This is a genomic window from Pseudomonas putida (assembly GCF_003228315.1).
Classification (GTDB): Bacteria; Pseudomonadota; Gammaproteobacteria; order Pseudomonadales; family Pseudomonadaceae; genus Aquipseudomonas; species Aquipseudomonas putida_S.
The window spans coordinates 1092587-1551164 of the sequence record NZ_CP029693.1; the positions used below are offsets into that span (position 1 = coordinate 1092587).

The 458578-nt window shown below is 59.9% G+C and carries 424 protein-coding genes, 4 tRNA genes, 2 pseudogenes and 2 riboswitches (2 of these 432 cut by a window edge); of the genes and pseudogenes, 224 read left to right on the forward strand and 206 right to left on the reverse strand.

The features are described from left to right. Window positions 1-950 carry the 3' portion of an ATP-binding protein gene (locus tag DKY63_RS04765; RefSeq protein ID WP_110963034.1) on the forward strand. It extends 718 nt beyond the left edge of the window, so the window shows 950 of its 1668 coding nt (coding positions 719-1668); the start codon falls outside the window, past its left edge; its stop codon occupies window positions 948-950. A 136-nt stretch (window positions 951-1086) separates the two neighbouring features. On the opposite strand, the gene DKY63_RS04770 is transcribed toward DKY63_RS04765, so the two are convergent. From DKY63_RS04770 to DKY63_RS04790, 5 genes are all read right to left on the reverse strand, one after another. Further along, the gene (locus DKY63_RS04770) at window positions 1087-1464 is read right to left on the reverse strand and encodes a response regulator (protein ID WP_110963035.1); all 378 of its coding nucleotides are present in this window, start codon (window positions 1462-1464) and stop codon (window positions 1087-1089) included. Between the two features lie 77 nt (window positions 1465-1541). After that, window positions 1542-2723, reverse strand: coding sequence for a hybrid sensor histidine kinase/response regulator (locus DKY63_RS04775; RefSeq protein ID WP_110963036.1), 1182 nt, complete (start codon window positions 2721-2723; stop codon window positions 1542-1544). Further along, window positions 2717-3310 carry a chemotaxis protein CheB gene (locus tag DKY63_RS04780; RefSeq protein WP_110963037.1) on the reverse strand — a complete coding sequence of 198 codons (594 nt, stop codon included), beginning with the start codon at window positions 3308-3310 and terminating at the stop codon, window positions 2717-2719. The genes DKY63_RS04775 and DKY63_RS04780 overlap by 7 nt, the downstream gene beginning before the upstream one ends. Next, on the reverse strand, window positions 3307-4140 hold the full coding sequence (locus DKY63_RS04785; protein ID WP_110963038.1) for a CheR family methyltransferase: 834 nt from the start codon (window positions 4138-4140) through the stop codon (window positions 3307-3309). The genes DKY63_RS04780 and DKY63_RS04785 overlap by 4 nt, the downstream gene beginning before the upstream one ends. After that, complete coding sequence (locus DKY63_RS04790; RefSeq protein ID WP_110963039.1) at window positions 4141-7632, reverse strand: response regulator; 3492 nt, start codon at window positions 7630-7632, stop codon at window positions 4141-4143. A gap of 249 nt (window positions 7633-7881) precedes the next feature. Between DKY63_RS04790 and DKY63_RS04795 the strand changes: the two genes are divergently transcribed. The 4 genes from DKY63_RS04795 to DKY63_RS04810 all read left to right on the forward strand — a co-directional run bounded on the left by DKY63_RS04795 (window position 7882) and on the right by DKY63_RS04810 (window position 18230). Continuing rightward, a complete protein-coding gene (locus DKY63_RS04795) occupies window positions 7882-8241 on the forward strand; it encodes a response regulator (RefSeq protein ID WP_110963040.1) in 360 nt (119 codons plus the stop codon). Window positions 8242-8354: 113 nt separating this feature from the next. Then, window positions 8355-15596, forward strand: coding sequence for a hypothetical protein (locus DKY63_RS04800; protein WP_162634869.1), 7242 nt, complete (start codon window positions 8355-8357; stop codon window positions 15594-15596). Between the two features lie 147 nt (window positions 15597-15743). Then, window positions 15744-17033 carry a glycosyltransferase gene (locus DKY63_RS04805; protein WP_110963042.1) on the forward strand — a complete coding sequence of 430 codons (1290 nt, stop codon included), beginning with the start codon at window positions 15744-15746 and terminating at the stop codon, window positions 17031-17033. 252 nt (window positions 17034-17285) lie between these two features. After that, entirely contained in the window at window positions 17286-18230 is a 945-nt protein-coding gene (locus DKY63_RS04810) for a carbohydrate kinase family protein (protein ID WP_110963043.1), read from the forward strand. A 120-nt stretch (window positions 18231-18350) separates the two neighbouring features. Here DKY63_RS04810 and DKY63_RS04815 read toward each other — a convergent pair whose 3' ends face one another. Next, on the reverse strand, window positions 18351-19652 hold the full coding sequence (locus DKY63_RS04815; protein ID WP_110963044.1) for an OprD family porin: 1302 nt from the start codon (window positions 19650-19652) through the stop codon (window positions 18351-18353). A 340-nt stretch (window positions 19653-19992) separates the two neighbouring features. Here DKY63_RS04815 and DKY63_RS04820 point away from each other — a divergent pair, with 340 nt between their 5' ends. Both DKY63_RS04820 and DKY63_RS04825 read left to right on the forward strand, forming a co-directional pair. Next, a complete protein-coding gene (locus DKY63_RS04820; protein ID WP_110963045.1) occupies window positions 19993-20265 on the forward strand; it encodes a DUF2790 domain-containing protein in 273 nt (90 codons plus the stop codon). Between the two features lie 90 nt (window positions 20266-20355). Beyond that, window positions 20356-20751 (forward strand): hypothetical protein, encoded by a 396-nt coding sequence (locus DKY63_RS04825; RefSeq protein WP_110963046.1) that lies wholly within the window; start codon window positions 20356-20358, stop codon window positions 20749-20751. Here the strand turns inward: DKY63_RS04825 and DKY63_RS04830 are convergent. Next, window positions 20748-21020 (reverse strand): DUF1652 domain-containing protein, encoded by a 273-nt coding sequence (locus DKY63_RS04830; RefSeq protein ID WP_110967843.1) that lies wholly within the window; start codon window positions 21018-21020, stop codon window positions 20748-20750. The genes DKY63_RS04825 and DKY63_RS04830 overlap by 4 nt on opposite strands. A gap of 292 nt (window positions 21021-21312) precedes the next feature. Here DKY63_RS04830 and eco point away from each other — a divergent pair, with 292 nt between their 5' ends. Continuing rightward, window positions 21313-21795, forward strand: coding sequence for a serine protease inhibitor ecotin (gene eco, locus DKY63_RS04835; RefSeq protein ID WP_110963047.1), 483 nt, complete (start codon window positions 21313-21315; stop codon window positions 21793-21795). A 51-nt stretch (window positions 21796-21846) separates the two neighbouring features. On the opposite strand, the gene DKY63_RS04840 is transcribed toward eco, so the two are convergent. Both DKY63_RS04840 and DKY63_RS04845 read right to left on the reverse strand, forming a co-directional pair. Beyond that, window positions 21847-23001, reverse strand: coding sequence for a PQQ-dependent sugar dehydrogenase (locus DKY63_RS04840; RefSeq protein ID WP_110963048.1), 1155 nt, complete (start codon window positions 22999-23001; stop codon window positions 21847-21849). Between the two features lie 38 nt (window positions 23002-23039). Continuing rightward, window positions 23040-23381, reverse strand: coding sequence for a hypothetical protein (locus DKY63_RS04845; RefSeq protein WP_110963049.1), 342 nt, complete (start codon window positions 23379-23381; stop codon window positions 23040-23042). Between the two features lie 206 nt (window positions 23382-23587). On the opposite strand from DKY63_RS04845, the gene DKY63_RS04850 reads away from it, so the two are divergent. Further along, window positions 23588-24412: a Ku protein gene (locus DKY63_RS04850; protein ID WP_110963050.1), complete on the forward strand. Its 825-nt coding sequence runs from the start codon at window positions 23588-23590 to the stop codon at window positions 24410-24412. Window positions 24413-24541: 129 nt separating this feature from the next. Here DKY63_RS04850 and lpxO read toward each other — a convergent pair whose 3' ends face one another. Then, window positions 24542-25441: a lipid A hydroxylase LpxO gene (lpxO, locus tag DKY63_RS04855; protein WP_110963051.1), complete on the reverse strand. Its 900-nt coding sequence runs from the start codon at window positions 25439-25441 to the stop codon at window positions 24542-24544. Between the two features lie 378 nt (window positions 25442-25819). Between lpxO and DKY63_RS04860 the strand changes: the two genes are divergently transcribed. Both DKY63_RS04860 and DKY63_RS04870 read left to right on the forward strand, forming a co-directional pair. Further along, entirely contained in the window at window positions 25820-27406 is a 1587-nt protein-coding gene (locus DKY63_RS04860; RefSeq protein ID WP_110963052.1) for an ABC-F family ATPase, read from the forward strand. 209 nt (window positions 27407-27615) lie between these two features. Further along, window positions 27616-28803 carry an MFS transporter gene (locus tag DKY63_RS04870; RefSeq protein ID WP_110963053.1) on the forward strand — a complete coding sequence of 396 codons (1188 nt, stop codon included), beginning with the start codon at window positions 27616-27618 and terminating at the stop codon, window positions 28801-28803. 119 nt (window positions 28804-28922) lie between these two features. On the opposite strand, the gene DKY63_RS04880 is transcribed toward DKY63_RS04870, so the two are convergent. Together DKY63_RS04880 and DKY63_RS04885 are read right to left on the reverse strand one after the other, a co-directional pair. After that, window positions 28923-29960, reverse strand: coding sequence for an alpha/beta hydrolase family protein (locus DKY63_RS04880; protein WP_110963055.1), 1038 nt, complete (start codon window positions 29958-29960; stop codon window positions 28923-28925). Between the two features lie 178 nt (window positions 29961-30138). Further along, complete coding sequence (locus tag DKY63_RS04885; RefSeq protein ID WP_110963056.1) at window positions 30139-30750, reverse strand: FMN-dependent NADH-azoreductase; 612 nt, start codon at window positions 30748-30750, stop codon at window positions 30139-30141. Between the two features lie 130 nt (window positions 30751-30880). Between DKY63_RS04885 and DKY63_RS04890 the strand changes: the two genes are divergently transcribed. Together DKY63_RS04890 and DKY63_RS04895 are read left to right on the forward strand one after the other, a co-directional pair. After that, window positions 30881-31789: a LysR substrate-binding domain-containing protein gene (locus DKY63_RS04890; protein WP_110967844.1), complete on the forward strand. Its 909-nt coding sequence runs from the start codon at window positions 30881-30883 to the stop codon at window positions 31787-31789. Next, a complete protein-coding gene (locus DKY63_RS04895; RefSeq protein ID WP_110963057.1) occupies window positions 31786-32145 on the forward strand; it encodes an MmcQ/YjbR family DNA-binding protein in 360 nt (119 codons plus the stop codon). Before DKY63_RS04890 ends, DKY63_RS04895 begins: the two co-directional genes overlap by 4 nt. A 122-nt stretch (window positions 32146-32267) precedes the next feature. Here the strand turns inward: DKY63_RS04895 and DKY63_RS04900 are convergent, their stop codons facing one another. Then, entirely contained in the window at window positions 32268-32708 is a 441-nt protein-coding gene (locus DKY63_RS04900) for a DUF1294 domain-containing protein (RefSeq protein WP_110963058.1), read from the reverse strand. Further along, a complete protein-coding gene (locus tag DKY63_RS04905) occupies window positions 32705-33535 on the reverse strand; it encodes an undecaprenyl-diphosphate phosphatase (protein ID WP_110967845.1) in 831 nt (276 codons plus the stop codon). Before DKY63_RS04905 ends, DKY63_RS04900 begins: the two co-directional genes overlap by 4 nt. 253 nt (window positions 33536-33788) lie before the next feature. On the opposite strand from DKY63_RS04905, the gene DKY63_RS04910 reads away from it, so the two are divergent. From DKY63_RS04910 to DKY63_RS04950, 9 genes are all read left to right on the forward strand, one after another. Continuing rightward, on the forward strand, window positions 33789-35423 hold the full coding sequence (locus tag DKY63_RS04910; protein WP_110967846.1) for a methyl-accepting chemotaxis protein: 1635 nt from the start codon (window positions 33789-33791) through the stop codon (window positions 35421-35423). 149 nt (window positions 35424-35572) lie between these two features. Then, complete coding sequence (gene pnuC / locus DKY63_RS04915; protein ID WP_110963059.1) at window positions 35573-36136, forward strand: nicotinamide riboside transporter PnuC; 564 nt, start codon at window positions 35573-35575, stop codon at window positions 36134-36136. Further along, entirely contained in the window at window positions 36133-36663 is a 531-nt protein-coding gene (locus DKY63_RS04920) for an AAA family ATPase (RefSeq protein WP_110967847.1), read from the forward strand. Before pnuC ends, DKY63_RS04920 begins: the two co-directional genes overlap by 4 nt. Window positions 36664-37014: 351 nt before the next feature. Continuing rightward, on the forward strand, window positions 37015-37449 hold the full coding sequence (locus DKY63_RS04925; RefSeq protein ID WP_110963060.1) for a hypothetical protein: 435 nt from the start codon (window positions 37015-37017) through the stop codon (window positions 37447-37449). A 1-nt stretch (window position 37450) separates the two neighbouring features. After that, window positions 37451-38029: an adhesin gene (locus DKY63_RS04930; protein ID WP_110963061.1), complete on the forward strand. Its 579-nt coding sequence runs from the start codon at window positions 37451-37453 to the stop codon at window positions 38027-38029. A gap of 63 nt (window positions 38030-38092) precedes the next feature. After that, the gene (locus DKY63_RS04935; RefSeq protein ID WP_110963062.1) at window positions 38093-39112 is read left to right on the forward strand and encodes a heme utilization protein; all 1020 of its coding nucleotides are present in this window, start codon (window positions 38093-38095) and stop codon (window positions 39110-39112) included. Between the two features lie 66 nt (window positions 39113-39178). Beyond that, a complete protein-coding gene (locus tag DKY63_RS04940; protein WP_110963063.1) occupies window positions 39179-39859 on the forward strand; it encodes a C39 family peptidase in 681 nt (226 codons plus the stop codon). Window positions 39860-39879: 20 nt separating this feature from the next. Next, a complete protein-coding gene (locus DKY63_RS04945; RefSeq protein ID WP_110963064.1) occupies window positions 39880-40674 on the forward strand; it encodes a hypothetical protein in 795 nt (264 codons plus the stop codon). Window positions 40675-40720: 46 nt separating this feature from the next. Next, entirely contained in the window at window positions 40721-42034 is a 1314-nt protein-coding gene (locus DKY63_RS04950; protein WP_110963065.1) for a hypothetical protein, read from the forward strand. Between the two features lie 175 nt (window positions 42035-42209). Here the strand turns inward: DKY63_RS04950 and DKY63_RS04955 are convergent, their stop codons facing one another. Beyond that, a complete protein-coding gene (locus DKY63_RS04955; protein WP_110963066.1) occupies window positions 42210-43535 on the reverse strand; it encodes a sigma-54 dependent transcriptional regulator in 1326 nt (441 codons plus the stop codon). 345 nt (window positions 43536-43880) lie between these two features. On the opposite strand from DKY63_RS04955, the gene DKY63_RS04960 reads away from it, so the two are divergent. The 3 genes from DKY63_RS04960 (at window position 43881) to nhaB (ending at window position 47292) form a co-directional block, all read left to right on the forward strand. Beyond that, window positions 43881-44147 (forward strand): hypothetical protein, encoded by a 267-nt coding sequence (locus tag DKY63_RS04960; protein ID WP_110963067.1) that lies wholly within the window; start codon window positions 43881-43883, stop codon window positions 44145-44147. 286 nt (window positions 44148-44433) lie between these two features. Beyond that, window positions 44434-45723 carry a hypothetical protein gene (locus DKY63_RS04965; protein WP_110963068.1) on the forward strand — a complete coding sequence of 430 codons (1290 nt, stop codon included), beginning with the start codon at window positions 44434-44436 and terminating at the stop codon, window positions 45721-45723. 66 nt (window positions 45724-45789) lie between these two features. Continuing rightward, the gene (gene nhaB, locus DKY63_RS04970) at window positions 45790-47292 is read left to right on the forward strand and encodes a sodium/proton antiporter NhaB (protein WP_110963069.1); all 1503 of its coding nucleotides are present in this window, start codon (window positions 45790-45792) and stop codon (window positions 47290-47292) included. A 116-nt stretch (window positions 47293-47408) separates the two neighbouring features. Here the strand turns inward: nhaB and zwf are convergent, their stop codons facing one another. Both zwf and gnd read right to left on the reverse strand, forming a co-directional pair. After that, window positions 47409-48932, reverse strand: a complete 1524-nt coding sequence (gene zwf, locus DKY63_RS04975; protein ID WP_110963070.1) for a glucose-6-phosphate dehydrogenase — start codon at window positions 48930-48932, stop codon at window positions 47409-47411. Beyond that, a complete protein-coding gene (gene gnd / locus DKY63_RS04980; protein ID WP_110963071.1) occupies window positions 48929-49909 on the reverse strand; it encodes a phosphogluconate dehydrogenase (NAD(+)-dependent, decarboxylating) in 981 nt (326 codons plus the stop codon). Before gnd ends, zwf begins: the two co-directional genes overlap by 4 nt. A 272-nt stretch (window positions 49910-50181) precedes the next feature. Between gnd and DKY63_RS32335 the strand changes: the two genes are divergently transcribed. The 3 genes from DKY63_RS32335 (at window position 50182) to DKY63_RS04990 (ending at window position 52742) form a co-directional block, all read left to right on the forward strand. Beyond that, on the forward strand, window positions 50182-50358 hold the full coding sequence (locus tag DKY63_RS32335) for a DUF6026 family protein (RefSeq protein WP_204354295.1): 177 nt from the start codon (window positions 50182-50184) through the stop codon (window positions 50356-50358). A 199-nt stretch (window positions 50359-50557) separates the two neighbouring features. After that, window positions 50558-52303: a phosphoethanolamine transferase CptA gene (locus DKY63_RS04985; RefSeq protein WP_110963072.1), complete on the forward strand. Its 1746-nt coding sequence runs from the start codon at window positions 50558-50560 to the stop codon at window positions 52301-52303. 223 nt (window positions 52304-52526) lie between these two features. After that, complete coding sequence (locus tag DKY63_RS04990; protein WP_110963073.1) at window positions 52527-52742, forward strand: hypothetical protein; 216 nt, start codon at window positions 52527-52529, stop codon at window positions 52740-52742. Between the two features lie 79 nt (window positions 52743-52821). Here DKY63_RS04990 and DKY63_RS04995 read toward each other — a convergent pair whose 3' ends face one another. The 3 genes from DKY63_RS04995 to zapE form a co-directional block, all read right to left on the reverse strand. Beyond that, a complete protein-coding gene (locus tag DKY63_RS04995; protein ID WP_110963074.1) occupies window positions 52822-53313 on the reverse strand; it encodes a GNAT family N-acetyltransferase in 492 nt (163 codons plus the stop codon). A gap of 132 nt (window positions 53314-53445) precedes the next feature. Beyond that, window positions 53446-54027 (reverse strand): DinB family protein, encoded by a 582-nt coding sequence (locus DKY63_RS05000; RefSeq protein ID WP_110963075.1) that lies wholly within the window; start codon window positions 54025-54027, stop codon window positions 53446-53448. Between the two features lie 33 nt (window positions 54028-54060). Next, complete coding sequence (gene zapE / locus DKY63_RS05005; RefSeq protein ID WP_110963076.1) at window positions 54061-55179, reverse strand: cell division protein ZapE; 1119 nt, start codon at window positions 55177-55179, stop codon at window positions 54061-54063. 157 nt (window positions 55180-55336) lie between these two features. Here zapE and DKY63_RS05010 point away from each other — a divergent pair, with 157 nt between their 5' ends. After that, on the forward strand, window positions 55337-56389 hold the full coding sequence (locus DKY63_RS05010; RefSeq protein ID WP_110963077.1) for an aldo/keto reductase: 1053 nt from the start codon (window positions 55337-55339) through the stop codon (window positions 56387-56389). 113 nt (window positions 56390-56502) lie between these two features. On the opposite strand, the gene speB is transcribed toward DKY63_RS05010, so the two are convergent. Together speB and DKY63_RS05020 are read right to left on the reverse strand one after the other, a co-directional pair. Further along, window positions 56503-57462, reverse strand: coding sequence for an agmatinase (speB, locus tag DKY63_RS05015; protein WP_110963078.1), 960 nt, complete (start codon window positions 57460-57462; stop codon window positions 56503-56505). Between the two features lie 30 nt (window positions 57463-57492). After that, on the reverse strand, window positions 57493-58584 hold the full coding sequence (locus tag DKY63_RS05020) for a polyamine ABC transporter substrate-binding protein (RefSeq protein WP_110963079.1): 1092 nt from the start codon (window positions 58582-58584) through the stop codon (window positions 57493-57495). Window positions 58585-58684: 100 nt separating this feature from the next. Here DKY63_RS05020 and DKY63_RS05025 point away from each other — a divergent pair, with 100 nt between their 5' ends. The 4 genes from DKY63_RS05025 to DKY63_RS05040 all read left to right on the forward strand — a co-directional run bounded on the left by DKY63_RS05025 (window position 58685) and on the right by DKY63_RS05040 (window position 62362). After that, entirely contained in the window at window positions 58685-59578 is an 894-nt protein-coding gene (locus DKY63_RS05025; protein WP_110963080.1) for a LysR family transcriptional regulator, read from the forward strand. A 210-nt stretch (window positions 59579-59788) separates the two neighbouring features. Then, complete coding sequence (locus tag DKY63_RS05030) at window positions 59789-61255, forward strand: nucleobase:cation symporter-2 family protein (RefSeq protein WP_110963081.1); 1467 nt, start codon at window positions 59789-59791, stop codon at window positions 61253-61255. 59 nt (window positions 61256-61314) lie between these two features. Continuing rightward, window positions 61315-61785, forward strand: coding sequence for an LEA type 2 family protein (locus DKY63_RS05035; protein WP_110963082.1), 471 nt, complete (start codon window positions 61315-61317; stop codon window positions 61783-61785). A gap of 25 nt (window positions 61786-61810) precedes the next feature. Further along, window positions 61811-62362, forward strand: a complete 552-nt coding sequence (locus DKY63_RS05040; protein WP_110963083.1) for a GNAT family N-acetyltransferase — start codon at window positions 61811-61813, stop codon at window positions 62360-62362. A 99-nt stretch (window positions 62363-62461) separates the two neighbouring features. Here DKY63_RS05040 and DKY63_RS05045 read toward each other — a convergent pair whose 3' ends face one another. Then, window positions 62462-63385 (reverse strand): carbon-nitrogen hydrolase family protein, encoded by a 924-nt coding sequence (locus tag DKY63_RS05045; RefSeq protein WP_110963084.1) that lies wholly within the window; start codon window positions 63383-63385, stop codon window positions 62462-62464. 84 nt (window positions 63386-63469) lie between these two features. Between DKY63_RS05045 and DKY63_RS05050 the strand changes: the two genes are divergently transcribed. Further along, window positions 63470-64378, forward strand: a complete 909-nt coding sequence (locus DKY63_RS05050; protein WP_110963085.1) for a LysR family transcriptional regulator — start codon at window positions 63470-63472, stop codon at window positions 64376-64378. A gap of 17 nt (window positions 64379-64395) precedes the next feature. On the opposite strand, the gene DKY63_RS05055 is transcribed toward DKY63_RS05050, so the two are convergent. Further along, window positions 64396-64650: a hypothetical protein gene (locus DKY63_RS05055; RefSeq protein WP_110963086.1), complete on the reverse strand. Its 255-nt coding sequence runs from the start codon at window positions 64648-64650 to the stop codon at window positions 64396-64398. A 163-nt stretch (window positions 64651-64813) separates the two neighbouring features. Between DKY63_RS05055 and DKY63_RS05060 the strand changes: the two genes are divergently transcribed. Continuing rightward, a complete protein-coding gene (locus DKY63_RS05060) occupies window positions 64814-65131 on the forward strand; it encodes a DUF883 family protein (RefSeq protein ID WP_110963087.1) in 318 nt (105 codons plus the stop codon). 111 nt (window positions 65132-65242) lie between these two features. Here the strand turns inward: DKY63_RS05060 and DKY63_RS05065 are convergent, their stop codons facing one another. Next, complete coding sequence (locus DKY63_RS05065; RefSeq protein WP_110963088.1) at window positions 65243-66283, reverse strand: Ldh family oxidoreductase; 1041 nt, start codon at window positions 66281-66283, stop codon at window positions 65243-65245. Window positions 66284-66501: 218 nt separating this feature from the next. Here DKY63_RS05065 and DKY63_RS05070 point away from each other — a divergent pair, with 218 nt between their 5' ends. The 3 genes from DKY63_RS05070 (at window position 66502) to DKY63_RS05080 (ending at window position 73242) form a co-directional block, all read left to right on the forward strand. Next, window positions 66502-71301, forward strand: coding sequence for a dermonecrotic toxin domain-containing protein (locus DKY63_RS05070; RefSeq protein ID WP_110963089.1), 4800 nt, complete (start codon window positions 66502-66504; stop codon window positions 71299-71301). Between the two features lie 198 nt (window positions 71302-71499). Continuing rightward, entirely contained in the window at window positions 71500-72504 is a 1005-nt protein-coding gene (locus tag DKY63_RS05075; protein ID WP_110963090.1) for a FecR family protein, read from the forward strand. 366 nt (window positions 72505-72870) lie between these two features. Further along, window positions 72871-73242, forward strand: a complete 372-nt coding sequence (locus DKY63_RS05080) for a fe2+ zn2+ uptake regulation protein (protein ID WP_110963091.1) — start codon at window positions 72871-72873, stop codon at window positions 73240-73242. Window positions 73243-73359: 117 nt separating this feature from the next. Here the strand turns inward: DKY63_RS05080 and DKY63_RS05085 are convergent, their stop codons facing one another. Continuing rightward, complete coding sequence (locus DKY63_RS05085; protein WP_110963092.1) at window positions 73360-73548, reverse strand: hypothetical protein; 189 nt, start codon at window positions 73546-73548, stop codon at window positions 73360-73362. A 157-nt stretch (window positions 73549-73705) separates the two neighbouring features. Between DKY63_RS05085 and DKY63_RS32340 the strand changes: the two genes are divergently transcribed. The 15 genes from DKY63_RS32340 to DKY63_RS05160 all read left to right on the forward strand — a co-directional run bounded on the left by DKY63_RS32340 (window position 73706) and on the right by DKY63_RS05160 (window position 94802). Continuing rightward, on the forward strand, window positions 73706-73846 hold the full coding sequence (locus DKY63_RS32340; protein ID WP_204354296.1) for a hypothetical protein: 141 nt from the start codon (window positions 73706-73708) through the stop codon (window positions 73844-73846). Window positions 73847-74090: 244 nt separating this feature from the next. Then, window positions 74091-74537, forward strand: a complete 447-nt coding sequence (locus DKY63_RS05090) for a DUF411 domain-containing protein (RefSeq protein ID WP_110963093.1) — start codon at window positions 74091-74093, stop codon at window positions 74535-74537. Further along, window positions 74537-74971, forward strand: a complete 435-nt coding sequence (locus DKY63_RS05095) for a YqaA family protein (protein ID WP_110967848.1) — start codon at window positions 74537-74539, stop codon at window positions 74969-74971. Before DKY63_RS05090 ends, DKY63_RS05095 begins: the two co-directional genes overlap by 1 nt. A gap of 83 nt (window positions 74972-75054) precedes the next feature. Continuing rightward, window positions 75055-76080: an alpha/beta fold hydrolase gene (locus DKY63_RS05100; protein ID WP_110963094.1), complete on the forward strand. Its 1026-nt coding sequence runs from the start codon at window positions 75055-75057 to the stop codon at window positions 76078-76080. A gap of 13 nt (window positions 76081-76093) precedes the next feature. Then, window positions 76094-77047, forward strand: a complete 954-nt coding sequence (locus tag DKY63_RS05105) for a D-2-hydroxyacid dehydrogenase family protein (protein WP_110963095.1) — start codon at window positions 76094-76096, stop codon at window positions 77045-77047. Window positions 77048-77615: 568 nt separating this feature from the next. After that, window positions 77616-79202 carry a glycogen synthase GlgA gene (glgA, locus tag DKY63_RS05110; protein WP_110963096.1) on the forward strand — a complete coding sequence of 529 codons (1587 nt, stop codon included), beginning with the start codon at window positions 77616-77618 and terminating at the stop codon, window positions 79200-79202. A 14-nt stretch (window positions 79203-79216) separates the two neighbouring features. Then, entirely contained in the window at window positions 79217-81013 is a 1797-nt protein-coding gene (gene treZ, locus DKY63_RS05115) for a malto-oligosyltrehalose trehalohydrolase (protein ID WP_110963097.1), read from the forward strand. Next, window positions 81010-83088, forward strand: coding sequence for a 4-alpha-glucanotransferase (malQ, locus tag DKY63_RS05120; protein WP_110963098.1), 2079 nt, complete (start codon window positions 81010-81012; stop codon window positions 83086-83088). The genes treZ and malQ overlap by 4 nt, the downstream gene beginning before the upstream one ends. Next, entirely contained in the window at window positions 83085-85865 is a 2781-nt protein-coding gene (locus DKY63_RS05125; RefSeq protein WP_110963099.1) for a malto-oligosyltrehalose synthase, read from the forward strand. The genes malQ and DKY63_RS05125 overlap by 4 nt, the downstream gene beginning before the upstream one ends. Before the next feature lie 19 nt (window positions 85866-85884). Beyond that, on the forward strand, window positions 85885-86211 hold the full coding sequence (locus DKY63_RS05130; RefSeq protein WP_110963100.1) for a DUF2934 domain-containing protein: 327 nt from the start codon (window positions 85885-85887) through the stop codon (window positions 86209-86211). A 199-nt stretch (window positions 86212-86410) separates the two neighbouring features. After that, complete coding sequence (gene glgX / locus DKY63_RS05135; protein ID WP_110963101.1) at window positions 86411-88567, forward strand: glycogen debranching protein GlgX; 2157 nt, start codon at window positions 86411-86413, stop codon at window positions 88565-88567. A gap of 242 nt (window positions 88568-88809) precedes the next feature. Continuing rightward, window positions 88810-89568 carry a PIG-L deacetylase family protein gene (locus tag DKY63_RS05140; RefSeq protein ID WP_110963102.1) on the forward strand — a complete coding sequence of 253 codons (759 nt, stop codon included), beginning with the start codon at window positions 88810-88812 and terminating at the stop codon, window positions 89566-89568. Between the two features lie 205 nt (window positions 89569-89773). Beyond that, on the forward strand, window positions 89774-90568 hold the full coding sequence (locus DKY63_RS05150) for an endonuclease/exonuclease/phosphatase family protein (protein WP_110963104.1): 795 nt from the start codon (window positions 89774-89776) through the stop codon (window positions 90566-90568). Window positions 90569-90841: 273 nt separating this feature from the next. Then, a complete protein-coding gene (locus tag DKY63_RS05155) occupies window positions 90842-93406 on the forward strand; it encodes an autotransporter outer membrane beta-barrel domain-containing protein (protein WP_110963105.1) in 2565 nt (854 codons plus the stop codon). Between the two features lie 313 nt (window positions 93407-93719). Next, window positions 93720-94802 (forward strand): autotransporter outer membrane beta-barrel domain-containing protein, encoded by a 1083-nt coding sequence (locus tag DKY63_RS05160; RefSeq protein WP_110963106.1) that lies wholly within the window; start codon window positions 93720-93722, stop codon window positions 94800-94802. A 229-nt stretch (window positions 94803-95031) separates the two neighbouring features. Here the strand turns inward: DKY63_RS05160 and DKY63_RS05165 are convergent, their stop codons facing one another. From DKY63_RS05165 to DKY63_RS05190, 6 genes are all read right to left on the reverse strand, one after another. Then, window positions 95032-95805: an enoyl-CoA hydratase gene (locus DKY63_RS05165; RefSeq protein WP_110963107.1), complete on the reverse strand. Its 774-nt coding sequence runs from the start codon at window positions 95803-95805 to the stop codon at window positions 95032-95034. A 15-nt stretch (window positions 95806-95820) separates the two neighbouring features. Continuing rightward, complete coding sequence (locus DKY63_RS05170) at window positions 95821-96948, reverse strand: acyl-CoA dehydrogenase (protein ID WP_110963108.1); 1128 nt, start codon at window positions 96946-96948, stop codon at window positions 95821-95823. A gap of 144 nt (window positions 96949-97092) precedes the next feature. Beyond that, complete coding sequence (locus tag DKY63_RS05175; RefSeq protein WP_110963109.1) at window positions 97093-98283, reverse strand: acetyl-CoA C-acyltransferase; 1191 nt, start codon at window positions 98281-98283, stop codon at window positions 97093-97095. Between the two features lie 12 nt (window positions 98284-98295). Further along, a complete protein-coding gene (locus tag DKY63_RS05180) occupies window positions 98296-99057 on the reverse strand; it encodes an SDR family NAD(P)-dependent oxidoreductase (RefSeq protein ID WP_110963110.1) in 762 nt (253 codons plus the stop codon). A 16-nt stretch (window positions 99058-99073) separates the two neighbouring features. Continuing rightward, window positions 99074-100738: an AMP-binding protein gene (locus DKY63_RS05185; RefSeq protein WP_110963111.1), complete on the reverse strand. Its 1665-nt coding sequence runs from the start codon at window positions 100736-100738 to the stop codon at window positions 99074-99076. Window positions 100739-100988: 250 nt separating this feature from the next. Then, entirely contained in the window at window positions 100989-102005 is a 1017-nt protein-coding gene (locus DKY63_RS05190; RefSeq protein ID WP_110963112.1) for an AraC family transcriptional regulator, read from the reverse strand. Between the two features lie 280 nt (window positions 102006-102285). Here DKY63_RS05190 and efeU point away from each other — a divergent pair, with 280 nt between their 5' ends. The 4 genes from efeU (at window position 102286) to efeO (DKY63_RS05210) (ending at window position 106606) form a co-directional block, all read left to right on the forward strand. Continuing rightward, complete coding sequence (gene efeU / locus DKY63_RS05195) at window positions 102286-103134, forward strand: iron uptake transporter permease EfeU (RefSeq protein ID WP_110963113.1); 849 nt, start codon at window positions 102286-102288, stop codon at window positions 103132-103134. A 108-nt stretch (window positions 103135-103242) separates the two neighbouring features. Next, window positions 103243-104442 (forward strand): iron uptake system protein EfeO, encoded by a 1200-nt coding sequence (gene efeO / locus DKY63_RS05200; protein WP_110963114.1) that lies wholly within the window; start codon window positions 103243-103245, stop codon window positions 104440-104442. Between the two features lie 18 nt (window positions 104443-104460). Beyond that, on the forward strand, window positions 104461-105759 hold the full coding sequence (efeB, locus tag DKY63_RS05205; RefSeq protein WP_110963115.1) for an iron uptake transporter deferrochelatase/peroxidase subunit: 1299 nt from the start codon (window positions 104461-104463) through the stop codon (window positions 105757-105759). A gap of 22 nt (window positions 105760-105781) precedes the next feature. After that, window positions 105782-106606, forward strand: coding sequence for an iron uptake system protein EfeO (gene efeO / locus DKY63_RS05210; protein WP_110963116.1), 825 nt, complete (start codon window positions 105782-105784; stop codon window positions 106604-106606). 39 nt (window positions 106607-106645) lie between these two features. On the opposite strand, the gene DKY63_RS05215 is transcribed toward efeO (DKY63_RS05210), so the two are convergent. From DKY63_RS05215 to pssA, 3 genes are all read right to left on the reverse strand, one after another. Then, window positions 106646-111619 carry a hypothetical protein gene (locus tag DKY63_RS05215; protein WP_110963117.1) on the reverse strand — a complete coding sequence of 1658 codons (4974 nt, stop codon included), beginning with the start codon at window positions 111617-111619 and terminating at the stop codon, window positions 106646-106648. Window positions 111620-111677: 58 nt separating this feature from the next. Next, window positions 111678-112157 (reverse strand): hypothetical protein, encoded by a 480-nt coding sequence (locus DKY63_RS05220; protein WP_110963118.1) that lies wholly within the window; start codon window positions 112155-112157, stop codon window positions 111678-111680. A gap of 119 nt (window positions 112158-112276) precedes the next feature. Next, a complete protein-coding gene (pssA, locus tag DKY63_RS05225; protein WP_110963119.1) occupies window positions 112277-113620 on the reverse strand; it encodes a CDP-diacylglycerol--serine O-phosphatidyltransferase in 1344 nt (447 codons plus the stop codon). A gap of 217 nt (window positions 113621-113837) precedes the next feature. On the opposite strand from pssA, the gene DKY63_RS05230 reads away from it, so the two are divergent. From DKY63_RS05230 to DKY63_RS05245, 3 genes are all read left to right on the forward strand, one after another. After that, window positions 113838-114401, forward strand: coding sequence for a TetR/AcrR family transcriptional regulator (locus DKY63_RS05230; protein WP_110963120.1), 564 nt, complete (start codon window positions 113838-113840; stop codon window positions 114399-114401). Between the two features lie 55 nt (window positions 114402-114456). Next, window positions 114457-114933, forward strand: a complete 477-nt coding sequence (locus DKY63_RS05235) for a DUF1348 family protein (protein ID WP_110963121.1) — start codon at window positions 114457-114459, stop codon at window positions 114931-114933. A gap of 211 nt (window positions 114934-115144) precedes the next feature. Continuing rightward, window positions 115145-115924 (forward strand): TSUP family transporter, encoded by a 780-nt coding sequence (locus DKY63_RS05245; RefSeq protein WP_110963123.1) that lies wholly within the window; start codon window positions 115145-115147, stop codon window positions 115922-115924. Here the strand turns inward: DKY63_RS05245 and nudC are convergent. The 3 genes from nudC to DKY63_RS05260 form a co-directional block, all read right to left on the reverse strand. Next, window positions 115892-116722, reverse strand: coding sequence for an NAD(+) diphosphatase (gene nudC, locus DKY63_RS05250; RefSeq protein WP_110963124.1), 831 nt, complete (start codon window positions 116720-116722; stop codon window positions 115892-115894). The two genes, DKY63_RS05245 and nudC, sit on opposite strands and share 33 nt — an antisense overlap. 7 nt (window positions 116723-116729) lie before the next feature. Then, on the reverse strand, window positions 116730-117542 hold the full coding sequence (locus tag DKY63_RS05255; protein ID WP_110963125.1) for a crotonase/enoyl-CoA hydratase family protein: 813 nt from the start codon (window positions 117540-117542) through the stop codon (window positions 116730-116732). 199 nt (window positions 117543-117741) lie between these two features. Further along, the gene (locus DKY63_RS05260; protein ID WP_110963126.1) at window positions 117742-118515 is read right to left on the reverse strand and encodes a class I SAM-dependent methyltransferase; all 774 of its coding nucleotides are present in this window, start codon (window positions 118513-118515) and stop codon (window positions 117742-117744) included. Between the two features lie 147 nt (window positions 118516-118662). On the opposite strand from DKY63_RS05260, the gene DKY63_RS05265 reads away from it, so the two are divergent. Genes DKY63_RS05265 through DKY63_RS05275 form a run of 3 tightly spaced genes read left to right on the forward strand, consistent with a single transcriptional unit; the run spans window position 118663 to window position 120506 of the window. After that, window positions 118663-119196: a tetratricopeptide repeat protein gene (locus DKY63_RS05265; protein WP_110963127.1), complete on the forward strand. Its 534-nt coding sequence runs from the start codon at window positions 118663-118665 to the stop codon at window positions 119194-119196. A 54-nt stretch (window positions 119197-119250) separates the two neighbouring features. Then, window positions 119251-119748 (forward strand): RNA polymerase sigma factor, encoded by a 498-nt coding sequence (locus DKY63_RS05270; protein ID WP_204354337.1) that lies wholly within the window; start codon window positions 119251-119253, stop codon window positions 119746-119748. Continuing rightward, complete coding sequence (locus DKY63_RS05275; protein WP_110963129.1) at window positions 119745-120506, forward strand: anti-sigma factor family protein; 762 nt, start codon at window positions 119745-119747, stop codon at window positions 120504-120506. The genes DKY63_RS05270 and DKY63_RS05275 overlap by 4 nt, the downstream gene beginning before the upstream one ends. Window positions 120507-120652: 146 nt before the next feature. On the opposite strand, the gene DKY63_RS05280 is transcribed toward DKY63_RS05275, so the two are convergent. From DKY63_RS05280 to DKY63_RS05290, 3 genes are all read right to left on the reverse strand, one after another. Continuing rightward, window positions 120653-120919 (reverse strand): hypothetical protein, encoded by a 267-nt coding sequence (locus DKY63_RS05280; protein ID WP_110963130.1) that lies wholly within the window; start codon window positions 120917-120919, stop codon window positions 120653-120655. A gap of 108 nt (window positions 120920-121027) precedes the next feature. Next, on the reverse strand, window positions 121028-122326 hold the full coding sequence (locus DKY63_RS05285; protein WP_110963131.1) for an ATP-binding protein: 1299 nt from the start codon (window positions 122324-122326) through the stop codon (window positions 121028-121030). Between the two features lie 4 nt (window positions 122327-122330). Beyond that, complete coding sequence (locus tag DKY63_RS05290) at window positions 122331-123032, reverse strand: response regulator transcription factor (protein WP_110963132.1); 702 nt, start codon at window positions 123030-123032, stop codon at window positions 122331-122333. Window positions 123033-123328: 296 nt separating this feature from the next. Here DKY63_RS05290 and DKY63_RS05295 point away from each other — a divergent pair, with 296 nt between their 5' ends. The 3 genes from DKY63_RS05295 to DKY63_RS05305 all read left to right on the forward strand — a co-directional run bounded on the left by DKY63_RS05295 (window position 123329) and on the right by DKY63_RS05305 (window position 128433). Further along, window positions 123329-124486 (forward strand): efflux RND transporter periplasmic adaptor subunit, encoded by a 1158-nt coding sequence (locus DKY63_RS05295; RefSeq protein ID WP_110963133.1) that lies wholly within the window; start codon window positions 123329-123331, stop codon window positions 124484-124486. A 15-nt stretch (window positions 124487-124501) separates the two neighbouring features. Further along, window positions 124502-127600 carry an efflux RND transporter permease subunit gene (locus DKY63_RS05300; protein ID WP_110963134.1) on the forward strand — a complete coding sequence of 1033 codons (3099 nt, stop codon included), beginning with the start codon at window positions 124502-124504 and terminating at the stop codon, window positions 127598-127600. Window positions 127601-127791: 191 nt separating this feature from the next. Continuing rightward, a complete protein-coding gene (locus tag DKY63_RS05305; protein ID WP_110963135.1) occupies window positions 127792-128433 on the forward strand; it encodes a DUF1345 domain-containing protein in 642 nt (213 codons plus the stop codon). Window positions 128434-128457: 24 nt separating this feature from the next. Here the strand turns inward: DKY63_RS05305 and DKY63_RS05310 are convergent, their stop codons facing one another. Beyond that, window positions 128458-130140, reverse strand: a complete 1683-nt coding sequence (locus tag DKY63_RS05310; RefSeq protein ID WP_162634871.1) for a fibronectin type III domain-containing protein — start codon at window positions 130138-130140, stop codon at window positions 128458-128460. A gap of 202 nt (window positions 130141-130342) precedes the next feature. On the opposite strand from DKY63_RS05310, the gene DKY63_RS05315 reads away from it, so the two are divergent. From DKY63_RS05315 to DKY63_RS05345, 7 genes are all read left to right on the forward strand, one after another. Continuing rightward, window positions 130343-131182: an AraC family transcriptional regulator gene (locus tag DKY63_RS05315; protein WP_110963137.1), complete on the forward strand. Its 840-nt coding sequence runs from the start codon at window positions 130343-130345 to the stop codon at window positions 131180-131182. Window positions 131183-131235: 53 nt separating this feature from the next. Continuing rightward, entirely contained in the window at window positions 131236-131844 is a 609-nt protein-coding gene (locus DKY63_RS05320) for a LysE family translocator (RefSeq protein WP_110963138.1), read from the forward strand. A 120-nt stretch (window positions 131845-131964) separates the two neighbouring features. Next, window positions 131965-132990 (forward strand): LacI family DNA-binding transcriptional regulator, encoded by a 1026-nt coding sequence (locus tag DKY63_RS05325; protein WP_110963139.1) that lies wholly within the window; start codon window positions 131965-131967, stop codon window positions 132988-132990. A gap of 169 nt (window positions 132991-133159) precedes the next feature. Beyond that, window positions 133160-133942, forward strand: a complete 783-nt coding sequence (locus DKY63_RS05330; protein WP_110963140.1) for a sugar phosphate isomerase/epimerase family protein — start codon at window positions 133160-133162, stop codon at window positions 133940-133942. Further along, window positions 133935-134921 (forward strand): sugar kinase, encoded by a 987-nt coding sequence (locus DKY63_RS05335; RefSeq protein WP_110963141.1) that lies wholly within the window; start codon window positions 133935-133937, stop codon window positions 134919-134921. Before DKY63_RS05330 ends, DKY63_RS05335 begins: the two co-directional genes overlap by 8 nt. 122 nt (window positions 134922-135043) lie before the next feature. After that, entirely contained in the window at window positions 135044-136336 is a 1293-nt protein-coding gene (locus DKY63_RS05340; RefSeq protein WP_110963142.1) for an MFS transporter, read from the forward strand. Between the two features lie 21 nt (window positions 136337-136357). Continuing rightward, complete coding sequence (locus tag DKY63_RS05345) at window positions 136358-137335, forward strand: 2-hydroxyacid dehydrogenase (protein WP_110963143.1); 978 nt, start codon at window positions 136358-136360, stop codon at window positions 137333-137335. A 147-nt stretch (window positions 137336-137482) separates the two neighbouring features. On the opposite strand, the gene DKY63_RS05350 is transcribed toward DKY63_RS05345, so the two are convergent. Beyond that, entirely contained in the window at window positions 137483-138670 is a 1188-nt protein-coding gene (locus tag DKY63_RS05350; RefSeq protein ID WP_110967849.1) for a pyridoxal phosphate-dependent aminotransferase, read from the reverse strand. Window positions 138671-138969: 299 nt separating this feature from the next. Here DKY63_RS05350 and DKY63_RS05355 point away from each other — a divergent pair, with 299 nt between their 5' ends. After that, the gene (locus DKY63_RS05355) at window positions 138970-139254 is read left to right on the forward strand and encodes a response regulator transcription factor (protein WP_110967850.1); all 285 of its coding nucleotides are present in this window, start codon (window positions 138970-138972) and stop codon (window positions 139252-139254) included. 123 nt (window positions 139255-139377) lie between these two features. Here DKY63_RS05355 and DKY63_RS05360 read toward each other — a convergent pair whose 3' ends face one another. The 5 genes from DKY63_RS05360 to DKY63_RS05380 form a co-directional block, all read right to left on the reverse strand. Further along, window positions 139378-140154 (reverse strand): RHS repeat-associated core domain-containing protein, encoded by a 777-nt coding sequence (locus DKY63_RS05360; protein WP_110963144.1) that lies wholly within the window; start codon window positions 140152-140154, stop codon window positions 139378-139380. Next, complete coding sequence (locus DKY63_RS05365; protein WP_110963145.1) at window positions 140154-140768, reverse strand: RHS repeat domain-containing protein; 615 nt, start codon at window positions 140766-140768, stop codon at window positions 140154-140156. The genes DKY63_RS05360 and DKY63_RS05365 overlap by 1 nt, the downstream gene beginning before the upstream one ends. A gap of 61 nt (window positions 140769-140829) precedes the next feature. Next, entirely contained in the window at window positions 140830-142098 is a 1269-nt protein-coding gene (locus DKY63_RS05370; RefSeq protein WP_204354297.1) for a hypothetical protein, read from the reverse strand. Window positions 142099-142563: 465 nt separating this feature from the next. After that, a complete protein-coding gene (locus DKY63_RS05375) occupies window positions 142564-143712 on the reverse strand; it encodes a glycerate kinase (protein ID WP_110963146.1) in 1149 nt (382 codons plus the stop codon). Between the two features lie 242 nt (window positions 143713-143954). Continuing rightward, entirely contained in the window at window positions 143955-145076 is a 1122-nt protein-coding gene (locus DKY63_RS05380) for a sugar diacid recognition domain-containing protein (RefSeq protein WP_110963147.1), read from the reverse strand. Between the two features lie 168 nt (window positions 145077-145244). Here DKY63_RS05380 and DKY63_RS05385 point away from each other — a divergent pair, with 168 nt between their 5' ends. From DKY63_RS05385 to rarD, 3 genes are all read left to right on the forward strand, one after another. Then, on the forward strand, window positions 145245-146555 hold the full coding sequence (locus tag DKY63_RS05385) for an MFS transporter (RefSeq protein ID WP_110963148.1): 1311 nt from the start codon (window positions 145245-145247) through the stop codon (window positions 146553-146555). A gap of 197 nt (window positions 146556-146752) precedes the next feature. After that, a complete protein-coding gene (locus tag DKY63_RS05390) occupies window positions 146753-147766 on the forward strand; it encodes an aldo/keto reductase (RefSeq protein WP_110963149.1) in 1014 nt (337 codons plus the stop codon). A 213-nt stretch (window positions 147767-147979) separates the two neighbouring features. Then, window positions 147980-148861 (forward strand): EamA family transporter RarD, encoded by an 882-nt coding sequence (gene rarD, locus DKY63_RS05400; RefSeq protein ID WP_110963151.1) that lies wholly within the window; start codon window positions 147980-147982, stop codon window positions 148859-148861. Between the two features lie 127 nt (window positions 148862-148988). Here the strand turns inward: rarD and hppD are convergent, their stop codons facing one another. Together hppD and DKY63_RS05410 are read right to left on the reverse strand one after the other, a co-directional pair. Then, window positions 148989-150065, reverse strand: a complete 1077-nt coding sequence (gene hppD / locus DKY63_RS05405) for a 4-hydroxyphenylpyruvate dioxygenase (RefSeq protein ID WP_110963152.1) — start codon at window positions 150063-150065, stop codon at window positions 148989-148991. A 226-nt stretch (window positions 150066-150291) separates the two neighbouring features. Beyond that, window positions 150292-151257 (reverse strand): DMT family transporter, encoded by a 966-nt coding sequence (locus tag DKY63_RS05410; protein WP_110963153.1) that lies wholly within the window; start codon window positions 151255-151257, stop codon window positions 150292-150294. Between the two features lie 78 nt (window positions 151258-151335). On the opposite strand from DKY63_RS05410, the gene DKY63_RS05415 reads away from it, so the two are divergent. From DKY63_RS05415 to DKY63_RS05425, 3 genes are all read left to right on the forward strand, one after another. After that, entirely contained in the window at window positions 151336-152208 is an 873-nt protein-coding gene (locus DKY63_RS05415) for a LysR family transcriptional regulator (protein ID WP_110963154.1), read from the forward strand. Between the two features lie 112 nt (window positions 152209-152320). Next, window positions 152321-153853, forward strand: a complete 1533-nt coding sequence (locus tag DKY63_RS05420) for an EAL domain-containing protein (protein WP_110963155.1) — start codon at window positions 152321-152323, stop codon at window positions 153851-153853. 236 nt (window positions 153854-154089) lie between these two features. Next, window positions 154090-154455: a histone-like nucleoid-structuring protein, MvaT/MvaU family gene (locus tag DKY63_RS05425; RefSeq protein ID WP_008031084.1), complete on the forward strand. Its 366-nt coding sequence runs from the start codon at window positions 154090-154092 to the stop codon at window positions 154453-154455. 175 nt (window positions 154456-154630) lie between these two features. Here DKY63_RS05425 and DKY63_RS05430 read toward each other — a convergent pair whose 3' ends face one another. Beyond that, window positions 154631-155155: a DUF4946 domain-containing protein gene (locus DKY63_RS05430; RefSeq protein WP_110963156.1), complete on the reverse strand. Its 525-nt coding sequence runs from the start codon at window positions 155153-155155 to the stop codon at window positions 154631-154633. A 145-nt stretch (window positions 155156-155300) separates the two neighbouring features. Between DKY63_RS05430 and gloA the strand changes: the two genes are divergently transcribed. After that, the gene (gene gloA / locus DKY63_RS05435) at window positions 155301-155822 is read left to right on the forward strand and encodes a lactoylglutathione lyase (protein ID WP_110963157.1); all 522 of its coding nucleotides are present in this window, start codon (window positions 155301-155303) and stop codon (window positions 155820-155822) included. Between the two features lie 163 nt (window positions 155823-155985). On the opposite strand, the gene ahpF is transcribed toward gloA, so the two are convergent. From ahpF to DKY63_RS05450, 3 genes are all read right to left on the reverse strand, one after another. Beyond that, a complete protein-coding gene (ahpF, locus tag DKY63_RS05440) occupies window positions 155986-157551 on the reverse strand; it encodes an alkyl hydroperoxide reductase subunit F (RefSeq protein ID WP_110963158.1) in 1566 nt (521 codons plus the stop codon). 130 nt (window positions 157552-157681) lie between these two features. After that, window positions 157682-158245, reverse strand: a complete 564-nt coding sequence (ahpC, locus tag DKY63_RS05445) for an alkyl hydroperoxide reductase subunit C (protein ID WP_007975937.1) — start codon at window positions 158243-158245, stop codon at window positions 157682-157684. Between the two features lie 243 nt (window positions 158246-158488). Next, entirely contained in the window at window positions 158489-159421 is a 933-nt protein-coding gene (locus tag DKY63_RS05450; RefSeq protein WP_110963159.1) for a site-specific integrase, read from the reverse strand. 178 nt (window positions 159422-159599) lie between these two features. Between DKY63_RS05450 and DKY63_RS05455 the strand changes: the two genes are divergently transcribed. Then, entirely contained in the window at window positions 159600-160595 is a 996-nt protein-coding gene (locus tag DKY63_RS05455; RefSeq protein WP_110963160.1) for a DNA-binding protein, read from the forward strand. A 108-nt stretch (window positions 160596-160703) separates the two neighbouring features. On the opposite strand, the gene gorA is transcribed toward DKY63_RS05455, so the two are convergent. Then, complete coding sequence (gene gorA, locus DKY63_RS05460; protein ID WP_110963161.1) at window positions 160704-162062, reverse strand: glutathione-disulfide reductase; 1359 nt, start codon at window positions 162060-162062, stop codon at window positions 160704-160706. Window positions 162063-162194: 132 nt separating this feature from the next. Next, window positions 162195-163034: a UTP--glucose-1-phosphate uridylyltransferase GalU gene (gene galU, locus DKY63_RS05465; protein WP_095194738.1), complete on the reverse strand. Its 840-nt coding sequence runs from the start codon at window positions 163032-163034 to the stop codon at window positions 162195-162197. A gap of 270 nt (window positions 163035-163304) precedes the next feature. Between galU and DKY63_RS05470 the strand changes: the two genes are divergently transcribed. Beyond that, window positions 163305-163493, forward strand: coding sequence for a hypothetical protein (locus tag DKY63_RS05470; protein WP_110963162.1), 189 nt, complete (start codon window positions 163305-163307; stop codon window positions 163491-163493). Window positions 163494-163628: 135 nt separating this feature from the next. Next, the gene (locus tag DKY63_RS05475; RefSeq protein ID WP_110963163.1) at window positions 163629-163910 is read left to right on the forward strand and encodes a hypothetical protein; all 282 of its coding nucleotides are present in this window, start codon (window positions 163629-163631) and stop codon (window positions 163908-163910) included. Window positions 163911-163921: 11 nt separating this feature from the next. Here DKY63_RS05475 and DKY63_RS05480 read toward each other — a convergent pair whose 3' ends face one another. Continuing rightward, the gene (locus tag DKY63_RS05480) at window positions 163922-164152 is read right to left on the reverse strand and encodes a hypothetical protein (RefSeq protein ID WP_110963164.1); all 231 of its coding nucleotides are present in this window, start codon (window positions 164150-164152) and stop codon (window positions 163922-163924) included. Window positions 164153-164225: 73 nt separating this feature from the next. After that, entirely contained in the window at window positions 164226-164582 is a 357-nt protein-coding gene (locus tag DKY63_RS05485; protein ID WP_110963165.1) for a hypothetical protein, read from the reverse strand. Window positions 164583-164783: 201 nt separating this feature from the next. Between DKY63_RS05485 and DKY63_RS05490 the strand changes: the two genes are divergently transcribed. From DKY63_RS05490 to DKY63_RS05550, 14 genes are all read left to right on the forward strand, one after another. After that, on the forward strand, window positions 164784-165086 hold the full coding sequence (locus DKY63_RS05490) for a DUF1883 domain-containing protein (RefSeq protein ID WP_039768744.1): 303 nt from the start codon (window positions 164784-164786) through the stop codon (window positions 165084-165086). A 48-nt stretch (window positions 165087-165134) separates the two neighbouring features. Then, window positions 165135-165305, forward strand: a complete 171-nt coding sequence (locus DKY63_RS32345) for a hypothetical protein (RefSeq protein WP_204354383.1) — start codon at window positions 165135-165137, stop codon at window positions 165303-165305. Window positions 165306-165388: 83 nt separating this feature from the next. Further along, window positions 165389-166093 carry a 2OG-Fe(II) oxygenase gene (locus tag DKY63_RS05495; RefSeq protein WP_110963166.1) on the forward strand — a complete coding sequence of 235 codons (705 nt, stop codon included), beginning with the start codon at window positions 165389-165391 and terminating at the stop codon, window positions 166091-166093. A gap of 2 nt (window positions 166094-166095) precedes the next feature. Further along, window positions 166096-166764, forward strand: coding sequence for a DNA oxidative demethylase AlkB (gene alkB / locus DKY63_RS05500; protein WP_110967851.1), 669 nt, complete (start codon window positions 166096-166098; stop codon window positions 166762-166764). 72 nt (window positions 166765-166836) lie between these two features. Further along, window positions 166837-167904, forward strand: a complete 1068-nt coding sequence (ada, locus tag DKY63_RS05505) for a bifunctional DNA-binding transcriptional regulator/O6-methylguanine-DNA methyltransferase Ada (protein WP_110963167.1) — start codon at window positions 166837-166839, stop codon at window positions 167902-167904. Between the two features lie 177 nt (window positions 167905-168081). Then, a complete protein-coding gene (locus DKY63_RS05510; protein ID WP_110963168.1) occupies window positions 168082-170511 on the forward strand; it encodes an autotransporter in 2430 nt (809 codons plus the stop codon). A gap of 104 nt (window positions 170512-170615) precedes the next feature. Further along, window positions 170616-171680, forward strand: coding sequence for an NAD(P)H-dependent flavin oxidoreductase (locus DKY63_RS05515; RefSeq protein ID WP_110963169.1), 1065 nt, complete (start codon window positions 170616-170618; stop codon window positions 171678-171680). 149 nt (window positions 171681-171829) lie between these two features. Then, window positions 171830-172597, forward strand: coding sequence for a molybdate ABC transporter substrate-binding protein (modA, locus tag DKY63_RS05520; protein WP_110963170.1), 768 nt, complete (start codon window positions 171830-171832; stop codon window positions 172595-172597). After that, window positions 172598-173278, forward strand: coding sequence for a molybdate ABC transporter permease subunit (gene modB, locus DKY63_RS05525; protein ID WP_110963171.1), 681 nt, complete (start codon window positions 172598-172600; stop codon window positions 173276-173278). It begins immediately after the preceding gene. A 3-nt stretch (window positions 173279-173281) separates the two neighbouring features. Continuing rightward, window positions 173282-174361, forward strand: coding sequence for a molybdenum ABC transporter ATP-binding protein (modC, locus tag DKY63_RS05530; RefSeq protein WP_110963172.1), 1080 nt, complete (start codon window positions 173282-173284; stop codon window positions 174359-174361). A 75-nt stretch (window positions 174362-174436) separates the two neighbouring features. After that, window positions 174437-175456 (forward strand): DNA topoisomerase IB, encoded by a 1020-nt coding sequence (locus DKY63_RS05535; protein ID WP_110963173.1) that lies wholly within the window; start codon window positions 174437-174439, stop codon window positions 175454-175456. A 72-nt stretch (window positions 175457-175528) separates the two neighbouring features. After that, window positions 175529-175750, forward strand: coding sequence for a hypothetical protein (locus DKY63_RS05540; protein ID WP_110963174.1), 222 nt, complete (start codon window positions 175529-175531; stop codon window positions 175748-175750). Window positions 175751-175877: 127 nt separating this feature from the next. After that, a complete protein-coding gene (locus tag DKY63_RS05545) occupies window positions 175878-176108 on the forward strand; it encodes a hypothetical protein (RefSeq protein ID WP_034147138.1) in 231 nt (76 codons plus the stop codon). A gap of 219 nt (window positions 176109-176327) precedes the next feature. After that, window positions 176328-176612 (forward strand): hypothetical protein, encoded by a 285-nt coding sequence (locus tag DKY63_RS05550; RefSeq protein ID WP_110963175.1) that lies wholly within the window; start codon window positions 176328-176330, stop codon window positions 176610-176612. A gap of 68 nt (window positions 176613-176680) precedes the next feature. On the opposite strand, the gene DKY63_RS05555 is transcribed toward DKY63_RS05550, so the two are convergent. Further along, the gene (locus DKY63_RS05555; RefSeq protein ID WP_430523142.1) at window positions 176681-177280 is read right to left on the reverse strand and encodes a TetR/AcrR family transcriptional regulator; all 600 of its coding nucleotides are present in this window, start codon (window positions 177278-177280) and stop codon (window positions 176681-176683) included. 223 nt (window positions 177281-177503) lie between these two features. Here DKY63_RS05555 and DKY63_RS05560 point away from each other — a divergent pair, with 223 nt between their 5' ends. The 3 genes from DKY63_RS05560 to DKY63_RS32350 all read left to right on the forward strand — a co-directional run bounded on the left by DKY63_RS05560 (window position 177504) and on the right by DKY63_RS32350 (window position 179343). Then, window positions 177504-178340, forward strand: coding sequence for an NAD(P)H-binding protein (locus tag DKY63_RS05560; RefSeq protein WP_110963177.1), 837 nt, complete (start codon window positions 177504-177506; stop codon window positions 178338-178340). Between the two features lie 102 nt (window positions 178341-178442). Then, the gene (locus tag DKY63_RS05565; protein WP_110963178.1) at window positions 178443-178643 is read left to right on the forward strand and encodes a hypothetical protein; all 201 of its coding nucleotides are present in this window, start codon (window positions 178443-178445) and stop codon (window positions 178641-178643) included. A gap of 256 nt (window positions 178644-178899) precedes the next feature. Next, on the forward strand, window positions 178900-179343 hold the full coding sequence (locus tag DKY63_RS32350) for a hypothetical protein (RefSeq protein ID WP_204354298.1): 444 nt from the start codon (window positions 178900-178902) through the stop codon (window positions 179341-179343). Between the two features lie 382 nt (window positions 179344-179725). On the opposite strand, the gene DKY63_RS05575 is transcribed toward DKY63_RS32350, so the two are convergent. The 3 genes from DKY63_RS05575 to DKY63_RS05585 all read right to left on the reverse strand — a co-directional run bounded on the left by DKY63_RS05575 (window position 179726) and on the right by DKY63_RS05585 (window position 182349). Further along, window positions 179726-180580, reverse strand: a complete 855-nt coding sequence (locus tag DKY63_RS05575) for a trypsin-like peptidase domain-containing protein (protein ID WP_110963179.1) — start codon at window positions 180578-180580, stop codon at window positions 179726-179728. Window positions 180581-180789: 209 nt separating this feature from the next. Then, complete coding sequence (locus DKY63_RS05580; RefSeq protein ID WP_110963180.1) at window positions 180790-181524, reverse strand: DUF5677 domain-containing protein; 735 nt, start codon at window positions 181522-181524, stop codon at window positions 180790-180792. A 30-nt stretch (window positions 181525-181554) separates the two neighbouring features. Then, the gene (locus tag DKY63_RS05585; RefSeq protein WP_110963181.1) at window positions 181555-182349 is read right to left on the reverse strand and encodes a DNA adenine methylase; all 795 of its coding nucleotides are present in this window, start codon (window positions 182347-182349) and stop codon (window positions 181555-181557) included. 271 nt (window positions 182350-182620) lie between these two features. On the opposite strand from DKY63_RS05585, the gene DKY63_RS05590 reads away from it, so the two are divergent. Then, window positions 182621-182965 carry a hypothetical protein gene (locus DKY63_RS05590; protein WP_110963182.1) on the forward strand — a complete coding sequence of 115 codons (345 nt, stop codon included), beginning with the start codon at window positions 182621-182623 and terminating at the stop codon, window positions 182963-182965. Window positions 182966-183003: 38 nt separating this feature from the next. Continuing rightward, the gene (locus tag DKY63_RS05595; RefSeq protein ID WP_110963183.1) at window positions 183004-183573 is read left to right on the forward strand and encodes a hypothetical protein; all 570 of its coding nucleotides are present in this window, start codon (window positions 183004-183006) and stop codon (window positions 183571-183573) included. Window positions 183574-183584: 11 nt separating this feature from the next. Here the strand turns inward: DKY63_RS05595 and DKY63_RS05600 are convergent, their stop codons facing one another. The 37 genes and pseudogenes from DKY63_RS05600 to DKY63_RS05775 form a co-directional block, all read right to left on the reverse strand. Continuing rightward, window positions 183585-184094, reverse strand: coding sequence for a lysis system i-spanin subunit Rz (locus tag DKY63_RS05600; RefSeq protein ID WP_110967853.1), 510 nt, complete (start codon window positions 184092-184094; stop codon window positions 183585-183587). Then, window positions 184094-184627, reverse strand: a complete 534-nt coding sequence (locus DKY63_RS05605; RefSeq protein ID WP_110963184.1) for a glycoside hydrolase family 19 protein — start codon at window positions 184625-184627, stop codon at window positions 184094-184096. Before DKY63_RS05605 ends, DKY63_RS05600 begins: the two co-directional genes overlap by 1 nt. Before the next feature lie 55 nt (window positions 184628-184682). After that, the gene (locus DKY63_RS05610; protein ID WP_110963185.1) at window positions 184683-185357 is read right to left on the reverse strand and encodes an SGNH/GDSL hydrolase family protein; all 675 of its coding nucleotides are present in this window, start codon (window positions 185355-185357) and stop codon (window positions 184683-184685) included. Window positions 185358-185433: 76 nt separating this feature from the next. Next, window positions 185434-186045: an SGNH/GDSL hydrolase family protein gene (locus DKY63_RS05615; RefSeq protein WP_110963186.1), complete on the reverse strand. Its 612-nt coding sequence runs from the start codon at window positions 186043-186045 to the stop codon at window positions 185434-185436. After that, window positions 186042-186203, reverse strand: a complete 162-nt coding sequence (locus DKY63_RS32135; RefSeq protein WP_162634875.1) for a hypothetical protein — start codon at window positions 186201-186203, stop codon at window positions 186042-186044. Before DKY63_RS32135 ends, DKY63_RS05615 begins: the two co-directional genes overlap by 4 nt. Next, complete coding sequence (locus DKY63_RS32610) at window positions 186200-187795, reverse strand: hypothetical protein (RefSeq protein WP_239499378.1); 1596 nt, start codon at window positions 187793-187795, stop codon at window positions 186200-186202. The genes DKY63_RS32135 and DKY63_RS32610 overlap by 4 nt, the downstream gene beginning before the upstream one ends. Before the next feature lie 11 nt (window positions 187796-187806). Further along, window positions 187807-188405 (reverse strand): annotated as a pseudogene (locus DKY63_RS05625) (YmfQ family protein). Then, window positions 188396-189433: a baseplate J/gp47 family protein gene (locus DKY63_RS05630; RefSeq protein ID WP_110963187.1), complete on the reverse strand. Its 1038-nt coding sequence runs from the start codon at window positions 189431-189433 to the stop codon at window positions 188396-188398. Before DKY63_RS05630 ends, DKY63_RS05625 begins: the two are co-directional and overlap by 10 nt. Further along, window positions 189423-189821: a phage GP46 family protein gene (locus tag DKY63_RS05635; RefSeq protein WP_110963188.1), complete on the reverse strand. Its 399-nt coding sequence runs from the start codon at window positions 189819-189821 to the stop codon at window positions 189423-189425. Before DKY63_RS05635 ends, DKY63_RS05630 begins: the two co-directional genes overlap by 11 nt. A 2-nt stretch (window positions 189822-189823) precedes the next feature. Then, a complete protein-coding gene (locus DKY63_RS05640) occupies window positions 189824-190330 on the reverse strand; it encodes a phage baseplate assembly protein V (RefSeq protein WP_110963189.1) in 507 nt (168 codons plus the stop codon). Then, window positions 190327-191442: a phage baseplate assembly protein gene (locus tag DKY63_RS05645; RefSeq protein WP_110963190.1), complete on the reverse strand. Its 1116-nt coding sequence runs from the start codon at window positions 191440-191442 to the stop codon at window positions 190327-190329. The genes DKY63_RS05640 and DKY63_RS05645 overlap by 4 nt, the downstream gene beginning before the upstream one ends. 2 nt (window positions 191443-191444) lie before the next feature. Further along, a complete protein-coding gene (locus tag DKY63_RS05650; protein ID WP_110963191.1) occupies window positions 191445-192719 on the reverse strand; it encodes a DNA circularization protein in 1275 nt (424 codons plus the stop codon). Beyond that, window positions 192716-194779 carry a phage tail tape measure protein gene (locus DKY63_RS05655; protein WP_110963192.1) on the reverse strand — a complete coding sequence of 688 codons (2064 nt, stop codon included), beginning with the start codon at window positions 194777-194779 and terminating at the stop codon, window positions 192716-192718. Before DKY63_RS05655 ends, DKY63_RS05650 begins: the two co-directional genes overlap by 4 nt. Further along, window positions 194779-194964 (reverse strand): hypothetical protein, encoded by a 186-nt coding sequence (locus tag DKY63_RS05660; RefSeq protein WP_110963193.1) that lies wholly within the window; start codon window positions 194962-194964, stop codon window positions 194779-194781. Before DKY63_RS05660 ends, DKY63_RS05655 begins: the two co-directional genes overlap by 1 nt. Next, window positions 194910-195206, reverse strand: coding sequence for a phage tail assembly protein (locus DKY63_RS05665; protein WP_110963194.1), 297 nt, complete (start codon window positions 195204-195206; stop codon window positions 194910-194912). Before DKY63_RS05665 ends, DKY63_RS05660 begins: the two co-directional genes overlap by 55 nt. Next, window positions 195203-195550, reverse strand: coding sequence for a phage tail tube protein (locus tag DKY63_RS05670; RefSeq protein WP_110963195.1), 348 nt, complete (start codon window positions 195548-195550; stop codon window positions 195203-195205). The genes DKY63_RS05665 and DKY63_RS05670 overlap by 4 nt, the downstream gene beginning before the upstream one ends. Before the next feature lie 60 nt (window positions 195551-195610). Further along, window positions 195611-197107, reverse strand: coding sequence for a phage tail sheath subtilisin-like domain-containing protein (locus DKY63_RS05675; RefSeq protein WP_110963196.1), 1497 nt, complete (start codon window positions 197105-197107; stop codon window positions 195611-195613). Further along, complete coding sequence (locus DKY63_RS05680; protein WP_110963197.1) at window positions 197107-197313, reverse strand: DUF2635 domain-containing protein; 207 nt, start codon at window positions 197311-197313, stop codon at window positions 197107-197109. The genes DKY63_RS05675 and DKY63_RS05680 overlap by 1 nt, the downstream gene beginning before the upstream one ends. Beyond that, window positions 197310-197900, reverse strand: a complete 591-nt coding sequence (locus DKY63_RS05685) for a phage tail terminator protein (RefSeq protein WP_110963198.1) — start codon at window positions 197898-197900, stop codon at window positions 197310-197312. Before DKY63_RS05685 ends, DKY63_RS05680 begins: the two co-directional genes overlap by 4 nt. Before the next feature lie 22 nt (window positions 197901-197922). Continuing rightward, window positions 197923-198444 carry a hypothetical protein gene (locus DKY63_RS05690; RefSeq protein WP_110963199.1) on the reverse strand — a complete coding sequence of 174 codons (522 nt, stop codon included), beginning with the start codon at window positions 198442-198444 and terminating at the stop codon, window positions 197923-197925. Beyond that, window positions 198437-198799: a phage head closure protein gene (locus DKY63_RS05695; protein WP_110963200.1), complete on the reverse strand. Its 363-nt coding sequence runs from the start codon at window positions 198797-198799 to the stop codon at window positions 198437-198439. Before DKY63_RS05695 ends, DKY63_RS05690 begins: the two co-directional genes overlap by 8 nt. A gap of 2 nt (window positions 198800-198801) precedes the next feature. Beyond that, on the reverse strand, window positions 198802-199353 hold the full coding sequence (locus DKY63_RS05700; RefSeq protein WP_110963201.1) for a hypothetical protein: 552 nt from the start codon (window positions 199351-199353) through the stop codon (window positions 198802-198804). 3 nt (window positions 199354-199356) lie between these two features. After that, complete coding sequence (locus tag DKY63_RS32615; protein ID WP_110963202.1) at window positions 199357-199662, reverse strand: hypothetical protein; 306 nt, start codon at window positions 199660-199662, stop codon at window positions 199357-199359. A 50-nt stretch (window positions 199663-199712) separates the two neighbouring features. Then, on the reverse strand, window positions 199713-201023 hold the full coding sequence (locus DKY63_RS05710) for a phage major capsid protein (RefSeq protein ID WP_110963203.1): 1311 nt from the start codon (window positions 201021-201023) through the stop codon (window positions 199713-199715). 61 nt (window positions 201024-201084) lie between these two features. Next, window positions 201085-202029 carry a S49 family peptidase gene (locus tag DKY63_RS05715; RefSeq protein ID WP_110963204.1) on the reverse strand — a complete coding sequence of 315 codons (945 nt, stop codon included), beginning with the start codon at window positions 202027-202029 and terminating at the stop codon, window positions 201085-201087. Beyond that, the gene (locus DKY63_RS05720) at window positions 202026-203297 is read right to left on the reverse strand and encodes a phage portal protein (RefSeq protein WP_110963205.1); all 1272 of its coding nucleotides are present in this window, start codon (window positions 203295-203297) and stop codon (window positions 202026-202028) included. The genes DKY63_RS05715 and DKY63_RS05720 overlap by 4 nt, the downstream gene beginning before the upstream one ends. A gap of 2 nt (window positions 203298-203299) precedes the next feature. Then, window positions 203300-203485, reverse strand: coding sequence for a hypothetical protein (locus DKY63_RS05725; RefSeq protein ID WP_110963206.1), 186 nt, complete (start codon window positions 203483-203485; stop codon window positions 203300-203302). Then, window positions 203482-205299 (reverse strand): terminase large subunit, encoded by a 1818-nt coding sequence (locus DKY63_RS05730; protein WP_110963207.1) that lies wholly within the window; start codon window positions 205297-205299, stop codon window positions 203482-203484. The genes DKY63_RS05725 and DKY63_RS05730 overlap by 4 nt, the downstream gene beginning before the upstream one ends. Continuing rightward, window positions 205262-205795: a phage terminase small subunit P27 family gene (locus DKY63_RS05735; RefSeq protein ID WP_110963208.1), complete on the reverse strand. Its 534-nt coding sequence runs from the start codon at window positions 205793-205795 to the stop codon at window positions 205262-205264. The genes DKY63_RS05730 and DKY63_RS05735 overlap by 38 nt, the downstream gene beginning before the upstream one ends. Window positions 205796-205946: 151 nt before the next feature. Then, the gene (locus DKY63_RS05740) at window positions 205947-206207 is read right to left on the reverse strand and encodes an HNH endonuclease (RefSeq protein ID WP_239499379.1); all 261 of its coding nucleotides are present in this window, start codon (window positions 206205-206207) and stop codon (window positions 205947-205949) included. 107 nt (window positions 206208-206314) lie between these two features. Further along, complete coding sequence (locus tag DKY63_RS05745) at window positions 206315-206605, reverse strand: phage holin family protein (RefSeq protein ID WP_110963209.1); 291 nt, start codon at window positions 206603-206605, stop codon at window positions 206315-206317. After that, a complete protein-coding gene (locus DKY63_RS05750; protein ID WP_110963210.1) occupies window positions 206598-206951 on the reverse strand; it encodes a putative holin in 354 nt (117 codons plus the stop codon). The genes DKY63_RS05745 and DKY63_RS05750 overlap by 8 nt, the downstream gene beginning before the upstream one ends. A gap of 187 nt (window positions 206952-207138) precedes the next feature. Further along, the gene (locus tag DKY63_RS05755; RefSeq protein ID WP_239499380.1) at window positions 207139-207609 is read right to left on the reverse strand and encodes a hypothetical protein; all 471 of its coding nucleotides are present in this window, start codon (window positions 207607-207609) and stop codon (window positions 207139-207141) included. 349 nt (window positions 207610-207958) lie between these two features. Beyond that, on the reverse strand, window positions 207959-210661 hold the full coding sequence (locus DKY63_RS05760; protein WP_110963212.1) for a DUF5906 domain-containing protein: 2703 nt from the start codon (window positions 210659-210661) through the stop codon (window positions 207959-207961). After that, the gene (locus tag DKY63_RS05765; RefSeq protein WP_110963213.1) at window positions 210658-210861 is read right to left on the reverse strand and encodes a TraR/DksA C4-type zinc finger protein; all 204 of its coding nucleotides are present in this window, start codon (window positions 210859-210861) and stop codon (window positions 210658-210660) included. Before DKY63_RS05765 ends, DKY63_RS05760 begins: the two co-directional genes overlap by 4 nt. Beyond that, the gene (locus tag DKY63_RS05770; RefSeq protein WP_110963214.1) at window positions 210854-211342 is read right to left on the reverse strand and encodes a phage regulatory CII family protein; all 489 of its coding nucleotides are present in this window, start codon (window positions 211340-211342) and stop codon (window positions 210854-210856) included. Before DKY63_RS05770 ends, DKY63_RS05765 begins: the two co-directional genes overlap by 8 nt. Before the next feature lie 137 nt (window positions 211343-211479). Further along, a complete protein-coding gene (locus tag DKY63_RS05775) occupies window positions 211480-211734 on the reverse strand; it encodes a transcriptional regulator (RefSeq protein ID WP_110967855.1) in 255 nt (84 codons plus the stop codon). Between the two features lie 105 nt (window positions 211735-211839). Here DKY63_RS05775 and DKY63_RS05780 point away from each other — a divergent pair, with 105 nt between their 5' ends. The 12 genes from DKY63_RS05780 to DKY63_RS05835 all read left to right on the forward strand — a co-directional run bounded on the left by DKY63_RS05780 (window position 211840) and on the right by DKY63_RS05835 (window position 218058). After that, on the forward strand, window positions 211840-212601 hold the full coding sequence (locus DKY63_RS05780) for a LexA family transcriptional regulator (RefSeq protein ID WP_204354300.1): 762 nt from the start codon (window positions 211840-211842) through the stop codon (window positions 212599-212601). 134 nt (window positions 212602-212735) lie between these two features. Next, a complete protein-coding gene (locus DKY63_RS05785; RefSeq protein ID WP_110963215.1) occupies window positions 212736-212936 on the forward strand; it encodes a hypothetical protein in 201 nt (66 codons plus the stop codon). Continuing rightward, the gene (locus DKY63_RS05790) at window positions 212933-213241 is read left to right on the forward strand and encodes a hypothetical protein (protein WP_110963216.1); all 309 of its coding nucleotides are present in this window, start codon (window positions 212933-212935) and stop codon (window positions 213239-213241) included. Before DKY63_RS05785 ends, DKY63_RS05790 begins: the two co-directional genes overlap by 4 nt. Then, a complete protein-coding gene (locus tag DKY63_RS05795; protein ID WP_110963217.1) occupies window positions 213238-213810 on the forward strand; it encodes a deoxynucleotide monophosphate kinase in 573 nt (190 codons plus the stop codon). The genes DKY63_RS05790 and DKY63_RS05795 overlap by 4 nt, the downstream gene beginning before the upstream one ends. A gap of 10 nt (window positions 213811-213820) precedes the next feature. After that, the gene (locus DKY63_RS05800) at window positions 213821-214096 is read left to right on the forward strand and encodes a phage antirepressor KilAC domain-containing protein (RefSeq protein ID WP_110963218.1); all 276 of its coding nucleotides are present in this window, start codon (window positions 213821-213823) and stop codon (window positions 214094-214096) included. Further along, window positions 214093-214335, forward strand: a complete 243-nt coding sequence (locus DKY63_RS05805) for a pyocin activator PrtN family protein (protein WP_110963219.1) — start codon at window positions 214093-214095, stop codon at window positions 214333-214335. The genes DKY63_RS05800 and DKY63_RS05805 overlap by 4 nt, the downstream gene beginning before the upstream one ends. A gap of 61 nt (window positions 214336-214396) precedes the next feature. After that, a complete protein-coding gene (locus tag DKY63_RS05810; protein ID WP_110963220.1) occupies window positions 214397-214738 on the forward strand; it encodes a hypothetical protein in 342 nt (113 codons plus the stop codon). A 33-nt stretch (window positions 214739-214771) separates the two neighbouring features. Further along, window positions 214772-215593 (forward strand): YfdQ family protein, encoded by an 822-nt coding sequence (locus tag DKY63_RS05815; protein ID WP_110963221.1) that lies wholly within the window; start codon window positions 214772-214774, stop codon window positions 215591-215593. A 71-nt stretch (window positions 215594-215664) separates the two neighbouring features. Next, the gene (locus tag DKY63_RS05820) at window positions 215665-216111 is read left to right on the forward strand and encodes a hypothetical protein (protein ID WP_110963222.1); all 447 of its coding nucleotides are present in this window, start codon (window positions 215665-215667) and stop codon (window positions 216109-216111) included. Beyond that, window positions 216108-216653, forward strand: coding sequence for a phosphohydrolase (locus DKY63_RS05825; protein ID WP_110963223.1), 546 nt, complete (start codon window positions 216108-216110; stop codon window positions 216651-216653). The genes DKY63_RS05820 and DKY63_RS05825 overlap by 4 nt, the downstream gene beginning before the upstream one ends. 163 nt (window positions 216654-216816) lie before the next feature. Next, window positions 216817-217026, forward strand: a complete 210-nt coding sequence (locus DKY63_RS05830; protein ID WP_110963224.1) for a DUF4224 domain-containing protein — start codon at window positions 216817-216819, stop codon at window positions 217024-217026. Next, the gene (locus tag DKY63_RS05835; protein ID WP_110963225.1) at window positions 217027-218058 is read left to right on the forward strand and encodes a site-specific integrase; all 1032 of its coding nucleotides are present in this window, start codon (window positions 217027-217029) and stop codon (window positions 218056-218058) included. It abuts the gene before it with no gap. Between the two features lie 93 nt (window positions 218059-218151). Here DKY63_RS05835 and DKY63_RS05840 read toward each other — a convergent pair. The 8 genes from DKY63_RS05840 to DKY63_RS05875 all read right to left on the reverse strand — a co-directional run bounded on the left by DKY63_RS05840 (window position 218152) and on the right by DKY63_RS05875 (window position 222818). Continuing rightward, window positions 218152-218238, reverse strand: a tRNA-Leu gene (locus DKY63_RS05840). A 196-nt stretch (window positions 218239-218434) separates the two neighbouring features. Next, on the reverse strand, window positions 218435-218707 hold the full coding sequence (locus DKY63_RS05845) for a hypothetical protein (RefSeq protein WP_110963226.1): 273 nt from the start codon (window positions 218705-218707) through the stop codon (window positions 218435-218437). A 220-nt stretch (window positions 218708-218927) separates the two neighbouring features. After that, window positions 218928-219001: transfer RNA gene (locus DKY63_RS05850), tRNA-Cys, on the reverse strand. Between the two features lie 46 nt (window positions 219002-219047). Further along, a tRNA-Gly gene (locus tag DKY63_RS05855) sits at window positions 219048-219123 on the reverse strand. Between the two features lie 63 nt (window positions 219124-219186). After that, a complete protein-coding gene (gene pgsA / locus DKY63_RS05860) occupies window positions 219187-219747 on the reverse strand; it encodes a CDP-diacylglycerol--glycerol-3-phosphate 3-phosphatidyltransferase (RefSeq protein ID WP_110963227.1) in 561 nt (186 codons plus the stop codon). A gap of 32 nt (window positions 219748-219779) precedes the next feature. After that, window positions 219780-221603 (reverse strand): excinuclease ABC subunit UvrC, encoded by a 1824-nt coding sequence (gene uvrC, locus DKY63_RS05865; protein WP_110963228.1) that lies wholly within the window; start codon window positions 221601-221603, stop codon window positions 219780-219782. 2 nt (window positions 221604-221605) lie between these two features. Next, a complete protein-coding gene (gacA, locus tag DKY63_RS05870; RefSeq protein ID WP_008015884.1) occupies window positions 221606-222247 on the reverse strand; it encodes a response regulator transcription factor GacA in 642 nt (213 codons plus the stop codon). A 127-nt stretch (window positions 222248-222374) separates the two neighbouring features. Continuing rightward, window positions 222375-222818, reverse strand: a complete 444-nt coding sequence (locus DKY63_RS05875; protein ID WP_110963229.1) for a GNAT family N-acetyltransferase — start codon at window positions 222816-222818, stop codon at window positions 222375-222377. Between the two features lie 619 nt (window positions 222819-223437). On the opposite strand from DKY63_RS05875, the gene DKY63_RS05880 reads away from it, so the two are divergent. The 11 genes from DKY63_RS05880 (at window position 223438) to DKY63_RS05930 (ending at window position 237757) form a co-directional block, all read left to right on the forward strand. Further along, the gene (locus tag DKY63_RS05880; RefSeq protein WP_110963230.1) at window positions 223438-224511 is read left to right on the forward strand and encodes a 3-deoxy-7-phosphoheptulonate synthase; all 1074 of its coding nucleotides are present in this window, start codon (window positions 223438-223440) and stop codon (window positions 224509-224511) included. Window positions 224512-224702: 191 nt separating this feature from the next. Next, the gene (locus DKY63_RS05885) at window positions 224703-225584 is read left to right on the forward strand and encodes a lipase family alpha/beta hydrolase (protein ID WP_110963231.1); all 882 of its coding nucleotides are present in this window, start codon (window positions 224703-224705) and stop codon (window positions 225582-225584) included. A gap of 87 nt (window positions 225585-225671) precedes the next feature. Continuing rightward, window positions 225672-225953, forward strand: a complete 282-nt coding sequence (locus DKY63_RS05890) for a peptidylprolyl isomerase (protein WP_007984657.1) — start codon at window positions 225672-225674, stop codon at window positions 225951-225953. Between the two features lie 134 nt (window positions 225954-226087). Beyond that, complete coding sequence (locus tag DKY63_RS05895; protein WP_110963232.1) at window positions 226088-227956, forward strand: extracellular solute-binding protein; 1869 nt, start codon at window positions 226088-226090, stop codon at window positions 227954-227956. Further along, window positions 227956-229017 carry a microcin C ABC transporter permease YejB gene (locus tag DKY63_RS05900; protein WP_110963233.1) on the forward strand — a complete coding sequence of 354 codons (1062 nt, stop codon included), beginning with the start codon at window positions 227956-227958 and terminating at the stop codon, window positions 229015-229017. Before DKY63_RS05895 ends, DKY63_RS05900 begins: the two co-directional genes overlap by 1 nt. Further along, on the forward strand, window positions 229017-230039 hold the full coding sequence (locus DKY63_RS05905) for an ABC transporter permease (protein WP_110963234.1): 1023 nt from the start codon (window positions 229017-229019) through the stop codon (window positions 230037-230039). The genes DKY63_RS05900 and DKY63_RS05905 overlap by 1 nt, the downstream gene beginning before the upstream one ends. A 15-nt stretch (window positions 230040-230054) precedes the next feature. Continuing rightward, complete coding sequence (locus DKY63_RS05910) at window positions 230055-231635, forward strand: ABC transporter ATP-binding protein (protein WP_110963235.1); 1581 nt, start codon at window positions 230055-230057, stop codon at window positions 231633-231635. A 162-nt stretch (window positions 231636-231797) separates the two neighbouring features. Continuing rightward, the gene (locus DKY63_RS05915; protein ID WP_110963236.1) at window positions 231798-233213 is read left to right on the forward strand and encodes a sigma-54 interaction domain-containing protein; all 1416 of its coding nucleotides are present in this window, start codon (window positions 231798-231800) and stop codon (window positions 233211-233213) included. A 287-nt stretch (window positions 233214-233500) separates the two neighbouring features. After that, entirely contained in the window at window positions 233501-234892 is a 1392-nt protein-coding gene (locus DKY63_RS05920) for a GntP family permease (RefSeq protein WP_110963237.1), read from the forward strand. A 7-nt stretch (window positions 234893-234899) separates the two neighbouring features. Then, window positions 234900-235673, forward strand: a complete 774-nt coding sequence (gene hbdH / locus DKY63_RS05925) for a 3-hydroxybutyrate dehydrogenase (protein WP_110963238.1) — start codon at window positions 234900-234902, stop codon at window positions 235671-235673. Between the two features lie 128 nt (window positions 235674-235801). Then, complete coding sequence (locus tag DKY63_RS05930) at window positions 235802-237757, forward strand: acetoacetate--CoA ligase (RefSeq protein WP_110963239.1); 1956 nt, start codon at window positions 235802-235804, stop codon at window positions 237755-237757. A 156-nt stretch (window positions 237758-237913) separates the two neighbouring features. Here DKY63_RS05930 and DKY63_RS05935 read toward each other — a convergent pair whose 3' ends face one another. Next, the gene (locus DKY63_RS05935; RefSeq protein WP_110963240.1) at window positions 237914-239023 is read right to left on the reverse strand and encodes a PilT/PilU family type 4a pilus ATPase; all 1110 of its coding nucleotides are present in this window, start codon (window positions 239021-239023) and stop codon (window positions 237914-237916) included. Between the two features lie 117 nt (window positions 239024-239140). On the opposite strand from DKY63_RS05935, the gene DKY63_RS05940 reads away from it, so the two are divergent. Both DKY63_RS05940 and DKY63_RS05945 read left to right on the forward strand, forming a co-directional pair. Next, entirely contained in the window at window positions 239141-241678 is a 2538-nt protein-coding gene (locus DKY63_RS05940) for a PAS domain-containing hybrid sensor histidine kinase/response regulator (RefSeq protein WP_110963241.1), read from the forward strand. A 54-nt stretch (window positions 241679-241732) separates the two neighbouring features. After that, window positions 241733-242008 carry a peptidylprolyl isomerase gene (locus DKY63_RS05945; protein WP_110963242.1) on the forward strand — a complete coding sequence of 92 codons (276 nt, stop codon included), beginning with the start codon at window positions 241733-241735 and terminating at the stop codon, window positions 242006-242008. Window positions 242009-242122: 114 nt separating this feature from the next. On the opposite strand, the gene DKY63_RS05950 is transcribed toward DKY63_RS05945, so the two are convergent. From DKY63_RS05950 to DKY63_RS05995, 10 genes are all read right to left on the reverse strand, one after another. Next, a complete protein-coding gene (locus DKY63_RS05950) occupies window positions 242123-243055 on the reverse strand; it encodes a sugar kinase (RefSeq protein WP_110963243.1) in 933 nt (310 codons plus the stop codon). Window positions 243056-243183: 128 nt separating this feature from the next. Continuing rightward, window positions 243184-244401 carry an amino acid deaminase gene (locus tag DKY63_RS05955; RefSeq protein WP_110963244.1) on the reverse strand — a complete coding sequence of 406 codons (1218 nt, stop codon included), beginning with the start codon at window positions 244399-244401 and terminating at the stop codon, window positions 243184-243186. Between the two features lie 39 nt (window positions 244402-244440). Next, on the reverse strand, window positions 244441-245205 hold the full coding sequence (locus tag DKY63_RS05960; protein WP_110963245.1) for an IclR family transcriptional regulator: 765 nt from the start codon (window positions 245203-245205) through the stop codon (window positions 244441-244443). Window positions 245206-245347: 142 nt separating this feature from the next. Then, window positions 245348-245737 carry a RidA family protein gene (locus DKY63_RS05965; protein WP_110963246.1) on the reverse strand — a complete coding sequence of 130 codons (390 nt, stop codon included), beginning with the start codon at window positions 245735-245737 and terminating at the stop codon, window positions 245348-245350. Window positions 245738-245767: 30 nt separating this feature from the next. After that, window positions 245768-246562 (reverse strand): amino acid ABC transporter ATP-binding protein, encoded by a 795-nt coding sequence (locus DKY63_RS05970; protein WP_110963247.1) that lies wholly within the window; start codon window positions 246560-246562, stop codon window positions 245768-245770. Continuing rightward, window positions 246559-247221, reverse strand: coding sequence for an amino acid ABC transporter permease (locus DKY63_RS05975; RefSeq protein ID WP_110963248.1), 663 nt, complete (start codon window positions 247219-247221; stop codon window positions 246559-246561). Before DKY63_RS05975 ends, DKY63_RS05970 begins: the two co-directional genes overlap by 4 nt. A gap of 9 nt (window positions 247222-247230) precedes the next feature. After that, the gene (locus DKY63_RS05980; protein WP_008011044.1) at window positions 247231-247893 is read right to left on the reverse strand and encodes an amino acid ABC transporter permease; all 663 of its coding nucleotides are present in this window, start codon (window positions 247891-247893) and stop codon (window positions 247231-247233) included. 49 nt (window positions 247894-247942) lie between these two features. Continuing rightward, a complete protein-coding gene (locus tag DKY63_RS05985; RefSeq protein WP_110963249.1) occupies window positions 247943-248791 on the reverse strand; it encodes a transporter substrate-binding domain-containing protein in 849 nt (282 codons plus the stop codon). Window positions 248792-249061: 270 nt separating this feature from the next. Continuing rightward, the gene (locus DKY63_RS05990; protein WP_110963250.1) at window positions 249062-249343 is read right to left on the reverse strand and encodes a type II toxin-antitoxin system RelE family toxin; all 282 of its coding nucleotides are present in this window, start codon (window positions 249341-249343) and stop codon (window positions 249062-249064) included. After that, window positions 249333-249581: a type II toxin-antitoxin system Phd/YefM family antitoxin gene (locus tag DKY63_RS05995; protein WP_110963251.1), complete on the reverse strand. Its 249-nt coding sequence runs from the start codon at window positions 249579-249581 to the stop codon at window positions 249333-249335. Before DKY63_RS05995 ends, DKY63_RS05990 begins: the two co-directional genes overlap by 11 nt. A 318-nt stretch (window positions 249582-249899) precedes the next feature. Between DKY63_RS05995 and wecB the strand changes: the two genes are divergently transcribed. From wecB to DKY63_RS06020, 5 genes are read left to right on the forward strand one after another with little or no spacing between them, the layout of a single operon-like run. Further along, on the forward strand, window positions 249900-251054 hold the full coding sequence (gene wecB / locus DKY63_RS06000) for a non-hydrolyzing UDP-N-acetylglucosamine 2-epimerase (protein ID WP_110963252.1): 1155 nt from the start codon (window positions 249900-249902) through the stop codon (window positions 251052-251054). Then, on the forward strand, window positions 251051-253225 hold the full coding sequence (gene nrfB / locus DKY63_RS06005) for a cyclic di-3',5'-guanylate-activated glycosyltransferase NrfB (RefSeq protein WP_110963253.1): 2175 nt from the start codon (window positions 251051-251053) through the stop codon (window positions 253223-253225). The genes wecB and nrfB overlap by 4 nt, the downstream gene beginning before the upstream one ends. Continuing rightward, a complete protein-coding gene (locus DKY63_RS06010; protein WP_110963254.1) occupies window positions 253222-256395 on the forward strand; it encodes an NfrA family protein in 3174 nt (1057 codons plus the stop codon). Before nrfB ends, DKY63_RS06010 begins: the two co-directional genes overlap by 4 nt. Further along, the gene (locus tag DKY63_RS06015) at window positions 256395-257273 is read left to right on the forward strand and encodes a DUF4434 family protein (RefSeq protein ID WP_110963255.1); all 879 of its coding nucleotides are present in this window, start codon (window positions 256395-256397) and stop codon (window positions 257271-257273) included. Before DKY63_RS06010 ends, DKY63_RS06015 begins: the two co-directional genes overlap by 1 nt. Beyond that, window positions 257257-258348, forward strand: coding sequence for a GGDEF domain-containing protein (locus DKY63_RS06020; protein ID WP_110963256.1), 1092 nt, complete (start codon window positions 257257-257259; stop codon window positions 258346-258348). Before DKY63_RS06015 ends, DKY63_RS06020 begins: the two co-directional genes overlap by 17 nt. Window positions 258349-258456: 108 nt before the next feature. Here the strand turns inward: DKY63_RS06020 and DKY63_RS06025 are convergent, their stop codons facing one another. Both DKY63_RS06025 and DKY63_RS06030 read right to left on the reverse strand, forming a co-directional pair. Next, a complete protein-coding gene (locus DKY63_RS06025) occupies window positions 258457-260016 on the reverse strand; it encodes a TerC family protein (protein WP_110963257.1) in 1560 nt (519 codons plus the stop codon). Between the two features lie 381 nt (window positions 260017-260397). Continuing rightward, window positions 260398-261264, reverse strand: a complete 867-nt coding sequence (locus DKY63_RS06030; RefSeq protein WP_110963258.1) for a LysR family transcriptional regulator — start codon at window positions 261262-261264, stop codon at window positions 260398-260400. Window positions 261265-261368: 104 nt separating this feature from the next. Between DKY63_RS06030 and DKY63_RS06035 the strand changes: the two genes are divergently transcribed. After that, window positions 261369-262913 (forward strand): MFS transporter, encoded by a 1545-nt coding sequence (locus DKY63_RS06035; protein ID WP_110963259.1) that lies wholly within the window; start codon window positions 261369-261371, stop codon window positions 262911-262913. A 54-nt stretch (window positions 262914-262967) separates the two neighbouring features. After that, the gene (locus tag DKY63_RS06040; protein WP_110963260.1) at window positions 262968-264191 is read left to right on the forward strand and encodes an NADH:flavin oxidoreductase/NADH oxidase family protein; all 1224 of its coding nucleotides are present in this window, start codon (window positions 262968-262970) and stop codon (window positions 264189-264191) included. Between the two features lie 118 nt (window positions 264192-264309). Here the strand turns inward: DKY63_RS06040 and DKY63_RS06045 are convergent, their stop codons facing one another. The 4 genes from DKY63_RS06045 to cobW all read right to left on the reverse strand — a co-directional run bounded on the left by DKY63_RS06045 (window position 264310) and on the right by cobW (window position 271033). Continuing rightward, on the reverse strand, window positions 264310-264921 hold the full coding sequence (locus DKY63_RS06045; RefSeq protein ID WP_110967857.1) for a vWA domain-containing protein: 612 nt from the start codon (window positions 264919-264921) through the stop codon (window positions 264310-264312). A 53-nt stretch (window positions 264922-264974) separates the two neighbouring features. Further along, on the reverse strand, window positions 264975-265973 hold the full coding sequence (locus DKY63_RS06050; RefSeq protein WP_110963261.1) for an ATP-binding protein: 999 nt from the start codon (window positions 265971-265973) through the stop codon (window positions 264975-264977). A gap of 146 nt (window positions 265974-266119) precedes the next feature. Further along, the gene (cobN, locus tag DKY63_RS06055; protein ID WP_110963262.1) at window positions 266120-269962 is read right to left on the reverse strand and encodes a cobaltochelatase subunit CobN; all 3843 of its coding nucleotides are present in this window, start codon (window positions 269960-269962) and stop codon (window positions 266120-266122) included. Window positions 269963-269965: 3 nt separating this feature from the next. Next, the gene (gene cobW, locus DKY63_RS06060) at window positions 269966-271033 is read right to left on the reverse strand and encodes a cobalamin biosynthesis protein CobW (RefSeq protein WP_110963263.1); all 1068 of its coding nucleotides are present in this window, start codon (window positions 271031-271033) and stop codon (window positions 269966-269968) included. A gap of 99 nt (window positions 271034-271132) precedes the next feature. Beyond that, window positions 271133-271344: riboswitch (cobalamin riboswitch) on the reverse strand. Window positions 271345-271532: 188 nt separating this feature from the next. Continuing rightward, a riboswitch (cobalamin riboswitch) is annotated at window positions 271533-271756 on the forward strand. Window positions 271757-271874: 118 nt separating this feature from the next. Between cobW and DKY63_RS06065 the strand changes: the two genes are divergently transcribed. The 4 genes from DKY63_RS06065 to cobM all read left to right on the forward strand — a co-directional run bounded on the left by DKY63_RS06065 (window position 271875) and on the right by cobM (window position 274024). After that, complete coding sequence (locus DKY63_RS06065) at window positions 271875-272069, forward strand: CbtB domain-containing protein (RefSeq protein ID WP_110963264.1); 195 nt, start codon at window positions 271875-271877, stop codon at window positions 272067-272069. A gap of 11 nt (window positions 272070-272080) precedes the next feature. Beyond that, a complete protein-coding gene (locus DKY63_RS06070) occupies window positions 272081-272785 on the forward strand; it encodes a CbtA family protein (RefSeq protein WP_110963265.1) in 705 nt (234 codons plus the stop codon). Continuing rightward, entirely contained in the window at window positions 272782-273207 is a 426-nt protein-coding gene (locus DKY63_RS06075) for a cobalamin biosynthesis protein (RefSeq protein WP_110963266.1), read from the forward strand. The genes DKY63_RS06070 and DKY63_RS06075 overlap by 4 nt, the downstream gene beginning before the upstream one ends. A 70-nt stretch (window positions 273208-273277) precedes the next feature. Further along, on the forward strand, window positions 273278-274024 hold the full coding sequence (gene cobM / locus DKY63_RS06080; RefSeq protein WP_110963267.1) for a precorrin-4 C(11)-methyltransferase: 747 nt from the start codon (window positions 273278-273280) through the stop codon (window positions 274022-274024). A gap of 143 nt (window positions 274025-274167) precedes the next feature. Here the strand turns inward: cobM and nfuA are convergent, their stop codons facing one another. Both nfuA and DKY63_RS06090 read right to left on the reverse strand, forming a co-directional pair. Then, window positions 274168-274752 (reverse strand): Fe-S biogenesis protein NfuA, encoded by a 585-nt coding sequence (nfuA, locus tag DKY63_RS06085; RefSeq protein WP_110963268.1) that lies wholly within the window; start codon window positions 274750-274752, stop codon window positions 274168-274170. 192 nt (window positions 274753-274944) lie between these two features. Further along, window positions 274945-277254, reverse strand: coding sequence for a fatty acid cis/trans isomerase (locus DKY63_RS06090; RefSeq protein ID WP_110963269.1), 2310 nt, complete (start codon window positions 277252-277254; stop codon window positions 274945-274947). 153 nt (window positions 277255-277407) lie between these two features. On the opposite strand from DKY63_RS06090, the gene metH reads away from it, so the two are divergent. Beyond that, the gene (metH, locus tag DKY63_RS06095; RefSeq protein ID WP_110963270.1) at window positions 277408-281118 is read left to right on the forward strand and encodes a methionine synthase; all 3711 of its coding nucleotides are present in this window, start codon (window positions 277408-277410) and stop codon (window positions 281116-281118) included. Window positions 281119-281309: 191 nt separating this feature from the next. Then, the gene (locus DKY63_RS06100) at window positions 281310-281528 is read left to right on the forward strand and encodes a DUF2970 domain-containing protein (protein ID WP_110963271.1); all 219 of its coding nucleotides are present in this window, start codon (window positions 281310-281312) and stop codon (window positions 281526-281528) included. On the opposite strand, the gene DKY63_RS06105 is transcribed toward DKY63_RS06100, so the two are convergent. Next, window positions 281525-282610, reverse strand: a complete 1086-nt coding sequence (locus DKY63_RS06105) for an ABC transporter substrate-binding protein (RefSeq protein WP_110963272.1) — start codon at window positions 282608-282610, stop codon at window positions 281525-281527. The genes DKY63_RS06100 and DKY63_RS06105 overlap by 4 nt on opposite strands. A 519-nt stretch (window positions 282611-283129) precedes the next feature. Between DKY63_RS06105 and DKY63_RS06110 the strand changes: the two genes are divergently transcribed. Together DKY63_RS06110 and DKY63_RS06115 are read left to right on the forward strand one after the other, a co-directional pair. Beyond that, window positions 283130-284788 (forward strand): nitrite/sulfite reductase, encoded by a 1659-nt coding sequence (locus DKY63_RS06110; protein ID WP_110963273.1) that lies wholly within the window; start codon window positions 283130-283132, stop codon window positions 284786-284788. Continuing rightward, window positions 284772-285266, forward strand: a complete 495-nt coding sequence (locus DKY63_RS06115) for a DUF934 domain-containing protein (RefSeq protein WP_110963274.1) — start codon at window positions 284772-284774, stop codon at window positions 285264-285266. Before DKY63_RS06110 ends, DKY63_RS06115 begins: the two co-directional genes overlap by 17 nt. 44 nt (window positions 285267-285310) lie before the next feature. On the opposite strand, the gene DKY63_RS06120 is transcribed toward DKY63_RS06115, so the two are convergent. Together DKY63_RS06120 and sohB are read right to left on the reverse strand one after the other, a co-directional pair. Then, window positions 285311-289225, reverse strand: a complete 3915-nt coding sequence (locus DKY63_RS06120) for a leucine-rich repeat domain-containing protein (protein ID WP_110963275.1) — start codon at window positions 289223-289225, stop codon at window positions 285311-285313. Between the two features lie 169 nt (window positions 289226-289394). After that, the gene (sohB, locus tag DKY63_RS06125; RefSeq protein WP_110963276.1) at window positions 289395-290417 is read right to left on the reverse strand and encodes a protease SohB; all 1023 of its coding nucleotides are present in this window, start codon (window positions 290415-290417) and stop codon (window positions 289395-289397) included. Window positions 290418-290618: 201 nt separating this feature from the next. On the opposite strand from sohB, the gene DKY63_RS06130 reads away from it, so the two are divergent. The 5 genes from DKY63_RS06130 (at window position 290619) to DKY63_RS06150 (ending at window position 295111) form a co-directional block, all read left to right on the forward strand. Continuing rightward, entirely contained in the window at window positions 290619-291329 is a 711-nt protein-coding gene (locus DKY63_RS06130) for a histidine phosphatase family protein (protein WP_110963277.1), read from the forward strand. Between the two features lie 78 nt (window positions 291330-291407). Further along, the gene (locus DKY63_RS06135; RefSeq protein ID WP_110963278.1) at window positions 291408-291722 is read left to right on the forward strand and encodes an SCP2 sterol-binding domain-containing protein; all 315 of its coding nucleotides are present in this window, start codon (window positions 291408-291410) and stop codon (window positions 291720-291722) included. A 188-nt stretch (window positions 291723-291910) separates the two neighbouring features. Then, a complete protein-coding gene (locus DKY63_RS06140) occupies window positions 291911-292774 on the forward strand; it encodes a LysR family transcriptional regulator (RefSeq protein WP_110963279.1) in 864 nt (287 codons plus the stop codon). Between the two features lie 106 nt (window positions 292775-292880). Beyond that, window positions 292881-294026, forward strand: coding sequence for a sterol desaturase/SRPBCC family protein (locus DKY63_RS06145; protein WP_110963280.1), 1146 nt, complete (start codon window positions 292881-292883; stop codon window positions 294024-294026). Further along, complete coding sequence (locus DKY63_RS06150; RefSeq protein WP_110963281.1) at window positions 294023-295111, forward strand: SMP-30/gluconolactonase/LRE family protein; 1089 nt, start codon at window positions 294023-294025, stop codon at window positions 295109-295111. Before DKY63_RS06145 ends, DKY63_RS06150 begins: the two co-directional genes overlap by 4 nt. A gap of 161 nt (window positions 295112-295272) precedes the next feature. Here the strand turns inward: DKY63_RS06150 and DKY63_RS32360 are convergent, their stop codons facing one another. After that, window positions 295273-295434, reverse strand: coding sequence for a hypothetical protein (locus tag DKY63_RS32360; protein WP_204354301.1), 162 nt, complete (start codon window positions 295432-295434; stop codon window positions 295273-295275). Window positions 295435-295543: 109 nt separating this feature from the next. Beyond that, on the reverse strand, window positions 295544-295777 hold the full coding sequence (locus tag DKY63_RS06155) for a DUF465 domain-containing protein (RefSeq protein WP_110963282.1): 234 nt from the start codon (window positions 295775-295777) through the stop codon (window positions 295544-295546). A gap of 208 nt (window positions 295778-295985) precedes the next feature. Here DKY63_RS06155 and DKY63_RS06160 point away from each other — a divergent pair, with 208 nt between their 5' ends. The 7 genes from DKY63_RS06160 (at window position 295986) to DKY63_RS06190 (ending at window position 302149) form a co-directional block, all read left to right on the forward strand. Then, entirely contained in the window at window positions 295986-296507 is a 522-nt protein-coding gene (locus DKY63_RS06160) for a DUF4142 domain-containing protein (RefSeq protein WP_110963283.1), read from the forward strand. A 214-nt stretch (window positions 296508-296721) separates the two neighbouring features. Then, window positions 296722-297573: an STAS domain-containing protein gene (locus tag DKY63_RS06165; protein WP_110963284.1), complete on the forward strand. Its 852-nt coding sequence runs from the start codon at window positions 296722-296724 to the stop codon at window positions 297571-297573. A gap of 4 nt (window positions 297574-297577) precedes the next feature. After that, window positions 297578-297940, forward strand: a complete 363-nt coding sequence (locus DKY63_RS06170; RefSeq protein ID WP_110963285.1) for an STAS domain-containing protein — start codon at window positions 297578-297580, stop codon at window positions 297938-297940. Continuing rightward, window positions 297937-298341: an anti-sigma regulatory factor gene (locus DKY63_RS06175; RefSeq protein WP_110963286.1), complete on the forward strand. Its 405-nt coding sequence runs from the start codon at window positions 297937-297939 to the stop codon at window positions 298339-298341. Before DKY63_RS06170 ends, DKY63_RS06175 begins: the two co-directional genes overlap by 4 nt. Then, window positions 298338-299348, forward strand: a complete 1011-nt coding sequence (locus DKY63_RS06180) for an ATP-binding protein (protein ID WP_110967858.1) — start codon at window positions 298338-298340, stop codon at window positions 299346-299348. The genes DKY63_RS06175 and DKY63_RS06180 overlap by 4 nt, the downstream gene beginning before the upstream one ends. After that, window positions 299341-300216, forward strand: coding sequence for a sensor histidine kinase (locus DKY63_RS06185; RefSeq protein ID WP_110963287.1), 876 nt, complete (start codon window positions 299341-299343; stop codon window positions 300214-300216). Before DKY63_RS06180 ends, DKY63_RS06185 begins: the two co-directional genes overlap by 8 nt. Next, on the forward strand, window positions 300206-302149 hold the full coding sequence (locus DKY63_RS06190) for a response regulator (RefSeq protein WP_110963288.1): 1944 nt from the start codon (window positions 300206-300208) through the stop codon (window positions 302147-302149). The genes DKY63_RS06185 and DKY63_RS06190 overlap by 11 nt, the downstream gene beginning before the upstream one ends. A 106-nt stretch (window positions 302150-302255) precedes the next feature. Here DKY63_RS06190 and DKY63_RS06195 read toward each other — a convergent pair whose 3' ends face one another. The 3 genes from DKY63_RS06195 to DKY63_RS06205 all read right to left on the reverse strand — a co-directional run bounded on the left by DKY63_RS06195 (window position 302256) and on the right by DKY63_RS06205 (window position 308010). Next, window positions 302256-304892, reverse strand: a complete 2637-nt coding sequence (locus DKY63_RS06195) for an excinuclease ABC subunit UvrA (protein WP_110963289.1) — start codon at window positions 304890-304892, stop codon at window positions 302256-302258. 141 nt (window positions 304893-305033) lie between these two features. Beyond that, entirely contained in the window at window positions 305034-307097 is a 2064-nt protein-coding gene (locus DKY63_RS06200; protein ID WP_110963290.1) for a hybrid sensor histidine kinase/response regulator, read from the reverse strand. A gap of 223 nt (window positions 307098-307320) precedes the next feature. After that, window positions 307321-308010, reverse strand: a complete 690-nt coding sequence (locus tag DKY63_RS06205) for a GntR family transcriptional regulator (protein ID WP_110963291.1) — start codon at window positions 308008-308010, stop codon at window positions 307321-307323. A gap of 140 nt (window positions 308011-308150) precedes the next feature. Here DKY63_RS06205 and DKY63_RS06210 point away from each other — a divergent pair, with 140 nt between their 5' ends. From DKY63_RS06210 to DKY63_RS06245, 7 genes are all read left to right on the forward strand, one after another. After that, window positions 308151-309233 carry an ABC transporter ATP-binding protein gene (locus tag DKY63_RS06210; protein ID WP_110963292.1) on the forward strand — a complete coding sequence of 361 codons (1083 nt, stop codon included), beginning with the start codon at window positions 308151-308153 and terminating at the stop codon, window positions 309231-309233. Window position 309234: 1 nt separating this feature from the next. Beyond that, the gene (locus DKY63_RS06215; RefSeq protein ID WP_110963293.1) at window positions 309235-310152 is read left to right on the forward strand and encodes an ABC transporter permease; all 918 of its coding nucleotides are present in this window, start codon (window positions 309235-309237) and stop codon (window positions 310150-310152) included. Next, complete coding sequence (locus DKY63_RS06220) at window positions 310149-310937, forward strand: ABC transporter permease (protein ID WP_110963294.1); 789 nt, start codon at window positions 310149-310151, stop codon at window positions 310935-310937. Before DKY63_RS06215 ends, DKY63_RS06220 begins: the two co-directional genes overlap by 4 nt. A gap of 19 nt (window positions 310938-310956) precedes the next feature. Beyond that, the gene (locus DKY63_RS06225) at window positions 310957-312009 is read left to right on the forward strand and encodes an extracellular solute-binding protein (protein ID WP_110963295.1); all 1053 of its coding nucleotides are present in this window, start codon (window positions 310957-310959) and stop codon (window positions 312007-312009) included. Between the two features lie 140 nt (window positions 312010-312149). Next, on the forward strand, window positions 312150-313346 hold the full coding sequence (locus DKY63_RS06235) for an amidohydrolase family protein (protein WP_110963297.1): 1197 nt from the start codon (window positions 312150-312152) through the stop codon (window positions 313344-313346). A 5-nt stretch (window positions 313347-313351) separates the two neighbouring features. Beyond that, on the forward strand, window positions 313352-314845 hold the full coding sequence (locus tag DKY63_RS06240; RefSeq protein ID WP_110967859.1) for an amidohydrolase family protein: 1494 nt from the start codon (window positions 313352-313354) through the stop codon (window positions 314843-314845). A 12-nt stretch (window positions 314846-314857) separates the two neighbouring features. After that, complete coding sequence (locus DKY63_RS06245) at window positions 314858-315514, forward strand: flavin reductase family protein (RefSeq protein ID WP_110963298.1); 657 nt, start codon at window positions 314858-314860, stop codon at window positions 315512-315514. 135 nt (window positions 315515-315649) lie between these two features. Here DKY63_RS06245 and DKY63_RS06250 read toward each other — a convergent pair whose 3' ends face one another. The 8 genes from DKY63_RS06250 to DKY63_RS06285 all read right to left on the reverse strand — a co-directional run bounded on the left by DKY63_RS06250 (window position 315650) and on the right by DKY63_RS06285 (window position 324616). Continuing rightward, window positions 315650-316309 (reverse strand): DUF799 domain-containing protein, encoded by a 660-nt coding sequence (locus DKY63_RS06250; RefSeq protein WP_110963299.1) that lies wholly within the window; start codon window positions 316307-316309, stop codon window positions 315650-315652. Next, complete coding sequence (locus DKY63_RS06255) at window positions 316306-316674, reverse strand: DUF4810 domain-containing protein (RefSeq protein WP_110963300.1); 369 nt, start codon at window positions 316672-316674, stop codon at window positions 316306-316308. Before DKY63_RS06255 ends, DKY63_RS06250 begins: the two co-directional genes overlap by 4 nt. Before the next feature lie 31 nt (window positions 316675-316705). Further along, window positions 316706-317380, reverse strand: coding sequence for a CsgG/HfaB family protein (locus DKY63_RS06260; protein ID WP_162634954.1), 675 nt, complete (start codon window positions 317378-317380; stop codon window positions 316706-316708). Window positions 317381-317819: 439 nt separating this feature from the next. Continuing rightward, a complete protein-coding gene (locus DKY63_RS06265; protein ID WP_204354302.1) occupies window positions 317820-320918 on the reverse strand; it encodes an error-prone DNA polymerase in 3099 nt (1032 codons plus the stop codon). Beyond that, window positions 320894-322309, reverse strand: coding sequence for a Y-family DNA polymerase (locus DKY63_RS06270; protein WP_110963303.1), 1416 nt, complete (start codon window positions 322307-322309; stop codon window positions 320894-320896). Before DKY63_RS06270 ends, DKY63_RS06265 begins: the two co-directional genes overlap by 25 nt. A gap of 7 nt (window positions 322310-322316) precedes the next feature. After that, entirely contained in the window at window positions 322317-322934 is a 618-nt protein-coding gene (gene imuA / locus DKY63_RS06275) for a translesion DNA synthesis-associated protein ImuA (protein WP_110963304.1), read from the reverse strand. After that, complete coding sequence (gene lexA, locus DKY63_RS06280; RefSeq protein ID WP_110963305.1) at window positions 322934-323551, reverse strand: transcriptional repressor LexA; 618 nt, start codon at window positions 323549-323551, stop codon at window positions 322934-322936. The genes imuA and lexA overlap by 1 nt, the downstream gene beginning before the upstream one ends. Before the next feature lie 150 nt (window positions 323552-323701). Further along, window positions 323702-324616 (reverse strand): LysR family transcriptional regulator, encoded by a 915-nt coding sequence (locus DKY63_RS06285; RefSeq protein ID WP_110963306.1) that lies wholly within the window; start codon window positions 324614-324616, stop codon window positions 323702-323704. A gap of 103 nt (window positions 324617-324719) precedes the next feature. On the opposite strand from DKY63_RS06285, the gene DKY63_RS06290 reads away from it, so the two are divergent. Both DKY63_RS06290 and DKY63_RS06295 read left to right on the forward strand, forming a co-directional pair. Further along, window positions 324720-326462, forward strand: a complete 1743-nt coding sequence (locus tag DKY63_RS06290) for an amidohydrolase (RefSeq protein ID WP_110963307.1) — start codon at window positions 324720-324722, stop codon at window positions 326460-326462. Window positions 326463-326540: 78 nt separating this feature from the next. Next, window positions 326541-327278 carry a TorF family putative porin gene (locus DKY63_RS06295; protein ID WP_110963308.1) on the forward strand — a complete coding sequence of 246 codons (738 nt, stop codon included), beginning with the start codon at window positions 326541-326543 and terminating at the stop codon, window positions 327276-327278. A gap of 121 nt (window positions 327279-327399) precedes the next feature. On the opposite strand, the gene DKY63_RS06300 is transcribed toward DKY63_RS06295, so the two are convergent. From DKY63_RS06300 to DKY63_RS06345, 10 genes are all read right to left on the reverse strand, one after another. Further along, a complete protein-coding gene (locus DKY63_RS06300; protein WP_110963309.1) occupies window positions 327400-327675 on the reverse strand; it encodes a DUF971 domain-containing protein in 276 nt (91 codons plus the stop codon). Continuing rightward, window positions 327672-328634, reverse strand: coding sequence for a HEAT repeat domain-containing protein (locus tag DKY63_RS06305; protein ID WP_110963310.1), 963 nt, complete (start codon window positions 328632-328634; stop codon window positions 327672-327674). Before DKY63_RS06305 ends, DKY63_RS06300 begins: the two co-directional genes overlap by 4 nt. Further along, complete coding sequence (locus DKY63_RS06310) at window positions 328631-329479, reverse strand: ABC transporter ATP-binding protein (RefSeq protein WP_110963311.1); 849 nt, start codon at window positions 329477-329479, stop codon at window positions 328631-328633. The genes DKY63_RS06305 and DKY63_RS06310 overlap by 4 nt, the downstream gene beginning before the upstream one ends. Further along, window positions 329479-330261 carry an ABC transporter permease gene (locus DKY63_RS06315; RefSeq protein ID WP_110963312.1) on the reverse strand — a complete coding sequence of 261 codons (783 nt, stop codon included), beginning with the start codon at window positions 330259-330261 and terminating at the stop codon, window positions 329479-329481. Before DKY63_RS06315 ends, DKY63_RS06310 begins: the two co-directional genes overlap by 1 nt. A gap of 146 nt (window positions 330262-330407) precedes the next feature. Further along, window positions 330408-331814: an ABC transporter substrate-binding protein gene (locus DKY63_RS06320; RefSeq protein WP_110963313.1), complete on the reverse strand. Its 1407-nt coding sequence runs from the start codon at window positions 331812-331814 to the stop codon at window positions 330408-330410. A 232-nt stretch (window positions 331815-332046) separates the two neighbouring features. Then, entirely contained in the window at window positions 332047-332292 is a 246-nt protein-coding gene (locus tag DKY63_RS06325; protein WP_008060065.1) for a 4Fe-4S dicluster domain-containing protein, read from the reverse strand. Between the two features lie 25 nt (window positions 332293-332317). Next, window positions 332318-334048: a fumarate reductase/succinate dehydrogenase flavoprotein subunit gene (locus tag DKY63_RS06330; protein ID WP_110963314.1), complete on the reverse strand. Its 1731-nt coding sequence runs from the start codon at window positions 334046-334048 to the stop codon at window positions 332318-332320. A gap of 2 nt (window positions 334049-334050) precedes the next feature. Further along, window positions 334051-334797 (reverse strand): GntR family transcriptional regulator, encoded by a 747-nt coding sequence (locus DKY63_RS06335; protein WP_110963315.1) that lies wholly within the window; start codon window positions 334795-334797, stop codon window positions 334051-334053. 189 nt (window positions 334798-334986) lie between these two features. Beyond that, a complete protein-coding gene (locus tag DKY63_RS06340) occupies window positions 334987-335955 on the reverse strand; it encodes a Gfo/Idh/MocA family protein (RefSeq protein ID WP_110963316.1) in 969 nt (322 codons plus the stop codon). After that, a complete protein-coding gene (locus tag DKY63_RS06345; RefSeq protein WP_110963317.1) occupies window positions 335952-336848 on the reverse strand; it encodes a Dyp-type peroxidase in 897 nt (298 codons plus the stop codon). Before DKY63_RS06345 ends, DKY63_RS06340 begins: the two co-directional genes overlap by 4 nt. A gap of 291 nt (window positions 336849-337139) precedes the next feature. Here DKY63_RS06345 and DKY63_RS06350 point away from each other — a divergent pair, with 291 nt between their 5' ends. The 4 genes from DKY63_RS06350 to DKY63_RS06365 all read left to right on the forward strand — a co-directional run bounded on the left by DKY63_RS06350 (window position 337140) and on the right by DKY63_RS06365 (window position 343243). Then, window positions 337140-338765 (forward strand): NADP-dependent glyceraldehyde-3-phosphate dehydrogenase, encoded by a 1626-nt coding sequence (locus tag DKY63_RS06350; protein ID WP_110963318.1) that lies wholly within the window; start codon window positions 337140-337142, stop codon window positions 338763-338765. A gap of 34 nt (window positions 338766-338799) precedes the next feature. Beyond that, entirely contained in the window at window positions 338800-339840 is a 1041-nt protein-coding gene (locus tag DKY63_RS06355; protein ID WP_204354339.1) for an FUSC family protein, read from the forward strand. A 117-nt stretch (window positions 339841-339957) separates the two neighbouring features. Beyond that, entirely contained in the window at window positions 339958-341964 is a 2007-nt protein-coding gene (locus tag DKY63_RS06360; protein ID WP_110963319.1) for a hypothetical protein, read from the forward strand. Window positions 341965-342037: 73 nt separating this feature from the next. Then, on the forward strand, window positions 342038-343243 hold the full coding sequence (locus tag DKY63_RS06365) for a hypothetical protein (RefSeq protein WP_110963320.1): 1206 nt from the start codon (window positions 342038-342040) through the stop codon (window positions 343241-343243). Between the two features lie 3 nt (window positions 343244-343246). Here DKY63_RS06365 and DKY63_RS06370 read toward each other — a convergent pair whose 3' ends face one another. Beyond that, window positions 343247-344140, reverse strand: a complete 894-nt coding sequence (locus tag DKY63_RS06370) for a DMT family transporter (protein ID WP_110963321.1) — start codon at window positions 344138-344140, stop codon at window positions 343247-343249. Between the two features lie 135 nt (window positions 344141-344275). On the opposite strand from DKY63_RS06370, the gene DKY63_RS06375 reads away from it, so the two are divergent. Further along, window positions 344276-344713: an Lrp/AsnC family transcriptional regulator gene (locus DKY63_RS06375; RefSeq protein WP_077046160.1), complete on the forward strand. Its 438-nt coding sequence runs from the start codon at window positions 344276-344278 to the stop codon at window positions 344711-344713. Window positions 344714-344779: 66 nt separating this feature from the next. Here the strand turns inward: DKY63_RS06375 and DKY63_RS06380 are convergent, their stop codons facing one another. Beyond that, a complete protein-coding gene (locus DKY63_RS06380; protein WP_110963322.1) occupies window positions 344780-345451 on the reverse strand; it encodes a Bax inhibitor-1/YccA family protein in 672 nt (223 codons plus the stop codon). 123 nt (window positions 345452-345574) lie between these two features. On the opposite strand from DKY63_RS06380, the gene DKY63_RS06385 reads away from it, so the two are divergent. Together DKY63_RS06385 and DKY63_RS06390 are read left to right on the forward strand one after the other, a co-directional pair. Continuing rightward, window positions 345575-345662, forward strand: a tRNA-Ser gene (locus DKY63_RS06385). Between the two features lie 371 nt (window positions 345663-346033). Next, a pseudogene (locus DKY63_RS06390) lies at window positions 346034-346225 on the forward strand (transposase); the annotation flags it as partial. 226 nt (window positions 346226-346451) lie between these two features. Here DKY63_RS06390 and hpaR (DKY63_RS06395) read toward each other — a convergent pair. Together hpaR (DKY63_RS06395) and hpaA are read right to left on the reverse strand one after the other, a co-directional pair. Continuing rightward, on the reverse strand, window positions 346452-346874 hold the full coding sequence (gene hpaR / locus DKY63_RS06395) for a homoprotocatechuate degradation operon regulator HpaR (protein ID WP_110963323.1): 423 nt from the start codon (window positions 346872-346874) through the stop codon (window positions 346452-346454). A gap of 251 nt (window positions 346875-347125) precedes the next feature. Further along, complete coding sequence (hpaA, locus tag DKY63_RS06400; protein ID WP_110963324.1) at window positions 347126-348031, reverse strand: 4-hydroxyphenylacetate catabolism regulatory protein HpaA; 906 nt, start codon at window positions 348029-348031, stop codon at window positions 347126-347128. Window positions 348032-348212: 181 nt separating this feature from the next. Here hpaA and DKY63_RS06405 point away from each other — a divergent pair, with 181 nt between their 5' ends. The 8 genes from DKY63_RS06405 (at window position 348213) to hpaI (ending at window position 355498) form a co-directional block, all read left to right on the forward strand. After that, window positions 348213-348872 carry a fumarylacetoacetate hydrolase family protein gene (locus tag DKY63_RS06405; protein WP_110963325.1) on the forward strand — a complete coding sequence of 220 codons (660 nt, stop codon included), beginning with the start codon at window positions 348213-348215 and terminating at the stop codon, window positions 348870-348872. Window positions 348873-348883: 11 nt separating this feature from the next. Then, window positions 348884-349654, forward strand: a complete 771-nt coding sequence (locus DKY63_RS06410) for a fumarylacetoacetate hydrolase family protein (protein WP_110963326.1) — start codon at window positions 348884-348886, stop codon at window positions 349652-349654. Window positions 349655-349659: 5 nt separating this feature from the next. Beyond that, complete coding sequence (hpaE, locus tag DKY63_RS06415; RefSeq protein ID WP_110967861.1) at window positions 349660-351120, forward strand: 5-carboxymethyl-2-hydroxymuconate semialdehyde dehydrogenase; 1461 nt, start codon at window positions 349660-349662, stop codon at window positions 351118-351120. A 92-nt stretch (window positions 351121-351212) separates the two neighbouring features. Continuing rightward, a complete protein-coding gene (gene hpaD / locus DKY63_RS06420; protein WP_110963327.1) occupies window positions 351213-352070 on the forward strand; it encodes a 3,4-dihydroxyphenylacetate 2,3-dioxygenase in 858 nt (285 codons plus the stop codon). 47 nt (window positions 352071-352117) lie between these two features. Beyond that, window positions 352118-352510 (forward strand): 5-carboxymethyl-2-hydroxymuconate Delta-isomerase, encoded by a 393-nt coding sequence (locus DKY63_RS06425; protein WP_110963328.1) that lies wholly within the window; start codon window positions 352118-352120, stop codon window positions 352508-352510. Window positions 352511-352561: 51 nt separating this feature from the next. Next, window positions 352562-353866 (forward strand): MFS transporter, encoded by a 1305-nt coding sequence (locus tag DKY63_RS06430; RefSeq protein WP_110963329.1) that lies wholly within the window; start codon window positions 352562-352564, stop codon window positions 353864-353866. A gap of 12 nt (window positions 353867-353878) precedes the next feature. Continuing rightward, a complete protein-coding gene (hpaH, locus tag DKY63_RS06435; protein ID WP_110963330.1) occupies window positions 353879-354682 on the forward strand; it encodes a 2-oxo-hept-4-ene-1,7-dioate hydratase in 804 nt (267 codons plus the stop codon). Between the two features lie 15 nt (window positions 354683-354697). Continuing rightward, on the forward strand, window positions 354698-355498 hold the full coding sequence (gene hpaI, locus DKY63_RS06440; protein WP_110963331.1) for a 4-hydroxy-2-oxoheptanedioate aldolase: 801 nt from the start codon (window positions 354698-354700) through the stop codon (window positions 355496-355498). Between the two features lie 86 nt (window positions 355499-355584). On the opposite strand, the gene hpaR (DKY63_RS06445) is transcribed toward hpaI, so the two are convergent. Next, window positions 355585-356007 (reverse strand): homoprotocatechuate degradation operon regulator HpaR, encoded by a 423-nt coding sequence (hpaR, locus tag DKY63_RS06445; RefSeq protein ID WP_110963332.1) that lies wholly within the window; start codon window positions 356005-356007, stop codon window positions 355585-355587. A 215-nt stretch (window positions 356008-356222) separates the two neighbouring features. On the opposite strand from hpaR (DKY63_RS06445), the gene DKY63_RS06450 reads away from it, so the two are divergent. The 6 genes from DKY63_RS06450 (at window position 356223) to DKY63_RS06475 (ending at window position 361093) form a co-directional block, all read left to right on the forward strand. Then, window positions 356223-357521, forward strand: coding sequence for an NAD(P)/FAD-dependent oxidoreductase (locus DKY63_RS06450; RefSeq protein ID WP_110963333.1), 1299 nt, complete (start codon window positions 356223-356225; stop codon window positions 357519-357521). 31 nt (window positions 357522-357552) lie between these two features. Further along, complete coding sequence (locus tag DKY63_RS06455) at window positions 357553-357918, forward strand: cupin domain-containing protein (RefSeq protein WP_110963334.1); 366 nt, start codon at window positions 357553-357555, stop codon at window positions 357916-357918. Window positions 357919-357973: 55 nt separating this feature from the next. Continuing rightward, on the forward strand, window positions 357974-358633 hold the full coding sequence (locus tag DKY63_RS06460; protein WP_110963335.1) for a helix-turn-helix transcriptional regulator: 660 nt from the start codon (window positions 357974-357976) through the stop codon (window positions 358631-358633). A gap of 85 nt (window positions 358634-358718) precedes the next feature. Continuing rightward, entirely contained in the window at window positions 358719-359540 is an 822-nt protein-coding gene (locus tag DKY63_RS06465) for a molybdenum cofactor biosynthesis F family protein (RefSeq protein ID WP_110963336.1), read from the forward strand. After that, window positions 359533-360333 carry an SDR family NAD(P)-dependent oxidoreductase gene (locus DKY63_RS06470; RefSeq protein ID WP_110963337.1) on the forward strand — a complete coding sequence of 267 codons (801 nt, stop codon included), beginning with the start codon at window positions 359533-359535 and terminating at the stop codon, window positions 360331-360333. The genes DKY63_RS06465 and DKY63_RS06470 overlap by 8 nt, the downstream gene beginning before the upstream one ends. Continuing rightward, window positions 360326-361093: an SDR family oxidoreductase gene (locus DKY63_RS06475; RefSeq protein WP_110963338.1), complete on the forward strand. Its 768-nt coding sequence runs from the start codon at window positions 360326-360328 to the stop codon at window positions 361091-361093. The genes DKY63_RS06470 and DKY63_RS06475 overlap by 8 nt, the downstream gene beginning before the upstream one ends. Before the next feature lie 41 nt (window positions 361094-361134). On the opposite strand, the gene DKY63_RS06480 is transcribed toward DKY63_RS06475, so the two are convergent. From DKY63_RS06480 to DKY63_RS06495, 4 genes are all read right to left on the reverse strand, one after another. Then, on the reverse strand, window positions 361135-361743 hold the full coding sequence (locus tag DKY63_RS06480; protein WP_110963339.1) for a TetR/AcrR family transcriptional regulator: 609 nt from the start codon (window positions 361741-361743) through the stop codon (window positions 361135-361137). 188 nt (window positions 361744-361931) lie between these two features. Continuing rightward, a complete protein-coding gene (feaR, locus tag DKY63_RS06485) occupies window positions 361932-362894 on the reverse strand; it encodes a transcriptional regulator FeaR (protein ID WP_110963340.1) in 963 nt (320 codons plus the stop codon). A gap of 115 nt (window positions 362895-363009) precedes the next feature. Continuing rightward, entirely contained in the window at window positions 363010-363630 is a 621-nt protein-coding gene (locus tag DKY63_RS06490) for a DUF3156 family protein (protein ID WP_430523143.1), read from the reverse strand. Continuing rightward, window positions 363575-365074 (reverse strand): APC family permease, encoded by a 1500-nt coding sequence (locus DKY63_RS06495; protein WP_110963342.1) that lies wholly within the window; start codon window positions 365072-365074, stop codon window positions 363575-363577. Before DKY63_RS06495 ends, DKY63_RS06490 begins: the two co-directional genes overlap by 56 nt. Window positions 365075-365376: 302 nt before the next feature. Between DKY63_RS06495 and DKY63_RS06500 the strand changes: the two genes are divergently transcribed. Further along, entirely contained in the window at window positions 365377-366705 is a 1329-nt protein-coding gene (locus tag DKY63_RS06500; RefSeq protein WP_110963343.1) for a hypothetical protein, read from the forward strand. Window positions 366706-366820: 115 nt separating this feature from the next. On the opposite strand, the gene DKY63_RS06505 is transcribed toward DKY63_RS06500, so the two are convergent. Both DKY63_RS06505 and DKY63_RS06510 read right to left on the reverse strand, forming a co-directional pair. Next, window positions 366821-367777 carry a p-hydroxyphenylacetate 3-hydroxylase reductase component gene (locus tag DKY63_RS06505; protein WP_110963344.1) on the reverse strand — a complete coding sequence of 319 codons (957 nt, stop codon included), beginning with the start codon at window positions 367775-367777 and terminating at the stop codon, window positions 366821-366823. 57 nt (window positions 367778-367834) lie between these two features. Further along, the gene (locus DKY63_RS06510; RefSeq protein WP_110963345.1) at window positions 367835-369004 is read right to left on the reverse strand and encodes a p-hydroxyphenylacetate 3-hydroxylase oxygenase component; all 1170 of its coding nucleotides are present in this window, start codon (window positions 369002-369004) and stop codon (window positions 367835-367837) included. Window positions 369005-369264: 260 nt separating this feature from the next. On the opposite strand from DKY63_RS06510, the gene DKY63_RS06520 reads away from it, so the two are divergent. Beyond that, window positions 369265-370752, forward strand: a complete 1488-nt coding sequence (locus tag DKY63_RS06520) for an aldehyde dehydrogenase family protein (protein WP_110963347.1) — start codon at window positions 369265-369267, stop codon at window positions 370750-370752. A gap of 185 nt (window positions 370753-370937) precedes the next feature. On the opposite strand, the gene DKY63_RS06525 is transcribed toward DKY63_RS06520, so the two are convergent. Then, entirely contained in the window at window positions 370938-372371 is a 1434-nt protein-coding gene (locus tag DKY63_RS06525) for an NAD-dependent succinate-semialdehyde dehydrogenase (RefSeq protein ID WP_110963348.1), read from the reverse strand. A 164-nt stretch (window positions 372372-372535) separates the two neighbouring features. Between DKY63_RS06525 and DKY63_RS06530 the strand changes: the two genes are divergently transcribed. After that, window positions 372536-373498, forward strand: a complete 963-nt coding sequence (locus tag DKY63_RS06530) for a hydroxymethylglutaryl-CoA lyase (protein WP_110963349.1) — start codon at window positions 372536-372538, stop codon at window positions 373496-373498. Window positions 373499-373500: 2 nt separating this feature from the next. After that, window positions 373501-374313, forward strand: coding sequence for a cupin domain-containing protein (locus DKY63_RS06535; RefSeq protein ID WP_162634877.1), 813 nt, complete (start codon window positions 373501-373503; stop codon window positions 374311-374313). Window positions 374314-374411: 98 nt separating this feature from the next. Here the strand turns inward: DKY63_RS06535 and DKY63_RS06540 are convergent, their stop codons facing one another. From DKY63_RS06540 to DKY63_RS06560, 5 genes are all read right to left on the reverse strand, one after another. Next, window positions 374412-375203: an SDR family NAD(P)-dependent oxidoreductase gene (locus tag DKY63_RS06540; RefSeq protein WP_110963351.1), complete on the reverse strand. Its 792-nt coding sequence runs from the start codon at window positions 375201-375203 to the stop codon at window positions 374412-374414. A gap of 117 nt (window positions 375204-375320) precedes the next feature. Beyond that, window positions 375321-376148, reverse strand: a complete 828-nt coding sequence (locus DKY63_RS06545; protein WP_110963352.1) for an ABC transporter permease — start codon at window positions 376146-376148, stop codon at window positions 375321-375323. Continuing rightward, a complete protein-coding gene (locus DKY63_RS06550) occupies window positions 376148-377068 on the reverse strand; it encodes an ABC transporter permease (protein WP_110963353.1) in 921 nt (306 codons plus the stop codon). Before DKY63_RS06550 ends, DKY63_RS06545 begins: the two co-directional genes overlap by 1 nt. Window positions 377069-377112: 44 nt before the next feature. Beyond that, a complete protein-coding gene (locus tag DKY63_RS06555; protein WP_110963354.1) occupies window positions 377113-378183 on the reverse strand; it encodes an ABC transporter ATP-binding protein in 1071 nt (356 codons plus the stop codon). A 26-nt stretch (window positions 378184-378209) separates the two neighbouring features. Continuing rightward, window positions 378210-379265: an ABC transporter substrate-binding protein gene (locus DKY63_RS06560; RefSeq protein ID WP_110963355.1), complete on the reverse strand. Its 1056-nt coding sequence runs from the start codon at window positions 379263-379265 to the stop codon at window positions 378210-378212. A 249-nt stretch (window positions 379266-379514) separates the two neighbouring features. On the opposite strand from DKY63_RS06560, the gene DKY63_RS06565 reads away from it, so the two are divergent. The 7 genes from DKY63_RS06565 (at window position 379515) to DKY63_RS06595 (ending at window position 386854) form a co-directional block, all read left to right on the forward strand. After that, window positions 379515-380894: an aspartate aminotransferase family protein gene (locus tag DKY63_RS06565; protein WP_110963356.1), complete on the forward strand. Its 1380-nt coding sequence runs from the start codon at window positions 379515-379517 to the stop codon at window positions 380892-380894. Between the two features lie 65 nt (window positions 380895-380959). Then, entirely contained in the window at window positions 380960-381493 is a 534-nt protein-coding gene (locus DKY63_RS06570) for a MarR family winged helix-turn-helix transcriptional regulator (protein WP_110963357.1), read from the forward strand. A 3-nt stretch (window positions 381494-381496) separates the two neighbouring features. Further along, the gene (locus tag DKY63_RS06575) at window positions 381497-382462 is read left to right on the forward strand and encodes an NAD(P)H-dependent flavin oxidoreductase (protein ID WP_110963358.1); all 966 of its coding nucleotides are present in this window, start codon (window positions 381497-381499) and stop codon (window positions 382460-382462) included. A 14-nt stretch (window positions 382463-382476) separates the two neighbouring features. Beyond that, window positions 382477-383223 (forward strand): enoyl-CoA hydratase/isomerase family protein, encoded by a 747-nt coding sequence (locus DKY63_RS06580; protein WP_110963359.1) that lies wholly within the window; start codon window positions 382477-382479, stop codon window positions 383221-383223. Then, window positions 383220-384461, forward strand: coding sequence for a CaiB/BaiF CoA transferase family protein (locus tag DKY63_RS06585; RefSeq protein WP_110963360.1), 1242 nt, complete (start codon window positions 383220-383222; stop codon window positions 384459-384461). The genes DKY63_RS06580 and DKY63_RS06585 overlap by 4 nt, the downstream gene beginning before the upstream one ends. A gap of 2 nt (window positions 384462-384463) precedes the next feature. Further along, complete coding sequence (locus DKY63_RS06590) at window positions 384464-385216, forward strand: enoyl-CoA hydratase/isomerase family protein (RefSeq protein ID WP_110963361.1); 753 nt, start codon at window positions 384464-384466, stop codon at window positions 385214-385216. Between the two features lie 9 nt (window positions 385217-385225). Continuing rightward, a complete protein-coding gene (locus DKY63_RS06595) occupies window positions 385226-386854 on the forward strand; it encodes an AMP-binding protein (RefSeq protein ID WP_110963362.1) in 1629 nt (542 codons plus the stop codon). Window positions 386855-387123: 269 nt separating this feature from the next. Here the strand turns inward: DKY63_RS06595 and DKY63_RS06600 are convergent, their stop codons facing one another. The 10 genes from DKY63_RS06600 to DKY63_RS06640 all read right to left on the reverse strand — a co-directional run bounded on the left by DKY63_RS06600 (window position 387124) and on the right by DKY63_RS06640 (window position 396744). After that, the gene (locus DKY63_RS06600; RefSeq protein WP_110963363.1) at window positions 387124-387528 is read right to left on the reverse strand and encodes a DUF6632 domain-containing protein; all 405 of its coding nucleotides are present in this window, start codon (window positions 387526-387528) and stop codon (window positions 387124-387126) included. A 461-nt stretch (window positions 387529-387989) separates the two neighbouring features. Then, window positions 387990-388886: a cation diffusion facilitator family transporter gene (locus DKY63_RS06605; RefSeq protein ID WP_110963364.1), complete on the reverse strand. Its 897-nt coding sequence runs from the start codon at window positions 388884-388886 to the stop codon at window positions 387990-387992. Window positions 388887-388923: 37 nt separating this feature from the next. Continuing rightward, window positions 388924-389877: a PDR/VanB family oxidoreductase gene (locus DKY63_RS06610; RefSeq protein WP_239499400.1), complete on the reverse strand. Its 954-nt coding sequence runs from the start codon at window positions 389875-389877 to the stop codon at window positions 388924-388926. A 5-nt stretch (window positions 389878-389882) separates the two neighbouring features. Beyond that, entirely contained in the window at window positions 389883-390914 is a 1032-nt protein-coding gene (locus tag DKY63_RS06615) for a Rieske 2Fe-2S domain-containing protein (RefSeq protein ID WP_110963365.1), read from the reverse strand. 29 nt (window positions 390915-390943) lie between these two features. After that, the gene (locus DKY63_RS06620; protein WP_110963366.1) at window positions 390944-391756 is read right to left on the reverse strand and encodes an SDR family NAD(P)-dependent oxidoreductase; all 813 of its coding nucleotides are present in this window, start codon (window positions 391754-391756) and stop codon (window positions 390944-390946) included. 15 nt (window positions 391757-391771) lie between these two features. After that, entirely contained in the window at window positions 391772-392188 is a 417-nt protein-coding gene (locus tag DKY63_RS32365; RefSeq protein ID WP_204354304.1) for a VOC family protein, read from the reverse strand. Between the two features lie 32 nt (window positions 392189-392220). Next, window positions 392221-393294: a C45 family autoproteolytic acyltransferase/hydolase gene (locus DKY63_RS06625; RefSeq protein WP_204354305.1), complete on the reverse strand. Its 1074-nt coding sequence runs from the start codon at window positions 393292-393294 to the stop codon at window positions 392221-392223. Next, window positions 393291-394127 (reverse strand): polysaccharide deacetylase family protein, encoded by an 837-nt coding sequence (locus tag DKY63_RS06630; protein ID WP_110963367.1) that lies wholly within the window; start codon window positions 394125-394127, stop codon window positions 393291-393293. The genes DKY63_RS06625 and DKY63_RS06630 overlap by 4 nt, the downstream gene beginning before the upstream one ends. Before the next feature lie 129 nt (window positions 394128-394256). Then, the gene (locus DKY63_RS06635) at window positions 394257-395897 is read right to left on the reverse strand and encodes an APC family permease (protein ID WP_110963368.1); all 1641 of its coding nucleotides are present in this window, start codon (window positions 395895-395897) and stop codon (window positions 394257-394259) included. Between the two features lie 379 nt (window positions 395898-396276). Next, on the reverse strand, window positions 396277-396744 hold the full coding sequence (locus tag DKY63_RS06640; protein ID WP_110967863.1) for an Lrp/AsnC family transcriptional regulator: 468 nt from the start codon (window positions 396742-396744) through the stop codon (window positions 396277-396279). Window positions 396745-397066: 322 nt separating this feature from the next. Between DKY63_RS06640 and DKY63_RS06645 the strand changes: the two genes are divergently transcribed. From DKY63_RS06645 to DKY63_RS06660, 4 genes are all read left to right on the forward strand, one after another. Then, window positions 397067-398431, forward strand: a complete 1365-nt coding sequence (locus tag DKY63_RS06645; protein WP_110963369.1) for a glutamine synthetase family protein — start codon at window positions 397067-397069, stop codon at window positions 398429-398431. Window positions 398432-398577: 146 nt separating this feature from the next. Continuing rightward, complete coding sequence (locus DKY63_RS06650) at window positions 398578-399861, forward strand: NAD(P)/FAD-dependent oxidoreductase (RefSeq protein WP_110963370.1); 1284 nt, start codon at window positions 398578-398580, stop codon at window positions 399859-399861. Between the two features lie 62 nt (window positions 399862-399923). Then, the gene (locus tag DKY63_RS06655) at window positions 399924-400682 is read left to right on the forward strand and encodes a gamma-glutamyl-gamma-aminobutyrate hydrolase family protein (RefSeq protein ID WP_110967864.1); all 759 of its coding nucleotides are present in this window, start codon (window positions 399924-399926) and stop codon (window positions 400680-400682) included. Window positions 400683-400715: 33 nt separating this feature from the next. Continuing rightward, window positions 400716-402206, forward strand: coding sequence for an aldehyde dehydrogenase (locus DKY63_RS06660; protein ID WP_110963371.1), 1491 nt, complete (start codon window positions 400716-400718; stop codon window positions 402204-402206). 88 nt (window positions 402207-402294) lie between these two features. Here the strand turns inward: DKY63_RS06660 and DKY63_RS06665 are convergent, their stop codons facing one another. The 10 genes from DKY63_RS06665 to DKY63_RS06710 all read right to left on the reverse strand — a co-directional run bounded on the left by DKY63_RS06665 (window position 402295) and on the right by DKY63_RS06710 (window position 412264). Further along, window positions 402295-403053, reverse strand: coding sequence for a 2-keto-4-pentenoate hydratase (locus DKY63_RS06665; protein WP_110963372.1), 759 nt, complete (start codon window positions 403051-403053; stop codon window positions 402295-402297). After that, the gene (hydA, locus tag DKY63_RS06670) at window positions 403050-404486 is read right to left on the reverse strand and encodes a dihydropyrimidinase (RefSeq protein WP_110963373.1); all 1437 of its coding nucleotides are present in this window, start codon (window positions 404484-404486) and stop codon (window positions 403050-403052) included. Before hydA ends, DKY63_RS06665 begins: the two co-directional genes overlap by 4 nt. A gap of 38 nt (window positions 404487-404524) precedes the next feature. Then, window positions 404525-405421, reverse strand: coding sequence for an allantoinase PuuE (locus DKY63_RS06675; protein ID WP_110963374.1), 897 nt, complete (start codon window positions 405419-405421; stop codon window positions 404525-404527). 81 nt (window positions 405422-405502) lie between these two features. Then, window positions 405503-406381, reverse strand: coding sequence for a MurR/RpiR family transcriptional regulator (locus DKY63_RS06680; protein ID WP_110963375.1), 879 nt, complete (start codon window positions 406379-406381; stop codon window positions 405503-405505). A gap of 36 nt (window positions 406382-406417) precedes the next feature. Then, a complete protein-coding gene (locus DKY63_RS06685) occupies window positions 406418-407653 on the reverse strand; it encodes a cysteine desulfurase-like protein (protein ID WP_110963376.1) in 1236 nt (411 codons plus the stop codon). A 20-nt stretch (window positions 407654-407673) separates the two neighbouring features. Next, window positions 407674-408408, reverse strand: coding sequence for an amino acid ABC transporter ATP-binding protein (locus tag DKY63_RS06690; RefSeq protein WP_110963377.1), 735 nt, complete (start codon window positions 408406-408408; stop codon window positions 407674-407676). Continuing rightward, on the reverse strand, window positions 408405-409082 hold the full coding sequence (locus DKY63_RS06695) for an amino acid ABC transporter permease (RefSeq protein WP_110963378.1): 678 nt from the start codon (window positions 409080-409082) through the stop codon (window positions 408405-408407). The genes DKY63_RS06690 and DKY63_RS06695 overlap by 4 nt, the downstream gene beginning before the upstream one ends. 64 nt (window positions 409083-409146) lie before the next feature. Further along, window positions 409147-409923: a transporter substrate-binding domain-containing protein gene (locus tag DKY63_RS06700; RefSeq protein ID WP_110963379.1), complete on the reverse strand. Its 777-nt coding sequence runs from the start codon at window positions 409921-409923 to the stop codon at window positions 409147-409149. A 132-nt stretch (window positions 409924-410055) separates the two neighbouring features. After that, complete coding sequence (locus DKY63_RS06705) at window positions 410056-411189, reverse strand: FAD-binding oxidoreductase (protein WP_110963380.1); 1134 nt, start codon at window positions 411187-411189, stop codon at window positions 410056-410058. A gap of 1 nt (window position 411190) precedes the next feature. Continuing rightward, entirely contained in the window at window positions 411191-412264 is a 1074-nt protein-coding gene (locus tag DKY63_RS06710; RefSeq protein WP_110963381.1) for an aromatic ring-hydroxylating dioxygenase subunit alpha, read from the reverse strand. A 157-nt stretch (window positions 412265-412421) separates the two neighbouring features. Here DKY63_RS06710 and DKY63_RS06715 point away from each other — a divergent pair, with 157 nt between their 5' ends. The 7 genes from DKY63_RS06715 to DKY63_RS06745 all read left to right on the forward strand — a co-directional run bounded on the left by DKY63_RS06715 (window position 412422) and on the right by DKY63_RS06745 (window position 420937). Further along, window positions 412422-413360 carry a LysR substrate-binding domain-containing protein gene (locus DKY63_RS06715; protein WP_110963382.1) on the forward strand — a complete coding sequence of 313 codons (939 nt, stop codon included), beginning with the start codon at window positions 412422-412424 and terminating at the stop codon, window positions 413358-413360. 107 nt (window positions 413361-413467) lie between these two features. Then, entirely contained in the window at window positions 413468-414220 is a 753-nt protein-coding gene (hutC, locus tag DKY63_RS06720) for a histidine utilization repressor (protein ID WP_110963383.1), read from the forward strand. A 392-nt stretch (window positions 414221-414612) separates the two neighbouring features. Further along, on the forward strand, window positions 414613-416292 hold the full coding sequence (hutU, locus tag DKY63_RS06725; RefSeq protein ID WP_110963384.1) for a urocanate hydratase: 1680 nt from the start codon (window positions 414613-414615) through the stop codon (window positions 416290-416292). A gap of 137 nt (window positions 416293-416429) precedes the next feature. After that, on the forward strand, window positions 416430-417596 hold the full coding sequence (locus tag DKY63_RS06730) for a CaiB/BaiF CoA transferase family protein (protein WP_110963385.1): 1167 nt from the start codon (window positions 416430-416432) through the stop codon (window positions 417594-417596). After that, a complete protein-coding gene (locus DKY63_RS06735; RefSeq protein ID WP_110963386.1) occupies window positions 417586-418728 on the forward strand; it encodes an acyl-CoA dehydrogenase family protein in 1143 nt (380 codons plus the stop codon). Before DKY63_RS06730 ends, DKY63_RS06735 begins: the two co-directional genes overlap by 11 nt. A gap of 96 nt (window positions 418729-418824) precedes the next feature. Beyond that, complete coding sequence (locus tag DKY63_RS06740) at window positions 418825-420252, forward strand: purine-cytosine permease family protein (protein ID WP_110963387.1); 1428 nt, start codon at window positions 418825-418827, stop codon at window positions 420250-420252. A 76-nt stretch (window positions 420253-420328) separates the two neighbouring features. Next, window positions 420329-420937, forward strand: a complete 609-nt coding sequence (locus DKY63_RS06745) for a TetR/AcrR family transcriptional regulator (RefSeq protein ID WP_110963388.1) — start codon at window positions 420329-420331, stop codon at window positions 420935-420937. A 28-nt stretch (window positions 420938-420965) separates the two neighbouring features. On the opposite strand, the gene DKY63_RS06750 is transcribed toward DKY63_RS06745, so the two are convergent. After that, window positions 420966-422528, reverse strand: a complete 1563-nt coding sequence (locus DKY63_RS06750; RefSeq protein WP_110963389.1) for a sensor domain-containing diguanylate cyclase — start codon at window positions 422526-422528, stop codon at window positions 420966-420968. Between the two features lie 453 nt (window positions 422529-422981). Next, the gene (locus tag DKY63_RS06760; RefSeq protein WP_110963391.1) at window positions 422982-423860 is read right to left on the reverse strand and encodes a LysR family transcriptional regulator; all 879 of its coding nucleotides are present in this window, start codon (window positions 423858-423860) and stop codon (window positions 422982-422984) included. A gap of 162 nt (window positions 423861-424022) precedes the next feature. Here DKY63_RS06760 and DKY63_RS06765 point away from each other — a divergent pair, with 162 nt between their 5' ends. Together DKY63_RS06765 and DKY63_RS06770 are read left to right on the forward strand one after the other, a co-directional pair. Continuing rightward, window positions 424023-424760: an AzlC family ABC transporter permease gene (locus tag DKY63_RS06765; protein ID WP_110963392.1), complete on the forward strand. Its 738-nt coding sequence runs from the start codon at window positions 424023-424025 to the stop codon at window positions 424758-424760. Further along, window positions 424757-425083, forward strand: coding sequence for an AzlD domain-containing protein (locus DKY63_RS06770; protein ID WP_110963393.1), 327 nt, complete (start codon window positions 424757-424759; stop codon window positions 425081-425083). Before DKY63_RS06765 ends, DKY63_RS06770 begins: the two co-directional genes overlap by 4 nt. Here DKY63_RS06770 and DKY63_RS06775 read toward each other — a convergent pair. The 4 genes from DKY63_RS06775 to DKY63_RS06790 all read right to left on the reverse strand — a co-directional run bounded on the left by DKY63_RS06775 (window position 425080) and on the right by DKY63_RS06790 (window position 429898). Then, window positions 425080-425826: a sulfite exporter TauE/SafE family protein gene (locus tag DKY63_RS06775; protein WP_110963394.1), complete on the reverse strand. Its 747-nt coding sequence runs from the start codon at window positions 425824-425826 to the stop codon at window positions 425080-425082. The genes DKY63_RS06770 and DKY63_RS06775 overlap by 4 nt on opposite strands. Before the next feature lie 77 nt (window positions 425827-425903). Beyond that, complete coding sequence (gene mdeB, locus DKY63_RS06780; protein ID WP_110963395.1) at window positions 425904-428588, reverse strand: alpha-ketoglutarate dehydrogenase; 2685 nt, start codon at window positions 428586-428588, stop codon at window positions 425904-425906. 96 nt (window positions 428589-428684) lie between these two features. Then, window positions 428685-429119 (reverse strand): GNAT family N-acetyltransferase, encoded by a 435-nt coding sequence (locus DKY63_RS06785; protein WP_110963396.1) that lies wholly within the window; start codon window positions 429117-429119, stop codon window positions 428685-428687. A gap of 542 nt (window positions 429120-429661) precedes the next feature. Then, window positions 429662-429898 (reverse strand): hypothetical protein, encoded by a 237-nt coding sequence (locus tag DKY63_RS06790; protein WP_110963397.1) that lies wholly within the window; start codon window positions 429896-429898, stop codon window positions 429662-429664. A 169-nt stretch (window positions 429899-430067) separates the two neighbouring features. Between DKY63_RS06790 and DKY63_RS06795 the strand changes: the two genes are divergently transcribed. The 6 genes from DKY63_RS06795 (at window position 430068) to yghX (ending at window position 437419) form a co-directional block, all read left to right on the forward strand. Next, window positions 430068-431831 (forward strand): L-lactate permease, encoded by a 1764-nt coding sequence (locus tag DKY63_RS06795; RefSeq protein WP_110967865.1) that lies wholly within the window; start codon window positions 430068-430070, stop codon window positions 431829-431831. A gap of 190 nt (window positions 431832-432021) precedes the next feature. Further along, window positions 432022-433521 (forward strand): glycolate oxidase subunit GlcD, encoded by a 1500-nt coding sequence (gene glcD, locus DKY63_RS06800; RefSeq protein ID WP_110963398.1) that lies wholly within the window; start codon window positions 432022-432024, stop codon window positions 433519-433521. Beyond that, window positions 433521-434585 (forward strand): glycolate oxidase subunit GlcE, encoded by a 1065-nt coding sequence (gene glcE / locus DKY63_RS06805; protein ID WP_110963399.1) that lies wholly within the window; start codon window positions 433521-433523, stop codon window positions 434583-434585. Before glcD ends, glcE begins: the two co-directional genes overlap by 1 nt. A gap of 3 nt (window positions 434586-434588) precedes the next feature. Then, a complete protein-coding gene (gene glcF / locus DKY63_RS06810) occupies window positions 434589-435809 on the forward strand; it encodes a glycolate oxidase subunit GlcF (protein ID WP_110963400.1) in 1221 nt (406 codons plus the stop codon). A 170-nt stretch (window positions 435810-435979) separates the two neighbouring features. Next, on the forward strand, window positions 435980-436381 hold the full coding sequence (locus tag DKY63_RS06815) for a heme-binding protein (RefSeq protein ID WP_110963401.1): 402 nt from the start codon (window positions 435980-435982) through the stop codon (window positions 436379-436381). A 150-nt stretch (window positions 436382-436531) separates the two neighbouring features. Next, a complete protein-coding gene (gene yghX, locus DKY63_RS06820; protein WP_110963402.1) occupies window positions 436532-437419 on the forward strand; it encodes a YghX family hydrolase in 888 nt (295 codons plus the stop codon). A gap of 115 nt (window positions 437420-437534) precedes the next feature. Here yghX and DKY63_RS06825 read toward each other — a convergent pair whose 3' ends face one another. The 3 genes from DKY63_RS06825 to DKY63_RS06835 form a co-directional block, all read right to left on the reverse strand. Then, on the reverse strand, window positions 437535-438188 hold the full coding sequence (locus DKY63_RS06825; protein WP_110963403.1) for a peroxiredoxin: 654 nt from the start codon (window positions 438186-438188) through the stop codon (window positions 437535-437537). 119 nt (window positions 438189-438307) lie between these two features. Beyond that, entirely contained in the window at window positions 438308-439252 is a 945-nt protein-coding gene (locus tag DKY63_RS06830; RefSeq protein ID WP_204354306.1) for an aldo/keto reductase, read from the reverse strand. Then, window positions 439249-440526, reverse strand: a complete 1278-nt coding sequence (locus tag DKY63_RS06835) for an NTP/NDP exchange transporter (RefSeq protein ID WP_110963404.1) — start codon at window positions 440524-440526, stop codon at window positions 439249-439251. The genes DKY63_RS06830 and DKY63_RS06835 overlap by 4 nt, the downstream gene beginning before the upstream one ends. Before the next feature lie 51 nt (window positions 440527-440577). Between DKY63_RS06835 and DKY63_RS06840 the strand changes: the two genes are divergently transcribed. Then, window positions 440578-441360 (forward strand): alpha/beta hydrolase, encoded by a 783-nt coding sequence (locus tag DKY63_RS06840; RefSeq protein ID WP_110963405.1) that lies wholly within the window; start codon window positions 440578-440580, stop codon window positions 441358-441360. Between the two features lie 153 nt (window positions 441361-441513). On the opposite strand, the gene DKY63_RS06845 is transcribed toward DKY63_RS06840, so the two are convergent. Both DKY63_RS06845 and DKY63_RS06850 read right to left on the reverse strand, forming a co-directional pair. Then, the gene (locus tag DKY63_RS06845) at window positions 441514-442788 is read right to left on the reverse strand and encodes a glucarate dehydratase family protein (protein ID WP_110963406.1); all 1275 of its coding nucleotides are present in this window, start codon (window positions 442786-442788) and stop codon (window positions 441514-441516) included. Continuing rightward, window positions 442785-444158 carry an MFS transporter gene (locus tag DKY63_RS06850; RefSeq protein ID WP_110963407.1) on the reverse strand — a complete coding sequence of 458 codons (1374 nt, stop codon included), beginning with the start codon at window positions 444156-444158 and terminating at the stop codon, window positions 442785-442787. The genes DKY63_RS06845 and DKY63_RS06850 overlap by 4 nt, the downstream gene beginning before the upstream one ends. 119 nt (window positions 444159-444277) lie before the next feature. Here DKY63_RS06850 and DKY63_RS06855 point away from each other — a divergent pair, with 119 nt between their 5' ends. Together DKY63_RS06855 and DKY63_RS06860 are read left to right on the forward strand one after the other, a co-directional pair. Then, window positions 444278-445180, forward strand: coding sequence for a LysR family transcriptional regulator (locus tag DKY63_RS06855; RefSeq protein ID WP_110963408.1), 903 nt, complete (start codon window positions 444278-444280; stop codon window positions 445178-445180). Window positions 445181-445581: 401 nt separating this feature from the next. Next, window positions 445582-449685 (forward strand): bifunctional nitrate reductase/sulfite reductase flavoprotein subunit alpha, encoded by a 4104-nt coding sequence (locus DKY63_RS06860; RefSeq protein WP_110963409.1) that lies wholly within the window; start codon window positions 445582-445584, stop codon window positions 449683-449685. A gap of 35 nt (window positions 449686-449720) precedes the next feature. Here the strand turns inward: DKY63_RS06860 and DKY63_RS06865 are convergent, their stop codons facing one another. Both DKY63_RS06865 and DKY63_RS06870 read right to left on the reverse strand, forming a co-directional pair. Then, complete coding sequence (locus DKY63_RS06865; RefSeq protein WP_110963410.1) at window positions 449721-450149, reverse strand: TOBE domain-containing protein; 429 nt, start codon at window positions 450147-450149, stop codon at window positions 449721-449723. A 215-nt stretch (window positions 450150-450364) separates the two neighbouring features. Next, entirely contained in the window at window positions 450365-451030 is a 666-nt protein-coding gene (locus DKY63_RS06870; RefSeq protein ID WP_110963411.1) for a M24 family metallopeptidase, read from the reverse strand. Between the two features lie 361 nt (window positions 451031-451391). On the opposite strand from DKY63_RS06870, the gene DKY63_RS06880 reads away from it, so the two are divergent. The 3 genes from DKY63_RS06880 (at window position 451392) to DKY63_RS06890 (ending at window position 453686) form a co-directional block, all read left to right on the forward strand. Continuing rightward, window positions 451392-452018: a hypothetical protein gene (locus tag DKY63_RS06880; RefSeq protein WP_110963413.1), complete on the forward strand. Its 627-nt coding sequence runs from the start codon at window positions 451392-451394 to the stop codon at window positions 452016-452018. A gap of 9 nt (window positions 452019-452027) precedes the next feature. Next, window positions 452028-452672, forward strand: a complete 645-nt coding sequence (locus DKY63_RS06885) for a helix-turn-helix transcriptional regulator (protein WP_110963414.1) — start codon at window positions 452028-452030, stop codon at window positions 452670-452672. Between the two features lie 153 nt (window positions 452673-452825). Next, entirely contained in the window at window positions 452826-453686 is an 861-nt protein-coding gene (locus tag DKY63_RS06890) for a CAP domain-containing protein (RefSeq protein WP_110963415.1), read from the forward strand. A 119-nt stretch (window positions 453687-453805) separates the two neighbouring features. Here the strand turns inward: DKY63_RS06890 and DKY63_RS06895 are convergent, their stop codons facing one another. From DKY63_RS06895 to DKY63_RS06905, 3 genes are all read right to left on the reverse strand, one after another. Then, window positions 453806-454816 carry a GlxA family transcriptional regulator gene (locus DKY63_RS06895; RefSeq protein WP_204354307.1) on the reverse strand — a complete coding sequence of 337 codons (1011 nt, stop codon included), beginning with the start codon at window positions 454814-454816 and terminating at the stop codon, window positions 453806-453808. A gap of 157 nt (window positions 454817-454973) precedes the next feature. Then, on the reverse strand, window positions 454974-455606 hold the full coding sequence (locus DKY63_RS06900; protein ID WP_110963416.1) for a PQQ-binding-like beta-propeller repeat protein: 633 nt from the start codon (window positions 455604-455606) through the stop codon (window positions 454974-454976). 36 nt (window positions 455607-455642) lie between these two features. After that, window positions 455643-456668 carry a helix-turn-helix domain-containing protein gene (locus DKY63_RS06905; protein WP_239499381.1) on the reverse strand — a complete coding sequence of 342 codons (1026 nt, stop codon included), beginning with the start codon at window positions 456666-456668 and terminating at the stop codon, window positions 455643-455645. Here DKY63_RS06905 and DKY63_RS32625 point away from each other — a divergent pair. Next, entirely contained in the window at window positions 456649-456885 is a 237-nt protein-coding gene (locus DKY63_RS32625; protein ID WP_239499382.1) for a hypothetical protein, read from the forward strand. The genes DKY63_RS06905 and DKY63_RS32625 overlap by 20 nt on opposite strands. A 235-nt stretch (window positions 456886-457120) precedes the next feature. Then, a complete protein-coding gene (locus DKY63_RS06910) occupies window positions 457121-457399 on the forward strand; it encodes a Rho-binding antiterminator (protein ID WP_110963418.1) in 279 nt (92 codons plus the stop codon). A 99-nt stretch (window positions 457400-457498) separates the two neighbouring features. Here DKY63_RS06910 and DKY63_RS06915 read toward each other — a convergent pair whose 3' ends face one another. Next, window positions 457499-458248, reverse strand: coding sequence for an SDR family oxidoreductase (locus DKY63_RS06915; RefSeq protein ID WP_110967868.1), 750 nt, complete (start codon window positions 458246-458248; stop codon window positions 457499-457501). A 98-nt stretch (window positions 458249-458346) separates the two neighbouring features. Here DKY63_RS06915 and DKY63_RS06920 point away from each other — a divergent pair, with 98 nt between their 5' ends. Further along, window positions 458347-458578, forward strand: the beginning of a protein-coding gene (locus DKY63_RS06920) for a LysR family transcriptional regulator (protein WP_110963419.1). The gene runs 665 nt beyond the window's last position; 232 of the gene's 897 nt are visible here — the first part of the coding sequence; it begins with the start codon at window positions 458347-458349; its stop codon lies beyond the right edge, outside the window.

Consider the following 458578-nt stretch of genomic DNA (forward strand, 5'->3'; position numbering starts at 1 on the left):
CCCACCGCTTGCTGGCGTTCTCGCGTCGCCAGTCCCTCGACTCACAACCGGTGGAAATGAACAACCTGGTGGTGTCCATGGGAGAGTTGCTGCAGCGCAGCATCAACGAAAGCATTCACCTGGACATGCAACTGAGCGAGAGTCTGTGGGTGGCCGAGGCCGACCCCAATCAACTGGAAAGCGCCCTGCTCAACCTGGTGATCAACGCCCGCGACGCCATGCCCGATGGCGGCAAGCTGGTGGTGAAGACCTCGAACCTGTACCTGGATGCAGATTTCACCCAACCCCACAAAAATCTCGAGCCCGGCGATTACGTGGTGCTCAGCGTCACCGATAGTGGCTGTGGCATACCGCAAACCACGATCAACCGCGTCTTCGATCCGTTCTTCACCACCAAACCCATCGGCCAGGGCACCGGCCTTGGTTTGTCGATGATCTACGGCTTCACCAAACAATCGCGCGGGCATGTCGCCATCGAGAGCGAAGTGGGACAAGGCACCACGGTCAGCCTGTACCTGCCGCGTTTCGGCGGCGAACTGCCGGACGCTCAACCGGCGGACAACCCACACCCGCTGTTTGCCCGCAACGGAGAAACGGTGCTGATCGTCGAAGATGACCCTGCAGTGCGGGTGTTGGTCTGCACGGTGTTGAGCGAACTGGGCTATGCCTTTGTCGAAGCTGGCGATGCCGACAGCGCGATGCCGATTCTCGACTCGCCGCAACGCATCGACCTGATGATCAGCGACGTCGGCCTGCCAGGCCTGAACGGCCGGCAACTGGCGGAAATCGGCCGGCAATACCGGCCGGAATTGAAAGTGTTGTTCATCACCGGCTACGCCGAACATGCGGCGGTGCGTGCCGGTTTCCTGGATTCGGGGATGCAGATGATTACCAAGCCGTTCACCTTCGACCTGCTGACGGCGAAGGTTCGGGAGATGGTGCGGGCTTGAGTTCCCCGATACCTCTTAACCTCTTACCTGTAGGAGCAAAGCTTGCTCGCGATGGCGTCGGCACATCCGGAATTGATGCTGGCTGACTTTACGCCATCGCGAGCAAGGGTTGCTCCTACAGGGGGGGCGATGTGTCTTACGACAGCAAGTCCTGCATGATGTCCTGCAACACATCCAGGTCGAACGGTTTTTCCAGGATCGGTGCCTTGAGGGTGATCGGGCTGCCGGTTTCGCGGATTTCCTTGGCATAACCACTGATGAAAATCACCTTGAGGTCCGGTCGCAGCTTGACCGCGGGCTCGGCGATCTGCACGCCGGAGATGCCGCCGGGCAGGCGGTAGTCGGTGATCAGCATGTCCAGGTGGGGTTTGCTGGCGAGGATTTCGAAGGCCTGCTCGCCGTTTTCTGCCTGTAGCACACGATACCCCTGCCCCGACAGATAATCGGTCAGCACCATCAGGATTACCGGCTCGTCCTCGACGACGAGTACTACATCTTGTGCATCTTCACTCATGGGAAGCCTTTGTTCGTTCAATAGCTGCTGATACGACCCCGGGGTCGCTCAGAGGTTGCGTTTTTCCGGCTGTTTTCCTACAGCGGCAGACAAACGCGAAACAGGGCGCCTTCGCCAATCCGGCTTTCGACGGTTATGGTGCCGCCATGGGCGGTCACGATCTGTTCGGAAATAAACAATCCCAGGCCCAGTCCGGCGACGGCGTGTTTAACCGACACCCGCTCGAACTGCTGGAAAATCCGTTGCTGGTTCTCTTCACTGATGCCGATCCCGAAGTCCCGCACTTCCACCCGGGCCTCGCCGTCCTCACTGTACACCTTCACCTGGATCGGGCTCTTGGCACCGTAGCGCAAGGCGTTGGTCAGCAGGTTGGAAATCACCTGTTCAATGCGAAATTCATCCCAGTTGCCGATCACCGGTTGCCCGGCCTCCAGGGAAACCGTCGCTTCGGCAGCCTCGATCTGCTGGGCGAAATTTTGCAGCAATGCGCGCACCAGCACCGTCAGGTCGAAACAACTGGGGCGAATCGACAGCTTGCCGGTGCGAATGCGCGACACATCGAGCATGTCTTCGATCAGGCGAATCAGGCTTTTGATCTGCCGCTCGTCGCGGTCGACCATGGTGCGCATCTTGTCGAGGGTGAACGCGGCGGCGTTATCCCGGGCCAGGTGCATCTTGCGCAGCTGGGTTTCCAGGATCAGGCCATTGAGCGGTGTGCGTACTTCGTGGGCGACGATGGACATGAAGTCATCGCGCATGCGCACCGCCTGCTGCAACTCAATCTGCGTGCTCTGCAACTGCAGCAGCAGCGCCTCCTGCTCGCGGCGGCTCTGCTCCAGCGCTTCGACCTGTTGCTTCATGGCCTTGCTCTGTCGGTACAGTTCGACGAACACGTTGACCTTGCTCTTGACCGCATGAATGTCCAGCGGCTTGTGCAGGAAATCCACCGCGCCGCTTTCATAGCCTTTGAACGCGTAGTTGAGCTCACGGCCCGCGGCGCTGACGAACACGATCGGAATGCTGCGGGTCTTTTCCGTGCCGCGCATCAGCTCGGCCAGTTCGAAACCGTTCATGCCGGGCATCTGCACGTCGAGGATGGCCAGGGCGAATTCGTGTTGCAGCAGCAGCGACAAGGCCTCGTCGGCCGACTGCGCCTTATAGACGATGCGGTCTTCGCGCTTGATCAGCGCCTCGAGTGCCAACAGATTCTCCGGCAGATCGTCGACGATCAGCAGTTTGGCCTGGATATTACTTAACATGCGATTCGTTCCAGCTCGACAAGCAGACGGCCGATGCCGCGGATGGGGAGAATGTGGTCGGGCTGATGAATATCCAGCGCCGCCCGGGGCATGGTCGCGACCTGGGCTTCATTCGGGTCCTGCACGATGGTCAGCCCGCCATGGCGTTTGACCTGCGCCAGACCGTGGGCGCCGTCACGATTGGCGCCGGTCAGCAGCACGGCCGCCAGGGCCGGGCCGTAAGCGTCGGCGGCCGACTCGAACAGGTAGTCGATGGCAGGCCTTGAGAAGTGCACCCGCTCCTCCAGGCTGAGGGAAAAGCTGCGGTCCAGTTCAACCGACAGGTGATAACCGGGTGCCGCGAAATACAGGGTGCCGGCTTCAATCGCGATTTTGTCGCCAGCCTCGCGCACCGGCAGGGCAACACGCCTTGCGAAGACATCGGTCAACTGACTGCGGCGCTCGTTGGGCAAGTGCAGAACGACGATGATCGGCAGCGCAAAGCCTTCGCGCAGCTCGCCGAGAATACTCAGCAGCGCCTCCACGCCCCCGGCCGAGGCGCCGATCACAATGGCTTCTATGGCGGGTGAACCCGTAACACCGTTCATGATTTGCGGTAGATCCGTTCTTGTTTGACCAACGGCTCGAACTGGTTGCCGAAGGCGGAAAAATCCGGGGTTTCCTTGCTGCCCAGCACCAGGAAACCACGGTGACACAGGGACTCATGAAATAAGCCGAACGCGCGATCCTGAAGATTTTTATTGAAGTAAATCAATACGTTACGACACGAAATTAATTGAGTTTCGGAGAATACGCTATCGGTTGCCAGGCTGTGATCGGCGAAGGTCACGTTCTCGCACAGCGACTTGTCGAAGATCGCGTAGCCGTAAGCCGCCGTGTAGTAATCGGCGAACGAACGCTGGCCACCGGCCTGCTGGTAATTAGCAGTGTAGGCGCGGACATTCTCCATCGAGAAAATCCCTTGTTTGGCTTTCTCCAGCGAGCGCGGATTGATGTCGGTGGCGTAGATGATGGTGCGATCGAGCAGGCCCTCTTCGCGCAACAGAATGGCCATCGAATAGACCTCTTCACCGGTGCTGCAACCGGCGACCCAGACCTTGATTGACGGATAGGTCTTGAGCAGCGGCACCACTTCGTTGCGGATCGCCAGGAAGTGCGACGGATCGCGGAACATCTCACTGACCGGAATCGTCAGCAACTGCAGCAACTGCATGAACGCGGCCGGATCATGCAGAACCTTTTCCTGAAGCGCCGAAATGGTGCCGCACTCGAACTGGCTCAACGCGTGGGTCACCCGGCGCTTGATCGATGCGCCGGAATAATCGCGAAAGTCATAGCTGTACTTGAGGTAGATCGCCTCGATCAGCAAGCGCAATTCGATTTCGCTGTTTCGCCCCCCTGGATACTGGTGTTCCACTTAAATACGTTCCATTTTCGGTAACCACACACGGATGAGAGAAAACAGCCGGTCCAGGTCGATGGGCTTGGCCAGGTAATCGTTGGCGCCGGCCTGCAGGCAGCGCTCCTGATCGTCTTTCATGGCCTTGGCCGTCACCGCAATGATCGGCAGCTTGCGCCAGCGCGAGTCCTTGCGGATTTCCAGGGTGGCCTCGTAGCCGTCCATTTCCGGCATCATCACGTCCATCAACACCAGGTCGATATCCTCGACTTCCTTCAATCGATCGATCGCCTCGCGACCGTTACGGCCAATCACCACCACCGCGCCCTTTTGCTCCAGCGCACTGGTCAGGGCAAAGATGTTGCGTACATCGTCGTCCACCAGCAGCACCTTGCGGCCCTCGAAGACCTTGTCGCGGCTGCGGGCGGTCTTGAGCATCTTCTGTCTTTCATGGGACAGCCGGGATTCGACTTTGTGCAGAAAGAGTGTCACCTCATCCAGCAAGCGCTCCGGCGAGCGCGCGCCCTTGATAATGATCGAGCGCGAATACTTGCGCAGTTCGGCCTCTTCGTCGCGCGTCAGGTTGCGTCCGGTATAGACGATGACCGGCGGGAACGAGCAGATGTCCTCGGTGGACATGCGTTTGAGCAGATCGCCACCGAGCATGTCCGGTAGCTTGAGGTCGATGATCATGCAGTCGAAACTGGTGGTGCGCAGCAGATCCAGCGCCTCCTGGGCGTAGCCGACAGCGGTGATCTCGATGTCATCGTCGCCGATCAGCCGGGAAATGCTGTCGCGCTGCAAATCATCGTCCTCCACCAGCAGCACGCGCTTGACCTTCTGGGTCAGTTTCGCCTCCAGGCGCACAAACACATCCTTGAGCTCTTCACGGGTGGTCGGCTTGAGGGCGTAACCGATGGCGCCCATGTGCATCGCCGCTTCCACCCGATCCTCCACCGAAATCACATGCACCGGAATGTGCCGGGTTTCGGCGTGTTCCTTCAGGCGCTGCAACACGGTCAGCCCGGAATGGTCCGGCAGGCGCATGTCCAGCAGGATGGCATCGGGAACGAACTGCCGGGCCAGGTCGTAGCCTTCGTCGGCGCCATGGGCCACCAGGCACTGATAACCCAGTTCGTGAGCCAGGTCATACAGGATGTGAGCGAAGTTCGGTTCGTCTTCCACCACCAGAATGCAGCGGGTGGTGAACGGTGCTTTGCTGCGGTCGTCGTCGAAACGCGGAATGTCGATGTCGGCGATCAGTGGCTTGGCCTGAGGAGGTGCAACGTTGGGTGCGGACTGGGTCGAGGACGTCCGCAGCGGCTCGATAACGTCTTCTCCCGGCTCAACGTAGCTCTGCGGCAATACCAGTGTGAACACACTGCCCTGCCCCGGCGCACTGGAGACACTGATGGAGCCGCCAAGCAAGGCTGCAAGGTCGCGGGAAATCGACAGGCCCAATCCCGTACCGCCATAGCGGCGATTGGTGGTGCCGTCGGCCTGGCGGAACGCTTCGAAAATGCTTTCCTGTTGCTCGTCGGCAATGCCGATACCGGAATCGCGGACGATGAATGCAATGCCCTGATTCGGCGCGCTGGCCACGCTCAGGCTGACACTGCCCTGCTCGGTGAATTTCACCGCGTTGGATAACAGGTTCTTGATCACCTGCTCCAGGCGCTGGCGATCGGTAAAAATCATGTCCGGCGCCCCCTCCTGCAACTCCACACGGAATTGCAGTTGCTTGTCCGTCGCCAAGGGCTGGAACATGCCACGCAAGCCGTCCACCAGGCGCTCCAAGCTCGTGCTCTCCGGACGGATCTCCAGCTTGCCGGCCTCGACCTTGGAGATATCGAGGATGTCGTTGATCAGGTTCAGCAGGTCGTTGCCGGCGGAGTAGATCGATTCGGCAAACTGCACCTGCTCGGCACTGAGATTTTCCTGCGGGTTTTCCGCGAGCAACTTGGCCAGGATCAGCGAGCTGTTCAACGGCGTGCGCAGTTCGTGGGACATGTTGGCCAGGAACTCGGACTTGTACTTGCTCGAGCGCTGCAACTCTTCGGCGCGCTCTTCGAGCTGGGCCTGGGCCTGATTGAGTTCGGTGTTTTTCAGGTCCATGGCGTCGCGCTGCTCGGCCAGAACCTCGGCCTGTTCGGCGAGTTGCTCGTTGGTCTGTTCCAGCTCGACCTGCTGGGTTTCCAGATGCGCCTGGGATTCCTTGAGAATCCGCGACTGCTCTTCGAGTTCTTCGTTGGCGGTCTTCAGCTCTTCCTGCTGGACCTGCAACTCTTCGTTGAGCTGCTGGGTTTCGGCCAGCACTTCCTGCAGGCGCTGGCGATAGCGCGCGGCTTCGATGGAAGTGCCAATGCTGCCGGCAATCAATTCCAGCAGTTCGATGTCACGGTCGTCCAGAGCACGCAGGAAACCCAGTTCGATCACGCCGTTGACCCGATCATCGTCACTGGTTGGCACGACCAGCACGCTGCGCGGCAAGCCTTCGCCCAAGCCGGAGCTGACTTTGAAATAGTCGCCGGGTACTTCATCGAGGCGAATCAGCCGCGCCTGCTGCGCTACCTGCCCGACGATGCCTTCGTCGCTGTAGATCTGTTGCTCGCGTTCTTCCTGCTCGCGGGACATGCCATACGCCGCCACGCGCTTGAGGCCACCGTGCTCCTCTCGAACATAAAGGGCCGCCACGGCGCTACCCAGGTACTGCGCGCAAAACTGAAGAATGTTGCGCCCGAGCAGGTTCAGCGACAGTTGCCCCAGCATTTGTTCAGCCAGTTCGGTCTGGCCGTTGCGCAGCCAGGCCTGGCGCTCCAGTCGATTGGCACTGGCCTGCTGCTTGGCCAGATTGGCGCCGTACTGTTGCGAAAGGTTGATCAGATCACGGCGACCCACATAGGCCAGCAAGCCGCTGATCACCGCGATGAACAACAGATAAAGGCCAATGCTCCAGACGGTCGTACGGCGCACTTCCTCGTTGCGCGTGGCGCGCAGCTGTTGCTCCATGTCGATGACATCTTCGAACTGCTTGCGGATTTCGTCGGTCAGGCGCTTGCCCTTGCCAGCCCGGACGGCGCTGCGGTAATCACCGCTGGATCGCTGCAGATCGATCATGGTCTTCGCGTAATCGGCCCACTCCTGCTGCAGCGACTGCAAGCGGTGCAGACGATCGGTCTGAGCGGGATTATCGGCGGTCAATTCGAGCAGGGTCTTGAGCACCACCTCAATGCGTGGCTTGGCAGTTTCGTAGGGTTCGAGAAATTTCTCATCGCTACTGAGCAGAAAACCGCGCATCCCGGTTTCCAGATCGACCGTCAACTTGACCGCCTCATTGGCGTTATTGATCACCCGGTCCGTGTGCTCGACCCACTGGATCGTCGACAGCAGATAAGTAATGAGCGACACGAAAAAAACCGCGCTGATGACGCCAACGCCCAAGGGCAGACTGATGTTGCGGCTCAGGAGTTTACGGAATCGCTGCTCATCAACCGAAGACACAGTGGTCATAGTCAGGCCTTGTTGAACGGGTGAAAAACAAGGAGTTTGCCCCAAAACGGGCAAATGGATCCATTTTTCTCACGTACCTATGGGCAAAGTCCTACATTGGACTGCTCTCGTGGTGAAGGAGCGGTTATCCTCACCACTATTCTTTTTATAGCGCGTAGGGAACTTGTCGGGAGCCGCCACTTACTCATGCAATAGGGTCGGCGATTTCGATTGACCGACGACTGCCCAACTAATTTGAGAAAGCTCACCATGTCTGCTACCGCCCCCACCATCCTAGTCGTTGAAGACGATGCCATCGTGCGCATGCTGATTGTCGATGTGCTCGATGAACTGGAGTTCAATGTGCTGGAGGCCGACGGCAGTGAGCAGGCCCTGCACATTCTCAAGGACGTCAATCAGCACATCGACCTGATGATGACCGATGTCGGCCTGCCGATCATGGATGGCCGGGAACTGGCCAACGAAGCACGTTGCCTGCGCCCGACGCTGCCAATCCTGTTTGCCAGCGGCTATGCCGAAAGCATCGAGGTGCCGCAGGGTATGTATCTGATCGGAAAGCCGTTCTCCATCGATCAGTTGCGGGACAAGGTCAAAAGCATCATTGGTTGATATTTCCATCAGGTTTCGTGCCTTGAGGCTACTTATCGTGACCGGTTGATACCTGCCTGAATGCGCTGAAGCGTTCGGGCATTTTTCCGTCCCGCGCTTCGATAAGGCCTTTCATGCAACCCACCAACGTCTCTGCAGCCCCTCCATTCCCCGCTTTTATTCCCGCCCTCACTAACACACCATCGACGTCCAGGTTATCCGACTGTTATGTCCGCAAATCTCCCGCCAGTGACATAAGGTGGTCACCCCATGCCTACGGGCAAAAGCTATCCGCGCCGGATTCAAAACTGCCGATACCCTGCCCTGTCTTCAGCGGGGAAAACTGGAAAGCCAATTTTCTTTCGGATGGTATGAAAAAGGACGGGCCGTTTGATCAAGGCTCACTGGAAGAAGCCTGGTCGTCAATCCAGGAACGCTTGCGAACGGCAGCCTTTACAGAAGAAGACTTCGTACAGTTGCTCAAATCCGGAATTCGGCAGACGGACACTTACAGAGCGTTAATCCCGCTCATCGAAAAAGCCCTCCTGCGGTTGATCAACTCTCTGGAGTGCGTCCCGGAACGATCGGCTGAGCTTGTCAAAATCATCTGCAATCTGCCCTCCAATCAATGGGCGAATGCCTTGGCTGAAGACGTCAAATTGCCCTCCGGTCACCTATTTGGATTTATCCAGCAGCAAGTAATGCTCTCAAGCGCGCTGCAAAGGCAAATGATCGAGGCTGGCGAGCTGCTCGACGATGCCCCGTGGAGAGCGGTTCGGGAACTCACTGATAGCGTGCGCGCTTACGTTCCGACCGATATTGAAGGGCCGGTCAACGACTACTTGCGCCAACTTGAAGATTGCAGCCGTATCAGGCCGTCGCCCAAGGAGGCCCAAATTCTGGTGGCCGGGCTTGTTGAGGCGCTCAAGGAAACACCGCTGGACCTGAACCTGTTCTGGCCGCAAAGCCTGGTCTTTGCAGCCCAAAAACTCAGCAATCACCTGGCGGCAATCGAGATCGTCGATAACCGTCCGAACCTCAGCTGGCTGGAGGAAATTGTTGACCCTCAAGCCCTGCAGGCATCGCTTGCGAAAGTCGCGACACCGATGAACGCAGCGCTCACCCAACTGGGTTCCATGTCCCTCAAGGACGCTGCAGAAAGTTTGATCAGCAGCGCCAACAACGTACTCATGAAGGCCGCTCACTACTTGGTTTCTGACGTCGACTCTGTACGCGCTTGCGAGCAACAGGTTGACAGTACGCCTGAGGGTTCAGCGCTGTTGTCGGCCATGCAGGAGATTGAAAAGAAATCGAGTTTCCTTGAAGACGTCGTTCCCACCGGGCCTCGCTATACCGGAGGAATCAGCGGAAAAATGCTCTACGCCCTCAATGTGCTGGATACAGTCGGGGTACTGGGTATTGCGGAAAAAATCCGGCCGCATCTACCTGCTGTACCGACGCCAGTACCTGTGACCACTGCGCCAGTAGCGCCTCGCCCCCTTCCTCTCTCGGGTGCTGAGCTGCTGGCAAAAGCAACGCAAACGGAAAAAGAAATCCACGATTTCCTTGCGTCCCTTCCTTCCACATCAGTAACCGGCGAAAACCCTGAGATCGGCGCCAGCCCGCTGCCTCCACCAACCCGCTCACTCGCGTCTTCGACAATTGGTGGACTCGACTTTGAGCAAGTGGTGCAGGCGATTGGCGATGTCTTAAGCAAAATCGACGACGCACTGACCTTCCCATCGGCTTCGGCCGATGAATTTGAGGAGCTATTGCAGGAACGGGAAGAAACGTCGAATGCCGCCGAAGCGCTGAGTCAGTTTGAGCCCGTCGGACCTTTGCTGGTAACTGCGACTACATCGTGGGAACTGATTAAACAACAATTCAACAGCATGCTTTTGCGAGTTTCCACTGCCCTCGCCCCCTACTCCCTCGGTGCAGCTTCTACCGCCCTGCAACTGATCAGGGACAATCCCGGAGCCAGTGTCACAGCCGCGTTCGTCACCCTCTCGGCACTGCACAACGAATATCGCCAATCCCTTCAGGACCCGACGGCTCCCGGTACTGCACTCCCACCCGAAAGCCCGGCATTGCACCAGGAGCGAATGGAGGACGACATAGAGCAAATCCTGGGACAGCCCGTGGCGGTGGGTAAGCCTGGCCTTACCCAGACGATTCTAAAACTCATGTACCAGTCCACGGAGCATGACGTGCTCGACGATGAGCAACTGATCGCAGACGTTGCCCTGGAACTGCAACAACCCAGCCCACAAGATCCGGCAAAAACCTACCTTGATTTGATCCACGAGGCACAAGCAGCGGAGCATGCCGGGCACGCTGAGCCGATATCGAACACGCATCATGTCCGCAAACGCGATACTGCGGCCGTTGAGTCAAGCGTTGTGCCACTCACGCTCTCGCAAGACGTTGAACCAACGCCCGAGGTCGAAGACAGCGAATCGGAGAAACTGGCGGCCCTCACTCAATACCTCAACATCATGGTTGAGCTGCAAAGTCCTGCAGCCGACGCTGACGAAGAGATCGACAACGAACCCTCGGAGTCTGCGACCGATACGGCGAAACAGGTGATCAGCCTGCTGCGCCACAGGCGCGCCGCGATCTGGACCGATGCTTCACGGGACGATGGTGATAAGCAGTTGGTCGACCGTTATGCCAGTGCGTTGACGAACTATGCCGACGACAAGGTCAGTTACAGTGCAGCGACTGTCGCAGTCCCTATGCATTCAACCTTTGGCCAGTGTTGGCTGAACCTTGTCAACGCCTTCAAAAATCCGTTTTTTTATGAGTGGGCCCAGCAAGCAAACCTTGACCTCGCCACCGTGAAAATCCATACGGCAGATAGCACGTTGACCGCTAAGGTCAAAGGCGTGGTCAAGACATTCACCCTGAATGACGATAGTGGCTGGGCCAATGTCGCCGGGCCGCTGTTAAGGACTGCTGGCGTCGTTGATCCAACCTACATTGGCGTGGCCTATCCGGCTGGTTCTTCGGTTCCTCTTGCCCTGGTCAACGGCTTCCACGGCGAACGCTCAACACCATCGCGGACTGAGGCACGTCAACGCGCGCAGGAATTGGCTACCGAGCAGGCTTTTGCCCACATCGAGCCCGACGACCCGGTCAGACCGCAGGAATCGAGATCCGAAGCACAGGTTGAAAAGCAACGACAACGCCTGGGGGACCTCTACACCCATCACGCCCTGATAACGACGCTGTCCGGACTTATCCGCGACAAAGCCGAGGGTACTTCCGTAGATCTCAATGCCGGAACATTAGGCCCCCACAAGGACTCGTTGTTTGCCATCAAACACCCGCAGGAAGCCCGGCGCATGGTCACCGCGCATCGCTTCATCAGCGCCATGGGCTGGAAAGTACCGAAGACCGTGGGAGAGGTTCTAAATGCAATCAAAGTCTTATCATTCGCTTTGCCCGAGAGCGATGAAAGAGCTGATTACAGGGGCGCCCTGGGTTTTGAGAGGCCGCTGACACCCGCTCATATACAAACGATCCGGCAAACTGTTCAGCGCCTCGATAAACCGGTAGCCGGAGGTTTGCTCAATACGTTCTTGCAATCCGCATCGGTTACTAGCCCCGCCGCAGGACTGAACGTTGCCCTCAACAGCGATAAAGCCATTCAACTGGGCAAGATGCTTGAGTCGAATCTCAACGCCATCTCCACCCGTAACTCTGCTGTCGAATGGGTCATGGCGGCCCTGTTGCTCGACCTCGATCCCACGCCCGGACTACCGCGCAACCATGTCGCCGGTTTTAACCTCACGCAATCGGCCAATTGGGGAGCCAGGCCTTCGACAGTCATCAGCCGACTCGAAGCTCATCTGATAGCCGGTGGCAAAGTGTCCGCCAGCAGCGCGCCTGTCGCCGCCTACCACTTGTTGTCCGCTTTCGCGCCGGAATTTCTGGTGCGCGATATGCCCGACAACCTGGTCTGCGGCAGCCACACGTGGACAAGCTTCAGGATCGCGGTCGCCCGAATCGAACAGCTCGATCCAGGGGCCGCCAAGAGGATGACTTTCGAGCAGGTCATGAACTATGGCGGTACGGACCCCATTACCGTCGGCCAGGAAATAGCCGCGCAATCGGCCTCGGTCGATCCGCTGATCGACTGGGCCATTGCCAATGGGGTCCTCGTGGCGAATGCCACCGACACGTACACACCAACCCAGTTGAACATCGCCCGGGAGAAATTCAACAGCGTCAGAACGCAAATGGCCGACGCGCGAGATGCTTTGACAGCGGACGTACCGACAAGGGAAGGACTTGCCCTGGCCGAGCTGGAGCGGGTGTTCGGCAAGGGGCGTCCGTATGCTGACCTTTGCCTTCGTCGTAAAAATATCCCCCATAACATACAAGCGTCGATGTACTCGATGCTGGACCTCTTTATTACCGGGCAGCTGAGCGCCGGAACATGGAGCTCTTACAACGACCAGATCCCTATCAAAGAATTTGAAAAAGACTTCAAAAAACTAAAATCGGCCGAATCACTCTTCAAGGAATCCTTTACTGCTTACTTTGACAATCTGCGCGGTGGCTCTGAGTCGGTATTCAAATATCTGACTTCTCAACTGCCACTGGAAGACCGACTAAGCCTGGAATATGGAACTCAGAAATTTTATTCGGTGCGTAGCGCGATCAATGAGGATATAAGCGCTCAAACGCAAGAAAAAATAGAAGCGCACAAAGGCCGTCACGGTATTTTGATACGATCAGAGCATCAACAAGGAGTCACTTACTATGAGGTATTTCCGAGCTCAGTTGAAATCCGGAAGAATACAGACCTTCCGCTGCACCTGAAATTGAACGGCGAAGAAAAAAGCTTTGTAAATCCGAAAGATCCGATCAGAAATATAAAAAAGCAATGCGCAACGCCACAGCCCATTGATTGGTCGGCGTACAGCGAAGGCAAAGCGCCGCGCAGCGGCATCACATCTGACGTCATCATCGAAGAAATAAAACCCGTCACCCAACAGGCCACGTTCTATAAACCCGGATACAACTTCGACAGAGTGCCTGATCCTTTTTCTTCAGGCTCACGGTTTGACTACCTGGCCAAAGTCGTCGTTGATGAACATTTCGTGGTCGGGCGAGAGAAGCTGGAAAACCTGGCCCGAGGTTCGACGAATTCGGAGAACGAAAAACAATTCAGGACCCGGTTATTGGACTTCTTCGCCAGCCTGGTCCCGTTCAAATCCTGTATCGACAACATCAACCAGGGCAACGTCGGTGGGGCTGTATTTGACTGCCTGCTGGATGCGGCGGGGTTCGTCATACCGGGCGGCGCAGCAGCCGGCCAAGCCATCAAGGTGGCAAGAACCGCAGGCAAATTCGTTCCAAAGGCCATGAAGATGACCTGGATCATGACCAGTAGCCTCGTCTCATCCGCCAACCCGCTGGATGGCGTGGGTGACGTGCTCAAGTTCGGGAAAAACGTGGTGTGCAAGTTGGGCACCACGGCATATCGAGCTGCTGGTCTGGGTATTGATCAGATCAAGAATCTATATGGCACCACCAAAGCCATTGATCATACGCAACTGCTCAAACGCGCGGATATTGCAGGAGGTGTTGTCAGCACAGGGACAGCAGGCCTGACCAACCCGGTAACGGCATTGTTCAAGGAAGGGAAATGGTATGCATTTGACGCAGTCCGCAATCGGCCGTATGGCCCGCCCCTTGATAATTTCAGGCCAGCCAGTTCGATCCCGCTGGAGCCCACGACATTCAGCGACGGGGCGACCGCGATAACGCCGTCGCAGTTGTTCGATACCGAACCTCACACGATTCAACGCTTATCCGGCGAAGTTGATGTTGTCGTTGGCGATAAGGTCTATCGATTCAATCCTGAACAACCGCAAACACTTGCTGACATAGCGTCGCCACCCTACTCAGGAAATCTTGAAGGTTTCGAGTGGGTTTGCAGCAGAGGGGGCAAGTCCAGGAGGGGGCTGACCTGTCTATCAAAATTCATAGGTGACACCACACCCGAAAAAAATCTGGCGCAAGCGCTTGAGCACAAACGTCTTTACCCGTCAAAGGGCTCAGATCCTCAAGTCATACATGAACGACGAATATTCAAGCTCGATGGAGTCAAGGGGGAAGCGAAAGCTGCACCATTTATTGAACCTCTGCATTTCAAAGCCCAAACGACAGGCAGCGTCATCAACGATCAGAGTTTCGGTTTCCTTGCCAGGCAAACCGACGATAAAATTGAGAAGGCCACCTGTACTGTAAGAATCAATTCCATTGTCAATGGCGTTGATGACATGCGCGATGTAAGAGCTTTCAAAGTGGATATTCCGGGATGGATTTGGGGCAAGCATGAATATTTGGTTGCGGAGGTGGACACAGGACTTTTCTATTACTGCGCTTACGATAAAAACAAAATCGACAACATCCAATTCATGAAAATTGACTTTTCAGAGGACGGTCTTGCGGCGGATTTAATACAGGGCTTTCACAAACTCAAGGACCCATTCCTGATGGCTGCAGTCGGGACACCCAATCGGCCATTTTTCGCGTTACCAACCCTGGATAAACTTTATAAAACTCTAGAAGACCAGAAAGGTTTCACGCTGGATCAAATTGTCGATCTGAAAAGGAAAGTCGAGCTGCTCCCGGAGATTCGCCAGCGTGAATTCCTTATCAACGTCTGGCATCAAAATAACGTTCTGGATGTAGAGGTCTATATTCCACAAATAAAAATCGGCATTGCCCCAAAACCGCCCGGTTTTGATCGACAGCCGAAATATAGCCAGAACCGCTTTTATGCAGAGCGCGCCAGTGAACAAGTAAGTGCACAGATAGAGGCCACAGGGCTAGGCCCCTTCAACCAACAACTACCACATGACGCCATGGACGTTCAGAGAGCGGAACTCACTAAACCCGTTGTTTTGTGGGAATATTCTCGGGGCAGTAAACCAAACTATGCAGAAACAATCTTGAAGACGGGTGCAGGAAACTGCGATCAGATGGCTTACACCAGCGCTGCGGTGATCATCGAGAACGGAGGGGATGCAAGTCTCTGGAGAATGGAAGGCGCACATACTTTTACAGTTGTCGGGATTCCACTTGGAACTCATCACTCAACCTTGGATTTCAGTGATCAGATGTATGACAACGCATGGATCGTTGACGTATGGGCAGATATCACCTGCCCGGCCTCCCAGTACATGGAAAAACTCAAGGATCAAATGGCCAAATGGAGTCGCGATGGGAGACAGATCATAGCTACCGACTGGAAGGCCAATCCTCCGGTTGTCCGATGGATGGACCCGATGGATGAGGCCTGGATCAAAAAAGTCATCGACGGGCCAAAAGAAACGGCCACGAAAAAAAGCCCCTGAATCATTCCCGACTTGACGCGTCCCGCCAGGGGGGCGTCAACCTATGTGTTTCGCTCAATCCCGATCAAACCACCCCGCCGCCCGCAGCACCTGTGATTTAATTGCCTCCTGCTCGCTTAGCCCTGCCCGCCCCAAGGAAAAACCCCGATGAACTCTCCCCGCGCAACCAAAGTCCTGATCATTGGTTACGTCTGGCCCGAGCCCCGCTCCTCCGCCGCCGGCGGGCACATGATGCAAATCCTCGAGAGTTTTCTGGAGCAAGGATGGGACATCACCTTCAGCAGCCCGGCCCGCAGTGGTGAACATCGTGCAGACCTCGGCGCGCTGGGCATTAATGAAGTGCCCATCGAATTGAACGACAGCAGCTTCGACACCTTCATCCGCGATCTGGCCCCGGATGTGGTGTTGTACGACCGCTTCATGATGGAAGAGCAGTTCGGCTGGCGCGTGGAAAAGCACTGCCCCGATGCGCTGCGTGTGCTCGAGACTGTCGATCTGCAAAGCCTGCGCGATGCCCGGCATCAGCGACTCAAGCAACGCTTGAAGGCCAGTGATGACGCCGATGACTTCAGCGAACTGTTCGCACCGGCGTTGCGCGAAGAGTTCGAGTTCATGGCCGATACCGATGTGGCCCAGCGGGAGATCGCGGCGATTTATCGTTGCGACTTGAACCTGATGGTCTCCGACGTGGAAATCGAATTGCTGGTCGAGCAATTCAGTGTGCCACGCGACCTGCTGCACTGGTGCCCCCTGATGGTCGATCTGCCGACCGGCGTTCCGGTTCCGTTCGAGGAGCGTGCGCACTTTCTGCACATCGGCAACTTTCGCCATGCGCCCAACTGGGATGCGGTGCTCTGGTTGAAAACCACTATCTGGCCGTTGATCCGCGCGCAACTGCCGGGCGCTCAATTGCACATCTATGGCGCTTATACACCGCCCAAGGCGACCGCCCTGCACAACCCGGCGCAGGGATTTCATGTGATGAACTGGGCCGAAGACGCGCTGCAAGTCATGTCGGCGGCACGGATATGCCTGGCGCCGTTGCGTTTCGGTGCAGGCGTCAAGGGCAAAATCGTCGATGGGATGCTCTGTGGCACGCCCAATGTCACCACGCCGATTGGCGCCGAAGCCATGTATGGAGACGAGGCCTGGCCCGGCGCGATCACTCGTACAGCACGGGAGTTCGCCGACAGGGCCGTGCAGCTCCACCAGGATCAAAACCGCTGGTTGCAAGCGCAGGCCCAAGGCTTTGAACTGTTGTCCAAGCGATATCGACACAACGTACACGGGCCGGCATTGATCAGCCGGATCGAGCACTGCCTGCAAAACCTGCCCGCGATCAGACGGGACAACTTCACCGGCAGCATGCTGCGCCACCACCATCACAAGAGCACGCAGTACATGTCGCAATGGATCGAAGCGAAGAACCGTCTGTAGGAGCGAGCTTGTTCGCGATGTACGTAAAGACACCACGGGGTGTCAGGTGGTCAGCGTCATCGTTGACGTCCATCGCGAGCAGGGCTCGCTCCTACAGGGAGGCGGGCTATGGCAAGATCAGCGTGTGCGAGTGTTGTGTCCAGTTCGACGAGACCTGCGAAACCCGGCCGATTGCCGACAACGTGGCGGTCGCGCAGCAGGCCTATGAACGCTACCGACAACACGTCGCAACCCTTTGAAGAGTGAATGAATATGTATCTGGTGTGTGGCGAAGCGCTGTTCGATTTTTTCAGTGAAAACGACGCCAGCGGTTTGGCTTCGAAAGTGAATTTCAAGGCGATTGCCGGCGGCTCGCCGTTCAATGTCGCCGTGGGACTGCGCCGCCTGGGCGTGGACGCTGCGCTGTTCGCCGGCCTGTCCACCGACTATCTGGGCCGACGCTTGCTGCAAGTGTTGCTGGAGGAAGGTGTGCGCACTGACTACCTGCTGGATTTCGCCGCCCCCACGACCCTGGCGATGGTTGCGGTCGGCGCCAACGGCTCTCCGCACTACAGTTTTCGGGGCGAGGGTTGCGCGGATCGGTTGCTGGAACCAGAGCACCTGCCGGAACTGGGATCTGAAGTGCGTGGCCTGCATATCGGCTCGTTCTCGCTGGTGGTACAGCCGATTGCCGATACCTTGCTGGCGTTGGTCCGGCGAGAAAGTGGCAAGCGCCTGATCAGCCTCGATCCGAACGTGCGGCTCAATCCGCAACCGGATATCGAACTGTGGCGTTCGCGCATTGGCACGCTGGTCGAGCATGCCGATCTGATCAAGGTCAGCGATGAGGATTTGGGCCTGCTGTATCCCGGGGAGGATCCGGCGCGGGTGATCGATGGCTGGTTGCAACATCGCTGCCAGGTGGTGTTCCTGACCCGTGGGGGCGAAGGTGCGACGGTGTTCAGTCGTGCCCATGGCACCTGGTCGGTTCCGGCGCAGTCCGTGCAGATTGCCGACACCGTGGGCGCGGGTGACACCTTCCAGGCGGCGTTGATTGCCTGGTTGTCCGAACAACAGATGGATTCTGTGGAAGGTGTTCGGCAGCTCGGTCGCGGGCAGATCGATGACATGGTTCGGTTTGCGGTGCGTGCCGCTGCGCTGACCTGCGGCAAGACCGGGCCGGATTTGCCTTTTAGGCATCAGTTGGATCTTCGCTGAATGTGATGGCCCTATCGCGAGCAGGCTCGCTCCTACAGAAGGTCGGGTTGAACACAAGGTTTGTGAACGACCGGGAATCCTGTAGGAGCGAGCCTGCTCGCGATGGCAATGTTTCAGGCGCTACAGGATCGAAAAGTTGTAGCTGACGATCAACCGCGTCTCATCCACATCCCGGGCAAACTGTTCATAGTTGGTGCGGTACGTCGCATTTCGCAGCCGCAGGCTGACATCCTTGAACGTCCCACCTTGCACCACGTACTTGAGTTCGCTGTCGCGTTCCCACTCTTTACCTTCCTGATCGCTGCCCGGCACCTTGATGTGATCGCCGTTCACATAACGGGTCAGGAACGTCAGGCCATTGAGGCCGATGGCCTTGAAGTCATAGTCGTAACGCAACTGCCAGGAGCGTTCCTGCGCGGCGGCGAAGTCATTGACCTGCACGTAATTGACCAGATATGGATTGGTGCCATCCAGGTACGGCATCGAATTGTCGCCGTTCATGCGCTGCCAGCCGGCGCTGAAGGTATGGCCGCTGATGGCGTAAGCCAGCATCCCGCTCAAGGCACGGTTGTCGATGGAGCCGGCATTGGCCGCGCCGCTGTCGGCACTCTTGAGCAAACGCAGATCCGCCTTGAGCACCCCGCCACCCAGCGGCTGGTTGCCCAGCAGTCCCACGAAATGCTGACGGTAAATGTCCTCCAGTTCCGCGTAGTGATACTGCGCGGTCAACCGGTCATTGATCTTGTAGTCAAAGCCATACATGTCGAAGTGATCGGCGGTGATGTTGCAGGCATAGCGCTTGTTCTTGCAGTGCACGCGAATGTCCTGGGCATCGGTGGAATCCCGGGCGGTGTACTTGTCCAGGCGCGCGGCCATGAAGGTCAGGTCCTTGACCTCTTTTGACGTGAGCATGGCACCGTTGAACATCGTCGGCAGCAAGCGTCCGTCGTTGTATTTGAGCAACGGCACATCCGGCAACAACGCGCCGTATTTCAATACGCTTTGCGAAACACGGACCTTGGCCGTCAGCCCCAGTTTGCTGTATTCGTCCACCGAGCCGCGGGGATTGCTGCCGCTGGAGGGCAACAAGCCGCTGTTGCTGCTGTCCGGGCTGGAGTCGAGTTTGATGCCGAGCATGCCCAGCGCATCGACACCGAAACCCACCGTGCCTTCGGTGTAGCCCGATTGCAGGTTGAGAATGAAGCCCTGGGCCGATTCCTCGCGCTTGGAGGCGCCCTGTTCGTTGGAAGTGTGCCCGTCACGAAAATCGCGATTGAAATAGATCGTGCGCGATTCGAGATTTGCCTTGGTGTCATCGATAAAACCGCTGGCCTGGATCGATCCGGCAAAACCGGCGCACAGGGCTACAGCGCCAAAGCCGAATGACTGGCGCGCGGTGATCAAACTAAAGGGGGGACGCATGAGAACTCCAACAGTGCTGCATTTACGAGCGCAAATGCAGCCAGAAATAGCCTCCCACCGAACCTGAGACGGGCCGGGGAAGTAAATACGCGGGGTGAGGAGCAATGATCGCAGAGCAAGCGCTTGTGCTGGAGACGACTTTAGTAGGGTTTTCTCCGCCGGACGGTAGTGGCAAATGCGACAGGTGGCACGCTGATGGCTTAACGGATGTTTAATCGTGACCTTAAATGATCAATGGACCGCACACCTGCAGTGCTTTCTGATGCCATCGCTCTGTTGACCAGTGCGGCAGGTTCGACCCCACGTCGAACTCACCTTTGCCTGCATTGGAGAATGCCTCATGAAGTCCCCCGCCCTGTTCCTTTGCGCCGCCCTGCTCCTTACTCCGTTTGCCGCTACGGCCCAGACCGGCGACACCGATGCCTCCCCGGCCATCCCGACCTATCACTACGGTATGCCGTTGCACGTGGGCAAAGTCATCGCCCTGACCGAGCCCGACACCCTGGATTGCGAAGTGGTCACGGCAAAGATGCAGTACATCGATGATCAGACAGGTAAACCGGCGGAGCTGGCCTACAGGAAACTTTCCTACGCCTGTATCTACCAAAACTGACTGAATCGTCCGAAATAACACCTTGCAGTATTCGCGTGAGGGTTCTGACGCTATGCTCTAGCGCCACCCTCACTGCCGCAAGGATTAGCTATGCAGTATTCGTTCAGGACGTTGTCGAGTTTTACCGCCGCTTTGTGTTTGTTACTCGCGCTTGTCTGGGGCTTCGCGCCCGACCGCCTACTGGCCAGCTGGGATATCGAATACTCCCTCGCCGCCGGCCTGATCTCACGACGCTTGGCAGTACTGTTCATGGTGCTGGGCGTAATGTTTTTCATGTTGCGCAACGAAGCGCCATCCGTGACCCGTAACGCGCTGAGCAACGGTTTCATGGTCGGCTGCTGGGGGTTGGCGATTCTGGGCTTTGGTGAATGGCTCAATGGCCATGCAGGTCCCGGCATCCTGCTGGCGGTGGGCGTGGAACTGGCGCTGGGCCTGGCCTTTTTCCAGACCCGGCGCGTATCGGTGGAGCTGGAAACCGCGGGTTAAAGCGCTTTTCGCATTGCGGGGCCCTGTGCCGGCTCAAGGTAGTGTTGTTGAAGATCGGTACGCAGTTCAGCGATCAGATCGTTGATTTCCCGGCAGCCATTGAGTCGCTGGGCATTGATGCCTGTCCTCAGCAGATCCAACTGATCGGTTTCCCTATCGGCGTAGACTTTTACAGTCATGGACAAGTCAGGCGACAGCGTACATTCGCAGCGTTTGGGTAAAAAACTGCTTTCAATGATGCTGCGAAGTTCAAGGGCAGAAAGAAACATGGCGACCTTCTCCTTTGTAAGACTGCCAAACAATTTCGACACTGACTCGTTTGAAATCCCGGCCAGCTCAAGAACAGATTCAGCATAAAACATGCCCTGACAGACGCCCGGTTGTTCATCGGCAAATCAAGGTTTTATGTAACCTTTCATTAACACCTGTCGTGCAACTTGCAAGAAACGCCTAGGATCCGCCCGCAATTTGCAACCCGGTGTATTTGCAACCGCTTTCGGCGGTATTGAAAATGGCCATCGGGTTTTCTTTCGTCATCCGCCTTTCACGCAAGGAGGCACCATGAAATCTTTGTCCATTCGTTCATCCATAGGCTTTCTCGTCGTGGCATTGTCAGGCGCCGCTCATGCCGCAACGCTGGAAAATGTCGCGCCTTACCCGAAAGCCGAAACCGGCTTCACCCGCCAGGTCATCCACCTGACCCCGCAATCCCGTGAGGACGACTTTCGGGTCGAAATTCTCGCCGGCAAAACCCTGAGCGTCGACTGCAATCGCCAACGCCTGGGTGGCACTCTCGAAGAGAAAAACCTCGAAGGCTGGGGTTATCCGTTCTACCGCCTGGAAAAAGTCAGCGGTCCGATGAGCACGCTGATGGCCTGCCCGGATGGCAAGAGCAAACAGGATTTCGTGCCGGTCGTCGGCGACGGCTTCATGCTGCGCTACAACAGCAAACTGCCGATCGTGCTCTACGTACCCAAGGACGTTGAAGTGCGTTATCGGATCTGGTCGGCGTCGAGCAAGGTCGACAAAGCGGTCAGCGAGTAATTCAGGTGAACCTGCAGGTGCTGCCGCAGGCTGCGGCAGCTCCTTGCACTCCTACAGTTTCAGGCCGATCCGGTACAACCCGCCATTGTCTTCATCCGTCAACACGTACAAATACCCGTCCGGCCCCTGGCGCACATCGCGGATGCGCTTGCCCAGCTCACCCAGCAAACGCTCCTCGTGAACCACCCTGTCGCCGTCGAATTGCAGGCGAATCAGTTCCTGGGACACCAGCGCACCGATAAACGCGTTGTGTTGCCAGGCCTTGAAACGATCGCCGTCGTAGAACGCCATGCCGCTCACCCCCGGGGACTTCTCCCAGACATGGTGCGGGCCCACAGTACCTGCAGCGGTTTTACCCTTGGCTTCCGGAATCGGCTGGCCTGAATAGTTGATGCCGTGGGTAGCCAGTGGCCAGCCATAATTCTTGCCCCGCTCGATGATGTTGACCTCATCGCCGCCCCGAGGCCCATGCTCGTTTTCCCATAGGACGCCGTTCCACGGGTTCAACGCCGCCCCTTGCGGGTTTCGCACGCCGTACGCCCAGATCTCCGGCCGCACGCCGGGCTGGCCGACAAAGGGGTTGTCGTCCGGAACTTTGCCGTCCGGATAAATGCGCACGATCTTGCCTTGCAGCTTGTCCAGGTCCTGGGCGGTCGGACGGTCGTTGTTTTCTCCCAGGGTGATGAACAGATAGCCGTTGCGGTCGAACACCAGGCGCGAGCCGAAGTGATTGCCGACCGACAGTTTCGGCTCCTGGCGGAAAATCACCGTAAAGTTCTTTATGTTGGTCAGATCTTCGGACAACTGCCCACGCCCGACAGCAGTGCCGGCCGTGCCACCCTCTCCACCCCCTTCGGCATAAGACAAATAGACGGTGCGGTCTTGTCTGAAGTCCGGTGACAGCGCCACATCCAGTAAACCGCCCTGCCCCTTGGCCCAGACCTTGGGCACGCCCTCAATGGGAGCAGACAGTTTGCCGTCGGCACTGACGACCCGCAGATTGCCGGGACGCTCAGTCACCAGCATGCCCTTGCGATCCGGCAGAAACGCCAGCGCCCAGGGATGTTCCAGGCCCTGGACGATGGGCGTGACTTCAAGGGTGCCCTGTTCGCTGTTCATCTCTTGGGAAGAGGCTGCCATCGCTGGCAACGCAGCGGCGATCAATGCGCTGGCACAGAGGGTGGCCAGAAGAGTCTTTCGCAACATGCACGATTCCTTTTGTCATGGAACGGCTGCCCGACCGTTCAATTGCGGGGCGGTGGATTGGGGATGAACTTGGGTGCGCCGGCAGGCGCCGGCTGACTTTGCGGATAGCGGTTGCCGATGCCGCCGTTGTCCAGGGTTGGAGGTCGCGGAACCGGCACGGTGTTCGGCCCGCGAATGACAGGGGCACTGGGCTGCGTCCCCTGCATGCTGTTGGGGTTGGCCCGGCGAATCGGACTGTTGTAGGGATTGCTGTTGCCGCTGTTGGGCAGACTCTGGGCAACCTGCAAGGTTGTCGCCGGCGAAAAGTCCTGCGCCTGGACCTGCTGGCCGAGCAAGGTGCTCAAGGCCAGCACAATGGCGCCGGTTACGCATCGGTTCATGGGGAACCTCTTCATGGGAGCCTTTCGGCGAAAGCGTGAATAGAGTCTTCGATACCACGCTACGCCCGGGGTTCGCATTTGTTAACCAATTCCTTCACGAACAGATGTAACACAACGTTGATCCAGCGCTCGGAGCAGGCGGCAGGCCGCTGAAACTTTTGCCCGAGACTCAAGGTCACCAGAACATCACTTTCGAGTAAGCGACCATGGCGCGGTCAATCTGGAAAGGCGCAATCAGTTTCGGGCTGGTGCACATCCCCGTCGCGCTGGTCTCGGCGACGTCTTCACAAGGCGTGGATTTCGACTGGCTCGACAGCCGCAGCATGGAGCCGGTCGGCTACAAACGGGTGAACAAGGTCACCGGCAAGGAAGTCACCAAGGAGCACATCGTCAAAGGCGTCGCCTACGAAAAAGGTCGCTACGTGGTGCTCAGCGAAGAAGAAATCCGCGCGGCGCATCCCATGTCGACCCAGACCATCGATATCTTTTCCTTTGTCGACAGCCAGGCGATCCCCCTGCAGAACATCGATACGCCTTACTACCTGGCGCCGGACAAACGCGGCGGCAAGGTGTACGCGCTGTTGCGCGAAACCCTGGTCAAGACCAACAAGGTCGCCCTCGCCCGGGTGGTGCTGCATACCCGTCAGTACCTGGCGGCGTTGATGCCGCTGGAGTCGGCGCTGGTCCTGGTGAAACTGCGCTGGCCGCAGGAAGTGCGCAGCCTGGATGAACTGGCGCTGGGCCCGGACGTGACCAAGGCAACTTTGGCCAAGGGCGAACTGGACATGGCCAAGCGACTGGTGCAGGACATGAGCGCCGAATGGTCACCGGACGATTACCGGGATGAGTTCGAGGACAGGATCATGGCGCTGGTGGACAAGAAAGCCCATGAGGGCAAGATCGAGGATGTGGAGACGGATACCGGGCAAGAGGCGCGCAAGACGGCGGATGTGATTGATTTGACCGAGTTGCTCAAGCGCAGCCTGGGGAGCAAAGCCAAGCCTGCAGCAAAGAAGAAGGCCAGCAAATGACCGCTGTATCTGTAGGAGCGAGCCTGCACGCGATGGACGCAAGCACACCACGGGGTGTCAGGCAGCCAGCGTTATCGTTGACGACCATCGCGAGCAGGCTCGCTCCTACAGGTTTTGGTCTTAGAGTCTTCAGATCAGGACGAAGATCGCCAGCAAACCACCGAAGATCGCCCACTTTTCCAGATAGTAGAGCTTGCGGTTGCGCTTCTTGAGCTCTTTGCCCCGCAGGCGAATCTTATAGATCTTGCCGAACAGGCGATTGATCCCGCCGACCTTGTCCCCCGCCTCGTTTGGCGCGCCGGCAGCTGACATCACGTTGCGGCTGAACCAGCTGTTGAACGCCGCCGCCCAGCGATATTTCATCGGACGCTCGACATCGCAGAACAGAATGATGCGGTTCTGCCCGGTGGTGTTTTCCGCGTAATGAATGAACGTCTCGTCAAACATCACCGCTTCACCGTCGCGCCAGTGGTAGTTCTCGCCATCGACGTTGATGTAGCAACCGGCATCGTTGGGCGTTTCCAGGCCCAGGTGATAGCGGTAGGAGCCGGCATACGGATCACGGTGGCGCACCAGTTTGGAGCCCGGCGGCAGCTCGGCGAACATCGCCGCCTTGATCGAGCCGATGCTCTGCACCAGTTCGGTGGTGCGTGGGCAGAGTTTCATGGCCGACGGATGACTGTCGCCGTACCACTTGAGGTAGAAGCGCTTCCAGCCGGTCTTGAAGAACGAGTTGAAACCGACATCGTCATACTGGTTCGAACGCTTGATCTCACCGGCGTGCAGCAGGTTCTGGCCTTCGGCGCGGATTTCTTCCCAGTGGGTCTGCAACGGGCTCAGGTCGGGAAAATCTGCCGGATTGAGGTAAGGCTTGTTGGGGATTTTCGAAAACAGATAAAGGAAGCAGTTGATCGGCGCCAGAAACGTCGAGTGATCGCTCAGTTGGCGGCCCAGTTTGTGGCGCACGCGCCCACGCAGATGCACGTACGCGATGGATACAACGTAGATAGCGGCAATGATGAGTTTCACGGAATTCGTCACACGTCAAAAGTGAACAAACTGCGTCCCCTGCCAGTGGCCATGGGTCTTGTGCAGTGTCTGCAAGCGGTCTGGGCGCCCATCCCTGAGCCGTACCGAATATCGGCATCAGGTAATGGATGGCATTTTAGCCACAGTTTGTAACCAAAAGTTAACCCCAAACAGTGAAAATCTGTGCGCCGATGCCGTCAAAGCACCTGCGCGGCCTCATTGCCCTATCGTTTAAACAGCCAGACCAGTACAATCGCCGCCAAACTTTGCGCCCCCCTTGGTTGATGACGGGAAAACCTGTCTTCAGCGCACTTCGACTCGGGCCAAGCGCGGTACCGCCGCACCCTGGCTACTCTGATTGCTTCGCAGGAAAAACCTTTGATTTCTACAGCTAACATCACCATGCAGTTCGGCGCCAAGCCGCTTTTCGAGAACGTTTCGGTCAAGTTCAACGGTGGCAACCGTTATGGCCTGATCGGCGCCAACGGCTGCGGCAAATCGACCTTCATGAAGATTCTCGGCGGTGACCTCGAGCCGTCCGGCGGCCAGGTCATGCTCGAGCCGAACATTCGCCTGGGTAAATTGCGCCAGGACCAGTTCGCCTACGAAGAATTCACCGTGATCGACACCGTGATCATGGGCCACGAAGAGCTGTGGAAGGTCAAGGCCGAGCGCGATCGCATCTACTCGCTGCCGGAAATGAGTGAAGAAGACGGCATGGCCGTGGCCGAGCTGGAAACCGAATTCGCCGAAATGGACGGCTACACCGCCGAATCCCGCGCCGGTGAGCTGCTGCTGGGCCTGGGTATTCCGCTGGAACAGCATTTCGGCCCGATGACTGAAGTCGCGCCAGGCTGGAAACTTCGCGTCCTGTTGGCTCAGGCACTGTTCTCCGATCCGGAAGTGCTGTTGCTCGACGAACCGACCAACCACCTGGACATCAACACCATTCGCTGGCTGGAAACCATTCTCACGGCGCGTAACAGCACCATGATTATCATTTCCCACGACCGTCACTTCCTCAACAGCGTCTGCACCCATATGGCGGACCTGGACTACGGCGAGTTGCGCCTGTTCCCGGGCAACTACGACGAGTACATGACTGCCGCGACCCAGTCCCGCGAGCAACTGCTGTCGGACAACGCCAAGAAAAAGGCGCAGATCGCCGAACTGCAGACCTTCGTCAGCCGCTTCTCGGCCAACGCCTCGAAAGCCAAGCAGGCCACCTCTCGCGCCAAGCAGATCGACAAGATCCAGCTGGCCGAGGTCAAGCCTTCGAGCCGCGTCAGCCCGTTCATCCGCTTCGAACAGACCAAGAAGCTGCACCGCCAGGCCGTGACCCTCGACAAGATGTCCAAGGGCTTCGACGGCAAGACCCTGTTCAAGAACTTCAGCTTTACCGTCGAAGCCGGCGAGCGCGTGGCGATCATCGGCCCGAACGGTATCGGCAAGACCACCCTGCTGCGTACCCTGATGGGCGAGTTGACCCCGGACGCCGGTACTGTGAAGTGGACCGAAAGCGCGGAGCTGGGCTACTACGCCCAGGACCACGCCCATGACTTCGAAGACGACGTCAGCCTGTTCGACTGGATGGGCCAATGGACCCAGGGCGAGCAGATGATTCGCGGCACCTTGGGCCGGATGCTGTTCTCCAACGACGAGATCCTCAAGTCGGTGAAAGTCATCTCCGGTGGTGAGCAAGGCCGCATGCTGTTCGGCAAGCTGATCCTGCAAAAGCCGAACGTACTGGTGATGGACGAACCGACCAACCACCTGGACATGGAATCCATCGAAGCGCTGAACCTGGCGCTGGAGAACTACCCGGGCACGCTGATCTTCGTCAGCCACGACCGTGAGTTCGTATCGTCCCTGGCCACCCGCATCATCGAGCTGAGCCCCAATGGCGTGACCGACTTCAGCGGCACCTATGACGATTACCTGCGCAGTCAGGGTGTGGTGTTCTAAGAAAAGCGACAAACCTGTAGGAGCGAGCCTGCTCGCGATGGCATCAAGATCACCGCGTTGAACCAGAAGACGCGCGTTATCGATGACGACCATCGCGAGCAGGCTCGCTCCTACAGAGCAGCCACATTAATGATAGTTAGCCTGCTTTCTTTTATCCCTCCGCCACGCCATCATGCAGTTCTCCCACCGCCGCCCGCGAACGAGTCCTCATGTCTGCGCAGCAACACCCACCGCAAAGCTCCATGGCGATCACCCTGCAGATCGTCTCCATCGTCTTCTATACCTTTATCGCCTTCCTCTGCATCGGCCTGCCGATCGCGGTGCTGCCGGGTTACGTTCACGAGCAACTGGGGTTCAGCGCGGTCATTGCCGGCTTGACCATCGGCTCGCAATACCTCGCCACCCTGCTCAGCCGCCCGATGGCCGGACGCATGTCCGACAGCATCGGTACCAAGCGTGCGATCGTTTATGGACTGTCGGGCATTGTCCTGAGCGGAGCGCTTACGTTGTTGTCGACCCTGCTGCAGAGCATGCCGTTGTTGAGCCTGCTGATTCTGATTGCCGGCCGCCTGCTGCTCGGGATCGCCCAAGGCCTGATCGGGGTCGGCACCATCAGTTGGTGCATGGGCCAGGTAGGGGCTGAACATACCGCGCGCTCGATTTCCTGGAACGGCATTGCGTCCTACGGCGCCATCGCCATCGGCGCGCCGCTTGGGGTCGTGATGGTTGATCAACTGGGGTTCGCCAGCCTCGGGATCGCCCTGTCAGTACTCGCTGCGTTGGCCCTGATATTGATCCGCAACAAACCCTCGGTACCGGTGGTGCGCGGTGAGCGCCTGCCCTTTTGGGCGGTATTCGGGCGTATCGCGCCATTTGGTGCCAGCTTGAGCCTGGCGTCCATCGGCTACGGCACCCTGACCACCTTTATCACCCTGTATTACGTCAACCGTGGCTGGAGCGGCGCGGCTTACTGCCTGACGGTATTCGGCGTGTGCTTCATTCTGGCGCGGCTGCTGTTCATTTCCAGCATCAGCCGTTTTGGCGGGTTCACCTCGGCCATTGCCTGCATGACTATCGAAACTGTGGGCCTGGCGTTGCTATGGCTCGCCCCCTCGACGGGCTACGCCCTGATCGGTGCCGGCCTGACCGGTTTCGGCCTGTCGCTGGTGTATCCGGCACTCGGTGTCGAGGCGATCAAGCAGGTGCCCAACTCCAGCCGTGGCGCGGGGCTGAGTGCTTATGCGGTGTTTTTCGATCTGGCGTTGGCGATTGCCGGGCCGTTGATGGGCGCGGTAGCGCTGAACCTGGGGTATTCGTGGATTTTCTTTATTGCGGCGTTGCTGTCGATCAGCGGGTTGGGGTTGACCTTGCTGCTCAGGCATCGGGCGATGGATTAGGCCTGCCGCATCCAATGTGGGAGCGAGCCTGCTCGCGAAGGCGGTATGCCAGACAACAAAACTGCTGGATGTACTGGCCCCTTCGCGAGCAGGCTCGCTCCCACAGTATTGCGGTGTGGTTATTGATCGGCGGTCTGCATGCCGGCCCGCGAAGCCTTGCCCAAGGTGCGCGAAAAGAAGCGCCCGGCTTCGGTGATCAGGTTGCGGTGAATGTCCTCGCGGTCGACGCCATCGGCATCGGTGCAAAGCGCCGGCATGATGACAATCTGCTCGTCGTTGCACGGCGCCATGAAGACGAAGTGCCCTGCCCCGGCCAGTAACTTGAAGTCCGGTGCCACCGGCAGTTTACGCGCCAGGGCGACGGCGTTTTTGTCGATGGGCACCAACTTGTCGCCATCCCCGCTGTACATCAGTACCGGTACATGCACATCAGCCAGGGTATGACGGCCGAATTTCAGGCTCAGCGGCGCCATCAGCATCAGCGCATGGACACGCGGGTCGGCCACCGGTTGCAGATCATCACGGTCGACGATCAGCTCACCCTGGGTGTTACAGGCATCGCGGTCGTCCGGACGCTCCTGGCAGTAACGGCGCAGGCGATCGAGGTCCGGCGTGGCGCCGGACAATATCAGCGCTGTCTCGCCACCGGCGGAATAGCCGATGACACCCACCTGATCAGCATTGACGAAGGGCGCGAGCATGCGGTCGCCGAGGGTCGCGGTGATGGCTTCGGAGATCTGGATGGGCCGGCCGTAAAGATTGCTCAAGGTGCCGAGGCGGCTATGGTCCTTGGAATTGTCGCCTGGATGAATCACTGCCACCACGACAAACCCCTTGCGCGCCAGGGATGTCGCCAGGTCATGCAGGGCCAGCGGGGTTCCGGTGTTGCCGTGGGACAGCATCAGCATGGGGAAGCGGCCCATGGCCACTTTGGTGTCTTCACCGGCCTCGACGTTATAGCCCTCGAGCTTGCTGGTGTGCTCTTTTTCGCTGGAAGGATAGAACGCGATGGCACGCATCGGCTGCAGGTCGAGGGGATCGAGAAAACTCAACTCGTGATAACCGACGCTCCAGTGAGGATGGGGCGCAGGGGCGGCGTGCACCGAATTCAGGCTGCCAAGCAGGCATATCAATAAAGTTGCACAAAGACGCATCATGGGTCGCCCCACCTGTTACCGGATCGAAGACGTTTCCCCTCGACTGCATAACCCGGGCCACTATTTCAGCAAATGTGTAATGGCTAGAAACAAAAAACTCTGCATCTGCCACTTGCGTGATCAGAATACAGAGTTTTTTGGTGGTTTGCCTGTGCCGTTGAACGGCTTTACGCAAGCCTTACGCAGCGGCGAACAGTTGCTCGCTGATTTGCGTGTGGGCGTCGCTCATGGCTTTGTTACGGACTTCGTCACCGTAAGCCAGGCCGTGGGCACGGACGAACTCGATGTCGGTGATACCGATGAACCCGAACAGCACTTTCAGGTAGTCCTCGTGGGCTACACCAGTCGCCTGGCCTGCGTGAATGCCGCCGGAAGTCGAAACGATCACCACTTTCTTGCCGCCGCACAGACCTTCAGGACCGGCTTCGGTGTAGCGGAAGGTCTGACCGGCAACCGCAATGCGGTCGATCCAGGCTTTCAACTGAGTCGGGATGGTGAAGTTGTACATCGGAGCTGCAATGACGACGGCATCGGCGGCGAGGAATTCGGCCAGGGTCTGCGCGCTCAGGTCGGCCTCGTGCTGTTGTGCGGCATTGCGCAGTTCAGCGGTGGTACCAGCGGCGACCAGGGTGGTCGAGGAAAAGTGGCTGATGGCATCGGCGGCCAGGTCGCGGTAAGTCACCACGGCGCTTGGCTCGGCGGCTTGCCAGGCTTTTACGACTTCGCCGCTCAGCTGACGGGAAGCCGAGTTGTCGCCAAGAATGCTCGAATCGATATGCAGCAGTTTCATGTGGGATCTCCAGGTGAGGATCGCCGCCAGGGCGACCTGATGGAAACAATCCTACAGAGCAAACCAATAGCTGATTAGACTGCAACAATGCGATAGTTTGTCTCACTGATAGAACAATCGGGTGTTGACGATGCAGGATCTTAACGACCTCTATTACTTTGCCAAGGTGGTTGAAGCCGGCGGTTTCGCGGCGGCCGGGCGCTTGCTGGGGATTCCCAAGTCGCGACTGTCGCGGCGGATTGCCGAGCTGGAAGAACGCCTGGGCGCGCGATTGCTGCAACGCACTACGCGCCAACTCAAATTGACCGCCGTGGGCGAGCGTTATCTGCGCCATTGCCAGGCGATGTTGCTGGAAGCGGAAATGGCCGATGAAGCCGTGGCCAGTATGTCGAGCGAGCCCCGTGGACGCCTGCGGGTGTCCTCACCCGTCGGCCTGGCTCACGAAATGCTGCCGGATGTGATCAGCCGCTTCCTGGAGAAATTCCCCCAAGTGCAACTGGAGGTCATGCTGGTCAATCGCCGGGTCGATCTGGTTACCGAGGGCGTCGACGTCGCGTTGCGTGTACGAGAGCCGGGGGATGAAGACCCCTTGCTGGTGACCCGCCGACTGCGCCAGGCGCAGATGCTTGTGGTGGCCAGCCCCGCGTTCCTCCACGGCCAGACGATCAAGCATCCGGACGACCTGAAAAACCTGCCGGTACTGGGCGCCCTGGAACCGGATCGGCTGGTGCACATTCGCCTGGTGGACCAGCAGCGCAAGCACTACGACCTGGCCATGGAAGCGCGCCTGGGTATCGACGATTTCATCGTGCGCAAAACCTGTGCCCTCGCCGGCCAGGGTTTCACCACGCTGCCGATGATGTATTGCGAACAGGAACTGGCCGACGGTTCGCTAGTGCAATTGTTGCCCGAATGGTCGTTGCCGGGTGGCTGGCTGCAGGCGGTTTATCCTCATCGACGGGGCGTGATGCCTGCCGTCAGGGCCTGGCTGGACCATCTGATCGAAACATTCAATGCCTGTGGGGATCGACTGATATGAAACCTGGTCGCATGAGCGAAGAGGACGTCGCGCAATTCTGCCTCGCCCTGCCGGGCGCACGGGAAGACTACAAGTGGGGTGGTGTGCGGGTGTTTTCGATTGCCGGGAACAAGATGTTCGCCCTGCAGAACCTGCGGGGTGAATCCCTGGCTTTCAAGGTCGACAAGGACCTGTTCCTGGGGCATTGCGATCGCCCCGGCATTCATCCCGCACCTTACCTGGCGCGAGCCCAATGGATCATCATGCAGACGCCTTACCCGCTGGGTACCGAGGAGCTGCAAGGGCTGTTGCAGCGCTCCCATCAACTGGTGGTAAGCAAATTGCCCAAGCGCACTCAAGTCGGCTTGCTGCTCTGATAAACGCGGGTTTCTGTAGGAGCGAGCATGCTCGCGATGCACCCGAGAACACCGCGGGGTATCAGGTTTCCCGCGTTAGCGTTGATGTCCATCGCGAGCATGCTCGCTCCTACAGAGATCGGTCAGAACAGGGCCAACAAATTCGAGCCCAGAAACAGCATGTCGATCCAGAAGACCTGATGCAGCAACACGATCATCCAGAACAACAGCTGAAACGACACTTTGCGTGTCTTGTGCCGGAAAACCTGCTGGGCCAGCAAGGCGCCCGGCCAGCCGCCAGCCAGCTCCAGCGCGTGCAGGACGTTTTCCTGCGTGCGCCAACGGTCAGAGATGGCTTTGCGCTTGTCACTCCAATAAAGGAAGAACGCCAGCACGCTGACGATGCCGTAGGCCGCCAGGGGAATTAAAGATATCCCTCGCAGCCAGAACGACACCGAGCCGAACAGCGGCAGCGCGCACAGAATCGCGAAAATCAGCACTTTCAGCCGAAGCTGACGAATGCCGCCCCCAGGCTTTCCAGTACTGCTGCGCCCGGGATTGCTGCGCGCGCGGGTATCACTCACGGCTTGGCCGCAGCCCAGTCAACCCAGCCAAATGCCCAGGTCGCCAGAATCAGCAGGCCGAACGCGATTCGGTACCAGGCGAATACCGCATAACTGTGGCTGGCGATGAACTTGAGCAGTCCCTTGACGGCAATCATCGCGAAGATGAATGCGACAACGAAGCCCAAGGCAAACACCGGGAAGTCCGACGGCACGAACAGGCCACGGTACTTGTAGCCCGAGTAGACCGCCGCGCCCACCATGGTCGGCATGGCGAGGAAGAAGGAAAACTCGGTGGCGGTTTTGCGCGACAGGCCGAACAACAGGCCGCCGATGATGGTCGCGCCAGAGCGCGAGGTACCCGGAATCATCGCCAGGCACTGGGCGAAGCCCACCTTGAGCGCATCTTTCCAGCTGATCTCATCGACCGTCTCGGCGTGCACTTGATGCTGACGCTTTTCGGCCCACAACATGATGAAGCCGCCCACGACCAGGGCGGCGGCCACGGTGATCGGGTTGAACAGGTAATGGTGGATCAGGTCGGCGAAGATCACCCCCAGCACCACCGCCGGCAGGAAAGCGATCAGCAGGTTGGCGGTAAAGCGCCGTGCGCTCGGCTGCGTTGGCAAGCCAACGACCACGTCGAAAATCTTGCGACGAAACTCCCAGACCACGGCCAGGATCGCCCCGAGCTGGATGATGATGTTGAACGCCATGGCGCGCTCGCCACCGAAATCAAGCAGGTCGGCCACGATAATCTGGTGCCCGGTACTGGAAATCGGCAAAAACTCCGTCAGTCCCTCTACAACCCCAAGAATCAACGCCTGAAAGGCAGTCCAAAGATCCATCAATCCCCCAAAGGCCATGCATTGGCGCATGCCCCGTCAATATTTTTCAAATCGTTTGGCGTAGTCGAAAACCCGCGCGCACAAGATACCCGCACTCCCGAGAAAACTCCGTGAAATATCAGCTTGAACTCAGGTTTTTCCGCGCGGGGCCGAAATGCTATCAGACAAGCGTGAAAAGCGCCGACGCCTGATCGGGCCTTGCAAGATGCTGGCGATCAATTACTACAAAAACAAGAAACCGGAGCACCGCCTTATGAATAGCTTGCGCACCCTATCGATCAGCCGGCGGCTGTCGCTCATCCTGATCGTGGCCGTCACCATGCTCCTGGCCTTGGGCGTCATCATGCTCAAGCAGATTCACGAGGATCTGTATCAGGCCAAGGCGCAGAAAACGCAGCATGTGGTGCAAACCGCCAGCGGCATCCTCGCCTACTACCATGAGCTGGAAAGCGCTGGCACCCTCACTCGCGAGACCGCACAGAAACAGGCGCTGAACGCCGTTCGCGGCCTGCGTTACGACCAGAACGACTACTTCTGGATCAATGATCTGACGCCGGTGATGGTCATGCACCCGGCCAACCCGAAACTCGATGGGCAGAACCTGTCGTCCATCCGCGATCCGGATGGCTTCGCCGTGTTCAACGAAATGGTCGCCATTGCCAAGGCCAAGGGCGCCGGGCTGGTCAATTATCGCTGGCCGAAACCGGGTGCCAGCGAGCCGGTGGAAAAAACCTCCTACGTCAAACTGTTCGAGCCCTGGGGCTGGGTGATCGGTTCCGGGGTGTACATCGATGACATGCAGGCCGAGTTCTATGGCCAGGTCTGGAAGGCATCCTCCATTGGCCTGGCGATTGCTGTGATCATGGTGCTGCTGGTGTTCATGATTGCCCGCAGCATCGCCCAGCCCCTGCGCGAAACCGTGAACGCCATGGCCAGCATCGCCAGCGGCGAAAGCGATCTGACCCGAAGCCTCGATACGTTGGGCAAGGATGAAATCACGCAACTGGCCCACCACTTCAATGCATTCACCGCCAAGCTGCGCGGGGTCATCGGTCAATTGCAAGCCTCCGCGACCGCGCTGGGCCAGTCTTCCAGCGAACTGGGCAACGATGCTTCCCAGGCCCAGCAGCGCAGCCAGCAGCAGTCGCAACAGATGGAGCTGGTGGCCACCGCGATGAATGAAGTGACCTATGGCGTGCAGGACGTGGCGAAAAACGCCGAACAGGCCGCCAGCGAAATGCGTGATGCCGAGGCCCAGGCACAACAGGGCCAGGTCAATATCGATGGCAGCCTGCAACAGATCGACACGCTGTCCTCCACCATCGACCAGGCTGTGGAAGTGATACGTACGCTGGCCACCGAAAGCACGCAGATCGGCAGCGTGCTGGAAGTGATTCGCTCCATCGCCGAGCAGACCAACCTGCTGGCACTCAATGCCGCCATTGAGGCCGCCCGGGCTGGTGAGCAGGGTCGTGGCTTTGCAGTGGTGGCGGACGAGGTACGCCTGTTGGCCCAGCGCACCCAGAAGTCCACGGCGGAAATCCAGTCGATGATCGAACGCCTGCAGAATCATTCCGAGGCGGCGGTCAAAGTGATCGGCGAAAGCAGCCGGGCATCCCAACTCACGATCGAACAGGCAGGCCTGGCCGGCAGCAGCCTGAATGCCATCAGCCAGGCATTGCGCAATCTCACCGGACTGAATGCATCGATTGCCAGCGCGACGCTGCAGCAGGCGCACGTGGTCGAGGACATCAACCAGAACGTCACGCAGGCGGCCGGTCTGTCCCACAACACCGCGCTGGCGGCGGAACAATCCAGCGCCGCCAGCGTGCACCTCAAGGACTTGAGCGAGCAGTTGAACGGCCTGCTTCGCCAGTTCCGCGTTTAGCCCTCTGTAGGAGCGAGCCTGCTCGCGATGGACGAAAACGATTACGCGGGCATCCTGAAGAAACGCGGTGCCCTGGCGTTCATCGCGAGCAGGCTCGCTCCTACACAAGGTACAATCCGCGCCCTCTTCCATTTCCCCAAGGAACCTGCATGTCCGGGCTCGAACTGTTCGCCGCCACCCTCGGTGTCATTGCCGTCTGGTTGACGGTCAAACAGAACCCCTGGTGCTGGCCGATCGGCCTGGTCATGGTGCTGATCTATAGCTGGATCTTCTTCGAGGTGAAGCTGTATTCGGACATGCTCCTGCAAGTGATTTATGCCGCTCTGCAAATCTATGGCTGGTGGCAATGGACCCGTGCGGGCGAGGCAAGGCTCGGGCGCGAAGTCAGCCGGCTTGACGGCACATCCGTGCTCTACGGACTGGTGATCGGGGCAATTGGCAGCCTGTTGCTCGGCGCCGCCATGGCGCACTGGACCGATGCAGCCCAACCCTGGCTGGATGCGGCACTCACCGGTTTCAGCCTCGTGGCGCAGGTGTGGATGGCGCAGAAACGCGTTCAGTGCTGGCCGTTGTGGATTGTCGTGGATGTGATTTTCGTCGGGCTGTTCATCTATAAAGGGCTGTACCTGACCGCCGCGCTCTACGCATTGTTCCTGATGCTGGCGGTGCAAGGCTGGCGTGAATGGCGCGCGGTACCGGCGCTGCGCACATGAAAGTACTGGTGCTCACCGGGCCGGAATCCAGCGGCAAGAGCTGGTTGTCGGCCGAAACGCAAAAGCATTTTGGCGGGATCGTGGTCGGCGAGTACGTGCGCTGGTTCATCGACCATACCCGGCGCGATACTTGCTTTGCCGATATTACGGAGATCGCCCAGGGCCAACTGCGTTGGGAAGACGAGGCCCGTGCCCGGCAACCCGAGCTGCTCATTCTCGATACGCACCTTTTGAGCAACATGCTCTGGAGCCAGACCCTGTTTGGCGATTGTCCGGCCTGGATCGAGCAGGCCCTGCTGGCTCGGCACTACGACTTGCACCTGTTGCTGTCACCGGAAAATGTCGAGTGGACGGATGATGGCCAGCGTTGCCAACCGGGGTTGGACGAACGCCAATGCTTTTTCAACAGCACCCTGGCCTGGCTGGAACTTCATCGCCAGCCGGTGGAAATTCTGCGAGGCGACTGGGCGGATCGCCAGGCCCACGCCTTGAAAGCGGTGTCGAGGCTGCTCACTGCCCACCCCTGATTTTGGGGCAATTTACCCGCTGGTTTCCCCTTTTCCGGGGGCAAAGTGTCCGATCCTGAAACACCTTCCCCATCGCAAAGGGCGTGCTTGAGCCCTTCGCCCTGTTGCGTCCCGCCTTGTTAATCCATTGATACACGTACGCGCAAACCCCCGTTCCAGAGCATCGCAAGCGATTTAGACGGCCGCAGGCACCCTGCGTTGTCTCAGCGTTGAAACAGATCGAATCCTCCGTTCCCGGACAAAGTTTGCAAGTCATTGAATTACCAATAATTTCAAAAACCGGCACAGCTTTCGCTCTCTCCTTCACAACGCTGACCAGGGGCCAGCCCACAAGAAGAAGGAATTGCTGCCGTGGGGACATTCAATAAAGGCTTGACCTGCCTCCTGCTGATAGGAAGTGCCACCACCTCGGTGCTCAGTTTGGATGTTCAAGCCGAGGGCAACGGCGTCATCGTGCTGCAACGTGACGTTCAACCTGTGCCGATTGGCCGTACCGGTGGCAAAGACCCCTACCCGACCACTGTCAACGTGAATCCTTCGGCTCGCGTTACTGGCGAACTGAGCGATGCCGACATAGCGGGCGTCACCAGCGGTGCATCCCTGCATGGCGCCAACGGCCAGGCTCTCAATGGCATGCAGGGCCTTAACGTCGTTACCAATCCCAACGGTATGCCAGGCATGGGCGCCGGTCACGGCGGAGGTAGCGGTGGCGCCATCTCAGGAACCATCAACCGTGCCATGAGCACTGGCCTTTCTCCACTGACCAGAATGGCTGGAGGTCAATGACATGAGTCGTTCCGCCCTTTTCCTCGCCCTGTTCGCCTGCACCAGCGTCATGGCCGATTCCAGCGTAAGTACGATCAATAACGCAGACATTCAGAATTCCGGCGCTCGGTACAACGGCAACTACGGCGTCAACGAAGCCGCCGGCGATCAGCAACAACAGGCCAACGTCCGCGCCATCGCCATCGGTACCGAAGCCTCGGCAACCACCAGCGTCATCCAGAAAATCACCACGCCCGCCAATCCGTCGATGAACGCGACGGCCACCATCGGCGGCAACTCTTTCACTAATGGCAACGGTGTACTGGGCGTCAACCAGGGCGCCGGGGCCAACAACCAGATGGCCAACGCCATGCGCATCAGCATCAGTGCGATTCCGCAGGCGATTGACGATAGCGTCCTTTCTCAACAGAACGTGGCGCTGTTACCGAACTCAGGAGCAACTGGCACCCCAACCGGCAGTCGCCAGGTCGTCACAAGCGACCAGGCCTTCACCGGCAGCCGGGGGGTAATCCAGGTGAACCAGAGTGCCGGGGTGGGGAACCGAATGGCTAACACCCTGAGCATCCGGGTCGCTGACTGACCCAAACGCAGTGCGATTAGAAAGTACCAACACTTAACCAACTAATAAGCACGGAGAAACACCATGAAACCTTCAATGGCCTTAAAACCACTGGTTTTCGCTCTCGCAGCAGTGATGGCAATCGCAGCACAAGCAGGCGGTCGTGATGATGATCACGGTCATGGAAATGGTCACGGCAACGGACATGGCAATCAGCAGCCTAAACACCCAACTTTTGAAGAAGTTCTGTCGCTCACCGCAGGTGCTGGGGCCCTGGTGATCGATTCACAGGACAGCAACAACAACGGTGTGCTGAACCAGGGCACCAAAAATGATGCCCAGATGAACAGCTCGGGCAATAACACCAACGGCAACGTCGGCATGAACAACGCCGCCGGCGATGGTAACCAACAGGCTAACGCCGCCGCTCTGGCCACCGCTGACGAAAGCTTCATTTTCGGCTCTGCGGTCGCAGCTGCCAGCGCCACCCAAAACAACACCGCCAACACCGTCTATAACTACTCCAGCACCGCCACGGCGAACATGAACAATGTTGGCAACAGCGGCTCCGGCAACATTGGTGCAAACAACGCGGCCGGCGACTTCAACCAACAGAAAAACGACCTGGCAATTGCAGTGTCGGGCGGCCGTGTAGCAGGCGCTGCTGCCGGTGGTACCCAAACCTCCACCGGTCTGGCTGTAAGCAACTATGGCACCGAGGTCATGAAGAAAGACGAACTCAAAGGTACCTTCAAGGCTGATGGCAAGTTCGTAGCCAAAGGCACTGGCACCGTTGAGGATAACGACCACGGCCATGGCGGCTATGGTGGTGGTTATGGCGACAAAGGCCATGGTGGTAACGGCGGCAAGGATGACAAATTCAAGTTCAATGCCATGGGGACCTTCGAGCTGGCTGGTCAATACACTCAACAAGTGCTGACTCCAGACGGCTGGAAAAACCCTGTGACCAACACCGCTACCATGAGCAACGTGGGCAACAACTGGTCCGGCAACGCTGGTTTCAACAACGCCGCCGGTGTAGGCAACCAACAATTCAACTCGCTGTCCGTCGCTGCCGGCTGCAAAGCCTGCACTGGCAACTAGTATTCGCGAGCGTCAGGAAAGCCCCGGCAACGGGGCTTTTTTCCACAGCACCAAGGCGTATCGACCATGCGGAAGACTGCCCTCATCACCCTGCTCTGCCTGTCTGGCCTGACTCAGGCCGCACAGATGCCGGTTGCCGCCCTTCCAGGCGGTGTACTGGTCTACAAGCAGGTGCAGAGTTTGCGTGAGCGCAAATTTGTCGACCTGGTCGAACAAAAAACCGATTTCAGTTGCGGTGCCGCCGCGCTGGCAACGATTTTGCGCCAGGCCTATTGGCTCGACGTCGATGAAGAGCACGTCATCAAAGGCATGCTGGTCAATGCAGACCAGAACCTTGTCCGTACTCAAGGTTTTTCCATGCTGGACATGAAGCGCTACGTAGAGAGCATCGGCATGCGTGCCCGGGGCTACAAGATCCCACCTGAAAAGCTCGAAGCAGTCACGATTCCGGTGGTGGTACTGGTGGATATTCGCGGCTACAAACACTTCGTGGTGTTGCAGCGTGCCGACAAAGACTGGGTCTACATCGGCGACCCGGTACTCGGCCACAAGCGCTACTCCCACGACGACTTTGTCAAAGGTTGGAACGGCATTGTCTTCGCCATCGTAGGTCCCGGCTATGAGAAAACCAATGCATTGCGCAGCCCACCGGAACCCCTGACAGCCAAGAACAAACTGGACAATTTCAACCCGGTCAAAGATCAAGAGTTGATGGATTTTGGTTTTATACAGAGCGACTTCTTTTAATCGCCTACACGATGAGCAGGATGCTCCGGGAGCAGCAGATGAAAACCTCTTATTGGCTGGCCGCTGCCTGTCTGGTGGCGAGCACCTCAGGTTTTGCCAACGGATTCAAACCCATCGAGATCAAGGACCAGGAGCTGGCCGAGCTGCGTGGTCGTTATGTAATGCCGGGGCGGATCATCAGCTTCGGCGTGGTGATGAGCAGTACCTGGCGCAACGCCAGTGGCGACATGATCGGCGCGTCGACTTCGATGCAAATTCAGGCCGCGACGGTCAAGCCCCAATTCTATGTCTCCACCTACTCGCAAAGCGGTAACAGTGGCAGTGGAAACTCGCACGACTCGGGCTCGGGCTCGAACTCGGGCCCAGGAACCGGAACCGTGACAGGTGGCGCCGGCCTCACAGTGACCCAGGGTATCACTCAGGTCACCCGTGCCGCAGGCGATGGCAACAGCTCCAACAACAACATCAGCATCGACGTCAAGGAAGCCAATACAGCTCCGGCGCTGGTGCCAAGCCAGGGCCAGGCCCTGATGGCCGGGCAGACCATTTCCGGCAGTAACTCGGCAGGCAATGTTGCCGTTTCCGCAACGGGCGGCGGTATTCAAATGGCCATTACGGCCAATAACAACCAGGGTTCTGCCATGCAACAAGTTGCCCAGGGCGGGCTGCTGCAAAACACCCGCCTGTTGGGTAACAGCAACATGGTCAACAACCTCACTCAGCTCAACGTTGTACTCAATAATAATGGCCCGAGTGCTGGCGCGTTGGACTGCAACCTGACTCAACTCAACGCACTTCGCACCCTTGGATATTGAACTACGCTGAGTCTCGACCATTGGGCATTAAGGGACGGCTTGATTCATGTATCGATCAGTACCACTGCGCGCAGTTGTATGTTTGAGCGCTCTGCTCCCGGCGGTAATGGTGCAGGCAGCACCAGATGCGGAAGTAGAGCTTCTGAAACAGGAACTTCAGGAGTTGAAACAACGATACGAAGCACAGCAAAAAGCCCTGGCGGTCCTCGAACAACGGGTCCGCCAGGTAGAAGACCAACCGGCATCTCCTCCCCCCAAACGCCTGGCCAAGTCGCCGGCAGACATGAAAGGCAATTCGCAACAAGTCGCCACAGGAACCGGAGCTGCGGCCGCATCAGGGGGCGCAGCCGGTGGGGGGACTGGCAGTTCCTACGGTCAATCCCTGGCAGATGATTCGCAACCGGCACAAAGCGTTTCCAACCTGTATGACGAGGCCAGTGGTTTCTTCGGCGGCGGCAAATTCAGCTTCGAAACCGGGATCACCTACTCGCGTTACGACACTCGCCAGTTGATCCTCAACGGGTTCCTTGCGCTGGACTCGATCTTTCTGGGCAACATCAACCTGGACCGGATCAAGGCTGACACCTGGACGCTTGACCTGACCGGCCGCTACAACTTCGACAATCGCTGGCAGTTCGACCTGAACGTGCCGGTGATTTACCGCGAATCCACCTACCAGTCCGGTGGTGGCAACGGCGGCGCCTCGAACGTCACGACCGAAGACACGGTTACCCGCGACCCGACGATCGGCGACGTGAACTTCGGTATCGCCTACAAGTTCATGGACGAATCGGTCAACACGCCCGATGCCGTCGTGACCTTGCGCGTCAAGGCGCCTACCGGCAAGGACCCGTTCGGAATCAAGCTGCGCCAATCGGATGCCAACACCAACCTGTTCGTGCCAGACACCTTGCCCACCGGCAACGGCGTATGGTCGATCACGCCGGGCATCTCGCTGGTCAAGACGTTTGACCCGGCCGTGTTGTTTGGCAGCTTCTCCTATACCCACAACCTGGAGGAATCGTTCGACGACATCAGCTCCACGGTCAACGTGAAAAACCCGGGCAAGGTGCAAATTGGCGACAGCTTCCAGCTCGGTGCCGGCATCGCGTTCGCCCTGAACGAAAAAATGAGTATGTCGTTCTCGGTGTCGGATGTTGTGCAACGTAAGAGCAGGATCAAGCAAGATGGCGGAGATTGGCAATCCGTCACCTCCAGCGACGCCAACGCCGGTTACTTCAACATCGGCATGACCATTGCGGCCACCGATAACCTGACCATCGTTCCCAACCTGTCCATCGGCATGACGGATGATGCCCCGGACTTCCAGTTCAGCCTGAAATTCCCTTATTACTTCTGACCCGGAACAAAAAGCCCCGCTGCGAATTCGATTGCAGCGGGGCTTTCGTTTGTCCTGACTTCTGTAGGAGCGAGCCTGCTCGCGATGGTGGCACAGTCGCCGTGGGGGGGCCGACAGTCAACGTTATCGTTGACCTCCATCGCGAGCAGGCTCGCTCCTACAGGGTGGGCGGATATCAGCGGATCTGATGTTTGTGCAGCAACCGGTAGAAGGTCGGCCGGGATACGCCCAGGACCTTCGCCGCAACACTCAGGTTGTCGCTGTGACGATTCAATACATCGCACAGGGCCTGGCGTTCGGCCCGAGTCTTGTAGTCTTCCAGCGTGCCCATGGGGGTGGCGACGGTTTGCTGGCTGATCAGCCCCAGGTCCCGAGCCTCGATCTGTCGACCTTCGGCCAGTACCAGGCCCCGGCGCACGCGGTTGGCCAGTTCACGAACGTTGCCTGGCCAGTCATGTTTACCCATCGCGATCAATGCATCTTCACTGAAGCTGCGTGGACGACGGCCGGTTTCGTGGCTGTAGAAGTGGGAGAAGTGGTTGGCCAGCATCGACAGATCGCCATGGCGTTCACGCAGCGGTGCAGTCACCACTTGCAGCACGTTCAGGCGGTAATACAGATCTTCGCGGAAACGCTTCTTCTCGATCGCGGCCTCAAGATCGACGTGGGTCGCCGCCAGCACCCGCACATCCACCGGAATCGGCTGGCTGCCACCCACCCGCTCGATGTGTTTTTCCTGCAGGAAACGCAACAGGTTGGCCTGCAACTCCAGCGGCAGGTCACCGATTTCGTCAAGGAACAACGTGCCGCCGTTGGCCGCTTCGATGCGTCCGACCTTGCGTTGATGGGCACCGGTAAAGGCACCCTTCTCATGGCCGAACAATTCAGACTGGATCAAGTGCTCGGGAATGGCGCCGCAGTTGATCGCGACAAAGGGTTTGCTGTGCCGCTGAGACTGTCGGTGCAGCGTGCGTGCGACCAGCTCCTTGCCGGTACCACTCTCACCGCGAATCAGCACCGGTGATTCAGTGGGTGCCAGCTTGCTCAGCAGTTTGCGCAATTCACGTATCGGTTTGCTGTCGCCGAGCAACTCATGCTCGGGCTGATCAATGTGAACCGTACCCTGCCCGCGCAAGCGCGCCATGCCGAACGCCCGACCCAGTGTGACCTGAACCCGGGAAACATCGAACGGCAAGGTATGAAAGTCGAAAAACCACTCACAGACGAAATCGCCGACATTCTGCAATCGAAGGACTTCCTGGTTGAGCACCGCGATCCACTCGGTACCGCTGCGACTGATCAATTCCTTGACCGCATCCGGCCGCTCCAGATGAAAGGGTTGCAGGCGCAACAGTCCCACGTCACAGGTTCGGTCGGCGGCGTTCTCCAGCGAGCAACTGTCGACATCCCAACCCACGGAGCGTAATCCGGGTAACAGACGATGGCAGTCGTCACAGGGGTCAACCACTAATAGACGTCTCAAGGCAGGCGCTTCGCTCATGACTGTTCCTTGGCGCCAAATTCTAGGAAATATTATTAAAAACAGTCATTTGGCGGACCCGACTGTAACGTTAGCAAGAATTTGACAGCGCCTTGTAACGTTTGACTATAGAGCGGTTGCGTAAATAGTTATAAGAAGCTGTTTTATTAGTTGCCTATCGATCCAGCAACCTTTCATTCAGCTTTCAAGACGCGCACTTGTGAAATGTCCACGAAAGAAAGTTGAAATTTCTTTTCTTCATGTGTGACCCGGACCACGGTTGCGGGCATCAGTACAAGTAACCAGCCGAACGGTAAGCCCAACTGTCGGCACATCACTTGATTGGGCCTATTGAGAGAACATCCTATGAACGCCCCGCTCCGTATCAACGAAGCTCTTTTGATTGCCGACCGTGCCTTCAAGCCTTTCCAGTGCGTGGCCTGGGCGCCACAGGACGGCAACGGTGAACTCAGCCTGACCGTCATCGACCGCACTAACAACAGTATAGGTCGCAAGCAGATCCCGAGCAGCGCCTACACCGACCCACAGCAACTCGAACGCGTGCTTGAACAGGCCCGCGAAGAACTGAGCCAGGAAGGCTACAAACTGCAATCGTGGTCGATGCCGCATTGATCTTTTTTGCGGATTACCCGGGGTAATCCGCGCCCACCCTCCTGTCGTTAGTTGTTCTGTTTTTCTTGGACAACTTCACTTGCGTCGTATCGTTATTTGAACTTTCGCAACCCTGAATCCTTTGCAGGCTTGCCTTTGGTTCGAAAAGACACTGTTGTGGCACACAACGACCCTCCGCCTGTTAGTTCTATCAGTTGTGTATTAATGCTTTCGGCGCTTGAATATTCTCCTTATAAGGTCGCCCACCCAATTCTTGGACAGTGGCGAATCGCAAGGAGATGCGTGCATGGCAACCCCGTCCGTTCTAGCCCTCCAGCCGACACTCGATAACGCCGGCCATCTCGATAGCGATTTCGCCAACCACGGCAAAACCCAGGTGTACTTCGCTAGCAGCATTTCCAGCATGGCCAACGGCGTCGCCATCGATGCGCAAGGGCGTGTGCTGGTGGCGGCAAAGGTGGGCATGCCGGACGGCAGCCGCTTCGGCCTCGCCCGCCTGCTGGGGGATGGCTCGGCGGATCTTGCCTTCGGTGTTCAAGGCAGCGTCATCGGGCAATTCGAACCGGGCTTCGAAGCCATGGCTGGCAATGTTCACGCGTTACCTGGCGGCCACATTCTGCTCATCGGTCTGCACTATGAAAACGCTCACCGCACCCTCCCCGCCGTAGCGTTGTTCGATGCGCAAGGGCGGCCAGTACAGGGGTTTGGCGACAATGGACGCTGCGTGGTGCGCCTGCCGGGCAATTTGTCCCATGGCGTTCGCGACACCTGGCTGCCACCCGGCGTGCCCGGTGCCGAAGCCTGCGATGCCGGGCTCCAGGACGACGGCCGCATCGTGCTGGTGGCCAATCATCATTTTGAACTGGCCGATCATGCCGGCATGCTCATTCGGCTAAACACTGACGGCACGTTGGACAACAGCTTCAATGGCCGGGGATTTGTGGTGGTCAGGCACTTGTTGATGAATACCTGGCTCAACAGCCTCCTGGTGCAACACGACGGCCGGATTCTGGTCGGCGGCTCGATCAACTTTCCCGAAGAGGGTTTGCTGGCACGTTATAACGCCGATGGCAGCCTCGACGAACGCTTTGCCGTGGATGGTTTCATGACGTTCAAGGCCGAAGGACACGGTGCCCAGGTCAGCCAGATCATCCAGCATGGCAATGGTGACCTGCAGTGCTTTGGCAGCAGCCGTGATCCCATGCGCTGCCTGTCGCTGAAAATTCATGGCAATGGCCGAACCGACATGCACTGCAATGATGGCCTGCCCTATCTGCTGGAGGTGGGCCGCAATGGCTGCCAGTGGACCGCCGCCGAGGCACAGCCGGACGGGACTGTGGTCACGGCGGGCGCAACCATTGGTGGCGTAGAAGCGGATTTCATGCTGGGCCGCTACTTGCCTGATGGCCAACTCGATTGCAACTTTGGTGACGGCAACGGCTGGATTCGCACCCGACTCGGACGCAGTCTCGATACCGCCACTTCTTTGGCCGTTCAATCCGATGGCAATATCGTTATCGCGGGTTATTCACTGGATGGTAACTACCATGCGATTGTCGCCCGTTATCTGGGCTGAATTCTTGCCTTGATCTTCTCTTTCGCTTACGGCAACTTGCGCGCTTCTTAAAACAAGGAGTAGCCGATGTCCGGCTCCATGGCCAAAGCGTTCGCCCACAACTTTCTCGGCAACTCTCCTCTCTGGTACAAATTCTGTATTGTCGGATTTCTTATTCTCAATGCCCTGGTGCTATGGACCGTTGGTCCGGTGGCGGCAGGCTGGTTGCTGGTGCTCGAGTTCATTTTCACACTGGCCATGGCACTCAAGTGCTACCCATTGATGCCCGGCGGCTTGTTGCTGGTCGAAGCCTTGTTGCTGAAAATGACTACCCCCCAGGCGCTATATGACGAACTGGCGCACAACTTCCCGGTCATCCTGCTACTGATGTTCATGGTGGCCGGCATCTACTTCATGAAAGACCTGCTGCTGTTTCTGTTCTCGCGCCTGCTGCTGGGCGTGCGCTCCAAAGCCATGCTGGCGTTGATGTTCTGCTTTTTGTCGGCGTTTCTGTCAGCGTTTCTCGATGCCCTGACCGTCACGGCCGTGATCATCAGTGCGGCCGTGGGCTTCTACTCGGTATATCACCGGGTGGCTTCGGGCAGCGACCCGCGACAGGACAGTGAATACAGCGACGATCGACACTTGCCCCAGCTCCATCATGAGGATCTCGATCAGTTCCGCACCTTTCTGCGCAGCCTGCTGATGCACGGTGCCGTGGGCACGGCGCTCGGTGGTGTGTGTACCCTGGTGGGCGAACCGCAGAACCTGCTGATCGGGCATGAGATGGGTTGGCATTTTTCCGAATTCTTTCTGAAGATCGCCCCGGTTTCGCTGCCGGTACTGATAGCAGGCCTGGCGACCTGCGTACTGCTGGAAAAGCTGCGCTGGTTCGGTTACGGCACCTTGCTGCCGGACAACGTACGGGCCGTGCTGGCTGATTACGCCGCGCAAGACAATGCCGAACGTACTACGCGTCAGCGTGCAGCGCTTATTGTTCAAGGGCTGGCGGCGCTGATTCTGATTGCCGCACTGGCGTCTCATGTGGCGGAGGTGGGCCTCATCGGCCTTATGGTGATCGTGCTCATCACCGCCTTCTCCGGCATCACCGACGAGCATCGCCTGGGCACCGCATTCAAGGACGCGATGCCGTTCACCGCGCTGCTGGTGGTGTTTTTCGCGGTGGTCGCGGTGATTCACGATCAGCAATTGTTCACGCCGCTGATCCAGTGGGTGCTGGCGCTGCCGTCCAATCAACAACCGGGCATGTTGTACATTGCCAATGGCCTGCTCTCGGCCATTAGCGACAACGTGTTCGTCGCGACCATTTACATCACTGAAGTCAAGCGAGCCTTCCTCGCGGGCGAAATGACTCGCGAGCATTTCGAGACATTGGCCATTGCGATCAACACCGGCACCAACCTGCCGAGCGTGGCCACGCCCAATGGCCAGGCGGCGTTCCTTTTCCTGCTGACCTCGGCCATTGCCCCGCTCGTTCGCTTGTCCTACGGACGGATGGTGTGGATGGCGTTGCCCTATACGGTGGTGATGGGTGTGTTGGGATGGTATGCGGTGAGTTTCTGGCTGTAGGAGCGAGCATGCTCGCGATGGTCGACAACGATAACGCGGGCCATCTGATTGCCCGCGTTGGCAGGGAATTTTTCGCGAGCAGGCTCGCTCCTACAAGGAGCGGTCGAAAGCTGCGCTCACCCCAACCCGTGCCAGACACGACCATCGCGAGCCAATAACTCTTCGGCGTCCTTTGGCCCGTCTTCACCGGCCGCGTAACCCTGCACCGTGGCGTCCTGCTGCCAGGCATCGAGAAATGGCTGAACCGCACGCCAGCCGTTTTCAATGTTGTCGGCACGCTGGAACAGGGTCTGGTCGCCGGTCAGGCAATCGTAGATCAGGGTTTCGTAGCCGGTTGACGGCTGCATTTCGAAGAAGTCCTTGTAGGCAAAACCCAGCTCGATGTTGTCCATCTTCAGGGTCTGACCCGGGCGCTTGGCCAACAGATCGAACCACATGCCTTCGTTGGGCTGGATCTGGATCCGCAGGTAGGTGGGCGCCAGCTCATCGACTTCGGTATCGCGAAACTGAGCGTACGGTGCCGGCTTGAAGCAGATGACGATCTCGGTGTCGCGCACACTCATGCGCTTGCCGGTACGCAGGTAGAATGGCACGCCGACCCAGCGCCAGTTGTCGATCATGACTTTGAGGGCGACATAGGTTTCAGTGTTGCTATCCGGTGCGACCCTGTCTTCCTCGCGATAACCCGGCACGGATTTGCCAGCGATTTCACCCCCGGTGTATTGCCCCCGCACCGAATTGGCCCGGGCCTCCTCCACCGACCAGGGACGAATTGCGCCGACCACCTTGGCCTTCTCGCCGCGCACCGCATCGGCGCCGAACGCCGCCGGTGGCTCCATGGCCACCATCGCCAGCAGCTGGAACAGGTGATTGGGCACCATGTCCCGCAGGGCGCCGGTGACTTCATAAAAACTGCCACGGGTCTCCACACCGACGGTTTCAGCCGCGGTGATCTGCACGTGGTCGATGTAGTGGTTGTTCCAGAACGCCTCGAACAGGCTGTTGGAGAAGCGGCTGACCAGAATGTTCTGCACCGTCTCCTTGCCCAGGTAGTGATCGATGCGATAGATCTGCTTCTCGGTCATGACCTTGAGCAGGCAGGCATTCAAGGCTTCTGCCGTTGGCAGGTCGGAGCCGAAAGGTTTTTCGATCACCACCCTTCTGAATGCCTCGGGGCTTTCTTCAAGCAGCCCGGACGCGCCGAGACGGCGCACCACTTCACTGAAAAAACGCGGCGCGGTGGCCAGGTAGAACACCGCATTGCCGGTGCCGCTGTCGGCGATTTTCGCCGCCAACGCTTGATAAGTGCTGTCGTCCAGGAAGTCGCCCTGGACGTAGCTGATGCCTTTGGCGAGTTGAGCCCATAAATCCGGGTCAAGGGACTGATCGCCCTTGCCGACTTTGCTGGCCACCTCGTTGCGAATGAAGTCTTCGAGTTTTTTCGCGAAGCCTTCGTCGCTGATGGCGTTGTGGTCAACGCCGACGATCCGCAGTCCTTCCCCGAGTAAACCGTCGCGTTTGAGGTTATACAGCGCCGGCATCAGCAGGCGCTTGACCAGATCACCGTGGGCGCCGAACAGGAACAGCGTGGTAGGTGGCGCGGGTTCAGCCTTGGATTTCCTGCGGATCGGATGGGTCATTTCTTGGGTGTCTCCACGTGGCCACCGAAGCCGAAGCGCTGGGCCGAAAGGATCTTGTCGCCAAAAGTGCCTTGGCCACGGGAACGGTAGCGAGAGAACAACGAGTTCGACAGCACTGGCACCGGCACCGCCTGTTCCATGGCCGCCTCGATTGTCCATTGACCTTCGCCGCTGTCAGCTACGGAACCGGAGAAACCATCCAGATCCTTGTCGCTGGCCAGCGCATCGGCAGTCAGGTCGAGCAACCACGACGACACCACACTGCCACGACGCCAGACTTCGGCGATGTCAGCAACGTTCAGGTCGAAGCGCTGGTCTTCCGGCAGGCGGGTGCTGGACTTGGTCTTGAGAATGTCGAAGCCCTCGGCGAAGGCCTGCATCATTCCGTACTCGATGCCATTGTGGATCATCTTCACGAAATGCCCGGCACCGGCGGGACCTGCGTGGATGTACCCGCGCTCGGCACGATCGTCGTCGGATTTGCGGTCCTTGGTGCGCGGAATGTCGCCCATGCCCGGGGCCAGGCTGGCGAACAGCGGATCAAGTCGCTTCACGGTCTCGGCGTCGCCGCCGATCATCATGCAGTACCCGCGCTCCAGGCCCCAGACGCCGCCGGAAGTGCCGACGTCGATGTAGTGCAGGCCTTTTTCCGAGAGGGTCTTGGCCCGACGGATGTCGTCCTTATAGTGAGTGTTGCCGCCGTCGATGATCGTATCGCCGGCTTCGAGCAAGGTGCTCAGGGTGTCGATGGTGTCTTCGGTCGGTGCGCCTGCCGGCAGCATGACCCAGACCGCTCGTGGTTTGGCCAGGCCAGCGACCAGGGCTGGCAAATCGGCGACGCCAGTGGCGCCTTCTTTGCTCAAGGCGTCGACAAAATCGGTATTGCGGTCGTACACAACGGTGGAATGGCCGTTGAGCATCAGGCGCCGCGCGATATTGCCGCCCATGCGGCCCAGTCCAATAATCCCGAGTTGCATGTGCTGATGCTCCCTACTACAAATAAAAGTGTGTCAATGGTTATAGCCCAACGCGACTATTGAGGTTAGTCCAGAGCGCTGGCGTGAAGTTTCCGGGCATTGTGCCCGATCCAGACAGATAACGTCGGCAATCCTGCCGAAGACACAGCGACAGTGAAAAATAAAAAAGTTCCCTTCAAGGACAAAAGAAATCAAAATTGGCGCCGATAGTAGATCAGGCACCGATATCGGGCCCGATTTACAGTTGAGACACGCCATTTGCGAGGTGAGCAATGGGCACAGTACACACCGCACTGCCAGCACAAACCCTTTATGTCACTATCCGCCGCGACGAATTGCGCCAATTGAAAGACGAGCGCGACCAGTTGAAGCAGGAACTTGCGCAGCTGCGCCTGATGCTCCAGGGCCAACAGCCCTTACCCATGACACAACGTGCTGCCCTCGACTGATATCCCCGCCTGAATCGGAAGCAGAACTGCCCTGCTTCCGACACATCGTAACCCTTCGCCAGACAAGGCAATTCACAAATTTTTCACATTCAGTCATTGACACTGTTCGGCTTCGTGGCCGCCCGGTATACGCGCAGCCTTCGTTCGCTGGCGACTTCGGTGGCCTGGCGGTGCAAGTGAGTTTTGGCTGGAGTGTTAAATGGCTTGGTTTAAACGCAGCGACATGTCTGCGAATGGATTCGATTGGAAAGGCCTGCTCTGGCTGTTCCTGTTCTTCTGGTACTTTTCCGGGATCACCCAGCTGCTGATCCAGCTGACAGGTACTTCAGGCTTCTCCGGTTTCCGCCAAGCGTTCGTGATGAGTGCCGTCTGGCTGGCACCGATGTTGCTGTTCCCCAAACAGACACGACTGTTGGCCGCCGTGATCGGCGTTGTGCTCTGGGCCTGTTCCATGGCCAGCCTGGGTTACTTCTTCATCTACCAGCAGGAATTCTCCCAAAGCGTCATCTTCATCATGTTCGAGTCGAACGTGTCTGAAGCCGGCGAGTACATGACCCAGTATTTTGCCTGGTGGATGGTGCCCGCTTTCCTTGCCCACACCGTTTTCGCCTGGTTCCTCTGGACCCGCCTGCGTCCGGTCTACCTGCCACGCGGCCAGGCCCTGGTTGCCGCCACCGCCATCGTGCTGGCCGTGGTGGGTTATCCGCTGATCAAGCAAACCTTGCGCACCGACAGTTTCGCCGACGGCTTCGAGAAATTCGAAACCCGTATCGAGCCAGCCGTGCCGTGGCAGATGGCCGTGGCCTATCACCGCTACCTGGACACTCTGGCCGGCATGCAGGACATGCTCGACAGCGCCAGCAAGATTCCACCCTTGCATAATCTGAAAGACGCCATGGCCAACCAGCCGGCGACCCTGGTGCTGGTGATCGGCGAATCGACCAACCGTCAGCGCATGAGCCTGTACGGCTACCCGCGTGAGACCACGCCGGAGTTGGACAAGCTCAAGGATCAACTGACGGTCTTCAACAACGTCATCACCCCGCGCCCCTACACCATCGAAGCGCTGCAGCAGGTGCTGACCTTCGCCGATGAAGAGAATCCGGAGCTGTACCTGACCACGCCTTCGCTGGTCAGCATGATGAAACAGGCGGGTTACAAGACCTTCTGGATCACCAACCAGCAAACCATGACCAAGCGCAACACCATGCTCACGACCTTCTCCCAGCAGGCCGACGAGCAGGTGTACCTGAACAACAACCGCAACCAGAACGCTGCCCAGTACGATGGCGATGTGATCGAGCCCTTCAACAAGGCCCTGGCCGACGCGGCGCCACGCAAGCTGATCGTGGTGCATCTGCTCGGCACCCACATGAGCTACCAGTACCGCTACCCGTCGACCTTCGACAAGTTCCAGGATCGCAATGGCGTCCCGGCCGGTGTGCGTGACGATCAATTGCCGACCTACAACAGCTACGACAATGCGGTGCTGTACAACGACTTCGTGGTGTCTAGCCTGATCAAGGATTACGCCAAGACCGACCCGAACGGCTTCCTGTTGTACCTGTCCGACCATGGTGAAGACGTATTCGACTCGGCAGGTCACGGCACCCTTGGCCGTAACGAAAACAAACCTACCGCACCGATGTATACCATCCCGTTCATGGCCTGGGCGTCGCCCAAATGGCGCGAAACCCACGACTGGAGCTTTGCCGGCGACCTGGAGCGGCCTTACAGCAGTTCGCACCTGATCCACACCTGGGCAGACCTGGCCGGCCTGAGCTTCGATGAACTGGATCGCAGCAAGAGCGTGGTCAGCGACAGCTTCAAGCCGCGCCCGTTGATTATCGGCAACCCGTATGAGCGTCAGCAGCGGCCACTGATCGACTTCAGCCTGATCAAGCCGAAGACGAAGCCCGACACGGCGGGCGTCGTGCAGCAATAATCGCAATACCCGGTAAAGCCAGTGGGAGCGAGCCTGCTCGCGAAGAAGGAGTGTCAGTCGGTTTCAATGTCGACTGATACCCCACATTCGCGAGCAGGCTCGCTCCCACAGTGTTTTATGGGTTAATTCCAATTTGAGGGAATCGGCGGATAATGAGCCTTCGACTTTGATTCATTGATTCATGGACGAATGGCATCCGACACTTTCAAGTGGGAGGCACACCATGAAACGCATCACGCCGATCCTCGCCCTTCTCACGCTGTTTGGTTCCGCTAGCGCCCTTGCCGAAGGAGGCGCTGAACGCATGCGGTACTACTACGAGACCCTGCACTACAACCAGCAACTGGCTCTTGGCAACACGACCCAGAGCCAGGCGAAGGAATTGCGGGTTCCGGACGATCAAACCGCGCAAATGACCGAATCCTACAGACCGAAATGATTGTTACACCTCTGACTGTCTGCTCTTCAGTCAGAGAAGTTCGTTGGGCGTCCTGATGGACGCCCCTTTTTTGCTCGAATCAGAGTGGTTTGATCCAGAACATCATGCGCCCATGCGCCGGATCGAACTCGCCAGGGGCAAACCCGAATTTGGCATAGGACGACTGCGCCACGGCGTTGCCTTCCAGTACTTCCAGGGTGATCTTGCAGCAGCCGCGCTGCCGGGCGATTTCCTCGACCTTTTGCAGCATCCGCTGGCTCAATCCCAATCCGCGAAACTTCGGCACCACCGCCACATCGTGCACATTGACCAGCGGCCGGCAGGCAAACGTCGAAAACCCTTCGAAGCAATTGACCAGTCCCGCCGGCTCGCCACCGACAAAGGCCAATACACTGAACGCGTGGGGGCGCTTGGCCAACTCGGCGGGCAAGTGTTCCAGCACGTCGGCGGGCAAGGCATGGCCGCCTCCCATCGGGTCCTGGGCGTAGCTGTTGAGCACCAGGCCCAGGGCCTCGGCATGTACCGGGTTGGTGTAACTGGCTTGCAGCACAAGTATTTCCGCGAAATCCATTTCCATCCTCGTTTAAAAAGTAGTCCCGGGGCGTAGGACGATATCCTGAGCAGCACAAAAGCAAAAGATCGCAGCCTTCGGCAGCTCCTACCTTTTTTGTAGGAGCTGCCGAAGGCTGCGATCTTTTTGCTTCTAATGCCCCCAGATCAACGCCTCAGTCCACCCAAGCTCCGCGAAATCCTGACTGCGTAAGTGCGACTCGCCCTCACAGAAAAACTCGTCCAGCTGCGGCGGTTTCACCGACGTACCGCTGAGCATTGAATGCACCTGGCCCCGATGATGAATCTGATGCTCGAACAGATGGGACAGCAGGCGCAGGCGACTGTCGTATTGCGGCGTGTCCCGGGCAATGGTCACCACCCTGAGCAGATCGGCATCGCGCATCTGCTCGCAATAGGCGATCAGTCGCCGGTCGACCTGAGCCTGCTCGTGCCTGATAGCGGATGCGTCGCTGAACGGCTCGTCGTCCTTGAAAAACACGTAACAGTCGGGATGCGGCTCATCGCCACGCAACTCGCGCTCGAGGGCATCCACGTAGAACCAGTCGCAGGTCAGGATGTGATTGAGAGTCGCGCGAATGCTGGGAAAGAAGCTGACGCGAGGGGCGACCAGATCAATTGGGCTCAACTGGCACCATGCCTTGGCCAGTCGGTGATTGGCCCAGGCGTTCTGGTAAGCCATGGTCAGCAAGTGGTGAGACAGCGGTTGATTCATGCTCAGGCCTCCTCAACGTGTACGCGCCGCCGTTCAAGCTTGCGCGAAGCGTTCCAATTGCATCTCCTGCAAGCGACTGAGGGTGCGGCGGAACGGGAACTCCAGATAGCCCTCGGTGTAGAGAGACTCCATGGGCACCCGGGCTTCGAGGTACAGCGGCACCTTGCGGTCGTAGCACTCGTCCACCAGGGCGATGAAGCGCCGCACACCATCGTCGTGTACCGACAACTGCGGCAACTCGCGATCCCCCGCCGCTATCCGCTCGGCACCATCTTCGGTGCCGCGGGCAATGCGCCCTTCGCGTTTTTGCGCGCTCAGGTTGGGCACGTCACTGAGCAAAATAGCGCTGAAGGTATCGCACAGGGCGATGAAATCCATGGCAGCAAAGGGTTGCTCACACAGATCCGCGTAGCGGCACCAGAGCACGGATTGGCTGGTGCACACCACATCAAGGGAGCGATAGCCAACCTTCACCGGTTCACTGGAAACCGTTTGTCCCACCGTCAATAACTTGAACACATCTTCCAGGGCGCTGGCGCGTCCCGGCTCGGCCACCCAGTAGCGTTGCAGGCCTTGCCCCGGATGCAGGCGATGGTCTTCCCCACCGTCCACCGCGATCACCTGCATATGCTGCTTGATCGCAGCGATGGCAGGCAGGAAGCGATCACGGTTGAAACCATCGGCGTACAGCTGGTCCGGAGGAAGGTTGGACGTGCTGACCACCACGACGCCCTGTTCGAACATCACCTGGAACAGACGCCCGAGAATGATTGCATCGCCGATGTCATTGACGAACAACTCGTCGAAGCACAGCACCCGCACCTCCGCACTCAACTCGCGAGCCAGGGCCTTGAGCGGGTCGGCGGTACCGGTGAGCTGGAACGAGCGCTGATGCACCCAGCCCATGAAGTGATGAAAGTGCTGACGCCGCGCCGGGACCCGCAGGTGTTGGTAGAACTGGTCCATGAGCCAGGTCTTGCCGCGCCCCACGGGTCCCCAGAGGTACACACCGGTAATCGGCTTGCGTCCTTCATGCAGCGCTTCATGGCACTTCTGCAAGGCCCAGACGGCATGTTCCTGAGCTTCGTCCTGGACGAAGCCCTTCTGTTCTATGGCGTTCTGCCAGGCACTGAGGGGGGAGTCGACATTCATGGGCGCCAGTATAGCCCTGCCGGGACTTCGCCATGGAACGCCGGTGAAAGGCCGGATGGGCCGATTCCCGACAAAGAGGGTTGACCTTATAAATGTTTAGCATCATATTTTTATATGTTGATAGTAATTTATAAGCCATTCCCTCAGGAGTCATCCCATGCACTACAAAGTCTTCGGCCGAAAAACCGGCCTTCGGGTATCCGAACTGGCGCTGGGCGCCGGCAACTTCGGCACCGGTTGGGGCCATGGCGCGGAACGTGACGAAGCCCGGCGAATTTTCGATGGCTATCTGGAAGCTGGCGGCAACTTCATCGACACCGCGAACGGCTATCAGGGCGGGCAGTCTGAAGCCATGCTCGGCGAATTCATCGCCGCCGAGCGCGATCGCCTGGTCATCGCCACCAAATACACACTGGGCACAACGCCCGCAGCAGGCATTGCCCATACCGGCAACAACCGCAAGAACATGGTGCGTGCCGTAGAAGAAAGCCTCAAACGCCTGAACACCGATCACATCGATCTGTTCTATGCACACATGAGCGACGGCGTAACGCCCATGGAAGAAATCCTGCGTGGTTTTGACGATCTGGTCCGGGCCGGCAAGATTCATTACGCGGGCCTGTCGAATTTCCCGGCATGGCGCATCGCCCGCGCCGATCTGTTGGCTGAAGTACGCGCTTTTGCGCCGATTGCAGCGATTCAGGTCGAATACAGCCTGGCCGAGCGCACCGCTGAACGTGAGCAACTGCCGATGGCCGAAGCCCTGGGCCTGGCCGCGACGCTGTGGTCGCCACTGGGCGGCGGTTTCCTCACCGGCAAATACCGCAACAGCCAGGGCGATAACCGCGCCACAAAACTCGGCGTGCTGGTTCACGCCGAGAAAAGCGCCCGTGAAACCGCCCTCATCGATACGCTGCTGGCCGTCGCCGAAGAACTGGCAGCCACCCCGACCCACGTGGCGATCGCCTGGTTGCGCGAGCAAGCCAAGCGTTCGAGCACCGCGCTGATTCCGATTCTCGGCTCGCGGACTCGTGAGCAGTTGGATGCGACCCTGGGTGCGCTGAACGTACAGTTGAGTGACCAGCAACTGGCGCGCCTCAATGACGTCAGCGACGTGGCCAAGGGCGTACCGCACGAATCGATTTCCGGCTCGATTGCACGGTTCAGCGGGGGTGTGACCCTGGACCTGCCAAAAATCCCGGTGGCCTGACACAAATCCCCTGTAGGAGCGAGCCTGCTCGCGATGCGATGTGTCAGTTGACTCAACAATCGACCGAGACGACGCCATCGCGAGCAGGCTCGCTCCTACAGGTTTAACGGTGTCTATCGGTCAACTTTATGCTTCGCCGCATACAAACACAGCATCTCCATCGCCAACGTCGCCGCCGCCAATGACGTGATGTCCGCGTTGTCATAAGCCGGCGCCACTTCCACCACATCCATTCCCACCAGATTGATCCCGCGCAAACCGCCGAGAATTTCCAGCGCCTGCACCGTACTCAAGCCACCACACACCGGCGTTCCGGTGCCCGGTGCGAACGCGGGATCGAGGCAGTCGATGTCGAAGGTCAGGTACACCGGGTGATCACCGACCCGCGCCCGGATTGCCTCGACGATGGCATCCACTCCACGCCGATGCACCTGGCGCGCATCCAGCACTTCAAAGCCCTGATGATCATCGTTGGTGGTGCGCAAGCCGATCTGCACCGAGCGCGACGGATCCACCAGCCCTTCCTTCGCCGCGTGCCAGAACATGGTGCCGTGGTCGATGCGCTTGCCCTCTTCGTCCGGCCAGGTGTCGCTGTGCGCGTCGAAGTGAATCAGCGACAGCGGACCGTGCTTGCGGGCGTGAGCCTTGAGCAGCGGATAGGTGATGAAGTGGTCGCCGCCGAAGGTCAGCATGGCGCTGCCCGCATTGAGAATGTGCTCGGCGTGGGCCTCGATGCATTCCGGGGTCGATTGCGGCGAGCCGTAATCGAAGTCGCAATCGCCGAAGTCCACCACGGCCAGGTGATCGAACGGATCGAAGGTCCACGGCCAGTGGCGCTCCCAGGCAATCCCCGTGGACGCGGCGCGAATGCCTCGTGGTCCGAAACGCGCGCCGGGGCGGTTGCTGGTGGCCGTGTCGAACGGCACGCCGCTGACCGCGACGTCGACGCCGCGCAAGTCACGGCTGTAGCGGCGACGCATGAAACTGGTGATACCGGCGTAGGTACTTTCGGCGGCGGTGCCGTACAGGCTGTCGCGGGTCATGGCCTGGTCGTTTTGCATCGGAACGTCCATCTCGGGCTCCTTATTATTGGCGGCTACGGTTTATTGGCGGCTACGGAAAGCCGTCCACATACGGGTGCGCTGGCGCATGTCCTTGAGGTTCATGGTGCGGTCGGCATACAGCCGCTCGCGCACGTCGGCGGTTGGGTAAATGTCCGGGTCGCTGCGCACGGCCTCATCCACCAGCGGCGTCGCGGCCTGGTTGGCGGTGGCAAAAAACAGCGTGTTGGTCAGCGCGGCCACGGATTCGGGACGCAGCATGAACTCGATGAACCGACGCGCCGCTTCGGGGTGCGGCGCATCCTTGGGGATCGCCAGGTTGTCCTGCCACACCAGGGTGCCTTCCTGCGGAATCCGGTAGGCGATCTCGAACGGCTTGTTGGCCTTGCGCGCCTGGTCGGCGGCCATGCTCGCGTCGCCGTTGTAAGCCAGCGCCAGACAAACACTCCCATTGGCCAGATCATTGATCTGTCGGCCGCTGGCCACGTACAGCACCGAAGGTTGCAGTTGATGGAGCACGGTTTGGGCCGCGTCGAGATCGGCCTTGTCAGTGCTGTAGGGATCCTTGCCCAAGTAATGCAGCGCCAGGCCGATCACTTCCTGAGGCGAGTCGATAATCGCGATCCCGCAATCCTTGAGCTTGCTGGCGTACTCGGGTTTGAACAGCAGGTCCAGGCTGTTGAGTGGCGCATCCGGCAGGCGTTTGCGCACCGCCTCGACGTTCATGCCCAGCCCCAGGGTGCCCCAGGTATAGGGCACACCATATTGATTGCCCGGGTCCACCGCCGCGAGTTTTTCCAGCAGGTCCGGGTCGAGGTTGGCATAACCCTTCAGGCCATCGTGAGGAATGGCTTTCAATGCGCCAGCCGCCAGGCCACGGGCCAGCACGCTGGAGGATGGCACCACCACGTCGTAGCCACTGCCGCCAGTCAGCAGCTTGGTTTCCAGCACCTCCGGTGCATCGAAGGTGTCGTAGCGCACATGAATGCCGGTTTCCTTCTCGAAACGTTGCAGGGTTTCGGGGGCGACGTAATCGGCCCAACTGTAGAGATTGACGACTTGTTCTTCGGCCTGAGCCGCGGCGGCCACAGCGAGAACTAATGCAGGAACACACAACTTGAGCACGGAAGCCATGGCAACCACCTGACCTGAGAGAGTGGTTGCAGCATGCGTTGTCCGATACATTGCTGAAATATCAAGTTTATTAACCTGACATTACCCAGGAGTAATGTGAATGCTCGGCCAATTTCACGATCTGGACCTGCAACTGCTGCGCCTGTTCGTCAGCGTGGTGGAGTGCGGCGGCTTCAGTGCGGCACAGGGAGAACTGGGCTTGAGCCAGTCGAGCATCAGCCAGCAAATGGCCAAGCTGGAAACCCGTCTCGGCTATCGCTTGTGCAGCCGTGGCAAGGGCGGATTCAGGATCACACCCAAGGGTGAGCAGTTGCTGGTCGCTACCCGTGGGTTGTTCGAATCCATCGAAGCGTTTCGGCATCAGTCCAACGGGGTGGCCGGTCGGTTGATCGGCGAAGTGCGACTGGGGCTGTCCGAAGCGCTGGATCAATCGGTACTGCAACGGGTGGCCCTGGCGATCAGGCGTTTTCGCGAGCGCGATGAATCGGTGCGCATCGAGTTGATGAGCGCCATGCCCGGCGATATGGAACGCCTGCTGCTGCAACAGCGGCTGGACCTGGCCATCGGCTACTTCTCGCAGATACAGGGCGCATTCAATTACCGCGAACTGTTCATCGAAACCCAGCACCTGTACTGCGCCGCCGGCCACCCGCTGTTCGACAATGACGCGCCGGATGACCAGGCCCTGCAAGCCTGCGACCGGGTCGATCACCCTTATCGCTTCCTGCGCAGCGACGAGCCCTTTCAGAGCAAGATCTGTTCGGCGCGGGCAGAACAGGTCGAGGGCACCCTCGCCTTCATCCTGTCCGGCAGGCATATCGGCTACCTGCCCGAGCACTTTGCCCGGGGCTGGGTGGACAAGGGGTTGCTGCGAGTGGTGCAGCGCGAAGGCATGAGTTTCGAGGTGGCGTTTCACTTGGCCCGCCATCGGGCGCAGGTGCCGGGGGATGCGCAGATGGCCTTTGAAGAGGATTTGCTGGCGGCGTTTGCCTGAAGCCTGCAACACCCTCTGTAGGAGCGAGCCTGCTCGCGATAGCGGTTCAGCAGTCAACAGAGATGCTGCCTGTGACGCCGCCATCGCGAGCAGGCTCGCTCCTACAGTGAATGTGCACGGTCTAGAGCCATTGCTCGCCACAAAATGGTCTTTCTGGCATCCTGCGCCTCCTTTTTCTGACCCGGCCCCGCCACCCGGCACGCGAACCTCATGACCTCCCCTGAAAAACACCTGCGCCACAACGACCTGATCTACGGTCTGGAAGACCGCCCGCACCTGACCGCCACCGTGTTTGCCGCCCTGCAGCACGTTCTGGCCAGTTTCGTCGGGATCATCACGCCCACCCTGATCATGGGCAGCGCCCTGGGTCTGCAAAGCGAAATTCCCTACCTGATCAGCATGGCCCTGTTCGTCTCGGGCCTGGGCACCTTCGTTCAGGCGCGGCGGTTCGGGCCGGTCGGTTCGGGCCTGCTGTGCCTGCAAGGCACCAGTTTCTCGTTCATCAGCGTGATCCTCAGCGCCGGCTTCATGGTCAAGGCCCGGGGTGGCGGTACCGATGAAATCCTCTCGACCATCTTCGGCGTGTGCTTCTTTGCCGCGTTTATCGAGGTGGTATTGAGCCAGTTCATCGGCAAGCTGCGGATGCTGATCACCCCGGTGGTGACCGGCACCATCATCACGCTCATGGGCCTGTCGCTGATCAAGGTCGCCATGACCGACATCGCCGGCGGCTTCGGCGCCACCGATCTCGGTGCCGCCAGCCATTTGGGCCTGGCCGCGCTGGTGCTCGGCACCATCGTCGTGCTGAACCGGGTCGACGTGCCGTTCCTGCGCCTTGGGGCAATTGTCATCGGCCTGACCCTGGGTTATGTCGTCGCCTGGCTGCTGGGGCACGTCGATTTCGCCAGCCTGCCGGCCGTACCGCTGATGAGCGTGCCGGTGCCGTTCAAATACGGTTTCTCGTTCGATTGGGTAGCGTTCGTTCCGGTGGCGGTGATTTTCCTCGTGTCGCCACTGGAGGCGGCTGGTGATCTGACAGCCAACTCAATGATTTCCCGGCAACCGGTCAAGGGGCCGGTCTACATCCGCCGCATCAAGTCCGGACTGCTGGCCGACGGCCTCAACTCGGCGATGGCGGCAGTGTTCAACAGCATGCCGATGGTGACCTTCGCCCAGAACAACGGGGTGATTCAACTGACCGGCGTCGCCAGCCGCTATGTAGCGTTTTTCATTGCCGGGCTGCTGGTGCTGCTGGGGCTGTTCCCGATGATCGGCGCCGTGCTGCAACTGATGCCCAAGCCGGTGCTCGGCGGTGCGGAACTGGTGATGTTCGGCACCGTGGCCGTGGCCGGCATCAAGATCCTCGCCGAAGCTGGCCTGCACCGACGCAACATGCTGATCGTGGCGATCTCCATCGGCATGGGCCTGGGTGTGGCGGCGGTGCCGGAAGTCTTGCGTGAACTGCCCAAGGCGCTGCACAACATTTTCGAATCGCCGATCACCGTCGGCGCGCTGTGCGCTATCGTTCTTAATATCTTTCTGCCCGAAGAGTTCATCGAGCTGGAAGAAGACGACTTCGATCCGGAAGCCTCGATTCTTAAGGTCATGGAAAATCCGGATGTCCAAGCCAAGGGTGAACCCGCCACACCGTCCGGTGTCGCAGCAGTGAACCGCTAGAGCGTGCTCAAGGGCCGAGCCGCTGGCGGTTCGGCCCTTTTACTGACGAGAGCATCTACATGCGCAGCCTCCACACGGTTATCCTTTCCTCGCTGTTGCTCGCCCTGAGCGCCTGCGTCACCTACCCCTACAACGACCCGCTCAACGTCAATGTGGTCGGCATCCAGTCGATGCCCAGCCAGGACATGGAAGTACGGTTTGCCGTGAAAATTCGCGTGCAGAACCCCAATGGCACCAACATCAACTACAACGGTGTGGCGCTGAACCTGGATATCAATGGCCAGCCTTTCGCCTCCGGTGTCAGCAACGAATCAGGAAGCGTGGGCCGATACTCCGAAGCGGTGCTGACCGTGCCCGTGAGCGTGTCGGCGTTTTCGGCATTGCGCCAAACCTACGGCTTCACGCAGATGCAGAACCAGCACAACATGCCCTACATACTGACCGGCAAACTGGGTTCAGGCTTGTTTGCCACCCGCTTCACCGACAGCGGCCAGGTCAGCCTGCCGGGGCCGATGACCGGGAGCCGCTAAACCACCACAAGGAGCTTTGAAGCACATGGATGCGACACCCATTCTCTATACAGAGCGCTTGATCCTGCGCCCGCTTGAGCTGGCCGATGCCCGGGCCATCCAGCAACAATTCCCGCACTGGGAGGTCGTGCGCTACCTCAATGCGCTGGTGCCCTGGCCCTATCCCGCCGACGGTGCACTGATTTACCTGCGCGACAACGCGCTACCAGCGATAGCCCGTGGTGAGGAATGGCATTGGACGATTCGTTTGAAATCCGTGCCCGACCAGTTGATCGGCAACATCAGCCTGATGAACGAGCAGGATAACAATCGCGGTTTCTGGCTCGGGCCGCGTTGGCAAGGTCAGGGCTTGATGACCGAAGCCAGTGAAGCGGTGACCCGATACTGGTTCACAAGCCTGGGACGTGATGTGCTGCGTGTACCGAAAGCTGCCGCCAACATCGGTTCGCGCAAGCTGTCGGAACGCACTGGCATGCGGCTCATCCGGGTTGACGAGGGTGAGTTTGTCGGTGGGCGATTCATCAAAGAGACCTGGGAACTCACCCGCGAAGAATGGCTGCAACAACGCCCTCTGTAGGAGCGAGCATGCTCGCGATGGACTCACAGACACCGCAGGGCATCAGGATTCACGCGTCATCGTTGACGACCATCGCGAGCAGGCTCGCTCCTACAAGGGTTATGCGCTGAATTTCACGCCGGGCCTGGCTCGTTCGTCCACCGTGAGCTCAAAGACATCCGGCCGCGCATAGTGTCCGACGACGTCGTAATCGTAGCGGGCACGCACCAGGTCATCGGTGTCGATTTCAGCGCTGATCAGCCCAGGCTCCCCCCGCAGCGGCCCGGACAGGACATCGCCCATGGGGCCGACGATCACACTGCCACCGGCAATCAACGGCCGATCCGCCGGCCAGTTGGCCACCTCCACACCCAGCGCCCGGGGTGAATCCTGAACCTGACAGGCACTGACCACAAAGCAGCGGCCCTCATGGGCGATATGGCGCATGCTGACCTGCCACATCTCGCGCTCGTCCACCGTCGGCGCGCACCACACCTCAACGCCCTTGGCGTACATCGCGGTGCGCAGCAGCGGCATCATGTTTTCCCAGCAAATCACCGCCCCGATACGCCCGACCTGGCTGTCGATCACCGGCAAGGTCGAGCCATCGCCCTTACCCCAGATCAACCGCTCGGTGCCGGTGGGCATCAATTTGCGATGCTTGCCGATCAGGCCCGCCTGCGGATCGAAATACAGCGCGGTGCAGTGCAAGGTACTCCCTGCCCGCTCGATAACACCGATCACCAGATTGGCGCCGGTACGCGCCGACAGCCCGGCGAGCGCTTCGGTTTCCACACCGGGCACGTCGATGGCATTGGCGAAATAGCGGGCAAACGCCTCACGCCCTTCCGGCAGGCGATAGCCCAATTGCGTGCCAAAGCTCTCGCCCTTCGGATAACCGCCCAGCAAGGCCTCGGGCATTACGACCAGTGCAGCGCCGGATTCGATGATTGCATTTTCATAGGACAGGATTTGTTCCAGGGTTTCGGCCTTGCCGCCGGGCAAGGCGCCGATTTGCAGTGCGGCAACGATTGATTTGGGCATTGTGGTCACTCCGTTGGCATCAGGTGTTGCTCATTTTGAAACGCCACCCGATCATGAAAAAAGCCCCGCTCACTGCTGAATGATATGAACTCTATGAATATCGTCGACATCGACCTCAACCTGCTCAAAGTCTTCGAAGCGTTGCACGAGGAATCCAGTGCCAGCCGCGCCGCACTGCGCCTGGGCGTAACACAGTCGGCGGTCAGCGCAGCATTGCGCCGGTTGCGCGAGGTGTATGGCGATCAATTGTTCGTCCGCACCGGCCGTGGTCTGGCGCCCACACTCAAGGCCAATCAACTCAAACCTGTGGTCAGTGACGCCCTGAACAAATGCCGGCAGAGCCTGGCCATGGTCGACCCGGATGCCAGCCATTACGACGGCCGCTCGGTGACCGTGGGCATGTCGGATGATTTCGAAATTGCCTATGGCCGGCGCTTGATCGAGCAGGTCGCCCGGGTTGCGCCAAAGCTGCGCCTGATCTTTCGTCAGACCCACAGCCAGATCGTCGGCGATGCCCTGATGGAACGCAGCATCGACCTGGCAATCACTGCCGGGGGTTTTGCCGAGCGATTGCTCAGCCGCCAGGTACTGGGTGAAGGGGGTTATGCGTGCCTGGTGGACCCGCTGAGCCTGGCCGAGGGGCAGAGCAGCATGGGTCTTGAGGAGTTTGTCGCCCGCGATCACATTCTGGTGTCGTCGGGCGGCTTTATCGGCATCACCGATGAGGGGTTGGCGGCGTTGGGCTTGAGTCGCCGGGTCTGCGCCTCGACTACGCATTTTGCGGCGCTGCCGCACCTGCTCAAGGGCAGCGAGGCGGTGGCGACCATTCCGGCACATGCGGCGCAAAGTATCGCCGCACTCTGCGATCTGGTACTGCTGCCCTGCCCTCTGGCATTGCCGCGCTACCCGATCGAACTGGGCTGGCGCACCAGCACACAGCTCGATCCGGTGGTGTCGAAGGTGCGTGAAGCGATTGTCGCGAGCTTCACGTAGAGAGTGTCAGCAGGGAATTATTTGTTGGCGGCCATCAGGCGATTGACTTCACTGCGCACCATGTTCGAGAACTCGGGCGGCGACATGCCGTCCAGTTCGGCGCGGACCCACTCGGCCCATTTGCCCTTGCGCTTGGAGCGCTCGCCGAACAACCGCGCCGCCTCGCCCTTGGCTTTACCCAGGTTGGTTTGCCAGAGTTCGAACAGTCGGGACTTCTCATCCTCGATTTCTGCGCGCTCGGCGAGGGTTTTTTCGGCCAGATTGAAGCTCATGGGAATTTCCTGCTGCGTAAATAGCCGACATCTTACACTGTAGGACGAATCGTCCTGCTGAGGATTTTCTTCGGGAACACGGGCAGGACGTAAATTCGCTGCAACTTTTTCAATTGCCGCGCACTCCATTGTTCACTGCCACTTACCTGCAAGGAGTACTTCAATGGCCCGCAAAACCGCCATGCAAGCCGCGCAAGATCAGATCAAGGATCAAGCCTTCAGCGAGCTTCAGTCTTTGATCGAAGAGTCGGAAAAACTGCTTAAAAGCAGCGCTTCACTGGTAGGAGAGGAAGCGGAGACCCTGCGCGGGCAGATCGCCCAGAAACTCCAGCAGGCCCGGGACTCGGTGACCAGCGTGCGCGACCGTACACTGCCGGCGGTTGAAGCCACCGAAACCTATATCGGCGGGCATCCTTGGCAAACCGTGGCCGTTTCTGCCGGTTTCGGGCTGGTGGTGGGGTTGTTGCTGGCTCGTCGATAACTGCTTGAGCCCCCCCCAGCTTTTGTAGGAGCAAGGCTTGCCCGCGAGGGCGATCTTGAAGGCGCCATCGCGGGCAAGCCTTGCTCCTACAAAAGCAGAATTCTCCTGCCGTCAGTGCCCGGCCAACTCCCGCAGATTCGCCAGGGTCTGCGCATCCAACAAGATCCCATTGGCTTGCGATTTGGCGCGCTGATGATGCCGCCGATCCCCCGGCAACCGCTTGAGTCCCACGCCATGCATCTGCCGCACCAGTTCCTGGCTGCGCTCGGCAAAGCTCTGCCCGGTGGACTTGCTCGGGTCGATGACGATCAGTAACTGGCCGGTCCAGGGCGTCTTGGCGCCCGGATGATTTTTCCAGTCGAACTCGAAAGAGAAGTTACCTCCAGTCAACGCTGCAGCCAGCAACTCCACCATCATCGACAACGCCGAGCCCTTGTGTCCGCCGAACGGCAACAGCGCCCCGCCCTCAAGAATCGCCTTGGGGTCCTGGGTCGGCTGACCGAGTGCGTCCACCCCCATGCCCGTTGGCAAACGCTCGCCCTTGCGCGCGGCAATCTGCACATCACCGTGGGCAATGGCGCTGGTGGCCAGGTCGAAAACAATCGGATCGCCATCGGCCCGCGGTGCGGCAAAAGCAATGGGATTGGTGCCAAACAGTGGCCGATCGGCGCCATGGGGGACCACGCAGGTCATGCTGTTAACCACACTCAGCGCTACCAGCCCTTCATAGGCGAAGGGTTCGACATCCGGCCACAATGCCGCGAAATGGTGGGAATTGCGGATGGCGAGTACCGCGATGCCGGCACTGCGAGCCTTTTCCACCAACAGCGCCCGCGCCGCCGCGAGCGCCGGCTGTGCGAAACCGTTGCCGGCATCGACCCGCACGAAACCCGACGCCACATCCTCGACCACCGGAACTGCCTTGCCGTTCACCCAGCCGCTCTGCAACGTTGAAACATAACCGGGCATGCGAAACACCCCATGACTGTGCGCGCCGTCGCGTTCGGCGCCGGCGCAGTTTTCAGCCAGCACCCGGGCGACATCGGCAGACGTGCCGTGGCGCAGGAATATCTTCTCAAGCAGCGCCGTCAACTCAGCGAGGGACAGGTTTTGCGAGACAACAGCAGACACATCATCGAGTGGTGCAGACATCTGAAGCTCCAGACTAATTATTGGAGGGAACAACAGCATAGACAGACCGCCGATTAACCACGCGTGGCCAGTGGCCTGTCAACCCTTCAATAGCGGCTCATTACTGGAGCATGCGCCGCCGGGCATCAACTATCTACCGCCCGCCGCCCGGCAGCGCTTTTTAGTCTCGCCGCTCATTTCACTGGCGCTTGGCACTGCGCACGACACGAGACTCGACGATGTTCACATCCCCCACACCACTTTTTTTCCCTGAAATCCGGCGTTCTACCGATCACTGGACCGAGCTTGGCAAATCCCACAGGTTGACTCGAAGGGACCTGCAATGGCTGCGCCACGTGCAATGGGCCACCCACGCGTCACGCCTGCAACAATCCCCGCCAATGCACGCAGAGAGAATCCTGCTCAGAGCCGGGACGCTATCACTGCCCTTGGCGGGTTGCTTTGTGTTGCGCTCCATGCCCGATGACAACGGCGAAGTTCTCTATACGCCGTACGCCGGTATAAAGAAATTCGCCAGTCGCACGATCCTGAGCGCACACATCGAAAGCCAATTGAACAGCGCGGACGAAGACCACGAGTTGCTGGCGTTCATGTCATTGTCCGCGCGTAAAACATTAGGCGAAGTCACCGACATCAAGGTGAGTTTCGAAACCATCGAGGGCGACATATTCCAGGATCAGCGTGCCGTTATCGAAGACAACCTGCGCAACAACGATCAGGCCATGCTTAATGAACTTCAAAAGCTGCCAACGCTTGATGCGCTGCTCGATACCCTGCTCGATGAGTCGCTCAATACGAGCTTTCCGGCACTGGACCAACGTCAGACCCTGGTCACTCTCTTTACCGAAACAGCAAGTTCGAAATCCCGCCAATGGGCCCAATCCATGCCTTTGCGTGAAGCAGTGCTGTTGTTTTACCGACTTCAGCGCTGGCCAGTCGGGCAACGTGCCGAGTTCTCTCACCCGCGACTAACGCCGTTGGCCACTGACCAGGAACTCTGGCAGGAAGCAGTCAAGCGCGTGGCCGATGGTCTGATCGGTCAGTTGTCTACAAAACTGCAATGGTTCTGGAGTCAGGCAAGTGTCGACGGCGCCACGCGCCGGGCATTCTTCTCTCGAGCCTTAGGTGAAAAGGCGCGAGCGGATCTGCTGTTCAAGCGCGAGGACGGGATTCTGTCCCCTGAACAATCTCGCGCCCTGCACCCATTGATCGAGCCGATGATGGGGACGTCCTCGACGTTGACGCTCGAAACGGTGCGTCTCTGGGAGTATCCCCCCAACTACATTGAGCTGGCGGGCTCCCTGATGATCAGCAAGAGCGGCTCCTCTGCCTTTCTTTACACGCCCACTCAAGGATTTGAGGTGCTGAAGGACTATCGAAACCTGAAAAACACCCTGCAGGAAAAATCGACGACAGCCGGGCACGACGATGAGCTTTATGACCTCATGACCCTGGAGGAACGGCAGCGCTTCATCGGTTTCCATGAGCCCCAGGTATCGGGTGCCGTCACCAGCGGCTCGGTGTTCACCGCGTTGTTCGAAGCGATCATCACCAAACAACTGCAAAACCTGGAATACGCCTTTCAAGTGTTCCGACACAGCGACGGCGCGGTGAACATTCAGGCCTACGTCGACAAAGCGCTGGACATACGCACGATGATCAATGCGCAACTGTCGACGCTGGAAACTCAGGGGCGCTGGAGCACACGGCCCGTATTGGCTGGCAACCAACCTTCCCTGGTGCTGGGGGACACCGCAGAAAGCCTGGCCAAGACCTATATGTCCGTTGAATCGGCACTGAGCGACCGGTTTTTGAAGCAACCGGTAAGTACTCTGGCGCTTCAACGAAAGTATCTGGAGAGCATAAAGGCGGATGTTGCCGATGCCTTTTCCGTTGGCCTGCGTGGAGAGGCTGCTTTGCGGGAATTGGGGGGCACGCTGCGCAATGCCGATTGGCACGTTGTAGAAACCGTCTTCAATCAGGATCGGGCGGATCGAAAAAGTCGCCTCGCCGTCAGAGGGTTCCATCCGGATGTCTTTTCGCTGTTTCTCCAATGCGCTGGCGAGGCGAACGCTCTGCCCTTGGCCAATTGCGTACTGTTAACCACCCGGGGTGGTCTTGATGTACAGCATTCCGGCCGCGCCATTCTCTGGACGCCCGCAAACGGCCTGGAAGTCTTCGAGACAGTTGGCAGTGCCCGGCAGCAACTGAACCTGCGCCTTCTCGACGCTGAAAAACGCTTGGGACTGCTGGAAAATCTTTCCCCTGCCCAACGCACGTTCCACCGCCGCTATTCGCTCCATTCGCTGCATCTGGTCGAGGGCAGTGTCTTGCAGCACCTCGCTCAATCCGCAATTGACCACTTCCTGGCGCGCTGTGAGTACGTGCACTCCTGGAATTTGATCGCCGCTCAGCAGACAAAAGCACTTACAGCTCTGACGCATACGGTCATCGACACCAACCTGCGCAGAGCCATAGCCATTGCCAGGGCGATGGTGCTCCAGCAGTCGACTCCAGCCTGGCTGGGGATGGCTCCTGTGGACGAACAAAAACTGCATGCCGAGTTGCTCGAACAACTTCATAACAGCGTCCCTGACGACAAGGACTACCTGCACGGCATACAGCCGCTGAGAACCTACGTCCATGAAACGTTGAAAACGCTGCTTGCCAGACGCTATCCCGGGACAGCGCTGAATCCCGACGAGATCCAGATCACTCCCAACCTGTCTCTGGCTGGTCCGGCGCAAACCCTGACCAAGTTTGCCTTGAACCATGTCAACGTGGCGCAAAACACAGGCTTCAGGATTGCCTCGACCACCACCAGATCCTTGCCTGCCAACCTGGACCAGGCCGCGATTCAACAGCTGCTGTTATCGCTCGATGTCGAGAAGACCTACGCCAAACTCGTGACCGACAGCCTGGTGACCGACAGTACCCAGGCAGTACCCCGCTGGCAGCGTTTTGTTCGACAAGTGCCGTGGCAACTCCTGCATCACGCTCACGAACTGAAGCTGCAACAACGCTTGTCCGACGGTGCCTTTGACTTGATTCGTCAGGTGCTGGATATGCCGGACGCGGTGGCCCGGGCCTCCGTCACGGGAGCCCATGCCATCGTTCGACCGCTGCAACTGATCAAGACCGCCGGCGCCAGCCCCGTGACGGCCTCGGGTCTGTATCTGATCGGACCGGGGGTCGGGAAAAAAGGCGCACACATCTTGTATGCGCCTTATCACACTGATTTGACTTTCACCGAGTTCGACAATGAAGCCGGCGTAGTCGCCGCGTTCAATACACCCGGCCCATTACAGCAACTACTGCTGCGTCGCCTGCCTGACATTGAGCGCTCGGGGTTTCGCAACCTGTACACGTCCACGGTCGGACACGTGAGTGAAATAACCCTGGGGGGCAACGTAATAAGCGGTCATCTGTTGACCCACTTGTTCAACGACAATGCCGCCCTGTTACCACGCATGCTCGCCGCGCGATCCGAAACCGACGGTTCTTCCGACTGGGAAACGGTGAAGCATTTGTTCAGCAGCGGGATCAAACTGGCGTCAGGCCTGTTACCCGGAAAACTCTCTTATGGGAAATTTCTGTGGCAAGCCTACGACGATTTCAAGAATTCAGCCGAAGGACTGCAGGATCATCACTGGAAAACTGCATTGCGCAATTTCATCAGCGGTGCGGCGCAATTGGTATCGCTGGGAAAATTGTCACTGGAAGCCAAAACCGATGCTGTCGTTTTGCCCCCCGCCGCCACGTCAGTCGCCCCCCACGTGACCGCGCTGGATTGGTCGCAGATTCAGACCACGTCATCGCGACGAACCCGCTTGCAGCCTTTTGAAACATCGATCGTGCAATTGAAAGACCTGACAAAAAACTTTGCTGATGGGACATACCTGGACGCAGCCACCCAACTTCGGTACGCCCCGATCGCCGGCAAGGTCTATCCGGTCAAGAAAACCGCAGCGGCATGGAGAATGATCAAAGGCCAGCAGGAAGGCCCGGTACTGCTGCCCACCACCAATAAACAACTGATCGTTGATCCGGACATCCATACCGTCCACTACGGAAAAAATCTGTCGAAAATGCACAACAGATTTATCGCCAGCCATGAGGCGCGAAGTGTCTTGAACATAGAAGCGCGAGGCATGGCGGATATTCGCGCAAAATTTCCGGAGCGGGCCGCCATGCTCGTGAGGGCAATCGATCTGGCGCGCTTTTACGCATTCAACAGCCTGCACAACCTTGCTTTGCCCGGAAACCTCGCCCAGGGGACACGACTCAATACGTTTCTTCAGGAACACTTTGATGTGAGCACGGTCGACGCCTACCTGATCAGAAGAATCAAGGAAACCATCGTGCCGGTCTGCAATGCGCTGGTGGACCCCGACCAGGATTTACTCAGTGGCGATCGACTGGTCATAGGTTCAAACAAGGATCCATTGTCCAATGTGGCCGCTTTCGTGAACGCGAATGATCCCGACAAGCGGGTGCACATCACCGAGCAATTTTTCGATCAACAACTCGATTGGTACAAAGGTTCATTGACAGAGCCCTTCGATGTCGACACTCACGGCCAGGCCGCGGTACTGATCCACGAGCTGGCTCATCAGGCCTGCGATGCAGTGGATATCGTGTACGTGGAGGCTAGGCGTCCGTTCAGCGATCTCATGGAGTCGATCACAGGCTTTGGCCAGGCGATGAAACAGGAGCAGATCGAATTCCAACGCAGCGCGCTGTCGTTACGCACCCCGCGGGATGAGTTGTTTGCCCGCTGGAACAGCGTATTGAATTCATGGATAAGTCTCGACTCGATAACAAGCGCAATTGACGAGACCGATACCATCCTCGACATCACCAGCAGCCCGACCATCGACCAGGCTCGGGATGCCTTTCTGAGCCAGCAAAATGCCGAGCATCGAATCAACATTATTTTGCGCAATGCCGACTCGGTCTCACGTCTGATCTGCGAAATGGGTCGACAGTTGGACCCTGTTCATGAGGTCACTTCCTAGAAACCGGCCTACCAAGAGCCGATATCCTGCCTGGCGAGGTTATCGCTACCGCGCCACTCACCTCTAGTTACGGCTGCCCGCTGGCATGCTTTTTACGGCACGCCAGCGATAGAAAGTCAACGCTGATGCGTAATTGCCATCATGGATGTTCTCGCAAACGGCACTCAAGGTTAGAATGGCGCGAATCAGGATGAGTCAATGACCGACAACCCTCTCTCCCAAGCCGAATACGACGCCGTCACCGATGCCGCAGCGCACTGGTGCATGCGCTTGCATGCCGATGACTGCACCGCGCAGGAACGTCTGGCGTTCGAGCAATGGCGCGAGGCGCATCCGCTGCACGCGTTCGAGTACGAAGCCATGCTGGAAATCTGGGAGATCGCGGGGGATCTGCCTCGGCCTGAATCGATCGTTGTACCGATGGTGCAAACCAAACCTCAGTCATCATGGCGCACATACGGCATGGCTGCCGCAGTGTTCGCGCTGACCTTGCCTTTGGCGGCTTATGGCGGCTGGAACCTGGGCTGGCTGCCGAATTCGTACCAGCATTTCGAGGCCAGCAACAATGTGCGCCAGGTCACCCTGGAGGATGGCAGCCAGGTCGAGCTGAACCAGGGAAGCGAGCTGACCTACCGCAACTACAAGGACCGTCGCCAAGTCACGCTGAAAAAAGGCGAAGCCTTCTTCAGTGTCAGCCACGACACTTCACGACCCTTTGTCGTCAAAGCCGCTGAAGGCAAGATCCGGGTCACGGGTACCCAATTCAACGTGTGGATGTATCAGGATCAAGTGAAAGTGAACCTGATCGAAGGCTCGGTGCTGGTCAGCAGCAATGATGACCTGCCGGGAGACGGCTTGCGGCTGGGCCCATCGATGCAGGCGAGCTTTCACCATGGCGACTTCGTTCCACGGATCAGCCAGACCTACGATGGCGACAACTCACTGGCCTGGCGCAGCGGCAAACTGGTGCTGGACAACCTGGCACTGAACGAGGCGTTGCCGCTGATCAATCGTTACCTGGAAACGCCACTGTTGCTGGCCGACAACAGCACCGGCGCGATCCGTATCGGCGGCATCTACAACATCAAGGAACTCAACACCCTGGTGACCACCCTGCCCAAGGTGCTGCCGGTCTACCTGACCCGCAACAAGGACGGCAATCCGGTCCTCAATTCGATCCCGCAACGCACCCCGAAAAGCTGAAAGCCGCTACCCTCGCGGGTGCGGCCTTCATGTATCGCTTAAACAACCCTCACTTCATTTCGCAGCCACCTTCCCGGCTTTCTCATCCTGTTCGCGAATGGTCCAGGCCATGGGGGGTGTTTTGCGGATCCTTCGGATCAAACGCCACGCGCCAGACGTTCTCTGTCCGCTGCAGCGCTTCCATGACGCTCTGGAAATGCACAAGGAATTAAGCGACAGGACCGCCATTCAGTGAAGTCTTATGAATGGTTGAGGCCACCATGACGAAATTTCTACATCTGAATCTTCATGATTAAGGTCGCTCATACGTCTTGTCATGCAAGCGCACCCATTTTTCCTGATCAGGCTCTGAAAAGGAGTTTTTCCATGTACAACTCGCAACTGCCAGCGGACGGTGGAAACGCACCCAAGAAAGCTTCCATCGAAGTCGGTGTTTTCGAGCAGCGTACCGAGCGCCAAGGCAATGAGCGGATCCGCTTTCTGCTCAAGAGTTTTGGCCTGCGAACCAGTCTGATTCGTCTCAAAGTCATCGACGCGCTGCTGACCGCCGCTGAAAGCGACCGCAGCCTGGGCGTGCGCGGGGTGCACACGCATTTGCTGGAACTGGATATTCCCCTGTCGTTCCTGAGCGTGCGCGAAGTGTTGAAACGCCTCAACAGCGAAGGCGTGATCGTGCTCAATGCCGATAAAAGCTACAGCCTGGATCCGCGTGCCGCGGCGGTGCTGCTGCAGCACTGAGCAAATCTTCTGTAGAAGCGAGCTTGCTCGCGATGGTTGTCAACGATGACGCTGGAAGCCTGATACCCGTGGCGCCCTCTGGTTCATCGCGACAGGCTCGCTCCTACAATAGATTGCTCAGGGCTTGACCTTGCGGCGCATCACACCATTGATGACCACCACGATCACCGCCACGCCAATGGCGATGTACTGGAACACTTTTTCGCTGATCACCCCGATGTTCTGCAAATACGACAGACCAAACATGATCCCCAGCACGACCAGGGCGATCAGAAGGGAGTATTTCAAACGTTGCGACTGGGTCATTGGCCTTTCCTGAAACTGATGAATGTATCCGCTTTGTATCCGACCCCATACCAAGTCCCTACCGTTTTGCGGGGATGCGGCGCCGGGCGCGGGGTCTCATGTTACAGCCGATGAAGATTTTTGGCTTTATCACGGCGATAACCATGAGGATTTACACATGTTGCGTCGAATCACATTGCTGATTCCCCTGCTGGCCCTGCTTTCCCTGAGTGGCTGTATCGTTTTCCCCCACGGCGGCTGGCACCATGACCACCACTACGATGACCGGGGCGGGCCGGGTTACTACTACCATCGTTGACGTTTCTCCATCACTGAGTCTTCCCGTCCTTCTACTTCCCAAACCCTGAATCCCTGAGCGCCTGATCCGGCGCTCAGCGGCCGACCTGACAAACTTGTAATCCCCACCTCATCTTCCCGACAGCTTTGGTCTACGATCATGAAGCTGCCCGGTTTGTATTAATTGGAAACAAACCTTGAAAGCCTGCCCGGAAAAACCGGTCAGAATGCGTTCTTTTTCGCCCGCCATCCGGAAACATGCCGACATGCGAACCTCTCTGCGCCTGGCTGCCTTGAGCGCCCTCCTTCTTTCTTCCCTGGCCCAGGCGGCCGACCTGATTCCGATCGAGGTCCATCGTGATGCCAACTGCGGTTGCTGCAAAAAATGGATCAGCCACCTGCAAGCCAATGGTTTCAAGGTCGAAGACCATGTCGAAACCAACATGAGTGAGTTCAAGCAGCAACACGGCGTACCGCCGCGCCTGGCGTCGTGCCACACGACCTTGATCAACGGCAAATTCGTCGAAGGCCATGTGCCAGCCGACCAGGTGCTGGCCCTGAGCAAGCGCGACGACCTGCTGGGTGTCGCGGCTCCCGGCATGCCCATGGGTTCGCCTGGCATGGAAATGGACGGCATGAGCGATGCCTACCAAGTGATCGGTCTGAAGAAAGACGGCACGGATGTGGTCGTGGCGGACTACCCCGCCCATTGATCTTCGGCGCTTACCTCGGTCTGTTCCTCGCGGCGTTTGGCGCCGCGACGCTATTGCCCCTGCAATCCGAAGCGGTGCTGGTGGGGCTGCTGCTCAGCGACAAGTATTGGCTGTGGTCGCTGCTGGCGGTGGCGACCCTGGGCAATGTCCTCGGCTCGCTGGTGAACTGGAGGTTGGGACGGGCCATCGAACGCTTCCGTGACCGGCGCTGGTTTCCCGTCAGCCCGGCTCATTTGGAAAAGGCCCGGATTCACTATCAGCGCTACGGGCACTGGTCGCTGCTGCTCAGTTGGCTGCCGGTGATCGGCGATCCGCTGACCCTGGTCGCCGGGGTGATGCGCGAACCGCTGGGACGTTTCCTGCTGATCGTGACCCTGGCCAAGGGTGCCCGTTACGGCGCATTGGCCCTGATCACCCTTGGCTGGACGGGTTGAACCAACCGGCGTGGCGATTGCCTGTTTAATGTCGCCCTAATCCTGTCGATCCAGCATCGGCGGATTTTCACCGGAGTTCATCCATGCCCTCGCTTCTCGCTCGCTGGCTACCCGGCCTGCTGCTGACCGCCACCCTGCCCCTCATCGCTCACGCCGAAGCCCCTGCATACGGGCCCGAGCTGCAAGGCTTCGAGTACCCCTACACCGTCAAGCATTTCGCCTTCCAGTCCCAGGGCAAATCCCTGCAAATGGGCTACATGGACATTGCCGCCCATGGCAAGGCCAATGGCCGCAGCGTGGTGCTGATGCACGGCAAGAACTTCTGTGGCGCCACTTGGGAAACTTCGATCAAGGCGCTGAGCGACGCTGGTTACCGGGTCATCGCCCCGGATCAGATCGGCTTCTGCACCTCCAGCAAACCGGACAACTACCAGTACAGCTTCCAGCAATTGGCCAGCAACACCCAGCAATTGCTCAAGGCCCTCGGCATCCAGAAGGCCACCCTGCTCGGCCACTCCACCGGTGGCATGCTCGCCACCCGCTATGCCCTGCAATATCCCGAGCAGGTCGAACAACTGGCACTGGTCAACCCCATCGGCCTTGAAGACTGGAAAGCACTTGGCGTGCCGTATCGCACGGTCGATCAATGGTACGAGCGCGAACTGAAGCTCAGCGCCGACGGCATCCGTACCTATGAACGCAACACCTATTACGGCGGGCGCTGGAAGCCTGAATTCGATCGATGGGTCGACATGCTCGCCGGGCTCAACAAAGGCCCGGGGCATACGCAAGTCGCGTGGAATTCGGCCCTGATCTACGACATGATCTTCACCCAGCCGGTCTACTACGAATTCCACAACCTGAAGATGCCCACCCTGCTGTTGATCGGGACCTCCGACACCACGGCCATTGGCAGTGATATCGCGCCGCCCGAGGTCAAGGCAAAACTCGGTCATTACGACCAGTTGGGTAAACAGGTGGCAAAACTGATTCCCCAATCGACCCTCGTGGAATTTCCAGGCTTGGGCCACGCGCCGCAGATGGAAGAACCAGCGCAGTTCCACAAGGCGTTGATTGACTGGCTGAACAAAACCAATCCCGTGCGTTGAAGAGGTAAGACTGATGGCGGTGCAGATTGCAGTGATTGACGATTGGCAGGCTGTCGCCCGCGATGTGGTCGATTGGTCGGTACTCGATTCGATCGGCGAGGTGAGTTTCATCCACGACTACCCCGCCGATAACGAAACACTGGCCAAACGCCTGGCTGATTTCGAGGTGATTTGCGTCATGCGCGAGCGCACCCGCTTCGACGCACAGCTGCTTGCAAGCTTGCCCAGACTCAAGCTTCTGGTGACCGGGGGCATGCGTAACTTCGCCCTCGACCTGGAGGCCGCCAAGGCCTTGGGCATCCAGGTCTGTGGCAGCGACAGCTACAAGCACGCCGCGCCCGAACTGACCTGGGCGCTGATCATGGCGGCGACCCGCAATCTGGTGAAGGAAGCCAACGCCTTGCGTGCAGGCCTCTGGCAGCAAGGGCTGGGGGGCGACTTGCATGGCAAGACCCTGGCGGTGCTCGGCCTTGGCAGCATCGGCCAGCGTGTCGCGCAGTTCGGCCAGGTGTTCGGCATGCGCGTGATCGCCTGGAGTGAAAACCTCACCGCCGAACGGGCTGCGCAAGCGGGCGTAACCTATGTCAGCAAGCAGGAACTGTTCGAACAGGCCGACGTGTTGTCGGTGCATCTGGTCCTCAGCGAGCGCTCCCGCGGGCTGGTGGACGCAGAGGCCCTGAGCTGGATGAAGCCCACCGCGCTTTTGGTCAACACCGCACGCGGGCCGATTGTCGACGAATCGGCCTTGATCAAGGCCCTGCAGAAACGACGCCTGGGCGGTGCAGCGCTGGATGTGTTCGAAGTCGAACCGCTGCCACCTCATCATCCGTTCAGGACCCTGGAGAATGTTTTGGCGACGCCACATGTGGGCTATGTCAGCCAGCAGAACTACCAGCTGTTTTTCTCGCAGATGATCGAAGACATTCAGGCGTGGGCGGCGGGTACGCAGATCCGCCTTTTGAACTGACACCGCGTTATCGTTCTTCGCGAGCAGGCTCGCTCCCACAATGGTCTCCTGTGGGAGCGAGCCTGCTCGCGAAGAGGCCCGCACTCACACCACAACAGCCCAAATCATGCACCGCAATGGTGCACCGCAACTGTTCACCCACGCACACTGATGTGACATTTGTGCTTCATTTCCTGCCAATTTCCCAAAAAAAACTGCACTTCGTCGGTGCGTTTGCCCCCTTTTCCGGCACGTCCGTTCCGCTTTAAACCGATTGTCGAACAATTTTGCCATTCGCGCTTTACCGCTCTAAGTTCTGGTCTAGGCTCAGTTTCGCGAGGCGAAACCGGCCGGTCACAAAGCGGAAAAATATTCGAAACTTTTGCTGTTAGTGGCCGGTCGACTGAAAGGACGGTGCGTTGCGACTGGTGCATTCCTTGCAATGGTTAATTCACCCATTCTGCTTGCGCGCATGGGCAGTGTTTTGCTCACCGATGCGGGGCGCATTTGTGCCCGACCACAGGACGTGGATTTTCAGGAATACCGTTTGCCAGAGCTAAGAATTAGATCAACAACACGGGAGATTCATATGATCAGTGCGGCATTGGATGTACAGGGAGAACGTGCTCACCAGCATGTCGGCGAATCGAGCGTCCTGATTGCTCCCACTGCTAAATCGATCAGCGTTCCCGGCGCGAGGGCGCTGACACCTGCGGCCAGTCAGAATCCGAACCGGAAGAAAGTGTTGTTCGTCACCTCGGAGATTGCCGATCTGGTCAAGACCGGCGGCCTGGGTGACGTGTCTGCCGCCCTGCCCCGGGCCATGACCCACCTGCACGACGTGCGCGTGTTGATCCCCGGTTACCCGCAAGTGATGCACAGCGAAAATCCGATTCATATCATCGGCGAACTGGGTGGGCATGCGGCGCTGCCACCCTGCAAGATCGGGCGCATGGACATGCCCGATGGCCTGGTGATCTACGTGTTGATCTGCCCCGAGCTCTACGAACGTGAAGGCTCGCCCTACGGCGCCAACAATGGCCGCGACTGGCCGGACAACCACATCCGTTTCGCTCGCCTGGGCCTGGCCGCCGCCGACATCGCCGCCAACCTGGCGCAAATCCACTGGTGCCCGGACCTGGTGCACGCCCATGACTGGCCCGCCGGCCTGGCGCCTGCGTACATGCACTGGCGCGGGCAGCGCACGCCGACCCTGTTCACCATCCATAACCTGGCCTACCAGGGCGTGACCAGCCTGGGCTCGTGCCCTGAACTGGGCATTCCCCAGCACGCCCTGCAGCAGGAAGGCATGGAGTTCTACGGCAAGATGTCGTTCCTCAAGGCCGGCATGGCCTATTCGAGCCACATCACCACGGTGAGTGCCACCTACGCCCAGGAAATCACCACCCCGGCCTTCGGTTGCGGCCTCGACGGTTTCCTCGCCGCCAAGACCCAGCAAGGCCAACTCAGCGGCATTCCCAACGGCATCGACGAAAGCTGGGATTCGGCCACCGATACGCACCTGTTCCGCCCATTCCCTATCGGCGATTGGGAAGGCAAGGCGGTCAACGCTGCCCACGTGCGCAAACTGTTTGGTCTGGAAGACTCCGAAGGCCCGCTGTTCGCCGTGGTCTCGCGACTGGTCTACCAGAAAGGCCTGGACCTGACCGAAGCGGTCTCCGGCTACATCGTCAAGAATGGCGGGCAAATCGCGATCATCGGTCGCGGCGAGCCGGAAGAGGAACAGGCCATGCGCGAACTGGCCCTGCGTTTTCCCGGGCAGATCGGGGTGCGCATCGGCTTTAATGAAACCGACGCCCGGCGCATGTTTGCCGGCAGCGACTTCCTGCTGATGCCGTCGCGCTATGAACCCTGCGGCCTGAGCCAGATGTATGCCCAGCGTTTCGGTTCCCTGCCGGTGGCGCGCAATACCGGTGGCCTGGCCGACACCATCGACAATGGCGTGACCGGCTTCCTGTTCGACGAATCGACGGTGGAGAGCTACGAGGAAGCCCTGAGCCGTGCCTTCAAGGTGTTCGCCTTCCCCGAGCTGCTCAACGCCATGCGCTGCCGGGCCATGACGCAACCTTTCAACTGGTGCCAGGCCGTCGAACCCTACGCCGAACTCTATGAACAGCTCGTCGCCCGGGCACTGGGGAAATCGCACAAACAGTAAAAGAGGCTTTCAAGATGCCGTTACGGACCCTTGAGACCTGGCCCCACGGCGCAATCATGCTGGACGCGGAGCACACGCAATTTGCGTTGTGGGCGCCAGATGCGTTTTACGTCAGTGTCGAACTGGAAAATGGACAGTCCATGCCGTTGTTGCCCCAGGCCGACGGCTGGTTCGTGATCAACACCCGCTGCCCCGCGGGTACGCGTTACCGCTACAACATCGACGGCGAGCTTGAGGTGCCCGACCCGGCCTCCCGCGCCCAGGACGGCGATGTGCACCGGCACAGCGTGGTGGTCGACCCCCACGCTTACCGCTGGCGACACAGCAACTGGCTGGGGCGCCCGTGGAACGAAGCGGTGATCTACGAATTGCATGTCGGTGCGCTCGGTGGTTTTGCCGCCGTCGAGCAACATCTGGCACACCTGGTTGAACTGGGCATCACCGCGATCGAACTGATGCCCGTGGCGCAGTTTCCCGGCGAGCGCAATTGGGGTTACGACGGGGTCTTGCCCTACGCGCCCCAGGCCTCCTACGGTTCGCCCGAACAACTCAAGCACCTGGTCGATACCGCCCATGGTCACGGTCTGGCGGTGATTCTCGACGTGGTCTACAACCACTTCGGTCCGGACGGCAATTACCTGCATCGCTACGCCAGGGGCTTTTTCAATGAGGACAAACACACGCCTTGGGGCGCGGCCATCGACTTCAGCCGTCGCGAGGTGCGGGATTTCTTCATCGATAACGCCTTGATGTGGCTGCTGGAGTACCGCTTCGACGGCCTGCGCCTGGACGCCGTGCATGCCATCGAAAGCCCGGATTTTCTTCAGGAACTGGCCCGACGGGTACGCCAGCAAATCGATCCGGCGCGTCATGTCTGGCTGACAGTGGAAAACGAGCACAACCAGGCCAGCCTGCTGGAGCAAGGCTACGACGCACAGTGGAACGACGACGGCCACAACGCCCTGCATGTGCTGTTGACCGGCGAAACCGATGCCTATTACGCCGATTACGCGCAAAACCCCACCGAACAACTGGCGCGCTGCCTCAGCCAGGGCTTCGTGTTCCAGGGCCACATCAATCGACATGGTCGGGCCCGTGGAGAACCCAGCGGGCACCTGCCTCCCAGCGCCTTCATCCTGTTTTTGCAAAACCATGATCAGATCGGCAACCGCGCCTTCGGCGAGCGCCTGCATCAGCTCGCCGGACGGGAAGCCTTGAACGCTGCCACCGTGCTGTTGCTGCTGTCACCCATGATTCCCCTGCTGTTCATGGGCGAAGAATACGCCGCCGAACAGCCGTTCCTGTTTTTCACCAGTCACCAGGGTGAACTGGCGCGGTTGGTGCGCGAAGGCCGGCGTAATGAATTTGCCGCTTTTAGCGCCTTTGCCGATCCTGATCAACGCGAACGCATCCCCGATCCCAATGAGCCCGGCACCTTCGAGGCGTCCATCCCCAGGCTGAGCGCCACTGACGCTGCGGCCACCGATGCCTTGTATCGACAACTACTGCAAATCCGCCATCGGTACATCATCCCGCGCCTGCCGGGCGCCCAAGCGCTGGATGCCGAGGTATTGGCCGACCGTGCGGTATCGGCGCGCTGGCTGCTGGGAGATGGCAGCCAACTGCGCATCGACCTGAACCTCGGTGACAAGCCGGTGGTCCACAGCCCACACACCGATGCGCAACTATTATTCGAGCAACCTCCACGCAGCGCCGGACAGATGACCACGGGCACGCTCGCTCCCTGCAGCGCACTCGTCACCCTCAAGGCCGCGCCCCCTTTGCCACCCCCCGATGGAGAGCGTCAATGAGCGATGCGCAGCTTGAAATACTGGCGAGCCGGGCGGGCCTGGCGGTCGACTGGATCGACGCCAACGGTCGTGCACAAAAGGTCGCCCCCTCGGTTTTGCGCAATGTCCTGACCGGGCTTGGCCATCCGGCCGGCAGTGCCCAGGAAATCGACGCCAGCCTCCTGGAGTTGCAGCAAGTGCAGCAAGCCCGGACCCTGCCGCCGCTGATCACCGCCGACGTCGGTATCGGCCTCAATCTGGCGCCCTATTTCGAGCCACTGACCCCCTGCGAGATTCACCTCGAAGACGGATCGACCCTGAGTCTGAAGCTGGACGCCGAGGCCATGTTGCCGGGACTGATCCCGGTGGGCTATCAGCACGTCAGCATCGACGGCCAAACCTTCACCCTCGCCGTGGCGCCCGAGCGCTGTTACAGCGTGGGCGATGCCGTGCAAACCCCGATCCCGCGGGTCTGGGGCCTGAGTGCGCAACTGTATTCCCTGCGTCGTGCTGGCGATGGCGGGTTCGGCGATACCCTGGCGCTGGAAGAGCTGGCCCGGGCGGCCGGCGAGCGCGGTGCCGAAGCACTGGCGATCAGTCCGCTGCATGCCATGTTCTCAAGCGACACCGGACGCTACAGCCCCTACTCGCCCTCCAGCCGCCTGTTCCTCAACAGCCTGTACTGTGCCCCCGGTGCGATCCTTGGCGAGCGAGCGATGCGCGCGGCCATCGACGCCACAGGCCTTGAGGATGAACTGCAAAAGCTCGAAGACAACGCCTTGATCAACTGGCCAGCCGCCGCCACCGCCAAGCATCGACTGTTGGAGGCTCTGTACGAAGGCTTCGTGCAGGGTGAGCACCCTTTGCACGAAGATTTCAGCAGCTTTCGCCATGCCGGCGGCGAAGCCCTGGAAAACCATTGCCGCTTCGAAGCCATCCAGGAACACCGTGCGGCCAAAGGCGAAAGCCTCGACTGGCGGCAGTGGCCCGAACAATGGCGCGATCCGCGCAGCGCCGCCCTGGCCGAGTTCGCCGAAGAGAACGCCGGGCGCATCGGTTACTTCGCCTTCTGCCAGTGGCTGATCGACCGCAGCCTTGCCCGCGCCCAGACAGCTGCCCGCAGCAGCGGCATGAGCATCGGCCTGATAGCCGACCTCGCCGTCGGCGCCGACGGTGGCGGCAGCCAGGCCTGGAGCCGGCAGGATGAACTGCTCGCGTCACTCACCGTCGGCGCACCACCGGACATCCTCAATCGCAACGGCCAGGGCTGGGGGATCTCCGCGTTTTCCCCGGAAGGCCTGGTGCGCAACGGCTTTCGTGCCTTCATCGAAATGCTGCGCGCCAACTTCGCCCATGCCGGCGGCCTGCGCATCGACCATGTCATGGGCCTGCAACGGTTGTGGGTGATCCCCAACGGCGCGTCGCCAGTCGATGGCGCCTATCTGTATTACCCGGTGGACGACCTGCTGCGCCTGCTGACCCTGGAATCCCATCGCCATCAGGCCATTGTCCTGGGCGAAGACCTCGGCACCGTACCGGACGGCCTGCGGGAGAAGCTCATTGCCCGCGCGATGCTGGGCATGCGCGTGTTGCTGTTCGAGCAGGACAACACCCATTTCAAGCCCATCCTCGACTGGCCGGACAACGCCCTGGCCACCACCAGCACCCACGATCTGCCGACTCTCAATGGCTGGTGGCATGGTCGGGACATCGACTGGAACGCCCGTCTGAGTCTCATCGACGCCAATACTGAAATCGAGTGGCGCCAGCATCGTGAGCGGGAGCGCGAAGGCCTGCGCAGGGCCCTGAGCCAGGACCCGCAGAACTTTCGCGAGGAATCCCATGAGACCGATCAAGTGCTCGATGCCAGCGTGCGCTTCCTCGGCCATACCCGCGCGCCGCTGGTATTGCTGCCGCTGGAAGATGCCCTGGGCGTCGAACAGCAGGCCAACCTGCCCGGCACCATCGACACCCACCCCAACTGGTCACGACGCCTGGCCGGCAACAGCGAAATCCTGCTGGACAACCCGGACGCGGCGCGGCGCCTGGAACTGCTTGCCGTCGCGCGACTGCAAGCGGCCGAGCGTGATTCATGACGCAACGGATTCCCGATCACCCAACGCTACGGGCGACCCTGCGCCTGCAATTTCACAATGGCTTTACCCTCGATGACGCCGTGGCGCTGGTGCCGTACTTCGCCCGGCTCGGGATCAGCCATGTGTATGCCTCACCACTGCTGAGCGCCCGCGCCGGGTCCATGCATGGCTATGACGTCGTCGACCCGACCACGATCAACCCGGAACTGGGCGGTGAAGCCGCCCTGCGTCGTCTGGTCAGCGCGCTGCGCAGCCAGCACATGGGGCTGATCCTCGATATCGTCTCCAACCACATGGCCGTCGGCGGCAGCGACAATCCCTGGTGGCTCGACCTGCTGGAATGGGGACGGCTGAGCCCCTACGGCGAGTTCTTCGATATCCAGTGGCATTCGCCCGATCCGCTGATGGAAGGTCAGTTGCTACTGCCTTTCCTGGGCAGCGACTACGGCATTGCCTTGCAGGACGGCACCCTGCCCCTGCGCTTCGATGCACGGCGCGGCGCCTTTCACGTCGAGCACTACGAACACCACTTCCCGATCTGTCCCAGCCATTATGGTGAACTGCTCAAGGTTGATGCCGGGCCGCTCAACGAATTGGCCGAGCGTTTCAGCACCCTGAGCTATCAGACCGACGCCCATGGCCTGGCCGTGCCCCTGAAGGACGAACTGCGCGAGCTGGCCCGTGACCCGGCCATCGTTCAGGCCATCGAGCGGCACCTGCAAAGCTACGACTCGACCACACCTGAAGGCTTCCAAAAGCTGCACGAATTGCTGGAGCGCCAGAGCTATCGCCTGGCCAGCTGGCGCACCGCCGCGGACGACATCAACTGGCGGCGTTTTTTCGATATCAATGAACTGGGCGGGCTGCGGGTCGAGCGCCCGACGGTGTTCGAAGCCACCCACGCGAAAATCTTCGAACTGGTGGCGGACGGCTTGATCGATGGCCTGCGCATCGACCACATCGACGGCCTCGCCGACCCGCGCGGTTATTGCCGCAAGCTCAGGCGGCGCGTGGATCGCCTCGCACCGGGCCGCCACTTGCCGATTTACGTCGAGAAAATCCTCGGCGAGGGCGAAACCCTGCGGCGCGACTGGTTGGTGGACGGCACCACCGGCTATGAACTCATGAATCAGATGTCGCTGCTGCAGCACGATCCCCAGGGCGAGCAGACCCTCGGTGAACTCTGGCAGCGCTACAGCGAACGTCCCGCGGACTTTCGCCAGGAAGCGCAACTGGCCCGGCAGCAGATCCTCAACGGCTCCCTGGCCGGAGACTTCGAAAGCGTCGCCCAGGCCTTGCTGCAAGTGGCCCGGGATGACCTGATGACCCGCGACCTGACCCTCGGCGCGATCCGTCGTGCCTTGCTGGAACTGATCGTGCACTTCCCGGTGTACCGCACCTACATCAGCCCGCTCGGACGTTCGGCCGAGGATGAAGTGATGTTCCGCCAGGCCATGGACGGCGCCCGGCAGACGCTGGGCGAAGCCGACTGGTCGGTGCTCGATTGCCTGGCCGGCTGGCTGGGGGGCGAGCCGTGGCGCAGGCGCCCGGCGGGACGGGTGCGCAAGCGGCTCAAGCATGCCTGCGTGCGCTTTCAGCAACTGACATCACCGGCAGCGGCCAAGGCCGTTGAAGACACCGCGTTCTATCGCTCGGCGGTGCTGCTGTCGCGCAACGACGTGGGCTTCAGCACCGAACAATTCAGCGCCCCGCCGGCGATGTTTCATGCCGCCTGCGCCCAACGCCTGGCGGATTTCCCCGACAACCTGCTGGCCACCGCGACCCACGACCACAAGCGCGGCGAGGACAGCCGCGCGCGCCTGGCGGTGTTGAGCGAACGCAGCCGCTGGTACGCCGAGCAGGTCGGACTCTGGCGTACTCTCGCACGAGCGTTGCGCGACGATGATCATTCGCCGTCTGCCGGCGACGAGCTGATTCTTTATCAGGCACTGCTCGGCAGCTGGCCCCTCCAATTGCACCCCGATGATTCGGCGGCCCTGCAGGATTACGCCGAACGCGTCTGGCAATGGCAGCGCAAGGCCCTGCGCGAAGCCAAGCTGCAAAGCAGCTGGAGCGCGCCGAACGAGGCCTATGAACAAGCCTGCGAAGCCTTCCTCAAGCGCCTGCTGCTGACGCCTGAAGGCGAACTGCTGCGCTCGGCCCTGGCCAAGGCGGTTCAGGTTATTGCCGTGCCCGGTGCGCTCAATGGATTGGCGCAAACCTTGCTGCGCATGACGGTGCCAGGGGTGCCGGACCTGTATCAGGGCAATGACGACTGGGACTTTTCCCTCGTCGACCCGGACAACCGTCGACCCGTGGATTACGCCAGCCGGCAACAGACGTTGCAGCAACCACCGGATCTGCCCGATCTGCTGGCGAACTGGCGTGACGGGCGCATCAAGCAAGCCTTGATTGCCCGCGCGTTGAACCTGCGGGCCGAGCACCCGGAGCTGTTTCGACGGGGGACTTACCAACCCCTGGACTTCACCGGCAGCCAGGCACATCGGGTACTGGGATTTGTTCGAGAACATCAGGGCAGGAGGGTAATCGTGATCGTGCCGATTCGCAGTGCCTCGCTGCTGGAAAACAGTGCCGATCCGCAGATCGATGCTTCGCAGTGGGGCGATACGCGGGTTCATTTACCGTTCATGAACGCCGGGGAAAATCTCAAGGGACTTTTTTCCGGCGTCGAAGTCACAAAAAACAGGGAGCTGATGATCAGCGCCGCGCTGGGGGACTTCCCGGTCAATCTCTTAATCCAAATTACCGACACTTGAGATGTTCAGGAGCATGGCGATGAGTACCGACGATAAACGTATCCGCGAGTTTGCCTATCAGATCTGGGAGTCCGAGGGTAAGCCTGAAGGCCAGGAATCGAGGCATTGGGAGATGGCGGTCAAATTGGCGGAAGCCGAAGCACTGGCGCCGAAAAAATCGACCAAGGCCGCGAGCGGCAAAACGGCGACCAGCAAACCCGCCGCCGCCAAAACCCTCAATGGCAAGGCCGGCGAAGCCACCACCAAGGCCAAGGCGAAACCTGCCGCGGCCGCCAAAGTGATTCCACCGGGTGAAAAAGCCGCCGAGAAAAAGCCTCGCGCCTCGCGAAAGCCGCCGGCGGTCTGACTCTTTCCACAATGACTGGATGACTTGCGTGGCGGGCTTTCTCGCCACGTGAATTCGCTCGTCCTGACAAAGCCCTGTAGGAGCGAGCCTGCTCGCGATTACGGTGTATCAGGCAGCAAATGTGTTGTTTTTGGAACCATCGCGAGCAGGCTCGCTCCCACATTTACCAGGCAGTCGTCCCCCATTTGCAGGAGCACCTATGACCCGCCCAAAGAAAGAATCGCCAGCCCCACAAGAGCCCTCGCGCATTCGTGAAGGCCTGCCCTTTCCGCTGGGCGCGACCTGGGACGGTCTGGGGGTCAACTTCGCCCTGTTTTCCGCCAACGCCACCCGGGTCGAACTGTGCATTTTCGACGATAGCGGCGAAGTCGAAGTCGAACGCATCGAGCTGCCTGAATACACCGACGAGATCTACCACGGCTACCTGCCGGACGCCCATCCGGGACTGATCTACGGCTATCGGGTCTACGGGCCTTACGATCCGGCCAACGGGCATCGCTTCAACCACCACAAACTGCTGATCGATCCCTACGCCAAGCAACTGGTGGGCAAGTTGAAGTGGTCCGAAGCGCTGTTCGGCTACACCATCGGCCACCCGGACGCCGACCTCAGTTTCGATGAACGCGACAGCGCGCCCTTCGTGCCCAAGTGCAAAGTGATCGACCCGGCGCACACCTGGGGTCACGACCATCGCGTCAGCGTGCCCTGGGACAAGACCATCATTTATGAAACCCATGTGCGCGGCATCACCATGCGCCACCCCACAGTGCCCGAGAATGTGCGTGGCACCTTCGCCGGGTTGATGGTCGACGACGTGCTGGAGCACATCCGCAAACTCGGGGTGTCCACCGTCGAGTTGCTGCCCATCCATGCCTTCGTCAACGACCAGCACCTGCTGCACAAGGGCATGACCAATTACTGGGGCTATAACAGCATCGCCTTCTTCGCCCCCGACCCGCGCTACCTGGCCAGCGGCAAGATCGCCGAGTTCAAGGAGATGGTCGCGCACCTGCACGAAGCCAATCTGGAAGTGATCCTCGACGTGGTCTACAACCACACAGCCGAGGGCAATGAACAGGGGCCGACCCTGTCCATGCGCGGCATCGACAATGCCTCGTACTACCGCCTGATGCCGGACGACAAGCGCTTCTACATCAACGATTCCGGCACCGGCAATACCCTGGACCTGAGCCACCCGTGCGTGCTGCAAATGGTCACCGACTCCCTGCGCTACTGGGCTTCGGAAATGCACGTGGACGGCTTCCGCTTCGACCTGGCGACCATTCTGGGGCGTTATCACGATGGTTTCGATGAACGTCACAGTTTCCTCGTCGCCTGCCGGCAAGATCCGGTGCTGCGTCAGGTCAAGCTGATTGCCGAACCCTGGGACTGTGGCCCCGGCGGCTATCAGGTCGGCCGGTTTCCTCCGGGCTGGGTGGAATGGAACGACAAGTTCCGCGATACCGTGCGCGCCTTCTGGAAAGGCGACGACGGCCAGCTGGCGGACTTCGCCAGCCGCATGACCGCCTCGGGTGAGATGTTCAATCAACGGGGTCGGCGCCCCTACTCATCGGTGAACTTCGTCACCGCCCATGACGGTTTCACCCTCAACGATCTGGTGTCGTACAACGACAAGCACAACGAGGCCAACGACGAGAACAATCAGGACGGCAGCAACAACAATCTGTCCTGGAACCACGGCGTCGAAGGCCCCACCGACGATCCTGAAATCAACGCCCTGCGCCACCGCCAGATGCGCAACTTCTTTGCCACCCTGCTGCTGGCCCAGGGCACGCCGATGCTGGTGGCCGGCGATGAATTCGCCCGCACCCAGGACGGCAACAACAACGCCTATTGCCAGGACAGCGAGATCGGCTGGGTCAATTGGGATCTGAGCGAAGACGGCAAGGCGCTGCTCAAGTTCGTCAAACGCCTGATCAAGCTGCGCCTGACCTACCCGATCCTGCGCCGTGGGCGCTTCCTGGTGGGCAATTACAACGACGACATCGGCGTCAAGGACGTGACCTGGCTGGCAGCCGATGGCAGCGAGATGACCACCGAGCATTGGCACGATGCGCACAATCGCTGCATGGGCATGCTGCTGGACGGTCGCGCTCAGGAAACCGGCATCCGCCGCAAAGGCGCGGACGCCACCCTGTTACTGGTGGTCAACGCACACCACGACATCGTCAACTTCGTGCTGCCACAAGTGCCCGACGGCGGATTCTGGACCTGCATGATCGACACCAACCAACCGTCGATTCGCGGCCAGGAACGCTTCGAGTTCGGTCATGAATACTCGGTCACCGGTCGCTCGTTGCTGCTGTTCGAATTGCAGCACGAAGAGGAGGAATGAGCCGCACGCCCCCTGTAGGAGCGAGCCTGCTCGCGAAAAACGACCAGACAACGCGGGCATCCAGACACCCACGTTATCGTTAACGCCCATCGCGAGCAGGCTCGCTCCTACAGGAACATGTAAAAACCTGCCGTCGGGCACATCGGCGCGACGAATATCGTTACATGAGCAATACTCAGCACGCGGCAGTTCCAGGGTTCGGAACGCGGCACAACGCTATCAACGACAACAAGGACGTAGCCATGAAGCCGGTCTCCCAGCTCGATCACAGTGCGACGACGCAAATCTGGAACAGCGCCCCGCAGCTGGATAAAGTTTCGGTCATCAACCCTCAAGCGCTGGTCCCGCCCGGCGCCCGCGCCGTGGTGATTGCCCCGCATCCTGGCGATGAAGTGGTCACCTGCGGCGGTTTGCTGCAGCTGCTCAGCACCCAGGGCCACCCCTTGCAATTGATCTCGGTGACCGACGGCAGCGCCAGCCATCCGGGCTCGCGGCAGTGGTCGGAGAAGCGCCTGAGCGTGTTTCGCGTGCAGGAAAGTGTTGAAGCCTTGCGCAGGCTCGGGTTGCCAATGCACAGCCTGAAGTGGATTCGCGGCGGCTTCGTCGACAACGCCCTGGCCGAGCATGAAGTGCAATTGACCCGTTTCATCACCCGTTATCTGCGCCCCGGCGATGTGGTATTCAGCACCTGGTCGCAGGACGGCAACAGCGACCACGACGCCGTCGGCCGCGCCAGCGCCAAAGCCGCGACGATTGCCGGAGCTGACTTCTACGAAGTACCGGTGTGGGCCTGGCACTGGGCAACCCGCGATAGCGGCCTGATCCCCTGGCACCGTGCTCGCAAGGTGCGCCTGGACACCTGGACCGTCGCCCGCAAAAGCCACGCGACCCACGCCTACGCCAGCCAACTCGACGGCGACCCCGCGATCGGCATCGCCCCGCTGATTCCCAGGGTGCTGCTGGAACGGATGCGTCTACCCTATGAAATTGTCTTCGTCTGAACCCGACACACCGCCTTCTGTCGGAGCGAGCCTGCTCGCGATGGTCGTCAACGATAACGCTGGACATCTGACACCCAGCGGCGCTGCTGATTCCATCGCGAGCAGGCTCGCTCCTACAAAGAGCCGATACCGTCGATCTGAACTGAACTGCCCGCCCCGCCATGAGTCGCATACATAGACATGCCCCGATCGAAGAGGAGCGAACGTGACCAGTAATCCGGAGTCGCAGTCGATTGAATCCCTGAACACCTCATCGACCATTCATCGTCTGCGCGTACTGACGGTCAACACCCACAAGGGGTTCACCGCGTTCAACCGACGTTTCATCCTGCCGGAACTGCGCGAAGCGGTGCGCAGTACCTCCGCCGACCTGGTGTTTTTGCAGGAGGTGGTCGGCGAGCATGAAGGCCATTCCTCGCGCCTGAACAACTGGCCGGCGATCTCGCAATACGAATTTCTCGCCGACAGCATGTGGAGCGACTTTGCCTACGGACGGAACGCCGTCTATCCCGACGGCCACCACGGCAATGCGCTGCTGTCCAAATACCCGATTCGCGAATACCGCAATCTCGACGTGTCCATCACCGGTCCCGAACGTCGCGGCCTGCTGCACTGCGTACTGGACGTACCAGGCCATCGCGAAGTGCATGCGATCTGTGTCCACTTGAGCCTGCTGGAAAGCCACCGCCAGCTTCAGTTGCAGTTGCTCTGCCAGTTGCTCGACTCCCTGCCGGTCGAGGCGCCGGTGATCATCGCCGGCGACTTCAACGACTGGCAGTTGCAAGGCAACGCCGCCCTCGCCCGCCGCGACTACCTGCACGAAGCCTTCGAACGCCATCACGGCCGTCCCGCCAAGACCTATCCCGCGCGGTTTCCACTGCTGCGCCTGGATCGCATCTACCTGCGCAATGCCACCAGCCATGAACCGCAAATCCTGGGGACCAAGCCGTGGACCCACCTCTCTGACCATTTGCCTCTGGCCGTCGAAGTCCACCTCTGAGTCCTCTGGCGGGTCAATCAAAATCGCCTGGTTAATCGTTTAACCTGTTATTTGTGACAGTAGCTACGTAAAAAAACTGCTGCTACGTTGCTCTCGTCCATGTTTTTGAATGCATGGACGTGCGACTCATAGTGGCCGTCGTTGCTGAAGAATTTCGATAACGGGTGCTTGCCCACCCGATGCTGTCTCGCAACTCGCGCTGCCGAGCGTGCCTGATGCCTTGTCGTTTTTGACATGTGGCAATTCAGACACCAACACGAAGCGGAGACGAGCATGAAGTTTTCCAGTGATTGGCCCCAGTACGGTTATTGCGTTCTTATCGCGTTACTCCTGCTATTGGTGGGCTGGTCCCACCCCGCCCATGCCGCCTGCACGCTCACCCCCACCGCAGGCAACGACAACTTCGTCTGCGACAGTGGCACCAGCGGGCCGCTGACCGATCTGGCGGGCAACAACACGCTCAGCTTTCCAGTCAATGGCACGGGCGTCATCAATGGCGCTGTCAGGTTTGGAGCCGGCAACGACATTGTCACCATGGATTCAGGACAAATCGTTGGCACGCTCAATCAGGGAGACGGCGCCAACAACCTGACCATCAGCGCCGGGCAGATCACCGGTGCGGTCAGCCAAGGCAGTGGCATCGATAACTTCACCATGACCGGCGGCACCATCCAGTCCCTGGCCCAGGGTGACAGCCGCGACTTCTTTCGCATGACTGGCGGCAGGATCATCGGCGCCTTCGAGGACGGCGATACCGCCGTCATGACCGGTGGCCGGATTGGCCGGGTCGACATGAAGCTCGACAACAATCTGTTCGACATGTCCGGCGGCGCCATTGATAGCAACCTTGTCACCGGTTTCGGCCGCGACACCATCATCTTGTCCGGCGGCACCATCGGCGGGTTCATCAGCGTCAGCGGCGGCAATGACAGCGTGACCGTGACCGGTGGCGAAGTGGCAGGCGAGATCCGCATGAGCGCCGGCAACGACACCTTTGTCTGGGACGGCGGCGGCATCCTCCACTCTCGGGTCCTGCTGGAGGGCGACAACGACACCGCCACCCTGCGCAACCTCAGCGAAACCATCCTCGCCCAGACCCCGTCAATCGACGGCGGTACCGGCATCGATGTGCTGACCTTCGATCGCACCACCACCTCGGTGCCCGGCCGTTACGTCAATTTCGAAACGGTCAACCTCAACAATGCCTCGCAACTGGACCTGGGCAGCGGGAATCTTGTGCTGGGTGACAGTGCCAGTGGCACCGGCGTGTTCAACATCGATGGCAGCAGCACCCTGACTTCACAACAAGGCAGCGTTGCGCCCTTCACCGCTGGCCAGGCCGCCACGTTGAACAACGCCGGGATCATCGACCTGACCACGGGCAATAGCCGCACTAACGACACCCTGACCGTGCAAGGCAATTACGCCGGCAGCGGCGGTCAATTGCGGGTGCAAAGCGTACTCGGCGATGACAGTTCGCCCAGTGACAAACTGGTGGTCAACAACGGCAAGCTGACTGGCACCACAACCATCGACGTGACCAATCTCAATGGGGCAGGCGCGGCGACCCTGCAAAACGGCATCCAGGTGGTTCAGGCACAGGGCACGGCCACCAGCGATGCCGGCGCCTTCACCCTCAAGGCCCCACTGTCGGCAGGTGCCTTCGACTATGTGCTGTACAAGGGCGGCGTCACCCCGGGCAGCGAAAACAGCTGGTACCTGCGCTCGTCCGTGGTGGCGCCGCCACTGGTGCCGGTGACCGCAGCCAACCCGGATCCGGCCCTGCCACCGCAAGTGGTGCTGGTGCCTTTGGTGGCCACACCTGCCGCCGCCGTCGGCAGCCCGCCATTGCCGACGCCACAACCGGGCGCCGCACCGATTCCCTTGTACCGCCCGGAAGTCCCCAACTGGGCGGTCCTGCCACCCGCTGCCGGGCTGCTGGCCCTGCAGACGCTCGGCACCTTCCATGAACGTCAGGGCGATCAGCGCCTGCTGACCGAAAAAGGTGCCTTTGGCGCTGGCTGGGGTCGTATTTACGGTAAGAACTTCGACCAGACTTGGGCCGGCACCGTGCAACCGAAGCTCGATGGCTCGATCAAGGGTTTCCAGGTGGGTAACGATCTCTACAGCCAGGAGACCTCAGGCGGACACAGCCAACGCACGGGCGTCTTCGTCGGACAGAGTCGTTTGAAAGGCGATGTCGATGGATTCAACGAAGGCTTCGAAGACAGGCGTGCCGGCAAGGTCGAGCTGCGAGGCAGCAGCCTCGGGGCCTACTGGACCCTGACCGATCCCAAGGGCTGGTATTTCGATACGGTGGCCATGTACACCTGGCTGGACGGTGACAGCCATTCCGATCGCGGCCTGAAAATCGACAACAAGGGCCATGTGGTTACCCTCTCGGCCGAAGGCGGCTACCAGTTCCCGCTGGCGGGCGACTGGGTGATCGAACCCCAGGCGCAAATCATCCATCAGCAGGTGAAACTCGACAGTCAGGACGACGGCATTTCACGGGTGTCGTTCAATTCCGACCCGGCCGTGACCGGTCGCCTCGGCGCACGCTTCAAGGGCCGCTACACCCTCGCCGGCTTGCCAGCGGAGCCGTATCTGCGGGCCAATCTGTGGCACACCCTTTCGGGCACCGACACGGTCACTTTTGCCAACCGCACTGATATCGACACAGAGCAGCGTGCTTCATGGGCCGATCTCGGTGTCGGCATCAACCTGACTGTGGCCCGCAACGTCAGCCTGTACGCCAATGTCGATTACAGCCGCAATATCGACAGCAATCAGCAACGTGCAACAGCCGGCAACCTGGGCGTGCGCATCAGTTGGTGATACCGAGCAAAGGCTCTAGTTCGCGACTTTTTTGACTATTTTTCCAACAAACAAGAACTTAGAGAGACGCCATAAATCAGTCACTTACAAATCCTGAAATAGCGATACCGCTTATCGGCCATTTTCTTGACGCAGGGTTGTGGGTCCTCTTGACTCAACGTTACTACCCCCGGAAGTAACTATCAGGGGCAAGCCCCCGGTCACCCGCGCAAGCGGGCGGCCCTCGGCTTGCCCCACTCCATTCGGTCGCCCCTCATTCGGGGTAGGAGAGACGCCAAGGCGAGAACGGCACGCGTTGCAAGGTAGCCCCACCATGAAAACTTCCTTCACCCAACAAGAGATTAAAATCACTTTTTGCACTGTCTCGAGCTCACTCCTGCTGTGCTCTTCCATGGAAGTACAGGCCCAGCCGGCCGAGGAAGAAACAACGCCCTGGTACAGCCAGGACGTCTCGGTGCTCACCTTGCCTGCTCTCGCTACGACGTACCCTGCCCGCTTCAGTCCTGCCCCCGATACGCGAACCCTCGATTTACGAAGTAGCTATTTCAACACGCAAGACCCGACGCCCCTGGCCTGGGATCAGGTCTATGGACAGGCCTCTCGCCAGGCGCAAACCGATGCACTGGCCCAGGGTTTTACCAGCTTCGGTTCAGGTGAAGTCAAAGGCCCGGCGATCATGACCCTGCAGAGCAGCAGCGGGCATACCCAGCGCGTCGGGCTGATTGGCGGCACAAGCCAGTACCAGCTCAACAGTAATGGCCCGCTGATCAACCGCGGGCAGTCCGACCCCACCTCCGACACCCTCAACCTGCAAGGCCAGAGCCTGGGCGCCTACTACAGCCTGACCGGCCCGCAAGGCTGGCACGTCGACCTGTCGGCCAGCGGTGGCCGCGTCAGCGGCTTCAGTCGCAATGAGCAGGGAGCGCGGCAAGCCACCGAAGGCAGCGCGCTGACGTTGTCGGTCGAAGGGGGATTTCCGATTGGCCTGAGCGAAAACTGGGTGGTGGAACCCCAGGCCCAATTGATCAATCAGCGGATCACCCTGGATACGCCCTATGCGGGTTCCGGCAATGCCTCATCCACTGACCTGACGGCGTGGAGCGGCCGGGTTGGCGCCAAATTGAAAGGGAGCTACGACATCAGCGGCCTGCCCGTGGAGCCCTATGTGCGGACCAACTTGTGGCACACGGTCTATACCGGCAATACCGTGACCCTGGATCAGGTCGACAAGATCAGCAGCAGTCGCAACTCTTCGACCGTGGAACTGGGTCTGGGCCTGGTGGCCCGGGTGACACCCGCAGTGAGTCTTTATGTCAGCGCCGACTACAGCAGTGACGTGGACGACAATGACTTGAACGGGTTGATTGGCAGCCTGGGGGTGCGGATGCGGTGGTGACCCTTTGTAGGAGCTGAGCTTGCTCGCGATGGCGGTGGGTCAGCTACCGCAACAGTGACAGGTCTGGCGCCATCGCGAGCAAGCTTTGCTCCTACAGCGTGCTGTGGCGGCCACGGGATTTGCGTTCATCAAAAATCGAAAATATAGGAGCTGTCGAGTGCAACGAGGCTGCGATCTTTTAGAGATCAAGATCAAAAGATCGCAGCCTGCGGCAGCTCCTACAGTTGCATCACTTGTTTGAGAACTCGGCCTCACGCTTGGCAATGAACGCCGCCATGCCTTCCTTCTGATCCTGGGTGGCGAACGCCGCATGGAACACCCGGCGCTCGAAGCGCACGCCTTCGGACAGGCTCACTTCAAAGGCACGGTTGACGGTTTCCTTGACCATCATCGCGATCGGCAGCGATTTCTTCGCGATCAATGCCGCGACTTTCAGTGCTTCGTCCAGCAGCTCATCGCTCGGCACGATGCGCGCGACGATCCCGCAACGCTCCGCTTCCTCGGCACCGATCAGGCGTCCGCTGAGGCACATTTCCATGGCCTTGGCCTTGCCCACGGCGCGGGTCAGGCGCTGGGTGCCACCCATGCCCGGCAACACGCCAAGGTTGATTTCCGGCTGGCCGAATTTGGCGTTGTCGCCGGCCAGGATGAAGTCGCACATCAACGCCAGCTCGCAACCGCCACCGAGGGCGAAGCCGTTGACCGCGGCGATGATCGGCTTGCGGCGGTTCGCCACCCGATCACTGTCGCTGAACAGGTCGTCGATGTAGATCTGCGGATACGTCAGCTCGGCCATTTCCTTGATGTCGGCACCAGCGGCAAACGCCTTTTTCGAACCGGTCAGGACGATGCAGCCAATGTTCGGGTCTTTCTCCAGGCCATCGAGGGCGTGGTTCACCTCGCTGACGATCTGCGCATTCAACGCGTTCAGCGCCTGCGGGCGATTCAGGGTGATCAGACCCACGCGGTCGTGGATTTCCAGCAGAATCGTTTCGTAGTTCACGTAGAGGTTTCCTTCTTATAGATTGCGCGAAATGACCATGCGCTGAATGTCGCTGGTGCCTTCATAAATCTGGCACACCCGCACGTCACGGTAGATCCGCTCCACCGGGAAGTCGTTGAGATAACCGTAACCGCCGAGGGTTTGCAACGCCGAAGAGCAGACTTTCTCGGCCATTTCCGAGGCGAACAGCTTGGCCATCGACGCTTCGACCAGCGCCGGCTTGCCGCTGTCCCGCAGCGCCGCAGCGTAGTGCACCATCTGCCGCGCCACAGCGATCTGGGTTGCCATGTCCGCCAGACGGAATGCCACCGCCTGGTGCTCGATGATCGGCTTGCCGAAGCTCTCGCGCTCGCGGGCATAGTCGCGGGCGGCTTCGAACGCCGCACGGGCCATGCCCACCGATTGCGAGGCGATGCCGACACGACCGCCTTCTAGGTTGGCCAGGGCGATCTTGTAGCCTTCGCCCTCTTTGCCCAGGCGGTTGGCCACCGGGACCTTGACGTTTTCGAAGAGGATCTGGCAGGTGTCGGAGGCATGCTGACCGAGCTTGTCCTCGACTCGGGCGACGGTGTAGCCCGGCGAATCGGTGGGCACGATCAGCGCGGTGATGCCGCGCTTGCCGGCACTCGGATCAGTGACCGCAAACACGATCACCACCCCGGCGTTCTGCCCGGAAGTGATGAACTGCTTGCTGCCGTTGAGCACGTAGTGGTCGCCCTCCAGCCGCGCGCGGGTTTTCAGGCCGCTGGCGTCGGAACCGGCTTGCGGCTCGGTCAGGGCAAAGGCGCCGAGCATTGCGCCGCTGGCCAAAGGTTTGAGGAAGCGCTCTTTCTGATCGTCATTGCCGTAGTTGAGGATCGGCACACAACCGACCGAGTTGTGCACGCTCATGATGGTCGAGCAGGCGCCATCGCCGGCGGCGATTTCTTCCAGGGCCATGGCGTACGCCAGGTAGCCGGTGTCGCAACCGCCCCACTGCTCCGGCACCAGCATGCCGAAGAAGCCCAGCTCGGCCATTTCGCCGATGGCTTCCTTGGGGAAGCGGTGCTCGCGGTCCCATTCGGCGGCGAAGGGTTTCAGCCGCTCCTGGGCAAACTGGCGGGCGGCTTCGCTGATTTGCAGTTGTTCGTCATTGGGGATCATGACCAGTCCTTTAAAATTAAGCGGAATGCGGAAACCTGTAGGAGCGAGCCTGCTCGCGATGACGGACTCACATTCAATATGTCTATCGCCTGATAAACCGCCATCGCGAGCAGGCTCGCTCCTACAGTGGGATTGGCCAAGCCGTTAGAGGCATTCCACGGCCATCGCCGTCGCTTCGCCACCGCCAATGCAGATTGCCGCCACGCCGCGTTTCAGGTTTTTCTGGCGCAGTGCCGAAAGCAGGGTCACAAGGATCCGCGCGCCGGATGCACCAATCGGGTGGCCCAATGCACAGGCGCCGCCATGGACGTTGAGTTTCTCGTGGGGGATTTCCAGTTGGGTCATCGCCGCCATGCCGACCACGGCGAAGGCTTCGTTGACTTCCACCAGATCCACTTCGTCAAGGGACCAGCCGGTTTTCTTCATCAGCTTCTTGATCGCGCCAATCGGCGCCACTGGAAACAGGCCCGGGGTGTCGGCGAACGCTGCATGACCGTGAATCACCGCCAATGGCTTGAGACCCCGCTTGTCGGCTTCGGAACGGCGCATCAGCACCAGGGCCGCCGCACCGTCGGAGATCGAGCTGGAGTTGGCCGCTGTTACGCTGCCGCCGTCGCGGAACGCCGGTTTGAGCGAGGCAATCTTGTCCAGCTTGGCTTTCGGCGGCTGCTCATCATTGCTGATAACCACCTGTTCCTTGCCGACGGTCACGGTCAGCGGCACGATCTCGTCCCTGAAGCTGCCGTCCTTGATCGCCTGCTGGGCGCGGGTGGTCGAGGCGATAGCAAACGCATCCTGAGCCTGGCGGCTGAAACCGTGGGTTTCGGCGCAGTCTTCGGCGAAGGTGCCCATCAGGCGGCCCTTGTCGTAGGCGTCTTCCAGACCGTCGAGGAACATCGAATCCAGCACCTTGCCGTGGCCCATGCGATAGCCGCTGCGGGCGCGATCCAGCAGGTAAGGCGCGTTGGACATGCTTTCCATCCCACCGGCAATCACCACATCGGCACTGCCAGCCAGCAGCATGTCGTGGGCCAGGATGGTGGTTTCCATGCCCGAGCCGCACATCTTGTTCACCGTGGTGCAACGGGTCGACTTGTCGAGCCCTGCACCCAGCGCGGCCTGACGCGCCGGTGCCTGGCCAAGGCCGGAGGGCAGTACGCAGCCGAACAGCACTTCATCGACGGCATCCGATGCAACACCGGCGCGCTCGACAGCGGCCTTGATCGCGGCAGCACCGAGTTGCGGCGCGGTCAGGCTTTTCAGGTCGCCCTGGAAACCGCCCATGGGGGTGCGAACGGCGCTGACGATTACGATGGGATCGTTGCTGATAGTCATGACAAATCCTCCTTACTTGGCGGCCATGCGCAAGGCACCGTCGAGACGGATCACCTCGCCGTTGAGCATGCTGTTTTCAATGATATGCCGCACCAGCGAGGCGTACTCGGCTGGTTTACCCAGGCGCGGCGGGAACGGTACGCCGGCGGCCAGGGAATCGCGGACTTCCGGGGTCATGCCGGCCATCATCGGGGTTTCGAAAATGCCCGGGGCGATGGTCATCACGCGGATGCCGAAGCGCGCCAGCTCGCGGGCGGCCGGCAGGGTCAGGCTGACGATCGCGCCTTTGGACGCCGCGTAGGCTGCCTGGCCGATCTGGCCGTCGTAGGCCGCCGCCGAGGCGGTGTTGATGATCACGCCGCGCTCGCCACCGGCATCCGCTTCGGTTTCGGCGATCGCCGCCGATGCCAGGCGCAGCATGTTGAAGCTGCCGATCAGGTTGACGTTGATCACCTGGCTGAAGCTTGAAAGCGCGTGCGGGCCGTTCTTGCCGAGGATTTTCTCGCCACGCACGATGCCGGCGCAGTTGACCAGCCCATTGAGACCGCCAAAGGCCTTGACCGTGGCCTGCACCGCCGCCTCTGCCGCCGCTTCGTTGCTGATATCGGCGACAACGCTTTGCGCGCCAAGACGCTTGGCCTGGGCCGCGACAGCTTCGGCGTTCATGTCCACCAGCATCACTTTGGCACCAGCGGCCATCAGCATTTCAGCGGTGGCGGCACCCAGGCCGGACGCACCGCCGGTGACGAGAAAAACCTTGTTTGCGATCTGCATCATTGTTTCCTTGGATTCAAGCTGAAACGTTCTTCGCCGCGGCCTCTTGAGCCTTGGCGATTTCCTGGTTGCGCAAGATAAAGCGCTGCAATTTGCCGCTCGGGGTTTTCGGCAACTCGCTGACAAATTCGATTTCACGGGGGTACGAGTGGGCCGCCAGACGCTTGCGCACATGCTGGCGCAGTTCTTCGGCCAACTCCGGCGCCGCACGGTATTGCGGGCTGAGCACGACGAAGGCCTTGACCAGCTCGGTGCGCTCCGGATCGGGCTTGCCGACCACCGCCGCTTCCACCACTGCCGGGTGTTCGATCAACGCGCTTTCCACGTCGAACGGGCCGACGCGATAGCCCGAAGTGGTGATCACGTCGTCGCTACGACCGACGAAGCTGATGCTGCCGTCCGGGTTCCACTCCACAGTGTCGCCACTCAGGTAATAGTTGCCGACGAAGGCCTTGGTCGGCGCGCCTTCGTAACCGGCGAACCAGCACATCGGTGACTGGGTGCGGTCGATGGCCAGGATGCCCGGCTGGCCGACGCCCAGTTCCTTGTATTGATCGTCCAGCACCACGATGCGGTGGCCGGGTGAGGCAAAACCGGCGGCGCCCATGTGAATGGAATGCTCCAGGCCATGGTGGTTGCACAGCACCATGCCCAGTTCGGTCTGGCCGTAGTGATCGTGAATGACCACGCCGAGATTGTCGGCGAACCAACGGATCACTTCCGGGTTCAATGGCTCGCCGGCGCTGCTGACGATGCGCAATTTGCCCTTGATCGATTTGGCGAACTCATCGCCACCGGCAATCAGCAAACGGTAAGCCGTCGGCGAACCGGTGAGGTTGGTAATGCCGTACTTGTTGATCACCCGGCAGGTGCTTTCAAGGGTGAACGGACCATCGTAGAAGGTGATCGGGTGCCCCATGCCCATGGGCCCCGTCACGCCGAAGTAGATGCCATAGGCCCAACCCGGATCGGCGACGTTCCAGAACGCATCTTCAGGACGCAGATCCACGGCGTCACGGGTGTAGCTCTGGAAGGCGACGATGGCCTTGAGCGGTACCGACAGTGCTTTCGACGGGCCGGTGGTGCCCGAGGTGAACATCAGCAGGAACGGGTCTTCGCCGGTCAGCATCACCGGTTCGCAGACGTTGGAATAGTTGGCCAGTTCGGCCCAGAAACTGAAATCGCCACGGACAATGCCCTGGCCCTTCGGCCCACCCACGGTGACGATGGTTGGGCAATCGGCCACTTCGGCAAGCTTGGAGCGATTGACCGCGTCGGTGACCACGACTTTTGCACCCGAGCAGCCGAGGCGATGCTCGATGGCCTTGGGGCCGAAGGCGGTGAACAGCGGCTGGTAGACGGCGCCGATGCGCCAGGCGGCGAATACGGTGATCAATAATTCGATGTTGCGTGGCAAGAGACCGGCAACCTTGTCGCCCTTGCACACGCCCTGGCTCAGAAGGAAATTGGCAAAGCGCGCGGCCTTGTCCTGCAAATCGCTGAAGGTATAGGTGGCGCTGCTGCCATCGCGGCCTTCCCAGAACAGCGCGATGCGCCCCGGCAAGGCATGCCGGTCGCAGCACTCGACACAGGCGTTGAGGGCAGTCAGATCGCCTGAGAGTGCGGCGTCGACGGTGTGCTGATAGTTGAACTGTGAAACAGCAGACAAGTAATCGCGCATTGCCAGAATCCCTGTGTGTTTTTTATTAGGTCGGGGAACCGTAAACAGCAGGGAAATACTCGCTCCGCGGGGGTTGGCGGGCAATGGTCAAAGTAATCAAGTTGCTTGACTGGTTTGGCCAAGGATTGAGGGATGTCGCGCCTTTCAGGGCCTCATCGCGAGCAGGCTCACTCCTACAGGGGGATGCGTTTCAATTGTAGGAGCGAGCCTGCTCGCGATGGCGTAGGCACAGGCGCCGAAAGAACCAGGATCAGTTGGCTTCGTTGAGAATCAAGCTGCGGTAATGCCCGGGATTGGACCCCGACCACTTGCGAAACGCCTTGTAGAACGAACTGGCATCGGCAAAGCCCAATCGCGTGGCGATGTCGGCAAAGCTGATGCTTGGCTCGGCCAGCCAGACAATCGCCAGCTCCTTGCGCACGCTGTCCTTGAGCCCCTGATACGTCTGCCCTTCCTCCGCCAACCGGCGCCGCAAGGTCGATGCCGACATGCACAACTGCTGCGCCAGCGCTTCGGTTTCCGGCCACTGTTCGGCGGGCAACATACGCAAATCGTGCTTGATCCGACTGGCCAGGCTCTGTGGATCGCGGTACTTCACCAGAATGTTCGCCGGCGCCAGGGCCAGGAAGCGCTTGAGTTCTTCGGCGCTGCGCTTAATTGGCAGGTCCAGGCAGTCGGCGGAGAAAATCATCCGAGTGCGCGGCCGGTCGAAACGCAGGTTCTCTGAAAACATCACCAGATAGTCATCGCAGAAGTCCGGCCTGGGGCAACGCAACTCGATGGCCAGAATCGGTATCCGCCGCCCCGCCAGCCAGCACGCGACGCCGTGCACGATCATCCAATAGGTGAAATAGGTGAAGGCGCGACGCGGCTCGTGATCGTCCTCCGCCAGCACGATTTCCGCCAGGCTCTGCTGGCGCACCAGTTCGGCGGGCATGCGCTCGAGCATCAACGACAGAAAGTCCAGCGCGCTGGTCAGCCCCGCCGCCAGGCTCGGCTGGACCATGGCGCTGCGACAGAGAAACGCCAGGCTGCCGGACTTGAGCTTGCGCGGGTCCATGCCAAAAAACTCATCGTCCCCGCGCCGCGCCAGCAGCCGCCATAACCGCGCATAGGCGCTGGCCGGCACCCGGGCGGTATTGCTGTCCAGCAGCGCCGGATCAATGTCCACTTTGCTCAATGCTTCTTCGGTGGCCGCGCCCGGAGCGCAACTCTGCAGCAGCGCTTCACGCACCAGTTGAATGGAGATGGTGTCTTTTTCCGACATTGAGCGAGGTGGGCCGTGTGGTTGTCTGGATGGCACGCATAGTAGCGCAGCCACAAACGCCGTGCCCCTGTAGGAGCAAAGCTTGCTCGCGATGAACGATGACGCGGTTTGCCTGTTACACCGGAGTGCCTTGATCGCGAGCAAGCTTTGCTCCTACAGGGGACGGGTGATATTCAGGGTTGTTCAGCTTAGGTTCAGGTAAATGTCAATCGATGCCATTTGGGAATGAGTGTCATTATGTTACAAATTAGCACCCTATCTATTCGTGTCGCGGTGCTGAATGCTCGTCCCTTTTCTGATCATGTTGCGCGAAGGCGTCGAGGCTGCGTTGATCGTTGGCATCATCGCCAGCTACCTCAAACAGACCGGTCGTGGCCAGTGGATGCCGGCGGTGTGGATCGGCGTGTTCCTTGCCGCCGCCCTCGCCCTGCTGGTCGGAGGTGGTCTGGAATTGGTCAGCGCCGAGTTTCCGCAGAAACAACAGGAACTGTTTGAAGGGGTCGTTGGCCTCGTGGCCGTGGGCATCCTCAGTTCCATGGTGTTCTGGATGCGCAAGGTGTCGCGCTCGATCAAGCATTCGTTGCAGGCGTCCCTCGATCAGGCGCTGACCGGTTCCAGCCACCAGGTGATCGCTTTGATCGCCATGGTGTTTTTCGCCGTGGCCCGCGAAGGCCTGGAAACGGTGTTTTTCCTGCTTGCGGTGTTCCAGCAAAGCGAAGGTCCGGCGGCACCGATTGGCGCCCTGCTCGGCCTGATCCTGGCGATCATCATCGGCTTTCTGATTTACAGCGGCAGCATGCGCCTGAACCTGGGCGCGTTCTTTCGCTGGACCGGCCTGTTCATCCTGGTGGTGGCCGCCGGGATCCTCGCCAACTCCGTGCAGGCGCTGCATGAAGCCGGGGTCTGGAATCACCTGCAAACCGTGCTCTTCGACATCAGTGCGATCCTGCCGATGGATGGCCCGCTGGGTTCGGTGCTGGCCGGGATGTTTGGTTACCAGGATGCTCCGACTGTCAGCACCCTCGGTGCGTACCTGATTTACCTGCTGGTGGCACTGGTGATGTTCTTTTTCCCGGCGTCACCTCCTTCCTGTAGGAGCGAGCCTGCTCGCGATGGTCGTCAACGATAACGCGCAGTGCCTGATACCCCGCAGCGTCTGTGGGTTCATCGCGAGCAGGCTCGCTCCTACAGGGATCAGCCAACAGCTTTCTTCCGTTTCCAGTCAGTAAGGGCACCCATGCCAAATCAAGCCACTCCCCAGGCCTCCCCTCCCCGCGCCTTGCGCTGGGCGGTGGCATGTTCAGTGATTGTGATGATCGCCGCCGGCGGCCTGTTCTATTACGCCTCGAAAATGGCCGCGGCCAAGCGCCAGGCCAACCACGATGAAGTGGTGGTCACTATTCAAGCCCATAGCTGCGAACCCAATGCCCTGACCGTTCCGGCCGGGCACGCCAGCTTTCGTATCGTCAACCGCTCCGACCGGGCCGTCGAATGGGAGATCCTCGACGGCGTACTGGTGATCGAGGAGCGGGAAAACATCGCTCCGGGCCTGAGCCAGGTGATCAACGCCAACCTGGCGCCCGGCGCTTACACGATCACCTGCGGCCTGCTGAGCAATCCGCGCGGCACCTTGCACGTCACCCCGACGGCGGCCTCCGATGCGGCGGCCAAGGCCAGGCCATCGATGGTGGCGTTCGTCGGTCCGTTGTCGGAGTTTCGCGTGTACCTGAGCAGTCAGGGCACCGCGCTGATCAAAGCCGTCAGCGCCCTGGAGCAAGCTATCGAAGCCGGCGACCTGATTCAGGCACAAGCGCTGTACGCGCCGGCCCGTGCCGCTTATCAACGTATCGCCCCGGCAGCGCAACGATTGGCCGAACTGGACAACGCCATCAACGCCCGCGCCGACTACTTCGAGAAACGCGAACAAGACCCGGCCTTCACCGGCTTCCATCGCCTGGAATACGCGCTGTTCCAGCAACGCAACCTCGACGGCCTGACGCCCATCGCCCAGCGCCTGCTGACCGATGTCACTGCCCTCAAGCAGCAACTGCTGGCCCAGACACTGCCACCGGAGCAACTGGTGAGCATCATCGTGCGCAACCTCAACACCCTGGGCGACGTGCGCGCCAGCAGTGGCGAGGAGGAACGTTACAGCCACAGCGACCTGAACGGCTTTGCCGGCAACCTCGATGCCGCGCGCAAAGTGGTCGAACTGCTGCGCCCGCTGCTGTCCAAATCCGCCGCCGACCTGCTGCCGAAAATCGACAGTGCCGTCACCGCCTTCGATGCCGAACTCAACAGCTTCAAGGTCAAGGACGGCTACGCCAGCTACGACAGCGTCACCGCCGAGCAGCGCAAGCGGATCGCCGACAAGGCCAAGGCGCTGGCTGACGCACTCGACGCCATCGATCCCGCCCTCGGCCTTTCCGGCCTTTAAGCAGAAGACTCTTTGCAGATGAACGATTCAGAACCATTGAACCTCCAACGTCGCCGGGTACTGATGGGCATGGGCGCCGCCGGCGTCGCCCTCGCAGGCTCCGCATTGAGCTGCCCGGCCATGGCCGCCGGCCCCGCGCAAGTCACCGAAGCCCCCAGCAGCGACCAAACCTTCGACCGTCACGACTTCCACGGCAAACACCAGAGCGGCATCGTCACCCCGCGACCGGCCTCCGGCATGCTGGTGGCGTTCGATGTGCTGGCCAGCGACCGCGATGACCTGGAGCGGCTGTTTCGCACGCTCAACCAGCGCATCGCGTTCCTGATGAAGGGCGGTCCGGTAGCCCAGGTCGACCCGAAACTGCCGCCGGTGGATTCGGGGATCCTCGGCCCCGTGGTCACCCCGGACAACCTGACCATCACCGTGTCGGTGGGCGCCTCTTTGTTCGACGAGCGCTTTGGCCTTTCGGATGCAAAACCCAAGCGCCTGATGCGCATGGTCGGCTTTCCCAACGATGCGCTGGAAGCCGATTGCTGCCATGGCGACCTCAGCCTGCAGTTCTGCGCCAACACCGCCGACACCAACATCCACGCCCTGCGCGACATCGTGAAAAACCTCCCGGACTTGCTGCTGGTGCGCTGGAAACAGGAAGGCAGCGTGCCGCCCCAGGCCCCGGCGAAACCCGGTGTGCCTGCGCAGAGCGCGCGTAACTTCCTGGGTTTTCGCGACGGTTCGGCCAACCCGAACTCCAACGATGCCAGCGCCATGGACCGCATCGTCTGGGTCCAGCCCGGCGGTGACGAACCCGCATGGACCGCGGGCGGCAGCTATCAGGCGGTGCGGATCATCCGCAACTTCGTCGAGCGTTGGGACCGTACTCCGTTGCAGGAACAGGAAAGCATCCTCGGCCGGGTCAAAAGTACGGGCGCGCCCATGGGCGGCAACCATGAATCCGAGGTGCCGGACTACGCCAAGGATCCTGAAGGCAAGCTGACCCGACTCGACGCCCACATCCGCCTGGCCAACCCGCGCACCGCCGCGACCCAGGGCAACCTGATCCTGCGCCGACCGCTCAACTACTCCAACGGCGTGAACAAGAACGGCCAGCTGGACATGGGCCTGCTGTTCATCTGCTACCAGGCCGATCTGGAAAAAGGCTTCATCACCGTGCAAACCAGGCTCAACGGCGAGCCGCTGGAGGAATACCTCAAGCCGGTGGGCGGCGGGTACTTCTTCACCCTGCCCGGTGTCACGGGCGATCAGGACTTCATTGGTCGCTCACTGCTCAATGCCACTCAACCAACAAAAACCGCATAAACCACCTGCACGGAGCCGTCCCATGAAAAAGTCGTCACTGGCGTTAATGATTACCCTTGGCTTGCTCAACACCCCGTTCTCGGCTTTCGCAGCCACGGCGCCGCTGGAGCTGGTGCAGCCGATTTCCGACTACAAGATCTACGTCACCGAGCAACTGGACGAACTGGCCAGCCACACCCAGCAGTTCACCGACGCGGTAAAAAAAGGTGACCTTGCCACCGCGAAAAAACTCTATGCACCGACGCGGGTTCACTACGAGTCGATCGAGCCGATCGCCGAACTGTTCAGCGACCTGGATGCGTCCATCGACTCCCGGGTCGATGATCACGAAAAAGGCGTGAAGGCAGAAGACTTCACCGGCTTCCACCGCATCGAATATTCATTGTTTTCGGAAAACAGCACCCAGGGCCTCGGTGAACTGGCGGACGGCTTGAACAAGAACGTCCAGGATCTGCAAGCCCGCGTCGCCGGCCTGACCTTCCCACCGGAGAAAGTCGTCGGCGGTGCCGCCGCGTTGCTTGAAGAAGTGGCGGCCACCAAGATCTCCGGCGAGGAAGATCGCTACAGCCACACCGACCTCTATGACTTCCAGGGCAACATCGACGGCGCGAAGAAAATCGTCGATCTGTTCCGTCCGCAGATCCAGAAGCAGGACGCCGCGTTCGTCGCCAAGGTCGACAAGAACTTCGCCACGGTGGACAAGATCCTGGCCAAGTACAAAACCAAAGATGGCGGTTTCGAGACCTACGACAAGGTGAAGGAAAACGATCGCAAGGCGCTGGTCGGGCCGGTCAATACGCTGGCTGAGGATTTGTCGACGTTGCGGGGCAAGCTTGGCCTGAATTAAGCGCAACATTGCAGGAGCGAGCTTGCTCGCTCCTGCAGGTTATGCACGCTGGACCCTTGGCTCATCCAGCGCCCGTCCAATGGGATTACCGTCGATATCAAGGGCGTACCATTTGTTGTCTACCCAGGCAACATCACTGCCATTTACTTGGCCCATTGTGCCGGCGATGGAACGAGGCAGCCTGGTCGCGGCTCCACTGGCTGCGCCTCCAAAAAATGCCCTGAGCCGATCCAGGCACACTTGTAGATGACCGACCCCGGAGTCGGTCAAGGCAAATACGCCACTGGTCAGGATCTTGCGCAGAGAACCCACGGTTCTGGCACCTCCGGCAATCAGGTCTGGAAGTCCATCCAGCGGATTAATCAAGGAAATGAGGGTCGTGCCCGTGATTTTGATGGCCTCAAAAGCCTTGATGCTGACAGGGACGATGGAACTCAGCGCCTTGGTTATCCTGCCCGCACCGCCAACCAGCGTGTTCAGGCCTGAAGCGAGATCCGTAAAACAACCGAAGGCACCATTTATGAAGCGCATTCGATCTCCCGATTGCAAGTCATCGGTGCAGCCCACGAAAGGTATGAGTTGCAGCAGGAAATTTCCAATCTTCTCCCAATACGCACGATTTTCTTCTGCAGTGGTTTGCCCTTTCGCCTGTTTAAACAGGAAATCGCGCTCGCCTTGCAGGTAATTGCCGTTGATTATGTTGTCGACAATGGCCGCCGTCCTGCCGGAGCCGTAGCTATCGGGGACAAGAGTCGTATGCTTGCTCCCTTGCTCTGACACGGCTGGCAGCGTGTTTCCCAACTTTTCGACAATCAGTTTGGGAGATCTGGCGCCGGCAATCGGTTCCGAACCTTCAAAGTACGCCGCAAAATCAAACGGCAGTTCAGTACCTCGCTGCACCTGCACATTGACGGTGGAACCTTTACTGATTTTTGCTTTTTCTATTTTGATCACGCCATTGAGCGGTAGATCATCGGGCAAGTCCACGCGCTTGATAATGGCCAGGCGTCCTGGAAAGACTTCGAAATAGCTGACTTTTTGCTGATACTTACAGCGTAGTAACGTTCCCTGACGCCCACGATTAACCGCTTGAATTTGTGCTGTTTCATCCTCTTTGGGCTTGCCGGTTTCCTCACGCAACGTAAACAGTTGCACTTCGCCCTGTTCAAGGCATTGGCGATCTTCGAGCGGAAGAGCCGCTATCAAGGATTTTGTTGAAGTAACAAAAGCATTCCTTCGGGAGTTAAAAAAACGGTTTACCGAAGCCGACAGTAAGTCATTCAGTACAGGCAATATGAAGACACACCGATCAAATACCCCTTGATCGATCGGATCACTACTCATCTTCCAACGGTGTCGAAACAAATCGCCATCCATGTAAGCCTCTACAAGTGTTTTCTCAACCGTCCTGACTGGATTCAACTTATCCAACGGTTCGAACACATCGGCCTTGATTTTTATTTCCTCCACGGCTTGCGTGGTAAAGAAAGAGAAAGCTTTTCCAAGTTCCTGGATCGCGATTTCCCTGCGCGTCAGCAATGGTTGTTTGAACCCCTCAACGGCCTCAGAAAGTTCTGCTCGCTGAGTCGCAAATCGTTTCGCAACAAGCGAATAGTCCGCAACAGAATGGGCCTCTTTCGGTTGAACAACACCGTTCATCGCTCCCCAGGTCATCAAAATATCAACCGCAGCACTCTTGAACAGTAGCCGTTGCTCTGGCGTGGTTGGGTTAAGCAATGCCAGAGCCATCAATTGGTCCGTGGTCATGGCTCGCGAACACCCGGGACGTTGAAGCTCGGCGATGGCGACGCCCAGGCGCAATGTCATCCAGCTCGCCGTGCCAACCAGAATCCCCTTGTCGGGATCCTGGGCCAGAAACTCGGGCGCCGCATCGGCCAGAAACAAATGCGCAATCAGCGGTGCTGCCTGGGCACTGACGCCCCTGTGGTCGATCAAGTGCTGTTCAATCTCGGTTCGTACCGTGACGAGATCACGACCCAGGTTTTTCGGTTGGTAAACGTCATACCCGGCGACAGTTCCGGGTCTGCCGGGAACATCAGGGTCAACGGCCAATTTGATCGCTGCCAATAGAAGTGACTGGTAGTGTTCGGGAAATGCCGTTTGCCCCGCTCCGTACCAGTTCAGTGCCTGGAGTAATTGATGCCCCCAGGAAACGCATTGGTCCGCTTCGAACATCTTGCCCAGTAATTCGTCGACGTGGGAGCGCCTGTATTCAACGGACGTATCGGGAAGCAACTCGGCGCCCAACTCATCAATAATCGAGCTGGCTCCGTTAAAAAAACTCTTCTGCAGGCTAATGATTGAGGCTCTGTCGTCGGGAGTTAACTTGATGAGTGATTGAGAATCCCCAAGTAAATTGGCGCTGTAATCGCCCAGTGGTGGTGCGCTGGGTAATGTTGTGTTCATCCATTGAATGACATTGCGTATCTCACCCGCTGTTTTGGGCGAGCCGAATCCCTTGTAATTGATCACCTGCTGCAAGTCGATGGATAAGGTCGAATACAGCGCATTTCCTGTCTGTTCGACCTTTTTCAGCAGATCATCGAAGGGGCCTGTCAAGGCACTTTGAGCCTGCACCAGGCCAGTCAAGTCCTTCCACTCCAAAGAGATCAGGACCTGGATTTTTTTATCGCAGATCCTTACAGGCAAGTAATCACAATCGACGTTCGCGTCTTTACATATTTCCACCATTTTCGGATTTTTTAGAAAAGCGTTTAAATCCTCAACGATATCGGCACACTTTTCAGTCAGAGGCAGGTGGTTGCCGCTGCGGGTATACCGACCCGACAGCGAAAGGGGGGTGTCATCCAGCAAATTCGCCGAAGCCGCTGTCAATTCATGGATCAGTTGGGCACGCGACTTCGTCTCGGCGATCAACGCGGTGGCCTCATCGCACTCTTTATTGATTTGTGCCCGGTATTCAGCCGTGATATCAGGCCATCCATCTATTTTCAGCTGTGTGGCCAGTGCCGCAGCCTGCCCATCCGTGATGGGCGGCATCACTTTGTAGAAATCGAGAATCACGTCGCACGGAACAAGATTGTGTTGCTCATCCACGAAAGGCAAACCGAAATTGCCTGGGTCCAGTACTCGCCTGGCAGCAAGAACATGCGCTGAAACCTGCCACCATCCGGAAGTGTCCCATAGGCTGAAGGTTTGGGTAGAGCTCGCTCCATCCTGGACGACAGTCCCTGAAATGGAGCTTTCGTGGATGATCAACGTATCCAGCACAAAACCCTTGGACGTGAGCCATGCCAGGACGCGGGGATCGTTCAAGGTATTTTGATAGAGCTCCAGGGGCTTGCTCATCGAGCTGTCCTTGGGGACAGACAGCGGAATATTCTGATTGGCCTCCAGTTTTTCCAGCAATCGCGTTTGCAGGTTTCGATCGGCCTGCCGGGTGAGCTCTGCATCACTCAACGCCTCGAGCACCCACTGCGCACTGTCATCTGCAAGTTTCTGGCGTTCTGAATTGGCGGGGAGATCCTCAACTTCATTGACTGGGTTTTCGTTCTGGTCCGCTTCCAGTCTCGAGATCAGTAGATGTGCGTAGCGATTCCGCGATTTGAGAATGCTCTCGTCAATCAGCTCGGCCACTGACTGGTCTGGCTGAGATAGAACCGGTTCCGACAACAGCAACTTGATGTCAGGTATCAGAAGGGGGTCGCGATGAGGGTCGGCGTAACTGGATGTCTGAAGCCGTGCTTCGATGGCCTGCACAACGTCCGGCATCTCACTCAGTATCGCGCCCACTTCATCACTGATGTATTTGCGCAGTACCGGATCGTCTTCCTCTACGAAGTGAGTGCCGTTGTTTCGCATCGATTCGCCGGATAAAAGGCTGTGTAACTTGTCGTAGACCGCGTAAATCATGGCCATCGTTAATGTGGCAGCAGCACGTGGATGTTGTCGGGCGGCAACGGACGCGCTATTGAACGTCGCCACACCGGCGGCCGCCAGATAACCGCTGGTTGTCTGTAGCCACTGCGCGAGAACGACGCACACCTTTTCCAGGGCACTGGGATCAAGTTGCTCGACTGTATCCTCGTAGGGGCTGCCGACTGCGCCATACGATGAAGATGGAACAGTTGCAAATGGCTTTTTTACATTAACCTGCAGGAATGATTTTATTAACTTGTTGAGCTCATTGTTCGTCACCGCTGCAACGGGCCTCCAACCAGTCGCCCCCTGTATGGTTTGCGTAAACACATCATCAACTTTCAGAGCCAGGTGCCCCAGTTGCTCGAACAACTTCGCGGGTATAGACACTGACTCCCTTGATAGAAGCTCAAAGGGGGGCGATTGAGATACGACAGGCTGTCGTTTGCCTGGCCCGGATGGAAAACCAATCCTGTCGGGTGGGCTCATGTCCATGAAAGACTTCAAGACGTTCATCACGCACAAGATCCTGGCTGCAAATCCACTCGTATCTTTCAGTGCATCGAGTTCGACATTGTCGTAGAAATCACCTTTGCGATCGATTTCCAAAAGCGCCGACAACAGTGGAAACCCTTTATCTCTTGAGATTTGAGGTGGTTTCGGGAATGTCTGGTCCACGAGTTCAGTCGCGAACTTCGTAAATTTAACGAGCCCAAGCTTCACGTTATCGACGGGGGCACGCGACACATCCATCACCCAGTTGATCATGTTGATAGGGAGTTGCAGGCCATCCAGAAACATCGATAGGAGCGACGGGAGCGAAGGCAACTCGATACTTTGCCTGAGTTCTTCAACCGCCCTTTTATGCCGTTCAGGAAAATATTTCCGTCCTTTGACATAACTCAAGTCATGAAGAAACTCGCCCAGCAGTCGCTTCACGTCCCGGGAGGAAGGGTAGTCTTCATAAATATCTTCGAGTTTGGACAGTGTACTATCGAGCCGATCAACATTCTCTGAATCGCTATCGAGTGTCCCCTCGAGCCATGGCCCGATCGATGACCGGCAATCCCTGATAATCTTCTTGAGGCATTGCCTTTGCGTGTCCGTCAGCAATTCTTCGCCGACGCATTCACTTTGCGGGATTTGTGGGATATTTAAACGTTCAAGGAGTTCAATGCCCCATTGGTTCGGGGGGGAAGCAGCAAATGACTTCTAATAACAGGCGCAGTTTTTCTGTCGCTAATTCGCCAACAGGGCAAATCGAGCGTATTGCCGCGTCAACAAACAACTTCGCCAGTTTACTGCCCGTTGGCGTGTACAAAATGCCACTGCTCAGAATGGCGAACATCTCCGACTCCGATAGACGCTGGGTCTTCAAGTAATGTTGTGCATACGCCCAGCACTCATCAAGAGAGGTTTGATCATAGACAAGATCACCCAGATGGGCATATCTCACGCTATATACAGGTGGTGCAATAGTGTCTTGCTGTGCTGTTGAGTGCAGTTGCCTCAAACCCATATTTATGCAAAACGTGGCGTTCTTGACGTTCAACAACTGCCCGTCAACCAGAGTCTGGTCGGGAGCCATGTCGATCGGACGCAATGATGTTGCCGAATTACCCGCATTGGAAGACGCGGCTTGAGTGCACATGGGAAGTTCTTGCCCTGGAGATTCAAACTTCAACCTTAAACTTGCGCTGAAAGAACACTATCGAATAAAGCTCATTTCAAGTGTTCTTTGCGCAAATTGAATCTCCGCTACTGCGTTCCTTACAAAATGCGATACAGCAATCGCTCAATCCGCACCCGGCTCACACGCTTGAGAAACTTCGCCACCCCAGCCGGGTACTCAGGCAATGTTTCCAGGTCCTGAAAACGCTCGATGCGTGTCGTGTGCTGGAAGATCTCATTCAACTCCTTGCCACGCGGCTCAAGTAACTCGCCTTTCGGATCGTCGATCAACAAGGCGTTCTCCAGATCAAGACGGAACGCCCTCGGGTTAAGGTTGTTGCCGGTCAGCAAGGTATAGCGCTTGTCGATCCACATGCCCTTGAGGTGGTAGGTGTGATCGCCGTCCTTCCACAGGTGCAGGTTCAACTGGCCGCTGTCGATGTTGCGTTGATGGCGCTTGGCGAAGCGGCGCAGGCTGATTTCGTAGAGGTACGGCAATGCCGAGATCACCTTGAACGGCTCGCTCGGCGGGATGTAGAAGTCGTTGGCGGTTTTGTCGCCGACCACGATGTCGATCTTCACGCCACGGGCCAGTGCCCGGTTGACCTCACGGATAATCGCCAGCGGCAGGTTGAAGTACGGCGTACAGATGGTCAGCTGCTGCTGGGCGCTGGCGATCAGTTCGCAAATCGCGCGGTTCAGCGGGTTGTTCTTGCCCACGCCCAGCAATGGGCTGACCGACAGACCGCTCCGGTCCGTGGTGCCTTGGGTGGTGTCGTAGGCGGCGTGCTTGAGACGACTGCGCAAGTCGCCAATGTCATTGCGCAAGCTGCGGGTGGTCGGCAGGTTCGGCAGGTCGAGGCGGTGCACCGCCTTGGACGCCACCAGGCCATGCTGAACCAGGTGATGCATCGAATCGGCCAGAGCCTGGTTTCGCAGCAGGTGGTAACGGTCGTAACGGTACTTGTCAAACTTGTGCAGGTAGACGTTGTTCAGGCTCGCGCCGCTGTAGATCACGCAGTCATCAATGATGAAGCCCTTGAGGTGCAACACGCCGAACAACTCGCGCGTCTGCACCGGCACGCCATACACCGGCACCACGCTTTCGTGTGTGCGGGTCATTTCCTGATACCAGGCGGAGTTGCCTGGCTGTTTACCGGCACCGATCAAGCCGCGCTGGGCGCGCAACCAATCGACCACCACCACCACGTCCAGGTGCGGACGCGCCAGCTTGGCCGCGTGCAGGGCATCGAGAATTTCCTGGCCGGCCTCATCCTGTTGCAGGTACAGCGCAACGATATAGATGCGTTGGGTGGCGCTGGCGATTTTCTCCAGCAGGCAACGACGGAACTCGGCAGCGCCGGAAAGGATGGTGACGGCATCGGCGGTCAGCGGAAAACTGCGCAGTTTGGGCAGCAGGGAGCGTTTGAAAAGCAACGGCATAGGGCTCGCAATCGGGTCGAATCCAGAGAGTTTGAGAGCTTACACCATGGATGGGCTTGGGTCTTGTGGCGGTCTGCTCTGGCCTCATCGCGGGCAAGCCTTGCTCCTACAGAGCGGCGCGCAACCTGTAGGAGCAAGGCTTGCCCGCGACGACATTTTCATAGGTGATTAAAATTAGAGATAGACAAAGGAGAACGATCGTTCTACTGTTGGACACATGAACGAGATAACCAGCAACGACACACGCGATATCATTCTGGATGTCACCGAAAAGTTGATCTACAAAGGTGGTATTGCCGCCACCGGCATGGATCTTCTGGTGAAAACCGCCGGCGTTTCCAGAAAGAGTATCTACCGCTACTTCGCCAACAAGGACGAACTTGTCGTCGCGGCCCTGATTCGTCGTGACCACCGCTGGATGCACTGGTACAGGAGCACCGTCGATCTGGCTGAGACCCCGGCCGATCGATTGCTCAATCTGTTTACCGTGCTCAAGTCCTGGTTTGAATCGGAAGGCTTTCGCGGCTGCGCCTTTATCAATACCAGTGGCGAAACAGGCGATCCGCAGGACCCGGTTCGCCTGGTCGCCAGGGACCACAAACAGAAACTGCTCGACTACGTATGCGAGCTGTGCACCGAACATGGCGCCGACGATCCGCAGACGCTGGCCAAACAGCTGCTGATCCTGATCGAAGGTGCCATAACCGTGGCGCTTGTAATGAGTGATCACAGTGCCGCCGATAATGCGCAATGCATGGCGCGGAAGTTATTGGACCTGTAGCAACTTAATCAAGCCCGACACTTGCTGGAACTTTAACTTTTAACGGAGACGTGAAATGTCCAACGCCGAAGTTCGTCCGCCATTACCGCCTTTCACCCGTGAATCGGCCATCGAAAAAATCCGCCTGGCCGAGGATGGCTGGAACTCCCGCGACCCGGAACGCGTATCGCTGGCCTACACACTGGACACCAAATGGCGTAACCGCGCCGAGTTCGCAAATAACCGCGAAGAAGCCAAAGCCTTCCTGACCCGTAAATGGGCCAAGGAACTGGATTACCGCTTGATCAAGGAACTCTGGGCGTTCACCGATAACCGCATTGCCGTGCGTTATGCCTATGAATGGCATGACGATTCGGGCAACTGGTTCCGTTCCTACGGCAACGAGAACTGGGAATTCGACGAGAACGGCCTGATGGCCCACCGCTTTGCCTGCATCAACGACATGCCGATCAAGGAAAGCGAGCGTAAATACCACTGGCCGCTGGGGCGTCGCCCTGATGATCATCCGGGCCTGTCGGATCTGGGCCTGTAAACACCCTACAAACTGTAGGAGCGAGCCTGCTCGCGATAGCGGCTATACAGTCAGCCTCTTTATTGGCTGACACACCGCTTTCGCGAGCAGGCTCACTCCTACAGGTTTTTGTGGTGAAGCCGGACGGGTCGCAGCAGAACCTGGATAACGGTAAGATACCCGCCCTTCCCCGCAGCCCCTTCGCTGCACCCTGCCGACTTAAGCCGATTCCATGCCTTTCGAACTCAGTGTTGACCTCTTCACCCTGGCCATTCTGGCCCTTGTCGCTTTCATTGCCGGCTTCATCGACGCCATCGCCGGTGGTGGCGGACTCCTGACCACCCCCGCGCTGCTGACCGCCGGCCTGCCGCCGCATCTGGTGCTGGGCACCAACAAACTCAGTTCGACCTTCGGCTCGGCCATCGCCAGCTTCACCTTCTACCGTCGCAAGCTGTTCCACCCCAGACAGTGGATGCACGCCATCATCGGCACCCTGATCGGTGCACTGACCGGCGCCGGTGTCGCGCATTACCTGCCCGCCGAGTGGCTGAACAAGATGCTGCCGGTGATCGTCTTCGCCTGTGGCATTTACCTGTTGTTTGGTGGCACGCCGAAAGCGCCGCTGGACAGCGACGCACCGATCAAGAAGAAGTGGCAATCGACCCAGGGCTTCACCCTCGGCTTCTACGATGGTGTGGCGGGTCCCGGCACCGGGGCGTTCTGGACCGTCAGCAGCCTGCTGATGTACCCCATCGATCTGGTCAAGGCCAGCGGCGTGGCGCGCAGCATGAACTTCGTCAGCAACATTGCGGCGCTGTCGGTGTTCATATTTTCCGGGCAAGTGGACTGGATCATCGGCCTGTGCATGGGCCTGTCGGTGATGATCGGGGCGTTCTTCGGTGCTCGCACCGCCATCAGTGGCGGCGCGAAGTTCATTCGTCCGGTGTTCATCACCGTGGTACTGGGGCTGACCGTGCGGCTAGCCTGGCAACACTGGTTCAGCGTGGCCTAAGCGCCGCGCTACATAGACGTCGATCAGGTAACGGGCAATCGAGCGCGACGCCGGCAACGGCGGCAGCGCATGCACGTTGAACCACTGGGCGTCTTCGATTTCGTCTTCCTGACAGACGATCTCGCCACCGGCGTACTCGGCATGGAAGCCGAGCATCATCGAATGGGGGAACGGCCAGCACTGGCTGCCCATGTACTGGATGTTCTTGACCTCGATCCGCACTTCTTCGCGAACCTCGCGAATCAGGCAATCCTCGGCCGACTCACCCGGCTCGGCAAACCCCGCCAACGTGCTGTAGACCCCGCTGACGAAGCGTGGCGAGCGTGCCAGCAGCACCTCATCGCCACGAGTCACCAGCACAATCATGCTCGGTGAAATGCGCGGATAGCTGCGCAAATCGCACGGCTGGCAATACATCGCCCGCTCGCGCGGCACCTGGGTCATGGCCTGGCCGCAGTTTCCGCAGAAGCGGTGCTCACGGGCCCAGGTGCCGATCTGCGCAGCGTAACCGAGCACCTTGTAGAGGGTGTGATCGCCTTCGAGCATGAATGCCCGCAAGCCTTTCCAGCCGCAGCCTGGCACCTCGCCGGCACTGCGCAACTCCAGCAGGTACACCGGTTCGCCATCAAGGTGACCGATGCCATGTTCGGCAAGAATCGACAGGTCCTGACGCTTGAGCCACTCACGGGGGAACAAAGCGCCATTGTCGTCGAACAGGAAGCCTTCGGGGCTGCGTGCCACGGCCCAGCCGCCCGGTTGATCGGTGTCCAGTACTGCAGTGGTCCAGCGTGAAGTCATTGTTCAATCAATCCAGAAATTCGGGTTTCTGTTTGCTCATATGGGCGGCCATGGCCACGCGCAAATCGTTGGATTGCAGCATGGCGGCGTTCCATGTGGCGACGTATTCCAGGCCGTCATCGATTCGATGATCGCGCATGTAGCTGATCATCTCCTTGGTGCCGGAAATGGCAATCGGCGACTTGCTCGCAATTTCCCGGGCAATGCCCATGACGCCGTCGAGCAGGCTGGCGGTGTCGCTGTAGACGCGGTTGACCAGGCCCATGCCACGGGCTTCCTCGGCGCCGAAATGGCGACCAGTGTAAGCCAGTTCACGCAGCATGCCGTCACCGATGATGCGCGGCAAGCGTTGCAGCGTGCCGACGTCGGCGGCCATGCCGATGTCGATTTCCTTGATCGAGAACTGCGCGTCTTCGGCGGCGTAACGCATGTCGCAAGCGGCGATCAGGTCGATGGCGCCGCCCAGGCAGTAACCCTGAATGGCCGCGAGCACCGGCTTGCGGCAATTGTCGACGGCGTTGAAGGAGGCTTGCAGGTTGAGGATCTTGCGGCGTAGCAGGCGTGCATTGCGTCCGACGTCTTTGCCCAGCTCATTGGCCACGTTCGCCAGCATCATCAGGTCGATGCCGGAGGAAAAGTGCTTGCCGGCACCACTGAGCACCACCACCCGCACTTCGTCGGTGTCGTCGATCCACTGGAAAACCTCGACGATTTCGCTCCAGAACGCAGCGTTCATCGAGTTGATCTTTTCCGGACGGTTGATCTGCACATGAGCGATGTTATCGACCAGTTCGACGTTGAACGCGGTGTATTGAGACATGCCGGTGATCCTTTGGCGGGCAAAAAAGAGGCCCGACTATAACAAGGCACGGAGGTGGCGGTTCGGCCAAAAGCGGGACTGACCTGGGTGATATGGCGCACTTTGCGCCCCCATCGCGAGCAGGCTCGCTCCTACATTGGAATCGTGAATACCGGCCCATTGTGGGAGCGAGCCTGCTCGCGAATGCTGCACCACCGATCTAACTGCCCTTCACCGCCACAAATGCTGCTGTTTCATAGGGCACGGTAATCACATCCTTGCCCTGCAATTCAGGCTCACTTTCGATCATCGCCCGGATTCGCTCATCTACCTTCGCCCGTTCGTCCTGCGGCAGCGCCGCAATAAAGCTGGTGGAACGCACCCGATTGAAGATCACATCTTCCAGCGAGCCCGTGTGACCATGGCTGAAACGCTGCCCCTGCAACGGCCCGAACGCCGGATGCGGGAATACTCGGCGCCACGCCCCGGTGTAGTAACGCGGCGTATCACCCTCCAGCGCATTGACGATCGCGTCCAGCTTCGGCACCCAACTGACCCGGGTGTCGCGCAGGTTCCACACCAAACCCAGCCTGCCGCCGGGCTTGAGCACCCGGGCGATCTCGTCTAGCGCCTCGGTATCGGCAAACCAGTGAAATGCCTGGGCGCAGACCACCACATCCACCGACGCATCCGGCAGCGGCAAGTCCGTTGCGGTGCCTTTGACCGCCAATACGTCCGGGTAGGCGGCGGACAATTTTTCCAACATCTGCGCCACCGGCTCCACGGCGATCACCTGCGCACCGGTTGCCACCAGCCGGCCGGTGAACTTGCCGGTGCCGGCGCCGAGGTCGATCACGGCGGTATGGGCGTTCAAGCCGAGGGTGTCCGTCAGCCAATCGGCGACTTGTGGCGGATAATCCGGACGACCGCGCACATACGTCTCGGCAATGGTCTTGTAACCGGCCGCCGCCGCGTGGTGAACCTGGTCTTTCATGGCACAACTCCCGATCGACGAAGGATGTCGACGAGCATAACCCTTCGATCTGAGCTTTCCTTGAGTGGAACGCCGTAAACAAATGAATAATTGTTCACCTTGAAGTGTTCAATGTTTGCAGGTCACCAACAGCTCTGGAGCAAAGCCATGATTAGCCGTTACTCGATGTTCACCACACCGTTGATACTCGCTGTCGTGTTGTCCGGCTCCCAGGCATGGGCTCACGGTGACGATGATTCGCCGGCCGCCCCGCAGTGCCCCCGAGGGCAGGTCATGGACAAGAAAACCCATAAATGCGTCTTGCAAACCAGCCAACTGCTGCCCGATGCCGATCGCACCGACTACGCCTATCAATTGGCCAAGGCCGGGCGTTACGAAGAGGCGCTGGCGTTGCTCGATACGCTCAAACAGCCCAATACCGCCAAAGCCTTGAACTATCGTGGCTACGCGACACGTAAACTGGGGCGCACCGACGAAGGCATCGGTTATTACCTGCAATCGGTCAAACTCGATCCTCAATACGCCAAGGTTCGCGAATACCTTGGCGAAGCCTACGTGATCAAGGGTCAGCTGGATCTCGCCCAGGAACAGTTGCAACGGATCAAATCGATCTGCGGCAACACGACCTGCGAGGAATATCAGGACCTGTCGCAAGCCATCAACGATTCATCGAAAACCTGACACCCTGAAATAGCGGAGGCCGTTATCGCCAGCGATCAGGCAATACGGGCAGAACTGGGCCAGCACCTGGCGCGTTTGTGGCGCTACGGCTTGCTATTGTCCCGGCAACGGCATGTGGCCGAAGACCTGGTACAAGCCACCTGCGTGCGGGCGCTGGAACGGGCCGGGCAATTCGAACCGGGCACACGCATGGATCGCTGGCTGATGAGCATCCTGCACTCGGTCTGGCTCAATGAAGTGCGTGCCCGGCGGGTGCGCGATGGTCAAGGCACGATAGAGGGCGAAGAGGTGTTGTCGTTCGATGGCGAGTACGCGGCGCAAACCCACGTCATGGCGGCGCAAGTCATCCGCCGTGTCGATGCGCTGCCCGAAGCCCAGCGCGAGACGGTGTTTCTGGCCTATGTCGAAGGCCTGTCCTACCGCGAAGTCGCCGACGTGCTGCAGGTGCCCATCGGCACCGTCATGAGCCGCCTGGCCGCTGCCCGCAGCAAACTGGCCGAATACCCGCCCTTGCAGTCCGTGCCCACCTCTTCCAACGGAGAACGTCGATGAATGTGCGAATCCCGGATGAGCAACTGGTGGCTTATCTGGATGACCAGCTTGACGCCGAACAGCGTCAGCGTATCGACGCGGCCGTGGCCGAAGACCCGATGCTCGGCCTGCGCCTGCAATGGCTGAACCGCAGCAGCCTGCCGTTCAAGGCCGCCTACGACGAACTGGAGCACAAGGCGCCCTTGCATCGCCTGCAGGCCATGCTCGACAACCTCCCCGCACCGGCCCGCCCGCCACTCAGTCGTCGCTGGTTTCTCACAGCGGCCGCCGGATTGCTGGCAGGTGGCGTGCTGGCGGATCGTTTGTTCCTCGGTTGGCAAATGAGTCAGGAAAAAGCCAACTGGCGGCAATTGGTGGCGGACTACATGGTGCTCTACGTGCCGCAAACCCTTGACCACCTGCCCAGCGACGAAGCCGCCCAGCGCACGCAGTTGCGCACCATCGATGCGCGCCTGGGCTTGCGCCTGGCGCCGGCGCAACTGACCTTGCCGCGCGCCGAATTCAAGCGGGCGCAAATCCTCGAATACGACGGCGTGCCCATCGCCCAGATCACCTACCTGGATCCGGCGTACGGCCCCTTGGCTCTGTGCATCACCCGCTCCAACAAAGGCAGCCGGCAGTTCGCCCGGGAGATCCGGCATGAAATGAACATTGTCTATTGGGCCGACGTGGAGCATGCGTGGATGTTGATTGGGCGGCATCCGATGGGGGATCTGGAGGAGATGGCCAAGCTGGTGCAAGGTCGGCTGAGCACTTGATGTTGTGACCTTCATGCCGTCATCGCGGACAAGCGTTGCTCCTACAGGACGTGCGTCGTGCGCGACATCCATCAACAACATCAATCCTGTAGGAGCAAGGCTTGCCCGCGATGAGGCCGGTACAGCCACCACCGGACAACGGTGAATCAAGCACTTCTGGTGCCCGACTTCACCAGGTCCAGAGCTCTCGGAAATTCGCCCGACGAGTCCAGGATCAATGTGTATTTCACTTTATCGCCCACGAAAAAATGATCCTGTCCCCCTGGCGTGAGGTTAGGACCGATTCTGACCGCCAGCCGGGAGCAACCATCCTCCGGCATGACCATGGCGAAATTCGTCCACATAGCATCGACCCAGACTTTCCTGATCGCGTTGATCGTGCCCTTGCCCATTCTTGTGTTCGGCGTTCCCATTTCCAATCTCCAGTCATCGGTACATGGCGCGACAGCCTGACTGCGTGGGGACAATGAAACGCCCAAAACCCACCGGTGACTACTGTCAGGAATGACAGGTCGCCGGTATCAATCGGGCGTCGGCAACCACAACCGGAACCGCGCACCACCCAGTGGCGAGGCTTCCACAGTCAGCGTTCCACCCTGCGCCTCCAGCGCCCGACGACTGATCGCCAGCCCCAACCCAAACCCGCCCGTGGCGCGATCACGACTGCGGTCGAGACGGTAGAAGGGCTCGAAGATCCGCTCGCGCTCGTCAGCCGGAATGCCGATCCCGTCATCGTCCACGTGGATTTCACAACCCTTGGGGCACACCTTCACGCCAATCTGTATGCGTTTTTCGCAGTAACGCATGGCGTTGCGCAGCAGGTTTTGCAGGGCGCGAGCGGTCAGGCGCGGGTCGAGGGTGAAGCGTTCGAGCTGGCCGTGCAGTAGCACGTCGATGACGATGTCCGACGATTGTTCCTCATCGACGCTGCCCAGAATGCTGTCGATGAACTCATCCAGCGACACCTCGACCTGCTCCGGGACCCGTGCCGGGTTTTGCAGCCGACTGTAGGACAGCAACTCCAGCACCAGTTCATCGAGTTCGCGAATGTGATCCACCAGGCCTTGCAGACGCTCGCGGCTGGTGGCGGGCAAGTCATCGGACAGCGCCAGGGCCAGGCCAAAATCCAGCCGGGTCAGGGGTGTGCGCAGTTCGTGGGAGACGGCATTGAGCAGATCGCGTTGCTGGTTCAGCAGGTTTTCGATGTCGCCGGCCATGGTGTCGAAGACGTTGGCCAGGCTGCCGATGTTGGAACTGGGCGCAATCTGCGTGCGCTCGCTCAAATGACCTTTGCCGAAGCGCTCGGCCGCCCCCTTGAGCCTTTCCAGGTCCCGCCAGTGCGGGCGCAGCCACAGCAACAGGCAAGCGAGCATGGTCGCGCCGATCAGCACGTTGATGCTCCAGTACAACAGGCTGACGTCCATCGGGTCCGGCGGCACCACCATTTGCACCACGGTGTGTTCGTCCAGCGGTGCCACCGCCAGGGTGCGCCAGCCCCAGTCGCCAATGCGCACCACGTTTTCGCCACGCTGCAAGCGCTGCTGTTCATCAAGGGAAAAATCAGGATCGTCGTTGCCGCTGAGGACGATGTGCAGCGGATGGAATTCCTTGTCCATGTCCGTTGCCAGCGCTGGCCATTGCTCGCCTGGCACCGCCTTGAACTGCTTGACGATCAGGGTTTGCAGCCCTCGGGAATAATCGAGGTTGTAGGTCACGAAACGCTCGTGGAACACCTTGACCACCAGGTCCGGCACCAGATAAATGGCAGCGCTGAACGAGACGATGGTGACCAGATACAGGCGAAAGAGGATTCTGAACATCGGCTCAGCATTCCCACTCGGAACGGCTGAACAGGTACCCCTTGCCCCACACCGTCTTGATCTTGCGCGCCTCGCCGGCGCTGTCGTCGAACTTGCGCCGCAGCTTGGAAATCGCCACGTCCACCGAGCGATCGGTGCCGTTGAATTCAATGCCGCGCAGGCGTTGCAGGATCTGGTCGCGGCTCAAGACTTCGCCGGCATGCCGGGCCAGCACCACCAGCAGGTTGTATTCGCCGCTGGACAACTCCACCGCCTGTCCGCGCCAGGTCACGGTGCGCTCCGACAAGTCGATGCACAGGTTGCCCATGATGATGCGGTCGTTGGCGGTCTGCGGCTCGCCGAGGCTGCTGCGGCGCAACAGGGTACGCACCCGGGCCAGCAGCACCCGGGGTTCGCAGGGTTTGGTGACGTAGTCGTCGGCGCCCATTTCCAGGCCCAGCACCTGATCGTGGCTGTCGTCGCGGGCAGTGAGCATCAGGATCGGCAAGGTCGCCGAATCGGCGCGCAGCAGGCGGCAGACTTGCAGGCCGTCGAGGCCGGGCAACATCAGGTCGAGGATAACCAGGTCCGGCGGCGTGACCCGCGCCCGTTCGCGCACCTGATCGCCACGACCGAGCACGCTGACGCTGTAACCGTTGCGTTCCAGGTAGCTGGCGATCAGTTCGGCGAGGGCGGTGTCGTCTTCGACCAGGAGGATGTTGGGCATGGGGTGTTTCCAGAAAATTACGGTGGCGTCCGGTAAATCGCCATCGCGAGCAGGCTCGCTCCTACAAGGAATCCGAGGTGGGCACACCATTTGTAACCACCACGAAACCACTGTAGGAGCGAGCCTGCTCGCGATGACGGCCTCACAGACGCAAAAAATTACAGGACCTCAAGGATATACGCCCGCACCCAAACCTGAGCAAAACCCTTACACAATTTCACACACCCCCAACAAAGCTTCACCGCTGCCCTCCCCGCCGCCCAGTAGCATGGCGTCGGTCAATATTGGGGTAATCCATGTCAAACCATCTGCTTGCCAAGCTCAGCCTTCTGGCGCTGGCATTGACGCTGAGCGCCTGCGACAAGGCCTCGACCGCCGAAGAACAGGCACCGCTGGCCACCGTGCGCATCGAAACCCTCTCCGCCGGGCCGCTGTCGATCAGCAGCGAGCTGAGCGGGCGCATCGTCGCGCCGCGCATCGCCGAAGTCCGTGCCCGCGTCGCCGGCGTGGTCCTGCAACGCACCTTCCGCGAAGGCAGCGATGTGAAACAGGGCGACGTGCTTTTTCGCATCGACCCGGCACCGTTCAAGGCCGACCTCGACAGTGCCCAGGCGGCATTGCGCAAGGCCGAGGCCAACGCGTTCCAGGCGAAGTTGCAAGAACAGCGCTACGCACAATTGATCGACGACAAGGCCATCAGCGGCCAGGACTACGACAATGCGCAGGCCGCCGTTCGGCAAACCGCGGCCGATGTCGCCGCCAATAAAGCCGCGGTGGAGCGAGCCAGACTGAACCTCGGTTACGCCACCGTCACCGCGCCGATTTCCGGGCGTATCGGTCGCGCACTGGTCACCGAAGGCGCATTGGTCGGTCAGAACGAAACCACGCCACTGGCATTGATTCAGCAACTGAACCCGATCCACGCCGACCTCACCCAATCGACCCGCGAACTCAACGACCTGCGCCGTGCCTTCCGCTCCGGCCAGCTCAAGGAAGTGGGTCAGGGACAGGCCAAGGCCACGCTGATTCAGGATGACGGCAGCCTCTATCCGCTGCCGGGCAAGCTACTGTTCACCGACATCACGGTCGACCCCGGCACCGGTCAGATCATCCTGCGCAGCGAATTCCCCAACCCGGACCTCGACCTGCTGCCCGGCAGCTTCGTGCGGGTGCGCCTGGAGCAAGCGGTCAATCAGCAAGGTATCAGCGTGCCGCAACGGGCGATCCAACGGGACAGCGCCGGCATTGCGCAAGTGCTGCTGCTCGACGATGAACAACGCGTCGGCCTGCAACCGGTGGAACTGGGGCCGGTGCAAAACGACCGCTGGATCGTCACCGGCGGCCTCAAGCCCGGCGACCGCATTGTCATCGAAGGCCTGCAGCATGCGCGCCCCGGCGAGAAAGTGCAGATCGACGACTCCCCTCTTCCCCTTGCCCAGGTTTCTGGCCAGTAAGCAGGACGCTTGTTTATGCCGCAGTTTTTTATCGACCGCCCGGTGTTCGCCTGGGTGGTCGCCCTGTTCATCCTGCTCGCCGGTGCGCTGGCCATTCCGCAGCTGCCAGTGGCGCAGTACCCGGACGTTGCGCCACCGCAAATCGAAATCTATGCCGTGTACCCGGGCGCTTCGGCGCAAACCGTGGACGAGAGCGTGGTCAGCCTGATCGAGGAAGAACTCAACGGCGCCGATCACCTGCTGTACTTCGAGTCGCAAAGCAGCCTCGGCAGCGCGACGATCAAGGCCACCTTCCAGCCGGGCACCGATCCGGAAATGGCCCAGGTGGACGTGCAGAACCGCCTGAAAGTCGTGGAGTCGCGCCTGCCGCAGGCGGTCAACCAACAGGGCTTGCAGGTGGAGAAAGTCTCCGCCGGTTTCCTGCTGCTGATCACCCTGACCTCCAGCGACGGCAAGCTCGACGACGTGGCGCTCAGCGATTATCTGGCGCGCAACGTGATGAACGAGATCAAGCGCCTGGACGGGGTCGGCAAGGCCCAGTTGTATGGCGCCGAACGGGCGATGCGCATCTGGATCGACCCGCAGAAACTGATCGGCTTCAACCTCACACCCGCTGACGTCAACGCCGCCATCGCCGCGCAGAACGCCCAAGTCTCGGCGGGCAGCATTGGAGATTTGCCGAGCCGCTCAACTCAGGAAATCACCGCGACCATTCTTGTGAAAGGCCAGTTGTCGACCCCGGAAGAATTCGCCGACATCGTACTCAAGGCCAATCCCGACGGTTCAACGGTGCGCATTGCCGATGTGGCGCGGGTCGAGATCGGCAGTCAGGACTATCAGTTCTCCACGCGCCTGAACGGCAAGCCGTCGACCGCCGTCGGCGTGCAACTGTCGCCGGGGGCCAACGCCTTGAGCACCGCAACGCTGGTGCGGGCGAAGATGGATGAACTGTCGCGTTATTTCCCGGCCAACGTCGAATACAAGATCCCCTACGACACCTCGCCCTTCGTCAAGGTCTCGATCACCAAAGTGGTCTACACCCTGCTCGAGGCGATGGTGCTGGTGTTCGCGGTGATGTTCCTGTTCCTGCAGAACATCCGCTACACACTGATTCCGACGCTGGTGGTGCCGGTGGCGCTGATGGGGACGTTCGCGACCATGCTCGCCCTGGGTTTCTCGATCAACGTGCTGACCATGTTCGGCATGGTGCTGGCCATCGGCATCCTCGTGGACGATGCCATCGTGGTGGTGGAAAACGTCGAACGGATCATGGCCACCGAAGGCCTGTCGCCCAAGGAAGCGACGCGCAAGGCAATGAAGCAGATCACCGGCGCGATCATCGGCATCACCCTGGTGCTGGTGGCGGTGTTCATCCCCATGGCGTTCATGCAGGGATCGGTGGGGGTGATTTACCAGCAGTTCTCATTGTCCATGGCCACTTCGATCCTGTTCTCGGCGTTCCTGGCCCTGACCTTGACTCCGGCACTGTGTGCGACGCTGCTCAAGCCCATCGCCAAGGGCGAGCATCACGAAAAAACCGGCTTCTTTGGCTGGTTCAATCGTCGCTTCGAGCAACTGACCACGCGCTATCAGGGCTGGGTCGCCTACGCACTGAAACGCAGCGGGCGTTACCTGCTGATCTACGTCGTGCTGCTGGTGGGCCTGGGGCTGCTATTCAGTCGTCTGCCCTCCTCGTTCCTGCCCGTGGAGGATCAGGGCTACACCATCACCGACATCCAGTTGCCACCGGGCGCGAGCAAGAACCGCACGGTGCAGGTGGTCGAACAGATAGAAGCGCATAACGCCACCGAACCGGGCGTCGGCGACAGTACGGTGATTCTCGGCTTCAGCTTCTCCGGCAGCGGGCAGAACGCGGCGCTGGCATTTACCACGCTGAAGGACTGGTCCGCGCGTGGTCGCGATGACTCGGCCAGTTCCATTGCCGACCGCGCCAACATCGCCCTGAGCCAGATCAAGGACGCCATGGCGTTCGCCGTCTTGCCGCCACCGGTGGACGGCCTCGGCACCTCCAACGGTTTCGAGTTCCGCTTGCAGGACCGTGGTGGCCTCGGCCATGCCACGCTGATGCAGGCACGCACTGAGTTGCTGGCTGCCGCCGAGAAAAGCCCGGTCCTGATGAACGTGCGCGAAAGCGCCCTGGCCGAGGCGCCACAGTTGCAACTGATCGTTGATCGCAAGCAGGCCAATGCGCTGGGCGTGTCCTTTGCCGATATCGGCAGCGTGCTGTCCACTGCCGTCGGTTCGAGCTACATCAACGACTTTCCCAATCAGGGACGCATGCAACGGGTGGTGGTGCAAGCCGAAGGTGGTCAGCGCAGTCAGGTGGATGATCTGCTGAAAATGCATGTGCGCAACAACGATGGAAAAATGGTCCCGCTGTCCGCCTTCGTTCAGGCCAAATGGACCTTGGGGCCGGCACAACTGACACGCTACAACGGCTACCCGGCGATCAGCATTTCCGGTGAGCCGAAGCCGGGTTACAGCACTGGTGAAGCCATGGCGGAAATCGAACGGCTGGTGGCACTGGGGCCGCCAGGGTTGGGGCAGGAATGGACCGGCCTGTCGTTGCAGGAACGCTTGTCCGGCAGCCAGGCGCCGATCCTGCTCGGTTTGTCGTTGCTGATCGTATTCCTGTGTCTGGCGGCCTTGTACGAGAGCTGGTCGATCCCGACCTCGGTGCTGCTGGTGGTGCCGCTGGGTGTGCTTGGCGCGGTGCTGGCGGTGACCCTGCGCGGCATGCCCAACGACGTGTTCTTCAAGGTCGGGCTGATCACCATCATCGGCCTGTCGGCGAAGAACGCGATCCTGATCATCGAGTTCGCCAAAAGCCTGGTCGACGAAGGCCACGACCTGATCGACGCCACCCTGCAGGCCGCGCGCCTGCGGTTGCGGCCGATCGTCATGACCTCCCTGGCCTTCATCCTCGGCGTGGTGCCACTGGCCATCGCCACCGGCGCCAGCTCGGCGAGTCAGCAAGCCATCGGGACCGGGGTGATTGGCGGGATGATCACAGCGACCTTGGCGGTGGTGTTCGTGCCGGTGTTTTTTGTGGTGGTGATGAAGCGGGTGCGTGGGCGACAGAAAAAAATCTAACCAACACCACCATCCTGTAGGAGCAAGGCTTGCCCGCGATAGCGGTGTAACGGTCACCATCATAATCGACTGCTACACCGCTATCGCGGGCAAGCCTTGCTCCTTCAGGGGATGAAGTTGCCTTGAGCATTGTGGTCATTTCAGGCAACGCTGGGCTAAGGTGATTGCAAACCCCGACCCATCGAGCCCCCATGCCTTTCCTCACCCACACCCACCCTCGCCTATCGGCCGCCACGACACTCGGCATCGCGGCCGGCATTCTGATTCCCGCCGATTCGATCATCGGCAAAATCCTCATCGGTTGGAACATCGGGGTCTGGAGCTATCTGGTGCTGATGTTCTGGCTCACCGTGCGCTCCAAAGCCACGGACGTGAAACGCATCGCCGAAATCGAAGACGAAAACGCCGGATTGGTACTGTTTGTCGTATGCATTGCGGCGATTGCCAGCCTGGCGACCATCACTTTCGAACTGGCCGGCAGCAAGGATCTGGAAACCACTCGCAAGTTGCTGCACTACGGCTTCACCGCGTTGACGGTCATTGGTTCATGGTTGTTGATCGGGGTTATTTTCAGCGTGCATTACGCGCGACTGTTTTACACCTGGGAAGGCAAGGAGCCGGCGCTGCGCTTTGCCGAAGGCCTGACCACGCCCAACTACTGGGACTTTCTGTATTTCTCGTTCACCATCGGTGTGGCGGTACAAACTGCGGATGTCGGTGTCGCCACGCGGGGCATGCGCAAAATCGTATTGGCACAATCGCTGGTCGGCTTTTTGTTCAATACCGCGATACTGGGGTTTTCGATCAATATCGCGGCGGGTTTGTTTGGGTGAAATAGCCGTGACCTTTAGTGCCATCTATATCTCGCCTTCCAGGCTTGTACTGATCGTGGCTCGATCGGAGACATTCCCGGAACCATCGATTGCACAGACTTCGAACGTATATGCGCCGGGGAGCAGATCCACTGCCGTGTATTGCGTCATGGGCGTGCGGTCGAAGTACTCTTGATTGTTATAAATGACATATTCGTAAACTCCGACGTCATCCGTGGAGTCGTCCCACTTCAATGTGATCGAATCACGTGTCGCACCCGTCTTGTGCAGATTTCCCGGCATACTGGGTGGAATAAGGTCGCGAGGCTCATGGATGAGAACAGTCGGGTCGGATAGCTGCCCAAAGACGTCAAAAACCGAAATGCTTATCTCGTGTTCGGCATTTGGCAGCAGGTTGTCCAAGCGATAGGACTCGAGAAACAGGATATCTCTGTGGAACTCACCATCCAACTGAATCCTGACGCCTGAGACAGGGATATCCTTCTGATATTTCCATTCCAGCCTGGCTGAAGTGGAGGTCAATGCAATGATTTTCGCTTCTGGTGCATCAGGCCGGGGAGATGGCGCTTGCCCTGTCGTCTTGAACACGGCCAGGCCACTGGACGAAGAAAGGTTGCCATCCTTGTCTTGCGCACGGACAAATACGTGATGATAGGTGCCACTGGACAGTCCGTTGAAGTTGAAAAAAGTGTCGGCTGTTCGAAAAACAAGCAAGCCATTCAGGACAACGCGATATCCGGCAACACCCGTATTATCGTCCGATGGCGACCAGGTCACGGTCGCAGAGGTGTCGGTGATATCACTCACGACCGGTGCACCCGGACGGCTGGGCGGAACATCATCCTCTACAGTGCTTTCCAGGGTGGCGGGAGCGGACTGGGCATCATCCAGGCGCGCTACAACCACGAATTTGAAATGGTGCGGCACCGGTCCCGGAGACAGATCCAACAGTTTGAAGTTGTGACCCCAGCGCCCCGAGGCGACAGTGAAGACTCGACCATTGATGGAAACGTCATGGGCAGGGTATTTCCTGAAAACCGGGTCCCAGGCCAATCTGCAAATCCCGTTACGGTGGTTGAACCTCAGGTTGGTTGGCGGGCGCAGTTTGGTCCTGAAGGTGTTGAAGCTCGGCTGGGAAATGCCTGCATCATTCACGGCTCGCACTTCAACCCGAAAATCGGTGTGTTCTGACAAATGCGTCAGGCTGACTCGAGGCTCAGTCACCACTCTTACCAGAAACCCGTTCAGATAAACCCGGAAACGGGTGCCTCTGAACTCCGGATTCGAAGCCTCCCACTGCAAGGTTGCCGACGCATGCGTCAAGTCGGTCAGCTCGAGAGTGCCGGGTTTACCAGGAGGTTTTAGCTTGAGCAAGCGATAAGAACTAACCGTTGAAACATTGTTTCCGGCTGCTTTGGCGGTGAAATGGAGCAAGTATTCGACATTGGCTTGCAATCCCGATATTTCACAAGGCGGGCGCGTCACACTGTGTGGGGCTATTCCTTCTCCAGTCACTTCGTAACCAACAGCATCCGGGCAGATTGAACACATTGCATAAGGTTCATCCCAGCAGAATGAGGCTGTGGTTGAAGACGTTCGCCACCCCCTGATATTGCCCGGGGAGCAAATTTGCACCCCCGGGCAAGATTCGATGTCGGTAGGGTTTCCAGCAAGGCTTTTGGTTGAGGATTGGTCGATACGACTCATCTCTCGCACCTCAGGTCAGATCATGTCCACTGAAACCTAAACCCGGCACCACCCATCGCACAACTATCAGAGGTGATAGTGGCGCGGCTGAATAATTACGCTATGGCTCGCCGTTTGTGCCCGGTGACCAATGCACAAACGTTCTAGCAACGCCCTCGCAACAGGCGTTAAATGTGTCAGTCATATATCCCGCAGATCAATCATGACTTCTCACAACTGGATCGACCTGGCTCAGGATGCCGACACTGGCATCGAGACACTGCGCGCGCATTTCCAGGGTCATGCCTACGACCCGCACTGGCACGACAGTTATCTGGTGGGTGTGACCGAGCAAGGGGTGCAGCAATTCAACTGCCGCCGGGCCAGGCATCAGAGCACCCCGGGCAAGGTGTTTTTGCTGGAACCGGGTGACATCCATGACGGCGAAGCGCCGACCGACGACGGCTTCACCTACCGCATGCTTTACATCGACCCGCAATGGTTGAGACACGAACTCGGCGCGGTGTTCGACAGGGCGCCGGACAACAGCGAATTGAGCTTCGCCAATACGCTGGCCACCGATGTGCGCCTGGCTCACGCCACCAGCCAGGCGTTTGAATCCTTGCATCGCGGCGAACTGAAGATGGTTCGCCAGACGGCACTCGATAATGTGATCGAGTGCCTGACCCGGCATCTGCACTGGCGCACCCGATATGGCGAAGACCCACGCCTGCCCCTGGTGGCGCAAAAGGCTCGGGAGTATCTGCATGCCCACGCCCATGAAGACATCGGCCTCGACCAACTGGCCGCCGCAACAGGTGTCGACCGCTTCCGCCTGACCCGCGCCTTCAAGGCCGCCTACGGCATGGCACCCCATGCCTACCTGGTGCAATTGCGCCTGGCCACCGCCCGGAGAATGCTCGCCCGAGGCGAACAACCGGCAGCAGTGGCCACGGCGCTGGGCTTTGCCGATCAGAGTCATCTGGGCCGCTGGTTCGTACGCGCCTACGGCTTGACACCGGCGTTGTACCGCAAGCGCTGCTCAAATCTTCCAGACAGCTGACCCCGGCATTCGTGAAGATCAAACTCACTGATCTTCACCGGAGTTTGCCTGCGATGCTGTCCTCATTCCCGACGTTCCTGCCCTTCCTGCTGTTCGCCTTCGTCGCCGCCATCACCCCGGGCCCGACCAATATTCTGGTGCTGAGCAACAGTGCCCGATTCGGCCTGTCCGCCGCCGTGCCGATCATCCTGGGTGCTTGCGTGAGTGCCGCCCTGCTCGTGCTGTTGGTGGGCGCGGGTGCTGGCGCTTCGTTGGTGCGCTGGCCCTTGCTGCAAACGCTGATGCAATGGGCCGGCGAGGCCTGGTTGAGCTATCTGGCATGGCAGATTTTCAGCGCGCCCGTTACAGCCATCAACGCACAGGACACCGAATCGCGCCTCGGCGTGCTGGGCGCCGCCGGCCTGCAATGGATCAATCCGAAGACGTGGATGATGGCGTTGGCAGTAGTGAGCGTTTTCGCCGGTGCTGGCGAAGATCGCATGGCCCATGTGCTGTATCTGTCCGCGGCATTTTTCCTGATTTCCCTGCCATGCCTGGGCGTTTGGGCGCTGCTCGGTGCCGGGTCGAGTCGCTGGTTGCGTTCGCCCCGCGCCGTTCAGAGGTTCAACCGCTGCATGGCCCTGCTGTTGCTGGGTTCGGCGTGGTTGAGCGTCCTGGCCTGAGCCCATTTGTCGGACAATCGCTAACACGGGGCTTGACGGCGAAGCGGCTTCTGGTGTCTTCTGAAACCGGTTTCAGTGCAACGCACAGACCTTATAAATCCAATAACAAGGTTTTAGCCCGTGAACGATTTCTCCGCCGCCCAGCGCAGCCGCGTGACCATGCTCGACGTGGCCGAACACGCCAAGGTGTCCAAGGCCAGTGTCTCGCGATTCATTGGCGAAGACCGCGCCCTGCTCTCCGATGCCATTGCCCAGCGCATCGAACAAGCGATTGCCGAACTGGGCTACCGCCCCAACCAGATGGCTCGCGGGCTGAAACGCGGGCGCACACGCCTGATCGGCATGCTCGTCGCCGATATCCGTAATCCTTATTCAATTGCCGTGATGCACGGAGTGGAAACCGCCTGCCGTCAGCACGGCTACAGCCTGGTGGTGTGCAACACCGACCGCGATGACGAGCAGGAACGCCAGCACCTGGCGCTGCTGCGCTCGTACAACATCGAAGGCCTGATCGTGAACACCCTCGGCCATCACCGCGACGAGTTGCACGAACTGCACCGGGAAATGCCACTGGTGCTGGTGGATCGCAAGGTCGAACACCTTGAGAGTGACATGGTCGGGCTGGATAACCCGCAGGCGGTCGATATGGCCCTCAATCATCTGCAGCATCGCGGCTATCGTGACGTGCTGCTGGTGACCGAGCCGTTCGATGGCACCAGTTCGCGGATCGAGCGCGTGAGCCGATTCAAGGAGCAGATCGCGCAGCGGCCGACTCTTAGCGGGAGCATCGTCGAAACCGGCGGCGAACTGACCGTCAACCTCAAAGACTTCCTCGACACGCCTGGTCCAGGCCCGAAGGCGCTGTTCTGTGCCAACGGCATTGCTGCCTTGGCGAGTACCCATGCGCTGCGCGAACTTCAGTGCAATCTGTTTGAAGATGTGGGGCTGATCGCTCTCGATGACCTGGATTGGTATCCGCTGGTGGGTAGCGGCATTACCGCCCTCGCCCAGCCGACTGAAGAGATTGGCGCCCGTGCCTTCGAGTGCCTGCTCAAGCGTTTGCGGGGGGATGACGGGCCGGTGAAGACTGTGGATTTTTCGGCGCGGTTGATTGTTAGAGGGTCGACCCGTGGGGTTTGTCGGTGACCGTTCTGGCGCCATCGCGAGCAAGCTTTGCTCCTACAGCTGTGAGGCGGACACACCATTCGAACTCGCCGTAATCTTGTAGGAGCAAAGCTTGCTCGCGATGGGGCCCGCAAGAACACCCCCTATTTTTTTCAACAAAAATGAAACCGGTTTCAGAGGTAGAAAAACAATGAACAGACCCGCCGTTTCCATCAGCCTTTCCAGCTACGGTGCCGACCTTGTACGCCAACGCGGCCAGGGCAGTTTCATCGACATACTGGCCGCCGCCGGCGCCACGCATATCGAATGGCGCGAAGAATTGCTGACCGGTGAGGCGCCCGAGCAACTGTCCAACGCAACGCAGGCCAAAGGGCTGCAAAGCGTGTATTCCTCGCCCATGGAACTGTGGCTGGCCGGCCAGTCGAAACCCAACCCCGAATTGATGAGCGCCCTGCAACGCGCCCAAACCTTCGGTGCCAAATGGCTGAAGGTGTCCCTGGGGTATTTCACCGACAACAACGATCTTCAGGCGTTGGCCCAGGCGCTGGCCCACAGCCCTGTACAACTGTTGGTGGAAAACGACCAGACCCTGCACGGCGGTCGCATCGAACCCTTCCAGCGTTTTTTCACTGACGTCGAGCAACACAAGCTGCCGGTCAAGATGACCTTCGATATCGGCAACTGGCATTGGCAGGACCAGTCGGCCGCCAGCGCCGCGCGGTTGCTCGGGCGCCATGTTGGCTACGTACACTGCAAGGCCGTGTCACGCCGGGCGGACGGCAAACTGGTCGCCATACCGCCGGCTGCCAGCGACGTGCTTCAGTGGGAACAACTGCTGCGGCACATGGCGCAAGGCGTGATGCGCGCCGCCGAATATCCGCTGCAAGGCGATGACCTGGTGCAGCTCACCAGTGAGCATGTGGCGGTCCTCGCGCGCCTCGGGCAATCCCGCCTGGAGAGCGCACATGTCTGAGATCGATATCCTCTCGTTCGGCGAAACCATGGCGATGTTCGTCGCCGATCAGAACGGCGATCTGGCCAGGGTCGACCATTTCCAGAAGCGCATTGCCGGTGCGGACAGCAACGTCGCCATCGGCTTGTCGCGCCTGGGCTTCAAGGTGGCGTGGCTGAGTCGGGTTGGCGCGGACTCGTTGGGGCGCTTCGTGATCGATACCTTGAAAAACGAAGGTCTGGACTGCCGCAACGTGGCCATCGACTCCGCACACCCCACCGGCTTCCAGCTCAAGTCCCGCAGCGACGATGGCGACGATCCGATGGTCGAGTATTTCCGGCGCGGCTCGGCGGCCAGTCACCTGTCGCCTCAATCGATCGCTCCCGAACTGCTCAAGGCGCGGCATCTGCACGCCACCGGCATTCCCCCTGCGCTGTCTGCCACTGCGCGGGAGATGTCCTTTGAACTGATGACCCGCATGCGCGAGGCCGGGCGCAGCGTGTCCTTCGATCCCAATCTGCGGCCGAGCCTGTGGGCCAGCGAGCAACAGATGATCAGCGAGATCAACCGCCTCGCCGCCCTCGCCCATTGGGTGCTGCCGGGGTTGAGTGAAGGTCGCTTGCTGACCGGTTTCGAAGACCCGGCCGATATCGCTGCGTTCTATCTGGACAAGGGTGTGGAAGCGGTGGCGATCAAGCTCGGCCCCCACGGCGCGTACTACCGCACACAGCTGGACCAGGGATTCGTGGCCGGTGTGCCGGTGGAAACCGTGGTCGATACGGTCGGCGCCGGTGATGGGTTTGCCGTCGGCCTGATCAGCGCGCTGCTGGAGAACCACAGCATGGTCGACGCCGTGAAACGGGCGAACTGGATTGGCAGTCGGGCGGTGCAGAGTCGGGGGGATATGGAGGGGTTGCCGACACGGCTTGAGATGTACGGCGAATTTGAGACTGCCATCGCGAGCAGGCTCGCTCCTACAGTTGATTTGTGTGGAACATAAATTTGATGCACCCCACCGATCCCTGTGGGAGTGAGCCTGCTCGCGATGAGGCCAGTAAAAGCACTGAAGATTTAGAACCGTTACCTGCTGCGACAAAAACAACAAGCTCAGGAGCACCACCGATGAAAACCGCAACCCTCGCCACCCGCCGCTGGTGGTACATCATGCCCATCGTGTTCATCACCTACAGCCTGGCGTACCTGGACCGCGCCAACTACGGCTTCGCCGCCGCCTCCGGCATGGCCGCCGACCTGATGATCACCCCGGGCCTGTCGTCGTTGCTCGGCGCGCTGTTCTTCCTCGGTTACTTTTTCTTCCAGGTACCGGGGGCGATCTACGCACAGAAGCACAGCGTGAAGAAGCTGATCTTCGTCAGCCTGATCCTCTGGGGCGGCCTCGCCACATTGACCGGGATCGTGTCCAACGCCTACTGGCTGATCGTCATCCGCTTCATGCTCGGGGTGGTCGAAGCCGCGGTGATGCCGGCGATGCTGATCTACCTGTGCCATTGGTTCACCCGCGCCGAACGCTCCCGGGCCAACACCTTCCTGATCCTCGGAAACCCGGTGACCATGCTCTGGATGTCGGTGGTCTCGGGCTATCTGGTGCAGCACTTCAGTTGGCGCTGGATGTTCATCATCGAAGGCCTGCCGGCGGTGCTCTGGGCGTTTATCTGGTGGAAGCTGGCTGATGATCGTCCTGCCCAGGCCAAGTGGCTCAGCGAGCAGGAAAAGCAGGATCTGGAAAGCGCGCTGGCGGCGGAACAGGTCGGCATCAAGGCCGTGAAGAACTACGCCGAAGCGTTCCGCTCACCGAAGGTGATCATCCTCGCCTTGCAGTTCTTTTGCTGGAGCATCGGTGTCTACGGTTTCGTGTTGTGGCTGCCGTCGATCCTCAAGGCCGGCGCGCAGATGGACATGGTCCAGGCCGGCTGGCTCTCGGCGCTGCCGTATCTGGCAGCGGTGATCGGCATGCTGCTGGTGTCCTGGGGCTCGGACAAATTGCAGAAGCGCAAGCGCTTCGTCTGGCCCCCGCTGTTGATCGCCTCCATTGCCTTTTACGGCTCCTATGCCCTGGGTGCCGAGCATTTCTGGTGGTCCTACACCCTGCTGGTGATTGCCGGCGCTTGCATGTACGCACCCTACGGGCCGTTCTTCGCAATCATCCCGGAAATCCTTCCAGCCAACGTCGCCGGCGGTGCCATGGCGTTGATCAACAGCATGGGTGCCCTCGGTTCCTTCGGCGGGTCCTATCTGGTCGGTTACCTGAACAGTGCCACCGGCTCGCCCGGTGCGTCGTACCTGCTGATGAGCGGCGCGTTGATGTTCTCGGTGGTGCTGACCATTTTCCTCAAGCCCGGCGCCAGTGACCGTGAGCGGCCTTCGGTGGCCGTGACCCGCGCTGCCCACTCCTGAATTGAAGTAGAGAGATCCACGATGAAAAAGCAGGTTGTGCTGTACAAGAAACTCTCGCCGGCGTTGATGGCCCGGTTTCAGGAACATGCCGAAGTCACACTGATCGACAGCCTTGATGCCGCAGGCCTGGCGCAACTGCGCGCCGCCCTGCCCCGCGCCCATGGCTTGCTGGGCGCCAGTCTGAAACTCGACGCTGCGTTACTGGACCTGGCGCCCAACCTCCAAGCCATCGCCAGCGTCTCGGTGGGCGTCGACAACTACGACATCGACTACTTGACCGAACGGCGCATCCTGCTGACGAACACCCCTGACGTGCTCACCGAAACCACTGCGGACACCGGCTTCGCCCTGATCCTCGCCACCGCACGGCGCGTGGTGGAGCTGGCGAACATGGTGCGAAACGGCCAGTGGCAACGCAACATCGGCCCCGCGCACTTTGGCACCGACGTGCACGGCAAGACCCTGGGCATCATCGGCATGGGCCGCATCGGTGAAGCCCTGGCCCAGCGCGGACATTTCGGTTTCGGTATGCCGGTGATCTACCACAGTCATTCGCCGAAACCGGCAGTGGAGCAGCGGTTCAATGCGCAATACCGGAGCTTGCCGCAGCTGTTGCAGGAGGCGGATTTCGTTTGCCTGACCTTGCCGTTGACCGCTGAAACCGAAGGCCTGATCGGCGCCAAACAGTTCGCGCAGATGAGACCCGAGACGATCTTCATCAATATTTCGCGGGGCAAGGTGGTCGATGAGTCGGCGCTGATCCAGGCGTTGCGCTCCGGGCAGATTCGTGGCGCGGGACTGGATGTGTTCGAGCGTGAGCCGCTGAACCCGGACTCGCCGCTGATGCAGTTGGCCAATGTGGTGGCGACGCCGCATATCGGCTCGGCAACCCACGAGACGCGAGAGGCGATGGCCAGGTGCGCGGTGGACAATCTGCTGGCTGCGCTGGCAGGAGAGCGCCCCGGGAATCTGGTGAATGAGAGAGCGTGGAAGGATTAAGACATTCGGCGTATGCAGGTCAGCCTTCGCGAGCAGGCTCGCTCCCACAAAGGATCTTCAGTGGACACGAAAAGTTGTGTTCAACACAGGGTCCACTGTAGGAGCGAGCCTGCTCGCGAAGAGGCCGGTACAGACCAGACAAAACCATCAGGCCCGCCGCGCCTCCAAAAGATCCATCGCACACAACGCAATCCGCCGACAGGCATCCGCCAGTTTCAATTGATCCACCACCAACCCAAGGCGAATGTGTCCCGCCGCACTCGGCCCGAACGCCTCGCCGGCCAATACCGACACCCCGTACCCTTCCAGCAGTCGCTCGGCAAAGTGCTGGGCGGATAACCCGGTCTGGCGAACATCGACCATCACGAACATCCCGCCGTCGGGCCGAATCGCCCGAAGACCCGGGCACTGGTTCAGGCTGGCACACACCAGATCACGACGCTGGCGGTACTCCTCGCGCATCGACGCCACCTCCGGCAGATCCTCATCCAGTGCCAATTGCGCGGCGTTCTGAATAAAGTCCGGAATACCGAACAGCATGCACATCGAAAGATTCACCAGATGCTCGGCCAAGGGTTTCGGCCCGATCACCCAGCCCACCCGCCAGCCGCTCATGGCGTGGGATTTGGACAGACTGTTGATGGTTGCCGTGCGCTCGGCCATACCCGGCAGGCTCGCAGGGCTTATGTGCTTACCTTCGTATAACAGATCGCTGTAGACCTCATCGCTGATCAGCCATAGGTCGTGACGTGTGCACAGCACCGCCAGTGCCTGCCAGGTCATCAGCGGCAAACTGGCACCCGACGGATTGTTCGGGCTGTTGAGCAAAAGGGCGCGGGTTTTCGGAGTGATCAGCGCGGCAACATCCGTCGGGTCGACCCGAAAACCGTTCTCCGGCCGCACCGGCACCGGCACCACTTTCGCCCCGCAAGCGCCGAACACGCCTTCATAGGTCACGTACATGGGTTCGGCGACAATCACCTCGTCGCCGGGATCGAGCAGGCATTGCGCGACCGAATACACCGCGCACTGCGCGCCGGGCATCACGATCACATGGTCGCCATCCACTACTTGGCCACTGCGTTGCCGGTGCCGCCGTGCGATGCTGTCCCGCAGGCCCTGGCTGCCGCGTACCGCCGGATAGTGTGTGTCTCCGGCCAGCAGGCTGGAGATAGCGGCCTCAACGATGGGCGGTGGTGTATCGAAGTCCGGATCGCCGATGGACAACAGCAACACATCGACACCCTGTGCGCGCAATGCCAGCGCTCGATCGTGGATCTGCCAGGCCGCAGCGCCGTCGCCGGCAATTCGTTGGGTCAAGGCTGAGTAGCGCATGTCGTTCTCCATATAGCGCGGGATCCTGCGCTCAACACTATCTCAAATCGTAAAACGCGCCAGCACGGCGGGATTCTTTTTTCGAGGGTAAAAAAGAATCTTTTCAGCAGCTTAAGTTGTCGCGAATGGCTTACCTGTGATTTGTGACAGGTCACAGAGTTTTACTTTGGGGATATAAAGAAACTGCACCGGCAGCCGCTTGCCCAGGCTTTCGAAGGAAACGCGCGTGCCCCCTGCCGTTGACGCAGGGCCTTTGTGCACAGCCCGCAATCATCGATGATCGATGGGAGACATCCGACATGTACCGCGCCCATTCAGCCTCGTTCAGTTCGTCACTTCCCCCTGCCCGCCTCCAGCATCAAGAACCGGAACATCCTTCGGCGATTAAACTGACGGCCAGAGAAAAAGAAGTGTTGCAGTGGAGTGCCATCGGCAAGTCGTCCTGGGAAATCGGCAGGATATTCAATTGCACCGAAGCGGGCGTGAATTATCACTTTGCCAATATTCGGCGCAAATTCGGGGTGAGTTCCCGGGGGTGTGCGGTGGTGAAGGCGTTGGAGCTTGGGTTGATTGAGTTGCCTTGAAGCTTCAATGAATGAGTTTTCGATCACGTTTTGATTGAAATCGGCTACTGCAACGCAACCAATCCGCAAAGAGCCCGCCCATGTTCGCCTCCCCTGTGCCGAGCATGGATACACCTGTGTGACTTACTTTCGGTGAGATCGGATAGCTTTCATTTCCTCAGTTGTTCTTTTGCCCCTAATGGTCTTCATGCTCTTGAGTACGGGCCCTTTGTCAATCCGGGTCTGCAACTGCTCCAATCCACTTGGTGGATCAGCCAGTGAATCTCCAAACTTAGGCCCATTTACCTGGCGCAGAAGTTTTTCTGGCGCCGGTTTTGTGTATTCGTATTCGATTTTTCCTTGTTTTAGATCTTCGAAAAAGCCCCCCTTCCGTTTCGGCAAGACTTTTTCGGTGGACATTTTTGATCTTGCAACGTTACTGCGGCCTGCATGTGAAACATGCCTGGACAGTTCAGGTACTTTTACTTTGGTCGTTGTTGCTTGCGCTACTTTCGTTGCGGTTTTCGTCGCCTTCACCCCGGCACCTGCTGCTTTTGTTCCAGCGTTCTTCGTTATTCCGAAAATTCCACGAAGGATCGAGAAAAAACTCCAATGTCCTGTTGGATCCTCACGATTGGTCGGATCACCGTTGCAATACGCACGGGCATTAATGCCCCCATCCTCGAACGGACTCAAACTGTCCGGACTACCAAACTTCATCAACCCAGGGTGGTAAGACCTATAACCGCTGCCCAGAAAATACCAACCGGTCTTACTTTCCCGCAGTTCACCGTTGTAACCCAGCGCGCCGCTCACCGATGCATCATCCCCGCGATACCCATACACGGTGTAAACCACATCCTTGTGCCCGGCCTTGCTCATTTCACTAAACACGGTGTTCTTGCGATCACCGGCCAGCATCAAGACTTTGGGCCAGCACCTGCCTGGTGCTCCGCGAGCACAACATCATCGCCACGCATGAAAGTGCTGCTGTTGGCGCCTTTTATCTGGTTCGCCAATTGATCACCCTTATAAAAGCGCTGCTCCTGTTCCATGCCATCGTTCATGCCCGCGGTTTTATCCAACGGGTCGTAGTTGTAGCTCTTCGTCGCCCCGCCTGAAGGCTCGCTGACGCTGATCAACCGGCCAAGAGCATCGTAATCGAGCGTGCGCCCGGCTTCGTCACGGATCAGGTGGCCGTCCTTGTTGTAAACCAGATCGATTTGGGTCGGGTAATCCGCATGGGTGTTGGCCACTTTGACCAACTGCACAGGGTCGACCGTGTCGTAGGTGTAGGTGGCGCGGTTGGTGCCACCGGCAAACGTGGTGACGGCGAAGCGCATGTTGTCCAGTGCACTGAACGTAAACACCTGGCGTTGGATGGCTTTGTTGTAAGGATCCACGGGCGGTTGGGTACCCGCACATTCGTAGCTGGTCAGGCGGCTGCGCAGGTCATAGCCATACTTCTCTTCGCGCAACAACAACGTGCCCTCTTTCAATGTCCGCTGAGCCAATCCATCGACATCGTTGTACACCTGAGTCAGTTCCTGCTTGACGCCATTGAGGTCAAACTCACGCTTGATTTCCCGATCGAACTCATCGTATTCCAGGGCAATCCCCAGCTTCTGCCCACCGGCACTGTCGCTGGTGTTGATGGTGGCTGACTGGCTTGAGTTGATCGTTGCCGGGTTCCGGTTTCGGGGGATTGATCACCGGCCCCGGGGCGGACAGATTGACTTTGACAATTTCAGTCACTGAGGGAAAAGGCTCTACACCGCGAAAGACCTTGTAAGTCAATGGATGATCCACCACTCCAACCGTAGCACTGCCGTACGCAGCCCAAATCCTGTCCCAAGGCATGAAAATGTTGAGTCCGCCTTGAGGGTTGCCACCGACCGGTGTACCGGGGGTGAGCTCCTGATCTTTCCATTTTACGACCACGGTATCAGTGGGCTTGCCATTGGTGATCCGGGGGACATTGACCAGAACCCCGCCATCGACGATATCGGAGCGCAGGAGCTCACCGCCGGTGGCGTCCGCGGCCGTGGGTTTGGGTAAAGGATTGGGAGGTAATGTACCGAGCGCCACGGACATAAGTTCATACAGCGATAACGCGCTGATGTTGCCGGCCTTGTCGATGAGGACATAACCACCACAGCACATACCGTCGCCGGCCGCGATGAACTTGCCTTTTGGAATTCTGACTGTACCTCCAGGGGCAATTGGCTGCGGACCGATCAGGTCAATATCAGCAGGATCCTCGGGCAGTTCACCTTTCAGCCAGCCGAAGGCGACGCTGACGTCAACGAACTCGCCATCCCACAATGGGATCGTTGCTTCCAGATAATCATTCGCGCCAAACGTGGCATCCGTGATGGGAGACGTGACGGTAAACACCATATTTTTCGGAGGTATCACTCCATTGGGTGGAATCTTGTCGATCTGGATGCGCACTCGATTCGACCAGTCTTTGACCAGCCCGGCGTTTTCGTGTTCGTACCTGAGGTCAAAAGGACCTTCATTGGTCGTATCCAGAAAAAACGGACTGGGAATAGTGAAAACCTTGGGCGTCCAAGCAACCCCACCGGTATGGGAATGCTCCTGGAGCGTCGTCCACTCGTTACTGCCTGCACGTGTAATTTGCAGTCTGAAATACTCGGTATCCCCGTCGGGAATAGGGTTAGCCCAGGTGGTAATGGTTGTGGTTTGATCTGAATCGAGCTTGGCCCTGGGGATCAGCCCTTTCGGTTCACCCGTCATCACAAAATGAGAGACATCCGGGTCCTGGACCACGAACGGCGCGGCGCCTCCAGAGACGGATTCACTGGACGCCACCTTCTGCTGTTTTTTATCTGAACCAGCCATGCTTTCGCTCTCCGTATGCACAAACTGGCGTCATGGAATGCCATGGCGCTTCAGCTCGAAAAGCAGAGCGAATACTGCCGGGTACTACCCAAACGCATCCCGTCGTTCTGCGCGTGGGAAAAGTAAACAGGCTTTTGCAGAACTGCGTAACTGTCAAAGTTGACAGGTAGAGGCTGATTTTTGAGATGAGGCGACGAACTGCGCGCAACCGCTGCGCACCTTTGTTTAAGCGCGTTTAAAGCAATTTGCTGAAAGCCACAAAGTCTTGCGTCGCTGCATCACTGTCCCTCCACAACGTGATGCTGACGGAGATCACGGTGGACCGAGTGCTGGCTCAGATTGATCCACCCGAATAAAAAAACACATCAACTGTAGGAGCGAGCCTGCTCGCGATGGACTCAAGATCGCCGTGGGGTGTCAGGTTTCCCATGTCATCGTTGGCGACCATCGCGAGCAGGCTCGCTCCTACAGGGGATTGCGTGACGCGGCGATCCGCCATACCCGCGCAATGTCACTCGCCCGCTCGCGCAGTAACCGTGGCGCATTCATGCAAGCTTCCTCCAGCGTGATCGGCCCGTTGACCAGAGAGAACGCGGCATCGATGCCATGTCGGTAAAGCGCCTGATAATCCTCGCCCAGGGAACCGGCGATGACGATTACCGGCACGCCCTGTTCATTCGCGATTTGCGCCACGCCCAAGGGGGTTTTGCCACGCAGGGTTTGCGCATCGAAACGCCCTTCTCCGGTAATCACCAGGTCGGCACCTTCGATCGCATCGGCCAGGCCCACCAGATCGGCGACCACTTCGACCCCAGGCAAAAACTGCGCGTCGAAAAACGCCTTGGCGGCAAAACCCAACCCACCCGCCGCGCCACTGCCTGGCTCGTCTCGTACATCCCAACCCAGTGCTTTTGCGCAATGATCGGCGAAGTGCCCGAGGGCATGATCGAGCAGTTGCACCTGTTCTGGCGTGGCGCCTTTTTGCGGTCCGAAAACCGCAGACGCACCGTGGGGACCGCACAGCGGGTTGTCGACATCGGCGGCGATGTCGAAGCGTACATCCTTGATGCGCGGGTCGAGTTCGCTCAGGTCCATGCGAAACAGTTTCGCCAGCGCCAAGCCACCCGGCGGGAGAAGTTGCCCCTGTGCATCGAACAACTTCAGACCCAGGGCCTGCAGCGCACCGGCGCCACCGTCGTTGGTGGCGCTGCCGCCAATGGCGAGGATGATGCGCTGGGCGCCTGCGTCGAGGGCGAAACCGATCAGTTGGCCGGTGCCGAAGGTGCTGCTGTTACAGGCGTCACGTTGATTGACCGGGACCAATTGCAAGCCACTGGCTTCGGCCATTTCGATGATCGCGGTACGGCTTTCAGGCAACCAGCCCATCTTCGCAAAGGCGGTATCGCCCAGAGGCCCTCGCACCTCGGCGCGGTGGTGCTCGCCGCCACAGGCTGCCAGCACCGCCGCAACGGTGCCCTCCCCGCCGTCGGCCATCGGGCATTTGATCAGCTGCGCATCGGGCCAGACTTCCCGCAAACCCAACCCGATGGCGTCGGCCGCGCCTTGAGCACTGATGCTGTCTTTGAACGAGTCAGGGGCAATCACGATTTTCATGGGAATTCTCCAGTTCCAATACGCTCATCCTGCCAGCCGCCAAACACGATGACGCCGGTCTGCTGCACAAGGGCGCATGAGGATTATTGTTCATTTCCACAAAACCCGAGGAACAACACAATCCACTGTAGGAGCGAGCCTGCTCGCGATGGAGGTCCTGGCGACACGATCATCCAGGTAGAGCGCGTTATCGTTGACGTCCATCGCGAGCAGGCTCGCTCCTACAGGTGGCGGGTGTGCGTTTATGGAGGGGTGTCGGTCTGCGGGAGCAGTTGCACGCCGAGGTAAAGCGCGAGCATGCCATCGAGGCGCAGTGGATCGACGCCACTGAGTTCGGCGATGCGCTCCATTCGGTAGCGCAGGCTATTGCGATGAATGCCCAGTGCTTCGGCGCAGGCCTGGCTCTGGCCGTCGTGGTCGCACCAGCTGCGCAGGGTTGCCAGCAACTGGCCGTTGCTGTCCTTGGCGATGACTTTGCGCAGCGGGTTGAGCAACTCGTCGAGGGCGTCGTCATTGCGGTGGCGCCAGAGCATCACCGGCAGGCGATAGCGGTTGAGGGTCAGCAAGCGCGATCCAGGCAGCACCTCGCGACCATAGGCCAGCAGATCACCGACCCGCCGGTAGCAGCGGCGCAATCCGCTCAACCCATCGGCCTGTCCGCCCACGGCGATGCGCAGGATGTTCCAGCCCAGACCGTTGAGTTTTTCCAGCAAGCGCTCGTTCTCAACGTTCTGGCTAGCAGGTCGGCACCAGAGCAGTGAGGACTTGGCCGAACTCACGCACCAACTATCTGGATAACGCGACGTCAGCCAGGCACTGAGCGCCTCGACGGTTTGCCCCGGGCCGTGTTCCAAACCCAGCTCAAACAAATACGGTACGCGGCTCATCTGCGGCTTGAGCCCCAACTGCTGCGCTTCGTCGATCAGGCGTGGCGAGTCTCCGGCATCGCTGAGCAACAGCGCCAGCAAGTCATCGCAACGCTGGCGCCGCCATTGCTGTTCGGCTTGCTGATTGCGCTGGCCCACCAGCATTTCGGCGGTCATGCGCACGAGCGCGGCATAGGTGCGCAGTTGATCGGGCTCACCGGTGATGCCCAGTACACCGATCAAACGCTGGTCCAGCATCAACGGCAGGTTGATGCCCGGCTGCACGCCCTTGAGATGAATCGCGGTCTGCGCATCGATCTCCACCACACGACCGTTGGCCAACACCAGTTGCGCGCCTTCATGGCGGGTGTTGATCCGCTCCGGCTCGCCGCTGCCGAGGATCAGCCCCTGACTGTCCATGACGTTGACGTTGTACGGCAGGATGGCCATCGCCCGGTCGACGATGTCCTGGGCCAGGTCGTGATCGAGTTCGAACATGACGGGGTTCCTTGAATGCATGATGGGCCGATTGTTCGCCCGCACAGGGCTGTATGGCAAACCCTGTGCGCCGGCACAAAGACAACAACCGGCGCGGTGTCCGAGACTCTCAGGGCGATCAACGTTACCCTTTGCATCGCAAAAAATCATAAAAAGAGAGAACCCGCCATGTCACAGAGCGCCGCTGCAACCCAGGCCATCGCTGACGAAAAAAATGCCGTCTACAAACGCATTACCCTGCGTTTGATCCCCTTCATTTTCATCTGCTACCTGTTCAACTACCTCGACCGGGTGAACGTTGGCTTCGCCAAGTTGCAGATGCTTGATGCGCTGAAGTTCAGCGAAACCGTGTACGGCCTCGGGGCCGGGATCTTCTTCATCGGCTACGTGTTGTGCGGAGTGCCGAGCAACCTCGCGTTGACCAAATTCGGCCCGCGGCGCTGGATCGCGCTGATGATGATCACTTGGGGCACGTTGTCGACCTGCCTGTTGTTCGTCACCACGCCGACCGAGTTCTATACGCTGCGGCTGTTCACCGGCGCCGCCGAAGCCGGCTTCTTCCCCGGTGTGGTGCTCTATCTGTCGCAGTGGTTCCCGACCTTCCGCCGTGGCCGCATCATGGCGCTGTTCATGTCGGCGATCCCGGTCTCCGGTTTGCTGGGCAGCCCGTTCTCCGGCTGGATCCTCAACCACTTCGCCGCCGGGCAAGGCGGTCTGGCGGGCTGGCAGTGGATGTTTTTGCTGCAAGGCATCCCCACCGTGATCCTCGGCGCCCTCGCCTATTTCCTGCTCAGCGACAGTTACGCCAACGCCAAATGGCTCACGCCTTTCGAGCGTTCGGTTCTGCAGGCCGACCACGCCGAAGACTTGGCCAACAAGCCGAAAACCACTTCCGATTCGCTGCTGGCGGTGTTCAAGAACCCGGCGATCTGGGCGTTCGGTCTGATCTACTTCTGCATCCAGAGCGGCGTGTACGCGATCAACTTCTGGTTGCCGTCGATCATCAAGAACCTGGGCTTCAGCGATAACCTGGTGATTGGCTGGCTGAGTGCGATTCCTTATCTGCTAGCGGCGGTCTTCATGCTGCTGGTGGGTCGCTCGGCGGACCTGCGCAAGGAACGTCGCTGGCATTTGGTAGTGCCGATGCTGATGGGTGCGCTGGGCCTGCTGATCGCGGTGAACTTCGCCGCCAACCCGGCCATTGCCATTCTCGGCCTGACACTCGCGACCATGGGCGCGCTCACCGGTTTGCCGATGTTCTGGCCTGTGCCGACAGCGATGCTGAGTGCCGGCGCGGCGGCCGGTGGTTTGGCGTTGATCAACTCCATGGGGCAGATGGCGGGTTTCCTCAGCCCGTATCTGGTGGGTTGGGTCAAGGACAGTACGGGGTCGACCGATGCGGCGTTGTATCTGCTGGCGGGGGTGATTGTTGGCGGTAGCGTGCTGGCGTTGCGCATGACCCGTACGTTGCGAGTCTGATCAACACCCATCCACTGTGGGAGCGAGCCTGCTCGCGAAAACGGATTTACATTCAACATTGATGTTGGCTGTGACCCCGCCTTCGCGAGCAGGCTCGCTCCCACATGTTGTTTTGCGGTGTTGGGTAAATCAGTTTGATCCATGTAGTAGTTCTGGTATTTGATTGAAGCCTTTCCCATTGGCAAAAGGACTTCAACATGAGCTATCGCACGCTGGGTCATTCGGGTTTGCAGGTCTCCACCCTGACCCTGGGCACCATGATGTTCGGCGAACAGACCAGCACCGAAGATTCCCTGCGGATCATCGACAAGGCCTGGGACCAGGGCGTCAATTTCATCGACACCGCCGACGTCTACACCAGCGGTCGTTCCGAAGAAATCGTCGGCGAAGCGATCGCCAGCCGCCGCCATGAATGGGTGCTGGCCACCAAGGTCGGTTTCGGCCCGGTGGACGGCGTGCCTAACCGCAGCGGCTTGAGCCGCAAACACATCTTCAACGGTATCGACGCGAGCCTCGCGCGTTTGGGCACCGACTATCTCGATATTTATTACCTTCATCGTGAGGACCACAACACGCCGCTGGAGGTCACGGTATCGGCCATTGGCGATCTGATTCGCCAGGGCAAGGTACGCTATTGGGGGTTGTCGAACTACCGGGGCTGGCGTATCGCCGAGGTCATCCGTGTGGCCGACAAGCTGGGCGTCGATCGGCCCGTCATCAGCCAGCCGCTGTACAACATCGTCAATCGTCAGGCCGAAACCGAGCAGATTACCGCCGCGCAAGACTACGGCCTGGGTGTGGTGCCTTACAGCCCGCTGGCGCGGGGCGTGCTCAGTGGCAAATACGCGCCGGACGTGAAACCCGACGCCAACAGCCGCGCGGGGCGTGCCGACAAACGCATCCTGGAAACCGAGTGGCGAGTCGAATCGCTGCGTATTGCCCAGCAGATCCAGCAATACACCCGGGAACGTGGTGTCGGTATCGTCGAGTTCGCCATTGCCTGGGTGCTGAACAACGCAGCCGTCACCTCGGCTATTGTTGGTCCGCGCACTGAAGAACAGTGGGATGCCTACACTAAGGCGCAGGCGGTGAAGATCACGGGCGAGGATGAGGCGTTCATTGACTCGCTGGTGACGCCGGGGCATGCGTCGACGCCGGGGTTCAATGATGTGAGCCATTTCGTCTCCGGCCGTAAACCACATACCTTTTGAAGAGATACACAAGACCACTGTAGGAGCGAGCCTGCTCGCGATGGAGTGTCAGTCGACATTGATGTAGCTGACACACCATCGCGAGCAGGCTCGCTCCTACAGGGTTTTCGGGCGCGGCCCAAATGTTGAAAATTCCGATCATCCGGCCAATATTCAGCACAAAAACCGCGTATCCTCCGCACCCCGTTTTACGTTCAACCTCGCGAGGAAAGCTTGTCTAAAGGTATTGCTCTATCGGTTTCAGCCTCGACGCTGTTTGCCGTCATGTATTACTACACCTCGCTGCTCACCCCTTTGAGCGGCGTGGAGATTTTTGGTTGGCGCATGCTGCTGACCGTGCCCTGCATGACCGTGTTCATGGTGGTGTCCGGCGAATGGCGGCGTGCGATCGACCTTCTGCGCCGGGTGGCCGGTGAGCCAAAACTGATCGCGGCACTGATCCTTTCTTCGGCATTGCTGGGCGTTCAACTCTGGCTGTTCATGTGGGCACCACTCAATGGCTACAGCCTCGACGTGTCGCTGGGCTATTTCCTGTTGCCGCTGGCGATGGTGCTGACCGGGCGTATCGCCTATGGCGAAAACCTCTCGTACCTGCAAAAGATTGCGGTGTTCTTCGCCTGCCTGGGCGTGATCAACGAGCTGTACCAGGTCGGCGGTTTTTCCTGGGCCACGCTGCTGGTGGTCATCGGCTATCCGCTGTACTTCGTGCTGCGTAAATGGCTGAAGACCGACAACCTTGGCGGTCTCTGGGTGGACATGACATTGATGTTGCCGGTCGCATACTGGTTCGTGCGCGGCGGTGAACAGGGTTTCGGCGTGTTCAATCAATACCCTGCCCTGGCGTGGCTGATCCCCTTGCTCGGCCTGATCAGTGCCTCGGCGCTGGTGGTCTATATCATCGCCAGCCGCTTGCTGCCGTTCAGCCTGTTCGGCTTGTTGAGTTACGTAGAGCCGGTGCTGTTGCTTGGCGTGGCGCTGTTGCTGGGGGAAAGCATCAAGGCCGGGGAATGGCTGACCTACATTCCGATCTGGCTGGCGGTGGTGGTGCTGGTGTTTGAGGGGTTCAAGCATTTGATGCGTCAGCGTCGCCCTTAATACATATACAAAACAAATGTGGGAGCGAGCCTGCTCGCGATGAGGGCCTGACATTCAACATCTCGGTTGACTGATCTGGCGCTATCGCGAGCAGGCTCGCTCCCACAGTTTTTAGCGGTAAATCGGATCAGTCGGTGGACAGCACGCCACGACGGACCTGATCACGCTCGATCGATTCGAACAATGCCTTGAAGTTACCTTCGCCGAAGCCATCATCACCCTTGCGCTGGATGAACTCGAAGAACACCGGCCCCATCAGGGTTTCCGAGAAGATCTGCAACAGCAGACGCTTGTCCCCCGCCTCGGACGAACCGTCCAGCAAGATGCCCCGCGCTTGCAGCTCGCCCACGGGCTCGCCGTGGTTCGGCAAACGGCCTTCGAGCATTTCGTAGTAGGTGTCGGGCGGCGCGGTCATGAAACGCATGCCGATGCTTTTCAGGTGGTCCCAGGTCTTGACCAGATCATCGGACAGGAACGCCACGTGCTGGATGCCCTCGCCGTTGAACTGCATCAGGAACTCTTCGATCTGCCCGGCGCCCTTGGACGACTCTTCGTTCAGCGGAATGCGGATCATGCCGTCCGGCGCGGTCATGGCCTTGGAAGTCAGGCCGGTGTACTCACCCTTGATGTCGAAGTAACGGATCTCGCGGAAGTTGAACAGCTTCTCGTAGAAATTCGCCCAGTAGGCCATGCGACCGCGGTACACGTTGTGGGTGAGGTGGTCGATGATCTTCAGACCGGCGCCGACCGGGTGGCGGTCTACGCCCTCGAGGTAAACGAAGTCGATGTCATAGATCGAGCTGCCTTCACCGAAACGGTCGATCAGGTACAGCGGCGCGCCACCGATGCCTTTGATCGCTGGCAGGTGCAGTTCCATCGGACCGGTTTCGATGTGGATGGGCTGGGCGCCGAGTTCGAGGGCGCGCTTGTAGGCTTTTTGCGAATCCTTGACGCGGAACGCCATGCCGCATACCGACGGGCCGTGCTCGGCGGCGAAGTACGAAGCGACGCTGTGGGGTTCGTTGTTGAGGATCAGGTTGATCGCGCCCTGGCGATACAGGTGCACGTCCTTGGAACGGTGGGTCGCGACCTTGGTGAAGCCCATGATCTCGAAGATCGGCTCCAGGGTGTTGGGGGTCGGCGATGCGAATTCGATGAACTCGAAGCCCATCAGGCCCATTGGGTTTTCGTATAAATCTGCCATGGTTGGCGCCTCATCATTCTGCTCAATTAACAAAGGTTAGTGGCTGGAAATGCTGAGACCGGTGGGTGGCGCGCAGGAAATGCCCCGCACGCTGCGGGCGAGGAAATCACCGTAGATCAATTGAAACCCTAATAACTTCATGGTCGACCCAAGGCTTTTGCGGGCGAAGCTTCTGTTGCCAGAAGACGTATTCTTGTATGCGTAACCTGATTCTACACAGCGTAAATCAGTTTGTCCGCCTTCTGTATAAAATCCGCTTTTTCGCCACAGACGCAAGGGGTTTGTTGCAGAGAAAAATCCCCGCCAGAATCAGCCCTCCTCCCAGATACATCGCCGGTGTCAGCTGTTCATCCAGCAGCAGCGCGCCGAGGATTACGGCGGTCAGCGGGTTCAGGGCGATGAACACTCCGGAGCGGGTCGCACCGATTTTGCGGATGCCGTCGTAATAACCGATGTAGGCCAGTGCTGATCCCAACACGCCCAGGTACAACAGGCTCAGCCACTGTTGCGGACCGAGGCTGGCGAGTGCGTTCAGGCTCAGCTCACCGCGAATCGCAGTGGTGGCCCACAGCATCAAGGTGCCCAGCAGAATCGACCAGGTCACCGTTTGCACGGGCCCAAGGCTTTGATTCAGCTCTCGGGAAAACAGTGAATAAACGCCCCAGCCGAGCACGCAACCGAAAATCAGCAGATCACCGATCCAGGCCTCGGCGTTGCCAACCAGTAAATGCGGAGTGCGACTGACGATCACCAGGCTGGTACCAGCAATGCAGATTGCGATGCCAACAACTTTCGCCCGACTCAGGCGCTCCTTGAACAGCAGCCATGAGGCCAGCCCGATGACGGCCGGATTCAGCGCCACGATCAGCGATGCCCGCGATGCGTTGATGTAATGCAGGCCATAAAAGAAACAGAGGTTGTAAAAGAAGATCCCGAAGAATCCCAGGAGCGCCAGTTGCAGCCATTGCCGAGGACTGGGCCGGGTCAGTGGCACGCGAGCCATCAGCAAAAACAGCAGCAAAGCCACGCTGGCCAGCAGAAATCGCAGGCTGGCGGCAAGCAGCGGACTGAGAGTGTCGGCCAGGAACCGCCCAGCCACGAAAGTGCCGCCCCAAATCATGGTGACCGCCGCCAGCTTCAGATAAACCGGCACATCAGAGGAGTGGGCCTTGCACTGTTCACATGTAGTCATATGTCCCCGACATGGAATTTCTGTTGGATGACGTATGATTTGACTAATACCTAGTCATCGTAAAATGAGTAAACACTCATGACCCTCACTCAACTGGAGATTTTCTCCACCGTCGCCGAGCTGAACGGCTTCACGGCAGCGGCCCATCGCCTGGGTATCAGCCAGTCCGCGGTATCCCATGCGTTGAAATCGCTGGAGCGGGAATTGGGCGTCGAACTGCTTCGGCGCCATCAGACGCAGGTTGAACTCAGCGATATCGGTCAACAGCTTCTGCTGCGCGCCCGGGCCATGCTCGGCCTGGCCAACACCTTGCGCCAGGAAGCGGCGGATGCCCGGGGCATGAAGCGCGGGACCTTGCGCATCGGCTCGTTCGGCCCCACCTCGTCGATCAAATTGCTGCCATTGATCCTCAAGCAGTACCGCGCAGTTCATCCGGGTATCGAGGTGCATATCGATGAAGGTCCGGACCGGCAGGTGATCCAGTGGCTGCAGGAGCGACGGATTGATATCGGTTTCGTAGTGCTGCCTGACGAACGTTTCGACACGGTTGCGTTGCTCGAAGATCAGATGGTCGCGCTGCTGCCCGTCAATCACCCCCTGACGAACCGCGACAGCGTGAGTCTGAATGACTTGTGCGACGACCCGTTTGTCCTGACCGAAGCGGGTTCGTCGGAACTGGTGTCACGGATGTTTCATGGCGCCCGGTTGAGCCCCAACATCCGCTTTCGCTGCTCGCAATTGCTAAGCACCCTGGACACCGTGGGTCGCGGCGATGCCTTGACCGTGGTGGCCGAAAGTTCGTTGCCTGCGCACGACGACAACCGCTACGTGAAAAAACCTTTATTGCCCGTAGTTGTCCGACAAGTCGGCCTGGCGGTGCTCGACCAGCGTCAGGCATCGCCGGCAGCCCTGGCCTTCATCAAACTCGCACAACGGCTTGACTATCGATGAACGGCATAAGTACTCGCGGCCAACTATCATGGCTCCAGTCTGATCTCTTCTTGGAGGGCGTTTATCGCCGCCAGCATTTGAGAGCCCTACCTCTTCGCTACAGGTTTCACAGATGCCACTGAAGGTAAAAACCCGCAAACGCGGTATCAGGACGGCGGTAACCCTCGCCAGTGGATTGCTCCCGATCGTGCTCGGCGTCGTCATTCTCTATGTACAGGCCGAGCGGGCACTCAAGCAAAGCGCTGAACAAACGGCCGAAGAAGCGCTTCAACAGTTTGAACTGATGCTGGATAACACCGCACAAGCCGCTCGCGATTTACTTCCGCTGGCGGGACAACCTTGTATTGACGTTAATCTTGCCTTGCGTGAACAAGTCACGCGGCGGCCTTTCGTTCGATCTACCAATTTATTGTGGGGCGACACCAATTATTGCAGTTCCCTGTTTGGTGATATTCACGAAAAGATCGCCCCCGGAGACTATGACGGTGGTCGACTGTTGCTGATGAAGGGCAATCCGGTCACACCGGATACCGCATTGCTGGTCTATCGACTGAGCGAAGGCAAACGTGGCGCGCTGAGCACTCTGGACGGGTTTCATCTGAGTAATGTGCTGCGCTTGATCGGCAGCCATACTTTGCTGGTGCTGCAAGTCGGCCCCAATTGGTTAGACGCTGACAACCAGTTTCATCAAGGCGCCCTGCCTGACTATCCGGTGGCGCCAATCAAACTCGACTCTTCACGCTATGCCTTTGGCGTAAAAGCCGGTTTTCCTGAAGGCGAAACCTGGCGCTACATGAGCAGCGAATATCCGGCCCTGTTCAGCCTGCTGATATTCTTCGGTGCGGTGTCCGCGCTTATCGGACATGTTCTGCAAAGGCGCTCAACTTCCCCGACCCATGAAATGAAACGTGCAATGGAAGCAATGGAGTTCGTCCCCTACTTCCAGGCGGTGGTGCATGGCGACAGTAAAAAAATATCGGGGGTCGAGGTGCTGATGCGCTGGAATCATCCGAAAGAAGGCCTGGTACGCCCCGATCTGTTCATACCCTTTGCCGAACACTCCGGACTGATCGTGCCGATGACTCGTTCATTGATGCAGCAGACCGCCGCCCTGCTCGCGCCGCTGTCCGCATCATTCAATGAGCCCTTTCATATCGGCATCAACATCACCGCGAGCCATTGCCAGGACCTGGAGCTGGTGGAGGACTGCCGGGAGTTCCTTGCGGCTTTCGCGCCCGACTCCATACATCTGGTGCTTGAGCTGACCGAACGCGAACTGATCGAGCCCACTGCCCTCACCCATCAACTGTTCGAGCAATTACATGAACTTGGGGTAAAGATCGCCATTGACGACTTCGGCACCGGCCATTCCAGTCTTGGCTATTTGCGTCAGTTCAATGTGGACTTCCTGAAAATCGACCAGAGCTTCGTTGCGATGATTGGCGTGGACGCCTTGTCCAGCCATATTCTGGATACCATCATCGAACTCGCGGTGAAGCTCGATCTGGCCATGGTTGCCGAGGGTGTGGAGACTCAGGAACAAAGTGATTACCTGACCGCGCATAACGTTAACTTCCAGCAAGGCTATCTGTTCGGCCGACCGATGCCTGGCGCTGAGTTCATTAGTGCATTAAGTGTCGATTAAGCGATGCTTTGAACCGACGAAACCACCATAAAACGCACCAAACCGAATCAAAATACTGCGCCTTGTTACATGAAAAAAAAGACATGATTTACTCTTGGCTCATTAACTACTACAATTTTTCCATGCCTGCGGTAATTTGGCAGGTGAGCCACTAATCACCGAGTCGCTTCAAGGCTCTTGGCTTATAGCTTTGTTTGCGGTTGGTTTCAGCCAAACACACTATTGGAGTAAAGATATTGTCCAGACTCGCTGAATTTCGTGCAGCTGAAAAGGCCCTTCAAGAACAGCTCAAGCAGCTTGAATCCCTGAAGAATGATGCCGGGCTCAAGAAAGAAATCGAATTCGAAGAAAAGCTCCAGGGGCTGATGAAAACCTACGGCAAGAGCCTGCGCGACATCATCGCCATTCTCGATCCGAACCCGGCGAAATCCGGCCTGCAACAGGCCGCAGCGCCTAAAACCCGTCGCGCTCGCGTGGTCAAGGTTTATCAGAACCCACACACCGGGGAACTGATTGAAACCAAGGGCGGCAACCATCGCGGCCTCAAAGCATGGAAGGAACAATACGGTGCCAGCACCGTTGATTCCTGGTTGCGCGGCTAAGCCCTCACGTTATAAAAAAGCCCTGCGAATGCAGGGCTTTTTCATGAATATCATACAAACGCAACGATATTGGCCGATCAACTCGCTACTTGCCGATTAACTTTGTGCTTAATCCATTTGGGTATCTAAACATTTCCAGCCCAGCGCAAAGCCTGCAGCTACTAAAGTCTTCAAACTAAAGTTTCAAAGCATTACGAGCCGTTTCTATTTCATCCTGACTCGCCTTATAAGCCTCAGCCTGCCCCGCGTAGGAAAGAACGTAGGCTTTATCGGCGTCGACCGCAGCCACCAAAGTTTGCGACAGCACATGACGTCCGTTCTGCGTGATGGTGCAAGTGGTTTCCAGTGCCGATAAACGGCTCAAGGTCGCTGAATGAATACGATTGCACACGCTTTGATAGCCGCCCTGGAAAAAGTCTTTTTGCACTGACTTGCGCATTTCCAGCAGCACGCCTTCAAGATTCACCTGATGCCCACTTTGCACCTCGGATATGGTCAACTCCATAACCATCACCGGCGTACCACTTTGATCGTTTTTAACTGCCCGCTGGCGCGAGACACCGGAGGCGGCATTGTCTTGCGCAATATCTTCCACCTGCCAGCCGGCAGGCCAGGTCATGACCGGAGTCTCGGCGTGGGCACTGGCCGCTGCGAACAGCACGCCCATGAGAGTCAAAACCGATGGAGCGAATCGAATCATTGCAATGAACACTCAGCTATTGAACCCTGAAGTCTGAGCCCCGACCGGCTGTCAGGCAATAGACGACGGTTTGGGTTTGGTGATGTCCCACGCCTTGCGTATCATTGTCGCCATTCAATCGCCCCGCTTATTTTCCGGAGGGCCCATGAGCCTGCACGAACTGAACACCTTCCCCGGCGTCACCGCACAGCCTGACAACGCCACCCAGAAATTCGTCTTCAACCACACCATGCTGCGGGTCAAGGACATCACCAAATCCCTGGATTTCTACACACGCATCCTTGGTTTTACCCTGGTGGAAAAACGCGATTTCCCGGAAGCCGAATTCAGCCTGTACTTCCTGGCACTGGTCGACAAGACCCAGATCCCGGCTGACGCTGCTGCCCGCACCGAATGGATGAAATCGATCCCCGGCATTCTCGAGCTGACCCATAACCACGGCACCGAGAACGACCCGGACTTCGCCTACCATAACGGCAACACCGACCCGCGCGGCTTTGGTCATATCTGCATTTCCGTGCCGGACGTCGTGGCTGCCTGCGAGCGCTTTGAAGCATTGGGCTGTGACTTCCAGAAACGCCTGAGCGACGGTCGCATGAAGAGCCTGGCGTTCATCAAGGACCCGGATGGCTACTGGGTCGAGATCATCCAGCCCGCACCGCTCTGAGACCTCATGTAGGAGCGAGCCTGCTCGCGATCGCGGTATATCAGCCACCACAGTAGTGAATGACACACCGCCATCGCGAGCAGGCTCGCTCCTACATTTTGGCCTGCACAAAACACAAAACCCCGTGATCGCTCACGGGGTTTTGTGTTTTCAGGTCTGGCGCTTATGCCGGGGCCGAAGTCCGAATCAGATGATCGAATGCGCTCAGGGAAGCCTTGGCGCCCTCGCCCACTGCGATCACGATCTGCTTGTACGGCACGGTGGTCACGTCACCGGCGGCGAACACGCCCGGCAGCGAAGTCTCGCCACGGGCATCGACGATGATCTCGCCACGGGGCGACAACTCGACAGTGCCCTTGAGCCAGTCGGTGTTGGGCAGCAAACCGATCTGCACGAAGATGCCTTCGAGGTTGATCGTCTTGAACTCGCCTGAATCGCGATCCTTGTAGACCAGGCCATTCACCTTCTCACCATCACCCTTCACTTCGCTGGTCAGTGCGCTGGTGATCACATCGACGTTGGGCAGGCTGAACAGTTTGCGTTGCAGCACCGCATCGGCGCGCAGCTTACTGTCGAATTCCAGCAGCGTGACGTGGCTGACGATACCCGCCAGGTCGATCGCCGCTTCAACCCCGGAGTTACCGCCGCCGATAACCGCAACCCGCTTGCCCTTGAACAACGGGCCGTCGCAGTGCGGGCAGAAACACACGCCTTTGGCCTTGTATTCCTGCTCGCCCGGCACGCCCATTTCGCGCCAGCGGGCGCCGGTGGCGAGAATCAATGCCTTGGTTTTCAGGCTGGCGCCGCTTTCGAAACGAACTTCGTGCAACTCTCCGGGGTTCTTCGCCGGGATCAACGAAGTGGCCCGTTGCAGATTCATGATGTCGACGTCGTATTGCTTGACGTGCTCTTCCAGCGCGCTGGCCAGTTTCGGCCCTTCGGTTTCCTGCACGGAGATGAAGTTCTCGATGGCCATGGTGTCGAGCACCTGCCCACCAAAACGCTCAGCCGCGACACCGGTGCGAATGCCTTTACGCGCAGCGTAGATCGCCGCCGAAGCACCGGCCGGGCCACCGCCCACCACCAGCACGTCAAACGCTTGCTTGGCGCTGATTTTCTCGGCCTGGCGCTCAGCGCCACTGGTGTCAATCTTGGCGAGGATTTCTTCCAGGCCCATGCGCCCCTGACCGAACACTTCGCCGTTGAGGTAGATACTTGGCACAGCCATGATCTTGCGCTCATCGACTTCGGCCTGGAACAGAGCGCCGTCGATGGCGACGTGGCGAATGTTCGGGTTGAGTACCGCCATCAGATTCAGCGCCTGGACCACGTCCGGGCAGTTCTGGCAGGACAGCGAGAAGTAGGTCTCGAAGCTGAACTCGCCTTTGAGCGAGCGGATCTGTTCGATCACTTCCGCACTGGCTTTCGAAGGGTGGCCGCCGACTTGCAGCAGGGCCAGCACCAGCGATGTGAACTCGTGCCCCATCGGGATGCCGGCGAAACGCAGGCTGATGTCCTGACCGGGTCGATTGATCGAGAACGATGGCTTGCGTGCGTCTTCACCGTTGTCGAGCAAAGTAATCTGGGTGGAAAGACTGGCAACGTCTTTCAACAGTTCGAGCAATTCCCGGGATTTCGCACCGTCGTCGAGAGAAGCAACGATCTCGATCGGTTGGGTGACCCGTTCCAGGTACGATTTCAACTGGGCTTTAAGATTGGCGTCCAACATACGGGCGATTTCCTTTAGTGAATTTCTTGCATAAAAAAACGCCCGAGCGAATCTCGCCCGGGCGTTTTTATTGGGCGGTGCAGCTTACTTAATCAGGTGCGGACTCCGCCCTGTGGAGCGTGTCACGGACTTAGATCTTGCCGACCAGGTCCAGGGACGGCGCCAGAGTGGCCTCGCCTTCTTTCCACTTGGCTGGGCAAACCTGGCCCGGGTGAGCAGCGACGTACTGGGCAGCCTTGATCTTGCGCAGCAGTTCGGAAGCGTCACGACCTACACCACCGTCGTTCAGCTCAACGATTTTGATCTGGCCTTCAGGGTTGATGACGAAGGTGCCACGGTCAGCCAGGCCAGCTTCTTCGATCAGCACGTCGAAGTTGCGGGAGATAGCGTGGGTCGGGTCGCCGATCATGGTGTACTGGATTTTGCCGATGGCTGGCGAGGTGTTGTGCCAGGCAGCGTGAGCGAAGTGAGTGTCGGTGGAGACGCTGTAGATCTCGACGCCCAGCTTCTGGAATGCGTCGTAGTTGTCGGCCAGGTCTTCCAGCTCGGTTGGGCAAACGAAGGTGAAGTCAGCTGGGTAGAAGAACACGACCGACCACTTGCCTTTCAGGTCAGCGTCCGAGACTTTTACGAAGTCGCCATTTTTGAATGCATCAGCTTTGAACGGTTTAACTTGGCTGTTGATGATAGGCATCGTTGACTCTCCGTCAGGGGTTAAGAAGTTGATGGAGAGAACTTTACCCACTCGACGGACGGTTGGCTCATTGGCAAACCTGATGCTGCTGATTGGCTTTCGCTATTAGCCAACAGTATTAATAGAAGAAAACGATCTCTACGCCCCCTGTAGGAGCGAGCCTGCTCGCGATGGTCGTCAACGATGACGCGGGGTTCCTGAAAGAACGCGGCGCCTTCAAATCCATCGCGAGCAGGCTCGCTCCTACAAAGGGTTCTCTGAAAGTCGGGGCATGCCCAGAAACGGGCTGGCCTCGATATAGCGCATGGCTGACTTCATATCCTTCCAGCCCACATAGCTCATTAGCGATTTCAAATCCCAGCCACTCTGATGAGCCCATGAAGCGAAACCACGGCGCAAGGAATGGCTGGTGTACAGCTCAGCTGCAATCCCTGCGCGTTCGAGCGCCTGACGCAACAACGGAATCACGCTGTTGGCGTGCAGGCCCTCTTCGCTTAGATGACCCCATCGATCTATGCCGCGAAAAACCGGTCCTCGCACAAGGGCGGCTTCACTGATCCAGTTGATGTAGGCCTGCACCGGACATAGTCGCTGCAACGCGGGGGTCTGGTACGTCTTGCCGAGGTTCTCGCGATCACTCTTGCTGCGTGGCAGGTACAAGGTGATGCCGGAACCGGCGGTGGCTTGAACATGTTCTATCTGCAAGCGACATAGCTCATCACTACGAAAGCCACGCCAGAAACCCAACAGGATCAGCGCCAGGTCGCGCCTTGCACGCAAGAGCATGGGTCGGTTGCTTTGCGCGATTGCGCTTTGTGCTTCCTGTTCCAGCCACGCGACCACTTGCTCCAGATGCTGAAGCTGTAGCGGCTCAGCCTGTTTCTCCTGGGTCGGATGCAACGCACGAATCCCCTTGAACACCTTGCGCACCACCGGCGCTTTCGTCGGATCGGCGAAGCCCTGGCTGTTGTGCCACTGCGCCAGCGCCGACAATCGCAGCTTCAAGGTATTGATCGACAGCACGCCCGCGTGGGCAACCAGATAGCGCGCCACGCTGTCGCCAGTGGCCGGCAGGAAACCTCCCCAGGTCACCTCGAAGTGCTCAATGGCCGCGCGATAGCTGCGACGGGTGTTGTCGCGCGTTGCGGCCTGCAGATAGCGATCCAGTTCGGTCATGGGCTCAAATCTCGAAAATGTACGGCTTTCACTGGCACTAAACCGGTTTTTGCTGTCTCACACGGGGTAATACCAGTATATCCCGTGTGAACTTATCACTGTATTTATCTTTCAATATTGAATGGTACAATGTGTATTTACGTAGTACGTACCACATGCAAAAAAGGCAGGAGAAACCATGGCCCGTGGCGGTGTAAATAAGGCAGTCGTTCAGGCTGCGCGTTTGGCAATCCTCGCCCGCGGTGAAAATCCGAGCATCGATGCCGTGCGCATCGAAATGGGCAATACCGGATCGAAAACCACGATTCATCGATATCTGAAGGAACTGGGCGAAGACTTCAAACCGGCGGAGACAGAGGTGGTCGAGCCCATCGATGCCGAGTTATTGGCACTGGTTTCACGCCTGGCGCAACGCTTGAAGGAACAGGCGCAAGAGCCTATTGATCAGGCGCGCGAGCAATTTGAGCTGCAACGCAAGGCGCTGGAAACGCAGCTTGAAGAAGCTCGGGAAGCCAACACCGAACTGCACCAGCAGTACGAGATTCAGAGCCTGGCGCTCGCCCAGGAGTCCGAAGCACTGCACGAAACCCGTGCCCTGCTGCAGGCCGAACAGACCCGCAACGCCGGACTGAATCAGGCATTGGCCGATTTTGATTTGCGCTTGCAGGACAAGGACGAGCAAATCCGCTCGCTGGAGGAGAAGCACCTGCACGCCCGCGACGCCCTGGAGCATTACCGCAACGCCGTCAAAGAGCAGCGCGAGCAGGAACACAGTCGCCACGAAAGCCAGGTGCAGCAGTTGCAGATGGAGTTGCGCCAGGCGCAGCAAAGCGCGCTGGTGCGTCAGGACGAAATCACCCAGCTACACCGCGACAACGAACGCCTGCTGACTGAAAACCGCGGCACGCTGCGGGAATTGGGCCTGATGCAAGAACAGCTCAAGCAGAGCAATACCCGTCAGGACCAGTTGCTTGAGCAGGTCACCCGGGTCGACGGCGAACGCACCCTCCTCCACGAACGCCTGCGCGTCGCCCTGCTGGAGAGTCAGTCGCTGAAACAGAATGTCGAGGAGCAGTCTCAGATCAATAAGGCGCTGGAAATCGATCTGAGCAAGGCTCAAGCGGACCTGGAAGACTGTAGGAGCGAGCATGCTCGCGATGATCGTCAACGATAGCGCGTCCCACCCGAAGGATCGCGGTGTCTTGACGTTCTTCGCGAGCAGGCTCGCTCCTACAGGAAAGGCAATGCACCTGGCGAACGCGCCAGGCGCATTCAAGGACGATTAACCGGCGACCGGCGTACGCATGGTGACAAACTCTTCGGCGGCCGTCGGGTGCACGCCGATGGTTTCGTCGAAGTGGCGCTTGGTGGCCCCCGCCTTCAAGGCAATAGCCAGGCCCTGGACGATCTCGCCAGCATCTGGTCCGACCATGTGGCAACCCAGCACCTTGTCGGTCTTGGCATCCACCACCAGCTTCATCAGCGTGCGTTCCTGGCATTCGGTCAGGGTCAGCTTCATTGGCCGGAAACGGCTTTCGTAGATCACCACCTCGTGTCCGGCATCGCGCGCTTCTTCTTCGGTCAAGCCGACGGTGCCGATGTTCGGCAAGCTGAACACCGCCGTCGGGATCATCTTGTAATCCACCGGACGGTATTGCTCAGGCTTGAACAGACGCCGCGCCACCGCCATACCTTCGGCCAGCGCCACCGGCGTCAGCTGAACGCGTCCGATCACATCACCCAGGGCGAGGATTGACGGCTCGGCGGTCTGGTATTGATCGTCGACTTCGATGAAACCCTTCTTGTCGAGTTTCACCCCGGTGTTTTCCAGCCCGAGATTGTCCAGCATCGGGCGCCGCCCAGTGGCGTAGAACACGCAGTCAGCTTCCAGTTGGCGGCCATCCTTGAGTGTCACTTTCAAGCTGCCATCCGCCAGTTTGTCGATGCGCTCGATGTCGGCGTTGAATTGCAGCTCCATGCCGCGCTTGGTCAGCTCTTCCTGCAAGTGCTTGCGCACCGAACCGTCGAAGCCACGCAGGAACAACTCACCGCGGTAGAGCAAGGTGGTCTGAGCGCCAAGGCCATGGAAAATCCCGGCGAATTCGACGGCGATGTAACCACCACCCACCACCAGCACGCGCTTGGGCAATTCCTTGAGGAAAAACGCCTGGTTGGAGCTGATCGCATGCTCATGCCCTGGAATCTCCGGGATCTGCGGCCAGCCGCCGGTAGCGATCAAAATGTTTTTTGCGGTGAAACGCTCGCCATTAACCTCAACGGTATGCGGGTCGACGATTTTGGCGTGAGCTTCATGCAGGGTCACACCGCTGTTGACCAGCAGATTGCGGTAAATGCCATTCAGACGATTGATCTCGCGGTCCTTGTTGGCGATCAGCGTCGCCCAGTCGAACTGCGCTTCATCCAGGCTCCAGCCGAAACCGGACGCCTGTTCGAAATCCTCGGCAAAATGCGCGCCGTAAACCAGCAGTTTCTTTGGCACACAACCGACGTTCACGCAGGTGCCGCCCAAGTAACGACTCTCGGCCACGGCCACTTTCGCGCCGAACCCAGCCGCAAACCGCGCCGCCCGCACACCGCCAGAACCGGCGCCAATTACATAAAGGTCAAAATCGTAGGCCATTGTCTATCTCCTCGGCAGGCAACCAGCATACCCGCAGCCATCATCAGGGCAAGGGTTGCCAGCAATATGGGCGCGGAAAAAGAAAAAGCCACCCGAAGGTGGCTTTCTCAGTACAAGCAGGTGAGCGCGCTATCAGTACGCCTTGCCCGTCTTGTAGAAGTTCTCGAAGCAGAAGTTGGTCGCGTCGATGTAGCCTTCGGCGCCGCCGCAGTCGAAACGCTTGCCCTTGAACTTGTAGGCCATGACGCAGCCGTTCTGGGCCTGCTTCATCAGGGCGTCGGTGATCTGGATTTCACCGCCCTTGCCTGGCTCGGTCTGTTCGATCAGATCGAAGATGTCCGGAGTCAGGATGTAGCGACCGATGATGGCCAGGTTAGACGGCGCATCTTCAGGTTTTGGCTTCTCGACCATGCTGTGCACGCGGTAGATGTCGTCACGGATCATCTCGCCGGCGATCACGCCGTATTTGTTGGTCTCTTGCGGGTCGACTTCCTGGATGGCCACGATCGAGCAGCGGAACTGCTTGTACAGCTTGACCATCTGGGTCAGTACGCCGTCGCCTTCGAGGTTGACGCACAGGTCGTCCGCCAGTACCACGGCGAACGGCTCGTCGCCAATCAGCGGACGGCCGGTCAGGATCGCGTGGCCCAAGCCTTTCATTTCGGTCTGGCGGGTGTAGGAGAACGAGCAGTTGTCGAGCAGCTTGCGGATGCCGACCAGGTATTTTTCCTTGTCGGTGCCCTTGATCTGGTTTTCCAGCTCGTAGCTGATGTCGAAATGGTCTTCCAGGGCGCGCTTACCGCGACCGGTGACGATGGAGATTTCGTTCAAGCCAGCGTCCAGTGCTTCTTCGACGCCGTACTGGATCAGTGGCTTGTTTACCACCGGCAGCATTTCCTTGGGCATGGCTTTAGTCGCTGGCAGGAAGCGAGTACCGTAACCGGCTGCTGGGAACAAGCATTTCTTGATCATATAAGTCCTTGAAAGGGCTGTGTGTACGAGTTTCGGCGCAGTCTAATCAGGCGGCGTGCACCTTACAATGCCCCGCGCTGGCTAACCGATGCCATCATAGGAGAAATATTCTTGCCGATAGTTCCGCATGGAGCGTTTTCGGCCGACAGCAGCCTGTTAGTGATAGCAGAGACCGGCACATTTGCACGCTTGTCAACTGAAACCTCCCTCCTCCCTTGCCGGCATTTGGCGCTATGATGGCGCGATTGAACCAGCCAACGAGGCAGATAGATGTCGGCAGCAAAGATTGTCAACGGGTACCTGATCAACAAGACGAACGACGGCCAATGGTCGATCGACAGCGCGGCGGGCGAGAAGATCGCCGGGCCATTTCCCACCGAAGCCATGGCCGTTGAAGTGGCGACCGTTCTGGAGCTTGAGCACCCCGAGCCGAAGAAGCGCGGCAAGGAAAAGAACTGATCGACATCAGTGCGCACACAGCCCTGCCATTACAGGGCTTTTTTGTGAATGCTCAACAGAAGTGGCCTTTGGCTATAACCTTTTGCATTCGCCGCTGTCACAGGCTATGCCCACCACTTTGACGACGACAACGACATGACCAAATTCTTGCCACTGATCGCAGTACTGGCTCTGGGTGGCTGCGCCACTTCCGAAACCACCTATTTGAACAACGGGGAACAGGGCCTGGCCATCGATTGCTCCGGGGAAGCCAACTCGTGGGCGAGCTGCTATGAAAAAGCGGACGCCTCGTGTGCTGGCACCGGCTACCGCATCGTCGGCACCGATGGCACTCCGAAGCCTGAAGAAAGCGACAAGACCCTGGGCGTTGATGTTGGCAACTACAAAAACCGCAGCGTGGTGGTGGTCTGCAAGTAAGGCGCCGTGCTCTACAGATGGATTTCGGCGAACTTGATCCCCAGGCCGCGTAACGTCTCGATCAGATCGTCGAGGCGCGCGAAGGATTCGACTTCATCGCTGTCATCCACCAGAAAATAGCTGCGTCCGGCGCTTTTCTTGAAAAAAACGATCCACTCTCCAAGATTCGCCGGATTTTGAATGACGTGGGTGGCGCAGATAAGACCCTCTGCGTATCGCTCCCGTACCTGCTCGCGCTTCATGCCTGACTCCAGAAAATGAAAATGCCGCCAAAGCCTGGCCCTGGCGGCATTTTTATTGAATTTTCATAGTCTATCAGCCAGAAATGCACGCGTTCGCGGCATTTTGCACATCCTTTGGCCGCACCGGCACGTTGGACATGCTCTCGTGGAGCTTGATACTGCTGCCACCGGAGCGCTCTTCAATATCAAATACCGCCGTCGGCCCCGATGACAGTTTCTGCGGCACGATCACCCGCACGCCGTCCTTATGTGGCTCGATTTGCAAGGCTCCGCGACTGCTGGCGAGTTTTTCGCTCAGGCATTGCGCATACTCATGGGGTTTCTTGCCGGAGATCACGTTCATGGTGGGCAGCGTCTGATTGATTTCCGACACACTTGCGCAACCACCCAATGCCAGCACCCATGGCAGGCCCCACACACACCACTTCATATCAAACCTCCGATAAAGACCGTCCGACCGCACAAACACGATTTTTCTCCGAGGCCAACCGCATTTATTGTTCAGCCTACGCCCGGGAACGTCCTTAAATTGTCAAAGCGACCTCAGGCAGCGCGATATTTACGTCTGCAGGCTGATAAACTGCGCCCATCGTTTTGATTTTGTAGAAAAAGCCCTTCCGGAGGCGTCCACATGAAATTTATTCACCAGCGCGAGCACCTCAATGAAGACGACATCGTCGTCATCCAATGCTCGCAGACCTGCAACATCCGCTTGATGAACGACGCCAACTTCCGCAGCTTCAAGAATGGCGGCCGTCATACCTATCACGGCGGCGCATTCGACACCTTCCCTGCCCGCATCACCGCGCCGAGCACCGGTTTCTGGAACATCACCATCGACACCGTCAGCCGCCGGGCGATCAGCGTGACGCGCAAACCGACCCTGACCCACTCGATCAAAATCATCCGCCGCTCCAGCTCCAAACTCAGCTGAGTAACCCTTTGCGCTCCTCGACAGAGCGTCAGACAGACAGGTATGACCGTGGCCCAGACGACCAAGTACGTAATCAAATACAAGCTCAACGGCGAACGCCGCTTCGAATTCGCCCAGCTGGAAAACGGCACCGAAGAAGAAGCCAGGGCTGCGCTGGACGCCTTGCACGGCCAGGGCGAGGACGTCATCAGCGACATCAGCGTCAGCAAGGCGCTGTAAACAGGAGTTCGACCGCAAGCGCCGGAGTGTCCGCATCGTCGATGCATCCCAGACTGGTCACCTCAATCACGTGAGGTCCGGTAATGAGTGAGCAATACCTGAACAGGCTGAATTGGCCCTTGCTGGAACAACAGCTCGATCAGGATGGCTGTGCGGTCATCACGTCACTGTTGAGCCCCAAGGCTTGTGATGAAATCAGCGCCTTGTATGGCCAATCCGACCCCTTTCGTTCGCAAGTGATCATGGCCCGCCACGGCTTCGGCCGTGGCGAATACAAGTACTTTCGCTACCCCTTGCCGGCTCTGATCGCTCGCCTGCGCAGCGCGCTCTATCCGCGACTGGTGCCGATTGCCAACCGCTGGTACGAGCAGATGGGCTTGCCCGAGCGCTTTCCAGAAAGCCATGACGCCTTCCTCGAACGTTGCCATGCCGCCGGTCAGCAACGTCCCACTCCGTTATTGCTGCAGTACGGCCCTCAGGACTACAACTGCCTGCATCAGGACCTGTACGGCGAGCACGTTTTCCCACTGCAAGTGGCGATACTGCTGTCAGAACCGGGGGAAGACTTTACCGGTGGCGAGTTTGTCCTGACCGAACAGCGACCGCGCATGCAGTCACGCCCACAGGTCATCGGCCTGAAGAAAGGCGACGGCTTGATCTTCGCGGTCAATCAACGCCCGGTCAAAGGCACGCGAGGCTATTACCGGGTTACCCTGCGCCATGGCGTCAGCCGCCTGCACAGTGGAAAACGGCATACCCTGGGCATTATCTTTCACGATGCGTCATGACCATGAACCCGACGAACTTTGACTTGTTTGCCGATACCGAGCTGGAGCAACAGCCGCGCCGCGAGCAGATCGGCGAACAGTCCTTCGTATTGCGAGGCTTTGCCCTACCTTGGCTGGAGCGTTTGCTGCCCGCACTGGAGGCGGTGCTGGCTGCCGCGCCGTTTCGGCAAATGATCACCCCGGGCGGTTTCACCATGTCAGTTGCCTTGAGCAGCTGCGGAACCTGGGGCTGGACCACCGATCGCAGTGGGTATCGCTACACCCGCGACGATCCGCAAACAGGCCGACCCTGGCCATCGATGCCCGAGGTGTTTTTCCAGTTGGCGCAGGCGGCGGCACGGGAGGCCGGATTCGCAGGTTTCGAGCCAGATTCCTGCCTGATCAACCGCTATGTCCCCGGCGCAAAAATGTCATTGCATCAGGACAAAGACGAAAAGTCCTACGCAGCGCCTATCGTTTCGGTGTCGCTGGGTTTGCCGGCCATGTTCCTGTTCGGCGGGTTCGTGCGCAGTGCCAAATCTCAACGGGTGCCCTTGCTCCATGGCGACATCGTGGTCTGGGGCGGCGTGGATCGCTTGCGCTATCACGGCGTCCTGCCGATCAAGGATGGCCGACACTCGATCTTCGGCGAGCAGCGGATCAACTTCACGTTTAGACGCGCCGGAGTTTGACCGCAAGCACCGGAGTGCAGGGGTATTGGCAGGTCATTAATCTGTGGGAAACGGGTCAACGGGAACAAAGCCATGACAAGCCAAACCACAAAGATCAGCACCGAAAACGATCCACGCTGGGCCGCCGTTGTCGCCCGCGATCCACAGGCGGACGGACAGTTCGTTTATGCGGTGAAAACCACCGGGATCTACTGCAACCCCAGCAGCCTGGCGCGCTTGCCGAAACCGCAGAATGTCGAGTTCTTTGAAACCGCCGAGCAGGCGCAGGCGGCGGGTTATCGCCCGAGCAAACGCGCGGCAAAGGATCAGAGTGACCTGGCCGCTCAACATGCCGCGACCGTGGCTGCCGCCTGCCGTCAGATCGAAACGGCCGAAGAGCTCCCGGCACTGAACGAACTGGCGCGGGATGCAGGGCTGAGCAGCTTTCATTTTCATCGTGTGTTCAAGGCCGTGACCGGCCTGACGCCCCGGGGATACGCCGCCGCCCATCGTTCACGCCGAATCCGGGAGCGGCTGACGGATGGCACCTCGATCACCGACGCCCTGTACGACGCCGGTTTCAACTCCAACAGCCGCTTTTATGAGGCGGCGGATCAGGTACTGGGCATGAAGCCCGCCGACTACCGTGCTGCCGGCCAGAACAATGACATTCGATTTGCCGTTGGCCAGTGCTCCCTCGGGGCGATTCTGGTGGCGCAAAGCGAACGTGGTGTTTGCGCCATCCTGCTGGGCGATGATCCGCAGCAACTGGTCCATGACCTGCAGGACAAATTCCGTCGGGCCAATCTGATCGGTGCTGACCGGAACTTCGAACAGCTGATTGCCAGGGTCGTGGGTTTTATCGAAGCACCGGCCCTGGGCCTGGATTTGCCACTGGATGTGCGCGGCACGGCGTTTCAGGAACGGGTATGGCAAGCCTTGCGCGAGATACCCGTGGGCAGTACCGCCAGCTACGCCGATATCGCCCAGCGAATCGGCGCGCCAAAAGCCGTTCGCGCGGTGGCGCAAGCCTGCGGCGCGAACAGCCTGGCGGTAGCTATCCCCTGCCATCGCGTGGTGCGCAGCGATGGCAATCTGTCGGGGTATCGTTGGGGTGTGGAACGCAAACGGCAGTTGCTTGATCGGGAAAGCTCTACCTGACACTTCATTGCTGTAGGAGCGAGCCTGCTCGCGATGGACTCGAAAGCGCAGTGGGGTGTCAGGTACCCAGCGTCATCGTTAACCTCCATCGCGAGCAGGCTCGCTCCTACAGGGACGGCTATGCTTTTTTCGCGGTCGTAGAAAACCGCGAAAACGGCCCTGTCGATGGAGTTGACCATGTCTTTGCTACGCTCGTTTGCCGCGGTGCTGATGTTTTGTCTGATAAGCCTTGCCAACGTCCATGCCGCGCCCACGCCAACCCCGCCCCCTGATGCGCCAAGCTGGCCTCAGGTGCAGACCAACGGCGACGACAAGCTGACGATCTATCAGCCGCAGCTCGACAGCTGGGACGGTTTCACCTTGCAGGCACGGGCCGCTGTCGAGGTCACGGACAAGGATGGCAAATCCACTTTTGGCATCGTCCAATTCAGTGCCCATACCCTCGTGGACAAGGCCACCCGCTGGGTCGAACTGGATCAGTACACCCTTACCAAAGTCGATTTTCCCTCCAGCGCGGCCAACCTCGACGACTGGATGCAGTTGCTGAAAAACGATGCATTGAACCGCAAGAAAACCATTTCCCTCGATCAACTCGAAGCCGCGCTCGGCACGGTCGCCGCCGAACAGAAAGCCAGCGGCGAGCCCCTGGACAACACTCCACCGACCATCATCAGCTCCGAGGTCCCGGCCATTCTGGTGTACATCGACGGTGAGCCGACGTATCGCCCCGTCGAAGGCACGGCGCTGCAACGGGTGATCAACACCCGTCCGCTGATGCTCAAAGATGCTCAGGGCAAGCATTACCTGCATGTGTTTGATGGCTGGATGGCGGCAGATGCGGTGAGCGGCCCGTATGCCCCGTTATCCTCTCCCTCGGCCGACCTGGAAAAAGCCAAGCGTGCAGCGATCCAGGGCCGGCAGGTGGACCTGCTGACGGGCCAGAGCGATCCGAAGGACAAGGTTCCGAGCCTGAGCAAACCGCCTGTGCCACAGATTCATGTCGCCACGACACCCACGGAATTGATCGTCACCGACGGCGCCGCGCAATGGCAGCCGATCCAGGGCACGCAACTGCTGTATGTGACGAACACCACCGGGCATATTTTCAAGGAGATCGGTGACCAGAACAGTTATGTGCTGATCTCCGGTCGCTGGTTCCGCGCCAGTGACATGCAAGGCCCGTGGACGTTCGTGCCGGCGGATAAATTGCCGGCGGACTTTGCCAACATTCCCGACGACAGCGCCAAGGAAAACGTCAAGGCCTCGGTGGCCGGTACACCTCAGGCGAAGGAAGCGGCGATCGCTGCCAGCATTCCGCAGACCTCTGCCGTCAAGAAAAGCCAGCTGAAAATGACTGCGCCGCAATTCGACGGCCAGCCGCAGCTCAATGGCATCAAGGGCACGCCGTTGCAGTACGTGGTGAACAGCCCGACGCCCATCATCATGGTCGATGCCCAGAGCTGGTACGCGGTGGAGAACGGTGTCTGGTTCGTGGCCACTTCGGTGCAAGGCCCGTGGTCGGTCGCCAGCTCGGTGCCGGCAGTGATCTACTCGATCCCCCCCAGCTCACCCCTGCACTACCTCACTTACGTAAAAGTCTACTCAGCCAGCGGCGACACCGTGGTGGTCGGCTACACACCCGGCTATCAAGGCTCCACGCTGGATCCCGACACCGGCGTCGTGGTGTATGGCACCGGCTATCCCTATACACCGTGGATCGGCAGCGTCTGGTATGGCCCGCCGGTGACCTATGGTTTCGGCGTGGCAATGCGCTACACGCCATGGACCGGCTGGGCGTTCGGCTACGGTTTCGGCTGGAGCTGGGGTGGCAGCACGGTCGCCGTGGGTTGGGGCTGGGGCGCCTATCCCTGGTGGGGCAATTACGGCTGGGGTTACGCGTGGGGGCCGCATTTGTACCCCGCGCCCATGCCGTGGGGCGGCGTCGCCTACGGCTATCACGGCGGTGCGGTGGCCTGGGGACCTGGGGGCTGGGCCGGCACCACCGGCAATATCTACCGCCAGTGGGGTAATAACGCCTCGGTGAGTCGCTACAGTGGCGGGTACAACGCCTGGACCGGCAATCGCTGGGCCGGTCAGGTCGGTGCGTCCTACAACTCGCGCACCGGCATTGCCGCAGCCGGCCAGAGGGGCGCCGTGCAAAACGTCTACACCGGCAACTACGCGGCCGGGCGCGAAGGTGTTGCCACAGGTCCCAATGGCGGGGCCATCGCTGGTCAGCACGTGACGGCCGGCAACGTCTACACCGGCAATCAGATCAATGCCAACCGGGGCGTTGTCTACAACCCCAACACCGGCAACACCACCGACTACCGCAGCGTTCGCGGAAACAACAGTGGCGCCGCACAAATAGGCAACAACGTTTACGCGGGCCACGATGGCAATGTTTACAAGAAGACGGATGACGGCTGGCAATCGATGGTCGGTGGCACCAATCGACTCAATTCGACGAATACTACTCAGGTCCAGAATCTCAACCGCGACTACGAGGCGCGCTCGTTCGGCAACAACCGAATGAACAATTTTCAAAACTCATCCCAGTTCATGAATCACTCCTTTGGCGGAGGCGGCGGATTTCATCGACGCTGACAGGCGTGTCCAACGCTTGAATACATCTGGCTCCGGCCCGGCCATGCTGTTACAAATCCGGGTCTGGCGCCCCTGCCCGGTTTCCCAGTCGGAGAATACTCAACATGAGCCAATGGCCAGACACCCGCATTCTTGACTTGCTCGGCATAGAGTTACCCATCATCCAGGGCCCCATGGCTGGCGCCACTCACTCATCGATGGTTATCGCCGCCAGCAACGCCGGCGGCCTGGGTTCGATGCCGGCCGCCATGCTCAGCATCGACCAGTTGCGCGAAGAGCTGACGACCATTCGCCAACACAGTCAGCGCCCGCTCAACGTTAATTTTTTCTGCCACCAGCCACCGCCTGTTGATGAGCAACGCGCACGGGAGTGGAAAAATCTGCTGGAGCCCTATTACCGGGAACTGGGCGTCGACTTCGAGGCGCCGACCCCCGTGTCCAATCGCGCGCCATTCGATGAAGTGGGTTGCGAAGTGATCGAGGCCTTTCGCCCCGAAGTCGTGAGTTTCCACTTTGGCCTGCCGGAAAAATCACTGCTGGACCGGGTGAAGGCGACCGGCGCAAAAATTCTGTCTTCGGCGACCACAGTCGAAGAAGCCATCTGGCTCGAGCAACATGGCTGCGATGCAATCATCGCCATGGGGTACGAAGCGGGCGGACACCGAGGGATGTTTCTCAGCGATGACCTGAGCAGCCAGATCGGCACCTTCGCGCTGGTGCCACAGGTGGTCGATGCGGTGAAAGTACCGGTGATTGCCGCCGGCGGCATCGCCGACGGGCGCGGCGTTGCGGCCGCATTCATGCTGGGGGCTTCGGCGGTTCAGGTGGGAACGGCTTATCTGTTCACCCCGGAAGCCAAGGTCAGCGCCTCGCATCACAGGGCATTGCGAACGGCTCAGGCCAGCGAGACCGCCGTGACCAATCTGTTCACCGGTCGTCCGGCGCGAGGAATACTCAATCGGGTCATGCGCGAACTGGGGCCGACCAACGACAAGGCGCCGGCCTTCCCCTTGGCGGGTGGTGCGCTGCTGCCACTACGCGCCAAGGATGAAGCGGATTTCAGCAATTTGTGGGCTGGGCAGGCGTTTACTTTGGGGGCCGAAATAACGAGTGCCGAATTGACCCGGCGTTTGGCTGAAGAAGGGTTGGCAAGGTTGACTCGCCGCTAACCCATTTGTTGCTTGCTCGCGATGGTCGTCAACGTTCATCGCGAGCATGGTCGTTGTTACAGGCATTTCCGTTTGCAGGCATTTGGCTATATATTCGGCTATATAACGAATCACCCCCTCGTAACACCTGCTTATAACGGAGCCGTTTCATGACCATTCGTGCCTCACGTTTTGCCCCTACCTGCCTGGCAACCCTTCTCTCTGTATTGGCCTTCGGTTCTGCACAGGCCGACGAAGTCCAGGTGGCTGTCGCCGCCAACTTCACCGCCCCGATCCAGGCGATCGCCGCCGATTTCGAAAAAGACACCGGTCACAAACTGGTGACCTCGTTCGGTGCAACCGGTCAGTTCTACACCCAGATCAAGAACGGTGCGCCATTTGAAGTGTTCCTTTCGGCGGACGACACCACGCCGGAAAAACTGGAAAAAGAGGGCGATACCGTCAAGGGCTCGCGCTTCACCTACGCCGTCGGCACTCTGGCGCTGTGGTCGGCCAAGGAAGGTTACGTCGATGCCAAGGGTAAAGTGCTGACCGACAGCCAGTATCAGCATCTGTCCATCGCCAACCCGAAGGCCGCGCCTTATGGCCTGGCGGCGACCCAGGTGCTGGCGAAGCTGGGGCTGACCGACAAGGTCAAGGACAAGATCGTTGAAGGCCAGAACATCACCCAGGCCTATCAGTTCGTGTCCACCGGCAATGCCGAACTGGGCTTCGTCGCCCTGTCGCAGATCTACAAGGACGGCAAAGTCACCGGTGGTTCGGCATGGATCGTTCCAGCCGATATGCACGACCCTATCAAACAGGATGCGGTGATCCTCAACAAGGGCAAGGACAACCCGGCGGCCAAGGCGCTGGTTGACTACCTCAAAGGCCCGAAAGCCGCTGCTGTCATCAAATCCTACGGTTACCAACTCTAAATGACGCTGACGAGTGCCGATTTTTCCGCCATCTGGCTGACCCTGAAACTGGCGTCCCTGACGACCGTCATCCTGTTGGTAGTCGGCACTCCGCTGGCGTTATGGCTATCGCGCACCCGATCCTGGTTGCGTGGCCCGGTCGGGGCAATCGTTGCCCTGCCCCTGGTGTTGCCACCGACGGTGATCGGGTTCTACCTGCTACTGGCCCTCGGCCCCCACGGGTTCGTCGGCCAGTTCACTCAATCACTGGGGCTCGGCACCCTGACATTCAGTTTTGCAGGGCTGGTGATCGGCTCGGTGTTGTACTCGATGCCTTTCGTGGTCCAGCCATTGCAAAACGCCTTTTCCGCCATCGGCACCCGCCCGCTGGAAGTGGCCGCCACTTTGCGCGCCAACCCTTGGGACACCTTCTTCAGCGTGACCCTGCCGCTGGCTCGCCCCGGCTTCATCACTGCCGCCATCCTCGGCTTCGCCCACACCGTGGGTGAATTCGGCGTGGTGCTGATGATCGGCGGCAACATTCCCGACAAGACCCGAGTGGTCTCGGTGCAGATCTTCGATCACGTCGAAGCCATGGAATACGCCCAGGCTCATTGGCTGGCGGGGGCGATGCTGGTGTTCTCCTTCGCGGTGTTGCTGGCGCTCTACTCCAGTCGCCAAACCAAAGCAGGCTGGAGCTGATCGATGATTCAAACTCGCTTGAAATTGAGTTATTCGGGGTTTGCCCTGGATGTCGACCTGCAGCTGCCGGGCCGTGGTGTCACCGCATTGTTCGGTCACTCCGGATCGGGCAAGACTACGATTCTGCGCTGCATTGCCGGACTGGAACGGGCTGAGCAGGGTTTCATTCAGGTCAATGACGAAGTGTGGCTGGACAGTGAGCGCAAGATTTTCGTTCCACCGCATAAACGCGCTCTGGGTTACGTGTTTCAGGAAGCCAGCCTGTTCCCGCATCTTTCGGTGCTGGCCAATCTGGAGTTCGGCCTCAAGCGGATTCCCAAATCCCAGCGCCACGTCGACATGGCCCACGCTACCGAATTGCTCGGCATCGGCCATCTGCTCGATCGCCATCCTCAGCATCTGTCAGGCGGTGAACGGCAGCGCATCGGCATCGCCCGTGCCCTGCTCACAAGCCCGAAACTGCTGCTGATGGATGAGCCGTTGGCGGCACTGGACTCGCGGCGCAAAAGCGAAATTCTGCCTTACTTGCAACGGCTGCACGACGAGCTGGACATTCCGGTGCTGTACGTCAGCCACTCCCAGGATGAAGTGGCGCGACTGGCCGACCATATCGTGCTGCTCAACGAAGGCAAGGCGCTGGCCAGCGGCCCCATCGGCCAGACCCTCGCCCGTCTCGACCTGCCGCTGGCGATGGGCGACGAAGCCGGCGTGGTGATCGAAGCTCGCGTCAGCCACTACGATGCCGACTACCAGTTGCTGACGGTGCAGCTGCCCGACTCCGATCTGCACATCCGCGTGGCACATACACCCATGTCGCCGGGTCAGGCGTTGCGCTGCAAGGTTCAGGCGCGGGATGTGAGCCTGAGCCTGCACAATGCCGAACACAGCAGCATCCTCAATCGACTGCCCGTCACCGTGGTCAGCGAAATGCCAGCCGATAACGCCGCCCATGTACTGGTGCGCCTGGACGCCGCGGGCACACCGCTATTGGCGCGCATTACCCGGTTCTCCCGCGACCAGTTGAACCTGCAGCCGGGCCAGAAACTCTGGGCGCAGATCAAGGCCGTGGCGGTTTTGGCGTAAGACACTTGGCACGACTTCCGGGGCCTGCGGTCAATGGCATTAACGGCCCCTGACTCCTCGCCAAGGACAATCGCCATGCCCGATGATCTGCCGCGCGATCTGCACTACGTCGATGACACGCTTCCGGGAATCACCCGCAAGAAACGGCGGGGCAAGTTCCACTACTTCGATCCGGCCGGCCAGCGCATCGCCGATCAAGAGGAAGTTCAACGCATCAACGCTCTGGCGGTGCCACCGGCCTACACCGATGTGTGGATCTGCGCCGACCCGCGCGGCCACCTGCAGGCCACCGGGCGAGACGCGCGCGGCCGCAAACAGTACCGCTATCATCCGCGTTGGCGTGAAGTACGCGATGGCGATAAATACTCGCGTCTGCGGGATTTCGGCCTGGCCCTGCCCAAATTGCGCAAGCAACTGGAAGCCCTGCTGGCGGCGCCGGGTTTCAGCCGTGACAAAGTCATGGCCACCGTAATCACCCTGCTGGATGCCACGCTGATTCGCGTCGGCAACGCGCAATACGCCCGGGACAACCGCTCCTACGGCCTGACCACCTTGCGTGACCGTCATGTCGAAATTAACGGCAGCGCCATCCTGTTCCAGTTTCGCGGCAAAAGCGGCATCGAACATCAAATCACTGTGCGGGACCGGCGCCTGGCGCGGATCGTCAAGCGCTGCCAGGAGATCCCCGGGCAAAACCTGTTTCAGTACCTTGATGAAGAGGGCTCGCGCCACACCGTGACCTCCGCCGACGTTAACGCCTACCTGAAAACCCTGACCGGCGCCGATTTCACCGCCAAGGACTATCGCACCTGGGCTGGCAGCGCCCTGGCCCTTTCGGTGTTGCGCGAGCTTGCGTGGCAACCGGAATCAGAAGCGAAACGGCATGTCGTCGAGATGGTCAAGAGCGTCGCCAGGCAACTGGGCAATACCCCGGCGGTTTGCCGTAAGTGCTACATCCACCCGGCCGTGCTCGAGGGTTTTCCGCTGGGCAGATTGGCCGAATTACCCCGGCCAAGGGTGCGCAAGGGCCTGCGCGCCGAGGAAGTTGCACTGGCCATGCTGCTTGAAAAACTGGCGTCTGAACCGACGAATTGAGCTGTCTATTTTTTGCACGATTACAAATGACTTCTATAGTTGATCTGTACATGAATCAGCTGCGGTGAAGCCATGGAAGACATTTTCGTCGTCAAGCGCTGCAACAAGATCATCATTCATGGCCGCCGGGCTGGCGAAACCGGCCACCCGCCTCCCGATGCCGCTGTCTGGTACCGCATCTACGATACCCGCACCAACGGTTTTTTCGGCGACGGCTTTGAACTTGAAGTCGACGCGCAGCGCGTCTGCCACCAGCTGAATGCCAGGTCACAAGTCACGGTCCGCCAAGGCTGAGGAGCCTTGACGCGCCTGCTACGGGTCTATACTGAGGGGAGCTGGAATTTCAGCACTTATCGGTAGCAAGCTCGCCCCAGGCGGGCTTTTTACTGCCCTGTCAGGTGTCTCAACGGAGGTGTTTCCAATGTCTGAAAAAGAGTCCATCACCACCCTGCTCACCTTGCTCGATTCCCGTCAGGTTCGCCTGGCCGCAGCGTGCAAGGAAATCGCCGATTGGGTCGATCATCAAGGCGGGCATCCTACCGCCCTGCGAATTCGCGATCGCCTGAACGACATCGAAAAGGATACGCCGCTGATCCGCAACACGCTGTCGGCACTCAAACCCGTCGACCGGCCACTGCCACGGTTCAGATGAGCCGCTCAGGCATTCGTTGCGAAGAAAGGTGCCGACACCGCAGGCATGACTGACGACAGTCTCGCCAGGGGGCTCGTGTCCGCCTGATCTTTTCACTGCTCCGCCAACCCGACGTAAACCAGCCCAGCCCCGTGCTGGGATTTTTTTGCCTTGAAACTTTCAACGAACGTCGCCAGCCCCGTGGGGTCCAACGATCACACGTCACAAGGAGACGTTCCAATGGTTACCCACTTCAAAGTCAGCGGGCACCTGGCCTGCGGTCACAAGGGCAACAACCTCGTTTCGACCCAGGAACTGAACCGGGTCAAATGCCGCAGCTGTCGAAATACAGACGCCTACAAGGAGGCGCGCAAGACCCAGCGCAACGCCGCACGACGCGCAGCACGCAAGGCCAAAGCCACCCGGACGGCGACCGATTGGCGCCAGGCCTGGATCGACCGAATGGTGGCCATGCCAGGGCTGCAAAGACTCCCCCGTGGGTTCGCCGGCCAACCTTTCGTATAACCGATAGTGTCCGGCGACTCAGTGCCTTCGAATGCCCTGGTCGCCGGATGTGTGCCGCACGAACGCCCTCAGGCAGGCGGCTGAATGATTTCGCGCAATGACATGCGCTTGAACGTATCGACCAATCCGCGGCCCTCCTGCGGTGTAGAGGAGATTGCCAGGCGTACGGTTGCCTCACCCAAATGCCAGATCAGAAACGCCGACTCGCGAACCTTCTGTGCATCGCAATGTGGGTACACCCGCAACATCGCATCGGCCAACAAACCACCTGCACCCCGACTCTCCTCCAGCTCCAGCGCCAGTAGCTGCTTGTCGGCCTGCATGCCACACCAGATGTCCCGCATCGCAGGCGTCGCCAACACAATCTCGTAGTACTGATCAAGCAAGTCGGAGAACGCCGCTTGCAGCCCCGCCACATCCACGACAGCTCCCAGGGCCTGTTCGATGCAGCAACGGCATTCGGCGTTGTAGCGCTCAGCCAATGTTTGAATCACAGAGCTTTTATCGGGGAAGTACTGATACAGCGAGCCGATGGAGATCCCGGAACGTTCGGCGATTTCACTCATTTTCAGCTGATCGCTGCCCTTGGTCGCGATTAAATCGGTCGCCACGGCGAGGATGCGCTCCTGCCGTTCGCGACTGCGTTGCTGCGTGGGATTGCGTCGCATGGGCTCAACCGGTTGATCAAGTACTTCGCTGGACTTCCTGGGCACGACTTTGCTCCCCGATTTGAAAACGTGACATTGACTCACCTTAGCACCCACTTTCACTGCGCCCAATAGCCCATGTCCATCCGTCGGGTTTCTCCCGACGTGGTTTGACGACAAAACATGAGGAACTATCATCTTTTAAACGTGAGCATTACTCACATTAACCAAGGAGATGAACTCGATGAACAGCAATCAACAAACGATCCTGGTTCTCGGCGCCACGGGTAAAACCGGACGGCGTATCGCTCAGCAGCTCGAAGCAGGAGGTCAATCCGTGCGACTGGGCTCCCGTGGAGCCACCCCGCCCTTTGACTGGGAGGATCGCTCAACATGGCCCGCAGCCCTTGATGGCGTCCAGGCCGCGTACATCTCCTTTCAACCGGACCTCGCCGTACCCGGCGCCGTCGAGACAGTCCAGGCATTCACCCAACTGGCGGTCGAAAGTGGAGTCGACAAGCTGGTGCTGCTATCGGGTCGTGGAGAAGCAGAAGCGGAACAGGCTGAACGCATCGTGCAGAACAGTGGCGTTGACTGGACCATCCTGCGGGCCAGCTGGTTTTGCCAGAACTTCAGTGAAGGGCACTTCCTTGAGCCGATCCTGCAAGGGGAACTGGTGTTGCCTGTCGGTGATGTTGCCGAGCCTTTCGTCGACGTGGAGGACATCGCCGAAATCGCTGTCGCTGCGCTGACCCAACCCGGCCACAGCGGCCAACTGTACGAACTGACCGGCCCTCGTGCGTTGACCTTTGCAGAGGCTGTCACCGAGATCGCCCGCGTGGCGAAGCGCGATATTGCTTTCGTCACCGTGCCGGCAGACACCTATCGACACGAACTGGTACAGGCGCAATTGCCATCCGAGGTGATTGATCTGGTGCTGTATCTGTTTACGACGGTACTCGATGGACGCAACACGCTTATTGGCGATGGCGTGCAACGGGCGCTGGGGCGCCCAGCGCGAAGCTTTACCGAATATGTCCAGCGCACCGCAACGACAGGGATCTGGAGCCAGCAGTCCTGAGTGCCGACGGGCTGCATGGCAACACCCGGCTTCCTCGACTAGGGTCTGTCTCGTATTGAACTGCGGCGCCTTTATTGGCAGGAGCCTGATAAGGAGGAAGCGATGTCATCCATTCGTAATGCCGAACAAACTTATCGCCAGTGGTCCAGCCCGATCCTGCTGGAACTGAAGGAGAGAGAGCATCAACTCGACCCGATGGATCGCGAAGCATTGCAAAACATTCTGCTGGAACGCCGGCTGATCAACAGCGGCAACCCTGACGGCAATGACCGGCGCAAGGCCGGGCTGGGCAAACACGCCTGACTCAACTCTGCATGCAGGGACGAGCCTGCTCGCGATGGACCGCAACGATAATGCTTCCGCGTCCGGATAAACGCGGTGTTATCGCAATCATCGCGAGCAAACTCGTTCCTGCAGTTTCTATATCCCCCGCATGCGTGGTGTCTGGCACCTTGCCTGAAACATATCCAGTAACCCTATTCCCGCGTCCTGAGCTAGTATTTCCACTCTAAAACAGAATCGAACGATCTCCTCTTTCCTCTTTCAAGAGTACGTGAACGTGAAAGGCAGATTGATTGGCGCTGCTGTGGTCGTGACCTGTGTGGGTGCCCTGGCTTACGGATTGAGTACCTGGCAGGACAGCAAGAATCGGCGACAGGATGAGCTGTGCCATGTAGCCCAGGAGCATCTCAAAGGTGTAGAGATCCAGGCCAGGGCCATGGCCGCCGGATTGTCTGTCGAAGGGTACGCCGAAGCAGAAAAGGCCGAAGTGGGCAAACTCATCCACGCCCTGGATACCGCCAACACCAAGGAAGAGGTGGAGGCCGTCATTTCTGAACACTCCGCCACTGTCGAAGCCAAGGTGGCGGCAACGGATGCAGAAGTGAAGTCACGAGGCGAGCAACCCTTCCTGGGTCAACAACGCAAAGAGCAGCGCATCACCACCGACGTCAAACAGGAAATCCAGCGCGCCGAGAAGGCTGTCAGCACGGCATGTGAGTAATGTGTGCCCGGGGCTGGCACTGCGATTTACTGGATTGTTTGCGGAGCAACTTAAAAATTGCGGACCAGAAACGAACAAGGGTTTGCATCAGCTTTCGCTCGCAAACCCTTGATTTTAGATGGTGCCCGAAGCCGGAATCGAACCGGCACGCCCTTACGAGCGGGGGATTTTAAGTCCGAGCATAAACCTTTATATTTCAATACTTTAGATTGATTTTATTTCCTCAAATCGCTGATTTCTATAGCGCTGGCGGCCGCGTAGTTCGACCACCTTACTCAGAATTGCGGAACAAAATTTCGTGATTCATCAGTTCCCTCGACAGAACAAAAGTCTCGCAAATGGAATCCTCCATATGCGGCTCTAGACTATTACTACCCTAAATCTAATTCGCCTTACGGGGATGTTGAGCCAAGAAGGCGTCAATCGTTTCGACAACGGTATGCGCCTTAAAAACGACACCCAAATCGATCATTTCTTGCTGTTGAGCCATGGGTTTCGAATGGGTAGGAATCGGAATTGCTACAATCTCGTTCAAATGTGTGCGGAAAAAAACTGCGGCTACGACCCCCAAAAAATATAACCGGCTGCCAGCAATCAAACCTCCCGCTTTATCAGGATATGACCCTTGATTGAAAAGAAATACTGGACTGCCACTCGATCCTCCGAATACTGATGCATCAATGAGGAAGCGAGGAGTTTGCTCGAAGTCAACTGTAATAGGAGTAGCCGTTGTCCCTTGTCTCATAACAGGCAAGAGATTTTTGCTATCCCAGATACCATTCGGATATCCGATAAAAGTCACCGACTCCATAGCATCAAGCGAACGTTTTTGTTCTTCGGTCGGAATAAGCTCTGAACCTATGCAGCGGACAAATGGTATGACTCCATGATGGTCGTGCATAAAGCTCAAAAAAGGGTGTAAGTCACAAATCGCAATATCCACCTCTGGATCCGGGTGACCGAACCAGATACCGGCCCAATCAGCCTCGCTGATTTCTAAATTGAAACCATCACCCAAGCTAGGTTGCCCATCATCTTTTTGTCTTATGAAGGTAACTCGCCCACCCTTCTGACCAAAAACCACATGTTTGTTCGTGACGATGAAGGCTCTTTTTTGTCCATCAACCATGAGATCGAAGAAAAAACCTGTTCCTGAACCATGGCCACCGCCAGGTGCATTAGTGTCGATTCGTATCGTTGTGAAATATAACTGTTCAGCAAGGGTATGCACTTGCATCGATGGGGCTCCAGTCTTGGTAAGTGGGCGTTTCTGTTAGCTCTCATTGGATGATACCCCATACGTTCCCTACGAAATCGAACACAAGCGAATGTCTCGCCACTCCGAACAGACTGGAAACTGTCAAGTACTATGCGAGCATGCTCGAGGATGACATACGCAAAGCTCCACCCTCCTTCAGTCAAGGTAGCGGAGCTCTGTTGTCCATTTCACCCCACACGTTTGGAAAGAATATCTGCCCACTTCGAATTCATTTCCGCAAAAACCGAAGCGAAATGGTTGTCAGGAAATTTGATAATTTTGCCGAATTGTTCAGTGGCATCCATTAGTACCATCAACGAGGTGGAGATAACTGCCTCTACAAACTCCGGGGAATCAGCCCGCTTATAAATCATGCTTTTTTCACTCTGATGCCGGAACGCCAATGCAACCAGATCATTATGCGAGAAAGCGCAAAGCATCGAGTAAGGCACCACCAAATGGCCTAGCCCCGCAGCTCCTATATCGTCGCTTATTCTCCTGGGTTTGAGGCCAGCTGCGCGAAAAACCTCACACTCGGAAAGACAAACATCGTCCCTTTCCTTAATTGACAACTTCAGTTCTTCAGGAATATGAGGGTCAGCAAGTATCCCCTTGCAAACGCGTCGCTCGCCTTTTAATTTTTCATATCGCATCTGATCAACATAGGTGCTACTCGTTTCAAGCATCTTCATGGCTACTAGAGCCTCGATCATTGATCTTGCATGCGTGGCTGCATGGGTAATCATTTGTGCATTCGCTAATCGCAGCACTGCCTCAAATTGCTCGGCAATCGTTAGTACAAGACTAACCCGCAACCGATCCGGGGAAGCTACTGTTGCGTGCGAGCAAAAAATCAGACTTTGAAGACCGTCAAGTATTTGCTCGGCCGTTTTGAGAAGCTGTGCGATCGTAGTTGTAATCATCTGTTCTCCATTAGTGGGTTCATCCTCAGGTCAAAATAAACTGCCTAGCGCGTTAGGCGTCCAATTCATTATTACTAGCTCACCACTTATCTCAGACTTTCCGTGCCGATGGTTGCTGTTGGTGTAACGGATATCCAGTGTTTCAAAGTAAAAACCTTCGAAAACACGTCGGATGTCCGGGTGATCGTTGATGCTGACCATCACCTTGCCTTTGCAACGGCGCATAAAATCGGCCATTCGCTCATAGTTCTCATACGGAAAATCAACGCCATAGCCAGCAGTTTGCCAATAAGGCGGGTCCATGTAGTGAAAAGTATGGGCGCGATCATAGCGCTCTGCACATTCAAGCCAAGGCAGGTTTTCGACGTAGGTGCCAGATAGCCGTTGCCAGGCGGCGGAGAGGTTTTCCTCGATCCGCAGCAGGTTGATGGCCGGGCCTGTGGTAGCGGTACCGAACGTCTGCCCGGAGACCTTACCGGCGAAGGCATGGTGCTGCAGGTAGAAGAATCGAGCGGCGCGTTGGATGTCGGTAAGGGTTTCGGGGCGGGTCATTTTCTGCCATTCGAACACCTGGCGTGAACTGAGCGCCCATTTGAACTGGCGCACGAACTCTTCGAGGTGGTTTTGCACGACGCGGTACAGCGTGACCAGATCGCCATTGATGTCGTTGAGAACTTCGACAGGCGATGGCTGGGGTCGCATGAAGTAGAGCGCGGCGCCGCCGGCGAAGACTTCGACGTAGCATTCGTGAGGCGGAAAAAGTGGGATGAGGCGATCGGCTAGGCGGCGTTTACCGCCCATCCAAGGGATGATGGGTGTGGACATAGAAAGCAAGACCTTTACTGTATATATAAACAGGTGCTAGGCTCGCCGCGCTTTGTGCACGGAGCAAGAGCCTTGGCTGGACTTGCAGGGACGTTCTGCGGGTACGGCGGCCGGTCTGGATGTTGACGCATCCAATCCGGTCGCTCTTTTAATTTCGAGCGTTGCAGCTGAATAGGTCAGCGCGAGTAGCCCAGCACTTCGTCGACTCAACCTCGCTTCTCCGTCTCCCCTCGACTACTGTACAAAAAAACAGCATCGATTAGGCCCGGTCATGGACCCATACGAAATTGAAGATACCAGCGACTGGTTTGGCAGTCCGACACCGCTCGAAACCTGCCGACACCAGCTCCGGATGTATGAGAACGAATTCGACGAACTGAACCTTCTTCTACGTGAGGCGCGAGAGAAAATCTTCAAATTGGTTGAAATGCATACAGAAGCCATCCAGCAACGCGACGAGGCCATGGCAAACCTACGCTCGCGATCCGGAGAGGCCGCAAACCTCCGCAAGGAGATTTACGACCTCAAGATCTCAGAGAGATTTCATGAGCGAGAGGCTCGAAAATTTCAAGAGTTGCTCGCCGGTCAAGTAGATGAATCTAAAAACGCCAACTAATCTTATAAAAAATTTAGTGCCTTTAGCAGGAATTACCAATGAGTGTTAAAGCATTTGCAGCACAGCTCTTAAATTCCATAAAAGAAATCAGAGTCAACAGCGAAAGCATTCCTTGTGACAACCTGATTAACTATCTTGAACAGGTTGTGGCAAGTGCACCAGGAGACATGACCCCCGATCAAATCGAACATCTAAAGGCGCAACTCCAGATCATGGTTGAACAAACGAAAAACAATCATGCTTCTCAGCTTGAGATGTTTCGCACTGTCATTCAATCCGGTCAAAATGCGGTTAAGACGGCTCTACTCATGAACGGAGGAGCATCCGTCGCGCTTCTTGCGTTTATTGGAAAGCTAACTGAAGCCCAGCAAATCCGGATACCCGTTTTTGCCGAAGCCTTAACATTTTTTGTAATTGGTGTATTCGCGATAGTTGTAACAGCAGGTATGACTTATTTGAGCCAATGGTTTTATGCAGCATCAGAACAATGGAAGCGAAAAACCGGCTTTGCGTTCAATATAATATCCATTGTGCTTGGCTTATCATCTTATGGTTTTTTTGTTTGGGGAATGCGGAAAGCTTATCTCGCATTTCTGGGCTTTGCATAAGTAAGATCACTTCATTTGGCGGTCAATATTTCACGCACATATGCTTGGCAGGCTGCCAACGCAATCAATCCTCGATCGCCTTCACCGGTGATGCCGACAATTCGTTGAGCATGCGCTGGGTCAAGTTCGGCTCGTACGGCGCCATGATCCACGCCGCCGGCGCCGGGGGTGGCAGGCACTGAACAGCCACCGGCTGAACCTTGGTCAATGAGGACTGACAGCCGCAGATCAGCAGTGGCAAGGCGATCGCGCAGGCGAGCCTGGTCTTTTTCAGCATTGGTCAATTTCTCGAAGTGAGTTTTCTCGTTGGTCGACAGCTTCTGCTCGAGCACCAGGCGTTTGTCTTGCTCGGTTTTCTGCGCTGCGGATCCGACCATCGCCAGCTGGTTAAGGGTTTCGGTGTGCAGGCGTGATTGCTCGGCGAGTTGCACGGTGTAGCGCCAGTCCTGAAACTGCCAAGCACTGGCGGAGCCAATCAGTACCAGCATCAGCGCACCGATCACCTTCCACGGTGCGGCAATCATCCCAGCACCTTCAGCGCTGTTGCATAGAACGCCTGACGCTCGGACAGGCCATTGACCCCACCATTGATACGACGGGTGATCCGTTCGAAATCACCGAGATCAGCCAGCGTGTTCAGCCCTTTGGTCGCCCAGAACCAGGCGGCCGACTGGCTGGCGCACTGCGGTTGCTCCAGCAGCTCTGGCTGATTGACCAGATCAATGCCTAGGGCTTCACCGCACGCGGCGTAATTCGACCGGCCGGTGATCTGGATCAGACCACGCCCGCGGTACTTGAAACCGTCTCCCTTCACTGTGTTGCCGAGGTCTGCCCTCCCCTCATATTTGGCCTGAGTCGGAGTCGGGCCCCAAATTTCCCGGACGTAGATCAACTGACCGGACTCATGCCCGATCTGGGCGAGGAACGCGGCGACCCGCTTGGCGCCAATGATCTGGTACCGCTGCATCGCCGTGTTGAGGACAGGAACAAAAACGCCGGCTTTGGCGCCGGCGTTCGGGAGGATCTGCAGCAGTTGCTGCGCGGTGATGGGCATGCTTTTCTCCAGGCATGAAAAAGCCCGCACTTGGCGGGCTCTTTAGCAGAATTATTTATGCTTTAGACGGGAATATTTTCCATTCCTGCATTTGCTTCACAAAAGCTTTGGCGAAGATCTGGTGACCGTGAGCACCCATGTGTAAGCCATCTGGAAAATCTGATGGCTTGAGTCCAATTTTCGTGGGATCGAAGATTTTTAACCCTTCATCACCACAGACCTTGGAGGCTTCGTCTCGAAACTGTTGAATTGTCCATTCGCCATCCGCGTGCGGCTTCAGGACTTTCTCTTCTTTGTTCCAAGTTGGAAGGACACAGACAACCGTGACACCTTTGTCTTTGCTGTAATCAATAACTTTCTTGTAAGAGTCTGCATACTCTTTAAGCCCGATTTCAGGGCTTCCCCAGTCATTGGTGCCAAGGGTAATAATCATGCAGTCCGGCTGCTTACTTCCAGTCACGTACCAAAGAGCTTGAAGATTTTCTACGAGCCCCCACCCTGGCGTGCCGCCACTCGCCATGCGCTGACCACCGCCAGACATATTGGCGATGGAGACATTGGTCATTGTTGGAATCAAACTAGCTGTGAGCTTACTTGCGTCACCCGCGCGGCCCTTTGCATAAACGTATGTTTGAATCGAATCACCGGCGATGATGCACCTGGTGTGTTGGACGTCGGCGAATGCAGTCGTCGAGGCAAGAGCGAGGATAAATAGTAAAAATTTCTTCACGGCAGGGTTTCTCTTCCCGGAGAATGATCAGCGCGCGATATTACAGTGGTTGGAGTCAAACGTCGCCCGGAAATCGTTACGGCCAAAGCCCCCATTCTCCCATTTGTGACACGAGCGCAGATGCCCACACGGTATGGCCTTTGGCGTTCAGGTGCAGACCATCTACAAAGTGCTCTGCTTTTAGCCCGATGCAATCCGTGATGAAAACGTTCGCCCCTTCGGCATACGCCACCTGCGCAGCGTAATGCCTGAATTCCACAAGGGTGCAGTAACCATCAACATGGGGTTTGCGCATCAGCTCTTCGTTGTTCCAGACCGGCAACGAAACAACCACTTTCATCCCTTGTGCCTGGCAGAACCGGATGAAGTCGCGATAAGTGTTGATGAACTCAATCGCCCCCACCTCCGGAGCTCCCCAGTCATTGACGCCAACTGCGAGGATGATGCCATCCGCGTTCTTTCCACCGTTAATGTAGGTGATGGCGGTTTTTTGGTTCGTCAGGCCAAAGCCTGGTATCCCGCCAGAACACATGCGCTGCCCTGGCCCAGAAAAATTGCAGATCGATACATCGATCATGGTTGGGATAAGGCTTGCCGCCAGTTTGCTGGCATCCCCACAGACGTCACCTTGCTCGTACGCGTAGCTCATGATCGAGTCGCCCGCTACGATGTAACGGAGATGAGTCATTGTTGGTCACCGAGCTTAACGTCAATTGCGGATGACAAATAGTCGATCAGACGTTGATCGTCGTCTTCGATTTCTTCAACTCCTGGCCAAAACTCAGGATCTTGAGGCGACTGAAAAATACCAATTACTTTATCCTTCTCAATTTGCGCAAATATCATATTGAGTAACTCGCAATGTAGACATTGAAGGTCGGAGTTCCGGCAGTACTGCTTGAAGTAAACAGAAGCTGCTGGACTGTAGATATCGGCAACCCGGTGTAATTCAAAGTTAGCGCCTGACCAGCACCAACGGTAGTTGTCATACTTTGTTGGCCGACAATGCTGGCATCAGGATGAATAGTAAGGCTCATTGTAGAAAGTGCAGAACTCCCCACCGTAAGTTCACCACTCGCTTCGATAGCGTTCGCAGGGACGATACCTGAAATTGATACCGGGTTGTTTGAAACGATTGAACTACCGCTAAACACAGTTGCCAACTGTATATAAATTTTCCTACCCTTCACGGCGCAAACTTTGAACTGCCCACTGCCGTTAGTTGGCACAACTGTCAGCAGCGCCGAGGCGGTGAAGCCTGCCGGCATGTTCGCGCCGCCGTACACAGCTGGCATCACGGTGTTTGGAGAGTTGACGGCCAGGATGTTGGACACACCTGTCGTTGGGTTGAAAATTGCGTACAAAGCGACCCAGCCGTTGACCGGAGCTGCTCCCGTGTCCATACCCGCAGCTCCGGTGATCCCAAGGTTCACCGGCTTGTTGTAGCCCGACAATCGATAAGACTGCCCGCCGAGAGCGGTACCAACAACGATTTCGTCCGCGGTAACCGAAGCAATAGCCGTGGCTGTAGCTACGGTCATTTTGAGGTTTGAAGCCGTGCCGATGGGTGCGCCCGCCTCTGCCCGCACATAGGAAGCGATGTACCAGTTGGTGGTGTTACTCGCGTAAGTGATTTGCTCACCAGCAGCCAGATTCATGCTGTTGGGGAAGGCGTTGTTATAGATGTTGGTGATCAGTTCAGCAGCATTGCCCTTGATGGTCGTGGTGGCGAATGCAGCGAATGTAATCGTTGAGCCCTGTGGGCAACTTGCCAACGGCGGGAGCGTCTGCGTGGTGCCTGCTGTGGTAACGAAGATGAACTGCCCAAGATTCGAAGCAGTGAACGCTGTGGAGACATTCACCCCAATAAGGTTGCTGAACCAGCCGAGCTGTGACTTGTTTACCGAGTGGCTGGAAGCAGTGCCCTGCTTGACCTGCAAAGCGCCCGCCTGGCAGGACAAAAGAATCCAGCGATTTTGAGCAGCAGCCCACATGAAAATGGCGCGACCACCTGCTACCAACTCCCCGCCTTGAAGACCGGCATCCGCGAGACCGTTGACGGTTTTGGGACCGGTTCCGATATCCAAAGTAGTGGCGCCGGTATTGTTGGCGACCAGCAGCACGCGAACGACCATGCTATCTGTCAGAGTGGTAACCGCAGGATTAAAGGCGACCACGATTGCGTTCGCTGTACCTGTGGCCGTGGCAAACGTATTGGAAGCTGCCTGATTGATGGCTCGAATTGCCTTGAGCAACTGGGTTACATCTGCCTCTGACGGGACTAACCCCGCCGCGGCAATGACATTCAGCACCTCTTGGGTGATGGAGTTCCCCCAGGCCGAGGGGATTAACGAACCCGGCGTCCCCGCCAATTGGTCTTCATCAACGAACACACCACCCACCAACCCAATGTTGGGCACACTCTTCGGAAAATCCACGTTCTTACCCCTCAGTCATAATTGATGTGCACAACGGTGTGAGCCGGCGCCGGCCGGCGGATCAGGCATTCGAGGGCATCGCCCGGGTTCGTACCGAACCGCTCCCCCAGTAACTGACGCCGAAGCGTCGGCCCTTGCGCTGACGGCCACCGGTGTTGAGCGTCCACATGAACTGCGCGTACCAGGTGCCAAAATGCGCCGCCCCAAAACGAGAACGCCCCATACGGGGCGCTCGGTGTTCGGTGATGGTCGGGGTCGGGTAACCCTGGCTGACGGCAATCTCCAGAAAGTAGGCCCGGCTCTGGCCACCTACTTCGACGAGGCGCCGCCTTACCGCCAACCGCCTGTCCTCAAATGCCGGGTTCGGCCCCAAACAGGCATCAGGCAGCCCCATGATCGACTCCCATTCCGGCACCAGTTCGCTGACACCAGCGGGGTCCATTTCAGTCAACAAGTCCACTGCCCGGGCATCAAGGCGGGAGAACTCGACAGACACTCCGTCCAGCACCAAGCCGATCTCCGGCACCAGTTCTGGATCCCAAGCCGGGCCCGATGGCAACAACCCCTGAAGCTGAAGCCGGTACTCTTCCGCAGTCCTGATCACACCCATGTAATACCCCCGAAGATCAGCAACTGATTGGTGGCCGCCACGACATCCGCCGCCGGCGAAATCAGTACGTGATCAGATTCACCGGAAGAACCGCTGACCGCTTCGGCGATATGGGTGCGCAGCAGTTTTTCACCCAGCCCCGCCTCACGAGCATGCAGATCAATCAACTGTGCTTGGATGGCGGCGCGCACCGCGCTGGTGTCCGGTACCGCATGGATGGTGTAAGGCACCAGCACCTTGACCGGGGCCAGCACGTACAACTCTGCCGTCACAGGGCGCAGCGGCTCGATGTAGGTTTTCACCTCAGCCAACTGCGTTGGGTTAGGCACCGGTTCGACGTCCCCGTCGCGCATTACGAACAACCCGACAGTGCCTGGCCCCATGTAGTTGCGACGGCACCAGGCCCGGGTGATGCCCGCCACCTCAAGCGCCCAGGTTTCGTAGTCATCGGCCGAGCCACCGTGAGGAATCACTCGGTAGGAGCGGACCACGCGTGCACGCAACAGCTCGACACTTTCCCGGGCAATGCCACCTGCAAGACCGGGCGGCATCACTGTGAACGTGTTCGTAATACCAGCGACCGGCTGAACGAGGGTCAGAGCCAAGCCGGCATCTGCATTGCCAAGTGGCCCCGCATCCACGGCAGTAATCGTCACGCTGTTTATCCCCGCGACAGTAGTAATGCCGTTGGCCACCTTGTAGGTGCGACCATCACCAGCCTGGAGCACGACGCCTGCATCGAGAGGCACACCGGCAGCGGCCGAAAAACTAACCATCCCTTCGGCGGACTGTGCTGCCTTTCGAGGCTGGTTGAGACGCAGCGCGGCGATCCGCTCAAGGGTTTCTTCATCAGCCCGATCGGGCAGGATCTGCTCAACAATCCAGTCGAGGTAGCCATACAAACCATAGGCTGTGCCGGACAACGTTCGGGCCAGCACCTGGGCATCGGAGCGGCGTAGCGAATCGCTCGCCAAATCGGCCTGCGTACGGCTAATCAGGGCGGGTAGCGAAGGTGTTTCAAACGGCATAGATCACCTGCCATGCTGAAGGTTGTTTGATTTCCAGTCGCGCGCCATTGGCCACCGTCAACGTGGGGATCAGGTTCAGGTGGTTGATGTCGACCTTTTCACTGGCAATGTCGATAGCAGTCACCTGCCCATCGTCCAGCAGCCATTGCAGCGCTTCACGGGCATACGCCTCAGCATCGCGCTGGGTTTGCGCTGTGAGCTTGACCCGCCGCAACAGGTACAGACGGGAACCAATACGGTCGTCGGCGATTTCTGGATAGCTGTCCCCCCACCAACCGAAGCGCTCTTCGTCGTCGATGGGGTCATCGGTTTCGGCGCGGCGCCAGGTGTAGAGGCTGATGGTCACGGCGCGAATGAACGAGGCCTCAAGGTCGGGAGTGATGATCATGGTCAGCCTCCTGCAACGGGTGCACCGCTCTGCCCGCTGCCCACCTGGACATTGCCGTGGACATGCCCAATCTGGCTGATACCGCCCGCGACCTGATCACCTGTAGAAACAATCTTGCCGGTCTGGGTAATCACCGGCGTATCGAAGTTCACCGCTGTGGTGGCCTTGATGTTCAAAGTGTCGGTCAGGACGTCGATGATCCGTCCGCGCTTGAAGTGCACCCGGTCACCTTCATCGGAATAGATGGCCACCTCACCGGGCTTCAGCTCCTTGATTCGATAGCGGCGATCGGAAGCGACCAGCACGACCGCATGCGAGCGGTCACCACCGAGAAACGCTGTCAGCACCTCTGCCCCGGGCAAGGGGTTGCTGGTCAGACCGTAGGGTTCGAAATGTTCGGCGCCGTCCTTGAGTTCTCCTGCCGTGAGGCGTACCTGTAAGGTCTGAAGTTTTTTGGCGGCATCGGCGAGCACCACTGTGCCGCGAGCCAGCATGCTTTTAAGGTTCATTTTTTCGGCTCGTAATCTGCGGGAATGAGGTATTCGAAGTTGTCGCCCTTGCCGCCCTTCTTCAGCTTGCGATGACTGTGCGGATCCTGCGGCTCCGGCTCGAAACTTTCGGGAGGACCGACTTCCAGCTTGGTGACCATCCCCTGCTCGCTCAAGCTGTAGGTGATGCGCGAGATCAGCATGTCCCGGTCCATACCGATGATGGGATCGATGACCCGGGTAATCATGTTGTGCCGCCAGAGCTGGCCGTTGGATTGACGCCACCCCTGCACCGTATAGGTGACAGAAAGCGCTTTGCCCATCCGGCTGCCGCGCTCCCAGTTCGCCCGGGCTTGCGCCAGTTCGTTGGTCACCTGGCCGGACTCTTGAATTATCAGCACGCGCTTTCGCGCAGTGCGATCGTCCGTCACGGTGGCAGACACTTCGGCGACATCGGCGCCGTATTCTTCATCGGTACCGCTCTTCTGCCCCAACACCTGGTATTCGGAAAACACGCCGGAGAAGTCGAGCGGCGCATCCCCTGACTTGACGTTCTTTCCGACTTCGATCGCATCGAACGTACGCCCTGCACTCCCGGGGCTGGCCAGCACCGCCGCACCACGCGCGTCATCGGTGGAGAACACCCGGAACAAGGTCAGCAGGCGATCCGTTGAAGCAAACACTGTTTCACCCGGTTCAATGGTGTGGTCGGACAGCTTGCCACCCTCGGGAATCTCGCTGTTGACCGCGACGCCGTAAGGCGCTGCCAGTGCCTTGACGATCGACAACACTGACTGGTTGTTCCATTGCCCGGGCCTGTTGGTCGCCGCACAGTCGACCAGATCAGCCGTCAGCGATCGCCCGCTGATGGACTTGGTAATTTGCTTGTCGTCGTAGTTGACCGGTGTGGCGAACACCCAGGCGGTCAGCACCAGGTCATTGCCGATGCGCACCTGGCACTTGTCACCCTGCCGGATCGGTACATTTTGAACCTGACCCGGCCACTTCCAGGTCAACGACACGTTGAACGAGCGGGCCTGATCCTCAAGCCCAGCGGTGATTTCCACCGATTTCCAGCCGAAGTAATCCATGCCATCAACCGTGAGGCTGACAGCGTTTTGCTCGTCAGACATGGTTACCTCTGCGCGATTTTGATGGGTGTCGCTGGAACAAAGCCGGGGTGACGGATTCGGTTGCGTTGTACAACCTCGGTGGACCGCGTGGCATCGCCGAAACGTCGATAGGCCAGCACCAGCGCGGGAAGGGTTTCTGCCGGCGTGATATCCACCAGGCGCACACCGGACTGCGCGACTGCGGTCAGGTGTTTCATCACGTTTTGGCGGAAGGTGTTCAGCACCACGAAGTGTTGAGGATCCGCTTTCAGCGATGCTTCGTGTATGACTTCATTGAGCGAGTCCCGAAGATCGATCACGTCATCAGCCACCGGCACCTCCGGACGGATCACCGGTTGTAACGCCTGTTGCTCGACGGGTGCAGTCGATCCAATCGGCTCCGGCTGCGTAGCCACCGGCATTTCGCTAACGATCAGTCCGATCTGTACGAGCACAGCGTCCTGCACCAGGTTCGCCGTCGCCTGCGACGCCGCAACAGTGTTGGCTCCACCAACGGGACTGACTGTGTTGATGCTGCTGGCCGCCTCGGTCTGTTGCGTGACTTCGGCGACGGCGGCGCGGTAACCCGAACCGGCATTCGATCCTCCACCGGAACTGGACTTGAAGAAATCGAAGCCGGTGAAGCTGCTGAAGTAACTGGAAAACAGCGACGACAGCCCACTCGGCGAGTTCATCAACGACTGTGCAAAACCGGTCGAGTCGCTGAATACGCTGGCAAATGGCGCGAAGTGTTGCTGTATCACGGAGAACACGTTCGACAGGCTATTGCGCATTTGCAGCAGGCCGAGCCGGGCTTTATTCACTTTCGCCATGCCGGTTTCATACCGATTGAGCGACGAAGTCAGCAGGCTTTCAGACGAGTTGGCGACCTGAGCCTGGGTGTTGACCCTGGCCGCCGGTGTTTTCAGCGGCTCATCCGGATAGAACGTCAGATCAAAGCTGACCATCCCGCCGCCCATGAGGTCATGCGAGACCTCACATTCACCGGCCTTGACCTGTAACCGGCCGAGCCAGGGATGGACCAGCTCGCCACCGCCCGGTTTGTTCAGCGCCTCGATCAACTTGTCTCGACGTTCGAAACAGTCGTCGCCGATGACCCACCCCGTCATCTTGTGCACCTGGGATTGCTTTCCCAACTGCTCGAAGTATGGATTGTCACGCTGCGGGAATTCGTGCAACTGGCCCTTCATGCCGACCGGAACCGATGTCTGGGGAATCAAAAAGCTGACTCCCCGAAACGAGGCCGGTAACAACTGATCACGCCATGTCCCTGTCATTGATTAGGCCTCATCACACCGATAGTTCGGGTACCCACGCTAGGCTTGATGCTCAGCCCGGGCTGATTGGTTTTCGCGGTTTCAACAGTGCTGCCCGGCGGCGCCCCTTTGATGTTGACGTTGATTTCACCATTGACCTTCTGCGCCTGATTGGCCGCCGACTGCTGGAGCAAGCCGCCCGATTGAGCAGCGATGTTCGGTCGGCTCAGAAGTTGTTGAGTACTCGGAATTCCCGCAGCGCCGTTCATCATTTGCTGACGACGCTGCGCGTTATCGACCGCACCGGCCTGCAACAACGCCCCATCCCCGCCACCGGCACCGGCGTTGCGCTGACGCTGCTCTTCGGCGAACTCGTTGGCTTTGTTGGTGGCAGTTTTGATGATGCCGTCGCCACCCTCCCCGCCGCCGAAGTACTTCATGATCGGCTCAATGATTGGCTTCAGTTTTTCCCACAGGCTCTGAAACCAAGCGGTGATGGGCTCCCAGTTTTTGACGATCAATCCCAGTGGAGACCAGTCAAACATCCGCCCGAGAAAGTCCATGACCGGAGTAGAGACCGCCACCAGCACATCCCATAGCGCCTTGAACAACTCGGTCAATGGCCCCCAGTTCTCCATCACCAGGCCGATCGGCGACCAGGCAAAGGCCTTTTGAAGCCAGCCCCACAGGATTGCGGCCGGACCTCTGATTTTTTCCCATAACACTTGGAAGTACGGTGCCAAAGCCGACCAGTTGGCCGCGATCAGCCCCGCCGCCGCAGCGATCGCCAGCGCGGCAATCCCGATCGGCGTTGCAGCGAAAGCCACGCCGAGCAAGCGAACTGCGACGGTTGCTGCGAGCACACCAACCCGGATTGCAGTGAAGGCTGCGCCGGCGATACCCAGACCTCGAACCAGGCCGGGATTCGCTTCGATCACCTGCGCAATCCTCGACACCATGGGCTGGAGCGCGGTGGATACCGTGTTGATTGCCGGCAAAAGCGCGGCACCTATGGCTCGCGCAACGCTTGCTGCTGAATTACGCAGCAATTGAAGGTTGTTCGCCGTGGTGGCAGCTCTGGACTGATACTCCTTGTCCATTGAGCCGCCGTATTCCTGCTGATCGGTAACCTTCTGCAGGTTGCTCCTGAGCAGATCCAGGTTCGTCAGCAACGGCGCAATGGCTCCCACCGACTCACTACCGAACAACGTCGTCAGCAGCCCAGCCTGCTTTTCCGCCTTCACCTTACTGACTCGGGTTAGTACATCCAGCAAAGTGCCCTGAGCATCTTTCTGCATGCCCGCCGCCACTGCTTTCGAATCCAGCCGAAGCGCCTTGAAGGCCTGCTGCTGGCCTTTCGTGGCCGCGCTGCCCTTGGTCAGGGCCAGCATGAAGTTTTTGATGCCGGTGGCGGCCACTTCCTGTTCGATGCCCACCCCGGCCATTGTCGCGCCCAGTGCCGCGATCTGGCCCGATGCAAGGCCAGCGATCGCACCCAGCGGGCCGATGCGAGTCACGATGTCCGAAATCTGCTTGGTGTTCGCAGGCCCCGTGTTGCCGAGATAGTTGATCTTGTCAGCTAGGCCCACGACATCGGTCTGAGTCATTTTGAAAGACGTACGCCACTTGGCCATCATGTCGCCGCTTTCCTCGGCAGACTGGTCAAAGGCGATGCCCATCTTCACAGCAGCCTCAGCGAATCCCAGCAGCTCTTCGCGAGCAATCCCCGACTGCCCCCCGGCGGCGACAATCTTGGCGATATCACCCGCGGCCATGGGCAGGCGTTCGGACATGCGCCCGATGTCGTCGCCCATCTCCTTGAACTGTTCGGGCTTGTCGAAGTTGACGACCTTACGCACGTCCGCCATCTGTGATTCGAAATCGATCGCGGCGGCCGCACCGGCAACAAACGGGGCCGCCATGGCACCACCGGCCAAGACATCTCCGAAGCTGATTTTGCCGAGCCCGGTTTTTTCGAGACCTTTCTTGAATCCCGCGATGTTCTTGCGGATGCCGGCGAGTTTCGGCGACAGCTTGTCGACGCCGGTGATCAACGCCTTGAGCTGGAACTTATCTCCCATCACGGCACCTGCTGAAGTTGATTGATGCGTTCGGCGTGCTCAAGGCTTTCCGTGAGCACATCCAGCGGCCTGGCCATCATCTGTTCGGGATCAACCTTCCAGAACCAGGCCAGGTCATAGGCGACTGCAATCAGGTCGGCGATGGAGCCGACGCCGCACTCATGAAAAAACTGGCAATCGCCCAACTCAAAGTGTTCAAGTCAGCGAGATCCAACTGGTTGACGGACGAAGGCGGGATACCGGTGCAGACCGCGATGTACTTCGCGGTGACATCCATGTCAAGGCTGACCTCTTCGTTTTTGTCGATCTTGTACGGCAGCGCCTTGATGGTCCGTACTTCCTGCACGGTAGGCCGGCGCAGATTGAGCTCGGTCAGCGGCTCACCGTGGGCCTCGATGGCCACCTGAAGCTGTACGATATTGCTCATTGCCAAACCCCTTTGATGCCGTCGAATTGAAGTTCCAGGGTGCCGTCATCACCTTTCGACGTCGGCTCATCCACCAGGTACGCGCCCGACAGCACGTAAACCTTGCCGTTGCTGAATTCGCAGGTGACCGTCATGTCCTTGCCTTCGGTCAGCTTTTTGAGTTGAAGGTCGGGATCATGAAGCGCCGTCATCTTCAGGAAGGGAGTCAACGCTTCTTCCTTGTAGAAGCCCGGGTAGACGGTCTCTCGCTTCACATCCATCAACGGCGCCTCCGCCCCACCGGTGACGGTCAACTGCATGCCGTCCACCTTGATGTAGGCCGTGCCCGCAACTTTTTTGCCCATGGTCTGAATCTCCAGAATGAAAAAGCCCGCTCGGGGCGGGCTTGGTGAAGTCGGTCAGCGTTACGCCACGGCGTCGTATTGCAGGCGGAACTGGTTGAGCAGCGCGAAGATGCGCAGGCCGTTGATGTAGTCCGGCGGGAACAGCACGTTGACCCGACTCGGATCGTTGCTGTCGCGCTCCACCACCAAGTGCTCGGCAAAGAGGTCGGCGTTTTCCACATGACCTTCCGATTCGAGCTTGGCGTACTGCGCAATCAGCTCGCCGCGGATGGTGCTCGGCGTGACGATGGGTTGGCCGGCGCCGAACCTTGTGCCGTCGCTGGCCAGCTTGTGCCGCCCATACTTGCTGGTGATGACGCTCTGCATGCGCCGGATGATGAACGCCGACTGATGCATCGTCTCGCTGTCCAGGTACGAGTTATCCGCCTGGCCATAGGCGTTCTTCTGATAGGTCGTGATCGAGCGCTGAATCCGCACATACCCGCCTTCGTAGTACGCCGTGGCGATACCGTAGCTGAGCAACGATTGACGCTCAGTCAAGGTGAACCGCCCGCTGGCCGGGGCTGGGTCGAGACCTGGCATGCTGCCGCTTTGCGTCGGCCGACTGGCATCAGCCGAGAGGAACACCGCCGAGCGTGCGGCGAGCGCCGCTGCTTGAATCCAGACCGGTTGCGGCACCCCGGCCTCTACCGCCTGGATGGTCATGTGCTGATCGTTGCGTGCCTGGCCGGCTGCTACCAGCGTTCCGACGGTACCGCGCTTGGCGCTGTACACATGACCGAACAATTGCTTGGCCCAGCTCCAGCGGCCAACATTGTCATCCATGGCACCTTTCCAGGCATCCAACGAAGTGGTGTCTGTCCACGGCTGGCAGATGAACTCGAACGGCTCATCGCCCAGAGCAGCCAACGCGGCTACCTGATCCGGCACACCGGTACCGCCAGTCATCTGGGTCAGAGCTACCGACAGGCCTGCCGGTGTTTGCTCTCCGTTACTTTTGCCCAGCCGGTTCATCAGCAGGCTGATGTCGGTACCGCTGTCACCCTTCCACTTGCAGGTCAGGGTCACGACACCGGCAGCGGCCAACGCCGTCAGCGGCAGATCGGGCATGGCGTTGATCTTCACCGCCAGCGCTGACGCCACCTGCGTCGGTGTTGCCGCGCTGGCGACCGATGCCTGGACGCGAACACCACCTACGTACAGATTGATCAGACCGGTTTCCGTCGCAGTACCCGTGATCGTGACAGTTGCCGTCGCCGCCGCGCCCGTTGCATTACGTAATGGCAGGCACCAGATTTCGCCCACCGGGTCGGTCTTGCGCCAAGTGTCATACATGGCGGCCAGCATCGAACCTTGGCCACCGATGGCCTTGGCGATCGCCAGGCTGGAGACCAGCACCAGACTGCCCACCTCCGGGGCAACCGAAGCGTCGTTCACCTGAGCAACGATCAGCCGGCGCAACGCCGAGGCCGCGCTATTGGCAGCCGAATTGTCCATCTCCGCATAGAACAGCGGCACGCGGACATCGGCCGGAATGTTGCTGAATCCGATAGCCATTATTGCGCTTCCTCATTTTTCGCCGCGGCGCCGGCCTTGGTGGATTGGGACTTGTCAGCCTTGAGCGTCACGTCCCCGTCTTCTTGGCGTCGGCGCCACCAAGCGTTGTCGGGGACTTCTCGGCCTTCAACAGGCAAAAGGTCGCCAGCTTCCGGATCGGGCACGGCCCGGCCTTCAACCGGCACCACAGTGATGCGCTTGGTCATGGTGTTACGTCTCCAGTGAATGCAACTTCGATGCGCCCGTCCGGGCCGGGTCGTTTCAGGTTTGGATCTGCGGGATCGATGCAGTCCATGTTGATGTTTGCGCCGGTGAAAGCCGGCAAACCATCCAGATCCCATTCGTGCCAGGTTTCGGGGGGCTCATCCGGACGACTGCGACCGAGCTGGAATTCCGAAACGAAGGTGAACTGGTAAACCACCCGGGCACGGCTGATGTGCAGCAACGCCCCTTTTCCGTACTCGATGGGCTCGTACTCCGGGCCGGGCACCCATCCCACCAACGCCCGCCAGATTTCGGCCCGAATGTCGTGCAGCAGGTCGTTGTCCGCCTGGCCGCGCTCATCCGAGGCATCGAGGACAATCACCACGTTGAACTGGTCGGTAATGTCTTGGCGCACACCGGTCTGGATTTTGTTCGGACCAGCAGCATCAGCCGTGGCGATCACATAGGCCGCTGGCAGTGAAAGCTGTGCGCTCTCGACTACGGCGTCCCAATCAATGCCACCCGCCACGCGACCGGCAAAGGTAGGGCACGTCAGCCGCAGATGGGCAACGATGGGGTTCAGTTTCATATGGGGTTCCGTTGATGCAGTGTCAGTTCAGAGCAGCGGCGAATGCAGCGGAAAGAATGGATTCAACCTGTGACGACGAATCCTGCAGAGCGTCGATCATGTAGTTATCGCGGGGCTTGATGCGCCACTCACCAGCGGCTCGTTCGGCGACGAGCCGGGCTCGCGCACCAGCAGCTCGACGGTTTTTTCTACCTTTGCCTTTTCCGGGTGCCAACTTGCCCGGCCGGCGTCCCTGCTTCACGCCGTAGTGCAGATAGGCCGGATAGAACTCACCCATTTCAGGAGTAAGCGTCGGGGAAATCTTGACCAAGAAGCCTGATCGGGACACCTTGAACTTGATCGACTGCACGGTTTCGCCGGTGCGATTGACAGGGTAACCATCTTGCCCTTTCCCCAGCACCAGGTTCATTTGAGCTCGCTGGGTAACAAGCAAGCCGGCCTTGCGCATACCTGCCCTAATCTTGCGCTTGTCGAATGCCTCCCTATCGAAATTGTCGAACCCTTCGACGTGCAGGTAACTTTCGACTGATGCTGAGTTAGCCATAGATGCCTCCCCCTGCCTGCTGAGGGCCGAGCTCTTCAACCTCAAGCAATGTAAAGCGGCGCTTGCCATTCATGTCTGCAACTCGCCGCACTCGGTAAACCGTGGAGCCGAGGACAACTTCGTGAGCCTCGCTCATGCCCTTCAGGAAGTAGAAAGTCACCCGATGGGTAATTCGCACATCGGTCTGAACGCCGTGCGCGTAAACAGCGGTACCGACGGGCTCTATCTTGGCCCACCGTTTTTTCTCTTCGGTGAACAAAGAATCGAGCCCCTGATTTGGGGCAGGCACATCCGTGCGCAATCTCAGAGTGATACGTCGATCCAGCTCACCGGCGCTTGGTTCGCGCATGGCCATGGTCAGAACCTCGGAGGGACGGTGATATCTGCTACCAGATGATCGAGGAACGTTGATGGCAACTCAGCCAGCGACTGCCCCACCATGAACATTTCCGGGTGACGGTAAATCGTTGCTGCTGCCATCAACAGCCAGTTGCGAACGCCAGGGTATAGATCGAGATCGAGCCCGGCCTTGTAGCGGATACGCAATGGACCAGTAGGTCGGGCACCATGGAAATGCAGAAAGCTTTCCCGCGGTCCCTGCTGCAACTCGAACGGCGCTGACTCAGCAGCCCAGGTGCCGTCGGCCTGCTGCAACATGATCGACACAATTTCACTGGCCTGCCCGATGTCCAACGCATGCCCGGACGCAAACGAGACTGGCCAGTCCTCTTCGTAAGTCGCGCCCCGCAAGGCCGCGCCCGTCTTCGATTCGCACTGAGAAGTCACACCGGGAATGATGATTTGCTCAATTAGCTCCGGCTCCATGTCTTCCGGTTCGACCCGACACTGGAAAGCCACCTGTGCCAGGGTCAGAACCGGCTCACCGAAGTACTCGATTCGACGGGCCATGGCTTATGGCTTCTCGTCGAGTTCTTCTGGATCAACTGGATCGACTGAAGCCACTGGGTCGACAGGATCAATCGGATCGATTGGGTCAACTGATGCAGTGGGCTCGACGGGCTTTCCAGCTTTCTTTGCTGCACCTTTTTTTCCAGCAGGCGCTACCGTAGATTTCTCGGTATCTGTCAGAGCTACATACGGCCTGGCAAGACCGGACTCGATTAGTGCGCCGGCGACCTCATCATTGAAGCCCGCAGTCTCCCCAATGGCGTAACCGCGCCACTCCTTTTTGAAGGTGACGATTTTCTTATCGCTCATTTTGCTACCTGCTCAATTGGTTAGCCCCACCGGGTGGCGGGGCCAGAGGATTACATTCCGGCGCCCCAAGTGATGGCGGTACCAACGGAAATCGACTCGACGTGACGCGGGCCGAAATCGTGTTTGCTGATCACACGAATCAACGTCTGGTCACGCTGGAACGCGCTGACGGTGTTACCCGCTCCGTCCTTGTAAGAGGCCTCGGTGCTGATAGCGATAGCCAACGTGGTGTCCTCACCGATGAAGCAGTCAGCGAAGTTCACGAAGTAGATTTCGGACTCGTTACCACCGACACCGAGGTTGGTCGGAACCTGGGTGGTGAGCGCCACCGGGTAGCCCTTGAGCATGCCGGAATCAATTTCCGGGTAGGCCTTGTTGCCGTTACCGTCGCGCAGCGATTGCAGCCAGCGGATGGTGCGCGGCGCCATGATCCAGCCGCAGCCATCCAGTTCCACGTTCGCCGCTTCGAGGCGCAGCATCATGCTGCCCAGGTACAGATCTACTATGGCGAGGGTTGAGCCTGCCGGTGCACCGAGCACGTTGCCGGCCAGTGCCCAGTAGCGCAGGCCTTTGGGCAGCGAACCGGTACCGGCGCCGCGAATGAAATGCAGATCCTCGGAAAGACCCATGCTGACCGCTAGGTCGCTGCTGACCTGAGCGTCAATGCGGGGATTTACGCCGGAATAAGCGAGCAGATCGTTGGAGATTGGAACGATCGCGGCAGCCTTCTTCGCGGAAAGCTTGAGATCAGCGAACTGCATTTCGGTGATCGAGATGTCTTGCTCAGTCCCCAAATAGGTAACCTGGGTATTACCGAGCACGCGCGGCATGGTCAGGTTGCCATTGTTGAGCGGAAGACTGATCGCGCCCATTTTTCGAACAACCGACTTCGGTCGCAGCGATTCGATCACACTGGTACTGAAGTTTTCAGGTACCAACACACCGCCGGCGCCGGCGGTCACGGTGGACAGCGCCATGTGCACATCGGCACCGTACCCGCCCGTCTTCGCCATTTCAGCAGCAACCTGCTGATTGCCGCCTGCCTGAACCATCAACCGAACCATCTGCGCCATCGCCACACCAGGCTTGGTCGGTTCGCTGTGAGTGGTCACACGGGTTGGCGGGCTGTTGTTGCCTTGAGCGCTCTCGTCGACCGGCACTGCCGAAGCTGCAGCAATGCGTTCCGCCGTCTCGGCTCGCGTGATTTTTGCGGTCAATTCGTTGATCTGGGTTTCCAGCTGGGTGAACTGCGCCAGCTGCTCGACCGTGAGGCTTCCCCCACCCGCCTCGATCTGGGCCAACGCCTGGACCTGGGTAACCAGCTGGGCGCGCTCGCTACGCATTTGAAGTACAAGGGACATGGTGCCTCCTGGGCATAAAAAAGCCCGCACGGGGCGGGCTTGGTGACTGCCGCGAACGCGGTCAGATCTGAGATTGAAAATTCAGGGCGGCGGCGCGGACGGCAATGCGGCCGGTCTGCCTGTTGGCGCGACTTAACGCGATGGAGTGGGACAACTCATCAACGGCCTGTTGCGGGCTCTGTAGCCGATCGGCGAGACCTGCGGCAATACCCGCCTGCCCCCGAAACAAACCAGCCTCGGTGGCCATTACCTGCTGTACGGATAGCCCGCGGTACTCGGCCACCGCGTTGACGAACAACTGGTAGCTTTCCTGCACCACGTCATTCAGGTACTTGAGGGACTGGTCGCTCAGTGGCTCATGCGGGCTGAGGTCGTTTTTGTGAGCCCCGGCAAATACCGTAGTGACCTTGACGCCCATGCCCTCTTCCATCTTGGAACGGTCCATGTGGCTTGCGATAACGCCAATTGATCCGACGCCACTGGTCTGGCTCACCACCAATTCGCTACAGGCCGAACCGATCAGATAACCGCCGCTGTAGGCCATGAAGTTGACGATGCCGGTGATCGGCTTTTGCTGGGCCAAGGCACGGATGTCAGCGGCCAACTCAAATGCGCCCACCGCAGAACCGCCCGGGCTGTCGATGTCCAGCACCACCCGCTCGACCATCGGATCGGCAATCGCATTGCTGATCTTGGTACGCAGCTCTTCGTAGCTGGTCATGGTTTCGCACATGTTCATGTGGCTGCCACGACTGACCAACACGCCACTGACCGGAATGACCTCGATGCCCGTTCGGGCGATCGCCGTACGGCGTTCTTCTTCACGCTGAGCGATACGGTCCATACCATCATCCGCCCACAACGCTGCACCCTCCCGGGCGCCGATGTTGACGATGTTCAAACTCATTGCTTGGTTGGCCCAGCGAACGCCGAGATCCAACATGTCAGGCATTACCAGCAGCGGCTGATTGAACAGCAGGCTGGAGGCTCGCAGGTAGTTTTTCATTGCGCCAGAATCCTCTCTATTTCAGCGTGCTGCATTTCGAGCTGCGCTCGCACGTTGGGGTTGGTCAAATCGGCGCCGCCCTTGCCTGCGTCCACCATGTTGAGTGGTTGCAGGTAGATATCACCGCCTGGTACCGGAGGCATGTTCTCCAAGCGTCGGATGTCGTTGACACTCAGCCAGCCCCACTGCCGCCCGATCGCATAGGCTTCGTAACGACTCTTCTGGTCGCCGCGCAGTAAGCCGGACAGGTTGAACTCGATGAAGTAATTGCGCCGGTCCGCCGGCAGCAGGAAGTCGCGCATCATCGACTGTTCGTGGCGCTTGACCCAGGGCAACAATGCAAACACCACGAACTGAATCATCAGTTGCTCAAGGGTGTTGTAGTTGGATTTCTCCAGGTCATTGACCATGGGCAGCGGGATTTTGTAAATCCGGGCAATGTCGGTGCCGGTGGTTTTGAGGATCCCCAGCACTTCGGCATCGACGTTGTTCATGGAGACCGGCTTGAAGGTCATGCCCTCTTGCAGCAACGCGACTTTTTTGGCGTTGTCCATGCCACCGAATTTCTGGCCCCACTGATCGACGATTTTGTCGATGCTGCCTTGATCCTTGATCGCCGGCGCTTCGCGCGGCCGCTCGATGACACCAGAGACGGTCACTCCGTTTGCGAAGCTCTTGCCGGTGTACTGCCTCACTGCCTGAGCCAGGCCGAGTGAGTCGGCGTGCACCTCAATGGGCGATAGTCCGACGTAATGGTTGGAGCTGTGCCAGCGGACATGGTGGATCATGCGCATTGGCAGAGCCTCACCTCCACCAACCCGGTAATACGGCAACATGTCGCCGCCCTTCAGCACCTGCACTTTGTCGTTGCTCAAGGGCCAGAGGGCGGTGATGTTTCCATCATCCCGGCGATCAATGAAGCTGTAGCCGTTACCCCTCAATCCAGCGGCGCCCTGAACACACTCACGGTATTCGTACGGCGTCTGAAAACCGTTCGGCTGGTACCGGAGCACGTCGTAAGCAGGATGGTTAATAGCGGCTTCTCGCTGGCCTTTTTCCATCCGCCGAAACAACTCGCAGGGTAACTGCCCCATTGTCTCAGCCAACAAGGTCACGCAGTTTTGCAGGATTGGCAGGCCAAACGCAGACTCGGGAGTGACCTTGACGCCGGTGCTGTTTCGACCGCTTCCGATCAGCCCGCGCCAGAAGCCGCTGCCCATTTCGGTCAGGTTGCCCCGCCCTTCGCCGAGCACGCTTGAAAAGAACATGCTCAACCTCCTTGGGGTTTGGATTGGGCTTTCAATGCTGCGGATGCCCGATCAGCGAGGAATGACCACGCCAGCAAACCGAGACCAGCAACAATGTAGGCGGCCGGTGCATTGATCATTGCCACGCCAGCGACCAGCAGGCCGAAGCCCAGCAGGCCGGCCAGCCAGGCCAAGAGGGCTAGTTTCATATTCCGACCCCGTCGTCGTAGATGGATTTGCCACTCGGCCCCGCGGCTTTGCCGCTGATACCGGTGGCCATGATGGAAGCGACAATGCCGTCGATACGGCCGGTGGCCTTGGCTTTGTCCGCCTTCCGGTTGTTGGCAGGATCGGAAACGATCACGGCGTTGCCAGCACACCAGGTCATGACCGGGTTGCCATCGTGGCGTAGGGTTTCGACCGTCTCGCTTTCGACCAGAGTGAACTCTGCCGGATCGAGATCGATCACGTCTTCATCCTCCGGGCTCAAGCCCAGCAGGCGACGCTCGAACTCATCCACCGCTGGCCCCATGTCCTTGAAGCCTTGGCCGAAGCCCACCATCTCCGGCAGAGTGATGTCGTATTCGGACATCAGTTGCAGCAGGTCCTCGACGCGCCACCGGTCGTAGGCGATCCGTTCCACGTCGAAGTAAGCACAGATCGTGACCAGCCGGCGCAGCACATGCAGCTTGCTAATCGCACGACCGGGCGTGGTTTCAAGGAAACGGCTCTTGATCCACATTGCGTAGGGCACTTTGTCCCGAGCTTCGCGGCCCTCCAGGTCATCGTCCGGAATCCAGAAATACGGCAGCAGGCGCCAGTGCGGATCGTGGGGTACTGGCCAGAACAGCAGCACCAGTGCGGTCAGGTCCGTGGTGCTGGCAAGGTCGAGCCCAGCCACACAGCGTCGATTGCGCAACAGACGCATCGGCACACGTTCCTCCGCCTGTTTCCAGACGGCCCAAGAAATCCACGGTGCGTCCGCCTGGGTCCATTCGCAGAAGTTGAGGCGGCGTACCACCGACTCTTGCGCCGGCAGACCGCGAGCCGATTTCACTTGCTTGCGCAGGTACTGGCGGCCCGGGATGCCGTCGCTCTGACCTTCAGCAATGAAGTCCAGCGATGGGTTCACTTTTGCCCAGCAGGCTTCGTCTTCGAATGGATCATCACCTTCATCCAGCGAGCAGATGAACGCGAAGAAGCTGTCGTCGTCTTCGATCCCGGCGCAGATGCGCACGCCCAGGTCGTGGTACTGACCACAGACCGTCTTCTTGTCCGAGCCGCTGTTGGTGATCGCGACCACCATCGCCTTGCGCCGGTTTTTGGTACCGGCGCGCATCATGTTCACGGTGCTGGCGGTTTTATGTTCGTGGAGCTCGTCGAGCAAGCCCAGGTGCGGACGCGGGCCTGACTTGCCTTCGTCGGCGCTGATTGGCCGGAAGAAGGAATTGGTCTTGGGATAGAAGAGGTTCCAAACCTTCTCGTCGCGACCCGACTGCACCAGCCGCGAACAGAGGTTGGGCGACATGTCGACCATCGCGACGGCATCGCGAAACAGAATCATGGCCTGATCACGTTTGGTCGCAGCGGCATAGACTTCAGCCCGCTGCTCGCCGTCCGCAACCAGTCCGTATAGGCCAATCCCGGCGACCAGCGGGCTTTTCCCCGAACCCTTTCCGGTCTCGATGTAGCCGAAGTTGAAGCGGCGGTACCCGCCATGTGACATCCAGCCAAACAGGCTGCCGACAACGAACGCCTGCCAGGGCGCAAGCAGGAAAGGCATTCCCTCGTAATCGCCGCCATTGAGGCAAAGCACGTCCTCGAAAAAGCCGATAGCGCGGTTCGCCTGCGTCAGATCCCAGATCAATCCGCGCGCGGGGCCTTCTTCGAGGTCGCGCAGGTGCCGCTTGCAGGCGTTGCGAACGTTGGGACCGGCGATGATTTCACCGGCGAGTACGGCATGGGCAAAGCTGGTGACACGATCATCAGTTGAAGTATTGGTCTGCGGCTGCTCTTTGCTCATTGGGGAATAGCTCACCTTGCGGCGGCGGTGCCGTTTTCAGGTTGCGCCGGGATATCGGCGACATGCCGAACTGGGCGCCGGCGGCGTTGGCGCGCTTCTCCGCGTCGTTCGCCAACTGCCGGAGAACGTGCATCTGCTGGGCACCTGTCTTGAAAGTCTGGATATCGCCGCCCAATTCGTCGTCGGAGTCAGCGTTTCGCTTTGTGATCAGGCGCTGGTAGCGACGCCAGTCAGCCGTGGCCTGGCAGTAGGTTGCCAGCGCCATGGAGTCCAGTTCGGAAACGAGGCCCAGCGAAATCAACGCGGGTACCAACCTTTCCCACTCTGTAACAGCATCGGCGGACAGCACGTCCGGCATGGGCGGTGCAGCAACTGGAACAGCCGGCGCCTTCACTTCGCTGAGCAGGTCGGCGACATTTTTTTTGCTACGGTTGCCTTGCAGCAGTTGGAGTGCCGGCGCGACTGGCGGGCGACCCGAATTTCCATTTCCAGCCATAAATACCCCTGCCTGTTGATACCCCCCCTCCCTCATTTTTCCCGGTTTTGCGTAAAGAGGGGGGCGAGCGGTCTAGAACGAAGTCCGAAAGAAGTTTTTCACCCCCCCTACCCTCAGGGGTGCCATTTTTTTGTGCACCGGAGGGCGCTGATCACCGGTTCCAGTGGTGGCCCGGGTCAGTCGGTCTGCCGTCTGCATTGCAGCCAGGGAGCCGACCGCTCTTCTCCATCCGCTGTTTGGTGGAGTCGTGACAGAACTTGCACAGGCTCGCCCAGTTCTTCGGATTCCAGAACAACTTCCACGCAGCCTTGATACGAACCGGATCACCACTGTCCTTGGCGTCCTTCAGCTTCGGGGCGATCTTGTGGTCGACGATGGTCGCTGCCACCGGACGCTGATCAGTCGAACACATAGAACAATACGGGTATTCGCGAAGGTGACCATCGCGTGACTTCTGCCACTTGTACCCGTATCCCCGTGCCGTGCTGCTGCCGCGCCGATCATCAGACATCTTGTCCATCACCCCATCTTCCATACGCGCGCCAGGTTGCCCGCACTCTTGCAGACCGACCCAACAAACACCGAAAGGATGATCACCAACGGCCATGAGTTGTGCGGCATCACCAGCTGGCCCTTGCCGATGTACACAACCACCGAACCAGCCGCAACCATCACCAGCCATGCAAGACAACTCATGCTCCGGCGGAACCGGGCACCGCGTCGGCGAAACGTAAACAACCGAACGAACAGCGCCACGCACAACCAGAACGTCGCCTGAGTCAGAACCTGTGGCACCAGTTGACTATCCATCCTGCCTCCCTTGCTGATCAGCAATGAGGCCGCGCCGCTTGATGACGGCCAGTGCAACGGTGACAACCACAACCGAAGCACCGAACGCCGCCGGCCCGGTGAACTTGAAAGGCCTGACACCGAACAACTCAACCTCGGCCATGCCAGGGGCGAACATATAACCCATCACGAAAGACACGAGCAGGAACAGCACCCGCTTCCATACTGGCAATTCCTCGGTCGTGGTGAAGAAGACCAGCGAGCCAGCCAGCGCGCCGATCACTGCGAGCATATCCACGCCCGCCAGCAGGCCAGTAGCTGCCAATCCCACACCACCGGCGACGACAACAGTTGCCGGCTCGCTCATGCTGATTCTCCTTGCAGACACCCATCGGGCCGAAAATAAAAACCCCGCCGAAGCGGGGTTAGGTGACCGGCTCAGGGAGGCCGGGTGAAGCTGCACAGCACGTGCGAGGTCAGCGCCAAGGCGCAAATTTCATATCGTGGTGACTTTTTACCCCCTGAGTACGGAACCGAAAAGGGGGCATTTTCGGTTATCCAACTCGACGCAACTTTGACGCAACTTTAAGGAGACTTTGAGGTAAAACGCCCCGACCAGCGGTCAGCCACTGACGGGCATCGGCACGCTCGGCCAGCACCACCAGCAGCCGCTCATGCAGGCGATGTACCTGGTCGTAGTAAGTCTGTTTCGCCTTCGACTCGAACCCCAGCAAATGCAGCTGCATCAACCACGTCGGCGCCGGATCATCGCCGTAACGCAAACCAGCCAACCGCATCAATCGATCTCCCTGTTCATCCTGCCGCCCGATCTCCGATAGAGCTGCCGCGACCTGCTGCGCAATCGCATCAGGCCCAGCCCCTGCACCCAGGATGATGCGCGATCCCGGCGTGCCGCGCGGTGCCGACCCACCCCACTCCATGATGGTCGCCATCGGACTGCCCATGCCACCGCTCTCGCCGTTCAGTCGGCATTGCTCACCCCAGTGCTTCAACAGTTCTTCCATTGCCCCGATCATCGCCCTTCCCCCTGAAAAAACGAACCCAACACAGAAAACCCACAACCCAACACAAACCCAACACAAATAAATCTCTTTAAAATCAATACCTTCAATCTAAGTGTGTTGAGTGTGTTGGGTTTGTTGGGTTTTTCAGCCCTCGCATGGAGATTTTTTCTATTGCCGTGAGAGCCAAGGAGAGTTAGAAAAATGCGCGCGCACGCGTGCGCGCGGGTGTAAACCCAACACACCCGACACACCTCTCTATAACCCTTGAAATTACTGGCTCGAACCTGTGTTGAGTTGTCGAAAGTAACCCAACACATACCCAACACACCCAACACAAAGCTTGGTGAATTCATGCTGCGATCCCCTTGAGGTGATCCCAGCCGTCCACATTCCAACCTGCAAGCTTTGCCTTGGCGCGCCAGAACGAAACCGTACTCCCCAGCTCGGCCGCCTTCAGTGATGGGAGCAGGGAAGCGTCAGGATGATCGGGAACGAAAAAAGCCCCGAAACGACGATTACTACCCTCAGTCCATGGAATGGACCTGGTCTTCTCCACTGCCGAACTGATGAACAAGGAGAATTTCGTCTGGCTCATCGTATGCTCTTTGTTTCGCTGACACCACTCCAGGAACAGTGCGTATAGATCGGTCGACAGGCATGGCCCCCACAACCCGTTTCCTAGCTCACTCGTCTGCCACAGATGCAAGAATGTCTGCCAGCCGGCCCGACTCAACGCCACCAACCGTTCACGCGCATCCGTGGATGGCGGGCGTGTCCGCTGGTTGAAGTCATCCAGGTCAACCGACAACAGCCAGCCATACAAGGCGGCAACACCACCCTGCCCCAACTCCTTACCAATGGCTTTCTGGCGATCAACCGACAACGTCTCCATGGGCCACACCACCAGCATTCGGCGATCACTGTCACTGATGGGCCAAGGCAGAATTTCGTTACTCAGGAACACAGCATTCATGTGGTTGGCCTCTTCCCAACCATTGATGAACTTGGATTCCATCCGCACCGTTTTGCCCGTGACTAGGTGCTTGATCTTGCCCACCTGGTTGTAACGCTGATCGCGGCTCACAACCTCTTCGAACACCGCCCACAACTTGCGGCTTTGCCAAGCGTTGAAATTGCTTTCCAACTGGGTCTGACCAACTGTCGCCGCATACTGGCCGTAAAGCTGGCCCAAGGTATCCGCGAAAAACAGGCTCTTGCCCGATCCCTCCATGCTGGAATGCATCAGCACCGCGGTATCCATCTTGGCGCCCAAATGTTGGAGCGGATAGGCCAGCCAACGAGTCAGCCAAAGCGTTGCATTTTCATCGTGGTTACACAGGAACGAAATCAGCCACCGCAGGTTCGCGCAGGCGTCGTCATCGCGCACCGGCTCCAATGGCAAGCCATCGAAGGTATTGATGTACACCGCCGGATCCTTGGTCATCGTCGGGTCAAACACGATATGGTCCACGTCCACCGTGCGCCGCTCGCTACTGTTCAACCACAACGCATAGGCGTCACCCAGGGCCATCTTCACCGCACCCTCAGCCACGCGGCGCTTTTTCTCCCGATCCCAAACGTCTTTAGTGCCATCGATGTACACATAACGCTCGGTCGGCGGCATGCCCAAGGCACTACCCTTTTTGCCCGACATCCGCCGCGCCTGCTCGATGTCACGCACATGATCTTCAGCAATCAACTTGCGCCGCTCGGTGTCTTCCAGCCACTGCTTCGCCAGAGGTTTGCCGACACGGGCTTCGAACGCAGACTTTTTCATCATCCGCGATTGGTCGAAATCCCACACATGGGTAGTGCCTTCCACCAAAGCAAAACGGCGCAGCACGTGATCAAGGGCCAACACCTCCCCCGCCCCCCCATTAGGAGCCGGAGCGGCCTCGCTGACGGCGTCGTCGGCTCGGCTCGGCTCGGGCATGTCACCAGAAGGGGTCGGGGGAAGATCACGCGGATCCGGCCGTGACGAATGCTGCATACCCAACATACGCGCAGCGTCCTTCACTGCCTTCGACTGATCACCGCTGTGCTCGAGCAAACAGAACACCTCGAAGGCATCATTCTGATGTCCGTTCGCCAACGGATCGGCACCGTGGTGCGAGTAGACCTTGCCTTCGTCACTGATCGTCACGCCCGGTAGCCCGGTACTGCTCTGCGGGTAAAGCCACTTGCTACCCCGCTTGATATACCCATGAGCACGAAGCAGCTCCGCCACGTCGTGGCAACGATTGAACTCATCAATCACCGATGGACGCTTACCTGAAGTAGGTGTCGGACGATTCTTGACCTTCGCCGGCGGAGTGGCTGGCTTGATCGCCCACGGGCATGCCGCTTCGGCATCACGCTTGAAGATGTCCCAGTTTTGCCAGATGTTCAGCAAGTCGATGGTCAGCGTAGGCAACCCGTCTGCTGCATTCGGCGGCGTTCTCCAGATATAAGGTTTGCCTGTGCCCGGGTGGATCGAAGGCGGGAAAACATCCTGTACAAGGCCTGCACGCAACTCAAACACCGTGAAACGCTTGTACTCTTCGGCCTCCGCACGCGCGGCGGCTTCCCCGGCAGCATCACCCTGCTCTTTCGCGACCTTGGCCTGATCCATCAAAACCCTGTGAATCGAGCCGTCAGGGTCTTTTTCATTCGGCCATGAAAGCGAATGCCGGGTCAGCTCAACGCCCTCCGGCAACTTGAAGACCACCCGGAAGCGCGCAGGGTTACCGACAATTGTTGGGTACACCAGTGCCATGGCGTCCAGATCAACACCCAACAACTCATACAACACATGCCGCGTCCACTGAACGTCGTCGACGTCCAACGAGCAGACACGGCTCGGCCCGAGCACGACGCCAAGGTTATGGTTGGGGTTTCGTTGCCAGAATGCTTCAGCATCAGCAGCATCGGTGATGTAGCCGCCAGGCTTGTTCCACCCCAGCCCCTTGGGGGCTTTCTCACCTGGCTCAATGGAGACCAGGGCAAGATCGAAGGTGTTGATGTAACGCTTTGCCCATTCGGCGATGGCGATTCCTTTTGCCTGTTCACTCATCGCCGAGCCTCCCGTAACCCCTGACAGTCGACGCAGGTTTGGCAACCCACAATAGCCTGCTGTCGAAGCAACGGGATGTCGCCACCGCAATCATCGCAAAACTCTGCGCTGATGCGCCTTGATGACGCACGACGACTGCGTTGAAGCGCAACGTCGAGCAGGTACTGCGCCTGTTCGTTGGCACGATCAATGTCATCCATTGACACGGTCCTCCATCGCCTGACGGGCACCAGCCATGATGCCGAGGATTTCGCGAATAACGTCCATGCCCTGTTTTTCCAGTTCGAGGACTTCGTGAAGCTCCCAAACGTTGTCAGCTGCGCCGTCATGCATGGCAGCCACAAACTCCCCTGTCTCGCCGAGCAACTTTCCGACGGCTTTCAACGCATCGCGCGTGGCCGGCACCGGCACCGGGCGATACCAGACGGCCCCTGCAGGACGCATCAGCGCATCGAGCAAGCGCGCATCGCCCGTCAACCGAATGAGCTCTTCCAGCTCATCAGGATTCAGCCAGCGGCGCTCTTCATCGAGTTTGAGTTTTTTCTGAAGGGTGTCGTTGTCCAACACCATGTCAAAGGCAAGGGCGGTGATTCCGCCCTTGTAGTCACGACCGGCGCGATAGATCGCCTGGCGCAATGGAAGGACCGGACCAGCGTCCGGCAACAGATCTGTTCGACTCATAACCGTAAATCCCCTGTTTACGGTGTAGCCATAAGATGAGGTAGTCCCTATCCTACAACCACGACCGATGTACATGTGCTGTGTGTCGTCGTAGCTGGGCTGGGGGATCTTTGGTGAGAGGCCCCAGCTCGGCACCTTCAAGCCACGTTGAGTTTGAGATCTTCAGGATCACAAAAAACGTCAGGCCTCAATTCGTAACGAGATGCCCCGGTCAACCGCTCCACCCTTAGAACAAGCTCAGCAGGCAACTTGCCCTTTTTGAGCCAGTAAGAAACAAGCTGCTGTGAAACCGGTTTGGCAGAGGTCGAGATCAATCGAGCGAAATCGGATTGACCTCCCGCCTTATCTATTGCTTCGGTAAAGGCCCTCCGCATGGAATCTGAAGTAGTCATGTCAACCTCACGCGTCATTTACAAATCCAATTTACGGCTTTTTTTGTTAAACCTCAACGTCTTTTTACGTTTGAAAGGCAACAAATCTTTTTGTAGCCTCGCGTAATGAATACGACCGATACCTCCCCCAGCGTAACCGCCAGGCTTTTTAAGGCCCGTCGTCAGCAGTTGAACCTTACTCAAGCCCAGCTAGCTGAGATGGTTACTAACAGCCTTCCGCCAGGTGAACAGCTCTCTCAGCAAACCTATGCTGCTTTTGAAAGTGGCAAATCCCAATCATCAAAGCACCGAGCCCACATCGCCAAGGCGCTGGGGATACTCGATCAGCTGCTTGCGCTGGATCTAGGCTTGGGTTACGAAGAGCCGAAGCAAGCCGTGGAATCAAACGCGGCCATGCTTGGACCAATTGAAGCGTGGGACGATGACACGCCTCTAGATGACGACGAAGTCGAGGTTCCATTGCTCAAGGAAGTAGAGCTGTCAGCAGGATCAGGCCGAGTCGCAATTCAAGCCCACTCGAAGGCAAAACTCAGATTCGGGAAAATCACGCTGAGGAAACAAGGTGTCCAACCAGAGAATGCCGTATGTGTTTCCGTCTACGGCAACAGCATGGAGCCTGTATTGCCACATGGAAGTACGGTAGGCGTTGATCGCGGAAAAACTACAGTTAAAGATGGCGACATCTATGCGCTTGATCACAATGGGCAGTTGCGAGTAAAAATTCTTTACCGGTTGCCATCTGGTGGAATGCGATTACGCAGCTTCAACCGCGACGAACACGAAGACGAAGAGTACGGACCAGAGCAGCTTGCAGAACAGAACCTCTCCATTATTGGAAGAGTCTTTTGGTACTCCGTTCTCCGCTGATATTAGCTAACAAAAGAGCCCGCAGATGCGGGCTTTTTTGTGTCTACAAAAAAACAATACAAAAAATCATGTTGTTTTTAACGTGTTTTCTTGTAATCTAAATCTCGTACCCCTCTCACCAAAGAGTACGAGCCATGCAAACCACACAGCACAGCAACACCCGCTGCCCGGTTTACCTGCACCCATCAGCGTGCAGTAACCGCGCAGCGGTCGAAGCCATCCAGCGCCGCACCGGCTTGCTGGTCATCACCACCCCCAAAGGCCGTGCCGCCATCGTCGAATCGGCACACACCGTCGCCGACAGCTCGCTGCCTTTCGGGGGTGACGCTGCATGAATCACACCACCCCAGAGGAACTGTTACTGCAGATCCTATCCACGTGCCTGCTGATCAATACGCAAGGCAAATGGCACGCCTTCTTTGACTTGGCCGGTCACGTTGGCCAAGTCGACGTGAGGGTCGTTCCGTCAAACACCAACTATCACGCGCGAAAACCCGGTGATACGGCCAGGCAGCAAGCGACTTTCACTTCAACCGATCAATACCCGAGCGAACACCTCACCGAAGAACATTTTCGTCAGGCCCTTGTTGATCTACTGGCATGGACTCAGGGCTATATCAACATGGGGAATGAAGAATGAACCAATTATTGATCGGGCTCGCCGGCCGTGCCCGCACCGGCAAAACCACAGCAGCCAATCACCTGGTTAACGTTCACGGATTTCAGGGGTACGCGTTTGCTGACCCGCTGCGCGACGGCCTGATGAACATCCTCAACCTGAGCCCTTGCGATTTCGACGGAGCTCGTAAAGAGCAGCCGATTGAATGGCTGGGCCGCTCTCCGCGCGAGCTGATGCAGTCCCTGGGCACCGACTGGGGACGCGATCAGGTTCACCCGGACCTGTGGCTGCTACTGGCTGCACAGAACCTCGAATTCCTGGGCCAGACCAACGACACCGCCACGGGCTTCGTGATCAGCGACCTTCGCTTCGAAAACGAAGCGGAATTCGTCCGTAAACGTGGCGGGATGGTGATCCACTTCCTTCGCCCAGATGCAGTCGAGGTCAATCCACACCTGAGTGAAGCCGGCGTAGGCATTCAGGATTGCGATCTGGTACTGCACAACGATGGCGCTCTTGAAGACTTGTTCGGTCAACTGGATGAGTTCTTCAACGCCCTGACCGCTCGGCTCGAAAGCCGCGCAGCCTGAGGGTCGCACCATGAACCGCACCCTGGACGAAACCGCCGCATTGCTCGGGCTCAAGCCCCGCGCCTTCCGCACCAGGTTGCGGGAGCTGGGAATCCTGAACAGCAGTGGCGACCTTGCAAGTCAGCATCGGGACCGGGGCTATCTGTACTCGGACCCACGCACCACCTTGATTCGCTCCCTGAACAAATATCGCCACTACACCGTGGTGATGGTGAAGGAAGAAGGGATCGACTGGCTGGCAAAAAAGCTTGGAATCACCATCACGAACAAGGATGCCGCCGCATGAGCAACACCCTCGATCTGCTGCGCAAACAGTTCGCAACCCCCTGCCCTTCCCTGACCGCTGTGCGTGAACAGTACTTCACCCACATCCGCACCGATCGCTACCTGCTGGAAGAGATCAAGGCCGGCCGCATCCAGTTGGTCGTGAAGCGCCTGCACGACTCGGCGCGAGCAAAGCGCGTGGTTTACCTGCATGACCTGGCCAACTTCCTCGACGCCCAAGCGGCGAAGCAAGCGGCCTGATTCAACGGTGGCCCCTGCCGCTCAGGGGTAAACAACACAAACCCAATGAGGCACACAGCACATGAGCAAAGCACGCCCCTTCATCGACACGCTAAGGGACATCGAGGCCGGCGGCCTACTCGATGAACTGAGCGAGGCCCAGTTCGGCCTGATCGATGCCATTCGCCTTTCCGGCAAGCCCGGAAAGCTGGTCATCGAGCTGAACTACAAGCCCGACGGCCGTGGCCAGATGAACATCAAAGCCGATGTGAAGGTGAAAGAACCAGCCCTGTCCCGAGGCACATCACTGTTCTTCCTCACACCCGAAGGCAACCTCACCCGCCGCGACCCTCGACAGCAGGACCTCGCTCTTCGCCCTGTTGAAGACGACGACCAAACCCCACTGCGCCACGTCGCGCCGTAACGATCACTCACCGAAGAACCTGGAGCACATCCAATGCAAGAAGCTATCAACCAGCTGGTCACACTGGCCCAGTCACTGGGCAAGCCACTGGATCATCCGGCACTGCCGGCACCTTTCGCACTCGTCCCTGATAACGTCCAGATCAAGGACCTCGAAGGCCTGCTGTCCGCTCCGACCCGGATCCGCCAAGGCGTGAAAGTCCTCGATGCCGATACCTTCATCGCGTACATCAATCGCTACGCATCCAGCGCGTCGGTGGTGTTCTGCGATGGACCCGAAGGCCGTACCTTCAAGGGCGTGCTCGACTACCACCAGCCTGACCACCCTTCATGGGGTCAGCACGTGGCCATCTACCAGTGCCCGATCAGCATCGAGTGGGGCCGCTGGAAGAGTTCGGATCGCAAAAAGATGGACCAGGCCACTTTCGCTGAGTTCTTCGAAGACAACATCAAGGACATCACCGTCCCTGAAGGCATTCCCACCGCGCCATCGGCAGCCGACATGCTGGAAATCAGCCGGACCCTCGAAGCCAAGAAAAATATCAGCTTCCGCCAAGGCACCCGACTCGACAACGGCCAAGTCCAGCTCACCTACAACGAACAGATTGATGGCCAGGCTGGCGAAACCGGGCAGCTCAAGATCCCTGAGCAGTTCTACATCGGCGTGAAGCCATTCCTCGGCGGCGACGCCTTCTGCGTGGCCGTTCGCTTCCGCTACCGCATCCAAGAATCCCGCCTAGTCATGTGGTTCGAGCTGGTCCGTCCGGACAAGGTACTGGAAGAGGCCTACACCACCGTGCGGGCCAAGATCCAAGAGTCAATCGGCGAAGTGCCGATGTACGAAGCAACCATCTAACCATTACAGCACCCCGCCGCCGGCCTCTCACCAATGATCCCGGCGGCGGGCTCTACCGAGGAACACAGCACATGCAAACACAACACCTGATCATCATCGCCACCTTCTCGGCCCTTGGGCTGCTGATGATGACCTACTTCATTCGCAAAGCGATCGGGCGGGCGTTCGAGAAAAGGGTTGCAACTCAAGCTACAGAACACCGGGATCGTGTATCAGCCCTAACCTCAGACATCACCCGCCTGATCAACGTAGGCCTTGATCGCGATGAACGCCATCAGCGGGAAATCCGGGCACTGAAAATCGATCACCTTGCAGCCTTGTCGCAACACACAGCCTCGCCTTTCACCGAAATAGACCATCAGTTCTTGAAGCAAGTCCACGGGACATTGCTGCTCGCTAAACAGACATGGCGCGCAATACCCGGCACCGAGCCCTACCAGGTGAAAGCAGAACGCCAAGCCGAAACAGTTCTCGAACTGGCCAGCCGCATCCACGTAGCGCAAGGAGCCGCAGCATGAATTGGATTCTCACCCGCAGCGGTCGCCAGTTCGACCTGCTGAACCCAACCGCCGCCATGATCAGTCCCCACGACATCGGCCATGCGCTGGCCCGGCTCTGCCGCTTCACCGGCCACACGCTCGCTCATTACAGCGTGGCGCAGCACAGCATGATCGTCTGCGACCTGGTACCGCAGAAGGACCAGCTCGCTGCCCTACTCCACGATGCCACCGAGGCCTACCTGGGCGACATGACCCGACCACTCAAAGCACTCATGCCTGAATACCGCCGGATCGAGCAAGGCGTATGGCATGCCGTCTGCAACCGCTTCGACATCGACCCAATCCTGCCAGAGAGCGTAATCCGCGCCGATATGGTGGTGCTGGCCACCGAACGCCGCGATTTGATGCCACAACACCCCGGCGAATGGGAATGCCTGAAAGGAGTTCCGGCAATGCCCGAGCGCATCACCCCATTGCCAGCTCAAGAGGTAAGTATTCAGTACTTCAGCCGCCTGATGGAGCTGATGCAGGGTGATCACCGCCGGAGGATGAGTGCATGACCGCCCTTCGCCGAACAGTCAGAATCCGCCGCGGGCAAATGCCGCCCCTCGACTTGATCACGATTTGCGACAAGTGCAACACGTCGCGAGCCCACGGCAACCATCAAAAGTGCAGCAAATTGCGCCAGGTCGAAGGCATCGCGCGACGCACAGGAGGCACCCCATGAACAGCATCGAATTTCTCACCCACGACCAGGTGTGCGAACTGACGGGCGCCAAGAACAAGGCTGGACAAATAACCGTGCTGAAACGCAATGGCATACGCCACACCATAAAACGCAACGGATGGCCCTGCGTAGTCGCCTCGTCACTCACTGGCGAGCCTATATCCGCTCCGGAGAAGCCGGCGTGGGCTCCGCGGCTGGTGGGATAAATGGGAAGACGTCCAACGAAACCGGGGAGCATTCCCCGGTTGCGCGAAAGAAAGCGCGGCAACACCATTTATTACCTCTATGACACCGGCGGCAAACCTCGCAAGGAAATCTCGCTGGGAACCGATTACGGCAAAGCCATCATCGAGTACGCCAAACTCGAACAAACTCGCGTGTCACAAGCTCTGACTCAGAAAGTGCTGACCTTTGCCTATGTCGCCCAGATTTACATGGACGAAGTGGTTCCGACCAAAGGCATCGCCACCCAGCGTGATAACGCCCGGGAACTGAAAAACCTATTGCTGTTCTTCAACGACCCACCTGCACCGCTGGAAGCAATAGAACCCCAGCACGTCGCACAGTATCTTCGGCATCGAGGCAAGACCGCCCCAGTCCGAGCAAATCGGGAAAAGGCCTTGCTGAGTGCCATCTGGAACTTTGCCAGGGAAAGTGGCTACACCTCTTTAGCCAATCCCTGCTCCGGAGTGAAGGGAAATAAAGAAACTGGAAGAGATGTCTATGTCGAAGATGACGTATTTGCGAGAGCCTACGAACACGCCGACCAGCCGCTGCGAGACGCATTGGATCTGTTTTACCTGACCGGACAACGGATCGCCGACACACTGAAAATGGACGAGCGTGATATCCGGGATGGAAAGCTTGCCGTTCGTCAGGGGAAGACGGGGGCGAAACGTCGTATCGAAATAATTGGCGAATTAAAGGTGGTGGTCGATCGGATCATGGCCCGAAAGTCAGGGCATAAGATCAGATCGACTCGCCTGGTAGTCATGGAGTCAGGACAGCCAATGACACCAAGCATGCTCAGAAAGAGATTTGATGATGTACGAGAAGCAGCAGGCATCCCTAAATCTGAATTCCAGATGAGAGATTTACGAGCCAAAGCCGCAACAGACAAGGAGGAATCGACAGGCAACATCAGAGAGGCCCGCGATCAATTGGGACACACAACAGTCGGCATGACGGAGCAGTACATCCGCATGCGCAAGGGTAAGAAAGTAACCCCAACGAAGTGACGGTCGACACGGAATTGCGGAAAGGATTTTTTTATTGCGGAAAAAAAAGATAACGGCCTGCATGAAGAATCTCATGCAAGCCCTTGATATCTATGGTGCCCGAAGCCGGAATCGAACCGGCACGCCCTTACGAGCGGGGGATTTTAAGTCCCATGCGTCTACCAGTTTCGCCATTCGGGCGGTAGCGCGGTGAATCAGAGGGGGGAAATATATACATCCCGCTCCAGTGAAGCAAGGTCGCATATGTGATTTTGAAGACTAATTCTTGCGAACTTAGAAAATAAAAAACTTCTTAAATCATGAACCTACGGATCTTTTTTCAGATTCCATGCAGGTTTCGGCAATCACGCTCTACGATACTGAGTGCCATTTCCCGTCAACCCAGACTCAAGTCCAGCGCATAGCATGTCAACGCCTGTTGTTGTTTGGAGTCGATCCGACCGGCAAAAAACAACATATCCGCATAACCTTTACAGACGCCCAGATCGAACTCGCAGGAGTTACCGGATTGGCCGTTTACGAGAAAATTGAATCTCGTCGAAAGCGCACTGCGTTCCAGCTTGTGAAGTCCTTCGAGTATTTCCTGGACTAATTTGGGAGCGGGTCGCTCAAGAGCGACCGTTTTGATCTGGGGATTGCCATCGTTCATTGTGTTTCCCTGGGTAAAGAGCAACTTGCTTCAAACTCGACGTAGGTGTCGCCTGACTCTTGTTTGCTCGTGAAGACACCACCGGGAAACAACACTATCGACAAGCTCGCCTCGCAGAAATCAGGTATCCCTGAAAGTGCCGGGGAAAATTGACAGAACAGACTTTCTTGAGGGCAATAAAAAACCCCGTAGATCATCGATCTACGGGGTTGTTTATTAGTGGAGGCCGAGGTCGGAATCGAACCGGCGTAGGCGGATTTGCAATCCGCTGCATAACCATTTTGCTACTCGGCCTCAAAACATTTGCTGTCAGTAGCAACAACATCAAATGTGTAAAACTTGGAGCGGGAAACGAGACTCGAACTCGCGACCCCGACCTTGGCAAGGTCGTGCTCTACCAACTGAGCTATTCCCGCGTCTTGGTGTGGCGCATTCTATAGAATCCAGAAGCCCCGTCAACCCTTTGATTCAAAAAAGTTTTATTTCTTTTCAACGTCGGTCTTCAGATGCGGCCAGGCAGCCCGCAAGTATTGGACCATGGACCACAACGTCAGACCCGCAGACACCATCAACAAGGTGTAACCCAGTACCACCCAGAAGCTGAGGTCAGACGGATTGGCCAGCAGAATCACCAACGCCAGCATCTGCGCGGCGGTTTTCCATTTGCCGAGGTTCGACACGGCGACATGAGCGCGGGCGCCCAGTTCGGCCATCCACTCACGCAAGGCTGAGACCACGATCTCGCGCCCAATGATGACAGCAGCTGGCAACGTGAGCCAAAAATTGCCGTGCTCCTGCACCAGCAGCACAAGCGCAACGGCAACCATCAACTTATCAGCAACAGGATCGAGAAACGCTCCAAACGGTGTGCTTTGCTCCAGACGGCGGGCGAGATACCCGTCCAGCCAATCCGTGGCAGCGGCAAACGCGAAGACCGAGGCTGACGCCAGGTAGCTCCATTGATAAGGCAGGTAGAACAGCAAAATGAAGATCGGTATGAGCAGAACGCGTAGAACGGTAATCAGATTAGGGATATTCATCGGCACAACTGGCTACGAGGTGAGGTGGCATTCTACTCGCTGTGCAGATTTGCATAAATCAACTCTGCGAGCTTTTTACTGATCCCGGGGGCTTTGGCGATCTCTTCGATGCTGGCACGAGACAGCTCCTGCAATCCACCAAAATGTTTCAACAAATCGCGGCGACGTGTCGGCCCTACCCCGGCAACCCCCTCGAGTGTAGACGTGCGACGGGTTTTTCCGCGACGGGCACGGTGGCCGGTGATGGCAAAACGGTGAGCTTCGTCGCGAATCTGCTGGATCAAATGCAGCGCGGGAGAATCACCGCGAAGCGTGAATTCGTGAGCGGCATCGTTGAGGTACAGGGTTTCGAAACCCGCCTTGCGCGTCGCCCCCTTAGCCACGCCGAGCAGGATCAGGTCCGGCACCGCCAACTCGTTGAGCACGTCGCGGGCCATGGAGAGCTGCCCCTTGCCGCCGTCCACCAGCAGAATGTCGGGCAGCTTGCCCTCCCCGTCCTTCAGCTTGCTGAAGCGTCGGGTCAGCGCCTGATGCATCGCGGCGTAGTCATCGCCGGCCGTCACGCCTTCGATGTTGTAGCGACGGTAGTCGGACTTGATCGACCCCTCAGGACCGAACACTACACACGACGCCACGGTCGCTTCACCGCTGGAGTGACTGATGTCGTAGCACTCGAGTCGCTGTGGTGGCTCGTCCAGCTTCAGCACGTCGGCCAGCGCATCGAAACGTGCCGTGATGTGCTGACGATTTGCCAGGCGCGCGCTCAGAGCCTGTTCGGCATTGGTGACTGCCAGTTGCTGCCAGCGTGCGCGCGTACCTCGCACCCGGTGACTGATGGTCAATTCACGCCCGCGCAACTCGTCGATGGCGGCAATCAGCGTCGGGAAATCTTCGTGAACCACGTTGACAATCAGTTCGCTCGGCAAGTCGCGTTCGGGACTGCTGACGAAGTACTGTCCAAGAAACGCAGCCATGACTTCGGAAACGTCTTCTTCAATACCGACTTGCGGGAAAAAGTTCTTGCTACCCAGCACCCGCCCGCCACGCACACTGATCAAATGGACGCAGGCGCCACCTGGATTGACGAACGCCGCGATCACATCGACATCGCCACTTCCGCCCTCCATGCTCTGCTGATCCTGAACCCGTCGCAGCAACGCAATCTGGTCGCGCAATTCGGCCGCACGTTCGAACTCGAGGTTGATCGCGGCCTCCTCCATGGCGCCCGACAACTCATCGCTGAGCGCATTGCTGCGACCTTCAAGGAACATCACCGAGTGCCGCACGTCCTCGGCATACACCTCAGGCTCAACCAGCCCGACGCAAGGCGCCTTGCAACGCTTGATCTGGTACTGGAGGCAGGGACGCGTGCGGTTCTTGTAATAGCTGTCTTCGCACTGGCGAACGAAAAATGCCTTTTGCAGCAGGCTCAGGCTTTCACGAATCGCACCCGCGCTGGGGTAAGGACCGAAATACTTGCCCTTGGCCTTTTTCGCCCCCCGATGAATGCTCAAGCGAGGAAACTGGCCATCGGACAGAAAGACGTAGGGGTAGGATTTGTCGTCGCGCAGCAGGATGTTGTAGGGCGGCCGCCATTCCTTGATCAGCGTCTGCTCGAGCAGCAACGCCTCGGTTTCGTTGGCGGTGATGGTCGTCTCGACCTGGGCGATACGTGCAACCAGCGCGGCGGTCTTGGGCGCCAGGCCGGTTTTACGGAAATAACTCGACAGGCGATTTTTCAGATTCTTGGCTTTGCCGACATACAGCAGGCGCGCATCGCTGTCGAACATGCGATACACACCTGGGCGCCCACTGACGGTTGACAGGAAGGCGCTTGGATCAAAGATTTCAGTCATTTTCAGAGGCTGGCATCGACCATGCCGTGACGAACCGCCAGCAGCGTCAACTCGACATCACTGCTGATCGAAAGCTTTTCGAAAATGCGGTAACGGTAGGTATTCACGGTTTTTGGCGACAGGCACAACTTGTCGGAGATGATCTGGACCTTCTGACAACCAACGATCATCAACGCGATCTGGATCTCGCGCTCGGACAAGGCATCGAAGGGAGAATCATTGGTTGGCTGGAAGGATTTGATTGCCAACTGCTGGGCAATCTGCGGACTGATGTAGCGCTGACCGGCAAATACCAGGCGAATGGCCTGGACCATTTCCGGCAGACCTGCGCCCTTGGTGAGGTATCCCGCAGCGCCGGCCTGCAACAAGCGTGTAGGAAACGGGTCTTCCTCACACACCGTTACCGCGACGACTTTGATGTCCGGATGACTGCGCAACAGCTTGCGAGTGGCTTCAAGACCACCGATACCGGGCATCTTGACGTCCATCAACACCACATCGGGTTTGAGCTCTCGAGCCTTGAGCAACGATTCTTCGCCCGATTCAGCCTGGCCGACCACTTGCAGGCCATCGATGTCAGCCAGCATTCGTGTAATGCCTGTACGAACGAGATCATGGTCATCGACTACTAGCACCCTAATCAAGCAGACACCTCGCGATATGGTCTTTGTGGGTTGTCGCCACCTTAGCAAAAAGGAACTGGCAGACCTAGCGGAAAGCGTCACATAAAAAGTTTCCAGTTATCTTGCAAAGCCCTGTGCCAAGCGTGTTTCAGACAAACGTGCGATCGATGTCGCGCTGCATTTTCAGGAAACATGCGTCCGTCCCCACCACTTGTAATCCCTTTCTTTCATACAACGCCCGCGCCGGATTGTTTTCGAAAACCGTCAGGCGCAATGCCGGGCGTCGTTCCCGGCAGGCGACGGCAAATACCTGATCGATCGCCCAGCCACCTGCACCCTTGCCGCGAAACGCTTCGGCAATCTGAAGTTCACGGATGTACAAGGCCCTCGCATCCCGGCTCAGACTCACGAACCCCTGTCGCTCCTCACCATGCAGGATGATGCGGTTGTCTCGCCCCGCCCAGGCGATATCGAATGCCTCGTCCTGCCACAGCAAATCATGCTGAATGTAGTAACGCAGCATATTGCTGCAGGTCAGTTCGCGGGCAAAATCGAGATCGTGATCAGTGGCCACACGCCATTCAAATTCCATTGCACCTTGGTTACCTGTTTTCAGAAGCTCGAAGTGTGTCACAACCGACAAAGTGCTCAAGCCATAGAAAAAGCGCCTGCCATCGATAGCATTTTCTGATTGAACCCTGATGCCGGCCTCTAGTAAGCTCGGCGCATCCATCGGAGACACATCATGCTCAACACCCTCCTCCAGCTACGTACCGCCAGCGCCCTGCGCTCGGTTTCGGCTGCCCGGGTGAAAGACGCTTGTGCTCCGGTCAGCTTTTATTTTGGGTATTGGTTTAGCCACTGGCGCGCCTGATACCCACACGGCGCCCACTTTGAACGGGTCGCCACCAGAGAATTCTCAACCCCCGGTCGGCCTCCCGACCGGGGGTTTTGTTTTTTCAGCCCCTGACATTTTGTTGTGACACACCAGACATTTAGAGGATCGACACCATGAACTACGCCACTTATTACCGTTACGACATTTTTACCGCCTGGCGATTTACCACCCTCCGTTCGGGACAGCCTGCCGCCTCCGATCGGTCACCCACAGGTGGCAAACAAACACACGCAGCCAATTTGGCGAATTGTCGAACACCCCTATAGGGCCGAGTGCGCGGGAGCGAACCCGCCGCCAGCCAGGAAGCCTGAACATGAACTCGTCTGTCTCTGCTTTGCCGCTTTCCATCCTGAATCCTGCCAATGAAGCGCTGACCCAGCGTCTGCCCAGCTCATTGCAACTCAAACAGCAACTACCGCTCACCAACGCCCTGAACCATCAAGTCGCCACCCACCGCCAGGCGGTCCGCGCGATCCTCAACGGCGAAGACTCCCGTCTGCTGGTCATCGTCGGTCCCTGCTCGATTCATGACCCGAAATCCGCGCTCGAATACGCCGCCAATCTCGCCCGCCTTGCAGCCGAGGTCAGCGATGAGATGTTGCTGGTCATGCGCGCCTACGTCGAAAAACCCCGTACCACGGTTGGCTGGAAGGGTCTGGCCTACGACCCGCACCTGGACGGCAGTGACGACATGGCGGGCGGCCTTACCCTTTCCCGCGAGTTGATGCGCGAAATGCTCATGCTCGGTTTGCCGGTGGCGACCGAACTGCTGCAACCCATGGCTGCCGGGTACTTCGATGACCTGCTCAGCTGGGTCGCCATCGGCGCCCGCACCACCGAATCGCAAATCCATCGCGAAATGGCCAGCGGACTGAGCATGCCGGTCGGCTTCAAAAACGGCACCGATGGCGGTGTCACGGTGGCCAGCGACGCCATGCGATCGGCCGCCCATCCGCATCGCCATTTCGGCGTGGATAGCCAGGGACATCCCGCGATCATCCAGACCCCGGGCAATGCAGACACCCACCTGGTACTGCGCGGTGGCCACAACGGCCCGAACTACGACCGCGCCAGCGTGGCCAGGGTGCACAGCGACTTGACGAAATTGAAGATTCCGGCCCGGATCATGGTCGACTGCAGCCACGCCAACAGCGGCAAGGACCCGCTACGCCAACCCGCAGTGTTTAACGACGTGCTGGAACAACGCCTGCAAGGTGATCGCTCGCTGATCGGCATGATGATCGAGAGTCATTTGTTCGAGGGCTGCCAGCCACTGAGTCCATCGCTGAAATACGGAGTGTCGGTCACTGACGGCTGTCTGGGCTGGAGCGGGACGGAGCAATTGTTGCGTCAGGCGGCGCAGCGGCTGCGCACGCAGCACGATTGATAGCGACGGCAACCCGCCGAAAAGGAAGCGGGGCATCCCGATCGGGACGTCATCCCACCCTGCCTTTTCGGCGCTCGGCTATTGCGCATTCGTCCGCCTGCCGCGTCCTTTTCATACACCGAGGACCGGTTCGCGTGTTTTAGAGTGAGCCGCGAGGCAACACTCTGAATGCCGGAAAAAGGACATTGAACATGCAACGGATTGCAGCCACTCACTACCCGATTCTCCTGGTCCACGGGCTCTTCGGCTTTGACCGAATCGGTAACTTCGAACTCTTCCATGACATCAAGCAGGCCCTGAGAAACTCAGGCGCACGGGTTTTCGTACCTCACCTGTCGGCCACCCACAGCAACGAAGCCCGTGGCGAACAACTGCTGGCGCAGATCAATCGGGTTTTGCAAGGTACGGGCGCGAGCAAGGTCAATCTGATCGGCCACAGCCAAGGCGCGCTGGCGGCGCGTTACGCGGGGGCGCTCGCGCCGGGGTCAGTAGCCTCGATAACGTCCGTCAGCGGTCCGAATCATGGCTCGGAACTGGCGGACGTCCTGCGCAAAGCCCTGATCCCCGGACAATTGCCGGAATATGTCGCCGAGGCGGTCGCGACGTTGTTCGCCGAGTTTCTGGCACTGCTCGGCGGCCACCATCAGTTACCACAGTACGCCTTGGCCGCGCTTAATGCCGTGACTACCGAAGGGGTAGGCGCCTTTAATGACAAATACCCTCAAGGGTTGCCGAAAACCAGAGGCGGCCAGGGTTGCGAGTTGGTAAACGGCATCCGCTACTACTCATGGAGCGGCACCGTACAGGGCAGTCTCCTCGAAGGTGGGCATAAATCCATCAGCCCGCTGCACAACTGCTTGCGCACACTATCCCGATACTTCGTCAATGAGACGGAACAGAACGATGGCTTGGTCGGCCGTTTCAGCTCCCACCTGGGGACGGTGATCCGTTCCGACTACCCCCTCGATCATCTGGACACCCTGCGCCAGACCAGCCTTGTGACTGCAAACGCCATCGACCCGATCGACCTGTATGTGCAACACGCCGAACGCCTGAAAAAAGCCGGTCTTTGATCGTGATACCGGTCATTTTCAGGAGAAATCGCTCACTGAATCCGGTAGGCTCCCCACTTTACCGAACATTGAAAGGAGCATTTCCCCATGGCCAAAGCCACTGCCCGCCACATCCTCGTTGCCAGCGAAGCCAAGTGCAACGAGCTCAAGGCTCAAATCGAGGCTGGTGCAGACTTCGCCGAAGTCGCCAAAGCCAACTCCACCTGCCCGTCCAGCCGCCAGGGCGGTGATCTCGGTTCGTTCGGTCCGGGCCAGATGGTCAAGGAATTCGACACCGTGGTCTTCAGCGCACCGATCAACGTCGTGCAAGGCCCGGTCAAGACCCAGTTCGGCTACCACCTGCTGGAAGTCACCAGCCGCCAGGACTGATCGACGCCCGACTTTCGCTCACAACGGCCCGCCTTTTGGTGGGCCGTCGTGTTTGGGATGCGAATTCGGCTGGCGAGGGACGCGCCGCTAGCGTACAAATTGTCGTTATCGACCACCCGGCTCTAAGGCTGACAATGCGACTGGCTTTCCCAACTGTGTTTTTCACTGCCATGGCCCTGTTGTTGGGCGCCGTCGGTGTGAACGCTGCACCGCAACATGCGTTGACTGTCTACGGCGAACCGGCCAAGTACCCTGCCGGCTTCAGCCACTTCGCCTACGCCAATCCCCAGGCGCCCAAGGGCGGCACGATGCGACGCTCGGCGATCGAAATCGGTCTTTTCGACCATGTCTCGCCTTACATCGACAAGGGCATCGGCGTCTCCCAGATCGATGGTCTGCTCTACTCGCCGCTGGCCCAGCGTTCGCTGGACGAGCCCTACACCGTGTATGGCCTTGTCGCCCAGCAGATGGAACGCTCCGATGACGGCTTGTCCCTGCGCTTCTATCTCAACCCCAAGGCGCGTTTTGCCGATGGCAAACCCATCACCGCCGAAGATGTTCGCTACACCTTCGATTTGCTGATGACCCAGGGCAGCCTGCGTTATCGCACTCAATTCGCCGACGTCAAGGGCGTCGAAGTGGAGTCGCCACTGACCGTGCGCTTCGACTTCAAGAACAACGAGAACCGCACCCTGCCCCTGGACATCGCCACCCTTCCGGTATTTCCCGAGCACTGGTGGAAAACCCGCGATTTCGCCGGCGGCGGTGGCTACGAGGCGCCGCTGGGCAGCGGACCGTACAAGGTCGGCAAAGTCGATTCCGGGCGCAGCATCACCTTCGAGCGCAACCCCGACTGGTGGGGCAAGGACCTGCCGGTCAGCCGCGGTCTCTACAACTTCGATCATTTCAGCATCGAATACTTCGGCGATACCGACGTGGCTCGCCAGGTCCTGCGCGGCGGCGCCTACGACTACAACCGCGAATTTTCCGCCACCGGCTACTCCATCGGCTATGAAAGCCCTGCGCTGAGCGACGGCCGCTTGCAAAAGGCCCATCTGGCGGTCGATGCACCGCAACCGAGCCAGGGCTTCGTGTTCAACCTGCAAAAGCCGATGTTCCAGGATCGTCGGGTGCGCCAGGCGCTGGTCATGCTCTGGGACTTCGAATGGAGCAACCGGCAGATGATGCGCAACCTGTACATCCGCCAACAGAGTTACTTTTCCAACACCGAACTCGCCGCCCGGCAATTGCCCGATGCCGGCGAGCTGGCGATTCTCGAGCCCTTGCGCGGGCAGATTCCCGACGAAGTCTTCACCAAAGTGTTTGAAGCGCCAAAAACCGATGGCAGCGGTGTGATTCGCGACAAACAGCTGCAAGCCCTGGCGCTGCTCGAACAGGCCGGCTGGAAACCCGATGGCGATCAACTGGTCAATGCCGACGGTGTACCCCTGAGCTTCACCTTCCTGGTCAGCCAGAACGGCATGGACCGCTTGTTGCTGCCGTACAAACGAACCCTGAAGCAGATCGGTATCGACCTGAACATCCGCCGCATCGACGCCTCGCAATACGTCAACCGCCTGATGAGCCGCGACTACGACATGATCGTCACCGGCTACCCGGTCACTACCTCTCCGGGAGGCGAGCTGCTCAATTATTTCGGTTCCGCTGCAGCCAACGACCCCGGTTCCAACAACTACATGGTGCTGAAGAACCCGGCGGTGGACACGCTGATCAACGGTCTGGTGCGTGCCGACACCAAAGCCAAAATGCTGCGCTACGCCCATGCGCTGGACCGGGTGCTGCAATGGAACTACTACTGGATCCCTAACTATTACCCGCCGGGAACCTCCACCGTGTGGTGGAACCGTTTCGGCATCCCCAATGTGCAGGCCAGCAATGACGAAGCCATCGAGAGTTGGTGGGAAGTGAGCACCACACCGCTGACCAATCAGCAAATGACCGCCGAACGCATTCGCCGTGGCAGCCCTGGAGGGCCGCATTGATGTGGGCTTACATACTGCGGCGTCTGCTGCTGATCATCCCGACGCTGTTCATCATTCTTCTGGTCAACTTCGTCATCGTCCAGGCCGCCCCGGGTGGCCCGGTGGAACAGGCCATCGCCCACCTGCAAGGCATCGGTGGCGTTACTGCCGGCAGCAGTTCCGGCGAGACCTCCACCGGCACCTCTCGAGCCAGTCGCGGTCTCGATCCGCAACTGATCAAGGACATTGAAAAACAGTACGGCTTCGACAAACCCGCCCATGAACGGTTGTGGCTGATGCTCACCAGCTATGCGCGGCTGGACTTCGGCAAAAGCTTCTTCCGGGGCGCCACCGTTACCGACCTGATCCTGCAGAAAATGCCGGTGACCATTTCCCTCGGGCTCTGGGCCACACTGATCACCTATCTGGTGTCGATTCCGCTGGGCATCCGCAAGGCGGTGCATCACGGCAGTCATTTCGATATCTGGAGCAGCACCGCGATCATCATCGGCTATGCCATGCCGGCGTTCCTGTTCGCGATGTTCCTGATCGTGGTGTTCGCTGGCGGCACTTCGTTGAACTGGTTTCCGGTGCGCGGGCTGGTGTCGGACAACTTCGACTCGCTGTCGACACTGGGCAAAGTCACCGACTACTTCTGGCATCTGGTGCTACCGGTGACGGCGCTGGTGATCGGCGGATTCGCGACCCTGACCATCCTGACCAAAAACTCGTTCCTCAATGAAATCACCCGCCAATACGTGGTCACCGCCCGCGCCAAAGGCCTGAGCGAACGGCGGGTGCTGTATGGCCACGTGTTCCGCAATGCCATGCTGCTGGTGGTCTCGGGAATTCCCCAGGCGTTCATCAGCGTATTTTTCGCCGGCTCCCTGCTGATCGAAGTGATCTTCTCCCTCGATGGCCTGGGTCGCATGAGCTATGAGGCCGCCGTATCCCGGGACTATCCGGTGGTGTTCGGCTCGCTGTTCATCTTCACCCTGTTCGGTCTGCTGATAAAACTGGTGGGAGACCTGTGCTACACCCTGGTCGACCCGCGCATCGACTTCGCCGCGAGGAACGCCTGATGTTCAAGCTTTCGCCGCTGGGCCGTCGTCGTTTCGAGCGCTTCAAGAAAAACCGTCGCGGCTGGTGGTCGCTGTGGCTGTTTGTCGGCCTGTTCCTGCTGACCCTGGGTGGCGAGCTGATCGCCAACGACAAGCCATTGGTCGTCAGCTATCAGGGCCAGTGGTACTTCCCGGCCTTCAAGCGCTACACCGAGCAGGAATTTGGCGGGCAACTGCCGTTCCAGGCCGATTACCGCAGCGACTACGTGCAGCAACTGATCAAAAAGGACGGCGGCTGGCTATTGTTCCCACCGATTCCGTTCAGCGATGACACACCCAATTACGACCTGAACAAACCGGCGCCCAGCCCACCGTCGAACGTCAACTGGCTAGGCACCGATGATCAGGCGCGAGACGTGCTGGCCCGGGTGATTTTCGGCGCCCGCGTGTCGATCCTGTTTGCCCTGATGCTGACCTTCGTCAGTGCCCTGATCGGCATCGCCGCCGGTGCGCTGCAAGGCTACTACGGCGGCTGGGTCGACCTGCTCGGGCAACGTTTGCAAGAGGTCTGGTCGGGACTGCCGGTGCTGTACCTGCTGATCATCCTGTCGGGTTTCGTCGAGCCCAACTTCTGGTGGTTGCTGGGGATCATGGCGCTGTTTTCCTGGCTGGCGCTGGTGGACGTGGTGCGTGCCGAGTTCCTGCGCGGGCGCAACCTGGAATACGTCAAGGCCGCCCGTGCACTGGGCCTGACCGATCGCAAGGTCATCGTGCGGCACATCCTGCCCAACGCCATGAACGCAACCTTGAGTTACCTGCCGTTCATTCTGACCGGTGCCATTTCGACGCTCACCGCCCTGGACTTCCTCGGCTTCGGCATGCCCGCCGGCAGCGCCTCGCTGGGCGAACTGATTGGTCAGGGCAAGCAGAACCTGCAGGCACCGTGGCTGGGACTGACGGCTTTTTTCACCCTGGCATTGATCCTTTCCTTGCTGGTATTCATCGGCGAAGCCTTGCGCGACGCGTTTGACCCCCGTTCCTGACCCCGGACTGTAGACATGAGCCTTAACCTGATCGAAATCCGTGACCTCAGCGTGGCCTTCAGTGGCCAGACCGTGGTGCGCAACCTGTGCCTGGACATCCGCCCCGGCGAATGCCTGGCGCTGGTCGGCGAGTCGGGCTCGGGCAAGTCGGTGACCGCCCACTCGATCCTGCAATTGCTGCCCGAATGCGGCACCGAAACCACCGGCAGCATCCGCTACCGCAGCCATGAACTGGTGGGCGCCGACGCCAAGCGACTGCGGCAATTGCGTGGTAACCGCATCGCCATGATCTTCCAGGAGCCGATGACCTCCCTCAATCCCTTGCACAGCATCGAAAAGCAGATTGGCGAAACCCTGCTGGTGCACAAGGGCATGGCGGGCAAGTCGGCGCAGGCGCGCATCCTTGAACTGCTGCATCTTGTCGGCATCAAGAACCCCAAGGAGCGACTCAAGGCTTACCCCCATCAACTGTCCGGCGGCCAGCGGCAACGGGTGATGATCGCCATGGCCCTGGCCTGCGAACCGGAATTGCTGATTGCCGACGAGCCCACCACCGCACTGGACGTCACCGTGCAGCGCAAGATCCTGCTGCTGCTCAAATCCCTGCAACAGCGGCTCAACATGTCGCTGCTGTTGATCAGTCATGACCTCAACCTGGTGCGCAGCATCGCCCAGCGCGTCTGCGTGATGAAGGCTGGCGAAATCGTCGAGCAAGCCCCCTGCGAAACCCTGTTCACTGAACCGAAACACCCCTACAGCTGCGTGCTGCTCAACGCCGAGCCGGAAGGTGAAGCGCTGCCCCGCGACGAGCGTGAAAACGTGCTGGAAGTGGACAATCTGCGGGTGCAGTTCCCGGTTAGCGGCGGGTTGTTTCAGCGCAAGACCTACCTCAAGGCCGTGGATGGCATCAGCCTGAACGTGCAACGCGGCAAGACCCTGGGCATCGTTGGCGAATCCGGTTCCGGCAAGTCCACCCTGGGCCAGGCGATCCTGCGCCTGCTCGATTCCGAGGGCAGTATTCGCTTTCAGGGCCAGGCACTGGACGACCTGACCCAGAAGCAGCTTCAACCCTGGCGCAAGCAGATGCAGGTGGTATTCCAGGACCCGTTCGGCAGTTTGAGCCCGCGAATGACCGTGGAACAGATCATCTGTGAAGGGCTGGAGGTGCACAGCCAGTTGAATAATGAGGAATGCATCACCGAGGTAATCCGGGCTCTACAGGAAGTCGGCCTCGACCCGCAAAGCCGCCATCGCTATCCCCATGAATTCTCCGGCGGTCAGCGCCAACGCATCGCCATCGCCCGGGCGCTGGTGCTCAAGCCGGCGCTGATCCTGCTGGACGAACCGACCTCGGCGCTGGACCGCACCGTGCAAAAACAGGTGGTCGCCCTGCTCCGCCAGCTCCAGGAAAAACATGGCCTGACCTATCTGTTCATCAGCCATGACCTGGCGGTGGTACGCGCCCTGGCCCACGACATGATCGTGATCAAGGACGGCAAGGTGGTGGAAAGCGGCGCCAGCCACGAGGTGTTCGATTCACCGCAGCACCCGTACACCAAGGAGCTGTTGGCGGCGGCGCATTTGGGGCAGGCATAATCCGGCGCATGTCGTAAAACCGCGTCGCGGCCATCGCGGGCAAGCCTTGCTCCTACAGGTATTGGGCCATAACAACAATCGGTGGCTCCCACATACCCTGTGGGAGCAAGGCTTGCCCGCGATGAGGCCAGCTCAAACACCACATATTCCGGACCTGAACCAATGAACACCACCGAAAGCCTCAAGGACTACCAGCGCGTGCGCCTGCTGGCGATCCGTTCGTTGTTCGAGATCATCGAGCAGTCGAGCGAAGGCACGGTGATTGTCGACCGCGATGCCAACATCGTCTGGATGAACGAGCGCTACGCCCGGCGCTTCGGCCTGTCCTCGGCGGAAGGCGCCATCGGCAAGGCCTGTGAAAGCGTGATCCCCGGCAGCCTGCTGCGCGAAGTGGTACGTACCGGCCGGCCAATCCTGCTGGACATGCAGGACACCCCCAAGGAACCACTGGTGGTCATGCGCCTGCCGATTCACGACGATGCAGGTGAAGTGATCGGCGCCATCGGGTTTGCCCTGTTCGACGAGTTGCGCAGCCTGTCGCCAATGCTCAAGCGCTACATGAGCATGCAGGAAGAACTGGCGTCCACGCGCTCCTTGCTGCGAGCCCGACAGACCAAGTACAACTTCGCCCACTTCATCGGCACCAGTGCCGCCAGCCTCGAAGTCAAACGCCGCGCCCGTCGCAGTGCCAGCACCGAATCGCCAGTGCTGCTACTGGGCGAAACCGGCACCGGCAAGGAACTGCTGGCCCAGGCGATCCACAACGCCTCGCCCCGGGCACACAAGGCGTTTGTAAGCATCAACAGCGCGGCGATTCCCGAATCGCTGCTGGAAGCCGAATTCTTTGGCACCGCCCCCGGCGCCTTCACCGGTGCCGACCGCAAGGGCCGCGCCGGCAAGTTGCAGATCGCCCAGGGCGGCACGCTTTTCCTCGATGAGATCGGCGACATGCCGCTGCCGCTGCAAAGCAAACTGTTGCGGGTTTTGCAGGAAAAGGAATTCGAACCGGTGGGCTCCAATGAGGTGATCCAGAGCGATGTCCGGGTCATCGCCGCGACCTCCACCGATCTTGAGGCTGCGATCAAGCGCGGCGAGTTTCGCGCCGACCTGTATTACCGCCTCAATGTCCTGCCGATCCACGTACCCCCGTTGCGCGACCGACTGGACGACCTGCCCGCGCTCAGCGAAGCGATCCTGGAAGAGTTGCGCAGCCAACATGAACTCAATGTCGAAGCGCTCGCCTTGCTGGGTCAACATGCCTGGCCGGGGAACATTCGCGAACTGCGCAACGTGCTGGAGCGGGCGGCGTTGCTCAGCGATGACCTGCGTCTCTCGGCGGCGGATATCCGGGCGGCCATCGGCACCTTCACCCCGGTTGAGCGGGCAACTGCGTTGACCATCGAACCGCTGGAGCACGAGACATTCAGCGCGGCGCGGGAGCGTTTCGACCGGCAATTGATCGAGAACACCCTGGCGCAATGCGGGGGCAAGGTGATCGAGGCGGCGGCCAGATTGGGGCTTGGGCGGTCGACGTTGTACAAGAAGATGGTGGCATTGGGGATCGCGGAGTCTCAATAAAGAGACATAAATCTCTATTCACAGACAAAGCATCGCGAGCAGGCTCGCTCCTACACTTGATCGAATTTCTCCCGGAAACCTACCCAACCTGTGGGAGCGAGCCTGCTCGCGATGAGGCCATCACAGGCACCAAAGTCTCTAAATAGAGACAGAAACACCACATCCAATCTTTAATCGTCAAATATATCCATATATTTCAATCACTTAGAGATCTGGCACAGAACTCGCTATAGCCCCTTCCTACAACGTTTCACCTCTACAAAAATAACAATCCCAGGAGACACACCATGAGTGTGATCATTGCCTTGGCAGCCCTTGCGCTGCTGATGCTGGCTGCCTACCGCGGCTATAGCGTTATCCTTTTTGCCCCCATCGCCGCCCTCGGCGCTGTCCTGCTTACTGACCCTTCCGCCGTCGCGCCTGCCTTCACCGGCGTGTTCATGGAAAAAATGGTCGGCTTCATCAAGTTGTACTTCCCGGTGTTCCTGCTCGGTGCCGTGTTCGGCAAGCTGATCGAGCTGTCGGGCTTCTCGCGCTCCATCGTCGCCGCGGCCATCCGCTTGCTGGGCACGCGCCAGGCGATGCTGGTGATCGTGCTGGTCTGTGCGCTGCTCACCTATGGCGGTGTGTCGCTGTTCGTGGTGGTGTTCGCGGTCTATCCGTTTGCCGCCGAAATGTTCCGCCAGAGCAACATCCCCAAGCGCCTGATCCCGGCGACCATCGCCCTGGGCGCGTTCTCGTTCACCATGGACGCCCTGCCCGGCACCCCGCAGATCCAGAACATCATCCCCAGCACCTTCTTCAACACCACCGCGTGGGCGGCGCCCTGGCTGGGGGTGATCGGCACGATCTTCGTGTTCTGCGCCGGCATGCTGTTCCTGCAGCGCCAGCGCAACAAGGCCCAGCGCGCCGGTGAAGGCTATGGCAGCGACCTGCGCAATGAGCCGGAAACCGCCGCCGACATCAAGCTGCCCAACCCATGGATTGCCCTGTCGCCGCTGCTGGCCGTGGGCATCATGAACCTGCTGTTCACCCAGTGGATTCCCCAGTGGTACGGCAAGACCCACAGCCTGGCGCTGCCGGGCATGGCCGCGCCGGTCACCACCGATATCGCCAAGCTCACCGCGATCTGGGCGGTTCAGGCGGCGCTGCTGGTGGGCATCCTCATGGTGCTGGCATTCGGTTTCCAGGCCATTCGCAGCAAACTGGCCGAAGGCAGTAAGAGTGCAGTGAGCGGCGCGCTGCTGGCGGCGATGAACACCGCCTCGGAATACGGCTTCGGTGCGGTGATCGCCTCGTTGCCGGGCTTTTTGGTACTGGCCGACTGGCTCAAAAGCATTCCCAATCCGCTGGTCAACGAAGCGATTACCGTGACCTTGCTGGCCGGTATCACCGGGTCCGCGTCGGGTGGCATGAGCATCGCCCTGGCGGCGATGTCCGAGCAGTTCATCAGCGCCGCCCACGCCGCCAACATCCCGCTGGAAGTGCTGCACCGCGTGGCCGCGATGGCCAGCGGCGGCATGGACACCCTGCCGCACAACGGCGCGGTGATTACCCTGCTGGCGGTCACTGGCCTGACCCACCGTGAAGCTTACAAAGACATATTCTGTATTACGCTGATCAAGACCCTGGCGGTCTTCGTGGTAATCGGCACTTTCTACGCCACTGGCATTGTGTGAGGTATAGATGACGACTCTTTCAGGCAAGACCGCACTGGTCACCGGCTCCACCAGCGGCATCGGCTTGGGCATCGCCCTGAGCCTGGCCAAGGCGGGCGCCAATCTGGTCCTCAACGGTTTCGGCGATGCGTCGAAAGTGATCGCCGAGGTCGGCCAGTTCGGCGGCAAGGTCGGCCATCACCCCGCCGATGTCAGTGATCCGGCGCAGATCGCCGACATGATTGCCTACGTCGAACGAGAATTCGGCGGCGTCGACATCCTGGTGAACAACGCCGGTATCCAGCATGTGGCACCAGTGGACGAGTTCCCGGTGGAGCGCTGGGATTCGATCATCGCCATCAATCTGTCCTCGGTGTTCCATAGCACGCGCCTGAGTCTGCCGGGCATGCGCGCCAAGGGTTGGGGCCGGGTGATCAACATTGCTTCAGTGCATGGCCTGGTCGGCTCGACCGGCAAGGCGGCTTATGTGGCGGCCAAGCATGGCGTGATCGGCCTGACCAAGGTCGTCGCCCTGGAAACCGCCACCAGCAACGTCACCTGCAACGCGATTTGCCCAGGCTGGGTACTGACGCCGCTGGTGCAGAAACAGATCGATGATCGCGCCGCGACGGGTATCGACCCGCAACAGGCGCAACATGACCTGCTGGCGGAGAAGCAGCCGTCACTGGAGTTCGTCACCCCGCCGCAACTGGGCGAGCTGGTGCTGTTCCTGTGCAGCGAGGCTGGCAGCCAGGTGCGGGGGGCGGCGTGGAATGTGGATGGTGGGTGGTTGGCGCAATAACTCGCCAACGGACCGCGTTATCGTTCATCGCGGGCAAGCCTTGCTCCTACAAGTGCACCTTGGTCCTGTAGGAGCAAGGCTTGCCCGCGATCGAGTGCGCAGCACTCGCTAACAAGAAGAGGCAAATCATGTCCGAAATACTCTGGCAACCCAGCCCCGAACGCATCGCCAAAACCCGCATGGAAGCTTTTCGCCGCTTCGTCATCAAGCGTCACCACCTGCACCTCGACGACTACCCTGCCCTGCATCAATGGTCCATCGATCAGCGCCCGGACTTCTGGCAGGCGATCGTCGATTTCTTCGATATCCGCTTCCATGAGCAACCCGACGCGGTGCTGGTAGAAGGCTCGCAAATGCCCGACGCCCATTGGTTTCCCGGTGCCACCCTGAACTTCGCCGAACACCTCCTGCGCCGCCGCGACGATGCCATCGCAGTCATTGCCGTGGCGGAAAACGGCCAGCGCGAACACCTGAGCTGGGCTGAACTGGCCGAGCATGTCGCCGGTTTCCAGAATGGCTTGATCGCCGCCGGTGTCGGCGTGGGCGACCGGGTGGCCGCGTGCATGCCCAACACTTGGCAAACCCTGGTGGCGATGCTCGCCACCACCAGCCTCGGGGCGATCTGGTCCTGCTCTTCGCCAGACTTCGGCACTCAAGGGGTCATTGACCGTTTCGGCCAGATCGAGCCGAAAGTCCTGGTGACCTGCGCCGGCTACCGCTATGCCGGCAAAGAGATCGACCAACGGGTCAAGCTCAACGAAATTCTCGAACGCCTGCCATCGCTGCGACAGCTGGTCGTCGTGCCCTACGCGCAGCCCCACACGCACATCGAAGACTTCCACACCTCTGCCAATGTCACGCTCTGGGACGACTTCTACTGTCCGGGCGGCAAGCCGGACTTCGTCGCCGTGCCCTTCGACCACCCGCTGTACATCCTCTATTCCAGCGGCACCACCGGCGTGCCCAAGTGCATCATCCACGGCACCGGCGGCGTGCTGCTGCAACACGTCAAGGAACACGGCCTGCATTGCGATCTCGGCCCTGGCGAGCGCCTGTTCTACTACACCACCTGCGGCTGGATGATGTGGAACTGGCTGGTCTCGGCCCTGGCAGTCGGCAGTTCGGTAGTGCTGTATGACGGCTCGCCGTTCGAGCCTGTCCCGGAGCGTTTGATTGATCTGATCGACGACGAACGCATCAGCGTCTTTGGCACCAGCCCAAAATTCCTCGCCACCCTGGAAAGCAGCGGCGTCAAACCTGCGCAAAGTCATGACCTGGGCAGCCTGAAGACCTTGCTCTGCACCGGTTCCGCGCTGTCACCGCAGAGCTACGACTACGTGTACCGCGATCTCAAGCCTGACCTGTGTCTGGCATCGATGTCGGGTGGCACCGATATCATTTCCTGCTTCGCCAACGGCAATCCCCTGCAACCGGTACGTCGTGGCGAAATGCAGGGCAAAAGCCTCGGGATGGCCGTCGAGGTGTGGAACGACGAGGGCCAGCCGGTGATCGGCGAAAAAGGTGAACTGGTGTGCACCCGGCACTTCCCGGCCATGCCCATCGGCCTGTGGCATGACCCTGATGGCGAAAAGCTGCGCGCCTCGTATTTCAGCCAGTTCCCCGGCGTCTGGGCCCAGGGCGACTACGCCGAGCAACTGCTCGATGGCGGGATGATGATCCACGGGCGCTCCGACGCGGTGCTCAATCCCGGCGGCGTGCGCATTGGCACGGCGGAAATCTATCGCCAGGTGGAAAAAGTCCCGCAGGTGCTCGACAGCGTGGCCATTGGTCAGCAGTGGCAGGACGACGTACGGGTGGTGTTGTTCGTGCGCCTGCAGGACGGCGTGACGCTGGATGAAACGCTGCAACAGCAGATCCGCCAGGTCATTCGTGCCAACACCACGCCGCGCCATGTGCCGGCGAAGATCATCGCGGTGACCGACATTCCCCGGACCATCAGCGGCAAGATTGTCGAGCTGGCGGTGCGCAATGTGGTGCATGGGCAGAAGGTCAGGAACACCGATGCGCTGGCGAACCCCGAGGCGCTGGAGCAATTTCGCGACCGCCCCGAACTGCAGAACTGAATGATCGTCCCCACACATTGCGCGGGAACGACCACATTTCCCCTGTAGGAGCGAGCCCTGCTCGCGATGGTCGTCAACGATAACGTCGGGAGCCTGACACCCCGCGGCGCTCTCAGGTTCATCGCGAGCAGGGCTCGCTCCTACAGGTGCAAGACGTCAATCCATCAGGCCCCAATCGCCCGGTGGCGTGTGAGTGCCCGGAATGGCCTCGGCGTGCAATTTCACCCGCAATCGCAAATTGTTCACCGAATCAGCATTTTTCAACGCCTCTTCCTCACTGATCGCGCCCTCCACCACCAGCTCATACAGCGCCGCATCGAAGGTCTGCATACCCTGGGCGGTGGATTTCTCCATGATCTCCTTCAAGTCATCCAGACGATTGAGGCGGATCAGATCACCAACCGTCGGCGTCCCCAGCAGCACTTCCACTGCAACCCGCCGCCCACCGTCACGGGCACGCACCAAGCGTTGCGAAACGAAGGCCTTGAGGTTGTTGCCCAGATCGTGGAGCAACTGCCCCCGGCGCTCTTCGGGAAAGAAATTGATCACGCGATCCAGCGCCTGGCTGGCGTTGTGCGCATGCAAGGTGGAAATCACCAGGTGCCCGGTGTCGGCGAAGGCCAGCGCGTGCTCCATGGTTTCGCGGTCGCGGATTTCACCGATCAGCACCACGTCCGGTGCCTGGCGCAGGGTGTTTTTCAGGGCCATGTGAAAACTTCGGGTGTCCACCCCCACTTCGCGCTGGTTGATGATCGAGTTTTTATGCCGATGGATGAATTCGATGGGGTCCTCGATGGTGACGATATGTCCGCGACTGTGTCGGTTGCGGTAATCGATCAACGCCGCCAGCGACGTGGACTTGCCCGAGCCGGTGGCCCCGACGAACAGCATCAGGCCCTGCTTGAGCATCACGGTCTCCAGCAGCACCGGCGGCAGCTTGAGGTCTTCATAGCGCGGGATGTCGAGTTTGACGTTGCGTACTACCATCGACACATCGTTGCGCTGCTTGAAGATATTGACCCGGAAGCGGCCGACCCCCGGCAGGGAAATCGCCAGGTTCATTTCCAGTTCACGATCGAACTCAAGGCGCTGTTCGGCGTCCATGATGGAGGCGGCGATGAGCGCGATTTCCCCCGGTTTGAACGATTGCTCCGCCAGTGGCGTCAGCACCCCGTCGAACCGCGCACTGGGCGGTGCGCCCGTCGACAGGTAAAGGTCGGACCCATTCTGGCTGGCCAGTCGTTTTAACAACGCATCGATTTCCATGGCAAAAAGCACCCGCGAAGCATTCAATTGAAAGAAACGACCCCAAAATCGGGCCGCGGAAAACCGCTCAACAACAGAGTAGACGTCGTCTTACCGGCACATGTTCAGGAAACCTTGATGAGTGCATCACCTACCGGCAGCGATGCCCAGGCCCTGATTGCCCGCCTGGACTGGGCAAACAGCCCATTGGGCGACGCGAGTGCCTGGCCGCAGAGCCTGCGGACCGCCGTGGACATCGTGATTCATTCGCCGATGCCGATGCTGCTGCTCTGGGGACCGCAGCTGACACAGATCTACAACGATGGCTTCGCCCTGCTGGCCGGCAGCAAGCACCCACACGCGTTCGGACAGCCAACTCACCAGATCTGGCCGGAACTCAAGGACTTTACCGACCCGATTTACAGCGCCGTCCTACAGGGCCAGGTGCGGACCTACAGCGAGCAGCGCTTTACCTTGCAGCGCGACGGCAAGGATTCCGACTTCTGGCTGGACCTGACCTACAGCCCCATCCGCGATGAAAAAGCCGAAGTCGCCGGCATCCTGGTCACCGCCATCGAAACCAACGAGCGTCGTCGTATCGCCCTGGAACTGGAACAGCGCTCTGCCGCCAGCCTCAAGGCGCAACAGGACACCGAGGAACGCCTGCAACTGGCCCTCGCCGCCACCGACGCGGTGGGCACCTGGGACTGGGACATCAGCGAGGACCGCTTCATCGCCGACGCGCGTTTCGCACAATTGCACGGCATCGACCCGGCCATGGCCGGGCAGTTGCCAATCAGCGCGTATCTGCACGGGGTCCACCCGCAGGACCGTGCCCTGATCGCCCGCAGCATCAAACACTGCATCAATGAAGGCACCGAATACGCCGAGGAATACCGTCTGTTGCAGGCCGACGGCCAATTGCGCTGGGTGTTTGCCCGCGGCCGTTGCTACAAGGACCACCATGGCCGGCCGATCCGCTTCCTCGGCGCCGCCCTGGACCTGACCGAACGCAAGAACACCGAACAGGCGCTGCGCCAGAGCCAGACCGAGTTGCAACTGATCATCAACGCCATGCCGATCCTGATCAGTTACGTCGACCGCGAGGAACGCTTTCGCCTGAACAATTCCGCGTACCTGGACTGGTACGGCCTGACACCCCAGGAACTCTACGGCCGCACCGTACGCGAAGTGCTGGGCGATGAAGCCTACGCTTTGCGCGCCGAGTACATTGCCCAGGCGCTGACCGGCAGGCCTTGCTGTTTCAGCATCAACACGCCGCACCGGGACGGCAGCATCCGCCACGCCTTGATGAACTACTTGCCGCGCCATGGCGCCGATGGCGCGGTGAACGGCTTTTACATCTTCGTGATCGACGAAACCGAACGCAAACAGACTGAAGAAGCCCTGCGCAACCTCAACGAGACCCTCGAAGAACGGGTCGCTGCACGGACCCGGCAACTGGCCGAGACCAATCAGCGCCTGCAAAACGAAATGTTCGAGCGTGAACGCGCCGAAGAGGCCTTGCGCCATGCGCAGAAAATGGAAGCCGTCGGGCAGCTCACCGGCGGCATTGCCCATGACTTCAACAACATGCTCACCGGGATCATCGGCAGTCTGGACCTGATGCAACGCTACATTGCCGAAGGGCGTACATCGGAAATCGCCCGGTTCACCGAAGCGGCGGTGTCTTCGGCCAACCGCGCCGCCGCCCTCACCCATCGCTTGCTGGCGTTTTCCCGACGCCAGTCGCTGGACCGCAAGCCGCTCAATGCCAACGATCTGATCCATTCACTGGAAGACCTGTTCAGCCGCACCAAGGGCGACCACATAGAGCTCAAACTGCAACTGGCAGAAAAGCTCTGGTCGGTGAGCACCGACGTCAGCCAACTGGAAAACGCCCTGCTCAATCTGGTGATCAACGCCCGGGACGCGATGCCTGACGGCGGCCAGCTATGTATCGAAACCGCCAACGTGTATCTGGACGGCAGTGACGTCAACATTCTGGAGCCGGTCAAGGCTGGCGACTATGTGATGATCGCGGTCAGTGACAACGGCACCGGCATGACCCCCAAGGTGTTGGCCAAGGCCTTCGATCCGTTCTTCACCACCAAGCCCATCGGCCAGGGCACGGGACTGGGGTTGTCGATGATCTACGGCTTTGCCCAGCAGTCGGGCGGGCACGTCAGCATTTTCAGCATGCCCGGCCAGGGCACCAACGTGCGCCTGTACCTGCCGCGACTGCTGGATGAGGAGTCGCACGATGTGCTGTCGCCGGTCATCAGCGAGGCACCGCCGGCGATTGCCGGGGAAACCGTGGTGCTGGTGGAGGACGATCCGGCGGTGCGCATGCTGGTGCTGAGCCTGCTCACCGAGTTGGGGTATCGCGCCTACGAAGCCGAAGACGCAAAGACCGCCCTGCCCTTGCTCGAATCAAGTATGCGGGTCGATCTGCTGGTCACCGATGTCGGCCTGCCAGGCATGAACGGTCGGCAATTGGCGGAAATCGCCCGTCAGCACCGGCCACTCATCAAAGTGCTGTTCATGACCGGCTACGCGCAGATGGCCGCCGAACGCCAGGGATTTCTCGAAGAAGGCATGGACATGGTGGCCAAGCCGTTTTCCATTGATCTGCTGGCCAACAAGATTCGCACGATGATCGGCCGTTCCGAATGAGTTAGGGCATAATCGCGCCCCCTGTTGAAAGCACCGTTACAAGGTACCTGCCCCATGAAAGCTCAAGCCCGCCACATTCTGGTGAAAACCGCCGAAGAAGCCGAGCAACTCAAGCAACGCATCGCCAAAGGCGAAGCGTTCGATGTTTTGGCCAAGAAGTATTCCACCTGCCCTTCCGGCAAACGTGGCGGCGACCTGGGTGAAGTGCGGCCAGGGCAGATGGTCGGGGCGATCGATGCGGTGATCTTCAAGAAACCGCTGCGGGTGGTGCATGGGCCAATCAAGAGCAAGTTCGGGTATCACCTGGTGCAGGTGTTTTTCCGGGATTGAGTGCTTGGCAGCAGAGCGCGATCGCGAGCAGGCTCGCTCCTACAGTTGACCGCACTCCACTGTAGGAGCGAGCCTGCTCGCGATCCGATGGCGCAGCCAGCGGCCATCCAACACTTACCTCGGGATCAGCGCCCCCGGCACCTGAATCACCCGACTCGCCAACCGATGCCCCGCCTCGGCCGCCTCTACCGGGCTACCGCCCTTGAGCCGACTGGCCAAATACGCCGCACTGAACGAATCCCCCGCCGCCGTGGTGTCCACCACCCGCTCGACCTTCTGCGCCGGCACCTCGAACGCCTCACCCTCACAACGAATCAAACATGCCTCGGCGCCGCGCTTGAGCACCACTTCCGGGGTGCCAATCTGCTCGTACGCCTCGAACACCGCCGCGCAGTCGGCAAAGTGGAACAGCGCCTGTTCGTCATCGACGGTCAGCAGCGCCAGGTCGACGTAAGGCAGCACGCTGCGATAGGCCGTCCGCGCCTCTTCGACCGAGGCCCACAGCCGTGGCCGGTAGTTGTTGTCGAACACGATCCGCGCATCCCGTTGCCGGGCTTCGATCAGGGTTTCGAGCAATTTTTTCCGACCTTGCACGCCCAGCACCGCCAGGGTGATGCCGCTGAAATACAGCACGTCGTAATCCGGCAGCGCCGCGAGGATCGGCTCGGCAGCCGGGGTGGTGAAGCAATCGCGCACCGCGGCTTCATTGCGCCAGTAGAGAAAGCGCCGTTCACCGGCGGCGTCGGTCTGGATGCAGTACAGCCCCGGCAGGCGGCCGGGCAAGCGCTGGACCATTTCCAGGCCGATGTTCTCTTCGGCCCAGCTCTGGCACATGGCATCGCTGAAACTGTCATCGCCCAGGGCGGTGACGTAATCCACGCTGCCGGCCGCGCCGAGCTCACGGGACAGGTAGACGGCGGTGTTCAGGGTGTCGCCGCCGAAGCTCTGTTGCAGGCTGCCGTCGGCGCGGTGTTGCAGCTCGATCATGCATTCGCCGATCAGGGCGATGCGGGGGGTGTTGGGGCCCAGGGTGTTGATGGTGTTCATGTGAGGAGTCTCTGGTGTTGCTTTGGTGTCTGGGCCACCGCCATCGCGAGCAGGCTCGCTCCTACAGGGAAACGCATTCCATTGTAGGAGCGAGCCTGCTCGCGATGGCCGCGCCGCGGTCTTGAACCTTAGAAACAGGTTTCCATGTTCTCGATGACGTTCAACTGCTCATCCACCAGACACCCCGTGCGCCACTTGTCGAACGTCAGGCACGGGTGCGAGGTGCCAAACGAAATGATGTCCCCCACCCGCAATTCCACCCCCGGCGCCACGGTCATGAACGCATGCTGGTCCATCACCGCCGTCACCTTGCAACCGCCAACATCGTCGCCCTTGGCCGGCACCACGCCGGCCTTGTAACGCAGCAATGGCACCGGCAAACCGGCATCGTAAGCCACGTCGCGCTTGCCCAGGGCGATCACCGCGAAGCCCGGCTCCGGCAACGACTGCACGTGGGCCCAGACTTCCAGCGCCGGGCGCAGGCCTTCCTGCAGATCGCTGCGACGGTCGAGCACGCAGCATTGCGCTTCCTTATAGATGCCGTGGTCATGGGCCACGTAGCTGCCCGGACGCAGCACACTGAGGAAACGCCCGCCGGCGTTCTGTGCCTCGAACTCTTCGGCGATCAGGTCATACCAGGCCGAACCGGACGCGGTGACGATCGGCTTGGCGATGGCGAATGCACCGCTGTCCTGCAACTGCACCGCCAAACGCACCAGCGACTGGGCGAAGGCGCGAATGCCGCTGATGGCGTGATCGCCGTGGATCACCCCTTCGTAGCCTTCAATGCCGGTCAGGGCCAATGCCGGTTGTGCGGCAATGGCCTTGGCCAGGTCGAGCACTTCCTGTTCGCTGCGGCAACCGCAACGCCCGCCAACCACGCCGTATTCGATCATCACGTTCAGGCGCACGCCGCGCGAGGCGAAATAGGCACCGAGATCCGCCACGTTATCCGGGTGATCGACCATGCAATAGAAGTCGAAATTCGGGTCAGCCAGCAGGTCGGCAATCAGCGCCATGTTCGGCGTACCCACCAGTTGGTTGGCCATCAACACCCGGCGTACGCCATGGGCGTAGGCCGCGCGGGTTTGCGTGGCGCTGGCCAGGGTGATGCCCCAGGCGCCGGCGTCCAGTTGGCGACGGAACAGCGCCGGGGTCATGCTGGTCTTGCCGTGAGGCGCAAGCTCGGCGCCGCTGTTGCTGACGAAGTCCTGCATCCAGCGAATGTTGTGTTCCAGCGCCTCGCGGTGCAGCACCAGGGCCGGCAGGCTGACGTCGCGGACCAGGCTGGCGCCGACTTGCGCAGCGCCCTTATCCACGTTGGCGGTATTGGGGGCAGAAGACATGGTTGAACTCCTCACATTCGCGGCTGCGGGCAGCCGCTGTTATTCGTTGATGCGACGGGCCAGGCTGTTCGCGCTCTCGATCAGCACCCGGCGGTAGTCGTTGTAATGAGCCTTGGCATCGGCGCGCGGGGCGACGATGCACAAGGTGCAAATGGCCACGCCGTTGGGGTCTTTGACCGGGGCGGCGAAGCAATGGGTAAAGGTGTCGGCGACGCTGTCGAAGGAGAAAAAGCCGTCGATGCCGGCCTGACGGATTTCCTGCAGAAATTGCTCAAGCGGCAAGCGTTCACCGTTGGGCAGAATGAAGTCGTCATGGTCGATCAGGTCGACGATTGCCTGGTCGCTCAGGTGCGCCAACAACAGGCGCCCGGAGGCGGTCCAGGGGATTGGCGCGTTTTCGCCGATGTCCGAGGAAATGCGGAAATGCCGCTCCCCTTCCTTCATCAGCGCCACGGTGTATTTGCGCCCGTTGAGCAGGCACATCTGCGCGGTTTCGCGGGTCTGGCTGACGATTTCCTGCAGGGCGTGATCGGCCTCGCGGGTCAGGTCGAAATGGCGCAGATGTGCCTGGCCAAGAAAGTACAGCTGACGGCCGAGGTAAACGTGACCGTCCTTGCCCACCGGCTCCAGAATCCGTCGTTCCAGTAGCGAAGCCACCAGTTCATACACGGTGGATTTGGGGCTGCCGATCCCGTTGGCGATGTCGTTCGGGCGCAGGGGCTGGCCGACTTCCTTGAGGAAATCGAGGATATCGAACGCCCGGTCCAGACCGCGTGCCCGGCGCTTGATGGTGTCTTCGGTCATGTGTGTGGTTCCCATACAAAGTGCCGGGAGTTTACCTAGGGTCTTGCGGTGACTGTTAGGCCGCCATCGCGAGCAAGCTTTGCTCCTACAGACGGTGAGACCCTGTAGGAGCAAGGCTTGCCCGCGATGGGCACACCTCGGTTCAGGCCTTTTTCTTGTACGCGATGCAGTCGATCTCGACCTTGCAGTCAACCATCATGCTCGCCTGCACGCAGGCCCGGGCCGGTGCATGCTCAGGCTTGAAGTACTCGGCAAACACCTTGTTGAAACTGGTGAAATCCCGCGGATCATCCAGCCACACCCCGGCACGCACCACATCTTCCAGGCCATAACCGGCCTCCTGGAGTATCGCGATCAGGTTCTGCATGGTCTGGTGGGTCTGCTCGACGATGCCACCCACAATGATCTCGCCATCCTTCGCCGGCACCTGGCCGGATACGTGCAGCCAGCCATCGGCTTCAACGGCGCGGGCGAAAGGACGCGGCGTGCCGCCAGCGGCGGAACTGCCGGTGCCGTAACGAGTAATGCTCATGAGTGTTTCTCCTGATTGAAAATCGAGTGTTTAAAACCGCGTGCTTTTGAGAAATTCAGCCAGACGCGGCGACTGTGGGCGCTCGAACAGCTCCTTGGGTGGCCCCTGCTCTTCGATGCGCCCCTTGTTCATGAAAACGATCTTGTCCGAGACCTCGAAGGCGAAACGCATTTCGTGGGTCACCAGCAACATGGTCATGCCATCGTCCGCCAGGCCCTTGATCACGTTGAGCACTTCGCTGACCAGCTCCGGGTCCAGCGCCGAAGTCACTTCGTCAAACAGCATCAGGCTCGGGTTCATCGCAATCGCCCGGGCAATCGCCACGCGCTGCTGCTGACCGCCGGACAACTGCCCCGGATAGTGATCGCGGCGCTCCAGCAGGCCGACGCGCTCCAGCCATTTTTCCGCCAGGGCCACCGCCTCGTCCTTGTGCAGTTTCTTCACCTTGAGCAAACCCAACGTGACGTTCTGCAAGGCGGTGAGGTGCGGGAACAGGTTGAACTGCTGGAAGGCCATGCCGGTCATGGCGCGATGGCGGGCGATGACCTTTTCCGCGTGGCGAATGCGCTTGCCGTTGACCTCGTCATAACCGATGGATTCGCCATCGAGCAGGATCTGCCCGCCCTGGAACTCTTCGAGCATGTTCACGCAGCGCAGCAGCGTGGTCTTGCCCGAGCCGCTGGAACCGATCAGCGTCACGACGTTGCCACGCTGCATGGTCAGGTCGACGCCCTTGAGCACTTCGAGTTGGTCATAGCGTTTGTGCAGGCCGCGAATGTCCAGCAAGGGTTGGCCGTTTTGTGCGTTGGTTTGAGTCTGTGTCATGGCAAGGCCACCCGCTTTTCAATGTGCCGGCCGAGTAACTCGATGCCGTAGTTGATGACGAAAAACAGAAATCCGGCGAACAGGTAAAACTCAAGGGTCATGAAGGTCCGGGCGATGATCTGCTGGGTGCTGAGCAGCAACTCCGCAACGCCGATCACCGACAGCAGGGTCGAGGCCTTGACGATCTCGGTGGACGAGTTGACCCAGGTCGGCAGGATCTGCCGCAGTGCCTGGGGCAACAGCACGTAGCCCAGGGCCTGATAGAAGGTCAGGCCGATCGCCTTGCTCGCTTCCATTTGTCCGCGCGGTAAAGCCTGCAAGGCACCGCGCACGATTTCCGACACGTGGGAGCCGCAAAACAGCGTCAGCCCCAGGGCACCGGCCTGGAACGCGCTGATCTGCCAGCCCAGCGCCGGTGCCATGTAAAAGCACGCCAGCACCAGCACGAACACCGGCGTGCCGCGAATAACATCGACATAAAAACGAAACGGCGCGCGCATCCAGAACTTGCCGTATGTCAGGACCAGACCGGAGAACACCCCGAGCAGCGTGCCCAGCAGAATCGCCAGGGCCGAACACTGCACGCTGGTCAAAAAGCCCTGCCACAACACATCGCGGGCCACCCACAACTCATGCAACCAACTGGGAGATTCGTACATGTGGGGCTCCTATCGGCGGATCGCCAGACGCTGTTCGAGGTAACGCAGCATCATGGCAATGAGGTAACAGGCCGCCACATAGAGCGCCGTGGTCACCAGCCAGGTCTCGATCACCCGGTAGCTCTCGACATTGATCTTGCGCGCGTAATAGGTCAGCTCCGGCACGGCAATCGCCGCCGCCAGGGAGGTGTCCTTGAACAGCGAAATGAAGTTGTTCGACAAGGCCGGCAGCACATTGCGCAACATCACAGGCACCGTGACGTAAGCCTTGACCTGCCATTCGCCCAGGCCGATCGCCAGGCCGGCTTCGCGCTGGCCCTTGGGAATGCTGAGCAATCCGCCGCGGAACACTTCGGTCAGGTACGCCCCGGCGTACAACGACAGGGTGATGATGAACGAGGGAATCTTGTCCAGACGAATCCCCAGGCTCGGCAAGGCGAAGTAGATCAACAGAATCAACACCAGGATCGGCGTGTTACGGATCACCGTGACATACACCGAGGCCAGCACCCGCAACGGGCGATGCTTGGACAGCAAGGCAAACGCCATCAGCAGGCCGATCACGCAGCCGATGGCGATCGACACCAGCGCCAGCTCCAGGCCCAGACCGAGCCCCGCCAGCAAGGTGTCGAAATCGCGCCACACGGCGGCAAAGTTCAACTGATAGTTCATGGTCGGCAGTACCTTGAGCGGGGCGTTTTAGCGCCCCGCTCTCACGGGATCATTTGAATTCGACGGGGAAACCGATTGCAGGCGAAGGAAGTTCTACACCGAACCACTTCTTGAACGACGCCGCGTAGGTCGGGAACTCCACGCCGGTCATGGCTTCATGCAAGGTGGTGTTGACGAAGTTCAGCCAGTCCTGATCGCCGCGCTTGACCGCGCAGGCATAGGTTTGCGGGCTCCAGGCGTAGGCCGGGCTGCGATAGCGGCCAGGGTTCTGCACCATCAGGTATTTGACCGAGGACTGATCGGTGGCCGCCGCGTCGGCGCGGCCGGAGTTCACGGCCTGGTACATCAGGTCCACGCTGTCGTACTGATCGACCTTGGCCTTGGGCAGCGCCTGATGCACCAGTTCCTCGGCGTACACGTTCTGCAGCACGGCCACCGTCACCTTGTCGCCGGCAGCCTGCATGTCGTCGATTTCCTTGTACTTGCTGTTGGCCGGCAGCAGCAGGCCGACGCCTTCACGGTAGTACGGCAGGGTGAACGCCACCTGCTGGGCACGGCTGGCGGTCACGGTGATGAACTGGCAGCTGATGTCGACCTTGTCGGTCAGCAGGTTGGGAATTCGCGCATCGGAAGACTGCACCACGTACTCAACCTTCTCCGGGTCATTGAACAACCCCTTGGCGATCATGTGGCCAATGTCGATATCAAAACCCTGCAACTTGCCATCCGCCCCCTGGAAGTGCCACGGCGCATTGGTGCTGCCGGTGCCTACAATCACTTTGCCACGGGCCAGAACGCTATCGAGCTTGCTGTCCGCCGCCTGGGCCACGCCCACGGCAGCGGCAGAGGCCGCGATTAAAAGAACACACGCTTTGAACAAGGAAGGACGGTGATGCATGGCAAGCACTCCAGGATGATGTTTATTCCGCTATACCGGAACTTAGTATGTAACAGCGGAACAGACAGCAGAAAGTGTGCCACAGCTCGGACAGGGAATGTAGGGAAGATTGAAAAGTGTTTTGAATCAAACAGATGGATTGAAACGAAGAAAGGGTGTTACCGAAGGGGACGATGGCGTAGCGCTACCGTTGGCTACGCAGGCGGGTATCTGGTTCACAAATGGTGCGGGGGATGTTTCTGAAATGGGCATGGTGCGTTGCAACTTGTGTTATCGGCTGCCGGCGTCCGTGTAGACCTCACCCCGCTCCCTTTTTCCGACCGCTATGACGGTGATGACCAGAACTTCATCGACGACCCTGTAGACCAATCGATAGCCGGCACTGCGCAATTTGATCTTGTAGGCATTCCCGAGTCCGTTAAGCCGGTCTCCCGGTACGTGCGGATTGACAAGCCGCTCCTGAAGCTTCTTCTTGAACTGATCCCTCACGGTTGCGCCGAGCTTCTTCCATTCTTTCCAGGCTTTTTCCGAAAACTCCAGCTCATAGGTCATCAATGGAAACCTTTATGGTCGGATCGTTTTCTCGCTCCTTGCAGAGTGCAATCAGCTCCAGGTCTTCCAGACGGCTCATCAGTGCCTCATATTCCCTGGCAGGGACGCAATAGAAGGCAGGCTCGTTACGGTTGAGAATTGCAACGGACTCTCCCCCGCCCGCAGCCACTGTCCCCATAGGGTTTCTTTTCAGTTCAGAGATGCTTGCCACGACCTGCGAAAGCACGATGTGTGTCATGAAACAGTTCCTTGGGATGCTTTTAGAGACACTCAAAATAGCACTCCCAATGGCATTCGGGTGTGATCCCAACGGATGAAATAGCGTGTTCAAGCACGGTTGAAGTTCCTCTGCTGCGATGGGCCGGGACGACGGCACAAAAAATTATCACTTCAAGGCGTTTCCCGTTTCCGAGCTTCCCGTGGGACTGCTCCCGAAAAACCGTAGGAAACATCTGCGTTGGACAACCCCCCGTCCGGCTGCTTTATTCAATATCCAAGTGATAAGGCGTCTTAACAGCTGCGACGTATTTCGCGCCAGCTGGACCGGGAGGCATTCATGTCCTTCAAAGTCATGATGGTGTTCGGCACACGACCGGAAGCCATCAAGATGGCACCCCTGGCCCGGGTCCTGCGTAACTGGCCCGGGATCGAACTGAACATCTGCTCGACCGGCCAGCACCGGGAGATGCTCAAGCAGGTACTCGACTCCTTCGAGCTGACGGTCGACGAAGACCTGCACGTGATGACCCAGGACCAGACCCTCAACGGCCTCTCCGAACAGTTGCTGGAGCACCTGGACAGCACCTACATGCGCGTGCGACCGGATATCGTGCTGGTCCATGGCGACACGACCACCAGCTTCATCGCCGCCCTCGCCGCGTTCAATCGCCAGATCCCCATCGGCCATGTCGAAGCCGGCTTGCGCACCGGCAACTTGCGCGCGCCCTGGCCGGAGGAAGCCAATCGCCACCTGACCGGGGTCATCGCCGACCTGCATTTCGCCCCGACCACCAAGAACGAAGACAACCTGCTGCACGAGGGCGTGCCCAAGGCCAATATCGAAGTCACCGGCAACACGGTGATTGACGCGCTGCTCTGGATGCGCAATCACCAACAGGCCACCGGCTGGCAGCCCGCCGCCGACTCGCCGCTGGCCGTGCTCGACGACAAACGCCGCATGGTGCTGATCACCGGGCATCGCCGGGAAAACTTCGGCGGAGGCTTTCGCAACATCTGCCTGGCCCTGGCCACCCTTGCCGACCGTTACCCCGATGTGCAATTCGTCTACCCGGTACACCTCAATCCGCAGGTGCAGCAAGCGGTGTACAGCGTGCTGTCGGGCAAACCCAACATCTATCTGATCGCCCCCCAGGACTACCAGCATTTCGTCTGGCTGATGGGACGTGCGCATTTCATCGTGACCGACTCCGGCGGCATCCAGGAAGAAGCGCCGGCCATTGGCAAACCGCTGCTGGTGCTGCGCGACGTGACCGAGCGGCCATCGGTGCTCGAAGGCGGGACGGTATTGCTGGTGGGCACCGACACCGACCGCATCGTCAAGCAGGCCAGCCTGTTGTTTGACGACGACGCCACCTTCCAGCGCATGAGCCGCCCGCACTGCCCCTACGGCGATGGCCATGCCAGCGAGCGCATCGCCAACCGCCTGGCGACCTGGCTCAAACAACGCGCGGCAAAGGGTAAAGCGGTATGAGTTTCGGCCTGGTGGATTTTTTCGCCTATGTGCTGTTCGGACTCAAATACCTGGCAATTACCCTCGCACTGCTGATGTTTGTACTGGGACTCGATGACCTGTTCATCGACCTGGTGTACTGGACCCGCAAGCTGATCCGCCGCTGGCGCATCTATGAAAAATTCAAACGCGCCGATGAGCAGCGCCTGTACAGCATCGGCGAAAAACCGCTGGCGATCATGGTGCCGGCGTGGAACGAAGTCGGCGTGGTCGGCGAGATGGCCCGCCTGGCGGCCTCGACCCTCGACTACGAGAACTATCAGATTTTCGTCGGCACCTACCCCAACGATGCGCAGACACAGGCCGACGTCGACGCGGTCTGCCTGCACTACCCCAACGTGCACAAGGTGATCTGCGCCCGCCCCGGCCCCACCAGCAAGGCCGACTGCCTGAACAACATCATCGACGCCATCCTGCGCTTTGAAAGCGAGGCGAAAATCCAGTTCGCCGGGTTCATCCTGCACGATGCCGAAGACGTGATTTCGCCGATGGAACTGCGCCTGTTCAACTACCTGCTGCCCAGCAAGGACCTGATCCAGATTCCGGTCTACCCCTATGCCCCGGAATGGAAAGGTTTCACTGCCGGGCACTACGTCGACGAGTTCGCCGAGAACCATGGCAAGGACGTCATCGTTCGCGAGGCGCTGACCGGCCAGGTGCCCAGCGCCGGGGTTGGCACCTGCTTCAGCCGCAAGGCCGTCAGTGCCTTGCTCGAGGACGGCGATGGCATTGCCTTCGACGTGCAGAGCCTGACCGAGGACTACGACATCGGCTTTCGCCTCAAGCAAAAGGGCATGAAATGTATCTTCGCCCGCTACTCGGTGAGCGACCCGAAGCTGGCGCTGGAGCAACCCTGGGTGTTTGGCATGAACCGCGCGTTCTCCCAGGTGATCTGCGTGCGCGAGCACTTTCCCCGCGACTTGCAGCATGCGATCCGGCAGAAATCGCGCTGGATCGTCGGCATCGTGTTCCAGGGCACGAAGAACCTCGGCTGGAGCCCCAAGGGTCTGCTCAACTATTTCCTCTGGCGTGACCGCCGTGGCCTGATCGCCTACTTGCTGAGTTTCCTGGTCAACCTGCTGTTCCTGGTGTTGCTGGTGATGTGGCTGGTGACCCTGGTGTTCCCCGAGGCCTGGCGTTACCCATCGATCCTCACCGACAGTTCTCTGCTCACGGCGCTGCTGTGGCTCAACGGCCTGATGCTGGTCAATCGCTTGTTCCAGCGCGGCTGGTTCGTCACCCGCTATTACGGAATCGTCGAAGGCTTGCTGTCGGCGCCACGCATGATGTGGAGCAACTTCGTCAACTTTTTCGCCAACCTGCGGGCACTGCGCCAGGTCATGGAAATGGGCGATTCGCGCCGCGTGGCGTGGGACAAGACCACCCACGAATTCCCCGCGCTGGCCCAGGCGCAGCGCACACCGCTGGGTCATCGGCTGGTGGAAAAAAGCCTGCTCAGCGAAGAACAACTGGAAGCGGCGATCACCAACCCGGTGCGCCGGCGCCTGGGCCACGAACTGTTGTTGCGCGGGCATATCGATACCACGCAACTGGTGCAGACCCTGGCCGAGCAACTCGATATGGAATGGGCGCCGCTCAACCCGTTCAAGCTCGACCCGCGCCTGATCGACGCGGTCCCGCGAAAGGTCGCCACCCACTACGGCGTGCTGCCCGCCGCCGAAGAAGGCAGCACCCTGGTACTGGCTTCCGAAGGACCGGTCAGCCAGGTGTCGCTGGGCGCGATCAGCCGGCAGTTGAAGCGTCCGGTGCGTTGTCGCCTCGCCCCGCAAGGTCGGGTGACCCTGGGCATTCGCTATTGGTACCCCAGTGCTCGGCAAAGTACGGACGTGCATCACATGCTCGAAGTGCTCGAACGCCATCAGGACGATGAAGCCTTGCTTGAGCGCGTCAGCCACCATCAGGTGCTGCTGGGCAACTTGCTGCAAGTGCGCGGGATGGTCCCGCCATCGCTGTTCAATCAGGCCTTGATCGACTTTGACGCCGAACGCATGTCCCTGGGCGAACACCTGATTTCCCGGGGCATCATCACCCAAGAGGTACTCGACCAGGCACTGGCGGAACAGGCCGCCGAACAACAAGCCGCCTTCAGCATTGCCCGGGAGGTTGAATGAAGTCCGGCCATCGTCATGCCCTGCTCCTCGGCAGCCTGTTGCTGAGCCTGAGCGCCACTTGGGTGCGGGCCGAACCCCTGAGCGATTTCGAGCAGTTCCGCAGCTTTCCCTACATGGACCGCAGCTACCGCGAGGCGAAGAAAGGCAACTGGGCCGAAGTCGAGCGCTTGATGCGGCATCTGCTGGAAAAAGTGCCGAAGAATGACGAAGCACGGGCCCTGCTGGTGGAAGCCCTGGCCAAACAGCGGCGCTACAAGGACGCGGTTCAGGCACTGCCGGACAACCCGCAAAACAGCGACGCCCTGCTCAACCTGCGCCTGACCTGGATCGAACAGGACCCGCCCGGCAGCAGCCAGGTGGAGCAATGGATCGCCAGCAGCAATCTGAATCAGCGCATTCGCCTGTGGCAGGCCTACAGCCTGAGCCTGGCCAAGTTCGGCGGTGCGCAACGGGCCCACGACTGGCTGGCGCAACTGCCGCCCAAGGGCGATACAAAAATCCTGCAGATGGCCCGGGCCAACTGGTCCGAACAGCTGCGTGACTGGGATGGCACGATCAAGGAACTGGCGCCCCTTGCAGCCAATAAGCAGCTCGATGCGAAAGGCTGGGAACGCCTGGCCAACGCTTATGTGCAGCGCCTGGACGAGCAGCCCTTGCAGCACTTGTTGCAACAGGCGCCCAGCCCGGAAGCGGCGCGTAAAGTGCGACTGGCCATGGTCGACCGGGCGATTGCCATGGGCCACCAACAGCAGGCGCAACGCTGGATGCAATCGCTGCCACCGGCCGACCTTGCCGATCCGGCCCAAAGCCAGCGCTTGTGGGAACTGGCACGGCAAACCGGCGACACGCCGACCGTGCAACGCTTGAGCAACCAGTTGCAGCGCCCCTGCCTGGAGACGGTCGATTGGCTGTCCCGGCGCGATCCACAAGCCGCCCTCAGCCAATTGCAGGGCTGCAAGCCCGACGAAGACCCGCAGACCTGGCTGATCCTCGCCGAGCGCCTGCACGCTACCGAACTGCTGCAAGGCACGCGCTTGCCCGAGCCGTGGGACAGTCGCCGGCAAGCACAACTTGTCGATGTGTGGCAGGCCGAAGGCCGTAGCGACAAGGTCATGGCCTGGCTCGCCAGCCAGCCGCAGACGGCCGACGTGGTCAAGCGCCGGGCCGAACTGGTCCAGGCATTGGGTCGCAACAGTCAGGCGCAATCCCTGTGGGAGCAGCATTACCGGCAGACCGGCAACCTTCGCTCGCTCGATCAGGCCACCTATCTGGCGTTGAATGCAGGCCAGCGTGAACACGCGCAGAAACTGCTCGAAAGCGCCTATGACCGCCACAACGGCAAGCTGCCGGCACCCCTGTTGCAACGGCTGGCCACCCTCTATGCCTCGTCGCTGCTGTCTCAAAAGCTGACGCCTGCACAACAGCAACGCATGGTCTCGCTGATCAATCGTGTCGACCCCGCCACCCGTGGCCAATTGCTCGCACAACTGGCGGAAAACGGCCAGTGCGATGCGGTGCGCCAAGCCCTCGGCGATCATCCGCAGAGCGCTGGCGATTACCGTGCGTTGGGCCGTTGCGCCATGCCGGATCGTCCCGGCGAAGCGGTGGTTTACTACGGAACTGCGGAAAAACTCGGCGACCGCGACAGCCGCCTGCCGCTGGCCTACGCACTGGAAGCCGCCGGGGATTCCCCCGGCGCCCTGGCCATCTGGCGCAGCATCCCGGCGTCGCAGTTGAGCGACAACGCCCGACTCACGGCCAGCCGCAGCGCCCTCAACGCAGGCGACCCCGAGACCGCCGAACGTTATTGGCAGCAAAGCCGCAGCCGTGGCGCCAATGAGTGGGCGCTGGGCGCGGCGATTGCCGATGCCCGGGGTGATCACGCCCTCGCCTTGCAACGCCAGCGCTCCGCGCTGCAACAATCACCGGATGCCGGCCATTACTACGCTGCCTCGGTCACCGCGCAAAAGGCTGGCGACCTGCCGCAAAGCACGGCCTGGCTGGCCGAAGCCGTGCGCCGCGAACCGGACAACCCCCGCTATCGCGCCGACTACGGCATGCGCCTGGCCGGTAGCGAAACCCGCGAAGAACGCGCCCGCGCCATCCCGTATCTGCAAAGCGCGACCCGGGACTTTCCGGAGGACTATCGCCTGGGCGAGACCCTGGCCTTGCGTTACGACGAAACCGAAAACAGCGCCGCGGCCCGCGAGGAACTGCGCCGGGTCATCGACCTGGAACAAAACCCGGTGGCGGCGGACGACGAGGACGGCAGCATGGAAGCCCGGCGCTATCGCCAGCGCCGCGCCCACGAAACCCTCTCGCGCCGCGACACCCGCACCATCGCCAGCACCTGGTCGCCCGCCGGGGTCTCGACCAACGACTTCCTGCTGCCCGACGACACCACCGGTTCCCGGCGCCGTTCGAGTTCACAAAACGTGCAACTGGCGATGTGGGACCACGCCCTGGGTGATGAACCCAGCCGCGCCGGCAGTACGCTCTCGGCCTACGGTCGCGTGTTGCTTGGCGGGGTCGGTCGCTACAACTACGCCGAGTCCCTCGGCACCGGCATGGGCCTGCGCTACAAGCCCTGGGGCACGGCCAACATCAATTTCTACGGCGAGATCTACAAGCAGAGTCAGTTCGATGACGACGACAGCCACCGCCTGAGCCTGGGGCAAATGCTGATTCCGGAAAAACTGGCCGATCAGGTCGAGAATCACCGCAAGGACGGGCACACCACCACGGATTATCTGCTGCGCTCCACCGCGTCATTTTTCGATCAGGGGCGCTTCCGCAACGACTGGCGCGTGGACGAAAGCGATTGGGAGGAACGCTTTCTCTATCTCGATGCCGCGTGGTGGACCAAGGCCGGCGACCATCAATGGCTGTCGCGCTTCCAGCAGGGGCACGCGTGGAAGTTGCCGTTCAACAGCGCGCAAACCGTCATGCCGTACGGCTTTCTCGAATTTGCCAGCCAGGACCCGAGCAACGACTGGCGCCAGGATCTGCGCACGGGCATCGGCCTGCGCTGGCAATGGTGGTTCGACGACGACATCTACAACGCCTACCGCGCGCACCTGACGGTTCGCACCGAGTATCAGCAATGGCTGGGAGGCAATCTGTATGAAGGCGGCAACGGCGTGCTGCTGGGCGTGGAGATGAATTTCTGATGAGGCGATTGCTACTGGTTTTGTGCCTGATATTGAGTTGCACGGGCGCCCTGGCGGATGAGCGGATTTTCTATCAGCCGCTCAATGCCGATGCCAACCTGAGCCCTGCGCAATGGCAACGGATCTGGCAGGACACCGCGAGAAACGGCACCCACACGCTGATCGTGCAATGGACTGCCTACGGCGATTCCGACTTCGGCGGCGCCAAGGGCTGGCTGGCCAACAGCCTGAAGCTGGCCCGGGAGCAAGGTTTGAACCTGGTGCTGGGCCTGTATATGGACCCGGCCTACTACCAGCGCATCGACGAACTGGACAGCGCCGGGCTGGCGACCTATTGGCAGGCCCAGCTGGGGCGCTCGCTGGCGCAGCAACAACGCCTGCGCACCGAATGGAAACTTGCGGTCAGCGGCTGGTATTTGCCGCTGGAACTGGATGACGCGCATTTTCAAGCGGCGGATCGACGCCAGACCCTGCAGCGCCAACTCAAGGACCTGACCGGCAAACTGGATGCGCCCCTGCATGTCAGCGCCTTCAGCGCCGGCAAGCTCGCACCGCAGGTCAACAGCCAATGGCTGACAACATTGGCCAACGAGGGCATCCAGGTCTGGTGGCAGGACGGTGCAGGCACCGGTCGCCTGCCGCCTCTGGTGCGCAGTGGTTACGCCGATGCACTGCCCTGCTCCGTCGGCATCGTGCGTGAGGCGTTCCGTCAGGTCAGCGCCGAGGGGCAGGCCTTTCGCGCAGAGCCCACGACGCCGGCCACCGCTTCGACGGGCTGTCATTCATCGGCGGTGTTTTCCCTGCGTTACCGGCCCTGGGCCAAGGTGATTCTCGACAACCAACACAACAGCAAGGTCGGCGATGTACAGAACCATTGAAGATGAAGTGCTGAAAAAATCGGCGCCCCGGGAACTCAAGGCCGAGTTCATCCAGCATGAATACGAACGCCTGCACAGGTTTTGCGTGCTGATCTATCTGGTCAGCATCACGGCCTGGTTTTTCTACGACTTGATCATCAGTTTCATTGGTGGCCAGGGCTTCACCTGGCGCTCGTGGGTGTTCCTCAGTCTCTTCGCGATCATGGTCATCCTCTTGCTGTTTACCCGCCAGGCGCGGCATTTCCATTGGCTCAACGTACTGTTTGTATCGACGATCACCATTGGCACGCGCCTGCTGATCGAAGGTGTGGATGTCAAGCATCAGGCCGCCTGGTCGTTACTGGCGGCATCGACCACCCTGTACAGCGCCTCGATGCTGCCGCTTAGCCGCTGGTCATTCTTCGCCGCGCAAGTCATTACCTGGGCGGTGCTCAATCCGTTTTACAGCCCTGAGCTGGACCTGCTTGATCTCAAGGGTGTAATGACCCTCAGCTATACCGGGTTTCTCGGTGCACTGACGATCTACAGCTTCCTCGCACTGCGCAAAGCCAAGCTCTACAACTTCATCATGTCCAAGCTCCTGCTGGACCAGGCCTACATCGACACCCTCACCGAGATTCCCAACCGGCGCTCGTTCATGACCATCGCCGACAAGCAATTGCACGCCCTGCCCCGTGAGCATGATCACTACCTGGCGATGATCGATATCGACAACTTCAAGAAGGTCAACGACGTCTACGGCCACGACATCGGCGATGAAGTGCTCAAGCGCATCGCCCAGAACATCAAGGCCGTGATGAGCCCCTACGAATATGCGCGGCTGGGCGGTGAGGAGTTTGCGATTTACCTGGCCGGCGTGCGCCGCGAGGATGCCGAAGCGCTGGCCGCGCAACTGTGCCAGGTGGTGCGCGAGTATTCCGGACAACACCCGGTGACGGTCAGCATCGGCCTGACCCGGGTGCTGGACGACGACACCTTGAACCAGGCCTTGATCAAGGCGGATGCGGCCTTGTATGAGTCAAAGCATACGGGCAAGGATCGGTATACGTTTCATCAGGAACTGTCGGTCGCCTGATCTGCCGTCATCGCGAGCAGGCTCGCTCCCACAGGGAATATGCATTGAACACACATCCTCTGTGGGAGCGAGCCTGCTCGCGATGGGGCCATCAGCCGCTACACAAAATCACCCGCCAATACGCGCCAGATAAACCCGCGTCACCCGCCGCTCTTCAACCGACATGACCGTCAGGTGCCACCCCTCCCATTCATGGCTATCGCCAATCATCGGCAACCGATCCAGCAAACTCACCACCAATCCGGCGAGGGTCTGGTAGTCCTCAGTCGGCTCTGCGGCAAACCCGGTACGCTGGCGCACCCGCGCCAGGTTCAAGGCACCGCTGACGACAAATCCACCCTTGTCCTCGACCACGTCCGGCCCTCCGATCTCGCTGGCGTCCGGCAACTCACCGGCAATCGATTCGAGGATGTCGGTCATGGTCAGCACCCCGACAAAATCGCCGAACTCATTGACCACGAAGGCAATGTGAGTAGACGCCTTGCGCATCTGCTCAAGGGCATTGAGGATCGAATAGCTGTCCAGCAGGTTGATGGTCTGGCGCGCCATCTGGGCAAGGTCGGGCTGGTTGCCGGCCAAAAACTCCTTGAGCAACTCCTTCTTGTGCACGAAACCCAAAGGCTCATCCACCGCGCCGTCACGAATCAACGGCAGGCGCGAGTAGGACGAGTGCATCAAGCGCGTACGAATGGTCTCGACATCATCGGCCAAGTCGATGTGGTCGACATCGGCGCGCACGGTCATCAAGGTACGAATCGGCCGTTCGGCCAGTTGCAGCACGCCGCTGATCATCACCCGTTCACGGCGATCGAACAGCTCTTCGCTCGGCGCCTCACCGTTGTCGAGCAGGTCGGCAATCTCTTCATCGACCTCCTGCTCCGCCAGTTTGCGTCCGCCCAGCAGACGCATGACCGCGTGGGCCGTGCGCTCGCGCAGCGGTCGCATGCCCTGCATCGAACGCTTGCGGCGGGCCCGGGCGATCTGGTTGAACACTTCAATCAGGATCGAGAAACCGATGGCCGCATACAGATAGCCTTTGGGAATGTGGAAGCCCAGGCCTTCGGCGGTCAGGGCAAAACCGATCATCATCAAGAAGCCCAGGCACAGCATGATCACCGTCGGGTGCGCATTGACGAAACGGGTCAGCGGCTTGCTGGCCACAATCATCAGGCCGATGGAAATGATCACCGCGATCATCATCACCGCCAGCTCATCGACCATGCCCACGGCGGTAATCACCGCGTCCAGGGAGAACACCGCATCGAGCACCACGATCTGCGCCACGATCGGCCAGAACAACGCGTAGGTCGTGTTGGATGAACGCTGGCCGACATGCCCTTCCAGGCGTTCGTGCAACTCCATGGTGGCCTTGAACAACAGGAACACACCACCGAACAACATGATCAGGTCACGGCCGGAGAAGCTTTTGTCGAACACCTCGAACAGCGGCTGGGTCAACGTCACCAGCCAGGAAATACTTGCCAGCAGGCCCAGTCGCATGATCAACGCCAGGGACAAACCAATGATTCGCGCACGGTCACGCTGCTCCGGCGGCAACTTGTCGGCGAGGATGGCGATGAACACCAGGTTGTCGATACCCAGTACCAGTTCCAGCACAATCAGCGTCAACAAGCCCAGCCAGGCGGTGGGGTCGGCTAACCATTCCATATGAATGTCTCGATCTCTTTAAGTGAATTCAGAATGCCGGGCACGGCAAGGCGCGGCGCAGAGGCCGTGGGAGTGCAATGTCAGGGGTGTTCGGAAATCGGAAGACCGGATGCTTCACGTACATCAAGACTGCGCGTTGGCGCGAAGGGAAAGGGTAACTGGGGGGCTCCGTGAGGGTGCTCATGGGGGTCCTGAAAGAGAAAAGGACTTGAATCGTACAGGTGACAGGGACAATTCCTACAGCTGGAAATCATTTCAAGATCTGTAGCAAGATTCAGAATCTGGTTGTTCTTCAGGCCCTCATCGCGAGCAGGCTCGCTCCTACAGTTGATCTGTGTCGCCCACAAATCCCCTGTGGGAGCGAGCCTGCTCGCGAAGCTCTTAGCCTTTTTTAACCCGCTCGATATACCTGTTCACCACCGGTGATTTCTCAAACCGCCGATAAATCAACGCCAACCACGAAGACGCCTCGCAATCCTGAATCTGCCGATACACCACATTCGGCAAACTCACATGCCCGACCACCGACTCCGGCACCACCGCAACGCCCTGCCCCAATGACACCAGGGCAATCACCGCCACCAGGCCTCCAGGCTGTGCCCCCAGCTTCGGCGAAAAATCACCCTGGGCGGCGACCTGCAGGGTGCCGATGACCTGTTCGGGAAGGATGAAGTTTTCGTTCTGCAGGTGTATCGAATTGATCGCCGGCAAACGGTTGAGCCAGGAATCCACCGGCAACGCCAGCACGAAGCCCTCGGCCATCAGCCGCACAGACTCGATGCCTTCGGGCATGGCCAGCGGGCAACGGACGTAGCCCAGATCGAAACGCCCCTCGAGGATCATGTTGGCCAGGCTGGCCATCGGGCTTTCCCGCACGTTGAGGCTGACATCCGGGTACTGGTCGGCAAACCCCTGCACCTGCTTTTGCAGCACCCCCGAATACACCGCCGAAGCCACGTAGCCCAGTTCGATATGCCCGATTTCGCCGCGACCGGCGCGTTGTGCATTGCGCTGTGCCGACTCGAACTGGCGCACCGTGGCATCGGCTTCGATCACCAGCGCCGCGCCGGCTTCGGTCAGGCTGACATCCCGCGCCTGACGCAGGAACAACCGCGCCCCCAGTTCCGCTTCCATGTCCTGGATCTGCCGGGTCAGGGTCGGCGGCGCGATCCCCAATTGCTCGGCGGCACGGGTGAAATTGCGCTGCCGGGCGACGGCGAGGAAATAGCGGAAATGGCGAATGTCCATTCGATGCATTAGCTCAAAGGTAATGAAGTGATAGTGCCTGCCTAACGAAGGCACCGGTTACCGGCGATAAGCTGCACGCAACCTCACAGTAGAGAACACCTGTCATGTCCGTCAAACCCAGTGTGAGCCCGCGTCAGACCCTACTCACCGCGTCCGCTGTGTGTGCGCTGATCGTGCTCGACACCAATATCGTCGCCGTTACCTTGCCGAGCATCGCCCGGGACCTGGGCGCGAATTTCGCGGATATCGAGTGGGTGGTCAGCGCCTACATGCTGGCCTTCGCCGCGTTGCTGCTGCCCGCCGGCAGCCTGGCCGACCGCTTTGGCCGCAAGAACACCCTGATGTGGGGGCTGGGGATTTTCATCCTTGCTTCGGTCGGTTGCGGCGCCGCGCCGAATGCGGTGTTCCTGGATATCGCACGGGCCATCAAGGGGGTGGGCGCCGCGCTGTTGTTGACCTCGGCGCTGGCCTCCATCGGCCACACCTTTCACGATGAAGTGGAACGGGCCAAGGCCTGGGCGTTCTGGGGCGGCTGCATGGGCGTGGCGACCACGGCGTCGCCAACCCTGGGTGGTTTGATCACTGAATACGTGGGCTGGCGCTGGATTTTCTATCTCAATCTGCCGGTGGGTCTGTTCCTGATGTACAGGGTCTGGCGCGCGGTGCCGCATTCGCGCGACACGCAAGCCGCACGACTCGACCCGTGGGGAAGCCTGGCTTTCAGTGCCAGCCTGCTGTGCCTGATCTGGGGCCTGATCGAAGCCAACCGCATTGGCTGGAGCAATTCCGTGACCTGGATGCGCCTGCTCGGAGGCGCCCTGCTGCTGGGGTTGTTTGTGGTGATCGAGCGCTTGCAACGGCGGCCAATGATCGACCTGCAGCTGTTCCGTCACCCGCGCTTCATCGGTGCCCTGCTTGGCATGTTCTTCTACGCCGCCTGTGCTCAAGTGATGATGACGATGCTGCCGTTCTACCTGCAAAACGGTCTGGGGTTAAGTGCCATTGCCGCTGGACTGGGCATGCTGCCCTTTGCTGTCACGATGTTGATTTTCCCGCGTATCGGTGCACGTCTGGCCGGGCGCGTGAGCCCGGCGAACATGATGGCTGCCGGACTGGCGTTGGTAGGCAGCGGTAACTTGCTCAGCGCCTGGGCGGTCAGCGCAGGTGGCTATCTGTCATTCGCCCTGGCGATTGCCGTCATCGGCGCCGGTGCGGGACTGCTCAACGGCGACACGCAGAAAAACATCATGGCCTGTGTCCCCCGCGATCGGACCGGCATGGCGTCGGGCATGAGCACCACCATGCGCTTTAGCGCAATCATGCTGGGGATCGGTGTGTATGGCGCGCTGCTGGCCGGTCATAGCGAACGGTTGCTGCATGACAGCCTGATGTCTCAGGGCGGGCAGTGGCTGGAGCAAGCCCACGGGATCGCGTCCCGAGTAGTGGCCGGTGACATGGCCGCAGCGATGAACCTATTGCCACAGACGGCACAACCGCTGGTCGAGCCCCTGGCGCGTCAGGCCTTTGTTGGCGGCTTCAGCCTGTTGCTGTGGGTGGCGGGACTGACGGGACTGCTGGCTGCACTGGTGGTCGGGACGCTAATGCGCAATCCGATCCCCGTCCCGTTGGGTTTGAAAATACCTGCTTGACATTAAAGTTAGCTTCAAGCTTAGCCTCCACTCATCACTGATGAGGAGTCAAGCATGTCGCCCTTTCAATCCTTGCATCTGCCCAACGGCCAGACCCTCGGCAATCGCATCGCCAAAGCCGCGATGGAAGAGAACCTCGCCGACGGCCAGCAGGCGCCGGATCGTGCGCTGTTTCGTTTGTATCAAGCCTGGGCCGAAGGCGAAGCCGGACTGCTGCTGACCGGCAACGTGATGATCGACCGCCGCGCCATGACCGGCCCCGGCGGTGTGGTGCTGGAAGACGAACGCCACCTGGAACGGTTTCGCCAGTGGGCCAGCATCGGTCGTGCCGGTGGCGCGCACGTCTGGATGCAGCTCAATCATCCGGGGCGCCAGACCCTGGCTAACCTCGGCCAACAGGCATTGGCGCCCTCCGCCGTGGCCCTGGACATGGGATCGTTTTCGAAGATGTTTGCCGAGCCCAAGCCCATGAGCGAGGCCGACATCGAAGAGGTGATCCAGCGTTTCGCGACCAGCGCCGCGCTGGCGGAAAAAGCCGGTTTCAGCGGCGTACAGATTCATGCTGCCCATGGTTACCTGCTGAGCCAGTTCCTCTCGCCGCTGACCAATCGCCGCAGCGACCACTGGGGCGGCTCGCTGGAAAACCGCGCGCGCTTGCTGTTGGCGGTGGTCGACGCGGTACGCAAGGTCGTGTCGCCAGGCTTTTGTGTGGCGGTGAAGCTCAACTCGGCGGACTTCCAACGCGGCGGGTTCGATGCCGACGATGCCCGGCAAGTGATCCAGTGGCTTAACGAAAAGCCGATCGACCTGCTGGAACTCTCCGGTGGCAGCTACGAAGCGCCGGCGATGCAGGGCGAAGCCCGGGACGGCCGAACCCTGGCCCGCGAGGCATACTTTCTGGACATGGCCAAGGAACTGGCCAGCGTCGCGCGCATGCCAGTGATGGTGACGGGCGGGATTCGCCGCCTGGCCATCGTCGAGCAGGTACTCGACAGCGGCATCGCCATGGCTGGCATCGGCACAGCGCTGGCGGTTGAACCGCAGTTGGTCAAGCACTGGCGCGAAGGCCGGGACAGCCACCCGCAACTGCCGCCGATACGCTGGAAACGCAAACCCCTGGCGGCGCTGGCGAACATGGCGGTGGTGAAGTTTCAGTTGCAGCGCCTGAGTCGCGGCCGCAAGACCCGGCCGCAGGTGTCGGCGTTGTTGGCGTTGGTTCTGGATCGGTTCTACATTGCCCGGCGGACCCGGCAGTACCGGCAGGCGATGGGTAAGTAGCCAACATTGATGGCGGCTGAAAATCCGCTATCGCGAGCAGGCTCGCTCCTACAGGGAAACGCATTCCAACTGTAGGAGCGAGCCTGCTCGCGAAGGCGCCACTGAAGACAACACAACCTTAATTGGGCAACAGCTCATCAATATGCCGGTACTCAGCCTGCAACTGCGCGGCCAACACCCTGCTGCGCCCAAGGCGAATCGGCCCCCGCTCCATGTCGATGACCAGCCCCTGACAGTCAAGCGCAGGTAACGCTGCCCACTCCTTCAACCGGCCATCGGTCACCACCAGCACCCTCTGCTGCTCCGCCGCAAAGCGCATTCGCCGCGCTGCAAGCCAGTGCCCCGCTTCACCCAGCGCTGCCAATAAAGGCGTGCCACCACCCGCCCCGAGCCCATCAAGCCAGTGGCGCAAACCGCTGGAGGCTTTCAGCCCCTGCACCTGCCATTTGGGCGACACGCCACTGGCGGTCAGCAAGGCCAGGCGAGCGCGCTGGCGGTAGGCATCGTCGAACAGTTGCGCCAACAGCCCTTTGGCATCGCTCAATGCCTGATGGCGACGGGTCGAAGCCGACGCGTCGACAATCACCAGCAACAGTTCATGGAGCGAGCGGGTGCGCAGCTGGAACAACAAATCCGCACGTCGGCGTGGCCGGCCGTTGAGCAAGGTTCCGGGCCAATTGACCAAGCCGTCGCGCGCGCTGTGCCGCTTGCCCTGCTTGCCGTGGTCCAGGCGTCCGGCTCGGGGTCTGGCATTCGCCCCCGCGTCGGATCGGGGGCGAATGCCTAGGGCTTTTTTGGCCAGCTGGGTACTTCTCGACGGGCGCCGGTCGGCAACGCCTGTGCGGGCATTTCGCCCCACTGACCCTGGCCTTCGCCTGGGTTGGAATTTTGCGGTGATGTCGCCTGGTTTTGCTGTGGTGCCTGTGCCCGCTGTTCACGACGGCGATGGCGCAAGGCAAACTCCGCGACCGCGTCGATATCTTCCTCGGCAATGGCATTCGCCCCACGCCACGCCGCATGGGCCCGCGCCGCGCGCAGCCAGACCAGATCCGCGCGCAGACCATCGACGCCGGCCGCGAAGCAGTGTTCGGTAATCTGCGCCAGTGCCGCATCATCGAGGGGAATGCTCGCCAGTGCACCGCGCGCCTTCTCGCAGCGCTCGCGCAAGGCTTGCTGCCCGCTCTCCCACGCGTCGCAAAAGCCTCGGGGATCGCTGTCGAAATCCAGACGGCGACGGATGATCTGCCCTCGCTCGGCCGGAACAGTGTGACCGCCGAGTGCGACGTTCAAGCCAAAACGGTCAAGCAACTGAGGCCGCAGCTCGCCCTCTTCCGGGTTCATGGTGCCGATGAGCACGAATTTCGCCGAGTGACGGTGGGAAATGCCGTCGCGCTCCACCAGATTGGTGCCGCTGGCGGCCACGTCGAGCAGCAGGTCGACGAGGTGATCGGGCAGCAGATTGACTTCATCGACATAGAGCACGCCACCGTCGGCCTTGGCCAGCACACCGGGAGAAAACTGCGCGCGGCCTTCGCTCAGGGCGGCATCCAGATCGAGGGTGCCGACCAGACGCTCTTCGGTGGCGCCCAGCGGCAAGGTGACGAACTGGCCACTGGCGAGCAGATCGGCCAGGCCCCGGGCCAGGGTCGACTTGGCCATGCCGCGCGGGCCTTCGATGAGTACCCCGCCGATCTTCGGATCGATGGCGGTCAGGTACAGCGCCAGTTTCAAGTCGTCGGCGCCGACCACGGCGGAGAGGGGGAAATGCGGGATGTCGGTCATTTTTGAATCTCGGTCATGGTCGGTGATCTCACAAACACCCTGGCCCCCTGTGGGAGCGAGCCTGCTCGCGATGGTGTATCAGATGAATCGATGTGACTGACACACCATCGCGAGCAGACTCGCTCCTACAGGGGGACGGTGGTGCATCAGGTGTCTTCTTCTATATCCAGCAACAGGTTTTCCAGCGCCTCACGGTACTCGCCCGGCTCCTTCCACATCCCCCGCTGCTGCGCTTCGAGCATGCGCTCGGTCATGTCGCGCAGGGCGTGGGGATTGTGCTGGCGGACAAAATCCCGGGTGCCGGGGTCCAGCAGATAGGCATCGGCCAGCAACGCGTACTGATGATCGTCGATCAACTGCGTGGTGGCGTCGAAGGCGAACAGGTTGTCGACGGTGGCCGCCATTTCGAACGCGCCTTTATAACCGTGACGTTTGACGCCTTCCAGCCACTTCGGATTGGCCGCGCGAGAGCGGATCACCCGGTTGAGTTCTTCCTTGAGCGTGCGAATCTTCGGCAGGTCCGGCTGGCTGTGATCGCCGTGATAACTGGCCGCCACCTCGCCACTCAGGCTTTCCACGGCAGCGAGCATGCCGCCCTGGAACTGGTAGTAGTCATTGGAATCGAGCAGATCGTGTTCACGGTTGTCCTGGTTCTGCAGCACCGCTTGCACCTGGCTCAGGCGCTGGGTGAATTGCTCGCGGGCTGCCGTGCCTTCGTCGGAACCGCCATAGGCGTAACCGCCCCAGTTCAGGTAAACCTCGGCCAGATCCTCGCGGCTCTGCCACAGGCGTCCGTCGATAGCGCCTTGCACACCCGCGCCGTAGGCACCGGGTTTGGCGCCGAAAATGCGCCAGCCGGCCTGACGTCGCGCCGCCTCTTCATCGATTCCCGATTGCAGCAGCGCTTCGCGTTCGGCACGAACCTTGGCGGCCAACGGGTTGAGATCATCCGGCTCATCCAGCGCGGCGACCGCTTGCACGGCGGCATCGAACAGGCGGATCAGGTTGGCAAAGGCATCGCGGAAGAAACCCGAGACCCGCAACGTGACGTCCACACGCGGGCGGTCGAGCAGGCTCAGGGGCAGAATTTCAAAATCATCGACTCGCTGGCTGCCCGTGGCCCACACGGGACGTACGCCCATCAGCGCCATGGCCTGGGCGATGTCGTCACCGCCGGTGCGCATGGTCGCCGTGCCCCACACCGACAGCCCGAGCTGGCGCAGGTGATCGCCGTGATCCTGCAGATGGCGCTCGAGGATCAGGTTGGCCGACTGGAAACCGATGCGCCAGGCGGTGGTGGTGGGCAGGTTGCGCACATCCACTGAGTAGAAGTTGCGTCCGGTGGGCAGTACGTCCAGGCGACCGCGACTGGGCGCGCCGCTGGGGCCGGCGGGGACGAAACGACCGTTCAAGGCGTCGAGCAGGCCGCGCATTTCTGCGGGGCCGCAGGCGTCGAGCCTGGGTGCGACCACTTCGCGCAAGTTGTCGAGGATGGCCTGCACTTCAGCCCAGCCCGCTTCCTGTAGGAGCGAGCCTGCTCGCGATGAAGTGTCAGTCGACATCGATGTGTCTGAAAGTCCATCGCGAGCAGGCTCGCTCCTACAGGGGACCGTCAGTGCTTGCGAAATCAGTTGCGAGGCGAACAGCTCGAGACGCTCGCGGGTATCGCCCGTGGAGCGCCAAACCTCGTCACTGATCGACAACAATGATTCCGGTCGAGGCCCGTTCCACGGCTCGGCCAACGCACAATCGAGCGGATCGAAACCGAGTTCAAACGCCCTGGCCAACGCCCGCAACAGGCTCGATTGCGCCCCGCGCCCATCACCTCGCGGAATACGCAGCAACGCCAGCAAAGTATCGATGCGCAGGCGCCCGGTCGGCGATTCGCCAAACACGTGCAAGCCGTCGCGGATCTGCGACTCTTTCAAGTCACACAGATACGTATCCAGACGCGGCAGCCAGATCGCCGCATCGGCGTCACTGTCCAGCTGTTCGTCCAGTTGCAGTTCGCGATCGATGTGGGTATCGCGCACCAGTTGCAGGATGTCGCGCTGCAACTCCCGGGCGCGGCGTGGATCGAGCAGTTGTGCTTCGTAGTATTCGTCGGCCAGCAATTCGAGGTTGCGCAGCGGACCATAGGTTTCCGCGCGGGTCAGTGGCGGCATCAAGTGGTCGATGATCACCGCCTGGGTGCGCCGCTTGGCCTGGGCGCCCTCCCCCGGATCATTGACGATGAACGGATAAATATTCGGCAGCGGCCCGAGCAGCGCATCCGGCCAGCAATTTTCGGACAGACCGACACCTTTGCCCGGCAGCCATTCCAGATTGCCGTGCTTGCCGACGTGGATCACACCGTGGGCGCCGTAGGTGTTGCGCAGCCAGAAGTAAAACGCCAGATAACCGTGGGGCGGCACCAGGTCCGGGTCGTGATACACCGCGCTCGGGTCCACCTGATAACCCCGGGCCGGCTGGATGCCGACGAAAGTCAGGCCGAAACGCAACCCGGCGATCATCATTCGCCCGCCTCGACACATCGGGTCATTCTCCGGCGATCCCCAACGCTCCAGAACCGCCGCGCGATTGTCTTCGGGCAGTGCGTTGAACATCGTCATGTAGTCGTCCATGGCCAGGCTTTGCTGGCAGGGACGCTGGTCGAGGTTGTCGAGATCGTTGCTGACTCCACCGAGCAATTGCTGAATCAGGCCAGTGCCGCTGTCAGGTAACTCCGCCGGCAGCGGGTAACCCTCGGCATGCAGTGCACGCAGGATGTTCAGCGCTGCGGCCGGTGTATCGAGGCCCACGCCATTACCGATTCGACCGTCACGGGTCGGGTAGTTGGCGAGGATCAGGGCAATGCTTTTTTCTGCGTTGGGCAATCGCGCCAGATCGATCCAGCGCCGCGCCAGTTCGGCGACGAAATCCATGCGTTCCGGTGCAGGCCGGTAGCAGACCACATCGGACTGACTGCGCTCGCTGCGCCAGGCCAGGTCCTTGAAGCTGATCGGGCGGCTGATGATGCGCCCGTCCAGTTCCGGCAACGCGATGTGCATCGCCAGATCCCGAGGGCCGAGGCCCTGCTCGCTGGCGCGCCAGCCGGGTTCGTTGTCCTGGGCGCAAATCGCCTGAATCACCGGGATGTTGCGGCGAAACGGTCGCAGATGAGGCGCTTCGGGACTGGATTGGGCAAAGCCGGTGGTGTTCAGGATCACCCCCGCCTCGACCTCATCCAGCCAGTCCTCGACCACCGAGAGGCAGCCGGGCTCTTTCAAACTGGCCAGGGCAATCGGCAGCGGATTCAACCCCGCTGCCTGCAAGCGCTGGCAGAAAACATCGATGAAAGCGGTGTTGGCCGCTTGCAGGTGCGAACGGTAAAACAGCACCGCCGCCACCGGCTGATCGGTCTGCCAGTCGGCTTGCCAGTCCTGCAGTGTCGCGGGGCTTTTTTGCGGGTGGTAGATCGCGGTGCGCGGCAGGGTTTGCGGCTCTGTCCATTCGTAGTCGCGACCCAGCCAGCGATCGGCCAGGCAACGAAACAGGTTCAGCGCATTGGCCATGCCGCCCTGGCGCAGAAAGTGCCACAAGCGGTCGCGGTCTTCGGCAACCACGGTGCTCAGGTCACTGAGTTCGGGGTCCGGGCGGTCATCGCCCGGCACCAGGATCAATTGCACCCCGCGTTGCGACAACTCCACCAGCCGTTCGACGCCATAGCGCCAGTAGGCGATGCCACCGTGCAGTGAAATGAGAATGACTTTGGCGTGACGCAGCACCTCATCGACATACAGGTCGACCGAAGCGTGATTCTGCACCTGCATCGGATTGGCCAGGCGCACGCTCGGATAATCGTCGGGCAACTGCTGCGCCGCTTCGGCGAGCAGTGCCAGGCTGGAGTCGCCGCTGCACAGGATCACCAGTTCGGCGGGGGTTTGTCCAAGGTCGGCAATGTTGTCATCCGACACGAAACCGCCGGGCTGGGTCCTGAGCAGGTGCATGGCTTACACGCTGAGCGCGGCGCGCAATTGCGCTTCGAGGGCGGCGGCATCCAGCGTCTGGCCGATCAATACCAGGCGCGTGGTACGCGCTTCATCGGCCGCCCACTGACGGTCGAAATGCTTGTCGAAACGGGTGCCCACGCCCTGGATCAGCAGGCGCATCGGCTTGTTCGGGATCGCCGCGAAACCCTTGACCCGCAGGATGCTGTGCTGCACGACCAACTGAGTCAGTGCATCAAGCAGCAGGCTTTCGTCGGATGCAGGCAGTTCGATGGAAATGGAGTCGAAGGCGTCGTGATCGTGGTCGTCATGATCGTCGCCGTCGTGGTGATGATCATGGTGGCTGTGGCGGCCGTCGATATGCTCCTCGGAACCGGCGCCGAGGCCGATCAGCACGTCCAGCGGCAGGCGACCGTTGCTGGCTTCGATGACTTTCACCGCCGGCGGCAGTTCTTCGGCGACTTCCAGGCGTACGCGGGCCAGGTCTTCAGGGTTGATCAGGTCGGCCTTGTTGAGGATCACCAGGTCGGCGCTGGACAATTGGTCGGCGAACAGTTCGTGCAGTGGCGATTCGTGGTCCAGGTTCGGGTCGAGTTTGCGCTGGGCGTCGACCTGGTCCGGGAAAGCGGCGAAGGTACCGGCGGCCACGGCCGGGCTGTCGACCACGGTGATCACCGCATCGACGGTGCAGGCGCTGCGGATTTCCGGCCACTGGAAGGCCTGGACCAGCGGCTTTGGCAGGGCCAGGCCCGAGGTTTCGATGAGGATGTGGTCAAGATCGCCGCGACGGGCCACCAGTTCGCGCATCACCGGGAAGAATTCTTCCTGGACGGTGCAGCACAGGCAGCCGTTGGCCAGTTCATAGACGCGGCCGCTGGCCTCTTCTTCGGTGCAGCCGATGGAACACTGCTTGAGGATTTCGCCGTCGATGCCCAGCTCGCCGAACTCGTTGACGATCACTGCGATGCGACGCCCCTGGGCGTTGTCGAGCATGTGCCGCAGCAAGGTGGTTTTGCCCGAGCCGAGGAAACCGGTAACGATGGTGACGGGGAGTTTGGCCAGTGTTTTCATCGGATGCCCTTTGGCAAGGTGGCGGGCATACGGGACGAGAACCGGCGGCGCAGGAGCGCGTCGGAAGTGTTCGCCACCGGATCACCCCGCCCGGTTGTAGTGAGAATCTGTATCGAGGCAGGTCTCCTGGCTGACGGTGTGCCGGTCGTTCGACCGGCGTTGACTGCGCCTTCCCGCGCGCTCAGGACCTGAGCATGCAGTGGCGTGGCAGCGAACATCACCGTTCACAGTTGCGGGGGCAGCCGCGGCATCGACCGCGTTCCCTTCTTAGCTTCGACACAGGCCGAAGAACCTCGAAAGCGCAAGGCTACGCATCGTATTGGGGCGGGTCAATGATCATGCTGAGTTCTGTGGTGGCGGGGATGCCGCTATCGCGAGCAAGCTTTGCTCCCAAAGGTTGCCAGTGCCCTTGTGGGAGCAAAGCTTGCTCGCGATTGGGGCAACCGGGTCTGGAGTTGAGAACCGATGCCAATTGACGCCCCACCCCCGCCCATGCTCTCCTACACAACTTGTTACGGGTGCCCTTCACAGGGTGAAACGGGAAACCGGTGAATCGTGTGCTTTACTCAAAGCCACGTCAGTCCGGTGCTGCCCCCGCAACGGTAAGCGAGCGAAGCGTCAGATCCACTGTGCCGATGAGGCATGGGAAGGTGATGCTTGCAGGTACAGGCACAGCCTGCGCCCCTCGTGAGCCCGGAGACCGGCCCGCAACACGAAGTGATCAAACTTCAGCTATGACAAACCCGCGGTGGGCGGGCGCTGTTCGAACCTCTGCATGCGTTGACGTGCGGGGATTCTTCATGCGCTCTAATTCCCCGCTGACAGAACAGAGGGAAACGCCATGTCGATCATCAGCAGCACCGGCCACAGTGCCTCCTCCAGCAGCACTTCCACCCTTGCCCAACGCATCACCGCTGCTGTCTGCGCATCGGTCCTGGGTGCGTGCCTTGTGTATTTCGCCGGTTTCTCACACATCGAAGCGGTGCACAACGCCGCTCACGATACCCGTCACAGCTCCGCATTCCCGTGCCATTGAGACCTGCCGACATGATCAAGCGTATTGCGCAAACCGCAGGTTTCACCGGGTTGCTGGCGGCCCTGCTGCTGACCCTGCTGCAGAGCTTCTGGGTCGCCCCGCTGATTCTGCAGGCCGAGACCTACGAAAAATCCGAACCGGCGGCCGTTGAAGTCCATGAACACGCCGCCGGCACCGCCGCGCACACCCACGACGCCGAAGCCTGGGAGCCGGAAGACGGCTGGCAGCGCGTGCTGTCGACCACGGGTGGCAATCTGGTAGTGGCTGTTGGTTTTGCCCTGATGCTCGCCGGTCTCTACACCCTGCGTGCACCGACCAAGACCTCTCAGGGCCTGCTCTGGGGCCTGGCCGGTTACGCCACCTTCGTGCTGGCGCCTACCCTTGGCCTGCCGCCTGAGTTGCCGGGCACCGCCGCTGCCGATCTGGCGCAACGTCAACTGTGGTGGGTTGGCACCGCCGCTTCCACCGCCGTCGGTATCGCACTAATCGTGTTCAGCCGGCATTGGCTGATGAAAGTGCTGGGCGTGGCGATTCTGGCCGTGCCCCATGTGATTGGCGCCCCGCAACCGGAAGTGCATTCGATGCTCGCTCCGGAAGCACTGGAGGCGCAGTTCAAAATCGCTTCGCAACTGACCAACGTCGCGTTCTGGCTGGCCCTTGGCCTGATCAGCGCCTGGCTGTTCCGCCGCAAAAGCGAAGGTCAATACCACGCATGACCGATGCTGGCACAGCGCCGACCCTGGTGGTCGGCCTGGGCTGCCAGCGGGGCTGCCCTGTCAGTACGCTGCGGGCGCTGCTGGATCAGGCACTGCAGGCACACCAGATTGAGTTGCATCAGATCAAGGCCCTGGCCAGCATCGACTTGAAACGCGATGAACCGGCGTTGACCGAACTGGCCGAACAACTTGGCCTACCGGTGTCGTTTTTCAGCAGCGCGCAATTGACGCCCTACCAATCGCTGCTCAGCCACCACTCGCAGATCGCTTTCGAACGCACCGGCTGCTATGGCGTGGCGGAAAGCGCGGCGCTGGCACTGGCCGAGCAATTGGCCGACGCACCGGCAACACTGCTGGTTCCACGGCAAAAATATGCCCAGGCAACCTTGGCGTTGGCCTGCGCGCCCCGAATTCCCCGATAATCCTCGCCTTCGATCATGAGCAATCTTCATCTGAAGCCTGCCTGACCCTCTTTTCTGACAGGAGCTGACGATGACCGTCTACTTCATTGGCGCCGGCCCCGGCGATCCGGAACTGATCACCGTCAAGGGCCAGCGATTGATTCGCAGCTGCCCGGTGATCATCTATGCCGGCTCGCTGGTACCCACCGCTGTACTGGAAGGCCATAGCGCCGAACAAGTGGTCAACAGCGCCGAATTGCATCTCGAACAGATCATCGACCTGATCAGGGCCGCCCACGCCAAAGGCCAGGACGTGGCCCGCGTGCATTCCGGCGATCCAAGCCTGTATGGCGCCATCGGCGAGCAGATTCGTCATCTGCGCGAGCTTGGCATTCCTTTCGAAATCATTCCCGGCGTCACCGCCACGGCAGCCTGCGCGGCGCTTTTGGGGGCGGAACTGACCCTGCCGGACGTTTCACAAAGCGTGATTCTGACCCGCTACGCCGACAAGACCGCCATGCCCGCCGGGGAAGAACTGGGCAGCCTGGCGCAGCACGGGGCGACCATGGCGATTCATTTGGGGGTCAATCATCTGGACAAGATCCTTGCCGAGCTGCTGCCGTATTACGGCTCGGACTGCCCGATCGCGGTGATTCACCGGGCGACCTGGCCGGATCAGGATTGGGTGGTGGGGACGCTCGAGGATATTGCCGGGAAGGTGGCGGCGAAGGGGTTTCGACGTACGGCGTTGATTCTGGTGGGCCGGGTGTTGGGCAGTGATCACTTTAGCGAGTCGTCGCTGTATCGCGCAGGGCATGCGCATTTGTATCGCCCATAAGGGCCCCATCGCTGGCAAGCCAGCTCCCACAGTTGACCGCAATCCCCTGTGAGAGCTGGCTTGCCAGCGACGAGGCCATTGAATTTCACCCATAAAAAAACGGCGCTCACGGTGCGCCGTTTTTCATGTTTGCAGCGAACGCCTTAGTAGTAGGCGTTTTCTTTCTGCGTGTGGTCAGTCACGTCACGCACGCCCTTGAGCTCCGGAATGCGCTCGAGCAGGGTGCGCTCGATGCCTTCCTTCAAGGTCACGTCGGCCTGGCCGCAGCCCTGGCAACCGCCACCGAACTGCAGAACGGCGATGCCGTCCTCGACCACATCGATCAGGCTGACCTGACCGCCGTGGCTGGCCAGCCCCGGGTTGATCTCGGTTTGCAGGTAGTAGTTGATGCGCTCGTTGATCGGGCTGTCGGCGTTGACCATCGGCACCTTGGCGTTTGGCGCCTTGATGGTCAGCTGACCGCCCATGCGATCGGTGGCGTAGTCGACGACAGCATCATCCAGGAAGGCTTCGCTGAAGTGGTCGATGTAGGCGGTGAAGCTTTTGAGCCCCAGCGCCGTGTCTTCGGGCTTTTCTTCGCCCGGCTTGCAGTAGGCAATGCAGGTTTCGGCGTATTGGGTGCCAGGCTGGGTGATGAAGATGCGGATGCCGATGCCCGGGGTGTTCTGCTTGGAAAGCAGATCAGCCAGATAATCGTGGGCGGCGTCGGTGATGGTAATAGCGGTCATGGAAACTCCTCGCAGGCTTGGGCGCAGTTTACGCCAATCAACGCCGCGCACAAAGTCCTAGTATTTTTGTCGGGAAAGATTCTGCTGGCTGCCCCTGTAGGAGCAATGCTTGCTCGCGATGACGGCGGCACATTCACCCCTATGTTTGCAGGCTTGCCGCCATCGCGAGCAAGCTTTGCTCCCACAGATCTATTACAGGTTTTCGTAGCGGTTCATGTCCAAAACGCCCTCTTCCACCGGGTCGGTCTCGTGGATGTAGCGGCTCAGGTCGTGAAAATACTGCCAGAACTGCGGATGACTGCGACGAATCCCCCAGCGTTCGACGACTTTCTCGAAGCGCTCGGCATCCCTGGCGTTTTCCATGGCATCCACAAAATCCGGCACCTCGGCGGCGGGGATGTTGAACATGAAATTCGGGTAACTGCTGAGAACGCCGGGGAAAATGGTGAGCGTATCCAGCTCAGGCTGATAACGCAGTGACTCGCCCAGCAGGAACGCAACGTTGCTGTGGGCACGGTTGCGCAACAGGCTGTAGACCACCCGCTGGCCACTCGCGGTTTCGACCCGCAGCATGGTCGCTTCCGGCAGTTGATCGATGACCTTGAGCCCGGCGGCCGGGCGCGAGGTCAGGCGGCTCAGGGCCTGCTCGGCGCCTTGCAAGACCGGATCGATGTTCGGCCGTGAACAATAGGCGCCGTCGCAACGGTTGATCGGATCCGGCTTGGCATTGAGTTCACCGTAGCGCGCCAGCAACTGCATCGCGAAATCCCGTTTGGGGTCTTTCGCATCAAGTACCAACGCCGTCGGTTTGTCGTCGTCGATGGACTCATAGTCCATCCACATCTTGATTTTGCCGCTGCTCTGGTACCAGTCGTCGAGGTAGCCGATCCGCGATTCGGCCGGCATCAGGCGCAGGAAGTTCTGCTCGGCACCGTTGCGGATCAGGTCGAAATACAGGCGCGTCTGGGCCTGATGGGACACATTGCCGAACACGTCGAAATTCACCGCCAACTGGTAATAGGTGCGTTCCAGCAACGGGAAATCGAACAGCCACATGGTCTGCGGCACTTCTCCGATCAGCCCCTTGGTCACGGCGGCGCTGTCGAAATGCCGGAAAATACTCAGCAATGCGTTGTCGTTGCCCGCCCACAGGGTCGACCAGCTCGGCGCCGGCAGCTCGGCATAGCTGTCGCGGCGTAGCGCCTCGTATTCGTTCCGCTTGTTGCGGTAGTTGTGCCACAGGCTCAGCACACTGCCGACGTCGTCGTTCTGCCCCGGCATCGCCAGCAGCGGCGTGGCCTGGCCACGGTAATTCGGGTCGGTGATGTAAAGGTCGTGTTCCGGCGCCTGGAACAGCGCCCAGAAGTTGTCGCGGATCACATCGGTGGCAATCTGCCCCCGACAAACCGGACCGCGAATGAACGTGCGAACGAAATACTCGGCGTTATCGAGCATGAACTGATAACGCGCCTGGGCCGGAATCGCCTCGAACGTCGCAAAGGGGTTGGCCCGACGCTCCGGGCCGTAACCCGGCAGTGCGGTCACTTGCCAATTGCCGTTGTAGAACAGGCTTTTGACACGGGCCATCTTCGCCGCGCTCAGCGGATAGGTGATGTGGGTCTTGTGCACGATCACGCCCTGCACCGGCCACAAACGATAATAAAACTGCGTGCCCGGATCGTCGTTCGGGCGGCGGGTATTGATCAGGTCGATGGGCTGGCCGGTAGGCGTGCGCGAACGCACCCACTGAAAGAAATGCCCCGGCTCGCCGTCCTTGAAATAAATGTGTGCAAGGAACCAGTGCTCGAACAACCAGCGCCCCACCAGGCTTTGCCGGGCGCCCGGTGCGTTGAGCAGGTTCTCCCATTGCACCACTTGCAAGGCTTCCTTCGCGCTCGGCACCAGGCCCTGCTCATCGATCGGCGCACCCGCAGCCAGCCAGCGCTGCAAAGTCTGATATTGCTGATCGGTCAAGCCAGTCACGGCCAGGGGCATGCCCTGTTGCGGATGGGAACTGGCATAGCCGTCGAACTCCGCCGGCATGGGGCACATATTTTCGCGATTGAGGCCCAGCACAATGTCGTCAGGCAGCTTGGCATTGGGTTGCAGTGGCGTGCGGTGACCCAGTTCCAGCATCCGTGCCATCAGCGCGGCCTGGCTGCCCTGGGCGTCGAGCACCGAGTAGAAGCCCTTCTGCTGCCACGCGCGCTTGCCGAAAGCGTCATAAAACAACCGGGTCGGTGCGGCGGCCTGGCCGCGATCGCCGTCGTAAACCGGGGTTTTGCTCGCACCCCGCGCCGCGCCTTCGCCACTGCCCAGGTTGAGCTGACAGGCGGAGTCGTAGCAGGCGTGGCAGGCCACGCACTTCTCGGTGAAGATCGGCTGGATGTCTCGGCTGTAGGAAATAGAAGAAGAGATAGCAGGAGAAATGGCCGAACCTTGCGCCATCGCGCCCCAGCTTAAGCACAGCAACAGACTGCTGATGACGACGCGATACGACATGTCCTGATCCCGATCCTTGAAAACGCCGCGATTCTACCGGCCCGAAGGCCGGGCCAACATGAGCGATATTCATGCAAAAACCGGACATGCTCCAAAAGCGCACAGGTTTGCTATGATCCCGGCCCTTCGTCATGGTCTTTTCGAGTAGTTCCAATGTCCGATCGCAGTGTTCGCCTCCAAGCTCTCAAGCACGCCCTCAAAGAGCGCATTCTGATCCTCGATGGCGGCATGGGCACGATGATCCAGAGCTACAAGCTCGAAGAGCAGGATTACCGTGGCAAACGCTTCGCCGACTGGCCGAGCGATGTCAAAGGCAACAACGACCTGCTGGTCCTGACCCGTCCGGACGTCATCGCGGGCATCGAGAAAGCCTATCTGGATGCCGGCGCCGACATTCTGGAAACCAACACCTTCAACGCCACCCAGATCTCCATGGCCGATTACGGCATGGAAGCGCTGGTCTACGAACTGAACGTAGAAGGCGCTCGCCTGGCGCGCAAGGTCGCCGACGCGAAAACCCTCGAGACCCCGGACAAGCCGCGCTTCGTCGCCGGCGTGCTCGGTCCGACCAGCCGTACCTGTTCGCTGTCGCCGGACGTGAACAACCCCGGCTACCGCAACGTGACCTTCGATGAACTGGTGGAGAACTACACCGAGGCCACCAAAGGCCTGATCGAAGGCGGCGCCGACCTGATCCTGATCGAAACCATCTTCGACACCCTCAACGCCAAGGCGGCGATCTTCGCCGTACAAGGCGTGTTCGAAGAGCTGGGCATCGAGTTGCCGATCATGATCTCCGGCACCATCACCGATGCCTCCGGCCGTACCCTGTCCGGTCAGACCACCGAAGCTTTCTGGAACTCCGTGGCCCACGCCAAGCCGATCTCTGTCGGCCTGAACTGCGCCCTGGGCGCCCGCGAACTGCGCCCATACCTGGAAGAGCTATCGGACAAGGCCGGCACCCACGTCTCGGCGCACCCGAACGCTGGCCTGCCCAACGAATTCGGCGAGTACGACGAACTGCCGTCGGAAACCGCCAAAGTCATCGAAGAATTCGCCCAGAGCGGCTTCCTCAACATCGTCGGCGGCTGCTGCGGCACCACGCCGGGCCACATCGAAGCCATCGCCAAGGCCGTAGCCGGCTATGCGCCACGCCAGATCCCGGACATTCCCAAGGCCTGCCGCCTGTCGGGCCTGGAGCCGTTCACCATCGATCGCAACTCGTTGTTCGTCAACGTCGGCGAGCGCACCAACATCACCGGTTCCGCCAAGTTCGCCCGCCTGATCCGTGAAGACAACTACACCGAAGCCCTGGAAGTCGCCCTGCAACAGGTCGAAGCCGGCGCCCAGGTGATCGACATCAACATGGACGAAGGGATGCTCGACTCGCAGAAGGCCATGGTGACCTTCCTCAATCTGATTGCCGGCGAGCCGGATATCTCCCGCGTACCGATCATGATCGACTCCTCGAAATGGGAAGTGATCGAAGCCGGCCTCAAGTGCATCCAGGGCAAGGGCATCGTCAACTCGATCAGCATGAAAGAAGGCGTCGAGCAGTTCATTCATCACGCCAAACTGTGCAAGCGCTATGGCGCCGCCGTCGTGGTGATGGCCTTCGACGAAGTCGGCCAGGCCGACACCGAAGCGCGCAAGAAGGAAATCTGCAAACGCTCCTACGACATTCTGGTCAACGAAGTCGGCTTCCCGCCGGAAGACATCATCTTCGACCCGAACATCTTCGCCGTGGCCACCGGTATCGAAGAACACAACAACTACGCTGTGGACTTCATCAACGCCTGTGCCTACATCCGCGACGAGCTGCCCTACGCCCTGAGTTCCGGTGGCGTGTCCAACGTGTCGTTCTCGTTCCGTGGCAACAACCCGGTGCGCGAGGCGATCCACTCGGTGTTCCTGCTGTATGCGATCCGCAATGGCCTGACCATGGGTATCGTCAACGCCGGCCAGCTGGAAATCTACGACCAGATCCCGCAGGAGTTGCGCGATGCGGTGGAGGACGTGATCCTCAACCGCACCCCGGAAGGCACCGACGCCCTGCTCGCCATCGCCGACAAGTACAAGGGCGACGGCAGCACCAAGGAAGCCGAGACCGAAGAGTGGCGCAACTGGGACGTCAACAAGCGTCTGGAGCACGCGCTGGTCAAGGGCATCACCACCCACATCGTCGAAGACACCGAAGAGTCGCGCCTGTCGTTCGCCCGTCCGATCGAAGTGATCGAAGGGCCGCTGATGGCCGGCATGAACATCGTCGGCGACCTGTTTGGCGCCGGCAAAATGTTCCTGCCGCAGGTGGTGAAATCCGCCCGCGTGATGAAGCAGGCCGTGGCCCACCTGATCCCGTTCATCGAACTGGAAAAAGGCGACAAGCCAGAGGCCAAGGGCAAGATCCTGATGGCCACGGTAAAAGGCGACGTGCACGACATCGGCAAGAACATCGTCGGCGTGGTGCTGGGCTGTAACGGCTACGACATCGTCGACCTCGGTGTGATGGTGCCGGCGGAGAAGATCCTGCAGGTTGCCAAGGACGAGAAGTGCGACATCATCGGCCTGTCCGGCCTGATCACCCCGTCGCTGGATGAGATGGTGCACGTGGCCCGCGAGATGCAGCGCCAGGACTTCCATCTGCCGCTGATGATCGGCGGCGCCACCACCTCCAAGGCGCACACGGCGGTGAAGATCGAACCCAAGTACAGCAACGATGCCGTGGTGTACGTCACTGACGCCTCCCGCGCGGTGGGCGTGGCCACGCAATTGCTGTCCAAGGAGCTCAAGGCCGGTTTCGTCGAGAAGACCCGCGAGGAATACGTCGACGTGCGCGAGCGCACCGCCAACCGCAGCGCCCGTACCGAACGCCTGAGCTACGCCGCCTCGATCGCGAAAAAACCGCAATTCGACTGGGCCAGTTACACCCCGGTCAAACCGACGTTCACCGGTACCAAAGTGCTGGATAACATCGACCTGAAGGTGCTGGCCGAATACATCGACTGGACGCCGTTCTTCATCTCCTGGGATCTGGCCGGCAAATTCCCGCGCATCCTCCAGGATGAAGTGGTGGGCGAAGCCGCTACTGCGCTGTATGCCGACGCCCAGGCCATGCTCGCCAAACTGATCGACGAGAAGCTGATCAGCGCCCGCGCCGTGTTCGGCTTCTGGCCGGCCAACCAGGTGCGCGATGATGACATCGAGCTCTATGGCGATGACGGCAAGCCCCTGGCCAAGTTGCATCATCTGCGCCAGCAGATCATCAAGACCGACGGCAAGCCGAACTTCTCCCTGGCCGACTTCGTCGCGCCGAAGGACAGTGAGCTGACCGACTACGTAGGCGGCTTCATCACCACCGCCGGCATCGGTGCCGAGGAAGTGGCCAAGGCCTACCAGGACGCCGGCGACGATTACAACTCGATCATGGTCAAGGCCCTGGCCGACCGTCTGGCCGAGGCCTGCGCCGAGTGGCTGCACCAGCAGGTACGTAAAGAGCACTGGGGTTACGCCAAGGACGAAGTGCTGGACAACGAGGCGCTGATCAAAGAGCAATACACCGGCATCCGCCCTGCCCCGGGCTACCCGGCCTGCCCCGATCACACCGAGAAGGCCACGCTGTTCGCCCTTCTCGACCCCGAGGCCGCCGAAATGCGTGCCGGCCGCAGCGGCGTGTTCCTCACCGAACACTACGCGATGTTCCCGGCGGCGGCGGTCAGCGGCTGGTACTTCGCTCACCCGCAGGCGCAGTACTTTGCCGTGGGCAAGATCGACAAGGACCAGGTGCAGAGTTATACGTCGCGCAAGGGTCAGGAGCTGAGCGTCACCGAGCGCTGGCTGGCGCCGAACCTGGGTTACGACGAGTAATCCCTTTGCCGACCACAATATTGTGGTCGGCACAAATCCCTGTGGGAGCGAGCCTGCTCGCGATAGCGGCCTGACAGTCAAAGTTGATTCGACTGAAAGGACCTTATCGCGAGCAGGCTCGCTCCCACAGTTGTTTTGTGTACGCCTTAATTGTCTATGCTTACCACTCACACATTCGTGACGAGGGGTTTATGGACGATCCGGTCGACAACAAGCCGCCAACCTTCTGGCAGATGCTGCACAGCGTCATGGCGGCGGCATTCGGGGTGCAGAGCGGGAAGAATCGCGCGCGGGACTTCACCCACGGCAAGCCCAGTCACTTCGTGATCCTGGGGATCCTGTTCACGGCGGTGTTCGCACTGACGCTCTACGGCATCGTACAACTGGTGGTGCACCTGGCAAAGGTCTAGTGCATCAGGGTCTGCAGGCTGAATGGGTAACGATAGGACGTCGGCCGCCCCTTGGCCGACAGCTTGTGAAAGTCCACACCGAAATCCGCCGCTGCGCCCATGGACAGCAAGCGTTTGGCCTGTGCCCGGTCAATCAGCTGTAACAGCGGTATCTGCCGGTCACGTCCACCGTATTGGCTGACGTCGACGCCTTCGTCGTAGTCATGCAACTGCACCAGCGCCCAGCCGCCCAGACTGAAATGCCCACCCAGCAACACACTCAGACGGTTGTCCAGCAAGGCATGCAGCGCTGCGGGCGAGTTGTTGATGGTGCCGAACAACGCATCCTTGCCGGGTTTGCCACCCGTCTCCTCGAAGGCCTGCATCACGCCAAACATCATTTCGTCATTGGCCGACCAGACCAGCGATGTCTGCGGGTAGCGCTTGAACAGCGTCCTGGCCTGTTCGTAGGCACGCTCCCGTGTCCAGCCGCTGGAAACCAACTGACGCAAGTGCACTTCGGGGTGTTCGGCCAGCGCCCTGCGCATGCCCTTTTCCCGCAATTGCGCGGACGGTGTGAGTTTCAATCCGGAAAAGGCCAGCAAGTCTATGGACTGGCCGGGCGCAACCGGCGGGTGCAGGCGGATCAGCTCCTTGAGCATCAGGTAGCCGCCTTCCTCGTCGTTGGGTACCAGGCTGCCTACCCAGTCCGGGTATTTGTCCGACCGTGCACCCAGCAACCGCACCTGGTCCTGACTCAGGCCGTTATTGACAATAAACAGCTTCACCCCGCTACCCAGGGCCAGGCGCAGGATTTCAGGAGCAATGTTTTGCTCGTTGACGAACACCAGATAGTCCGGGCGTTTTGTCCCTTGCAGGGCATCGCGCGCCTGCTTGAGGGTGATGTCAGAGTTGCGGTCCGAATATTCGATACGCAGGTCCATGCCCAGGTTTTTGGCAGCCGCCTGCATGAATTGCGAGTAACTGACCCAAAAAGCTTCCCTGGTGGTTCCCGGATTGAGGAACAACACCGACGCGGCCTGAGCGCAAGGTCCCACGACCGTGGTCAGCGCCAGAAATAAGCCACACAGAAACTTCAACATTTATCGCCCGAGCCCCCGGAAATTCGCCGCGCATTATAGCCAGCGAACGCCCGCAAAACGGCGTTTATTGCAGTTTTTGTCCGACAATCGTCAGACCAGGGCCCGGACGGGTCGTTTACTGATGACTCACCCAGAAAATCGCCGTGCTGACCACCAGAATGATCAGGAACAGAATCGCCCAGGCATCGACCGTGCTATCGCTTTTCCTTGCTTTGGTTGGGTTGCTCATTGCATCGCCTCTTGTCGGTTTTATCGGTGATTGCAGAAAGACTCGACCAGAGTTAAGACGATGATTGCCCGCACGACAAATGTGGGTTAGACGGCAACTATTCGCGTTAGGCGATTTGGTTCTTTACATATATTGAAACATCACTTTTGCGCATAACTGCAAACTGGTATCTTGCCCCGGCTCCGTGGGGAGTGCGCGGCCGTGCGCGCAGAATTGCAGAGGCTCTTGGACTGCGGCAAGCACAAAAACGCAGCTGTATCCGAGCGACCCAGCCTGAGAACAGGACTTATATGTACGTATACGACGAGTACGATCAGCGGATCATCGAGGACCGCGTCAAGCAGTTCCGTGATCAGACCCGACGCTATCTGGCAGGCGAGCTGAGTGAAGAAGAATTCCGCCCTCTGCGCCTGCAGAACGGGCTTTATATCCAGCGTTTCGCGCCGATGTTGCGAGTGGCGGTGCCTTACGGCCAGCTGACTTCGCGCCAGATGCGAATGATGGCCAAGATTGCCCGTGACTACGACAAGGGCTATGCCCACATCAGTACCCGGCAGAACGTGCAGTTCAACTGGCCGGCAGTGGAAGACATCCCGGACATCCTGGCTGAACTGGCCACCGTGCAGATGCACGCGATCCAGACCAGCGGCAACTGCCTGCGCAACGTCACCACCGACCAGTTCGCCGGTGTCGCTGCGGACGAGCTGATCGACCCGCGTCCATGGTGCGAAATCGTTCGTCAATGGACCACTTTCCACCCGGAATTCGCCTACCTGCCGCGCAAATTCAAGATCGCCGTCAACGGTTCGACCTCCGACCGCGCCGCCATCGAAGTCCACGACATTGGCCTTGAGCCGGTGCACAACGCCGCTGGCGAACTGGGCTTCCGCGTGCTGGTCGGTGGCGGCCTGGGCCGTACGCCGGTGGTGGGTGCATTCATCAATGAATTCCTGCCGTGGCAAGACCTGTTGAGCTACCTCGACGCCATCCTGCGGGTCTACAACCGCTATGGCCGTCGCGACAACAAGTACAAGGCCCGAATCAAGATTCTGGTAAAAGCACTGACCCCTGAAGTCTTCGCGCAAAAAGTCGATGCGGAAATGGAACACCTGCGCGGTGGCCAGACCACGCTGACCGAAGCCGAAGTGCATCGCGTCGCCAAACACTTCGTCGACCCGGACTACAAGGCCCTGGACAATCAGGCTGCCGCCCTGGCCGAACTCGACAAGGAACACCCGGGCTTCGCCCGCTGGCGCAGCCGCAACACCGTGGCGCACAAGAAGCCGGGTTATGTGGCCGTGACCCTGTCCCTGAAGCCGACCGGCGTTGCGCCGGGCGACATCACCGACAAGCAGCTCGACGCCGTGGCCGATCTGGCCGAGCGTTACAGCTACGGTCAATTGCGTACTTCCCACGAGCAGAACATCATCCTGGCCGACGTTGAACAGAGCCAGCTGTTTACTCTGTGGGGCGAGTTACGCGAGAAAGGTTTCGCCACGCCGAACATCGGCCTGTTGACCGACATCATCTGCTGCCCTGGCGGTGATTTCTGCTCCCTGGCCAACGCCAAGTCGATCCCGATCGCCGAATCGATCCAGCGTCGCTTCGACGACCTGGACTATCTGTTCGACATCGGCGAACTGGACCTGAACATTTCCGGTTGCATGAACGCTTGCGGTCACCACCACGTCGGCCACATCGGCATCCTCGGGGTGGACAAGAAAGGCGAAGAGTTCTACCAGGTATCCCTGGGCGGCAGCGCCAGTCGCGACGCCAGCCTGGGCAAGATCCTCGGGCCTTCCTTCGCCCAGGACGACATGCCAGACGTGATCTCGAAACTGATCGACGTGTACATCGAACAACGTACCGAAGACGAGCGCTTCATCGACACTTATCAGCGTATCGGCATCGACCTCTTCAAGGAACGCGTCTATGCAGCGAATCATTAAGAACCAAGAAGTCGTCGACGAAACCTGGCACCTGCTGCCCAAGGATTTCAACATCGACGAGATCAGCAACTGCGACGACCTGATCGTCCCGTTGCAGCTGTGGCGCGAACACGCCCGCATGCTCCAGGCCCGCGACGGCGGCCTGGGCGTCTGGCTGGACGCCGATGAAGAAGCCGAAGAAATCGGTGAAGACGCCAACAAGTTCCAGGTCATCGCCTTGAACTTCCCGGCGTTCACCGACGGGCGCAACTACTCCAACGCTCGCCTGCTGCGTGACCGCTATGGTTTCAAGGGTGAATTGCGGGCGATTGGTGATGTGCTGCGCGACCAGTTGTTCTACATGCACCGCTGCGGTTTCGATGCCTTTGCCATTCGCGCCGACAAAGACCCGTACGAAGCCCTGGAAGGTCTCAAGGACTTCTCGGTGACCTATCAGGCCGCCACCGACGAACCGCTGCCGCTGTTCCGTCGCCGTTGATCCTGATGCCTTGAGCCCCTTGCGGGCTCAAGGCTCATGGCGTGTTACGACCCCCCTCCTACCACCGGAAACGGCCGCCCCAAGGCTACCCAGTTGTTGTAGAGCTTCGCCCGGTCTTCCAGTGTCGTGAACGCCGCGAACGGGTTGTCGAAAGCTCCAGCCGGTAATGCCACATCCTGCGTTAATCGCCCCCACAACTCCTGCGAAGCATCGGCGTGCGTCAACAATCGCCAGACCCGTGCCTGAAGCTCCGGATAATTGACCTGAAAATCCGGGGTGAGCGTCAAAGTGTTCATGGTCCCCAGAAACCGCCCGCCCCGTGGCTTGAGCGCCAGGCGTTGCCAGATCTGCAGGTGGGCATCGTGTCGTCCTTGATCCATGTCGCGTAGCCAGGCTGCCGGATCGGCATAGTTGTTTCCCGGTGCACTCAACCACAGGTTCAATCCGGTGTTCTCCCTATGGCTGACGAGCCGTCGCAGCGTGTCTTCGTCCGTTATGGGATTGCCCCACAACAGCACTCGATCCCTGGCGACAGCCTGATTCAGTACGGACTGGGGAACGCGATGAATCCGGTTATTGCGCAAGTCCAGCGCATCGAGATACGGCTGATCCATGATTCCGATCGGGCACGACGTGATTTGCGTATCGTCGAGCCTCAGTACTCGCAACTGACTCATACCGATGACTACAGGGGGAGCACCCAACGGGTTATTGCCAAGATCCAGCGATTGAAGGTTAGTCAATTGAGCCAACTGGCCGGCCTCGGCGCCTTGAAAGGTCAATTGGGTGGTACGCAGGTTCAACGAGGTGAGGTGTTGTAACTGAGGTATCGCTGGCGGCAAAGCGCTCACCAGTTGTCCGTTGATGTCGGGCAATCGCAGGTCCGTCTGTTCCAGGTTCAGGGTTCGCAGATTGGGAAAACGTTCCAGAAAGCCATTCAACGTTTCCCGTTCGAACACGTGGAAGCTTCCGAGGTTCAGCCCCACCACATCATTGAAACGGACATTCAGGTCCGGTAACCGATGAAAGTCCTCGTGGCTCATGTTCATCGTGAAACCTGCAACGTGATCTCCTGAATAGTGGCTATTGGGCCTGGGTGAGCGTTTCTCGAAGATCGAAATCAGTTCATCGGCGAGTTCGCCTCTGGTTTCAAGCTCGTACTCCATCGTGTCTTGCAAGATTTCCACGTTACGCGATGCGATCTCCGCGAAGGTAAGGTCCTCTGTCCCCGGGTCGCCTATTTGCAGGAAAGGCACGTCCATATCATGGATGTCTTGCGCCACTTGATCGAGCCAGGACTCAAGGTCCGTATGCAACTGCTGCAACTGCTGTCGCAAGTGATCGATGTGAGCCTGCGCGCCACTTCCTGCACGCTGCAGAATCTCATCGACTTCGTTGCTGGAAAACTCGGGGTAAATGTCCTTGAGCTGCAACCTCATCATTTCTTGCGTCAAGGCCGCCCCTTCAGGCGTGTCGGGATAGCCTCCGCCTCTAAGCCCCGACGCCTCGAAGGGCAGGCCCGAGTCCATTCTGCCCAGACCGAGCATCAGCTCTGAACGAAGCAGCGGCCGGTCGCTGACTTTCAGCTTCAGTTCATTGCCAGGACTGCTGGGTATCAACCCCAATGCCGAACGCTCGTCCGCGGACAGCAAACTGGCGACAGCCTCGTAAATATCTGTGGTCGCAGAGGACTCCGTTGAATGGGTGGCGGGTAGATAGCCCGCGCCAGACCTGATCACGACCCGGCAATCAAGCGTATCGAGCGGGCCACTGCGATCCAGCAGCTGCCTTGCGATTGAACTGTCCCGGATCTCGATTCGCAGGCCCTTGGGCCAGCCAGGCAGATTTTTCAGCGAGTGCAGGGCCAGCGTGTCGGTCTCCGGATTGGAAATCGAGCGCAAGTAAAGACCTTCATAAGCTCGATTGAGACGCACATGTTGCTGGTACTGGCGAGCCTTGCTATCCAGCTGACTGAATAGTTGCCTTGCTTGCGCAGCGTCCGGTGGAGAGCTGAAGTCGATACCGTAACGATCAAGCATCTGCTCCACAGCGGATTTGGGCAGGCCGGGGTATTGCCGTTGGAACAGCTGCACCCATTTGTGCTCGGACTTTTGCAATGCCTGGTACCGGCGATTGAACAACTCGGCGGGCGTCGCGGATGGATCGCTCAGCCCCGCAACTTCCTGATCGATCCTGAAGCGATCAATCGTGTCCGCAAGCAAGGGAGTCGGAGCCCGTCCGGCTTGCATGAGGCGCAGCATGTCATCATCAATGGCACTGACCTTGCCGATCTGTGCCAGCACCTCATCGCTGAACGTCCCCGCCGGAGCGCCGACGCCGCGTAAAAGCTCGACGCGAGAAGGCAATGGCGACATCGGATGCATGGGCGCTTCAGCATCGACGGCTGGCAGGCTCGACCCGGCCGAGGCTTCGCCCTCTGCATCGGGCGCCCTGGCCGGTCCCGCCACATCCCCTCCTTCGCCGTGCAGCGACGCGACACCCTCGGCCAACGGCAAGGCATTGAGCAAACCGAATACCGTGCGAGTGAGGCCTTCGGAACGTTGGTCGGCTGTCTCGCCGTTTACGGCCTGGTTCAGGCCATAACCCGCATCGATCAGGCCAGCCAACACCAGCAAGCCCTCGCCTCCCGGCACAAACAGCGCCAAGGGGCCGAACTGGTTCACCCACTGCACAATCGGCTCGATGACCGCACTCAGATTGTCGCGGTTGACCTGCGCATCATCGCGGATGGTTTCGACGCTGGCCTGGGCAGCGCGCTTCATCGTCAGTACCAACTGCGCAAAGGGATCGGTTGTTGCCGAGGCAAGCTCGAAGCCGATGTAATCGTCGGGATCCCAGTAGCCGTCGTTGTTGAAAAATCCCGCTTCGGCGGTCAGCCAATGTTCCCCGGGATAAACCGCCATGCCCTCCAGCGCGGTGAGGACACCGGCGTGAAAGGTCCCGTCATGTCGATCTTCATCGGCGAAGTGAGCCGCCAGCGCCTGTTTGGTTTCAGGCCTCTTCCCCTGCTCGACCATCCACTGGCGCAGCCGTTTGGTATCGGGAAAGTCATGCAATGGCGAGGAGTTGCCGGGGATGTACAACAAGACCCTGCCGCTGGCACGGTCGCGAAAGCACCAGATGTCTGTCGCGGTGTATCGATAGAGCTTCAACCGACTCGCCTCGATGCTTGAGGGAATCCGCGTCGGCGCTTGCAACTGCTGCATCGTCAGCGTTTCCCATGCCTGATCGCGGGGCAATCCGGCCGCTTGCATGGCCAGTTCGAAGCCCTGTCGGGACAAAACGTTTTCCTGGCGCTGCAACCATGCCGACATGACAAAAGCGGCTTTGGTCGATGTTCTCAGGGGATAGGGTCTGGCATCCGTTATCGCTTGATCAGAGGGCCAGGCCTTGTCGACATAGGCCTGATACTTGTCCTTGAAAAACAGTGTCCAGACCCATTTTTTGTAGTCCGCCGGCCTGAGGTTGATCTGAGTTTGCGGTCCATAGACCTGCGGTTGCGTGGACAGATAGATGCCTTCATACGTCTTGTGATTGCCGCTACCGCGGTCGGCGAACTCATCGACATGGCTGACGATGCGAACAGGGGGCCCGACGTCCGGCGGCGTATACAAGCCGAAGGCGGTTTCACCGAAGCGCCCGTCGCCAACGGTCTGGTAATTGGAAAGCAGCGTTTCGACCAGTGTTCGTGAACTCGCCACCTGCCCCTGGTGCACCCCGTTTTGTGCGGGATGACCCCGGTAGTCGTAATCGAGGGTGACCAGCAAGGCGGTCTGCGGATCAATGCCCGCGCCCCACTTTTGCTTGATCAGCTGTTCGCCAAATTGACCGGGGCTTTGTGGAAGGGCAGTGTCCACGACGGCTTTGAGCTCGTCGCGCAGGGGTAAAGGCGCTGCAGGATCCTGCGGGGAAACCGGGTCGTGTGAAGGTGTGCTCATGGTGCATTCCTTTGCAATCAATGGAGGAATGTCACCCTATCCAGTGCGGACTTTGCGAAACATCGGAGTGATCGCCAGCAGTGCCTGGAAAGTTCGCTGCTGCCGAGTGGAAACTGGATGGCTGATAAAAGCACCTGTGGGAGCGAGCCTGCTCGCTCCCACAGAGATGTCACCAGAAACGCTGCTGGGTCAACCGGCTCCACCAACTCAGCAAAACGCGATCCACCGAGCCACTGGCCGCCATGCCGATGCGCTCCGGCAGGCTTTTGCGTTCGGCGTAGTGCAGGTGATAGAGCTCCGATTGCTTGGCGCGCTCAGCCAGGTATTCGTCGCTGGTCTTGAGTTCGTCCACCAGTTGTTTGTCCAGCGCGGCCACACCAAGCCAGATTTCGCCGGTGGCCACTTCATCGATGGCCAGCTGCGGGCGATAGCGGGAAACGAAGTTCTTGAACAACTGGTGAGTGATGTCCAGGTCTTCCTGGAACTTCTCACGGCCCTTCTCGGTGTTTTCACCAAACACCGTCAGGGTGCGTTTGTATTCGCCGGCGGTCAGTACTTCGAAGTCGATGTCGTGTTTTTTCAGCAGGCGATTGACGTTGGGCAACTGCGCGACCACGCCGATCGAACCGAGGATGGCGAACGGTGCGCTGATGATCTTCTGACCGATGCACGCCATCATGTAGCCGCCGCTGGCCGCCACCTTGTCGATACACACGGTCAGCGGCACGCCGGCTTCACGGATGCGCGCCAGCTGCGAAGACGCCAGGCCGTAGCTGTGCACCATGCCGCCGCCGCTTTCCAGACGCAGGACCACTTCATCCTTGGGCGTGGCCAGCGTCAGCAGCGCGGTGATTTCATGACGCAGGCTTTCGGTGGCCGAGGCCTTGATGTCGCCGTTGAAGTCCAGCACGAACACCCGTGGCTTGGCCTCGGGCTTTTTCTTCTGCTTCTTCTCGGTCTTGACCTGGGATTTTCGCAAGGCCTTGAGCTGGTCCTTGTCGAGCAAGGTCTGCTCCAGGCGCTCACGCAGCCCTTTGTAGAAATCATTGAGTTTGCTGACCTGCAACTGGCCGGCGGTCTTGCGTCGACCTTTGCTGCGCAAGGCCGCAAAGCTGGCCAGGACCACCAGAATGGCGATCACCAGGGTCACGGTCTTGGCCAGAAAAACAGCGTATTCGGACAAAAAATCCACACAGGACTCCTCAAGCGATGCGCGACGTGAAGCGCGCGGGATACCTCCAGCATACCCATGCGTCGGCGTTGCGACCAGTCGTGAAACCTTCACCGACGGGCCTGTAACGGGCATTTCAAACAAGCGTATGTTTTTTCATTGACAGCTCACCGCCATCCTCATAACCTCGCCAAACCTTCAACGTACCGGGACGACGCGGACGTGGGCAGCATCTACTTGATTCGACATGGCCAGGCCTCCTTCGGTGCGGACGACTACGACGTCCTCTCCCCGACCGGTATTCGCCAGGCAGAAATCCTTGGCCAGCACCTGGCCGAACTCGGTATCAGCTTCGATCGCTGCCTGGCGGGCGACTTGCGTCGCCAGCAACACACCGCCACCAGCGCCCTGGAACAATTCGCTGCCGTGGGCCTGCCGGTGCCGATCCTGGAAACCGACTCCGCCTTCAATGAATTCGACGCCGACGCGGTGATTCGCGCACTGCTTCCCGCGATGCTGCCCGATGAGCCGCACGCCCTGGACATCCTGCGCAACGCCGCGCAAAACCGCGCCGAGTTCCAGCGCATCTTTGCCCTGATCATCGAACGCTGGCTGGCCGGCACCTACGACACGCCGGAGCTGGAAAGCTGGCTGGGCTTTGTCGAACGGGTCCGCGGCGGATTGAACAGGATTCTCGAACAGGCCGACAACACCCAGAAAATCGCGGTGTTCACCTCCGGCGGCACCATCACCGCCCTGCTCCACCTCATTACTCAGATGCCTGCCAAACAGGCCTTTGAACTGAACTGGCAAATCGTTAACACCTCGCTCAACCACCTGAAATTTCGTGGCCGCGAGGTGGCCCTGGCTTCTTTCAACGGTCATGCGCACCTGCAACTGTTGAAAGCCCCGGAACTCATCACCTTCCGCTGAGTCCGGACTATTGTGACCCTGGCTGTACTCACCCAGCTGTTATTACCCTGCTCCAATTACCAAAAAAAGGATCAAACCATGACCTCCGTAGCTGATGCCGTACAAGCAATGAAAGCCAAGTTCAACCCAGCCGCTGCTGCCGGTCTGGACCTGGTCTTCGGTTTCCGCATCGACGAGACCAAGCACTTCTCCCTGGTCGTCAAGGACAGCACCTGCGAGCTGAAAGAAGGCGAGAACCCGGACGCCCAGGTGACCCTGGTGATGGACGGCGAAACCCTGGAAGGCATCGTCAGCGGCGAAACCGACGGCATGCAGGCATTCATGGGCGGCAAACTGCGCGCTGAAGGCGACATGATGCTGGCAATGAAACTGTCCGAGCTGTTCCCGGCCTAAGAGAAGCCTCTCTGGCTATACACGAAACCCGCCCTTGTGGCGGGTTTTGTCATTGTAGGAGCGAGCCTGCTTGCGATGGACTCAAGGGCACCGCGTTTAGCCAATCAACACGCGTCATCGTTAACGTCCATCGCGAGCAGGCTCGCTCCTACAGGTACAATGCCACCACTCCCCACACCGGCCACCCCATGGACATCGACCTCGCCCGCACCTTCCTGGAAATCGTCCGCCACGGCAGCCTGGCCGCAGCCGCCGAGAAGCTCCACGTCACCCAGACCGCGATCACCGCACGGGTGCAGAAACTCGAAAGCCAACTGGGCAGCACGCTGTTTGTGCGCAATCGCGCCGGTGCGCGCCTGACGCCCAATGGCGAAGCTTTCGTGGTGTATGCCAATCAACTGGTGGAAACCTGGGAAGCCGCGCGCCGGGATCTGCCGCTGCCCGAGGGCTATCACGATGTGTTGCACATCGGTGGCGAAGTCAGCCTGTGCAACCCGTTGATGCTCAGTTGGGCGGCGGAACTGCGGGAAAAGATTCCCAGCCATGCCCTGCGCATGGAAATTCGCGACGGCGAAAACCTGCTGCGGCAACTGGAACTGGGGGTGCTCGATGCAGCCCTGGTCTATCAGCCCGAATACTGGCCGCGCCTGCAGGTCGAACAGGTACTGGAAGAGAAGCTGGTCCTGGTGCGCCTGCCCGGGCGGGCCGACCCATACGTGTACATCGATTGGGGCCAGGATTTCCGTCGGCAACACGACGCCGCGCTGCCTGAGAAGGCCAAGGCGCCGCTGAGCTTCAACCTCGGTCCTCTGGGCTTGCAATACATTCTGGAAAATGGCGGCAGCGGCTACTTCCGCACCCGCGTCGTGCAGAGCTATCTGGAAAGCGGCGTGCTGGAACAAGTGCCCAAGGCTCCGGAATTCAACTATCCGACCTACCTGGTCTACTCCCGTGACCGCGACTCGCCCATCCTGCAACAGGCCTTCGACCTGCTGCGCGAAGTCATCCGCACCGATGATGACTGGTCGCAACGCTGGGACCCGTTGTCCTGAGTCCGGTTTACACCGGATGATGGCACTTGTGTCATCTTGGTTCGGCCAGCCAGTGCACCGGGATCGACTAATCTGCTGGGAATAACAATAACGACAGGTGATTGCAGTGAGGCAGACCACCGAAGCATTCCGCAGCCGTTACCGCGCAGGCATCCATCCCCTCTACAATCCGTGGCTCCATGGCACCTTCGTGCTCCTGTTCGGCGTTCTGGCCATCGCCGCGTTCTGGAGCACCGTCCACCAGGTCCAACCGCTGCAATGGCTGACGGTGCCGCTGACCTTGTTGCTGTTCAATTTCGGCGTGTACATGGTGCATCGCCACCTGGGGCATCACAAAAAAGCCTTCGCGCGGATGTTCTATGCCCGGCATGCCGGCGATCATCACAGTTTTTTCGCTCCCGGCAACATGACCTACGACAACGCTCGCGACTGGCGGGTGATTCTGTTTCCGGCGTGGCTGATCGTCCTGCACACACTGGTCATCACCTTGCCGATCTGGTGGCTGCTCACCCGGTTCGATACCAATGTCGCCGGCCTGGCGGGTGGCTGCCTGGTCCTCGGCTACCTCGCCTACGAGGTGCTCCACGCCTGCGAGCACCTGCCGCCGCACAATCCGTTGGCGCGCCTGCCATGGATCCGCCAGATGCGTCGCCTGCATGAGCTGCATCACCGCCGCGAGATGATGCAGGAGCGCAATTTCAATATCGTTTTTCCATTGATGGACTACCTGTTCGGCACCCTTTACTGGGAACCGGAGCAGGCCACCCCTTACCTGACGAGAACGCCCATGACCCGCATGCAGCATCAAGTCGACATCGCAGGAAATCCCATCGATGTACTCGCCTACGCCAGCACCGTGACCCGCTGGCCCGAGTGGCATCCTTCCTCGCTGAAGATCAATGGCCAGAAAGGCCCGCTGCACGCCGGCGCCCGGTTCGATGAGGACATTCGCGCAGGCGGACGCGACGGCCATTTGAGCTGGATGGTCGATGAGTATCTGCCGGGACGGCGCTGGGTGGCCCAGGCCCAGGGCGATCATGGTCTGTCGCTGGTGCTCACCTACGAATGCGAGGCGCTGGGGAATGCAACGCGGTTTATCCGCACCCTCGAATATCGGTTCAGCGGCCTGGGAATGCGTATCGCCAACCGGCTGCTGCTCAGGCGCCGGATTGATCGCGAGTCGGCCGCGTCGATGCTGGCCTTGCGCGAAATGGCGGAAAAGCAGCTGGCGCAGTCGGGAGTCAAAGCGTGAGTCGATCGATCCGGTTTCACCATTGGGTGTTGCTGTTGATCGTGCTCATTGGCGCGTTCCTGCTGCTGATGCCGACCAAGGTGCGGCCGGTGGCCTGGACACCGCCGCCCGCCCCCTCCCTCACCAACGGCGTGTATGCCGATAACCAGCGTCTGAAGGACGTGCAACCTGTCGGTGCCGTGGACATCGACGGTCCTGAAGCGCTACTGCTGGAAGACGACATGCTGATCACCGGTCTGCATGACGGCCGAGTGCTGCGTACCAGCCTGGACGGCAAGACCCGCACCGTCCTGACCGATACCGGCGGCCGTCCGCTGGGCCTGGCCCGTCATCCCAATGGTTTGCTGGTGATCGCCGATGCGCTCAAGGGTTTGCTGTCGCTGGATGCCCAGGGTCGGCTGGTGGCGCTGAGCACCGCCGCCGGTGGCGTACCCTTCGGTTTTACCGACGATGTGGTGATCGACAAGCCCGGGCACTTCGCCTACTTCACCGATGCCTCAAGCCGCTTCGGTTACGGCAGGGACGGCGAGGCGATCATCGAGCACGGCGGCGACGGGCGTCTGCTGCGTTACGACTTCCAGAGCGGAAAGACCGAGGTGCTGCTGGATAAGCTGGAGTTCGCCAACGGAGTCACCCTCGGACCGGACGATGCCTTCGTGCTGGTCAACGAAACCGGCGCCTACCGCATCAGCCGCTACTGGTTGAGCGGACCGCAAGCCGGTACTCATGATCTGTTCATCGATAACTTGCCGGGGCTGCCGGACAACCTGTCATTCAATGGCCGCGACCGCTTCTGGGTGGCGCTGTACGCACCACGCAGCGCTCTGCTGGATGCCACGGCGCAGCATCCGTTCATACGCAAGATGCTTGTGCGCGCCATGACCGTGCTGCCCAAACCGGTGGAAAAACGCGGCTTTGCCCTGGGCCTGGACCTCGACGGCAAGGTCATCGCCAACCTGCAGGACGCAAGCAGCGGTAACTACTCGCCGATCACCACCGTGCGTGAATATGGGGAATGGTTGTATTTCGGGTCACTCAAGGCCAGGAACATGGTGCGATTGCCCCTGAAGACCGCATTGCAATAAACACCAGGCCCCCGGTAGGAGCTGCCGAAGGCTGCGATCTTTTGATTTTGATTTAAAAAACAAGATCAAAAGATCGCAGCCTTCGGCAGCTCCTACCGGGGGTGGTGTGTCCCCAAGGAGCCATTGTGGGAGCGAGCCTACTCGCGATGGCAATCGCCCAGTCACCGCCGCTCGGGCTGCCTGTTTTTCTCCGGCTCGACATCTTCCGGCACCGGCTCTTCCTCGGGAAAGGCCGTGGTATGCGCCGGGCTGTTGGGTTCTGGATGAGTGGGAACCGGATCGAACCCACCCTGCTCTTCAGAAGGGAATTTCACTTTGTTCATGGGGCACCTCGCATGGAGCCGTATCGTCGGACTCTGAACATTCGAGGTGCCGGTTTTTATCGCCGTTCCAACTTTCGCTCACCGGTCGTCGGTGACGCTGCAACCAGAGTCAGGACGGCGACTGCAGCTGCCTGACGATCTTGTCCTTGACCTCCAGGCGCTTGGCCTTGAGCCTTGTCACCGCGTCATCGCTGGATTTGGCCTCCTCTGCCTCCACCACCGCTTTATCCGCCTGGGAATACTTGTTGATCAACGAGTCCAGTAACGGATCTTCGGCACGTCTCTTTTGGATTTCTTCCCTTGTGCGGTTCAGATCCTTAAACAGGTCGTGTGACACCGGCATGGAACACCTCCGTTTGTTAATCGGTAGCAAACGCGACTGATTGCGTTCGCCAACTATCAGAATGGCCTCGGTTGGCCGATTCTGTCGACCATCCATCTGACCGGCGGTGCCCGTTCGTCGTCCTGTCGCAAACGGGATCAAACCTTTGCCAACACGACGACCTCCACACAGTAACGATCACCTCGATCAACTGCGTGGAGAAGCACCAATGGACGGATTGAAACTGCGCCACCTCGTTCTGACTTTAGCCTTGAGTACCAGCATGGGCGCGGCTTTTGCAGCGACCTCCAATGATTTCGTCGACAAGGCTGCCGCCGGTGGCATCGCCGAAGTCGAAGCCAGCCGCCTGGCGCTGGAAAAAAGCCAATCGGCCGACATCAAGGCATTCGCCAACATGATGATCACCGACCACGGCAAGGCCAACGACGAGCTGGCGAGCATCGCGAAAAAGAATGACATCGAAGTCCCGGACAGCACGACGCTGGTCAAACAGGCCAAGGAAAAGATCCTCGACATGCGCGATGAATCCTTCGACGCCGCCTATGCCAACAACCAGGTCAAGGCCCACGAAGAAGCCATCAAGCTATTCGAGAAACAAGCCAACACCGTCACCGACGACCAAACCAAGGGCGCCACCGAACTCAAAGGGTTCGCCCAGCAAATGCTGCCGGGGCTGCAAAAGCACCTGGACATGGCGAAAAAGCTGCAAGCGGCTCACCCAAGCAAATAATTGCGCTGCACGACAGGAAAACCGCATCCGTGATGCGGTTTTCTTTTGCATTCGATAAAAAACCGCCGCCAAGGCCCGCGCCGCCTACAGTGAATGTGCTGCGAATGAAAAATGCTGGCAAAAGAGCACAACTATTCCATTCGCCAAATGTCACTGCTTTTGCGCCGGTCGTTTTTCGGGGAATCGGCGCTCTACATAAAAGGAGTCCAGTCTCATGGCGGCACTGCAATCCGGCACCATCGATGCGATTAAAAAAAACCAGGCGCCACTGCTTGCGCAATGGACCCAGAGCCTTGAAGACAGCGGTGCCACGCGCAATCTCAAGGATCAGGACCTGAAACAACAGACTTCGGAGTTCCTGCACCTGATTGTCTCGGGCCTGGAAAAGGGCAACGGCCAGAACATTGCCGCGGCCGGCTGGGACGAGATCCGCCTGTTCCTGGAAAAGCTTTCCCATAGCCGCGCCCTCCTCGGCCATGATTCCTACCAGACCGCCAACTTCATCTTTTCGCTCAAGGGCCCGCTGTTCGCCTTGCTGCAAAATCACTATCAGGACAGCCCGGCACTGCTGGCCGAGCAGGTCTGGGAAATCTCCGAACTGCTCGACGCACTGGGCATGCACACCATCCGCACCTTCCAGAAATCCCGCGAGTCGGTGATCAAGCGCCAGCAGGAAGAGTTGCTGGAACTGTCGACCCCGGTGGTCAAGCTCTGGGACGGTGTGCTGGCCCTGCCGATGATCGGCACCCTCGACTCGCAGCGCACCCAGGTGGTGATGGAATCGCTGTTGCAGCGGATCGTCGACACCGGCTCGGAGATCGCCATCATCGACATCACCGGCGTACCGACCGTCGACACCCTGGTGGCCCAGCACCTGCTCAAGACCGTCACCGCGATTCGCCTGATGGGCGCCGATTGCATCATCAGCGGCGTGCGTCCGCAGATCGCCCAGACCATCGTGCATCTGGGGCTGGACCTGCAAGGCGTGGTGACCAAGGCCAACCTGGCCGATGCCCTGAAACTGGCCCTGACCCGGCTGGGAATGACCATCAGCAAGGCGGACTGAGCCCATGGAGCGCATTCCGATTCTGCAAATGGGGCCGTTCCTGCTGGTGACCATCCAGGTCGACATGCATGACCAATTGGCCCTGACCCTTCAGGACGACCTGTCCGAGCGCATCAGCAAGACCAGCGCCCGTGGCGTGCTGATCGATATTTCCGCACTGGACATGGTCGACTCCTTCATCGGCCGGATGATCGGAACCATTTCCGGCCTGTCGAAAATCATGGATGCCCAGACCGTACTGGTCGGCATGCAGCCTGCGGTGGCCATTACCCTGGTGGAATTGGGCCTGACCCTGCCCGGTGTGAGCACCGCACTGAACGTCGAGCGCGGCATGAAACTGCTACAGGATCGAGTACTCGAGCAATGACCGTGCGCAGCAGCGGTACTCACCCGATCCATATCGAGCAGGACGTGGTCCTGGCGCGGCAGCTGGCGCGCAAGCTGGCGACCGAATGCGGCATGCGCCTGATCGACCTGACCAAGCTGGTCACCGCCGTCAGTGAACTGGCGCGCAACACCATGGTGTACGGCGGTGGCGGCGACATGGACTGGCAGATCCTCGACGAAAACCCGCGCACCGGCCTGCGTCTGATCTTTCGTGACGAAGGCCCCGGCATCCCTGACATCAAACTGGCGATGACCGACGGCTGGACCTCCGGTTCCGGCCTGGGCCTGGGCCTGACCGGCGCCAAACGGCTGGTGGATGATTTCGAGATCGACACCGCTCCCGGCAAGGGCACCCGCGTCACGATCACCCGATGGACATGAACATCGGCAGTTCCATGACCCTGGTGCTGGCCATCGAAGACAGCAGCCAGATCGGTCACGCACGGCGCATCGCGCAGCAACTGGCCGAGAAGAACGGCTTCGATTCGGTTGATGCCGGGCGTGTGGCATTGGTGGCGACCGAACTTGCCAGCAACATTCTCAAGCATGCCAACCGCGGCGAGTTGCACCTGCGAGTGCTACCTCGCGTGGGTGGCGCCGGAATTGAAATGCTCGCGGTAGACCGCGCCAACGGCTTCGATTTGCAGGCCTGCCTGACCGATGGCTTTTCAACGGGCGGCACCCAAGGCATCGGTTTGGGTGCGGTGTCACGTCAGACCGAAGTGTTCGATGTCTACGCCGATTCACGGGGCGCGGTCCTGCTCACGCGGCTATATCCACGCCTGGACAAGGCTCGGGATCTACGCATCGGCATCAGTCAGCACTCGCTGCATAACGATCCATCCTGCGGCGATATCTGGCATCTGGCCTTTGACGGTCCGCGCATCAGCGTTCTGGTAATCGACGGCCTGGGCCATGGCGAAGAAGCCGAACGAGCCGCCCGCGCCGGCGAGAAAGCCTTCGCCCTTGCGCCCTTCGCCGCGCCGGTGCTGGTGCTGGAGGACCTGCATCTGGCCATGATCGGTACCCGGGGCGGGGCGGTGGCCATCGCGCAGATCGACACCGCCTGCGACACCCTGACGTTCATCGGTATCGGCAACATCGGTGCCAGCCTGGTCGCGGTCGACAAATCCAGGGGCCTTGCCTCTCATCCGGGCATCGTCGGCGGCCAGTATCGGAAGGCGCAGGCCTTTGACTATGCTCAAGTCAATGGACAGCTTTTGATCATGTATAGCGATGGCCTGCAATCGCGCTGGAACCTGCAGGACTACCCCGGTCTGGTGCATCGTCATCCCGCCGTGATCGCCGCCGTTTTGCACCGTGATTTCTGTCGTGGACGGGACGATGTCACGGTGCTGGTCATAGCCCTGGAGGCCGTTCATGTCTGAAACACCCATCAGCCCAATTGACGAGCAAGCGGCGCTGATCACGCAGTTGAAAGGCGAAGCCGACGCCCTGCGCGCCGAACTGGACGAAACCAATCAGGGCGTGCTGGCGCTCTACGCCGAACTCGACACCCAGGCCGAACAACTGCGCCAGGCCTCGGACCTGAAAAGCCGTTTCCTGTCCTATATGAGCCATGAATTCCGCACCCCGCTGGGCTCGATCCTGAGCATCGCCAGCCTGCTGAGCGACGAGCTCGACGGACCTTTGAGCCCCGAGCAACACAAACAGGTGGCGTTCGTCAGCAACTCGGCCCGGGAGCTCTCCGACATGGTCGACGATCTGCTGGACCTGGCGAAGATCGAGGCCGGGCGCATCACCATCTCCCCGGCCTGGTTCGACATGCTCGACCTGTTCTCGGCCCTGCGCGGCATGTTTCGCCCGATTGTGGATGGCAGCGCGGTGGACCTGATTTTCGAGGAACCGATAGGCCTGCCGCAGCTGTACACCGATGACAAGAAGCTGGCGCAGGTCCTGCGCAACTTCATTTCCAACTCGCTGAAGTTCACCACCCGTGGCGAGGTCCGGGTGTCGGCACAGCTGGAAGATGGCGACAAGGTGCGTTTTGCCGTCAGCGACACCGGCATCGGTATCGCTCCCGAACTGCACGGCACCTTGTTCGAAGACTTTTCCCAGGTCGACTCGCCACTGCAAAAGCGCCTGCGTGGCACCGGCCTGGGGCTGTCCCTGTGCAAACGCTTCGCGCAGCTGCTCGGTGGCGATGTCGGCGTGCAAAGCTCGCCCGGCAGCGGCTCGACCTTTTTCGTGATCATCCCGCTGGCCATCGCCCTGGAGCCCGCCGATGAAACGTGACCTGCGCTTGCTGATCGTCGACGACAACATCGCCACGCGCTATGCCCTGCGCCGACGCCTGGAACGCCACGGCTATGAAGTGCTCGAAGCCGGGACCGGCAGCGAGGGGCTGGAGCTGATCGGCAGTGTGACGCTCGACGCGCTGATTCTCGACGTCAACCTGCCGGACATGAGCGGCTTCGACATCGTGCGCAAACTGCGCTCCGACCCCGCCACCGCGCTGCTGCCGGTGGTACATGTCTCGGCGGCCTCGATCCAGACCGGCGACATCATTACCGGCCTGGACGCCGGGGCCGATGCCTATCTGATCCATCCGGTCGACCCCGACGTGCTGCTGGCGACCCTGCGCACCTTGTTGCGCGTGCGGGAAACCGAGAATGCCCTGCGGGAAAGCGAGGCGCGTTTTCGCGAGATTTTCTTCAATGTGTCGGCACCCATCGCGGTGCTCGATGCCGACCTCAAGGTGCATGAGTGCAACCACGCCTTCGCCCGACTGATCCAGGACAACCGCGACCCCGAGACCTTGCGCGAGTGTTTTGCCGACGATCAACTGGCCGTCATCGAAGAACTGCGCCTGCGCCTGGCCTATGGCGAACGCTGGAAAGGCACCTTGAGCATGCGCGTGGGCGGCGACGTTCGTGAGACCGAGTGGCAGATCTCGCCCTATCGCACCCCGCAATCGAGCCTGGTGTTTGTCGAAGATGTCACCGAGCACCGTCACCGCGAGCGCTCGCACCTGGCCCGGCTCGATGACGCCACCACCCAATTGGCCAAGGAAGTCGCCGAACGCGTGCGCACCGAAGCCCAGCTGCTGCAGGTGCAGAAAATGGATGCGCTGGGCAAGTTGACCGGCGGCATCGCCCACGACTTCAACAACCTGCTCACCGGCATCATCACCAGCCTGGAGCTGATCCAGAAGCGCGCCGTCGACGGCCGCACCGACAAGGTTCAGTTCTACGCCGAGGCGGCGCTGAACTCGGCCATGAGTGCCGCCTCCCTCACCCATCGCCTGCTGGCCTTCGCCCGGCAACAGCCCCTCGATACCCGGCCGGTGGACATCAACGAGCACATCCGCTCACTGGAAGAATTGCTGGTACGCACCATCGGCGAACGCATTGCGCTCAAGCTTGAGCTGACGAGCAAGGCCGCCATTGCCCTGGTCGACCCGATCCAGCTGGAAAGCGCCGTGCTCAACCTGGTGATCAATGCCCGCGATGCCTTGCCCCAGGGCGGCAACATCTGGGTCAACACCTATGCCGCCTACTCCCATGGCGACCCGAATCTCGCCGACGGTGCCTATGTCGCCCTGTCGGTTCGCGACGACGGCACGGGCATCGACCATAACGTGATCGACAAGGTGTTCGATCCGTTCTTCACCACCAAACCCTTGGGCCAGGGCACCGGCCTCGGGTTGTCGACCATTTACGGTTTCGCCCGGCAATCCGGCGGCGACGCGCACATTCGCAGCGTGGCCCGGCGCGGCACCGAAGTGACCATCATGCTGCCGGCCACCTCCGATCCCACGGCCGCCGAAGCCATTCCCGCCACGGTCGATCCCCAAGGTGCGGGCGAGCACGTGTTGATCGTCGAGGACACGGCGTCGGTGCGGATGTTTGTAAACGAGGTACTGATGGACGCCGGCTACCGCTGCACCCAGGCGGCCGATATCGAAACTGCGCTCGAACGCTTGCAGAACGACCCGTCCATCGACCTGCTGCTGACCGATGTCGGCCTGCCGCGCATGAGCGGCCGGGAACTGGCCGACGTGGCGCGGGGCTGGCGCGAGACACTGCCGATCCTGTTCATGACCGGCTACGCCGAAACCGCGATCAACCGGCAGGTGTTTCTGGGGGATGGCATGGAAATGCTGGTCAAGCCGTTTCAGATCAATGAGTTGCTGGACAAGGTAAGGCGCACCCTCGATGGCGCTTGAAAGTCCGTCATCGCGAGCAGGCTCGCTCCCACAGGTTTTGTGACCGCCTCAGAACCCCTGTGGGAGCGAGCCTGCTCGCGATGAGGCCAGCCGATTCACCACCGACTCAAGCCCTGTCCAATACCTTGGCCAAAAACGGCGCCGTCCGACTCTTCTTGCTCTTGGCCACCTTCTGCGGCACCCCCGCCACCACAACCTTACCCCCCTGATCCCCCGCCCCCGGGCCGATATCGATCACCCAGTCACTCTGCGCCACCACCCGCATCTCATGCTCGACCACGATCACCGTATGCCCCGCCGTCACCAGATTATTCAACTGCTCCAGCAGCCGGTCGACATCCCGCGGATGCAGGCCGGTGGTCGGCTCGTCCAGCACATACAGGGTCGCCCCACGCTGATTGCGCTGCAACTCAGTCGCCAGCTTGATCCGCTGGGCCTCTCCCCCCGACAGTTCGGTCGCCGGCTGACCGAGGCGCAAATAGCCCAGGCCGATATCTCGCAATACCTCCAGCGAGCGGCGCACGCTCGGCTGCTCGGCAAACACCTCCACCGCCTGATCCACGGTCAATTGCAGCACCTGGGCGATGTTGCGGCCCTGCCAGGTGATGGCCAGGGTTTCAGGGTTGTAGCGCGCGCCATGGCAGGTCGGACAAGGCGCATAAACGCTGGGCATGAACAGCAATTCGACGCTGACGAAGCCCTCGCCCTCGCAGGTGGCGCAGCGGCCCTTGGCGACGTTGAAGGAAAACTGCCCGGCGTCGAAGCCGGCTTTTTGCGCATCGGGTGTGGCGGCATAGAGCTTGCGCACGTTATCGAACAGCCCGGTGTAGGTCGCCAGGTTCGAACGCGGGGTGCGGCCGATGGGTTTCTGGTCCACCTGCACCAGTCGCTTGATCGAGGTCAGCCCCGCCGTCACCTGCCCCCCGCTGGTCTGCGGCGCATCGTCTTCGAGGCTGGGCACTTCGGATTCATTGTCTGCCGCTGTACGCCCAAGGTGCGCCCCCACCAGCTCCAGCAATGCCTGGCTGACCAGGCTGGATTTGCCCGAGCCGGAGACACCAGTCACCGAGGTGAAACAGCCCAGCGGGAACTCGACATCGAGCTTGTTCAGGTTATTGCGGGTGATGCCTTCCAGGCGCAGCCAGTCGGTCGGCGTGCGCGGGGTTCGCTGTGGCCTGTCGTGCTCGGCGAACAAATAGGCGCGGGTCTGGGATTCGCTGACGTCCACGAGCCCGGCCGGTGCGCCGCTGTACAGTATCCGGCCGCCATGCTCTCCCGCTGCCGGACCCACGTCGATCAGCCAGTCGGCACGGCGCATGGTTTCCAGGTCGTGCTCGACCACAAACAGGGTATTGCCGGCGGACTTCAAGCGCTGCAAGGCTTCGAACAACGCCTCGCCATCGGCCGGATGCAGGCCCGCCGAGGGCTCGTCCAATACGTAGATCACCCCGAACAATTGCGACCCCAGTTGCGTCGCCAGGCGCAGGCGCTGCAACTCACCGGAAGACAGGGTCGGCGTGCTGCGCTCCAGTGCCAGGTAACCCAACCCCAGGTCGGTCAGGGTGCTGACCCGCTCCAGCAAGTCCTGGGCAATGCGCTGTGCCGCCAGGCGTTTTTCCACCGACAGGTTCGGCGTATGGCGCACGTCCGGGGCATTGGCATGCCCACTGGCGCCATGGGCGACGCGCTGTTCGCGGGCCTCGCGGGTCTGGGTGTGGCTCAACACCTCACCGGCCTCTTCAGCCTCCTGCAGGTACTGCTCGGCCGCCACCGGTCTCAGGACTTCGGCCACTTGCAGCAACGGCATCTGCGCCAGTTCGCCGATGTCCAAACCTGCGAACGTCACCGACAGCGCCTCGCGCTTGAGGCGTTTGCCCTCGCACAACGGGCAAGGGCTGCCGAGCATGAATTGCGAAACCCGCTTCTTCATCAGCGCACTTTGCGAATGGGTGAAGGTGTGCAGGATGTAGCGCCGTGCGCCGGTGAACGTGCCCTGATAACTGGGCTCCAACTTGCGCTTGAGGGCGATGCGGGTTTCTTCCGGGGTGAGTCCGGCATACACCGGCACCGTCGGGGTTTCTTCGGTGAAGAGAATCCAGTCGCGCTGTTTTTTCGGCAAATCGCGCCAGGGAATGTCGACGTCGTAGCCCATGGTCACGAGGATGTCCCGCAGGTTCTGCCCCTGCCAGGCCAGCGGCCAGGATGCCACCGCACGCTGGCGGATGGTCAGGCTCGGGTCCGGCACCATCAGCGCCTCGGTGACTTCATAGACCCGTCCCAGGCCATGGCATTCGGGGCAGGCGCCTTGCGGCGTGTTCGGCGAGAAGTCTTCAGCGTACAGCATCGTCTGCCCCGCCGGGTAACTGCCGGCGCGGGAGTACAGCATGCGGATCAGGCTCGACAACGTGGTGACGCTGCCCACTGATGAGCGCGTGCTCGGTGTGCCTCGTTGCTGCTGCAAGGCCACCGCCGGCGGCAAGCCCTCGATGGAATCCACGTCCGGCACCCCGACCTGATCGATCAGGCGCCGCGCATAAGGCGCCACGGACTCGAAATAGCGGCGCTGGGCTTCGGCGTAGAGGGTGGAGAATGCCAGCGACGACTTGCCCGAACCGGACACCCCGGTGAACACCACCAGCGCATCGCGGGGAATATCGACGTCGATGTTCTTGAGATTGTGTTCCCGGGCGCCGCGCACCCTGACCATGCCTGAGGGAGGGTTTGAGGTGCGCGTTGAAGTCATCGGGTCGCCTTGATTAGATTGTTGTCTTTACACAAATCCACTGTAGGAGCGAGCCTGCTCGCGAAAGCGGTGTGTCAGGCAACATCAATGTTGAATGACAAATCGCCTTCGCGAGCAGGCTCGCTCCTACAGTGGTTCCTCTCAAGCATTGAGGACGGTGCGGATCATTTGCGTCAGCGCCTGCGGGCTATAGGGCTTGCCCAGCAAATGCGTATCAGGGCTGAGCTGGTGGTTGCGCGAGATAATGTCACGGGTGTGGCCCGAGGTGAACAGCACCGCCACCGGAGGATTCTGCACTTTCGCCCAGGCGCCCAGGTCCGAACTCTTGATCAGCCCGGGCATGACCACGTCGGTAAAGATCAGGTCCACCGCCACCCCTTCCAGCAGCATCTGCATGGCCACGTCGGCATTGGCCGCCGTCAGCACCTGATAGCCCTCTTCGCACAACAGCTCCACGGTCGAGGTGCGCACCGCTTCATTGTCCTCGACCACCAGAATCCGTTCATGCCCGCCCCGTTGCGGCACATCGGGCACCGTGGTTTCGGTGTGCAACGGCCGCAGGCTGCGCGGGAAGTACAGCTGCACCCGCGTGCCCTCGCCGACGACGCTGGACATCTCGACATGCCCGCCGCTCTGTTTGACGAAGCCAAACACCATGCTCAAACCCAGACCTGTCCCCTGGCCGTCAGGCTTGGTGGTGAAAAACGGTTCGAACGCCTGGGCCAGTACCTGCGGCGGCATGCCCGAACCGGTGTCGGCCACCGTGACGCGCACATAGTCGCCGGCAACAATGCCCTTGCCCGCGCAGAACGATGGGTCAAGGTTGATATTTTGCGCGTGCAGCTCAATGGTCCCCTCGCCCTTCATCGCGTCACGGGCATTGATCGCCAGATTGAGGATCGTGTTTTCCAGTTGATTGCGATCGACGAACACCGGCCAGGGATCCGCGGCGGCGCTCATCCGGATCAGGATGGTTTCCCCCAATGCCCGCTGCAGCAGTTCGCCCAGGCCGTCGAAAATCTGCTGGGGCGTGTAGATCGCCGGGGACAACGGTTGGCGTCGGGCGAAGGCAAGCAATTGCGAGGACAGCTTGGCACCGCGCTCGACAGCGGCAATCGAGGCGGCGACCCGGCGCTGCACATTGGCATTTTTCGACTCATGGCGGGCCAGCAGGTGCAGGTTGCCGGCGATCACTTGCAGCAAGTTGTTGAAGTCGTGGGCCACGCCACCCGTCAGGCCGCCAATGGCTTCGAGCTTCTGTGACTGGCGCAACTGTTCTTCCGCCGCCAGCCGCGCCTCCACTTCGTCAGCCACGCGCTGCTCAAGGTTGCGGGTGAACTTGAGTAACGATTCCTCAGCGGTCTTGCGTTCATGGATGTCGATCAGCACCCCGGGGAAACGAAACGCCTCACCCTGCCCGTTGAACTCGCAGCAACCGCTGCCGAGCACCCACAGGTAGCTGCCATCCGGGCGCAAGACACGATATTCGGCGTTGAAGGGCGCACCGGTTTCAATGGATTGTTTGACGTGCTCCTGAACCCAACTGAGGTCATCGGGATGGATGTGTGCTTCGGCGATGTCCTGGGGCAGGTTCTCCAGGCTCTGTCCGGGGGGATAGGAAAATGTGCGGGCAAAGCGTTCATCGCCGCTCAGCACGTTGGCCTTGATGTCCCAGACGAATGAGCCGATCAGCGCCCCGGCATTGAGCGCCAGGCGCACCCGTTCGTTGTCGGCACGATAGGCATTTTCCGCGGCCTGACGCAGGCGTTCGGAGATGACGAACTCGGTGGTTTCCACGACCATCGCCATGACCCCGGCCGGGCGGCCTTCATCGTTGGCGACCGGACTGTAGTAGAGGTCGAGCCAGACATCCTCCGGCACCCCGTCGCGCAGCAGCACCAGGAGCTTATTGCGATAGGACAAGGTGCCACCGGCCAGGCAGGTATCGACCACGTGGCGGTTGAAATCGGCGACTTCGGGCCAGCCCAGTTCCACGGGCGAACCCAGCAGGTAGGGATGCCGCCCGCCGGCAAAGTGCGAATAGGCGTCGTTGTAGATCATGTAGCCGGCCTGGCCCCAGAGCATCACCATCGGCAATGGCGAGGCGAGCATCAGCTGCACCGTGCCCCTCAGGCTTTTTGGCCAGGTGTCGATGGCTCCCAGTTCGGTGCGGCTCCAGTCGAACGTTCGAATACGCTCGGCCATCTCGCCGCTCCAGCCGGCACACCCGTGGCTATCGTCTAGAAACTGCATTGGCTGGCTCTGATGTGCACCCGTATGGTTCGAGCTACGCGGATGCCAATGGTTCATCAATGTAGGAGCGAGCATGCTCGCGATGGTCGTCAACGATAACGCTGGCAGCCTGACACCCCGCAGTGTCCTGTCGTCCATCGCGAGCATGCTCGCTCCTACAGGGGAGTGTAGCCCCTTACACCTCTATCAGATGCGCGAGCGGGTTGTAGCCCGACTTCAAGGTAGCCGCGACGTCGAGGATCGCCTTCTCGATGCCATTCAGATGCATGCAGGTCAGCTCGATCGCCGCGCTCTGGTTGCCCGCCTCGATGTATTCGATCAGCCGCAGGTGCTCATCGTCGCGACAGGCTTCGTGGCTGTCGTCGTCCAGCGCGGCGGCGTACAGCGAGGCGCGGGAGATCAGTTTCTGGAACCAGTCCAGCAGCACCGGGTTGTTCAGGCTGCGGGCAAGCTTGATGTGAAATTCGCCCAGCAAATGGATCAAGCGCTCGTGGTCGCCACTCTGGTGCGCCTCGTCCTCCAGCAACAAATGATCGCGCAGGTCCTGTGTCACCGCTGTATCACGGCGACGGCACAGTTCGCTGACGATGCCGATCTCCACCAGACGCCGGGTTTCGAACAGCGAACGGATCTCTTCATCGCTGGGCAATGACACCGATGCACCTTTATTGGGCTCGGTGGTGACCAGGCCATCGGCTTCCAATTGCTTGAGCGCGGCCCGCACCGACGTGCGGCTGACATTAAACAATTCGGCGAGCGAAGCCTCGCCCAGCTTCATCCCCGGTCGCAACGAGCGCTTGCTGATCGCCTCGTAAACCCCTTGGTAGACGCGGTCGACCGTGGTCTCCAGTTTCTTTTCGCTCATTCGATGACTCCTTCAGCGCCAGTCAACCGACCCCAGGCGCATGCACAGCCTTGAAAGAGGGGGTTGCACCGGCAGGTTAATCCGGGTATTTCTAAATTGCATCCAGATTTTGCATACAATAATTAGAGGAATGCACCATTATGGGTCATCCAGTTGCAATTGAAGTGCGAAACGTCTCAAAACGGTATTCAGACGATCCAGGCCTGGCACCGGCCCTGGACAACGTCTCGGTCAACATTGCCGATAACGAGTTCTTCACCCTGCTCGGCCCCTCCGGCTGTGGCAAAACCACTTTGCTTCGCACCATCGCCGGCTTCGAACACGTCAGCGACGGTGAAATCCGCCTCGCCGGCGAGCCGGTCAACGACCTGCCGCCGTTCAAGCGCCGGGTCAATACGGTGTTCCAGAGTTACGCACTGTTTCCACATATGAGTGTTGCGCAGAATATCGCCTTCGGCCTCGAGATGCAGGGTCTTGAACGCAAGCTGATCCCCCAGCGCGTCGACGAAATGCTGGCGCTGGTGCAGATGCAGCATCTGGCCAAGCGCAAACCGGCCGAATTGTCCGGCGGGCAACAGCAACGGGTGGCTCTGGCCCGGGCTTTGGCGCCAAAACCGAAAGTGCTGCTGCTCGATGAACCGCTGTCGGCGCTGGACTTGAAGCTGCGCAAGGAAATGCAGGTCGAACTCAAGCGCGTGCAGAAAGAAGCCGGGATCACCTTCATTTTCGTCACCCACGACCAGGAAGAAGCCCTGACCCTGTCCGATCGCATTGCCGTGATGTCCGCCGGCAAGATCCTGCAGATCGGCACGCCCAACGAGATCTACGAGCGTCCGCAACACCAGTTCGTCGCGCAGTTCATCGGCGACATCAACTTCCTGCCGGGTCACCTCAAGCGTGGCGAGCACAACGAAAACCTGTTCGTGCCCAGCGGCATGCCGGTGGAAATCCCCTGCCCGCCCCAGGGCATCGACGGCAAGGTGCAACTGGCGTTCCGCCCGGAACGTTCGCAACTGGTGGACCCGACGCAACCGCACCACTTGCGCGGGGTGATCGAGGCCGTGCTGTACGTCGGCACCGCGACGCTTTACCAGTGCCGTCTGAACAACGACATCAAAGTCATGCTGCGCGAGAACAACGAAGGCCTGAACCGCAACCGCGGGGTCGGCGATCGCGTGGCGGTCAACCTGCCGCCCCACGCCTGCCTGCTGATGGAGGCCTGAAATGAGCGTCAGCAGCACTTCCCCCGCCCTCAACCGGGCGCTGTTGCTCAGCCCGGTGGTTCTGACCCTGCTGGCCCTGATCGCCATTCCGCTGGGCATCATGGGCTACATCAGCCTGTTGCCGCGCAACGTCTATGGCGGCGTCGACTGGCAGGCCAACTGGCAATTGCAAAGCTACGTGCAGCTGTTTTTCCAGGAAGGTTTCGACGGCGAACTGGAGCTCAACTGGGTCTACGCCCAGGCGCTGCTGCGCTCGGTGTTCCAGGCCGGTGGTACCACGGTGCTGTGCTTCCTGTTCGGCTTTCCGGTGGCGCTGTGGATGTCGAGCCTGACCCCGCGCCGGCGCAACCTGATGGTGCTGCTGATCACCATCCCGTTCTGGACCAACCTGCTGATCCGCAACTACGCCTGGTTGATCATCCTGCGCGAACAGGGCTGGGTCGCCCAGAGCCTCAACGCGTTGTTTCCTTCCGCCGGTGGCATCACCCTGCTCTACAACGACTTCGCCGTCAGCGTCGGGCTGGTCTACAGCTTCCTGCCGTTCATGATCCTGCCGATCTATTCGACCCTGGAAAAACTCGACTGGCGCCTGGTGGAGGCCGCCTATGACCTGGGCGCCAATCGCTGGCACGCGCTCAAGCGGATCATCCTGCCGCTGTCGATGCCGGGGGTGATTGCCGGTTCCCTGCTGGTGTTCGTACCGAGCCTCGGCGCCTTCATCACCCCGGCGATTCTCGGCGGTGGCAAGACGCTGATGATCGGCAACCTGATCCAGCAACAGTTCGGCACCGCGCGCAACTGGCCGCTGGGCAGTTCGCTGTCGTTCCTGCTGCTGGGGATTCTGCTGCTGTCCCTGGTGCTCTACGCGCTGTATAGCCGCAGCGCCGCCAAAACCCTTCGTCGGGGAGCCACCGCATGATCGCCCTGCACCTGAAAAAACTGCCGATGACCCGGGAAGTCAGCCTGCTGATCCTGGCCTATCTGTACCTGCCGATCTTCGTGCTGATCGCCTACAGCTTCAACGCCAACCGTTCGGCGACGGTGTGGACCGAGTTTTCCTTCGCCTGGTACGGACGCATCCTGGCCAACCCGTCGATCCAGACGGCAGCGCTGAACTCGATCATCGTCGCCGGCATCGCCACGGTCTGCGCCACCGCCATTGCGCTGCTCGCGGCGCTGGCCACCTACCGGCCGTTCTATGGGCAGAAGATGGTCGAGGGCGGGATCAACCTGCCGCTGATCCTGCCGGAGATCGTCACGGCGGTGGCCACCCTGCTGCTGTTCATGTCGCTGGGGATCAAGCTCGGGCTGCTGACGGTGATCGTCGCGCACATCGGCTTCTGCATTCCCTTCGCCTACCTGCCGATCCGCGCACGACTCAATGACCTGGACAAGAGCCTGCTGGAAGCGGCGAACGACCTGTACGCCAACCCCTGGCAGGTGTTTCGCCGGGTGACGCTGCCGCTGTTGTGGCCGGCGGTGCTGTCCGGGTCGGTGCTGGCGTTCGTGGTCAGCCTCGATGATTTCATCATGACCTTCTTCGTTGCCGGACCGGGTTCCACGACCCTGCCGGTGTACATCTTCTCGGCGATCAAGGCCGGCGTAACGCCGGAGATCAACGCGATCTCGACCCTGATGCTGGTGATTTCCATCGTGCTGGTGGTGCTGGCCTTCTGGCTGGGACAGCGCGGCAAAAACCAATAAATCCTGGAGCGCTTCAAACATGAAAACAAAAAGCATGTGTTTCGCTGTCGCCGGTCTGGCCCTGAGTTGCTTCACCGCCCTCAGTGCCCAGGCCGCCGAGCCCAAGGAACTGTTCTTCTACAACTGGACCGACTACTACCCGGTCGACCTGCTGGCCAAGTTCGAAAAGGAGACCGGCATCAAGGTCACCATGGACGGCTACGACAGCAACGAAACCCTGCTGGCCAAGTTGCAGGCCGGCGGCGCCGCCTATGACGTGATCGTGCCGTCGCAGTCGATCATGCGCACCCTGATCAACCAGAACCTGCTGCTGGAAATCGACACCCCCACCCTGCCCAACTTCCAGTACGTGAAACCGGCGTTCCGCGATCCGGCGTTCGACCCGGGCCGCAAATTCTCGGCGCCGTATTTGTGGGGCACCACCGGGTTCTCCTATGACAGCGCCCGGGTGCCTGGCGGCAAACTGGATGATTCGTGGAAAGAGTTCTTCGAGCCACGCAAGGAACTGCAAGGCCAACTGGCCGCGCTCGATACGTCGAGCAGCGTGATCAACGCCGCCAGCCATTACCTGAACGTCGACGAATGTACCGAGAACCCGCAGGACGCCAAGCGCATCCTTGAGCTGCTGCAAAAGCAGAAACCCTTCCTGAAGATGTACAGCTCGGACAACACCGTCGACCGCATGGCCTCCGGTGAAGTGATCATGATGCAGAACTGGAACGGTTCCACCGCCCGGGCCACCTTGCAGAAGAGCACCATCAAGTACGTGTACCCGAAAGAAGGCCTGGCGATGTTCCAGGACAACTTCGCCGTACCGAAAAGCGCGCCACACCCAGGCAACGCCAAGATCTTCATCGACTGGATGATGAAACCGGAAAACGCCGCCGCCGTGTCCAACGCCATCGCCTACGCCAACGGCATCCAGAGCGACAAGCTGATCGACGCCAAGTGGCAAGTGATGGACGCGATCAACATGCCCGACGAATTCGCCTCTCGCCTGCGCCCTGAAAAAGAGTGCAGCAACAAGGCGCGGGAACTGCAGGACCGGATCTGGGCGAAGCTCAAGGGCTGATCGTCCGACTGGAGACCGAGGCGCGGCCATCGCGAGCAGGCTCGCTCCTACAGTGGATCTTCGGCGTTCACAAAACCCCTGTAGGAGCGAGCCTGCTCGCGATGACGCCCTCCCACACAACACAGAATTTGAGGTAACCAATGACCCAATCCCGCTGGCTCCGTAACGTACGCCCCTACGGCGCCCCCGCCGAAGACCTGCTGATCGAAAACGGCCGCTTCACCCAGCGCCGCCCGGCCTCGAGCAGCGAACTGCTGGCCACCGACATCGACGGCCAGAACCAGCTGCTCACCGCCGCCCTGGTGGAAAGCCACGTGCACCTGGACAAAACCCTGTACGGCCAACCCTGGCGCCCGAACAGCGCAGGTCCGACCCTCAAGGACTACATCGCCAACGAGCGCCGTGTACTGCGCGAAGTCGAAGCACCCATTGCGCAACGCGCCGGCGCCCTGCTGGAAAACTGCATCGCCCGTGGCTCGCTGATCATGCGCTGCCACGTCGACATCGACCCGGAGTTCGGCCTGCGCCATGTCCAGGCCATGCAGCAACTGCGTGAAAAATACCGCGACCTGATCGACCTGCAACTGGTGGTGTTCCCGCAAACCGGCCTGATCAGCCGCCCCGGCACCGCCAAGCTGATGCGCGAAGCCATGACCCTGGGCGTGGAAAACGTCGGCGGCCTCGACCCTTGCGGCATCGACAACGACCCCATCGCACAACTGGATTTCGTCTTCGAACTGGCCAGTGAATTCGACCGTGGCGTGGACATCCACCTGCATGACAAGGGCGAACTGGGCCTGTGGCAGATCAAGCTGATCGCCGACTACACCGAGCGTTTCAGCCTGCAGAACCGCGTGATGATCAGCCATGCCTACTGCCTGGGCATGCTGCCGTGGAGCCAGGTCAAACCCGTGGCCGAGCGTCTGGCCGCGCAGGGGATTTCCCTGATGAGTTCGGCGCCGGCCGATACCGCCGTGCCGCCGTTCCTGGCCTTGCGCGAAACCGGCGTGAACGTCTGCCTGGGTTCGGATGGCATTCGCGATGCCTGGTCGCCCATGGGCAACGGCGACATGCTGGAGCGAGCGATGTTGCTGGCGTTCCGTTTCGATCTGAGCAAGGACGAAGAACTGGCGGCGGCGTTCGAGGCGGCCACCGTCAATGGCGCGCGGGCGCTCGGGGTTGAAAGTCACACGCTTCAGATCGGGCAGCCGGCTGACTTCCTGTTGATGCCGGTGCAAACCCTGGGTGAAGCCGTGGTATCGCGACCCGTGCGTCAGGTGTATCGCGGCGGGCAGTTGATCGCTTCCGGTGGTCGTTTGCTGGAAAGCCGTTTGTGAATCGCATGCCTGTAAAAAGAGTGGGCCTGAAAGCAAGCTGCGTGGTCGGCTTCGACGGCACGCAACACGTGCTCTGGCGCAACGGCGAAGTGGTCTTCGAAGGCTCGCGCATTGTCTTCGTCGGCCGCGATTATCCGGGGCCAGTGGATCAGTGGATCGACTATGGCAACGCGCTGATCGGTCCCGGCTTCATCGATCTGGATGCCTTGGGCGACCTCGACTCCACGGTGTTGACCCTGGACAACGGCGACGAGCGCGAGATGGGTCGCATGTGGTCGGCGGAGTATCTGGCGCGCGGACCACGGGAAAGCTACAGCGCCGATGAAGAAGTTTTCAAATACCGCTACGCCTTCACGCAACTGATCCGCAACGGCATCACCACCGCCATGCCGATCACCTCGATGTACTACCGCGAGTGGGCCGAAACCTACGACGAGTTCGCCGCCGTGGCGGGCGTCGCGAATGAGCTGGGACTGCGCACCTACCTCGGCCCCTGCTACATGAGCGGCATGAGTTACTGGCAGGCCGACGGCACGCTGGCCCACCACTGGGACGAAGCCCGGGGCCTGGCGGGACTCGATGCGGCCGAGCGATTCTTCAAGGATTTCGACGGCGCCAACAACGGCCTGATTCGCGGCGCGCTGCTGCCCGATCGTATCCAGACCTGCACCCCGGCGCTGTTGCAGCGCACTGCCGCACTGAGTCGCGAACTCAATGCACCGGTGCGCTTGCATTGTTGCCAGGGCTTAAGCGAAGTAGCGATGGTCGAGCAACTGCGCGGCACGTCACCGCTGGGCTGGTTGCAGCAACTCGACCTGTTGACCCCGCGCAGCCTGCTGCCCCACGGCATCTACACCCGTGGCGATGACGACTTGCAGCGAGTGGTGGACGGTGGCGCGAGCCTGGTGCATTGCCCGGTGGTGTTCGCCCGGGATGGCGAGGCGCTGAATTCCTTCGGTCGTTATCGGGCTAAGGGCATCAACTTCGCCTTGGGCACCGACACCTGGCCAGCGGACCTGCTGGACAACATGCGCCAGGGTTTGAACATTGCCCGCTTGATGGAGGGCGGCAACTCACTGACCAGTGCGTTGGACATGTACAACGCCGCCACTCTGGGCGGTGCCAAGGCCTTGGGTCGCGACGATATCGGTCGTCTGGCGCCGGGGGCCAAGGCCGACATCACCGTCTTCAGCCTGCGCGGCCTGCATCTGGGGCCGCTGTTCGATCCCCTGAAAAACCTGATGCTGGCCGGTCGCGGTGACGACTGCATCGCCAGCTACATCGACGGCCGCTGCGTGATGCAGGACGGTCAGGTCAAGGGTGTCGACTATCCCGCCCTGCAACGCCAGGCCCAACGCCAATTCGAAAAACTGATGCGCAGTCACAGCGATCGGGCCTTCGGCCAACCGGACTGGAAATCCCTGTTCCAGCCGGCCATCCCGTTCGCCGACGACGACAGCGCACAGGTGCCCGTGAGCACCATTGATCCCCTTATCTAGAGCCTTCTGCCTATGCAAAGCTTCGACTTCAGCCAGCTGAACCCACGGGAAAAATACAAGATCCTGATCGGCAGCGTGGTGCCGCGACCGATTGCCCTGGTGACCACCGTCGACGGCGAAGGCCGGGTCAACGCCGCGCCGTTCAGCTTTTTCAACGCGCTGTCCGCCGACCCGCCGATCCTCGCGCTGGGCGTGGAAAACTACGGCGACCTCAGCCCCAAGGACACCACGCGCAACATCCAGCTCAATCAGGAATTCACCGTCAACATCGTCAGCGATGCCCTGGTCGAAGCCATGAACGTCTGCGCCGTGCCCTTCGCCCCCGGCTTCGATGAACTGACCGCCGCCGGCCTCACCGCCATCGCCGGCACCACGGTCAAATGCCCACGCATTGGCGAAGCCCCGGTGGCACTGGAATGCCGGCGGATGATGGCGCTGAACATCGGCCAGTCGCGGGAGATCATTTTCGGTGAAGTGCTGATGGCCCATGTGCGGGACGAACTGATCGACCCGGAAACTTTGTACATCGATCAGTTGGGGCTGGATGCGATCGGGCGCATGGGTGGCCACGGCTACGCGCGCACCCGGGACTACTTCGACCTGCCGACCCGCTCATTGCAAGCGTGGACAGAGGCGCCGGGAGGTGGAGAGCGGTTCTGGCCGAAATGATCTGCAAACGCCCCCTGTAGGAGCGAGCATGCTCGCGATGGAAGACAGCGCACCGCGGAGTGTCAGGCTGCCAGCGTCATCGTTGACCGCCATCGCGAGCAGGCTCGCTCCTACAGAAGGGAGCGAGCATCAATCTCAATCAGTGCCGTACTTCGGCGACCGTGGCCCATACAGCAAGCCTGCCGGCTGCCCGGCCGACAGCAAGCGATTGCTCGCCACGCCGGCAATCGGGTAACCGGCATCGTTGGCGCTGTTGATGATCTGCTTCACCGCCGCACTGATCAGCATGCCGACCAGACCGCCACCGCTGTTGTTGCCACCCTCTTCGCTCGACGCCCGCGCCGAGCCGGTCCACAGGGTGGTGCCGGTTTTCAGGTCGACCAGTTTGGCGCTGGCTGTCACCGCGGTTTCGCTGCTGATCACCATGTAGCGCGTACCGTACTCACTCACCGTGATGTACAGCGCGGCGTCGGCGCCGAAGATTTCCTGCAGTTTTTTGGTCGGTGCCTGATGAATATCATCCGGCGTGGTCAGGCCGTTCTGGCGGAAGGTTTCATCGACCAGGGTGATCGGCAGCACGTAGTAGCCAGCCTCGGCCAGCGGCATCGTCACTTGCGACAACAGGCTGTAGGAGGCCTTGACGTCCGGCGACGTGTTCAGCGGCGGCAACACCAGAATGGACTTCGGCCGCGCTTGCTTGTACGCCGAATAGTCCACGGTCTTGGGCGCGACACAGCCACCAAGGAGGGTCAAAGCCAGGGCGCTGGCCAACAGCTTCAGGGCGCGCGGGATCATTTGACGTCTCCTGTCTTCGCGTTTTTAAGCAGAAAATCCATGTACGGGCCGGACTCGGGAAACAGGGTTTTCTCGGTGCGCAGTTCCTGCACCATCTGATCGTCCTTACCCATGCTCAGGTACAACAACCCCAGATGCGCGTGATACCCCGGCGGCACGTTCTTGCCGGTGGAACGGATCTTTTGCAGATCACGTTCCAGCACTTCGGCCTGGGCCTCTTTCGGCGTTTCGCTTTTGAAGTACTCGTAAACCTGGGGTTGATAGTCTTCCCACTGGTACAAGGTTTTCGGGCTGCTGCAACCAGCCAGCAAGGCGCTGGCGGCCAGGGTCAAGGCCAGTAACGACCGCGACAGGGACAGATTCATGGGTTGATGCTCCTTGCGATGTGGGTATCGATCAGTTGCCCGGTTTCCATACACCGGTGTTCATGCCATCGACCAGGCGATTGATCGCCTCGCGCATGGCCAGGTCCAGGACCTTGCCGTTGAGGGTCGAGTCGTAGGCGGCAGTGCCACCGAAGCCGATGATTTCGCGGTTGGACAAGGCGTACTCACCGGCGCCCTGGGTCGAATACACCACTTCGGAAGTGCTGATGTTGACGATGTTCAGGTTGACCTTGGCGTAGGCGACCTGGGTCTTGCCACGGCCGAGAATGCCGAACAATTGATGGTCGCCGGTTTCCTTGCGGCCGAACTCGGTGACATCGCCGGTCACCACATAGTCGGCACCCTTGAGACGCTGGGCCTGGCCCTTGATCGCCGCTTCCTGCTGGATCTCGCCCATGTTGTCGCGATCGAGCACCGAGAAGCGGTTGGTCTGCTGCAGGTGAGTGATCAGGATGGTCTTGGCCTGACCGCCTAGGCGGTCGACGCCATCGGAGAAGATCCCGCGCATGTAGCTGGAGCGGTTATCGAACTTGCCCACGGCCATGGGAATGCGGGTACCGGCCCAGGTCTGGCTGGCACTTTCGACCTTGGCCACCGGCAGCGCACGGGAGCTTTCCGTCGCACAACCGGCCAGCGTGCCCAGCACGGCCATCGCGACGCCCGAGACCAACATCCGAGAGATCATTCTCACTAAACATTCCTTCTGAAAAAAACGATGTATCCCGGCGCGGCAACGCAATGGGGATTGGAAACGGGCGGCATTATGCCAAAGTGCCATCACTGATGACAGGACTAAATTGTTTTTTGACGCCAGGGATCTGGCCCACAGGGTTTTGTGTTGATTACATGATTTGTGCTCGACACAAAAAACTGTGGGAGCGAGCCTGCTCGCGATAGCGGCTTGTCAGTCACATAGGTTGTTGGATGTGCCGACGCCTTCGCGAGCAGGCTCGCTCCCACAGTGTCTTGTGTTGATTGCACGATTTGAGAACGACACAAAAAACCTGTGGGAGCGAGCCTGCTCGCGATAGCGGTGTGTCAGTCACATAGTTGTTGGATGTGCCGACGCTATCGCGAGCAGGCTCGCTCCTACAGGTTTTGTGTGTTTCAGGGCGGGAGCGGGATCAATGGAAATCCCGGCTGCGCACGGAAATGCCGTCGAGCAGAGGACTGAGATCGCTCAAACGTCCGGCGATCAGGTGGCGCACTTCGCCCTCCTTTTCCCAGCGCCCGTCGACCTTGAGCAGTTGTGAGCCCACCAGTACCCGGCGCTGGCGGTCGGCCAGGTCGCGCCAGACCACCACGTTGACGTTGCCGAACTCGTCTTCGAGGGTGACGAAGGTCACGCCGCTGGCGGTGCCCGGCCGTTGCCGCCCGGTGACCAGCCCGGCGACGCTCACCGGGCGGCCGTGTTCGACGTCCAGCAATTCTTTGGAACTGCGGCAACGCCGGGCTTTCAATTCAGCGCGCAGCAAGGCCAGCGGATGCGGCCCGAGGGTGGTGCCAACGCTGGCGTAATCGGCACGCAGGTCTTCGCCGACCGTGGGCCTTGGCAACTCGATGGTCACTTCCTCCTGCCGGGGCAACCCGGCAAACAGCCCGAGCTGTTTCTCCACCCCCGCCACTTCCCAGCGCGCACGATGGCGGTCACCGGCCAGGCCGCGCAAGGCACCGGCATCGGCCAGTTGCTCCTGGGCACGGGCGTCCAGCCGCGCCCGTTCGCCCAGGTCGGCGATGTCGGCAAACGCGCCCTTGCCCCGCGCCGCCTCGATACGCCGGGCGTCGTCTTCGCGAAAGCCCTTGATCATGCGCAACCCCATGCGAATCGCCGGTTGCGCACCGGCAATCGGCTCCAGGCTGCAATCCCAGTCACTGGCGCGCACGTCCACCGGACGAATCTGCAAATGATGTCGGCGCGCGTCCTGCAGGATCTGGTCCGGGCTGTAGAAACCCATGGGCCAGCTGTTGATCAGCGCACAGGCGAACGCCGCCGGCTCGTGGCACTTGAGCCAGCAACTGGCGTAGGTCAGCAAGGCGAAACTGGCGGCGTGGGACTCGGGAAAGCCATAGCTGCCAAAGCCCTTGATCTGTTCGAAGATCTGCGCGGCGAACTCGGCGCTGTAGCCGTTTTTCTTCATGCCGGCGGCCAGTCGCTCCTTGTGCGGTTCGAGCCCGCCGTGGCGTTTCCAGGCGGCCATGGAACGGCGCAACTGATCGGCCTCGCCGGGGCTGTAGTCGGCGGCGACGATGGCGATCTGCATCACCTGTTCCTGGAACAGTGGTACGCCGAGGGTTCTTTCCAGTACCACCTTGAGTTCCGGCGACGGATAACTCTCCGGCTCCTCCTTGTTTCGCCGCCGCAAATAGGGATGCACCATGCCGCCCTGAATCGGCCCCGGTCGGACGATGGCCACTTCGATCACCAGATCGTAGAAGGTCCGAGGCTTGAGCCGGGGTAGCATCGACATCTGCGCCCGCGACTCGATCTGGAACACGCCGATGGTGTCGGCGCGGCTGATCATGTCGTAAGTGGGCCGGTCCTCAGGCGGAATAGTCGCCAGGCTCAGGTTCAGATTGCGATGACGGCGCAACAGATCGAAACAGCGACGGATCGCGCTGAGCATGCCTAACGCCAGGATATCCACCTTGAGCAGTCCGACCGCGTCGAGGTCGTCCTTGTCCCACTGAATGATCGTACGGTCAGCCATGGCGGCGTTTTCCACCGGCACCAAGGTGTCCAGCGGCTGCTCGGAAATCACGAAGCCACCGGGGTGCTGGGACAGGTGCCGGGGGAAACCGATCAGTTGCCCGGTGAGGCTCAGTACTCGTCGCAGCACCGGGCTTTCGGGGTCGAAACCGCCCTCCAGCAAGCGATCCACGGGTGGGGTTTCATCGCTCCAGTGACCGCAGCAATCGGCCAGGGCATTGATCTGATCCGGTGGCAGGCCCAGCGCCTTGGCCACATCGCGTACCGCGCCGGCGGCGTGGTATGTGCTGACGACCGCGGTCAACGCGGCGCGACCCCGGCCATAACGGCGAAAGACGTATTGCAGGACTTCTTCACGGCGTTCGTGCTCGAAATCCACGTCGATATCCGGCGGTTCCTTGCGTTCCTTCGACATGAAGCGCTCGAACAACAGCGTCGTGCGATCAGGGTCGATCTCGGTAATCCCCAGGGCGTAGCAGACCGCCGAGTTGGCTGCCGAGCCACGCCCCTGACAGAGGATTTGCTGTTTACGGGCAAAGCTCACCACGTCATGCACGGTGAGGAAGTAACTTTCATAGCCGAGTTCGGCAATCAGCTTCAGCTCCTTGTTGATCTGCCTCAACACCTTTATCGGAGCCCCTTTCTTCCAGCGCCACGCAATGCCCTCCTTGGCCAGTTTTCGTAGCCAGGAACTGGCCGAATGCCCCTCGGGTACTAGCTCTTTCGGATACTGATAACGCAACTGGCCGAGGTCGAAGGTGCAGCGCCGAGCAATGACCAGGGTCTCGTCGAGCAAGGCTGGCGGATAGAGTTCGCGCAGCACGTCGAGGCTGCGCAAATGCCGTTCGCCATTGGGATGCAGGCGCAAGCCGGCATCGGCCACCGGCAGGTGATGACGGATCGCGGTCATGGTGTCCTGCAAGGCGCGGCGACCGCGCGCGTGCATGTGCACATCGCCGCTGGCCACCGCCGGGATACCCAGTTCCCTGGCCAGCGCCAGCAGATCGTGCAGGCGCCGGGTGTCGTCCTGGCCGCGATGCAGCTGCACCGCCAGCCACAGGCGTTCGGCGAACACCTGCTGCAGCCAGCGGCCCGGCTCGACGTCATCCACCGCGTCCGGCACCCACAGCGCCAGCAACCCCGGCAGCGCTTCGCTGAAGTCCTCGCGCAGGATCTGATACTGGCCTTTCTGCGTGCGACGACGGGCCCGGGTGATCAGCCGGCACAGGGTCTGGTAACCCTCAATGTTCTCCACCAGCAGCACCAGCTTCGGGCCGTTCTCGATGCGGATCTCGCTGCCGATGATCAGCGGCAGCTCCACGGACTTCGCCGCCTGCCAGGCGCGGACGATCCCGGCCAGGGTGCATTCGTCGGTGATCGCCAGGGCCTGATAGCCCTGTTTTCTGGCCCGTTGAAACAGCTCAAGGGCACTGGAGGCACCGCGCTGGAAACTGAAATTCGACAGGCAGTGCAGTTCGGCATAGCCGGCGCTCATGCGAACCAGCCCTGCAACCACAAGGGGCCGTCCTCGCCGACCGCACGCCAGGCCCAGCCCTGCTGGCCGCTACGGGTTTCGATCAGGTAGTAATCGCGGCGCACGTCGCCGCCGTCCCACCAGCCGGACTCGATGCGCTCCGGTCCCATCAGGATGCGTGTGGAGTGTTCGTGCACCGCCAGCGGTTCGGTCAGCAGCCAGCCCGGTCGCTTCACCCCCGGCAATGGCCCGCAGGGCTGGCTGTCGGCACGGGCCTGCCAGGCGCATTCGGGGCGGTGATCGGCCTGAAAGCGCAGGCCCTGCACCGCCTCATCCCCCAGCCGCGCGCGCAGGCGTTCGCGCAGTTGCTCCCAGGGCAAGGTTTGTTGCGGGCGGTCGTCGAACAGTTCCTGACGCTGGGGCACGAAGGCTGGCAGGTCTTCGGCGCACAGGCGAAAGCCGCGCACCGGCGCCTCGACCTGGACTTGCTCCAGCCGCCCACGGGCCAGCTCGAACAGCATGGCCGGATCGCGCTCGGCGCTGAGCAGGCCGACCTTGATCAGGGTGTCCGGGAGCCCCGCATGTTCCAGATGCAGATCGAAGCGCTGCACCCCGCTGTCGCGCCCGCAGAGGAACGCCGACAGGTCGCCGGTCAGCCGGCGCAACGGAAACAGCAGCGCCTGATGGGATTGCACGTCGTAATTGAGTTCGATGCGCACATCGAAGCGATCCGGCGGCAGATAGAACGCCAGCGCCAGCCGCCGGGTGCCGAGCAAGGTGTCCAGATGCTTGAGCACCTGGGCCTCGAAACGCCGGGCCAGGCTCTGCCGGGGCAACGCCTGCACCTGGCTCAAGGTACGCAGCCCCATGCGCGACAAGGCCGTGGCGACGTTGGCCTCAAGCCCGATCCGGTCCACGGGCAACTGCCCCAGGTGGTACTGCAAGGCGTGATCGTCGGGCACCACCAGACCGTCATAGGCATTGGCCAGGATCCGTGCGGCGACCGGGTTCGGCGCGGCGACGATGCGGTGTCGAAAACCCAGTTCGCCCAGTTCGCGGCGCAGGCGTGTTTCCAACTGCGCCCAGTCGCCGAACAGGCCCAGGCTGGACTCGATCTCGAACACCACCGCGCGGGGGTAATGCACGCTGACCTGAGCACTGAAACGGTAGGCCCAGGCCGCCAGAAACTGCTGCCAATGCTCGATCTCGGCCGCGTCGTATTCCGCCGTGGCGAAGCCTTTGCTCAACGCCTGGGCCGCCGTCATCGACTGGCCGGGGCGCAGACCCAGCTCCCGCGCCGAGGCGTTGACCGCCTGCAACACCCGGCGCTGCGCCGGGCCGGTCAGCAGCGCCAGCGGCTCATCGGGGTCGGTACGCTGACGCAGGACCGCGTCCAGCGCCAATTGCGGGAACACAATGCACACCCAGCGCATGGCAACCTCAATGCCCCACGGCGAAGGCAATCGGCGCCGAACGGGCCAGCCCGCCGCGGCACTTGAGCACGCGCAATTGCGCAGGCCGGGCATCGATGGCGATGCGCAGGGCCGCCGGTGACGGGTTGATCGCTTCATGGATCGAGCGGTAGGCAAAGGCCAGGGTCGAACCGGTTTCCGCCGCCACCTGCAAGCGGCGCAAGGCGCGGTCATCGGCCTTGTGCGGCCAGCACAGCACCGCGCCGCAACTGCCCGAACGCAGGCATTGTTCCGCCGCCCACAGCGCATCGCGCTCACTGGCCTGGATGATCGACAACTGGCGCAGATCGACCCCGGCGTTCTGCCAGGCCTGGGGGTACGGCACGAACGGCGGCGCCACCAGCACGATGCGCTCGCCCGCCGCCGACAGCCGCGCCAGCGTCGGCCACACCAGTTGCAACTCGCCCACGCCCTGCCCGGCCAAAAGGATTTCGCTCAGCGCCGCCTCCGGCCAGCCACCCGTGGGCAGCGCCGCGTCCAGCGCGGCATGCCCGGTGGGTTGCGGGCTGGCGGACGGCGGCGCAGGCCGGCCTTTCCAGACCTGGCCGCCATTGAACAGCGTATCCAGCGCGACGACGGCACCCATCAACCTTGCCTCACCAGGCCGCAGAACACCCCTTCGATGGCCAGGTCCCGGTCGGCTTCGACGATGATCGGCCGGTACGCCGGGTTGCGCGGCAGCAGGCGGACCGTGTCGCCGACCCGTTCGAAACGCTTGATGGTCACTTCACCGTCCAGGCGCGCCACGACGATCTGGCCATTGATGGCCTCGGGGCTACGGTGCACGCCCACCAGATCGCCATCGAGAATGCCGTCCTCGATCATCGAGTCGCCACGAACCCGCAGCATGTAGTCCGGCACCCGGGAAAAAATCGACGGATCGAGCAGCAGACGGCTGTGGACCTCGGCATCGGCACCGATGGGCGCACCCGCCGCGACCCGGCCAAGGACGGGGATGTCCAGCAGTTCGGGGCGCGGCGGCTGGCCGAGCAGGCGAATGCCCCGGGCCTGATGCGGATTGACCTCGATGAACCCGGCTTCGGTCAGCGCCAGCACATGCTTGCGCGCCACGCTGCGGGAGGCAAAACCGAAGGCCTCGCTGATTTCAGCGAGGCTCGGGGACTGACCGTGCTCGGCGATACGCTCGCGGATGAAGGTCAGGATGGCGGTACGGCGGGGAGTGAGAGTCGTCATGGAGTACATTTGTACTCTTCTGCGAATTTTCTTACAAGATCTGTCCGTCTGCTCGCACTGTGGCGCACACCGCTGTGGGAGCAAAGCTTGCTCGCGATGGCGGTGCGTCAGACACACCAATATTGATTGTGCAAACGCAATCGCGAGCAAGCTTTGCTCCTACAGGGCGGGGGATGCCAGAAACCCTGCGATGTAATCGATAAACGCCAGCACCTTGGCCGTGGCCCGTCGATGGCTGGGGTACACCGCCAGGATGTGCGGGCCGAAGGAGTCCGGGTCAATGTCGTAGTCGGCCATCACTCGCACCAGTCGCCCGTCCGCCAGGTACGGCGCGGCACTCCACAAGGGGGTATGCAGCAACCCGCGCCCGGCCAGGGCGTTGGCCAGCAGCAAATCGTAATTGTCGCTGCGCAAGCGTGGCGACCGGGGCTGCGCCAGGCTCAGGCGCTGGCCGTCGCGCTCGGCCCACCAGAATTCGCGGCTGAGCAGCGGATGACGATAGAGCAGCCATTCGTGCTCATCGAGGGTCTGCGGGGTGACCGCCAGCCCCTTGCGCGCCAGATACTCAGGGCTGCCACACAGCGCCAGGCGATTGCTGCCGACCACCCGGGCAATCAGCCCCGGCAAATCGTCATGGCCCTCACGCAAGGCCAGGTCGTAGCCACTTTCCAGCAAGTTGACGAAGTCGTCGCACAGGTCCACCTGCAGGTTGATCTGCGGGAACTGCTCGAGAAAACCGCCACACACCTGATCGAGAAACGCCTGCCCGTAGGCCAGCGGCGCGGTGATTTTCAGGTCGCCGCGCAGGCCGTGCTGCAATTGCTCTATTTCCTCGCCCGCCTCGTCCAGCCGCTGCAACACCTGACGCGCGGTGTCCAGATAGAGCCGCCCGGATTCCGTCAGCAAGATCCGCCGGGTGCTGCGCTCGAACAGCCGCGCGCCCAGCTCTGCCTCCAGGTGATTGACCGCCTTGGTCAGGGCCGACGGGGTCTTGCCCAATTGCTCGGCGGCGCGACTGAAGCTGCCCAGTTGCGCCGTGACCACGAACATTTTCAGTGCACCCAACTTGTCCATATTTTTTCCATTCAGGCAAAAACGTTTTTCGCGAGCGAGGCGTTCTGCGGGCCGCGACAAGCCACTACTCTGGCCATCAGACGCAATAACAAGGAAACATTCAATGAAAAGATTCATCCCGAATCTGTTGATGGTCGCTGTGAGTTTTGCCTCATTGGAAGCCATGGCGGCCACGGACCTGGTGTTGTTAAACGGCAAGATTTTCACCGCCGACCGCAGCCAACCCAAGGTTCAAGCTCTGGCCGTTCAGGACGGCAAAGTGCTGCAAGTGGGCAGCGACGCGCAGATCAAGGCCTTGATCGGATCAGGCACCAAAGTCATTGATTTGGGCGGCAAGACCCTGATGCCCGGCCTGATCGACAGCCACTCCCACGCCATTTTCGGCGGACTGGAAATGGTCTCGGCGAACATGGAAGACGAGGTGGTCGACCTCGATGAACTGGAAAAACGCCTGCGCGCCTGGCGTGACGACGGCAAGGCGAAGCACGGCGATGTGTTGAGCGTGGCCGGCATGAGCTCGGCCTACTGGGCCCAGGCCGAGGCGTTGGGCAAGAAATTCAACAGCGGAGAATGGGCCAGCGTGCCGGTCGTCTTTACCGGCAGCGACCACCACACGGCCTGGGCCAACGACGTGATGCTCAAGCGCGCCGGTGTCGATGCCGCGCTGATCAAGTCTTTGCCGGCCGCTGAAGACGGCACCATTGGCAAGCTCAAGGACGGCAGCCCCAACGGCTTCCTGGTGGACGCCGGCTGGGACCGGGTCGCCTCGAAAATACCGGCGCCGAGTGCCGCCGACATGCTCAAGGCCGCGCAAACCGCCGTGCGCTACAACAACAGCCTGGGCATTACCGCGTGGATGGACCCGGCCGCCAACGCCGCGCCGGGCGAACCGGTGTTCGCCCTCAAGCCCACGGAAAAAACCGTCGGTGTGCTGCCCGCCTACAAGGCGCTGTCGCAAAGCGGCGGCATGAGCGCCCACGTTGCCGCGCTGCTGGTGGCCAATCCGAAAAGCGTGCCGGCCGATCTCGAGACCCTCGACAAGGTCCGCCAGCAGTTTCTGGACGTGCCCAACCTGACCCTGCCGGGGATCAAGATCTTCGCCGATGGGGTGATCGAATACCCGGCGCAGAGCGCGGCGATGATCGACCCTTACAACAACTCGCACAAACAGGGCGAACTGCTGATCGATCCCAAGCATTTCGGTGAGCTGGTCAGCGCCATCGATCAACGGGGCTGGCTGGTGCACATCCATGCCATCGGCGACCGGGCGGTGCGCGAGTCCCTGAACGGCATCGAACAGGCGCGCAAGGAGCGCCAGAGCGGTGTCACCCACTCCATCACCCACCTGCAAATGGTCAACCCGAAAGAGTTCGCCCGGTTCAAGCCGCTGAATGTCATCGCCTCGATGCAACTGCTCTGGGCCAGCGCCGACGACTACACCACGGACATGATCAAGCCTTACGTGAGCGCCGCAGCCTTCCGCTATCAATACCCGGCGCACTCGTTGCTCAAGCAAGGCGCGACCATCGCCGGGGCCAGCGATTGGCCAGTGTCTTCGCCCAATCCGTTCAACGCCATGGCTCAGGCCATCACCCGCGAAGGTCCATTGGGTGTGCTCAACGCCGATGAGCGTCTTGACCGTGAAACCATGTTCTACGCGTACACCCTCAACGCGGCCCGCACCATCGGCCTGGAGAAGCAGATCGGCTCGCTGAGCGCCGGCAAGCAGGCGGACTTCATCGTGGTCGATCGCGATGTGTTCAGCGTAGATAACAAGGCCCTGCACGACACCCAAGTGCTGCAAACCTGGTTCGCCGGTCGCGAAGTCTACGCACCCACCCTCTAGCCGCACTGATTTCCCTGTGGGAGCCAGCTCCCACAGGTTTCCTCGCGCCCCAAAACAATCACAATAACGGGACTTCACATGAAAGCCTTGCCCCTGCTCGCCCTCACTTCTTTGAGCCTGTTGCCCCTGTGCAGCCAGGCCGTGCCCTTGAACGATGATTTCGCCCTGCTGCTGGACGTGACCCTGGCCAGCGACTACCGCACCCGCGGCATCTCGCAGACCCAGAACGATCCCGCCGTGCAGGCCGGTGCCACCCTCGCCCACAGCAGCGGCCTGTACCTGGGTGCATGGAGTTCCAACGTCGACTTCGGCGGCGGCCTGAAAACCCGCCAGGAAATCGATTACTACGGCGGTTGGCTGTGGCAAGCCACCGAGGATGTCAGCCTGGATCTGGGCTATCTCAGATACGCTTACCCGAAGGAGAGCCAGTTCAACCAGAGCGAGGTCTACGGCATTCTCAGCGTCTATGGCGTGAAGCTCGGGGCCTATTACTCCGACGATGCACCGGGCATCGACAGCAAGCAGAACTCGCTCTACAGCTACGTCGGTTACGAGACGGAATTGCCTTATGGCGTAGGCTTGAAACTGCGTTACGGCGACATGGACTTCAAGGACCCGCACCTGTATTCCAGCTCGGGCAAGGCCGAGGATTCGTACCGTGAGTGGGAGGTCAAGCTGACCCATGAACTGGCGGGTGTGATGCTGGGGTTGAGCTACGTCGATACCGATTTGTCGAAGAGCCAGTGCGCCAGTAACTGGGGCTTTGATGACGTATGCAGCGCGACCGTGGTGGCGAGCATCAGCAAATCCTTCTGACCACCTTGGCCCCCCTGTAGGAGCGAGCCTGCTCGCGATGGATGTCCGGCAGATGCGTTCATCCAGGCAGCACGCGTTATCGTTGTCGTCCATCGCGAGCAGGCTCGCTCCTACAAAGAGCTCATGTGAGGGCAGAGAGGTAGGTCCACGGGAAGATCCCGCGTTCATGGCCATCGCTGAACACCAGTTGCAATCCGTATCCCTGCGAACTCAGTCCGATCACCTGAATGCGGTCATCGACTAATGGGTTCATCCTCCGCAACCGAAACGCTCGACACTGCGAACACGGGCACTGCCGACGCAACTCGGCATGCCCCAGCACCTGCTCGCGGCCATCCGGCCATTGCAGGTGCAGTTGCCGTTGGCTGCGGGAATTGCCCACCGCCAGCGGGTTCATTGCAGTTGACTCAAGGCGATGCGCACGGCCTTGCGCACTTCCGGGTCGCCGTCGTCCTGGGCGGCCAGCAACGGTGCGATGGCGCCCTTGTCGTTCAACTCGCCCAGGGCCAGGGCGGCTTCCTTGCGCAGGTTGCTGATGCGATGGCCAAGGGTTTCGATCAGTGGGTCGAGGGCCGGTGTGAAGCGCAGGCGACCGAGGCTGCGGGTGGCGCGCAGGCGCACTTGCCAGTAGTCGTCGCCGAGGGCTTCGATCAGCGCCGGACCGGCATCGGTGTGACCGACCTTGCCCAACGTTGTGGCGGCCTCTTCGCGCACTTGCCAGGCCTGATCCTGCAAGGCCCGACGCAATGCCGGCAGCACCTGCGCATCAGAGGCCAGGCCCAAGGCCCCGGCGGCGGCACGACGGACCTCGGTGTCCGGGTCATTGCTGGCCAACCGGGCCAGGGCCGGCAAGGCATCGAGCTGTTTGAGCCAGCCCAACACACCGACCGCCTCACGCCGAACGTTGGCATCCTTGTCGCCTAGTGCCGACAAAGCTGACGGCGCCGCCTCGGCAAAACGCAGTTCACGCAAGGCCCTGAAGGCAGCGATGCGCACGCCGGTATCGGCATGCCCGGTCCACGGCAGAATCACCCTCCCCGCGGCTGTGCTCTTGAGCAGGCTGAGACTTTGCGCAGCGGCGGCCCGCACCGCTTCAGCAGGATCGGTCAGGGCCTGGCACAGCGCCTCGACCACTGGCATGTCCTCCCAGGCTTCCAGCAACCGCGCGGCTTCGGCGCGGACCTCTTCGTTCGGGTCCTCGGCCAGTCGATTGACCAGCCACAGCAGGCCATCGGGTTCTTCAAGATCCGCCAGTTCGATCAGGGCAATGCGGCGCACGCCGGCATCCTCATCGGTCAGGCGAGGTTGCAGGGCGAGAATGTCGTGGTTATCGGTTACATCGAATAGAGAAGTCATAGGGCAAATCGCGGCAGTTGGTTTTCTGGGGGAAGTCCGAGAGGGTTCAGGCGCGGCAGTTGCCGACCCTCTTCGTGACGCAGCAGTTCGAGGCAGTGACGCTTCAATCGGGCAAATGCGTGGCTGGTCACCAGTTCGGTGGTGCGGGGCCGGGGGAAATCCAGGCGCAGGTCTTCGATGATCCGCCCGGGGCGCGGGCTCATGACCAGCAGGCGATCGGCGAGGAACAAGGCTTCGTCGATGTCGTGGGTAACGAACACCACGGTGGTGCGAATCTGCGTCCAGATGTCCAGCAACAGTTCCTGCATGTTCAGGCGGGTCAAGGCATCGAGGGCGCCGAACGGCTCGTCCATCAGCAACAGCCGTGGCCGGTTGACCAGCACCCGGGCGATTTCCACCCGCTGCTGCATGCCACCGGACAACTGATTAGGCCAACGATCCGCAAAGCCTTCGAGGCCCACGAGCGCGAGGATTACATCAGCCGCCTTGTGCCGTTCGGCCTTGCCGATGCCACGCATTTTCAGACCGAAGGCGACGTTGTCGCGCACCGTGCGCCAGGGAAACAGCGTGTGCTGCTGGAACACCATGCCTCGTTGCGGTGAAGGCCCGGCAACCGCTGCACCATCAACCTTGAGGCTGCCGGTGCGCGGTTGCAGGTGACCGGCCAACGCGCCGAGCAAAGTGGATTTACCGCAGCCGGACGGCCCGAGAATGCACACGAACTGTCCCGATTCGATCTGGCAATCGAGGCCCTGCACGGCTTCGAAGGCTGCACTGCCCTCGCCCAGGCTGATCGACAGGTCGCGAATATCGATACGCCCTTCAGGCTGTTGAAAGATGCTCATCAGGCTTTACCTCGTGGTCGGTGCCAGGGCGTGAACAACCCGCCCAGGCGTTTGATCAGCAGGCTGCTGCCCATGCCTAGAACACCGATCAGCAACATGCCGACCACGATGTCGGGGTAGTTCTGGATGGTGTAGGACTCCCAGGTGTAGTAACCGATGCCGAACTGGCCGGAGATCATTTCCGCCGTGACCAGGCAGAACCATGAGGTGCCCTTGCCGATGGCCAGGCCGGTGATGATGCTCGGCGCGGCGCCGGGCAAAATCACTTCCAGCAACATCGCCCGACGCCCTGCCCCAAGGCTTTTCGCCGAGGCGATCAGCCGTGGGTCGACGCCTTCGACGCCGTGTACGGTGTTGAGCAGAATCGGGAACAAGGCGCCGGTGAAGGTGATGAACACCATCGACAACTCCGACGAGGGGAACATCAGGATCGCCAGCGGAATCCAGGCCACGGCCGGGATCGGACGCAGCACTTCCAGTGGCGGCAGCAACAGGTCTTCGGCCCATTTCGAGCGGCCGATGGCCAGGCCCAGGGCGATGCCAATGACCAGCGCCGCGAGGTAACCGGCGAACACCCGACCGAGGCTGCTGCTCAAGTGCTGGAGCAGCTTGCCGGAGTCGCCCAGGCCCAGCGCCGCTTCGATGACGGCCAGCGGGGTTGGCACGTTGGCGAAGGTCACCAGGCCCAGGTTCCAGTGGTGGTTGGCGGCGAGTTGCCAGAACAGCAGGCAGAGCAGCAGTGAAATGGCTCGGGGGAGCCAGCGATTAAATGATCCGTACACAACTCTTCCTCTCAACCGAGCCCCCTGTAGGAGCGAGCCTGCTCGCGATGGTCGTCAACGATAACGCTGGCAACCTGATGCCCCGAGTCGCTCTCGGGTTCATCGCGAGCAGGCTCGCTCCTACAGGGGATTGTGGTGTTCTGGGGTTAGCGAACGGCCACGGCCTGGGTGGTGGCATCGTTGAAGTCGAACACCTTGCCGCCTTGGGCCGACGCGTACTGCTGGGCCTGGCCCTTGAGCAGAAACGCGCTGAGCCGCCCTTTCGCATCGCTGGCAAACCACGCCTGATCCGCCAGCAATTTGATCCCGCTGTCGCTCGCCTGGGCATACACCGCACGGATGTTCTTGCCTTCCTGCTTGAGGCTGGCCAATGCGGTGAACGCTGCTTCTGCCGAGGCGTATTGACGGACTTTCGGCTCGCCACGCACCCAGATTTCCGCCACGTGGCTGAAATCGGTGATGGCTTTGCCGGTCGAGGCATCTACTGCCTTGAGCGGGGTTTGTGCGTAGTTGGCCAACTGCGCCGTGTAGTCCAGGTTCGAGGCCTTGAACGCGGCGCGGATGTACCGGTCGTCGATGAAGCTGTTCAGGTCGAGGCCGCGATCGGCTTTCTTCAGCAGCTTCAGGGTGTCGATGGCGGTGCCGACGGCCTGGCGGTATTCCGGTTTCCAGGTCAGGTCGCGGGTCTGCACGCCCAGCGGGCCGTGGAACAGGTAGTTGACCTCGGCATCGACCCCGGTGACCTTGGCGATCAGCTCGCTGTACTTCTCAGGTTCGGCGGCGAGCAACTGGTTGGCCTCTATGCTGGCGCGCAGGTAGGCGACGACGATTTCCGGGTATTTTTTCGCGTAACTCTGGTCGACCAGCGCGCCGTGGAAAGTCGGTGCGCCGGCCTGGGAGCCGTCGAAGATCTTGCGCGCGAAACCACGGCTCGGGAACAGTTCGGCGAAGGGTACGAAGTCGGCGTGGGCGTCGATCTTGCCGGCCTGCAACGCGGAACCTGCGACCTCCGGCGGCTGGGCGATGATGTTCACGTCTTTCTGCGGATCCCAGCCCTGGGCCGCCACGGCCCGCAGCAACATGCCGTGGGCGGTGGACGCGAACGGCACGGAAATGGTCTTGCCCTTCAACTCCGCCAGCGACTGCACGCCCGAGGCGCTCGGCACCACGATACCGTTGCCGCTGCCCTTGGTGCTGCCCGACAGCACGCTGATGAACAGGCTGTGCTTGCCCGCCGCTTCGAACGCCACACCGTTGAACGAGCCGGGGAAGTCGGCCATGGCACCGAAGTCGAGCTTGCCGGCGACCATCTCGTTGGTCAGCGGCGCGCCGCTGGTGAAGTTCTTCCACTGCACGTCGTACTCGGCGTCCTTGTACTGGCCGTCGTGGGGCAGGTATTTGTCCAGCAGGCCCAGTTCGCGGATCAACAGGCCGCCGGCGGCGCAGTTGATGGTGGTGTCCTGGGTGCCGATGGCGATGCGGATGGTTTCGGCCGAGGCCGACAGGGTGAAGGAAGCCAGTACCAGACCGGCGATAGCGGTGCGCAAGAACATGGGTGTATCCCCTCGAATCATTTATAGGATGTTCGTCTCCGCCACGATCAGGGCGTGGTGGGAAACGAGGGGTGTTTTGAAGCGGGCGTCCGGGGGTGGCCGGATGGCGTTTTGGGGTTGTCACAAAACCTATGTAGGAGCGAGCCTGCTCGCGATAGCGATGGCACATCCAACATCTCATTGCCTGAACTACTGCAATCGCGAGCAGGCTCGCTCCTACAGAGACTGTGTTTCAGCGCAATAAATATGGGATGTCGACTTTCACCGCCCCCGTCGGGCAATCCTTTTCACAGGGCATGCAATACCAGCATTCATCGAACGCCATGTAGGCCTTTTGCGTGGCCGGGTTGATCGCCAGCAGGTCCATCGGGCAGACGTCGACGCACACGGTGCAGCCTTTGTGGGCGATGCAAAGGTCCTCGTCGACCGTGACCGGCGCGTTGGAGCGGAAGAAGATTTCCTGGGGTTGATAGGCCATTTCGCGGTCTCTTTGTGGGTAAGGCTCAGGCCGCAAAGGCGCCGACACGCAGCCGGTCGTAGGCCTGCATTTCTTCGGCATCGAGCGGGATGATGTAAGGCTCGACGGCTTTCTTGAAGCTGGTCATCGCACCGTTTTCGTCCTTCTTCAGGTGGCAATGGCAGAACCAGTCGCTGTCGTTGCGCTGCGGATGGTCGACCCGATAGTGGTACAGGCCCCAGCGGCTCTCGGCGCGGAACAACGAGGCGCGGGCGGCCATTTCCGCGCAGTCGCGGATCATGCTCACTTCCATGGCGCGCATCAGTTCGTGAGCGTTGTGAGCCTTGATCTGATCGAGATCGCGCTGGATGTCACTGAAGCGTTGCAGGCCGATCTGCATCTTCTTGGTCACTTTCGGCGGTTGCAGGTAGTCGTTCACAAAACGGCGCAGCTTGTACTCGACCTGGGCCGGTGGCAGGCCGTGTTCGCGGTCCAGTGGTGCGTAGACGCGCTGCTTTTCGGTTTCGATCTGCTGCGCATCCAGCGCCGAGAAGTCGCGCCCGGTGACAAAATCCGCCGCGTTGTTACCGGCAAACCAGCCATAGGTGAACGCACCGAGCATGTAGTTGTGCGGCACCGCCGCCATGTCACCGGCTGAGTACAAACCCTTGACCGAGGTCTCGGCCTTCTCGTTGACCCACACTCCGGACGCCGAGTGCCCGCTGCAAAAGCCGATTTCGGAGATGTGCATCTCGACCATCTGCGTGCGGTAGTCGGTGCCGCGATTGGCGTGGAACTGGCCACGACTGGGGCGTTCGTTGCTGTGCAAAATCTCCTCGATGTTCTGGATGGTTTCCTCGGCCAGGTGATCGAGCTTGAGGAACACCGGGCCGTTGCCGCTTTCCAGTTCCTGGTGGAACTCCCACATCATCTGGCCGCTCCAGTAGTCGCACTCGATGAAGCGTTCGCCCTTGTTGTTGGCGGTGTAGCCGCCCAGGGGACCGGTGACGTAGGCGCAGGCCGGGCCGTTGTAATCCTTGATCAGCGGGTTGATCTGGAAGCATTCCAGGTTCGCCAGCTCGGCACCGGCGTGATAGGCCATGGCGTAGCCGTCGCCGGCGTTGGTCGGGTTTTCGTAGGTGCCCATCAAATAACCCGAGGACGGCAGGCCCAAGCGCCCGGCGGCGCCGCAGGCGAGGATCACCGCCTTGGCCTTGATCACATGGAAATCGGCGGTGCGGCAATCGAAGCCCATCACGCCGTTGACCGCGCCCTCTTCATCCTTGAGCAAGCGGGTGCAGACCAGGCGATTGGTAATGCTGACCCGTGCCCGCTTCAGCTGGCGGTACAGGACTTTCTTGATGTCATGGCCTTCGGGCATCGGCAGCACATAGGCGCCCATGTGGTGGACCTTTTTCACCGCGTAGTCGCCAGTCTCGTCCTTCTCGAATTTCACGCCCCAGCGGTCCAGTTGCTCGATCGTCTCGAAGCTGTGGGTGGCATAGGCGTACACCGCCGCCTGATTGACGATGCCGTCGTTGGCGATGGTGATTTCCTTGGTGTACTGCTCGGGCGTCGAGTGGCCGGGAATGATCGCGTTGTTCAGGCCGTCCATGCCCATGCTGATCGCGCCGCTGCGCTTGACGTTGGCCTTGTCGATCAACAGCACCCGCAGGTCGCGGTTCTTCTCCTTGGCCTTGATCGCGGCCATGGGACCTGCGGTACCGCCGCCGATGACGACGATGTCGTATTCCTGTTCAACGGTGTTGCGTGTCATGGTCATGCCCCTTTTTGCCGGTCGATCCGCAGGCGGTACTGGAAGGCATCGCCACGGTAGTAGAGGTGTTCGAAGTCCAGCGGCAGGCCGGCGGCGTCGTGGGTCAGACGCTCTATGCGCATGATCGGCGAGCCGGCTTCGACGTTCAGCGCCTGGGTCAGGTCGCTGTCGGCCAGCACCGCGTCGATGGCCAGGTCGGCGTGACCGAGGGCCAGGCCGCAGTCGTTTTCCAGGATCAGGAAAATGTCGCGGGTGACCAGGTCGGCCTTCTCCAGACGCTCGCCGATGGCCTTGGGCAGGTAGGTGATCTCCAGCGAAATCGGCTCGCGATTGATCAAACGCACCCGCTTGATCTGCGCCACGGTCTCGCCTTCGGCCACCTGCAAACGCTCGGCGACCAGCTTGTCGGCGGCGATGAACTTGAAGCTGCGCAGGCGGTTGATCACCTCGTAGCCGCGGCCAGTCATGGACTCGGCCAGGCCTTGCAGGGTGCTGACATTCTGGAAGGTCTTGGGCTTAGCGACGAAGGTGCCCTTGCCGTGGATCTTGAAGATCAGCCCTTCCTTTTGCAGGTCGCCCAAGGCCTGGCGCACGGTGATGCGGCTGACCTTGAACAGCGCGCCAAGCTCGCTTTCCGAAGGCATCTGGCTGTCTTGCGGGTATTCGCCGTCGAGGATGCGGGCGCGCAGCAAGTCTCGTAGCTGGGTATGCAGCGGAACGCTGCCAAGGGAGAGAACGTTATCGGTCATCTGAGATCACTTGTTATAACGAGTTATGACGTGATCTTAGGGTTCTAAGGATGGGTTGAGAAATATTGTTTGGATATAAGGTTAGATACGCGGCGCTGTTCCCTGTAGGAGCGAGCCTGCTCGCGATGGCGGTCCGACATTGATGTTGGATGTGCCGGCGTCATCGCGAGCAGGCTCGCTCCCACAGGTTCAGTGGCGTTTGAGGATTTGGTCCATGACCCAATCGGTTTTCAGCGCCTGTTCCGCCACCGCCGGATGCCGCGCTTGACCACGAATATGAGCGTTCATGCCCATTACGTGATGCCATTGGATGTGCTCATGGTTGGCGATGGTCAGGCTGAGCTGTTCATCGGCATCAAGCTGCACCGGATGCTCGTCGAACACCGAAAAACTGATCCGGCCCTTGCTACCGATCACCTCGACCCGATCTTCCCGGCGATCAGCGACAAAGTTCCAGCAGCCCATGCCCAGCGCCCCACCGGCAAACCGCCAGCTGGCGCTGACGGCATCTTCGGCGGCATACAGCCCGGCTTGCCGCGCAGTAATCCCGGCCACTTCTTCGATATCGCCCAGCAGGTACTGGAACAGGTCGAAGCCATGGCTGGCCAGGTCCGCAAAGTAACCGCCGCCGGCAATCGTTGGGTCGGTGCGCCAGTTGTTGCTACCGTCGAGATCCCTCGGCGATGGGGCTTTGGTGAGCGTCCAGCTCAGGTGCCGGACCTCGCCGATCCGCCCCTCCTCCAACCACTGCCGCACTTGTTGGAAGCGCGGCAACGAACGTCGATAGTAGGAAACGAACAGGTGCAGCCCGGCATTGGCAAAGGCCTCGTGCATCTCACGGCTTTGCCCGGCATTGAGCGACATCGGTTTTTCGACACAGCAATGCTTGCCCGCGGCGGCCACCTTCAGGGCGTAGGCGTGGTGACTGTCGGGGGGTGTGGCGATGTACACCGCATCGACTTCGGGATCGTTGATCAATGCGTCGACGTCGGTGTAAGTCCGGGCGATACCGTGACGCGCGGCATAGTCGCTGACCGCCTCCAGTCGCCGCCCCATCACCGCCACCAGCGCCGAGCCGGGGACCTTGTAGAAGGCCGGCCCGCTCTTGCGCTCGGTCACGCTGCCGCAACCGATCATCCCCCAACGCACCACGTTCATGCGACGTTGCCGATGTTCAAGGCGCGCAGATCCAGTCGCCCGTCTTTCAGCGGTGGGCACCAGTAGTAGCCGCCGGTGATCGGCCGGCTGATCTTGTACAGGCCGTCGGTGACGCCGTCTTCCAGCCCGCTCATGCGCCGCAGCTGGACTTCGAAAGCATCGAGGGAGAAGCCGAAGGCAAGGAACATCAGGCCGGCGCGGTCGTCTTCGATCCAGGGCATCGAGCGACGGACGAAGAAGGCTTCAGGGGTGAAACTTTCCTGGGCGGTGCGCTTGACGTGGGCGGAGATTGGCGCGTCATCGAGTTCTTCGTTGTCGCTCAGGCGCCGCCCCATGATGTCGTCGGTTTCGTGGGAAGGCATGGCGTGAAAGCGCTTGAGGTCGTGCTGCCATTGCTGGATCGCGGCGAAGCTGCCGCCGACCATGCCTTCGGCGCCGTCGGCCACCAGCGCCGCAGCCACAGCGGCTTCATCGCGAGGGTTTTCGGTGCCGTCTTCGTAGCCGGTCAGGTCGTGGCCGTCACGGTGGCGGAAGCCTTCGGTCACTTGCACCAGACGAAAGGCCGGCGCCAGCGCGGCGGCGAGTGCGTTGCTGCGATTGAGCAACTCGCCACGGTCGGTACCGTGCAACCAGCACCACAGCGCGTGTTGCGTCGAAGGGTTGTTCACGCCCACGCCCGTCATGGCAGGGAACGTGCGCAGGCCTTCGATATGGCCATCCAGTGCCTTGACCAGGGGCTCACCGAAACCCACCACAGCCGACGTGCCGTCCACCAGTTGCGTCAGCTTGTCGAATGCAGCCGGCAGATCGGCAACGGACTCCAGGGCGAAGAACATGTGACGGGCTTGAGGCGGAACGGGGGTGGCGAGAATGCCTGGCTGGTAGTGACTCATGTGAACTCCTTCAGAAAGAACGCGAAGTTTAACGCCGGCATCGGTACTTGTGTGGAGCGAGGTCAAAGATTGCGGTCTACGCTTGAGACACAATATCCAGACCTACAACCCCTCTACTCTGCCTGTTGGCGCCTGAAAACCCGTTTTCACACTGTAGGAGCGAGCCTGCTCGCGATGAACGCCGAGTCACCGCGGGGCATCAGGCTTCCCGCGTCAACGTTATCGTCCATCGCGAGCAGGCTCGCTCCTACAGGTCAGGTTTTTGGCAGATGACTTCCATGAGGTAAAGACATGAGCACAGCAGACTTCCTTGGCCAACTGTTTCCCGAGGCCGGCAGCATCCCGGAAAAATACCGCTTCGACAGCCAGATCGAACAGCGCGAATACCTGGTCGATGGCGTCTTGAAAACCTGGCCCGGCGCCCTCGCCACCGTGCGCAGTCCGGTGTACCTGAGCGGTGCGGCGGGTGACGAACAAGTCATCCTCGGCAGCACGCCGTTGCTGGACGCCGAGACCGCCCTCACCGCCCTCGATGCCGCCGTGCGCGCCTACGATCGTGGCCAGGGTTTGTGGCCGACCATGCGCGTGGCCGAGCGCATTTATCACGTCGAAAGCTTCCTCAAACATATGCGCCAGCAGCGCGAGGCGGTGGTCAAGCTGCTGATGTGGGAGATCGGCAAGAACCTCAAGGATTCGGAAAAGGAATTCGACCGTACCTGCGATTACATCGTCGACACCATCGAAGCCCTGAAGGAACTTGACCGCCGCTCCAGCCGCTTCGAGCTGGAACAGGACACCCTCGGCCAGATCCGCCGCGTGCCGATGGGCGTGGCGCTGTGCATGGGCCCCTACAACTATCCGCTGAACGAAACCTTCACCACGTTGATTCCGGCGCTGATCATGGGCAATACCGTGGTGTTCAAGCCGGCCAAGCTTGGCGTGCTGTTGATTCGCCCGCTGCTGGAGGCCTTCCGCGACAGCTTCCCGGCCGGGGTGATCAACGTGATCTACGGCAGCGGTCGCGAAACCGTCAGCGCGCTGATGGCCAGCGGCAAGGTCGATATCTTTGCCTTCATTGGCACCAACAAGGCCGCCAGCGACCTGAAGAAACTGCACCCGCGTCCGCATCGCCTGCGCGCGGCGCTGGGGCTGGATGCGAAAAACCCCGGCATCGTCCTGCCGGAGGTGGACCTGGACAACGCGGTCAGCGAAGCCCTCACCGGCTCCCTGTCGTTCAACGGCCAACGCTGCACCGCGCTGAAGATCCTGTTTGTCCACGAAGATGTGGTCGATGCCTTCATCGAAAAATTCAACGCCAAGCTGGCCACCCTCAAGCCCGGCATGCCCTGGGACAGCGGCGTGGCCCTGACGCCACTGCCGGAATCGGGCAAGGTCGACTACCTGCATTCGCTGGTCGCCGATGCGGTCGACAAAGGCGCGAAAGTGGTCAACCCCAATGGTGGCGCGGCGCGTGCATCGTTCTTCTATCCGGCGGTGCTGTACCCGGTAACGCCGCAGATGCGCGTCTACCAGGAAGAACAGTTCGGCCCGGTGGTGCCCATCGTGCCCTATCGCCATCTGGACACGGTGATCGATTACGTCCTGGAGTCGGACTTCGGCCAGCAACTGAGCATCTTCGGTACCAACCCGGTGGCCGTCGGGCGGCTGGTGGACACCTTCGCCAACCAGGTCGGTCGCATCAATCTCAACGCCCAGTGCCAGCGCGGCCCGGACACTTACCCGTTCAACGGCCGCAAGAATTCGGCCGAAGGTACATTGTCGGTGCATGACGCACTGCGGGTGTTTTCGATCCGGACCCTGGTGGCGACCAAATTCCAGGAGACCAACAAGGATTTGATCAGCGAGATCATCAGTGGCCGCAGCTCGAGTTTCCTGACCACTGACTACATTTTCTGAGGGGACAGACCTGAGCAGTCATCGATTGCCGCCGCTGGCGCGGCGGATCTTGCGTCCACTGCTGGACCCGTACCAGCGTTATCGCCACGCCCGAGTGATTCACGCGGTGCGTGTATCCCTGGGGTTGCTGGCGACCATCCTGCTGACCACCGGCATCCATCTGCCCCACGGCGAATGGGCGTCGGTGACGATGCTGGTGGTGATCGGCGGTTTGCAGCATCACGGCAACATCGGCAAAAAAGCCGCCGAACGGGCCATTGGCACCCTGGTCGGTGCAGCCATCGGCCTGGTGCTGGTGGTGCAGCAGGCGTGGCTCGGCCTGCCCTGGCTGACTTACTTCGCCATGGCGGTGATTTGCGGATTTTTCTCCTACCACGCCATTGGCAAGGGGGGTTACACCGCGTTGCTGGCCGCCATTACCGTGTTCATCGTCGCCGGCCATGGCGACAACCCGATCACCGATGGATTGTGGCGCGGGGTGGACATCCTGATCGGCATTGCGCTGGCGCTGGCGTTTTCCTTTGCCCTGCCGCTGTATGCCGTCTACTCGTGGCGGTACAACCTGGCCGATGCCTTGCGTGACTGCGCGGCGATCTACGGGCGCATCATCGACGGGCAGCCTGTTAGCACTGACGAACACCTCAAACTCATGGGTCGCCTGAATGCGGTGATGGTGCAACAGCGCTCCCTGATGCCGTCGGTCTCCAAGGAAGTGAAGATTTCGATGACTGAACTGGACGCTATCCAGCGTAACCTGCGTATGTGTGTCAGCACGCTTGAGATCCTTGGCAACACTCGCCCGGGTGTCACCGATGCAGGCGCCGTAGCTCAGTTGCAATCGGCATTGCAGCAGGAGCATCGGCTGATTCATGTGCAACTCATCGGCATGGCGAGGGCGTTGAAGTCCGGCATTACCCACCGGCTGAGTCGCCCTTTGGCATCCCAAGCCGTCAGTCTCGAAGCTCCGGTTTATAACACCCTGGACGGATACCGTTTACTGATACAACAACTGGCGGCAACCGTTGAGGAGATGCGCCAGCGGCTGGCCAATACTGCATCGAAGTGGAACAGGTGACTTCTAACTGTAAAAAATCCAGTTACATTTATTGCAATGAGCCTTTCTTAATAGCCTGCGCACCACCCCTTACTAGAATGACGAGTCCCGTATAGCCGGACACAGTAAGGACATCAAATGCTTAGTATCAGTCGCAACTTCTTTATCCCCACCGATCCTTTCAAACTTATAAAAACAACCCCCCACGACGGGACTCAACCACGCCTATTTGTCGAGCAAAACAAGATCCTCTACTCGCTAGAAAAAACCCACAACACTTCCGGACCCAAATTGGAACTTAAGATACCAACAAACCTGGAGATAGAAAGCTTCGGAAAAACCTCCTTCAATTTTATTCAGTACAACCCGACCGAAATATTAAAAAATCCTGGCCTCGTACTTACCAGTCTTGCTCAATACACTTACAACAGTTCACCCTCTAATCGCTTTCCATCCCTCGAAGGACTGAGTGAGATCGAAAGGTCCCAGTACAAGCAAATTGCGAATATGCCAACAACAGAGGCACTTCGCCGCAACCTGTTATCTCTCGTCGACGAAGACATAAGAGATCCATTCAGTACGATAATTAACGAATGGGTAACATTTGGAGTATCCGTCAGTGAAATTGATGTTCGCATCTTTAAAGCTTTCAGCACATATTTTGATGCGGCCATGGATGCCCACGCCATCAAAAAAGGAGATTACACAAAACTCGACTTCGCAGCGCAGAACATCCAAGCACTCATAACAGATCCACGCTGCATTGAAGCAAATTTGACATCATTGCAAATTTTCAAGGCAGCCTTTCAACTGGGCGCCATCCCTGCCGTCTCAAACTTACGTTTGATGATTAACCTTGCTGGCGAAGCTTACTCAAAATTTAGAGAATGGCTAATCCATTTCGACAACAGCAATTACGATGCAGAATTTAAACTCATCACCACATGGGTTTTAGGTACCTGCCTGGCAAACGAGGAACAGTGCCTGGCAGCTTTCCCCTATGACACGTCGCAGTCCATTCGTTTCACCAAGAGTGAAGCCGCCACCAAATTCCCCACCCTGGAAGACTTGGAGAATGAGTTTCGTGGAATTCCAGGTGCGAGTTACATAGTTATTCAGAATCCGAATAACGATACACCGCTTGAAACCGGTATTCGTACCGAAATGATCGCGCACCATCGATCGGCCAACAGTAAGGACGGGCAGGAAAAAGGTGAATCCAGAGGCTCCAGGTTGATGACTTTTCATGGACTGGATCGCTGCAAGCCCTTTCTCACAGGCGCCGAGCTAAAACAGGCTAACCACCTGACTCCGTTACAGAATTTCGTATTGGGAGGATTCAGGAATGTTAACCCTGAAAAATTCATGGAGTACATGAAAGCTGAAAAACAACCACTCAACGAGCAGATTAGAGGTCTGATCGGTAACCGTCGTGTCATACCTTTGGAAAAGTTAACAGTCGCAAGGTTCAACGGAACTGATACAACAGTCATCAACAAACCTTTATTCAATAAGCAGATGGGTACGTACGAAAACCTCCCGGAAATAATTGAACTCATTCCGAACCTGGCAGATGAAAGCAATTGGCAAAAGGAGACCATCCTCAAGATGGTTCCGATGCTGATGAACTACGACCAGAACGCGGAACTCAAACCCGATTGTTCAGAAAACGAAGCATTTCCCGCCCGAACCCAACTCAGAGAGCGAACCAACGAAGCGTTTTTTCGACCGCTGGAAAGGGACTTGTCCCAAGTGAGATTCGACACCGAACAGCAACTCCTTCTTCCTTTGGAGAAGATCGTCGATATAGCGCAGCATATCCATGACTTCTACAGCCACTACACAACCCGTTTGAAGGACATCCAGCAAGACCATCCAATGACGGGTTTATTCGAGAGTCGCGCAGCACTCGCGAAGGAATACACTGAGCAATTCAGATCAAGGGCAACTCTCCCCGAAACGCATCAGACACTCACTCTTTTCACATATTACATGCTTGATGACCTGGACCTCGCCAGTCAAACGCTCTCCAACAGCAAGATCAAGATTGACGATGTAGCGCTTGAATCAATAAAAAAAGAAAAAACCTCAGTACTGCAGCATTTCATTACCCATCGAATATTAAGCGATAGAAACAAAGACTGAGTCCCGCCAACACAAACAGGGCATCTATATTGATGCCTTGCCACTTCCCTTTACACAACAGAGAATCAGGAAAATGTTCGGAAATAACTACAGATTGACGATACAGCAATGTATTCCAATCACAGCAAGCAATCAGGCTCACCTGGAGCCAGTGATTGAAAAAAAGAACAGCAATGCATTCACCCCAATGGACCAGGTGCGAGGCCAGAGTGTCAGCAGCATTGAAAAAATGACTCAGCCGTTCGCTCAACCCGATGACATGGATTATTTATCACCCTACATGATTGACCTGTTAGGCAAGACAACCACTTTATCCTTCGCAGAAAAAGCACTTCAGACCCCGAGAAAACAGTTGCTGGACAGATTGGGCATCGACGACTCACAAGAAAAACAACGCAAGGGAAGGCTATCTGCCGACCAGGTCAATGTTTCCAGATTTTATATTCACCCCGTCAATCAACAGCCTGTACCACTGACATTGAATGGTTCTCCATTTCTCGAACAAGACCCGACAACTCCGTACTTCAGTGCTCAAAAAATCATTACACCCGACTTGCGAATACATCGGCAAAACGAAAACACCCATTTACTGGACTTGCTCCGTTGTAAATCCCGCGATGATAGTGAAATTTTTTTTGATACAGCACCGATCGAAAGGCTGAAAAATTACAACCACACAGTATTCCAAAACGAATCCCAAAGACATGAAAACGGACCGTCCAACAAAACCGACTATTTTATTGAGATGACAGAATACCTGGAGCAAAAGGCCGAGCCTGGGGATTTCATCGTTCAGAACTCACTTGAAAGCAGCAGCGACAAGCACACACCTCATTTCCAGTTCATCCCGAACCAAGTCTCACTTCCGATCTTCTGCCACGCGCCCGAATATGACCCAGAACTCGAACTACAAATCGCCGACTGGCATCTTCCCGCTGTTTATCAAAGAGTTGACCTGCAACAATTCGATTGGAGAGAAAAAATCACTCAACTACAGGCGCAGTGCAAGAAGCTGATTGATGATTATCACATCAGTACTACTCCGTTTTTCAGAATGTTGGAAAACAAGCAGCTTGAGGCTTATCTGGTTTTCAAGAAAGACGGTTCACCCGAGTGGAATATGACACCGGAGGACGCTCAACACACTCCAGGATGGCTTGAAGCTGGCGGCATTTTTATCGCCAACACCCCCAAGGCTGAAGTCTTCAACCTCAAGGGGGCGCAGGAATATTATGCGGCTTACAGCGTACCGGCCGAGCGTATCAACGAGTTGCTTTGACACTCACTGTGCGACAACTTTGCGGAGTTTCAGGCTCCAGCCCTGCTGCATCCCTGCAGCGGCCAGCAAAATCGCCGCTACACCTATCCATTGCAGCAGCTCCAGACGGTGACCAAAGGCAAACCAGTCAACGAAAATCGCCGCGATCGGGTAGATGAACGACAGTGCGCCGGTCAATGCGGTGGGCAGTTTCTGGATGGCGCCGTACAACAGCACGTACATCACACCGGTGTGCACGACCCCCAAAGTCACCAAGCTGACCCAGGCACTCGGCGCCTGTGGCAGCGCGGAAAAGTGCGCGAATGGCGCGAGCAACAGCACGCCGGTGCTGACCTGAATCAGCGCGATCAGATGCGGCGGTGTGCCGGTCAGGCGCTTGATGATCAATGCCGCAATCGCGTAGAGGAATGCAGCGCCCAGTGCCAACACGATGCCGATCAAGTATTGGTCGCCACTTTCGCTCTGCCCGCCATGGGCGCTGACGATCGCCAGCATGCCGAGGAACGAAACGCCCAGCCACGACAGTTTCTGCAGGGTGATTTTCTCGTTGAGGAACACAGCGGCCAGGCCCACGAGCATGAATGGTTGGACGTTGTAGACCGCGGTGCCAATGGAAATCGAGGCACGGGAGTAGGAAGCGAACAAAAATACCCAGTTACCAACAATCGCCACACCGCTGATCACCGCCAAGAGGAAGGTGGTACGGGTCAGGATGCCCGGGCGCAGAAAACCGAATGCCGCGCAAATCAGCAACAACGTGCCGGCACCGAACAGGCAGCGCCAGAACACCACGTCCAGCACCGGTTGCCCGGACACCAGCACAAACCAGCCGATGGTGCCGGAAATCAGCATGGCGGCGGTCATTTCGAACGAGCCACGGCGTATTGTCTTGTCCATCTTTGGACTCCTCTGTTGATGGGCAAAGTATGCCAATCCCCCGAGGCGCTTCTCCAGCGCATAAATCAGGCTAAACTCGGCATCTGCCTTTTTTATCAAGGCCATTTCAGAAAATTGCCTAATTGAGGTTTCGCCATGACCGATGATATCGACCAGGTGCTGATCAGCGCCTTGATGGAAGACTCGCGGCGCTCGCTCAAGGCGTTGGCGCAGATCAGCGGATTGTCATCGCCCAGTGTTGCCGAGCGCCTGCGGCGCCTGGAAGAACGTGGCGTGCTCAAGGGTTATACCGTCGACATCGACCCCAAATGCTTCGGCTATCAACTCCAGGCCATCGTGCGTGTCCGCCCGTTGCCGGGGCAGTTGCAGGAGGTGGAGCGGCAGATCATGGCGATCCCTGAATTCACCGAGTGCGACAAGGTCACCGGAGAGGACTGTTTCATCGCGCGCCTGCACGTACGCTCGATGGAGCAGTTGGACACCCTGCTCGATCGCCTCAATACGCTGGCGGAAACCAACACCGCGATCGTCAAGAAAACCCCGGTCAAACGCCGTTTGCCGCCCATGGCATGAGTCTTCGTTCAAATCGCAGGCAATAAAAAACCCGCCGAAGCGGGTTTTTCATAACAAGGCTGACGATCAGTCATCGCGGCCCATGATGCCGAACAGCTGCAACAGGCTGACGAACAGGTTGTAGATCGATACATACAGGCTGATGGTGGCCATGATGTAGTTACGTTCGCCGCCATGGATGATGGCGCTGGTCTGGAACAGGATGCAGACCGAGGAGAACAGCACGAAACCTGCGCTGATCGCCAGTTGCAGCCCGCTGATCTGGAAGAAGAAGCTCGCCAGAGTCGCACCCAGCAGGACAAAGAAACCTGCGGTGATGAAACCGCCGAGGAAGCTCATGTCCTTGCGGGTGATCAGCACGTAGGCCGACAGACCGCCGAACACCAATGCCGTCATCGCGAACGCCGAGCTGACAACTTCAGCGCCGCCCTGCATGCCTAGGTAACGATTGAGGATCGGGCCGAGCAGGAAACCCATGAAACCGGTCAGGGCAAATGCCGACACCAGGCCCCAGGCGGAATCACGGAGTTTGTTGGTGAGGAAGAAAAGACCGTAGAAGCCGATCAGCACCACGAATATGTTCGGATAGCCAACACGCATCTGCTGGGCGACGTAGGCGGTGATACCGCTGAAAGCCAGGGTCAGGGCGAGCAAGCCGTAAGTGTTGCGCAGGACGCGGCTAACCTCTAGCTGCTCAGCCTGCAAGCTGTTATTAACTGCGTAATCCTGTTCGCGCATGGCGACACTCCTGTTGGTTTGTAACGTTCAGACGCAAAGATCATAACAGACGCTCTGTAACAAGCTATGCAGAGAGTTTGACAGTGTGTTTCATTCAGGTATTATGGCGCCCGCAACAGAAACGGAGGTGTGGCCGAGTGGTTTAAGGCAACGGTCTTGAAAACCGTCGACTGTAACAGGTCCATGAGTTCGAATCCCATCGCCTCCGCCATCTTTATACGACAAAGCCCTGATTATTCAGGGCTTTGTCGTTTCTGGCTCCTGCAAAAACCTCCCAGCCCATACCTTAACCTCGGGCTTTACCTGTGCTCAGACAGGCTTCGCCGGCTACCATACGATCGCCCGCCAGCATGTGTCGATGCCTGCCGATTAGCTTTTGGTTTACGAACCACTTCGACGGGCACTCATATCCGCACCTGCCCTGTGATAGCCTTTTTGGCCTGAACGCTTATGGTCATCCTCATCCTTGAGGATGACCATGTCAGTACATCGGGACTCAGGAAGCCTTTATGTCAGTCAAAAATGCTGTAGCAGTCGTACTGAGGGCGATGCGAAAGGCTCGAGGACTGTCTCAGAAGAACCTGGCAACGGGGATCGAATGAGAACACCAACGGGTTTTTAAGGCAGTACTTCCCGAATGGGACGGACCTGGCGGAGCATTCGCAAACCACGCTCAATGAAGTGGCAAGGCAGCTGAACAGCCGCCCCCGGAAAACACTAAACTACGAAACGCCCGCTGAACGATTTAGCCAATCTGTTGCGTCGACCGGTTGAATCCACAGCCAAAAGCGGTCACTGCCACCTTCCGGGCATGTAGCGCCACCCTAGCCCGCAGCCTTGCTACATCTGCCTCGAGAGCAAACGTCAGTGTAACGGCTGCGGCCAGCTCCTCTGGACTGGAATCCCTGTTGCTGGAGCCTTTGAAAACCGATGCCAGTAAGCTCCTGCAAAAAGGAATGCACGGAAAGTCAGCGAAAGTCATTGCATTAACAGGCGTCGGTCAAGGTTTGATATTTTTAAACTCATTGAGCAAAGCCAGAAGCTGCTGCATTTTTTCCGCACCAAATTGCTCCTCAATCTTGAGGTAGTTGCCCTCCATGCCGTCACTCATGGAGACAAAGCACTGCTGACCGCGCTCTGTGAGCGCCACGAGAACCCTTCGTTGATCCTCGCTGGATTTCTGCCGACGCACCAGACCATCTCGCTCCAGACGCGTCAAAACTCCAGTCATGCTCGGCTTTAGAATGCATGCCTGGTGCGCAAGCTGATGACTTTCAAGCTCGCCCTGCTGGCGCAGTATCCGAATGATCCGCCACTGCTGTTCAGTCAGGTCGTGTTTGTTGAGAGCCGGGCGGAAGAAAGCCATTGCGGCCTCGCGAGCCTGCAATAAGGTCAGCGTCAGTGAAGGTCTGGGGTTAGCCATGATCGAACTACTTGATTGGGCAAGTCGGCAGCTTAGTGTCGCCAGCCAACGGGTGCAAGCGGCGGACCCGCGCTCGCTTATTATCTTGTTAACCATTTTCCGTCTTGGATCAACCCGACATTGCCTGGCAGCAACGCGCCTGTGAAAAGTGCAATCGGTTCCCTGTAAAAGCCATTCTGTCGCAGCGCGGTGGTGGTCATGATGATCCGTACAAGATCAACCCGACCAAGGCCCAAAAGCCTATGCCCCGCTCAACGCAAACCCGATTGGCGCTGGCGATACTCCCCCGGTGTCAACTGCACGTGGCGCTGGAAGAATCGACTGAAATAGGCCGGGTCCTTGAACCCCAGCTGATAGCAGATTTCATTGGCAGAGCCGCCGGTAAACAACAGCAGTCGTTTCGCTTCCTGGATCAAGCGCTCCATGATCAGGCGCTTGGAAGGCAGGTCGGCGATCCGTCGGCACACATCGTTGAGTCGTGCTTCGGTAACCCCGATGCCTTCAGCGTAACGCGACAACGGCCAGTGTTGCTGGTAGTGGGCTTCGATCAATTCATTGAAGCGGTGGAAGATTTTCAGGTCTTCGTGCCTTGCTGGCGAGGCTTTCAACGAGTTGGGACACAGTCGCAGCAGACTGATCATGATCAATCGCGTCAAGCCGTCCAGGGCAGAACTGCGTCCCGGACGTTCAGTCACGACCTCCTCGCTCAGCTCCTCGAACAAATATTCAAGACGGCGCACCTCAGCGGCATATTCCGGCCCAAGGCGAGACAGCGCGACACACACAGCCGGAAACTGTGCCCCAGCAGGCGCCAGGCTGGAATCGGCATCGATCAATTGCCACACCAGTTGCTGACGCACCGTCAACACGTGCCCGTCACTGTCGGCCTCAGTCACGAAGGAATGAGGAATGGTCGGTGGCGTCAGGAAGAACATCGGCCCGGACTCAACGTATTGCTGATCGTCCAGGTACACCCGCACCGTGCCGCTTTTCACGTAGTGAACTTGGAAGAACCGGTCATGCCGGTGAACAGGCATATTTCGACCGAAGAAACCCGCCAGGTTACCCAGCTTGTCGTAATGGACTTCAGCGTCGCTGTAGCGCTGGTCGTACACCTGGCCAATGTTGATGTTCGGGATCGGTTGCCGGTCGGTCATTGCTCGCTACTCATTTTCATTCTGATTCAAGCCTTGCAGTCGCCTTCATCCTGCACCGAATTGGGCAAGACAACCACTGTTCGACCAGTCTGCCACGCTTGACGATAGTTAACATATTAATTATAACTGTTAACACATTAACAAAATCACAGAGCCTCCAAGGCTCTCCCAGGAGAAAAGCATGAGCCGCGCCTTGCATGACGTCGCAACCGGCACCCTCGTTGGTGTCGCGCTGAACTATCAGGGATTGCTGAAACAGCGCCTCGCCGAATTCGAACAGCCGCCTTATCAAAAGCCGCCGGTCAAACCTGTGCTGTTTATCAAGACACCTAACACGCGCAATCAACATGGCGCTCAGGTTGTGCACCCAGGTAATGGCGAACGTCTGCAGCCCGGGCCATCCCTTGGCGTCGTCATTGGTACAACAGCAAGCCGCGTCAACGCAGCGCAAGCACTCGATTACGTAGCTGGCTACACCATCGTCAATGAATACAGCCTGCCGGAAGGCAGCTACTACCGCCCCGCCGTCAAAGCCAAATGCCGTGATGGTTTCTGTGCCATCGGGCCTGAACTGGTACCGACCGCTCAGCTTTCGGACCCGCACAGCCTGGCCATCACGCTTCATGTAAACGGCGAAGTCCGCCAGCAAAACAACACGGCCAATTTCGTCCGCAACATTCCTCAGCTGATTGCCGAGATCAGCGAATTCATGACGCTGCATGAGGGCGATGTGCTGATCACCGGCACGCCGGAAGGCCGTGTCGACGTTCAACCAGGCGACACCGTCGAAGTCGAAATCAGCGGCCTTGGCCGTCTCGTCAACCACATCGTGGCCGAGTAACAGGAGCCTCCATGAAACACGCCCGTATCCGTTTTGAAGGCGAAGTCCATCTCGTCACTGTCGAAGACAACAACGCCGTACGCCTGGCCGATGGCCGCCTGCTGGCCGAAGATCAGGTGCAATGGCTGCCACCCGCCACGGGCAGCATGTTCGCCCTGGGCTTGAACTACGCCGATCACGCCGCAGAACTGGCGTTCAAGCCGCCCACCGAGCCATTGGCGTTCATCAAGTCGCCTGGCACCTACACCGGCCACAACCAGGTGACCTGGCGTCCGGATAACGTTGCTTACATGCACTACGAGTGTGAGCTCGTGGCCGTCATCGGCAAGCCGGCACGCAACGTCAAACGTGAAGACGCCCTGGAATATTTGGCGGGCTACACGGTGTGCAACGACTACGCGATCCGCGACTACCTGGAAAACTACTACCGCCCAAACCTGCGGGTTAAGAACCGCGATGCTACGACCCCCGTCGGCCCGTGGATCGTCGACGTCGCCGATGTTCCGGACCCAAGCAACCTGAAACTGCGCACCTGGATCAACGGTGAACTGCGCCAGGAAGGTTCGACCTCGGACATGATTTTCGACATCCCTTACCTGATCGAATACCTGTCCAGCTTCATGACCCTGCAACCTGGCGACATGATCGCAACCGGCACGCCTGAAGGCCTGGCCGATGTGGTGCCAGGCGATGAAGTGATTGTTGAAGTTGAGGGCGTAGGTCGCCTGGTTAATCGAATTGTCAGCGAAGCGGAGTTCTTCTCCGCCCGGAAAGAGGCTTGAGCACCATGATCAAACACTGGATCAACGGCCGTGAGGTCGAAAGCAAAGATGTGTTCGTCAACTACAACCCGGCGACCGGCGAGGCCATCGGCGAAGTGGCGAGCGGCGGTGCCGAGGAAGTTGCTCAAGCTGTAGCGGCAGCCAAGGAAGCGTTTCCAAAATGGGCCGGCACGCCGGCCAAGGAACGTGCCCGTCTGATGCGCAAGCTGGGCGAACTGATTGAGCAAAACGTCCCACATCTGGCCGAACTGGAAACCCTCGATACCGGCTTGCCGATTCACCAGACCAAAAACGTACTGATTCCCCGCGCCTCGCATAACTTCGACTTCTTTGCCGAAGTCTGCACACGCATGGACGGGCACAGCTACCCGGTCGATGACCAGATGCTCAACTACACCCTTTATCAACCCGTGGGTGTGTGCGGCCTGGTATCGCCCTGGAACGTGCCGTTCATGACGGCCACCTGGAAGACCGCGCCGTGCCTGGCGCTGGGCAATACCGCCGTCCTGAAAATGTCCGAGCTGTCGCCACTGACCGCCAATGAACTGGGTCGCCTGGCCGTCGAAGCCGGCATACCAAATGGTGTACTCAACGTCATTCAAGGCTATGGCGCCACCGCGGGCGATGCGCTGGTTCGACACCCCGATGTACGGGCGATTTCCTTCACTGGCGGCACTGCCACCGGCAAGAAAATCATGCAGACCGCAGGCCTGAAAAAGTACTCCATGGAGCTGGGCGGCAAGTCGCCGGTGCTGATTTTCGAAGATGCGGACCTTGAGCGAGCCCTGGACGCGGCGTTGTTCACCATCTTCTCGCTGAACGGCGAACGCTGCACCGCCGGTAGCCGGATCTTCATTCAGGAAAGCGTCTATCCGCAGTTCGTCGCCGAGTTCGCCGCTCGCGCCAAGCGCTTAATCGTCGGCGACCCGCAAGATCCGAAAACCCAGGTCGGCTCGATGATCACCCAGGCCCATTACGACAAGGTCACCGGCTACATCAAGATCGGTATCGAGGAAGGCGCCACCCTCCTCGCTGGCGGCCTGGATCGTCCGGCCAATTTGCCTGCGCACCTCGCCAAAGGCCAGTTCATCCAGCCGACAGTGTTCGCCGATGTGAGCAACAAGATGCGCATTGCCCAGGAAGAAATCTTTGGCCCGGTGGTCTGCCTGATTCCCTTCAAGGACGAAGCCGAAGCCCTGCAACTGGCCAACGACACCGAATATGGCCTGGCGTCCTACATCTGGACCCAGGACATCGGCAAGGCGCATCGCCTCGCCTATGGCATCGAAGCCGGCATGGTGTTCATCAACAGTCAGAATGTGCGCGACTTGCGTCAGCCGTTCGGCGGTGTGAAGGGTTCCGGTACCGGGCGTGAAGGCGGCCAGTACAGCTTCGAAGTGTTCGCCGAGATCAAGAACATCTGCATCTCGATGGGCAGCCACCACATTCCACGCTGGGGCCTGTAATTGCTGAAGTCGCGAAGGGTCGCGCATCGGCCTTTCGCGGCTTCAATTACCGCCGAGTTGAAACGCACAACAACAATTTCAGGAGAATGATCATGGGCGAAGTGGTCCTGGCTGCGAAGATCTGCCACGTACCTTCGATGTACCTGTCCGAGCTTCCCGGCAAACACCATGGCTGTCGTGAAGCGGCTATTGCGGGGCACAAGGAAATCGGCCGACGCGCCCGTGAACTGGGCGCTGACACCGCAGTAGTGTTCGACGTGCACTGGCTGGTCAACAGTGCCTACCACGTCAACAGCGGTGAACACTTCAAAGGGATCTACACCAGCAACGAACTGCCGCACTTCATCAAAAACATGGAGTACGAGTACCCCGGCTGCCCTGAATTGGGTGAGCTGATCGCCGCCGAGGCCAACGCTGCCGACGTGCGTACCCTGGCCCACAACATCCCGAGCCTTGAGCTGGAATACGGCACCCTGGTGCCAATGCGCTACATGCACATGGGCGTACCGCAAGAGCAGAAATTAAATGTCGTTTCGATTGCCGCCTGGTGCGCCTGGCATCGCCTGCAAGACAGCTTCACCTTCGGTGCCGCGGTACGCCGAGCCATCGAGAAGAGTGACCGCAAAGTGTTGGTGCTGGCGTCCGGTTCGCTCTCGCACCGATTCTCCGACGACCGCAACGCCGAAGCCAATATCCATAACTGGACGCGTGAATTCGATAAACAAGTCGATTTGCACGTGGTGGAACTCTGGCGTCAGGGCCGATGGAAAGAGTTTTGCGCCATGCTGCCGGACTATGCCGAGCACTGCTTCGGCGAAGGCAAGATGCATGACACCGCCATGCTTTTGGGTTTGCTCGGCGGAGCTGACTACAACAAGCCTGCCGAGATCATTACCGAGCCCTTCGGCAGTTCGGGCACCGGTCAGATCAACGCCATTTTCCCCGTTTAACCAGTCCGGCCGCACGGCATTCCCGCGCGGCCTGCAAGGAGCCGTTCATGCCCCACTTCATTGCTGAGTACACCGACAACATTGAACAGCAAGCCGACTTGCCTGGCCTGTTCGAAAAAGTCCACCAAACACTGGGCGACAGCGGCGTGTTTCCGCTGGGAGGCATCCGCAGCCGAGGCGTACGCCTGGACACCTGGCGCATGGCCGACGGCAAGCATGACTACGCCTTCGTGCACATGACCTTGAAGGTTGGCCATGGCCGCGACCTGGCCACTCGCCAAAAAGTCGCGCAACAACTTTTTGAGGTGATCACCGGGCACTTCGCCGAGCTTCAGGCCCAGCGCCTGTTGGCATTGTCATTTGAAATGATCGAACTGCACGAGCAGCTCAACTTCAAGGAAAACAACGTGCACGCCTTTCTCAAGGCGCAGCCCCGTTAAGGCAAACCACCTTTTCGTTTCAGCGGCCTCTCAGACAAAAAGTATAAAACCATGAGCACAGCCAATACCGCCGACACCCTCGGCACCGTTGCACGCGATCGGACCCACAGCACCATCACCTGGCGCCTGATGCCACTGCTGTTGATCTGCTATCTCTTCGCCCACCTCGACCGGATCAACATCGGCTTCGCCAAGATGCAGATGAGCGCTGACTTGAGTTTCAGCGACACGGTCTATGGCTTCGGCGCCGGGCTGTTCTTCGTTGCCTACGCACTGTTTGGCGTACCAAGCAACATGGCACTTGATCGTGTTGGCCCGCGACGCTGGATTGCCATACTGATGGTGGTGTGGGGGACATTGTCCAGCAGCATGTTTTTGATCGACAGCCCCGCACAATTCTATGTCCTGCGCTTTTTGCTCGGGGTGGCCGAGGCCGGTTTCTTCCCCGGTATTCTGGTGTTCCTGAACCGCTGGTATCCCGCCGGTCGTCGAGCGCAAATCACCGCATTATTTGCAATCGCCGTTCCCATGGCCGGCGTCATCGGTGGTCCTCTTTCAGGCGGCATTCTCGAACACTTCCACGACTTTGGCGGCCTGCGCGGCTGGCAATGGATGTTCGTCATTGAAGGGTTGCCGGTCATTCTGCTAGGGCTCGTAGTCCTCAAATGCTTGCCGGACAGCTTCGAGACAGTCCGGTGGCTGACGACGCAGCAGAAGCAGCAACTGCGCGAACAACTGAACAGGGAAGAACACCGGAAATCGATCACGTCGTTTTCGGCCATCCTCCGGAACCCGCAAGTGTGGCTTCTGGTGGCGGTGTATTTCGCGGTGATGCTGGCAGTCAACACGCTGGCGTTCTGGATGCCAACACTGATTCACGGTGCCGGCATTGGCAGCGATGGCAAGGTCGGTCTGCTCAGTGCCGTGCCTTACCTGGCCGGGTGTTTTTTCATGATTGGTTGCGGGCGCTCATCCGATCGACAGCGTGAACGCCGCTGGCACCTCTGTGTGCCATTGCTGATGGCTGCTGCCGGTATCGCCGTCGCCGGGCTCGCCCCCACGGATCCGACCCTGGTGCTGGGCGGCTTGATCGTCGCCGGCATGGGCGCCAGCGCCGCACTCCCGATGTTCTGGCAACTGCCCCCGGCTTTCCTGTCCAACAGCACGCAAGCCGCTGGCATTGCCCTGATCAGTTCCTTCGGCAGCATCGCCTCGTTCTTCGCGCCCTATCTGATCGGCTGGATGCGCGACACAACACAGAGTTCCAGCCTGGCGCTTTACGTCCTGGCACTGCTCATCGCTCTCGGTGGTTTTCTGGTGCTGCGCACTCAGGCCGCCATCGTCAATCCTCAGTAAGAGATCATTGTCATGCTTGATCAACAACTCATTCAGCAAGCCGCCGCCCGCCTCGACCAGGCCGAGCGTTCACGCGAGCAGGTCCGTCAGTTTTCTCTGGACCATCCAGAGATCACCATCGAAGACGCGTACGCCATTCAACGCGCCTGGGTGGCGCAAAAAATCAAGGATGGCCGCAAGCTGGTCGGACACAAAATTGGCCTGACTTCCAGGGCCATGCAGGTGTCGTCGAACATCACCGAACCGGATTACGGCGCACTACTCGATGACATGTTTTTCGAAGAAGGCACCGACATTCCGTTCGAGCGTTTTATCGTCCCGCGCGTCGAGGTCGAATTGGCGTTCATTCTCGGTAAGCCCCTGAAAGGCCCGAACGTAACGGTTTTTGATGTGTTGGACGCCACCGAATGGGTGATCCCGGCGCTGGAAATCATTGATGCGCGCATTCAGCAGGTCGATCCGCATACCAAAGCGACCCGCAAGGTGTTCGACACCATCTCCGACAATGCCGCCAACGCTGGCGTGGTCATGGGTGGCCGTGCCGTACGTCCCACGGAGATCGACCTGCGCAAGGTGCCCACCGTGCTCTACCGCAACGGTGTGATCGAGGAATCCGGAGTTTCCGCAGCGGTGCTCAACCACCCGGCGAAGGGCGTGGCCTGGCTGGCGAACAAACTGGCGGCCTACGACGTCACCTTGCAGCCTGGGCAAATCATCCTCGGTGGTTCCTTCACCCGCCCTGTAGCGGCCAACCCTGGCGATACCTTCCATGTCGACTACGACATGCTGGGCTCGATTGCCTGTCGTTTCGTTTGACTGGAGGCTTGCACAATGGACATGCCTATCAACACCTTCAAGCTTCGCCTGCAAAGCGGTGAAGCGCAGATCGGCCTTTGGCTTGGTCTGGCAGATGCCTACTGCGCCGAGCTGGCCGCCAACGCCGGTTTCGATTGGCTTTTGATCGACGGCGAGCATGCGCCCAATGATCTGCGCGGAATGCTCGGCCAGCTTCAGGCCGTGGCGCCCTACCCCAGCCATCCGGTGATTCGCCCGGTCATTGGCGACACGGCACTGATCAAACAAGTGCTCGATATCGGTGTGCAAACGTTGCTGGTACCGATGGTTGAAAACGCGGACCAGGCACAGGAATTGGTTCGAGCAATCCACTATCCACCCAACGGTGTTCGCGGTGTCGGCAGTGCACTGGCACGCGCGTCGCGCTGGAACAGCATTCCAGGCTACCTCGACAAAGCCGATGAACAGATGTGTCTGCTCGTGCAGATCGAAAATCGCGAGGGCCTGAGCAATCTGGATGCCATTGCGGCGGTAGAAGGCGTCGATGGGGTGTTTATCGGGCCGGCGGATTTGAGTGCCTCGATGGGTTACCGCGGCAACCCGGGGCATCCTGAAGTGCAGGCTGCTATCGAGGACGCCATCTTGCGCATCCAGAAGGCCGGCAAAGCGGCCGGCATTCTCAGCGCGGACCAGAAACTGGCCAAGCGCTACATCGAACTGGGTGCGGCGTTTGTTGCAGTGGGCGTTGACACCACCGTCTTGATGCGTGGCCTGCAAACCTTGGCTGCCACATTCAAGGAGGGTCCTGTGCCTACCAGTTCAGGAGGCGTGTACTGACGGCATCGACCAAACCTGGAAATGCCTGTATGACAATCACCAACCACCCCAGCGCATTGCTGGGGACTGGTCATTATCACTGCTGACTAACGCTTGAGCGCTTTCAATTCGTTGAGCAACGTCAGCAGCGTCTGCAACTTCTCCTCGCCAAACCCCGCCTGCAACCGCTGATAGTTCGCTTCCATGCTCTGGCTCATCGAGTTGAAGCAAGCCTCGCCCTTCTCCGCCAGCCGCACCAGCACTCTGCGTTGATCCTGTTCCGCCTTGCGCCGCTCAACCATACCGGCCGCCTCCATGCGCACCAGCACACCGGTCATGCTCGGTTTGAGGATGCAGGCCAGCTCAGCCAGGCGATTGATTTCCAGCTCATCGTGCTGACTCAGGATACGAATGACCCGCCATTGCTGCTCGGTCAAGCCGTGTTGATTCAACGAGGGACGGAAAAACCCCATCGCGGCTTCGCGCGCCTGGAGCAATGTGAGTGTCAGTGATGGGCGCGGCTTGGACATTGAATGGGTTCGAATTCGATGTTTATTAATATGTGAACTATATTCCAGCGCTGCGCCGATGTCGATGCATCCGGGCCTTGGCAGCCACGATCAAAACCGGCGGCATAGAGGATCAAGACACCTACCGGTCGGAAGGCAGTTAATACACCTCAACAGGTACAGAGCTTCTTGCAAGCCCTGCAGTTGAGTTTCCCTTCACTTTTCCAGGCTGCGCCATGATCAATATCGAAACGCCTACCTACTACTCGGCAACCAAAAAATACAATCTGAGTTTCCCCACGCTTGAACAGGATGTGGAAGCGGATGTCGTTGTGATTGGCGGTGGCTTCTCCGGCATAAACACCGCGTTGGAACTCGCTGAAAAAGGCATCACCAACATTGTGGTGCTCGAAGCTCGATATCTGGGGTTCGGTGGCACTGGCCGCAACGGTGGGCAGATCATGGCCGGTATCGGTCACGACCTGGAGAAGATCAAGACCCAGGTCGGCGAGCAAGGACTGCGCGAGATCTTTGAAATCAGCGAACTGGGTGCCGGCATCATTAAGGACCGAATCGCCAAATACTCGATCGACGCAGACTTCTGCAACGGCTACGGCTACATGGGCTTCAACGCCCGCCAGGAAAAAACCCTGCGTGCCTGGGAGAAGGACTTCAAGTCGATCAATACCAAGGACGAAATCCGCTTCATGGCGGGCTCCGAGGTCAAACAGATCATTGGCTCCGATGCCTATACCAGTGCGTTGCTGCACATGGGCGGTGGCCACGTGCATTCATTGAATCTGTTGCTGGGCGAAGCCAAGGCGCTGGTCGGGCACGGTGCGCGCATCTACGAACACAGCCCGGCGCTGGAAGTCAGCTATGGCGAGCGCATCACGGTGCGCACAGGCCGGGGCTCGGTGAAGGCTTCGAAGTTGCTGTGGGCCTGTGACAGCTTCCTCAACAAACTGGAGCCCGAGCTGCACAAGACCACGTTGAACACCTACGCCTTCCAGTTGATGACCGAACCGCTGTCGGACGAAATGATCAACCGCATCAGCCCGATACGCGGCGCCTACAGCGATATTCGCCCGGTCATCGACTACTACCGTGTCACCAATGAAAACCGTCTGCTGTTCGGTGCCGCGACGCCCTTCGTCGAGCACATCCCACAGGATCTGAAGGCGTGGAACCGCAACCTTATGCTGAAAATTTTCCCGTACCTGAAGGACGTGAGAATCGACCTGGCATGGGGTGGCCCGATGGCCACCGGCGCCAATCTGTTTCCGCAGATCGGCACGCTCAGCGGCCGCAAAAACGCATTTTATGTTCAGGGTTACGCCGGTTTCGGCGTCACGCCGAGCCACATCATCTGCAAGATTCTGGCTGAGGGCATGAGCGAAGGCTCCTCTCGTTATGACCTGATCAGCTCGGTCAAACATGCGCAGATCATGGGCAAAGATCACCTTCGGCCGCTGCTGCTGACAGCAGGCAAGAGCCTTCATCAACTTTCGGGCTATTTCAACGGTCGCCGTTGATCCCGACACTTTCAATCACAGGAAAACTGCCATGCCTATCACCACCCTCAAGAAAGAGATCCAACTGTCCGAGCTCGATGCCTGGGGCACTGTCGCTGACCTCGGTTCTGAAATCCTCGAAGGCGAAGTCAAAGCCTTCGGGAAAATGACGTTTGGCGCGCCGACCGATCCGGTCAGCAGTGCTTACTTCGGCACGACCCAAGGCAAGTTCCGCATGGTTTATCCATTCGCCGAACAAGCAACCGTGGTCACTGGCGAAGTGGTTCTGACGGACGAATCCACTGGGCAGAGCACCCGCTACGCGGCTGGCGACAGCTGGTTCGTCAACAAAGGCACCCCGGTGCTCTGGGAAGTTGTCAGCGAAAGCTTCGTGAAGCATTATTTCGCTGTCGTCTGATCGATCCCCGCTGCCGGTTTCTGCCGGCAGCTTTTTTTGGCGAGGGTTACTGACCATGAACGCCATCCCTGCTCAGGAAGTTGCCGGCCATTGTCTGCAGGCTTTCACTCAACTCGTTCCGGCCAGTCAGGCCGCGTTTTATTGTGTCGACCGCCAACTGCAAGCCCGTGACTTTCGGTTGCACTGCATGAGCGGCGAGATGCATCGCGATTATCTGGACAACTACCGCCAGTACGACCCGCTGCAACCACGCAATTGCCTGTCGAGCGGTCTGACGGTGGTGCCCCTGGGTCTCGCCATGGCTCGACAGCCCGCACGGGACAGCCGTCGCTATCTGGACTTCCTGCAACGCTACGGCGTAGTCGATGTAGTGGAAGTTCTCGCTCATCGCGCAGGCCAGCCAAAGGCTGCGATTTCATTGCTGCGCACGGCCACGCAAGGCGCTTTCACTCCCGCTCAATTAGCCCAGCTCAATGCCTTGCAATCGTTATTGCAAATGGCCGTCGCCAATATGCAACCGCATGAAGACTCGTTGATCGGGCTGACCCCCAAAGAACGCCAGATCGCGCTGTTGTTGCGTCAGGGTGCCAGCAACAAGCAACTGGCCCAGGAGCTGGAAGTCGGTCTGCCAACCATCAAGACTCACTTGATCAACCTGTTCCGCAAGACCGGGGTAACCAGCCGAACCGAACTGGTGGGGGCACTATTTTTATAAGCCGGTTCAACCATCTGGTTGATAGGCGAGTCAGTTTCCGGGCGGCATGATCCAGGTTGTCAAATCACACAACCGGAGCCATGCAATGACCACAAATTCTGACTGGATCACCGTAGGTGCCCTCGCTGACGGATTCGCCCCAGAAGCCTTTATCCTGCCCAACCTGGCCGATCTCAACGGCAAGACCTTCACGCTGCACTTCGCCAACGGCTGGCAGATCGAGCACCGTTTCGAAACAGAAATGCTGAACTGGAACGCCGCTGATGGTCACTCCAGCGGATCTGCCGAGTACCGCGCCACGTCCGTGCGCCCGGGCCTGTATCTGGTCGATTTCATCAAGCGCGAAGCCGGCCAGGCCTGGTCAGTGAGCCTGGTCCTGGATACCGCCACGTCGTCGTTCACCGCCGTAATCGGACGCATGCCGCCACAGGCCGAAACTCAGGAAGGGCTTTACAGCCGCGCGCTCGCTGGCAAAGCCCTGACGTCGGTGGAAGTGGACTTCCTCCATGGCAGCCTTGATCGCCCCTGGCAGGAAGGCCAATGCCCCCATAAGCCAACTCAGGAGCTGACCGGTATTCGCAACCTGTATCGCTACAGTCCGAGCGAAGTCTACGAACACATCTACCTCAACGACCAGTTCTATTCCTGGCAGTGCCTCAAGGGTGTCGAGCAAGGCCTGTGCGATACCGACCGCTGCCATTACTACAAGATTGCCGATGAGCTGTACCTGTTTGTCTGGCGCGAAAAGATCATCCCGACCCTGGGTCTGGTCTTGATCGACATGCAACAGCACCGCAGCGACGGCAAGATCTTCGGCTATGCCGGTTCTTCCTTCGACGAGCTGTCGAACTTTCCGGTCAGCTCCTACTGCCAGGTTCTCAACCGCACGGAGTATCCAGATGCCTGAGTCACGCACGGTTGTCATCACCGGTGCCGGAACGGGCATCGGTGCCGCCTGCGCCCGGTTGTACTCGGCCGAGGGTGCCAATCTGGTGTTGGTTGGCCGACGCCGTGAGCCTTTGGAGCAGGTCGCCCGGGAAACCGGCGGCCTGATCCTGGTCGGCGATGCGGCCTGTCCGGATACGTGGGAAGGTTTCGTAGTGCGGATTCGTGAGCGCTTCGGTCGGCTTGATGTGCTACTGGCCTGTGCCGGCGGTCATGGTCTGGGCAGCGCGACTCAGACCAGTCCGCAAACCTGGGAAACATCGCTGCGCAGCAATCTGGACAGCGCGTTCTACAGTGCCAGGGCCTGCCTGCCGCTGCTGATCGAACAGGCTGGCAACATCGTACTGATCGGCTCCATAGCCTCTTTAGCCGCAGGCCCTGAAGTTTGCGGATACACCACCGCCAAGCATGCGTTGCTTGGGCTCAACCGCTCACTGGCCAGGGACTACGGGCCACGCGGCGTGCGGGTGAACGCTGTGTGTCCGGGATGGGTCACGACCCCGATGGCGGATGAGGAAATGAAGCCGTTGATGAGTTTCTATGGCGACACGCTGCAGCAAGCCTACGACCGGGTTTGTGCCGATGTGCCATTAAGGCGCCCTGCCAGCGCCGAAGAAATTGCTAAGGTCTGTCGCTTTCTTGCCAGCGCCGACGCCTCGATCATCACAGGGGCGACCGTGGTCGCCGATGGAGGTTCGAGCATCGTCGATGTGCCAACGCTGGCTTATGCTCACATGGAAGTCGCCCATGCGTGAAGACTTCAATTTCAGCGGAAAAACGGTACTGGTGACCGGTGGCGCGCAAGGGATTGGCCGGGCAATCGTCGAAGCTTTCGCATTGCGCGGAGCGCGGGTGATGATCGCCGATCTTCGTCTGGCTCAAGCTCAGGCGCTTGCTGCGCAGTTAAAGGAGCAAGCGTGTCAGGTTGAGGCGGTGGACATTGATCTGGCCGACGCGACAGCCGTATCGAGGCTGGTGCACGGGTTGGAACGAGACTGGGGTCGTCTGGATATTCTGATCCACAACGCCGGTTACTTTCCGTTGACACCATTCGCCGAGATCACCCCCGCCATTCTTGAACGCACGCTGGCAGTCAATCTCTCGGCACTGTTTTGGTTGACCCAGGCGGCCTTGCCGATGTTTCAGCGTCAGGGTGGCGGTTGCGTATTGGTGACCTCGTCAGTGACCGGGCCACGGGTCGCCTATCCGGGGCTCAGCCACTATGCGGCGTCGAAGGCTGGGGTTAACGGGTTTATTCGAAATGCCGCTTTGGAGCTTGCCAGCGATAAGGTGCGCGTCAATGGGGTCGAGCCCGGCATGATCGCCACGCCTGCCATGGACAATCTTGGCGACGGCCAGGTCAACGACGACATCGCAAGCCGGGTTCCGTTGGGTCGTCTTGGCAAACCGGAAGATATTGCCGGGGCCATGCTCTTTCTGGCGTCTGATCTGGCGGCCTACATCACTGGGCAGACAATCGTTGTGGATGGTGGATCGACCTTGCCCGAGGTGTGATTACATCGATTCACCCAGCAGCAAAAACCTGACATTCATGTTCAGCCACGGCTTGCACCTTCGAGCATCGACAGTGAATCACTGAAGACTCGCAACAAGGCTGCGAGCCGTTTTGCGTATGCCTGCGGCGCTGCATAGATTAGTTCCACATGCAGGCTGTCGACGATGCCAAGGTACGCGTCGCAGAACACCTCAAGTTGCTCGGGATGAGCCGCCGGCCATTTGTACCGGTCCCGCGTTGCACGTTGAAAATACTGGCGAATCTGCGCCAGGTAAGCCTCGAATCCAAGCGTGATGACGGCACGGATATCGGCTGGAGGAAAGTAGGCGGTGCGCAATAGAAATCGCAGGTGCGCCGATGCTTCATAGCGTCCAATCAAACACTCGACGTGCAGTTGGCCGGGCACTCCTGCGCGTCCGCCCTCCTCTTCAAAGCAGGCCGCGACATACTGGTGCTCATGCCTCAGTGCAATCTTGAACACCGTCTCGAACAAGGCATCCTTGCTGCTGAAATGCGCATAGAGCGATGCCTTTCGCATGCCCGCCATGACCGCGATCTCGTTGAGGGATGAAGCGTCGTAACCATGATCGGCAAAATGTTCGACGGCGACGGCGCAAATGTTGGCGGCCGAAGGGGTGAGTGGCTTCATGTCACAGGACTCCCTGACACCGACCAACGCATGAGAGGCGGCAAACTGCATATTGAATGGACTACCACAGGCTGAAGAAATCATGACTTATCCTGGCGCTCGAGAACCTTATCCAGCACTCAAGCGAACGGCAATTCATTAATACATTAACTTTAACCACGAGTCGAAAGCCGTAATGGCTTCACAACCTACGCTGCACCCACAGCCTGCTGTAAATGAGTAGAGCGAAAATCCTTGGGCGACAGCTCAAACTGCTTCTTGAACGACCGGCTGAAATGCGCGGAATCGGTAAAACCCCACTTGTAGGCAATAGAGGTGATCGACTCACTTTTGAGAAACGGATTCGTCAAATCATCAGCGCTGCGTTTGAGCCGCGCACGCTGAATGTAACGGCAGACACTGTCGTCCTGCTCTTCAAACAAACGGTACAGATGGCGAACGGAAATGTTCAATCGACTGGCCAGACCCACGGGGCTCAGGCCAGGCTGAGTCAGGGACTCATCGATGACTTTCTGAACGTAGCTGCGCAGATTGTTACCCTGCAAGGACGCACTGCTGTCACCCGGCGCGCTGTCCGTTTCGAACGCGGAACCCAGCAACGAAACGAAAGCCGATTGCAGTGCCTCTCCTTCTCCAGAGGAATCCTGGCTGTCCAGCCCCTCCCGGCACAGTTGGTCCATCAACACATGGAGCATCCGCCCACAGGCCTTGCTGGAAGAAATCTTGCCGAAGGTTTTCGACCGGCTCCCCAGCTGCTTGCACACCTCATTGCGTGACAGCGAAAGGGAGGCATGTTCGATCAACCCGAACGGGGTTATCTCTATCGAGCCGGTCGAGTCCATGAGCAACATGTCGCCCGGCGCCAACTGGATGACCTGGCCATTCTGCGCGATCTGACAATAGCCACTGCGTTGGCTCACGAGAAAACAATGCTGATCATTATCGTGGTCGGCGTTGGGCCGTTCGCGCCTGATCAAACCTGCATTGGTGCGCAGGTTTGCCAGCGAGAGACGGTCCTGGGACCGCTTGGAAACCTCGCCGATGAACAGCGAACGGTTGAACGCCAATTCAGTATCGAAATGACCGCACGCCGCTCGCAGATCACGCGTCCAGGCTTCCAATCCATATTGCGTAGACTCATTGATGCTCATGGTATCTCCACAATGGCTTGTTGTTTTTGTTGTGCGATAGTTAACATGTTATCTATATGCGCGCAACAAGTACAGGGTGCCGATTGCAGAGGCATTAATGATGCCAAAACTTAAATCAGAGCGTGCCTAATGTGCGTTGCAGGCCCATCAGTACATTCAACAGCACATCGCGCTGCACGCCGCTCAAGGTGATGTAACGCCGGAATGACGGCATCCGGTTGACTACCTCGCTACCGCCCATATGCTCCAATCGAACGCGCCATTCATGCCCGTCCAGAGTGAGCTGAAGGCGCTTGAAATCCAGCGACATCAGCGATTGATGCAACATTGGGTCTTCTTGCAACCGAGCCTGGAGCCTGGTCAGCAACTCAGGTGCTCCCGTGCGTTGTTTACACACCAGCCCTGTCCGCCGGATTGACCCGCTGTGGTGCAGATCAAAGTGGGCACTGCCCTGCTCCGAGGCAGGCACCCTCACGGAAAACTCAGTCATCACCAGATGCATCAGTAGCTGGGATTGCGTGCGCTCGACAACATCGACCTGAAGGTGGCTCTCACCGAGAAAAAACACGGCCTCGGCCGGGCCCGTGGAAGCAAAACTCGCCACACCCAGATTGCGCCGCAGGTACTCAAGCGTTACCCCGGGCCTGTAGCCGTTCGGGGCACGTCGTGCGCTGAATGATTCAGACAGTTTTTGCAGCATGGTCGAGATAACTGTTGTGAGGGTTGCCAGGCTCATGGGAAAACTCCTTGGCCAGCACTTCTTCAACGATAGCCGGCTTGAATGGATTGACTTTCTGCACCACCAACGTCCAGAAAAGCGCATAGGCAGCCGCAATGCTGAGCATCACCCCGAAAGGCACATAGATATCGGCAGGGTTCATTCCAGGCGGCGTGATGAACCACATGCCCAGCAAGATGCCAGCACTGGAAAGAATCTGCGGCAATGGGAACAATGGCGAGCGATAGGCCCGTGGCAGATCAGGGCGGCGAATCCGCAGGCTCACCACCGACAGCGTCACCAGCAGATAGGCAAAACTCCACGCGCAGACCGCGGCCAATACCAGGTTCATGATGTTGTCGGTATTGCCACCCAACCAAAAGGCGTACAAGCACGGAATCAGCATCGCCACCAGAATGCACAGCAGCGGCGTCTTGAAGCGTGGGTGCAAATAGGTGAACACCTTGGGCAACGCACCGTCCACTGCCATGCCGTACAGAATTCTCGGCACACCCGCCATCAGCGTATTGATGGTCGCTGCGCCTGCAAACAGAAAACCGATGCCCAGCCACAACGGACCGACATGTCCCATGACTTGCTCAGCAAATTTCGGAATGGCCATGGGGGTGTCGAGCAGATGCACGCCCGAGGCGGCATCCAGTAGTACGTTCTCGACCTGACGCTTCATCGCGGCGCCATAGATGAACATGCAGGTAGCAACGCTCAACAATCCCAGAATCATGGCCTTGGGCATAACCTTGGCCGAATTGCGCAAGTCCGGCGCCAACGGGGTGACGAACTCGCAACCAACGAACATGAACATCGCCATGCCCACCAGCGACAGGATCGTGATCAGGTCAGTGCCTACCAGCGACACTCCGAACCAGCCATCCAGTTGCACCGCCGGTGCGGCGATCAAACCCAGTACCCCGAACACCATCAACGTGGTCCACATGCCGAAAGTCAGAATGATCTCGGCCTTGCCGAAGGCGCTGACGCCGAAGGCATTGAGAATCGCGAACACAACGACGAACCCGACGCCGAGCAACCACGAACCACCGGCGGACTCTGCCAGTGTATTGAGGTGCTCGAAGTTCACCAGCGCCATGACCCCCGAAAGTATGGTTTCAGCGGTGCCCGCAAACACATGCACGATCAGGTATGCCGATAACGTGCCGGTGATCGCGAAGAAGCGCCCGAGACCGCAGTTGATGTAGTCATAGACCGAGCCGGTGGTTGGCAGGATCGAGGCCGCTTCAGCGAAGGTGGTTGCCTGGGCCAGCATCATGACCACCGCGATCAGCATGGCCACCGCAAAAGCGCTGCCGCCGATACCAAAACCCATCGTGGCCGTGAGAATGACCGGGCTGGCCATGATCAGGCCAATGGTGCTGGCTAACGCGGTGGGAAAACCAACGCTACCTCGTTTCAGATGCTCTGTGAGCCTGTCATTGATCGACATGGTGCGGATCCTCAAAAGCGGATTTCTTAGTGGAATTATTTAGCCGTTCAAGGAGCCGGCGATAAAGCCTTCCCCAGCCGGTCCCTGATCGAAACGGCTTCGTGTGCGGAATCACTTTGCGCCCCTCTCACCCTCATCGTCTTGCCCATGTCTGCCGACGGTTTTGTTGCTGCCTGCCAAGGCGTATTGCCTGGCTGACAGGGTCAATTCTGTGGCACGCAGGTGAAAGACTTGGTCCTTTTACGGTTGCCCTAATGCGCCCTCGACCATTTGGCTGTCCAACAATACTGGGGAACGTAACAATGGAGCACATGCGTAAAACACGATCACTACCCGCCGCTGTCAGCCTGGGTGCTGCACTCCTGATCACACACTCATCAGCCAATGCCTACGAGTTCTACGCCGACAATGACACCAAGGTGACCGGTAATTTTCTGGCTGTTTACGGGATGTTCAATAGCCGCAAAAATTATGACGGCACCCCCGGTGGTTCCAGTTGGCGCGAAGGTTTCATCAAATATGGGCTGAGTGTCGATCAGACTCTGGGAGGCGCGGGCAGCGTGTATGGCACGGCAAATCTGGTCAGTTCCGGCACTTGGGGGGACGGCGATGCAGCGGGTATAACCGACGGTACAGAACGCACCACGAAATTCGATGAAGCGTTTGCGGGATGGCGCTCAGGCGAACTCTTTCCGGTCCTTGGAAAGGACGGCGTTGACCTGTCGTTTGGCCGCCAGGTCATTACGCTGGGCGACGGTTTCATCATCAACGACGACGGCCTGAATTTTGGCAAGGGGCCCGCCGACGGCAAGCTCAATCGCGGAGGCGCTTATTACCTGGCTGCTCGCCATGCATTCGATGAGACTGCCGTTGTTCGTCTGGGGGGCAAGGACGGAGTACACGGCAGCATGATGTGGATGAAGTCCGACAATCGCTCCCAGGCCAACACCGAAATGGCTGCTGGAACCCTGGAGTACACAGCGGAACCGGGTACTCTGGGCCTGACTTACATTCACGGCATCGACGTCGATGACCGCTTCGCCAGCGACTTCCAGAAGCAGCGTGACGGCATGAATATCTACAGCCTGCGCGGAGCGGGTAATGCCGGCATTGAACACGCGCATTTTTCCTTCGAATATGCTTGGCAGGATAAAGACGCCGGGCCGGAAAAAGCCTGGTACACCGAAGCAGGCTACACCTTCGCCGACCTGCCCTGGTCGCCCGACGTCACTTACCGCTACAGCCGCTATTCGAAAGACTGGGATTCGATGTTCAATGGGTTCAATCGCGGCTACGGCACCTGGTTCCAGGGTGAAGTCGCCGCCAACTATTCGGGCCCTTTCAACAGCAATACGTCAGTCCAGCATGTTGCTTTGAAGGTCAAACCCGTCGACACAGTGACTATCGGTGCGCTGTTCTTCGACTTCAAGACATTGCACAAGAGCGAAGCACTGAACCTCGATGGCCGTGAACTGGATCTGTACGCCGAATGGGCTGCGAACGAACACCTGATCATCACCCCACTGCTTGGCCTGTATAAGCCTGATAAAGATGCAAGCAATGGCGGTAACCAGGTGGGTGGCAATGGCACCAACGTCTACAGCCAACTCACGGTAGCTGTGCCGTTTTGATGCCATTCGGGAGCTGCTCCGCGCAGCTCCTGAACATCCCCCACACAATTGAGACCGGGTTAGACTCACACGAAAACGGCGCCCTGAGGCGCCGTATAGTGCATTTCGACAATGCTTAACACTGCCTGATCAGGGTCTTCAATACTGCCTTGAAGGTTTCGATCTGTTCCTTGCTGAAATCAGCGAAGACCTTGTCCTGCTGTTCCTGCGCAATAGACCAAAGATCCTCGGTCTGCTCGATACCCGCAGTGGTCAGCCGCACTCGACTGGCATCATCGTTAACCAATCCCTTGCGTTTCAGATTGGCCACCGCCTCATCGATCTCCCGAACCGGCATCGCCACTTCCCGCAGCAGTTCGTTTGCACTCAAGCCAGCATCACTTTCCAGCACCATCAGCATCCGCGCCTCGCTGGTGCGCAGGCCAGTAGACAACTGCCGGGGCTGATAGCTGGACTGGTAGGCCCGCACCGCCTGAGTCATCAGGTAATACAGGTTGTGGCTGAGGCGCCCCTGGAAATGACTGGTAGGGCGTGGACTGCCATCTTGTTTGGTCATACGGGTGTGCGGCAGCACCATCGAATAGGCGCCCTGGTGATACAGCAACGGCGAGCGACCGAAATCATCGAAGGCCACCACTTTGCCGATCATGATCCAGTGGTCACCACCGTCTACCTGCTGATACTTCTCGCAGTGAAAACGCGCCGAGCAATCGGCGAATACCGGCGAGCCGCCTTCCCCTGATTCGTACTCGATCTCGGCGAAGCGGTCTTCCTTGGGGCGGGCAAAATTATTGGACAGATCAATCTGGTCTGCCGCCAGTACGTTGACCGCAAAATGGCTGGCCTGCTCGAACACCTCGTGACTGTTGGAGCGTTTATCGATACTCCACAACACCAGCGGCGGATCGAGGGATACCGAGTTGAAGCTGTTGGCGGTCACCCCGACTTTGCGCCCGGACGCGGTGGCGGCCGTCACCACGGTCACGCCAGTGGCGAAGTTGCCCAATGCCCGGCGAAATGCCCGTGGGTCGAAAGTGGTTTCATTGGCTGCGCAAGCGCTGTTATCAGACATGCAAGTCTCCCGGACTGCTTGCGTGAGCAGTCCTGATTGTTGTTATGAGAGGTGGGCTCAGATCATGCTCGGATCAGGTTCCAGGCCCATCAGTTCACGGCCGAGGATTTGCGCACAGACGTCATAGTCGGTGTAGGCATGCGCGCCCGTCATGTGCGAATCACGGAACAGACGCTGCATCTCGTTGTGTTCGAACCAGGCGTTACCACCAGCAGCTTCGAACAAACGGTCCACGGCCTGGATACACATCTTGGTGGCGTAGGCCTGATTGGTGCGCCAGAACGCCAGGGTCTCGCGGCTTGGACAACGTTGCTGCTCGCTGTGCTCGGCGTGTTCCTGCCAGGTCTTCTCGAGAAAGGCCCGTGCAGCGGCCACTTGATGAGTCGACTCAGCCAGACGCATCAGCGCCGGCGTCGCCGCACCGACCGCCGCACCGGTGTACGCACGCACGCGGGTCTTGGTCTTTTCGCGGAACACTTCAAGCATCCGCTCGGCAACGCCCAGGCTCACGGTGGAAAAACCGCTGGCGAAGTAAGGACGGTACGGCGAATAGAAAATCTTGCTGTCCGGGTACAGACCGAAGCCTGCGGATTTGCCTTCCATCATGTCCTTGGCTTTCTGGATGCGGTGTTCCGGCACCCGCACATTGTCGATGATCAAGGTCTTGGTGCCGCTGCCTTTCATCCCGGCAGCGAACCAGTCATCACGGATCTGATAATCACTGCGCGGCAGTACCGCGAAGCAGTAATCCTGAGTGCCTTCAGCGTTCTTGCGGCGGAAACCGACGATCGCCCATTCGGCGTGATCGCAACCGCTGCTCCAGCCCATTTCGCCGCTGAACAGCACCCCTCCTTCAATTTCTTCGGTGCGCCCGAACGGCGCGATACTGCTGCTGGCCGTGGCATCCGGGTCATCGCCCCAGACTTCCTGCTGCAGTTCGGCCGAAAACAGCGCCAATTGATGGCTGTGGGTGCAGAGAAGGCTCATGGCCCAGGCGGTGCTGGCGCAAGAGCCTGCGAGCAAAGCAATGCAGTCGGCAAATTGCGGCAGCGATATTTCCATTCCCCCGAACTTCTTCGGCTGAAAGGCCCGATGCATGCCGATGCTTTTGAGCAGTGCAATGTTCTCGTCGGGGACCTTGCGATCCTGTTCAGCCTGGAAGGCGTTGGCAGCGATCGCCGGCAGAATGGACTTGAGGTCTTCAAGGAGCGGGTTTGGCTTTTTCATGGATGGCCCTGCTTATTATTGAATACCCGGCCAACTACCCGAACCGACGGGTAGCGCTGGATGCAGGGCCAGTATGGAGTGAGCCACGAGCCCAGAAAATGCACCTTCCAGAGTCAAGATTGTACTTTTCAAAGGCAATACACCAAGGCTTCGAATGGGTCTGGCAGTTACAGTCATAGGCGTGGGCAGGCACAGTCAAGCCAGCCTGAGACCCATGGATTAGTCTCGGGGCTTTCTTTGTTCGCCATCAGGAAAATCCCATGAGCGATATCCCGCTGCTGTCCCAAGTTGAAGCCTTCCTGAGTCGAAACCATGCGTTGTTCATCGACGGTGGCTACGTTCAGAGTCATTCCAGCCACACACTGGAAGTGGTCAATCCAGCCACCGGCCAAGTCATCGCCCGAGTTGCCGACGCAGACACGGCCGATGTCGATGCTGCCGTCGAGTCGGCCCGCCGCGGCTTCAGGCAATGGTCCCAAGTCGCCCCGGCAATCCGTGGCAATGTGCTGCTGAAACTGGCCGACCTGCTGGAGCAGAACCGCGAAGAACTGGCGCAGATCGAAACCTGCCAGTCAGGCAAGATCATCCAGATTTCCCGGGCCTTCGAAGTCGACCAGGCCGCACACTTTCTGCGCTACTACGCTGGTTGGGCGACCAAGATCAGCGGCCAGACCATCACCCCGTCACTGCCCTCCTTTTCCGGCGAACGCTATACCGCTTTCACCTTGCGTGAACCGGTCGGGGTAGTGGTCGGCATCGTACCGTGGAACTTCTCGACCATGATCGCCATCTGGAAACTGGCCTCGGCGCTGGTGACCGGCTGCAGCATCATCATTAAACCCAGTGAGTTCACGCCGTTGACCATCCTGCGGATTGCCGAATTGGCCATCGAAGCGGGCTTGCCTGCTGGCGCACTGAACGTTTTGACGGGCGGTGGTCTGGTGGGCAAAGGGCTGGTCGAGCACTCGGGAACCGACAAGGTTTCATTTACCGGCTCCGTGCCCACCGGCATTGCCGTCGGCCGCAGTGCCATGGGCGCCGGGTTGACCCGCGCAACACTGGAACTCGGTGGCAAAAACTCTGCTGGCTTCCTGCGCGATGTGGATCTGGACAAGGCCGTCGATGGCATCATCGAAGCCGGATTCCTGCACTCCGGGCAAATCTGTGCAGCCGCCGAACGCTTCTTCGTCCATCGTTCACAGATCGATCCGGTCATGGACAAACTGGCCCAACGCTTGAGCACGCTCAATATCGGATCACCACTGGATGAGCGCACCGAATTCGGCCCAGTCACCAATCGCCAACATCAGCTGAAACTCGGCGAGTACTTCACCAAGGCCCGCGCCGAAAACAACACCATCATTCACGGTGGCAACCTGATCGACGGCCCGGGCTGCTACGTTGAACCGACGGTGATTCTCGCCAACAGCGTCAACGACACGCTGCTCAACGAGGAAACGTTCGGCCCGATTGCGACCTTCTTCCCTTACGACACTGAAGAAGAACTGCTGGAGCTGATGAACAACACGCCTTACGGCTTGAGTGCCAGCCTATGGACCAACGACCTGGGCAAAGCCCTGCGCATGGTGCCTGCGATGAACGCCGGGACAGTGTGGGTGAACATGCACACGATGCTCGATCCGGCAGTGCCTTTCGGAGGTAACAAATCCTCAGGCGTAGGCCGGGAGTTTGGCAGTGCGTTCATTGATGACTACACCGAACTGAAGTCAGTGATGATTCGCTACTGAAGCGATCAAATCCGCAGTGGCCGGGCCCAGGAAGACCTGGGTCACTCCACACCAGACATGACCGTGTTTTTAAAAACCCATGACCGCCCCGTTTTCGTGGACTGAACGGTCATGGGGCTGCCTTTCGACAACTCGGACAATACAGGGTTGGAATTCCTGCTCTCCAGCAGAGAATCCCATTAACTTCAGATGCCTACCTGACTGATGAATTTGGTCGTCAGATAGGCATCCAGACCTTCAGTCCCGCCCTCACTGCCGTGACCGCTGGCCTTGATGCCGCCGAACGGCGTTTCCGGCAGGGCCAAACCAAAGTGGTTGATCGAAACCATCCCGGCTTGCAGGCGATTACCCAACTCAGTCGCGGTCTTCAATGACCGGGTGAATGCAAACGCCGCCAGCCCGTACTCCAGACTGTTGGCTTGCGCTATCACGCTGTCCAGATCATTGAAACGCAACAATGGCGCCACCGGACCGAAAGGCTCTTCATTGAGAAGACGCGCCTGCTCTGGCAGGTCGGTCAATAGCGTCGGTTGGAAAAAATGGCCGGTGTTGCCGATCCGGCTTCCGCCTGTCAGCACCGTGGCGCCGAGGTCGCGGGCATCGGCGATCAACTCTTGAACCATCATCAAGCGTCGAGCATTGGCCAGCGGCCCCATCTGGCTAGCCGGGTCGAAACCGTCGCCCACCTTGAGCTGTCCCGCCAGTTCGGTGAATCGCCGAGAGAAAAGATCAAATACTGCGTCATGCACATAGAAACGCGAGGGTGAAGCGCACACCTGCCCTGCATTGCGGAACTTGAGGGTGCAGGCCAATGCGGCCGCAGCTTCGACGTCGGCATCCTCGCAGACGATAAACGGCGCGTGACCGCCCAATTCCATGGTCGTCAGTTTCAAGTGTGTCGCGGCCAGTGCGCCGAGATGTCGACCTACGGAAGTCGAGCCGGTAAAGGACACTTTTCGAATAATCGGTGACTTGATCAGGTAATCGGAGATGTGCGCAGGGTTACCGAACACAAGGTTCAGCACGCCCCTGGGCACACCCGCATCGTGGAAACAGCGCACCAGTTCGATCACCGCTCCCGGCGCCTCCTCCGGCGCCTTGATGATGATGCTGCAGCCCGCGGCCAGAGCCCCGGCTATCTTGCGCACTGCTTGATTGATCGGAAAGTTCCACGGTGTGAAAGCGGCCACCGGACCGACCGGCTCGCGCACCACCAGTTGGCGTACCGCCGCATTGCGTGAAGGCACGATGCGACCATAGGCGCGCCGACCTTCCTCGGCATACCACTCAATATGGTCGGCCGCGCTTTTGGCTTCCATGGTCGACTCAGCCAGTGGCTTGCCCTGGTCCAACGTCATGCACTCGGCCATCAGCGCGTGGCGCTCGCGTACCAGCAAAGCCGCTCGCCGCAGGATGCCTGAACGGTCGTAGGCAGATGTCGTGGACCATCTCTCAAATCCGCTCGCGGCCGCTGCCAATGCGGCGTCCAGATCTTCATTCGAAGCGATCGGCAATTGCCCGATCGTCTCGCCCGTCGAAGGATTGATCACAGCCGCAGTGTTGCCGGCACTGCCGGCAGTCCATTGGCCGTCGATGTAAAACAACAGGTCGGTGTACATGGATCACTCCTCGCAAATGGGTATTGAACGCTAGCGATTGCAAAGGTATCGGCAACGCATGGGCGGTAACAAAATACACAGCAACAGGTTGACACTATCAACCATATACTCGTAAATTTAGTTCACCATGTCAACCATGTTCCGTTACCACCTCAGGGGTCCCAATGAGAGACGTCACTCTGTGTGAATGCTTCGCCCGCGACGGTCTGCAGCACGAACCGGACTTTCTGCCTACGCCCACAAAGCGCCGTTTGGTGGAGCGATTCACCGAAATCGGCTTTCAAAGGGTCGAGGCGACTTCCTACTCCAATCCTGCCGTAATTCCGCAATTTGCCGACGCCAGCGCTCTGTTGGCGACCCTGCAGCGGCGGGCCGACGTGTTCTACAAAGCGACCTGCGCCAACGTACGAGCCGTCGAGCGAGCTGTCGACGACCTTTCTGCCGGGCATGGCGCCAACGAAATCAGCTTGCTGGTGTCCGCATCCGAGTCGCATTCGCTGAGAAACCTCAAGCGCAGCCGAGAAGATCAATGGCTGAATATTCAGCAGATGGCCGATAAGGCCCTCAATCAATTCCGCTTGATCGGTACTGTTTCCGTGGCTTTTGGTTGTCCGTTCGAGGGTCGCGTCAGCGAGGCCAGTGTGCTGGCGGATGTGGAGCAGTTTGCCAGGCACGGTGTGAAGTTCGTCACCCTTGGCGATACCACCGGCGTCGCAACGCCGCAGAGCGTCAAGCGGCTGTTCAGTGCCGTGCTGGCGACATTTCCCGAGATCACTCCAATCGCTCATTTCCACGATACCCGCGCGACCGGGCTCGTGAATTACGTCGCTGCCCTCGAAGCCGGGGTTACCTGGTACGACTGCGCCTTCGGTGGTGTCGGCGGCCATCCGGCCAAGGTCAAGTATGGCGGCGGACACACCGGTAACGTCAGTACCGAAGACTGGGTCAACCTGCTGGAGTCGATGGGTGTACGCACCGGTATAGACCTGGACCGCCTGCTCGATGTCGCCGCTGAATGCGAAGCCGCGCTTGGCCGCGAGCTCCACAGCCGGGTCCTGCGCAGTGGGTTGAATCCACTGTTGTCCGCCACTGCTTCCCAAGCCACATCATCCAGCGAAGAGGTGTAAAAATGCTCAGTCTCAATGCCCTTGCACGACAGACCCGATTGATCTGTGGAGTACTGATGCTTTCAACGCAAGTCTTTGCCAGCGACAAATTGCTGCTGGTTGAACGGGATGATTTGATGAGAGGCCCGGCGAACGAAATCCTGATTGGCCAGCAGATTTGGGAGATGCACAAAACCGCTTCGTCACTCACCACTCTGGTCCAGCTCGATCAGCAAACGCCGGTCGTCAGACATGACATCGGCGAGCGCACGCTGATCGTTTTGCAGGGCACCGTGCTGTTCCATTTCGCCGACCGGGAAGTCACCGCGACAGCTGGCGATTACGTGGCGATTCCTCCCGGCCAGGCCTACCAGATGACCCCGCAAAACCAGGAGAAAGTCCTGCTACTGGGTTTTGATGTGCCTACCATCGACATGACAAAGGCCACCGCTGCAGATTTCTCGACAAACAGTTCCGGCCCCACTCCCGTCGTCAAGAAACAACAATCAGTGATGACCAGTCCTCCCGGCTGGAATGATCCAAGTGACCGAGGCTGGACGCTGATAAAAACGCCGGAGAAGCGCGTGAATCTTGTAGAAATGTTCTCCGAGTTGAAAAACCATAGCCATCCTGACGCCGATCATTCGCTGATCCTTCTCAGTGGCAGTGCACGGGTCGTGACCCCGACTGAGGACCGCATCCTGAAAACTGGCGATTACGTTTCCATCCCGCAGAATGTTCCACACAAGTATTACGTCGAGGGTCAGCAATCGGCACTGTTCATCAGCTTCGATGCACCGGCGTACGATTCGGCCAAAACCATCTACTTGGAATGACACTTCTGCATCCGTAAAGAACAACGAAAAAACGCATGGACCTCTGTCCATGCGTTTTTGTTTGGCAACTGAATTTGTGCCGTCTCGCCAAGAATGACTCAGACAGCGGAAAAGCAGTTGTCCACGAATAGCTGGGCACCACTGACAAATGACGCCTCGTCGCTGGCTAAAAACAGTGCGGCGCGGGCCACTTCTTCGGGCTCGCACAGACGGCCCTGTTGCTGACTGATCGCCTCCTCGCTGGCGTCCACGCCCATGGCCTGCAAGTCGCGCATTTCCCGCTCGCCATGAGGGGTGCGGATAAACCCCGGTGCTACCGCGTTGCAGCGAATACCCCTGTCACGAAACTCGACGGCAATGGCGCGTGCGAACATCTGGCAGGCGCCTTTGCTGGCGTTGTACACGACCTCCCCCGGGGTCGCGTACTGCGCAGAGATCGAAGAGGTGCAAACGATGCTACCCGAGCCCTTGGCAAGCATTTGTGGAAGCACCGCCTGAGTCACCAGGTACATGCTCTTGACGTTAACCGCCAAAAGCCAGTCCCACTCATGCTCCTGCACGTCCAGAAAGGGTTTCACGATCAACGTGCCGGCGTGATTGAACAGCACATCCGCCGGGCCGAATTCAGCCAGCCCACGCGCGACGGCCTCACGCACCTGGACGGCCTGCGAAACATCGGCCCCCACCCCAAGTGCTTGACCGCCATCGGCAATGATCTGTGTCGCGAGTTTGACGGCGGCATCGCCATTCAAATCGATAATGACCACCCTGGCCCCTTCGGCCGCGAACAGCCGGCTTGCGGCAGCGCCGCAACCACCCGCGCCTCCGGTAATGACGGCCACTTTCCCGGCCAGACGGCCCTTGCCTTCCAACTGCTTGACTTTGCTCATTGCGGGTTTCCTTCACGACCGCCACTCATGGCGAATGCTTCTTCAGGGGACGGCACCTGGCGATGACGGCGGTAGGAAGCAAAACAGGCAAGCTCGATAAGGCACCACCGAATTGATTCAATGTAGCTGACGACGCTCCAGGCGCTTGATGTATTGCATCGCCACCAGAAGCAGGATCGACAGGACAATCATCAAAGTCGATACCGCGGCCACGGTCGGATCGATCTGATCGCGGATATTGGCGAACATCCGCCGGGGCAGCGTGGAGCTCTCGCCGCCGACGATGAACAGCGCAATCACCACCTCATCAAATGACGCGATGAAGGCAAACAGCGCACCGGAACAGATCGATAGTCGCAGCTGCGGCAGCGTCACCGTCAGAAAGGCCCAGGGACGCGAAGCACCCAGGCTGCGTGCGGCCATTTCCTGATTCATGTCGAACCCCTGCAGGCCATTACCCACCGCGATCAGCACAAAAGGTATCGCCAGAACACTATGTGCCAGCACCAGGCCGGTGATGGAATTGTTCAGACCGGTACGCGAGTAGACAAAAAATACACCCACCGCTACCAGAATGATCGGCACCAGCATCGGCAGCATCATCAGGCTATTGACGAGCTTTGCCGCGCCACCACGCACCTGCGAAAGACCATAGGCTGCCAGCGTCCCCAACACAGTGGCGATACAGGTCGACATGACCGCCACTTTCACCGTGACCCAGGTCGCCATCATCCACTCCGGCGATCCCAGGTAAGCCTCGTACCAACGCAGGCTCCACTCCCGCGGAGGAAACTCCAGGTACTGCGAGGCAGAAAATGACATTGGGATCACAATCAGGCACGGAATGATCAGGAACAACAGGATCAATCCGACCAGGGCGTACAACCAGAGCCGATGCGCATGGGTAATCTGCGTCGGTGTCACCGCTTGATTGAGCTTGAACATCAGCTGTTCCTCCCTTGTTCGTTGAGACCGAACAGTTTGCGCATGCCCCAGAGGATCAACACCGTGGCGACCAGCAAGGCCACACCCAGTGCACTCGCGGCACCCCAGTTACCGTAGAGCGCGATCGTGTCGCTGATTTTCATCGACCACATCGACACCTTGCCGCCACCTAACAAGGCCGGCGTCAGGTAGAAGCCCAGGCAAATCACGAAGACCAGCGTGATACCCGAGGCCAGGCCAGGCAGCGACAATCGCAGGAAGACCTGACGAAACGCCTGGGCCGGTGTGGCGCCACAATTGGCCGCTGCCGACATCAACAACGGATCAATGTTTTTCATCTTGTCGTAGAGCGGCAGCACCATGAACGGCAACATGACGTGGACCATGCCGACAACGGTTCCGAAGAAGTTGTTCACCAGCGCCAGTGGTTCATGGATCAGGCCCAGGTCGAGCAACCAGTTATTGATGATCCCCTGGCGCTGTAACAACACCAGCCAGGCGTAGGTACGAACCAGAATCGAAGTCCAGAACGGCAGCAGTACAAAGGCCATGCAAATCTGGCTGGCGCGTTCGGGCAATTGCGACAGCAGGTACGCCAGTGGATACCCCAGCAGCACGCAAATCAGCGTGACGCAGAACGCCATCTGGAAGGTGATGATGAAGCTGCTCAGGTACACAGGTCTAAGCAAACGCAGGTAGTTGTCCAGGGTCAGCGCTCCGCTGCTGTCGAAGGCCGACAACCAGAACAGCCACCCCAAGGGCACCGCCAACACCACGAACACCAGAATGAAACCCGGTAACGTCAAGGAAAGCAGAGCCCAGCGTTCCTTGAGCTCGGCCATCGCCAGGCGATGAACCATCGGGTCTTCGCCACCGATGGCCGCATTGCCGGTGCGAGCGGAAAGACTGACTTGTTTCATGGGTGCAACCCTCTGGAGCTTTTGACGAGGGGGAAGATCGGCATTCATGCGCTCTCCGTCACCAGCAAAGTGTCCTCGGCATGCAGCCAAAGCTGAACCGCCGCACCGGGGGTCGGAACAGCGACATCACGAAAACCCTTTTGGTGACGAGCCGTGAGTTCGCTACCGTCAGACAACACCAGACCGACGTGATAGCTGTCGCCCTGATAGACCACATCACGGGCTACCGCATCAATCCGGTTCATCGCGCTGGCGTCCGTCGGAGCCTGCCATTGCAAGCGCTCAGGACGCACCATGAGCACGCGCCGCTGCGAGTGTTTAAGCGCCGTTCCCACTGGCAACTTCAGCGCCCGCCCCTGGAACAAAACGGCATCACCACCCTCCTCCACCGGGAAAAAACAGCTTTCGCCAATGAAGCCCGCCACAAAGCGATCCTGCGGTCGCTCGTAGAGTGCGTCCGGGGTATCCAGCTGCGCCAGTTTGCCCTTGTTCAACACCGCAATGCGGTGGGACAGCGTCAATGCTTCCTTCTGATCATGAGTGACATAAATCGTGGTCATCCCCAATCGGGCATGCAGGCGCTTGAGCTCAAGTTGCATGTGCTCGCGCAGGTTCTTGTCGAGCGCTGAAAGCGGCTCGTCCATCAGCATGATTTTCGGCTCGAACACCATGGCCCTGGCCAGTGCAACACGCTGGCGCTGGCCGCCCGAAAGCTGATGAATGCCGCGCTCACCGAGATGGTCCATCTGCACCATTTCCAGGGAGGCTTTGACACGACGGGTTCGCTCCGCACCGCTGACCTTGCGCAGGCGCAATGGGTAAGCGACGTTTTCTGCAACGGTCATGTGCGGGAACAGTGCATAGTTCTGAAACACCATGCCGATGTCGCGTTTGTGCGGCGGACAATTCAGAAACTCTACGCCATCGACCTTGATGCTTCCCGAGTCGGGGCGAATGAAACCCGCCAACACATTGAGCAAGGTCGTCTTCCCCGACCCCGAAGGGCCGAGAAGGGTAAGAAATTCACCGGGATTAACGTCCAGGGAAACATGGTCGATCGCGGTAAATGATCCGTAACCTTTATAGACATCCCGAATCGCAATATTGCCTTGCATAACTCCGACCTCCACAAAAACACCGATTACCGTGCGATCAACTCTTTGTAGTCTTCTTGAACATCAGTGACATGGTCGCCCCACCAGCGAGGGTCCATCAGCGCCTGCTTGGCTCTGTTGTCGGGCGACATGTTGGAGCTGTTCAGTGCGTCGGCCGGAACACCAGGTTGATCGAAAGCCAGGCTATTTGTCGGGCCGTAGTAACCCATCATGGTCGGGATCCGGGCCTGAATCGGCGCGGAGACGGAATTGGCGATCAACTTCTGTGCACCCGGCACATTCCCGGCGCCTTTGAGGATGGCCATGCAGCCATAACCGAGCAGGCCGTCTTCATAGGTATAGGCCACCGGTGCCTTGTCTTTCACCACAGAATCGACACGACTGCTCCAGATCGCGATCAGATCGACTTCGCCATCCTTGATCAGCTGCGCGGATTGAGCACCGGAGGTCCACCAGACAGCGACGTAAGGTTTTATCTTTTCCAGCGAGGCGAGGCCCCGCTTGATATCCAGCGGGTAGAGTTGGTCACGCGGCACGCCATCGGCCAGCAAGGCCACTTCAAGCATTTCATCCGGTGCGACGGAAAGCGCACGACGACCTGGAAACTTCTTCACGTCCCAAAACTCTTTCCAGTTCTTCGGGCCAACCTTGAATTTGTCGGTGCGCCAGCCCATGACCACTGAATAGCTGTTGGTGGCGATCCAGTTCTTGTCACGCGCCAGTTCAGGTATGCCTTTGGCATCGATCACGGAGTAGTCCAGGGGTTCGAGCATCCCCTGCTTGGACAAGGCCGCACAGTCATTGGCGCCGATATGAATGGCATCCCAGGCGGGTTTGCCAGATTGCACTTGCAGTCGTACAGCCGGTTGTCCGTCATGGGACTCAGTCAGCAACTTCAATCCAGCCTTCTCTGCCGCTGGCTTCCACAGCGTTGCAATCAATGCATCCTGCAAACCACCACCATAGCCTGCGACGGTCACAGTAGACGGATCGGCCGCCCACACCTGCGGAGCGATCAACGCCGCGCCCGCAACTGCCAACACATGCCGCCTTACTGCTGAAAACTTCAGGGTGTCGAACATTTTCCATCTCCTGTTTCTAGCGCCCGCTGAGCGCTGACTTGTTATTAGGCAGAGATAAAGATCAAACCTTAGCGCAGCTTTTCATCAGCTCGACCGTGTCTCCGGTCGTTGTTCACCTTCCGTTTGAAGCATCAGAAGATAGTTGACAACATGAACCACATGATTCACATTGTCAACCATATTGAAGCCACCCCATAGACAACAATTGCACCCACGACGCAAGTCGCATCACCCGAATGGAGTACCGCCATGTCACGCTCATTACACGCCAGCGACATCGCTTTTCACATCCACAGCCAGACCAACCTGGCCAACCACGAAAAGGTCGGTCCGACCGTTATGGTCCGTGGAGAGGGCATCTACACCTGGGATGACCAAGGCAAGCAGTATCTGGACGCCATGTCGGGCATGTGGAGTGCCGCGCTGGGTTATAGCGAGACGCGCCTGGAAGAAGCCGCGTTGCGGCAAATGAAGCAATTGCCCTATCACCAGAACTTTGCGCACCGCTCGACCGAACCGGCGATCCAGTTGGCAGAACGCTTGATCTCGCTGGCGCCGGTGCCAATGTCCAAAGTGTTGTTTGCTTGTTCAGGTTCCGAAGCCAACGACACGGCGATCAAACTGGTCTGGTACTACTGGAGCGCCATTGGCCAGCCACAACGCCGCAAGATCATCAGCCGCAATCGCGCTTATCACGGCACGACCATTGCCAGTGCCAGCCTCACCGGCCTTGCACACTTGCACCAGGATTTCGGCCTGCCGCTGCCCGGTTTCCTGCATGTCACCTGCCCGCATTATTACCGCGAGGGATTGCCGGGCGAGAGCGAAGAGGCCTTCTCCACTCGCCTCGCCGCTGAGCTTGAAACGCTGATCGAGCGCGAAGGTGCCGACACCATTGGCGCATTTTTCGCCGAACCGCTCATGGGCACCGGAGGCGTGATCACCCCGCCAGCCGGCTATTTCGAAAAAATCCAGCAGGTGCTCAAGCGCCACAACATCTTGCTGGTCGCCGACGAAGTCATCTGTGGCTTCGGTCGTACCGGCAATTGGTGGGGCTCGCAAACCTTCGGCCTGCAGCCAGACATGATTACCTGCGCCAAGGCACTCTCGGCGTCCTATCTGCCCATTTCCGCATTGCTGATTTCCGAGCCGGTGTATCAGGCGATGAAAAGCCAGAGCGAGAAGATCGGCGTCTTCGGTCACGGCTTTACCTATGGCGGCCATCCGGTCCCCGCGGCGGTTGCACTGGAATGTTTGAATATCTACGAAGAGCGCCAACTCCCGGCGCACGCCCAACAGGTCGGTGCGCGCCTGGGGGCCGGCCTGCGCAAACTGGCCGACCATCCACTGGTGGGCGAAGTACGCGGTGCCGGCTTGATGTGGGGTGTCGAGGTGGTGGCCGACAAAGCCAGCAAGGCCGCGTTCCCGAAAGAGTGGAAAGTTGGCTTGAGCGTGTCGCAGCAAACCGAAGCCAATGGGGTGACAGCCCGTTCGCTGAACGACAGCGTGGTTTTCGCACCACCGTTGATCATCAACGACGCGGAAGTCGACCTGGTGCTTGAAGCCTTCTCCAAAGGCCTGGATGCGAGCTTGGCGCTGCTGCGCCAGCAATCGCGTTTCAACGGTTGAGCTCAGGTCTGCACTCCCGAACAATGAGAGGCTAATTCCTTTCCCCAGATAGCCTTTGGTGCCTTATGAAAAAAACCACAGCAGTCGCCGCTCGAGAACCTGAAATCACTACGGATATGCGCGACCTGTTCTCTGTTCAGCTGCAGCGTCTGGCCGGCCTGTCGAGTCGTATCGCAGCGATGACCATTCCTCAGCATTTCGCCATTACGGTACTTGAGTGGCGGACTCTGGCGATTCTCGATTACCTCGGCCAGGCGCCGCTGGTTCAAGTCGCGAAGCATGCCAGCGTGTTGAAAAGCCAGATGAGCAGGATCGTCACCAACCTGACCAAACGAGAATTGATCGAGCGCCAACCCAACCCTGAGGACGGGCGTAGCGCGCTGCTCTGCCTGAGTGCGGAAGGCAAGGAGATGGTCCACCGGATCCTCGATGACTCTAACGAGCGGAACGAACGCATGCTGAGCGGTCTGTCGGCCAACGAGCTCAAGCAACTGCGTGAATTGATGCAGCGCGTCTACAACAACAGCCTCGAGTACTACGGCGAACTCAAGAAAAACAATCCGTACAACCTGAGTCCGGAGAATGATGATGAGGAATGAAGCATGTCGATCGACACCCGTCTGACCCGGTTACTCGGCATCCGCTACCCGATCATTCAGGCAGGCATGAGTTGGGCATCCAGTTGCGCCGCCCTGCCCGCCGCCGTGTCCAATGCCGGTGGCCTGGGCGTGATCGCTGCAGGACCGATGCGACTGGCCGACCTTGCCCAGACGCTCCGTCAGGTGCGTGAGCTGACCGACAAACCCTTCGCCGTGAACATCCCGCTGTACCGCAAGGGCGCCGACGAAGTACTGGACTTGCTGGTGACCGAACAAGTACCGGTCATCATTGCCAGTCAAGGTTCGCCAAAAGCTCACTTGCAACGGTTCAAGGACTACGGTGCGACCTGGCTTCACGTCGTCGCATTTGTCGAACATGCACGCAAGGCCGCTGCGGCCGGGGTCGATGGGCTGGTCGTCGTTGGCAGTGAAGCCGGGGGACATCCACCGGCCAATGAAGTGAGCACGCTGGTCAACGTGCGGCGCGTGTTGCAGGAAGTCGACTGCCCCCTCGTGGCAGGCGGCGGAGTCGCCGATGGTTATGGCATTGCCGCGCTGCTCGCCCTGGGCGCGGACGCCGTGCAGTTAGGCACACGCTTCATGCTGTCGGAGGAAGCATTCCTGCATCCCGCCTACAAGCAAAAAGTACTCGACGCCGACATCGACGACACCGTCCTGGTCGGTCGCGGCGCACTGCCGGTGCGCAGCGTGCGCAATGCCTTTACCGAACGCGTTGAACAGGCCGAGCGCGACGGCATGCCACAGGCTGCCCCCGACGCCTATGCCTCATTGCTGGCCTCGGCCAGTTTGAAACAAGCCTCATTCGACGGCGATGTCAGCAACGGCAAAGTCGAAGCCGGACAAAGTGCCGGGCTTATCCATCAACTGCTGCCCGCCGCAGCAATCATGCAATCACTCGTCGAAGAACTCGAACAGGCCCTCGCCCGCCTGCGCGCCATGCAGCCCTGACAGGAGCACTTTATATGACCGAACATCAGGTCGTTTTGCGTGAAACCCGGGATGGCGTACAGACGCTGACGCTAAACCGCCCGGACAAACTCAATGCCTTGAACTTCGCACTTACCGAGGGATTGGTCCAGGCCCTGAAGGATGCCGATGCCGACCCGTCTGTTCGAGTGGTGATCGTCACCGGTGCCGGCCGTGGTTTCTGTGCGGGGGCCGACACCCGAGAGTTCGAGGTGCTGACCCCGGACAATCAATCGCTGGTGGAACGTCGCGCTGCGCTGACCACCGAACTGCAAGGGCTGGTCAAGCAGATGAGTAAACCGGTGATTGCTGCCGTCAATGGTTACGCCATGGGTGGCGGTAGCGGACTCGTATTGTCTTGCGATCTGGCGCTGGCTGGCGAGAGTGCGCGGTTCGGTTATCCAGAGGTCAAGCATGGGATCGTCGCCGCCATTGTCATGGCCGGGCTGGTTGAACATGTCGGGCGCAAGGCCGCTTTCGATCTGGTCGCCACCGGTCGCACCCTGGATGCTCATGAAGCTCGACAACTGGGCATGATCAACCGGGTTGTGGCCGACGCCGACCTGCTTGGTGAGGCGCTAGCGTTGGCTCAGCAGATCGCCGGCCATCCGCTGCAGGCAATGCAGGCCACCAAAAGCATCTTCCACCGGGTCACCGAATTGCCCTTCAGCGAAGGCCTGAAGATCGGTCAGCAATTGAATGCCCAGATGCGTGCCTTTCGCCAAACGGAGTCGCCAGCATGAAGCCCCTGGAAGGTGTAACGGTTGTGGAGCTGGCGCGCGTCCTGGCCTGCCCCTTTGCCGGGATGATTCTCGCTGAACTTGGTGCCCGGGTGATCAAGGTCGAACAGCCGGTCGACGGCGACGAGACCCGAGGCTATGAGCCTTTTGTGCGTCCGGCCGACGACAACGTTGATTACCTCGACGAGGATGCCCAGGCCGAAGCCTTGGGACGTGAACGCAGCGCCTATTTTTATGCTTTCAATCGCAGTAAGGAATCGATCACGGTCAATCTGCGCACAGTCGAAGGCCAGGAAATAGTCCGCAAGCTGGCCGGCGAAGCCGACGTGGTCCTGGAGAATTTCCCGGTCGGGACACTCAAGCGATACGGCCTGGACTGGCCAGTGCTCAAGGCGCTCAACCCACGCCTGCTTTACGTCTCCTGCACCGGGTTTGGCCAGACTGGCCCTTATGCCAGCCGCAAAGGCTACGACACCGTATTCCAGGCCATGAGCGGAATCATGAGCCTCACCGGAGAGAAAGATGGCGGCCCGGTAAAACCAGGGATACCGGTTTCGGACCTTAGCTCCGGGCTATGGATCGCGCTGGGTATTGTCTCCATGCTCCAGGGCAGGAAAAAAGAAGGCACGGGCGCCTACCTCGACTTTTCCATGCTTGACGGACAAATCAGTCTGCTGGCCTTGGCTGCTGCCCGCTATTTTGCCCTGGACGAAGTGCCCGAGCGCCTGGGTACCGAGCACCCCGGCCGTGTTCCGTCTGCCAGTTTCCGATGTGCCGATGGCGGTTATGTGCACATCACCGGGGCCGATCAGCACTGGCATCCGCTTTGCGCCCTGCTTGGCCTGGAATCATTGGGATCTGATCCGCGCTTGCAGCACAACAGTGGCCGTGTACTGCACCGCGACGAAGTGATGGCGACCTTGACGGACGCCATCGCCTTGCTAACTCGCGATCAACTCTGCGCTGCCTGCGACGCAGCGGGTGTTCCCGCCGGCCCACTGAAAACGCTTGACGAGGTAGTGGTCGACCCGCACTTGCGCGCACGCGGCGTGTTTGCCGACTTCGAGCATCCAGAGAGCGGGCTCTTCCCGGCCATCCAGCTGCCGTTTCAGTTCAATGGTTACGACAACCCCACGGCGAACCGCCCGCCTCTGCTGGGCGAACACACTGACAAAGTGCTGTTGGACCTTGGCTACAACTCGCAAGACATCGACGCCTTGCACCGTTGCGGAGCAGTATAAAAATGACTCAGCCCGATCAAACCTCAGTTGCCAGCCTCACGGTGGCGCAAAACATCGCCACCCTGACCCTCAATCGTCCGCAGGCACGCAATGCCCTGAACACGCAACTGTGCCTTGAACTGCACCTGGCTATCCGGGAAGTCAGCAAGCGTAGCGATATTCATGTGCTGCTGGTGCGCGCCAATGGACCAGTGTTTTGTGCCGGTGCCGATCTCAAAGAGCGCAAGGACATGGATGAAGACCAGATCCGCGCTCGACGCATCAAGGCCTTCGCCCTGTATGCCGCCCTGGAGGACCTGACGATACCGGTGATTGCGCTAGTCCAGGGCCCGGCGGTGGGCTCCGGCTGCGAAATTGCCAGTGCCTGTGACTTCATCGTCGCCAGTGACCAGGCCAGCTTCCGCTACCCGGAGGCTCGCTGGGGCACCGTCGGCGCCACACAACGGCTGCCACGCATCGTTGGCAGGCGAATCGCAAAAGAACTGATGTTCACCGGGCGTGAAGTCAGTGCCGAGGAAGCCAGATCCATCGGTCTGGTCAATCAGGTGCTACCTCACGCTGAGTTCGACAACTATGTCGACAGCCTGGCACGGGAGATCGCCTCGGCCCCCACGCACGCCATCCGCAGCGCCAAACGCACCATCGACAAGGGCGCCGATGACAGTCGCTTTGGCGCCCTGGCCCACGAGATCCTCGCCATCGAGGACAACCTGACTGAAGGCACCTGGCGTGCCGGCATGACATCTTTCGTCTGAGGATTCCCCATGACTGTATCGACTTCCCCGCTGCCCGGTCCCCTTTGGACAGTATTGAGTGACATTGCCCGGCACCACCCGGACAACGACGCCTTGATTGCCGAAGACGGCCGTCTGAGTTATCGCCAGTTACTTGATCAGGTAGACAACGCGGCTCGCGCCATGCTCGGGCTGGGCCTGCAACGAGGCGAGCATGTGGGCCTGCTGATGGGTAACTCCGTGCAATGGGCGGTGCTCTGGTACGCAGCAGCTTCGCTCGGTCTGGTCTGCGTACCGTTCAACACGCGCTTTCGCAGTGAGGAGCTCAGCTACGGCCTGGGTCACGAAGATGTTCGGGTACTGTTCTGCGTCGATACTTTCCTCGACAAGATTGACTTCGTCGGCATGCTCGGGGATGTCGAACCGGCGATACACACCACGCTGCCGGGGAACAATCTACCGCTGCTAAGGCATTTGGTGGTTTTTGGCCAACGAGTACCACAAGCAGGACTGAGCGAGGCCGCCTTCCTTCAACTCGGTACCGATGTCCAGCCCATTGAATTGACCGCCGCACGCTCACGAGTCGAGCCCGACGATACGTTGTTGATCCAGTTCACCTCGGGAACCACCGCTTTTCCAAAAGGGGTCATGCTCAGCCATGCCTCGATGCTCGGGATTGCCAAGTGTGTGGCCGTTCGCATGGGCGTGCACTCGGAAGATCGCTATTTCAGTCCACGACCGTTCTATCATGTGGCCGGCAGCACCATGTCATTGCTGGTCGCACTGGTTCATGGCGCCACGCTGGTCACCGCCGCGACATTCGACCCGGCTCAGGCGCTGGCGATCATGGAACGCGAGCGGTGCACTTTGACCTCAGGCAATGACACCATGTTTCTGATGATGCTGGCCGAGCCCGGTTTCAACACCCATCGCTTGTACCTTCGCGGCGGCTGGGCGGCCGCCAGTCCGCAGATCCTCCATGACGTCGTCGAGAAGATGGGCGCGAAGGACATTTGCAATGCGTACGGACTCTCGGAAGCCTCACCGAACCTGGTCTTCTCCGATTACCGCGAATCGCTCGATTTGCGGCTCAATGGTTCCATGACCACCCATGCCGGACTGGATATTCAGGTTTGCGATCCCACCAGCGGTCAGCCTATGCCTGCGGGCCAACCGGGTGAAATCTGCGCGCGCGGCTGGAGCCTGATGAAGGGCTACTACAAGCTTCCCGAACAGACAGCGTCCACCTTGCGCGAAGGCTGGCTGCATACCGGAGACCTCGGAACACTGTCTGCGGACGGCCGCCTGCAGTTTATCGGTCGACTCAAGGATATGTTCCGCGTCGGTGGCGAGAATGTTTCGCCGCTGGAAGTCGAACAGGTGCTGCTCAAACACCCTGCTATCGAACTGGCCCAAGTGATTGGCGTTCCAGACCCGCGACTGGGAGAAGTCCCCGCGGCCTATGTCACCCTCAAGCAGGGAACCGTCGCCAGCAGCGAAGACTTGATCGCTTTCTGCAAGGCACGCTGCGCCAATTTCAAGGTGCCGCGCTATCTATCCATTGTTGAAGACTTCGAAAGCATCGGTATGACCGGATCGAGCAAGATCCAGAAAAACCGCTTACGCGACTTTGCCATTCACCAACTTGGGCTCGCGTGAATACTGCGGGCTGAGCGGTAACCTGAAAAGTGTTACCAATTGAACAGCTTCAATGTTAATGGCCTGGCCCGCCCGCTAAAGGGTAATCGGGGATCGTGCCAGGCAGTCCACAACCCAAACCGGTCAGGCGTGACAGGCAGAAAACGCCCCAGGTTGTGAAAAAAATCGCGGGCACTCTTGAGGACTGCATTGCTACGTAAAATTTGTCGCGTTCATTGATCAGCAGACCAACGCGATTTTCGTCTCGATCCTGACAGTCAAACCTGCTCCTAGACCACATTGTGTGTCCGGGGTCGAGCGGCCAATTGCGAGCGAGGCGTCAAGATGGCCAAGGCGGCCGCCACGATGAAGAGCGCCGGCACGTCACCTGCCAAGTGCCCCAATTGTTCCGGCTGGGTGTCCGCCTGGACGGCCATGATTCCTCCGTGTATGGCGCTAGACCATACGGTGAACCAGATCAGGCTCAGATTGGCTAATGGATCACGTGCGGCCAGGATCAAGAAGACGCCAAGTGTGGCGTAGATGCCAACAATCATCATCGGATAATCCGAGTGACCGACGTGCCAGGCCCAGCCGGACGGCCACAACAACATAAGTGGGTAGAGAGCAAGGCACACGAGGCCAGACAAAACCAGGACGACGCGCAAATACCTGAGGCGATCGACTACGGTCATGGCGGACTCCTCTTTGGCTAATTCTAAATAGACCCCAAGTGGGGTAATAACGCCTTCACTGGCTTGGTGAATAACGTTCCTTGTTCAGCCGTCCATCCCTAACCAGGTCGGGTATTGTGTCAGTCGGGTGACCGCTGTAGGGGCTTATACACCATGGACGGGAAGCTCAATCAACTCCGGCAGTAGACCAAGGAGACCTACTCACTGAAGATACATAACTTCATAACTAGCTGTTTTTAAGGATTTTTTACGTACCAAATAAAACATCAGTGGACGTCAATGAACATCAAAACAGAAGACATCGCCTCCGCCATCTTCATACGACAAAGCCCTGATTATTCAGGGCTTTGTCGTTTCTGGCATCTGTAAAAACCCCAGCCCTTGCACTCGATCCCGAGTGCGCCATCAGGCGGCAGCACACCACGCCACCTAGAAGACTTTGCCGATGTCGCCGCTACCTTTCACAGCCAGCGCCGGTCCCTGGTAAAGCCAATCGCCAGCCAACGGTTGGGGCCTTCACTACCGATCGCCGCCGCGATTTCCGCGCGTACCCCGTCCAGTTCACTGACCGGCCAGTGGTTCATCGACACCGGCAAGAGGATATGGATCTCGACAAACAGGCCCCGTCCGACTCTGCTGACGCAGTGGGAAAAGCTCTCGAAACCGTAGCGCTGGCTCATCCCGGCCATCAGCCCGGCGATTTCACTGTCCAGCGTCGTCGGGGTGATGCGCAGGATTTGCTTGGCCGCTTTCCACACCGTACGGCATGGCGCCGGAATCAGTACCAGGGTCAACAACGTCAGGATCAGCGGATCGATATAAGGCGTCAGTGCCTCATATTGACTGCCCTGCAACAAATAGCCCGTGCTGAACGCGAGCAGCAGAGCCAGGCTGATGGCGGTCGACATCAGCCAGCTGTGCAGATCAATCTGGATCAGCTCGGAACGCAGGCGCCGATTGCAACGACGCAAGTAGCCGTACATCAGCCCGGAGCCCGACGCCGTCACCCACGCATAGACAATCACCTCGTCAAAGGCCAGCACCTGCCCGCCACGCATCAACCCGTCTACCGAGTTGATGAGCGCATAGACACAAAGGCTGACCAGCACGCTGCCATAGAGCGCCAGCACCATCGGCTCGATATGCCAGTAACCGCGCTGGAATCTCCGCCCGGGCTGTTTGAGCAACAGGCGGGAAACCAGCAGGGAAAGCCCGGCCATACAAGAGTCGATGGCATTGAACAGACCGTCGAACACAATCGACTGCGAGCCCGCGAACAGGCCGAAGGCGATCCCCGTGCCTGCCAGCAGCACGGTGGCCACGATCGTTACCTGCAAAGCCCTCTGTTCAGTGGCCATTTCTACTCACTCCTATTACAGCTAACGGCGTGGCCGTTTACAGGTCGAGGGTCAAGGTGGGGGTCAGTGCACGCGAGACGCAAAGCATCATCACGTTGCCGCGCGCGCGTTCGCCCTCGGTCAGCAGCGAGTCGCGGTGATCCGGCGTACCGTCCAGCACCCGGGTCTCGCACATGCCGCAGATTCCCTGTTCACAGGAGGACGCGACCTGATGCCCGGCTGCACGCAGAGCGCCCATGATCGAGCAGTCGGATGGCACGTCGACCTCGGCGCCACTGCGCGCCAGGATCACCTTCAAGGTTTCCCCCGAGGCTGCTCCAGGTGCAGGAGCCACCGGCGCGAAACGTTCCAGGTGCAAGCGCTCGCTCAGACCGGCTTCGGCGAAGCGCGCGCTCAAGGCATCGAGCAACACCGCCGGGCCACAGCTATAAATGTCCTGCCCGGCAGCGGCAGCGGCGACAATCGCATCCAGGTCGAGCAGGCCGACCTCGTCGGCCGGCAGGATCTCCACCCTGCCCTGCCCCAGCGCCTGCAGCTCCTGGACAAAGGCCATCGAACGCCGCGAGCGACCGCCGTACAGCAGCTGCCACTGCGCGCCGGCACGTTGCGCCGCCCGAGCCATGGACAGGATCGGCGTGATACCGATCCCGCCAGCCACAAACAGGTACGACTGATCCGGTTGCAAGGCAAAGGCATTGCGCGGGCCACGAATGGCCAGCGTCTGGCCCACACGCAAGCGCCCATGGACTTCCTGCGAACCGCCGCGCCCCTTGCATTCCAGCAGCACGCCAATACGCAGGCGCTGGCGATCCAGAGGATCGCCGCACAGCGAGTACTGACGCACCAGGCCGGAGGGCAACAACAGATCGATATGCGCGCCCGGTGTCCATTCGGGAAATACCGAACCGTCAGTGGCCTGCAATTCGAGAGACATCACCCCTTCGGCCTCCAGCCGCATGCAGGTGATCTGTACCTCGAATTGCGCTCCCATGGCACTCACGACGACACCTTTTGCTCGCCAACCAGGCGTATCGGCAGTTCGTGAGCGCGCTCGATGAACTCGCGGAAAGCGCGACGATAATTGAGGGTGTACAAGTCCGAAGGCACCGAGTGCTCGACAACCGTCGCGTCCCAATCAATTTCCCGTGGACTGATAGTGGCGGCCACCGGCAGATCCTCCAAGTACAGCAGCTCTTCGACACGCAGGCACTCCTGCAAATCGCCGCCCTTGTAATCACGGTCGTTGGCCACGCCCCAGAAAATCTTCACGTGCTCATAGGTTTCCGGGCACGGGAAACCCGCGACCACACGCTTGCCCAGTCGCTCGTAGTCGTAGTTGATGGCGACCAGCCCCGGCGCCACGATGTGGTAGCCCATCATGCAGTCACCGTCATTGGCCCACTCGCCTTCGCAGGATTGCAGGGGCCGATCCATCCATACGTCCAGGCCTTCGCGGCGCACTTTGAGTGGCTCAACGACAGGGTTCACATGGCCCATCATGCCGCGATGGATATAGGCGAAATGCGCGACGTCGCCGAAGTTCTCGATGGCCACGGCCACGCCCGTTGGCGAGTCCAGCGGTTCGGCGGCCAGCCACTCCAGGTTCATCTCGCGCCATTCGGGCAGGTCATAGAGTTCGAACAGCGGCTCTTCCAGGGACGTCCAGACATGCCCGTAACGCTCTTCACACGCATAAGTGTGGACGGCGGCCCCATTAGGGATTTTGCACTGGTCTTCCAGCGAGGGAATATGGCTGCACTTGCCGGTGTGCCCGGAGTACTGCCAGCCGTGATACGGACAGGCAATGCTCTCGCCATGCACTTCACCCAGGGACAGGTCGGCGCCCCGATGCGGGCAGCGCGCCGCTTGCACCACAGCCTTGCCGGACTCGGTGCGATACACCACCAGCTTCTCGCCAAGCAGAGTCGCCGACTGTGGCTTTTCAAGATCCATCGAACGGGCGACCGGGAACCATTGGCGGCGCATGGCCTGTTCCGCGCGTTGACGTTGGGTAAGTTGCGTAGTCATGGGTGTGTCCTCACAGGATTTCTTGTTATTCAGATGCCAACCAGCAGCGCGCCGCCGTTCACCGGCAGCACCTGGCCGGCAATAAACGCCGCCTCGTCGCTGGCCAGGAACGCGACGGCAGCGGCGATTTCTTCCGGATGCACCAGGCGCCCCAGGGGAATGTTGGCTTTCTCGGGTTCGATGTATTCGTCCGGCACCATGCGGGTGAGGATGGCGCCAGGGGTGATGGCATTGACCAGGATGCCCTCGCCGACGAACTCCTTGGACAGGGTCTTCATCAGGCCGAGCTGGGCAGCCTTGCTGACCATGTAGGCGTAGGAGTGACCGTCCGGCACCTGGCCCCATTGCGAGTTGATGAAGATCACCCGCGGCGCGCGGCTCTGGCGCAGGTACGGCAGCGCTGCGCGGGTCAGATACAACGGCGCGTGCACATTGATGGCCAACAGGCGATCGAAGTTGGCGTCGTCGGTCTGCTCAAGGCCGGTCATCGAGTAAATCAGCCCGGCGTTATGCACCAGGATGTCGAGGCCGCCCAGTTGCTCGGCGACCTGTGCCACGCAACGCTCGGCCAGGGCACGGTCGGTGATGTCGACGCCCAGGGCGATGGCGCGACCACCCTCCTCGACGATATCCGCAGCGGTGGCGCGAGCAACGTCTTCGTCGATATCGACGATCGCCACCGCCGCACCACGGGCAGCCAGCAGGCGCGCATGGGCACGGCCGGCACCACGGCCGGCGCCAGTGATCAGGGCGACCCGACCACTGAGCTTGTGCGCCTCGGGCGACAGGTTCAGCACCGACTCGGGAGCCTCACCGGCCAGCCTCTTCTGAGAATGGGACATGGTTGTGCTCCTGAATCAGACGGTCTTGTGCGGCTGGGTGATGTAGAACATGTTGCCGTCCGGGTCGAACATTGGACGGTAGCGGTAGTGGGTGCCGTTGGGGTGCTGCCACTCGATGGGCTTGGCCGTCACCCACTGCACCTTGCCGTCGAGGCAGGCGATGGCTTCGTCAAGGTTCTCTACCTCAAAGGCGAAGGAGTCGAAACCCGGCTTGTCCTCCAGGTTCACCGCCGTGCGGCGCTCGACCGGCGTGGTATCGGTGGTGTGGAACAGGTACAGGGTGACGTTGCCCATTTCGATGGCGGCCCAACGCTCTTCGGCCACGTAGGGCAGGAAGAAGCCCAGGCCGAGGGTGCCGTGGTAGAAGTCCACCAGGCGCTGCACGTCGTTGGTGAGGATGTCCATGTTGTCGAGGCGTTTGAGCTTGAGCATGAGGTGTGTCCTTTTTGTTTTATGGAATGAATTCAGTCGTGGGCCAGCCACTGCGGGTGGCCGCAAGGGCCGCCTGGCAAAGCCGTCAGCGAGCCGCTGGCAACGTCGATCACCAGGCTGACCAACGTGGCGTACTGACCGGCGATTGGCTGGCCGGCAATCGGATGGCAACAGACGGCACTGGCGCCGCCCAGATGGCTGTTCATCGCCGCCAGCACGTGCTGTGCGGTCAGGCCCTGTCGGCCGACCAGGCGACGGGTCAGCAGGTCGTAGCGCACCAGGGTGTCCGGGAATGCGCGGGGCTCGGTGTCGTGTTCACGGGCCGGGCTTGAGAGAAAGTGGTTGGTGTGCACCAGCAGGCCGTCGGCATCCGGGAACACCAGCCCCGGGCCGCCAGGGTGCAGCTCGACCGATACCGCTGCGCTGGAATTGTCCACGGCAGCGATCAGGGTCAAGGAACTTGAAGCGGACACCTTGGCCGAGCCCAGCAGTTGCAGGGCCTGATTGATGTCGTTGCAGCTGTCCAGCATCCAGCGCGAGGTCACATGCACCGGCACGCCAATCGCTTTGCCGTCGTGTTCGTGGTGCAGGATGTTGAAGTGCACGCCCAGGCCACGGCTGTTCACGCCGGCCTTGCCGACAATGCCGAACTCGGTGACGGTGGTGGTCAGGCTGCCATCAGCATGGGGAATCTCCCAGGTGAGCCACAGGTCAGCGAATTCGGCGTACCAGTCCCAGGTCTGCACCGCCACCGGTTTGCCGCTGAAGGGTTCGATGCGCACCACGGTGGAGCACTCGCCGCGCAGTTGCGCGCCAAGGTAAGCGAGGATTTCGGTGCGCGCGTTGATGGCGCCAAGGTAGGCCAGTTCCACACCCGAGCCCTCGGCCATACCCAGCAGTTCCTGATACAGCGGTGGCGCGAACGCCTCGATCTGCGCCAGGGCTTGTGCACCCAGAGCACGCAGGTCGAATGGACGGGTGGCGACGCGGTCGAACAAGGCCTGATAGGTCTCTACGCTGGCGCGAATCTTTTGCGCATGTTGCTGGCCGAACTCAAGGCCGCGAGCGTTCGGCTCGGTCTGGGTAGAGCGAAAAACGCAGGTCATTTCAACAACTCCAGTTGCGGTGCTACCTGACGGGCAACGTCATCCAGACGGGCGAACCAGACGTCGCCGTCATCGACCATGCGCTCGACAAGGCGCTCCAATTGTTCGAAGCGCGCGGCACGGCCGATCACTTCCGGGTGCATGGTGAAGCTGGTGTGGCGACCATCGCGGCGGGCCGATTCGTATTCCGCCAGCCAGCTGTCGAACAGCGCGCGCGGCGCGGTGAAGTTGCCGCCGTTATCGATGCCCCAGCCGAACATCGGATAGTCATCCAGCGACCAGTGCACCGGCAGTTCGAGGATCGACGCGCCGTTCCAGGTTTCGAAGTAGGGACGGTCGTCACCCATGCAGCTGGAGTCGTAGGTGAACCCGTTGGCCAGCACCAGTTCGAACGTCTCCGGTGTCAGCTCCCAGGACGAGGAGCGATAGCCCACCGGCTTCGGCGCTCCGGCCCGGGCCAGCGCTTCCAGCCCCCGGTGCATTTCCTCGGTTTGCTGCTCGGCGCTGACCTTGTCGCTGCGCAAGTGCATATGGCCATGGTGACCAATCTCGTGCCCCTCCTTGAGCAGCATCTCCACCAGGTGCGGGTGCTGTTCGGCGGTGTAGCCGGGCACGAAAAAGGTCGCCGGGATCTTGTGCCGGCGCAGCAGTTCGAGAATCCGCGGCACGCCACGGGTAACCCCGAACCGTCCTTCGGACAGACTGGTCAGGCGACGTGCAAACGCCGGGCTTTCGCCGAGAAAACCGGCCTCCGCATCGACGTCGAAGGTCAGGGAAACCCCGGTCGATTTGGTGGCTGGCCACCGCAGCTTGTGTGGGCTTTGAGTGTTCATCGATTTGACTCGCAATCAGGTTGAAATCAGTGGTGGTGCTTATCGCAGGCGCACGGATGCCCGTGGGCCATGAACTGCGCGGGTAGCACAGCCAGAGCTCAACAACGGCGATAAGGTTTTTCTTGCGTGTTAGATGACGGTCAGTTCAGCGGAGATCCACACCACCGCGACCGCCGCAATGAGCGCCAGATAAGGCAGGATCCCGGCCCTGGCATGGGGCAGTTCGATATCGCGACGCATCGACTCGGGAAACTGGCCCTTGTCCTGGATGTAGTGGCGATAAATGAACACCGGAATGATCAGCAGCGTGGCCACCAGGCCATTGCGCAACGTGTTCTCGCCGAGGAAGTTGGCACCGGCACCAACGAACACCAGATCGACAAAGCCGCACAGCGCACCCAGCCCCAGCAACCAGCCCGAACACTTGTAGGCGCGCGGCCAGTCGGCGCGATCGAGCCGGTGAATCCAGCCGGACTGCAGGTTGAGAAAGACAAAGATCATGTAGCAGACATTGGAGATCGCCAGCACCGACATGTAGTTCGACATCAACAGCAGGACCATGTTGAACAACAGATCGGTCCACATCGCGCGGGTCGGCGCGCCGTGCTCGTTGACGTGGGACAGGTACTTGGGCAGCCAGCCGTCGACAGAGGCCTGATAAAGGGTGCGCGAGGAACCCATCATCGAGGTCATCACCAGCAAAAGGATCGACAGAATCATCATCACGATGATCACGTTGAACACCACCGCACCGCCACCGACAAACCTGGCCATCGCCGCGCCCACCCCGGAGCCGTCGACGATGCTTGGCGAGAGCATGCCGGAAAGGCCCAGCTCACCCTGGAAGGCCAATGGAACGGCGATGAACATGAACAGGCACAACAGGCCGGAGGCGAAAATGGCCTTGAACGTGTCCTTCTGCGGATCCTTGAATTCGCGGGTGTAGCAGACAGCGGTTTCGAAGGCGAAGGTCGACCAGCACGCGAGGAACATCGCGCCCATCGCCAGGCTGATGCCCGCCGCGTTCCAGCTGCCCATGGTGGCGGCACCGGACGCATCGTGGCTCAGCGGCAGCAATGGCAGGAAGTTGGTCGACGGCATATCGCCGGTGATCATCGGCACCAGTGACACCACCAGCAAGGGTGCGAGCGAGGCGATACCGAGGATGCGCTGCATTTTGGCGGCGGCCGCGGCGCCACTGTGCTGCATCTTGAAGGTGATCAGCAGGAACAGCATCGCCAGGATGAAGGTGGCGTTGATCCGCAGCGTCAGGCCCGAGGTGATAAAGCCAAGGTCCAACAAAGTGACCTGCCAGGTGTTGACCACCGAATCAGCCGGGAACAGGCAACTGAGCATGTAGCCCGCCGCCAGGCTGGTGCCCAGCGCCAACATCGGCGACCAGGCGAGCCAGTTGCACCACACCGAGACCGGTGCGACGAACTTGCTGTAGCGCACCCAGCCGAGTGCGCCGTAGACCGAGGCCCCGCCGGATTTGTGTGGGTAGAGACCGGAAATTTCCGCGTAGGTGAAGCACTGCGCGAAGCCGATCAGCATCGCGATGACCCAGATGAACCAGGCCGGCTGCCCGATAAAGGCAGCCACCCCACCGATGGTGAAAAGCACACTCACCGGAACCCCGCTGGTGACCCAGAACGCGTCCTTCCAGGTCAGGCTGCGCTTGAGCTCATGGTTCTGGTCAGACACAGGGGCCACCGTCGCGGTACTGCCGAGTACGGCGTCTAGCCTAGCGCCGGAATTGGATTGCTGCATGGCGTGTCACCTCTTGTTTTTTTATCGATGCACAGCACAGCGCCTACTGGGTACGAAGCCATTTCAGTGCGCATGTGAGACATAAATAATCATCAAATCGCGAAACGCGCAACTTAAATCTATTTTTTTCGCGCATTGCGTAAACCGCGAAAACAGCGGAGAACCGTTTCATTTCGCGAAAACGTTGGTTTAGAGCGGCAGCAGGCAGGGACCGAACAGACGAGCGGCAAGCGGCGACCGGGCGTCAGTGGATCGAATATCGATGCGCAAAGAAAACGCATGAAACTTGTACTTTGCGCAGTTTTCGAACTCACCGGTCTGGTCGATGAGTTCCAGGAGGGAAACGGAAGGGAAAAAAGGTGACGCAGACGTGAAGCGATCAGCTGTCTCTTTCAGCCTCTGGCAGGGTGAAGCGAATCTTGTGCACCTTCACCTCCTGCAGGGTACGTACGTCCCGGATACCCGGCAGGCTGCGCACGCGCTGTTGCAGCGCCCACAGGCTATCGTCGTCGCTGCAGAGCACCTGCACACAGATGTCCGCGGTGCCCATGGTTGTCGACAGGTAACTGACCTGCGGCCAGCGGCCCAGGGTATCGACCGCCCGCTCATGATCCTGTGGGTCCACGTTGACGAACAGCAACGCAAGCTTGGCATGCCCCATCTTGGAAGGATCGGTGAACGCCAGGATTTGCAGGATGCCCTGATCCTGCAGGCGCTTGACCCGCACCCGGATGGTGGCCTCGGGCACCGAGAGGTTACGCGCCACTTCGCGGTAAGCGCGACGGCCATCTTCCTGAAGCTCACGGACGATGCCGAAGTCCAGCGGATCGAGAGTCGATATAGACATGTTCAAGGATTCCATCGGTTGACTCAGGGGTGCGTAGCGCTGAACACAACGAACAACCCCGGGTTAAAAACGGCTCAAAGGCTAGCAGATTCAGGTGCGGGTTATCAGGGGCCGGCCGCGAATCCCGGGCAACGCCTGCGCAGGTCAGGCACGAACAAATTCGTCTTCGCGCAAAAACAACACCCAACAATAACCCTATGAGCAAAATATAGTTCAGCCAAGTGTTGATTGCGCAACTATTACCATATAGTTTTGCGCAAACAACAATCAGGCATTACCGCGCAGCACGCTTTGCGCGATAAAAGCCCCCACGAGGCTCACCATGCAATTCGCCCACGAAACCGAAGCCCAGGCATTTCTGGCCAACAACCCCGATATCGAGCTGTTCGAACTGTTCATCCTCGACGCCAACGGCGTACCCCGCGGCAAGCTGTTGCATCGCGAGGAGCTGCTGACGGTCTACCGCAGCGGTCGACCGCTACCCAGCACCATCCTGGGTTTGACCCTGAGCGGTGACGACGTGGAAAACAGCGGGTTGGTCTGGGATGTGGGCGATATCGATTGCCGCGCCTACCCGCTGGCCGGCAGCCTGGTGCGCCTGCCGTGGCGCAAGGTGCCGACCGCTGCCCTGCAGGTCAGCATGCACCCGCAAGAAGGCCTTCCGGCCACGGTGGCGGACCCGCGCCACCTGCTGGCCCGGGTTGTCGATGCCATGGAGGCAGACGGTCTGTACCCGGTGATGGCCTGCGAGCTGGAGTTCTACCTGCTCGATGCCCGCAACGACGCCAATGGTCGCCCGCAACCGGCTCTCGACGCTGATGGAGGCCGGCCACGGCAAACCCAGGTCTATGGCCTGCGCGAGCTGGAGCAAATCGAACCCTTCCTCGGCGACCTCTACGCCGCCTGCAAGGCCCAGAGCATTCCCGTGCGTACGGCGATTTCCGAATACGCGCCCGGCCAGGTGGAAATCACCCTTGAGCACGGTCCGGTGTTGCAAGCCATGGATCAGGCCGTGCGCTACAAACGCCTGGTCAAGGGCATCGCCCATGCCCATGGCATGCGCGCCTGCTTCATGGCCAAACCCTTCGCTGACCTGGCCGGAACCGGCATGCACATGCATGTCAGCCTGGCCGATGCCGCAGGCAACAACCTGTTCGCCAGTGAAGACAAGGCCGGCACGCCTTTGCTGCGGCAGGCGGTGGGAGGCATGCTCGAATCATTGCTCGATTCGCTGCTGCTGTTCTGCCCCAACGCCAACTCCTATCGGCGCTTCCAGGCCAACAGCTACGCACCCCTGGCGCCCACGTGGGGCGTCGACAACCGTACCGTCTCGCTGCGCGTGCCAGGTGGCCCGGCCTATACCCGGCACGTGGAACACCGCATCTGCGGCGCCGATGCCAACCCTTATCTGGCGGCGGCGGCCATCCTCGCCGGCTGTCATCGCGGCATTCGCGAAGACCTGGATCCGGGCGAACCGGTGCAAGGCAACGGCTACGCCCAAGCCAAGCAATTGCTGCCAACCGACTGGCTGACTTCGCTGACGGCACTGGAGAATTCGGCGTGGGCGCGGGATGCGTTGGGACAGGAATTTCTGGGGGTGTATCTGGCGGTCAAGCGTGCCGAGTATCGGCAGTTCATGGCTGAAGTGGGTGAGCAGGATTGGCGGTGGTATCTGACGCAGGCGTAAGCCCGTTGGATGAACGCAATTCCCTGTAGGAGCGAGGCTTGCCCGCGAAAGGGCCGTGTCAGCCGACATCAATGGTGAATGACACACCGCTTTCGCGGGCAAGCCTCGCTCCTACAGGATCCACCTACTTTTGCCTGGACATTGTCATGACCCAACGCCCCCACTCCTACTACACCGCCACCCTCAACCAGGACACCGACTACCCCACCCTGCAAGGCCAGCACCAGGTTGACGTGGTGATCATCGGCGGCGGTTTCACCGGCGTCGCCACGGCCGTGGAACTGACGGAAAAAGGCCTGAAAGTCGCCATCGTCGAAAGCCACAAGATCGGCTGGGGTGCCAGCGGCCGTAACGGCGGCCAGGTCACCAGCAGCCTGTCTGGCGACGAGGCGATGCGCAAGCAGATGCACAAGTCCCTCGGCACGGAAGTGAACAACTTTATCTGGCGCCTGCGCTGGCGCGGTCAGGAGATTATCCAGGCCCGAGTCGCCAAATACGGCATCGACTGCGACCTCAAGCACGGCCATCTGCACGCGGCCATGAAACCTGCCCATCTGGACGAATTGCGCAGTTTCCATGACGAGGCCCAGCGTCGTGGCCTTGGCGATAGCGTCACCCTGCTGGACCGCGCTGGCGTGCGCGCCCACCTGGCCAGCGACCAATACCTGGGTGCGTTGAAGAACACGCGCAACCTGCACCTGCACCCGCTCAACCTGTGCATCGGCGAGGCACGCGCGGCAGAAAGCCTCGGCGTGCTGATCTTCGAGCACTCCCAAGTGCTGGAGATCGTCCACGGTGATCGCCCCGCCGTCGTCACCGCGCAGGGCCGGCTCAACGCCAGGCAGGTGATGCTGGCCGGCGATGTCTACCACAAACTGGAACCCAAACAGCTCAAGGGCAAGATCTTCCCGGCCATGGGCGGTATCGTGACGACCGCGCCGTTGGGCGAGCTGGCCAGGCAGCTCAACCCGCAGGACCTGGCGGTCTACGACTGCCGTTTTGTCCTGGACTACTACCGGATGACCGCCGATGGCCGATTGCTGTTCGGTGGCGGCGCCAACTACTCCGGACGCGACTCGCGGGACATAGCCGGCGAACTGCGCCCTTGTATCGAACGAACGTTCCCACAGCTCAAGGGCGTGGACATCGAGTTCCAGTGGAGCTGTGCCATGGGCATCGTGGTCAATCGCATCCCCCAGCTCGGCAAGCTGTCGGACAACGTCTGGTACTGCCAGGGTTATTCGGGGCACGGTATCGCCACCAGCCACATCATGGGCGAGATCATGGCCGAAGCCATCACCGGCAGCCTTGGCCACTTCGACACCTTCGCCGCCTGCAAGCACATCAAGGTTCCCATGGGCGACCTCTTCGGCAACCCGATGCTGGCGGCCGGCATGTGGTACTACCAGATGCTGGAAAAACTGCGCTGAAAACACCTGTTCACTACAACCCGCCTGCCCCGTTCGGTCAGGCGCGGTCAACCAATAAAGAGATCAACGATGTCTCGAATCCCCTTGTCGCGGTCAGCGCCTGCACTAAACAGTTGGGCCTGCACCCGTTCCATATCGTCGGAGACAAGTACGTCCGCGCGGTCGTCGAAGGCGCTGGAGCACTGCCGCTGGTGGTGCCGGCACTGGCCGCTCTGACCGATACTCAAACCCTGCTTGCGAGCATCGACGGCCTGTTGCTGACCGGCTCGCCGAGCAATATCGAACCCCGTCACTACCACGGCGAGCCCAGTGCGCCAGGCACCCTGCACGACCCGGCCCGTGACGCCAGCAACCTGCCGCTGATCAACGCGGCGCTGCAAGCCAGCGTGCCGTTGCTGGCGATCTGCCGTGGTTTTCAGGAACTCAACGTGGCGCTGGGCGGCAGTTTGCATCAGTGCGTACACGAAGTCGGCCGCTACGCCGATCATCGCGAGCCCACCGACCAGCCGGTAGAGGTGCAATACGCCGCCCGTCAGGCGCTGCTGGTGCAGCCCGGCGGCCTGCTTGAGGCGATGGGCCTGCCGGCCCGGATGCAGGTCAACTCGATCCATGGCCAGGGCATCGACCGTCTGGCCGAGCGTCTGCGTGTCGAAGCCCTGGCCCCGGACGGACTGATCGAAGCGGTGTCGGCAATCGATGCCCGGGCCTTCGCCCTCGGCGTGCAGTTTCACCCCGAGTGGCAGGTGCGCAGCCATCCCCACTACCTGACGATCTTCCAGGCCTTCGGCGCCGCCTGCCGTCAGCGCGCCGCACAGCGCTGAACTCAATCCAGCCCAATTTCAGGAGTACCCGACATGAGTCTTTCCCTTGCTGCCTGGGAACAACGCGCCAAGACTTTGCACATCGAAACCCGCGCCTTCATCAACGGCCAGTACACCGCAGCCCAGTCCGGTGAAACCTTCGATTGCATCAGCCCGATCGATGGCCGCCTGCTGGGCAAGGTCTCCAGCTGCGACCTGGCCGACGCCGAGTTGGCCGTGAACAATGCCCGCGCCACGTTCGACTCCGGCGTGTGGTCACGCCTGGCGCCAATCGAGCGCAAGGCCGTGATGATCCGTTTCGCCGAGCTGATCGACACCCACGGCGAAGAGCTTGCCTTGCTGGAAACCCTGGACATGGGCAAGCCCATCAGCGACTCGCTGAGCGTTGATGTTCCGGGGGCTTCACGGGCAATCCGCTGGAACGGCGAAGCCATCGACAAGATCTACGACGAAGTGGCCGCCACCAGCCACGACCAATTGGGCTTGATTACCCGTGAACCGATTGGCGTGGTCGCGGCCATCGTGCCGTGGAACTTCCCGTTGCTGATGACCTGCTGGAAGCTGGGCCCGGCGCTGGCCACCGGCAACTCAGTGATCCTCAAGCCGTCTGAAAAGTCGCCACTGACCGCCCTGCGCCTGGCCCGATTGGCCATCGAGGCCGGCATTCCCGCTGGCGTGTTCAATGTGTTGCCGGGCTTCGGTCATACCGTCGGCAAGGCCCTGGCCCTGCACATGGACGTCGACACGTTGGTATTCACCGGCTCCACCCGGATCGCCAAGCAGCTGATGATCTACGCTGGCGAATCGAATATGAAGCGCGTCTGGCTGGAAGCCGGCGGCAAGAGCCCGAACATCGTCTTCGCCGACGCGCCCGACCTGCAGGCCGCCGCCGAGGCTGCCGCCAGCGCCATCGCCTTCAACCAGGGCGAGGTCTGCACCGCCGGTTCGCGCCTGCTCGTGGAGCGTTCGATCAAGGACAGGTTCCTACCGCTGGTGGTCGAGGCGATCAAGGCCTGGAAGCCGGGCCACCCGCTGGACCCGGCAACCCGGGTCGGCGCCCTGGTGGATGCCCAGCACCTGAACACCGTGTTGAGCCATATTCAGGCTGGGCATACCGACGGCGCCAAACTGGTGGCCGGCGGCAGGCGCACACTGGAAGAAACGGGAGGCCTTTACGTAGAGCCGACCATCTTCGACGGCGTCCACAATGCGATGAGGATTGCACGGGAAGAGATCTTCGGCCCGGTACTGTCGGTCATCGATTTCAATGATGTCGAAGAGGCCGTAAGCATCGCCAACGACACTGACTACGGCCTGGCCGCAGCGGTCTGGACCAGCAACCTGTCGAGGGCGCACCAGGTCGCCAAGGCGCTGCGCGCAGGCAGCGTCTGGATAAACCAGTACGACGGCGGCGACATGACCGCGCCATTCGGGGGCTTCAAACAGTCGGGCAACGGGCGTGACAAGTCGCTCCACGCCTTCGACAAATACACCGAGCTCAAAGCCACGTGGATCAAACTCTGAGGCCAGCAAGAAATGGCGCTCCCCATCAATAACGGGAGCGCCATGCCTGAACACACAGGATCAGAGAAGGCCGCGCAGATTCGTCGTGCTACCGGCCAGTGCAAGTCGACAAGCCAACCCTCCCTATTCCCGCAAACTCGACTTCCACCTGCATCCCGGCCGACGCCCAGTAGATGCCGGTCCAGCTCCCACAAGCCACCAGATCACCGGCCCGCAAGGGGCTGCCCAGTGCCGCGGCGTGACGTGCCAGCCACGGCAGCGAACTCAGCGGCTCACCGAATGGATGGCTGCCAACACCGACGAACTCAGGCTTCCCGTCCACCCGCAACGCCACCTGTTGTTTTGACCAATCCGGTATTTTTTCCAGTGTTTGCGGTGCACCGAGTACCAGCGCGCGGTTGAGTTGCTGGTCGGCCAGCCGAAGCAGTGGCGCGGCCTGATCGCCCTGCAGCCAGCGCGTGCCACACAGTTCGATGCCCGGCATCCACGCATCGACCGCCGCATAGGCCATGGCCAAATCAGTGTGCTCGTCGAGGTCACGCGACAGGCGCACGATCAGTTCTCCCTCGATCCCGAAACCGAAGGCATCGCCCGGCGGAACCTGCCAACCCGACGGGTGTACCGCCGATGCCGGTACCCCGGCGGTGCTGATCAATCCTCCCGGAGCGCCGCCCAGTTTCCAGGCCGCCGGCGGCCCGGAGGCGAACCAGCCGAGGGCATCCGCTACCTGCTGCTGCACCGCATAGGCTTCGTCTTCGCTCGCCAGTTCCACGGCTGGCAACGGTTGCTGGCGCCCCTCACGCCAACCACGAATCAGGCTGGCGGCCACCTGCGCGACCACGCTCACAATGGCAACTCAGTCTTGCGTCGGCGCACTTGCGCAGGCGCCGGGCGCTCGCACGGCAGAAACCGGCCGCGCCCCGCCTCACCGCGCGGCTCGCCGTCCCACACCACTTCACCGCGAGACATAGTCATGGCCGGCCAGGCGCTCAGCGTCATGCCGGCGTAAGGCGTGTAATCGACGTTGTGGTGCAGCATTTCGTTGTTCAGGTGCACCGGTTCACCCTCGTTCCAGATCACCAGATCGGCATCGGCACCCACAGCGATGCTGCCCTTGCGCGGGTACAGCCCATACATCCGGGCGGCATTGGTGGAGGTCAACGCAACGAAGCTTTGCGGGGTGATGCGTCCACGGCGCACGCCTTCGGACCAGAGCAGTGCCATGCGGGTTTCGACGCCGGGAATGCCGTTGGCGATCTGGTCGAACGACACCGCTTCGCCGTGGGCCTTCTTGCCATCGGGGCCATCGAAGCGAAAGGGGGCGTGGTCGGACGAGAAAATCTCGAACGCGCCATTCTCCAGGCCATCCCAGATCACCTGCTGGTTGGCCGCATCGCGCGGCGGCGGGCTGCAGATGCACTTGGCCCCTTCGAAGCTGTCGTCACACCCCAGCGAATCGGCGGTCAGGAACAGGTACTGCGGGCAGGTTTCGGCGTACACCTTCAACCCCTGGCTCTGCGCCCAGCGAATCTGCTCCACGGCCTCGCGCCCCGACACGTGCACGATCAGGATCGGCACGTCCACCAGCTCGGCAAGGGCGATGGCACGATGGGTCGCTTCGCGCTCCACCAGCATCGGTCGCGACGTGGCGTGGTAGCGCGGCGCCGTCAGCCCGGCCGCCAGCAGCCGCTCGGTCAGCCAGGCGATGCAATCGCTGTTCTCGGCGTGGAGCATGACCATGGCACCCTCACGGCGCGCAACCGACAACGTCTCGAGGATCTCCCGGTCACCCAGCTTCAGCGCATCGTAGGTCATGTAGATCTTGAACGATGTGTAGCCTTCGGCAATCAGGGCCGGCAGTTCTTCACGCAGCACCTGCGGGGTGGGGTCGGTGACGATCAGGTGGAAGGCATAGTCGATCACCGGCTTGTTGCCCGCCCGGCGATGGTAGTCGTCGACGGCAGCGCGCAGGCTTTCGCCCTTCTGCTGGCAGGCGAACGGGATGACGGTGGTGGTGCCGCCGCAGGCCGCCGACACCGTGCCGCTGAAAAAGTCATCGGCCATCACCGAGCCGTCTCCCGTCGGCTGGTCGAAGTGCACGTGGCTGTCGATACCACCGGGGGTGACATGCCGGCCTGCCGCGTCGATTTCCCGGACACCTTGCGGCAGGTCCAGGCCAAGGGAGACGATGCGCCCGTCACGAATACCGATGTCACTGGTGAACGTGTCCGCGGCGGTGACCACCCGGGCGTTGCGAATCACTGTATCGAAAGCTTGCATATCAGGTCTCTTCGAGAAGTCACCGGCTGCGGTTGCGCTCAAGTTCGCTCAAGCCAGGCACGGGCGATTTCCTCGCGCGTCGCAAACCAGACACCGCCATGCTGCTTGGCATATTCGATGAATTGCTTGATCGCCCTGACCCGCCCGGGACGACCCACCATGCGTGGGTGCAGCCCGATCGACATCATCCGAGGACCTTCAGCCGACTCCTCATAAAGAACCTCGAAGCTTTCTTTCATGTACTCGAAGAAGTCCGATGCCTGGGACAGCCCCGGAGAGTTCCAGTAGCGGAAATCGTTCACGTCGGCGGTGTAAGGCACCACGAGGTGACGCTTGCCCTCGACCTCGACGAAGTAGGGAACATCGTCGTTATAGGCATCGGAGTCGTAGAGGAAACCACCCTCCTCGGCAACCAGACGGCGGGTATTGACGCTGGCACCATAACGGCAATACCAGCCAACCGGACGCTTGCCACAGGTGCGCTCGAATGACTCGATGGCCAGGCGCATGTGTTCACGTTCCTGTTCTTCCGTCAGGCGAAACACTTCCTCCCAGCGATAACCGTGGCTGCAAATTTCATGACCACCGGCCACCGCAGCGCGCGCAACATCAGGGTTCTGCTCGAAGGCCACGGCGCACGCATGAAACGTCGCCCGTACCGATTGCTGGTCGAGAATATCCAGAATTCGCCAGATCCCCACGCGCGAGCCGTACTCGTACATGGACTCCATCGCCAGATTGCGCGTGCCGTCGGGGATGGAATAGCTACCCCATTCGGTCATGGACTCCTGGTCCGGGTCGCCCATGGCCAGTGAGCGTTCGGAGCCCTCTTCGTAGTTGATCACCAGGCTGATGGCCAATCGTGCGCCATTGGGCCAGGTACCTTGCGGGCGTTTTCTGCCGTAACCCACTAAATCGCGTGCAGGTGAAACCATCGGGATGTTCTCCTGAAGTGACTGGTTAAGAGTGACTGGTTAAAAGTGACGGGTTGAATAAGTACGTAGCGAAGGTGCGACCTAGCAGTCGATATCTTTCAGTCGGTCATGGCTGAAGGTGCTATCCGATTGCCACTCGCTGAAGGCCAACCCCATGGCCAGGGATTGCGCAATGCAGAACGAGGCGGTAAGCGAACGAAAGCCCAGCAGTTCGGCGTCGTTGACCTCAATCACCGTATCGGCCATTTGCCCGATAGGGCTCAGAACGCTGTCAGTGATCGCCACCAGCGTCACGCCCGCCTGGCGCGCCTGGCGGCAAGCCTCAACGGTGTCGTTGGCGTATGGCGGAAAACTGACCGCTATCAACAGATCATCCTCGGCTATGGCGCTGACCTGCTCCGGCAAGGTGCCGCCCGCACCGCTGATGTGCACGGTTCGACGGCCCACGCGACTCAACGCGTAGCTCAGATACGCCGCCACCGGAAAGGCGCGACGCATGCCAATGACGAAGGTGGTACGCGCCACTTGCAGATGGGCGATGGCCGCTTCGATATTGGCCTGCTCACCGCCTTCGGCCAGGTGTTCCAGGGAGACGATATTGGCCTGGCTGAACTCCCGCAGAATCGCGCCGACGTCGCTCGGGTCTTCCAGCAACGTCTCACCGCCGTAGTGCCGAATGCGTTCGCTGCGTTCGCTCTGAGAGTCGGCAGCCTGTTGCAGCGGTGCACGGAACAGCCGCTGCAAATCCTTGAAACCTGCAAAGCCCAGGGCCTGGGCCAGCCGTATATAAGCGGCAGGCGCGATACTCGAACGCTTGCCCAGTTCGGCGACCGTGTTGAGCGCAATCTCATGCGGGTTGTCGATCAAAAATCGGGCAGCATCACGCAAGCGACCGGTCAGGTTTTCGTGCTGGGCGGCGATACAGTCACGCAGCTCTGCAAGGGTTTCAGGTAAGGCCATGATCAAGGCTCGTCAAATGAGTAGGGTGTAGGCCTGTCAACGCAATGCATCGATTGCCTGGTCCAGCGCCGTGATGAGGCGGTCGACTTCTTCCAGCGTGTTGTAATGCGCCAGCGACACCCGCACTACCCCGCCAAACCGGTCGAGCCCAAGGGCTTCGATAAGTCGCCGCGCATAGAAGTCACCAAAGCGAATGCCGATCCGGTGCTCATCGACCCTGCGCACGATAGCCTCCGACTGAACGCCCTCCACCACGAAACTGATCGTTGGCACCCGGTTGCGGGTATGTGCCTTGCCAATGATCCGCACGCCCTCGCGCTGGCGCAAAAATGCCAGCAGACGCTCGGCGAGCAAATCTTCCTGCACCTCGAAGGCATCGAACGCCGCCTGCATGCACTCGCGCTCGCTGCCCTGGGCGCCAAGCCGGGTGCTGACGTCGAGCAGATAGTCGGTGATGCCGATGCAACCGAACGACAACTCGTAATTCACGTTGCCCGGCTGCAATTTATAAGGCACCACGTCCTTGCCGATGAAGAAGTGGTTCAGGCTCGGCATCTCCAGCAGCAGGTAGCGTCGTCCCCACAACACGGCGAAGTGCGGGCCGAAGGTCTTGTAGAAGCTGTAGACGTAGAAATCGGCACCGCTGGCCTGCACATCCACCAGGCGATGTGGCGCATAGGCGACGGCGTCCACGCACAGCTTGGCGCCCACCGCATGGACACGTCGCGCCACTTCGGCGACCGGGTTGACCGAGCCGAGAATATTCGAGGTATGGGTCATCGCCACATAGCGGGTGTTGTCATTGAGCAACACCTGCAGGTCATCCAGTTCGAGCTCACAGGTGTCGGGATTGACCTGCCACACCCGCAAGGTCGCGCCACGGCTTTCGCACAAGTTGACCCACGGACCGATGTTCGCCTCGTGGTCGCAGTTGGTGACGATGATCTCATCGCCCGGGACGATCGACGGGGCGATGGCGCGACAGAGGATCTGCAACAAGTGGGTGGTCGAGCCGCCCATGATCACTTCTTCGGGATGCTCCGCGTTGATCAACTGCATGACCGAGCGACGTGCCTGCATCACGCGCTCGCCAGCGACAACCGAAGGCTGGTAGGAAGCGCCCAGTTGCACACTGTTGTTGAGCATGTAATCACAGACCCGCTCAGCCACGGTGCTCAGCACCATCGAACCACCGGAGTTATCCATGTAGGCATAACCATCGGCCAGACCTGGAAATTGCTTGCGAACGTAATCGATATCGAGAGGATTCACTCTACTTTCTCCAGCCGGATTCAATGATGCAGGATGGCCTGCAGGAACGCTTTTGTGCGTGTCTCTTGAGGCGCGGTAAAAAACGGTTCGGGGATGTTCTGCTCAACAATGCGTCCGCTTTCCATGAAGATCACCCGGTCGGCGACCCGGCGGGCGAAGCCCATCTCATGGGTGACCACGACCATCGTGACACCGGAGCGCGCAAGGTTTTGCATGACGTCGAGCACTTCGCCCACCATTTCCGGGTCCAGCGCGGACGTCGGTTCATCGAACAGAATCGCCCGAGGCTCCATGGCCATGGTGCGAGCGATCGCGACACGCTGCTGCTGGCCGCCAGACAACTGGCTGGGGTATTTGTGCGCGTGATCGCCCATGCCGACCTTGACCAACAATTCCCTGGCCCGGGCATGGGCATCACGCCGACTCAAGCCCCGCACCCGGATCGGCGCCAGCGACACGTTGTCGAGGACAGTGAGGTGCGGATAGAGGTTGAAACTCTGGAACACCATGCCGACTTCGCTGCGGATGGCGGCCAGGCGCGGGCCGTTTTCAACCCGCTCGCCGGCCACGCGGATATGGCCTTGCTGGTAGTCTTCAAGCAGGTTGATGCAGCGGATCAAGGTCGATTTCCCCGAGCCCGACGGGCCAAGAATGACCACCACTTCACCTTCTTCAACCTGCAGATTGATATCGCTCAACGCCTTGAAGTTGCCGTAGTACTTGTCGAGCTTTTCGATGTCGATCAAGGTGCTCATGCGGTTTTTCCTCCCGAGGCGTTACGGCGTTCAATCCAGCTGACCATCTGTACCAACGGCAACAGCAGCAACAGATACAACAAGGCAGCCCCTACCAACGGTGTCGGGTTGGCAGCCAGTGCCTGCGCCTGGGTGGCCTGCTTGAGCAGGTCAGGCATCGCCACCACCGAGGCGAGCGCCGTGTCCTTCATGACGTTGATGCAATTGCTGGTCATGGGCGGCATGACGATGCGAACGGCCTGCGGCAGCACGACGTCGCGCATGGTGTTGAAAAAGCTCATGCCCTGGGAGGCCGAGGCTTCGAACTGGCCACGGGGAATGGCCTCGATGCCCGAGCGGAAAATCTCTGCGCTGTAGGCACAGGAGACCAGCGAGAGCGCACTGGCGGCGGCGGCAAAGGACGACAGCCGAATCCCCACAAAAGGCAGCGCGTAATAGATCAGTACCAGCAAAACCAGCAGCGGAATGGAACGCATGATATCGATGTAGATACGTGCGAACGCTCGAACGGGTGCGTAGGAGTACAACCTCAACAGCGCCAGCAACAGCCCGCCCACCAGGCCCAGGGCAATACTCACCACCCCGAGCAAAATGGTGACGCCCAGACCACGCATCATCAGCGGAAGCGACTCGACGAGCACATTCCAGTTAAAAAATGTCTGCAAAAGATCCATGGGATACCTCGGTCAAAACAAGTGGCGAACGGGCGTCGCCACTTATATGCAACAGCAGCAAGGCTTACTTGAGGACAGCGGTCACTTGCAGGGTGCTCGAGTCTTTGGCCGCTTCGGTACCGAACCAATCCTTGTGGATCTTTCCGAGTGTGCCGTCTTCTTTCATCTTGCTGATGATGTCGTTGACCTGATCGCTCATCGCCCAGCCTTTGGCGTGCATCAGCGAGTAGCGTTCACCGGTGGGAACACGCGCGACGATGGTGTATTGCGGCTTGTCCTTGATGTAGTAGAGCACCGCGGGAATGTCGCTGAGGTAGCCATCGATGCGCCCGGAGGCCAGGTCGAGCATGGCCGGCGACAGCCCTTCATAACGCGAGACGTCGGCGAATTTGTACTCGCCCTTGTGTTGGCCAACCCACATGTCGCCAGTGGAGCCTGTATCGACGCCAACGACCTTGTCGGCCATATCACCCAGGCTCTTGACCTTGGACGAGGTCAGCGCGGTCAGTGACTGGTCGCTGTCGAAGTAAGGCTGTGCGAAGGCAACCGATTCCAGTCGTTTAGGGGTGATGGTGATCGACGAAATAGCGATATCGACACGCTTGGATTGCACGGCACTGAACAGGCCGTTGAAAGGAATGTTGATGAACTCGACGCTTTTCCCGGCGCGTTTGGCCACTTCTTTAACAACATCGACTTCAAAGCCGACGAACTCCCCTTTGGCGTCCTGAAACTCCCAGGGCACGTTGCCAACGTTGGCCCCTACCGTCCAGTCGGCCGACCAGGCCGGCAGTGCAACGGCGGCGGTCATGAACAATCCCAACATCACTTTCGCTTTCATGTTTGCTCCCGATTGTTTGTTTTTTTAGGTGCCAACAGCGGTTGATCTCGTACAACGTGGGATCGAGAGTAAATCAGTGGATTATTTATTTCAATACCGTTTATCCATGAATTTTTTACTCCAAAACGAGCTTCAGTTTTCTTTAAATGACGGCGCAATCTCCACCGTCACGGCCGACACCGGCCGGCTGCAACAGAGCAGGATGTCGCCGTTGTCGGGCGCGTCCAGTGGCGCCTCGAAGTACTCGACCGAGCCACTACGCAAGCTCACCCGACAGGCATTGCAAAGCCCGGCCCGGCAGTTGAACGCCGGTTGCAGGCCAGCCTGTTCGGCCAGATCAAGCAGCGAATGACAGTCCGGGTTCCAGGCCATGCGGGTGCCGGAAGGTAGAAACTGCACCATCAATGCCTCATCTGCCGCCGCTTCCCGGACAGGCGATACCTCGGTTACCACAGGGCTGGTTTCATCTTCTTCGAGAACGGTCGCGGGGCCGAAGAACTCGTAATGGATACGCTCCTTGTCGACGCCCAGTTCGCGCAGCAGCCGCCAGTTCGCCTGCATGAACGGACGCGGACCGCACAGATAAACCTCGTAGTCATCAATTGGCAGCAGCGCCTGCAGGGTTGGCCGCTCGATCAGTCCCTGGCTGTGGAACGCCTTCGTACCGAGATCGTCAGGGCCGGGTTGGCGATAGCAAAAATGCACGTCAATCCCCGGACGACTCGCCGCCAGCGCCAGCACTTCATCGCGAAAGGCATGCACGGCCCCGTTCTCGCAGGCATGGACAAAGTACACCCGGCGTTGCGAATCGACGCTCAGGCTATGCAGCATGCTGACCATCGGCGTGATGCCCACTCCCCCGCTGAACAGCACCACCGGCCGACGGCTTTCCTCATCAAGTACGAAGTCCCCCACCGGTCCTGCGATCTCGAGCAGGTCACCGACCCGCACGTGCTCATGCAGATAGCCCGAGCCCTTGCCCGCGGGCAAGTCAGGCCGGCCTGCGGGCGCGGGCTCGCGTTTCACCGAGATGCGCAGATGCGTCGCATCGCGGGCTTTGCCCGACAGGCTGTAGTTACGCAGCAGCGTGCCGCCGTCGTCCCCTGGCAGGCGAACGACGACGAACTGACCCGGGCGAAACGCCGGAAGCGGATCGTTGGCGGCCAGCAGGAACGAGGTGACCAGCTCGCTTTCCCGACGTTTTTCGACAACCCGGTAGGTTAAAAAGCCTTTTTGAACGGCTGGCGGTTGCTGATGGATGCTCATCTCAAACCTCCCGCTCTACCGACTGGGTGTCGAGTTGCTTCACCGCCAGCAAGGGACTGGTGTTTTCCTGCGCGATCAATTTTTCCAGCGCGCGCCGAAACCGCAGCGGGCCCGAGTCCGTGACCAGGTCGATGTTCGGCGTGCGCCTGTTAGTCATGCCTCGCTGCACGGCACTCAGCACCACCCGATCCTCGCTGAAGGCGAAACGCACGCTTTCATCAAACTGACGGGACACCTCCTCGCTGTCCTGGTCGAAATTGCGCAACTGAAACCAGAAATAGCGGGTGTTGGATTCGTCGATGGGTGTCATGAAGTTATAGGAACTCATCAAAAACACCTGATCGTGCAGCGGTCCCTCATCGCTGCCCGTTCCCGCTGGCGAGAACAACGACTTGATAATGGCGCAGGAGGGAAAGTGAACCTCGTAGTGCTGCTTGCGATCGCAGCGACCGCTGAACTTGACGAACTGGGCATAGAAAGGCGCCACCTCCACATCACGCATCCACCGCGACACTGTCACGCCGGCGTCCGTCACGATGGTCTTCAGCGGTTCGTCTTCGCACGCGGCATTACCGAACGACGTCTGGTGCACCCACGCCACATGCGCGGGATCGAGCAGGTTATCGGTCATGTACAGGTAATTGCATTCGACCGTCATGCTGCCGCCGCGATTGATGCCCCAGCCGGGATCACCCCATTCCTGCACGTTGAAGATGCTCGCGGGGTCGGCCAGCTCGGCATCACCCATCCAGATCCAGATCAATCCGTAGCGCAGGGCCAATGGATAGCTGCGAACCCTGGCGCCTTGCGGAATGCGCTGGCTGCCTGGTGCACGGACACAGCTGCCAGAGCAATCGAAGGTCAGGCCGTGATAACCGCATTCGATCCGGTCACCGATTTTGCGCCCCATCGACAAGGGTAATTTGCGATGCGGGCAAGCATCCTCGAGTGCGACGGGCGTGCCGTCGAGCTTGCGGTACAGCACGATCTGTTCACCCAGGATGGTGATCGGGTACAGGCTTTCGGTGAGCGTGGTTTCCTCGGCAACCACATACCAGGCATTGCGTAAAAACATCGTCGAATCCTCTTGTTGTTGTTCTGGGCGCTTGCAGGCAAGCGGGGTGACGACTCCAGAATACGAGGATATTTTTCATTGAAAAGATGAGGAAAATCGCTATTTCATTTAGTTTTCCTAAACGATAATTCCGTCAGAACAGACCGGAGAACGCCTGATGACACCCCTGCCCTCCCTGCGCGCACTGGAAGTTTTTGAAGCGGTCGGCCGTTACGGCGGCATCACTGAAGCGGCCCGGCGCCTGGGTATTACGCCGGGTGCGGTCAGCCAGCAGATGAAGTTGCTCGAAGAAAGCCTGGGGCTGAGTTTGACGCTCAAGGTGGGCAAGCAAATCCACCTGACCGCCGCCGGGCAGCGCTATCACAAAAGCTGTACGTCGGCCTTCGAAAGCCTGCGCATTGCTCACACGGAAGTCGAGCGCTCGAAGAACCCCACCAATATGCGCATCAGCGCGTTGCCGTCGCTACTGTCGCAATGGCTGGCACCCCTGGTGTTCGCCTGGCAGGACAAGCATCCGGAACTGGACGTGTTCCTCGAAGGTACACACGAAGAGCCTTCACCCGAAGGTTACGAATTCGACTTTCGCTTTACCTACAGCGACCGTGAGTACGTGGGCAACGCCGTCGAGCTGTTCCATGACTACGTAGTCCCCGTCTGCAGCCCATCCTTGCTGCGTGCCGACGCGCCGTTGCGCACGCCGGCCGACCTGTTGGCCTATCCGCTGCTGTCCATCGACTGGCTGCCGAAATTCGTGTCACCGCCGTCGTGGCGAGACTGGTTCACTGCGCAACAGGTGGACTGCCCACAGCTGCGACAGGGTTATCGGGTGTTTTCCCTGTCGTACATGGCGATTCAGGCGGCGGTACAGGGTCAGGGCGTGGCCTTGGGACAAGCCTCGATGATTGTCGATGAACTGGCCACCAGCCGTTTGATCATGCCCTTCCCCAGTGCCCTGCCAATGCCGACGTCGTACTTCATGGTGAGTTCCAAAAGCGCCTATGAAAAAGCCCATTGCCGGGACTTCCAGCGCTGGCTCGTGGCACGCGGGCGAGAGCAGTCGGCCATCAATGCGCGACTGCTGGGGTTATCCGGTTGATTTCACGGCGATTTTCGGGCGCCTTGTCTGCGCATAGGCGTATCTGCCGTAGCTCGGTAAACTAGCCGGCATGCGTGTCGGGGTAACTTTTCAATTCAGGAATCAACGTGACCAAATCTAATGAGGACAATGCGTCTCTGGAGTCCTTTTCGCTCGAGAGTCCCTCCCCGCTGTATGCGCGGGTCAAGCAAATCATCATGCAAAAGATTCGCTCCGGTGCCTGGTTGCCCAACTCCAAGGTGCCGTCTGAAAGCGAACTGCTGAATTTGCTGGGGGTCAGTCGCATGACCATCAACCGCGCCTTGCGCGAGCTGACCATCGAAGGCTCGCTGGTGCGCATGCAAGGCGTGGGTACCTTTGTCGCGGAGCCCAAGGGACATGCCGCGCTGTTCGAGATCCACAACATCGCCGAAGAAATCGAGGCCCGGGGTCACGAGCATCGCTGCGAAGTCATCGTGCTCGAAGAAATGCCCGAACGAGCCCGTGCCTCAATGCCCTTCCCCCTCGAAGGGGTCAAGCGCCTGTTCCACTCGGTGGTGGTGCATCACGAGAACGGTGTGCCGGTGCAGATCGAAGAGCGCTTCGTCAATGCCGAGGTCGCTCCCGCTTACCTGCAGCAGGACTTCACCAAGGTCACGCCCTACGCCTACCTGATCCAGTTGGCGCCGCTGACCGAAGGCGAACACGTGGTCGAGTCGATCCACGCCAAGTCGGCGGAGTGCAAGTTGTTGCAGATCAAGCGCTATGAGCCATGCCTGTTGATTCGCCGCCGTACCTGGGCAGCCAAGGGCCAGGTCGGGTGCGCACGACTGGTTTATCCGGGTTCGCGCTATCGCCTGGAAGGCAAGTTCGGTAACTGATTCAAGGGTCGAGCGGCCCCCGCTTGCCGCTCGACCTACCTGTTGTTGCAGACAGTCTGCTGACATTGTTACTGCCGCTGCCCAAAGTGGCAAAAAGGTGACATTTCGTCGTTTCCCTTCGCACCAAAGTGTTACGTAAAGCCCATCCTCGCACCAATCCATTGCAAAGTTGCAACAGAATTTTTGCTTAGACTTCGTGTCGCTCATTTTTCTTTGAATTTTTATGTCATTGATTTTTAACATTTTATTTGATTTTTGAGTTTTTCTGAGGTTCGAAAAATTCAAATTTGGCCCTTCACTTGCATTCACTTGTACATACAGGTTGATATAAGCGCATACAGACATGCTGCACCGCGCCGTCGACCCGCCAACCCGTGAATGAGGAAATGACCATGACCGCCAAGACCACCCGCCTGCGTGACGTCGAAATCCGTGCCGCCCGTGGCAACAAGCTGACCGCCAAAAGCTGGCTGACCGAAGCGCCGCTGCGCATGCTGATGAACAACCTCGACCCGCAAGTGGCCGAGAACCCGAAGGAACTGGTGGTCTACGGCGGCATCGGTCGTGCGGCGCGTAACTGGGAGTGCTACGACAAGATTGTCGAGAGCCTGACCAACCTGAACGACGACGAGACCCTGCTGGTGCAATCCGGCAAGCCGGTCGGCGTGTTCAAGACCCACAGCAACGCCCCGCGCGTACTGATCGCCAACTCCAACCTGGTGCCGCACTGGGCCACTTGGGAACACTTCAACGAACTGGACGCCAAGGGCCTGGCCATGTACGGCCAGATGACCGCCGGCAGCTGGATCTACATCGGCAGCCAGGGCATCGTCCAGGGCACCTACGAAACCTTCGTCGAGGCCGGTCGCCAGCACTACAACGATGATCTGAAAGGTCGCTGGGTCCTGACCGCCGGTCTGGGCGGCATGGGTGGCGCGCAACCACTGGCTGCTACGTTGGCCGGCGCTTGCTCGCTGAACATCGAATGCCAACAAAGCCGTATCGACTTCCGCTTGAGCAGCCGCTACGTCGACGAGCAAGCCAAGGATCTCGACGACGCCCTGGCCCGCATCGCCAAATACACCGCCGAAGGCAAGGCCATTTCCATCGCCCTGCTGGGTAATGCCGCCGAGATCCTGCCGGAACTGGTGCGTCGCGGCGTGCGCCCGGACATGGTCACCGACCAGACCAGCGCCCACGACCCGTTGAACGGCTACCTGCCGGCCGGCTGGACCTGGGAGCAGTATCGCGACCGCGCCATCACGGATCCGGCAATGGTGGTCAAGGCCGCCAAGCAATCGATGGCGGTGCATGTCCAGGCCATGCTGGACTTTCAAAAACAAGGCATCCCGACCTTCGACTACGGCAACAACATCCGCCAGATGGCCCAGGAAGAAGGCGTGGAAAACGCCTTCGACTTCCCAGGCTTCGTACCGGCCTACATCCGCCCACTGTTCTGCCGTGGCATCGGCCCGTTCCGCTGGGCGGCACTGTCGGGCAACGCTGAAGACATCTACAAGACCGACGCGAAAGTAAAAGAGCTGATCCCGGACGACGCCCACCTGCACAACTGGCTGGACATGGCTCGCGAGCGCATCAGCTTCCAGGGTCTGCCGGCACGTATCTGCTGGGTTGGCCTGGGCCTGCGCGCCAAGCTGGGCCTGGCGTTCAACGAAATGGTCCGCAGCGGCGAGCTGTCGGCACCGATCGTGATCGGTCGCGACCACCTGGACTCCGGCTCGGTCTCCAGCCCGAACCGCGAAACCGAATCGATGCAGGACGGTTCCGACGCCGTGTCCGACTGGCCATTGCTCAACGCCCTGCTCAACACCGCGAGCGGCGCGACCTGGGTTTCCCTGCACCACGGCGGCGGCGTTGGCATGGGCTTCTCCCAGCACTCGGGCATGGTGATTGTCTGCGACGGTACCGATGAGGCGGCCGAGCGCATCGCTCGCGTGCTGCACAACGACCCGGCCACTGGCGTCATGCGTCATGCCGATGCCGGTTACCAGATCGCCATCGACTGCGCCAGAGAACAAGGGCTGAACCTACCGATGATTACCGGCAAGTAATGCTTGCCCTGTAGGAGCAAAGCTTGCTCGCGATAGCGATGTATCAGCCAGCGAAGATGTTGAATTTGCCGGCCTCATCGCGAGCAAGCTCAGCTCCTACACAGGGAAACCTAAAGCCCCCATACGAGGAAACTGCCATGAGCAGCAGCCCGTTTACCCAACAACTGCAAGGCGTTCGCGTGCTGGATTTGAGCCGCGTGCTGGCCGGCCCGCACTGCACCGCGATGCTGGCGGACCTTGGCGCCGACGTGATCAAGTTCGAAGTGCCGGGCCACGGAGATGACAGCCGTCACCTGGGTCCTTTCAAGGACGGTGAGAGCGTCTACTTCGGCCTGATCAATCGCGGCAAGCGCAGCGTCGAAATGGACTTCAAGTCCAAGCAAGACCTGGCCCGCCTGTATGAACTGGTGCGCGACGCCGACGTCGTCGTGGAGAACTTCCGTCCCGGCGTGACCCGTCGCCTGGGCATCGATTTCGACACCCTCAAGCAATACAACCCCGAGCTGATCTACGCGAGCATCTCAGGCTTTGGCCAGCACGGTCCGCTGTCGACCAACCCGGCCTATGACATCGTCGCCCAGGCCATGTCCGGATTGATGAGCGTCACCGGTTTTGCCGAGACCGGACCGACACGCAGCGGCGAGGCCATCGGCGACTTGTGCGCCGGGGTCTACGCCGCCTGGGCGATCAGCTCGGCGCTGTTCGCACGCGAGCGCCACGCACCGGGTGCGCAATACATCGACGTCGCCATGTTCGATGTGTTGTTCAGCCTGCAAATGACCGGCCTGTCCAATCTGTTTGCCAATGGCGTCGCGCCGGGCCTGGTGGGCAACCGTCACCCGGTGTCGACCCCCTTCGACACCTATCGCGCGGCAGACGGCCAAGTGGTCATCGCGGTCGCCAGCAACAAGCTGTTCCAGCGCTTGTGTGAATGCATGGGCAAGCCGGAACTGGCCAGCGACCCACGTTTTGCCGACGACCCGCAACGCACATCGAACGAGCCTGCATTGCGCGCAGAGATCGAACACTGGACGCGCCAGCTGAGCGTCGACCAGGCCTGCGACATTCTGCTCGATGCCGGCGTGCCCTCTTCCCCGGTGTGGAACCTCGCCCAGGCGGCCGACAGCGAACAGGCGCAAGTGCGTCAATTGCTGGTACGCCCGCAAGGTGCAGCGCAACCACTGGTGCCGCAACCGGTGTTCTTCAACGGCCACAAACCCCATGCCCTCACCCTCGCCCCGCGCCTGGGCGCCGACAACGAGGCATTCGGACTGAACAAACAGGAGCTTTCCCATGAACTTTGAATTGGACCAGGTCGAACTGGCCGTTATCGAATCCGCTGAAAAACTGGCCCGTGAAGTGATCCAGCCACGAGCCCAGCATTACGACGAAACCGAAACGTTCTGTGCCGAGAGCCTGCAAGCCCTGGCGGAACTCGGTGGAATGGGCATCAACCTGCCTGAAGAATATGGTGGCCTGGGGATCGGCAGCCTGGCCATGAGCCGCGTCGTCGAGGCCGTTGCCGGTGCCTGCGCATCCACGGCCTCAGCCTTGACCGCGCATTTTCTGGCGACGGATTCGATCCTGATCGGTGGCACCGAACAACAGAAACAGGAATGGCTGCCCCGCGCCGCCAGCGGTGAGTTGCTGGGGGCATTCGCCTTGACCGAACCGGCGGCGGGCTCCAACCCGGCCGACATGCGCTGCCGCGCGCAAGCGGAAAACGGCGGCTGGCGAATCCGCGGCAGCAAGCACTACATCACCAACGCCCGCGAAGCCGGTTTCATCGTGCTTTACGCCAAGACCGACGCCGACGCCGGACACAAGGGCATCAGCGCCTTCATGATCCCCCAGGGCACCGCCGGCATCAGCTTCTCCAGCCCGGAAAAAACCATGGGCCTGCGCGGCAGCACCATCTATGAGCTGTCCCTGGATTGCTGGGTGCCCGCGTCGGCATTGTTGGGCAGCGAAGGCGCCGGCTTCAACACCGCCATGGCGGTGCTCGATCGCGGCCGCGTCGAAGTGGCCGCCATGTCCCTGGGCGTGGCCAACGCAGCCTTGCAGGCCAGCCTTGGCTGGATTCGCGAACGGCAGATCGGGCCCAAGCCGCTGGCGGCCTATCAAGGCACCCAATGGCGCATCGCCGACATGTACACGCAACTGGAAGCGGCACGCATGCTCACCTGGAAAGCCGCCGCGCGCCGCGACAGCGGTGAACGTTTCAGCCTGGAGTCGGCCACCGCCAAACTGTTCGCCGCCGAATGCGCCGGTTTCATAACCGATGCCGCGCTGCAACTGCATGGCGGTTATGGCTACATCCGCGACCTGCCGCTGGAGCGCTATGTGCGTGACGCGCGAATCCTGCGGATTTTCGAGGGCACCTCGGAAGTGCAGAAAATCATCATTTCGCGCAGCGTCCTCGACGCCCAGCGTTAACCGAGCAAAAAAACCGGGGCCTGGATCACAGGCCCCATCCCTGGCTTCACCACCCGAGAAGGTTGTCGTATCCCACGACACCCGAGAGGAACCGCCATGTCCGCCTCCAAAGAAAGTGCGCAGCGCAAGACGTATATAGAACGGCGATCCATCGATTACATCCCCGAATCCGAGCGCCATGGACGACTGCTCAGTCAATTCACCCTGTGGTTCGGCGCCAACCTGCAAGTGACCGCCATCGTCACCGGCGCCCTGGCCGTGGTGCTCGGCGGCGACGTGTTCTGGTCGCTGATCGGCCTGCTGGTCGGTCAACTGCTGGGCGGCGCGATCATGGCCCTGCACGCGGCCCAGGGCCCGCAGTTGGGCTTGCCGCAAATGATCTCCAGCCGTGTGCAGTTCGGTGTATACGGCGCGGTGATCCCTATCGTTCTGGCCTGCCTGATGTACATCGGATTCTCGGCCAGCGGCTCGGTGCTCGCCGGCCAGGCGATCAGCCAGTTGATCAACGTCAGTGACGGCACCGGCATTCTCATTTTTGCCGCGATGATCGTCGTGCTGACCGTGCTGGGCTATCGCACCATCCACTTGATCGGGAGGCTCTCGAGCCTGATTGGCGTGGTGTCGTTCTTCTATCTGTTCTATCGCTTGCTGTCGGCCCACGACATCGGCGAACTGCTGGCCAACCGGCATTTTTCCCTGAGCAGCTTCCTGCTGGCGATCTCGCTGTCGGCCTCCTGGCAGATCGCGTTCGGCCCTTATGTCGCCGACTATTCGCGCTACCTGCCGAGAAGCACATCAGCCCTGAAAACCTTTCTCGCCGTCGGCCTGGGATCGGTCATCGGCACCCAGATTTCGATGATCTTCGGGGTGTTCGTCGCCGCGCTGGCGGGGGATCAGTTCGCCGGTCATGAGGTGTCCTACATCGTCGGCCTGGGTGCGAGTGGCTTTGTGGCGTCGCTGCTGTTTTTCAGCATCGTGTTCGGCAAGGTCACCATCACCACCCTCAACGCTTATGGCAGCTTCATGTCAATGGCAACGATCGTCAGCGGCTTCCGGGGCAATCAGGAAATCTCCAGGGTGTCGCGCCTGCTCTACGTGCTGGTCATGGTCGGCGCGGCGACGGCGCTGGCCTTGATGGGCCGGCACTCGTTCCTGCACGACTTCTCCGCCTTCATCCTGTTCCTGCTGGCGTTTTTCACCCCCTGGAGCGCGATCAACCTGGTGGATTTCTACCTGGTGACCAAGGAGCGCTATGACATTCCGGCCCTGTCGGATCCTGATGGCCGTTACGGCCGCTGGAATATGCCCGGCATTGCCGTCTACACCCTCGGCGTGCTGATCCAGATGCCGTTCATTGCCACCAGTTTCTACACAGGCCCACTGGTCGAAACCCTCGGCGGCACCGATATTTCGTGGCTGATCGGCCTGATCGTCCCCGCCTTCATTTACTACTGGGTGGCACGGGGTTCGCGACAACGCGTGCCTGCACGGCTGATTCTCCCGCAAGAGTCCAATCCGGTCTGATCCGGCTGCAGGGCGGCCCGCCGGGGCCGCCCTGCCTCGTCACCCGAACGATCACTTTTCCCCTGGTGAAAGCACCATGCTTGCAATCCACGCCTCCACCCATTCACCGCTCAGCGCTCGCGACCGGCTGGTTCATGCCGCCGTCGAGCTGTTCGCAACACGTGGCTTCCAGGCCATTGGCTTGCGTGATCTGGCAGGTCACGTAGGGCTGCAGGCCGGCTCGCTTTACCATCACATCGAAAACAAACAGTGCCTGTTGTTCGAACTCATCGAGTCGGCCTTGTCAGACCTGCTGATCATCACCAGGCGGCGCATGAAAGGCGCCAGGACGCCTGCCGAGCGGGTGCGTCGTTTTGTCCACGCCTTCGTCAGCTTTACCTTGAACGACAGGCACCGATTGATATTGGTGACCCGCGAGTTCGTGAACCTCGACGAGGTACACCAGCAACACGCCGACAAATTGAAGCGAGCGCACCACGCGCTATTGAACGAAATCATCGCCGAACAACGTGAACCGAAGAGCCAGCCAAATGCCGAGACCGGCCTGATCACCCATGCCGTGATGGGCATGCTCTACGGCCAGTTGCACTGGAACGAATTGGAGATGTCGGAGCAGCACCTGACGGAACTGCTCACCGGTTGCGTCATGCGCATGATCGCGAGCAGCAAGGAAGATGTTCGATAAGCAATCGGATGCTGCAGCGAGGCTCGTCTCATGCAAGCGGAGATTCAGTCATCCCCACGCCCCTTCGCCCGAGCTGCTTGACGCCATACATGGCCTGATCCGCCGCCTTGAGCAACGCATCGAGACTCTGGCCATGAACCGGGCACAGTGAAACCCCGACACTGCACGATACCGATAGCTCTCCTGCACTGGTCACGACTTTCCGGGCGATGGAGTCGAACACCCTCGCCGCCTGCACCTCGGCACTCCGGGGGTCGGAAAGGTTGGAAATCAGCATGACGAATTCGTCGCCACCGTACCGGGCAACGGTGTCACATGGGCGGCTGGATTGAAGCATGCGACCGGCGACCGCCCGAAGAACCTCGTCACCGACGTCATGGCCGTATTGATCGTTGATTTCCTTGAAGTGATCCAGGTCGATCAACAGCACGGCAAACGCAATACCCTTCGTTTCCCAATCCGAGTGCGCCTGGGCGAAACGCTCGGCGAGCAGGTATCGGTTGGGTAGTTGCGTGAGCACGTCATGGGTGGCGAGCCAGGCCGCGCGCTCGTGCTCGATTTCGGCTCTTTCCATCGACTTGAAATGCCTGATCAAGACCATCGGCATCAGCACCAGGGCCCCGGCCAGTACCAGAAGAATCATCAGCATTTCTTCGGTCAGGACGTCCCCGAAACGCAGTTGCCGCTCGAACAGCAGGGTCATGGGCTGCGATGAATTGAGAATTTCGACACGGTCATTCAATTGCGGCAACAGCAGGCGATCGAGGAAGCCGGCCTGTTGAACCTGCGTTGAAAAAACATCGCTCTCAGATCCGGCCGCCGTCTTCAGCACGGCGGTTATATGAACCAGCGGATCGACATTCGCGTGATTGACGGCCTCAGACAGTGCACCGGTCTTGACCAACAGCAACGCGACCATGGTGCTGCCGAAAAAATTCGGGCTGGCACGCCCGCGCTCCTGCTCGGGTCGAGTGACTGACTGCATCAGAATGTAGGCACTCCCGCCTTCGTACATGGAGAACACGGGAGAAACCGCGGGCTTCTGGCTGCTGTGGGTGCGTGCCAGTGCGTAGGAAAGATAGGGGACCGTTTCCAGCCTTACGCCGTAAATCGAGCTGGATTCAGGCAGCGACGGGTACATGAACAACACAGGCCAGGTCTCACTCAAAAAGGCCTGGGGTCCATTGGGTTGCTGAGTGAGACTGGGGAAATCCTTGAGCTCGAAGTCTGGCCGCCATGTGCGCCGCAACAGCTTTTCAAAAGCGACCTGCTCGGAGACCGGCACAGCGCGGGCGACTTCGAGCATGTAGATATGCGGGTAGGCTGATAACACGGCTGCCGCATAACGGGCCGTCGCTTCGGTATCACTCTGATCCACTGCTTGCAGGAATGCCGAGAAGCCCGAGAGAACGGCCTCATTGGTATCCAGCTGATTGCGCACAACCCCGGAAATATTCTGCACGTACTCAGAAAAATACGTTTCCCTTCGCTGAGTCTCGGACTTGAGCAATAGCAAGGCCGAAAAAAGTACCAGGCCTACGGCCAAAAAAATAAAGCCCAGCAAAGAGCTGCGCCGTTTCGTCCAAATCATCCTGATTTCCAAATACGCAAAGCGTCCTGATTAGCGTCGGCATTTTTAACAAGTGGATAAGCGTCTATACCGCTTCCATGGATTCCCGTCGTGCAAGACACGCCTGGAACAGCTCCTGATTAAGCCGCTGGCATTCGTCCCGAGCCACTTCCCGGTTCTGATAGGTCGTCTTCAAACGACATTTCTCTTCGTTGTCATAGATGTTGAAACCTATTGGCGCCGTCTCGCAATAGAAGCGCGCACCGTCACGCACTGAACCCGTTTCCGTCGGTATTGCAGGGACTACAACGAATCTCGAAATCATCTTCAGGCCCTCTCCCAGTACCCAATCACTATTAGCGGCTATACGCCATCATCACAAGTTTTCCCGCGCTTTTCCGATGACCAGCACGGGGCCTTGGGAACGGTTCGCAACGCTCGCCGAAAAAGCGCCCCCGAAAGCATAAAAAGTCCCTACGCCAACTGCATCAACGCCTCCTCCACCGCCTCCACCACACGGTTACCCTTGGCCCCCGGCAGCTTCCAGGCGGCAATGACCATCCCCAGCGCAATGGATTGATCAATGGGGGCAACCAGTTCACCACTGTCCAGATACCGTTGTATGAGGCTGCGACGGCCAATCAATACCCCGGCAGACAACAAGGCTTGCTGCACCGCGATGGAATACAGCGAAAACCCCGGCCCGCGGGCGACGAACTTCTGGCCGGGCATGCAGGAGCGCGTCCATATCTCCCAGTCATTCCATCCCACATCGGCGATACAGCGCACATCGGCAAGATCCTGCGGATGGCTGATCCGCGCGGCCAGCGAAGGCACGCAAACCGGCAGCAACTCTTCGACAGCCAGCATGCGTTGCCCGCGTGCGAGTTGCTCGGTGTAGAACAGGCACAGGTCGAACGGGCTGCGCTTGAGGTTGGGGGGCTCGTCGACGGCGGTGACCGAGATTTCAATCGGCGCCAGCATTTCGGTGAGACGTGGCAGGCGTGGCCCGATCCACAATTGCGCCAACGCCGGAGAAGTGACGATGTGCACCCGCTGCGGTGCGGACAGTCGCCGAAGGGTTCGCGCGGCTTCTTCCACGGCATCGAAGGCTTCGATGAACTGCTCCTTGATGCTCTCCCCCAGCACCGTGAGCCTTACGCCCTTTGCGTGGCGCTCGAACAGCGCGGCGCCGTACTCCTCTTCCAGGGCCTTGACCTGGGCGGCGATGGCACCCGGCGTCACCTTCAGTTCATGGGCCGCCCGGGCGAATCCGCCAAGACGGGCCGATGCCTCGAATGCGCGCAGGGCATTGAGTTGCAGTGTGTGCCTGATGGGTGAGTCGAGAAACATGTCGCGAGCCTCATTTTTTCTAGGCCTAATATTTCAGAAATCTGTCGTTGTTACCAATTGTCACGAGCATTATGTTGATCAGGCGCCATCCGGCCCAGGCCTGGAATGAGCCTGGGCTGAGCCGCTACGCGCAACGATCGAAACACGTCTTAAGGAACTCCAATGAATTATCGAAGTGGGACACAGGCGTTCATGCACGGTGCTCACACCGCCTCCCCGCTCACCACCGGGGTCATTCCCTTCGGCTTGATTGCCGGTGTCACCGCTGTCGGGATGGGCATGTCACCCACCACCGCCATGGGCATGACCCTGATTTTCTATTCGGGATCGGCGCAAATCGCCGTATTGCAGATGCTGCAAACGGGCGCCCTGCCCGTGACCATCGTGCTCACCGCACTGGTGATCAATCTTCGCTTCTTGATGTACAGCGCATCGCTGGCGCCGCACCTGCACCACCTGCCCCGGCGCAAAACGTGGCTGCTGTCCTATTTGCTCGCCGACCAGGTATTTGCGCTGTTCAGCCTGAGAACCGCCTCTGGCGGGCTCGGACGCTTCGCTTTTCCCTACTACATGGGCGCCGCCGTCACGATGTGGGTGGCCTGGAATCTGGCGGTGCTGGCAGGGGTATTCCTCGGTGCACGCATTCCCGAGTCCTGGTCATTGAGCTTCACGATTCCACTGTCCTTCCTGGCGCTGCTGATCCCCGGCATCCGCAATGTCGCCACCCTGAGTGCCGCCGTGGTGGGAGGTGCGCTGGCGGTATTGGCCGTCGACCTGCCCTACAACCTGGGCATGCTGACGGCTTCCCTGGGTGGCGTGATCACGGGCCTGTTGGTCGAGCACCTGCGCAAGGAAATGCCTGCGGTACAGGGCAACGAAGCAGAACAGGAGGCATCATGAGCGAGCTATCGCAGTGGGGTCTGTTCCTGTTGATCGGCGCAGGCACCTTCGCCATTCGCCTGTCCTTTATCCAGTTCTACGGCAGTTTGCGGATTCCGCCATTGCTGCGCCGTGCCTTGCTCTACGTACCGGCGAGCGTGTTGGCTGCGCTGGTATTACCAGCCGTGGTCTACCCGGATCGCCATGGGACGTTCGACTGGAGCAACCCACAAATTCCCGCCGCGCTTCTCGCCGCCCTGGTCGCCTGGCGGACCCGCAGCACATTGCTCACGCTGGGGGTCGGAATGGGGACACTGTGGGCACTCAATTACTGGTTCAGCTAGACATTGAGGTTGCGCATCACCAACTGAATCCCGGTGACGAGCAGTCCGAACCAGGCGATCCGGTAGAACCATGTCTGGTTCACTCGCCCCTGCAGCCAGATCCCCAGCCAGACACCGGGAATCACGATCGGAGCCAGCGCCAGGCTGGCGCCGAGGTTGGTCAGTGAAAACTGGCCGAGCAGCGCATAGGGCACCAGCTTGATCGCATTGGTCAGCAGGAAGAACACATTGGTGGTCGCGATGTAGCGCACCTTGTCCATTTGCTGAGGCAGTAGATACATCATCAACGGTGGCCCGCCGGCGTGGGCGACAAAGCTGGTGAAGCCTGCCAGAGCGCTATAGAAGGTGCCCTTGCCAACCTTGGGTTGCGCCGGGGCCAGGGTGTGTCGGGCGGCCCAGACGTTCAGGCAGAAAAACACGATCGCAATGGCGCCCATCAAGAGCGCGATCAGGCGCTCGCTCAGGGCGCCAAACGTCAGCGCTCCAATCAACACCCCCACCAGGGCGCCTGGCAGCATGATCTTCAGATTGCCCTTGTCCCACTTCCCGCGAAAGCGGCGCAGGCCGGTGATATCGGCGATGCACAAAATCGGCAGCATGATCGCCGCGGCCTGGGTCGGCGGCATGTTCAGCGCCAGCAACGGCACGGCAATACCCCCCAGCGCACCGCCGAAACCGCCCTTCGAAATCCCCGTCAACAAAACCGCCGGTATCCCCAGCAAAAACAACTCGACCAGCGACATGCCCTGCTCCATCCCACCCATATGGAAGCGCTCACATTACGGTCTGGTGTGGGGTTTAGGAAGGCCTGGACCTGCCTCTAACCTTCCCAGGGCGCCACATCCTCGACATCGATGGCGTACCTGGCAATCGCTTCGACACAGACACTTGCTTCAAGCGTCCCCTCACGAACCAGCGCCGTCAGCGCACTCAACACAATCTGATAACGATCCACTTCAAAGAACGTGCGCAGCCTGTCACGCGTATCGCTGCGCCCAAAACCGTCGGTGCCAAGCACCGTGCAGCGACCTTCCAGGTAACTGGCGATCAGTTGCGGCAAGGCACGCACGTAATCGGAGCAGGCAATGATCGGTGCCGAATCATCCAGCGACTCCTGAAGATGGCTGCGCCGCGCCGTCTGTAGCGGATGAAGGCGGTTCGAGCGCTCGACCTCCCGGGCCTCACGTGCCAGTTCGCTGAAGCTGGTGACGCTCCACACCTGGCTGGTGACGTTCCAGTCGCTGGCCAACAACTGCGAAGCCGCGATGACTTCGCGCAGGATGGTGCCCGATCCCAACAAGTGGACACTGCCGCGAGCATCGGCGGGTTCATGCCCGGCGAAGCGGTACATACCCTTGATGATCGCCTCTCCGACGCCCTCGGGCAGATTCGGCTGCGGGTAGTTTTCGTTCATCAGGGTGACGTAGTAGAACTCGTCCACCTGACGCTCCAGCATCTGGCGCATGCCGTGGTCGAGAATCACCGCAAACTCGCAGGCGAAGGCCGGGTCGTAGGCGCGGCAGTTGGGGACCATCGAGGCCATCAGGTGGCTGCTGCCGTCCTGGTGCTGCAAGCCTTCGCCGCCCAGGGTCGTGCGCCCGGCGGTGGCGCCCAGCAGGAAACCTCGGGCGCGCTGATCCGCTGCCGCCCAGATCAGATCACCAATGCGCTGGAAACCGAACATCGAGTAGTAAATGTAGAACGGCAGCATGGGCAGGCCGTGCACCGAATAACTGGTGGCAGCGGCCACCCAGGAACTGATCGCCCCCGCCTCGCTGATGCCCTCTTCCAGAATCTGCCCGTTCAGGGCTTCGCGATAACTGAGAATCGAGCCGATGTCTTCCGGCTCGTAACGCTGGCCGACGCTGGAATAGATGCCGATCTGCTTGAACAGGCTGGCCATGCCAAAGGTACGCGCTTCGTCGGCGACGATAGGCACGATGCGCGGCCCCAACGACCTGTCCCGCAGCAACCCGCCCAGCATGCGCACGAAGGCCATGGTCGTGGACATTTCCTTGCCTTCGGCTGTCACCGCGAACCCGGCGTAGCTGTCGATCACAGGGACCGGCAACGACGGGCAGACCGAGGATCGCGCCGGCATATAACCGCCCAATGCCCGGCGGCGTTCATGCAGGTAGCGCATTTCATGGCTGTTTTCGTCGGGCTTGTAGAAGCTCAGCGACTGCGCCTGCTCATCGCTCAACGGCAAGTTGAAACGGTTGCGGAACGCGAGCAACGCCTCCTTGTCGAGTTTCTTCTGCTGGTGCACGGTCATCCGGCCCTGCCCCGCTTCACCCATGCCGAACCCTTTCTTGGTCTGCGCCAGAATCACCGTGGGCTTGCGGCCTTCAAGCCGGGCGGCGTGATAGGCAGCAAAGATTTTCACCAGATCATGACCACCGCGCTTGAGGTGATCGATCTGCTCGTCGCTCAGGTCCTCGGCCAGGCGCGCCAGTGCCTCGTTCTGGCCGAAGAAATACTCGCGATTGAAGCGACCGTCCTTGGCGGCGAACGTCTGGAACTGACCATCGACCGTGGCGGACAACGCCTTGACCAGCGCGCCATCGCTGTCGCGCGCGAACAGATTGTCCCAATCGGAGCCCCAGACCAGCTTGATCACGCTCCAGCCGGCGCCGCCGAACAGCGCTTCGAGTTCGTCGATGATGCGCCCATTGCCCCGCACCGGCCCGTCCAGCCGTTGCAGGTTGCAGTTGACCACCCAGACCAGATTGTCGAGCCCTTCGCGCGCCGCCAGTGTCAGCGCCGACATGCTTTCCGGTTCGTCCATTTCCCCATCGCCGAACACGCCCCAGACGGTACGGCCAGTGGTGTCCAGCAGGCCTCGATGGTGCAGATAACGCATGAAGCGCGCCTGGTAGATCGAGCTGATAGGACCGATGCCCATGGACCCGGTGGGAAACTGCCAGAAGTGCGGCATCAGCCAGGGGTGCGGATAACTCGACAGGCCCCGCGCGCCATTGGCGCGGGCGCCGATTTCCTGCCGATAGTGTTGCAGATCCCGCTCATCCAGCCGGCCTTCGAGGAAGGCTCGGGCGTAGACTCCCGGCGCCGAGTGCGGCTGATAAAACACCAGGTCTCCACCGCTGCTCTCGGTTCGCGCCTTGAAGAAATGGTTGAAACCGACTTCGAACAGATCGGCGGCGCTGGCATAACTGGCGATGTGTCCGCCCAGTTCGCCGTAAGCCTGATTGGCCCGGGCAACCATCGCCAGGGCGTTCCAGCGCATGATCGACGCCAAGCGCTCTTCGATGGCCAGGTCCCCCGGGAAGGCGGGTTGGTGGTCGACGCCGATGCTGTTGACGTAAGGGGTGCCGTGCCCGGGCCGCCAACCGATGTCCGCTTCGCTGGCCGTCTTCACCAGCATGTCGAGGATCTTTCGAGCCTGCGCCGCGCCGCCATGCTCGATGACCGACAGCAGCGCCTCGCGCCATTCGGTAATTTCCTCGAGGTCTTCGGTCTGGGCGTGAATATCGGACGGATTCATGGGCGACTCCTGCAAGTGTCGGGCGACGCTTCAAGGTGGCATCCCATCAATGTGATCGCTCTTCAGGACTTTCGCCAGCAGGTGAACTCCCCGCCATCACGCATTGGCATTGCCCGAGCGGATAAACGAATAGCGATCGATGTCCGTGCGCAACTGCCATCCCTGCCCCTGCCAATAACGGGCGGCAGCGACGTTGGTCTTGAACACATCGAGATGGCATTTGAGGATGCCCTGCTGCTCAAGTGCGGCAAGGCAACGCTCGACCAGCGCCTGGGCGATGCCCTGTCGCCGCTGCGCCGGCAGAACCAGCAGGTGCTGCAGATAACCCCGCCGACCGTCGTGCCCGCACATCACGCAGCCGCACAGTGCGCCGTCGATCTGCGCAACGAAACTCATGTCGGGATTGCGTTGCAGATAACGCGCGGTGGCCTCGCGGGAATCGGCGTCGCGCAGGGAAATGCCTGCCGTGCTTTGCATCAGGGCGATGACCGCCTCGTAATCGTCCAGGGTCATGATTCGCAGAGTGAACATCGGAGGGTGCCTGTGCAGTGACGGAGGGCGCAGGCTAGCAAATGCCGCCGGTTGCTTGTGTGAACTTGTCGAGGCAAAGCCTTGCCCCTGTAGGAGCGAGCCTGCTCGCGATGAACCCAAATACACCGCGTTCATCCATGCACAGCGCGTCATCGTTGACGTCCATCGCGAGCAGGCTCGCTCCTACAGGTAAAAACAGCAGGCATTAGAAAGCCCGCACTAGGCGGGCTCTATAGTGGGTTTAGTAGGTGGCCAGTGCTGGTCTCTGGCTTACGAGGTTTCTCAGGAGTCCCACAGGTACAGCAATGCGCTGTCCTGCTTCACACGGCATAAGGGCTGGATCTCAGCGCGGAGATCTTTCTAACCGTGTACCCTTCGGAGCGCGCCCCACGCGTCCCCGCTATCCGCTTGCGCATCAGTCTGCGTTTTCACCTACAAGTTCAAGACTAGCAAAAGCCACAAAATGTAAAAGTGCCTTTTTAGACCGATTTCGTCCTTGGGCAGGCGCAGAAAAATCCAAACATGCTATCGCCGTTCCCCGCCTACAAAGTCCGCTGGCTATTACCAATCCCCTTGGCAATATCAATCCCCCAATCCATCGCCGCTTCCATGTCCAGCATGTGCGGCCTGGGATCGTGGTTTTCGTCGATGGCCGTGCCATCGGGCCGATAGACCCCGATAAACATTCCCAGCGAACCATCTTTCAGGATCTCGGCCCTGACCTTGATGCTGCATCCATTGGACAGCGTTTCCTTGTGTTCGATATGGCGCTCAGTCATCGCAAAACTCCTCCCATGGCTGGACGGCGACCTTTGTAAGAAGGCTAGCTCAGCTCCCGGATTTCAAAGGACTGGTCGTCGAATCTGACAGCGGCGCAATGCCACCTATACTGGAAACCACCGTCCCCCCAGGGGTCTGCACGTCCAACAATAAGAAGCAGAGGTGAACATGGTCTGGCAGCAAATCTACGATCCGTTCAACAACCCGGTGATCTCAACCCTCCTGGCCGCCGTGCCCGTCGTCGTGATGCTGGCGGCCCTGGCGTTCTTTCATGTCAAGGCGCACCTGGCGGCCCTGCTCGCCCTGGCCTCGGCGCTGGTGATTGCCATCTTCGCCTTTGGCATGCCGGCCAACATGGCAGGTTCCGCCGCGTTGTACGGGGCGGCCAACGGTCTGTTGCCGATTGGCTGGATCGTCCTGAACATCATTTTTCTGCACCGGCTGACCACTGAAAACGGCTCGTTCAAAGTGCTGCAGGACTCCCTGGCACGGATCACCGACGATCGGCGCCTGCAATTGCTGCTGATTGCCTTCTGCTTCGGCGCGTTTTTCGAAGGCGCCGCCGGTTTCGGCACGCCCGTGGCGGTGACCGGGGCCATCCTGATCGGTTTGGGCTTCTCGCCTCTGGCCGCCTCGGGCCTGGCGCTGATCGCCAACACCGCCCCGGTGGCGTTCGGCGCCCTGGGTACGCCGATCATCACCCTGGCCAAAGTCACCGGGCTGGATGAAATGGAGCTGTCGATGATGGTCGGCCGGCAGCTGCCGTTCTTCTCGGTGATCGTGCCGTTCTGGCTGATCTGGGCGTTCGCCGGCTGGCGCAAGACCCTGGAAATCTGGCCGGCGATCCTCGTTGCCGGGGTCAGTTTCGCGGTCCCGCAGTTCCTCGTGTCCAACTACCACGGGCCGATGCTGGTGGATGTGATCGCCGCACTGATTTCCATGGCCTGCCTGACCGGTTTCCTCAAGGTCTGGAAACCGGCCACCGTGCACACCTCCGCGGCGCTGTCGGGACGGGTCGACAACTCGAAGATCGATGACGAACACGCCAGCAAACCCGAGCCGACCGCCGCCTTTGCCGGTGACTCGAAAAACGCTGTGATGCGCGCGTGGATGCCGTGGATCATCCTCACTGTCTTCGTGTTCGCCTGGGGCACCCAGGGTTTCAAGAACATGTTCGACACCCGCCCGGCCATGGACCCGGTCACCCATTCGGCCAAGCTCGATCCGCAGGGCAAACCGATGGTTGAGGCCAACCCGGTGTTTGCACCCGTCCTGACCTTCACCACCATTCACCAGCAGATCCAGAAAGTACCGCCGGTAGTGCCCGCGCCTAAAGTCGAAGAGGCGATCTACAAATTCACCTGGTTCACCGCCACCGGCAGCGGCATCCTGCTGGCCGCGCTTGTCGGCGGTCTGCTGATGGGCTATTCGATCCCGCAGTTGATCAAGCAGTACCTGCGCACGATCTGGGTGGTGCGCTACTCGCTGATCACCATCACCGCGATGCTCGCCCTGGGCTTTCTCACGCGCTATTCGGGACTGGACGCCACCATGGGCCTGGCCTTTGCGGCGACGGGGATTTTCTATCCGATGTTCGGCACCCTGCTCGGCTGGCTCGGCGTGGCCCTGACCGGTTCGGACACCGCCTCCAACGTGCTGTTCGGCGGCCTGCAACGGGTGACCTCCGAACAGCTTGGGCTGAGCCCGGTGCTGATGGCCGCCGCCAACAGCTCCGGCGGGGTCATGGGCAAGATGGTCGATGCCCAGTCCATCGTGGTCGCCTCCACCGCGACCCGCTGGTACGGCCACGAAGGCGAGATCCTGCGCTACGTGTTCTTCCACTCGATCGTGCTCGCCATCCTCGTCGGCGGCCTGGTGACCTTGCAGGCGTATGTGGCGCCGTTCAGTCATATGGTGGTGGGAGGGCATTGACTCCCCCCAAATCCCGACCTACCACTCCTCCCCTGTAGGAGCGAGCCTGCTCGCGAATCCGGTTTGACATTCAACATTGTTGTTGGCTGACACACCGCTTTCGCGAGCAGGCTCGCTCCTACAGGGATAGGATAGAAATTGGCTACCGGAAACAGACCTCACATAACTACAAAACGAGTGTCGTACGCCGATGAACATTCTTTACGACGAACGCGTTGACGGCGCCCTGCCCGAGGTCGACAAAAACGCGCTGTTGCAGGCCCTGCGAACGCAAATGCCTGACCTGGAGATCATGCATCAGCAGGAAGAACTCAAGCCCTACGAATGCGACGGCCTCTCGGCCTACCGCACCACGCCGATGCTGGTGGTGCTGCCGCGCACGATCGAGCAGGTCCAGGGCGTGCTGCGCCTGTGCCATGAGCGCCGCGTACCGGTGGTCGCCCGGGGGGCCGGCACCGGTCTGTCAGGCGGCGCCCTGCCCCTGGAAAAAGGCGTGTTGCTGGTGATGGCGCGCTTCAACCAGATTCTGCACATCGACCCCGAAGCCCGTACCGCCCGGGTCCAGCCGGGGGTGCGCAACCTGGCGATTTCCCAGGCCGCCGCGCCGTACGGCCTGTACTACGCGCCGGACCCTTCTTCGCAAATCGCCTGTTCCATCGGCGGCAACGTCGCCGAAAACGCCGGTGGCGTGCATTGCCTCAAATACGGCCTGACCGTGCACAACGTAATGCAGGTCGACATCCTCACCGTCGACGGCGAATGCCTGACCCTGGGCTCCAACGCCCTCGACGCCCCCGGTCTCGACCTGCTGGCCCTGTTCACCGGCTCCGAAGGCATGCTCGGGGTGATCACCGAGGTCACGGTCAAGCTGCTGCCCAAGCCACAATCGGCCAAGGTGCTGCTGGCCGCGTTCGACTCCGTGGAAAAGGCCGGCCGCGCGGTGGGTGACATCATCGCCGCCGGGATCATTCCGGGGGGCCTTGAGATGATGGACAACCTGGCCATCCGCGCCGCCGAGGACTTCATCCACGCCGGCTACCCGATCGAGGCCGAGGCCATCCTGCTGTGCGAACTCGATGGCGTCGAAGCCGACGTGCACGACGATTGCACCCGCGTGCGGCAGGTGCTGGAACAGGCCGGCGCCACCGAAGTCCGCCTGGCAAAAGACGAAGCCGAGCGCGTGCGCTTCTGGGCCGGGCGCAAGAATGCCTTCCCCGCGGTGGGCCGCCTGTCGCCGGACTATTACTGCATGGACGGCACCATCCCCCGCCGCGAGTTGCCCGGTGTGCTCAAGGCCATCGCCGAGCTGTCCGCCGAGTACAACCTACGGGTGGCCAACGTGTTCCATGCCGGTGACGGCAACATGCATCCATTAATTCTGTTCGATGCCAACCAGCCCGGCGAACTGGAACGCGCCGAAACCCTGGGCGGCAAGATTCTGGAGCTGTGCGTGAAAGTCGGCGGCAGCATCACCGGCGAGCACGGTGTCGGCCGCGAGAAAATCAATCAGATGTGCGCCCAGTTCAACAGTGATGAACTGACCCTGTTCCATGCCGTCAAAAACGCATTCGACCCCAGCGGCCTGCTCAATCCCGGAAAAAACATCCCGACCCTGCACCGCTGTGCGGAGTTCGGTGCCATGCACGTGCATGGCGGGCAACTGCCCTTCCCTGACCTGGAGCGTTTCTGATGCACGGCACAGGCGATTTCGACGACAGCCAGGCGCTGTTGGAGCAGGTCAACCGGGCACTGGAAAACGCCACGCCGCTGCGCATTCAAGGTTCGAACAGCAAGGCGTTTCTCGGGCGCATCACCGCCGGGGAAATCCTCGACACCCGCAGCCATCGCGGCATTGTCAGCTATGACCCGACCGAATTGGTCATCACCGTGCGCTGCGGCACGCCGCTGGCCGAACTCAAACAAGTGCTGGATGCCGCACAGCAGATGCTGCCCTGCGAGCCGCCGGCGTTCGGTGACGATGCGACCGTCGGCGGCATGATCGCCTGCGGGCTCTCGGGACCACGGCGGCCCTGGTCGGGCTCGGTTCGCGATTTTGTCCTTGGCACCAGGGTCATCACCGGTCTGGGCAAGCACCTGCGCTTTGGCGGCGAGGTGATGAAGAACGTCGCCGGCTACGATCTGTCGCGCCTGATGGCCGGCAGTTTTGGCACCCTGGGCCTGATCACCGAAGTCTCGCTCAAGGTCCTGCCCAAACCCCGCCGAACCCTGAGCATCAGCCTGGACATGGACAGCGAACGCGCACTGCGCAACCTGGCGAAATGGGGCCAGCAGCCCTTGCCGATCAGTGCGGCCAGCCATGACGGTGAACGTCTGTATCTACGCCTTGAAGGTGGCGAAGGGTCGGTGGCGTCGGCCCATGACCGCCTCGGCGGGGAGTTGATGGACGGCCGCTACTGGGATGACCTCAACGAGCATCGCTTGCCGTTCTTCGACGAGGACCAGCCGCTCTGGCGCCTGTCGCTGCCCCACAACACACCGAAACTGTCGCTGCCCGGCCGGCAACTGATCGACTGGGGCGGCGCCCAGCGCTGGCTCAAGTCCGATAGCCAGGCCAGTTTCATTCGCCAGGTGGTCGATGAAACCGGAGGCCACGTGACCTGCTACAGCCATGGCCTGATTGACAGCCCGTTCCAGCCCTTGCCCGACGCGCTGATGCGCTACCACCGCAGCCTCAAGCAGCAACTCGATCCCCGGGGCATTTTCAACCCCGGTCGCCTGTACGCGGAGCTTTGAACCATGCAGACCACCCTGAGCGAGAGCGCCCGCCGACTGCCCCGCGCCGAAGAAGCCGACAGCATCCTGCGCACCTGCGTGCACTGCGGTTTCTGCAACGCCACCTGCCCGACCTACCAGTTGCTGGGCGATGAGCTGGATGGTCCGCGCGGGCGCATCTACCTGATCAAACAGGTGCTGGAAGGCAACGAAGTCACGCAGAAAACCCAGCAACACCTGGATCGCTGCCTGTCGTGTCGCAACTGCGAAACCACCTGCCCGTCCGGCGTCGACTACCACAACCTGCTGGACATCGGCCGCGCGGTGGTCGACGCGGCAGTACCGCGCCCCATCGGCCAGCGCCTGCTGCGCGAGGGGCTGCGCACGCTGGTGCCGCATGCGGATCTGTTCAAGGGTCTGGTCAGCGGCGGCCAGATGTTCCGCGCGTTGCTGCCCGAGACCCTGCAAAGCAAATTGCCGCGCAGCACTGCACAGAGAAAACCGCGCCCTGTACCCCGGCATGCGCGGCGGGTGTTGATGCTCGAAGGCTGCGTACAACCGGGCCTGGCACCCAATACCAATGTCGCCGCGGCCAGGGTGCTGGACCGGCTCGGCATCAGCGTCACGCCCTGCCGCGAGGCCGGTTGCTGCGGCGCCGTGGACTATCACCTGGACGCCCAGGCCGCTGGCCTGGATCGCGCCCGGCACAATATCGATACCTGGTGGCCGCTGATTGAAATGAACGGCATCGAGGCTATCGTGCAGACCGCCAGCGGCTGTGGCGCCTTCATCAAGGACTATGGCCACCTGCTCGCCAGCGATCCGGCCTATGCCGACAAGGCCCGCCGAATCAGCGCGCTGACCAAGGACCTGGTCGAGGTACTGCGCGATGAGCCGCTGGAAAAACTCGGCATCCACAACGCCCATCGCCTGGCCTTCCACTGCCCCTGCACCTTGCAGCACGCGCAGAAACTCGGTGGCGCCGTGGAGAAAGTGCTGGAACGCCTGGGCTTCAACCTGACCATCGTGCCCGACAGCCACCTGTGCTGCGGCTCGGCCGGCACTTATTCGCTGACCCAGCCCGAGCTGTCGCGGCAATTGCGCGACAACAAAATGAATGCCCTGGAAAGCGGCTACCCTGAAGTGATTGTCACGGCCAACATCGGCTGCCAGTCCCACCTCGACGGCGCGGGTCGCACGCCGGTCAAACACTGGATCGAGGTGGTCGAAGCGGCTTTGCCTTGATGTCCCCGGTCCCTGTAGGAGCCGAGCTTGCTCGCGATGGTCGTCAACAATAACGCTGGGCGCCTGATGCCCCGCGGCGTTCTCAGGTGCATCGCGAGCAAGCTCGGCTCCTACAGGTTTGGTGGCGAACTCAGGGGCTGTGTTTAACGTCAAACACGCTGGAGAATTCGATGAAAAGCAAAGCCATTCTCAGCCAGACCGAGGTACAGCGAATACTCACCGCCGCGCGCACCGAAGCGCAGAACAACCAGTGGCCGGTGACCATCGTGGTCGTCGATGACGGCGGCCATCCCCTGGCCCTCGAACGCCTGGACGGCGCGGCGCCCATCAGCGCCTACATCGCCACCGAAAAGGCCCGTACGTCAGCGCTGGGCCGAAAGGAATCGAAGGGCTATGAAGAGATGGTCAACGCCGGACGTACCGCGTTTGTCACCGCGCCCCTGCTGACCTCGCTGGAAGGCGGTGTGCCGGTCATCGTCGACGGCCAGGTGATCGGCGCCGTCGGCGTGTCCGGGGTCAAGGCCGAGCAGGATGCGCAGGTGGCGAAGGCCGGCGCGCAATCCCTCAAATAAACACCACCCCCCTGTAGGAGCGAGCCTGCTCGCGATGCACTCGAGAACACCGTGGGGTGTCAGGCTGCCAGCGTTATCGTTGACGACCATCGCGAGCAGGCTCGCTCCTACAGTGGATCGCGTACAACCAGTTGAAGAGGAAGCGCACAGATGACCCGTCTCACCGCGAAAGACTTTGCCCCGGAACTGCTGGAGCTCTACGACTACTACGCCCACGGCCTGATCAACCGCCGCGAATTTCTCGACCGGGCGGCGCTGTTCACCTTCGGCACCATGACCGCCAGTGCCCTGCTGGCCTCGTTGAGCCCGAACTACGCGCTGGCCGAGCAGGTGGAGTTCACCGACCCGGATATCCTCGCCGAGTACATCACCTACCCGTCTCCCAAGGGCAACGGCAATGTTCGCGGCTACCTGGTGCGCCCGACCAAGGCCACTGGCAAAGTCGGCTCGGTGGTGGTGGTGCATGAAAATCGCGGGTTGAACCCTTACATCGAAGACGTCGCCCGGCGATTGGCCAAGGCCGGTTTCATCGCCCTCGCCCCGGATGGCCTGACGTCGGTCGGCGGCTATCCGGGCAACGACGAGAAAGGCAAGGAGCTGCAGGAAAAGGTCAACCCGGAAAAGCTGATGAACGACTTCTTCGCCGCCGTCGAATGGCTGATGAAACATCCCGAAGGCAGCGGCAAAGTCGGCATCACCGGTTTCTGCTACGGCGGTGGTGTGACCAATGCGGCGGCGGTGGCCTATCCGGAATTGGGCGCCGCCGTGTCGTTCTACGGGCGCCAGCCGGAAGCCAAGGACGTGCCGAGGATCAAGGCACCGCTGATGTTGCATTACGGTGAACTGGATACGCGGATCAACGAGGGCTGGCCGGCGTTTGAGAAGGAATTGAAGGCCGGGGGCAAGACGTATGAAGCGTTTATCTATCCCGGCGTGAACCACGGGTTCCACAATGATTCGACACCGCGTTATGACAAGGCGGCGGCTGAACTGGCGTGGGAGAGGACGTTGGGTTGGTTTCGCAAATACCTGGTTTGATCGGCCAGCAGTACCGGCCTCATCGCGAGCAGGCTCGCTCCTACAATGGATCTTCGTTGCGCACAATCCACTGTAGGAGCGAGCCTGCTCGCGATGGCCATATCAAGGTCAGCGACTACTTCGGCTGTGCCACAGTCCGCAGATACGGCTTCAAGGTCTTGAAGCCATCCGGGTACTTCTTCTTCGCATCCTCATCCGACACCGACGTCGGAATGATCACATCCTCCCCCGGGCGCCAGTTCACCGGCGTGGCCACGGTGTGCTTGGCATTGAGTTGCAGCGAATCGAGCAGACGCAGCACCTCATCGAAATTGCGTCCGGCACTCATCGGATAGATCAGCATCGCCTTGATCTTCTTGTCCGGCCCGACCAGGAACACCGAACGTACAGTGGCGTTGTCCACCGCCGTGCGCGCACCGCCGCTGGCGTTGGGGTGGATCATGTCGTAGAGCTTGGCCACCACCAGGTTTTCGTCGCCGATCAGCGGATAGTTGACGGCTGTGCCCTGGGTTTCGGCGATATCACCAACCCACTTCTCGTGGTCGCTGACCGGGTCGATGCTCAAGCCCAGGATCTTGGTGTTGCGTTTGTCGAACTCCGGCTTGAGCTTGGCCAGATACCCCAGTTCAGTGGTGCAGACCGGGGTGAAATCCTTGGGATGGGAAAACAGGATGGCCCAGCCGTTGCCAATCCATTCGTGAAAATTGATCTTGCCTTCGGTGGTGTCGGCGGTGAAATCCGGTGCTTCGTCGCCTATGCGAATGGCCATGTTCGATCTCCTGGCAGTAAGGTTTATTGGGGAGCGGGTCAGTCAACGCGGACAGTATAGGAGAGCTTTCATGACACGCCGGCCAGTGGTGAAATCGGCATGAAAGCTCGGGTTCAGGCCTATTCCACCAGCGCGATCAGTTGATAACGCTGCGCATCGGTCAGCGCCGGACCGAAGCCCGCCCCGGCGTTCTCCGCCATGTAGCGCGGATTGCCGGTGCCGGGAATGACGCAGGTCACGGCCGAATGCGACAGGAGGAACTTGAGCGCCAGTTGCGGCCAGGTCTTGACCCCGACCTGTGCGGCCCAGCCGGGCAGCGGTTTGTCCTTGAGCCGGCCGAGCAGGCCGCCGCCACCGAACGGCCGGTTGCAGATCACCGCCACGCCGCGTTCCCGGCACAGCGGCAGGATGCGCTTCTCGACACCGCGATCATCCAGGGCGTAGTTGATTTGCAGAAAGTCCAGCGGCTCGGCCTTGAGCACCGCTTCCACTTCCTCATAGGCCGATGGGGTGTAATGGGTGATGCCGATGTAACGGATTCGCCCCTGCTCCTTCATGTGGCGCAAGGTCGGCAGGTGGATCTGCCAGTCCAGCAGGTTGTGGATCTGCATCAGGTCGATGCGGTCGGTCTGCAGCAACTTGAAGGACTGCTCCATCTGCGCAATCCCTTCTTCGCGGCCACGGGTCCACACCTTGGTGGCCAGAAACGCCGGTGAGCGCGGCTCGTGGATCGACAGCAATTCGCCGGTATTTTCTTCCGCGCGACCGTACATCGGCGAGCTGTCGATCACTGTCCCGCCCTTCTCGAACAACGCACGTAGCACCCCGGGCAACTGTTTATAGGCCGGATCTTCAGGGGCGACATCAAAACCGCGATAGGTGCCCAGCCCGACCACCGGCAGGGGCTCGTTGCTCGAAGGAATGGCGCGGGTCTGCATGGTCTTGCCTCCTGTTCCCGTCGCCAGCACGGTTTGCGCAACCGCCGGAGCGAACGTGAGGACCGCCGAAACACCGGCAGCCAGCGTGAGTATTTCCCTGCGGGTCAAACCGTCCGCATGGCTCATGACATCTCCCTCTCCCGTGGTGGCGACGCGGCCCGGCGCGCCTGCTGCCCGGCCAGCCACAGACAGGTCCAGGCCCACACCCCGGCGAATGGCACGATCACCAGCGCCACCAGGCCGAAGCCTGCACCGAGGGCCGTCAAACCGGCGGACAACCAGCCGCTGGCCGCGTCGCCACCACGATAGACCAGGGTCTCGATCACGTTCTTGGCCTTGTACTTCTCCTCGCGGCTGACCACCGTCCACAGCACTTCGCGCGCCGGCCGCACAATGGCGAACTCCAACGCCCGCCGCAGGCCCTGGGCCAGCGCCACCGTGGTCGGCACCGGCGCCAGCGCCATGGCGGCGAAGGCCACGATCGTCGCCAGGGGCATTGCCACCAGCGCCCCGCCGATCCCCACCCAGCGGATCAACGGCGCGGTCAGCAGCAGCTGCAAGGTCAACGTCAGCGCCGAGACGATCAGATCGACCACGGCGAAGAATTGTGTCCTGCTGCCAGTATCAGCGTAGCTGCCAGCGACGATCCGTCCCTGCTCGAAGTACAACAAGGTCGCGGCACTGGTGTGCAGCAGCATGAACAGCACCATCCCCAGCAGGTAGGGAGAGCGCAGGATCAGGGTGATGCCGGCGAGCATGCTGCCGCCCATGCGCCGTTCGTCGATTTGCCGGTTGCCCGACTGTGATTGCGTGCGCGACAGCAACCCGCGATAGCAGCGCACGGCGATTTCCAGCAGCAGCGCCGCCGCCAGGGTCAAGGCCACCGGCCCCAGCCGGGTGGCCATGGTCGCCGCCAGCAACGGCCCGATGAAGGTGCCCAAGGTGCCACCCGCCGCGATGCAACCGAACAGCCGTCGCCCCTGCTCACTGGAAAAGCGGTCGACCAGCACGCTCCAAAAAATCGAGACGATGAACAGGTTGTAGATGCTGATCCAGACGAAAAACACCCGCCCGACCATCACCGGTGCGACGTGATTGGCGATCAGCAGACCGAACACCAGCATCGACACCGCGATCAGGCGGTAGATCAGCGGCACGAAGCGCGTGGCCGGCAATCGCGAGGCCAGCGCGCCGAAGATCGGCACCATCAGCAGCATGACCACGAACGTGGCGGTGAACAGCCACTGCAACTTGTCGGCACCGCCCTCCAGCCCCAGGGCATCGCGCAGCGGCCGAACCAGGTAGTAGCTGGCCAGCACGCAGAAATGGAACGCGAAACCCAAAACGAGGGCCGAACGTTCAGAAGGCCGTACATCAAGCCATTTTGGCAACCTGGGCATCGGTGCCCTCCTTTACCGCCCGCTACACTCTGAAAGCACCCGGAGCCGTCGATGCCGCCCACTAACGTTAGCCGAATGTCCCGAAACCTGGTGTTACTCCTCGTCCTGCTCGCGGCGCTGTACCTGGCGCTGTGCGCGGCGCTGTTCGTGTTTCAGCGCGCGCTCATCTACTACCCGCAACCCCGGACCGACACCTTGGCTCCGCTGCTGAGCCTGGCCGTCGATGATGCGCAGGTGAACGTGTCGACCCGCCCGCACACCGGGCCCAAGGCCCTGATCTATTTCGGTGGTAATGCCGAAGACGTTTCCCGCAGCCTGCCGGCCTTCGCGGCGGCCTTCCCCGACCAAGCGCTGTATTTCCTGCATTACCGAGGTTACGGCGGCAGCAGCGGCTCGCCCTCCGAAGAAGCGCTCGCCCGCGATGCCATGGCCCTGTTCGACAAGGTCTATGCCGATCATCCGCACATCACTGTGCTTGGGCGTAGCCTCGGTTCAGGTGTGGCCGTGCGCCTGGCCAGCGTGCGCCCGGTGGCGAATCTGCTGCTGGTCACGCCTTACAACAGTCTGGAGGAACTGGCTGAACGGCAGTTTCGCTGGTTTCCGGTGCAGTGGTTGCTGACCGATAAATTCGAATCCTGGCGCTATGCCGAACACATCGCGGTGCCGACGAGGTTGATAGCGGCCTCGGATGACGAAGTGATTCCGGCGTCCAGCACCCGGCGGCTGTTCAGTCATTTCCCCGAGGGTGTAGCGACGCTGCAAGTAATTGCGGGCACAGGACACAACTCCATCAGTGACAGCCCCGACTACCTCAAGGCACTGGAAGACCTGTAGGAGCAAGGCTTGCCCGCGATGGCGTCCCTGAGATCGCCATCGCGGGCAAGCCTTGCTCCTACAGAAAAGCGATTCAGGGACGAAAAAAAGCCCGGGCAAGCGCGACCACGCTTCCCGGACCAAGGTTGCTACATGCTCTTTTTAACCCGGCCATCAGAACCGTGGCTTGACCGCCTTCCACTCCGGCTTGTAGCGCTGCATCTGCTTCACGTCATCGCGCTGGCGAATGCCGCAGGTCAGGTACTGGTCGTGCAGCTTGCCCAGTTGATCATGGTCAAGCTCCACGCCCAGCCCGGGCGCACGGGTGATCTTCACGCAGCCATCGACAAACGGCAGCTTGCCGCCCTTGATCACCTCTTCGTCCGGTTCCTGCCACGGGTAATGGGTGTCGCAGGCGTAGTCCAGGTTCGGCACCGAGGCGGCGACATGGGCCATGGCCATCAGGCTGATGCCCAGGTGCGAGTTGGAATGCATCGACACGCCCAAGCCGAAGGTTTCGCACATTTTCGCCAGCGCCTGGGTGTCGCGCAGGCCGCCCCAGTAGTGGTGGTCGGCGAGGACGATCTGCACGCTGTTCTGCGCCACGCTGCGGCGGAACTCGTCGAAGTCGGTGACCACCATGTTGGTTGCCAGCGGCAGGCCGGTGCGCTTGTGCAGCTCGGCCATGCCGTCCAGGCCTGGCGTCGGGTCTTCGTAATACTGCAAGTCATCGCCCAGCAATTCGGCCATGCGAATCGAGGTTTCCAGGGACCAATTGCCGTTCGGATCGATGCGCAGCGGGTAGCCCGGAAAGGCCTTTTTCAGCGCCTTGATGCACGACACCTCATGCTCCGGCGGCAAGGTCCCGGCCTTGAGCTTGATGCTCTTGAAACCGTATTCCTCGATCATCCGCCGCGCCTGGGCGACGATCTGTTCCTCATTGAGTGCCTCGCCCCAATTGTCCGGCTTGTAGGGTGAGTCGACGTGCTGCGCGTATTTGAAGAACAGGTAGGCGCTGAACGGAATCTCGTCACGAATCGCCCCGCCCAGCAGGTCCACCAGCGGCACATTCAAGGAGCGCGCCTGCAGGTCGAGGAACGCCACTTCGAACGCCGAGTAGGCGTTGCTCACCGCTTTGCTGGCATGGGAACCGGGCGCCAGTTCCGCCCCGGCGATACTCGCCGGCTTGTTCGCCGCTACCGTGGCCTGGACGATGGCGCGCAGCTGGTTGAGGTTGAACGGATCCAGGCCGATCAACTGGCTTTGCAGTTGCTGCTGGATCGCCAGTGCCGGGGCGTCGCCGTAGCTTTCACCGAGGCCGATGTAGCCATTGTCGCTCTCGATTTCGATGATCGAACGCAGCGCGAAGGGTTCATGAATGCCGCTGGCATTGAGCAAAGGCGGATCACGGAAGGCGATGGGGGTGACGGTGACACGTGTGATTTTCAAGAGGCTGCTCCCGTTGGATCAGATTTCAGTGCTTGATGACTGAGGGGCTTTTTTTCCAGCGCACCTTCAAGGGCGCTGCCCCGAGGCGAAGTGCGGGCGAAGAAGATCACGATGGCCGCCACCAGCGAGGTCGCCGCCAGGCCATACAGGCCGCCCTCGATGGAACCGGTGGTCTGCTCCAGGAAACCGAAGGTGGTCGGGGCGACGAAGCCGCCGAGGTTGCCGATGGAGTTGATCAGGGCAATCACCGCCGCCGCGATCCGGGCATCCAGATAGCTTTGCGGAATCGGCCAGAACAGTGCCGAGGCCGCCTTGAAGCCGATGGCCGCGAAACAGATGGCGACGAAAGCGAAGATCGGGCCGCCGGTGGTGGACATGAACATGCCGAACGCGGCGATCACCAGCGTCACCGCCACCCACGCCTGCTGGTTTTTCCATTTGCTGGCCATGGCGGCGAAGCCGTACATCGCGACGATGGAGATGATCCACGGAATCGAGTTGAACAGCCCGACCTGGAAGTCGCCGAGGTTGCCCATCTTCTTGATCATGCTCGGCAGCCAGAAAGTGGCGCCGTAAATAGTCAAGGCGATGGAGAAGTAGATGAAGCAGAACAGCGCGATCTGCCGGTCGGCCAGCAACTTGAACATCGATGGCTTGACCGTATGGCTGGCATCGCGAGCCTGCTGCTCCAGCTCGATGGCGGTGGTCAGCGCGGTCTTTTCTTCGTCGCTGAGCCACTTCGCTTGCCGTGGATGGGACTGCAGCCAGAACCAGACGAAACCGCAGAGCACGATGGACGCGAAGCCTTCGATCAGGAACATCCACTGCCAGCCGTGCAGGTTTAGGCCGTTGATGTGCAGCAACGCGCCGGACACCGGACCGGAAATCACTGAGGCGATGGCCGAGCCACTGAGGAATATCGCCATGGCCTTGCCGCGTTCGCTCGAAGGCAGCCATTGGGTGAAGTAATAAATGATGCCGGGGAAGAAACCCGCTTCGGCGGCGCCGAGAATGAAGCGCAGCACGTAGAAACTGGTTTCACCGCGCACGAAGGCCATCGCCATCGCGGCGGCGCCCCAGGTGAACATGATGCGGGTCAGCCAGGCGCGGGCGCCGTAGCGTTGCAACAGCATGTTGGACGGCACTTCGAAGATCGCGTAACCGACGAAAAACAGCCCGGCACCCAGGCCATAGGCCGCAGCGCCGATCCCCAGGTCGGTTTCCATGTGACTGCGCACGAAGCCGATGTTGACCCGGTCGATGTAGTTGACGATGAACATGATCACGAACAGCGGCAGGACGTGACGCTTGACCTTGGCGGCCGCGCGGGCCAGCACATTCGGGTCGGGTGGACTCTGGACGGTATTCAAGGGGCGACTCCCATTCATTGTTTTTTTAGGGATAGCTCTGGGGCTGAGGCCGATGATGGACGCCTGCATTGATCCCGTCTAATCTAACTTGGCATTCGATTGATACCCGGATTAGATCAATGTTCGAACTGACCCAACTGCGCTGCTTCACCACCGTGGCCACGGAACTGAATTTCCGTCGCGCCGCCGAACGCCTGAACATGACCCAGCCACCGCTCAGCCGGCAGATTCAACTGCTGGAACATCACCTGGGGGTCGAGCTGTTCACCCGCAGCACCCGCAGCGTCGCCCTCACTGCCGCTGGCCGGGCGTTCTTCATCGAAGCGCAGAACCTGCTGGAGCGCGCCCAGCAAGCGGCGGTGACCGCACGGCGTTTTGCCGAGGGCGATATCGGTTCCGTCAACATAAGCTTTGTCGGCAGCGCGGTTTACGAGTTCCTGCCCAAGGTCATTGCCGAGGCCCGACTGACCCAGCCCCACGTGAAAATCGATTTGGCGGAAATGAACACCTACCAGCAGCACGAAGCCCTGCGCGCCCGCCGCGTCGACCTGGGCATCGCCCGTGCGCCGCTGCTGGAACCCGGTTACTCCACCGAATGCCTGGTGCGCGAGCCGTTCGTGCTGGCGGTGCCCAGTACCCATCCCCTGGCCACGGCGGCCACGGTGTCAGTGCAGGACCTCGACGCCCAGCCGTTCCTGATGTACTCCCACGTCGCCTACCCGCCCTTCAACGAACTGCTGACCGGCACCCTGCGCTCGGCCCGCGTCGCCCCGGACTACGTGCAATGGCTCGGCTCGTCCCTGACCATCCTCGCCCTGGTCAACGCCGCCATGGGCCTGGCCCTGGTGCCCCGCTGCGCCACCAGCGTGGTGTTCAAGAACGTGGTGTTCCGCGACATCGACCTGGGCGAAGGGGTGCAGAGCGAACTGCACCTGATCTGGCGCGAGAACAACGACAACCCGGCGTTCGCGATGTTGCTGGAGGGAATTCGGCGGGCTGTGCGGGAGGGTTGGGGCTCGTAGTTCACAGATCTCTCGTGCACACATCCCCCTGTAGGAGCGAGCATGCTCGCGATGGTCGTCAACGATTACGCTGGGTACCTGATGCCCCGCGTTGCCCTTGCGTCCATCGCGAGCATGCTCGCTCCTACAGTAGGTGCATGTTCGCCATCGGCTGGTGCACTCAGCCCGGGCACCGCAATAAAAAAGTGCATGCATCAGCCGCTCCAGCACCGCTGACAACCTCAAACGTCCTGACAGCACGGCCTAGCATCTTCTGGCCCGCCCCTTGCAATCACCTCAATCGCAGTCAACGCAGATTGCACCTATACGACAAAGGCGCCGTGTAGCCCCCGTTTCGGACGGAGGGCCGCATGGCGCCTTTTGCATTTGTGGATTGATCAGGTGTTGGCAGGGTGTCGAGGATGGCAGACAAAACCGTACGCAGCGTGTGTCCCTATTGCGGTGTGGGTTGCGGCATCGTCATGCAGGTCGAGGGCAATCGGGTGGTCAAGGTCGTTGGCGACAAGGCCCACCCGACCAATTTCGGTCGCCTGTGCACCAAGGGCACGACCTGCGGGCAGGCGATTGCCGATTCGGGACGGATGGTAAGCGCTTTTTTGCGTCAGGATCGTCATCAACAACCGGCACGCATCGCCATGGACCAGGCCATCAGCGAAACGGCGAGAAAGCTGCGCGGCATTCTTGATACCCACGGGCCCGACGCCCTGTCGTTCTACGTCTCCGGCCAGATGTCGCTGGAAGCGCAGTACCTGATCAACAAACTGGCCAAGGGCTTCGTGCGCACCCACAACATCGAATCCAACTCGCGCCTGTGCATGGCCAGCGCCGGCAGCGGCTACAAGCTGTCGCTCGGTTCCGATGGGCCGCCCGGCTCCTATCAGGACTTCGACAAGGCGGATCTGTTCTTCGTGATCGGCGCCAACATGGCCGACTGTCACCCGATCCTGTTCCTGCGCATGATGGACCGGGTCAAGGCCGGGGCGAAGTTGATCGTGGTCGATCCACGGCGCAGTGCCACGGCGGACAAGGCCGGGCTGTTTCTGCAAATCCGCCCCGGCACCGACCTCGCCTTGCTCAATGGCTTGCTGCACCTGCTGGTGAAAAACGGCCATACCGACCCCGACTTCATCGCGGCGTTCACCGAGGGCTGGGAGGCGATGCCGGGGTTTCTTGAGGACTATCCGCCGGAAAAAGTCGCGCAGATCACTGGCCTTGCCGAGGCGGATATTCGTCAGGCGGCACAATGGATCGGCGAAGCCGCCGAGTGGATGAGCTGCTGGACCATGGGCCTGAACCAGAGCACCCACGGCACCTGGAACACCAACGCCCTGTGCAACCTGCACCTGGCCACCGGCGCCATCTGCCGCCCCGGCAGCGGGCCGTTTTCCCTGACCGGCCAGCCCAATGCCATGGGCGGTCGGGAGATGGGCTACATGGGTCCCGGCCTGCCCGGCCAGCGCTCGGTGCTGGTGGAGTCGGACCGGTTATTCATCGAGGATTTGTGGAACATCCCCGCGGGCAGCCTGCCGCGCGACGCCGGCGGCGGCACCGTGGCGATGTTCGAGGACATGGCTGTCGGCCGGATCAAGGCCTGCTGGATCATCTGCACCAACCCGGTGGCGTCGGCGCCGAACCGACGCAAGGTGATCGAAGGCTTGCAGGCCGCCGAGCTGGTGATCACCCAGGACGCGTTCCTCGACACCGAGACCAATCGCTACGCCGACATCCTGCTGCCCGGTGCACTCTGGGCCGAGGCCGAAGGCGTGATGATCAACTCCGAACGCAACCTGACGCTGATGAACAAGGCCGTCGACGCACCCGGCGACGCCCGGGCGGACTGGCAGATCATTGCCCGGGTGGCATGCGAAATGGGCTTCGCCGAGGCATTCACCTACGCCTCATCCGCCGACGTATTTGAAGAGATCAAACGCGCCTGGAACCCCAGGACCGGTTATGACATTCGCGGCGCGAGCTACGCGCGGCTACAGGAAAAACCGCTGCAATGGCCTTGCGCGGCGGATGACGCCGAAGATCGCAATCCGATTCGCTACCTCAACAATGGCCTGAGCCAGACGCTCAAGATCGAGGCCGATGGCAGCCGCCCGGCCATTGTCTTCGCCACCGAACGCGGCAAGGGCATCTTCCTCGCCCGCCCGCATATGTCGCCTGCGGAAATGCCCGACGAGCAATTCCCCTTCGTGCTCAACACCGGCCGTCTGCAGCACCAGTGGCACACGCTGACCAAGACCGGCAAGGTCGCGACCCTGAATAAGCTCAACCCTGGCCCCTTCATCGAGATTCATCCGGAGGATGCCGCCAATTTCGGCATTCGCGACAAGGATCACGTTGAAGTGCGCTCGGTGCGCGGCAAGGCCGTCCTGCCGGCAGTGGTGACCGACCGGGTACGCCCGGGTAACTGCTTTGCGCCCTTTCACTGGAACGATGTGTTCGGGGAAAACCTGGCGATCAATGCCGTGACCCACGACGCGGTCGACCCGATTTCGCTGCAGCCCGAGTTCAAGTTCTGCGCGGTTGCCCTGCAACGGGTCGAGCTGATCGAGCATCAGTTTCTCGACGTGCCCGCCCCCATCGCCGTCCCGCTTCCCGTTTGTCCTTTGCCTGAGGAACTCGCCATGTCGTCCATCGAGGCGTTTGCCGATATCGCCGGCATCAGTCACCTGCCCTCGCCGAAGCTGAACAATCAGGAGCGCCTGTACCTGGCCGGCTTCGTCAGTGGCCTGCAATCCACGGCGGGTCGGCAGGCCAGTGGCGTGCCTGTCCTGCCCCTCAATGCGCCCATGACCGCCGACACCCGGTTATGGCTGGATGGTGTGTTGGGTGGGCTGTTCAGTCGGATCGATGGCGCGAGTCCGGCACTGGCTGATAGCGGCGAAGTCACCGACTCTGCCCCGGCGGTGACCCTGTTGTGGGCCTCGCAAACAGGCAATGCCGAAGCCTTGGCCGAACGTTTTGCCGCTCGTTTGCGGGACAGCGGTGTCGTCGTCGAACTGAGCGCGATGGCCGATTTTTCCGCCGGTAAACTCGCCGGCGTCCAAACCCTGGCCGTCATCAGCAGCACCTTCGGTGACGGCGATGCACCGGACAACGGCGAAGGTTTCTGGCAGTCCTTGAGCGGGACCGAATCCCGTCTGGAATCCCTGCGTTTTGCGGTGCTCGCGCTGGGTGATCCCAACTATGACCAGTTCTGCCAGCATGGCAAAAAGCTTGATCAGCGCCTGCATGAACTGGGCGCTACCAGGCTGCTTGAGCGGGTCGATTGCGACACCGAATTCGAGGCACGCGCGGATCAGTGGCTGGCTGAATTCCAGCAGGCATTGCTGCCGGTCGAATCAGTAAAGGTGGAACCGTCACTGGTCGCTACCGCCGCGCCTGTGTCGACACCGAGCAAGTCCCAACCCTACGCCTCGCGATTGCTGACCAACCTTCAACTCAACCAGCAGAGTGCCAACAAGGAGACCCGAATGTTTTCCCTGTCGTTGGCTGACTCCGAACTGCAATACGAAGCGGGTGATGCCTTGGGCGTCATTCCCCGCAACTGCCCGGAACTGGTCGCAGAAATGCTGGAGCTGACGCGCTTGAGTGGCAACACAACGGTAGCCGTCGACAAGCTCGGCGAACTGCCGCTGCACAAGGCTCTGACCGAGCACTTTGAAATTGCCCGTCCCAACAGCGACACCCTCGCCTTCATCGCCGAACGCAGCCGCAATCCGGCGATGAAACAGCTGCTGGGCAGCGAACGCAAGGCTGAACTGAAGGACTGGCTATGGGGCCGGCAACTGGCAGACGTGTTGCAGGAATTTCCCGTCGACTGCACCGCTACCGAACTGCTGGGCACCCTCAAGCGCCTGCAACCACGCCTGTATTCCATTTCATCGAGCCCCAAGGCGCACCCGCAGGAAGTGCACCTGACGGTGGCGGCAGTGCGTTATGGCAAGCGCAAGGGCGTGTCCTCGACCTTCCTCGCCGACCGCGCCGAGGACAGCGCCGTTCCTGTTTTCGTCCAGCCGTCGAAGCACTTTCGCACACCGGCTGATGGCGACCTGCCGATGATCATGATTGGCCCCGGCACCGGCGTGGCGCCGTTTCGCGCCTTCCTGCAGGAACGCCGCGCACGGGGTGACAAGGGCAGGAACTGGCTGTTCTTCGGCGAGCAACACGCCGCCACTGATTTCTATTACCGGGACGAACTGCAAGGCATGCAACGCGATGGCCTGCTGACGGAACTCAGCCTGGCGTTTTCCCGTGATCAGGCGCAGAAGATCTACGTGCAGGACCGCATCCGCGAACAGGGTGCCGAGCTGTGGCGCTGGCTACAGGAAGGGGCGCAGTTGTACATCTGCGGGGATGCGACGCACATGGCCAGAGATGTCGACCAGGCGTTGCGCCGGGTGGCCCAGGATCATGGCGGGTTGTGCACCGAAGGCGCCGCGGACTACTGGCGGCAGTTGAGCGAGCAGAAGCGGTATTTGCGGGATGTTTACTGACTGGAGCGGCCTACGATGCAGGCCGCTCCAAAGCCTCAGGCTGGAACGCCGAGGATGATGTGCGAAGCCTTGATCACGGCGGTAGCGCTGACACCGGCTTTCAGGCCCAGCTCAGTCACGGCGTCACGGGTGACGATTGAATACACCTTGGAACCGCCGGCCAGTTCGATCACCACTTCGGCGTTGACCGCACCGTCGGTAACGCTCAGCACTTTGCCTTGCAGGCAGTTGCGAGCCGAGAGGCGGATGTCGCTGGATTCGGTCATCAACATCACCCAAGGCGCCTTGACCAAGGCAACAGCCTCTTTGCCGGCGGCAATCCCCAGGTTGCGGATGCTTTCCATGGTCACCACGGCGACCAGTTGTTCACCGCCCGGCAGGGTCAGGCTGACTTCGGCGTTGACGGCGCCTTCCTGAACCTTGCTGACCTGGCCTTTGAATACGTTGCGTGCACTGACTTTCATGGGGAAGCGTCCTTGTTGACTTTGTGGTTAGATTTTCAACGCATCGTCAACGGTAACGTTGTGTAATAACAACCATAACGCAAACCCAATTCTCCCGGATGCACCCATTCCCTGTAGGAGCTGCCGCAGGCTGCGATCTTTTGATCTTGCGTTTAAAAGATCGCAGCCTCGTTGCACTCGACAGCTCCTACACAGCTCCTACAGGGAGATCGGGTTCAGATCAGCAAATCTTCGTAGAACGCACCGAACGGACGCTCCGGATGGGCGATCTGGATTTCCAGGATCCACAGGCCGGTGTTCGGGTACTGATCCAGATCCCCGAGATCCCCGCCGCGATAAATCGCATGGGGAAAATCGCTGACCCGGTGGCCCTTGATGTCCAGATTCAGCTTCCAGCCCATGGCCTGTGCCTGATCGGCGGCAAAGTCATACAGCGCCACGCCGGACACCCGCTCACTACGCCAGAAACTTTCGACCCGGTCGAACAATTCCTTGGCCGCCGCGGCACAGGCGATCATTTGCGGATCGGCACCGGTGGTGAAGGTCGCGCCGGCATCGCCTTCGTGCCCTTGCCAGACCACGCCCATGTCGATGAAGAAAATGTCCTGCTCCCCCAGTTCGGGGTCGCCTTCGGAACGCTGCTTGAAGGTCTTGAGGGTATTGGCGCCAAAGCGCACCAGCAGCGGGTGCCAGATGCGGTCCATGCCCATCTCTGCCAACACCTCCTTGCCGCGCAACTGCGCCTCGGACTCGCGCATGCCGGGGGTGATGACCCGGGCAATGCGCTCGATGGCCTCCCAGGTCATCTGCTGGGCGTGACGCATGGTTTCCAGCTGATAACGCTCACCAACCGCTTCTTTGTTGCTCAAGACCGTACTCATCAATCATTCCCTGTTTTTAGTAGGTGCAGGCCAAACGCTATATAGCTTTTTATATTGCGACACCCCCGCCAACAAACGCAATCCATTGTAGGAGCGAGCCTGCTCGCGAAGACGGAGTGTCAGTCGACATCAGTGCTGACTGATAGACCGCTTTCGCGAGCAGGCTCGCTCCCACAGGTTTTGCATCGCCCACCCGCTTCAATCCACACAAAAACCTGTGGGAGCAAGGCTTGCCCGCGATGAGGCCCGCACATTCAGCCGAGAAATCGACCACTGATCCGACAATTTGCCTTCGCCCAATAAAAACATATTTTCATGCTTTAATTGATATTGTCATCTCAACCAACACGAGGGTGCCGTCATGAACATCAAGATACTGGCTCTGATCCTGCTGGCCTTCTGCGCACAACCGGCCTGGAGCGCCACACCCGCTGCTTCCCCCACCGCCGACAGCGCGGCGTTGACCACGCGTCTGGCGCTGCGTGATTTGTGGGGCGAGCACATTTTCTGGATCAGGACCTACGCACAGGCCAACCAGGCCGGCGATCAGAAACAGGCCAAGGTCGCGGCCGATCAGGTGGTCGCCAACGCCACCCAAATCGCCAACAGCATCGCCCCGCTCTACGGCCAGCCAGCGGCTGACCAACTGCTCAAACTGCTGGCCGGTCACTGGGGCGCGGTGAAACACTACAGCGATGCCACGGTGGCCAAGGACGCCAAGGGCAAACAAGCCGCCGTCACCGACTTGACCAGCAATGCCAAGGCCATTGCGGCGTTCCTGGCCAAGGCCAACCCGAACTTGCCGGAAGCGACGCTGGTGAACATGCTGGCAGCCCACGGCGGCCACCACATTGCGCAGATCGATGAATTCGCCGCCCATAACTATGCTGGCGAAGCCAAGACCTGGGACATGATGCGCGAGCACATCCTGGCACTGGCCGACGCGTTGACCGCTGCGCTGGTCAAACAATTCCCCGACAAATTCTGAGGACGCCACATGCTGGAAGGACTGGGCCGAACACAGCAGGACTTGCTCAATGCATTGCTGCACCATGCCGGCGGCATGAGCATTGACGAGTTGGCCGAGCACCTGGCGGTCACGCGCACGGCGATTCGCCAACACCTGGCGGCGTTGGAGCGTGATGGCCTGGTGCTGCGCGGCGAGACCCGGCCGACGGGGCGGCGGCCGGAGCAACTGTATCGGCTCACTGACCACGCCCGGGAACAATTCCCGCGCCAGTATCAGTTGCTGGCCAGCGCGCTGATCGATGAAGTGGCCGACATCATCGGCCCCGAGGCGCTGGCCACGCTGATGCGCAGCCTGGGCCGCAAACTGGCCCAGGACCGCGAACAGCAGGTCGTCGACGAAGCGAAGATCGTCCAGCACATGAATGAAGCGGGCTACGAGGCCGAGGTGTTCTTTCGCTCGGCGGGCGATGCGCAGATCGTCGCCCACAACTGCGTGTTCCACCGCCTGGCCGCGGCCCATCCGGTGGTCTGCGAGCTGGACCTGGCCTTGATCGGCACCCTGGGCGGCGCCGATGTCGAACACAGTGAATGCATGGTGCGTGGCGGGCATGTCTGTCGTTTCAAATTGCGCCCGAGTGAGCCTGCGCAGGACACTGAACCCGAAATCCATTGACGGAAAAAATCCCCCCTCCGCTGCGTTCGTCGGATACGCAGCGCCATCGGCAAATCTCCCCGGCAGCCTCTTGAACTAGTTGGTGGGCGCCAGTCTAAGAGCGGCAAATAACGCTTCCCAAACCGTTGTCATCTCACTTCGAGTTGCCGCCCCATGCGCCAAACCGCTCTCGCCTTGCGCTTCACTTCGCTGTGCCTGTTGACCTCCCTTCCCCTCTTTGCAGCCCCCGCCCATGCCGGTGCGGAGCGCCAACTGGTGGACGCCATCAACGATTACCGCGCCCACCCCGAAGGCTGCGGCCGCCGCCCCGCTCAACGACTGTCTCCCCTGGCGCTCAAATCCAATCTGGCGTTGCCGGTGGGTTATGGCGGCGCCATGCGCGAGAGGTTAAAGGCGTCGGGCTATCAGGCGGTGGCGGTGCGCAGTATTCGCGTGGTGGGCGCGCAGGATGCCGACGACGCCTTCGACCTGCTGCAGGAAGAACATTGCTCCGCCCTGCTGGACAGCCAGTACAGCGACGTCGGCGTCAGCCGCAGCCGTGGCGAATGGCAAGTGGTACTGGCAAAGCCGGTGCTGGACAGCCAGATGGCGGACGGCCGATCGGTTGCCAAAAGCTTGCTCGCGCAAGTCAACGCCGCCCGGGCCAAACCGCGCATGTGTGGTCGCCAGCGCTTCGCCGCCGCCCGGCCACTGGCCTGGAACCCCAACCTGGGCGCCGCCGCCCAAGGCCACAGCAAAGCCATGGCCTACGGCAACTACTTCGCCCACGAAGACCCGGATGGCGACATGCCGGCGGATCGGGCACGGGCCGCCGGTTACCGGGGCCGGCAGATCGGCGAAAACATCGCCGCCGGCCAGGGCTCACCGAGCAAGGCCATGGCCGGCTGGCTGGCGAGCCCCGGGCATTGCGCGAACTTGATGAACCCGATGTTTACCCAGGTGGGTGCGGGGTTTGCGACGCAGGCGCGTAGTGATGAGGGGGTTTACTGGACCATGTTGTTCGGGGCGCCTTGAGAAAAGATCGCAGCCTGCGGCAGCTCCTACACGTCCGGTGTTCGTCGCAATGTGAACACGGTCCTCTGTAGGAGCTGCCGCAGGCTGCGATCTTTTGCTCTTCAACCCAACAAACTCCCCTACTTGACCAACCGCGTCTCCTTCGAAGGCCGATACCCAAAGTACGAGCTGTAGCACTTGCTGAAATGACTCGGCGACACAAAACCACAAGCCACCGATACCTCAACAATGCTCAACGAAGTGTGCTGCAACAACCGCCGTGCCTCGGTGATGCGCAAGTCCATGTAATAGCGCTGCGGCGTGGTGCCCAGTTGTTCCTTGAACAGCCGCTCGATCTGCCGGCGGGAGCGGCCGGCGTATTCGCAGAGTGCTTCCATTTCCAGCGGTTCTTCAAGGTTGGCGTCCATCAGGTTGATCACTTCGCGCAGCGGGCCGCAGACCGAGGCGTTCAACGAGGGTTTGATGCGCCGGTAACGGGAGGCTTCGAACGCCAGGATGTCTTCGATGCCGTCGGTCAAGGCCTTGTCGTGCAGCCCGCGGATCCACTCCAGCGCCATATAGAAAGTGCCATTCGGGCTGGAGGCGGTCATGCGATCGCGGTCCACCACATAGGCTTCGCTGGTGACCTGGGTCATTTTGGCGATTTCCGCCAGCGCCGGGCGATGTTCGGGGTGGATCGCACAGCGATAGCCGTCAAGCAAACCGGCGCGTCCGAGGAACCAGGCGCCGTTCCACACCCCGGCCAGGGTCACGCCCTGCTCGGCGGCGTCCTGCAAAAGATTGATCAACGCTTCATCGGCCTTGAGTGCGGTGCGATAGCCGCCACACACCACCAGCAAGTCCAGTTCCTGAATTTCGGCGTGACTCAGGCAAGCGTCGGGACGGATCACCAGGCCCAGATCGCTGATCACTTCCCCTTCGGCCAGGCCAAAGGTTTTGCTGGAAAACAGCTCGGGGCGCAGCAGGTTGGCCGTGACCACCGTGTCCAACGCCTGGGTGAACGCCGGCAAGGAAAAATGCTCCAGCAGCAGAAACCCCGCGCGGGCGCGCACGGACTGGCCTTCATGCTCATTGAGGTAGCGCAGGTTCTTGCCCTTCATGCCACCGCTGAACTGACGTCGCTCTACCAACGCGTGCCTCTTTTTGTCTGGATGAAGTACATAGGGTTAAACGCCTTGAGAACTGACTTTGCCGCTCTGTTTACGCATATTGAAACCCGTTAGCAATACTGCACTTCAGACAACCGATCACCCGGTTGTCTGAAGATTGTCAGGAAAGTGCCAAACCTCAAGCCGGCCGACGCACCACCCTCACCTTCCCGCTGTTGCCACCGCCACAGAAAAACCGCTCGCCGCCGTCGGACTCAAGCCCCGACACGCCAATGCCGGCGGGCAACTTCAGGCTCTCCAGCACTTCGCCGGTGCGCGAATCGACCCGGCGCAATTCACTCTCCTCGCCTTCCCAGGTGCCATGCCACAGCGCGCCCTCGACCCAGGTCACACCCGTAACAAAGCGGTTGGACTCCAGGGTTCGCAGGATCGCGCCGCTTTCCGGATCGATCCGGTGGATCTTGCGCTCGCGATACTCGCCCACCCACAGCGAACCTTCGGCCCAGGTCAGCCCGGAATCGTTGCCGCCGCCGGGCGCCGGAATCGTCGAGAGGACCTTGCCGGTTTGCGGGTCGATTTTCTGGATGCGGTCCTCGGCAATCTGGAACAGGTGCTTGCCATCGAACGCAGTGCCGGCGTGGGCGGCGACATCGATCGAGCGCACAGGCTGGCCCTTGTCAGGGTCCAGGGCATTGAGTTTTTCGCCGCTGGCAAACCAGACCTGGCGACCGTCCCAGGTCAGACCGTGTACGTGATCGATCCCTTCGAAGGGACCGTATTCACGGAGAATTTCAGCTGCTGACTGTTTCATTTCGGTGTTCCTCGCAAGGGGTTGGTGGCGTTCATCCTAGCCACCGGGCAGCGGCACCGGGAGTAACAAGGTCGTCGCGAAACCGGGCACCGACGGCGTCAGCCAACGCCGCGCCCGGCCCTGTCCGAACGACTGCACCTTGCCCTGCGCCGCCAGCGTATCGAGGGCTCGCTGCACGGTGCGCTGGCTGCTGCGGAGCGCCAACGCCAACGCCGAACTCGACCAGGACTCGCCATCGCTGAGCAAGGCGAACAGCGCCGCGAACTTTTCCTCGACCGGGGGTGTGAGCAGCACGACGTCGGGGGATGTCTGCGAGACCAAGGCAAATCCGCGCTTGGTGGCAGTGATACCGGCCAGGGGCTTGAGCGCCACGCGCAGTCGTCCGATTTCAACCCGCAGGCGGGCGCGGTGGGATTCGTCACTGAGTTTCAGGCGGAAGGCCCGGGCGATGAGCGTTTCGCGCGGCACATCGTTGGGCCAGGCTTCGGCCAGCGCACGCACGAGGATGAACAGGATGGGGCGGGTCGCCAGCGACACCGACATGCCGGCGCCGCGCACGACGTAGCGGCAGGCGTCCACCACCAGTGATGTCGAGGCGAGCAGCGCTTCTACATCCTCCAGCGACAGCGGCCGTTGTTGGCCCTGAACGATCAGTTGCGCGGCGGGGCTATCAAGCTGTTGTACGGCGCTGTCCACCTCCGCGAGCAAGGCGGGAATCGCCGACTGCCGCGCGGCGACTTCGGCCCTGACCAAAGCGGCGCGAGCAGCCTGGGATTGCAGGTGACGCATGGCGATGCCCGCCGCCACCAGTTCGTGGGTGGCCCGCAGTGGCATCGGCAAGGTGGCCGGGTCCAGTTGCGCGAGTTTTTCCTGCGCCTCGTTGAGCTGCCCGATCAACAGCAAGCGGCGGATATCCAGATAACGCGCGTGGGCCGCGTTGACCCAATCGCCATGCGCCTCCAGCGTTTCTCGCGCCGCCTCCAGAGCCTGCACCGGCCAGCCAAGCTCTCTTGATGCCAGCGCGATCTCGGCCTCGGCGACCATGCAGCGTGCCCGAGCCATCGTTTCCCTCGGCCCGAACGCCCTTGCCGCCCGCCGCACCAGCTCCCTGGCTCGCACCAGATCGCCCAGCTGCGCCATGGCAATCCCGCGCAACGCCAGCGCCGGCGCGTCCTCACGCAACGCCACCCGATCCAGCGCCCCCAGCGGATCCCCCGCCGCCAACGCCTGGGCGGCGGCGGTGATCAGCGAGTCCATTGCGGTCCTGCCATGGGAATGACTCCTGGGATGGGTGGCTGCTATTGAGTTTATCTCAGGGTGGTTGCGGCGCCTGGTCTGACGCCATCGCGGGCAAGCCCAGCTCCCACAGGTATGCGAAACCTGTGGGAGCTGGGCTTGCCCGCGATGAACGATGACGCGCTTGATCTGATACACCACGGTACCAGAGCACCAACAGCGTCTATCCTGTCACCTCGCCCCCCCAAAAAAACTGCAAAGCTGCCGGGAGTAACGCCATGAACACCTATCAGCCCGTGAACTGCGACCTGTACGACTATCTGGAAATCGCTTGCCTGCGCGGCTACCGGCTGGATATCGAATTGAGGGACGGCGCACGCCTGACCGCCAAGGCACTGACGACGCGCACTGCCAGCAGCAAGGAGGAGTTTCTCCTGCTGGAAACGGCCGACGGCCAGCAGGAAGTCCGTCTGGACCAACTGCTGGCCATCACACCGCTGGATGCCAATGCGCAGTTCGGCCGGGTGGCGTTTTCCGATGCGATCTGCACCTTCTGATACCCACGGCCCTGTAGGAGCTGCCGCAGGCTGCGATCTTTTGATTTTTAAAAACAAGATCAAAAGATCGCAGCCTGCGGCAGCTCCTACAGGGGTTGCTCAAACCAGTGACATGCCACCGTCCACAAGCAACTCAATGCCATTGACAAAGGAACTGTCGCTGGACGCCAGGTAAAGCGCCGCCTGCGCCAGTTCATTGGCCTCGCCCACGCGCCCTGCCGGAATCATGTCCGCCAGCATCTTCATGAACCCCGGACGCTGATCTTCCGATACCCCCATTTTGCCAATGATCGCCGTATCCACCGGGCCGGGGCTCAGCACGTTGACGCGGATCCTGCGCATGCGCAGTTCCAGCGCCCAGTTGCGCGCAAACGCCGCGATGGCCGCTTTGGATCCGGCGTACACCGCGTGGCCTTCGAACACTTTGGTGGCGGCCAGGGAGTTGGTCAGAATGACGCTGGCACCATCGCGCAACACGGGTGTGATCGCCTGAACGCCGAAAAATACTCCGCGGGTGTTGATGTTGAATTGCGCATCGAACGCCTCTGGCGTGACCTGCTGCGAGGGCGTCGGGGTGACGATTCCGGCATTGGCCATGTAGATGTCCAGCGCCCCGAATCGCTCGCGCACCTGTTCGGCCACGTCGGCATGATGTTCGAGGCTGGCGACATCGCCCTGGATGCCGATGGCGCCATGCCCGATCTGGCGCACGGCCTCGTCCAGAATCTCCTGGCGCCGGGCGGTGATGATCACCTGTGCGCCCTGTTCGGCGAACAGACAGGCCGAGGCCAGACCGATCCCGCTATTGCCGCCGGTGATCACCGCGACCTTTCCTTCAAGACGTTGCATGTGCTGACTCCGCTGGTTGAAAGCGCGCAGTATCATGTCCGCCCATTGCGCCAAACAGTCCTGAAAACGGCACATCAGTTGTGCCCTGGAGTCACACCATGTCGAGCCTGTTGAACCAGTCGGCCAGCTTGATTGCCTTTGTCCGCGCGGTCGAAGCCGGTTCGTTCAGCGCTGCGGCGCGTAACGCCGGCACCACGCCTTCGGCCATTTCAAAGAGCATCGCGCGGCTGGAAGCGGAGCTGAATGCCAAGCTGTTCCGCCGCTCCACACGGATGCTCAGCCTGACGCCCGAGGGTCAGGCGTTTTTCGAGCGCGTTGCGCCACTGTTGC

What these genes read in the sequence shown, in the direction of transcription:
- uvrC (WP_110963228.1), bottom strand. Translation starts at nt 221,603, where the DNA reads ATGACTGAAATCTTTGATCCAAGCGCCTTCCTGTCAACCGTCAGTGGG.
- DKY63_RS06880 (WP_110963413.1), top strand. Translation starts at nt 451,392, where the DNA reads ATGAACATCAAGATACTGGCTCTGATCCTGCTGGCCTTCTGCGCACAA.
- DKY63_RS05470 (WP_110963162.1), top strand. Translation starts at nt 163,305, where the DNA reads ATGTCGGCAGCAAAGATTGTCAACGGGTACCTGATCAACAAGACGAAC.
- DKY63_RS05720 (WP_110963205.1), bottom strand. Translation starts at nt 203,297, where the DNA reads ATGTTCTTTTCAAGCGTGCTCGGCGAAGGGCGGGGCAACCTGACCGAA.
- DKY63_RS05385 (WP_110963148.1), top strand. Translation starts at nt 145,245, where the DNA reads ATGTCACAGAGCGCCGCTGCAACCCAGGCCATCGCTGACGAAAAAAAT.
- DKY63_RS06025 (WP_110963257.1), bottom strand. Translation starts at nt 260,016, where the DNA reads ATGGAATGGTTAGCCGACCCCACCGCCTGGCTGGGCTTGTTGACGCTG.
- DKY63_RS06760 (WP_110963391.1), bottom strand. Translation starts at nt 423,860, where the DNA reads ATGTTTCTCGACTCACCCATCAGGCACACACTGCAACTCAATGCCCTG.
- DKY63_RS05450 (WP_110963159.1), bottom strand. Translation starts at nt 159,421, where the DNA reads ATGACCGAACTGGATCGCTATCTGCAGGCCGCAACGCGCGACAACACC.
- DKY63_RS06560 (WP_110963355.1), bottom strand. Translation starts at nt 379,265, where the DNA reads ATGTTCGACACCCTGAAGTTTTCAGCAGTAAGGCGGCATGTGTTGGCA.
- DKY63_RS06115 (WP_110963274.1), top strand. Translation starts at nt 284,772, where the DNA reads ATGCAGCGAATCATTAAGAACCAAGAAGTCGTCGACGAAACCTGGCAC.
- DKY63_RS05340 (WP_110963142.1), top strand. Translation starts at nt 135,044, where the DNA reads ATGAAAACCGCAACCCTCGCCACCCGCCGCTGGTGGTACATCATGCCC.
- DKY63_RS05540 (WP_110963174.1), top strand. Translation starts at nt 175,529, where the DNA reads ATGGAAGACATTTTCGTCGTCAAGCGCTGCAACAAGATCATCATTCAT.
- DKY63_RS06600 (WP_110963363.1), bottom strand. Translation starts at nt 387,528, where the DNA reads ATGACCGTAGTCGATCGCCTCAGGTATTTGCGCGTCGTCCTGGTTTTG.
- DKY63_RS04985 (WP_110963072.1), top strand. Translation starts at nt 50,558, where the DNA reads ATGGCTTGGTTTAAACGCAGCGACATGTCTGCGAATGGATTCGATTGG.
- DKY63_RS05300 (WP_110963134.1), top strand. Translation starts at nt 124,502, where the DNA reads ATGCCGCAGTTTTTTATCGACCGCCCGGTGTTCGCCTGGGTGGTCGCC.
- DKY63_RS04880 (WP_110963055.1), bottom strand. Translation starts at nt 29,960, where the DNA reads ATGATGCGTCTTTGTGCAACTTTATTGATATGCCTGCTTGGCAGCCTG.
- DKY63_RS06630 (WP_110963367.1), bottom strand. Translation starts at nt 394,127, where the DNA reads ATGAACACTCAAAGCCCACACAAGCTGCGGTGGCCAGCCACCAAATCG.
- DKY63_RS06475 (WP_110963338.1), top strand. Translation starts at nt 360,326, where the DNA reads ATGCGTGAAGACTTCAATTTCAGCGGAAAAACGGTACTGGTGACCGGT.
- DKY63_RS05170 (WP_110963108.1), bottom strand. Translation starts at nt 96,948, where the DNA reads ATGATCCCCAATGACGAACAACTGCAAATCAGCGAAGCCGCCCGCCAG.
- DKY63_RS06305 (WP_110963310.1), bottom strand. Translation starts at nt 328,634, where the DNA reads ATGACTTCTCTATTCGATGTAACCGATAACCACGACATTCTCGCCCTG.
- DKY63_RS06525 (WP_110963348.1), bottom strand. Translation starts at nt 372,371, where the DNA reads ATGTACACCGACCTGTTGTTTTACATCGACGGCCAATGGACTGCCGGC.
- DKY63_RS05700 (WP_110963201.1), bottom strand. Translation starts at nt 199,353, where the DNA reads ATGGCCCGTCGAATCGAGTACTTCGGTGAGCCGGTTCTGACCCTGGCA.
- DKY63_RS06830 (WP_204354306.1), bottom strand. Translation starts at nt 439,252, where the DNA reads ATGAGCCATGCGGACGGTTTGACCCGCAGGGAAATACTCACGCTGGCT.
- DKY63_RS06065 (WP_110963264.1), top strand. Translation starts at nt 271,875, where the DNA reads ATGTCGATCATCAGCAGCACCGGCCACAGTGCCTCCTCCAGCAGCACT.
- DKY63_RS06455 (WP_110963334.1), top strand. Translation starts at nt 357,553, where the DNA reads ATGCCTATCACCACCCTCAAGAAAGAGATCCAACTGTCCGAGCTCGAT.
- DKY63_RS05730 (WP_110963207.1), bottom strand. Translation starts at nt 205,299, where the DNA reads ATGAGCAAAGAGCAGCCGCAGACCAATACTTCAACTGATGATCGTGTC.
- DKY63_RS04770 (WP_110963035.1), bottom strand. Translation starts at nt 1,464, where the DNA reads ATGAGTGAAGATGCACAAGATGTAGTACTCGTCGTCGAGGACGAGCCG.
- DKY63_RS04845 (WP_110963049.1), bottom strand. Translation starts at nt 23,381, where the DNA reads ATGAACCGATGCGTAACCGGCGCCATTGTGCTGGCCTTGAGCACCTTG.
- DKY63_RS06520 (WP_110963347.1), top strand. Translation starts at nt 369,265, where the DNA reads ATGAGCGATATCCCGCTGCTGTCCCAAGTTGAAGCCTTCCTGAGTCGA.
- DKY63_RS05310 (WP_162634871.1), bottom strand. Translation starts at nt 130,140, where the DNA reads ATGAGTCGTATCGACCAATCCTCAACCAAAAGCCTTGCTGGAAACCCT.
- DKY63_RS06605 (WP_110963364.1), bottom strand. Translation starts at nt 388,886, where the DNA reads ATGGCCACTGAACAGAGGGCTTTGCAGGTAACGATCGTGGCCACCGTG.
- nhaB (WP_110963069.1), top strand. Translation starts at nt 45,790, where the DNA reads ATGTCCGGCTCCATGGCCAAAGCGTTCGCCCACAACTTTCTCGGCAAC.
- DKY63_RS05155 (WP_110963105.1), top strand. Translation starts at nt 90,842, where the DNA reads ATGAAGTTTTCCAGTGATTGGCCCCAGTACGGTTATTGCGTTCTTATC.
- DKY63_RS06750 (WP_110963389.1), bottom strand. Translation starts at nt 422,528, where the DNA reads ATGATTTGGACGAAACGGCGCAGCTCTTTGCTGGGCTTTATTTTTTTG.
- DKY63_RS06365 (WP_110963320.1), top strand. Translation starts at nt 342,038, where the DNA reads ATGTTCGGAAATAACTACAGATTGACGATACAGCAATGTATTCCAATC.
- DKY63_RS05105 (WP_110963095.1), top strand. Translation starts at nt 76,094, where the DNA reads ATGGCGGTGCAGATTGCAGTGATTGACGATTGGCAGGCTGTCGCCCGC.
- DKY63_RS04870 (WP_110963053.1), top strand. Translation starts at nt 27,616, where the DNA reads ATGTCTGCGCAGCAACACCCACCGCAAAGCTCCATGGCGATCACCCTG.
- DKY63_RS05575 (WP_110963179.1), bottom strand. Translation starts at nt 180,580, where the DNA reads ATGCAAGTGCATACCCTTGCTGAACAGTTATATTTCACAACGATACGA.
- DKY63_RS05355 (WP_110967850.1), top strand. Translation starts at nt 138,970, where the DNA reads ATGTACCGCGCCCATTCAGCCTCGTTCAGTTCGTCACTTCCCCCTGCC.
- DKY63_RS05320 (WP_110963138.1), top strand. Translation starts at nt 131,236, where the DNA reads ATGCTGTCCTCATTCCCGACGTTCCTGCCCTTCCTGCTGTTCGCCTTC.
- DKY63_RS06410 (WP_110963326.1), top strand. Translation starts at nt 348,884, where the DNA reads ATGAAACACGCCCGTATCCGTTTTGAAGGCGAAGTCCATCTCGTCACT.
- DKY63_RS06155 (WP_110963282.1), bottom strand. Translation starts at nt 295,777, where the DNA reads ATGCCGGTGTCACACGACCTGTTTAAGGATCTGAACCGCACAAGGGAA.
- DKY63_RS05675 (WP_110963196.1), bottom strand. Translation starts at nt 197,107, where the DNA reads ATGGCTATCGGATTCAGCAACATTCCGGCCGATGTCCGCGTGCCGCTG.
- DKY63_RS05820 (WP_110963222.1), top strand. Translation starts at nt 215,665, where the DNA reads ATGCAAACACAACACCTGATCATCATCGCCACCTTCTCGGCCCTTGGG.
- DKY63_RS06300 (WP_110963309.1), bottom strand. Translation starts at nt 327,675, where the DNA reads ATGAACCCGCTGGCGGTGGGCAATTCCCGCAGCCAACGGCAACTGCAC.
- DKY63_RS05285 (WP_110963131.1), bottom strand. Translation starts at nt 122,326, where the DNA reads ATGTTCAGAATCCTCTTTCGCCTGTATCTGGTCACCATCGTCTCGTTC.
- DKY63_RS04895 (WP_110963057.1), top strand. Translation starts at nt 31,786, where the DNA reads ATGAAACCTGGTCGCATGAGCGAAGAGGACGTCGCGCAATTCTGCCTC.
- DKY63_RS05175 (WP_110963109.1), bottom strand. Translation starts at nt 98,283, where the DNA reads ATGACTATCAGCAACGATCCCATCGTAATCGTCAGCGCCGTTCGCACC.
- DKY63_RS05180 (WP_110963110.1), bottom strand. Translation starts at nt 99,057, where the DNA reads ATGCAGATCGCAAACAAGGTTTTTCTCGTCACCGGCGGTGCGTCCGGC.
- gnd (WP_110963071.1), bottom strand. Translation starts at nt 49,909, where the DNA reads ATGCAACTCGGGATTATTGGACTGGGCCGCATGGGCGGCAATATCGCG.
- DKY63_RS06075 (WP_110963266.1), top strand. Translation starts at nt 272,782, where the DNA reads ATGACCGATGCTGGCACAGCGCCGACCCTGGTGGTCGGCCTGGGCTGC.
- DKY63_RS06890 (WP_110963415.1), top strand. Translation starts at nt 452,826, where the DNA reads ATGCGCCAAACCGCTCTCGCCTTGCGCTTCACTTCGCTGTGCCTGTTG.
- DKY63_RS05900 (WP_110963233.1), top strand. Translation starts at nt 227,956, where the DNA reads ATGTGGGCTTACATACTGCGGCGTCTGCTGCTGATCATCCCGACGCTG.
- DKY63_RS06010 (WP_110963254.1), top strand. Translation starts at nt 253,222, where the DNA reads ATGAAGTCCGGCCATCGTCATGCCCTGCTCCTCGGCAGCCTGTTGCTG.
- DKY63_RS05510 (WP_110963168.1), top strand. Translation starts at nt 168,082, where the DNA reads ATGTCTTTGCTACGCTCGTTTGCCGCGGTGCTGATGTTTTGTCTGATA.
- DKY63_RS04995 (WP_110963074.1), bottom strand. Translation starts at nt 53,313, where the DNA reads ATGGATTTCGCGGAAATACTTGTGCTGCAAGCCAGTTACACCAACCCG.
- DKY63_RS05915 (WP_110963236.1), top strand. Translation starts at nt 231,798, where the DNA reads ATGAACACCACCGAAAGCCTCAAGGACTACCAGCGCGTGCGCCTGCTG.
- DKY63_RS06510 (WP_110963345.1), bottom strand. Translation starts at nt 369,004, where the DNA reads ATGAAAAAGCCAAACCCGCTCCTTGAAGACCTCAAGTCCATTCTGCCG.
- DKY63_RS06680 (WP_110963375.1), bottom strand. Translation starts at nt 406,381, where the DNA reads ATGGCCTTACCTGAAACCCTTGCAGAGCTGCGTGACTGTATCGCCGCC.
- DKY63_RS05960 (WP_110963245.1), bottom strand. Translation starts at nt 245,205, where the DNA reads ATGACCGAAGACACCATCAAGCGCCGGGCACGCGGTCTGGACCGGGCG.
- DKY63_RS05950 (WP_110963243.1), bottom strand. Translation starts at nt 243,055, where the DNA reads ATGAACACCATCAACACCCTGGGCCCCAACACCCCCCGCATCGCCCTG.
- DKY63_RS05955 (WP_110963244.1), bottom strand. Translation starts at nt 244,401, where the DNA reads ATGTCTTCTGCCCCCAATACCGCCAACGTGGATAAGGGCGCTGCGCAA.
- DKY63_RS06715 (WP_110963382.1), top strand. Translation starts at nt 412,422, where the DNA reads ATGACACCCCTGCCCTCCCTGCGCGCACTGGAAGTTTTTGAAGCGGTC.
- DKY63_RS06660 (WP_110963371.1), top strand. Translation starts at nt 400,716, where the DNA reads ATGAGTCTTTCCCTTGCTGCCTGGGAACAACGCGCCAAGACTTTGCAC.
- DKY63_RS04945 (WP_110963064.1), top strand. Translation starts at nt 39,880, where the DNA reads ATGCTCCGGGAGCAGCAGATGAAAACCTCTTATTGGCTGGCCGCTGCC.
- DKY63_RS05335 (WP_110963141.1), top strand. Translation starts at nt 133,935, where the DNA reads ATGTCTGAGATCGATATCCTCTCGTTCGGCGAAACCATGGCGATGTTC.
- DKY63_RS05785 (WP_110963215.1), top strand. Translation starts at nt 212,736, where the DNA reads ATGCAAACCACACAGCACAGCAACACCCGCTGCCCGGTTTACCTGCAC.
- DKY63_RS06225 (WP_110963295.1), top strand. Translation starts at nt 310,957, where the DNA reads ATGAAAACAAAAAGCATGTGTTTCGCTGTCGCCGGTCTGGCCCTGAGT.
- DKY63_RS05265 (WP_110963127.1), top strand. Translation starts at nt 118,663, where the DNA reads ATGATTAGCCGTTACTCGATGTTCACCACACCGTTGATACTCGCTGTC.
- DKY63_RS05605 (WP_110963184.1), bottom strand. Translation starts at nt 184,627, where the DNA reads ATGCCCATCACCGCGCAGCAACTGCTGCAGATCCTCCCGAACGCCGGC.
- DKY63_RS05685 (WP_110963198.1), bottom strand. Translation starts at nt 197,900, where the DNA reads ATGAAACTGAACCCCATCGTTGCCCATCTGCGGCTGACGTGCCCTACC.
- DKY63_RS06555 (WP_110963354.1), bottom strand. Translation starts at nt 378,183, where the DNA reads ATGCAAGGCAATATTGCGATTCGGGATGTCTATAAAGGTTACGGATCA.
- hpaI (WP_110963331.1), top strand. Translation starts at nt 354,698, where the DNA reads ATGGACATGCCTATCAACACCTTCAAGCTTCGCCTGCAAAGCGGTGAA.
- hpaH (WP_110963330.1), top strand. Translation starts at nt 353,879, where the DNA reads ATGCTTGATCAACAACTCATTCAGCAAGCCGCCGCCCGCCTCGACCAG.
- DKY63_RS06330 (WP_110963314.1), bottom strand. Translation starts at nt 334,048, where the DNA reads ATGACACGCAACACCGTTGAACAGGAATACGACATCGTCGTCATCGGC.
- DKY63_RS06710 (WP_110963381.1), bottom strand. Translation starts at nt 412,264, where the DNA reads ATGTTTTTACGCAATGCCTGGTATGTGGTTGCCGAGGAAACCACGCTC.
- DKY63_RS05755 (WP_239499380.1), bottom strand. Translation starts at nt 207,609, where the DNA reads ATGGAAGAACTGTTGAAGCACTGGGGTGAGCAATGCCGACTGAACGGC.
- DKY63_RS06260 (WP_162634954.1), bottom strand. Translation starts at nt 317,380, where the DNA reads ATGATCTCTCGGATGTTGGTCTCGGGCGTCGCGATGGCCGTGCTGGGC.
- DKY63_RS06170 (WP_110963285.1), top strand. Translation starts at nt 297,578, where the DNA reads ATGGAGCGCATTCCGATTCTGCAAATGGGGCCGTTCCTGCTGGTGACC.
- DKY63_RS05750 (WP_110963210.1), bottom strand. Translation starts at nt 206,951, where the DNA reads ATGAGCGAGCCGGCAACTGTTGTCGTCGCCGGTGGTGTGGGATTGGCA.
- wecB (WP_110963252.1), top strand. Translation starts at nt 249,900, where the DNA reads ATGTCCTTCAAAGTCATGATGGTGTTCGGCACACGACCGGAAGCCATC.
- efeB (WP_110963115.1), top strand. Translation starts at nt 104,461, where the DNA reads ATGAACGATTCAGAACCATTGAACCTCCAACGTCGCCGGGTACTGATG.
- DKY63_RS04935 (WP_110963062.1), top strand. Translation starts at nt 38,093, where the DNA reads ATGAAACCTTCAATGGCCTTAAAACCACTGGTTTTCGCTCTCGCAGCA.
- DKY63_RS04780 (WP_110963037.1), bottom strand. Translation starts at nt 3,310, where the DNA reads ATGAACGGTGTTACGGGTTCACCCGCCATAGAAGCCATTGTGATCGGC.
- DKY63_RS04990 (WP_110963073.1), top strand. Translation starts at nt 52,527, where the DNA reads ATGAAACGCATCACGCCGATCCTCGCCCTTCTCACGCTGTTTGGTTCC.
- DKY63_RS05940 (WP_110963241.1), top strand. Translation starts at nt 239,141, where the DNA reads ATGAGTGCATCACCTACCGGCAGCGATGCCCAGGCCCTGATTGCCCGC.
- DKY63_RS05805 (WP_110963219.1), top strand. Translation starts at nt 214,093, where the DNA reads ATGAGCAACACCCTCGATCTGCTGCGCAAACAGTTCGCAACCCCCTGC.
- DKY63_RS05220 (WP_110963118.1), bottom strand. Translation starts at nt 112,157, where the DNA reads ATGTGCACTCAAGCCGCGTCTTCCAATGCGGGTAATTCGGCAACATCA.
- DKY63_RS05485 (WP_110963165.1), bottom strand. Translation starts at nt 164,582, where the DNA reads ATGAAGTGGTGTGTGTGGGGCCTGCCATGGGTGCTGGCATTGGGTGGT.
- DKY63_RS06530 (WP_110963349.1), top strand. Translation starts at nt 372,536, where the DNA reads ATGAGAGACGTCACTCTGTGTGAATGCTTCGCCCGCGACGGTCTGCAG.
- DKY63_RS05515 (WP_110963169.1), top strand. Translation starts at nt 170,616, where the DNA reads ATGAGCCAATGGCCAGACACCCGCATTCTTGACTTGCTCGGCATAGAG.
- DKY63_RS06140 (WP_110963279.1), top strand. Translation starts at nt 291,911, where the DNA reads ATGGACATCGACCTCGCCCGCACCTTCCTGGAAATCGTCCGCCACGGC.
- DKY63_RS06185 (WP_110963287.1), top strand. Translation starts at nt 299,341, where the DNA reads ATGTCTGAAACACCCATCAGCCCAATTGACGAGCAAGCGGCGCTGATC.
- DKY63_RS06585 (WP_110963360.1), top strand. Translation starts at nt 383,220, where the DNA reads ATGAAGCCCCTGGAAGGTGTAACGGTTGTGGAGCTGGCGCGCGTCCTG.
- DKY63_RS05070 (WP_110963089.1), top strand. Translation starts at nt 66,502, where the DNA reads ATGTTCACATCCCCCACACCACTTTTTTTCCCTGAAATCCGGCGTTCT.
- modA (WP_110963170.1), top strand. Translation starts at nt 171,830, where the DNA reads ATGACCATTCGTGCCTCACGTTTTGCCCCTACCTGCCTGGCAACCCTT.
- DKY63_RS05330 (WP_110963140.1), top strand. Translation starts at nt 133,160, where the DNA reads ATGAACAGACCCGCCGTTTCCATCAGCCTTTCCAGCTACGGTGCCGAC.
- DKY63_RS06615 (WP_110963365.1), bottom strand. Translation starts at nt 390,914, where the DNA reads ATGACTACGCAACTTACCCAACGTCAACGCGCGGAACAGGCCATGCGC.
- DKY63_RS06235 (WP_110963297.1), top strand. Translation starts at nt 312,150, where the DNA reads ATGACCCAATCCCGCTGGCTCCGTAACGTACGCCCCTACGGCGCCCCC.
- DKY63_RS04805 (WP_110963042.1), top strand. Translation starts at nt 15,744, where the DNA reads ATGAACTCTCCCCGCGCAACCAAAGTCCTGATCATTGGTTACGTCTGG.
- DKY63_RS06360 (WP_110963319.1), top strand. Translation starts at nt 339,958, where the DNA reads ATGCTTAGTATCAGTCGCAACTTCTTTATCCCCACCGATCCTTTCAAA.
- DKY63_RS05580 (WP_110963180.1), bottom strand. Translation starts at nt 181,524, where the DNA reads ATGATTACAACTACGATCGCACAGCTTCTCAAAACGGCCGAGCAAATA.
- DKY63_RS06595 (WP_110963362.1), top strand. Translation starts at nt 385,226, where the DNA reads ATGACTGTATCGACTTCCCCGCTGCCCGGTCCCCTTTGGACAGTATTG.
- DKY63_RS05430 (WP_110963156.1), bottom strand. Translation starts at nt 155,155, where the DNA reads ATGATTCGATTCGCTCCATCGGTTTTGACTCTCATGGGCGTGCTGTTC.
- cobN (WP_110963262.1), bottom strand. Translation starts at nt 269,962, where the DNA reads ATGCACCTGCTCAGGACCCAGCCCGGCGGTTTCGTGTCGGATGACAAC.
- DKY63_RS06905 (WP_239499381.1), bottom strand. Translation starts at nt 456,668, where the DNA reads ATGGCTCGGGCACGCTGCATGGTCGCCGAGGCCGAGATCGCGCTGGCA.
- DKY63_RS06090 (WP_110963269.1), bottom strand. Translation starts at nt 277,254, where the DNA reads ATGTCGTATCGCGTCGTCATCAGCAGTCTGTTGCTGTGCTTAAGCTGG.
- ahpF (WP_110963158.1), bottom strand. Translation starts at nt 157,551, where the DNA reads ATGTTGGACGCCAATCTTAAAGCCCAGTTGAAATCGTACCTGGAACGG.
- DKY63_RS32615 (WP_110963202.1), bottom strand. Translation starts at nt 199,662, where the DNA reads ATGAGCGATAAGAAAATCGTCACCTTCAAAAAGGAGTGGCGCGGTTAC.
- DKY63_RS06405 (WP_110963325.1), top strand. Translation starts at nt 348,213, where the DNA reads ATGAGCCGCGCCTTGCATGACGTCGCAACCGGCACCCTCGTTGGTGTC.
- DKY63_RS06825 (WP_110963403.1), bottom strand. Translation starts at nt 438,188, where the DNA reads ATGGCCATTCGCATAGGCGACGAAGCACCGGATTTCACCGCCGACACC.
- DKY63_RS05910 (WP_110963235.1), top strand. Translation starts at nt 230,055, where the DNA reads ATGAGCCTTAACCTGATCGAAATCCGTGACCTCAGCGTGGCCTTCAGT.
- DKY63_RS04885 (WP_110963056.1), bottom strand. Translation starts at nt 30,750, where the DNA reads ATGAAACTGCTGCATATCGATTCGAGCATTCTTGGCGACAACTCGGCT.
- cobM (WP_110963267.1), top strand. Translation starts at nt 273,278, where the DNA reads ATGACCGTCTACTTCATTGGCGCCGGCCCCGGCGATCCGGAACTGATC.
- DKY63_RS05475 (WP_110963163.1), top strand. Translation starts at nt 163,629, where the DNA reads ATGACCAAATTCTTGCCACTGATCGCAGTACTGGCTCTGGGTGGCTGC.
- DKY63_RS06325 (WP_008060065.1), bottom strand. Translation starts at nt 332,292, where the DNA reads ATGGCCTATCAACCCCAGGAAATCTTCTTCCGCTCCAACGCGCCGGTC.
- DKY63_RS06795 (WP_110967865.1), top strand. Translation starts at nt 430,068, where the DNA reads ATGGTCTGGCAGCAAATCTACGATCCGTTCAACAACCCGGTGATCTCA.
- DKY63_RS05715 (WP_110963204.1), bottom strand. Translation starts at nt 202,029, where the DNA reads ATGAAAAACTACCTGCGAGCCTCCAGCCTGCTGTTCAATCAGCCGCTG.
- DKY63_RS05970 (WP_110963247.1), bottom strand. Translation starts at nt 246,562, where the DNA reads ATGACACAGACTCAAACCAACGCACAAAACGGCCAACCCTTGCTGGAC.
- DKY63_RS05315 (WP_110963137.1), top strand. Translation starts at nt 130,343, where the DNA reads ATGACTTCTCACAACTGGATCGACCTGGCTCAGGATGCCGACACTGGC.
- DKY63_RS06625 (WP_204354305.1), bottom strand. Translation starts at nt 393,294, where the DNA reads ATGACCTGCGTTTTTCGCTCTACCCAGACCGAGCCGAACGCTCGCGGC.
- DKY63_RS05775 (WP_110967855.1), bottom strand. Translation starts at nt 211,734, where the DNA reads ATGACTACTTCAGATTCCATGCGGAGGGCCTTTACCGAAGCAATAGAT.
- DKY63_RS04840 (WP_110963048.1), bottom strand. Translation starts at nt 23,001, where the DNA reads ATGTTGCGAAAGACTCTTCTGGCCACCCTCTGTGCCAGCGCATTGATC.
- glcE (WP_110963399.1), top strand. Translation starts at nt 433,521, where the DNA reads ATGCACGGCACAGGCGATTTCGACGACAGCCAGGCGCTGTTGGAGCAG.
- DKY63_RS05745 (WP_110963209.1), bottom strand. Translation starts at nt 206,605, where the DNA reads ATGGATAGTCAACTGGTGCCACAGGTTCTGACTCAGGCGACGTTCTGG.
- glcD (WP_110963398.1), top strand. Translation starts at nt 432,022, where the DNA reads ATGAACATTCTTTACGACGAACGCGTTGACGGCGCCCTGCCCGAGGTC.
- DKY63_RS06745 (WP_110963388.1), top strand. Translation starts at nt 420,329, where the DNA reads ATGCTTGCAATCCACGCCTCCACCCATTCACCGCTCAGCGCTCGCGAC.
- DKY63_RS06500 (WP_110963343.1), top strand. Translation starts at nt 365,377, where the DNA reads ATGGAGCACATGCGTAAAACACGATCACTACCCGCCGCTGTCAGCCTG.
- DKY63_RS06705 (WP_110963380.1), bottom strand. Translation starts at nt 411,189, where the DNA reads ATGAGCATCCATCAGCAACCGCCAGCCGTTCAAAAAGGCTTTTTAACC.
- DKY63_RS05825 (WP_110963223.1), top strand. Translation starts at nt 216,108, where the DNA reads ATGAATTGGATTCTCACCCGCAGCGGTCGCCAGTTCGACCTGCTGAAC.
- DKY63_RS06460 (WP_110963335.1), top strand. Translation starts at nt 357,974, where the DNA reads ATGAACGCCATCCCTGCTCAGGAAGTTGCCGGCCATTGTCTGCAGGCT.
- DKY63_RS06640 (WP_110967863.1), bottom strand. Translation starts at nt 396,744, where the DNA reads ATGTCTATATCGACTCTCGATCCGCTGGACTTCGGCATCGTCCGTGAG.
- DKY63_RS04830 (WP_110967843.1), bottom strand. Translation starts at nt 21,020, where the DNA reads ATGTTTCTTTCTGCCCTTGAACTTCGCAGCATCATTGAAAGCAGTTTT.
- DKY63_RS04795 (WP_110963040.1), top strand. Translation starts at nt 7,882, where the DNA reads ATGTCTGCTACCGCCCCCACCATCCTAGTCGTTGAAGACGATGCCATC.
- DKY63_RS06570 (WP_110963357.1), top strand. Translation starts at nt 380,960, where the DNA reads ATGAAAAAAACCACAGCAGTCGCCGCTCGAGAACCTGAAATCACTACG.
- DKY63_RS05880 (WP_110963230.1), top strand. Translation starts at nt 223,438, where the DNA reads ATGAACTCGTCTGTCTCTGCTTTGCCGCTTTCCATCCTGAATCCTGCC.
- DKY63_RS05995 (WP_110963251.1), bottom strand. Translation starts at nt 249,581, where the DNA reads ATGACACACATCGTGCTTTCGCAGGTCGTGGCAAGCATCTCTGAACTG.
- DKY63_RS06175 (WP_110963286.1), top strand. Translation starts at nt 297,937, where the DNA reads ATGACCGTGCGCAGCAGCGGTACTCACCCGATCCATATCGAGCAGGAC.
- DKY63_RS05025 (WP_110963080.1), top strand. Translation starts at nt 58,685, where the DNA reads ATGCTCGGCCAATTTCACGATCTGGACCTGCAACTGCTGCGCCTGTTC.
- metH (WP_110963270.1), top strand. Translation starts at nt 277,408, where the DNA reads ATGTCCGATCGCAGTGTTCGCCTCCAAGCTCTCAAGCACGCCCTCAAA.
- DKY63_RS06120 (WP_110963275.1), bottom strand. Translation starts at nt 289,225, where the DNA reads ATGAGCACACCTTCACACGACCCGGTTTCCCCGCAGGATCCTGCAGCG.
- hpaR (WP_110963332.1), bottom strand. Translation starts at nt 356,007, where the DNA reads ATGTCCAAGCCGCGCCCATCACTGACACTCACATTGCTCCAGGCGCGC.
- DKY63_RS06190 (WP_110963288.1), top strand. Translation starts at nt 300,206, where the DNA reads ATGAAACGTGACCTGCGCTTGCTGATCGTCGACGACAACATCGCCACG.
- DKY63_RS05545 (WP_034147138.1), top strand. Translation starts at nt 175,878, where the DNA reads ATGTCTGAAAAAGAGTCCATCACCACCCTGCTCACCTTGCTCGATTCC.
- DKY63_RS05975 (WP_110963248.1), bottom strand. Translation starts at nt 247,221, where the DNA reads ATGTACGAATCTCCCAGTTGGTTGCATGAGTTGTGGGTGGCCCGCGAT.
- DKY63_RS06540 (WP_110963351.1), bottom strand. Translation starts at nt 375,203, where the DNA reads ATGAGCAAAGTCAAGCAGTTGGAAGGCAAGGGCCGTCTGGCCGGGAAA.
- DKY63_RS05690 (WP_110963199.1), bottom strand. Translation starts at nt 198,444, where the DNA reads ATGGCTAACTCAGCATCAGTCGAAAGTTACCTGCACGTCGAAGGGTTC.
- DKY63_RS06775 (WP_110963394.1), bottom strand. Translation starts at nt 425,826, where the DNA reads ATGTCGCTGGTCGAGTTGTTTTTGCTGGGGATACCGGCGGTTTTGTTG.
- DKY63_RS05410 (WP_110963153.1), bottom strand. Translation starts at nt 151,257, where the DNA reads ATGACTACATGTGAACAGTGCAAGGCCCACTCCTCTGATGTGCCGGTT.
- zwf (WP_110963070.1), bottom strand. Translation starts at nt 48,932, where the DNA reads ATGACCCATCCGATCCGCAGGAAATCCAAGGCTGAACCCGCGCCACCT.
- DKY63_RS06650 (WP_110963370.1), top strand. Translation starts at nt 398,578, where the DNA reads ATGACCCAACGCCCCCACTCCTACTACACCGCCACCCTCAACCAGGAC.
- pnuC (WP_110963059.1), top strand. Translation starts at nt 35,573, where the DNA reads ATGTCCGGGCTCGAACTGTTCGCCGCCACCCTCGGTGTCATTGCCGTC.
- DKY63_RS05235 (WP_110963121.1), top strand. Translation starts at nt 114,457, where the DNA reads ATGTCCAACGCCGAAGTTCGTCCGCCATTACCGCCTTTCACCCGTGAA.
- DKY63_RS05990 (WP_110963250.1), bottom strand. Translation starts at nt 249,343, where the DNA reads ATGACCTATGAGCTGGAGTTTTCGGAAAAAGCCTGGAAAGAATGGAAG.
- DKY63_RS06855 (WP_110963408.1), top strand. Translation starts at nt 444,278, where the DNA reads ATGTTCGAACTGACCCAACTGCGCTGCTTCACCACCGTGGCCACGGAA.
- feaR (WP_110963340.1), bottom strand. Translation starts at nt 362,894, where the DNA reads ATGAGCATCAATGAGTCTACGCAATATGGATTGGAAGCCTGGACGCGT.
- DKY63_RS32335 (WP_204354295.1), top strand. Translation starts at nt 50,182, where the DNA reads ATGGGCACAGTACACACCGCACTGCCAGCACAAACCCTTTATGTCACT.
- imuA (WP_110963304.1), bottom strand. Translation starts at nt 322,934, where the DNA reads ATGGGTGCCGTCGTCGCGCTGGATACGCTGTTCAATGGCGGCCAGGTC.
- DKY63_RS06345 (WP_110963317.1), bottom strand. Translation starts at nt 336,848, where the DNA reads ATGAGTCACTACCAGCCAGGCATTCTCGCCACCCCCGTTCCGCCTCAA.
- DKY63_RS06035 (WP_110963259.1), top strand. Translation starts at nt 261,369, where the DNA reads ATGTCCGTCAAACCCAGTGTGAGCCCGCGTCAGACCCTACTCACCGCG.
- modC (WP_110963172.1), top strand. Translation starts at nt 173,282, where the DNA reads ATGATTCAAACTCGCTTGAAATTGAGTTATTCGGGGTTTGCCCTGGAT.
- DKY63_RS05680 (WP_110963197.1), bottom strand. Translation starts at nt 197,313, where the DNA reads ATGACCAAGCGCATCACTGTGGTGCCGGTTGAAGGCCGGGCCGTGCCC.
- hpaR (WP_110963323.1), bottom strand. Translation starts at nt 346,874, where the DNA reads ATGGCTAACCCCAGACCTTCACTGACGCTGACCTTATTGCAGGCTCGC.
- DKY63_RS06295 (WP_110963308.1), top strand. Translation starts at nt 326,541, where the DNA reads ATGAAAGCCTTGCCCCTGCTCGCCCTCACTTCTTTGAGCCTGTTGCCC.
- speB (WP_110963078.1), bottom strand. Translation starts at nt 57,462, where the DNA reads ATGGACGTTCCGATGCAAAACGACCAGGCCATGACCCGCGACAGCCTG.
- DKY63_RS05050 (WP_110963085.1), top strand. Translation starts at nt 63,470, where the DNA reads ATGAACTCTATGAATATCGTCGACATCGACCTCAACCTGCTCAAAGTC.
- DKY63_RS05835 (WP_110963225.1), top strand. Translation starts at nt 217,027, where the DNA reads ATGGGAAGACGTCCAACGAAACCGGGGAGCATTCCCCGGTTGCGCGAA.
- DKY63_RS06610 (WP_239499400.1), bottom strand. Translation starts at nt 389,877, where the DNA reads ATGGGAGCGCAATTCGAGGTACAGATCACCTGCATGCGGCTGGAGGCC.
- DKY63_RS05295 (WP_110963133.1), top strand. Translation starts at nt 123,329, where the DNA reads ATGTCAAACCATCTGCTTGCCAAGCTCAGCCTTCTGGCGCTGGCATTG.
- DKY63_RS04960 (WP_110963067.1), top strand. Translation starts at nt 43,881, where the DNA reads ATGAACGCCCCGCTCCGTATCAACGAAGCTCTTTTGATTGCCGACCGT.
- DKY63_RS05560 (WP_110963177.1), top strand. Translation starts at nt 177,504, where the DNA reads ATGAACAGCAATCAACAAACGATCCTGGTTCTCGGCGCCACGGGTAAA.
- DKY63_RS05255 (WP_110963125.1), bottom strand. Translation starts at nt 117,542, where the DNA reads ATGTCTCAATACACCGCGTTCAACGTCGAACTGGTCGATAACATCGCT.
- DKY63_RS05490 (WP_039768744.1), top strand. Translation starts at nt 164,784, where the DNA reads ATGAAATTTATTCACCAGCGCGAGCACCTCAATGAAGACGACATCGTC.
- DKY63_RS05815 (WP_110963221.1), top strand. Translation starts at nt 214,772, where the DNA reads ATGCAAGAAGCTATCAACCAGCTGGTCACACTGGCCCAGTCACTGGGC.
- DKY63_RS05565 (WP_110963178.1), top strand. Translation starts at nt 178,443, where the DNA reads ATGTCATCCATTCGTAATGCCGAACAAACTTATCGCCAGTGGTCCAGC.
- DKY63_RS06220 (WP_110963294.1), top strand. Translation starts at nt 310,149, where the DNA reads ATGATCGCCCTGCACCTGAAAAAACTGCCGATGACCCGGGAAGTCAGC.
- DKY63_RS05830 (WP_110963224.1), top strand. Translation starts at nt 216,817, where the DNA reads ATGAACAGCATCGAATTTCTCACCCACGACCAGGTGTGCGAACTGACG.
- DKY63_RS06465 (WP_110963336.1), top strand. Translation starts at nt 358,719, where the DNA reads ATGACCACAAATTCTGACTGGATCACCGTAGGTGCCCTCGCTGACGGA.
- DKY63_RS04810 (WP_110963043.1), top strand. Translation starts at nt 17,286, where the DNA reads ATGTATCTGGTGTGTGGCGAAGCGCTGTTCGATTTTTTCAGTGAAAAC.
- eco (WP_110963047.1), top strand. Translation starts at nt 21,313, where the DNA reads ATGAAATCTTTGTCCATTCGTTCATCCATAGGCTTTCTCGTCGTGGCA.
- DKY63_RS04920 (WP_110967847.1), top strand. Translation starts at nt 36,133, where the DNA reads ATGAAAGTACTGGTGCTCACCGGGCCGGAATCCAGCGGCAAGAGCTGG.
- DKY63_RS05040 (WP_110963083.1), top strand. Translation starts at nt 61,811, where the DNA reads ATGGATGCGACACCCATTCTCTATACAGAGCGCTTGATCCTGCGCCCG.
- galU (WP_095194738.1), bottom strand. Translation starts at nt 163,034, where the DNA reads ATGATCAAGAAATGCTTGTTCCCAGCAGCCGGTTACGGTACTCGCTTC.
- DKY63_RS06105 (WP_110963272.1), bottom strand. Translation starts at nt 282,610, where the DNA reads ATGTTGAAGTTTCTGTGTGGCTTATTTCTGGCGCTGACCACGGTCGTG.
- DKY63_RS05980 (WP_008011044.1), bottom strand. Translation starts at nt 247,893, where the DNA reads ATGAACTATCAGTTGAACTTTGCCGCCGTGTGGCGCGATTTCGACACC.
- DKY63_RS04820 (WP_110963045.1), top strand. Translation starts at nt 19,993, where the DNA reads ATGAAGTCCCCCGCCCTGTTCCTTTGCGCCGCCCTGCTCCTTACTCCG.
- DKY63_RS06255 (WP_110963300.1), bottom strand. Translation starts at nt 316,674, where the DNA reads ATGAATCTGTCCCTGTCGCGGTCGTTACTGGCCTTGACCCTGGCCGCC.
- DKY63_RS04905 (WP_110967845.1), bottom strand. Translation starts at nt 33,535, where the DNA reads ATGGATCTTTGGACTGCCTTTCAGGCGTTGATTCTTGGGGTTGTAGAG.
- DKY63_RS05085 (WP_110963092.1), bottom strand. Translation starts at nt 73,548, where the DNA reads ATGACCCAGTCGCAACGTTTGAAATACTCCCTTCTGATCGCCCTGGTC.
- DKY63_RS05725 (WP_110963206.1), bottom strand. Translation starts at nt 203,485, where the DNA reads ATGAAACTAGCCCTCTTGGCCTGGCTGGCCGGCCTGCTGGGCTTCGGC.
- DKY63_RS05035 (WP_110963082.1), top strand. Translation starts at nt 61,315, where the DNA reads ATGCGCAGCCTCCACACGGTTATCCTTTCCTCGCTGTTGCTCGCCCTG.
- DKY63_RS06690 (WP_110963377.1), bottom strand. Translation starts at nt 408,408, where the DNA reads ATGAGCACCTTGATCGACATCGAAAAGCTCGACAAGTACTACGGCAAC.
- DKY63_RS06110 (WP_110963273.1), top strand. Translation starts at nt 283,130, where the DNA reads ATGTACGTATACGACGAGTACGATCAGCGGATCATCGAGGACCGCGTC.
- DKY63_RS05585 (WP_110963181.1), bottom strand. Translation starts at nt 182,349, where the DNA reads ATGTCCACACCCATCATCCCTTGGATGGGCGGTAAACGCCGCCTAGCC.
- DKY63_RS32360 (WP_204354301.1), bottom strand. Translation starts at nt 295,434, where the DNA reads ATGAACAAAGTGAAATTCCCTTCTGAAGAGCAGGGTGGGTTCGATCCG.
- hpaA (WP_110963324.1), bottom strand. Translation starts at nt 348,031, where the DNA reads ATGACCGACCGGCAACCGATCCCGAACATCAACATTGGCCAGGTGTAC.
- DKY63_RS05845 (WP_110963226.1), bottom strand. Translation starts at nt 218,707, where the DNA reads ATGAACGATGGCAATCCCCAGATCAAAACGGTCGCTCTTGAGCGACCC.
- DKY63_RS06495 (WP_110963342.1), bottom strand. Translation starts at nt 365,074, where the DNA reads ATGTCGATCAATGACAGGCTCACAGAGCATCTGAAACGAGGTAGCGTT.
- DKY63_RS04890 (WP_110967844.1), top strand. Translation starts at nt 30,881, where the DNA reads ATGCAGGATCTTAACGACCTCTATTACTTTGCCAAGGTGGTTGAAGCC.
- DKY63_RS05665 (WP_110963194.1), bottom strand. Translation starts at nt 195,206, where the DNA reads ATGAGCAATATCGTACAGCTTCAGGTGGCCATCGAGGCCCACGGTGAG.
- DKY63_RS06700 (WP_110963379.1), bottom strand. Translation starts at nt 409,923, where the DNA reads ATGAAAGCGAAAGTGATGTTGGGATTGTTCATGACCGCCGCCGTTGCA.
- DKY63_RS05345 (WP_110963143.1), top strand. Translation starts at nt 136,358, where the DNA reads ATGAAAAAGCAGGTTGTGCTGTACAAGAAACTCTCGCCGGCGTTGATG.
- hpaE (WP_110967861.1), top strand. Translation starts at nt 349,660, where the DNA reads ATGATCAAACACTGGATCAACGGCCGTGAGGTCGAAAGCAAAGATGTG.
- DKY63_RS05125 (WP_110963099.1), top strand. Translation starts at nt 83,085, where the DNA reads ATGACGCAACGGATTCCCGATCACCCAACGCTACGGGCGACCCTGCGC.
- DKY63_RS05080 (WP_110963091.1), top strand. Translation starts at nt 72,871, where the DNA reads ATGTACAACTCGCAACTGCCAGCGGACGGTGGAAACGCACCCAAGAAA.
- DKY63_RS05010 (WP_110963077.1), top strand. Translation starts at nt 55,337, where the DNA reads ATGCACTACAAAGTCTTCGGCCGAAAAACCGGCCTTCGGGTATCCGAA.
- DKY63_RS06040 (WP_110963260.1), top strand. Translation starts at nt 262,968, where the DNA reads ATGTCGCCCTTTCAATCCTTGCATCTGCCCAACGGCCAGACCCTCGGC.
- DKY63_RS04955 (WP_110963066.1), bottom strand. Translation starts at nt 43,535, where the DNA reads ATGAGCGAAGCGCCTGCCTTGAGACGTCTATTAGTGGTTGACCCCTGT.
- DKY63_RS06675 (WP_110963374.1), bottom strand. Translation starts at nt 405,421, where the DNA reads ATGGTTTCACCTGCACGCGATTTAGTGGGTTACGGCAGAAAACGCCCG.
- hutU (WP_110963384.1), top strand. Translation starts at nt 414,613, where the DNA reads ATGACCGCCAAGACCACCCGCCTGCGTGACGTCGAAATCCGTGCCGCC.
- efeU (WP_110963113.1), top strand. Translation starts at nt 102,286, where the DNA reads ATGCTCGTCCCTTTTCTGATCATGTTGCGCGAAGGCGTCGAGGCTGCG.
- DKY63_RS05640 (WP_110963189.1), bottom strand. Translation starts at nt 190,330, where the DNA reads ATGAACCTTAAAAGCATGCTGGCTCGCGGCACAGTGGTGCTCGCCGAT.
- DKY63_RS05390 (WP_110963149.1), top strand. Translation starts at nt 146,753, where the DNA reads ATGAGCTATCGCACGCTGGGTCATTCGGGTTTGCAGGTCTCCACCCTG.
- DKY63_RS06350 (WP_110963318.1), top strand. Translation starts at nt 337,140, where the DNA reads ATGAGCACAGCAGACTTCCTTGGCCAACTGTTTCCCGAGGCCGGCAGC.
- efeO (WP_110963114.1), top strand. Translation starts at nt 103,243, where the DNA reads ATGCCAAATCAAGCCACTCCCCAGGCCTCCCCTCCCCGCGCCTTGCGC.
- pgsA (WP_110963227.1), bottom strand. Translation starts at nt 219,747, where the DNA reads ATGAATATCCCTAATCTGATTACCGTTCTACGCGTTCTGCTCATACCG.
- DKY63_RS05555 (WP_430523142.1), bottom strand. Translation starts at nt 177,280, where the DNA reads ATGCGACGCAATCCCACGCAGCAACGCAGTCGCGAACGGCAGGAGCGC.
- DKY63_RS06380 (WP_110963322.1), bottom strand. Translation starts at nt 345,451, where the DNA reads ATGCGCGAACAGGATTACGCAGTTAATAACAGCTTGCAGGCTGAGCAG.
- hbdH (WP_110963238.1), top strand. Translation starts at nt 234,900, where the DNA reads ATGACGACTCTTTCAGGCAAGACCGCACTGGTCACCGGCTCCACCAGC.
- DKY63_RS06695 (WP_110963378.1), bottom strand. Translation starts at nt 409,082, where the DNA reads ATGGATCTTTTGCAGACATTTTTTAACTGGAATGTGCTCGTCGAGTCG.
- DKY63_RS06015 (WP_110963255.1), top strand. Translation starts at nt 256,395, where the DNA reads ATGAGGCGATTGCTACTGGTTTTGTGCCTGATATTGAGTTGCACGGGC.
- DKY63_RS06730 (WP_110963385.1), top strand. Translation starts at nt 416,430, where the DNA reads ATGAGCAGCAGCCCGTTTACCCAACAACTGCAAGGCGTTCGCGTGCTG.
- DKY63_RS05770 (WP_110963214.1), bottom strand. Translation starts at nt 211,342, where the DNA reads ATGAGTCGAACAGATCTGTTGCCGGACGCTGGTCCGGTCCTTCCATTG.
- DKY63_RS06590 (WP_110963361.1), top strand. Translation starts at nt 384,464, where the DNA reads ATGACTCAGCCCGATCAAACCTCAGTTGCCAGCCTCACGGTGGCGCAA.
- DKY63_RS05795 (WP_110963217.1), top strand. Translation starts at nt 213,238, where the DNA reads ATGAACCAATTATTGATCGGGCTCGCCGGCCGTGCCCGCACCGGCAAA.
- DKY63_RS06375 (WP_077046160.1), top strand. Translation starts at nt 344,276, where the DNA reads ATGACCGATGATATCGACCAGGTGCTGATCAGCGCCTTGATGGAAGAC.
- DKY63_RS05350 (WP_110967849.1), bottom strand. Translation starts at nt 138,670, where the DNA reads ATGCGCTACTCAGCCTTGACCCAACGAATTGCCGGCGACGGCGCTGCG.
- DKY63_RS06505 (WP_110963344.1), bottom strand. Translation starts at nt 367,777, where the DNA reads ATGTCTGATAACAGCGCTTGCGCAGCCAATGAAACCACTTTCGACCCA.
- DKY63_RS06370 (WP_110963321.1), bottom strand. Translation starts at nt 344,140, where the DNA reads ATGGACAAGACAATACGCCGTGGCTCGTTCGAAATGACCGCCGCCATG.
- DKY63_RS05275 (WP_110963129.1), top strand. Translation starts at nt 119,745, where the DNA reads ATGAATGTGCGAATCCCGGATGAGCAACTGGTGGCTTATCTGGATGAC.
- DKY63_RS05480 (WP_110963164.1), bottom strand. Translation starts at nt 164,152, where the DNA reads ATGAAGCGCGAGCAGGTACGGGAGCGATACGCAGAGGGTCTTATCTGC.
- DKY63_RS05090 (WP_110963093.1), top strand. Translation starts at nt 74,091, where the DNA reads ATGCGAACCTCTCTGCGCCTGGCTGCCTTGAGCGCCCTCCTTCTTTCT.
- DKY63_RS06740 (WP_110963387.1), top strand. Translation starts at nt 418,825, where the DNA reads ATGTCCGCCTCCAAAGAAAGTGCGCAGCGCAAGACGTATATAGAACGG.
- DKY63_RS06815 (WP_110963401.1), top strand. Translation starts at nt 435,980, where the DNA reads ATGAAAAGCAAAGCCATTCTCAGCCAGACCGAGGTACAGCGAATACTC.
- DKY63_RS06885 (WP_110963414.1), top strand. Translation starts at nt 452,028, where the DNA reads ATGCTGGAAGGACTGGGCCGAACACAGCAGGACTTGCTCAATGCATTG.
- DKY63_RS05895 (WP_110963232.1), top strand. Translation starts at nt 226,088, where the DNA reads ATGCGACTGGCTTTCCCAACTGTGTTTTTCACTGCCATGGCCCTGTTG.
- DKY63_RS06635 (WP_110963368.1), bottom strand. Translation starts at nt 395,897, where the DNA reads ATGCAGCAATCCAATTCCGGCGCTAGGCTAGACGCCGTACTCGGCAGT.
- gloA (WP_110963157.1), top strand. Translation starts at nt 155,301, where the DNA reads ATGAGCCTGCACGAACTGAACACCTTCCCCGGCGTCACCGCACAGCCT.
- DKY63_RS05420 (WP_110963155.1), top strand. Translation starts at nt 152,321, where the DNA reads ATGCCACTGAAGGTAAAAACCCGCAAACGCGGTATCAGGACGGCGGTA.
- hpaD (WP_110963327.1), top strand. Translation starts at nt 351,213, where the DNA reads ATGGGCGAAGTGGTCCTGGCTGCGAAGATCTGCCACGTACCTTCGATG.
- DKY63_RS05370 (WP_204354297.1), bottom strand. Translation starts at nt 142,098, where the DNA reads ATGGCTGGTTCAGATAAAAAACAGCAGAAGGTGGCGTCCAGTGAATCC.
- DKY63_RS05020 (WP_110963079.1), bottom strand. Translation starts at nt 58,584, where the DNA reads ATGGCTTCCGTGCTCAAGTTGTGTGTTCCTGCATTAGTTCTCGCTGTG.
- ahpC (WP_007975937.1), bottom strand. Translation starts at nt 158,245, where the DNA reads ATGCCTATCATCAACAGCCAAGTTAAACCGTTCAAAGCTGATGCATTC.
- DKY63_RS06180 (WP_110967858.1), top strand. Translation starts at nt 298,338, where the DNA reads ATGAACATCGGCAGTTCCATGACCCTGGTGCTGGCCATCGAAGACAGC.
- DKY63_RS04940 (WP_110963063.1), top strand. Translation starts at nt 39,179, where the DNA reads ATGCGGAAGACTGCCCTCATCACCCTGCTCTGCCTGTCTGGCCTGACT.
- DKY63_RS05100 (WP_110963094.1), top strand. Translation starts at nt 75,055, where the DNA reads ATGCCCTCGCTTCTCGCTCGCTGGCTACCCGGCCTGCTGCTGACCGCC.
- DKY63_RS05030 (WP_110963081.1), top strand. Translation starts at nt 59,789, where the DNA reads ATGACCTCCCCTGAAAAACACCTGCGCCACAACGACCTGATCTACGGT.
- DKY63_RS05645 (WP_110963190.1), bottom strand. Translation starts at nt 191,442, where the DNA reads ATGTCTGACGAGCAAAACGCTGTCAGCCTCACGGTTGATGGCATGGAT.
- DKY63_RS06250 (WP_110963299.1), bottom strand. Translation starts at nt 316,309, where the DNA reads ATGATCCCGCGCGCCCTGAAGCTGTTGGCCAGCGCCCTGGCTTTGACC.
- DKY63_RS05695 (WP_110963200.1), bottom strand. Translation starts at nt 198,799, where the DNA reads ATGGCCATGCGCGAACCAAGCGCCGGTGAGCTGGATCGACGTATCACT.
- DKY63_RS06050 (WP_110963261.1), bottom strand. Translation starts at nt 265,973, where the DNA reads ATGACCGACATCCCGCATTTCCCCCTCTCCGCCGTGGTCGGCGCCGAC.
- glgA (WP_110963096.1), top strand. Translation starts at nt 77,616, where the DNA reads ATGATCAGTGCGGCATTGGATGTACAGGGAGAACGTGCTCACCAGCAT.
- DKY63_RS06645 (WP_110963369.1), top strand. Translation starts at nt 397,067, where the DNA reads ATGCAATTCGCCCACGAAACCGAAGCCCAGGCATTTCTGGCCAACAAC.
- DKY63_RS05710 (WP_110963203.1), bottom strand. Translation starts at nt 201,023, where the DNA reads ATGTCCCTTGTACTTCAAATGCGTAGCGAGCGCGCCCAGCTGGTTACC.
- DKY63_RS06575 (WP_110963358.1), top strand. Translation starts at nt 381,497, where the DNA reads ATGTCGATCGACACCCGTCTGACCCGGTTACTCGGCATCCGCTACCCG.
- DKY63_RS05260 (WP_110963126.1), bottom strand. Translation starts at nt 118,515, where the DNA reads ATGAAAGACCAGGTTCACCACGCGGCGGCGGCCGGTTACAAGACCATT.
- DKY63_RS06550 (WP_110963353.1), bottom strand. Translation starts at nt 377,068, where the DNA reads ATGAAACAAGTCAGTCTTTCCGCTCGCACCGGCAATGCGGCCATCGGT.
- hydA (WP_110963373.1), bottom strand. Translation starts at nt 404,486, where the DNA reads ATGCAAGCTTTCGATACAGTGATTCGCAACGCCCGGGTGGTCACCGCC.
- DKY63_RS05185 (WP_110963111.1), bottom strand. Translation starts at nt 100,738, where the DNA reads ATGCGCGATTACTTGTCTGCTGTTTCACAGTTCAACTATCAGCACACC.
- DKY63_RS06770 (WP_110963393.1), top strand. Translation starts at nt 424,757, where the DNA reads ATGAGCGAGCTATCGCAGTGGGGTCTGTTCCTGTTGATCGGCGCAGGC.
- lexA (WP_110963305.1), bottom strand. Translation starts at nt 323,551, where the DNA reads ATGTACTCCATGACGACTCTCACTCCCCGCCGTACCGCCATCCTGACC.
- gorA (WP_110963161.1), bottom strand. Translation starts at nt 162,062, where the DNA reads ATGGCCTACGATTTTGACCTTTATGTAATTGGCGCCGGTTCTGGCGGT.
- DKY63_RS06210 (WP_110963292.1), top strand. Translation starts at nt 308,151, where the DNA reads ATGGGTCATCCAGTTGCAATTGAAGTGCGAAACGTCTCAAAACGGTAT.
- DKY63_RS06480 (WP_110963339.1), bottom strand. Translation starts at nt 361,743, where the DNA reads ATGAAGCCACTCACCCCTTCGGCCGCCAACATTTGCGCCGTCGCCGTC.
- DKY63_RS05190 (WP_110963112.1), bottom strand. Translation starts at nt 102,005, where the DNA reads ATGTCGGAAAAAGACACCATCTCCATTCAACTGGTGCGTGAAGCGCTG.
- DKY63_RS05765 (WP_110963213.1), bottom strand. Translation starts at nt 210,861, where the DNA reads ATGGATGACATTGATCGTGCCAACGAACAGGCGCAGTACCTGCTCGAC.
- DKY63_RS06910 (WP_110963418.1), top strand. Translation starts at nt 457,121, where the DNA reads ATGAACACCTATCAGCCCGTGAACTGCGACCTGTACGACTATCTGGAA.
- DKY63_RS05985 (WP_110963249.1), bottom strand. Translation starts at nt 248,791, where the DNA reads ATGCATCACCGTCCTTCCTTGTTCAAAGCGTGTGTTCTTTTAATCGCG.
- DKY63_RS06565 (WP_110963356.1), top strand. Translation starts at nt 379,515, where the DNA reads ATGTCACGCTCATTACACGCCAGCGACATCGCTTTTCACATCCACAGC.
- DKY63_RS06490 (WP_430523143.1), bottom strand. Translation starts at nt 363,630, where the DNA reads ATGAGCCTGGCAACCCTCACAACAGTTATCTCGACCATGCTGCAAAAA.
- DKY63_RS06865 (WP_110963410.1), bottom strand. Translation starts at nt 450,149, where the DNA reads ATGAAAGTCAGTGCACGCAACGTATTCAAAGGCCAGGTCAGCAAGGTT.
- DKY63_RS05790 (WP_110963216.1), top strand. Translation starts at nt 212,933, where the DNA reads ATGAATCACACCACCCCAGAGGAACTGTTACTGCAGATCCTATCCACG.
- DKY63_RS06310 (WP_110963311.1), bottom strand. Translation starts at nt 329,479, where the DNA reads ATGAGCATCTTTCAACAGCCTGAAGGGCGTATCGATATTCGCGACCTG.
- DKY63_RS05535 (WP_110963173.1), top strand. Translation starts at nt 174,437, where the DNA reads ATGCCCGATGATCTGCCGCGCGATCTGCACTACGTCGATGACACGCTT.
- efeO (WP_110963116.1), top strand. Translation starts at nt 105,782, where the DNA reads ATGAAAAAGTCGTCACTGGCGTTAATGATTACCCTTGGCTTGCTCAAC.
- DKY63_RS05140 (WP_110963102.1), top strand. Translation starts at nt 88,810, where the DNA reads ATGAAGCCGGTCTCCCAGCTCGATCACAGTGCGACGACGCAAATCTGG.
- DKY63_RS06070 (WP_110963265.1), top strand. Translation starts at nt 272,081, where the DNA reads ATGATCAAGCGTATTGCGCAAACCGCAGGTTTCACCGGGTTGCTGGCG.
- DKY63_RS04850 (WP_110963050.1), top strand. Translation starts at nt 23,588, where the DNA reads ATGGCGCGGTCAATCTGGAAAGGCGCAATCAGTTTCGGGCTGGTGCAC.
- DKY63_RS06100 (WP_110963271.1), top strand. Translation starts at nt 281,310, where the DNA reads ATGGACGATCCGGTCGACAACAAGCCGCCAACCTTCTGGCAGATGCTG.
- DKY63_RS06020 (WP_110963256.1), top strand. Translation starts at nt 257,257, where the DNA reads ATGTACAGAACCATTGAAGATGAAGTGCTGAAAAAATCGGCGCCCCGG.
- DKY63_RS06535 (WP_162634877.1), top strand. Translation starts at nt 373,501, where the DNA reads ATGCTCAGTCTCAATGCCCTTGCACGACAGACCCGATTGATCTGTGGA.
- DKY63_RS06200 (WP_110963290.1), bottom strand. Translation starts at nt 307,097, where the DNA reads ATGGCCGAGCGTATTCGAACGTTCGACTGGAGCCGCACCGAACTGGGA.
- DKY63_RS06290 (WP_110963307.1), top strand. Translation starts at nt 324,720, where the DNA reads ATGAAAAGATTCATCCCGAATCTGTTGATGGTCGCTGTGAGTTTTGCC.
- glcF (WP_110963400.1), top strand. Translation starts at nt 434,589, where the DNA reads ATGCAGACCACCCTGAGCGAGAGCGCCCGCCGACTGCCCCGCGCCGAA.
- DKY63_RS05415 (WP_110963154.1), top strand. Translation starts at nt 151,336, where the DNA reads ATGACCCTCACTCAACTGGAGATTTTCTCCACCGTCGCCGAGCTGAAC.
- DKY63_RS05360 (WP_110963144.1), bottom strand. Translation starts at nt 140,154, where the DNA reads ATGCTGGCCGGTGATCGCAAGAACACCGTGTTTAGTGAAATGAGCAAG.
- DKY63_RS06160 (WP_110963283.1), top strand. Translation starts at nt 295,986, where the DNA reads ATGGACGGATTGAAACTGCGCCACCTCGTTCTGACTTTAGCCTTGAGT.
- DKY63_RS04930 (WP_110963061.1), top strand. Translation starts at nt 37,451, where the DNA reads ATGAGTCGTTCCGCCCTTTTCCTCGCCCTGTTCGCCTGCACCAGCGTC.
- DKY63_RS05965 (WP_110963246.1), bottom strand. Translation starts at nt 245,737, where the DNA reads ATGAGCATTACTCGTTACGGCACCGGCAGTTCCGCCGCTGGCGGCACG.
- DKY63_RS06835 (WP_110963404.1), bottom strand. Translation starts at nt 440,526, where the DNA reads ATGCCCAGGTTGCCAAAATGGCTTGATGTACGGCCTTCTGAACGTTCG.
- DKY63_RS05305 (WP_110963135.1), top strand. Translation starts at nt 127,792, where the DNA reads ATGCCTTTCCTCACCCACACCCACCCTCGCCTATCGGCCGCCACGACA.
- DKY63_RS05630 (WP_110963187.1), bottom strand. Translation starts at nt 189,433, where the DNA reads ATGCCGTTTGAAACACCTTCGCTACCCGCCCTGATTAGCCGTACGCAG.
- DKY63_RS06245 (WP_110963298.1), top strand. Translation starts at nt 314,858, where the DNA reads ATGCAAAGCTTCGACTTCAGCCAGCTGAACCCACGGGAAAAATACAAG.
- DKY63_RS05375 (WP_110963146.1), bottom strand. Translation starts at nt 143,712, where the DNA reads ATGAAAATCGTGATTGCCCCTGACTCGTTCAAAGACAGCATCAGTGCT.
- DKY63_RS05655 (WP_110963192.1), bottom strand. Translation starts at nt 194,779, where the DNA reads ATGGGAGATAAGTTCCAGCTCAAGGCGTTGATCACCGGCGTCGACAAG.
- ada (WP_110963167.1), top strand. Translation starts at nt 166,837, where the DNA reads ATGACAAGCCAAACCACAAAGATCAGCACCGAAAACGATCCACGCTGG.
- DKY63_RS05875 (WP_110963229.1), bottom strand. Translation starts at nt 222,818, where the DNA reads ATGGAATTTGAATGGCGTGTGGCCACTGATCACGATCTCGATTTTGCC.
- DKY63_RS06030 (WP_110963258.1), bottom strand. Translation starts at nt 261,264, where the DNA reads ATGGACATTCGCCATTTCCGCTATTTCCTCGCCGTCGCCCGGCAGCGC.
- DKY63_RS05890 (WP_007984657.1), top strand. Translation starts at nt 225,672, where the DNA reads ATGGCCAAAGCCACTGCCCGCCACATCCTCGTTGCCAGCGAAGCCAAG.
- DKY63_RS05495 (WP_110963166.1), top strand. Translation starts at nt 165,389, where the DNA reads ATGAGTGAGCAATACCTGAACAGGCTGAATTGGCCCTTGCTGGAACAA.
- DKY63_RS06270 (WP_110963303.1), bottom strand. Translation starts at nt 322,309, where the DNA reads ATGCGCTGGGTGTGCATTGTGTTCCCGCAATTGGCGCTGGACGCGGTC.
- nrfB (WP_110963253.1), top strand. Translation starts at nt 251,051, where the DNA reads ATGAGTTTCGGCCTGGTGGATTTTTTCGCCTATGTGCTGTTCGGACTC.
- DKY63_RS06450 (WP_110963333.1), top strand. Translation starts at nt 356,223, where the DNA reads ATGATCAATATCGAAACGCCTACCTACTACTCGGCAACCAAAAAATAC.
- pssA (WP_110963119.1), bottom strand. Translation starts at nt 113,620, where the DNA reads ATGCCGTTGCTTTTCAAACGCTCCCTGCTGCCCAAACTGCGCAGTTTT.
- glgX (WP_110963101.1), top strand. Translation starts at nt 86,411, where the DNA reads ATGACCCGCCCAAAGAAAGAATCGCCAGCCCCACAAGAGCCCTCGCGC.
- DKY63_RS05280 (WP_110963130.1), bottom strand. Translation starts at nt 120,919, where the DNA reads ATGGGAACGCCGAACACAAGAATGGGCAAGGGCACGATCAACGCGATC.
- DKY63_RS06165 (WP_110963284.1), top strand. Translation starts at nt 296,722, where the DNA reads ATGGCGGCACTGCAATCCGGCACCATCGATGCGATTAAAAAAAACCAG.
- mdeB (WP_110963395.1), bottom strand. Translation starts at nt 428,588, where the DNA reads ATGAATCCGTCCGATATTCACGCCCAGACCGAAGACCTCGAGGAAATT.
- DKY63_RS05920 (WP_110963237.1), top strand. Translation starts at nt 233,501, where the DNA reads ATGAGTGTGATCATTGCCTTGGCAGCCCTTGCGCTGCTGATGCTGGCT.
- malQ (WP_110963098.1), top strand. Translation starts at nt 81,010, where the DNA reads ATGAGCGATGCGCAGCTTGAAATACTGGCGAGCCGGGCGGGCCTGGCG.
- DKY63_RS04815 (WP_110963044.1), bottom strand. Translation starts at nt 19,652, where the DNA reads ATGCGTCCCCCCTTTAGTTTGATCACCGCGCGCCAGTCATTCGGCTTT.
- alkB (WP_110967851.1), top strand. Translation starts at nt 166,096, where the DNA reads ATGAACCCGACGAACTTTGACTTGTTTGCCGATACCGAGCTGGAGCAA.
- DKY63_RS06840 (WP_110963405.1), top strand. Translation starts at nt 440,578, where the DNA reads ATGCCGCCCACTAACGTTAGCCGAATGTCCCGAAACCTGGTGTTACTC.
- DKY63_RS06580 (WP_110963359.1), top strand. Translation starts at nt 382,477, where the DNA reads ATGACCGAACATCAGGTCGTTTTGCGTGAAACCCGGGATGGCGTACAG.
- hppD (WP_110963152.1), bottom strand. Translation starts at nt 150,065, where the DNA reads ATGGCAGATTTATACGAAAACCCAATGGGCCTGATGGGCTTCGAGTTC.
- DKY63_RS05230 (WP_110963120.1), top strand. Translation starts at nt 113,838, where the DNA reads ATGAACGAGATAACCAGCAACGACACACGCGATATCATTCTGGATGTC.
- treZ (WP_110963097.1), top strand. Translation starts at nt 79,217, where the DNA reads ATGCCGTTACGGACCCTTGAGACCTGGCCCCACGGCGCAATCATGCTG.
- DKY63_RS04825 (WP_110963046.1), top strand. Translation starts at nt 20,356, where the DNA reads ATGCAGTATTCGTTCAGGACGTTGTCGAGTTTTACCGCCGCTTTGTGT.
- DKY63_RS06785 (WP_110963396.1), bottom strand. Translation starts at nt 429,119, where the DNA reads ATGTTCACTCTGCGAATCATGACCCTGGACGATTACGAGGCGGTCATC.
- DKY63_RS05065 (WP_110963088.1), bottom strand. Translation starts at nt 66,283, where the DNA reads ATGTCTGCACCACTCGATGATGTGTCTGCTGTTGTCTCGCAAAACCTG.
- cobW (WP_110963263.1), bottom strand. Translation starts at nt 271,033, where the DNA reads ATGAAAACACTGGCCAAACTCCCCGTCACCATCGTTACCGGTTTCCTC.
- DKY63_RS05130 (WP_110963100.1), top strand. Translation starts at nt 85,885, where the DNA reads ATGAGTACCGACGATAAACGTATCCGCGAGTTTGCCTATCAGATCTGG.
- DKY63_RS05635 (WP_110963188.1), bottom strand. Translation starts at nt 189,821, where the DNA reads ATGATCATCACTCCCGACCTTGAGGCCTCGTTCATTCGCGCCGTGACC.
- DKY63_RS32625 (WP_239499382.1), top strand. Translation starts at nt 456,649, where the DNA reads ATGCAGCGTGCCCGAGCCATCGTTTCCCTCGGCCCGAACGCCCTTGCC.
- DKY63_RS05000 (WP_110963075.1), bottom strand. Translation starts at nt 54,027, where the DNA reads ATGAATCAACCGCTGTCTCACCACTTGCTGACCATGGCTTACCAGAAC.
- DKY63_RS05060 (WP_110963087.1), top strand. Translation starts at nt 64,814, where the DNA reads ATGGCCCGCAAAACCGCCATGCAAGCCGCGCAAGATCAGATCAAGGAT.
- DKY63_RS05735 (WP_110963208.1), bottom strand. Translation starts at nt 205,795, where the DNA reads ATGGCTGGAAATGGAAATTCGGGTCGCCCGCCAGTCGCGCCGGCACTC.
- DKY63_RS06900 (WP_110963416.1), bottom strand. Translation starts at nt 455,606, where the DNA reads ATGAAACAGTCAGCAGCTGAAATTCTCCGTGAATACGGTCCCTTCGAA.
- DKY63_RS05055 (WP_110963086.1), bottom strand. Translation starts at nt 64,650, where the DNA reads ATGAGCTTCAATCTGGCCGAAAAAACCCTCGCCGAGCGCGCAGAAATC.
- DKY63_RS05590 (WP_110963182.1), top strand. Translation starts at nt 182,621, where the DNA reads ATGGACCCATACGAAATTGAAGATACCAGCGACTGGTTTGGCAGTCCG.
- DKY63_RS04790 (WP_110963039.1), bottom strand. Translation starts at nt 7,632, where the DNA reads ATGACCACTGTGTCTTCGGTTGATGAGCAGCGATTCCGTAAACTCCTG.
- DKY63_RS05810 (WP_110963220.1), top strand. Translation starts at nt 214,397, where the DNA reads ATGAGCAAAGCACGCCCCTTCATCGACACGCTAAGGGACATCGAGGCC.
- DKY63_RS05245 (WP_110963123.1), top strand. Translation starts at nt 115,145, where the DNA reads ATGCCTTTCGAACTCAGTGTTGACCTCTTCACCCTGGCCATTCTGGCC.
- DKY63_RS05800 (WP_110963218.1), top strand. Translation starts at nt 213,821, where the DNA reads ATGAACCGCACCCTGGACGAAACCGCCGCATTGCTCGGGCTCAAGCCC.
- DKY63_RS06860 (WP_110963409.1), top strand. Translation starts at nt 445,582, where the DNA reads ATGGCAGACAAAACCGTACGCAGCGTGTGTCCCTATTGCGGTGTGGGT.
- DKY63_RS04950 (WP_110963065.1), top strand. Translation starts at nt 40,721, where the DNA reads ATGTATCGATCAGTACCACTGCGCGCAGTTGTATGTTTGAGCGCTCTG.
- DKY63_RS05760 (WP_110963212.1), bottom strand. Translation starts at nt 210,661, where the DNA reads ATGAGTGAACAGGCAAAAGGAATCGCCATCGCCGAATGGGCAAAGCGT.
- nfuA (WP_110963268.1), bottom strand. Translation starts at nt 274,752, where the DNA reads ATGACCGCTATTACCATCACCGACGCCGCCCACGATTATCTGGCTGAT.
- DKY63_RS05550 (WP_110963175.1), top strand. Translation starts at nt 176,328, where the DNA reads ATGGTTACCCACTTCAAAGTCAGCGGGCACCTGGCCTGCGGTCACAAG.
- DKY63_RS05670 (WP_110963195.1), bottom strand. Translation starts at nt 195,550, where the DNA reads ATGGGCAAAAAAGTTGCGGGCACGGCCTACATCAAGGTGGACGGCATG.
- DKY63_RS05290 (WP_110963132.1), bottom strand. Translation starts at nt 123,032, where the DNA reads ATGCCCAACATCCTCCTGGTCGAAGACGACACCGCCCTCGCCGAACTG.
- nudC (WP_110963124.1), bottom strand. Translation starts at nt 116,722, where the DNA reads ATGACTTCACGCTGGACCACTGCAGTACTGGACACCGATCAACCGGGC.
- DKY63_RS06205 (WP_110963291.1), bottom strand. Translation starts at nt 308,010, where the DNA reads ATGAGCGAAAAGAAACTGGAGACCACGGTCGACCGCGTCTACCAAGGG.
- DKY63_RS06765 (WP_110963392.1), top strand. Translation starts at nt 424,023, where the DNA reads ATGAATTATCGAAGTGGGACACAGGCGTTCATGCACGGTGCTCACACC.
- DKY63_RS05780 (WP_204354300.1), top strand. Translation starts at nt 211,840, where the DNA reads ATGAATACGACCGATACCTCCCCCAGCGTAACCGCCAGGCTTTTTAAG.
- DKY63_RS05905 (WP_110963234.1), top strand. Translation starts at nt 229,017, where the DNA reads ATGTTCAAGCTTTCGCCGCTGGGCCGTCGTCGTTTCGAGCGCTTCAAG.
- DKY63_RS05930 (WP_110963239.1), top strand. Translation starts at nt 235,802, where the DNA reads ATGTCCGAAATACTCTGGCAACCCAGCCCCGAACGCATCGCCAAAACC.
- DKY63_RS06470 (WP_110963337.1), top strand. Translation starts at nt 359,533, where the DNA reads ATGCCTGAGTCACGCACGGTTGTCATCACCGGTGCCGGAACGGGCATC.
- DKY63_RS05455 (WP_110963160.1), top strand. Translation starts at nt 159,600, where the DNA reads ATGGCCCGTGGCGGTGTAAATAAGGCAGTCGTTCAGGCTGCGCGTTTG.
- DKY63_RS05945 (WP_110963242.1), top strand. Translation starts at nt 241,733, where the DNA reads ATGAAAGCTCAAGCCCGCCACATTCTGGTGAAAACCGCCGAAGAAGCC.
- DKY63_RS05740 (WP_239499379.1), bottom strand. Translation starts at nt 206,207, where the DNA reads ATGTGTTCGACTGATCAGCGTCCGGTGGCAGCGACCATCGTCGACCAC.
- DKY63_RS05885 (WP_110963231.1), top strand. Translation starts at nt 224,703, where the DNA reads ATGCAACGGATTGCAGCCACTCACTACCCGATTCTCCTGGTCCACGGG.
- DKY63_RS06335 (WP_110963315.1), bottom strand. Translation starts at nt 334,797, where the DNA reads ATGACCGATAACGTTCTCTCCCTTGGCAGCGTTCCGCTGCATACCCAG.
- DKY63_RS04775 (WP_110963036.1), bottom strand. Translation starts at nt 2,723, where the DNA reads ATGTTAAGTAATATCCAGGCCAAACTGCTGATCGTCGACGATCTGCCG.
- DKY63_RS06320 (WP_110963313.1), bottom strand. Translation starts at nt 331,814, where the DNA reads ATGTTCTTGCGCACCGCTATCGCCGGTCTGGTACTGGCTTCCTTCACC.
- DKY63_RS06545 (WP_110963352.1), bottom strand. Translation starts at nt 376,148, where the DNA reads ATGTTCAAGCTCAATCAAGCGGTGACACCGACGCAGATTACCCATGCG.
- DKY63_RS06285 (WP_110963306.1), bottom strand. Translation starts at nt 324,616, where the DNA reads ATGGACAAGTTGGGTGCACTGAAAATGTTCGTGGTCACGGCGCAACTG.
- DKY63_RS06620 (WP_110963366.1), bottom strand. Translation starts at nt 391,756, where the DNA reads ATGTCCCATTCTCAGAAGAGGCTGGCCGGTGAGGCTCCCGAGTCGGTG.
- DKY63_RS04800 (WP_162634869.1), top strand. Translation starts at nt 8,355, where the DNA reads ATGCAACCCACCAACGTCTCTGCAGCCCCTCCATTCCCCGCTTTTATT.
- DKY63_RS06425 (WP_110963328.1), top strand. Translation starts at nt 352,118, where the DNA reads ATGCCCCACTTCATTGCTGAGTACACCGACAACATTGAACAGCAAGCC.
- DKY63_RS04910 (WP_110967846.1), top strand. Translation starts at nt 33,789, where the DNA reads ATGAATAGCTTGCGCACCCTATCGATCAGCCGGCGGCTGTCGCTCATC.
- DKY63_RS05075 (WP_110963090.1), top strand. Translation starts at nt 71,500, where the DNA reads ATGACCGACAACCCTCTCTCCCAAGCCGAATACGACGCCGTCACCGAT.
- zapE (WP_110963076.1), bottom strand. Translation starts at nt 55,179, where the DNA reads ATGAATGTCGACTCCCCCCTCAGTGCCTGGCAGAACGCCATAGAACAG.
- DKY63_RS05650 (WP_110963191.1), bottom strand. Translation starts at nt 192,719, where the DNA reads ATGACAGGGACATGGCGTGATCAGTTGTTACCGGCCTCGTTTCGGGGA.
- DKY63_RS32340 (WP_204354296.1), top strand. Translation starts at nt 73,706, where the DNA reads ATGTTGCGTCGAATCACATTGCTGATTCCCCTGCTGGCCCTGCTTTCC.
- DKY63_RS06240 (WP_110967859.1), top strand. Translation starts at nt 313,352, where the DNA reads ATGCCTGTAAAAAGAGTGGGCCTGAAAGCAAGCTGCGTGGTCGGCTTC.
- yghX (WP_110963402.1), top strand. Translation starts at nt 436,532, where the DNA reads ATGACCCGTCTCACCGCGAAAGACTTTGCCCCGGAACTGCTGGAGCTC.
- DKY63_RS06135 (WP_110963278.1), top strand. Translation starts at nt 291,408, where the DNA reads ATGACCTCCGTAGCTGATGCCGTACAAGCAATGAAAGCCAAGTTCAAC.
- DKY63_RS05045 (WP_110963084.1), bottom strand. Translation starts at nt 63,385, where the DNA reads ATGCCCAAATCAATCGTTGCCGCACTGCAAATCGGCGCCTTGCCCGGC.
- DKY63_RS04965 (WP_110963068.1), top strand. Translation starts at nt 44,434, where the DNA reads ATGGCAACCCCGTCCGTTCTAGCCCTCCAGCCGACACTCGATAACGCC.
- DKY63_RS06195 (WP_110963289.1), bottom strand. Translation starts at nt 304,892, where the DNA reads ATGACTTCAACGCGCACCTCAAACCCTCCCTCAGGCATGGTCAGGGTG.
- DKY63_RS06915 (WP_110967868.1), bottom strand. Translation starts at nt 458,248, where the DNA reads ATGCAACGTCTTGAAGGAAAGGTCGCGGTGATCACCGGCGGCAATAGC.
- modB (WP_110963171.1), top strand. Translation starts at nt 172,598, where the DNA reads ATGACGCTGACGAGTGCCGATTTTTCCGCCATCTGGCTGACCCTGAAA.
- DKY63_RS32135 (WP_162634875.1), bottom strand. Translation starts at nt 186,203, where the DNA reads ATGATATTTGCGCAAATTGAGAAGGATAAAGTAATTGGTATTTTTCAG.
- DKY63_RS06430 (WP_110963329.1), top strand. Translation starts at nt 352,562, where the DNA reads ATGAGCACAGCCAATACCGCCGACACCCTCGGCACCGTTGCACGCGAT.
- DKY63_RS32365 (WP_204354304.1), bottom strand. Translation starts at nt 392,188, where the DNA reads ATGCTCAAGCTCAAACGCCTCGACAACATGGACATCCTCACCAACGAC.
- DKY63_RS06870 (WP_110963411.1), bottom strand. Translation starts at nt 451,030, where the DNA reads ATGAGTACGGTCTTGAGCAACAAAGAAGCGGTTGGTGAGCGTTATCAG.
- DKY63_RS05380 (WP_110963147.1), bottom strand. Translation starts at nt 145,076, where the DNA reads ATGTTCGAACTCGATCACGACCTGGCCCAGGACATCGTCGACCGGGCG.
- DKY63_RS05615 (WP_110963186.1), bottom strand. Translation starts at nt 186,045, where the DNA reads ATGACTCATCTCCGTTACATCGTAGCGGGCGACTCGATCATGAGCTAC.
- DKY63_RS06790 (WP_110963397.1), bottom strand. Translation starts at nt 429,898, where the DNA reads ATGACTGAGCGCCATATCGAACACAAGGAAACGCTGTCCAATGGATGC.
- DKY63_RS05595 (WP_110963183.1), top strand. Translation starts at nt 183,004, where the DNA reads ATGAGTGTTAAAGCATTTGCAGCACAGCTCTTAAATTCCATAAAAGAA.
- DKY63_RS05160 (WP_110963106.1), top strand. Translation starts at nt 93,720, where the DNA reads ATGAAAACTTCCTTCACCCAACAAGAGATTAAAATCACTTTTTGCACT.
- DKY63_RS05935 (WP_110963240.1), bottom strand. Translation starts at nt 239,023, where the DNA reads ATGGAAATCGATGCGTTGTTAAAACGACTGGCCAGCCAGAATGGGTCC.
- DKY63_RS06215 (WP_110963293.1), top strand. Translation starts at nt 309,235, where the DNA reads ATGAGCGTCAGCAGCACTTCCCCCGCCCTCAACCGGGCGCTGTTGCTC.
- DKY63_RS06340 (WP_110963316.1), bottom strand. Translation starts at nt 335,955, where the DNA reads ATGAACGTGGTGCGTTGGGGGATGATCGGTTGCGGCAGCGTGACCGAG.
- DKY63_RS06735 (WP_110963386.1), top strand. Translation starts at nt 417,586, where the DNA reads ATGAACTTTGAATTGGACCAGGTCGAACTGGCCGTTATCGAATCCGCT.